Genomic DNA, 461,373 nt, shown 5'->3' with positions numbered 1-461,373 from the left:
AATGAATTTTATTTCCTCTGAGATTGCTTAGAAAAGCAAAATATCATTAATCCAGAAAATTCACTTCAAACAAATAAGGCTCTTTTTAAGAAAAGTTATAAGGTAAATTATACCTTAAAGCTGAACTTTTTAAAAACAAGCTAAAAATAAAATACCTTAAATGACAGCACAAGTTATAGTATATGAAATAAAAAGTGAAGCCGCAAAAAATGCAGAAAAACTTTTTAGTCATAACGATAAATACTTTTATTGGAATGAAGGAAAATTTAAAAACCTCTCTTTAGGTGATTATGTTTTTATTGTAAATAAAGAAAGTGGGTGGGTTTTGTTTACAAAATCTAATATCCAAGAGATAGAAACACATACGCAAAAAGGAGATACGATTTTTAAAGATAACATTGATGGCAAGTGGAGTTCAACTACCCGATTTGAAATTTTAGAAATACTAAAAATACCAGATAATTGGGAGTGGAAATCTCTAAAAAACAATGAAGCAAAATTTATATATGCCAAAAATATAAATATAGTTGATAAAAAAAATGTACTATTAAACATTAACCAGCTTAAAACATTAAGCAACAAGGAATCCATTATCAAAATACTTGATACATGTAAGTTAGATTTTGAAAAGAAAATAGCCGAAGTTAATTCTGATAAGCTAACTTCTACTATTTTTTTAAACATAAAAGCCGATTTAGAGCATATAGAAACTTATATAGAGCAAAAAGGATTCAACTTTAAAAAAAGTGAAATCATTAATTTTTATCTATCATTAAAAACCAAACCTTTTATAATTCTAGCAGGGATATCTGGTACTGGTAAAACACAGCTTCCAAGACTATTTGCAGAAGCCATTGGTATGAGTAAAAATCAAGTAATTCAAATTCCTGTAAGACCTGATTGGACAGACGCTTCAGATTTAATTGGTTACACCTCTTTACAAGGAAATTTTATCTCTAAACCACTTACAGAAGCCATTATAAAAGCAAAAGAAGATATTACTAAGCCTCATTTTTTTATTCTTGATGAAATGAATTTAGCAAGAGTAGAACATTACTTTGCAGATTTTTTAAGTGTGATAGAAACCCGTTTTAGAACAAAAACCAATGAAGTTAAAACCGACTTTTTACTATCGAAAAATCAAATAAAAGAAGCTGATAACGCGCATTTATATGATGCCATCTATTGGCCCGAAAATCTATATTTAATAGGAACTGTGAATATGGATGAAACTACCTATCCTTTTTCGAGAAAAGTACTTGATAGAGCGAATTCTATTGAAATGAATACAGTAGAATTGGACTGGATTGATAAACAAAAACAAAAAGTTGATAAGCTTACAGATTTTACAAATGCCAATTTAAAAAGTGAATATATAGGAAGTGTAGAACTCACAACAACAGACAAGCAACAGGTAGAAGAAGCGCTTGAAGTGTTAAAAAAGATAAATAAAATACTCGAAATTGCTAATCTGCAGTTTGCATATAGAGTTAGAGATGAGATAATATTTTATGTACTTTATGCAAAAAAGGAGCAATTACTAAAACAAGAAAAAGCTATTGATTTTCAAATTATGCAGAAAATTTTACCTAGAGTACATGGGAGTTCTAACCGTATTCAAAAAGTAATTATTAGTTTATTAAACCTGCTTACTAATGAGGATGTAGCAACTTCGTATCCAGATTTAGAATACTTAGAAAAAAAGAAAAAATCAATTATTAAAAAATCAAACTATCCAAAATCTACAGAAAAATTAATATTTATGCTAGAACGCTTTGATGAAGATCGATTTACTTCTTTTTGGGTATGATAAATAATCAAACTAAAAAATATAGTTATGCTATTAAAAATCATGGAACCTTTGAAATTATTACATCAGATAATAAAAAATTACATGATTCTAAAATAGTAACGAAAAACTTTAAAATTAGCATTTTAGGGCAAAAACAGTCTGTTGAAAATTCAGGAAAAATTTATTTATTCGATTGGCAAGAGATTAGTTTTATAGCTATTATAAACCCTATCAAACATTCAAAAGAATATTCTCTTTGGCTTGATAACAAACTTGTAGCTTATTCTAAAAGATTAAATAAACAATTACATTCTATAAGAACTCTTAAAGGAAACTTATCGTTTAAAGAGGCTTTAGGAAATCATGAAATTAAAATTTTATCTCCTAATAATACAGTAGTCTTAGAATTATCTTTTGAGGTTTTTCCTAAAAAAATACAGTATAAGAAAGACTATAAATTGCTACAAAAAGATTGTGCTAGGATAGTTAATAATATAAGTTATAAACTGCTACCAAACTTCTATAAAAAAATAAAAAATAAATCTAGTGGGATTACTTCTAATGCTAAATGGTGGTTTATTTTAGATGCTTTATTTGAAGATTTAATAAAAAGTTTAGAGCTAATTCAACGAAATCCTAAACACAATATTATTACTGATGAAGAAGTAAAACAAATAGATAAGGTGAGAAAACCTTCATCAAAAAATAAAATATGGCTCACCAAAAACACACAGTATATTTCAAATAATAAAGAAGATGGTATTGAATTGATTTCCGGCCAATATTTTTCTCATGCTTTAACATTAAAGAAAAAATTAAGCTATGATAATTATGAAAATAGATTCGTAAAATATATGGCCAATCAAATAATAATTAGATTGACCGACTTAAAAAAAGATTTGCATAAAAATAGCGTATCTAACAATAAAAAAGTAGTTCAAAAAATAACTGCTTACACTGGTAGATTGCATAGTATTTTAAATAAAATACCATTTAGTAAAGTTGGTCACTTTGAAAAAGAAACTTACTTTTCATCAACTTTAACCCAAGCAGCTGGATACAAAGATCTTTTACAAATTTATTCCTTACTAGAAAATGGTTTTGAAATTTTAGAGGATGAATTTTTGACTTTAAACTACAAAAAAATTGATGATCTATATAGTTATTGGTGTTTTATTAAAATTTTTGACACCATTATAAACTCTTCAAATTTAAAAATAAAAAGCCAAAATCTACTGGGCTTATATAATGGGAAAATCAAAGTTAATGTTGGTCTTAATGATTTTACTACTATAAAATTAACTAGTAAAGAGCATAAAGAAATCTCCTTACAATATAAAAAAGAAAAACCTTTAATCTCAATTGAGGTTGCAACTAAAAAAGAGACCCCTTTTTTGTCTCACTTTTATCCTAATTATCAAATTATAAATGATAACAGATACAGTGAGGATTTTAATAATATAGACAGTTCTTTAATGCTTTTTAAGGAGTACATTAAAAAAGAGGAAATTATAAATGAGGTAAAACAAAAAGACCGAACAAATTTAAAACCGATAATTTTATATCCTTCAGATGCAAAGGACACTAATTTCCAAAATTTAAAAAAGGAAAACAATGCTATTAAGGACCTTCCATTATTGCCAACAAAATCGGGTTTATTAGAAAATTATATAAGAAATACGGTTGTTGATGAAACAGCCAATAATAATGTACAAGAATTTGTTGGTATGCATTATCAACAATATATAAGTGATAGAGAAATTTTTGATAAAGGAATATTAATTGGACGTTTAAAAAAAGAGGCGCTTCAAAAACGTTTGACCTATTTAGACAAGAAGAATCGATATTATTTTCCTTTTGTAAAAAGCAAGAATAGCCGTATTTATAAAGTTTCTTATTTATTACTTACCCAACCTGAAAGTTCTATAGCATTATTAAAAAAAGTAAAAAGTTGGGAAATACTCAACAAGAAAGAGCTTACAGATACTGGTATAGATTGGGAATTAAATTCAGAGCACTACCTTGTTTTTAATTTAGATAATGAAACACAACAAATAGATACTAAAATTGAAATTCCGATTTTTAGTTTTAGATATACCACTTTAAGAGGCTTGTATTTTTTTAAAAATCAAGAAATAAATAATGCTTTATATGTTGCAAATGAAGCTTCCTATTTACTCTATAAAATTTTAATAAAAAAGGATATAGAATTTACAATTTCGTGGTTTAAAGACGCAAAAGATTTTACTTGTGTTGAGTTTAAATTATCTAATAACTTAAAGTTAATTTGTTCTAATCGTTATCTTCATCAACATTATATGGTAGAAAACGAATTAAAACCCTTATCCTCTCTTATTGATAAATTTCTCTAACTGAAATATTCTTTCTTCAATAAAAAACAGATATAAAAATAATTAATTCAAGTACTTCCAATAAAGAAGCAATAATATTTGCAAAGTCTTACCCAGAAATTAGTCCAAATATGGAACTGTTTACTGTTAAATTATAATCTAAAAGTAAAATTAGGAGTTTTAACTTTTAAATCCGTTTATTAAACGGATACAGTTACCTATAACATCAAATAAGCAAAAAATAACAGGCATCATTTTTTAACTTTGTTGTAATAAAATTATTAACTAAAAACAAAGAAGATGAAAATACAAGCATATTTAGCATTCGATGGAAACTGTCAAGAAGCCTTAAATTTTTATGGAGATTTATTTGATGCACAAGTACAAAATAGAATTACATATAAAGATCAAAAAATAGATGTTCCAAATTCTTTTAGAGATAAATTGCAACATGCAGAGTTAAAAGGAAAAGGAGTTCATTTTATGGCTTATGATGCTGCTCCAGATACTCCAATAAATTCTGGAAATCAAGTACACATGAGTGTAGATGTAAATGATGAAGATAAAGCTAGAGAGGTTTTTAAAACTTTAAGCGATCAAGGAATTACACACCACGAATTTAGAGAAAGAGAATGGGGTATGTTTGGAAGATGTACAGATAAATTCGGAATTAACTGGATGGTAAACGCTAAAAAATAATTTCTGAAAATAGATCATATTTTAAAATAATGGATTGCATTAAATTGTAATCCATTATTTTTATACAAAACTCTTTATTCATTTTGAAACTTGTAAAATTCACAAAAAAAGGCATTTATTGTATTCCTGGAAAATTTTATTTAGATCCTTGGTTTCCTGTAGAGTATGCAATTATTTCTCATGGACATGCAGATCATTCCAGATCAGGGAATAAACATTATTTGTGTCAAAATGATTCAAAAGCAATTATAAAACACAGATTAGGGCAAGATATTTCTATTGAAAGTTTGGGTTATAATGAACCAAAGAATATAAATGGAGTTCAAGTGAGTTTTTTTCCTGCAGGTCATGTAATTGGTTCAGCTCAAATTCGTTTAGAATATAAAGGGTATGTAGTTGTTTTTTCTGGTGATTATAAAACACAACCCGATTTTATTTCTACACCTTATGAACCTGTAAAATGTCACGAATTTATTACAGAAAGTACTTTTGGATTGCCAATTTACAAATGGAAAAAAGAAGAGGAATTACAAGCTGAATTGCAAAATTGGGTTTTACAAAATCAGCAAAATAACAGAACAAGTGTTTTTTTAGGCTACAGTTTAGGCAAAGCACAACGAATTATGAAATTGATTGAAGGTGTAGATGATATTTATGTACACACTGCCATCAACAATTTAAACAATGCAATTTCTGGTTCTGGAATTGAGCTTCCCAAAACAACTTTATTAAATTACGATTTCAAAAAAGCCGATATTCAAAACAAAATTGTCATTTTACCACCAGCGTTATTAGGTTCAAGAATGATAAAAAAAATTCCAAATGCAGCAACAGCAATTTGTTCTGGTTGGATGCATATTCGTGGAAACAGACGTTGGAAAGGAGTTGATGCAGGTTTTTCAATTAGCGATCATGCAGATTGGGATGGATTATTAGAAGCAGTAAAAGCAACTGGTGCAGAAAAAGTGCATGTAACTCATGGTTCGCAAGCAGTTTTTTCTAAATATTTAAACGAAATTGGCATTGAAGCTTATGAATTAAAAACCGAATTTGGTGAAGATGAATTTGCAAAAGACGAAGAAACCAAAACTGAAAATGCCTAATTATGAAAGACTTTTCCAACTTAATTAGCGCTATTGAAATCACCAATAAAACCAATGCAAAAATTGATGCATTAGTCGAATATTTTAAAGTGGCACCAGACAAAGATAAATTGTGGTTAATTGCTTTATTTACGGGTAAAAGACCAAGTAGACCTGTAAAATCTAATTTAATGAAAAGTTGGGTAATGGAAATTACACAACTTCCTGAATGGTTGTTTTTAGAAAGTTATTCGTCAGTTGGAGATTTAGGCGAAACCATTGCACTTTTATTACCAAATCCAGAAAATAACATAGAAAAACCTTTACATATTTGGATTGATGAGCTCATCAAACTAAAACCAAAAACAGACGAAGAAAAAAAAGCATATGTTTTAGAAGCATGGAATGGATTAGAATCTCAAGAACGTTTGATTTTCAATAAATTAATTGGTGGAAGTTTTAGAATCGGAGTTTCTAAAAAAACGCTGGTAAATGCACTCGCAAAATTATCTGGAATTGACGCAAACCAATTAATGCACAGTATTATTGGGAATTGGACTCCAGATTCTATTTCTTTTGATGATCTTTTAAATGGCGAACATATTAATTATGATAACTCAAAACCTTATCCTTTTTGCTTAGCCTATTCTTTAGAAAAAGAATTGCAAGATTTGGGTGATGAAAAAGACTGGCAAGTTGAGTATAAATGGGATGGAATTCGTGGGCAAATAATCAAAAGAAAAGAAGAAGTTTTTATTTGGAGTAGAGGAGAAGAACTGGTTACAGAGCAGTTTCCAGAATTGGTGGAAGCAATCGCGAAATTAGAAGGTAGTTTTGTAATTGATGGCGAAATTTTAGCGATAAAAGACAGTGCAGTTTTGCTTTTTAACGATTTACAAAAAAGATTAAATCGTAAAAATGTTACCAAAAAATTGTTAGAAGATGTTCCAGTTGGTTTGTATATTTATGATATTCTAGAACTCGATGATGTTGATTTACGAGAACAATCCATGGAAAATCGTAGAAAAAAATTAGAAGTGTTACTTCAACAAAACACCAGTAATATTTTAAAATTATCTGAAATCATTGATTTCAAAAATTGGAACGAATTAGATGCATTGAGAAACGCAGCTAGAAGTTTTAATTCTGAAGGTTTAATGTTGAAGAAAAAATCTTCTGTTTATCATGTTGGAAGAAAAAAAGGTGATTGGTGGAAATGGAAAGTTGATCCATTAACGATTGATGCTGTCATGATTTACGCTCAAAAAGGAAGTGGAAGAAGAAGTTCTAAATACACAGATTATACGTTTGCCGTAAAAAATCAAGACAAACTAGTAACAGTTGCCAAAGCATATTCAGGATTAACAGATGTAGAAATTTCAGAAATATCTAAATGGGTCAATAAAAATGCCATCGAAAAATTTGGTCCAGTTAGAACAGTAAAACCAGAATTAGTTTTCGAAATAGCTTTTGAAGGAATTGCTTACAGTAAACGTCACAAAAGTGGAGTTGCTTTACGTTTTCCAAGAATGAAACGTTGGCGAAAAGACAAAACCGTAAATGATATTGATACCATTGAAAGTGTTAAAGCATTAATTGAAGCTAAATAAGTAGGCAGTTTCCAGTCTTCAGTTTGCAGTTCTAATATTGTAAAATAAAAAGTATAATTGTCATTTCGAAATGAGCCTTTTTAGGCGATTGAGAAATTTCATAATTCTAATCCAAAATTAGGTTCAAGATTTTATATTTCAAATTCAAAATTCCAATCTTGAATTTTAAACTTTAAACCCGAAATTAATAAGTTGAGCAACTTTAAACAAACCCAAGGCTATCAAATCATCCAAAATTGGATGGCAGAAAAAGGGCACACACCTTTTAGTTTTCAAGACCAAACTTGGGAACGTTATCACAATAGCTTTAGTGGAATGGTGGTTGCTCCAACGGGTTTTGGAAAAACATTTTCGGTTTTTTTAGCTGTGGTTATTGATTATTTAAATCACCCAGAAAGATATAAAAAAGGCTTAAAATTAATTTGGATTAGTCCTTTGCGTTCTTTGGCAAAAGATTTGGCGAAAGCCATGAATGAAGTTGTAGACGAAATTGGTTTGGATTGGGAAGTTGCTGTGAGAAATGGAGATACACCAACCAACATCCGAAGAAAACAAGAGCGTTTAATGCCAGATGTTTTACTAACAACTCCAGAAACTTTACACTTACTATTCTCTCAAAAGAAAAATTCACGTTGGTTTAAAAACGTAAACTGTATTGCTGTTGATGAATGGCACGAATTGTTAGGTTCTAAAAGAGGCGTTTTAGTAGAATTGGCAATTGCAAGAGTCAGGAATTTATCAAAAAAAACCAGTGTTTGGGGAATTACAGCAACTATTGGTAATCTAGAAGAAGCAAAAAATGTGCTAATTCCTTATGAAGGTGTAAAAACCACCATGATAAAAGCAAAGGAAAAAAAGAAGATTGAAATTATTTCAGTTTTGCCAGATGAAGTAGAAGAACTGTCTTGGGCAGGACATTTGGGGAAGAAAATGAGTAGCAAAATCATCCCAATTATTTATGAAAACAACACGACTTTAATTTTTACAAACACAAGAAATCAGAGCGAATTATGGTATCAAATTTTAATTGAGGAAGCTCCAGATTTAATTGGACAAATTGCCATTCATCATGGTTCTATTGCAAAAGTGCAGCGTAATTTTATTGAAGAAGCTATTTCTCAAGGAATTTTAAAAGCAGTCGTTTGTACATCATCTTTAGATTTAGGAGTCGATTTTAAACCTGTAGATTGTGTGATACAAATTGGTTCCGCAAAAGGAATTGCACGTTTTTTACAAAGAGCAGGTAGAAGTGGACATTCGCCTTTTGAAACCTCAAAAATGTACGCAGTTCCTACACATTCTTTACAGTTGATAGAAGTTGCAGCTGTAAAAGAAGCTGTGAAACAAAATGAAATTGAAGCAAGATATCCTTATGTTTTAACCTATGATATTTTAGTTCAGTTTTTGGTAACCTTAGCAGTTGGCGAAGGTTTTAACAAAGAAGAAACCTATCAATTTATAAAAGAAATTCACACTTTTCATTATTTAACAAAAGAAGATTTCGATTGGTGCATTCATTTTATCACTCAAGGTGGAAATACTTTAAAATCTTATGAGGAATTCCACAAAGTAGTGTTAGATGAAGAAGATGGCCTTTACAAAGTAAAAAGCAGACGAATTGCTATGATGCACAGAATGAATATTGGTGTAATTGTGGGCGAAGTTATGTTGTTTGTAAAATTCTTTTCTGGTGGTTATATTGGTATGGTTGAAGAGTATTTTATATCGAAATTAAAAAAAGGAGACGCTTTTGTAATTGGAGGTAGAGTTGTAGAAATGAAACAGATTAAAGACATGACTGTTTTGGTAAAAGCAAGCAAATCTAAAAAAGCAATTACACCAAGTTGGAATGGTGGACGATTGCCTTTAACATCTGGCTTAACCCATTTTTTACGTTTAAAATTAAGTGATGCTATTGATGCCAATAATAGAGAAAGAGAACTAAAATTTTTACATCCGCTTTTAAAACGCCAGCAAGAAAAATCGCACATTCCAAGACATGACGAATTTTTAACAGAACTCATAGAAACCAAAGACGGTTTTTACTTATTTATGTATCCTTTTGAAGGACGATTGGTGCATGAAATCATGGCTTCTTTAATCGCTTATAGACTTAGTAAAATAAAACCACTCACGTTTACAATTGCGCAAAACGATTATGGTTTTGAACTACTTTCTGATCAAGAAATTCCCTTGAATGAAGAAAATATAGCTCAGATCTTATCCAAAGAAAATTTAATGAAAGACATTATTGCAAGTATAAATGCGAGTGAAATGGCTTCCAGAAAATTTAGAGATATTGCAGTGGTTGCAGGTTTAGTCATTCAATCTCAACCAGGAAATAAAAAGTCGAATAAAAGTTTACAATCTTCATCTGGCTTAATATTTAGAGTGTTAAATGATTACGAACCCACAAATTTATTATTAAAACAAGCGTATGATGAGGTTTTTAATTATCAACTAGAAAAAGTGCGTTTGCAAAAAGCTTTTGAGCGAATTACAGAAAGTAAAATAATTTTGAAAAGAGCAAAAGATTTTACACCTTTGAGCTTTCCTTTAAAGGTTGATAGTTTGCGAGGCACAATGACGAATGAGGAATTGAGCAAACGAATTCAACGTATTCAAAAACAGGCAGTAAAATGATAAAAACCGTTTCGATTGTAACTCATAAAATTACCTGTAATGACCAGATTTTAGAGTTAACCAATCAACGAGTTATCTATTGGGAAGCCCAAGAAAGTTTAATTTTAAGCGATTTGCATATTGGTAAATCTGCTCATTTTCAAAAAAGTGGCATTCCAATTCCTTCTTCAGTTTTAGATGATGATTTAGCCAGATTAAAACAGCTAATTTTGCATTTTAAAGCTAAGACTTTAATTATTGTTGGCGATTTATTTCATGCAGAATACAACAAAGATTTAGACCAATTCAAAACTTGGCTTTCTAATTTTGAGGAACTAAATTTAAAGTTAATCAAAGGAAATCACGATCGCTTAAAACAGTCCATTTACAATCAATTTAAGATCGAAGTTCATCAACCTTCTCTGGAAATAGATTGCGTAAAATTTGTACACGATTCTATAAAGCCAACCGAAAATTGTTTCACCATTTCTGGGCATTTGCATCCTGGAGTTTCCATTCGTGGAAAAGGCAGACAACGTATAAAGTTGCCTTGTTTTCAAGTGACGAATAATCAGCTAATTTTACCCGCTTTTAGTTTATTTACAGGCTTAAATACACAGAAAAATTTCGATAAATGTCAGAATTTCTGTTTTACAGAAGATGGCATTTTTGAGGTTTAGAAAAAGTTTTTTTTGAAGCTATTTCCTGCTTTCAGCACTCGCTTTTTTTACCTGAAAAAGGCAAAAAAGAGCTCAAACAAATGCTTCAATCAGGGCTAAACTTGTTTGTGAATTTTCAGCTTAAAAAAACTTTTAGAAAGTTTATGTAATACAAAGACCTCACAGGTTTTTAAAACCTGTGAGGTCTGAAATAAATTTTATTTGTGAATTCGTGGCGATTTTATTTCATCAAATACGCCTTTAAATCCTTATAAGAACTCGCTTTTATAGCTACTTTTTTATTATTGATAACTTTCTGAATCTGTTCAGGAATCTCCACTTTTACAGGCAAAGTTTCTTCAACAACATCTAAAAATTTAACAGGATGTGCAGTTTCTAAAAATACGCCAAATTCGTTTTCTTTTAAACCGTATTTTTTCAATCCTAAATAACCAACAGCTCCATGAGGATCTGCAACATATCCAGAATTATCGTAGATCTTTTTCATGGTTTCACGAGTTTCATCATCAGTAAAACTATAAGAAGAAAAAGCACTTTTTAAAGTTTCTAAATCGTTGTTAAACAATTCACGGATTCTAATAAAATTACTTGGGTTTCCAACATCCATAGCATTAGAAATTGTTGCTTTCGATGGTTTTGGTGTGTAAACTCCGTCAACTAAAAAATTAGGAACTGTATCATTTACATTGGTGGCAGCAACAAAATGTTTGATTGGTAACCCTAATTTTTGTGCCATAATTCCTGCACAAATATTTCCGAAATTTCCACTTGGTACAGAAAAAACCAATTCTTTATTTTTTGATTTTAATGCTTTATAAGCAAAGAAAAAATAGAACATTTGTGGCAACCAACGTGCAATATTTATAGAATTTGCAGAGGTTAATTTCTTTGTAATTTCTTCATCTAAGAAAGCAGTTTTTACCATTTCTTGGCAATCATCAAAAACACCATCAACTTCTAAAGCTGTAATATTTTGACCTAAAGTTGTGAGTTGTTTTTCTTGAATATCGCTCACTTTTCCTGAAGGATATAAAATAACCACATTCACACCTTTTGCACCTAAAAATCCATTGGCAACAGCACCTCCAGTATCTCCAGAAGTTGCTACTAAAACTGTAACTTCTTCCTCATTTCCTTGATTGAAATACTCTAAACATTGTGCCATAAATTTAGCGCCAACGTCTTTAAAAGCCATGGTTGGTCCATGAAAAAGCTCTAAAGAAGCAATGTTTTCATCAATAGTTACCAAAGGAAAATCGAAAGAAACAGTTTTTTCGATAATTTCTTTTAATATTGAAGTCGGAATTTCATCACCCACAAATTGTTTAATTGCTTCATAAGCAATTTCGTGATTGGTGTAATTTTCTATATTCTCAATAAATTCTTTTGATAAAGGCGTAATATTTTCTGGAAAATAAATTCCTCTATCTTTTGCTAAACCTTGCACAACTGCATTTTTAAAAGTTGTGTTTGGCGATTTATGATGTAAACTGTAGTAGTTCATTTGTTTTTGATTTTTGGTTTGTCAGGTCGAGCGCAGTCGAGATCTAAATAAGACCTCTCGACTGCGCTCGAGGAGACATTTCTATAATATTTTCATTCCTTCAGAATTTACTTTAGATGTAAACATCGTAAAATCGATTCCTGTATTTTTATAACTTTCTTCAATGGATTTATAAACATTTTTGGCAATTTCATCACCTTTGCAAAGTGCAAAAATTGTTGGGCCAGAACCAGAAATTCCTGCACCTAAAGCACCCGCTTTTAATGCTGCATTTTTTACATCATCAAAAAAGGGAATTAATTTTTTACGATGAGGTTCCACAATAATGTCAACCAAAGAATTACTGATTAAATTGTAATTATCAGTATATAAACCAGCAATTAAACCACCCACATTTGCCCATTGAGTAACTGCATCTTTTAGCAAAATTTCAGTTGGCAAAACTTCTCTAGCGTCTTTGGTTTTAACCTCAATTTGAGGATGAATTGCAACAACTCTCAATTCACTTGGAACAGGTAATTTTATAATTTCTAAAGGATTGTAGCTTCTCACTAAAACAAATCCGCCATAAATTGCTGCAGCAACATTGTCTGCAATTTGAGAACCACAAGCAACTTCTTCACCAAACATGGCAAATTTTGTCAATTCAAGTTCAGAATATTTGTTTTCTAAAAACTGATTTACTCCAAAAGCAGCACCAGCAGCACTTGCAGCAGAACTTCCTAAACCACTTCCAGGAGAAAACCCTTTGTGAATTGTTAATTCAATTCCGAAATTGGCATTCGCTTCTACTAAAATCTTTTTAACAACAGCGCTTGCAGCATTTTCATCAACATTATAGGTTAAATTTGCACCTGTAATTTTGGTAATTTTTACGCCTTTTTCAGTTGTTTTAGTAAATGTCATTTCATCACCAACAGCATCCACAGCAAAACCTAGGGAATCAAATCCACAAGAAACATTGGCAACAGTTGCAGGAGAAAATATTTTTAAAGTTTCCATCTTTTTTAGTTTTCAGTCATCAGTTGGCAGTTTGCAGTCAGTTTGTTGCTGAAAACTGCTTACTAAAGACTTTTTTATTTACTTTTTATTTTTTAGTCAGTTGATCACTGAAAATTGTGACTGCCAACTGCCTACTAAAAAACTGCCTACTTATTTGCTATTCTTATTACATCAGCAAAAATACCAGAAGCTGTAACATCTGCTCCAGCTCCAGCACCTTTTATGATTAAAGGGTTTTCTGGATATCTATCCGTAAAAAATAATACGATATTATCACTACCTTCTAAATTATAAAAAGGATGCTCTGCAGGAATGTGTTGCAAACCAACATTGGCTTTTCCGTTTACAAATTCTGCGACATATTTTAATCTACAATTCTTGTTATTTGCTTCATTATAAATTTCTTGAAAGTGATTTTCGTGTTTTACTAACGATGCATAAAAATCTTCATTAGTAGTTGTTTGTAAACTCTCTTTTGGTAAAAAAGCGTTATTTACAATATCTTCTAACTCCATTTTGTAGCCACTTTCTCTAGCCAAAATTAATATTTTTCTAGCCACATCAACACCACTTAAATCAATTTTTGGATCTGGCTCTGTATAACCTTCTGCTTGTGCTTGTGCAACAACATCGTGAAAAGTTGAATCTTCATCAAAATTATTAAACACAAAGTTTAAGCTTCCAGATAAAACTGCCTGAATTTTATGCACTCGATCCCCAGAATTTATTAAATTCTTTAAAGTATCAATAATTGGTAAACCTGCACCAACATTGGTTTCAAACAAGAAAGAAGCATTGTATTTTCTTGAAACGTGTTTTAAAGTTTTGTAATTATCAAAATTAGAAGCACAAGCAATTTTATTACATGTTACTACAGAAATACTATCTCTTAAATACTTTTCGTACACTTCAGAAACTGCTTGATTTGCGGTATTATCAATAAAAACACTATTAATGTGATTGCTTTCTTTTACTTTTTTATGAAATTTTTCTAACGTTGTTGGTTCTCCATTTTCTAAAGCTTCTTTCCAATTTTTTAGGTTGATGCCATCATTATCAAAAACCATTTTCCTAGAATTAGATATTCCAATAACTCTAATTTTTAGTTTTAAATTTTCTTTTAAGAATTTTTTCTGTTGTTGAAGCTGTGCTAAAAAACGTTCGCCAACATTACCAACTCCAGTTACAAATAAGTTTAACTGCTTTGTTTTTTCTTCGAAAAACTGTTCGTGCAAAGTATTTAAAGCTTTTTTTGCATCATATTTATTGATAACAGCAGAGATATTTTTTTCTGATGAACCTTGTGCAATTGCTCTCACATTCACATTATTTCTACCCAAAGCACTAAACATTTGGCCACTTAAACCTTGGTAGTTTTTCATGCTTTCGCCAACAACAGCAATAATTGCCAAATCGTTTTCAACAATTATTGGCTTTATTTTTTTTCGATCAATTTCTATACTGAAAGTCTCGTCTAAAAGATGTTGGGCTTTTTTAGCATCATTTTCATAAACACCCACACAAATTGAATGTTCTGAAGAAGCTTGTGTTATAAAAACCACATTTATTTTTGCCATGGAAAGTGTTTCGAACAAACGTTTCGAAAAACCAGGAATTCCTATCATTCCTCCACCTTCTAAAGTTATTAAACTGATGTCTTCTATATGCGAAATCCCTTTAACTTCATTACCATTTTTAGGGTTTTTAGAAATTAACGTTCCAGCATTTTCTGGCTCAAAAGTGTTTTTAATTCTAATTGGAATTTCTTTTCTTAAAGCTGGCTGAATCGTTGGTGGATATAAAACTTTTGCTCCAAAATGAGACAGTTCCATAGCTTCTTCATAAGAAATTTCTGGAATTGCATATGCCTGTTTTACAACTCTTGGATTTGCTGTATACATTCCAGAAACGTCTGTCCAAATTTGTAGTTCATCTGCTTGTAAAGCAGCAGCGTAAATTGCAGCTGTAAAATCCGATCCTCCTCTTCCTAATGTTGTAGTTTTTCCATCAATATTAGATGAAATAAAGCCACCTAAAAGTGTAATTTGATGTGTATTTTCATCAAAAAAAGAAGTAATATTTTTATTGGTGATTTTAAAATTTACTTGCGCGTTTAAAAAATCATCATTGGTAATAATTAATTCTCTACTTTCTTTATGAGTTGCATCTAAATTTTCTTTTGCAGCATTTGCGATGATGTAAGAAGATAGTCTTTCACCAAAACTACACACTTTGGCTAATGTTTTATCAGATAATTCTTGTAATAGAAAAATGCCTTCGTAAATAGAATTTAATCGATGAAGTATAGAAGTAACTTCTTGAATAACTTCATTTTTATGGGTTTTAACTAAATCATCAATTACTTGGAAATGTAGGTTTTTAATGGTTTCTAAAATTTCTTTCGCAACTTTAATATCAACTAAAGCAGTGTTTGCGCCTTCAATTAAATTGTTGGTAGTTTTACCAAAAGCAGAAACCACAACTGCAATTTTATGTTCTTTGGATGTTTTAGCGACAATGCTTAAAACCTGTTTTATATTTTCTGAATTTGCGACTGATGAGCCTCCGAATTTTAATACTTTCATCTTTAAAATGATACTAATTAGTACTGTTTTATTATTTTGTTTCTCTTTAAAGAAACAATTATTAACCTAAATAATATGAATATTGTAGAACCCTTAAAGGGTAATTGTTGAAGTTGTTGTGCGAATAATTGTATTCATAGAAATACAAACTACAGGAGTAGTTTTTGAAGTATTTGTATGGATTTTAGAAATTTTCACGGTGCTAAAATAGAAGTATTATTTATTTTAAGCAGTTGAGATGTGATTTATTTTGATAAATTCATCAATAAATATCATTTTCTTAAAATATTGATATAAATAAATGGAATACTTTAATTTTTGTGTGAACTATTTGTTTTTTCTTTAAAAATGAAAGTTGTACTTATTTTAAATACTTTATTAAATTTGTTGGATGTTTTTTATTATTCCAAAAGAAAGAGATATAAATTATTTCCATTTTTTCATCAATCTTGTACCAAATTTTTGTTTGAGTTGATAATACGAATTGTCTAAATCCTTTATAACTAGACATTTTTCCTAAATATGGATTTTCTTCTAATAAAATTAAAAATCCTTGAACTAGAACTGAAAACTTTAATGCTTCTTTTTTATTCCATTTATTTATGATGAAATCAATTTCATCTTCAAACGAATCATAAGCTAGATCAGTCCATTTAATAATCATTAAACAAGATTAAATTTATCTTTAACACGACTCATAACTTCTTCTGTGGAATGTGTTTTTCCTTCTTCGATTTGTGTTAAACTTTTGTCTAAAATCTTTTTTAAGTTTTCAGGAATATCTATAGATTCAATTTTTTCTTTTTTTAATACTTGCTCTAAAGTGTAAATTACACTCTCTTCTTTTACCTTAAAAAGTTCTTGAATAATATTGTATTTTCTTGATTCTAAATCCATAGTAATAGTTTTTGCAACCTAACAAATATACAAGTTTTGCTGTTAAAGTACTTTTTCAATTTAATAATGAGTAGAAGGGATTTCTATTTATTACCACTATTTATTTTTTCCTTAATTATTAAAGCAATCGGTTTATTTTCGATTTTACTTTCTAACCACGATAAAATATCTAAATATAAAAAAGCTCTTTTTTCATATGGATGATCCTCAAACTTTTTTAATTTGGTGTGGATTTTTTTAAACTCATTTTTAATTTCATGAGGAAAAACATCACTCAAATCACGGATAGAAGTCAGGAATATTTTTTGAACTTCCTGTAAGTTTTCCATTTTTAAAAGGAACTTATAAGTATCTACAAACTGTCTTTCCAAATCGTAATCTAAACCACATTCGTAATGTGCTATTAAATTTAGAATTCTAGCAAAACACTGTAAATCTTCAGCAGATGTAAGGTTTTTAGACTTTATAATCTTTTGTAAATAAACAATACAAAGTTCATTTTTACCCATACCAAAATACAAACAGGCAATTTTATAGTATAACATAACTATATAATGACTGTCTAACCTATTTTTATAATCTTGAATCTTTTTGTTGATAATCGCTACTAAATATTCACCTTCAGAAAAAGTTGCTTCCATAAAATGCAAGTGAAGTTTGTTGGCATATAAATGCTGAAAAATTAAAAGTTCTGTATTGGTGTTTAATGGAATAATTTTTTGTTCAACTTCCTGTTCAAAAGCTGCTAATTCCATTTTAAAAGTTTTTGTTTTATGAACAAAAAAGCAAGCTTCAAGCAAATAGTTAATTCCTTTTAAATAAAATACAGGATGTTGTACAATATGCTTTTTATCCTCTTTAAATAAGTCTACCCATTTTCGGGCATATTTGTAACTCTGAATAAAATCTTGGGTTAAAAAACTAAACCATAAATGAGATTTGTACAACCATAATTTTTCTCTAAAACCAAAGTTTTCAAACTTGTATTTTGGTAATTTGCTGTAAAAATATTCATTAATAAATTCTAATTCTTCGTTGTTTTTTACATATCCATTTTGCAATAAATGGCTGTATAATTGAAGTGATAAGTTAGAAAGTTTGCTTGCAGTTACATTTTGTTGACTCAACATTTTTGCTTGCAAAGAAAGTTGGTCTGCTCTGTTGCTTAAACTTCGTGTAATATATTGTGTTTCAATTACTTTTTCGAGTTCTACAATTTCGTAAGCAATGTTTTTTTCTTCATTTTCTAAGGCTAAATTTTTAGCTTTATCTAATAATTTTAAACTCTGTTTGTATAATCCTTTTTGGTATAAAACTGTTGCAAAATCTAGTTGTTCACGAATTTGAATTCTAATATTTTTATGAGCAGGATTTAAACGCAGGCTAATTAAAATTTGTTTGTATAAATGCGCTTTTAAGTTCGATAATTGCTGTTTAGAGACAATGCCACTTTTAATAATTACCTTTTCATCATATACTTTTAATTTTTCTAAAAATTTAAAAAGTGAGAAAAATTTTGCATCAATATTACCTCCTAAACGTCCAACATATAAGTTGAATTGTCGTTTTTCAGACTTCGTTAAAGACTTAATTAATACAAAAAGAGCGTCATTTTGATTATTGGCTGATGTAACAATTTTACTCATAAGTTGTTTATAATGAAATACTTGTGATTTTATTGAGGATATTAGAAATCGTACAGAATGGTAAAAATACCATTTATTTTAAACTCACTATTATACATTTGAGTAAATATAAAGATAATCTTTACAAATTATGCAAGATAACAAAGTTCAAATTTTTGACACAACTTTAAGAGATGGAGAGCAAGTACCTGGTTGTAAATTAGATACTAAGCAAAAACTGGTAATTGCAGAACGATTAGATTTATTAGGAGTAAACGTAATTGAAGCTGGTTTTCCTGTTTCTAGTCCTGGAGATTTTACTTCAGTATCAGAAATTGCTAAAATAGTAAAAAACGCAACTGTTTGTGGACTTACAAGAGCCGTAGAAAATGATATAAAAGTTGCAGCAGAAGCTTTAAAATTCGCTAAATATCCAAGAATCCATACAGGAATTGGAACAAGCGATTCTCATATAAAGTTTAAATTTAATTCAACAAGAGAACAAGTAATTGAAAGAGCTGTAAATGCTGTTAAATACTCAAAATCTTTTGTGGAAGATGTAGAATTTTATGCAGAAGATGCAGGTAGAACAGACAATGAATTTTTAGCAAGAGTTTGTGAAGCAGTTATAAAAGCTGGTGCCACTGTTTTAAATATTCCAGATACAACTGGGTATTGTTTACCAGAAGAATATGGTGCAAAAATGAGATATTTACGTGAAAATGTAAAAGGAATCGAAAATGTAATTCTTTCTTGTCATTGTCATAACGATTTAGGAATGGCAACAGCAAACTCAATTGCTGGTGTTATAAATGGAGCTCGTCAAATAGAATGTACTATTAACGGAATTGGAGAACGTGCAGGAAATACAGCTTTAGAAGAAGTTGTAATGATTTTGAAACAACATCCATATTTAAATTTAGAAACATCTATCAACACAAAATTATTATACGATACAAGTATTATGGTTCGTGAAAGTATGGGAATGCCTGTGCAACCAAACAAAGCAATTGTGGGTGCAAACGCATTTGCACACAGTTCAGGAATTCATCAAGATGGAGTTATAAAAAACAGAGAAACATACGAAATTATGGATCCTGAAGATGTTGGTGTTACAGAAAGTGCCATCGTTTTAACTGCCAGAAGTGGAAGAGCTGCTTTAGCTTATAGATCTAAAAAAATTGGTTACGAACTAACTAAAATTCAGTTAGACAAAGCCTACGCTTCTTTTTTAGAAACTGCTGATAAACAAAAGGAAGTTAAAGATGAAGACATTCATTTGATTATGAAACACATAAGTGAAGTTTCAAAAATTGAGGTTGCTTAAAAAAGTCCCAATAAATGTTGCCTTACAGAAGTAATTTGACTATTATTGACGTGTTTAAAAACTAAGAATTTTCATTTATGAAATTTACAATCGCAGTAATTCCAGGAGATGGTATTGGTCCAGAGGTTATAACGCAAGCAAAAAAAGCGTTAAATGCAGTTGCAGAAGCTTACGATCATATTTTTTTATACAAAGAGGCACAATTAGGTTCTTGTGCAATTGATGCTACAGGAGGTCCTTTGCCAAAAAAAACAATTGAAATTTGTAAAAAAGCAGATGCCATTTTATTTGGTGCAGTTGGCGATCCAAAATACGATAATGATCCATCAGCAAAAGTGCGTCCAGAACAAGGTTTGTTACAACTTCGTAAAGAGTTAGATTTATTTTGTGGAGTAAGACCTTTAAAGGCTTATAATAATTTAATTGCAAATTCTCCTTTAAAAAGAGAAATTATAAAAAATACCGATTTTATCATTTTTAGAGAATTAACTGGCGGAATTTATTTTGGTAAAAAAGAGTTGAGTGAAGATATGCAATCGGCTTCAGATCTTTCTACCTATACTGTAGATGAAATTTCTAGAGTTGCACATTTGGCATTTCAAGCAGCTCAAAAAAGAAAGAAAAAAGTAACGTTAGTAGATAAAGCAAATGTGTTAGAAACTTCACGTTTGTGGAGAAAAACAGTTACAGAAATCGCAAAAGAATATAGTGATGTAAGTTTAGAGTATTTGTTTGTAGACAATGCTGCCATGAAAATGATTTTAAACCCAAAGCATTTTGATGTTATCTTAACAGAAAACCTTTTTGGAGATATGATTTCTGATGTTGCAAGTGCATTATGTGGTTCCATTGGCTTAATGGCTTCCTCATCCATAGGAAACGAAAACGCACTTTTTGAACCAATTCATGGTTCTTACAATCAAGCAAAAGGCAAAGATATTGCAAACCCATTAGCGTCAATTTTATCTGCAGGAATGTTGTTAAAATATTTAGGATTGCATGAAGAAGCAGATGCAATTGAAAGAGCCGTAGATAAATCTTTAGCTTTAGGAATTACAACAGAAGACATCAAAAGAAAAATTCAAAGCTCAACATCTACCTCAAAAGTTGGCGATTTTATTGCAGATTACATCACAAATCAAGATGATAGCAATATGAATTTCAAGAATATTCACATGGGGCAAAGTACTATTATTTAAAAAATACTTTTCGATTTTTATCGAAATAACGAGTGAATTGTCATTCCTGTGCAAACAGGAATCTATTTTTTTAAATTGTTTTAATGACAAAGGTCGAATGATTTGAAGCTATTTCCAGCTTTCAGCACTCGCTTTTTTTGCCTGAAAAAGGCAAAAAAGAGCTCAAACAAATGCTTCAATCTGGGCTAAACTATTTTGCCAACAATAATAAATTAATTAAAATGGGTTGTCTATTTAAATTAAATTCACAATATTTGAAGCATGAATAAACAAGTATTAAATATCATTTCTATTATTATTGTCATCGTAATTATTACGACATGATAGGAAAGTGATATTTATAATTTTTTATAATAGAACCTTCCAATAAAATGGAAGGTTTTTTTATGAATTTATTTTAAGTATTGAATATCATATTAAAATGTATTTAAAGCATTGGTAGACAGTTTTTTAACATTGTTTTTAAATACCTGAATTTAAAGAATGCTGTTGCATTTTACGCAACAAAACCACAGAAATACAATAATTTAGTCAAAGAATTGAATAAAACAATAAATGGAATTAAATAAACACAGCAAAAGATTAACACAAGATGAATCACAGCCAGCATCTCAAGCAATGTTGTATGCAGTAGGTTTGTCTGATGAAGATATGAGCAAAGCACAAGTTGGTATTGCAAGTACAGGTTATGATGGTAATCCATGTAACATGCACTTAAACAATTTGGCTGCAGAAGTTAAAGTGGAAAGCAAAATTGCTGGTTTAGTTGGTTTAGGTTTTAATACAATTGGTGTTTCAGACGGAATTTCTATGGGAACTTCTGGTATGAATTATTCATTAGCATCTAGAGATATTATTGCAGATTCTATAGAAACTGTAATGAATGCTCAAAGTTATGATGCTCTAGTCTCTGTAGTTGGTTGTGATAAAAATATGCCAGGAGCAGTTATTGCAATGTTGCGTTTAAATCGTCCATCAATAATGATGTATGGAGGAACAATTGCATCAGGAAATTATAAAGGAAAAAAATTAAATATTGTCTCTGCTTTTGAAGCTTTAGGACAAAAAGTTGCTGGCGAAATTGAAGAAGACGAATATAGAGAAATTATAAAAAGAGCAATTCCAGGAGCAGGTGCTTGTGGAGGAATGTATACTGCAAACACAATGGCTTCTGCTATAGAATGTATGGGGTTTGCATTGCCTTACAATTCGTCTATTCCTGCAGAAAATCCTAATAAATTATCGGAAGCAGAAAGAACAGCTTTGGCAATTAAAAATTTATTAGAATTAGATTTAAAACCTTTAGATATTATTTCTAAAAAAGCGTTAGAAAATGCAATTGCAATTGTAAATGCTTTAGGAGGTTCTACAAATGCAGTTTTACATTTTTTAGCAATAGCACATGCTGCTGATATTGAATTTACTTTAGCAGATTTTCAAAAAGTTTCAGACAGAACTCCATTAATTGCAGATTTAAAACCATCAGGAAAATACTTAATGGAAGATGTTCATGGAGTTGGTGGTACACCTGCAATTATGAAATATTTATTACAAGAAGGGTATTTACATGGAGATTGCATGACTGTTACTGGTAAAACTTTAGCAGAGAATTTAGCAGATGTTGAGGCAATGGAGTTTGAAGATCAAGATGTAATTTATCCTAAAGATAAAGCATTAAAATCTTCAGGAAATATTCAAATTATTTATGGAAACCTTGCAGAAGAAGGAGCTGTTGCAAAAATTTCTGGAAACGAAGGGTTACTTTTTGAAGGAAAAGCTGTGGTTTACGATGGTGAACAAGCTGCCAATACAGGAATTTCGAACGGAGAAGTAGAAAGAGGAGATGTAGTCGTCATTCGATATGTTGGGCCAAAAGGTGGTCCAGGAATGCCGGAAATGTTAAAACCAACTTCGTTAATTATGGGAGCAGGTTTAGGAAAATCTGTTGCTTTAATTACAGATGGTCGTTTTTCTGGAGGAACACATGGTTTTGTAGTTGGGCATATTACACCAGAAGCACAATCTGGAGGGACTATTGGAATTTTAAAAACAGGTGATAAAATTAGAATTAGTGCAGAAGATAATTCTATAAACGTTTTACTTTCTGATGAAGAAATTGCAGAAAGAAAATCGAAATGGGTTGCACCTGCTTTAAAACATACAAAAGGAATTTTATACAAATACGCAAAAACCGTAGCATCAGCATCTAAAGGATGTGTTACTGATTTGTAGACTAGAATTGAATCAACATTTAAAAGAGACAAGAAACAATATATAAGAAAAAAGAGAGAGAAACAAGATGATAAAGTCTTTGTTCTATTTTCTTTATTCTTTCATCTCAAAAAAGAAAATATGGAAACTCAAACCATAACAAACACAGAAACTGCTAAAAAAGTTACAGAAAGAATTTCTGGGAGCGAAGCAATTGTTAGATGTTTAATTGCAGAAGATGTAAAGATAATTTACGGTTATCCAGGAGGCGCAATTATGCCTGTTTATGATGAATTGTACAAATATCAAGATAAAATTCATCATGTTTTAACGAGGCATGAGCAAGGTGCAACACATTCTGCACAAGGTTTTGCTAGAATTTCTGGTAAAGTTGGAGTTGCAATTGCAACTTCTGGTCCAGGTGCAACCAATTTAATTACTGGTATTGCAGATGCACAAATAGATTCTACACCAATGGTTTGTATTACTGGTCAAGTACCTTCTCATTTATTAGGAAGTGATGCTTTTCAAGAAACCGATATTGTTGGTATTTCTACACCTGTTACAAAATGGAATTGTCAAGTTACAAAAGCAGCAGATATTCCTGCAGCTTTAGCAAAAGCATTTTACATAGCAAAAAGTGGAAGACCAGGACCTGTTTTAGTAGATATTACAAAAGATGCACAGTTTGAGGAATTCGATTTTGTATATGAAAAGTGTACGAAAGTTAGAAGTTATTTTCCAATTCCGAAAACAGTAGAAGGTACTCTAGAAGCTGCTGCAAAAATTATCAACGAAGCAAAAAAGCCGTTTATAATTTGGGGACAAGGAGTTATTTTAAGTGAAGCCGAAAAAGAACTAATTGCAGTTGTTGAAAAAGCAGGAATTCCTGCAGCTTGGACAATTTTAGGAGCTTCAGCAATACCAACTACTCATCCATTAAATGTGGGAATGTTAGGAATGCATGGAAATTATGCTCCTAATAAATTAACCAACGAATGTGATGTTTTAATTGCTATTGGAATGCGTTTTGACGATAGAGTTACAGGCGATTTAAACAAATATGCAAAACAAGCAAAAGTTATTCATTTTGAAATTGATCCTGCAGAAATAGATAAAAATGTAAAAACAGATGTTGCAGTTTTGGGTGATGCAAAAGCAACTTTAGGAGCTCTTTTACCATTATTAAATGCAAATTCACACACAGATTGGCATCAAGAATTTAAAAATTTATACGAAATTGAATATAACAAAGTAATTAAAAATGATATTCATCCAACCAAAGAAGGGTTAACAATGGGTGAAGTAATTCATCAAATTAATATTCAAAGTAAAGGTGAAGCTGCAATTGTAACAGATGTTGGTCAGCATCAAATGATTGCTTGTAGATATGCAGATTTCAACAAAACTAAAAGTAATATTACTTCTGGTGGTTTAGGTACCATGGGTTTTGGTTTGCCAGCAGCAATTGGTGCAAAAATGGCAGCTCCAGAACGTGAAGTTGTTTCTATTTCTGGTGATGGAGGCTATCAAATGACCATTCAAGAATTAGGAACTATTTTTCAGCAAAAAGCAGCTGTAAAAATCGTGGTTTTAAATAACGAGTTTTTAGGAATGGTTCGTCAATGGCAACAGTTATTTTTCGACAAACGCTATGCATCCACAGAAATGATAAACCCAAATTTTGTAGCAATTGCAGAAGGATATTATATCAAAGCAAAAAAAGTTACAAAAAGAGAGGAATTAGCAGATGCTGTTAAAGAAATGATGGAAAGTAAAGAAGCTTACTTTTTAGAAGTTTGTGTAGAAAAAGAAGGCAATGTTTTTCCAATGGTTCCTTCTGGAGCAAGTGTTTCAGATATTCGATTGGAGTAAGAAGTTGGAAGCTGGAAGTATGAAGTATGAAGTTGGAAAGTTACTAGGTAAAAAAAAGAATATAGAAGAAAACATAGAGAATCAAGATTAAAAGAACAAAGATTGGATCATTTAGAACTCAACTTTGAAACTTTAAACTTTAAACCTTGAATTAAAGTATGAGTACAGAAAAAGAACAATTATATGCAGTATCTATTTATACTGAAAATAATATTGGATTGTTGAACCGAATTTCAGCAATTTTCCAAAGAAGACATATCAATATAGAGAGTTTAAACACGTCTCCATCAGAAATTGAAGGTGTTTCGAAATTTACAGTTGTTGTAAATATGAATGAGGTAAACATCAAGAAAATTATTGGTCAGATAGAAAAGCAAGTTGAGGTAATCAAAGCCTACTATCATAGTTTAGATGATATTATTTATCAAATTTCTGGTCTGTTTAAAATTAAATCTGAATTATTATTCGAAGAACGCCAAATTCAGAATATCATTAAAGAAAGTAATGCAAGAATTGTTACTGTAAATAAAGAGTTTTTTGTGCTGGAAAAATCAGGCAAAAAAGAAGAAATAAAAATTTTATACGATAAATTAAGTGTCTTCGGAATTATGCAATATACTAGATCAGGCTTAATTGCAATTACCAAAGAAGAAATGAAAATTTCATCATTATTAGAAACATACAATAACTAAAAAAATAGTATAAAGAAGAGAGATAACAGCAAATAAACTAAGCTTATTTCTGTTTTCTCTATTCCAAAATCTTTTACATCAAACAAAAATAAAAAAATGTCAAATTATTTCAACACATTAACATTAAGAGAAAAGTTAGAACAATTAGGAAAATGTAGATTTATGGACGCTTCAGAATTTGAAGACGGAATAAACGCATTAAAAGGGAAGAAAATTGTTATTGTGGGTTGTGGAGCTCAAGGCTTAAACCAAGGTTTAAACATGAGAGATTCTGGTTTAGAAATTTCTTATGCTTTACGTCAAGCAGCAATCGACCAAAAAAGAGATTCTTTTAAAAATGCAAGTTCTAACGGTTTTACAGTTGGTACTTATGAAGAATTGTTGCCAACTGCAGATTTGGTGATCAACCTAACTCCAGATAAACAACATACAAATGTTGTGAAAACTGTAATGCCTTTAATGAAAAAAGGGGCAACATTATCGTATTCTCATGGTTTTAATATTGTGGAAGAAGGCATGCAAATTCGTGAAGACTTAACTGTAATTATGGTCGCTCCAAAATGTCCAGGTTCAGAAGTTCGTGAAGAATATAAAAGAGGATTTGGAGTGCCAACTTTAATTGCTGTGCATCCAGAAAACGATCCAGAAAACAAAGGTTGGGATCAAGCAAAAGCATATGCAGTTGCAACAGGAGGTCATAGAGCTGGTGTTTTAGCATCCTCTTTTGTGGCAGAAGTAAAATCTGATTTAATGGGTGAACAAACTATTTTATGTGGTTTGTTACAAACAGGTGCAATTTTATCTTTTGATAAAATGGTTGCAGAAGGAATTGATGCTGGTTATGCAGCAAAATTAATTCAATATGGTTGGGAAACTACTACTGAAGCTTTAAAACACGGAGGAATCACAAACATGATGGACAGATTGTCTAATCCTGCAAAAGTGGAAGCATTCAGATTATCAGAAGAATTAAAAGACATTATGCGTCCATTATTTCAAAAACATATGGATGATATTATGACTGGTCATTTCTCTAAAACAATGATGGAAGATTGGGCAAATGATGATAAAAACTTATTAACTTGGAGAGAAGCAACAGGAAATACTGCTTTCGAAAAACAAGAAGTTACGAGTCAAGAAATTTCTGAACAAGAATATTTTGATCATGGAACTTTGTTAGTTGCTTTTGTAAGAGCTGGTGTAGAATTGGCTTTTGAAGCAATGACAGAATCTGGAATTATAGATGCTTCTGCATATTACGAATCTCTACATGAAACTCCATTAATTGCAAATACAATTGCTCGTAAAAAGTTATATGAAATGAATCGTGTAATTTCTGATACAGCAGAATATGGTTGTTATTTATTCGATCATGCTTGTAAACCTTTATTAACTGATTTTATGAAAACAGTTTCTACCAATGTAATTGGTCAAAAATTTTCAGATTCTAATGATGTTGATAATCAAGAATTAATTAGAATTAATGCCATTATTAGAAATCATCCTGTAGAAAAAGTAGGCGCAAAATTAAGAGCTTCAATGACAGCAATGAAAGTTATAAAATCCGCTTAAATAAATTTCCCCCAATTTTTACAATAAACCTGTCAAACTGCTAAATTTTGACAGGTTTCTTTTTTACATTTGAATGATGCAAACAGAACCAATTTATTTCCCAAGTTTAGAAACTATAAAACAAGCTGCCAAGAATTTAGAAGGTGTTGCTTATAAAACACCCTTAAATAAAAATAATAATCTTTCTAAGCAATTTGATGCTAACATTCTGTTTAAAAGAGAAGATTTGCAAGTAGTTCGTTCTTATAAAATTAGAGGAGCCTATAATAAAATGTCTTCTTTAACTTCGGATGAAAAACAACGAGGTATTGTTTGTGCAAGTGCTGGGAATCATGCACAAGGTGTTGCTTTATCTTGTAAATTATTGCAGATAAAAGGAACAATTTTTATGCCTTCACCAACTCCAAATCAAAAAATAAACCAAGTAAAAATGTTTGGTGAAGATTTTATTGATGTAATAATTCAAGGCGATACTTTTGATGATGCTTTTAATGCATCAAAGTTAGAATGCGATTTAAAAAACAAAACGTTTATTCATCCTTTTAATGATAAAAAAGTAATTGAAGGGCAAGCAACAGTTGGTTTAGAAATATTGGATCAAACTAACGAAAAAATAGATTACGTTTTTGTTCCTATTGGAGGAGGAGGATTATCAGCAGGATTGTCATCCGTTTTTAAATATTTATCACCAGAAACAAAAATTATTGGAGTTGAGCCAGAAGGAGCACCTTCTATGCTAACATCTTTCAAAAATAAAAAAAACACAAGTTTAGATACCATAGATTCCTTTGTAGATGGAGCTGCAGTAAAAAAAGTTGGTGATTTAAATTTTGCTATTTGCCAGCAAAACTTAACGAAAGTAATTACAGTTCCTGAAGGTAAAATTTGCCAAACAATTTTAGATTTATATAATAAAGATGCCATTGTTGTAGAACCTGCAGGCGCTTTAAGTATTGCTGCTTTAGATTTTTTTGCTGATGAAATAAAAGGAAAAAACGTAGTTTGTATTGTGAGTGGAAGCAATAATGATATTACAAGAACTGCAGAAATTAAAGAACGTGCCTTATTGTATGCAAACTTAAAACACTACTTTATTATTAAATTTCCACAAAGAGCAGGAGCTTTAAAAGAATTTGTTGCAGAAATTTTAGGGCCAAATGATGATATTACACATTTTGAATATACCAAAAAAAGCAACAGAGTAAATGGTTCTGCAGTTGTTGGTTTGGAGTTAAAGTCATCTGCAGATTTAGCACCTTTAATTATTAAAATGAAGGAAAGAAACTTTTTTGGTGTCTATTTAAATGACAAACCAGAACTGTTTGATTTTTTAGTTTAGTTAAAATTTATAATGATATATGATTTTATATATATCTTTATCAAATGTTTAACTAAATAATTCGCCAAATGAAAAAACTAAAATTTAATTTATTTTCAGTAGTTGCCTTGTTACTTTTCTTAGGATTTAATTCTTGTAAAAAGGAAGTTAAAGAGGATAAACTTTCTGTAGAGTTTGAAAAATATGAATTAGAAAACGGCTTGCAAGTTGTTTTACATCAAGATAAATCAGATCCAATTGTGTCTGTGGCAATTCAATATGGAGTGGGTTCCAATAGAGAAAAAACTGGTAGAACTGGTTTTGCACACTTGTTTGAACACATGTTGTTTCAAGAATCAGAAAATGTTCCTCAAGATCAATTTTTTAAAACAATTCAAGATTTAGGAGGAACTTTAAATGGTGGAACTTGGAAAGATGGAACTATTTATTACGAAGTTGTTCCTAAAAATGCATTAGAAACTGTAATGTGGTTAGAAAGCGACAGAATGGGTTTTTTAATAAACACAGTTACAGAAGCTGCTTTTTATAATCAGCAAGAAGTTGTTCAGAATGAAAAAAGACAACGAGTTGATAACAATCCTTATGGACATACAAGTTGGGTTTTAGACAAAGCAATTTATCCAGAAGATCATCCATATAACTGGCAAGTTATTGGAGAATTGGTAGATTTACAAAGTGCTACTGTAGAAGATGTAAAAGAATTTTATGATAAATATTATGGACCCAATAATGCAACTTTAGTACTTGCAGGAGATTTTGAAAAAGAAGATGCAAAAGCATTGGTCGAAAAATATTTTGGTGAAATTAAAAAGCGTCAAGAAGTTGCGCCTTTAGAACCACAGAGAGTTTCGTTAGCTGAAACGAAAAGGTTGTATCATGAAGATAATTTTGCAAGAGCACCACAATTGTACATGGTTTGGCCAACTTTAGAGCAATATACAGAAGATGCGTATGCGTTAGATTTTTTAGCACAAGTATTATCAGATGGAAAAAAAGCGCCAATGTATAAAGTGTTGGTTAAAGAAAAAGAATTAACTTCAAGAGTTTCTGCTTATAATAATTCACAAGAATTGGCTGGAGAATTTCATGTAGTTGTTACTGCAAATACTGGTAAAAACTTAGCAGATGTAGAAACTGCAATTATGGAATCTTTTCAAAAATTTGAAGAAGAAGGTGTTTCAGAAAAAGATGTAGAACGTATTAAAGCGAGTTTAGAAACTGGTTTTTACAATTCAATTAGCAGTGTTTTAGGAAAATCTTTTCAGTTAGCGAGGTATAATGTTTTTACTGGAGATCCTGCTTTTATCACTCAAGATATAGAGAATATTAAAAAAGTAACAAAAGAAGATGTGATGCGTGTTTACAACACGTATTTAAAGGATAAACCTTATGTAATTACAAGTTTTGTTCCTAAAGGAAGTTTAGATTTAATTGCGGAAAACTCTACGAAAGCAAATATTGTAGAAGAAGAAATTAAAGAAAATGTAGAAGTAAAAATCGAAGAAAGAAATGATGAAGTTGTAAAAACTGAATCGAATTTTGATAGATCTAAGGCTCCAGAAATAGGCGAATCTCCAAAATTAAACATCCCAGAATCTTGGGCTGTTACTTTAGATAACGACATGAAAGTTTTAGGAATTGAGCAAACTGAATTGCCAATTGTAAACTTTAGTATTGTTTTAGATGGTGGGCATTTATTAGATGATATCAATAAAAATGGTGTTGCAAATTTAATGACTGATATTTTGATGGAAGGAACTGCCACCAAAACTCCAGAGCAATTAGAAGAAGAAATAGAAATGTTAGGGGCTTCTATTAGAATGTATACTGGTGATGAAGCAATTACAATTAGTGGAAATACATTGGTTCGTAATTTTGATGCAACCATGAAATTGGTTGAAGAAATTTTATTGAACCCAAGATGGGATGAAGAAGAATTAGCGAGAATTAAAACGAGCACGATTAATGGCATTAATCGTTCTTCTGCAAATCCAAATGTGGTTGCAAATAATATTTCTAACAAAATTTTATATGGTAAAGATCATATTTTTGCATATCCAGCAAGTGGAACTGCTGCATCTGTAGATTCGATTACCATGCAAGATTTAAAAGATTTTTATACAAAAAACTTCTCACCATCAGTTGCAAAATTTCATATTGTTGGTAATATTAAGAAAGATAAAGTAGTAGAGGTTTTATCAAGTTTAGAGGAAAACTGGAAGAGTAAAGAAGTTACAATTCCAACGTATACTTTAAATACAGATAGAGATAAATCGTCTTTATATTTTGTTGATATTCCAGATTCAAAACAATCTGTAATTAATATTGGTTATTTATCAATGGCAAAAACAGATCCAGATTATTTTCCTGCAACAGTAATGAATTATAAATTAGGAGGCTCTTTTTCTGGAAATGTAAATTTAATTTTAAGAGAAGAAAAAGGATATACTTATGGAGCAAGAACAGGTTTTAGCGGTTCTAAAATTCCTGGAACATTCTCTGCATCATCAAGTGTAAGAACAAATACAACTGCAGAATCTGTAAGTATTTTTAAAGAAGAAATTGAAAAATATAAAGAAGGTATTTCAGATGAAGATTTACAATTTACTAAAAATGCATTGATAAAATCGAATGCAAGACGTTTCGAATCTCAATATGCACTTTTAGGAATGTTGCAAGACATCAGTAATTATGATATGTCTAAAAGCTACATTGCAGATGAAGAAAAAATTGTAAGAGAAATGACTCTAGAGCGTCATAAGGAATTAGCAAACAAATATTTAGATGCTAAAAAAATGGGTTATTTAGTAGTTGGTGATGCAGCCACTCAGTTTAAAAAATTAAAAGAATTAGGTTTTGATGAGGTAATTTTGATGGATAAAGATGGAAATGAAATTAAAACCGAAAAAGTAAAATTATAGATTCTTTTTAATTCGATAATTTTCGCTTTCGAGCTTAATTATATAAAGAACAAGTTCTTAAAAAGTGCGATTTACGTCGCACTTTTTTTATTTTAAAAAGGTACTAACAAACACATCAATTTTCCGTAAATTTATGGTCTATAATTTAATCAATTTATCAATGGAAATTCCAAACGAATTTAAAATCACGTCACTTGTAAATCAAAATACTTATTTGGTTGGTGGCGAATTAAAAGAATGGAAAGGTGAAAATGCTGAAGTGTATTCTACAATTTCATCAACTAAAGAATACAAACCAACCTTATTAGGTTCTGTACCAAACTTAACTGGAGATGAAGCAATAGATGCTTTAAATGCAGCTGTAAAAGCCTATGATAGAGGTCAGGGTTTATGGCCAACTATGAAAGTAGAGGGCAGAATTGCAGCGATGGAAAAGTTTGTAATTCAGATGAAAACCAAAAGAGAAGAAATTGTAAAATTATTGATGTGGGAAATTGGTAAAACGTTACCAGATTCGCAAAAAGAATTCGATAGAACTGTAGAATATATTTACGATACGATTGAAGATTACAAGCAAATGGATAGAGATTCTGCCAAGTTTGAAAAAAACAGCGGAGTTCATGCACATATTAGAAGAGGACCTTTAGGAGTAGTTTTATGTTTAGGTCCTTATAATTATCCTTTAAATGAAACTTTTGCATTGTTAATTCCTGCTATAATTATGGGAAATACAACTGTTTTTAAACCTGCAAAACATGGAGTTTTATTATTATCACCTTTATTAGAAGCTTTTCAAAGTAGTTTTCCTGCAGGCGTTGTAAATATTATTTATGGAAGAGGAAGAACATTAGCAACACCAATTATGAAAACTGGTTTGGTTGATGTTTTAGCATTGATTGGAAATAGCAAATCAGCAAATGCGATTCAGGCAAATCATCCACAGAAAAATAGATTGCGTTTGGTTTTAGGGTTAGAAGCTAAAAACCCAGGAATTGTTTTACCAGATGCAGATTTAGATTTGGCAATTGATGAATGTATTTCTGGAGCTACTTCTTTTAACGGACAAAGATGTACAGCTTTAAAAATATTATATGTTCACGAACATATTGTAGATGAATTCAATAAACGTTTTGCTGCAAAAGTAGATGGTTTAAAGTTTGGTAACCCTTGGGAAGAAGGTGTAAAATTAACGCCTTTACCAGAACCAGGTAAACCAGCATATATTCAAGAATTAATTGATGATGCTGTTGAAAAAGGAGCAGAAATTATCAATAAAAAAGGAGGGCAAACTACTGAAAATTATATTTTTCCAGCAGTATTATATCCTGTTTCTAAAGATTCTAGAGTTTTTGAAGAAGAACAATTTGGACCAGTTACTCCAATCGTTTCATTTAAAAACATCCAAGAACCTTTGGATGATATGGCTGCATCTAATTACGGACAACAAGTAAGTGTTTTTGGAAGCGAAGTAAAAACGTTAGCGCCTTTAATTGATACTTTAGTGAATTTGGTTTGTAGAGTAAACTTAAATAGTGCTGCACAAAGAGGCCCAGATGTATATCCTTTTACAGGTAGAAAAGATTCTGCAGTAGCAACATTAAGTGTTCATGATGCTTTGCGTTCTTTTTCAATAAGAACCTTTGTAGCAGCTAAAGATACACCATACAATAATGCTATTTTACAAGAATTATTAGATAAAAAGGCATCTAATTTTATAAGTACAGATTATATTTTGTAAGCATAAAAACTTAATCAATTTAAAAATATTACCTGCAAGGTTTTAGTGCTGAAATTGTTTCAGTATCTAAAATCTTGTAGGTTTTTAGTTTAAGAAAATGATGTAAGAGAAAGTATTTTTTTTGAATTCAAAGAAAATCATCCAAAGAAAATAAAAAAACCTAGATTTTTTTTTAAAAGAATCTCCTTTTAGCTACAACTATAAGTTATATAGCTGAATTTTATAAAATTTCTCTATGCTGTTGCAGTAGGTAATCTTTGTAAATTAATAAAACAAATCACAGATAAAGATAAAGTGTTTTATATAGAGAATTAAACGTGTAAAATTATTTTCCTAAGGGGATTACAATCAGACCAGAAAACTTTTCTGAGAAATTTATAACTGCTTTATCTGCCTCTAATTTTGTTTTATAATTACCAACTTGAACTTTCCAATAAGGTTGATCATAATCAAGTTTTGTGTACACGTTTGGGAAATTAATTTTGAATTTATTTTCTATACTTCTAGCTTTAGTTTCTTCTCCATAATAAATTTGTACTCGGTAACCATAGCCATATTGCTTGTTAAAAGATCTTTTTTTATCGATCAAGTTTTTAACTTCGTTACTTGTGTTTGTTCTGTTTTGAGAATATATTGCACTAGTTCCTAGGAATATAACAAGTAAAATAAAATTTAAAAATGTCTTCTGTTTCATAAAAAAATATTTGTACAAAAGTAACGTCTATAAATAGAATATATTGAGAAAACATGTTATTTAGAATTATTATAAATTGATATTTATAATTCCTTTCCTTTTCCAAAATTTGGTAATATATAGTACTTTTGCCTGACTGTTCAAAAAGCGTTTTTTTGAGCTATTTTATACACGATACTAAAAATAGTTTGTAAATATGAAAAGTGTAGCATTACGCAGCCAACTAAAAAAAACTCTTTATAAGGGTTTTGTAATGGTGCTGTTTTTTACAATAAGTTTATCTTCTTATTCCCAAGATGTTGATGCAGCTCGTCAAAGTGAAGGTCGAAAATTGTATAAATCTCTTTGTGCTTCATGCCACAAATTAGATAGAAAATTAGTTGGGCCAGCTTTAGGGAAAGTAGAGGAAAGAAGAGAGAATTCATGGTTATTAGCTTGGATTAAGAATAATGCAGAATTAAGAGCTTCTGGAGATAGAGATGCAATTGCTATTCATGATGAATATAATGGTGCTGTAATGTCTGCTTTTCCTCAATTAAGCGATAATCAAATAAATGATATTTTATACTACACTACTGTTGGTGATCCAGTTAAAACTCCAGTTGTTGGAATTAATGGAACTGAAGGTGAAGGTGGTCAAGGAAATTCTCCTCAGTGGATTATTTATCTTTTAGCAGGTGCAATAGTTGTTGCTTTTTTAATGATTGCTAGTTTATTGAAACAAGTAAATGAATTAAAAGGAAATACAAGTCCAGAATCTAAATCTAACTTAAAAAGAGATTTACATGAACTCTGGGAAGGTGTTAAAGGAAATACTTTTTTGCATGTAGTGACTACTATTTTTGTTTTATTAATGGGGGCTTATATCGTTTTTGGAACTTTATTTAAAGTTGGTGTTAATGAAGGGTATATGCCTTTGCAGCCAATTGCTTTTTCTCATAAAATTCATGCTGGAGAAAATAAGATTGAATGTCAATATTGTCATTCATCTGCAAAGCACAGTAAACACTCAGGAATTCCGTCTGTAAATGTTTGTATGAACTGTCACATGAATATTGCTGAAGTTGCAGAAGGAACTGAAGTTGAGTGGGATGGAGTTACTTATGGTAAGGCTGAGTTAGATAAAGAGATTGCTAAAATTTACGAAGCTTCAGGTTGGGATCCAGAAGCATTAGAATATACAGGAGAAGAAAAGCCGGTTAAATGGGTTAGAATTCATAACCTGCCAGATTTTGCATATTTCAATCATTCACAACACGTAACTGCTGGTGGTGTGGCTTGTCAAAAATGTCATGGTCCTGTAGAGGAGTTTGATGAAATGCGTCAGTTCTCACCATTAACAATGGGTTGGTGTATTAATTGTCATAGAGAAACAGATGTGAATTTAAGAGATAATGGATATTATGAAAAAATTCATAAAGAATTAGCTCAGAAATATGGTATTGAACAAGTTACAATTGCGCAACTTGGTGGTTTAGAGTGTGGTAAATGTCACTATTAATTAAAGAAGAAAGATAGTTTTGTTTTAGTGTAGATTAAAACTAACAACTAACAACTAATAACAATAAAGTAAATGGCTTCAAACAAAAAATACTGGAAAAGTGTTGAGGAACTAAAAGATAGTTCTATTGTTGAAACGTTAAGTAAAAATGAGTTTGTGGAAGCAATTCCTACAGATCAGTTTTTAGGTGATAAAGAAACATTAGAGAAATCATCTACCTCACGTAGAGATTTCTTAAAATATGTTGGCTTTACTACTGCTGCAGCTTCTTTGGCTGCCTGTGAAGGACCAGTAAGAAAGTCTATTCCTTATGTAGTAAAACCAAATGATATTATTGCAGGTGTTGCAGATTGGTACGCAACTTCTATGGCAGATGGTTATGATTTTGCAAATGTTTTAGTAAAAACAAGAGAAGGTCGTCCAATTCAAATCATGCCAAATAAAGAGGCTAATGGAACTACAAGTGCAAGAGTTCAAGCTGCTGTTTTATCTTTATATGACGAAAAATTACGTTTAAAAAATCCAACGAAAGCTGGAGAATCAATTTCTTGGAACGATGCTGATAAAGAAATTGGAGCGAAATTAAATTCTCTAAATGCAGCTGGTAAACCTGTTGTTTTATTAACAGGAACATTGGCAAGTCTTTCAACAAGTAAGATTGTTGAGGAATTTATTGCTGCTTATCCAAATACAAAACATGTAGTTTATGACGCAGTTTCAGAATCTGGTGCTGCAGATGCAATGATGGCTATGTATGGTAAACGTGTTTTACCTAAATATCATTTAAATAAAGCAAAAACAATTGTTTCTTTTGGTGCTGACTTTTTGGGAGATTTCCATGGAGGATTTGAAAAAGCATATATAGAGGGTAGACAACCAAAAACGGGAAAAATGTCTTACCATGTGCAGTTTGAAAGCAATATGTCTTTAACTGGTGCAAATGCTGATAAAAGAGTTGTCGTAAAACCTTCTGATCAAGTTTTTGCATTATTAAATTTATATGCTGCTATTACTGGTTCAAGTGTTTCTTCTAAAGCGACTCCAGTTGATGCAGATGTTAAGAAAATGGCAAATGAACTTAAAAAGGCAGGTTCAAAAGGTGTTGTTTTAACAGGTATAAATGATGTAAATGCGCAACTAATTACCTTAGCAATTAATAAAGCATTAAATAGTGAAATAGTTGATACAACCAATACATTAAATATCCGTCAAGGAAATGATGCAGAAGTTGCTCAATTAATTTCGGATATGAAAGCTGGTAGAGTTGGAGGATTAATTTCTTACAATGTAAACCCTGCTTATAGTTTATCAAATGTTGCTGATTTTACTGAAGGATTAAATAAAGTAGATTTAAAAGTTGCTTTATCAACAGAAAACAGTGAAACAGTTGATGCAATGGAGTATGCATTGCCAACATCACACTTTTTAGAATCTTGGGGAGATACTCAATTCGATTCTGAAACGTATGGTTTAATGCAACCAACTATTCAGCCATTATTTGATACACGTCAAGTTCAAGACATTTTATTAAAATGGTCTGGAAATTCAACTAATTATTACGATTATTTAAAAACTTTTGCAACTTCAACTGTTTTAGGAGGAAGTTCTTGGAATACAGCTTTGCATAATGGTTTCTTTAAAAGAGAACTTGTTAGCAATGTAGAAGAAGTTGTTTTTGAAAGCACTGTTTCTTTAGGAACTGCTGCAAATAAACTTTCTAGTGAGGCTAAAAAAGCATCAGGTTTTGAATTAAATTTATATACAAAAACTGGTTTAGGGGATGGTAAACAAGCGAACAATCCTTGGTTACAAGAATTCCCTGACCCAATTACCAGAACATCTTGGGATAATTACTTAACAATGTCTATAGCAGATGCTAAAGAGTTAGGTTTTTCAAATCCAATTCAAGATAATGGTGCTATTAATGGGAATTATGCAAAAGTTTCTGTTAATGGGAAAGAAGTTACTGTTCCAGTAATGGTACAACCAGGACAAGCAAAAGGCTCTGTTGGTTTATCACTTGGTTTTGGTAGAACTTTCGGTTTAAAAGAAGAAATGCAAGTTGGTGTTAATGCATATCCTTTATATAAAGGAAGTAATAACATTCAGTATAATGTAAAAGTTGAAAAAGTATCAGGAACTCATAAGTTTGCTTGTACACAAGTTCAAAAAACAATTGCAGGTCGTCACGATATTTTAAAAGTTGCATCTCTTAAAGAATATAAGAATGTTGATCCAAAAGATCATCATCATGGTTGGAATAAACCAGCTTATGTTTCTTACGATCATCAAGAAGTAGAAGCAAACACAATTGATATTTGGGATGAACATAACAGAGAGTTAGGTCATCACTTTAATTTATCTATAGATTTAACATCTTGTACAGGTTGTGGAGCTTGTGTTGTTGCTTGTCATGCAGAAAACAATGTTCCTGTTGTTGGTAAAAATGAAGTTAGAATTGGTAGAGATATGCACTGGTTGCGTATTGATAGATATTATTCTTCTGAAGTAGAAACTAGAGAAGATGCAAGAGAACAAGGTTTAGGAATTGCTGAAACCTATGAAGGTTTAGAAACTGAAGCAGAAAATCCTGAAGTTACTTTTCAACCAATGATGTGTCAGCACTGTAATCATGCTCCTTGTGAGACTGTTTGTCCTGTTGCTGCAACAACTCATGGTCGTCAAGGACAAAACCAAATGACTTATAACAGATGTGTGGGTACTAGATATTGTGCAAACAACTGTCCATATAGAGTTCGTAGATTCAACTGGTTTGAATATGCAAACAATAATGAGTTCGATTTCAATATGAATAACGAGTATGGAAAAATGGTATTGAATCCAGATGTTGTTGTACGTGGAAGAGGAGTTATGGAAAAATGTTCTATGTGTATTCAAATGACACAAGCAACAATTTTAAAAGCGAAAAAAGAAGGTAGACCAGTAAATACAGATGAATTTGAAACAGCATGTTCATCAGCATGTACTACTGGAGCATTAGTTTTTGGTGATGTTAATAATAAAGAAGATCAAGTAGCTGCTTTGGCAGAAGATAAAAGAGCTTATAATGTATTAGATTACTTACAAACAAAACCTAATGTAATCTATCAAGTTAAAATAAGAAACACAAACGAAGCGTAATTAAATTTAAGGTATAAAATATGTCTCATTACGAAGCACCCATAAGGGAACCTTTAGTATTAGGTGATAAAACTTATCACGATATTACCGAAGACATTGCGAAACCTATAGAAGGGAAAGCAAATAAGAATTGGTACATCGCATTTTATATTTCTTTGGCAGCAATGCTTTGGGGATTTGGATGTATCTTTTACACTGTAGGAACAGGTATTGGAGTTTGGGGATTGAACAAGAACATTGGTTGGGCTTGGGATATTACTAACTTTGTTTGGTGGGTAGGTATTGGTCATGCAGGAACTTTAATTTCTGCAGTACTTTTATTATTCCGTCAAAAATGGAGAATGGCTATAAACCGTTCTGCAGAAGCAATGACAATTTTTGCCGTTTTTCAAGCAGGATTATTCCCAATTATTCACATGGGTCGTCCTTGGAACGCGTTTTGGGTTTTACCACTTCCGAATCAATTTGGTTCTTTATGGGTAAACTTTAACTCACCATTATTATGGGATGTATTTGCAATCTCAACATATTTATCTGTATCGTTAGTTTTCTGGTGGACAGGTTTATTACCAGATTTTGCAATGATTCGTGATAGAGCTGTAAAGCCTTTTCAAAAGAAAATATATGCTTTATTAAGTTTCGGTTGGTCAGGTAGAGCAAAAGATTGGCAACGTTTTGAAGAAGTATCTTTGGTTTTAGCAGGTTTAGCAACACCACTTGTACTTTCTGTACATACAATTGTATCAATGGATTTTGCTACCTCTATTAACCCAGGTTGGCACTCAACAATATTTCCACCTTACTTTGTTGCAGGAGCAATTTTCTCTGGTTTTGCAATGGTACAAACCTTATTAGGTATTATGCGTAAGGTTACCAATTTAGAAGATTATATTACACGTATGCACGTTGAGTATATGAACATTGTAATTATCTTAACTGGTGGTATTGTAGCTGTAGCTTATGCAACAGAATTTTTTATTGCATGGTACACAGGTTCGCCTTATGAAAATTACACATATTTATCAGTAGGTGCTGCAACAGGACCTTATGCTTGGGCATTTTATTCATTATTGTTCTTTAATATTTTAACACCTCAATTATTGTGGTTCAAGAAAATTAGAAGAAGTTTTATTTGGACTTTTATAATATCAATCTTTATAAACATTGGTATGTGGTTCGAACGTTTTGATATTATTGCAATTGTATTAAGTAAAGGTCACTTACCATCAACTTGGTGGCGTTTTGAGCCAACGTTTGTAGATGTTGGTATCTTTATAGGAACTATTGGATTTTTCTTTGTATTATTCTTATTGTACGCAAGAACTTTTCCAGTAATTGCACAAGCAGAAGTAAAAACAATATTAAAATCTTCTGGTGAATTTTACAAGAAGAGAAGAGAACAAGGAATTCCTACCAAACCAACTATCGTTTTGGTTGATAAAACAATAAAGGAAGTAAACCCTGATAAAAATAAAAAAGGATAATTATGGAATCATCAAAAGTTATTCACGCATTTTATAATGATGATGAGATTCTGATGGATGCAGTGAAAGCTGTAAAAGCAGAACATCATCACATAGAGGAAGTTTTTTGTCCATTTCCTGTTCATGGTTTAGATAAAGCTATGGGTTTAGCACCAACAAGATTAGCAATTACAGCTTTCTTTTATGGTATTACAGGTTTAGCATTTGCTATTTGGATGACAAATTATATGATGATTCAAGATTGGCCACAAGATATTGGTGGAAAACCAAGTTTTTCTTGGATTGAAAACATGCCAGCATTTGTACCAATCATGTTTGAATTAACAGTATTTTTTGCAGCCCATTTAATGGTAATTACTTTTTATATGAGAAGTAGAATTTGGCCATTTAAAAAAGCTGAAAATCCTGATCCAAGAACTACAGATGACCATTTTTTAATGGAAATTCCTGTACATAATAATGTGGATGAATTAACTACATTATTAACTAAAACAGGTGCTGTAGAAATTAATGTAGTAGATAAGCACTAATAAATAGATAATGAAAAATTTAAAATTAATTATCGGTTTAGCAATCTTTGCAAGTTTTATTTCTTGTAATGATAAAAGAAAGCCTCAACTTGAGTACATGCCAGATATGTATGTTTCTATCCCTTATGATACTGATGATGCTGAAGGTTTAAAAGGTGAGCCAGTAAATAGTAAGCCAGTTGCAGGAACTATTCCTAGAGGAGGACATCCTTCTTATGATATTCCTAATACAGCAGAAGGTTATGAAAAAGCTAAGGCTGAAGTAACAAATCCTATAGAAGCTACTGAAGAAAATTTATCAAACGGAAAAGCAATGTATGAAATATACTGTATTTCTTGTCATGGTAAAAAAGGAGATGGTAATGGATATTTATCTCAAGCAGAAAAGTTTGAAGGAATACCTAGTTATAAAGATAGAGATATTAATGCAGGAAGTATTTATCATGTAATAATTCATGGTAAAAACTTAATGGGTTCTCATTCAAGTCAGTTAACTTATAACGAACGTTGGCAAGTTATTCATTATGTTGAACAATTGCGTTCAGACTTATTAAAATAATTACATTAAGAAAGAATACGAAAGATATGTATCAATTCTCGGGCAAATTAAAAACATTTTCATTAGCACTAATTTTATTAGGGGTTATAGGAATCGCATACAGTTTCCTTACAGCACCTTCTAGTCTTCAGGAAGCTAAAGATATTATTGCACTCCAATCATCTCATGGAAATGATCATGGAGATTCTCATGGAGAAGAGCATCAAGATAAAGTTCATACTGAAAATCACGAAAGTACTTCTGGTGAACATACTTCAAATTCTAATATAGATAAGGAAATGAGTGCTCATGGTGCTCATAATGATGATACACATGCAGAGCATGTGTTACATCAATTACAAAATAGACCTTGGTCAGCTTTTTATGTAGCTTTATTTTTCTTTTTAGGTACTACTTTATTGGTATTAGCATTTTACGCATCTCAAAGAGTAGCGCAATCAGGTTGGTCTGTAGTTTTATTTAGAGTGATGGAAGCAATTTCTGCTAACTTAGTACCAACATCAGTAATTATGTTGATTATTGTTATTTTATCAGCAATGCATATAAACCATTTATTTCCATGGATGGCAGAAGGTACATTTGATCCTTCAAGTGAAAATTATGATGCAATTGTAGATGGTAAATCTTGGTGGATTAACATTCCAGGTTGGACAATTAGAAGTATTATTTATTTAGCATTTTGGAATGCTTACAGATTTTTTATCCGTAAAAATTCAATTAAAGAAGATACTGCTAATGATAATGGTAAAACTTATAAATTAAATTATAATGTATCTGTAGGTTTCATTTTTGTTTTCATGATTACAGAATCAATGATGTCTTGGGACTGGATTATGGGCTTAGACCCTCACTGGTTTTCAACATTATTTGGTTGGTATGTTCTTGCAAGTTTGTTAGTAAGTGCTTTAACTATAATTGCATTTGTAACTATTTATTTACGTTCAAAAGGAGCTTTACCAGCAGTTAACGATAGTCATATTCATGATTTAGCGAAATTTATGTTTGGTTTTTCAGTATTTTGGACATACTTATGGTTTGCTCAATTTATGTTAATCTGGTATGCAAACATTCCAGAAGAAACTACATATTTCGCAGCAAGATTTAATGAATATAAATTACCGTTTTTAGCAATGGTTGTTATGAATTTTGTTTTCCCAATATTGTTACTTTTAAATAGCGATTATAAGAGTATTCCTTGGTTTGTAGTTCTTGGAGGAATCGTAATTTTAGGAGGTCATTATTTAGATATATTTGTAATGGTTATGCCTGGAACTGTTGGAGGTCAATGGTTTTTCGGAATTCCAGAATTAAGTTCTCTATTGTTTTTTATAGGAATATTTATATTTACTGTATTTAGTTCATTTGCAAAAGCAAATCCAATACCAAAAGCGAATCCGTTTTTAGAAGAAAGTGAACATTTCCATTATTATAATATTGAACATAGAGGAGAAGGTTCAGACAGTCATCATTAAATAAATTAAGAATTAAATAATAAAGAAAAGATATATATGCTAGCTCTATTTTATATTTTTATAGGTGTTGCAATAGGTGTAAGTTTTTGGCAGATAACTAGAATTTTAAATTTTAGAGGTGTTATTGCTAACGATGAAGACAATGCAAAACAAGGAAAGTATTCACTATATTTCTTAGTTTACTTTTATGGAATAATGATTTACTGTCTAATTGCCATGAATGTAATTATGTTACCAGAATCGGCTTCTATTGAAGGTGAGCATGATGACAGATTATTCAATATTACATTTTGGTTAATTGGTATTGTTCAGTTTTTTATGCAATTTTTAATTTTCTATTTTACTTTTAAGTATAAAGGAAATAAAAATAACAAAGCTAAATTTTATGCAGATAGTCATAAATTAGAAATGATTTGGACTATTATACCAGCAGTTGTTTTAGTTGTTTTAATCGGTTATGGTTTATGGCAATGGAATAATGTTATGGATTTAGATGATGAAGATGCTGTTGTTATAGAAGTATATTCTTATCAATGGGGTTGGCATGCAAGATATGCAGGAGATGATAATACATTAGGTCAAGGAAACGTGAATTTTATTGAAGGTATTAATACAATGGGTGTTAATATGGATGATAAAAATTCTCAAGATGATAAACAAGTAACTGAATTATATTTACCAAAAGGGAAGAAAGTACATTTCAAGTTCCGTTCTCAAGATGTACTGCATTCTGCTTATATGCCGCATTTTAGAGCACAAATGAATTGTGTACCAGGAATGGTTACAGAATTTGGTTTTACGCCAAAATATACTACAGAGGAAATGAGAATGCAACCTGAAGTAAAAGCAAAAACAAAAGGAATAAATTTAGTTCGAGCTGCAAATGGCGAAGACTTATATGAATTTAATTACCTATTACTATGTAATAAGATTTGTGGAACTTCTCATTACAGTATGCAAATGAAAATTACAGTAGTAGAGCAAGAAGAATACGACCAATGGCTTGCAGAACAGCCTACGTTAGCAACAGTTATCAATAAATAAAACATTAAAAGACACTACAAATAAATAGATTATGTCAGAACATCATCATAAAGAAACATTTGTAACAAAATATATTTTTAGTCAAGATCATAAAATGATTTCTAAACAATTCCTTATTACTGGAATGTTTATGGGAATTATTGCAGTTCTAATGTCAATGTTATTTCGTTTACAATTAGCTTGGCCAGATACATCATTTTCTATTGTTGAAGCTTTCTTAGGAAGACATCAAACAGATGGAATTATGAGTCCAGATATATATTTGGCTTTGGTAACCATACATGGTACAATCATGGTATTTTTTGTACTAACAGCTGGTTTAAGTGGTACCTTTTCTAACTTATTAATTCCTTTGCAAATTGGAGCTAGAGATATGGCTTCTGGTTTTTTAAATATGATATCTTATTGGTTATTCTTTTTATCTAGTATAATCATGGTTATATCGCTATTTGTTGAAGCTGGACCAGCATCTGCAGGTTGGACGATTTATCCTCCATTAAGTGCTTTACCACAAGCAATTCCTGGTTCAGGAGCTGGTATGACACTTTGGTTGGTTTCTATGTCAATCTTTATTGCTTCTTCTTTAATTGGTGCACTTAACTATATTGTTACTGTACTTAATTTAAGAACTAAAGGAATGAAAATGACAAGATTGCCATTAACAATTTGGGCTTTCTTTATTACAGCAATCATTGGAGTTGTTTCTTTCCCTGTTTTATTATCAGCAGCTTTATTATTAGTTTTTGATAGAAGTTTTGGAACATCTTTCTACTTATCAGATATATTTATTTCTGGAGAAGTTTTACATTATCAAGGTGGATCTCCAGTCTTATTTGAACATTTATTCTGGTTCTTAGGACATCCAGAAGTGTACATTGTATTATTACCTGCATTAGGTATAACTTCTGAAGTTATATCTACCAACGCAAGAAAACCAATTTTTGGATATAGAGCAATGGTTATGTCAATTATGGCAATTGCATTCTTATCAACAATTGTTTGGGGTCACCACATGTTTATTTCAGGTATGAATCCATTTTTAGGTTCAGTCTTTACATTTACTACGTTGTTAATTGCAATTCCATCAGCAGTAAAAGCATTTAACTATGTTACTACTTTATGGAAAGGAAATTTACAGCTAAACCCAGCAATGTTATTTTCTATTGGTTTGGTATCTACCTTTGTTACTGGTGGTTTAACAGGTCTAGTTTTAGGAGATTCTGCATTAGATATTAATATTCATGATACGTATTTTGTGGTTGCTCACTTCCACTTAGTAATGGGTGTTTCTGCAATATTTGGTATGTTTGCAGGTGTTTATCATTGGTTTCCAAAAATGTATGGTAGATTGATGAATAAAACATTAGGTTATTGGCACTTTTGGATTACAATAGTCTGTGCGTATGGAGTATTTTGGCCAATGCATTTTATTGGTTTAGCAGGTTTACCAAGAAGATATTATTCGAATACTGCTTTTCCTATGTTCGATGATTTAGCTGACATAAATATTGTGATTACAATATTTGCTTTAGTAGGTGGTTTAGCTCAAATTATATTTATATCGAATTATTTTATATCAATTTATAGAGGAGAAAAAGCAACTCAAAATCCTTGGAAATCTAACACATTAGAATGGACAACTCCAGTAGAACATATACATGGAAACTGGCCAGGAAAATTACCTGTGGTTCATAGATGGGCTTATGATTATAGTAAGAGAGTAGATCCAAATGATGACGATAGTGATTATTTACATGGCCAAGATTTTGTATTACAAACAACTCCACTTTTAGAGGGAGAAGAAGAATCTTAACCATATTAAAATTATAAAAAAAGCCTTTCCGAATTGGAAAGGCTTTTTCATTCATAATCAATTTTTAAATTATATTTTTATATAAGGTTTTTAAAACCTTATAGGTATAAAATACAAATTCATTTATCTTTGTAAGTATGAACGAAAACTTGAATCCTGAAAATACGAATTTATCAAACGAAGATTTAGATGTAGAAAAAAAATTACGTCCACTTTCTTTTGAAGATTTTGCAGGTCAAGATCAAGCTATAGATAATCTAAAAATATTTGTTGAAGCAGCTAATCAAAGAGGAGAAGCTTTAGATCATACCTTATTTCATGGTCCTCCTGGATTAGGGAAAACAACGCTTGCGCATATTTTAGCAAACGAATTACAAGTTGGCATTAAAGTAACATCAGGTCCAGTTTTAGACAAACCAGGAGATCTTGCAGGATTATTAACAAATCTTGATGAAAGAGATGTGCTATTTATAGATGAAATTCATAGATTAAGCCCAATTGTAGAAGAGTATTTATATTCTGCAATGGAAGATTACAAGATTGATATTATGATTGAATCTGGTCCAAATGCCAGAACTGTTCAAATCAATTTAGAGCCATTTACATTAATTGGTGCAACTACAAGATCTGGTTTATTAACAGCACCAATGAGAGCTCGTTTTGGAATTAGCAGTAGATTACATTATTATACCACAGAATTACTAACAACTATTATTCAGAGAAGTTCACATATATTAGGGGTTCCTATTTCTATGGAAGCTGCTATAGAAATTGCAGGTAGAAGTAGAGGAACTCCAAGAATTGCAAACGCTTTATTAAGAAGAGTAAGAGATTTTGCTCAAATAAAAGGCGATGGAAATATTAGTATTGAAATTGCAAAATATGCTTTAAAGGCTTTAAATGTTGATGCTCATGGTTTAGATGAAATGGACAATAAAATTTTAGCCACCATTATTGATAAATTTAAAGGAGGACCAGTAGGTTTAAGTACCATTGCAACTGCAGTATCAGAAAATACAGAAACTATAGAAGAAGTATATGAACCTTTTTTAATTCAGCAAGGTTTTATTATGAGAACTCCTAGAGGAAGAGAAGTTACAGAATTAGCTTATACACATTTAGGAAGAGTAAAAGGAAGAAATCAAGGAGAACTTTTTTAAAATAGCCTTTAGCAAACAGCTAAGAATAAATGAACATAAAAAAAGTAATACCAATTTTAGAATGGTTACCAAACTACAACAAATCACTTTTTAAAGGAGATTTAGTTGCAGGGATTACTGTTGGTATTGTTTTAATTCCACAAGGAATTGCGTATGCACTTATTGCAGGTTTACCTCCTATTTATGGTTTGTATTGTGCCTTAGTTCCACAAGTTATGTATGCTATATTTGGTTCTTCTAGACAAGTGGCAATTGGGCCAGTTGCAATGGATTCCTTAATTGTGGCAACAGGAGTTTCTACATTAGCTTTAGCAGGTTCAGAAAGTTATATTTCGATTGCAATTTTATTGGCATTATTAGTAGGTTCCATTCAATTTATATTGGGTATTTTTAGTTTAGGATTTATTGTAAACTTCTTATCAAAACCAGTAATTACTGGCTTTACATCTGCAGTTGCATTAATTATTGGTGTAAATCAATTTAGAAATTTACTGGGTGTAGATTTTATGCAAAGTGATCAAATACAGTATATTATAGAAGATATTTGGTTTCAAATTACGAATTACAATATTCATACAACAGTAATTGGTTTGATATCTGTTAGTATTATTATCTTTTTTAGAAAGATAAATAAAAAAATACCAAGTGCGCTAATTGTTGTTGTACTTGGAATTTTAATAATGAAATACTTTGGAACAAGTTTTAATGATGTTTCAATTGTAAAAGATATTCCATCTGGATTGCCCTTTTTTGGAGTGCCAGAATTCGACTTAGAACAAATAAAAGAATTGTTACCAATTGCATTTACGTTAGTAATGGTTGGTTATTTAGAAACCATTTCCATAGGTAAATCTTTAGAAGCAAAACAAGACGAATATAGAATAAGACCAAACCAAGAATTAATTGCTTTAGGTTTGGCAAATATGGTTGGGTCTTTATTTAAAGCATATCCATCAACCTCTAGTTTTTCAAGATCTGCAATTAACCAAGAAAGTGGAGCAAAAACAGGAATGGCAGCTTTAATTTCTGTTGTAATGGTAATTATAACATTACTTTTTTTAACGCCATTATTTTATCATTTACCAAAAACGGTTTTAGCTGCCATTATTATTGTAGCAGTTTTTAATTTAATCAATTTTAAAGAAGCAGCTTTTTTATGGAAAGCCAATAATTTAGATTTTTGGTTGATGTTAGCAACGTTTTTGGCAACATTACTCTTAGGAATAGAATATGGAATAATGGCAGGAGTGGGTTTATCACTAATCGTTCTAATATACAGAACGTCTAAACCTTACATTACTGAATTAGGCAAAGTGCCAGACTCTAATTTTTATAGAAACAAAAACCGTTTTGAAGAAGTAATTATAGATGATGATATTTTAGTTTTCAGGTTTGATGCACAAATATTCTATGCCAATTCTAATTATTTTAGAGATCATTTAGATTTAATGGCGGATAAAAAAGGGAAAGCATTAAAATTAATTGTATTAGATGCAGAAAGCATCAATAGAGTAGATAGTACTGGAGTAGAAATGTTAAAAGAACGCATTAAGTTTTATCAAAAGAAAGGTGTAGAATTTTATTTTGCAGGTGTAAAAGGTCCTGTGAGAGACGATTTGTTTAGAAGTGGTATTTTAGATATTATCACCATCAATCATTTTTTTATGAGAGCCAATCAAGCTGTAAAATTTTATAAAACTGGCTGCAGAAAACATCAAGAAAAGTACGCAAAATACATCCACCAAGCATATAAATAATTAAGAATACAACTTAAAAATATCATTTAAGAAAAAGTTTTCAAGTGTAATTTTGATAGTTGATTAAAAGAATAAGATTATGATTATAGAACAAATTTACACAGGTTGTTTAGCACAAGGTGCTTATTATATTGAAAGTAATGGTGAAGTTGCCATTATAGATCCATTAAGAGAAGTACAAGATTATATAAATAGAGCTGCAAAAAATAATAGTAAGATCAAATATATTTTTGAAACTCATTTTCATGCAGATTTTGTGAGTGGTCATGTAACTTTAGCAGAAAAAACAGGTGCAAAAATTGTTTTTGGACCAACAGCAAAAACTAATTTTGATGCTATTATTGCAGAAGATCATCAAGTTTTTAAAGTGGGTGATCTTAAAATTACAGTGTTGCATACTCCAGGACATACTATGGAAAGTTCTTGTTATCTTTTAAAAGATAAAAACGGAAAAGACCATGCACTTTTTAGTGGAGATACGTTGTTTTTAGGTGATGTTGGTAGACCAGATTTAGCACAAAAAGGAGCTTTAACACAAGAAGATTTAGCAGGTTTATTGTTTGATAGTTTACGTAATAAAGTAATGCCTTTGGCAGATGATGTAATTGTATATCCTGCACATGGAGCTGGTTCTGCTTGTGGTAAAAACTTAAGTAAAGAAACTGTGGGTACAATTGGCAATCAAAAAGAAACCAATTATGCTTTAAGAGCAAACATGACCAAAGCTGAATTTATTAAAGAAGTTACAGAGGGTTTATTGCCTCCTCCAGCTTATTTCCCTTTAAATGTACAAATGAATAGGGAAGGTTATAAATCAATAGATGATGTGATTAAAAATAGCGCAAAACCTTTATCAGTAAAAGAATTTGAATTTATGGCAAATGATACAAATGCTGTAATCTTAGATGTTCGTCATCAAACAGAATTTATAAAAGGCTTTATTCCACAATCTATTTTTATTGGTATTGATGGTGGTTTTGCACCTTGGGTTGGTGCTTTGATTAAAGATACCAAACAGCCAATTTTATTGGTAGTTCCAGAAGGTAGGGAAGAAGATACAATTACTCGTTTGTCTAGAGTTGGTTTCGATAATGTTTTAGGATATTTAGAAGGTAGTTTTGCTTCTTGGCAGAATGCAAATAAAGAAATTGACACTTTAAGATCTGTTTCTGCAGACGTTTTAGGTGATAAAATAAAAGAAAATGCCATTGTTTTTGATGTTAGAAAACCAGGTGAATTCGAAAGTGAACATATAGAAAATGTGCCAAGTACACCTTTGTCTTTTTTAAATGATCATATAACAGAGTTCCCTAAAAAAGAAGATTTTTATGTGTATTGTGGAGGAGGCTATCGTTCAGTAATTGCATCATCAATCTTAAAAGCAAGAGGTTTCCATAACGTAATAGATGTTGCAGGTGGTTATGCAGCCATCAGAAATACAACGATTAAAAGAACGGCTACAGTTTGTCCATCAACTTTAAAATAACGTAATGAAACCTGTAATTTATTTTTTGTTGATGAGCGTTTTTTTTATCAATTGTGATAAAAAACAACAAGTAGAAAGTATTACAACTTTAGAACTTAAAGAATTATTAGCAACTAAAAATATTCAATTGATGGATGTTAGAACCCCAGAAGAAATAAAGGAAGGTTTTATAGAAACTGCAGTTTTTGCTAATTATTTTGAGGAAGATTTTAAAACGAAAGCAAGCAATCTACTAGACAAAAATAAAACAGTGTATTTGTATTGCAGGTCTGGAAATAGAAGCGAAAAAGCAGGTGTTATTTTAAAAGAAGAAGGTTTTAACGTAATTCATGTTTTAGGTGGTTTTAACCAATGGAAAAAAGAAAATTAAGAGAAAAGAAAAATTAAATTTATTAGTTGAGTATGATTAAAAGAATAATAATTGCTATGGTATTGATAGCTCAGTTTAGCTATTCACAAAAAAAAATTCCGTTCATAGATTATGCTGAGATTAAAGAACAAATCTCAGAAGCTTCTTCTAAAGGGAACTACGAAAAAACGTTAGAATTAATTGATAAAATTAATAAAAACGACTCCATTTATTATCCGCTTTTAACCTCTAAATCTTATTATTTATTACAATTAAGTAAATATGAAGAGGCAATAGAAGTTGCTAATAAAGGTATTAACGACAATCATAAAGAATCCAAAGTATTTTTTTATATAAACAAAGGTGTTGCTTTAACGAATTTAGAAAAATACGATGAAGCTATAGAAACCTATAGTAAAGGAATAAAAATGTATCCTAAGAATTACTTGTTACATTTTAATACAGGAGTTGTTCTAGAAAGTTTAGGAAAACTAAACCAAGCTTTATCTTTTTATAAAAAGAGTATTATTTTAAATCCTTTTAATAAAAAACCACATTTACAAATTGGTAATATTTATTATAAGCAAGAAAGATTAACACAAGCTTTAATGGCTTTTAATATGTATTTGTTGTTAGAACCAGATGCAGAAGGCGCTTTTAATACTTTAAAATCTTTAAATAATATTGTAGTTTCAAAAAACTCAAATGAAAGAGATATTGATGTGGAATTAGAAGATGCAGATGATTCTTACGAAGAAACAGATTTGGTTCTAAGCAGCAAAATTGCCATGAACGAGAAATATGAAACAGGCAACCCTATAAATATAGCTTTAACGAAACAAAATCATGCAATGTTGGCAAAATTGAAAGATTTTAAAGGTGAAGACAATTTTTGGTCACAAAAGTATTTACCATTGTATATATGGATTTCAGAAAATAACTATTTCGATAATTTTATTTACACCCTTTCTTATTCAATTGAAAATGAAGAGTACAAAAAAATTATAGAGAAAAAAACGGATGATATTTCTACTTTTTTAGAAGCTTTAAAAACTAAATGGGTAGCATTAGTTTCTAAAACTACTATTAATTTTAATGGAAAAGAGCAAGAGGTTTATTATGAATATGTTGGTGACGCTGTAAATGCAGTTGGAACTAAAGAAAACAATGTTTCAGTTGGACCATGGGAAATTTTTAGCAAATCAGGAAAAATAGTTGCCAAAGGAAATTTTAATGATAAAGAAGAAAGAATAGGAGAATGGAATTGGTTTGATTATAAAAATGATCTTAAAGAAACTGCATCTTACACAAATGGAAAGTTAGATGGTAAAAATGAAATGTTTTATAATAATGGCAAAAAATATATAAATGCTATTTATAAAAATGATGAATTAGATGGAGAATATGAGTATTTTGATGAAAAAGGAGCTTTAAAACAAAGAAAATATTTTAAAGAAGGAGAACTTGAAGGAATTTATAAATCGTATTTTAAAGTTGGTGAAAAAATTGTTGAGTTTATAATTCCTTATAAAAATGGATTTATTGAAGGTGAGGTTAAAGAATTTTACGCAAATGGAGATTTGTATGAAAAATCGAATTATGTAGCAGGTAAATTAGAAGGAACTGTAACAAGATATTACCATGATCATAAAATTTCTTTGGAAACTGAATATGTAAATGGCGAGCTAAAAGGGAGTTATAAAAGTTATTTTCCAACAGGTCAAATTACCGAAATTGGGCAAAGTGATAAAGCTTATTATGATGGTAATTGGAAAACCTATTATTTAGACGGAACTTTAGAAAGTGACTTTTTTTATAACGTTGGCGATTTAGATGATAGTTATAAGTATTATGATACAGATGGAAAATTGTATTATGAATACACTTACAGAAAAGGAGAAATGATTGCATATACCTTTTTTGATAAAGAAGGAGCTGTTATAAAAACAGGAAAAAAGAAAGGTGGCGAATTTTTCTACGAAGGCTATTCTCCTAAAGGGATTAAAACTTCTGAAGGTTTGTATGATATTTCTGGAGGAAAAATGGGCGAATGGAAATTTTATACAAATAATGGAGTTTTAAATGCCAAAGGTAATTTTATAGAAAATAAAACGGATGGAGATTATTTTACCTATTATAAAAATGGAAATGTGGAATCTATTTCTCCATATAAAGTAGATGTTTTAGAAGGTTATTTTGTCGATTATTATCTTAATAAACAAATAAAATCACAAGGTTGGTATAAAGAAAATGCTGCTCATGGAGAATGGAGATATTACCAAAAAGATGGTTCTTTATCATCGGTTAACTTTTTTTATAAAGGCGAATTGCATGGAGAACAACAATATTTTAATGTTGCTGGTAAATTAAATTCAACAGCTACTTATGAATTTGGCACACAACTTACAGATGTAATTTTAGATTTACAAGGGAAACCTTTACAGGAGATAAATTACATGAACAAAGAAAAAGAATATGTTGTAATTATAAATGATTTAAATGGAAATCCTAATACAAAAGCTACTTTAGTAAATGGCATAAAACATGGCGATTATTCAGAGTTTTATTACAATGGAAATAAAAAAGTTACAGGAAGTTATTTGAATGGAGAGCAAAATGGATTGTGGTCTTGGTTTTTAGAAACTGGCGAATTAGAAAGTACAACTATGTATTTACTTGGAAATATAAATGGTAAAATAACTAGATATTATAAAGATGGTAAGTTAGAGGCTCTTTATAATTATGAAAATGGTTCAGAAGTTGGCACAGATATCAATTATTATAAAAACGGAAAAACAGAAAGTACTGCAACATTTTATGGTGGCAAATTACATGGAAAAAAGGAATTTTATGCAACTTCTGGAAATTTGCAATTAACAAGATTTTACAATCATGGAGATTTAATTGGTTACAGTTATTTAGATAAAAATGGGGCAGAAGTTCCTATGATTAAATTAACAAATGAAACAGGAAAAATAAATGCTTTTTTTGATAATGGAAAGCCTTCTGTAACCATGGAATTTAAAAATGGCGATATTGTAAACAATTACAAATCTTACTATTATAATGGCAATATAGCTGATGATATTAATTATGAAGTTGATGTTTTTAATGGTGTAAGAAAATCCTATTATGAAAATGGTAAACTTAAAACAGAAGCTACTTATTTATATGGATCTTTAAATGGTATAGTAAAAACATATTATGAAAATGGAAATAAAAAAGCAGAAAGATTATTTTTAAATAACGAATTGCATGGTATTTCAAACTATTATAATAAAGCTGGGAAATTAGAAAAGAAAAAGGAATACATCAATGGAAAAATATACAAAGTCGAAACTTTTTAGAATACTTTTAGTTGTTTTACTTTTCTCAATCTCAGAAATTAGTGCTCAATTTTCTAGCGATTTTAATAAGTATAGTAAATTGTATCCTGATGCCTCAAGAGTTCGTTTGCAACAAGAAACAATTATAACAATTGAGACTGATAAGGATGACATAAAAATAACTCAAGAATTTTTAGAGGAAGATTTATTTTTGAATGAATCTGCAACTTACAACTCAAAAAATAGGTTAAGTTTTTCATCTTTTTTTGAATTAGGGAAAATAAAAGCGTCTTCTTTTTTTTATAATACAGATAAATATATTGAAACAGAAGTAAAAACATTCAAGGAAAAAGATGAGTTAAATGATTCTTTTTATGATGATACAAAAACGTTAAATTTTATTTATCCGAATTTACAAAAAGGCTCAAAATCTAGATTAGAATATTCTCAAATTATAAAAAACCCACGTTTTTTAAGCCCTTTTTACTTTGGTGATTATTTTCCAATTGTAAAAAATAAGGTAACAATTATTGTTGATAAGGAGATTACTTTAGATTTTAAGCAATTTCACGTTAAAGAAAACGACATTAAATTTACCAAAGAAGAAAAAAGAAAAACTACAGTTTATACTTGGTTACAAGAAAATAAAGCAGAATATGAAAATGAGGCTGGTACTCCAAATCACAAGACATTTTTGCCACATATTGTCCCAATAATCACTTCTTATAAATCAAAAAAAGAAACAAAAAAGATTTTAGGAGATGTCTCAGATTTGTACAATTGGTATTATTCCTTAGTAGAAAATGTTAATGTAGAACCTGCAAATGCTGAATTAGTTCAATTAGTCAACGAAATTACAGCAGATAAAAAAACAGAGTTAGAAAAAGTTAAAGCCATTTATTATTGGGCACAACAAAACATTAAATATATTGCTTTTGAATATGCACTTGGTGGTTTTATTCCAAGAGAATCTAATGAGGTTTTTAGAAAAAAATATGGTGATTGTAAAGACAATTCAAGTATTTTATATAGAATGTTAGAAATTGCTGGCATAAAAGGTAATTTAACTTGGATTGGCACAAGAAGTATTCCTTATACGTACAAAGAAGTACCAACACCAATTGTAGATAATCACATGATTCTTTCTTATGAAAACAATGGAAAAACCTATTATTTAGATGCTACAGGAAGGTATATTAAGTTTGGTATACCAACTTCATTCATCCAAGGAAAAGAGGCATTAGTTTCTTATGGAAAAGATTTTAAAATCAAAAAAGTACCTGTAATTGAAGCCAAAGAAAACGCAATTATAGATACTACTTTCCTGAAAATTGAAAATGATGTTGTTGTTGGTAATTCTAAAACATCAATAGCAGGCTATACAAAAATTGATTTTTTTAATGCTATAGAAAATGCAGATACAGATACAAAACTAAAACAATTTTACAACAGCAATTTTTTTAAAGGAAATAACAAGTTTTTAGTAAAAACTTTTAGTGAAACTAATAAGTACGATTATGATAAAGATTTTATAGTCGATTATACTTTTGAAATTAATGATTACTCGAAAAAATTGGGAGATGAAATTTACATCAATCTAAATTTAAACAAAGATATTTCTAGGTTTAAAACTGATAAAAAAAGAAAAACTGCTATAGAATATGAGTATAAAAAATACTTTAATTATATCACCAAATTAGCAATTCCAGCAGGTTATAAAGTAGATTATATTCCAGAAACAGTAGCTTTTTCGAATGAATTTTTAACAGGAACTATACAATATAGTCAAACAGATAAAGAAATTGTCTATAGCCAAACAATTACGTTAAACTTTTTAACCTTAAGTTTAGAAGAACAAAAAGAAGTAAATAAATTAATTGATAAAATTGAAAAGAACTACAAAGAAATAGTAGTTTTCAAAAAATTATAAAGACCTATGAAAAAATATCTATTAATCCTTTTTTTAGTTAGTTTTAAAGTCGCTTTTGCACAACAAGCACCTTTTTTTAAAAGCTATGATTGGGAGCAAAATCCAAGTTATAACGTTACAAACAAAGATGAAAGTTTAATCGCTTTAAAAGAAAAAGTAGTTACAGAGTTTTATTTTGAAGGCGAAAGTTTAGTAGAATATTTTTTAGAGCATAAAGTCTTGTGGTTAAATTCAGATGATGCCATTGAAGATTATAACAAGGTTTATTTACCTTTTTCATCAGAATCTGAGCTACAAATAAACAAAGCCAGAGTTATCAATCCAAAAGGAGATATTATCGACTTAGACGCTTCTAAAATCCTTACAGCACAAGATGAAGAAACTGGGAGAACTTATAAATATTTTGCTTTTGAAGGAATTACAAAAGGTAGTTTTATCGAATATATTTATGTAGCAAAAAAAAATCCCTCTTACATGGGTAAAAGATTGGATTTACAATCTTCTTATCACAAAAATAAGGTTGAGTTCGATCTATTCTCGCCAGCCAATTTAGTGTTTAAATTTAAAAATTTTAATGATTTACCAGCAGTTGTAGAAGATACAACTACAGTTAAAAAATATCACTATAAATTACACGTAAAAAACTTGCAAAAATTAGAGGATGAAACTCTTTCAGCTTATGATGCCCAAAGAGGTTTTATAGTTTATAAACTTGATAAAAACACTGCAAATAATGCAAATAATATTGTTTCTTACAATAAGGTTTCTCAAAATTTGTACAGTTTTTATTATCCAGATTACAATGAAAATACAAAAAAGTTAATTTATAAATTTATAGAAAATTTAAAGTTGCCTGAAAATGCAGATGAAGAAACAAAAGCTAGAAAAATAGATTTTGTAATTAAAACGGCTATTTTTTCTTCGGATGTAAATGGGGAAGATTTACAAAATTTAGATGAGGTGCTAACCAAAAAAGTAGCGAATGAAACTGGTGTCTTAAAACTCTATATTGCGTTATTAAGAACTCTAAATATTAAGCACGAACTTGTTTTAACAAGTGATAGAAATAATTTGAAATTCGATAAAGAGTTTGAAGCAAATAACTTTTTGACAGATTTTTTAATCTATTTTCCAAAAACAAAAAAATACCTTTCTCCTAATTCGGAAGGCACAAGATATGGTTTCCCAGATCCTTTTAAAACAGATACATATGGTTTGTTTATTAAAGAAGTAACTGTTGGCGATTTTAAATCTGCCATTGGCAAAATCAAATATATTCAGCCAGTAAAAGCTGCTGAAAATTTTGATACAATGTTAGTAGATATTAAATTTAATGAAGAAGATTTAACTGAAAATATAATTCATTTTGAAAGATCTTTTAATGGCTATTATGCTATGAATATTCAGCCTTACACCAATTTAATTGTAGGTGATAAGAGAGAAGAATTAATAGATGGTATTTTTGAAAGTGTAAGTAAAAATATAGAAATTAGTTCTCGAAAAATAGTAAATGAAGACCCAGAATTATTTGGTGTAAAACCAATAAAGTTTATTGCAGATTTTACATCCGAAGATTTTGTGGAAAAAGCAGGAAGAAAATACTTGTTTAAATTAGGGCAATTAATTGGTGGGCAAATGCAATTATATCAAGAAAAAGAAAGAGTTTTACCTTTAGAGAATGAGTTTCAAAGAAGTTATTTTAGAACCTTGAATATAGAAATTCCAGCTGGCTATAAAATAACAAATTTAGAGGATATTAATATTGATAATGTTTATTCAGAAAAAGGGAAAGAACTATTTTCTTTCAAATCTTATTACACTTTAAAAGATAATATTTTAACAATTACTGCAGATGAACATTATAGAAAAAATATTGTAAAAGTAGCTTTGTATGAAGAATACAGAAAGGTAATAAATAGTGCAGCCGATTTTAATAAGATAGTCTTATTGTTAGAAAAAGAATAATATTTGAACTCGGAATAGTTTTTGATTCAAAATAAAAAATCAACCAAACTATTTTATGAGAAAACTACTATTTAGTATTGCTCTTTTATTTGCAGTTCAACTCTCATCACAAGAAAAATTAGGAAGCCCTTTTTTTACAAGTACGTTCAATTTTACTTTAGGCATTAACGAAAATTATACGTTAGATCCAGATGATGGTGAACCTTTAATTGTACCTGCAGCAATTTTTTTAAGACTAGGTATTGGCTATGAGTTTAAAAGACGGTTGGCAGTGAGTTTGCATGCAGGCTATGATTTTCATTGGAATTATGCTGTAGATGCGTTTCCTACCTACACAACTTTAAGATATAATATTACTGAAAGAGAAGATGATGCTTTTTTTATAGAAACGAGTTATGGAAAAATGTGGCGACCAACAAATAGGTATCCAGATGGTAATTATTACGGATTTGGAATTGGTGGTCAAATTGCAGGTGGAAAAAGAGTTAACACCATTGTAAGACTAGATTTCCATAGAAAAGGGCTCTTAGGTTTTAAAAATAATAGGTTAGATAGTGTCTCTTTTGGAATCGGATTTTCTTTTTATTAATATTAGTGTTCATTTAATAGTAAATAGTATTATTCAATCGTTTGATTTTCAGGCATAATTATCAATGGACATTTTCTAATATTCTCGATAATTCTTTCTGTGTTTGTGGCATATTTGTCAAAACATTTTTCTTTTTTAGCTTTTGTAGCCATTATAATTAAATCTATTTTAAGGTTTTCAATTGTTTTTTGAATTCCTCTTATTAGGCTTTCACATTCAGATAGTGCGTAAAATTGATGTTTATGCTCTTTATAAATCGCTGAATATTTATCAACTAAAATAACTAAACCTTTTTCAGATTTTTGTTTTGGTTTTTCAAACCAATCTTTACTAGCTTTTAAAAAATTTAAAGCTTGTAAACCAGAAATATTTAAAGAATATGTATTTAAAAGATAAAAAGCACAGGCTTCATTTTTGTGTAAATGAACAGCATATTCTATAACTTTATCACTATTGTTTTTAAATTCTATAGGTATTAAAATTTTTTTCATGATATTTTACAGCTCTCTAAATACTTACATTTAGCAGTTATTATTTAAGTTTAATTGCTTATGTACATCAACATAAAATTGATCTTTTAATTTTCTATAACTATCCATATGTTGTAAATAGGTCTCTTTATGTTTTTTATGTTCATTGAGATATGTAGTGTCACATTGAGTGTCTTCACATTCTGCAATATGCTCTCTAATGCTCATATATTTATGTAAAATACTTAACAGATGATCATTTTCTTGGTTCTTCTTTTCAAATTCTAACAGTATTTCTTCATCATTTATATTTTTTTTGTTTAGAGAATTACTGCATAATTCAATTAAAATTTTTAGTTCTTCTTTTATAAATCTTAATTGCATTAACCAATTAGAAAGTTCTGTGGTGTTTAGTTTATGAGATTTATCTACATCTGTGTCGTGTTTATAAATATTGGTGTTTAGTAAGTTCATCATCTAGTTTTTAAAGTAATACTTCTATTCGTTTGTGATTTTCATCTTGATTTACAGCTACAATTTTAATTTTTCTTTGTCCTCCAGGAAAATCCCAAACTAATTCATCGTTTTCTGAATATCCAAAAAGTGCAATTCCTATTGGCGATAGCACAGATATTTTATGTTCTTTCACATTTTTTTCTGATGGAACAACAATTTTTAAAGTATTTTCCCAGCCATTTTCTGCAATTACTTTAACATTGCTATTAAAGCGAATTACATCTTCTGGCATGTTTATATCATCAACAATTTGAGCTGTTTTTAACTCTTCTATTAGCCTTTGTATTGAACTTTGAGTATTAGAGTTATTAGCGTACGTATTCAGGTTTAAAAGTCGTTTTAAATACACATATTCTTTTTTTTCAAGTATAATATTTCCGTATTTCATGTTATTGTATTTTTCTAATCTTGAGTTATGAATTTTCTTTAATGTTATTTAAATTATTGAACATATTTTTAAACAGATGTTATAGCAAAATTTGGTATGGTATTTTTATGCTTATAAACAGTTACAGATTCTTCAAAATCGCTACAAGACCAAACTTTTTCTTTTGAATGGGTAAGAACACAAGCAGTATTGTACATACAAATGCTGCATAGATTTAAAGGATTTGTTTTCATAAATATTTTTTTTAGTATTTATAATATCTATGGCAAGCTGTGTGCCAAGGCATTTTAAATATAAAAAAGATTGCTGTAAAGCCTTTGGCTGTATGGTTTTTTTTGAAAAACATAAAAAAAGGATGAAATAAAAATTGATTCCTTATTACACAATTGAGTAAAAAGTACGCTTTTAAAAAAAAACTTGAATTCGTAAAAAAACGCCTTAACAGATAAACTGTTAAGGCGCTACCAATTAAAAAATAATACTAAACTACTAACTTAACTAACTATCTTCTTTAACTCTTATTTCTCCAGATTTTATAGCTTCTTCAAAATTTATAGAAACACTTTTTATTACTTTATAAAACCCAGTTCCATCAGTTGGTTTTACTTTTATTTTTGTGGAACCATTATTTTTCTTGGTAACTTTAGTAACAATTACCTCTTTACCATTTACAGTTTGGTTGGTTAAAACACCACCTTTTTTAAGTATAATATTTTTTCTAGGAAAATTTATGTGCTTGTAATTGTTTCCAGAAGGTTTAACAATTTCAAAAATATCTCCTTTTTTTACTTCGATTTTTGTTTCTTGTGCATTTAAACTCAAACTTCCTAAAACAATTAAAACTGTAATTAAATAGCTTTTCATCTAACAAAATTTAAATTATATTTTTATCTCTATTAATTGTACAATCTACATGCCAAAAAAAACGATTTTAGTTTGCGTATTTTTTAATGTATTGATATTTAGATAGATGTTAAAGTTAAATAAATTTAGTTGCATACAAATATTGTGTAATAATTACTCGCTAGTGTAAGATGTATCCAACTAATTATCTAATTTATGACTCAGCGTTTTTCGCGTAATTCCTAAAATTTCTGCAGCTTTCGTCTTGTTATTATTGGTAGCATTTAAAACTTTCTGAATGTATTTTTTTTCAAACTCTTTTAATGAAACTAATCTTTCATCAGGAAAATTAATATTATGCTTTAAAGTGTCTGGTAAATGCTGAACTTCAATTGTTTTATCGCACATAATTACTGCACGTTGAATTATATTTTCTAATTCTCGGATGTTTCCAGGCCAATTATAACGTTCTAAAATATTTAAAACAGCTGGTTCAATTTTAATGAATCTGTCTTTATATTCAAGTCCATATTTAAATAAAAATTTATCTACTAAAGGTTTAATATCTTCTTTACGATCTCTTAAAGGAGCAATATTTATTTCAACAACTGTTAATCTGTAAAATAAATCTTCTCTAAAAGTTTGTTTTGCAATCATTGCTTTTAAATCGCTATTGGTTGCTGCAATAATTCGCACATCAATTTTTTTTGGTTTTTGTGCACCAATTTTTACAACTTCTTTTTCTTGTAAAACACGTAATAATCTAGCCTGCACATTTAAAGGAGCATTGCCAATTTCATCTAAAAAAATAGTTCCTCCATTTGCTGCTTGAAAAAAACCATCTCGATCTTTATCTGCGCCAGTAAAAGCCCCTTTTGTGTAGCCAAATAATTCTGCTTCTAGCAGGTTTTCTGGAATGCCACCACAATTTACAGCAATAAATGGAGCTTTGGCAAACTTACCTTTATAATGTATAGCTCTTGCAACGAGTTCTTTACCTGTGCCACTTTCGCCTTTAATAAATATGGTTGCTTTGTTATTTTTTACACGCTCAATAATTTGAATTACGTTATTTATTTTTTCTGAATTACCTATAATTTCACCATAACTTTTACTGTTATTTTCTTCGGATGAATTTACATCAGTTTCAGACAAAAGTTGATTTTTTAAAGAAGTAGTTACAGCAGTTTCTAACTCATTTTTGGTAAATGGTTTTGTTAAGTAATCTACAACACCCGCTTTTATTGCAGCTAAAGAATCTTGCACAGAAGGATAGCCTGTAACTACTAATTTGGGTAAATTAGGATAATGTTCGGAAACAAATTTAATCAACTCAAAACCATCTATTTCTGGCATTTTTAAATCTGTAATTAGCAAATCTATTTGTGTATCTTTTAAAATACTAACAGCTTCTTTTACAGAAATTGCTTTGTAGGTATGATAATTCCAAGAATGTAAATGACGTTGTAATAATTCTAAAATATGTACATCATCATCTACAATTAAAATATTTTCTTTTCTTAATTGCATACTTTTAAGATTTTGGTAATTTAACAGTAAAACAAGCACCTTTTAATTTATTATTCTTTGCTTTAATAGTTCCATGATGGCTGGCAACAATTCCATGAACTACGCTTAAACCCAATCCAGTTCCATCTCCAGGAGATTTTGTAGAAAAAAATGGTTGAAAAATTTTATCTAAATTCTCTTCTAAAATTCCTTCTCCCTCATCAAAAATTTCTAAAACTATATCTGTTTTTGTTTGATGAGCTTTAATAGTAACCAAGCCATTTTTAGGTGAAAAATAAATAGCATTGATTATTAAGTTGAATAAAATTTGTGTAATTTGAACAGTATCTGCTTTTAAATTTAATTCTGATTCATCAATAATAATTGTATGTTTTACCTGTTCTTTTCTAAAGGTTGCCTCTAATAAATTAAGGGCATTTTTTATATTCGGTACTATATTTATTTCTTTTTTTTCTTGTGGCATTTCACAAGCAAAAAACATTAATTTTTTAACAACTTCTCTTGCAAAAATAGCATTGCTTATAATTTTATCTACATCTTGAGTAGTTTGATTAACATTTTTAAAATCGTCTTTTAAAAGCTCTGCAAATCCTAAAATATTGGCTAAAGGTGTATTTAATTCGTGCGCAATTCCTGCAGTTAATTCTCCTAATATTTTTAAACGATCTGCACGTTCCATTTGTCTTTTAAGAGAAATTTCATTTTGTTGAATTTCTATTCTTTCTAATAAATTCCCTAATTTTAAAGCTACATTATCCAACAAAGGTTGCTCTTCATCTAAAAATAAAAGAGATTTTTTTTTGATTGATGCTACAATTCTCCCTTTAATTTTATTGAATAGAATTACATCAGCAGAAATTTGATGTTCTTGATTTAAAGGTCCAGTTTTGTAAGTGTGTAAAGGAATTTCAATTAAAATATTTGTTTGTTCAGGAAACTGAAATCCTTTTTTTAAGCTCTTACCAATGGCCTTTAGCGTTTCTGAAATTTCAACAGCATCTGCATTTACGATGATAGAAGATACTTCATACAAACAGGTAAGTTCCTTAATTCTTTCTTCTAAAGCTGTATTTTTGATGCTCATCTTTTGTGCTTAAACTTTTTTTAATGTTGATTTATTTTTCAACACTGTATTCTAAAATTTTTATAGTTAATTAACAATTCTCAATCCTTTTTTTAAAAATACATTTTTTTTGGTGCTAAACCTTAAAATTAAATAGCCAATAATTGCAGAAATAAGTGATCCCAGTAAAATACCAATTTTTGCTGAACTTATATATTCTGGACTAGATGTAAATGCTAAACTTGCCACAAAAATTGCCATTGTAAAACCTATACCAGCAATAAATGAAACGCCTATAATTTGTTTAAAATTTATATTTGCAGGAATTTGCAACAGGTTTAATTTTTCAGCAATAAATATTACAATTGGTATGCCTAAACCTTTTCCTAAAACCAAACAAATTACAATATTTACAACCAATGCAACTTCTATACCTGCAGAACTATCTATAAGCACACCAGCATTTGCAAGCGCGAAAACAGGAATTATAAAATAAGCAACCCAACCATGTAAATTATGTTCTAAATGCTGCAAAGGAGATTGAAATTTATTACTCCAGCTCTCTAAATCGTCCATAGATTCTATTTGCTCATTAGATAAAATAGGCTTCCTTGAAATGCTTGCTTTTTTAATATTATTATAAACATTTTCTAGTTGTGTAACAAATGTATAACTATTTATTCTTTGCCTTATAGGTACAGAAAAAGCTAGTAAAATTCCTGCCACAGTTGGGTGAACACCAGATTTTAAAAATAAGATCCAAACAACAACTCCTGTAAAAAATAAAATGAATTTTGAGTAATAGCCTTTATAAGATAAAAAGTATAAGATTGCTAATAAACCTAAAGCAATTAAAAGTAACGTTGTTTTTATGGTGCCACTATAAAAAATAGCGATTACTAAAACAGCTTCAATATCATCTACAATTGCAAAAGCGATTAAAAATATTTTTAAACTTAATGGCACTCTTTTTCCTAAAGCATTTAAAACTGCTAAGGAAAATGCTATATCTGTAGCCATAGGAATTCCCCAACCTTTAAATGTTTCTGGATTTTGATTTAAAAGAATGTATAAACCCACTGGAATTAAAGCTCCACCAATGGCGCCAAATAAGGGGAATGCTAATTTCTTTACAGAATTTAATTCACCAATTAACACTTCTCTTTTTATTTCTAAACCAATTAAAAAGAAGAAAATTGCCATTAAGCCATCATTAATCCAAAGTAATAAAGGTTTTTTAAGTTCAAAACCTTCGCCAGAAATTCCTATTTTATAATCCCAAAGTTCAGCATATGTATTTCCAAAACTAGAATTAGCCCAGATTAATGCAATTATTGTACTCAACAATAATAAAATCCCGCTAAAACCTTCAATTTTTATAAATTTTTGAAATGGTGTAAGAAATACTTTTCTAATCATATTTTATTTTTTTGATAAGTTTGCTTTTATTGATGCCTTATTTTCAAAAAATATACCTCTAATCCAATTATTTATATAATGTAATGGAAATTAGTTGATTAGTTAATTAGCGAATTTAAAAAAGCGAGTAATAATTACTCAATCGTATCAGAACTACTCGAATTATTCAATTTCTTTTTTTTGGGATATTTAATTTAGCTACTTTATAAAAACGAAAAAACCTCGCAAAAATGCGAGGTTTTAAATTATATGAATAAAGTTCTGAAATAAATTCAGTGTAAATTATCCTAAAGTAACTCTTTTAAAAGTAGATACTTCTACATCACCATAAGTCTTTACATATTCTGCAACGTTCTTTTTATCATCTTTAATAAAAGCTTGATCTAAAAGACATTGTTCCATATCTAAAGTTGTGTTATCAGCAACGAATCTATCAATTTTTCCTGGTAAAATTCTGTCCCAGATTTTTTCTGGTTTCCCTTCTGCAGCTAATTCAGCTTTTGCATCAGCTTCAGCTTTCGCTAAAACTTCTGGAGTTAATTGAGACATAGAAATATATTGAGGAACATTTTTCAACGTTTTCCCTAATCTACCTAATTCGATATTATCTTTTTCGATAACTGCAATTCTAGCTTCTGTTTCAGCAGCAACAAATGCAGGATCAAAATCTTTGTAAGATAAAGTAGTTGCACCCATTGAAGCAACTTGCATTGCAACATCTTTTGCTAATTCTTCAGCATTCTCTACAACAGCAGATAAACCAACTAAAGCAGCAATTTTACCAATGTGTGTATAAGCACCAACATAGGCAGCTTCTACTTTTTCGAAAGCAGTAATTTCTAATTTTTCACCAATTACACCAGTTTGTTCAACCAATTTATCAGCAACAGTCATTCCACCAAAATCAGCAGCTAAAAACTCTTCTTTACTATTTGTATTCAAAGCGATATCAGCAAACTGACCACCTAAAGCTACAAAAGAATCGTTTTTACCAACAAAATCAGTTTCACAAGCTAAAACGATAGCAACACCAACTGTATTGTCATCATTAATTTTAGTTACTGCAACACCTTCTGTAGAATCTCTATCAGCTCTTTTTGCAGCAATTTTCTGACCTTTTTTACGTAAAACATCTATTGCTTTGTCAAAATCGTTACCAGCTTCAACTAATGCCTTTTTACAGTCCATCATTCCAGCTCCAGTAGCTTCTCTTAACTTTTTAACATCAGCAGCACTTACTTTTACTGTTTCCATGTTATTTATTTTTAAATTATCGATTAAAACTAATTTTATTCTTCTTCGTCTGTTGCTTTAGCAGCTTTTGCTTTCTCGTCTTTTTTAGGAGCTTTTGGCTCTTTAGGACTTTTAGCTTCTTTTACTTTATCTTTATCTGCTTTTCTGTCAGATAAACCTTCAGCAATTGCATCTGTTAAAAAAGATAAAACTTTATCTACAGATTTAGAAGCATCATCATTTGCAGGAATTACAAAATCTACCTCTCTTGGATCAGAGTTTGTATCTACCATTGCAAAAATTGGGATGTTTAATTTTTGAGCTTCTGCTACTGCAATGTGCTCTTTTTTAATATCCACAATAAATAAAGCACCAGGCAAACGAGTCATATCAGAAATAGAACCTAAATTCTTTTCTAATTTTTCTCTCTGACGATTAATTTGTAATTTTTCTCTTTTTGATAAGGCATCAAAAGAACCATCTTGCTTCATTCTATCAATATGAGCCATTTTTTTAACAGCTTTTCTAATAGTAACAAAGTTCGTTAACATTCCACCTGGCCATCTTTCTGTAATGTAAGGCATGCTAACAGCTTTCGCTTTTTCAGATACGATATCTTTTGCTTGTTTTTTTGTAGCAACAAATAAAATTTTACGTCCAGAGTTTGCAATCTTTTTTAAAGCTTCTGAAGTTTCTTCTATTTTTGCTGCAGTTTTATACAAATCAATGATGTGTACACCATTTCTTTCAGTATAAATATATGGAGCCATGTTTGGGTTCCATTTTCTAGTTAAATGTCCAAAATGAACACCACTATCTAATAATTCTTGAATATTTATATTTGCCATTTTTTAAAATGTGTTTACTTTCTGTTTGTTAAATCAATACTTAGGTAGTCTTTCGAGTCCCAACTATTTAGATACTAAACTGTTTAATATTATTTTTTTTGTAATAATAACAGTTCTCGTAAAAAAAATACAGAATTGTTTCAGTAAATACCGAAACAAGTTCAATATTAACGTTTCGAGAATTGGAATTTTTTACGTGCTTTTTTCTGACCGAATTTCTTACGTTCAACCATTCTTGGATCACGAGTTAATAAACCTTCTGGCTTTAAAATTAATCTGTGTTCTGCATTAATAAATACTAATGCTCTTGTAATTGCTAAACGAATTGCTTCTGCTTGACCAGTAACTCCACCACCGTAAACATTAACTTTAATGTCATAAGACTCTAAGTTTTCTGTTAACATTAAAGGTTGTTGTACTTTATATTGTAAAGTTCCTGTTGTAAAGTAGTTTTTATAATCTTTATTATTAACTACAATTTCTCCTTTTCCTTCAGAAAGATAAATACGAGCAACAGCCGTTTTTCTTCTACCTATTTTATGTACTATATCCATTATTTAAGATCGTTAAGGTTAATAGCTTTAGGTGCTTGACCTGCATGTTTGTGCTCAGTACCTGCATAAACATACAAGTTTCTGTAAAGTGCTGCTCCTAAAATATTTTTAGGTAACATTCCTTTTACTGCTTTTTCGATTAATCTTGTAGGATCTTTCTCAAACATTTCTGTTGCAGTTAATGATCTTTGTCCTCCTGGATATCCTGTATGACGAATGTAAGATTTCTCTTTCCATTTGTTACCCGTTAAAACAATTTTTTCTGCGTTGATAATAACCACGTTGTCTCCACAATCTACGTGAGGAGTAAAGTTTGGCTTATATTTACCTCTAATTAGCTTTGCTACTTTAGAAGCTAGACGACCCAACGTTTGACCGTCAGCATCAACTAAAACCCACTCCTTGTTTACGGTAGCGCTGTTTGCTGATACTGTTTTGTAACTTAATGTGTTCATAATTACACTATTAGTTTTTGTTTATTAATAAATTATGTTTTCCTTAAAAAAGGAGTGCAAATGTAGTGCTATTTATTTGATTGACAAATAGTGTTTTAGAAAATTTTAAGTACAATTTGTCAACAAAAAAATGAAGACCGTTTTTTAAGCAGTCTTCATTTAGTAAAATGTACTATTTAATTGAAGAAATAAGACCTATTGCCAACCTCCACCTAAAGTTTGGTATAATTTTACATTTGCCAAAAGTTGATCTCTTTTTGTTTCAACAATTTCTAATTTAGAATCTAAAGCTTCTCTTTGTACAAATAAAACTTCTGTATATTCTACTCTTGCAGATCTAAACAATTGAAGTGATAAATTAATCGATTCTTTAAGCGCATTTACTTGTTGTTCTTTTAAATCATAACTTTTTTTAAGATTGCTGATGTTCGAAAGCTCATTAGAAACCTCCATAAATCCATTTAAAATAGATTTTTCATATTCAAATACAGCTTGTAATTGTTTTGCATTTGCGCTTTTATATGTTGCTTTTATAGCATTTCTATTTATTAAAGGACCAACAACATCACCAACTAAAGAGTATAATAATGACTCTGGAGTATGGGTTAAGAATTTTGGTTGAAAAGCCTCCAAACCAACACCAGCTTTTATACCTATTGATGGATAAAAATTAGCTTTTGCAATGGCAACATTTAATTTTGATGCTTGTAACTCATATTCAGCTTGTCTAATATCTGGTCTGTTTGCTAATAATTGCGATGGAATTCCTGTAAAAATTGTATCTATTTTTTTACTGATAAAATTTTCTGAATCTCTTGGTATTTTCTTTGGATAATGGCCAATCAAAAAGTTAATCTTATTTTCTGTTTCTACAATTTGTTGTTGAATTCTAAACTGATTGCTTTGGTTTTTAAAAACTTCTGCTTCAAAACGTCTAACTGCTAATTGGGTTGCTCTTGCTGCTTCCTTTTGCAATTTCACCATTTTTAACGCATTTTGTTGAAGCTCTAAATTTTCATTTATAATTAACAATTGGTTGTCCAAAGCCTGCAATTCATAATAAGAACTAGCAATTTCTGCAACCAAATTTGTGACCATAAAATTTTTACCTTCTATAGATGATAAATATTCTAAAGTTGCTGCTTTTTTGCCATTTCGTAATTTTTTCCAAACATCCAATTCCCAAGAAGCAGCTAAACCAACTGAGAAATTCGGTAAAGGTTCAGGAAACTCTTCGTTTTCGCGAATATTTAGGTTTCTTTCAACAGCGCCATTTCTGGTAAACTCACCTACTTTTTCAAATTCAGAGCCTGCATAAATATTTACGAAAGGCAAATATTCTCCTTTTCTTATTCCGATTTCATTTTTTGCTCTATTTATTTGTTGCGAAATAATATTTAACTCTTGGTTATTTACCAAAGCAGTATCAATTAAAGCAACCAAATTGGCATCAGAAAAGAAATTTTTCCAGTTAATTTTTGCTGAATTTAAAGAGTCCGAAATTTTACTATTAAAATTTTTAGGAACAATTTTATTTTCATTTCTAATTAATTGTTGTGAAGGAACACAAGAATAAAAAGAAATAAACAAAATGCTAAACGCTAAAATAAAATAACTCTTTTTTGTTATTTTTTGAATTAATTTATTCATCATTTTTGTTTTTAGTGAGTTTTTTTAATATTTTTTTAATCCTTTTTAGTGTTTTTTCAGTATTACTTTTTCTTTCAGATGTTCGCATAAACTCTTCGGAAATTGGCTCAAAATTTTCATCCATAATTAAACCTCTTCCTTTTGCTAAACTTGCAAAAATATAATACAAGCCAGGTATAATTAAAACGCCAAACATTGTGCCTATAAACATACCACCAAGCGCAGAACCACCAATGGTTTTATTACCAATTGCACCTGCTCCAGTTGCTAAAACTAAAGGGATTAAACCTGCAATAAATGCAAAAGAAGTCATTAAAATTGGACGAAATCTTGCTTTTGCACCTTCAATAGCAGCTTCTAATATTGTTGCACCTTGTAATTGTTTTTGAACTGCAAATTCTACAATTAAAACGGCATTTTTTCCCAATAAACCAACCAACATGATCAAACCAATTTGTGCATATACATCATTGGCTAACCCCATCATTTTTAATAAAAGAAAAGATCCAAAAACCCCAACAGGTAAAGATAAAATAACAACAAGTGGTAATAGAAAACTTTCATATTGAGCAGCCAATACAAAGTACACAAATATTAAAACGATGATAAAAATGTAGATGGATTCACTTCCTCTTTTTGCTTCATCAAAAGATAAATCTTCCCAAGCAATGTCATAATCTCTTGGTAATTCTTTTGCTGCAACTTCTTTAATAGCAGCAATGGCATCTCCACTTGTAAAACCAACTGCTGGCAAACCTCTAATAGAAGCAGAATTGTATAAATTGTAACGTGTAATTTCGTTTGGACCTAACTTTTTTTCGATGGTCATAAAAGCTGAATAAGGCACCATTTCTCCTTGTTCGTTTTTTACAAAAAGTTTTTCTAAATCAGATGGCAATCGTCTATATTCTGGAGCAGCTTGTGTATATACTTTAAAAAACCTTCCAAAACGAATAAATCCTTGTTCGTAGGTACTACCAATTAAAATATTCAAATTTTCCATTGCTTTGCTAATAGTAACGCCTTTTTGCATCGCAATTTTATTATTAATTTTTAATTCGTATTGAGGATAATTTGCAGAGTAAAATGTAAATAAGCCTTTTAATTCTGGACGTTTTTCTAAAGCTTCCATAAAATTATTATTAACTTTTTCAAATTCGTGGTAATCTGTAGAGTTTGTCTTGTCTAACAATCGCAAAGAAAATCCGCCAGAAGAACCAAATCCAGGTACTGCAGGTGGTTCGAAATATTCTATAATGGCACCTAAATCTTTGGTTTCTTCTTCTAGTTCTTCCATGATTTCGTGCACAGATTGATGACGATCATGCCAAGGTTTTAAATTGATTAAACACGTTCCAGCATTAGATCCTCTACCTTCTGTCATAATTTCATAACCCGCTAAAGATGTTACAGATTCTACACCTTCATTTTCTTCACATATTTTCTGCAATTTTTTAGCAACTTCATTTGTGCGTTCTAAAGTAGAACCTGGAGGAGTTTGAATAATGGCATAAATCATTCCTTGGTCTTCGTTTGGAATAAAACCAGCAGGTAAAGATTCATTTGTAACATAAATTCCTACACAAAATATCGCCAAAATTCCGAAGGTTACAATACGTCTTGCCACAATTTTATTTAAGATGGCAACATATTTTCCAGTTAATTTTTCAAAACCTTTATTAAACCAATTTATAAATTTATCAACAGGAGATTTTTTTACTTTTCCATGATTATTTTTAAGCAACATTGCACACAAAACTGGTGTTAATGTTAAAGCAACCAAGGCAGAAATTATAATAGAACCAGCCATTGTTATTGAAAACTGTCTGTAGAAAACACCAACAGGTCCAGTCATAAAAGAAATTGGAATAAATACAGAAACCATTACTAATGTTATGGCTACAATTGCCCCACCAATTTCGCCTAAAACAGCATACGATGCTTGGTAAGGAGATAAATTTTCCTCTTCCATTTTTGCATGCACAGCCTCAACCACAACAATGGCATCATCTACCACAATTCCAATTGCTAAAACCAATGCAAAAAGTGTAATTAAGTTGATAGATAAACCAAACATTTGCATCACAAAGAATGCTCCAATTAAAGAAACAGGTACAGCAATAATTGGAATTAATGTTGAGCGCCAATCGCCTAAAAATAAGAAAACTACAATAGCAACTAAAATAAACGCATCCCTTAATGTATGAATAACTTGCTCTATGGAAGCGTTTAAAAAGTTAGAAACATCATAAGAAATATTAAAATCTACATTGGGTGGTAAATCTATTTTTAGTTCGTCTAATTTTGCTTTAACGTCTTTAATAACATCACTACCATTACTACCAACAGTTTGCTTTAAAACAATTGATGCAGAAGGTTTGCCATCTAAATTAGAATAAATATCAAAAAATTCGCTTCCTAATTTTACATCAGCAATATCTGCTAATTTTATTATTTCACCTTCTTCATTGGCACGAATTATAATCTCTTTATATTGTTCTGGCTCATTATATCTATCTTGATATGTTAACACATATTCTAAAGATTGTGATGCAATTCCAGAGCTTTGTCCTAATCTTCCTGGCCTTGCCAAAATACTTTGCTCTTGCATGGCTTCCATAACTTCTTCTGCAGAAATATTGTAAGCACGCATTCTATCTGGTTTTAACCAAACACGAATTGCATATTTTCTACTTCCTAAAATTTGGGCATTTGCAATTCCGTTAATTCGTTGAATATCTGGAATTACTTTTGTGTACGCATAATTGTATAAAAACTTTTCGTCGATATTTTTATCGGTGCTAGATAGGTTTACATACATTAACATACTTGGCTGAATTGGTGTAATAATTACACCTTCTCTTTGTACCAATTCTGGTAACAATGGCATTACTTGATCTACCCTTGTTTTTACACGAACAACTGCTTGGTCTGGGTCCGTACCAGGTTCAAAAATAATTCTGATGGTTGCTTCTCCTGCACTTGTAGCATCTGAAGCGATGTAACGCATTCCTTGCACACCATTAATGGCAGTTTCTAAAGGAATTAACGTTGAGTTTACTAAAACTTCTGCGTTAGAACCTGGATAGGCAATAAATATATTTACAGTAGTTGGCGCAATTTCTGGAAACTGAGAAATTGGTAATTGCTTAATGGAAAGCGAACCAATAAATAGAATCATTATAGAAATAACGATTGCTAAAACAGGTCTTTTTATAAATTTTTTAAACATTTTTTTTGTAGATTTTAGTGAAACTAAATTTTTAAAAATTGCAGAGCAATACATTAAAAATTAATAGTTGAACTAATCCCGATTTTTTTCAGGATCTTTTGTGATTATCTTAAACCTTATATATTATTCAGCATACATATCTAGTTCAGACAAAATTTTCTCTGGAGCTTCATACTTTGTATGAATTTTCTCGTTGTTTTTTACAACTCTAATCCCTTCCAATAAAACAATATCTTTTTCAGACAATCCTTTAGAGACTATAAATAAATGAGGCAGTTCTGCACCTACAGTAATTTCACGTTGTTTGGCAACGTTGTTTTTATCAATTACAAAAACATAACGTTTGTCTAAGATTTCGAAAGTTGCTTTTTGTGGAATAATAATTACATCTTTAAAAGGTACTTTCATTAAAATGCTTCCAGTTTCTCCATGTCTTAAAATTCCATCAGGATTTGGGAACATGGCTCTAAAAGCTATGTTACCAGTATTGCTGTTAAATTCACCCTCAATAACTTCTACAATTCCTTTTTGATTAAATTCTTTGTTATTTGCCATTAAAAGTGACACTTCTTTCTTCTTATCTTTATTTTTACTAATTATATAGTCTAAATATTCTGCTTCTGGAACGTTAAAATAAACTCGCATTTTGCTATTGTCAGAAAGTGTGGTAAGTAATTCGCCTTCGTCTAAAAGGCTGCCTTCTCTAACATGAAGATGATCCATAATTCCATCAAAAGGAGCTGTAATTCTTGTAAAACCTAAATGCGTTTGTGCTAAAGAAACTTCGGCATTTGCTTTTGCTAATTTTGCTTTAGACATTGCCAATTCGTTTTGAGAAACTACATTGCCATCTGCCAGTAATTTGGTGTTTTGTAACTCAATCTCTGCTACTTTAGATTCTGCTTTTGCTTTGTCTAAATCTGCTTGATAAATATTTGGCATAATTTGGAACATTGCTTGTCCTTTTGTTACGTTCTGCCCTTCATCTACAGAAATATTTTTTAAATAGCCTCTTTCTAAAGCTCTTAATTCTATATGTTTAAAAGAGTGGATTTGGCTCACATAATCTTTTGTGATAGAGGTGTCTTTTTTGATAGGGTTTGTTACTAAAAATTTTACTTCTTTCTCTTTGTGTTGTTTTTTTGATTCGCAACTTGTGTATAATAATACAGTTAACAAGCTAACGAAAAGAATATTTTTTTTCATTATTGTAATTGTGTGAATAGTACCAAACACTGTAATGTTGTTTTGGCATCCGAATGTTGATATTTAGAAAATCAGTTTTTAGAAATGGCTGATTTTCCTAAAATTTATTAAATTTAGGTAGTTTAATAATGAGCAGATTTATAGTAATCTACTTTAAGAGAGTTGTAAAATCAGATGATAAAAACCTGAAACTTGATATGTAGTTTTAAAGAAGTATTTTTAAAACTAAAAGGGTATACGCTGTTTTTTTGTTGATATCTGTAAGCTAATTTTAGTAAAGAGCTTTTATAAAAAACACTAGCTAAAAAATTATCAGCAGTTATTTTGTAGTTTTCTTTGGATGAAATCTCCTCATTTTCCTCAATATTTTCAATATCTACAATATTAGGAACAGGAATATTTCTATGTTCTTTTTGATAAGGAGAAAAACGTACGTGTATATTTTCTTCTGATGAACTACTAGAAATTGAAACATCAAAATTTGATGAAAAAGAAACATGCTTATCGTTATTATTTGCAAAAGCATTTGCAAAATTAGTTAACAATAAGGGAATTAAAAGAAATAAATAGCTTCTAAAAACTCGGTTTATTTTCATATCACAAAATTATATCAAAATAAATGAATTGATCCTATGAGAAAGTCTGTTTTTTTGAAAAGTCTTGATTTTTATCATACTTTAAATTAAGAGTGTTTCATTTTAAATTATTATTTAAATTATATTTATTTTTTTGATAAATTCTTAATGTTTTAGTAAAAACCTAATCGTTTTGTGAAAAAACCATTTTTGTTTTGCTGTTTTTTTTTAAAATTTCTTCTTAAAGTTAATTAACATATCATTAAGAAGATAGAAAGTTACTTTTACGATATGATTAGAGCATCGTTCTAAAAGATGCTTATTTTGCCTTATTTAATCAACAAAACTAAATGAAATACCTGTTAACTTTATTTCTTTGTAGTGCTTTTTTAGCTACAAATATCGTTGCTCAAGAAACATCAGAAACAAAGATTCCTAAAAGAATTTATACTACAAAAAGATTAAAAAAAGTCCCAGTTATTGATGGATTTATTGCTGATGACGCTTGGAACGAAGTAGAATGGTCTACAGATTTTACTGAAAAAAATCCTGATGAAGGCACAGCACCTGCTTATCAAACAATGTTTAAAGTATTGTATGATGCTAAATATTTATACATTGCTTTACGTGCTTTTGATGAGGAGCCAGAAAAAATTCAACAAAGATTAAGTAGAAGAGATGGTTTTGCAGGCGATAGAATAAATGTAATTATTGATAGTTATCATGATAAAAGAACCGCCTTTGTTTTTACAACAACTGCAGCAGGCGTTAAAGGCGAAGAAATAGTTTCGCAAAATGGAAATAATTGGGATGAAAGTTACAACCCAATTTGGTACACAAATGCAAAAGTAGATGATAAAGGTTGGACAGCAGAAATGAAAATTCCTTTTAGTCAATTGCGTTTTGGCAAAGATAAAGAGCAAATTTGGGGTTTTAACATCAACAGAACTATTTTTAGATTTCAAGAACGTTCTTTATGGCAAAGAATACCCAATAGCCAAGCTGGTTTTATTAGTGAAGCAGGAGAATTACATGGCTTAAAAGATTTAGTAGCACAAAAACAATTAGAGATTCAACCTTTTACAGTGCTGCAATATGATAATTATCCATCAGAAGCTGGCAATCCTTTTAGAACTGGAAGCGATTTTAAATTAAATGCTGGTTTAGATGCGAAAATTGGAATTACGAATGATTTAACGTTAGATTTAACTGTAAATCCAGATTTTGGACAAGTAGAAGCAGATCCTGGAACCATTGCATTAGATGGCTTTCAAATATTTTTCAAAGAACAAAGGCCTTTTTTTGTAGAAAACTTTAATATTTTCGATTTCGAATTTGCAAACGGAAGTGATAATCTTTTTTATAGCAGAAGAATTGGTAGAAATCCTCATAGAGATGCAAATCTAGAAAATGGTGAATTTGCTCAAACTCCACAAAACTCCACAATTTTAGGAGCCGCAAAATTTTCTGGAAAAACTAGAGATGGTTGGTCAATTGGTGTTTTAGAGAGTGTAACTGCCAATGAATTTGCAAATATTAGGCAAATTGATGGTTCTGAAAGAGAAGAAATTGTAGAGCCATTAACGAACTATTTTGTAGCAAGAGCGCAAAAAGATTTTAATGAACGTAATTCTTTTATTGGCGGAATTTTTACAGCAACCAACAGAAATTTAAACGGTAATTTTAGTGAATTACACAAAGCAGCATACACAGCTGGAGTAGATTTTCAGCATAACTGGAAAAATAGAGAATATTATGTGGAGGGAAATGCAATTTTTAGCCACGTTTTAGGAAGTACAGAAGCAATTACAAGAACACAGAGAGCTTTACGTCATAACTTTCAAAGAGTAGATGCAACACATATTTTTGTTGATGAAAATAAAACATCTTTAACTGGAACAGGAGGAAGAGTAGAGGTTGGTAAAAATGGTGGAGGAAATTGGAGATATAATGGAGGTTTTATCTGGCGTTCTCCAGAATTAGAGTTAAATGATGTTGGTTTTTTAAGAAGAACTGATGAAATGATTCAGTATGCGAATGTTAATTATTTGTGGCTAGTTCCAACCGAAGTTTATAGAAATATAAATGCAGGTTTTGACCAAGGTTCTGTGTACGATTTTAATGGCAATTTAAACAATATTAACTACGAATTAGCAGGAGAAATTAGTTGGATAAATAATTGGTGGTCTGAGGCTGGTTATAGTTTAACCACTAATTTTTATGATAATTTCTTTTTGAGAGGTGGTCCAAGATGGCAAAGACCAGATACTTCTTCTAAATACATTTTTATAGGCTCTGATAATAGTAAGTTGTTTAGTTTTACTTTAGGATATTCCAATAACGATAGTGATGAAAATGTTGTTGGTCGAGATCGTTTTGTGATTAGAACAAATTATCAACCATCAGATGCGTTTAGCATGTCTTTTAATATAGAATATGAAAATGAATTTGATAGAACTCAGTTTATTCCTGAAGCAAGAGGAATATCGTTTAATAATGATGCAAGATATATTTTAGGACGAATTCAAAATGAAACCCTAACAACTACTTTGCGTTTAAATTATAGTTTTTCGCCAGATATTTCTCTACAATTTTATGGACAACCTTTTATTAGTAGAGGTATATTTACCGATTTTAATTATGTTATAAATCCTGTAGGAGAAAGTATTAAGGGTAGAATTTCCGTTTATAATGATACTCAAATAAGTTTTGAAAATGATCGTTACATAATTGATGAAAATAGAGATGGTACAACAGATTACGGTTTTGAAAATCCTGATTTTTCTTTTGTACAACTACAAACAAACTTGGTTGCAAGATGGGAATATATTCCTGGATCTGAATTGTTTTTAGTTTGGTCTAGAGGTTCTGTTGGCAATGCAGATGTTACCAGCGATTTAGCAAATAGTGTTTCAGAGCAAGTTTTTGAAGCACCAGCTAATGATACTTTTTTAGTAAAGTTTACCTATCGATTTGCAAGATAGATTTCAATTACGGAAACAACTTATAAATGTTATTTCTCTTTAGGAAACGAGCAATGGTAATAATTTCATTTGAATAGAGAATTCCTAATCTATAATCGACAACTCTAATTTTGTAAGCTTTTGAATGACCAGATTTTATAAAGGTGTGAGTATTTTGTAGAGTGTATAAAAAAATCCGAAGTAAAATATTTTACTTCGGATTTTTTATTTTGATTTCTATTTCTATAATTTTTATTCTATTTCATCAACCAACTCAATAGAACTGGCAACAAATTTATCATCGATAAATTTACCTGTAACTTCTGCTTTTCTAATTACATTACAAAAACCAGTATGTTCATCATGAGCATCACCAAAATCATCAATTTTAAAACCTTCAACAAAATAGGCTTTCTTATTAATTCTAACTGCTAAGCTGCAACCTTCATCAGAATCTAATTCGAATTTACATTGTCCACAAGAAACTTCTGCAACTTGTTTAATTTCTTTGCTATTTGAACAAGAAATTGCAATCATAAAGATTGATAAAAAAAGTATTTTTTTCATGATAATAAATTTTACTTAATTAAAATAAACTAAGGATTCATATTCTTTGTAATTGAATCTTGTTACAACAATAAACAATAAATACTGCCTACTTTTTAGACCAAGAATCTCTCAAACCAACAATTTTGTTAAAGACTAAATTCTCTTTTGTAGAATCATCATCAACATTAAAATAACCCATTCTTTGAAACTGAAAACGCTCCCCAATTTCTGCAGATTGTAAACTTGGTTCTAAAAAAGCAGTAATAATTTCTAAAGAATTTGGGTTGATGAATTCCATAAAATCTTTGTCTTTATGTGCATCTGGAGCTTCATCTAAAAACAACCTGTCATAAGCTCTAACTTCTGCTTTGATGGCATGTTTTGCAGAAACCCAATGCAAAGTTCCTTTCACTTTACGTTTGCTTTCTTCAGTGTCCATTCCAGATTTTGTTAATGGATCATAAGTACATTGAATCTCAATGACATTTCCATCAGCATCTTTTGTACAGCTATTTGCTTTTATAAAATAAGCATTTTTTAAACGAACTTCGCTACCCAACTTCAACCTAAAAAACTTCTTATTTGCTTCTTCTCTAAAATCCTCTTTTTCAATATAAATTTCTCTTGAAAAAGGAACTTCTCTACTGCCAAAACCATCTTCGTAATCATTATAATTGGCATCTAACATTTCCTCTTTATCCTCAGGATAATTGGTAATTACCACTTTTACAGGATCTAAAACACCCATTACTCTTTTAGCAGTTTTGTTTAAATCTTCTCTGATTTTAAACTCTAATAAAGCTACATCAATTACATTTTCACGTTTAGAAACTCCAACAGTTTCAATAAAACTTTTTATAGATTCTGGAGTGTAACCACGTCTTCTTAAACCAGAAATTGTTGGCATTCTTGGATCATCCCAACCAGCTACAATTCCATTTTCAACTAAAGTTAACAATTTACGTTTACTCATAATTGTGTAACTCAAATTCAAACGAGAAAACTCACGTTGTTTTGGCGGATTTGGATATTCAGATTTGCTATATTCTAAAACATTCTCTTTAAACCAATCATACAATTCTCTGTGGGGTTTAAACTCTAAAGAACATAAAGAATGTGAAATTTGTTCAATATAATCGCTTTCTCCATGCGTCCAATCGTACATTGGGTAAATGCACCAATCATCTCCAGTTCTATGATGAGATTTGTACATAATTCTATACATTAAAGGATCACGCATCAACATATTTGGAGATTCCATGTCAATTTTTGCACGCAAAGTGTGTTCACCTTCCTTAAATTTTCCATCTTTCATTCCTTGAAATAATTCCAAGTTTTCTTCCACAGATCTATTTCTAAAAGGACTGTTTGTACCTACTTGAGTTGGCGTTCCTTTTTGAGCTCTCATTTCTTCTGACGATTGCGAATCTACATATGCTTTTCCGTCTTTTATCAACAAAACAGCCCAATCATAAAGTTGCTGAAAGTAATCAGAAGAATAACATTCATTTGCCCAAGAATACCCCAACCAAGAAATATCTTTCTTAATAGCATCTACATATTCTTGCTCCTCTTTTGCAGGGTTTGTATCATCAAAACGCAAATTTACAGGGGCATTATATTTTTGCCCTAAACCAAAACTAATTCCAATAGCTTTTGTATGACCAATGTGCAAATACCCATTTGGTTCTGGTGGAAAACGAAAACGTAAATCCTCTTTTGGCATTCCATTTGCCAAATCTTCTTCTATAATATGCTCTAAAAAATTGAGCGAATTCTTCTCTTCAGACATCCTTTTCTATAAATAAATTGAGGTGCAAAATTACGTAAAATACTTTTTAGACTTTTAGCATTCGTAACAAAATTGTAAATTCAGCAACTAATAGATAAACACCATAAATTATGAGCGATAAAATTAGGAATTACACCTGTCCAAAATGCAACAATAAAACATATAAATTAGGGGAAATGAGAGCAACTGGAGGTACTTTGTCAAAAATTTTCGATATTCAAAATCAGAAATTTACCAGTGTAACTTGCGAAAAATGTACATACACCGAATTTTATAAAACCAAAACAAGTGCAATAAGTAACGTTTTCGACTTTTTTACAAGTTAAAATAAATTGATATTGAGCTTTATGAAATATGGGCGTTCCCAAGCAAAAAAGCTTGGTCAGGCTTTCCACTATAGTTTTTTATTTTAGAATAACAAATGTTTTATTTAAATTCATATTTAAGGAATTCTAAATAATTGTCATTTCTGTTAGTGTAGTAAATTAAATAAAAAAGCTGTCGTTTCAATCCTTAACGCAGGCACATTTATCAGTTAAAGTTTTAATAAAAGACAATTCAGTACTTATATTTTATTGTAATTTTGTTATAAATAAAGATTTTACCCAATAAAATTATGTTTTCTTTTTCCTTAAATCATATTGCACTTTCTGTAAAAAATGTTGATTCATCTATAGATTTTTATCAAAAAGTATTGCAATTAGAAGAAATAGAAAACACTGCGTCAAATTCTAAAACAAGATGGTTGCAGTTAAGTAAATCAGTACAATTGCATTTAATTCCACGTCCAAATTTAACAGTAACCATAAATAAAGCTGTTCATTTTGCAGTTTCTATAAACGACATAAAACCTTTTATAAAGCACCTGTTAGAGTTAGATATAGAATATTCAGACTGGACTGATACACTTGCTAAAGATTATGTTAGAAAAGACGGTATTCAACAAATCTATTTTCAAGATATAGATGGTTATTGGATAGAAGTAAATAATGATGTGTAACTTAATTTTCACCTTGTTTTTATTGTAAATTTGTACCTATGAAGAATGATGCAGAAAAAAAGCCAGATTTAGTTGTTTTTAATGAAGAAACACAACAATATGATGCTGCTTTAAAACCTTATGGCACATCAGCAAGTTCACCAGTAATTAAGCCATTAAATACAGCAAGTTGGAAAAACGATGGAATTACACGTGTAAACAAACAACTAAAATCTAAGTTTGATGAGGTTAAAAAAGAATACGAAAACTTAATGCAAAAGTTTCAGTATAATGATTTAATCTACAATGCAAAGTTCAGTTTCGAGCCAATATTTGGCGAAAACTATCATTTATACAATAATAGAAATGGAGAGCCATTTTTGTCGATCATAGAACCAGCACAATGCAATTTTGAGTACATTGGTTCTTTCAGATTAAACACAGACAAAATGTGGGAAAAAATAGACTAACAACAAGATATTTAAGTGGGAATAATAAAAGTAAAAAACATTAAACTCTATGCTTTTCATGGTTGTTTAGATGAAGAAGCAAAAATAGGTTCAGAATACAGAGTTGATGTAAAGGTAAAAGCAGATTTAAAAAAATCATCAAAAACCGATGAACTTTCTGATACTGTAGATTATGTGCATTTAAATCACATTGTAAAAGAAGAAATGGCAATTCGTTCTAAATTATTAGAAGAAGTTGCGCAACGTATTTTAAATCGCTTTTTTAAAGAATTAAGAATGGTACAAAAAGCTACAGTTTCTGTTTCAAAAATTAATCCACCAATTGGTGGAAATGTAGAGGAAGTTGTAATTGTTCTTTCAAAAAAACGATAAGTATAAAAAAGGCTTGTAGAAATTATAAATTTATGTAAATTTGCAATCCGAAATATAAAAGGTGTCTTGGCCGAGTGGCTAGGCAATGGTTTGCAAAACCATGTACAGCGGTTCGAATCCGCTAGACACCTCGAAAAACCTTGATAAATTTTATCAAGGTTTTTTTATGCGCTAATTTTAAGATTGTAGATTAACAAAATTTTGTTTTTAATAAATTCTTTGTATTTTAAACGTAAACTATTTTTGTAATTAATTTAAAAAAAAACATGAAAATTAAAATATTCGTAATAACAGTATTATCAATTTTTGTAATGAGTTGTAACTCAAAAAAAGAACAGAAAGTAGATTCGTTTGATGAGTCTATAACAGGAAAATATTGGAAACTAAAAATCCTTAAGGGAAAAGATATAAAAATGGAAGAGAATCAAAAAAGAGAAATCTTTTTTACATTAAAAGCAAATGATAGCACTGTATCTGGTTTTGCAGGTTGTAATTCTCTTGTTGGTCAGTTTTCAATAGAAAAAGGAAATAGAATTCGTTTTAAAAGCATGAGTACAACATTAATGGCTTGTCAAGGTATTTCTTTTAACGAATCTGAATTTTTAAAGGTTTTTGAATTAGCAGATAACTATACAATTAAAGACGATATTTTATCCCTAAATATTGGTAGAAGAGCTCCTTTAGCTGTTTTTGAAGCTGTTTATTTGAAATAAGCAAAACTCAAATTTAATATTTATTAATCTAAATAAATTATCGATTACGTTAAAAAATAATTTAATAGGGCAAATAAAATACTGCTTAAAGCTATAAATTGCAACAGATTTTAGAAGTACTAATTATTCTAAATTTTAAAACGAATCACTAATTAAAAAATATATAGATGAAAACAAATATTGGAATATCGGAAAAAAACAGAAAAGAAGTCTCAGACATATTAGGAAAGTTATTAGCAGATGAATTTGTATTGTATACAAAAACATTAAGAGCTCATTGGAATTTAGAAGGACACGATTTCCATACAAAACATGTGTTTTTTGAGGAACATTATGATGCGATTAAACTATTTACAGATAGTGTTGCAGAGAGAATTAGAAAAATTGGTCATTACGCTCCAGGAACTTTAAAAGAGTTTTTAAATTTAACAAATTTATCTGAAAAGTATGATGGAGATAACACAAGTCACGATTATACAGTAGCTTTATTAAAAGATCACGATTCAATTATACAGTATATTCGAGAAAATTTATCGAAAGTTGGTGAAGATTGTAAAGATGTTGGGTCAGAAGATTTCTTAACAGGATTAATGCAAGAACATGAAGAAATGGCTTGGATGTTAAGAGCAACAGTTGCTAAATAATTATCATAAATATTAAAATATTTAAAAAGCTAAATTCAATTTGAATTTAGCTTTTTTTGTGCTAAAAAAATAATTTTATTTCAAGAGTTATCAAATTCTAACTAAAAAGTTACGAATTCTAATTCTTCTGATTTTTCCATACTTAAATCCGTATTTTTGAGTTGTGCTTATAAACTTCACGACTATGAAAACCAAAAATCTACTTTTTACATTTGCTTTTTTTCTCTTGATTCTTTCTTGTAAAAAAGAGAAAGTTAAAACTGATAGTATTTATAAGTTCAAAGAATATATCAGTTACACAACTTCTGGAGTTGTTTCAAAAACGGCAAACATCAATATAAATTTAAGGAAAGAAATTAATGGTTGGGAAGCAAATCAAGAAATTTCTACAGATATTTTATCCATAGAACCTTTTGTGCAAGGAACATTAAAAACGTTAAATAATCACGCTTTTACGTTTATTCCTGATGAAGATTTAGCAACAGATACAGAATATACAGTTATTTTAAAACTGAGTGAAATTTATAAAAACATTGATGAAGCCTTCAAAAATTACACGTTTCAATTTAAAACAATTACACCTAATTTTAATGTGCAAACAAAAACTTTGCAATCCTATTCAAAGGAATATCAATATCTAGAAGGTGTTTTAAAATCTGCGGATATCATCACTTTAGAAAACGCAAAACAATTAGTTGAAGCATCACAAAATGGTACTCAAAAAAATGTAGTTTGGAACGAATCTTTTGCAAAAGGAAAGGTTTTTGAGTTTAAAATTGATAGCATTCAGCGTTTTGTAGAAGATTCAAAATTAACTGTTTCTTGGGATGGAAATATTATAAAAGCAGACTCTAAAGGAGAAAGTGACGTTTTAATTCCTGGTAAAAATAATTTTAAAATTGTTGATATAAGTGTCAATAATTTAGCGGAACAATATATTTCGATTAATTTTTCTGATGCGTTAAAAAAGCAACAAAATTTTGATGGTTTAGTTACAATTAAAAATGTAGACAACCCAAGATTTATTGTAAATGGGAATGAGTTAAAAGTATATGCTGATCATAAATTTGAAGATAATATTTTGGTTTCTGTTTTTGAAGGAATTAAAAATTCTGATGATTATAAATTGAAAACTGCTTTTTCTGAATCAATTACTTTCGAACAGAAAAAACCACAAATTAGAGCAATTTCAAACGGAACAATTTTACCAAATTCAGACGATTTAAAATTTAATTTTGAAGCCATAAATGTCAAAGAAGTAGAGGTTAGAATCATCAAAATTTATGAAGATAATGTGTTGCAATTTTTGCAGGAAAATAACATCAACAGTAATGAAGATTATCAAATAAAAAAAGTTGGGAGAAGCGTTGCTAAAAAAACCATCACTTTAATAGATGACGAAAAAAATAACACACAAAAATGGAAAGCTTATAGTGTAGATATTGCTGAAATGGTAAAAACGGAACCTGGAGCTATTTATAGAGTTGAGTTAAGTTTTAACAAAAATCAGGTTTTTTATGATTGTTCAGAAGGTACTTCATCAGTCGAAAAAAATGATGATTATCAGGAAGAATATTATGAGGAAGAATATAATTTAAGCGATCTTGAAGAGGATGAAAGAGAAGAATTATATTGGGATAATGAGTTGTATAGTTACAAAAATTACAGCTATAATTGGCGAGAAAGAGAAAACCCATGCAATGCTGCGTATTATAGTGATGATAAAATAGTTGCGCAAAATTTATTGGCTTCCAATTTAGGAATCATCGCAAAAAAAGGAGAAAATAACTCGTATTTTTTCGCAATTACAAACATTTTAAACACAACATCAATTATTGAGGCTACTGTTAAATTGTATAATTTTCAGCAACAAGAAATTGCAAAAGGTACTACAAATGCTGAAGGTTTTGTAACGATTGAATCTACAAAAAATGCGGCTTTTGCAATTGCATCCAAAGGAAAAAATAGAGGTTATATAAAATTGTTTGATGGTAATTCTTTGTCTTTAAGTAAGTTTGATGTTTCTGGGAGCAAAACCCAAAAAGGCTTAAAAGGTTACATTTATGGAGAGCGTGGAGTTTGGAGACCTGGAGATTCACTTCATTTAACTTTTGTGCTGAATGATGCTGATAATAAACTGCCCAAAAATCATCCTGTAAAAATGGAAATTACAGATCCAAGTGGAAAACTGATGTACAAAAAAATAACAGCAGAAAACTTGAATAATTTTTTCAAATTTCCAGTAACAACTTCACAAGAAGCAAAAACAGGAAATTACACAGCAAAAGTTTCTGTTGGTGGTGCAAAGTTTTACAAGAATTTAAAAATTGAAACTGTTAAACCAAATCGTTTGAAAATTAAGATTGATTTTGGTGATGAAATTTTAACCAGCAAAAAACCAATTAAAGGAACTTTAGATGTAAAATGGCTTTTTGGAACGCCAGCAAAAAACTTAAAAGCAGAAGTGAAAGCTAAAATTTCTACCACAAATTATAGTTTTGAAGGGTATAATGATTATGTTTTTTCAGATCCATCAAGAACTTTTTCATCCGAAGAAACAACTATTTTTGATGGTAAATTAGATGAAAATGGTTTAGCAAAAATAAACAGTAAATTAACGGTTGGCGAAAATGCGCCAGGAATGTTAAACGTTCAGTTTTTAGTGAGAGCTTTCGAAAATGGAGGTGATTTTTCTATGGATGCTTTCACAAAAAAATATGCACCTTTTTCTTCTTTTGTAGGTTTAAAATCTCCTGAAGGCAATAGATATGGTTCTTTTTTTACAGATGAAAACCAAAACTTTTCTGTGGTTTCTGTAGATGAAAATGGAAAACCAACACCAAATAGAGCTTTAGAAATAGCAATTTATCAAATAAATTGGCGTTGGTGGTGGAGTTCTTCTGATGATAATTTATCTAAATATTCGTCAAGCACTTATCATAAATCGTATCAAACTATTAAAGTAAATACGAATGCTGAAGGAAAGGGAAGTTTTAATTTGAACATTCCAGAAAGAGATAATGGGCGTTTTTTAATACGAGTTTTAGATAAAAAAAGTGGGCATTCTACAGGAAGAACATCTTATTTTTATAGAAATTGGTGGCGCAATTCAAGTTCTAATGATAAAGATGCTGCAAAAATGTTGGTTTTTTCTGCGGATAAAGAAACGTATACTATTGGTGAAACTGCAAAAATTACATTTCCTTCTGGAAGTGAAGGAAGAGCGCTCATCAGTATAGAAAATGGTACAAAAGTGTTGGACACTAAATGGATTAAAACTACAAAAGGAACCACAACTGCAGAACTTGTCATCACTAAAAATATGACGCCAAATGTGTTTGTAAATATTTCTTTATTACAACCACACAAAGCTACAGAAAACGATTTGCCAATCAGATTATTTGGAATAATTCCGATTTTGGTGGAAGACGTTTCCACAAAATTATCACCACAAATCGAAATGCCAGCAGAACTAAAACCAGAAAAAGAATTTACAGTTAAAGTATCAGAAAAAAACAACAAACCAATGACCTACACTTTGGCAGTTGTAGAAGAAGGTTTGTTAGATTTAACACGATATAGAACCCCAAATGCGTACAACGATTTTTATGCAAGAGAAGCTTTAGGTGTAAAAACTTGGGATATTTTTGATGATGTAATTGGAGCTTATTCTGGAAGTGTAGATCAAGTTTTTGCCATTGGTGGAGATGGAAATTTAGCCAAAGGTAAAAACCAAAAAGCAAATAGATTTAAACCAGTTGTCAAATTTTTAGGACCTTTTCAGTTGGAGAAAGGAGCAGAAAAATCGCATAAAATTACGTTGCCAAATTATATTGGATCTGTGAGAACAATGGTTATTGCTGGAGATGTAGAAACTGAAGCTTTTGGAAATGCAGAGAAAGTTGTGGCTGTTAAAAAGCCTTTAATGGTTTTAGCTACTTTGCCAAGAAAATTATCGCCAAAAGAAAAAGTTACGCTGCCAATTACCATTTTTGCGATGGATGAAAAAGTGAAAAACGTACAAATTGAAGTGAAAACGTCCAATGGAATTGCAGTTTTAGGAAACAAAACACAAAGGATCAGTTTTGAAAAACCAGATGAAAAAATGCTGTATTTTGAGTTGGATGTTTTAAAAGCAAATGGTATAAATACTGTTGAAATTATTGCGACTGGAAATGGAGAGAAATCGACTTATAAAGTGGAATTAGATGTTGTAAATCCAAACCCAATTACATCCAAAGTTATTGACAAGGATATTGAAGGAAATAAATCTCAAACTATTGATTTTGAAACTTTTGGAATTGAGGGAACAAATACTGCAATTTTGGAGTTGTCAACAATTCCGCCAATCAATTTTTCTGGAAGATTAGCGTATTTAATTCAATATCCACATGGTTGTGTAGAGCAAACAACATCAAGCGTTTTTCCACAATTATTTTTAACAGATTTGTTCGATTTAACTTCGGTTAAAAAACTGGAAATTCAAAAAAATATAGAAAACGGAATTGCACGTTTAGGGAATTTCCAAAAAGCAAATGGAGGTTTGAGTTATTGGATGGGAGAAAGTTACATTAGTGATTGGGGAACCACATATGCAGGTCATTTTATGTTAGAAGCAGAGAAAAAAGGCTTTGTTTTACCATTTACTTTTAAGAGTAATTTTATCAAATTTCAAAAAGAAGCCGTTAGGAATTGGCGACCAAAATACAATCAAAATTCAAGAGATTTGAGTCAAGCATATGCATTATATACATTGGCTTTAGCTGGCAGTCCAGATTTATCTGCCATGAATAGATTACGAGAATTTAAGCAAATTTCTAACGAAGCAAAATGGAGATTAGCTGCAACCTATGCTTTGGTTGGGCAAAAAGAAGCCGCTGATGAAATTATGCAAAAAGCCGATTTAAATTTCGCTGGATATAATTATTACAATTATGGTTCTGAGACTAGAAATAGAGCTATGGCTTTAGAAACGATGTTGTTAACGAACGATAAAAACACCAAAGATGTTGCCAAAACAATTGCAAAAGAATTGTCGAGTAATTCTTGGATGAGCACACAAACTACAGCTTTTAGTTTGTTGTCAATTGGAAAAATGGTGGTGAAAAACGGAGGTAAATCTATGAATTTGTCTTACACAAATAATGGGAAATCCGAAGTTGTAAAAACAGCGAGTTCTATGGTTCAGAGAACTTTAGAAATCAAGAAAGGAACGAATAAAATCACTTTTAAAAATAATGATAACAATATTGTATTTGTAAGAATTGTAAATTCTGGAAAATTGCCTTTAGGTGATGAAATTGCAGAAAGTAGAGGTTTAAATGTTTCTCTGAATTATAAAGATTTGAGTGGTAGTAAGATTGATATAAAAAGTTTAAAACAAGGTCAAGATTTTGTGGCAGAAATTACAGTAAGTAATCCAAAAAATGTGGCTGTAAAAGATATTGCTTTAACGCAAATTTTTCCTTCAGGTTGGGAAATTGTAAACACACGTTTTACCGATTTTGGTACCACAGCAAAAAGCGAAGCACGTTACACAGATATTAGAGATGATCGTGTTAATTTTTATTTTGATTTAGATCGAAAAAGAAATACATCAGAAACAAAAGCTTTTACAGTTTTATTAAATGCGTCGTATTTAGGAACTTATTATTTGCCAGGAATTCAAGTAGAAGCCATGTATGACAATGATTATTTAGTGAGAACTAAAGGGGCTTGGATTGAGGTTGTGAAGTAAAAACTGAATTAACCTGCAAGGTGTCTTTTGAACCTTGTAGGTTTTTAATAATTCTAAAATTAAAACTAAAAAGCACGAATTGTCATTTCGACGATAGGAGAAATCTCACACGATTAGAAAACGTTATGAGATTTCTCACTCGCCTAAAAAGGCTCATTTCGAAATGACAAAGTGGATGTTTCAATCAAATTTCAAAGTGATATGAAAAAGAATAAAGGATTAAAATATTTTTTAATTTCATTTGGCGCATTTGGTCTATTTCTTTTAAGTTTTACAATTATTTATGATTTATTAATTCCTGATGTTTGTTTTTATCATGTGAACGAAATGAATGCTTTTATGAAACTTTTTTATAGTGCAGGAGGAGCTGATAATGGACATCCTGGACCGAATTTTTTAAATTTTATACTATCATCCTTTATTGGAGGTTTGGTAGGATATAAATTTTATTTGCTAATTATAAGATCAAACAAAAAGTAAAATTGTCATTTCGATGATAGGAGAAATCTCACACGATTAGAAAACGTTATGAGATTTCTTAATCGCCTAGAAAGGCTCATTTCGAAATGACAATTAAACTTTAAAAAAAAGAAAATACCTACAAGGTTTTTGAAACCTTACAGGGAGAAAAATATCAAAAGTGAACATCAAAAACTACATATTAAAACATAAAAAGAAAACAATATTCCTTGTTATTCTGTTGATTTTCTATGCGTTTTGTTTGCCAAAAGAATTATTTACAAAACCAACATCTACAGTAATTACGAGTAAAAATGATGAACTTTTAGGTGCTTTAATTGCAAAAGATGGTCAATGGCGATTTCCTCATAATGATGCTGTTCCAGAGAAATTTAAAATCTGTTTAATTCAGTTTGAAGATGAGTATTTTTATAGTCATCCAGGATTTAATCCGATTTCAATTTTTAATGCTTTAAAGCAAAATTTAAAAGCAGGAAGTGTAAAAAGAGGAGGAAGTACAATTACGCAACAAGTAATTCGATTGAGCAGAGATAATAAATCTAGAACGTATTTTGAAAAACTCAAAGAACTTATTTTAGCAACACGTTTGGAGTTTAGGGCATCCAAAGAAAAAATAATTACGTATTGGAGTTCAAATGCGCCTTTTGGTGGAAATGTGGTTGGTTTAGATGCTGCTTCTTGGCGTTATTTTAATCGAAGTTCATCAGATTTATCTTGGTCTGAAGCTGCAACTTTAGCATTGTTACCAAATGCACCAAATTTAATTTATCCAGGGAAAAATCAACAGAAATTATTGGTGAAAAGAAACCGATTATTAAAAAAATTATTAACTAAAAATGTTATTGATTCGTTGACGTATGAATTATCAATATTAGAAGAAATCCCACAAAAAGCATATCGAATTCCGCAAATAACAACGCATTTATTACAGAAAGTAAATCAACAGAAAAAAGGACAATTTGTAAAAACTACGATTGATAAAAAACTACAAACTCAAACAAATACAATAGTAAAAAACCACTATAATCAGCTATCAAAAAACGGAATTAATAATATTGCTGTATTGGTTTTAGATGTAAAAACAAGGCAAGTTTTAACGTATGTTGGGAATTCGCCAACCACAAATAAAAATCAGAAATATGTGGATATTATTACAAAACCAAGAAGTACAGGAAGCATTTTAAAACCGTTTTTATATGCAGCAATGTTAGATGCTGGAGAGTTGTTACCAAATATGTTGGTTCCAGATATTCCAACAAATTATGGAAGTTATCAACCAGAAAATTTTGATAAAAAATATGCTGGAGCAGTTTCTGCAAAATTAGCGTTGTCAAAATCTTTAAACGTGCCAACTGTTAGAATGTTGCAGGGTTTTGGTTTGGAGAAATTTCATCATTATTTGCAAAAATTGAAGCTAAAGGATTTACAAAAAAATGCAAATCATTATGGATTGACTTTGGCTTTAGGAGGTGCAGAAAGTAACTTGTGGGATTTATGCAAAAGTTACGCATCAATGGCATCCACAGTAAATCATTTTTCAGAAAATTCGAGTAGATATTTTACCAATGAGTTTACAGAGCCAACGTTTTATGATTACAAAAAAGTTGATTTCGGAAAAAAATCAAAAGAAAAAATAATTTTTGATGCAGCTTCCATTTACTTAACTTTTGAAAGTTTAAAAGACGTAAACAGACCCAATGCAGAAGAAAACTGGGAGTTTTTTGATTCCTCCAAACAAATTGCTTGGAAAACAGGTACAAGTTTTGGGTTTAGAGATGCTTGGGCAATTGGTACTACCAAAGATTATGTAGTTGGGGTTTGGATTGGCAATGCAGATGGAGAAGGAAGACCTGGTTTGGTGGGTGTGCAAACTGCTGCTCCAATTTTGTTTGATATTTTTGATAAATTGCCAAAATCAGATTGGTTTGAGAATCCTTTTGATGAAATGTCAGAAATTGAAATTTGTACAAAAAGTGGTTTTAGAGCTACACAAATTTGCGAAGAAAAAAAGCTGGAATATGTCCAGAATTCAGGTTTAAAAACAGCACCTTGTCCTTTTCATATGTTGGTAAATGTTGATAAATCAGAAAATTACCAAGTAAATACATCTTGCGAAAATTTGGAGAACATTAAACAGAAATCTTGGTTTGTTTTGCCACCATTATTAGAGTATTATTATAAAGATAAAAATCCGTTTTATAAATCGTTACCAAAGTTTAGAGAAGATTGTTTGGGGGAAAATAAAAACGTCATGAAATTTTTATATCCCACAGAAAAAAGCACCATTTTTTTACCCAAAAATTTTGATGGGAAACAGAATGAATTGATTCTAAAAGTAGCACATTCTAACAAAGATGCTATTTTGTATTGGTATTCAAATACTACTTTTTTAGGCACTACAAAAGAAATGCATCAATTTGCTGTGAAACCAACAGTTGGCGAATATCAATTTACAGTAATGGATCATTTAGGAAATGAGATTCAGCAAATAGTAATTATTAAAGAGTAAACCTTTAGATTTTCTTAACGAAAAATCGTCTTTTTTTTAACATCTTTGTAACATTCAAAAAGTTGTTTTAAGATGAAAATATATCCTATAGAAACTGGCAATTTTAAGTTAGATGGTGGTGCAATGTTTGGTGTTGTACCAAAAACTATTTGGCAAAAAACAAATCCTGCAGACGATAATAACTTGATTGACATGAGTATGCGTTGTTTGTTGATTGAAGATGGCAATCGTTTAATTTTAGTTGATACAGGTTTGGGCGCAAAACAATCAGACAAGTTTTACGGTTATTACTATTTATTTGGCGATTTTTCTTTAGATGCTTCACTTAAAAAATTAGGTTTTCATAAAGATGATATCACAGATGTTTTTTTAACACATTTACATTTCGATCATTGTGGAGGTGTTATTGAAAGAACTAAAGATGGATTGCTAATTCCCGCTTTTAAAAACGCAAAAGTTTGGAGTAATGACAAACATTGGAAATGGGCAACTGAACCAAATCCAAGGGAAAAAGCATCATTCTTAAAAGAGAATATCAACCCCATAAAAGAAAGTGGACAGTTGGAATTTATTCATAGAAATTACAAAGAACAAATTGGTTTTGATGTGTTGTTTATGGATGGGCATACAGAAAAACAAATGTTGCCAAAAATAGCATATCAAGGAAAAACAATTGTTTTTATGGCAGATTTATTACCTACAATCGGGCATATTCCATTGCCTTACGTAATGGGTTATGATACAAGACCTTTATTAACTATTAAAGAAAAAGCAGCTTTTTTAGACTTGGCTGCAGATGAAAATTTTTATTTGTTTTTAGAGCATGATGCACATACTGAAATTTGCACAGTAAAACATACAGAAAAAGGAGTACGATTAAACGAAACATTTACATTTAACGAATTATTTAATTAAGAGAATTTATTATGAGAATTTTAAAACCAGTTTTATATACGGCATTTGCTGGACTTTTTTTAGCAAGTTGTAAAACAATACCTAATCTTCCTGTCCCTAATGGAAGTAATAATGCTATAAACATTCCTGCTAAAAAAGTAGCGTTAACAGATGTTGAAAAAGATAATTGGCAACATTTAGATTTAGCAACAGACACCATTCCAGGAATGAGTGTAGATAAAGCATACAAATTTTTAAAGGGAAAAACGAGTGTAACTGTAGTTGTTGGAGTTGTAGATTCTGGAACAGATTTAAAACACGAAGATTTAGTAGACGTTGCTTGGGTAAACACAAAAGAAACTGCTGGTAATGGAATTGATGACGATAAAAATGGCTATATAGATGATATTAATGGATGGAATTTTTTAGGAAAATCTTACAAAGAGCATTTAGAATATGAGCGTATTTTAATGAATCCATCAGTAGCTGATTCAGAAACATTAGCTGAAGTAAAAGCTTATTACCAAGAAAAATTGGATGCTGCAAAAAAAGCAAATGAAACGTTGTTGCAAAACAAAACAAGATATGAGCAATTATTACAAGGTGTAAAAACTGCAAATGAAGCTTTTGTAAAACATTTCGGAAAAGAAGATTATACAAAAGAAGAAGTTTTAGCAATTTCTACAACTGATGAAAATTTATCAAATCAAGTTGCTTTTGCAAAACAAATGTATGCTTTTGGTTTACCATCTATGGCAGCAGCAAAAACAGAAATAGAAGGTGGTGTAAATTATTTTATTGATCAATTAGCAGCCAATAAAAAATTAATAAGTGGCGATAATTTAAAAACGGATTACAGAACAGTTGTTGGTGATAATCCTTATGATATTAATGACAAACCTGGTTATGGAGATGGAAATCCTGGGCATTCTGAAATTGATGAAGCTCATGGATCTCACGTTTCAGGAATTATTGGAGCTACAAGAAATAATGGAATAGGAATGAATGGAGTTGCAAATAATGTAAAAATTATGGCAGTTCGTTCAGTTTCTGGTGGAGATGAATATGATAAAGATGTTGCTTTAGGAATTAGATATGCAGTAGATAATGGAGCAAAAGTGATTAATACTAGTTTTGGTAAACCATTTTCGCCAAATAAAGAATGGGTTTATGATGCTATTAAATACGCAGCAGAAAAGGATGTTTTAATTGTAAATGCAGCAGGAAATGATGGTAAAAATATTGATATTGAAAGAACTTATCCAAATGATTCTGAAGATTTAAAAATGGAGTTTTCAAATAATTTATTATCAATAGGAGCAATGAGTGCTAGTTATGATGAAAATTTACCAGCATCATTTTCTAATTATGGAAAAATAAATGTTGATATTTTTGCTCCTGGAGTTCAAATACATTCTACGACTCCAGAAAATGGGTATGCAAAATTTAGTGGAACATCTATGGCAGCACCTTCAACTTCTGGAGTTGCAGCTTTAATACGTTCTTACTATCCAGAATTATCTGCAAATCAAGTGAAGATGATTATTATGAATTCTGGAACAAAAATAGATTTACAAGTTGTAAAACCAGGTTCACAATCTCAAGAAAATCCTAAAGGAGAAATGGTTCCTTTTTCAGATTTATCTGTAACTGGTAGAGTTGTAAATGCAAATAATGCTTTGCAAATGGCAGACAGAATTGTTAACGGAAAATAATATTTCTGTTTACCAGTTAATTTTATATTTTTATATCGAACTTAAACAATCAAAATGAGAAAAATACTTTTTATAATATTATCTACAGCAATTTTAATTTCTTGCGCGCAAACAAAGGAAGTTACTTATGCTCAGAATAAAGCTGCTGAAAATAATCCTGGTTATTGGCAACAGCAAGTAGATTATACTATGGATATTGATATGGACGTAAACAACTATCAATATAAAGGAGCGCAAAAATTAGTGTATACAAATAATTCTCCTGATGATTTAGACAGAGTTTTTTATCACTTATATTTTAATGCGTTTCAGCCAGGTTCTCAAATGGATTTGAGATCTTTAAATATTTCAGATCCTGACAGAAGAGTTCGTGATAGAATTAGCAAATTGAATGCAGATGAAATTGGGTATATAAAAGTAAATTCTTTACTACAAAATGGAGTAGCAGTAAAGCATGAAACTGTTGGTACAATTTTAGAAGTGCAATTAAATACACCCATAAAAGCTGGTGAAAGTGTAACTTTTGATATGCTTTTTGATGCACAAGTTCCTGTTCAAATTCGTAGATCTGGAAGAAATAGCTCAGAAGATGTAGCACTTTCTATGGCTCAATGGTATCCAAAAATGGCAGAATACGATTTTCAAGGATGGCATACACCACCTTATATTGCAAGAGAATTTCATGGAGTTTGGGGAGATTTTGATGTAACACTTCATATTGATAAAAGTTATGTAGTTGGTGGAACAGGTTATTTACAAAATCCGCAAGAAGTTGGGCATAATTATGCTGATAAGAATTTGCCTTTAAATTTACCTGCTGGTGATAAATTAACATGGCATTTTAAAGCACCCAATGTGCACGATTTTATGTGGGCTGCAGATCCTGATTACAATCACGATATTGTAAAAATGAAAAATGGTATTGATTTACACTTTTTCTATAAGAAAACATTAGAAGCTGAATTTTTACAAAATTGGAAAAATTTGCAACCAAAAACAGCAGAGCTAATGACCTATTTCTCTGAAAATGTTGGTCAATATCCATACAAACAATACTCTGTAATTCAAGGTGGAGATGGAGGAATGGAATATGCAATGTCTACCTTAATTACTGGGAAACGTAAATTTGGAAGTTTAGTTGGTGTAACAGCACATGAAATGGCACATACTTGGTTTCAGTTTTTATTAGCAACGAATGAAAGTTTACATCCTTGGATGGATGAAGGTTTTACAAGCTACATTTCTAACAAAGCAGAAAATGAAGTTTTAAACGAAGGGAAAGAAAACCCACATGCAGGTTCTTACAGAGGTTACAGAACAATTGTTGCAAGAGGTTATGAAGAAAATCTTGCTACACATGCAGACAGATATGAAACGAATTGGGCTTATGGAACTGCAAGTTACTCGAAAGGAAATATTTTCTTATCGCAATTAGAATATGTAATTGGTGCAGAAAATGTTGCTAAAGGTTTAAAGAAATACTTTACTGATTTTAGTTTTAAACACCCAACTCCAAATGATATTAAACGTTCTATGGAAAAAGTTTCTGGGATTCATTTAGATTGGTATTTAAACGAATGGTCACAAACTTTACATACTATAGATTATGGAATTAAAGCTGTTGATGGAAAAAAAATAACGTTAGAAAGAATTGGTAAAATGCCAATGCCAATCGATTTAGAAGTTACGTATACAGATGGAAGCACAGAAAATTTTAATATTCCTTTGAGAATAATGAGAGGAGCAAAACCAACATCAGCAAAAATAATTGAAGATTGGGCTTGGGCAAATCCTGTGTATTCTTTTGATGCTGCTAAAACTGTAAAATCTGTACTAATTGATAAAAGTGGTTTAATGGCAGATATCAACTTAGAAAATAATTCTTTTTCTGTTGATTAAAGAATAGAAGAGAATTAAATAAATTAAAAGGAGTAGGAATGTTTATCATTTTTACTCCTTTTTTGGTTAAATATTTATTGTCTTAATAAGCTAAAATTACCTTTTCTGTTTTTTACATTATCTTTTTGATCTATTAAAATCGCTTGAAACCAATAATCGTTAGCAATCATTTGTTTTCCATTATAAGTGCCATCCCAACCTACATCATCAATTGTAAAAGTGGTTATTTGTTTTCCATATCTGTTGAAAATACTAATGTTTCCACTTTTATAATAGCTTTTATCAATCCCTTTTATTTGCCAAAAATCATTATTTCCATCGCCATTTGGTGTAAAAAAGTTAGGAAAACTAATCAAGGCAATTTCAAAAGGAATTGAACCACAATTGTTTTTATCATTAACTTCTAAATTATAAACACCTCCTTCTAAGTTTTCGAAATAAGGCTCATTTTGATAATCAAATAAAATAGTTCCATTCGTGTCTAAAAGTCTAAACTCATAATCTCCTAAACCTAAATTATCAGTATTTATTTTGATGAAATTATTATCTGAATCGTCTTGAACTTCAATATCATTTATGGTGATAGAAGAAATTGAAGATTCACTTATTGTAATTTGTTCTTCCTCTGAATTACAACCATAATGAGATGTTGCTATCACTTTATAAACACCACCTTTTTGAATATTTGCAGTTGCTGAATTACCTATAATAATTCCATTTTCATCTCTCCAAGTATAAGAGAAATTAGCGTTAGGATTATCAACTTTAATTTCTAGGTTAGAGTTGTTTGTCATACAAATAATATCTTCTGAAATTAAATTGACAGTTGGTTTTTCTCTCACAATAAAATCGACTGTGGTTTCTTCAAAACAAACATCGTAAATCGGGTTTTCTAAACGAACCTTAACCGTTTGTGAAGCAGAATAAAACGGATTTGGAAGAGGACTAGATAACTCCACATTATTTTCATCAAAATACCTAACAATCAAGTTTGTTTGACTGCCAATAATTTCGCTTTCAATAGTTGTTGTATTAAAACCAACAAGTCCATCAAAATCAGTATCACATTCTTCTTGAGCAGCAATTGTATTTGCAATTGGCACTGCATTTACAATAAATTCAATAACAGTTGTATCACTACATTTTCCATCAAGATCGTTAGAGTTTATAGCCTCTATTTTAGCAGTAATGTTTTTAGAAGCTGTAATAAAAGGATTTGGAAGAGGGCTTGAAAGTTCTACATTATTTTCATCAAAATAAGTAACAATAACATTTGTTTGGGTTCCAATTATGGTGCTTTGTATAGCTGATGTATCAAAAGAATAGACTCCATCTCTATCATTATCACATTCAGGATTCACAATTACAGGGTTTGCAACTGGCATTTTTTCGACGTTTAAAGAAATATGTTCACCTAAACCCAAACAATCATTATCAACTTTACTATCAACTCTAATATAAATATTTTGCTGATTTGGATAGCCAATATTTTGATAATTGGTAATATCTGCAATGGCATTTTCTTCAGCTAAAGCATCCTCTTCATTTCTATAATAAGTAATTTCTAGTTGTTGATTTAATGGAAATATATTGATAATATCGTTTGTTATATCACTAAAATCGAACGTTGCAATTCCATCAGTTGTGTTTGTTCCATCATCACATTGATAATATTCTTTTAATAGAATAGCTGGTATTTCTGTAGTAGAGACAAAAAGATTCACTTCACTAACTTCAAAACAACCATTAGTATTTTCTACTCTTGCCCAAATTTTATCAATACTTACTTGTTCGTTTTTATAGTTTGTAATGTTCGTTATTTCTGAACTTCCATTTTTAGCATCAACGTTATCTTCGTGAAAAGAGATGGAATAATCATCGGGATTTGCAATTATTTTTTCTTTTACCTCGTTTAAATTGAAGAAACTAAAACCATCAATATCACTATTATCACATTGTTTTAGAGAAACAATAGGGTTGATGTTTGGCATTTCAAAAATTTCTATTTCTTGAGGAATTGTATAACTGGTGTTATCAATATGAATAACTGTTGCAGTAACATTATAAATCCCTGGAGATGAAAATTGATGAGAAATATTATTAGAAGTTGATATGTTATTTACACCAGAACTAGGGTCGTCAAAATTCCAAACCACAGATTTTATTTCTGCTTGATTTGTTAAACTAAAATTGTTGATTTTATTTTCGCAGTTGTTATCATTTGTAATTGTAAAAGGAAAAATTGTTCTTGCTTTTCCGTTTACAGTGATATAGTAATTAAAATCCTTCTTCCAATACGCTATTCCTCGTTCTGCTAAATTATCTGTTGTGTTATATTCTCCAGAAGGATCTCCATTACAACCTCTATACCAAGAATCATCATTGTCATTTTCTGTTCCTGCTATAAATGCAAGGCCATCTCCATAAACAATTCCTTTTTTTACTTCAACTAGTATAATTTCTACATCAGCAGGAACAGTTATAGGTGTTTCAAATTCAACCAAAGTTATTTTTGCAGTAAGTCCTACTTTGCTAAAAGCAGGAACTGTTTGAGCTTGACTACTTCCAATCAAATCACTTTCAGAAAAAGAAGCAGGAAAATCTGCGTCTATTTTATAAATATTAAATTGAACAGAAGACAACCATCCAGTTTCACTAAACGCTATTTGACCTTGATCTATAATAAGTTCTTCATTATCATTTATATCAAAATCTTTTAAAACAAATTTTCTTGCCCAAAAATGAGAAGAACTACTACATGAAAACATCTGTGTTTTTATAACATTATCCCCAATATTATGAGTTAAGTTAATATTTTCATCAGAATTAATTGTGTTTATTTTCTCACCTGTTACATTTATAAAAAAATTTGCATTTGGTTTAGGGTCTTCTAAATTTTCAGTTTTAATATAAGTATAATGTTTTCTACAACCATAAAACCAAGACACATCGTTATCATCTTTTGTCCCAGCAATAAGAAAAGGAGTTTGACTTGTACTTGTAACCCTTGATTGATTTACAGTTACAAGAATTTTTTTAACACCTGCAGGAATAACTACAGGACTTGAAAATTGAAAAGTTAATATTTCTGGAGTATCACCAATTTCTGGAGTTTCTCTATAACTTCCATTATTGTGCAAAATATTTGAATTAGGAAAATTCTCGTCTATTATGGATATAGTCATTTGTATACCAGAACCTAATTTTGCATTACTAATTGCTGTTTGTCCTGATTTTATAACAAATTGTTCATCTGTGGATATTCCGAAATCTTCTAAATTGAAAACTCTACTCCAACTTTGTTCTTCGTCACAATTTACCCAATCTGTTTTTATGGGAATATTACCAACATTATGAGATAACGTAATTTGTGCATTAATAGTTGACCAAAAAAAGAAAATAAAAAGTAGAGGTAAAAGTTTTTTCATAGAGCGTAAAAATATAAAATTTAACCCAACCAACCATCTCTATCTAAACTTCTATATTGAATAGCTTCTGCAATATGATCTGGAGAAATATCTGTAACATCTGCTAAATCTGCAATGGTTCTAGATACTTTTAAAATTCGGTCATAAGCTCTTGCAGAAAGGTTTAATTTTTCCATAGCAGTTTTTAAAAGTGATAAACTTTCAGGAGATAATTTACAGAATTTTCTGATTTGTTTTACAGTCATTTGAGCATTATAATGCACGTTTTCAAATTCCTCAAAACGTGCAGATTGTATTTCTCTAGATGCTGTAACACGTTTTCTAATAGCTACAGAAGATTCGCCTTTTCTTTCTTCGGATAATTTTTCAAAAGGCACTGGAGTAACCTCAATATGAATATCGATTCTGTCTAGTAAAGGTCCAGAAATTTTACTTAAATAACGCTGCATTTCTTGTGGAGAAGAGGTCATTGGAGAGTTTGGATCGTTAAAAAAACCACTTGGACTTGGATTCATACTTGCCACCAACATAAAAGAACAAGGATAAGTTACTGTGAATTTTGCTCTAGAAATGGTAACATCTCTATCTTCTAAAGGCTGTCTCATCACTTCTAAAACTTCACGTTTAAATTCTGGTAATTCATCTAAAAACAAAACGCCATTATGAGATAAGGAAATTTCTCCAGGTCTTGGATATTGTCCTCCACCAACCAAAGCAACATTCGAGATTGTATGATGTGGACTTCTAAATGGACGTTGATACAACAATCCATTATTTTTTGTTTTACCAACTACAGAATGAATTTTTGTAGTTTCCAAAGCTTCGTGCAAAGTCATAGGTGGTAAAATACTTGGTAGTCTTTTTGCTAACATGGTTTTTCCAGAACCTGGAGGTCCAATTAAAATAATGTTATGACCACCAGCAGCTGCAATTTCCATACAACGTTTTATAGATTCTTGTCCTTTTACATCCGAAAAATCGAATTCTGGGAAATCGATATTTTTATAAAATTCGGCTCTTGTATCTACAATTGTCGGTTCAATTTTTTTATCACCATTAAAATGATTGATAACTTCTAAAATATTTTCTACTCCTAAAACCGTTAAATTATCAACAATTGCAGCTTCTTTAGCATTTTCTTTTGGAAGAATAAAGTACTTAAAACCTTCTTCTCTGGCTTTGATTGCCATTGGCAAAACACCTCTTATGGGTTGCAAACTTCCATCTAAAGAAAGTTCTCCCATAATAATATATTCGTTTATAGTTTCTGATTTTATTTGATTGGATGCTGCCAAAATACCCATTGCTAAAGATAAATCATAAGAAGCACCTTCTTTTCGAATATCTGCAGGAGCCATATTTATGATTATTTTTTTTCCAGGAAGTTTGTAAGCATTGTTATTTAAAGCTGCCGAAATTCGGTAAGAACTTTCACTTACAGCTTTGTCAGGCAAACCCACTAAATGATACCCAATTCCTTTATCAATATTAACTTCAATTGTAATAGTAGTGGCTTCTATACCAAAAACTGCAGAACCGTAAACTTTAACAAGCATTTTTTTTCTTTAAAGATAGGAAAAAAATAAACCAACAAAAAAATGCAACCTAAATTTAGGTTGCATTTTATATTTTTTATGCTGATGAAAATTCTAAGCAGAATTCCTACTAGCATTAATATTCCCAAATAAAGAACGCATTACCATTTTTTCAAAGATTTCAATTTCAGCTTCATTTCCTTCTGATTTTTGCAATTCTTGAATTTTCTTTAAAGCATATTGCTGAATAGTTAACAATGGCAAAACAATACTTTCTCTAATTTCAATAGATGCTTTTCCAACAGGATGATTTTCCATCAACACTGTATGTCCTGCTAGTTTTAATAACAAACGTTTTGTAGTTTTATATTCTTCGTAAATTAGTGTCCAGAATTCTCCAAAAACTTCGTCATCAGCCATGTAAGCAGTTAAACCAAAGAAAGATTTTGTTAAACTCATCATACTGTTTTCTAACAGTGTTTTTAAGAAATCTGAAGCATTGTAAAACTCTACAATTTCATCAAATCTGTTAGCATCTTCATACTTTTTTAAAGCAGTTCCAACTCCATAAAAACCAGGAACGTTTTGTTTTAATTGACTCCAACTACCGACAAAAGGAATGGCTCTTAAAGCTGAAAAATCTAACGTATCAGAATTTGAACGCTTGCTTGGTCTACTTCCAATATTAGTTTTTGCATAGTATTTTAAGGTACTCATTTGCTCTAAATAAGGTAAAAACTGCGGATGATTTTTAAAATCAACGTAGGTTTTATAACTCGTTTTTGCTAAATCATCAATAATAGTTCTATGAGCATCATTTAATTGATCTTTTGTAAAAACTTCGTTTTTAATACCTGAACTTATTAATTGTTCTAAATTATATTGAGAAGAATTTAAGGTTCCAAAATTAGAACTAATCGTTTGTCCTTGAATGGTTAATTGAATTTCCTTATCTTCAATTGTTGGGCCTAAAGAAGCATAAAATTGATGCGTTTTTCCTCCTCCTCTTGCAGGTGGTCCTCCTCGTCCATCAAAGAAAATTACTTCAATATCAAATTCTCTAGAAATTTTTGTTAAGGCTTCTTTGGCTTTAAAAATTCCCCAATTTGCCATTAAATAACCACCATCTTTTGTTCCATCAGAAAAACCTAACATAATAGTTTGTTTATTTTTCCTTTTCGATAAATGATATCTGTATGTATTATTGGTGTATAAAGTGCGCATTACATCACTTGCATTTTCTAAATCGTCAACTGTTTCAAAAAGCGGAATTACATCAACTGGCAATTCGTTTTCAAAACCACATAAATTTAGCATTGCAAAAGTTTGCATCACATTTAAAGTAGTTTGGTTGTTGCTAATAATATACCTATTTGCACCTCTTTCTCCATTTCTTTGCTGAATAGTTTTTAAAGCATAAATAGATTCTATCGTTTTTACAGACATTTCATCAGACAAAATTGCAGGATCTATAGTTCCTTTAATTTCTGCTAAAACTTTAATTTGATCATCTTCTGATAATTGATGATAATTTTTAGGAAATGTTGCATCTCCAGAAGCTAATAAATCTTCTACAATTTGCGTAAATGCTTTGTGATGTACTCTACTATCTTGACGAATATCTAACGTTGCAAAGTGAAAACCGAAGATTCTAACTTTGTTTATAAAATCGTTTAATTCTTCAATAAATAAGGAATTATGGTTTTCGGTAATGATATCTCTAGCTGCATATAATTCCTCTAATAATATTTTTTGAGAGAAATTTACCTTAGAATAACTTCTAATAACGTGCTTGTATAAACGTTTTTCTATTTTGCTTAAAATTTCATGAACGCCATCAAAAGTAAAACGTCTTTTTAAACGTCTTACATCTCTATAATAATTTCTTAAAATCGATTGACGCAATCTTTCTGCAACATCTAACGTAATTTGTGTGGTTACAAATGGGTTTCCATCTCTATCTCCTCCAGGCCAAAAACCAAGGTCGATAATTTCATTATCAATAGGATGTCCATCATAAACATTATGCTGAATATAGTTGTAAATTTTTGGTACAGAATGATAAAATACATTCTCTAAATACCAAATTAAACTAATAGCTTCATCATAAGGAGTTGGTTTTGTCTTCTTATAAAAAGGCGTTTTCCCTAATTGAGCTAATAGCTTTTTTATCAATAATAAATCGTCATTTTGAATAGCTTGATCCAAATCTGTGATAATTCCTAAAACAGAACCAGGATAAAATTGTGTAGGATGTGCCGTTAAAACAACACGTACTTTAAAATCTTCTAAATGCTTTTTAAGTTCCTCTTTTTTATCATTTAAAATGGCAATTTCTTTCGAGTTTCTTAAGGTTCCAATTCCATCCATATTATTTACAATAGGAAAAGCAGCATCTTCAATAGCATCAAATAAAACTACTTGACGTTCTATATATTGTATAAATTGAAAAAGTAAATCGGTCTTATTTTTTCCTTCTGATGAATCTTGATATTTAGAAAAAAACTCTTCTACAATTTCTGTAGGATTTTTTCCTTGTTCAAATCCTTTTTCACAAATTTTATGAAAAAGTGGTAATAAAACACCTGTGTTATCAATCGTATCGAAAGGAAGTGTAATAAATATGCTGTTATAAATTTGATATTTAGACAACACATTGTCATTAAATCTTGTTAATTCGGGTAATGCAGACATATTTTTTAAATTTTTATAGTGTGAAATTACAAAAAACAAAAAATAAAGCAGCTAGGTTTATACGAATAATCATGTAAAAAATTACGAAATCGATATAAATCGATGATGTTTTTTTGCAAATGTTTAATTTCTGATAAAAAGTATTGAAATTGTTATTTTTTTATTCTGTTGGTTCTACAGAAAGTGGGCTTGGGCACCACAAATTCCAACGAGTTGGGTCGTTTTTTAATAGAAAACCTTTTAGTAAATTTTCGTCTCTATAAGCGATGTAATCATCATAAATAAATGCAGTAGGATTTTTACCTAAATCTTTAAATTGAAATGAAAATTGGTTTAAATCTAAATCCATTTGATCTACATAAACAAAATCAAAATTATTTAATTTTAGTTTTTTATTGATGGCAGAAAAATTATTACTAGCATTAAACAAACCAGAAACTGCATAAATACTTGCAGATTTTTTTAAGGTTGATGTAGTTGTCTTTTGAGCATTGATAGAAAAACTTAAAAGAAAAATAAGCATTAAAAATAAGTAGTTATTTTTCATAACGTTATCCTTTAGATGAGAATTCTAAAGATACTAATTTTTTTCTTCAAAATTTTGCAAACCTTCTTTTAACCAAGCATAATACGTATCTCTATCTGTATATTGTTGGGCTTTGTTTAAAATTTCCAAATCTGGACTTAATAAAACATAATAAGGTTGTGAAGTATTATTAAAGTTGACATACTGAAAAGTTGCCCATTTATTTCCGTAAGTTTTTATCTTTTTAATTTTTCCATTGGCTTTTAAAAAATCGAATTGTTGTGCTTCAGGTAACTCTTTTTCATTGTCATCAACATACAAAGAAATTAAAATATAATCGTTTTTTAACGTTTGATAAATATCCAATTCGCTCCAAACATTTTCTTCCATTTTTCTACAATTTACACAAGCCCAACCTGTAAAATCTAATAAAATTGGTTTGTTAACTTCTTTAGCTTTCGCTAAGCCCTCTTCAAAATCTTTGTAGCAATCTAAACCTAAAGGACATTCGCTTTCTTGCTCGTAAATACTATAAAATTGTGGAGGAGGAAAGCCACTTAACAATCCTAAATTCCAGGTAGGGTTTTTCAAAACTCCAGGAGCCATATAAATAACAAAAGAAACGACTAAAATGCCAAAAGAAATCCTTGAAAATGATAATTTTTTGATGGGCGAATCGTGAGGGAATTTAATTTTAGCAAATAAATATAAAGCTAAACCACTAAAAATTACAATCCAAATTCCGATAAAAACTTCACGTTTTAGCAAATCCCAATGTGCAACTAAATCTGCATTTGATAAGAATTTAAAAGCCAACGCCAATTCTAAAAATCCTAAAACTACTTTGGTTGTATTTAACCATCCACCAGATTTTGGTAGCGAATTTAACCAGTTTGGAAACAATGCAAACAATGCAAAAGGCAAAGCCAAAGCCAAGCCAAATCCTGTCATTCCTGCTGTTAATTGTGTTGCTCCACCATCCGAAGTTAAAGAACCAGCCAATAAAGAACCTAAAATGGGTCCTGTACAAGAAAAGGAAACAATTGCTAAGGTTAATGCCATAAAAAAGATGCCAATAATTCCGCCAACTGACGAAGCATCATCCATTTTATTTCCCCAAGAACTTGGTAAGGTTATCTCAAAAAAACCAAAAAATGAGAACGCAAAAACTACTAAAACCACAAAAAAGAAAATATTTAACCAAACATTTGTAGAAATTGTGTTTAAAATTTCAGGATCTAAATTATCTAAAAAGTGAAAAGGTAAACTCAGTAAAATGTAGATAATTACAATAAAAAACCCGTATAAAATTGCATTAAAAATTCCTTTCTTTTTGTTTTTAGATTGTTTCGTAAAAAATGAGACTGTTAAAGGAATCATTGGGAAAACACAAGGTGTTAAAAGTGCTAAGAAACCACCAACAAAACCAAGAATAAAGATGCTAAATAAACCATCTGAACTCTCTGAATTTGAATCTGAACCATTTTTTAAAAGTGCTGTGTTTTTTAAATCTAATTGTAATTGTTGGGTTAATTTTTTACTTTTTTCATCGATAGAAACTGTTTCTTCAATTAAATTTCCTGCTAAAGAAAGCGTAAAATTTTCATCGATGTTAATACAAGCAGTTTCACAAACTTGACCAAAGAAATTTAGTTTTATTTGTGTAATTTTTTTGTTGGTTAATTGAATTCTTTGGGTAATAATTGCTTTATCTTTAAATACAATTTCTTCAAGTTCCCAAATATCAGAATATTTTTTGAACGTATCTTTTTCATCTGCTTTACCAACTAATTTATAACCACTTTCATTTTCTAAAATGGTAATTTCTAAAGGTAAAGAAGCGTTTTCTGGATTGTATTGCGAATATAAATACCAACCTTTATAAAGTGTTGCACTAAAAATAATATCGTACTCAGTTTCTGATATTTTAGTTACAGAAGTTTCTAATTTTATAGGTTCATCTTCAGTTTGTGCGTTTAAAAATAGGGTAAACAAAAAGATGAAAAGTGTGATGAATTTCTTCATTATAAAGTTGTAATTTTTAAGGTTTTTCTGGTTGATGATGTTGTTGAAAAACGCCTGTCTTGTCTGTGATTTATCACCCAGATAATTTCGTTATCAGCATTGCAAAGTAACCAAGTATTTTCTTTTTCTAAAACTGAAAATTTATCATCTTTAAAAAATTTACTCAACTTTTTTTTGCCTTGCATTTTTGTAGGATAAAGATACTCTCCATTTTGCCATTTTCTAACAAGTAAAGGGTACTTTAACAAATCTTTATCAACGTAAATAGTTTGCTTATTTTCTGTTGATATTTGCTTAACTGTTTCAAAAGTTAAATGAATAGGATTCTTGATTTCTAATTCATCTTTGTTTATATTAAAAGATCTTTCGACTTTGTCTAAGTTAACATCTGTCTTTCTAGATAAAATTAAAAAATCTCTGTCTTTTAACAAACGATGTGTTTTAGAAAAAACTTGTTTACCAGATTGTGCAGAAAGTAAATCGTAAACATCATTCCATTCTGTAAAACTATGGTTTTTTAAAAGTTGATATAAATATGCTTTCGGATTTGAAAGTTGCTGTATTTTATCGATATTTATTTTTGTGATAGCTTCTTTTGTCTCAATAATTTCTGATGAAACTTCCTCAATTCTATCCTCAAGTATTTGCTGACTTTCTTGTAAATTTTCAAGCGTTTTTTCAAATGACGAAAGTAAACTTGGATTGATCTCTTTTAAAACAGGAATCACTTGATGTCTTAATTTATTTCTAGTGTATTTTGTAGATGCATTACTGGCATCTTCTCGCCATTCAATCTTGTTTTCTTTGGCATATTTTAGTATTTCTTCTCTAGAAAAAGGCAAAAGTGGACGAACAATATTTCCATTTATTTTTGGAATTCCTGTAAAACCCTCCAAACCAGTTCCTCTTGTTAAATTGATCAAAAAAGTTTCTAAATTATCATCTGCATGATGAGCTGTTAAAATATAATCGAATTTGTGCTTTTCTACCAGTTCTTGAAACCAAGTATAACGCAATTCTCTTGCTGCAATTTGTGTAGAAAGTTTATTGTCTTTGGAGTATTTTTCTGTATTAAATGATTTTATAAAAATCTGATTAGACGTTTTTTGTGACAAATTATTTACAAATTCTTCATCTAAATCACTTTCTTTTCCACGCAAATTAAAATTACAATGAGCTAAAGAAATATCAAAATTTAAAGTTGCTAAAAGGTGATGCAGAACAACAGAATCTAAGCCACCAGAAATGGCAATTAGTAATTTTTTATCCTTTAAAAAAGGAACATTTATGTTGATATGTGCTGTGAGTTTTTGTATCATTTTAAGGCTCAAAAATACGAAAATTAAAGATGATAAAACTATAATTGAGCGTTCAACCAATCAACAATATCTTGTAACATTTCTTCTTTGCATAAATCGTTATGCAATTCGTGGAAACCACCTTTGTATAGTTTTAAAGTGGCATTTTTTGAATTATTTGCAAATTTCTCTGTTCCTTTATAATCGATGATGCTGTCAGCAGTTCCATGTAATAAGAACATAGGCGTTTTTAATTTATCAGCATTTTCGATTGCCCATTCTCCAGTCTCAATAAATTTAATGGAATAATTTGGACTAATTTTAGCATGAATTAAAGGATCATTCATATATTTTTTCACTTCCTCTTTATCTCTTGAAATTGCATTCACATCCAATTCATTTCCCATGGTTAAAGAAGGTGCAATATTTTGGAGCATTTTCCCAACAAATAATTTTATAGCTGATGGTTTAAAAGCCAATTTTAAAAACGGACTTGTTGCAATAATTCCTTTTAATTGATGTTCTTTTCTGATACTATAATTTACAACAGCATTTCCACCCATGGAATGTCCGTATAAAAAAACTGGTTTTTCTGGAAAGAGTTTTCTTGCTTTTTCAATCACTTTAGAAATGCTCTCTAAAACAGCTTCAAAATTAGGATTATGACCACGTTTCCCTTCAGTTTTTCCATGTCCAAAATGATCAAAAGCAACTACAGAAAAATTGTTGTCAGTTAGTTTTTTAGCCACATGTTCGTAACGTGAAGAATGTTCGCCCATTCCATGAGCCAAAACAACAACAGCTTTCGTGTTTTCTGCTTCCCAAGATTGTCCGTAAAATTTGGTATTATAAAAGTCGAAATTAAATTCTTTGTGTGTCATAATTAGCTCTAGTTTGTTACGCTAATATCATCAGAAGTATTTAATTTACCATCTTTTCCTAAAGAAATTAGTTCGTAATTTAAGGAATCTTTAGAAATCTTGTAAATAAATTCGTTTTTCCAAGCATCTAAAGTGATGTTTTTACGCAAAGGATTATTTCTAATAATCGTTTTTAGTTCTTTTGGATAATAGTCAAATTGCTTTTTTTCTGACTCTAATAGCAATTTTATTTCAATAATTTTGTCTAAAGTCGATGCAAAGTTTTGATTTCGAAATCTATTAAATCTCAAAAAGAGAAAAGGGATTGAAATGATAAGAATTACAATTCCAATTTTATTCATTGGACTTATCATTCTTTTTTTAGGTAGCTTATTTTCTTTCTCGAACTTTCTTCTTTTCCTTACTTTAAACCAATGTTTAATGTCTGAATAAAGCTCTAAAACATCTACAATTAAACTATGCACTTTTATTGTTTTTCAACCAAACTCTAAGTTCTTTTCTTAAAGATTGCTCAGGTTTTGGCAAAGGAATTGTATTTCCAAATTTTTTGCTTCTATTAAATTTAGAGAAGGTAATTTTTAGCTGTTTCCATTCCTCAGGATACAATTCTAAAAATTTATTGAACATCGATTGTTCTGTTTGTTTCTCTTTAAGTGTATCAAAAATAAGTTTGAATTTTTCTTCTTTTTCTAAGATCATGCTGCTAATAATTTATGTTTTAATTAATAATGTTTCTGCTAAAATTAAAAAGTATTGATTTGTTTTTTACTCAGAATTCAGTAAGACAAATTTCATAGCTTTTGCTTTTAACAAGCATTCTTCATATTCTTTTTCAGGAATAGATTTTGCAGTAATTGCGCCACCAACTGAATACGAAATATACTTTTTTTCTTCATTATACAAAATACTTCTTATCACAACATTAAAATCGAAATCGCCTGTTGGTGTAAAATAACCTACAGTTCCAGAATACAAACCACGTTTTGTTTCTTCTAAATTTTCAATGATTTTCATGGCAGAAACTTTTGGAGCTCCAGTCATACTTCCCATAGGGAAAGTACTTTGTAAAACATTAATTGGATGCGTTTTCTCATCAATTTCAGAAACTACAGTCGATATCATTTGATGCACTTGTTTAAAAGAATACACCTTGCACAATTCCTCTACTTTAACAGAACCAATTTTTGCAGTTTTTGATAAATCGTTTCTTACCAAATCTACAATCATTACATTTTCAGAACGTTCTTTTTGATCTCTTTCTAAATCTGAAGCAATTTTGGCATCATCAATTTTACTAATTAAGCGTTTTGCAGTACCTTTTATAGGTTGAGAAATAATTTTAGTTCCTTCTTTTTTAATGTATCTTTCAGGAGAAGCACTCAATAAATATTGATGTTCCATTTTTAGAAAAGTAGCAAAAGGAGGTGTAGAAATTTCATTTAAATGATTGTAAACTTTCAACGGATTTATGGTTGAATTTTCAGCATAAAATTCTTGACAAAAATTAGCTTCATAAATATCGCCTCTTTTAATATGCTCTAAAACTTTGTTTACTTTAGAATGATATTCATCTTTATGAATTCGAAGTTTTATTTTGATGTCATTTTTTGAATTCACTTCATCAAGCTCAGTGTGACAATTAATTTTATTAATTTCATCAAAATCTCCATCAATTTCATCATCAACCATTTTTAAATACTGAAACTCAATAGTATTTTGGTTGATGAAAAATAATTTTTGTGGCTGAAAAAAGTACAAATCAGCAAAATCTAAACCATCAAAATTATTCGAAGAAAGGCGTTCTACATCATTTTTTACATCATAAGAAATATACCCGAAAATATAGTCTTTTGTAATGGTTTGATATTCCTTTAGTTTCTCAAAACCGTTCAGATAATCGGTTTTTATAGAAGTAAATTCTTCAACAGCCAAACAACCATCAAAACTAGAATATTGCTGTTTGTAATTGTTAGAATCTAACCACAAAATAGTTTCAAATTGTTGTGCCCAAAAGAGTAAATTCTCTTTAAATTTTGAGATATTATCAACAGAAAAAGTTTTTGTAGTTCTTTGCATATTTAAATGACAAGACCTCACAGGTTCAGATACTGAATCAAGTTCAGCACAAGAAACCTGTGAGGTCTGATTATTAGTTTTATTTTATATTAAGCATTCAATGGTTTTCCATCCCAAGCAGCTTTTGCAGCTTCTTTAACAGCTTCAGAATAGGTTGGGTGACCATGACAAATTCTTGCTAAATCTTCTGCTGATGCTCTATATTCCATAGCAACTGCAGCTTCCATAATTAAATCTGCAACTCTTGCGCCAACCATATGAACTCCTAAAATTTCATCTGTTTTTTTATCAGCTAAAACTTTTACAAAACCATCTAAATCTCCACTTGCTCTAGATCTTCCTAAAGCACGCATCGAAAATTTACCAGCTTTATAATCAATTTTTGCTTCTTTTAATTCCTCTTCAGTTTTACCAACTGCAGCAGCTTCTGGCCATGTATACACAATTCCAGGAATCAAATTATAATTGATATGTGGTTTTTCACCAGCTAAATATTCTGCTACTACAACACCTTCTTCTTCAGCTTTATGAGCCAACATTGCACCTTTTACAACATCACCAATTGCATAAATATTTTTTACGTTAGTTTGTAAATGGTCGTTTATGGTTACTTGTCCACGTTCGTTTACTTCCACACCAACTTTTTCTAAACCTAAACCTTCTGTATATGCTTTTCTTCCTACAGAAACCAAGCAATAATCTCCAGAAAATTCAATTTCTCTATCTTTTTTATCAGTAGCTTTTACAACAATAGTATCGCCATTTCTTTCAACAGAATTCACTTTATGACTTGTTGCAAACTTAATGCCTTGCTTTTTGAAAACTTTTTGTAATTCTTTAGAAACATCAGCATCCATTCCTGGAACAATCTTGTCCATATATTCAATTACAGTAACATCTGCACCTAATCTTTTATATACAGAACCTAACTCTAAACCAATTACTCCACCACCAATTACTAATAAATGTTTTGGTACTTCTTTTAATTTTAAAGCTTCAGTAGATGTTATCACTCGCTCTTTATCAATGTTGATAAAAGGTAAGTTTGATGGTTTTGAACCAGTTGCTATAATAATATCAGTTCCTTCAATTACTTCTGATGAACCATCATTTTTAGCTATTTTTACATGTGTTGCATCTTCAAAAGAACCTAAACCTTCAAAAACATCAATATTATTTTTGTCCATTAAATATTTAATTCCACCAGTTGTAGTTTCTACAACACTGGCTTTTCTTGCAACCATTTTTGTAAAATCGAAGCTTGGCTTTTCAACCGAAATTCCATGTTCTTCAAAATGATGAACAGCATCGTAAAAATGATGAGAAGAATCTAATAATGCTTTAGACGGAATACAACCAACATTTAAACAAGTTCCTCCTAAAGTGCTGTATTTTTCAATAATTGCCACTTTTTTTCCTAATTGTGATGCTCTAATTGCAGCAATATATCCTCCAGGTCCAGAACCAATAACAATAATATCGTATTTCATGTGATGTTTTTTAATTGACATTTAAACAACAAAAATAAGGATATTTTAGAGAATACTATTCAAATTATGTAGATTTACCTTTTGTTAATCTATAAATTTTATCTCATGAAAATTTTAAAGAAAATAGGAATTGCATTATTGTTGATATTAATAATTGCTCAGTTTTTTGGACCTGAAAAAAACGATGGAAATATTGATACTGTAAATGCATTTGTAGCAGAAACAAATCCTACAGAAGAAGTGTTGACTATTATGAAAACAAGTTGTTTTGATTGCCACTCTGCAAAAACAAATTATCCTTGGTATAACTCAATTACACCTGTTAATTATTGGTTGGATGAGCATATAAAAGACGGAAAAAAGCATCTTGATTTTTCTAAATGGAGTGAATATTCTTTAAAGAAAAAAGAACATAAAATGGATGAATTGCATGAAGAAGTAGAAAAAGGCGAAATGCCATTAGATTCTTATACTTGGACTCATGATGAAGCAAATTTAACACAAGAACAAGTGGATGCCATTGTAACTTGGGGCAAAAAAGTGCAAGCAGAATATAAGCAACAAATGAGCGCAGAATAAGTGAAACAACATATTTTAATACTTGGAACAGTTTGGGTTGAGCCCAATTCTTCTGCTGCTGGCAGTAGAATGTTGCAGTTGATTGAATTGTTCTTAAATGAAAATTATAAAGTAACTTTTGCATCTACTGCACAAAAATCAGAAAAAGCTACAAACTTAACTTCTTTACATGTAGATGAAGTTACTATCGAATTAAATTCGACTTCTTTTGATGATTTTATCATTGAGCTAAAACCAACAATCGTTCTTTTTGATCGATTTATGACTGAGGAACAATTTGGTTGGCGAGTTGCAGAAAATTGCTCAAATGCACTAAGAATTTTAGATACAGAAGATTTACATTTTTTACGCAAAGTTCGTCATCAACAATTAAAAAAAGGAGAAGATTTTACCAACGAAGCTTTATTAAAATCTAATGATACAAAAAGAGAAATCGCCTCCATTTTAAGATGCGATTTATCTTTAATTATTTCAACTTATGAAATGGATTTGCTAAAATCGGTTTTTAAGATTGATGCAAATATTCTCTATTATTTACCTTTTTTGTTGGATAAGATTGATGAACATCAATCTAAAAAATGGAAAACTTTTGAGCAAAGAGAACATTTTGTTTTTATTGGTAACTTTTTTCATAAACCAAATGTTGATGCAGTTATTACTTTAAAAAATGCAATTTGGAGTGAAATAAGAGAATATCTTCCAAAAGCAGAAGTTCATATTTATGGTGCTTATGTAAATCAGCAAATACAAGAATTGCACAATAAAAAAGAAGGTTTTATTGTAAAAGGTTTTGCAGAAAACTCAACAGAAGTTATTGAAAATGCTAGAGTTCTTTTAGCGCCTTTACGTTTTGGAGCAGGCATCAAAGGAAAATTAACAGAAGCAATGGTTTGTGGAACCCCAAGTGTAACCACAACTATTGGTGCAGAAGGAATGTGTGATCGATTTCCTTGGCCAGGTTTTGTAAATGATAAGTTTTCTGATTTTGCATTGATGGCAGCTGAATTGTATAGAAATAAAGAAATGTGGCAAGTTTCGCAAGAAACAGGAATAAATATTATCAATTATGTATTCGATAAAGAAAAGTTAAGTCCGGTTTTTATCAATAGAATTATAGAAATTCAAGATAATTTAGAAAATCATAGAACACAAAACTTTTTGGGAAGTTTGTTACAGCATCAAACTTTACAAGCTACTAAGTTTATGAGTAAATGGATTGAGGTTAAAAATAGTCATCAGTAAAAACAGTCTTTAGTTTGCAGTTATTAACAGTTTTTCATTTCACAGTCGCAGTTTCCAGTAGAAAACTGACTGCCAACAGAATTACTGCTTACTGAAAGTTGGGTCATAATTTAAAGGCAAAGAATTTGCAAATTTTTCATAAGACCAATAACCAAAATACATAACATTTAATGGGTTTTTTAAAGTTCCATTATCATTAAGAATTACTGGTTTTTTAATGGGTATTACTAAAGAAGGTTGAAAAATCGATAACTCTTTTTCTTCAAATGTTTGTGTTTCTAAAAATGCTTGTTCTTTTTCTTCTCTTATATAATATACAAGCATATTATCTTCAAATAAAAGGTAATTTGTATTTTTATAAAATCCTATGATTCTACTTCTTTCAATATTAAAATCATAGGTTGTATGTTCATATAATGGTAGGTTATTATTATTTAAAACAATCATTGCTGAATCTTTAGCTGTGAGAATCTTTTTATCCTCAATATACCAATTTCTTGGAATTTTTATATTTTCTCCTAAAATTTCCTTGGCTTTCTCTACCTCTTCTTCTGAGGGTCTTTTTGGGTTTGGAATTCTTTCAAATAAATCAACTCTAAATCCATCTTCCATTAAGTTGTTTTCTAACAAAGATTTGTAAAAATGTCTAGGAGAACCATTATATGCCTCTAGTCTTTTTCTTTCCCAATATTTGATTTTTCGTTTATTTCCTTCTAATTCTTGATATTTAGAATAGCCCAAATAAGAGGTGTACTCTTCGCTTCTATAAAAATAAACCAATTCGTAAACTATAGAGTACCCTAAACCTTTATTCTCAATTATTATAGGTTTTCTAGCAAATGCTTGTAATATTTTTTTATTTTCATCATATTTAAAATATATATCCTTAGGGTTTACAATTTTACAATGTTTTGCTAACTTACTTTCACCAATGAAATTCTTTTCAAAAATTTTCAAATTTTTTCTCCATGCTCTATCATAGATGGATTTTCTTATAATCACTTCACCTAAAACACTTTCTTCTTCTTCTAAATAAAACTTCAATGGTTTTTTATAATCTTGAGTATTTAAAGTGTAATTAATTTTTTTAAAACCCAAATAAGACACAATCAATTCATAATGCCCCTCTTTAACAGGAAGAGAAAATTCACCTTTTCCGTTTGTTGTTGTTCCAAGCATTGTACTATTTAAATACACAGCAACATTTTCCAAGGGCTCATTATTTTGATAAACAGTACCTTTAATAACAATTTGCGATGAAATTGAAACAGAAAATAAAAGATATAAAAGTAAAATTTTATTTTTCATTTGATAATAAAAATACAAATTTATGTAACTTTTTACTAAATCAATCCAGCTCTTTTTAAAAGTGCATCTGGTTTTGGCTCTTGACCTCTAAAACGTTTGTACAATTCCATTGGTTTTTCTGTGCCACCTTTCGATAAAATGTTTTCTTTGAATTTAGTAGCAACTTCTTTGTTAAAAATTCCTTTTTCTAGGAAATATTCAAAAGCATCAGCATCTAAAACTTCAGCCCATTTGTAAGAATAATATCCAGCAGAATAACCTCCTTGAAAAATGTGCGAAAATGATGTGCTCATTGCATTTTCTGCAACATCAGGATATAGTTTTGTATCAGCAAAAGCATCATTTTCAAACTCTTTTATACTTTTTATTGCTGATGGATTTTCAGAATGCCATTTCATATCTAACAACCCAAAACTTAATTGACGTAAAGTTTGCATTCCTTCATGAAAACTTGCAGATTCTTTTATTTTCTCCACATATTTCATTGGGATAATTTCGCCAGTTTCATAATGTTTTGCAAACAACTCTAAAGCTTCTTTTTCATAACACCAGTTCTCAAAAATCTGACTTGGTAATTCAACAAAATCCCAAGAAACAGACGTTCCAGATAAACTATTATAAGTCGTGTTTGCTAACATGCCATGCAAAGCGTGTCCAAATTCATGGAACAACGTAGTAACTTCATTAAAAGTTAATAAAGAAGGTTTTGTAGCTGTTGGTTTTGTGAAATTACAAACAATAGAAACATGAGGTCTTTCATTTACACCATCTTTTACATATTGAGATTTGTAACTCGTCATCCAAGCACCATTTCGTTTTCCTTTCCTTGGATGATAATCAGCATAAAAAACGGAAATAAAATTACCCTTTGAATCAGTAACATTATACGTTTTTACTTCAGGATGATATTTGTCGATGTTAAAAACTTCTTCAAAATTTAAATCATATAAACGATTTGCGATTTCAAAAACACCATCAATTACATTTTCTAATTTAAAATAAGGTTTTAAAATTTCTTGATCTAAATCGAATAATTCTTTCTTCAGCTTTTCTGAATAATAAGCACCATCCCATTTTTGAAGTTGATCAATTCCATCTAAATTTTTGGCGAATTTTTCTAAGTTTTCGAATTCTTTTTTAGCAGCAGGTTTTGCTTTTGTCAATAAGTTATTAGAAAAAGCGATTACTTTTTCTGGTGAAACAGCCATTCTTTCTTCTAAAACAAAATGAGCATGCGTTTTATACCCTAATAAATTTGCTCTTTGCTGACGAAGATTTACAATTTCTAAAACGTTTTTTTCGTTATTGAATTTGTTGTCTTGAAACGCTTTTTTACCAGCAGCAATTGCCATTTCTTTTCGCAATTCTCTATTATCTGCATACGTTAAAAACGGAATGTAGCTTGGGTATTGCAACGTAAAAATATAACCTTCTTTTTCTTGCTCTTTAGCTAATTGATGAGCTGCTTCTTTTACACTTTCAGGTAAGCCAGAAACATCTTTTTCGTCAGTTAAATGCATTTCAAAAGCATTAGTTTCTGCCAACACATTTTCACCAAATTGTAAAGATAATTTAGATAGTTTAGCATCAATTTCACGAAGCTTTGTTTTATCAGCATTGTTTAAATTGGCTCCATTTCTTGCAAAACCTTTGTATTGTTTATCCAACAACATTTTTTGTTCTGGTGATAAATCTAAATTTTCTTTATCATCAAAAACCGATTTTACTCTTTTAAATAACTCTTCATTTAAAGTGATGTCGTTACTAAACTCACTCAACCAAGGAGAAACTTCTTGTGCAATTTTCTGAATTTCATCATTAGTTTCTGCCGAATTTAAATTGAAAAAAATACTGGTAATTCTGCTTAATTTATCCCCAGAAAAATCTAAAGCAACTGTGGTGTTTTCAAAAGTTGGAGCATCAGTATTATTTACAATGGCATCAATTTCTGCTTTGGCAATTTCGATACCTTTTTTAATGGCTGGTTTATAGTGTTCGGCTTTAATTTTAGAAAATGGAGCTGTATTAAAATCTTGTAAAAGTGGATTCATGTTTTTGTGTTCAAGGTTTAATATTTAAAATTCAAGATTAAATTCTGAATCTTAAACAATAATTTTAAATTTTTCATTAAATGAAATATGCCATAATTTCACAAATAAATAGTAGTGAATTTATGGCATAAAAATAAGAATAAGTAGTTGATTAACTTTAAATTTTAAACTAAGAATTTTGAATTCTTTTCGCTGCTTGTTCAACCTTTAATTTTAAACCTTCTTTGTAGGTAATAATTTTATCTAACACACATTTATCTGAAGTTCCGATAATTTGTGCAGCTAAAATACCTGCATTTTTTGCGCCATCTAAAGCTACTGTTGCAACAGGAACACCTCCAGGCATTTGTAAAATCGATAAAACAGAATCCCAACCATCAATAGAATTTCTGCTTTTTACAGGAACTCCAATTACAGGCAAAGGACTCATACTTGCCACCATTCCTGGTAAATGAGCTGCACCTCCAGCACCAGCAATAATTACTTTTATTCCACGTAAATGAGCATTTTTAGAATACTCAACTAATTTTTCTGGAGTTCTGTGAGCAGACACAATATCTACTTCAATAGCGATATCAAAACTCTCTAAAATATCAATTGCTTCTTGCATTATTGGAAGATCTGAATCGCTTCCCATTATTATTCCTATCATATTTACTTACTTATAACCCTAATTGTTTCTTTTACTTTCTGTGCAATTTCTCTGGCTTTATCAATATCAGCATTTACAATCGTTACATGACCCATTTTTCTAAAAGGACGTGTTTCTTTTTTCCCATAAATATGAGGTGTAACTCCATCAATCTTTAAAATTTCTTCGATGTTTTCGTAAATTACATCACCAGAAAAACCTTCTTCACCAACAAGATTTACCATAATTCCTGCAACTTTGCTGGCTGTATTTCCTAGAGGAAGGTTTAAAACAGCACGTAAATGTTGCTCAAATTGATTGGTATAACTCGCTTCAATTGAATAGTGGCCAGAATTATGTGGTCTTGGAGCAACTTCGTTTACCAAAATTTTATCATCTGCAGTTTGAAACATTTCAACCGCTAATAAACCAACAAAATCTAATTTACTAACCACATTTAAAGCGACTTCTCTAGCTTTTTCTGCCACTTTAAAATCGATTCTTGCTGGACAAATTACATATTCTACTTGGTTTGCTTCAGGATGAAATTCCATTTCCACAACAGGATATGTTTTTGTTTCTCCAGCCGCATTTCTTGCCACAATTACAGCCAATTCGTTTTTAAACGGAATTAATTTTTCTGTAATACATTCTACTTTTGGTAGGCTTTGTAAATCTGTAATGTTCCTAACAATTTTAACGCCATTTCCATCATAACCAAATCGTGCAGCTTTCCAAACAAAAGGAAAATCGATAATATCATTTTCGTAAGAATGTATTAATTCTTGCAAATATGCGTAATGAGAAAACTCAGCTGTTGGAATTTGATGATCAACATAAAAGTTTTTTTGCCTTGCTTTACTTTGAATAATTCGTAAATCTCTAGGTTTTGGATAAATGGTTAAACCTTCATCCTCTAGTTTGTCAAGGGCATCTAAATTTACGTTTTCAATCTCTATGGTTAGTACATCAACAGTTTTACCAAAATTGTAAACAGCCTCAAAATCTAGCAAATCTCCAACTACAAAAGTGTTGCAAATTTCTGCACAAGGCGCATTTTTATTACTTTCTAAAATGGATGTATGGATATCGAATTTTTGAGTTTCTGCCAACAGCATTCTACCTAATTGTCCACCACCTAAAATACCTAATTTAAAATTTGAAGAAAAATAGTTTTTCACGTTTGTTATTGTTGTGTTTCAGCAAAAATAAGCATCTAAAAAGTAAGAAACTATTAAAAATTACTGATTCGAATTGTACTTCCGTTTTTTGTAACTTTATATTCAATTGCTGGGCACTCAAAACCATCAGTTTGTGGAGCACCACCAAAATCTACGCTATATTTACTTTCATGGCAAGAACATGTTAAAACTCTGCCTTCAAGAACCATTGGAGTAGTACACTCGTTTTTTGGGCATAATTTATCGAAAGCTACAAAATCAGTACCATTTTTATTAAATAATAAAATGCCTTTTACACCTCCAGGAAGTTCTGCAAAACCTCCAGGAGTTTGCGCATTTATCATACTAGGGTTGTTTAAATCTGTTACTGTACTTAAATTAATAGATCTTATACAGTTTGTTAAATTGGTTGTGTCAGAGCAATTTACAAACAGGGTTATACAAACTAAAAGTATTATTTTTTTATACATATTAAATGTGTGTTTTTACAAAAACGATTGCAAGTTACAAATATTTTGTACATTTGTAATCAAATCTCATTCCTGTGAAGGCAATGGGATTTTTTAAATTAAAAAACTATGAGTGACGTATCTTATTATTCAGAAGAAGGATTAAAGAAATTAAAAGACGAATTGTTGCAATTGGAGCAAGTTGAGCGTCCAAGAGTAACTCAAGAAATTGCAGATGCAAGAGATAAAGGCGATTTGAGTGAAAACGCAGAATATCATGCAGCAAAAGAGGAGCAATCTCATTTAGAATTTAAAATCGCCAAACTAAAAAATGTAGTTTCAAATGCGCGTATTTTAGATGAAAGTCAGTTAGATACCTCTAAAATATTAATACATTCTAACGTGAAAATTAAAAATACTACAAACGGAATGGAGTTTAGCTACAGATTGGTGGCAGATTCTGAGACCGATGTTAGAAACGGAAAATTATCTGTAAACTCGCCAATTGGTAAAGGTTTATTAGGTAAGAAAGTTGGTGATATTGCAGAAATTCAAGTTCCAAATGGAATTATGAAATTCGAGATAATAGAGATTTCTAGATAATTTTATTTGAAGCTATTTCCTGCTTTCAGCACTCGCTTTTTTTGCCTGAAAAAGGCAAAAAAGAGCTCAAACAAATGCTTCAATCAGGGCTACACTTGTTTGCAAACTTTTTGAATTAACTTATAAGGAAGTAATAACTTAAAAAAAAACTATTATAATTCGGGTTTTGGCTTTGCTAAAACCCGAATTCTTTTTTATATTTAACAACGAACAACAAACCATAAAATGAGCATATTTACAAAAATAATTACAGGAGAAATACCAAGTTACAAAGTTGCAGAAAATGAAGATTTTATTGCGTTTCTAGACATTAACCCAAATGCAAAAGGACATACTTTGGTTGTGCCAAAAAAAGAAGAAAACAAAATTTTCGATTTATCAAAAGAAGCTTATAGCAACTTAATGGATTTTTCTTACAGAGTTGCAAAAGCATTAGAAAAAGCTGTGCCTTGTAAAAGAATAGGAATGAGTGTAATTGGTTTAGAAGTGCCTCATGTGCATGTTCATTTAGTGCCAACAAATGTTATGAGTGATATGCAGTTTACACACAAAGTAAATTTAAGCAGCGAAGAATTTGTTGCTTTGGCTGAACAGATTTCTAAAGAGTTTGAATAGTTTTTTTGTTTTCCAACCAGTTTTGTCATTTCGACCTTTCGTCTTCGCTCAAGATAAACTTTAGGAGAAATCTCATTACAGTGAGAATAAAAGTTCAGATTTTTAGCTAAATATTTACTAATTTTTTAATTATTCCAATAGTTTACAAATAATTCTAGCCCTGATTGAACGACCTGTTTGAGCTCTTTTTTGCTTTTTTTAAGCAAAAAAAGCGAGTAGTGAAAGCAGGAAATAGCTCCAAAAACTAAACCTTATTCAACAAAATCTGAAATGTAGTTCCTTTATCAATTTCTGACTTTTTAACGAAAATTTTTCCATTATGATAATCTTCTACAATACGTTTAGAAAGTGATAAACCCAAGCCCCAACCACGTTTTTTAGTGGTAAAACCAGGTTTAAAAATCTGCTTGAATAATTTTTTAGGCATTCCTTTTCCAGTGTCAGAAAGCGTGATTTTTACTTTCTTTTGTTCGCTTTCAATCTGTAGGTTTAAATTTCCTTTTCCTAACATAGCATCAATACCATTTTTGATGAGGTTTTCAATCACCCAACCAAATAATTCGGTATTTAAATTTGTGTAAATTTCTTTGTCTGTAGACGAAAATGAAAACGTTATTTGTTTAGAACTTCGAGATTCTAAATAATCGAAAGCTTGTTTTGTAATGTCTACAATATTTTCTTTTTTGAGTTCTGGTTTTGAACCAATTTTAGAAAAACGATTGGCAATTGTGTTTAATCTGTGAACATCTTTTTCGATTTCATGAATATAAGTTTCATCAACTTTTTCCATTTTTAAAATGGCAATCCAACCTAATAGAGAAGATAAAGGTGTGCCAATTTGATGTGCAGTTTCCTTAGCCATTCCTGTCCACAATTTATTAGTTTCTGCAGCTTTGTTAGAACTATAGAACAAATAAATTACAGCTAAGAATAAAACTAAAATCAACAATAAAGCTAAAGGATAATAGGTGAGTTTGTCTAATAAAGCTGAATCTCTGTAATAAATATAATCTGTTTTGCCTAAATAATCTACTTCAATAGGTTTGTTTTGTTTCTTCATAATGGCTAACTGATTAGCCAAATATGTAGAGTCGTTTTCTTTTTTAGGATCTAAGTTGTTTGAGCCTTTTATTGCTCCATCAGCATCCACCAAAATAAACGGAATATCTTTTGTTCTGCTGATAATATTTAAAGGAAGTCCAGAGATATTTTTATCTAAATCTGCTAAATTATCGGTCCTTAATTCTTTAATGGCTTCTCCATGAATTTCCATTTTTGCTCTTTCAGCTTGTTTAAATTTCTGAAAAAATGTATAGGTATTCCAAAGAATTAAAGTAACAATTACAAAAGAAACAAGAATTGTAATTCGTTTGAATAATAAGGTGTTTGAGAAAATTTTCATTAAAAACAAATATAAAGATTTCTTGTATATAACTCATTTCAAGTTTTGATAGTATCTTTACAAGTATAAAATTTTTATTTCAATGTCTCCTTGAGCGCAGTCGAAAGGTTTTTAATTATTTAACTATTTTTAGTTATTTGCTGCAATTAAATAGATATATAAACAACTTATTTATGCTTTCTATAGATCCAAAAGAAATATCAACAGGAAAATTACATGGTTATTTATTAGGCGCAATTGCTCCAAGACCCATTGCGTTTGCAAGTACGATAGATGAAGATGGAAACCCGAATTTATCTCCATTTTCGTTTTTTAATGTGTTTGGTTCAAATCCGCCAACATTAATATTTTCACCAGCAAGAAGAGTAAGAGATAATACTATAAAACACACGTTAGAAAATGCTTTGGCAACAAAAGAAGTAGTTATAAATGTGGTAAATTATGATATTGTTCAGCAAATGTCTTTAAGTTCTACAGAATATGCAAAAGGGGTAAATGAGTTTGAAAAAGCAGGTTTTACGATGTTAAAATCCGACAAAATAAAACCTTTTAGAGTAGCAGAATCTCCTGTGCAATTTGAGTGTAAAGTAAAAGATGTTATTTTTACAGGTGATGAAGGTGGAGCAGGGAATTTAATTATTTGTGAAGTGGTTAAAATGCATGTTTCTGAGGCTGTTTTGGATGACAATGGAGCTATAGATCAACATAAAATAGATTTGGTTGCTAGAGCAGGAGGTAGTTATTATACAAGAGCTAGAGATGGTTTTTTTGAAATTGATAAACCAATCTCAACTTTAGGAATGGGAGTTGATCAAATTCCTACTGAAATTAGAAATAGTACAATACTTACAGGTAATAATTTGGGTATGTTAGGAAACGTAGAACAATTGCCTTCTGATGAAACTGTTAATAACTTTGCGAAAGAACATCCGCAATTTATTGGGTTAGAAACTACAAAAAAACATACATTTGCCCAAGATTTTTTAAGTAAGAACGATGTAGAAAGTGCTTGGAAAGTGCTTTTATTAAAATAAATATTATGGAAGTTATTGGTAAAGTAAAATTAATTGGAGAAGTACAAACGTTTGGTGCAAACGGATTTAGAAAAAGAGAATTGGTTGTAACTACAGACGATCAATATCCACAGATGATTATGATTGAATTTGTACAGGATAAGACAGATTTATTAAATAATTATAAAGTTGGTCAAGATGTAAAAGTTTCGATTAATTTAAGAGGTAGAGAATGGATTAACCCACAAGGAGAAGCTAAATATTTTAACTCTATTCAGGGTTGGAGAATTGAAGGTATTTCTGGAGGGGCTTCAGCACAAAACCTGCCACCTGTAGATCAGTTTGAGCCAGCATCTAACGTATCTGATGATGAACCAGATGATTTACCTTTCTAAATTTTAGATTTTAGAAACAAGATAAAAAAAGAGTGCAAATTTTAAAATTTGCACTCTTTTTTTTATGAATTTTATTTTCTGCTTCTTTTTATTTAGTATTGATTCTTGCATCCAAAAGCGAAGCGAAGTCTATTCGTCAAAAAAAAAGAATTTTATTTCTTTTCTTCTTTTTTCTTTGGCATTGGTCCACGTAAATGAACAACCAAACCATTCAAAAAGTTACGTAAAAATTGGTCTCCACATTCTATATATTTAGGATGTTCTTCAGCTCTAAAAATGGCACCTAGTTCAGCTTTAGAAACTTTAAAATCTACCAAAGCACAAATTTCTATAATATCTGTATCACGTAATTTGTGAGCGACTCTTAATTTTTTGAAAATATCATTATTACTTAATCCCATACTATAAATATACGTTTATTAGTGATACTATTAAAGTTGATAACTTATATAAAGTTAATCTACTACTTGAAAAATTGCCCAAGCATAAGCAGCGAATCTTGCAAAACGAAAAAGTCCAAAAAACACTACGTTTCTAAAAGGATATTTTATCATTCCTGCAGCTAAACAAGCAATTGAAAAAGGAAGAGGTAATAAAGCACCAACTAAAATTAAAAAACCTCCCCATTTTCGAGTGTTTTTTAAATTTGCTGCCATTTTTACTTCTAAATATTCTTTAAGCGATTTTATTTTTAAAGCCGTTTTTCCAATAAAATAAGAAACTAAACCACCTAAATAAGATAAAGTAGCTAAAATGGATAAGTTAATTATAGGACTTTCTGTTTTTCCAGACCAAGCAATAAAAATTTCTGGCGGAATTAATCCTAATAATGTTTCTGAAATAAAAAATGTAATTAAGATACCTGTTTTAGAAAATGTTTCTGTAATTGTTTCTAATCCTTCATTAATATCATAGACATATTTGTTAAAAAGAAACACACCAATAACAACTAATACTATTGGTAAAAATGCTTTTTTTACGCTTTCCCACACAAATAAATAAAAGCCAGTTCTGCCATAATAATTATGGAGTCTTTTACCTATGAATGCAGTATTTTTCTTTCTTTTTTTGCGCTTTTTTTCCAAGAAACTTTTTGTTTTTGTTAATTTACAAAAATAGTAACAATATTCTTATCTTTTTAAATAAAAGATAGTTTAACGCATTTTTAATAAATTGGTACATTCGCATAAAAATTTTACTAAAAAGTGATTTGGCTCTCAGAAAAAATAGAATTCCCTGCTTATAAATTTACAACTAAAGATGGTATTTTGGCTTTGGGTGGAGATTTATCGTCAGAAAGATTAATTCATGCTTATAAAAACGGCATTTTTCCTTGGTTTTCTGAAGATGATCCAATTGTTTGGTATTGTCCATATGAAAGAATGGTGTTATTTCCAGAGGATTTAAAAGTTTCAAAATCGATGCGAAAAATCATCAATAAAAAAGAATTTAAAATTACAGAAAATACTGCTTTTGAAGAGGTAATCTATAATTGTAAAAATACCTACAGGAAAGATGGTTTTGGCACTTGGATTACAGATGAAATGGAACAAGCATACATCAACCTTTATAAAATTGGAGTTGCAAAATCTATAGAAGTTTGGCTAGATAATGTATTAGTTGGTGGTTTATATGGACTGGAAATTAACAATATTTTCTGTGGAGAAAGTATGTTTAGTAAAGTCTCTAACGCATCAAAATTGGCGTTTATTCATCTCTCAAAAAACAAAGATTACAAATTGATAGATTGCCAAATATATAACGAACATTTGGCAAGTTTAGGAGCTAAAGAAATTGATAGAAATTTATTTTTGGAGATCTTGAAAAGTTAATTATCTAAATTATTTTTTTATTAAAAGAACCAACCATAAATTTAAAATAAGACCAAAAAAAAAGACTTTCCTATGGAAAGTCTTTTTTAATAATATTGAAACTAAAAACTAGTTAGCATCTTGCTCTAATAAATCAAAAAACTGATTTAATTTAGGCATGATGATAATTTTTGTTCTTCTGTTTATAGATTTGTTTGCTGCAGAATCATTTGGTGCTAATGGCACATATTGACTTCTACCAGCTGCAATTAATCTTTCTGGAGTTACCCCAAATTTATATTGTAAAATTCTTGTAATAGAAGTTGCTCTTAAAGCAGATAAATCCCAGTTATCCTGAATTAAATTTCTCTTAATAGGAGTAGAATCTGTATGACCTTCAATCATCACATCCATTTTAGGTTGATCGTTAATTACCTTTGCAATCTTCTCTAAAACAGTATACGCTTTATCAGTTACGCTATAACTACCGCTTTTAAATAATAATTTATCAGAAATAGAGATAAAAACAACTGTTTTTTCCACATTTACAGTAATATCTTCATCTTGAATACCATCTGTTAAGTTTTTAGTTAAGTGATATTTTATAGCAAGATTAATAGAATCTTTCTGCGTCATTGCTTTTCTAATTCCATTAATATACTTGTCTTTTTCACTTAACTGAGTAATTACAGTTTTAATGTTATCAGAAGAAGATTGAGTTAAAACTGTTAAGTTTTCAACTTGCTTTAACGCTGTTTTTTTATCTTCTTTTAAAGAATTAATTTGTTCTCCTAGAGTATTTAATTTAGCTTCTTGCTTCTCTTTTTCAATTAAATATTTTTGCAAAGTAGTTTCTACCGCTAATAATTCTTCTTTAGTTTGAGAGTTATTAGCTTCTAATTCTGCATATTTCTTTTTAGAAACACAAGAAGTTACAATAATTAAAGAAAACAATAATAATATCGATGCTTTTTTCATTTTTTTTATAATTAAATTCGAACTACAAATTTAACAAAATAGACATAGAATAAGCAGAATAAATAGGATTTTATGAAAACTTTATATGCTATTTTTGTAAAAAACTATCATAATTATGAAATTCATAAAAACTATCCTCTTTTATTCATTTTTATTGAGCTTTATAGCTTGTAAGCAATCAACTATTAAGAAAGATTTTGTTTTAAAAGGCTTTGTTTTTGGCACCTCTTATAAAATAACATATTTAAATGCTGATGAAAATTACAAAAAAAGCTTAGACAGTCTTTTCTTACTGGTTAATAATTCTGTGTCTACGTATATCGAAACTTCAGATATTTCGCAAATAAACCAAGGAAATACCAATATTTCTGTTGATGAAATATTCTCTGAAGTGTTTAAAAAATCAAAAAAAATACACAAAGAAACTGATGGGTTTTTCGATCCAACAGTTGGTAATTTAGTAAATGCGTATGGTTTTGGTCCAAAAGACGAGAAAATTAATCTGACAGATATTCAAATATTAGAACAAATGCAATTTGTTGGTTTGGATAAAATAAAACTCATCGATAATAAAATTGTAAAAGAATATCCTGAGGTTTATTTAGATTTTAATTCGATTGCCAAAGGTTTTGGAATCGATGTTGTTGCTCGTTTTTTTAATGATAAAAATATAGCTAATTATTTGATAGAAATTGGTGGAGAAATTAGAGCGAAAGGAACCAAGAAAAATGACGAACCTTGGATTATTAAACTAGTAAATCCTGTAGATGTAGAAAATGGTTTTAAAGTGATTAATCTTTCTGATAAATCTATGGCAACTTCTGGTAATTATAGGAAATTTAGAATTTCTGAAGATGGGAAAAAATATGTACATACCATCAATCCAAAAACAGGTTTTGCAACAGAGAGTAATTTGTTAAGTGTTTCTGTTATTGGTGCTGTAGATTGTGCAGATGTAGATGCGTACGCAACTGCATTTATGGCAATGGGTTTAGAAAAAACCAAAGAGTTTTTAAAAAATAACAACGAATTAAAAGTGATTCTTATCTATCTGAATAAAAATGGAGATTTAGAAGAATATACTACTTATAAGTAATGTTTTTAAGGTGATAAAAGTTTAAAAGAAAACAATTTAAAGTTTGTAACAAACAGGTAAAATTTCTCCTTTCATCAAACAAAAACGTTTTAATTTTTCTTCGGATATTTTTTTGGTATACTCAATTTCATCTACTTTAAAACCTACAGAACGTAACTTATCAAAATAATCGAGACCATAAACTCTTACATGATCATATTGTCCGAAAATTTTTGCGCGTTCTTTTTTGTCTGTTATAGAATCGTCTTCAAAAGTTGTTTTTCTTGAAATATCTTGTGGAATCTGAAAAATACCAAATCCGCCTTTTTTCATCACTCTAAAAAGCTCTTGCATGGCTTTTGTATCATCTGAAATATGTTCTAAAACATGATTACAAAAAATAACATCGTAAGAATTATCTTCAAAAGGTAAATTGCAAATATCTGCTTTAACATCTGCAATCGGACTTTCTAAATCGGATGTTGTGTACTCTAAATTTTTCTGATTTCTAAAAATGTCTAAAAAACATTGTTCAGGTGCAATGTGTAATACTTTTAGTTTTTCTTTGGATGTAAAAAAATCAGTTTCATCCTTTAAAAATAACCACATTAATCTGTGTCTTTCTAATGATAATGTTGATGGAGAAAGTGCGTTTTCACGTTGTTTTCCATAACCATAAGGTAAAAATTTACGAAAAGATTTTCCATCAATAGGATCTGTAAATTTATTCCCTTTTAAAGATAAAGCAATTATTGGACGCACCAAATAGCTTGCTTTAATTAATAAAGGCCTTGGAATGGTATTAAGGATGGATTTAAATAATTTCATAATTGTTACACAGAGATTCACAGAGTTTTTTAGCAGAGTTTCACAGAGAAATTTTTAATAATTTTAAAATATTTTCTATGATAAAAATAGATTGAGTCTAATAGGTATTTATAAATCTCTTAATTCCGTTTTTTAACAGTTTTGTTTTAAAATTAATGAGTAAACCTAAAGGATAATTACCTAATTTCATATAAGTTAAGATTTGTGCTGAATGAACTTCTGTAAATTTATCGACTGTTTTTAATTCCAAAACTATTTTATTTTCAACAAGCAAATCAATTCTATATCCATGCTCTAAAATTAAATCTTTATAAATAATTGGAAGAATCAGTTCTTTTTTAACTTTTAATCCAAGTGATTTCAATTCATAAATTAAACATTCTTGATATGCAGATTCCAACAAACCAGGTCCTAATGTTCGATGAACTTCAATTGCAGCTCCTATAATTTTTTCAGTAATTTCATTATCTCCCATAATTTGTAATAATTAACTTATTTCGAGTAATAACTAAATTCTCTGTGAATCTCTATTTAAAGCAAACAAAATAAACTCTGTGAATCTCTGTGTTAAAAAATATTACTGTCTAAATTCATCCTCTTCATTAGTAACAATACCTAAAGCCTCATTTACATATTTAAAAGTAGAAAGTAATTCTGGTTTTCCGTTTACGATAGCAACATCATGCTCAAAATGCGCAGAAGGTTTATTGTCTAAAGTTGTAATTGTCCAACCATCTGAATGTTGTCTTATTTTTTCAGTTCCCATATTTGTCATAGGTTCTATGGCAACAACCATTCCTTCCACAAACTTTTTTCCTCTTCCTCTTCTTCCATAATTTGGCATTTCTGGATCTTCGTGCATTTCGCGTCCTAAACCATGTCCAACCAATTCTCTTACAACTCCATAACCATGTTTTTCTGTAAAATTCTGAATGGCAAAACCAACATCACCAACTCTATTGCCAGCTTTAAATTCGCGAATTCCAACATATAAACTTTCTTTGGTAACCTCTAATAATTTTTTAGTTTCAGCATCAATTTCGCCAACAGCAAAAGTATAGGCATGATCTCCATAAAAACCATTTTTTAAGGCACCACAATCAATAGAAATAATATCGCCTTCTTTTAAAGGTTCGTTTGTAGGGAAACCATGTACAACTTGCGAGTTTGGACTCATGCAAAGTGTGTTTGGAAAATCGTATAAGCCTAAAAAGCCAGGAATTGCTCCTTGTTCTCTAATAAAATCTTCAGCAAGTTTATCTAAATATAAAGTAGTTACACCAGGTTTTACTTCTTTAGCAAGCATTCCCAATGTTTTAGAAACGATTAATGCACTTTCACGCATAATTTCTATTTCTTCTTTTGTTTTAATTTTAATCATTTTAAAAAAATTGAGCTACAAAGTTACTATATTTATTAGGAATTATATGTTTGAGGAATACAAAGGATGTTAAAAAAGCAGATACGAATTACATAAATTATACAAACTTTAGTTTTATATCTATTTATGAAACTTATCAAAAAAAACACCAAACTTTTAAGTGTATACCTTAATGTTTGGTGTTCTTCGAAAAATTAATGTCTAAAATATTTAATCTTCACTCTTATCGTAAGAATGTTTGTAAGGTTTTCCGTACACAATTTTTAAAATATCTTTCTCGATAGTTTCTCTTGGATACTCTACATAACGTCCTACTTCTTTACCATTTTTAAAGAAAATAAAAGTTGGTACTCTTAAAATATCATAACCTTCTTGTAAATTATCTGGAGTTTTTTTATTTCTGCCTACAGTAATTAATTCAAAATAATCTTGGTTAAAACCAGTTTCATCTAGAATTTTATAAAAACGAGGTGTTTCTCTTTTACTATCTCCACACCAAGTGCCCATAAAACCTTTAATTGTAAAGTTGTTTATTTCGCCTTTTAATTGCTCTATAACTTCTTTGTCAGTTTCATATTCTTCATATCTACTATCAAACCAAGATTTGTAAGCATCGTCTGTAAATGATTCTCTGTTGGCAATACCAATTAAATAACCTCTGTCATTTTTTTCTGCAGTAACTTCTGCAGCTTTTTCTCTTGCAATTTCCTCAACTTCATCAACAGCTACTTTTTTGCTATCGACTGAAGATTTGCTTGTATTACAAGCCATAAAAATAATTATTGAGAATAATATTAAAGTGTATTTCATAATTATAATAAAGATTTTTGAGTCATTTCTATAGGTTGTTGCACTCCCATAAGTTCTAAAATTGTTGGAGCAATATCACCTAAAATACCACTTTTAATTGATTTTATTTCATCATCAATTAAAATAAAAGGAACAGGATTTGTGGTATGTGAAGTATGAGGAGAACCATCAGGATTCATCATCGTTTCGCAGTTTCCATGATCTGCAATTAATAACGTTGTATAGCCATTTGCTAAACCAGTTTCAATTACTTTTTGTGCACAAATATCTACAGTTTCGCAAGCTTTTATGGCAGCTTCCATAATTCCTGTATGGCCAACCATATCTCCATTTGCAAAATTTAAACACACAAAATCTGCTTCACCTTTTTCTAAATCTTCGCACAAAGCATCTGTTAATTCGTATGCAGACATTTCTGGTTGTAAATCGTAGGTTGCTACTTTTGGTGAGTTTTTTAAAATTCGAGATTCGCCTTCAAAAGGAGCCTCTTGTCCACCAGAAAAGAAAAAAGTTACGTGAGGATATTTTTCTGTTTCAGCAATTCTTATTTGTTTTTTGCCAGCATTCGATAAAACTTCACCTAAAGTGTTTTTGATATTATCATTATTATAAATTACATTAATTCCAGCAAAACTATGGTCGTACAAAGTGATGGTTGTAAAATATAAGTTTAATTTTTCCATTCCATATTCAGGAAAATCAACTTGAGATAAAGCACTTGTTAGTTCTCTTCCTCTATCTGTTCTATAATTAAAAAATAAAACGACATCACCAGATTCAATTTTAGCTTTTGCAGAACCATCTGCATTGGTAGCGATAATTGGTTCTAAAAACTCGTCAGTAATTCCAGCTTCATAATTTTCTTGAATAGTAGCAACAATATCGTTGGTTCTTGTTCCCATTCCTTTAACGATACCATTGTAAGCTTTTTTTACTCTTTCCCATCTATTATCTCTGTCCATCGCAAAATAACGACCAGTAACAGAGGCAAGTTCTCCAGTTGTTTTCTTCATATATTCTTGAAGATCATTCATGAAAAAAGCACCAGATTTTGGATCACAATCTCGACCATCAGAAAAAGCATGAACAAAAACATTTTGCACATTATTTTCTTTTGCAACATCTAAAAGACCTTTTAAATGGTTGATGTGTGAGTGAATACCACCATCTGAAACTAACCCTAATAAATGTACTTTTTTATTATTTTCTTTGGCGTAATTAAAAGTATCTAACAAAACTTTTTCTTGCCCTAACGTTTTTTCACGAACTGCTTTATTAATTCTCGCTAAGTTTTGATACACAATTCTACCAGCACCTAAATTCATATGGCCAACTTCAGAATTACCCATTTGTCCTTCAGGCAAACCAACATATTCTCCATCTGTTCTTAAAGATGCGTTTGGATATTTGTTGTATAAAGAGTTTATGTAAGGTGTTTTTGCGTTGTAAATGGCAGATACTTTTGGGTCTTGTGTAATTCCCCAACCATCTAAAATCATTAAGATAATTTTCTTGTTCATTTTTCTGTTTTATACTGTAAAAATAAGAAATATTATGAAGAATGTTTCAAAATTCAACGAAACCGATAGCGTAACCTAATGTTTTTAAAAATTATAATAGGTGAGATTTCTTTATGAATTAGTATTATAATTCATGGTATTTTTAAATAAAGAGAAAAGTTAAAAACCTGTTAAATGCCATTTTTGTTGAAACAAAAATCTTTTTTAACGGTCTTTTTAGTATAGTAATCAAATAATTATAATTTAAAAACATCAACCATGAAAAAATTAATCCTACCAATGCTAATCTGTTTATTTACATTTTCAACAATAAATGCTACAGATAGCAATTCCGAAACAAAAACCGTAAAAGTTGAAATCGTAAAAACCTATGAGGTAAGTTCTTTTTGTAAATTAATACAAATGGGAGATTATGAAGCAGTAAAAGCACTTATTAAATCTGGAGAAGACGTAAATAAAAAATCTAACGGTTTAACACCTTTAATGTTTGCTGCTAGACATAATAAAGCAAAAATTGCAAAATTATTAATAGATAATGGTGCAAAAATAAAAACAAAATCTGATAAAGGTGGTAGAATGACTGCACTACAAATTGCAGAAAGATCTAAAGCTATAGATGCTATAAAAGTGATTAAGGAAGCTCTTTAATAGAATTTATTTTTTGAATTAGTTTTAAAAACTGTCTGAAAAGACAGTTTTTTTGTTTAAAATTTCACAAAACCAATCATATAAATAAGAAGAATCATTATAAAAATAAGAACGATAATATTTCTTTTCAGAATCTGTTTATTTTCTTTTTGAAGTTTTTCTCGTATGTTTTTAAGTTGATGTGGAGTTGCACTTTTATCAAAAGAAACTTGAATGTTTTTACCTTCTTTAAAATCTTTCATTTTTTTAAAAGTAGAAACCCGCTTTCTTTTGTTGTTTTTTAAAGTGGTAATCATTGCAGCTATTGAACTCATAACGTAAATCTTTATATATAAGTAGTTGAAATTCAATAAATGTTACAAAAACTAACTGATTTGCGTTAAAAATGAAAGTGTTGAGTATTTAAAACTTTAAAAAACCAATACAATAAATTAAAATAATCATGGCAAAAATGAAAAGAATAGTATTTCTCTTTAACTTTTTAATATTTTCTTTTTGCAGACTTTCTTTAATAATTTTAAGTTGATGTGGAGTTGCTTTTTTATTTGAATCTATTTTACCAAAAGAAGTTTTAGTTTTACTTCCTTTTAAAAGAGACAAATCTCGTTTTCTAAAGTTTGATTTTAAGCTAGAAATCATACTTGAGGCATGGCTAGATAAGCCACCTAAACCATTGTATGTTTTATTTCTTCTCAACTTTTTTATTTATCACTATAAAAATAAACAAAAATTGCAAAATATTGGGTTATATTTTTCAGTGTAATCGATTATGGAATCAATTTTTAACAAGAAAAAAGTATTCTTCATTTACAAAATTCGTAATTTTACAGAGTAAATTTTATCAAATATATAATGGAATTGCATTTTGAATTGAACGAAGTAACCAAAAAGTTACCCAAACATTTGCACAAGTTTGTTGTAAAACAACCTTATGAAGAATATACATCTCAAAACCAAGCAGTTTGGAGATATGTGATGCGAATGAATGTAGATTATTTAAGCAAAGTTGCGCATAAATCTTACATTCCTGGTTTGGAAAAAACAGGAATTTCTACTGAAAATATTCCAAAAATGGAAGGCATGAACCGAATTTTAAAAGAAATTGGTTGGGCTGCAGTTTCTGTAGATGGTTTTATTCCACCAAATGCTTTTATGGAATTCCAAGCGTATAATGTGTTGGTAATTGCATCAGATATGCGAACTATAAATCACATAGAATATACACCTGCACCAGATATTATTCATGAAGCTGCTGGACATGCACCCATTATTGCAAACCCAGAATATTCTGAATATTTAAGACGCTTTGGAGAAATTGGCAGCAAAGCAATTTCATCTGCCAAAGATTATGAAATGTATGAAGCTATTAGGCTTTTATCTATTTTAAAAGAAAATCCAAATTCTAGTGAAAAAGAAATAATCGAAGCCCAAGAGCAAGTAGAATGGTTGCAAAATAATATTGGGGAATTGTCGGAAATGGCAATGATTAGAAATTTACATTGGTGGACTGTAGAATATGGTTTGATTGGTACTTTAGAAAACCCAAAAATTTATGGAGCAGGTTTGCTTTCATCTATTGGAGAAAGTGCTTGGTGTATGCAAGATGAAGTGGAAAAAAAGCCATATTCAATTGATGCTGCCACTATTAATTTTGATATTACAAAACCACAACCTCAATTATTTGTAACGCCAGATTTTGCATATTTAAGTTTGGTTTTAGACGAATTTGCAAATACAATGGCTTTGCGAAAAGGAGGTTTAAATGGCATTAAAAAGTTAATAGATTCTAAAGGTTTAGGAACTATCGAATTAACGACAGGAATTCAGATTTCTGGAAATTTCGACAAAGTAATTCCGTTTAAGAATAACAAAGTTGCCTATTTTCAAACAGTTGGAGAAACTGCTTTGGCAAACAGAGATAAAGAATTAATTGGTCATGGAATTTCAACCCATAAAAATGGGTTTGGAAGTCCAATAGGTAAGCTAAAAGGAATTAATTTACCTATTGAAGACATGAGTCCAAGAGATTTAAAAGCTTATGGAATTTACGAAGGCGAATTTATGACTTTAGAGTTTGAGAGTGGCATCATTTTAAAAGGAAAAGCAATTACTGGAACTAGAGATTTACGAGGTAAAATTTTAATGATTACGTTTGATGAATGTACAGTAACTTATAAAGACGAAGTTTTATTTCAACCAGATTGGGGTTTATATGATATGGCTGTTGGTAAAGAAGTTGTTTCTGCGTATGCAGGAGCTGCAGATGTTGCTTCCTTTTTAGATACCAGTAAAGTTTCTGAAACTAAAACGCATAAAATAACCTATTCAGAAACTGCTAAAAAATTATATGTTTTGTATGATGAAGTTCGCGAAATGCGTGAAACAAATTCAGCTACTGAAGATAAAATAGAAGCGATATTTCATCAACTTAAAAAAGAATATTCAGAGGATTGGTTGTTGCTCTTAGAGTTGTATGAATTGGCTTTAGAAAACAATTTTGCTATCAAAAATAAACTTTTAAATACTTTGCAAGCATTAAAAAGTAACAAAAGTTACACTAAACTTATTGAAAATGGTTTAAATTTGCATCTAAATTAAATTAAAACAACATGGGTTTATTTGACATGTTTAAAAAAAAAGATATGAGTTTAGATATTAAAGAATATTTAGAAAACGACGCTATTATTTTAGATGTAAGAACGCAAGAAGAGTGGAATGAAGGGCATATTGAAAACGCAAAACATATTGTTTTAAATTTAATTCCTTTAGAAATTGAGCAAATAAAAGCCTGGGAAAAGCCAGTGATTGCTGTTTGTAGAAGTGGAGGTAGAAGTGGACAAGCTGCGCAATTTTTAAAACAAAATGGAGTAGATGTTATTAATGGTGGTCCTTGGCAAAATGTAGACCAACATATAAAAAAATAGGAATTTTATTTTAAATAAGATTCCTATTTTGAGCTTTCATAACAGCTTCCATTTTACTGTGTACTTGTAGTTTTTTGTAGATGTTTTCGATGTGTTTTCTTACAGTTGATGGCGAAATAATTAAATTATCTGAAATACTATTGTAATTAAGACCTTTACTTAATTGTATTAGAATTTCGGTTTCTCTTTTGGTTAATTTAATTTCCTCTTCATCTTTTGATTTAGAAGTTGATACATCAGGATTTCTTAATAAATTTAAGGTTTTAAGAGCTATACTTGGTGTCATTGGTGCACCACCTTCTGTTACTTCTAAAATGCTTTTATGTAAGTTTTCAGCATCAATTTCTTTCAATAAATAGCCATTTGCACCAGCTTTTATCGCATTAAAAATACACTCATCATCATCTACAACAGTTAGCATAATTACTTTTATCTGCGGATATTTGTTCTTTACCAATTCTGTGGCTTTTATGCCATCCATTACTGGCATTTGAATATCCATTAAAATAACATCTATGTTATGGTTTTCCTCTAATTTGCCAATTAATTCTGCACCATTATTTGCATGAAATTTTACGGAAATATCCTCAAAAAAAGATAGTTTTTCTTTGATGGCTTTGGTTAAGAAATAATTGTCTTCTGCAATGCAAATTTTTAAGTTCATAGCTAACATCTTGATGTATAAAAATAACAATTATTTCTAAAAATTTTTATACGTCATTTGACGTATTTTCTAACGCAATTTCTAGCTTAATTTCTGTACCTATTTTTTCTTTTGAGTTGATGCTCACTTTACCATCAATATCACTCATTCTTTTTTCCATATTACTTAAACCATTTCCTAAATCGACTGTATTAATATTGAATCCTTTGCCATTATCAATAATAGAAATCACGAAATTTTGCTGCTCTTTTTTTAGATGAATTTCAAGTTTACTGGCTTCTGCATATTTAATAGCGTTATTAATAGCTTCTTGAATTACTCGAAATAAATTCATACCAATTAAAGAAGAAAAACTGGTATTTTTATTAATGGTATATAAAATCTCAAACTCCAATTCTGGTACTGCAATTTTTGCTTTTTCTATAAATGATAAAATTCTTGAGTGCAGATCTTCAACAGAAATTTTACTTTTATTCATAGCCCAAATGGTGTCTCTTAATTCGTGAATAGTGCCAGAAGTAAAAGAACTAATATTGCTTAATTTATCTTTTAATTTATCATTTTCGCCTTTAGAAACAAATTTTAAATTATCTATTGATGATATGATAAAGGTAAGTTGAGAACCTATATTATCATGCAAATCTCTAGAAATTCTTAAACGTTGTTCTTGCAATCTGTTTTGTGTTTTTATCGTTGCTAAAGCATCTTTCAAATCGATTTCTTTCTGTAATTGTTTTCTTTTAAATTGGTTCTTTTTATAAATCCCAAAAAAGATAATTCCTAAAATTAGTAAAGCTGATGCTAAGAGAAGTGTGTATAAATTTCTGTTTTTAATGGCTAATTCTTTTTCTAAAAGTTCCTCTTTTTGCTGGGCTATTTCTTTTTCTTTTTTTGCGGTTTCATATTTTACTTCAAAATCAGATATTTTAGTTTGTAATGAATTTTTAGAAAGTTCATTCTCTAAATCGTATTGTTTTTGAAAATAAGTATAAGCTTTAGGAAATTGTTTTTTTTCAGCATAAACTGAAGATAAATTCTTATATATTTTAGCTTTATCTGCTGGATTATTCGCATTTTCTATTAAGGGAAGTGCTTTTAATAAATAACTTTCAGCAATATTTATTTGCTTCAATTTTAAGTAATTGATACCTAAATTAAGATAACAAACTCTTAAAGTTTGAGCATCATTTGTTTTCTCTGCATCAATTATTACAGATTTATAAATGGAAATTGCTTTTTCATGTTGATTTCTAACAGTTGCTAATTGAGCAATACCTGTTTTGCTGAACAAAACAACTTTACCATAATCTATCTTTTTAGCAATATTTAACGATTTTTGATAGTAGTTTTCTGCTTTTGAATATAGGGATGTGTCTTTTTCTTTCTCGCCAATTTCTTTATACATTCCTGCAACATTATATAAGCTATTGGCAACATCAACTTGACTTTTTCCATTTTTCTTAATTTCTAAAGCCTGCTTATAAAACTCTAAAGCTTTTTGATATTCTTTCATATCCTCATAAATCAAACCAATGTTGTTGAAAGATTTTCCTAAAGCAGTAGAATCATTTAATTTTTCGGCAAGAGAAATTGCTTTTTTATGAACATCCAAAGAACTTTCTGCTTTCCCTAAATAAGACATAGCAAGCGCTTTGTTATTTAAGAATCGTAATTGATCTGCTTCATTTTTTTCTTTTTCAGCCAATTCAAGTCCTGCTGTAAAACTTTTTAAGGCGCTTTCGAAATCACCTTTATAAAAATTTAAAACTCCTAAATCTCCATAATATTTATTATACAAAAAATAATTATATTCACCTTTCATTTTACTCCAGGCTAAATCGTATTTAGCTTGAGATTTTACATAATCGCCTTTTACTATATATAGCTGTGCAAATTTTAAAATAGAATGAATATTTGGCGTTTTAAGATTTTCTTTACCTTCTGTTAGTTGAATTGTTTTTTGGATATAAATTTCAGCAGAATCTTTATTTGTATTAAAATAGTTATCAACTAACAGCATAAGTATGTCAGCTTTTTCCTTTTCATTAAAAGTTACATTCAATTTGGTTTTTAAACTATCTATTTTCCTGTTTTGAGATAGATTCGAAAGTGAAAAAAGTAATAATAAAATTAAGATATTTGATTTTATATTTTCCATAAAGGATTGATAATTAGGAATACAATTTAAGATTTTTATTTTAATTAAAAATTTCACTCAAACTAAAATCAATATTAAAAATGGAAACTTTAATTTTTAATAACTTTTGTTCAATTGAGTTATTTAGATCATCTGTTTTTTTAGACTCTTTTTTAAAATGTTGCATAACTTCTTTTTCAAGTAAAATTTCGGCGTATAAAAGTTGCAATCTTTTAGTTTCAACTTTTTTCAATTTTTGAAAAGAATAATAAAAATAGCTTCCTAAAATCACTAAAATTGGAATTAAATAATAAGATATTTTAAAGGTTTGGACCATCAAATTAAATATTTTTTAATACAAATTTCCTAAATTTAAAAGCAAAAAAAAATACGACAAATGCCGTATTTTTCTCTTTTTCATTTCAAAGTTTCCCTTATTTTTTTGGAGCGTTAAAGGTACCTTCTGTAACTATTTTGTTTGCAAAACCATCTTGAACGCCTGTAAATGAAAACGTACCAGAAATAGTTGAGGAAGTGTCTTCTGTTATTTTAATGGTTCCAGTTCCTTGGTTAAAGGTAGAAATCCAAGTTGAAATTGGGCTTACAGTGCCATATTGTATGGAATTTACATTTGTAACAGCATCTCCAGTTGTATAAGTGCCAACACCAGTGTAGTTTAAAATGTTAATTCTAATATATTCTCCATCAGATTTTGATCCTTGTATGGCAGCAACTTCTTTAGAAACAGATGCACCAACTGTTGCTTTTAGAGATGTAAAGATAACTCCATCAACTTTAGCTGTAAAAGAGCCTTCTCCAGAAATTCCTAAATCTTCATCTGTAGCATCACTACAAGATATTAATGCAGATAAGCAAACAAAGAAAAATACGTTTTTTAATTTTTTCATAATTTTTATTTTTAAATTTATTTCTACAAACTTCTAACATAACTTTTATTTTTAAAATACGGCAATTGACCTATTTTAGAAATTTTAGTTATTTAATTTCATTAAAAAACGCATCTAATTGTTTTTCTAAAAAAGTATTACAAGCGTTGTAATATCCTTCTGCGTATTTATCAGGATCAACTTTAATCCATTTTGCAGTTTTAGAAAATCGATCTGCTTTTGCGTCTAAATAATTAGAAAATGTAGAAAATGAAGTTGGTGTAAAAGAACCCTGTTTTTGGTAAGCAACAATTTTTTCTTTTTTCATAACACCTTCAATTTCAAGATCGTCCTTTAGTGTTCCCATAAACTGTGCTGTAGAACCTAAACCTGTTTTTCCGTAAGAAAACGAAATCATAGAATTTACAGGGTAACTTTCTACTGCACCTTTTATTTGAACAGAGCCAAATATTTTACCTAAAGTGCTTTTTTTCTTTTTCAATTTTTTAGGAATTGTAACTACATATTCATCAATTAAACGCAAATTAGTTAAGATCTTTACTTTTGCACCACCAGCACTAAAAAAGTCGCTACCATTTTCAGAAAACATTACATGCATATTAACATCTGCAATAATTGCATCATCTAAATCTTTAGAAAGTTTAGATTGTATACCTAAACCACCCAGACCTAAAATGCCAGCTTTTTTGTGAAAAAAAGTGTAGTTTTCTGGTGCACAAGTAATAATACCACTTCTACTTTCTATAATATAGGGTCCGCTTGCTTTATCCCAACCTTGTAACGCATCTGTTTTACCAGCTTCTTCTCCAGCTATAATTTCATAACCCTCTTTTTTTAATCGATCTACAAAATTATTAAAAAGTAAATTTGTTTTTTCTTGCATTTTAATAGCATCAACACCATCTAAACCTACAGCAGCTCTTGCAGTTGCACTACTTTTATTTCCCCCAATTTTTCCACCATCTCCACCAGCTTTAAAATCTACTGCTTCTTTGTAAATTTCAAAATCTACATTAAAAGAATTAATATAGATTTTTTTTGAGGATTTTTTCATTTTATTTAATCCATAAGTTTTGTCAGTAATTTTTAACTTTCCTAAGCTTTGTGCGTTTAAAGAAATTGTAAAACAAATTACGATTGTAGATAAGAATACTTTTTTCATTTTAAATGTTTTAAAGTTCAGTTACAAAACTGCTTAAAAACGAAAATGAAAACAATACGTCATTTGACGTATATTTAAAAAAGGAATAAGTTATTTTAAAAATTGATGAAAGGAAATTGTACTTTAATTTTCTCCTTTTTTAATGCTAATTTCTTTAGAAACTGTTGATGCTCAGCTGAATTTTGATTAAAAGGTCTGTGTAGTATTCCTTTTTGAATTGCATCAATTTCTTTTAAGGTTGATGCTATTTCTTCTGCAAACCAAGTATCTGTAAATTTTTCCCAAATATAATTGATGGCTGTTGCATTGGGATGAATCATATCTTCTGCGTAAAAACGATAATCTCTTAGTTCGTCCATCATAAGTTCAAAACTCGGAAAATAATTGATGTTTTTTCGAGCATTAATTGTGTTATGAATTCCTGCAATTAAATGCGCTTTACTTTGAGTGTTTTCTATAAACCCGTCTTTTAAATGACGAACAGGAGAAACTGTAAAAATGATATTCACGTCTCTATTGATTGATTTTAGAAGTACAATAATTGCCTCTAAACTTTCAGTAATTTCATCAACAGTTAAAAGCTCTTTTAAGAATTTTTTCTGTGGAATTTTATGACAATTGGCTACAATCTCATCAGTATCTATAAATCTGTAAACCCAAGCAGTTCCTAATGTAATGATAATATGAGAAGTTTCTTTTAGTTTATTATTTGTCGATACAATTGCCGAATTCAAATTTTCTAAAAGTTCATTTTTATCTGAAGAACTCAAACTAGAATGTGCATCAAAACAATGCCAACGTTCATTTTGAAAAACTAAATCACTTTCTGAATATACTTTTTTATTGATAGCATTTGTAATGAAAGTCTCAATCGATTTTGGATGAAAAAGAATTCCAAACGGATTTTGAGTCGCTTGAAATTTAAAATAATTTAATTTGTTGCCAATATTTTCTGAAAAACACGAACCTACTAAAAACAATTTTGAGTTATAATCTATTTGATTATGTTGTTGTTTTTTTATTGGAATTTGAGTTTGTAGTTTCATAGTTATCACGCAAAGACGCAAAGTTTTTATAAGTTGTATTTTTTTTATATTGATACTTTATTATTACTTTTTAAGTGTTTGTTTACTGAGCAATTTAAAACTTATTTTCCTTTGCGACTCTGCGTCTTTGCGAGATATTTTTTACTTATCAAACAAAAAAGAGCTTACATACCAAATTCCAAAACCTGAAACAATTAAGACTAGTATGATTAATAAAATAGCAATTAAGAATTTCCCTATATTTTTAACTTTTTTCAATTTTAAAAATATTTATTTTAAATAATCTTTTGCTCTTTCCAAAACTTTAGGAATTCCTCCAGGGTTTTTACCTCCAGCAGTTGCAAAAAATGGCTGACCACCTCCACCTCCGTGAATTAATTTCCCTAATTCCCTCACTACTTTTCCTGCATCATAGCCACGTTCTGCTGTTAATTCTTTAGAAATATAACACGTTAACATTGCTTTTTCTTTTGAAGGAGCTGTCGCAAATAATAAAAATAAATTTTGATATTCTTTTCCTAAAGCAAACGCTAAATTTTTAATTCCATTAGGATCTAAATCAATCTTCGTTGCTAAAAACTGAACACCATTTATTTCTTGCAATTGGTTTTTAAGTTCGCCAGATAAATTTTGCGCTTTATCTTTTAATAATTGCTCAACTTGTTTTTGCAAATCTGCATTTTCATCTTGCAATTTTTGAACAGCTTTTACAGGGTTTTTCGAATTATTTAAAAGTTCTTTAACTTCCGATAAAACAGTATTATTATCAGTATAAAAATCTTTTACAGCATCATTTGTAATAGCTTCTATTCTTCTAATTCCTGCAGCAACTGCACCTTCAGATTTTATTTTAAAATGCCAAATATCGCCTGTGTTTTTTACATGTGTTCCTCCACAAAGTTCTATAGATTTTCCGAATTTTATTGCTCTAACAGTATCTCCATATTTTTCGCCAAATAAAGCCATTGCTCCATCTGCAATTGCTTTTTCCATGGTAATATTTCTGCTTTCTTCTAAAGGTAATTTGCTAGCAATTCTTGCGTTCACAAAGTTTTCGACATCCTGAATTTCATCCGAAGTTAATTTAGAAAAATGAGAGAAATCGAAACGTAAGTATTTAGAGTGCACAGCAGAACCTTTTTGCTCTACATGTGTTCCTAAAACTTCTCTTAATGCTTGATGCAATAAATGTGTTGCTGTGTGATTGCTTTCTGTTCTAGATCGTTGCTTTTCATCAACCACAGCTTTAAAAGAAGCGTCTAAATTTTTTGGAAGATTTTTTGCAAAATGAATAATTACGTTATTTTCTTTTTTGGTATCTAAAATATAAACAACATCACCATTTGCATCTTCTAAATATCCTTTATCACCAACTTGACCTCCACCTTCTGGATAAAAAGGCGTTAAATTAAAAACCAATTGAAACATTTCACCATCTTTTTTAGAGGTTACTTTTCTGTATCTAGTTAGTTTTACGTTTGCTTCTAAAAAGTCGTAACCAACAAATTCCTCAACAGCATCTTCAACTAAAATAGTCCAATCTTCTGTGCTCATTTCACTAGCAGCTCTTGAGCGTTTCTTTTGTTTTTGCAGTTCAGCTTCAAAGCCTTTTTCGTCTAAAGTATAGCCTTTTTCAGATAATATTAAAGCTGTTAAATCGATTGGAAAACCAAAAGTATCATACAATTCAAATACTTTATCACCAGAAATTTCTTTTGTTTTTGCTGATGAAATAATACCATCTAACAAAACCAAACCTTGATCTAAAGTTCTTAAAAAAGATGTTTCTTCTTCTTTAATTACATTTTCAATCAATTGTTTTTGCGCTTTTAATTCAGGGAAAGCTGTACCCATTTTATCACTTAAAACAGCAACTAATCTATAAATAAAAGGCTCTTTTTTATCTAAAAAAGTAAAACCATATCTTACAGCTCTTCGTAAAATTCTACGAATTACATAACCAGCTCCAGTATTGCTTGGTAATTGACCATCTGCAATAGAAAAAGCAACAGCTCTAACATGATCTGAAATTACACGAGTTGCAATATCTTGTTTTGTATCTGAACCGTATTTTGTATTTGTAATCGTACCAATTTCTCTAATAATTGGTGTAAAAACATCAGTATCATAATTAGATTGAACATTTTGTAAAACCATACAAAGGCGTTCAAAACCCATACCAGTATCTATATGCTTGTTTGGTAATTCCTCTAAAGAACCATTGGCTTTCCTGTTATATTGCATAAAAACCAAGTTCCAAATTTCCACAACATGAGGATGGTCTTCGTTAATTAAAGTACGTCCATCAACTTTAGCTTTTTCTTCTGCAGAACGAATATCAACATGAATTTCAGAGCAAGGTCCACAAGGTCCTTGTTCGCCCATTTCCCAAAAATTATCTTTTTTATTTCCTTTTAAAATTCGGTCTTCAGCAATATATTGTTTCCAAATATCAAAAGCTTCTGTATCCATTTTTAGGTTATCAGCATCTTCTGAACCTTCAAAAACGGTTACATATAAGATGTCTTTATCAATTTTATAAACTTCGGTTAATAATTCCCAAGCCCAAGCAATTGCCTCTTTTTTAAAATAATCTCCAAAAGACCAATTCCCTAACATTTCAAATAAAGTATGATGATAGGTGTCATACCCAACTTCTTCTAAATCGTTATGTTTACCAGAAACACGCAAACATTTTTGAGAATCTGTAATTCTGTTTTGCTTTGGAGTTCCATTTCCTAAAAAATATTCTTTAAATGGTGCCATTCCAGAATTCACAAACATTAATGTTGGATCATCCTTTGTAACCATTGGTGCAGAAGGAACAACCAAATGAGATTTTTCTTTGAAAAAGTTTAAAAAAGTAGCACGAATATCTTGAGATTTCATAAAAAAGAAGTTTCCAACAAGTTGGATTTTGTTAATTTATTTTTAAAAAACTACTTGAAAAAAAGCAGTTGTAAAACATTTTGTAAATTTGTTCGTTATTATAAATGAGTTTTATTAAAAAAATCAATTATAACACAAAAATAGAACATTTAGTTATATGGCAAAAGTAAAATATTATTATGATGAGGATACGCTTTCTTACAGAAAAATTGCTGTAAAGAAAACGGACTATTATCGAAGAATATTATTTAGCTTTTTAGGAGTTATTTTAATCGCTTTCTTTGGATTTATTGGGTTTAGTCAAATTATTACATCACCTTCAGAACGTGCTCAAAAAAGAGAATTAGAGAATTTGAAGTTTCATTATGAGTTGATTGATAAACGCTTGGAGGAGAGTTCTGAGATTTTATCGCAATTGCAAGAAAGAGATAATAATATTTACAGAAGTTACTTTGAAGCAAATCCGATTCCTGAAGAACAAAGAAAAGCCGGTTTTGGTGGGGTAAACAGATATAAAAATTTAGAAGGTTTTGATAATTCTGGTTTGATAAAAAACTTAACAAAAGAAGTTGATATTTTATCAAAACAAATGGTGGTGCAATCTAAATCTTTAGATGAAATTGTGGCTTTGGCTAAAGAAAAAGAAGATATGTTAGCTTCAATCCCTGCAATTTTACCGATAAAAAAAGGAGGATTTTATGTGGCTTCTGGTTATAAAATGAGAATGCATCCTATTTTAAAAATTAATAAATTTCATAAAGGAATGGATTTTACAGCGCCAAAAGGAACACCTGTATATGCTTCTGGAAATGGAAAAGTTACAATAGCCCAAAGAAGTAGTACTTTTGGAAATGTTGTTTATATTGAACATGGTTATGGTTACAAAACAATTTATGCGCATTTGAGCAAAATTGAAGTTAAAAAATATAACGAAGTAAAAAGAGGAGATTTAATTGGTTTTGTTGGTAATACTGGTTTATCTGTAGCTCCACATTTACATTATGAAGTTCATAAAAATGGGATTGCTTTAAATCCAATCAACTTTTATTATGGAGATTTATCTTTAGAAGAGTTTGCAACGTTACAAGAAACTTCAGAGGAAAGTCAATCTTATGATTAATATCTTTTATTAGTTTTAGAAACAGGAAACAGGAAACAGGAAACAGGAAACAGGAAACAGGAAACAGGAAACAAGAGTCAAGAGAAAAGAAAAAAGAGACAAGATAAAAGAAGAGAAGACAACACAACACAACACCTATGTGCTCTATGTACCTATGTGTTTTATTTTTTTAATACGATAAAATAAGAAAAGTTAAAATCTAATTTTTTATTTTACAAACCACAAACCACAAACCACAAACCACAAACCACAAACCACAAAATGCACATAGATTTACCTGAAAAACGATATTACAAAATCGGTGAAGTTGCAAAAGCTTTCAGCGTAAATACTTCATTAATACGTTTTTGGGAGAAAGAGTTTGTGATTATCAAACCAAAAAAGAACGCTAAAGGAAACCGACTTTTTACACAAGAAGATATTGTCAACTTCAAAATAATCTTCAATTTAGTAAAAGAAAGAGGATTTACATTAGAAGGAGCTAAGCAAAAACTAAAGAAAAATCCTGAAAACATCTTTAATAATCACGAAATTATTACAAGACTAGAAGCTGTAAAAGCTGAACTTCAAAAGATTAAAAACTCACTTTAATTTTTTATATCATTGTGAAGTTTACTTTTTTGTAAACAGAGGCAATTCTGTAATACACATACTTTCACGAACTTACTATGCATGCATAATATTTTTCATTATATTTGGAAAGAGAAATGACTGTTTCATCAACAAACACAATTCTTATAAATCAACTATAAAATTAAAAATAGTATGTCAAAGAAATATGTAGATTTAGAAACCTTGAAGTATTTGCTTTATGATGTTCATAAATTAGAAGATTTACTATCAAGAGAGCGTTTTCAAGAACACGATTTAGAATCATTAGATTTATTTATAGATTCTGCAAAAGAGTTTTCTGACAGAGAATTATATCCATATTTTAAAGAAATGGATGCAACTCCTGCACATTTTAAAGATGGAGCTATAATTGTACATGAACAAGTTCAAAAAGTAATGCATCAATCTGGAGAAATGGGCATTATTGCTGCTTGTTTTAATTACGAAGATGGAGGTTTACAAATTCCTTCTTCCGTTTTTCATGCAGCTTTATATATTATGGATGCTGCCAACAATCATTTACCTGGTTACCCAAGTTTAACTTTAGGAGCAGCAGAATTAATCATAGAATTTGGAGTTCAAAGTTTAAAAGAAGCTTATGTTCCTAATATGCTTTCTGGAGTTTGGGGAGGCACAATGTGCTTAACAGAGCCACAAGCAGGAAGTTCATTATCAGACATTACTACAAAAGCAACACCAACAGAAAACGGATTTTATAAAATATCTGGACAAAAAATATTTATTTCTGGAGGTGATTATAAAGGAGCAGAAAATATCATCCATTTAGTATTAGCAAGAATTGAAGGTGCACCAAAAGGAACTAAAGGAATTTCATTGTTTGTAGTTCCTAAAAATAGACTAAAAGAAGATGGATCTTTAGAATATAATGATGTAATGACAGTTGCCGATTTTCAAAAAATGGGACAACGTGGTTACTGCACAACTCATTTAGGTTTTGGCGATTCAGACGATTGTAGAGGTTGGCTTGTTGGTGAGGAACACAAAGGTTTGGCGCAAATGTTTTTAATGATGAATGGTGCAAGAATTGCTGTTGGTAGAGGAGCTGCAGCAATTGCAATGGCTGCTTACAGAACGTCTTTGCAATATGCAAATGAACGTCCACAAGGAAGAAAATTATCTGCTGATGGAAAGAAAAATCCGACAGAAAAACAAAGTTTAATTATAGAACATCCAGATGTTAGACGCATGTTATTGTTGCAAAAAGCAATTGTAGAAGGCTCTTTAAGTTTGGTTTTGTTAGCATCAAAATATCACGATATTTTAACAACAGCAACATCAAAAGAAGAAAAAGAAAAATATCATTTATTGTTAGAGATGATTATTCCTATTGTAAAAACATATCCATCTGAAGCAGGTGCAGAAGCTGTAGATAATGGTTTGCAAGTTTTAGGAGGTTATGGTTTTTGTACCGATTTTTCTTTACAACAATATTATAGAGACATCAGAATTTCTGCTTTGTATGAAGGTACAACAGGAATTCAATCGCAAGATTTGTTGGGCAGAAAAGTACCAATGCAAAATGGAAAAGGGTTGGAATTATTATCTGCAGAAATTGTAAAAACAATTATTTCAGCTAATATTGATGAAGATCTAAAAATATATGGAACTATTTTGGGTGATAAATTAAAACAATCTCAAAAAATATTGGGACATTTAACGCCTTTTGCTCTGAAAGGAAATTACGAACGCTATTTAGCAGATGCCAATTTATTTATGGAATATATGAGCATTGTTGTTTTAGGTTGGTTATGGTTAGAAATGGCTGTGGATGCAAAAAAGCAAATAAATAATGCTGATAAAAAATATTCAGAAACTTTTTATGAAAGTAAAATTCACACCATGAAATTTTACTTTAAATATGAAGTTCCGAAAACAAATTCATTAGCAGAATCTTTAATGAATAATGAAGTTTTAACTATTAAAAACGATAAAGAACTTATTTTATAATGAATATAAAAGAACAATTTAATTTAGAAGGAAAAGTTGCCATTATTACAGGTTCTAGCAAAGGAATTGGAAAAGCAATTGCAAAAGGTTTAGCAGAAAGTGGAGCACAAGTTGTAATTTCTAGCAGAAGTCAAGAAGCTTGTGATGAAGTTGCAAAAGAATTTACATCAGAAGGTTTAAAAGCAGTCGGAATTGCTTGTCATATTGGTAAAGAAGACCAGCGTAAAGAATTGATAAATAAAATAATAAAAACTTTTGGGCGAATTGATATATTAGTAAATAATGCAGCAATTAATCCTGTATTTGGCCCAATAGAAGAGGTAGATCCAGCAATTTTTGATAAAATTATGGATGTAAATGTAAAAGCACCTTGGAGTTTATCAAATTTGGTTTTACCACATTTTAAAGCAAATAAAAACGGAAGTATTATCAATATTGCATCTGTAGAAGCATTAACTCCTGGTTTTGGATTGGGAATTTACTCCACAAGTAAAGCTGCTATTTTAATGTTGACAAAAAACCAAGCCAAAGAATGGGGACAATATGGAGTTAAAGCAAACGCAATTTGTCCAGGTTTAATCAAAACAAAATTTAGTGCTGCTTTATGGCAAAACGATAAAATACTAAGTAAAATTAAAAAATCGTTACCAAGTGCAAGAATGGGAATGCCAGAAGAAATGGTAGGTTTGGCTTGCTTACTGGCTTCAGATGCTGGGAATTATATGACTGGTGGAGTTTATACTGCTGATGGAGGTTTTATGATTACTGGGTAGTTTTTCAGTCGGCAGTTTGCAGTCAGCAAGAATTAGAGAGAGATTTGTCATTTCGACTTTTTTGGAGAAATCTCATAAAAATTGACCACATAGAACATAGTATATACAGCCTATATTTTCTATGTGGTGAAAATTAAAAAGTAAAATTGTTTTTAAAATATGAACTTCGAATATTCCCAAAAATCTAAAGAATTACAACATAAATTATCAAATTTTGAAAGAAAAACACAATCTTGATGAGTATTTAAAAACTCATTTTATTCATAGAAGTAATTGGTTAAGAGCTGCTGTTTTGGGTGCAAATGATGGTATTTTATCTACTGCAAGTATAGCAATTGGTGTTGCTGCTGCAAGCACTACAAGAGAACCAATTATTTTAGCAACTTTAGCAGGTTTGGTTGCTGGAGCTTTGTCAATGGCAGCAGGTGAATATGTTTCTGTGAGTTCACAAACAGATATTGAAAAAGCAGATATTGAAAGAGAAAGGCAAGAATTAGAAGAAATGCCAGAAGAAGAACTTCAAGTTTTAGCACAGATTTATGAGAATAGAGGTTTAAAAAAAGAAACTGCTTTAATAGTAGCCAAAGAATTAACAGCACACGATGCTTTAGCAGCACATGTTAGAGATGAGTTAGGAATCAATGAAATGTCAAAAGCAAATCCAATTCAGGCAGCTTTGGCTTCTGGAGCTTCTTTTGTTTTTGGTGGAATATTACCTTTATTGGTGGTATTTTTTCTTCCTTTAAAAACAATGGAACTGTACATTTATGCATCTTCAATTATTTTTCTAGCTATTTTAGGTGCAGTTTCTGCAAAAACGGGTGGTGCTAAAATTATGAACTCAGTTGTCAGAATTACTTTTTGGGGAACGATTGCTATGGGTATAACAGCTTTAATTGGTTATTTATTTGGCATTAATCTTTAAAGAAAATTTAAACAAACTATGAACTTCGAATACTCCCAAAAATCAAAAAATCTACAACATAAATTATCAACTTTTATCGAAGAACATATTATTCCTATAGAAGAAGAATTTATTGCTTTTCAAAGTGATGCAAACAATATGTGGAAACGTTTCCCAAAAATGGAAATGCTAAAACAAAAAGCAAAAGATGCTGGTTTATGGAACTTGTTTTTACCTAAAGATTATGGAAATTTAAGTTCAGGTTTAACCAATTTAGAATATGCACCATTAGCAGAAATTATGGGAAAAAAAATCTGGATTTCAGAAATTTTTAATTGTTCTGCTCCAGATACTGGAAATATGGAAGTACTAGCAAAATATGGAAGTGAAGCCCAAAAAAATCAATGGTTAACTCCTTTGATGAATGGAGAAATCAGATCTGCTTTTTTAATGACAGAACCACAAGTTGCTTCTTCTGATGCTACAAATATTGAAACTTCCATAGTTTTAGAGGGTGATGAATATGTAATTAATGGAAGAAAATGGTGGTCTTCAGGAGCCATGGATCCTCATTGTAAAGTGGCAATTGTGATGGGTAAAACTGATGTAAATGCGCACAGACATCAACAGCAAAGTATGGTTTTGGTTCCTATGAATACGCCTGGATTAAAAATTGTAAGACCATTATCTGTTTTAGGTTATTTTGATTCTCCAGAAGGTCATGCAGAAATTATTTTAGACAATGTAAGAGTTCCAAAAGAGAACCTAATTTTAGGAGAAGGAAGAGGTTTCGAAATTGCACAAGGACGTTTAGGACCAGGAAGAATTCATCATTGTATGCGTTTGGTTGGAATGGCTCAATACGCTTTAGAACTCATGTCTCAAAGAACATTAGAAAGAGAAACGTTTGGTAAAAAGTTTTATGAGTATAGTAGTATTCGTCATGAAATTGGAAAATCGCAATGTGAAATTGAACAAGCACGTTTGTTAACACTTTCTGCTGCAGATAAAATGGATAAAGCTGGTAATAAAGAAGCCAAAGATATTATTGCTATGATTAAAATTGTAGCTCCAAATATGGCACAAAAAGTAGTTGATAGAGCCATGCAAATTTTGGGAGGAAAAGGTGTTGGACAAGACACGTATTTGCCACATTATTTTGCTATTGCAAGAATGTTACGTTTGGCAGATGGTCCAGATGAAGTACATATGTATCAATTAGGGAAAAGTTGTATTAAAAAATACGGTAGTAACTTATGAGCAATCAAAAAGTAAGAAAAGGAGAAGAGTTACCAGAAGTTGCTCTTAAAAAATATTTACAAGAAATCAATTTAATTGAATCTGTAGAAAGTGATTTGTTAGTAGAACAATTTACTCACGGATTTTCGAACTTAACCTATTTGTTAAAAATAGAAAATAAGGAATTCGTCTTGAGAAAACCTCCAAAAGGAGCTATCAAAAGAGGTCATGACATGAGTCGTGAATTCAAAGTGCAAAGTGCTGTTTATAAAGCATTTTCTAAAGTGCCAAAAATGTTTGGATTTTCTGATGATCAAGCTATTTTAGGAAGTGATTTTTATATCATGGAAAAAGTAGAGGGCATCATTTTAAATTACAAAGAAGCGCATAAAAGAAATATTGCTGTTGATGAGTTCCAGAAAATAGCAAATTCTTGGTTAGATACTTTAGTGGAATTACACAATGTAGATTATAAAGCGATTGGTTTAGAAGATTTAGGTAAACCAGAAGGTTATGTAGAAAGACAAGTTTCTAATTGGGGAAAGCAATATGTAAAAGCAAAAACAGAAGATGTTCCAGAAGCAACAATGGTGATGAAATGGATGGAAGAACATCAACCAAAAAAATATGAGCATTGTTTAATTCACAATGATTTTAAGTATGATAATGTTGTTTTTAAAGACGATTCTTGGCAGGAAATTGGAGCAGTTTTAGATTGGGAAATGGCAACTCTTGGAGATCCTTTAATGGATTTAGGAACTTCTTTAGGATATTGGACAGTTGCTACAGATCATGATTTTGTAAAACAAGGAATTCCTTCTCCTACAGTTTTTGAAGGAAACCCAATTAGAAGTGAAATTGCAAAAATGTATGCAGAAAAATCTGGAAGAAACGTAGATAATTTGGTTTTTTATTATGTTTTTGGCTTGTTTAAAATTGCAGTAATTGCTCAGCAAATTTATTTTAGATATTCAAAAGGCTTTACAACAGATCCACGTTTTGCAAATTTGAATAAAGCATCAGAATTGTGTTGTAAGTTGGCTTTAAAAGCGATCAAAACGAAATCAATAGATTAAACAAAGTGGAACTATGAACTTTAACAATTTTGATAATATTCCTTAGTTTTATGACTAAATACCCAATTTGCGTTAGGGATTGAAACGACATCCTTTTTGCTTTTCGCAAAAAGATATAGTGTAAAGCCCGACCTTTTTTAGGGAACGCCCAAATACAAAAATATGCAAGTAAAAGACAAAATAGTAATTATTACAGGAGCAGGTTCTGGAATCGGAAAAGCAACAGCAATTCATTTTGCAAAATATGGAGCAACAGTTGTGGTTTCTGATATCAATTTAGAAAAAGCGAAAGAAGTTGCGGCAGAAATTGTAACAAATGGAGGAAAATCGCTACCAATAAAAGCAAACGTTGCAAAGTTTGAGGAAGTAGAAAACTTAATTAAACAAACAGTTGTAGATTTTGGTAAACTAGATGTGCTTGTAAATAATGCAGGAATTGGACCTAGTTTTTTAAGAACGCACGAATCTACTTTGAGAGATTGGAATAGAGTAATTGCAGTGAATCAAACAGGTGTTTATTATGGTATGAAAGTAGCTTTAGCGCAATTTTTAGAGCAAGGTTATGGAAATATTGTAAATATTGCGTCTTTGGCAGGTTTAAAAGCGTCGCCCAATAATATTAGTTATAGTGCCAGTAAATTTGCTGTGGTTGGTATGACAAAGTCTGCAGCAATGGAATATGCCACCAAAAATATAAGGGTAAATGCAGTGTGTCCTGGATATACAGAATCTGCTTTGTTAAATCAGTTACTGAGTGCAAAACCAGAAATGGATGCAATTTTAAAAAGTGTAATTCCCATGAAACGTTATGGAAAAGCAGCTGAAATTGCAGAAGCTGTAGTATGGTTGGCTTCTGATAATACAAAGTTTATAACAGGACAAACAATCACGTTAGATGGTGGAACCTCTTTGTAACTTTATTCAAGTTAAAACAAATAGGGTATCAGCTAAAAGTCTTTTTTTTACTGTTGATAATAATGAGTATTTTTACAATATAAAAAATCAATCAAAAAATAAAATTTAGAAATTATGAAAAAATGGTTAATACCTGTAATAATTATTGCTGTAATTGTTTTTGCAGTTTATAGTTGGGCAAAAGGATTTAATAACGAAGCTGTTGTTTTACAAGAAGATGCAAAAACTACGTGGTCTAATGTAGAAAGTGCATATCAAAGAAGAAATGATTTGATTGGGAATTTGGTGAAAACAGTTCAAGGAGCAGCAGATTTTGAAAAAAGTACGTTAACAGAGGTAATTAATGCAAGAGCAAAAGCAACTTCTGTAAACATTAATGCTGGCGATTTAACTCCAGAAAATATGGCGCAATTTCAACAAGCACAATCTGGTTTGTCTGGTGCGTTATCTAAATTATTGGTATCTGTAGAACGTTATCCTGATTTAAAATCGAATGCTAACTTTTTAGAATTACAAAGTCAGTTAGAAGGTACAGAAAACAGAATTAATGTTGCTAGAGATCGTTTTAATGAAGGTGTAAATAACTATAATAAACATATCAAAATTTTCCCAAATTCTATATTAGCTGGTATGTTTAATTTCGATGAAATGAGTCGTTATCAAGCTGATGCTGGTTCAGAAAATGCTCCAGATGTAAATTTTGATTTTAATAATAAAAAAGCAGCATAAATGTCTAAAGTAGAAGCATTTCTTACCAAAGAAGAAGAGCAAGAAATTATTTCTGCTATTAGAGTTGCAGAGAAAAATACTTCTGGCGAAATTCGTGTTCATATAGAAGCTACGTCTGATAAAGACCCTTATGAACGCTCGTTAGAAGTATTTTATCTCTTAAAAATGGACAATACAAAAGATGCAAATGCTGTGTTGATTTATGTTGCTGTAAATGATCAAAAATTTGTTATTTATGGTGATAAAGGAATCAATAAAGTAGTACCAAAAGACTTCTGGAATTCCACAAAAGATGTAATGCAAAGTCACTTTAAAAATGGCAACTTTAAACAAGGAATTGTTGATGGAATTTTAAAAGCTGGTGAGGAATTACAAGCACATTTTCCTTGGCAAATTGATGATGAAAACGAACTTTCTAATGAAATTTCTAAAGGATGATATTCAGTAAGCAGTATTCAGTAGGTAGTTTTCAGTTAGCAGGTTTATGTAAAAACTGGTTGTTCTTTGTTGCTCTCGTTTTTTCTTTACAAACCTTTGCTCAAGGATTTAAAATTCCTGAAACTCCAAAGTTTCAAACAAGTGTTTACGATTATGTAAACTTATTATCAGTATCACAAAAAACAAATTTAGAAAGTAAGTTAGTACAATATTCTGATACTACTTCAACTCAAATTGTTGTGGCAATTATAGCATCAACAGAAGGAGAAAATATAAATTATTTAGCTGCAAATTGGGGCGAAAAATGGGGAATTGGAGATGCTAAAAAAGATAATGGTATTTTAATTTTATTGGCTAAGGATGATAAAAAAATAGCCATTCAAGTTGGTAGAGGTGCAGAACCGTTATTAACTGATTTTCAATCGAAAAGAATTATAGAGAGAGTTATTTTACCTGAATTTAGAAAAGGAGATTTTTACGGAGGTTTAGATAAAGGTGCAATATATATATTTAAAACTTTAAATGGCGAATTTACTGGAACTCGTCAACAAGACGAAAAAGGTTTTGATCCTGGAATTATCATTTTTATAGTCATGATTATCGTCTTTTTCCTAATTGTTTCTAGAGGGAATAAAAATAATAAAGGTGGAGGCAGAGGTTTTAGAAGAAAAGGTTCTGTAGCTGGTTCAATTCTTGAAGCTATTATTTTGAGTAATGCAGGTAGAGGTGGAGGAAGTTTTGGTGGCGGATTTGGAAGTGGTTCATCTGGAGGAGGCTCTTTTGGTGGTGGAGGTTTTGGTGGCGGATTTGGAGGTGGTTCTTTTGGAGGTGGAGGAGCTTCTGGAGGCTGGTAAAGCCATCTTAATCTTCCCAAAGAGAAGAAACACTCATGCTTTAAATTTACTCGTATAAACTTTTTGGAGAATATTTTTTTTAATGCTCTATCAAAACAAGTTTATCTAAAATCTATTTTTTTGAAGAAAATACTTTCAAAAAGATAAATATTTTCACAATCTTTTCGTTTTACAGAAAAACAAATCATAATTATTATGAAAAAAATCACAATACTTTTAAGCATATTTTTATTAATAAGTTGCCAAAATTTTGGACAATTAAAAGTACTTGGAGAATTACCAGGAGGTTTAAAAGAAATTTCGGGAAATGAAATAATTGCAGGTTCAGACTTAATTTGGATTCATGAAGATGGTGGAAATAAATCTGAAATATTTGCCATTGATTCAAATGGAAAAATTATAAAAGAACTTGATATTAACGAGAAAAATAGCGATTGGGAAGATATTACTTCTGACGAGTTTGGGAATCTTTATATTGGTGACTTTGGTAATAATTACAGTGAAAGAAAACATCTAAAAATCTTAAAAGTTAATAAAGAAGATTTAGATAAAAAAGAGGCAGAAGTAGAGGAGATAGAGTTTGAATACGAAGATCAAGATAAATTTCCAACAAAAAAGAAAGACCGCTTTTTTGATGCTGAAAGTTTCTTTTATTTCAAAAATAACTTTTACGTTTTTACAAAAAGTAGGGTTAAAGATGAATATGGTAAAACATCACTTTATAAAATACCTGCCATTAAGGGGAAGCATACTGCTAAAAAAATCGGAGACTTTAATAATGGTAAAGATGCTGATTCTTGGATAACTGCTGCTGATATTTCTGATGATGGAAAAAAAGTGGTACTGCTATCAAAGAAAAATATTTTAATTTTTACAGGTTATAAAAACGATAATTTTTTATCAGGAAAAGTACATAACATAGCTTTAGAACATCAATCTCAAAAAGAAGGTGTTTGCTTTAAAGACAACAATACTTTAATTATAACTGACGAAAAATCAGGTAAAAAAGGTGGTTTTCTGTATGAATTTAAAATTGATTAAATCAAAAATTTAAAAAGCAACAACACCCAACCTGCAACTAAAAACAAACCACCAAGTGGTGTTATTGGCCCTAAAAACTTCAATTTCTTATTATTTGCTGATGATAAGACCAAGCCATAAATAGAAAACGAAAATAAAATTGTACCAATTATAAAACTATAAACTATATAGGCATTTATAGTTGCAGAAATATCTAAATGAAAGCCTAAAAGAAGCAATACAATTGCATGATACATTTGGTATTTTACACCAGTTTCAAAACTTTGTAATTGCTCTGAGGTGAGTTTCTTCTTTAATAAATGTGCTCCAAAAGCACCTAAAATTATTGCTAAACCACCAAAAAGACTTCCAAAAATTAACGCTAATTGACTCATATCTTAAAAATCAAACCCTAAAGTAAAAGTTATACGTGCACCATCATCACCAGTAAAAACACCAATATTTCCAGCAAGAATATCTGCTGCATTTATAAAAATACCACCTCCATAAGAAGTTCTTGGTTGTCCAGTATCATTTGGGAAAGCAGTTAAGCTATCTGGAGTTCCCCAAACTTTACCATAATCAAAACCACCAAAAAGACCAATGTTAGTAGGTAATAGATTTGTTTTTACGCTTCTTAAATTCCAACGAATATCAGAAGAATGATAAAAAGCATTTTTGCCTGTAAAACGTTCATTTCTATAAGCACGCATTCCATTATTACCACCAATACTTGATGCTTGATAAAACTCAAATTCATCATCAAAAATAAATTGACCATTAATTTTTGATGCTAAAACTAACTTTCCACTTGGTATTAATTTGTGTGTAATTGATAATGAAGATTCTGCGTAAGAAAAATCTCTATTTTCTTTTATGTTGCCTGTAAAACCAGCTTTTGCTAAAAATTGAATTCCTAAAGTTGGAAAAGCAGGATTGTCTGAATGTTGATAAGAATAACTGGCTTCTGTATTAATAAATTGTTGTCTTTCAAAAATTCTATTACCTGCTGCATATTGCGTTTCTAAAAATCTATCAGCTGTTCTATCTACATTATAGTTTTGATATTTTGCTCCAACTTTAAATTCAGCACCTAAATCTCCTCTCCATTTTAAATACGTTCCTCCAATTACTTGCTCTATTTTAACTCTGTTAAAATCTCTGTTTTCTAATTCGTCTGCTTCTAAATTAACGGAGTTATTTCCAAATCCGAAGAAATTTTGTGCAAAATTTGCGCTTGTATATTTTCCTTCAAAACCTAAATTCCATTTTTTAATAACGTTTGCAAATTCGCCATCATATGCAAGCTCAAAACCATTGGTAGCAAAATAGTAAAATGCAGACAATACATGTTTTCTTGTAAAAGGGTTTCTCTCGAAACTATTTACGAGAAATGTATTTTTTACGCCTAATTTTATCCCATCATCTGGATTATAACCTATTGCAGGAGAAAGAGAGTTTTTAAAGCTTCTAATTTTTTTATAATCGTAGATATTTGTGGAATAATCGTCTGTAAGTTTTTTATTTACATTTGGTGTCTTAAAAGTACTTTTCTTAGATTTATAGTCGTAAACTTTTACTTTTTTAGTTTCATTAATTTCATAAACATCATTATTTAAACCACCAACAATTTTTAAATTTATTGTTTTTCTACCAGCATTTCCATTTAGGGTAAATACATCATCATCATCTAAACCATACAACCAAATATTTTTAGTAAGATTATATTTATAGGTTCTTTGAAGCATGATATCTGCTTTTTCTCCATCTTTTATTCTGTAAACTGATATTTTAGTATCTCCATTTTCAAATCGCTCAATATCAAACCAATCATCTTTGTTGGTTCCTTTTATCACTTGAAAGTTGTTTAAATAAGCAAAGTATTTATCTGATATTTTTTGAAGATTCTTTTTTCTACCTTTCAGTTTTCTTTTAATATCTTCGATGGTTTCATCATTAACTTCTTTTGGAAATTTTGCAAAAGCACCATCAATAATCTCATCTGTAATTTGGCTTTGTATAATAGCAACTTGTGCATCCCAAACTTTTTTATCAGAATTATGAATCAAAGTCATATCTAAAGGATAGCCAGATAAATTAAACCATCTTGGTTTTTCGATGTCTTCTTTGTAAGATCTCATACCTCTTAAATCAGGTATTAATCGTGTAAAAATATTTAGTAAAATCCCATCAGAAAAAATAGAAAATGCTTGATCTCTATCTCTTGGTACAGGTCTGTAAACTACTTTATCATCTTTTTTAAACTCAGCCCATCTCCACTGATCTTGATGTCTGTCCCAATCTCCTATTAGCATGTCAAACAAACGAGCTCTTATGTAAGATTCTTCGTCAATACTATATTTTTCGTCTTTTTTTAAGTTTTTTCTTAAATCGTCTGTACTGATAATTTCATTAGCATACCCAAAACTTTTTTGATTTCCATGACCATCTGCAGTTCGTTCTTCAATCATATACAATTCATCACCATAATCTGCATTAAACTCACCTAAACCTATTTGTTTTGGTACATAATATAAAACAGGATTTGAATGATAAACATCAATAGCATCTGCTAAATCTCCTATTGTAAAAGGCGCATAAGGATGTGAACCCGTAAAAACGTCTAACAATAAACTTTCTGTATATGTTTTATTAAATTGCCCTTCTACATATTGTTCTTTAAAAGCAACAGCTTGCAAATATTGCACAGCGTTTTTTCGTAAAGCTCTCATTGTAAATTCTCGACCTTCTTTGTCTTCTAATCGTAAAGTTTTAGATTGATGACCTCCACCTCTTCTAACAGGTTTTAAACCACCATGTAAAGTATCTAAATTTACAGTAGATGCATTTACTTTTTGACCAAAATATTTTCGGTATCTTTTTCCCCAAAGTAAATTATAAAATTTTCCTTTTGTAACTTCTTGATCTGTATAAATTGAGGCTTCTTTTTCAGATAATTTGGCATTCGGAAAATCGGTATATTCTATGATACTATCTTTTTTAAACACATTTGCCTCATAGACAATTTTACGATCTTTAGCTGTATAAAAATGCACAGTAGAAGAACCATCTTTATAAACATCTAACCTTGCAAAACCTTGTGTTCCGTAAGAAAATTTACCACCATTTACATTTTTTGTTGCTGTTAATTTAGAGCCAGATCCACTTACAATTTGAGGTATATTATCTTGAACTATGTATTGAATACTATGTTCATGACCAGAAACAAAAATTATCTTTTCATTTTGTTGCGCCAAACTAATAACGCGTTTTCTTAAGGTATTGTATTTTTCATTTTGTTGATCTACATCTAAAGCACCAGCAGTTTTACGAAGAATATTTATAGCACTTCCTATAATTGGCAAAGGTTTCATGTGGCTTTTAAAAGAATAATAACCTCCATGAGGACCATTTGTAAACATAGGATGATGCAAAGCTAAAATTGTTGTTTTGCCTTGAGATTTTTTGATCATCCCTTCTAATTCTTCAAAGAATTTTTCACGTGTTTTTATCTCACATTCGTCATTTATTCCTGGGTGATTATCCCAATCTGTAACAAACCAATGGGTATCTACAACAATAATATTAATATCTTCATTTATTTCAATTTTCTCTAAAGGGCAACCATTATCTGGCTCAAAACTTTTTTTACCTAAAGCATCCTCAACTAACTTTTCTTGTCTTTTTAAACCTTTTAAACCACTATACCAATCATGATTTCCAGGAATTACCAAAGTGTTACCAGGAAATTTTTTACCAATATCAGTTTGAACTTTTAAACGATGACTAGCCAATTCGTATTCTTTAGAGTTTTCCTCTGGAATTCCTCTCTGATATACATTATCACCCAAATAAATTAAAGTCGAATTCTTTTTTGCGTTTGCAATTTCTTGACTTAAGTAAGACAAAGCAGAATCTCTTCTATATAAATCAGAATTTCCAGCATCACCAATTAAATAAAAAGAGTGAATTACATTAGAAGAATCTGTTCTTGGAACAAAATTTTGACCTTCTGTTACCTGCATTTTTATTGTTGCACAAGCAGAAATCAATAAAACTACAATAGAAATATATATAAAATATTTGAGTGTTTTCATAAATGCAAAATTAACTATTTCGAAATTGATTTTTTATAATTATTCAAATCTTCTTTCGTATCTATATCTAATAAATTTGTGGATGATTCTGAGCAAAGAACATCATTTTTATGATGATTAATGAACTCTTTTGCACCTTTATCTGCCTCAATCAAAATTAAATCATTAAAATATTTTTTTGGGATAATTGCAGGTACTCCAAATTTGTTTCCATACTTAGAGGCAATAATTTTATGGTTATTTTCTTCGGATAAAAAAATCATCGATTTTAAATAATCAACATCAATTGCTGGTTGATCTGCAAGCAGGATAAAAACGCTGTCAAAATGTAAATTATTATTTTTAAAGTGATGAATTCCTGCAATAATACTGGAACTTAAACCTGTTTCAAAATTTTTATTGTTGATAAAATTGATATTCTTTGTAGAAATTTCTTGTTTTATTTTATCAGCATTTGCACCTAAAACACAAAAAATGTACTCAGGAAATATACTTTTTATTTTCTCTAAAGTGATGTCTAAAAGTGTTTTTTGATTTATTTTCTCTAACTGTTTAATGCTTTTCATTCGAGAAGATTTGCCAGCAGCTAATACTAAAACAGCAATGTTTTTCATTGAAAAATAATTTTTAAGATAATTTTGCTATTGTAATTTGTATACTCATTTGAACTAAAATAATCAATTATCAAAACTTTTTATTTTTAGATTCCTGTTTTCACAGGAAAGACATTTTTAAGGAAACCTTTAGATAAAAACCTAAAGGAAATCTATTGTTGTGAATGAATTTTACCATTAATTTTTCTCAAAGAAAAAGGTTCTTTTTGGTTGGTGACAGACAAAATTTCTGCAATAATTGAAACAGCGATTTCTTCTGGCGTTTTTGCTCCAATGTGCAAACCTGCAGGTGAATAAATACAGTCTAAAAATTCTTCAGTTGTTTCTGGAGCAAACTCAAAAAGCTCATTAAACAAGCGTTCTCTCTTTTTTGGTGATCCAATAATTCCTATATATTTCGGTTTGTATTCAGCTAATTTTACCACGTATTTCAAATCTTGCACATAACTATGATTCATAATTACAATGGCACAATTTTCTTCAATATCTTTAAATTGAATCGTTTCTGGAGAATCTCCAAGAACCGAATTTGCGCCAGGAAAATCTTTAAGCTCCTTTGAGTCTTTTGCAGAGGTAATTACCTCTATTTCCCACCCTAAATTAGCAGCGATTTTACACAGTTTTACAGCATCATGTTCGCCACCAATAATAATTAACTTGAAAGCAGGTTTTAAAATTTGTGTAAAAATTGCGACATCATTTTTTTGTTGATGATTAAAAGAATCAGAAAAAGTAAATTGTTGCTGATTCTCAAAGGTTACAAAAGAACCAAAATTGCCAAAAGCTTCATCTTCTTTTGTAAAAAAACTATCAATTTTTAAAGCTTCTCTTTTTGTATTTGCATTTAAAAAAGATTTTAAAAAATCATCAGAAATAAAAAAAGGTTCAATTAAAATATAGAGAATACCTTCACAACCTAATCTGTATCTACCATCATAAGTAATAATTTTTGGTTGATTATCTTTAAAAACAGTTTTTGCTCTGTGTATAATTTCTTTTTCTACACAACCACCAGAAACTGCACCCACAGAATTTAAATCTTCAGAAATGAGCATTTTAACTCCAGGTTTTCTGTAAGATGAACCTTCTAAATAAACGACAGAGGCCAGCACGTTTTTCAATCCTTTTTGTTGATTGATAACTGCTTGATTTATTATTTCTTTAAATTCGTACATCATAAATTTACGATAATTTTAAAGGTAATTCTGTTAATCTTTGTCCTGTTAACCTTCTTACAGCATTGGCAATTGCAGCTGCAATGGGTCCTAAAGGAGGTTCACCAACAGGCAAAGGTTTATCAACTCCTTGCAATAAAAAAACATTAATTTCTTTAGGTGAATGTTTCATTAATCCCATATCATAAGGTCCAAAAATGGTGGGTTGCAATTGCCCATCTTCGATATACATTTTTTCGTGCATTGCTGCACTCATTGCCATAATCATTGCACCTTCACATTGTGCTTTAACTTGATCTGGATTTACTGCAATTCCACAATCCATTACACAGGTTATTTTATGAACTTTTATTTTGTTATCTACAATAGAAACTTCTGCAACTTGGGCACAAGGTGTTCCTGTATCAGTAGAACTGGCAAAGCCCATCGCTTTTCCATCAACAATTGCATCAGAATAATTAGATTCTTGTTGCGCTTTTTTGATGACGTTTTTTAATCTGACACCCTCTTCATTGTCTTTAATTTGTGCCAAACGCAATTCAATCGGATTTTTATTTGCTTTCAAAGCCAATTCATCTACAAAACTTTCAATGGCAAAAGTATTGGCTAATAAACCTAAACTTCGCCACCAACTTGTGGCAAAAGGCAACGTTTTATGCCATTGAACAGCTCTCTTATTTTCGATTCCAGAATAGTGAATACTTCCACCTCTAATTGCACCAAAATCTGCACCTAAAACTTTATTGGCAATATCTGGTAATAAAGCAGAATCAATTGCCACGTTTCCACTTGCAAAATGATGTTCTAAATTTTCAATTAACCCCTCTTTATTTAATTTTCCTTTCATAATATGATGCGTTGGTGGACGAAACATATCATTTTGAAATTCTTCTTTTCTGGTGAAAAAATATTTTACAGGTTGCCCAACTTCTCTAGATAATTGTACAGCTTGAATTGCATGACTGGTATTTAATCTTCTCCCAAAACCACCCCCTAAATACGTAGGAATAATATTGATATTTTCTTTATCAATATCTAAGGCTTTTGAAATTTGATTTTGCGTAATTCCCACAACTTGTGTAGAAAGAATTACTGTTACTTTACCATCTTTATAAGAAGCAACAGCGCCATTTGGTTCCATTTGAGCATGAGCACCTAAAGGACTTTTAAATTCTATTTCTAGAACCTCTTTATCATCATTTTCTAAATTATTTCCTTCTTTTTGAACAATCATTTCATCTCCACTTCCTACAGAAATTAATGTTCTAATTTCTTCTTCTGTCCATTTTTTAGGAATGTTCCATTCAACATCAACTTCCATTTTTGCAGCCAATGCTTGTGGATATGTTTTAGCAACAATACCAACCCAATCATCAATTTGAACCACTTTTACAATGCCAGGCATGTTTTCAGCTTTGCCAAAATTTGCACTTTTAAAAGTTGCTCCAATATGTTCTGGTCTAATTACAACTGCGTGTAACATATTGTCCATTTCTGCATCCATTCCAAAAATAGCATCACCATAAACTTTTGCTTTCAAATCGATTCTAGCAACTGGTTTTCCGACTAATTTATAATCTTTAACTGCTTTTAATTTTGGAGTATCAGGAATTTCCCATTCTGTAACATCTTTAACAGCATCAACATAACTTATTTGTTGATTATTGCCAGAAACAATCCCATCCTTCGTAACCAAATTTTCAATAGGAATATTTAGTTTTTTAGAGGCTTCAATCTTAATCATTTCACGCATTGTAGCAGCCATTTCACGCAAAGGCATCCACATAGAAGCCACAGATAAACTACCTCCAGTTCCTAAACCATCTACAACTCCACTTGCTGTAGATGCTGCAATAACTTGAATTTGATTCATGTTGATGTCTAATTCATCAGCAGCAATTTGAGCCAATCCTGTAAACGTTCCTTGTCCCATTTCTACTTTTGGAGAATGTAGCATTACAGTATTGTCTTTTGTGATTTCAAACCATAAATTTGGCTCAGTTCCAGTTCCTGAATATGGTGAAACAAAAGAATCTGCAAAATCGATAATTTGTCTACGAATTGGATTTCTCAAAACATACGTTCCAACTGCTAAAACTCCTAAAGTTCCTAAACCACCTCTCACTAAAAATTTTCTACGTGATATATTTTTGCTCATATCTTATATTTTAGTTGCTCTGGTTAATTCAGCAGCTCTATGAATCGCTTTTCGCATTCTATAATAAGTTGCACATCTACAAATGTTAATGATATTTTTGTCTATATCTTCATCTGTAGGGTTGTCATTTTCTTTTAACAAAGCAGCAGTTGCCATGATAAATCCTGGCTGGCAATACCCACATTGAGGTACAATTTCATCAATCCAAGCTTGTTGAACAGGATGTGGATTTTCTGCATCACCCAAACCCTCAATAGTGGTTACATTTTTACCTTCTGCAAATTTAACTGCATAAGAACAAGAACGAATTGCAACATCATTTACGTGTAACGTACAAGCTCCACAAGATGCTTTTCCACAACCAAATTTTGTTCCTTTCAAATCTAAAACATCTCTTACAACCCACAAAAGAGGTGTATTACCATCTTCTATCTCAACAGAAACGTCTTTATTATTTATTTTAAATGATATGTTCATTTTGATGTTTTATGTGATTAATTTTCAGGAATTATTGCGCCATCTGCAATCCATTCTTTTACAACTTTTTTAAATTCTTCTTCAGAAATTGGTGGAGTTTCTCTCTTGTTTCCAGCAGCGTCAATGCCAGGATTCCAAGCCCATAAAACAAGTTCATCTTCAGTTAAATGTTTTTCAACTCCTTTTAAATCTTTACCTCCGTTTTTGTTTTTATCTAAAATAACAGCAGCAATTTCTTTTCTCGTTAAACCTTTCCAAGCCATTTTTTGAGGTGCTAAACCCCAATGTGGAGCACCAGGAACTCCAGAATAATTGTTGTTTTCTGATTGATGACAAGTAGTGCATTTTGTAGCTTCAAAACCATGATCATTTTGTCCACCTTCCATTCCAAAATAATGAGGATGACTTTCAATTCCTTGTTTTGGAACGTTATCATTTGGATGACAGTTCATGCATCTTGGATGTGTTAAAACATCCATCATTTTATTAAAGTTGTCTTTGTTTTCTGATAAATTTATGACTTTTTCATCCAAAGAAATATATTCTGAAGTTGATTTTGAATAGTTGGAAGCCAATAAAATACCACCTAATAAGAATAGGGGTATTACATATAACCGTTTAGATTTTTTCATATAGTTTTAAGTTAGCAATGCTCAAAAAAATGATATTTTGAGATTTAGCTAAAATTACTACAATTTATTTAGATATCAGAATTTTTGAAATTTGTATTTTTTTAGAAAAATTTTAGATGGTTTTTTAGCCACGAACTCACAAATTGGTTAGAATAACTTTAATCAATAATTTCAGTATCGATAAGAGTTGTGCTTAATAAAGTTTTGTGAACAGGACATTTTGAAGCAATTTCTTTTAAACGTTTAATTTGTTTATCATCCAAATTACCAACGAATTTTAGCTTTTTTCGAAGATGATCAAAACGTGTTGGTTTATCAACATTTAAACCTAAATCATCACTATGCTTTTTTGAGTAGGTGATGTAAACGAAAACTTCTTGTAAATCCCATTTTTTACGTTCAGCATACATTTTTAAAGTCATAACTGTACAAGCAGCCAAACCAGCACTCAAATAATCGTAAGGTGAAGGACCAAAATCATCTCCACCAATGGTTGCAGGTTCATCTGCAATAAAAGAGTGTTTTTTGGTTTGAATAGAGGTTGTAAAATTGTCTTGCAATAAGTTTAAATGCGCTACTAATTGCTCACCATCAGTTTGCATCATTTTGTTTTCTTTTTGAGGAAAATATTTATCAACCCAAGTGCCAATCATATTCCCAACATAAACGCTATCAGAAGATTTTGAAAGTAAATGATCTGCATCATCTAAACTGATAAAACTTTTTGGATGCATGGCATTTTTATAAATTTGATGCGCATTTTCTATCCCAACAATTTGATCAAAAGGAGCATGCATTACCAAAATAGGTTTGCGTAATTCTTTGATAATTTTTGGTAAGTCTGTTTTACTGAAATCGCTCACAAAATCTTGATTAATTTTAAAAGATCTCCCACCAATTTTCACTTCAATTTCACCTTTTTCTGGAATGTCTTCTAACCCATGAGAAAATAAATGTGTCACATGATTTACTGTTGAAGGAGCACCAACTGTAGCAATTGCTTTTACATTTTCTAATTTTGATGCTGCCACAATTACAGCTGCTCCACCCAGAGAATGCCCAACTAATAATTCTGGTGCTTTGTAGTGTTTTGCTAAATAAGCATTCACATCTAAGAGGTCTTCTACGTTTGCAGAAAAGTGACTTTCAGCAAATTCGCCTTCGCTTTTGCCTAAACCTGTAAAATCGAAACGTAAAACGCCAAAACCATGGTTTGATAAAGATCTACTGATATTTTTTACAGCATTAAAATTACTATTACAAGAAAAACAATGTGCAAAAATCGCAAAATGATTTGGTTTTTGGTTTGCAGGCAATTCTAAATACGCTTGTAATTTTAAGCCTTTTCTATTTTCAATTTCCAATCTTACAGTATTCATTGTTTTGGTTTTTTAGGTAGTCGAATTTAAATGAGAAACTTTACTTTGATCAACTTTATTAGAAAATTTTTCTAATAAAAAAGTCAATTTTGGATTGATGTATTTTTCGCAAAAAGGTTTCTCTGGGTTTTGTTGATAATAATTTTGAAACTCATCTGTAGATGGTTTAAAATTTTTAAATTCTAAAATTTGAGTGATAATTTTAGCATCAAAATTTGGTTGTAATTCTTCCATAATTTCTTTGCTTTTTTCTTGCTGATGAGCATCAACATAATAAATCGCAGAACGATATTTGTTTCTAAAAGAATGATTGCTTGTGCTTTTATGTGTTGATAAATGAATTTGAATCAATGTTTTTAAATCGATTTTATTCTCATCAAAATATACAATTACAGCTTCAGAAAATGTGTTGTTTTTTGCTGTGGATGCAACCCAACCTTGTTCCACTTTTTCTACACCAATTAAAGATTGAAAAACGGCTTCTGTACACCAATGACAACCACCTCCAAAAGCTATTTTTGTTAATTCCATTCTAAGTTTTTTCTTTCAGACCAATAATGTTCAGCATCAGTATTAAAAGAATTTAGAAGATTTACATCATCAGCAGAAAGCGAAAAAGAATTTATTTTTAAATTTTCTTTTAGTTGATTAGCATTACTTGCACCACTTAAAACTGTGCTTTTAGGAATAGTTTGCTCACAATATTTTAAAGCAATTGCATCAATACCAACCTTGTGTTTTTTTGATAATTTTTCTAAAGACGCATACATTTTTTGATAATGAACATAGTTTTTATTGCTAAAAACGCGTCCATTTGCCAAAGCTTCTTTAATAACAATTTTTTTATTTTGTTGCTGTAGTTCATCAATAATTTCTAGTAAACTTTGCTCTAAAAAATTATAAGTTACTTGAAAAACATCAAATAATTGTTTCCCATCAACAAAAACATCAAGTGCTTTTTTTATAACATCAACTTGATTTGTGCCTGTTGTTGTCAAGCCAATTTTTAGATTGTATTCCTTTTTTAAAAAAGCCAATTGTTTTAAAACTTCTTGGTTTTCTAAAACGCCAGTTTCTAGAGTTGCAGAATGAATTTGATATACTTTTAAATAGGGCAGGAGTTGTTTTGAGAAATTCCATTGCTCATTTAACTTTGCTAAACTGTGTTCCTTAACTTCATGAACAGTTGCATTTGCATCAAAATTTGCAGTGTAAGTATAGCCCCATTTTGTAGCGATTTCAATGGAATTATCATCTTTTGTTTCTAACCAATCTAATACTAATTCTTCTGCTAAACCATAACCAGGAGCTGTGTCAAAATATCTAATTCCAGCATTATAAGCGTCTTCTAAAACCTGAAAACTTTGTTTTCTGAATGCTGCTAAATCAGAGTTGTCAACATCATTTTGACGAACGTTAATATATTGAGGTCTTCCTAAAGCTGCTGTTCCTAATCCTAAATTCATATTAGTCTGTAATTTTTACACCTTTCCAAAATGCAACATAATTTTTTATGTTGTTTGCAGCTTCAAAAGGTCTACCATAAAACCAAGCTGCATCTTTATTTTCTTTGCCATTTGCAACAATTGTATAATAAGAAGCTTCACCTTTCCAAGGGCAAACTGTTCTTGTTGTACTTGGTATAAAATATTCTTTTTTAATGCTGTTTTCAGGAAAGTAATGATTGTTTTCTACAACAATGGTGTCTTTACTTTCAGCAATAATTTCGTCGTTCCAAATTGCTTTCATACGTTTTATTTTTATAAATCTTTATTAATTTTACTGACCTTACAGGTTTTAAAAACCTGTGAGGTCTTCAATAATTTATATTTTATTGAATTAAATATACCTACAAGGTTTTTGAAACCTGGCAGGAAAAATTTATGAACTACAAGATAACATGGAGCAACCTACTTTATTTCTAGCCCATTCAGGTCTTTTTGCAAACCATTTTTGGTATTTTGGTTGTTCATCGTAAGGTTTTTTTAAGAGTTGATATAATTCATCAATCAAAGAATAATCGCCTTTATCTGCAGCATCAATTGCTAATTGAGACATGTAATTTCGCAACACATATTTAGGATTTACTAAATCCATTTTTGTTTTTCTTTCTTCGGATGAAATTGTTTCTTTTGCTATTCTATTTTGATAAATTTCAAACCAATTAATCCATCTCATTTTTACTTCATCAGTAATATTTTCTAAATCGTAAAATGCATTTTCTATCAAATGAAATCCTGTTTTTACATCAGAAAAATCACTCAATAAACGAAAGAAAATGGTCATATCTGTTTCTACTAATTGCAAATTATCTTCCAAAGCTTGAATTAGGTTCATATCATTTTCATCATCAGTAAATAAACCCAATTTACTTTTCATCATTGCAAAAGATTGCGCTTCAAAATCTACTTTATATTGATTTAAAACAGCTTCTAAAGGTTCAACATCTTCAATTATCGGATACAAAGCATTTGCAAGTTGATACAAATTCCACAACCCAATATTTGGCTGATTTCCATATCTGTAGCGTTTGTTTTGTCTGTCTGTTGTGTTGGGTGTCCAACCAAAATCGAAACCTTCTAACCAGCCATAAGGTCCAAAATCGATGGTTAAACCTAAGATTGACATATTATCAGTATTCATAACTCCATGCACAAAACCAACTCTTTGCCAATCAACAATCATCTTTAAAGTTCGTTCTGAAACTTCCCTAAAAAAGTTAATATAATTTTCTTTGGAGGGTTTTCCTAAATGTGGAAAATGATGATTGATGGTATAATCAACCAAAATCTTTAAATTTTTTACATCTTTTCTTGCTGAAAATATTTCATAATTTCCAAAACGTAAAAAGCTTGGCGAAATTCGAGAAACGATGGCACCTTTTTCATAAGCAGGATTTCCATCATATAAAACATCTCTCAAAACTTGATCTCCAGACAAACTTAAAGATAAAGATCTTGTGGTTGGCACACCTAAATGAAACATGGCTTCTGCACATAAATACTCTCTTACAGAAGATCGTAAAACAGCCAAACCATCAGCCGTTCTTGAATATGGAGTTTCACCTGCGCCTTTTAATTGTACTTTCCAGTTTTTATGTTGATGTTCTATTTCAAATAAATTAATGGCTCTTCCATCTCCTAATTGTCCTGCCCAATTACCAAATTGATGTCCTCCATAACACATCGCAAAAGGCTTTGTATTTGGATAAATTTCGTTTCCTGTAACTATATTTTTAAAAAATTCAGATTTGGATTCTTCTTTGGTAATTCCAAGTTCTTGAAGCATTTCGTCAGAAACGTGTAACACTTTTGGATTTGCAGTTTTTTTTGGCTCTACAAAACTAAAAACAGCTTCAGGAACTTGTCTTCTTGAGTTTTCAAGAATTTTATCCGAAGGCAAATTTTCTATAAATGTATTTTTTAAGTTGAGTTTCAAAAATATGTATTTTAAAAACGCTTCAAGTTTTAGAAATTTGAAGCGTTTGTTTGTAATAATTTATGCTAATTTATCAGCATGTAATTTTCTTAATTTCGCCAATTTTGGTTCAATTACATAGGTGCAATATCCTTGTCTTGTATTATCTCTATAATAATTTTGATGCTCTTTTTCAGCAACATAAAAAGTTGGTAAAGCACTTAGTTCAGTCACAATTTTATTGGAATAAACTTCCTGAACTTGTTTTAAAACTTCTGCTGCAATTTTTTGTTGATGTTCATCATGATAATAAATAACAGATCTATACTGAGTTCCTCTATCTGCACCTTGTTGATTTAAGGTTGTAGGATCGTGAGTAGTCATAAAAATGATTAATAAATCTTGATATGACAGCACATTTGCATCAAAAGTAATTTGAATAACTTCTGCATGACCAGTTAAACCTGAGCAAATTTCTCTATAGGTTGGTTTGCCTGGAGCATTACCACCTGCATAACCAGAAACTACTTTTTCTACGCCTTTTACTTTTTGAAAAACTGCTTCTGTACACCAAAAACAGCCACCACCAATTGTGGCAATTTGTATGTTTTTACTCATTTTATATTTTTAGCAATGGGTTTAAAGCCCTTATTGTTTTTGGAATATCTATTTTGTGTCTAAAACCATCGATTCAGAATTTATGCAATAGCGCAAACCACTTGGTTCTGGTCCATCAGGAAAAATATGTCCTAAATGAGCATCGCAAGTATTACAAAGCACTTCAACTCTAATCATGCCTAAAGTTGTGTCTTTCACATATTTTATAGCATTTTCTTTAATTGGTTGTGTAAAACTTGGCCAACCAGAACTAGATTCGAATTTAATGGTAGAATCGAAAAGCGGTGTATTACAACACACACAGTTGTATTTCCCTTCATCATAAATACTACATAATTCGCCTGAATGTGGTCTTTCAGTTCCTTTTAATCTTGTAATTCTGAATTGCTCTTGTGTTAATTGAGCTTTCCATTCTTTTTCAGTTTTTTGAACTATTTTATCTGGAGTTGGGTTTCCTTTAGTTGCAAAACTTATTACATCTTTCCATGTTAACATATTGTTTTCTCTTTTCTAAATTAATAAGGTTTCCTTTAAAATTTAGTCGAAAAAACAGTTATCATCTTACAGATAACTATCAACTAAATATTCTTACATTTGAACTTTAAATTTACAATAAAATAGATAAAATTATTTGTTTATTTTTGTTAAAAATTATACCATGAGCGCATTAATTGTAGAGATTGAAAAACATGTGAATAGTCTTTTGAGTGAAAAATTACACTCAAATTATCTGTATCATAACTTAGCTCATACACAGAGAGTTGTAGAGAATGTGAAAGAAATTTCTGAAAATTTAGAGGTTTCTGTAATTGATGTGGAAAATTTAGAAATTGCAGCTTGGTTTCATGATGTTGGTTTTATAGAGAGTGGAGAAAATCACGAAGAAAAAAGTGTTAAAATTGCTGTTGATTTTTTAAAATCGCATAATTTATCTGAAGATAGATTGCAAACAATTACAGAACTTATTTTAGCTACTAAAATGAATTCTGTACCGAAAACTATTTTAGAGAAGATTTTAAGAGATGCAGACGCTGCTCATTTATCTTCTAAAGATTTTTTTAATTATAATTCTCTGTTAAGAAAAGAGTGGGAGTTAGTTTTGGGTAAAAAGTATAAAAATAAGGAATGGATTGCTTTAAATTTATCATTTTTTACGCAAAAACATCGTTATTATACAGATTATGCTTTAAAAAACTGGACTAAGGATAAAGAGAAAAACTTATCTAAAATATTAAAAAATCAAAAGAAATTTAAAAAAGATAATAAGAAATTTCAGCAAAAAGAAGAGGCTTTAAACATAAAGAAAAACAAGAGTCTTGTACCAGAAAGAGGTGTAGAAACAATGTTTAGAGTAGCTTTGAGAAACCATATTACCTTAAGTGATATTGCAGATACTAAAGCCAATATTTTACTTTCTGTAAATGCAATTATTGTTTCTTTGGCACTTTCTAGTTTACTTCCAAAATTAGACAATCCATCTAATTCTCATTTATTTATACCAAGTATTATTTTTATAATATTTACAGTAATTTCTATAGTTTTATCAATATTAGCAACAAGACCAAATGTTACTGAAGGTAAATTTACGAAAGAAGATGTTGCAAATAAGAAAGTTAACTTATTGTTTTTTGGTAATTTTCATCAAATGAAATTAGAAGATTTTGAATGGGGGATTAGTGAAATGATGCAAGATAGAGATTACCTATATGGATCTTTAACTAAAGATTTATACTTTTTAGGATTAGTTTTAAATAGAAAATATAAGTTATTAAGAATTACTTATACCGTTTTTATGACAGGTATTATAGTAAGTGTTTTAGCTTTTGCTTTTTCTTTTTATTTTCAAGAAATGGTTGTTTAATTAGTTATTTCTTTAATTAAATCATTAAAAGTAATTACTTTTTTCTCGTCGAAATCTTCTTGGTAAATAACTTCTACTCGCAAAGCTTTTAAGCCAGAAGCACCTTGTAAAACTTCTAATTCTAAAAACTCTAATTTACCTAGTTGTTTTTTAGATTGTAAGAAGTTTATATATTTAATATACTCCAAAGCATCTTTATCTTGTGAGTATACAATTGCTATTTTACCTGGTACAGTTAAACGTTCTTCAGTATTTTTTATAAAAGCTTTATCAATTCTTTTTTTAATAATTTCATAACGAATATTGTAAGCTCCATCAACATCAAATTGCTTTTCATCCATTCTAAATTTAATAGCCATAGAATTACTATGTACTAAAATTAAGGAAGCTACTCTTAACTCATTTTTCATTTTTTTACGAAGAGAATAGGCAATATTTTCCATTTCGCAAGTAGTTTGCAATTGCCATAAACGTAAATTAAATAAATAAATTTCGTTAAAAACTCTTGTTTTGGTGATAGATGCCCCAATGTACATGTTGTATTCTACACCATCTGTTTTGTATCTTTCAAAATAATGAGGAAACATTTCCTGAACCTGCTTTTGTTTTTTATCAATATAAGAAGCCAGTTTATCGTTTAGTAATGTAACACTATCTTCATATTCTTTTCTTCTCTCATAAACAACGCCTAAATCTTTGTCTAAACGATTCATATACACATTAACTTTAATGGCTAATTGTGCATTCATTTTTTTAATATGATTAAAAACAGGATAAATTTCACGATTTAAAAAGTCTAGAATATTTACCTCATCACCTGCATTTAAACCATCTTTAACATCTTTTAAAAATGATGCTACTCTAAACATTAATTCTTTGTAAATAGGAAGTTCTTCTGCTTTGCAAGCATCTTTAAAAACATTAATAGCTAATGTTAGTTGTGTAATTAAATCTTCTTGAATAGCAGTATTCCTAGCCTCTGAAGACCCTTTTATATCACTTTGACCAAATAAAGGATATACATCTTTAAAAACTATTTCATCTAATTTAGCATTCTCATTTGTTTGAGATTCTAAATGATATTTTTCAGCAGCTTCATAAAAACGCCATTTTACTGATTTATGTATAGATGTATAATTTTCTTGAATAGTTGCTTCTAAAACATTTTGGCGTTCTTCTGATGTTCTTTTAACAGCGGCTTCAAAAACAGGAATTATATCTTTTAATTTATTAATATTTACAGAGTTTAAATCATATGCTCTTGGTGATGCAATTTCTAATAATGCTAAATCTCCATTATTAGTTGCTTTTATTGGTATGATGATAATACTTTGTATTCCAGAATCGTATAAATTTTGATAAAAAGGATTTTTATTCGTTTTTAATCCATAATTATTAACATCAGAAATTATAAAAGTTTCATGATCTTTAAATACTTTTTGTATAAAGTTGCTACAGAAATAAGAGTTGTCGCAATTAATTTCCTCTGCATTTTTAAGGATTAAGCTACTAGATTTTTTTACAATCGTTTCACAAACTTTAGAACTTACTTTATCGAAAATAGAATATCCTAAAAGTAAATCTTTGAGGCTATAAAAATCTCTTAAGTTATTTTGAAGTTTATATATTAAATTATCATCACCAGCTAATAAATTCGCTTTGATTGATGAAATCATTTCCTCAGCTGTAACATCAAATAAATTTATGATGCCAAAGCCTTTAAAAATGTAACTATCTTTAGGGAATTTTTCTCTCCAAATATTTATATTATCAAAATTATTAAGTAATTCTTTAAAATCTTTTTCTGTTAATTTTGGAGCTTTTTCAGTGGCATAAATTTCAGAAAAATCACCATTAAAAGCTGCTCTATAATATTTCATTGTTCCTAAATTTTTATCAGGAATATCAAAATAAAAAGGTCTTTTTGTATCAACTTTATAATCATAAACATATTCTAAAATAAACGTACATGCAATAATATACATGTCGTTTTCTTCAAAATTTCTAACAGTTAATTGATAATCTTTTCCCGCATTTTCTAAAATATCCTCAAAACGAGTTGTAAATTTAAAAGAGGTAAAAGAAAAAGGTACTGTAGCTGCTTTAATTTCGTTTGATAGTAGAGCCTCTGGAAATAAAGGTTCTAATAAAATATTTATTTGATCGTAATATTTTTCTAATAGTTTTAAATCTGAAAAGCCATCTTTAAGTTCAGGATATTTCTCTAGTTCTTTAATAAACACTAAAGAAGATTTATGAAAAGGATGTGTATGATAGTCTAAATGAGCATATTTCTCAAAAAAGCTAAAAACTTTTTTAAAGGAAATATTCAGTTGTATTGGTAATTCAACTTCTGAAAAAAAAGTAGATTCTAAAATTTTCATTTTTTGATATTTGTAAGATAGAAATATATTAGACGTAGTTTTTGCTTTAAAGTTACAAAAAACATTTTAGTTTCATGTTTTTACTCTAAGACATACTAATGAATAAAAATAACGATAGTAATTTTAAATTACTATCGTTATTTTATTGGTTAAAAGATTTTATTTAAAAATGTATAAATAAAAGTTATTGCATATCTGGTTGCTTTATGCTTGGATCCCATTTTTTTAATTCATTCTTAATTGCAGTTGTTACTTCTTGATCATCTTTTATATACCAGCTTACAGCTTTGTATGTAGTAGAAGGATCACTTGAATAATGAAAAAACACAATAGAAGTTACATAAGGATATTTGGTGTAAAAATTTTCAAAAGTATCTCCAAACCATTTTGCTCTGCTTCCTCCAGGTTTTAAAGAGCCAAACTCGGCAATCATAATTGGTTTATAAAAAGAAGCTAATTGCTCGTAATAATTTCCAAAAATTTGCTCAAAAGTCCACCAATCACTCCAGCTTGTACTTGTACCATAATTTAAAGCTCCTGTTGCAACAACATCTACATAATCGGTTCCAGGGTAATATTCATTAAATTTTCCGTATGTTAAATGTGGGCTCCAAACCCATATAATATTTTTAGCACCAACTTCTTCAAAAACATCTCTAACATGTTTAAATGCAGCAACATATTCTGATGGATCATTATTTTGAGGTCCCCAAGGATAACGATATGGATCATTCATTTCATGACCAACTCTTAAATAAATAGGATAGCCAACTTTTGCAGCTTCTTTTGCCCATTCTTTTATGTATTTATCATAATGACCTTCTGCAACAGCTGTTAAACCATGATTATCTCTTTGCTCTGGAGCTTTAATTTTCGGGAAGTTTTCTTGAGAAAATTTACCAAACCAAGGCTCCCAAGTTATCATTGGTATAGAACCTATTCTATTAATAGCATTAACTTCATTTTCAGGAAACTTATATTCTTGGCCTTCTCCCCAAGCTTTATAAATATGTATAATAGGAAATGTTATCGCTAAAGAATCTTCTAAATTGATAATGTTTTCGTAAGATTCACCTTTACTATCATCAGAAGCACCAAAAAGAATATATTTAGTTTTTAGTAAAGCAAATTTATTTTTTCGCTGATCTTTAAACCAACTTAATTTTTTCTCTCTATTTTGTTCTCTCTTTTCTAGAATATTATCGCGTTCAAAATCTTGAACCATATCGCTCATGTTTTCTAAAAGGCCTCCTAAAGGTCCTTTAGAGTTTTTGCTGATGGCTGCTAAACCATAAATAACAAAATAACCAATAACTAAAGCAATTATTACGTTAAAAAGTCTTTTAAAAGTTTTTTTGGATGATCCCATAATTATGATTTGTTTATAACGATTTCTATGCCTTTTTCTATACTAATAGCAGGTTTGAAACCAATCTTATTTTTAATTTTTGAATTGTCTCCTATCATTTCCCAAACTTCATTATCTCTGTAAGGTATTGCTCCCAACATAATTTTAGCTTTGGTTTTCATACTGTTGTTTACAGCAGCTGCTAAAGTACTTAATTTTGTTCCTTTACCACTACAAACATTCATGGTTTCTCCATAAGCATTTGTGTTTTGTGCCGATAAAATTAATGCACTTACAACATCACTAACATATAAAAAATCTCTGACTTGTTCTCCTTTTGTCATTAAAAAATCTTCTCCTTTTTTAAGTGAATTTATCATCTGAGGAATAAAAAATTCTTCAGGCATATGCTCTCCATAAAAATTAAAAATTCTTAAATTCGTAAATTTTTCCTGATGATTAGTACAGTAAGTTTGAATTAACATTTCTGCATTAATTTTACTTAAAGAGTAGGGTGATACTGGTTTAGGAATTTGATTTTCTTGAAAAGGAGATTCATTATTACCATAAATTTCACTAGAAGATGTAAAGATAAAATGCGCATCTATGCCTTCTAAAGATTTTAAAATATTTAAGGTTCCTTGCACATTTACAGCTGCCATATTTTCGTAGATAGAAAAATCTCTATTTCTGCTAATATTAGCTGCTAAATGGTAAACAATATCTGGTTTTATTTTTTGGATGATGGTATTAGTTTCCTCAAAATTAGTAATATCAACTATAAATTGAGAGTTTGATGCTTCACAATTTCTAGAAATTATAAAAACATCAGCTTCTTGTTCTTTTAAGGCTTTTACTAAAAAACTCCCTAAATATCCATTTCCGCCAATAACTAAAACTTTCTTATCTTTTAAATTTATAATGCCCATAGAATATTTGCTGCCTTTGCATCTGATATATATTCCTCTAAATCAGCATGAGACAAAATTTTATTGTTTTCGTAATATTCTTTGTACCAAGTGATTGTTTTGTCAATCGTTTTATCAATTCCCCAAACAGCTTTCCACTTTAATTTTTTATTAGCTTTTGAGCAATCTAACATCAATAAATTTGCTTCATGATGCTCATCTGTATTTTTACTGATTTCAATTTGGATATTACTCCAATATTCATGAGATAATTTTACAATATCTCCTACTTGTAAGTTGCTGTTATTATCAGGACCGAAATTCCAACCTTCAGCAGCAGAAACATCTTTTTTAAGTAATTTCCAACCTAACGTTAAATAACCACTTAAGGGTTCTAAAACATGTTGCCAAGGTCTTGTTGCTAAAGGGTTTCTAATTAAAACAGCTTCATTTTTTGCAGTTGCTTTTATGATATCTGGAATTAGTCTATCTACAGCCCAATCACCTCCACCAATTACGTTTCCAGCACGTCCGCTTGCTAATAATACTTCGTGTTTATTACCAAAATCTTTAGGATTAAAATAAGAGTTTCTATAAGATGATGTTAGTAATTCTGAACATCCTTTAGAAGCGCTATAAGGATCATAACCACCCATTGGCTCATTTTCTCTATAACCCCATTCCCATTCCTTATTTTCGTAACATTTATCTGTGGTAACATTTACAATAGCTTTTACAGAAGGTGTTTTTCTGCAAGCTTCAAAAATATTTAAAGTTCCCATTACGTTTGTAGAAAATGTTTCTACAGGATCATCATAAGATCTTCTTACTAAAGCTTGTGCTGCTAAATGAAATACAATATCTGGCTGAACTTCTTGAAAATATTTCTCTAAAACATCAGCATTTCTAATGTCGCTTATCTTTTCTTCTAGCCCAAGATTTAATAAACTTAAATGATTAATATCATCTTCATTTTTTAACGAAAATCCATAAACCTTAGCACCCATTTGTTCTAACCAAAGTGCTAGCCAAGGGCCTTTAAAACCTGTATGACCAGTTAAAAGAACTTTTTTGTCTTTATAAACTCCTTCAAAAAGGGATTCGAAATTCACCATGTTTTCCAAGGAGCTTTATTGTCTGCCCATTTAGACTCTAACTCATTTTTGTCCCTTAAAGTATCCATAGGTTTCCAAAAACCTGTGTGTTTATAGGCCGCTAAAAGTTTGTCGTTAGCAATGTTTTCTAAAGGGCTTCTTTCAAATATTGTAGCATCATTTTCAAGGTAATCGAAAACGATAGGATCACAAACAAAGAAACCTCCATTAATCCAAGCTCCATCTCCTTTAGGTTTTTCCATAAAGCTGTTAATAACATTACTTTCAACATTTATATCTACAGCACCAAATCTACCTTCTGGTTGAACACAAGTCATGGTTACTTTTTGAGAATGACTTTTATGAAAATCTACAAGTTTCCCAATATTTACGTTACTCACACCATCTCCATAGGTTAGCATAAATGGTTCATCTAAATATTTGGCAGCTCTTTTAATTCTTCCACCAGTCATTGTATGTAAACCTGTGTCTAAAACTGTTACTTTCCAGTCTTCTGTTTTAGAATCTAAGGTTGTCATTGTATTATTTGTCATATCAAACTCAACATCAGATTGATGTAAGTAGTAATTTGCAAAATATTCTTTGATAACATAAGATTTATAACCTCCTAATATTACAAAATCATTAAAACCATAACTAGAGTAATGTTTCATGATGTGCCAAATAATTGGTTTATCACCAATTTTTACCATAGGTTTTGGAATAGAGGCTGTTTCCTCACTTAATCTGGTACCAAACCCACCTGCTAAAATTACTACTTTCATGTTTTTTGATATTTGTTAGTTAGTTACTCTTTTATTTTGATTTTTTTATCTGCGGATACAATTATTTTACTCCAAGCATTTTCTGCTTTGATATATAAAGATTTAAAAGCAGCTCCAATACCACCTAAAAATTGCACGAAAGCAATCATAGCAAAACCTATCATTGCCCAAGTTTTTTGAGCTGTAAGAATTAATTCGCTTTCAGGTATGTAATATCTTCTTTCTATATATAAGCCAATCATCATCAATAAAAATAGAACACAATATAATATTAATGGCTTTACAAAAGGATTCATAAATCCTTTTACAGCTATTTTGGCTGTGGGAATATAAGGAATTTTTTTATTAATTAAGGTTAAGTAGAATGCATAAGTAAATACAGGCCAGCAAGAATATTTTAACACCATACCTCTCCAGTGGATTCCTCTTTCTGTTTTTTGATCACACAAAAATTTTTGAGCATACCCATAAATTAAAATAGAAATTAGTAGTATTGGTGTTCCAAGTACAATAAACTCGGTAAAATCCATACTTGCAGGACTTATTTTTGTTGTAAAAAATAATAACGGAACAAAAATAAAGAAAGCAGTTATAGGCCCAAATATGTAATAAGTTCCTATTGATAAATAAGATAATTTTTGCCAAAAAGTAAGGTTTTTTAAAGTTGATGGAATTTCATCAAACAATAACTCAAAAACACCTCTTGCCCATTTTAATTGTTGTTTACAAAATGATGTAAAATCTTCGGGTACTAAGCCACGACTTACAATTACAGGATTATAAATAGATTGCCAACCTTTTGCATGGATTCTTAAAGATGTTTGTAAATCTTCTGCTAAACCTTGAGCATGACCTCCAATACTCTCTAGGGCTTTTCTTCTAAAAGTACAATTTGCACCTATGGCAACTGCACTTCCATAGCCATTTAAACCCATTTGAGTTGGTCCATAAAAGGTGTACGTTTGTTCTGCAGCACCTTTGGCTGTAAAAGAACGATACATGTTATAATACCCTTGACTTACTTGTACAAAACCAACTTTTTCGTCTTGGAAAAACCCTAATGTTTGATCTAAAAAATTTGGAAAAACAATATGATCAGGATCTAGTATTAAGATGAATTCTTCTTTTGTCCTTTTTAGCGTTTCGTTTATTTTACCTGCTTTTGCTCCAGGTAAATTTGCTAAATTTAACCAAACAACATCATGTTCTTCTGCTAATTCTTTAAAAGCGATATCTTCTGTACTATCTAATAAATAAGTTGTGTGTGGATAGTTTAAGTTTTTTAACGCTTTAAAAGTATTTTCAAACATCGATAAAGGTTCTCCAGGAGCAGATGTTGTAAAAACAGCGACACTTAAATTTTTTTCTGGAACAGGAACTTCTTTAGGTTTTTGAATACGTAAATAATTTATCCAAATTAATGCAACTCTAATAATTCCGTATAAAAAAAAGAGACTTAATATTACAAAAAGAAAAAGATTGGAAATATGTTCGCCTCTAAACCACCATTCAATTAAATTAAACATGCTTAATAGTCCTGCAAATGTTAAGCCTAAAAAAATAGCCCTATCAAAGCCAGTAACTTTTTTAGCTTCTTTAAATTTAAATAAATCGTTTCGTAGTTTTGAATTCATTAAAATCTATAATTCAATCCTAAATTAATATTATTTCTGTCATAAAAAAACGTTTCTTGAAAAGTGTACATTACATTAATTCCTAAATTGTTGGAAACAGCATAATTAATCGAACCTTCAATATCTGTATAAGAAAAAGTTTCATCGTAAAAACCTCCTATTTCAAAATTACCTGGAGTTACTTCACTAGAGTATGGGTTGCTAACAGAAGCTTGTATACCATAATTTAACTTTGCTTTTAATGTTAAATTTTTTGTAGGTTTAAAATTTGTTATAAAAAGCGCAGAGTGAACTTCCTGTTCTTTTGGAGTAAAATAAGGATCGTAAACTCCTACACCTTCATTATTATAAATAAATAAAATGTTTTTAGCATCAGAAAAATTATAACCATAACCAGCCTGAAAGCTAAATTTGTAAACTTTAATAGGTTGTGATACAATGTAGGCTCCAAATAATTTTATATTGTTATCATCTTCATAAAATTGTTGATTATAAGCTGCATGAATAGCTACATATTTATGATTATAATCAAACTCTCCAAATACATTTTGATTTGTTAAATTAAATGTAGTACTCGCAGTTGTGCTTAATAAACTATTTTTAGAATACCCAAAATTTAGGGATGCTTCTTGGCTTAACTGTTGTGTAAATCGAATGCCACCTAACCAATCTGTTTCACCAGAAAAGTTTTTATAAGCACCACCAGTTACGTTTATTTTCAAACCAACATCATAAAAATGAAATTTGTTATGTAGTTTGGCAATTAAAGCTTGTTCTGATTGTGGAGAAAAATTATAATTTGAAATTTCTAACTTAGGATTTAAAACTTTAGAAATGTATTTTTCTAGAGATATGTGTTGTGCAAAATATTCTAAAGGTTGTGAATCTGTTTGATATTCAAAATTAGCCTTCACATAAAAAGCAGTTAATTCTTTTATTTGGCTTGATAAATTGTCTGTAAGATTTGTTTCTGGATATATTTCTTTAATCTTAGCGACATTTTCTCTCGCCGTTTTTACATCACTATTCCAAAAGCTAATATTTGCTTGCATTAATAAAAACTCAACGTCTTTTGAATCTTCTGCAATATATTTTGATAAGATAACTTCAACTTCATTTAATTTTCCGTTTTCGTACAAAAACCTAGCGTAATCTTTTTGTAAATTTTTGTTATCAGGAGAAAGAGAAATTGCTTTTTTAAATTTGGCTTCAGCTTTAATTTTATCATTATTTAAAGATAAAACGTGTGCATACAACCAATTAATATTTAAACTTTCAGAAAAACGATCGTAATTTTTCGATAAAATTAAAAGTGCTTTATTGAATTCTTTTGATGCAACAAATTCTTTTGTTGTTTTAAATAATTCGTCTTCAGTAATTTCTGTTGAGGTAGTGTAGTTTGTTGTGGTCGTTTTATTCGGTTGATTTTGAGAAAGAGCAACCATATAAAAAAACATAAAAAGACATAAACTACTATTTTTAAGTGATTTAAAAATAGCACCTAGCTTTAATGAGTTCATCATTATTATTGATATTTTTATATTTTAAAGGGGGAATGAACTATATATGAATTACAAATATATAGATATATTTTCAAAATTACTGATAATTTTCTTAAAGAGTTTTGTTTAATTTAAATGAAGTGATTTTTTATATTAACATAATTTCTTTAATGTTTAATAGCTCTTAATATGAAGCCAAAATGATTTGTAATTGATGTGATGTTTTTATTAATATCATTCAACAAAAAAACAGTTTAACTTTAGTTAAACTGTTTTATATCAATAAAAAATTTATTTTTATTTTAAAGCGCTGTTATTGAGCTAAACCCTTTCCATATATCAGCATTTTTATATGTATTTACTGAACTAGAAGGTACTTTTAAATCGATACCATTTGTTGCAACAAATTCAAAAACATTTGCATTGATAGTTATTGGAGTTGGTACATTAATATTCATGTTTTTTAAACCATTACAATTATAAAAAGCTTGTTCGCCAATACTTGTAATAGTATTAGGAATATTTATAGTTGTTAAACTAGTACATTGAAAAAAAGCTTGTTTTGGAATACTTGTGATAGTGTTAGGAATATCGAAAGTAGTTAAGCTAAAGCAATTACCAAAAGCAGTTTCTCCTATTGTAGTTAAAGTGCTTGGAAAGTTAACTTTCGTTAAACTGCTACAATTGTAAAATGCAATATTAGGAATAGAAGTTACACCTTCAGGAATTGTTATTTGACTAATACTATTACAACCTGCAAAAGCTCCATTCTCTATACTTGTTACGCTGCTTGGAATATTAATTTCAGTTAAGCTACTACAGTTAAAAAAAGTAGTTGCAGCTATAGTTGTTAAATTAGTTGGTAAATCAAAATTTTTCAATTGAGGGCAATTACCAAATGCACTATTTCCAATACTTGTAATGCTGTTAGGTAAAACAATGTCTTCTAGAGTAGCACACGCATAAAAAATACTACTTCCAATGCTAGTTACTCCATTTGGAATATTAACTTCTTTAAGTGATGAGCACTCATAAAAAAGATTGTTTGGTAAACTTGTAATATTATTAGGGATAACAGCTTTGGTTAAGTTGATACAAGCACCAAAAGCAGATTCTCCAATAGAAGAAACAGTTGCAGGTATATTAATTTCCTTTAATACACTACATTCATAAAATGCTGATGAACCTATTGTAGTGATGTTATTTGGAATTGTAAAGTTTTCTAAACTATTACAAGCATAAAACGTTTCATTAGGAATTGTTGTAAAGGTATTAGGAAAAGTAATATTTGTTAAACTAGCGCACAAACCAAAAACAGATGTTCCCATATTAGCATTTACAACACTGCTAGGAATTGTAACATTATTTAAACTGCTACAATCATAAAAAACACTGTTTCCTATACTTGTAATATTGCTTGGAATTGTAATATTTGCTAAACTTCGATTACTAGCAAAAAGACCATCTGATAAATGAGATGTTCCAGCAGGAATGTTAATAGTAGATAAACTGATACATCTACCAAAAGCATCATGCCCAATTTCTGTAACAGAATCTGCAATATTTACACTCGTAATTGCTTGAGAATCGTAAAAAGCTAAATTACCTACACTTCTTACGCTGTTTGGAATCGTAACACTGGTAATGTTATAAGTATAAGCAAAACCTTCGTCTACAATACTTGTAACACTGTAATTTATATCAAATTGATTAATAGTCTCTGGGATCTCTAATGCACCTGAAGGACCATCGTCTGTATTTTTTTCTACAGAAACTTCATTATTACTTGCACTTGTTATTGTGTATTTTAACGTTCCATCGTTAAAAACAGTTCCTAATGCTGGTCCTGTTGGAGGAATAACATTTACACTCACAGTAGCAGAAGAAGTATCTCCATTACTATCAGTAATCCTATAATCAAAAGTATCTGCTCCGTTAAAATTAGTTTCAGGATTGTAATCTATAGTGTCATCTGTTGGGTCATTTGGAGTTCCTGCATTATTTACAGCTATGCTAGCTCCATTTATTGTAGTTGTAGAAAGTGTAGAAATTGAGCCAGTATTAGGGCCATCATTACCAAAACTATCATTTGCTAAAACATTAATATTAACAGCCGTATTTTCGTTTGTTGAAGAAGAATCATCAACAGCAGTAGGAGTATCGTTCATTTCTTCTTCTTCTGTTTTTGGACTCGTACATCCTGAAAAAACTAAAGAGAAAATTACAAATGCGTAAAGTATTTTTTTCATTTCTTTTGTTTGAAGTTTCATTCACAAATATATTTAATTATTGCTCAAAAAGAGCTTTTTTTTCAATATTCGAAGACTAAGTACAGTTTTCAATATGATATGTGATATTTTCTATTTTATTTTTTTTAAAATTAGTGATAAATCTGAAAAAAAATTAATCAATATATATAAGATAAAAAATCTACGAGCGTTCTTATTTATTGATTTTCTAAAATTGAATCTGTCATTATTTTGGAATTTTCAAAAATAGAATCTTTTATTTTTTGTTGATTGATAAAGGTACTGTCTGTTTTTATATATTCCACAGCATCTACTGAATTCATTTCTAAAAAAGGAGGGCAATCAAAATAGGTTTTTTCATACTCAAAATTTGTGAGCATAGTTTTATTCCAAAGACTTAAATCCTTAAAAACTGATGCCACCATTGGTAATGCTGTATTTGCTCCAGAACCCATATTGGTACTTTTAAATTGCGCTCTTTTATCAAAAGTACCAACCCAAGAACCAACCACAATTTCTGGAGAACAGGCAATAAACCAACCATCTCCATTGTTTTGAGTGGTACCTGTTTTACCAATTAAATTAATAGGAATCGCATAATTTTGAATGCGAGAAGCTGTGCCTTCTGTTAAAACTGATCCCATCATTTGTTGTAATTTTTTTACATTCTGTTCACTAGCAACTCGATTGCTGTATGTTGGTTTTGCTTGGTATAAAATAGCTCCTTTATCATCTTCAATACGCTCAATTGCATAAGGTTTTATACGTTTGCCACCATTTGAAATACTTGCATAAGCAGTAACCATATCAAAAAGAGAAATAGTTCCAGTACCCAAAACAATAGAGGGTACTTTGGGTAATGTTGCTGTAATTCCCATTTTTTCTGCCAATTTTTGAACAGGTTCTATACCAACCTCCATCTGTATACGAACCGAAATTGTGTTTACAGAGTTTGCTAATGCACCATGCATAGTGTAACTTCCTCCATATTTTCCACTCGAATTTCTTGGTTGCCAGTTTTCGTAATCTTTATAAGTTCTTAAGTTATTGTCATAAAAATCACAAGGATTTTTACCTTTTTCGAGTGCTGCTAAATAGGTTATAGGCTTAAAAGTAGAGCCTACTTGTTTTTTCTCTAAAATATTATCTTTTTGACTCATACCATAATCGATACCTGCAACATAGCCCAAGATTTTTCCATTTTGGCTGTTAATTGTAAGTAAGCCAGTGTGCAATCTGTTAATAGCTGTTGCAATAGAATCTTTTAAAGATTGTAATTTTTGATCATTTCCTGAAGGAAGCGTATAATGTTTTCGTTGTTTTTTTTCTGATGAAAGTCGGTCTATTTCAACATCACTTTTACCTTCAGATTTCCATTTTTTTACACTATTTGTTTGATAAAGCAATTTTTTGAGCAAGGCTTCTTTTCCACCTTCTGTACTTAGAGCTTCCCAATGTAAATCCATCAATTTCTGAAGATTTATCATTTGTCTTAACATCGCTTTTTCGCTCGATTTTTGTACAGAACTATTTAAGGTGGAATATATTTTTAAACCATCTGTTTCTAAATTATAAATATGCCCATCTTTTGCTGGGTTTTCTTTTGCCCAAGTATTAAATTCAGTATTTATATATTCTTTAAAATAAGAATTTAATGATGATAATTTTTTAGGTTCTTGGTAATTTAATTTTAAGGGTGTCTGTGCTTTTTGTTGCTCATCAATAGATAAATAATTATATTTAACCATTTGTTGCAGTACCACATTTCTTCTTTTTGTTGCACGTTCAGGGTTTCTTCTAGGATTGTAAAATGTTGGTGCTTTTAGCAAACCTACAAGTGTAGCGCATTCAGCAATTGATAATTTTGCTGGAGGTTTGTTAAAAAAACGAAACGCAGCTTTTTCTATTCCGTAAATATTTTCTCCAAAAGTTACAGTGTTTAAATACAATAATAAAATTTCATCTTTTGTGTAAATTTTCTCTAATTTTCTTGCAATAAAAATTTCTTTTATTTTATTGATAGGTGTAGAGAATAAAAAATGATTTTTTCTCCCAAATGTGTTTTTTGCTACTTGTTGTGTTAAAGTGCTTCCACCACCTGCATTTTGTCTCAAGATTACCGATTTTATAAAAACGCGGCCATAACTTTTATAATCAACTCCATTGTGTTCGTAAAACCTATTATCTTCAGTTGCAATTAAAGCATCTTTTAAGGCTTTTGGTATTTCTGTACTATCTATATTCGATCTATTTTGAAGGTAGTAAAAACCAATTTGTTCTTTATTGCTGGCGTAAAGTGTAGATGTAAGTGGTGTTTTAAGTTGCAGTAAGAAATCCTTTGTAGGTAATTTACCAAAAACACCTGCGTAAGTAAGTGTTATTAACAAAATTGCAGAACAGATAACAAGAGCAATTAGGTAAAATATACTTTTAAATGGATGTTTTTTTATATAGGAAATACTTTTTTTTAATTTCTTCTTTAAAATTTCGAAAACATTAAATTTCATAAAAGCGATTCTTTATAATAAATAACATAGTTGTTAATGTTATTAAAGTTTCAACTAACTCTTTTATGGCGAGTAAAATAGAAGCTTAGTTTACGCTAAATTATTAAAAAAAAGAGTACGAAAATCAAAGTTATGAAACTAAATACTATTTTTTTTAGTCTTAAATATTTAATTAATACGAAGTTGTAATTGTATTATGAGTATATTTTAAAAACAAAAAAGTCAAAACAATTAAGTTTTGACTTTTATTTTGTAGCGGGAACTGGACTCGAACCAGTGACCTTCGGGTTATGAGCCCGACGAGCTACCTACTGCTCTATCCCGCGATTTGGGTTCCAATTATTTAAATTTAGCTATTAACTTTGCGATTCATAATTTCGCTTAAATTATTGGACTGCAAAGATACAAAACAATGAAACTATTTTCCAAGCTTTATTTTAATTATTTTTTAATACTCTAAAATATAAACAAAAGTAAAAAGGAATTATCTTTGTAATATGATACATAAAGCTGGTTTTGTAAATATTATAGGAAATCCTAACGTAGGTAAATCTACTTTGATGAATGCTTTGGTGGGCGAAAAACTCTCCATTATAACGCCAAAAGCACAAACAACAAGGCATCGAATTTTAGGAATTGTAAATGAAGATAACTATCAGGTTGTATTTTCTGATACTCCAGGAATTATAAAACCTGCCTATGAGTTGCAATCTTCTATGATGGATTTTGTGAAATCTGCTTTTGAAGATGCCGATATTCTTATTTACATGGTTGAAGTAGGGGAGATGGAGTTAAAAAACGAAGCTTTCTTTAAAAGAATTATTCATAGTGAAATACCTATTATTCTTCTATTAAACAAAATTGATAAATCTTCTCAAGAAGAAGTTGAACAAAAAATTGAATATTGGAGAACTAAAGTGCCGAATGCAGAAGTGTTTGTTATTTCTGCTTTAGAAGGGTTTGGAGTTTCTGCTGTTTTTGAAAAAATAAAAGAACTTTTACCAGAAGGACCTGCATTTTATCCTAAAGATCAATTAACAGATAAACCTGAACGTTTCTTTGTAAATGAAAAAATCAGGGAAAAAATTCTAATGCATTATAAGAAAGAAATTCCATATTCTGTAGAAGTTGAAACAGAAGAATTTGTAGAGGAAGAAAATATTGTTAGAATTCGTTCTATAATTATGGTAGAACGTGAAACTCAAAAAGGAATCATTATCGGTCATAAAGGAAGTGCTTTAAAAAGAGTTGGTGCTGAAGCTAGAAAAGACTTAGAGAAGTTTTTTGATAAAAAAGTTTTTATAGAATTGTATGTTAAAGTTAATAAAAACTGGAGAAGTGATAAGAATCAGTTGAAACGCTTTGGTTACAATCAAAGTTAATAGATTGCTTTAAAGTGTGTCTATTCTTTGAATTTAAGAATAAAAAAAAAGTGAAGTTTTTTAAAACTTCACTTTTTTCTTTTTATAAAAATATTGATTTATTTAAAAATTATCTTTTTAGTTCCAAAATTTGTTTTATCAGTGTATACTTTTAATAATAAAATACCTGATTTAGAAATTACATCGAAGTTCAATGTATTATTTCCTTCTGTAAGATCTTGTTTACTTTTATAAACTACTTTACCTGTTAAATCAAATAGTACTATAGTTGCTTGTGCTGCTTTAGCACAATATAGTCTTACATTTATGTTCCCACTTGTTGGATTTGGTGATACTTGTAATTCTTTAATTTGAGAACTATTAAAGTCATCTGTTGAGTTTTTAGCTACTGCAACAGTTATAGTTACAGTTGCTGTATCTGAATCTCCATTTCCATCTGTAATCGTATAGTTAAAAGTATCTACTCCTGTAAAGTTTAATTTTGGTGTATAAACTACTTTGTTACCATCTAATACTAATGTTCCTCCTATATCTGTTGCTCCAGGTAATGGTGATATTGGATGATTTGGATTTGCTAAATCTGCTCCATAATCATCTGCTCCATTTCCATTATCCAATAAGATAAAGATATCATTGTTTGTACTGTTTCTAAGAACTGTTACTGCATCATCTTTTGCAGTTGGCGTATCGTTAGTATTTGTTCCAGCTCCTATGGTGATTGTGATTTCTGCTGTTGTAGTATCTCCACTACCATCAGTTATGGTATATTCAATAGTCTCTGTGTCTCCATCTACTAATGCAGCATCTGGAATATAAGTTACTTTACTATCAACTATATTTAGTGTAGATGTACTTCCATTTACATTCGTAATTGCTAATGGTGTAACTCCAGGACCATCTGATCCAAAACTATCATTAGCCAATACATCAATCGTTTTTGCTACTAAAGTTCCTGCAGCTACAGTTGCTGCATCATCATTTGCGGTTGGTGATGCTACCTCTGTTACTGTGATCATAACTTGAGCTATTGAAGTGTCTCCACTACCATCAGTAATCATGTAATAAAAACTATCTGATCCTGTAAATCCTGTTACTGGTGTATATTCTATCTCAGTTCCATTAACAATAATATTGTTTGCAGCATTTCCACTTTCTATTTGCTTAACACTCTTAGATGAAGTTGTTCCATTGATAAAAGTTAATGCTCCTGTTGGATGCGCTCCATCTGTACCATAAGTATCTACCCCAGATCCATTGTTTGCCAAAATAGCTAAGGATGTCATCGTATTTTGAACTACTGAGAATGAATCTGATTTAGCTGAAGGAACTCCATTTACTGAATCTGCTGCGCCTATTGTTACTGTTACTGTAGCCGTTGACGTTACATTGTTTACATCTTTAATTGTATAATCAAAGGTGTCTGTTGGTCCTGCAAAAAGTGCTGACGCTACATAACCAATAGTTCCATTTACTACTGATAAAGTTGCGCCTTGTGTACTTGTTAATGAAGGCAATGTTAACGACTCAGTTGCATGTGCTGCTGCTGAACCATAAGTATCATTAGCTAAAACATCGATAACAACGACATCATTACTTCCTTGAACTGCATTTGCTGTATCTGCTACTGCTGAAATATTTACAGTGGCTGCTGTTACTGTTACAGTTACTGTCGCTGAAGCTCCATCTCCACTGCCATCAGTAATTATATAACCAAAGGTATCTACTCCTGTAAAGTTTGTTCTTGGCGTATACAATACAGTTTCTCCAACTAATTCTAATTCACCTCCATTATCCGTGAAAAATGCTGATAATGATATTGGATGATTTGCATTTGCTAAATCTATTCCATAATCATCAGCTCCATTTCCATTATTTAATAAAATACTAATCACATTATCGATACTATTCTGTGCTACTGTTACTGCATCATCTTTTGCAGTTGGTGTATCGTTTGTGCTTGTTCCAGCTCCTATAGTGATTGTGATTTCTGCTGTTGTAGTATCTCCACTTCCATCAGTTATGGTATATTCAATAGTCTCTGTGTCTCCATCTACTAATGTTGCATCTGGAATATAAGTTACTTTACTATCAACTATATTTAGTGTAGAGGTACTTCCGTTTACATTCGTAATTGCTAAAGGAGTAACTCCTGGACCATCTGATCCGAAACTATCATTTGCCAGTACATCAATTGTTGTTGTAACTAAAGTTCCTGCAGCTACAGTTGCTGCATCATCATTTGCGGTTGGAGATGCTACCTCTGTTACTGTAATCATAACTTGAGCTATTGAAGTATCTCCACTACCATCAGTAATCATGTAATAAAAACTATCTGATCCTGTAAATCCTGTTACTGGTGTATATTCTATCTCAGTTCCATTAACAATAATATTGTTTGCAACATTTCCACTTTCTATTTGCTTAACACTCTTAGATGAAGTTGTTCCATTGATAAAAGTTAATGCTCCTGTTGGATGGGCTCCATCTGTACCATAAGTATCTACTCCTGATCCATTGTTTGCCAAAATAGCTAAGGATGTCATCGTATTTTGAACTACTGAGAATGAATCTGATTTAGCTGAAGGAACTCCATTTACTGAATCTGCTGCGCCTATTGTTACTGTTACTGTAGCCGTTGACGTTACATTGTTTACATCTTTAATTGTATAATTAAAGGTGTCTGTTGGTCCTGCAAAAAGTGCTGACGCTACATAACCAATAGTTCCATTTACTACTGATAAAGTTGCGCCTTGTGTACTTGTTAATGAAGGTAATGTTAATGACTCAGTTGCATGTGCTGCTGCTGAACCATAAGTATCATTAGCTAAAACATCGATAACAACTACATCATTACTTCCTTGAACTGCATTTGCTGTATCTGCTACTGCTGAAATATTTACAGTGGCTGCTGTTACTGTTACAGTTACTGTCGCTGAAGCTCCATCTCCACTGCCATCAGTAATTATATAGCCAAAGGTATCTACTCCTGTAAAGTTTGTTCTTGGCGTATACAATACAGTTTCTCCAACTAATTCTAATTCACCTCCATTATCCGTGAAAAATGCTGATAATGATATTGGATGATTTGCATTTGCTAAATCTATTCCATAATCATCTGCTCCATTTCCATTATTTAATAAAATACTAATCACATTATCCATACTATTCTGTGCTACTGTTACTGCATCATCTTTTGCAGTTGGTGTATCGTTTGTGCTTGTTCCAGCTCCTATAGTGATTGTGATTTCTGCTGTTGTAGTATCTCCACTACCATCAGTTATGGTGTATTCAATAGTCTCTGTGTCTCCATCTACTAATGCTGCATCTGGAATATAAGTTACTTTACTATCAACTATATTTAGTGTAGATGTACTTCCATTTACATTGGTAATTGCTAATGGTGTAACTCCTGGACCATCTGATCCAAAACTATCATTTGCTAATACATCAATCGTTTTTGCTACTAAAGTTCCTGCAGCTACAGTTGCTGCATCATCATTTGCGGTTGGTGATGCTACCTCTGTTACTGTGATCATAACTTGAGCTATTGAAGTATCTCCACTACCATCAGTAATCATGTAATAAAAACTATCTGATCCTGTAAATCCTGTTACTGGTGTATATTCTATCTCAGTTCCATTAACAATAATATTGTTTGCAACATTTCCACTTTCTATTTGCTTAACACTCTTAGATGAAGTTGTTCCATTGATAAAAGTTAATGCTCCTGTTGGATGGGCTCCATCTGTACCATAAGTATCTACTCCTGATCCATTGTTTGCCAAAATAGCTAAGGATGTCATCGTATTTTGAACTACTGAGAATGAATCTGATTTAGCTGAAGGAACTCCATTTACTGAATCTGCTGCGCCTATTGTTACTGTTACTGTAGCCGTTGACGTTACATTGTTTACATCTTTAATTGTATAATTAAAGGTGTCTGTTGGTCCTGCAAAAAGTGCTGACGCTACATAACCAATAGTTCCATTTACTACTGATAAAGTTGCGCCTTGTGTACTTGTTAATGAAGGTAATGTTAATGACTCAGTTGCATGTGCTGCTGCTGAACCATAAGTATCATTAGCTAAAACATCGATAACAACTACATCATTACTTCCTTGAACTGCATTTGCTGTATCTGCTACTGCTGAAATATTTACAGTGGCTGCTGTTACTGTTACAGTTACTGTCGCTGAAGCTCCATCTCCACTACCATTTCCATTATCATCTGTAATTGTATAACTAAATGAATCAACTCCTGTAAAGTTTGTTCTTGGAGTATACTGAATTTGATTACCTACTAAATCAATCTTAGCTCCATTATCAGTATAAGCTCCTGATATTGCTATTGGGTGATTTGGATTTGGACCATTTGTTCCATAACTATCATTCCCTATAATAGCAAGCATATTGTTTTGACTGTTTTCATTTACAGTATATGAATCATTTTTTGCCCAGGGTTTTCCAGGATCTAATACAAATACAATTCTTGTTTCTTGTCCTGAATTACCATGAGAATCTAGTACAGTATATATTATTGGATAACAACCCACAACCGTTAAGTTTATAGCACTTGAATTAATATTTATTGTTCCAGTTATATCACCATCTATATCATCATTTGCTGTAGCTCCTAATTCTACATAAACTGTATTTACATCTATTATCTGTGGATTATCACCTAATAAAGTGATTACTGGCCTTACTGTATTTTTATCTGAATTTCCTGTCTCATTCAATCCTAAATTCCCAGCAGCATCTGTTGAAGATACTGTAACTGTAAGTGCACCATCAGCTAAACTTGAAACATTTGTGCTAATAGAAATTGGATTAGCTCCATTTGTTGAGCCATTACCTGATACTGAAGCGTTGTTAACATCTGTAACTGTCCAATTATAAGTAGATGTATTTTCTAAACCTGTAATATTAAAAGTAAATGCTGTTTGGTTATCTATATTTACAGGATCTAAAACACTTGAAACTCCATATCCTGTTGGTGCTGTTCTATCTATTTCAATAGCATTACCAGAAGATAATATAGCAACATCTAAAGCTGCATTGTTATCATCATCTGATATATTTGAAATATTAAAAGCAGCAAGCCCTTCTATTGAAGCCAGCCCAACCGTTAATGTAGCTATCCAACTATTTCCTGAAGGATTTGAAACGCTTGCAGGCTCACTAGCAATAAATACTGTTGGTGCATTTATTGTTTCATCCGAATCAAAACTTAAGGTAATTACGTCTCCAACTTTGGCAAATGCTACATTAGTATTACTTGTAGACATTCTGACATTTGAAATAACAGGAGAAGTTTTATCGTTTATTGTAATCGTAAATTCTTTATCAAAAGTTAAAATACCACTGTCTGTGGTTCTTACTCGAATTGAATAAGTAGATTTCGCATTATAGTCAAAAGCAGTTGCACTTAATAAACCGTTAGCTGTAATGTTAAATAATCCATTATCTGTATCTCCAGTTCCAGATACTAAAGTATATGTAAAAGTATCACCATCATCTACATCTGCAGTTGATAAAGTACCTACTGTTGTTCCTGAAACTTGATCATCATCTATTTCTGTTGAGGATAATATAATATCTGTTGGTGTTTCATTAATGTCATTTATTGTAATGGTAAAGCTTTCATCATATGATAAACCATTAGTATCTGTAGTTCTCACTCTTATAGAATAAGAATCTTGAATTTCATGATCAAAAATAGCATCACTCAATAAATTTGAACTTGAAATAGAAAAAGATGCATTGTCTGTATCTCCTGTCCCAGCAACCAAAGTATAGGTAAATGTATCTCCATTATCTATATCTGTAGTTGATAAAGCACCTACTGTAGTTCCTGAAGATTCATTCTCATTTATATCTGTTGATGATAATACCATATCTGCTGGTGTTTCATTAACATTATTTACTGTAATGGTAAATGCTTCTTCATACCATAAGCCATTAACATCTGTAGATCTTACTCTTATGGAATAAGAATCTTTCGTTTCATGATTAAAACTTGCTCCACTTAATAAGTTTGAACCTGAAATAGAGAAAGATCCATTATTTGTATCTCCTGTTCCAGCAACTAAAGTATAGGTAAATGTATCTCCATCATCTTCATCTGTAGTTGATAGATCGCCTACTGTTGTTCCTGATGCTTCATTCTCATCTATATCTGATGATGATAATGCAATATCTGTTGATGTTTCATTAATATCATTTATTATAATGATAAAGCTTTGGGCATATGATAAACCATTTGAATCTGTAGTTTGTACTCTTACTGAATAGGAATCTTTCGTTTCATGATTAAAACTTGCTCCACTTAATAAGTTTGAACCTGAAATAGAGAAAGATCCATTATTTGTATCTCCTGTTCCAGCAACTAAAGTATAGGTAAATGTATCTCCATCATCTATATCCGTTGTTGATAAAGCACCTACTGTTGTTCCTGATGCTTCATTCTCATCAATATCTGTTGATGACAAAGCACTATCTGTTGGTGTTTCATTAATATCATTTACTGTAATAGTAAAGGTTTTCTCATAAAATAAACCATTATTATCTGTAGTTCTCACTCTTATAGCGTAAGAATCTTTCGTTTCATGATCAAAAATAGGAATACTCAATAAATCTGCACCTGAAATGGAAAAAGATGCATTGTCTGTACCTCCTGTTCCAGCAACCAAGGTATAGGTAAATGTATCTCCATCATCCACATCTGTAGTTGATAAAGCACCCACTGTTGTTCCTGAAGATTCATTCTCATCTATATTTGTTGATGATAATGCACTGTCTGTAGGTATTTCATTTATGTCATTTACTGTAATGGTAAAGGTTTCCTCATAAAATAAACCATTATCATCTGTAGTTCTCACTCTTATAGAATAAGAATCTTGAGTTTCATAATCAAAAATAGCAGCACTTAATAAATCTGAACCTGAAATAGAAAAGGATCCATTATCTGTATCTCCTGTTCCAGTCACCAAAGTATATGTAAAAGAATCCACAGCGTCTGCATCTGTAGTCGATAAAGCACCTATTGTTGTTCCTGATGCTTCATTTTCATCAATATTTGTTAATGATAATACCATATCTGTTGGTGTATCATTAACATCATTTACATTAATGGTAAAGGTTTCATCATACGATAAGCCATTAGCATCTGTAGTTCTTATTCTTATGGAATAAGAATCTTTAATTTCATAATCAAAACTTGCCCCACTTAATAAGCTTGAACCTGAAATAGAGAAAGATCCATTATTTGTATCTCCTGCTCCAGCAACTAACGTATAGGTAGATGTATCTCCATCATCTACATCTGTAGTTGATAATGTACCTACTGTTGTTCCTGAAGATTCATTCTCATTTATATCCGTTGATGATAATGCGATATCTGTTGGTATTTCGTTAACATCATTTACTGTAATGATAAAGCCTTGAGCATAAGATAAACCATTTGCATCTGTAGTTTGTATTCTTATGGAATAAGAATCCTTAATTTCATGATTAAAACTTGCTCCACTTAATAAGTCAGAACCTAAAATGGAAAAAGATGCATTGTTTGTATCGCCTGTTCCAGCAACCAAAGTATAGGTAAACGTATCTCCATCATCTACATCTGTAGTTGATAAAGCACCCACTGTAGTTCCTGAAGATTCATTCTCATTTATATTTGTTGATGTCAACGCACTGTCTGTAGGTATTTCATTAATATCATTTACTGTAATGGTAAACTCTTCTTCGTACCATAAGCCATTAGCATCTGTAGTTCTAACTCTTATAGAATAAGAATCTTTCATTTCATGATTAAAACTTGCAGCACTTAATAAGTCTGAACCTGAAATGGAAAAAGATGCATTGTCTGCATCTCCTATTCCAGCAACTAAAGTATAGGTAAATGTATCTCCAAAATCCGCATCTGTAGATGATAACGTACCTACTGTTGTTCCTGAGGATTTGTTCTCATTTATAGCTTCTGAAGATAATATTATATCTGTTGGTGCAAAGTTAAAATCGTTAAATGGAATTTCAGCTGAAGTGTAGTTTAATACAAATAAGCATACTAAAATAAATAGTAATTGTCTTTTCATAGCTATCGTAGTTAGGTGTTTTAAAAAACTTTATTATATATTTATAACTGCAATTGCAGTATATCACATTATTTTAGGGGAGTAATGTTTGTTTAATTTTTTTGGGGGTGTACTTTTTTGAAGGGGAGTAAAAAAAATATTTTCTTATTGAATAAAAAATATTTTAACTAAAATAAATTTGATATTAATCATAATTATTAGAATCTAACGCATTCTTTTTAACTATTAAAAACAAAAATTCCAAAATACTTTAGTCTACAAAAATACTATTTACCTTAAGTTAAACCATCATCACAATTGATACTATTCAACCTCATTAATGAGTAAATTATCGGTTATATGCTACAATTCAGCGAATTAAGTTTTTAAATAAGTCCGCTTTTTAAGGAGAACTTAATTAATTGCGCTGTATTTTGACATGCTGTTTTTTCTAAAATACTTCTTCTATATGTATCTACTGTATGCCTACTAATGCATAGTTTTTCACCAATATTTTGACTACTTAATCCGTTCGACATTTCTCTAATAATTTGCAGCTCTCTATTGTTTAAGTTTATTTTATATTTTATGTTGAAACGTTGTAGAGAAGTTTTTAATTCATCAATAGAAATAGGTTTTAGAAGATAATCGAAAACCATTACTTTTAAAGCTTTAACAGCATAATGAGAATGTTCAGAAACTAATATTATTTTTACATTGGTTTCTCTTTTGCTAATTTCTTCTGCAATTTCTAAACCAGAAAGATTTGGCATTTCAATTTGTACAAAAGCTAAATCTGGTTCATTTTTTAGTATAAAGTCTAATCCTTCGTTTGCGTTTTCAAAAGCACCAATAACTTCGACTTCTTTAAAGTTTGCAAGTAAGCTGTTTAATCTTCTTAAAAAAGATTCATCAGTATCTATAAGTACAGTTTTAATTTTATCCATTTGGTAAATTGTTAAAAATTAAAATGTTCTTACAGCTCTAACCCTATTTAAGCTACCTTTTAAAACACTAGATTCTTGACCGTTAGTTGGGTTTACAATTTTAGACATACTATTTGATGCCTCTGTAGAACTCCAATAAAAGTTATTTGATAAATTGTCTCCACTTATAGAAGTAGTTGTAGCATTTAAAGTAGCCACATTTAGAGACATTAATTTTAGTTCGAAAACACTAGGCAAATACCAATCTCCATAAATTACATTATTTGACACAACTTCAAGTTCATTACACAATCTGGCAGCATAAAGCTCACCATCATCACCAAGAAAAACATGCGATGAAATTATGATACTAGAGTTTGCTTTACCAGCACCAACTCCATTACCTTTTGCTTGAGTGGAACCAAATGTGCCTGCAAACCATTTTGTAGCATCTGATATTTCATTAGCTGAAAATACCAAACCATGTTGCCCACTTTCATCAACCCAAAAAACTATTCCTCCATGTGCAGCATCACCTATTTTGTATGCTGAAAAATTTTCTGCCGTTTTTGCATGTAATGCATAAGGAACACTCAAGAGTTGGCTAGTGCCAGAAATTGAATAATCTGTTCCTCCTAAAGGATCTGTTTCAGATTTTATAAAATAATTTCCTGAGCTCCAATCTATTTGAGAAAAAACACCAGATACTACAAATCCAGTTCCTATTTCTATGGTAATTAAGCCATTAATATTAGTTGTTGGTGTGTGTGTTTCTAAATAGACTGTTTTTCCTGTAGCTGTGTTTTGTAAAATGCTTATTTGTAAGCCAATAGATTTATTACTCAACAGGTTATCATTTGCATCTCTTATAATGGCTTGATAACTCATTTTTTCTGGTGTTTGTGAAAACCCAATCGTAGTAAAAGTAAGCGCTAAAATTAGTAATATTCTTTTCATAGTTAGTTTTTTATAATTTTAAATACTTTCAATTGTTTTTTATGGTGATGAACTTTAAGCAAGTAAATACCAGTTGGAAAGTTTTTTATATTGATAGTAGTCAGTTTTGTATGTATGTTCTCTTTTTTTAATAACCTTCCATGAATATCGAAAATTGAAAAAACAAGTTTTTCAATTTCAGTATTTGAAATAGATAAAATGATATTATCCTTTGTCGGATTTGGAAATGTAATTGCTTCTAAAGCAAAAGATTTTACATTTGGATTTGCTAACGTAAACAACTCTATGCTTTGCTGAATTCCTTGTAATACAGAACCGCTATTTGAAACATTTGTGGCTGTAAACAGCTGACCAATAGTATAGCTAGAAGATCCTGAACCAGTAGCATTACCTCCAGAAGTAGCTATATTTTCTTGAGAAAATAAAAGATTTGTAAAGAAAAATAAAAAGATTGGGAGTAAATATAGTTTCATAAGTAGGTTTTAAATACTTAAAATATATATGCTCAGAGCTTAAAAAATTCGAGGGAAATAGCTTTTGGGGGGATAGAATAATATTTTAAATACTATTAGTTTGATATTCAAAAATAACGAAAATAAAATTAGAAAAATACGCAACAAAAAACAATTCTATAAAATTATATCAAAAATAAAATAAAAAAATAAATTTAAATACCTCTATATCAGTTTTTTGTGTTTTAAGAGGTGCTATATAATTTGCTATTATAAAATCATAAGATTTAACAAAAAAGGGGGAAAACACCCTAAAAAACAACCTTTTCTTACGAGGAATTTTAATTGTAAGTCTCTGAAAATTAGATTAAGAATTGATTGTATTTATCATAAAATCGTGCAAATTCTTCATTTGATTTTTTCCTGTGTCTTTGCCTATTTTTCCTAACATATAAAGAACAATCCAAATAAAAGGCAAAACTATCATCATAATAATTGGAAAAAAGATAGATTCATTTAAAGAAATTCTTGTGTATAAAACTACACAAAACGCTAAAAAAGAACATCCTATTATAAAATGAATAAACATAAAGAGTGTCCAAACCTGTGGTTTTGGTCCAAATAATCCTTTTAAGGTTGCTGTATTATCAGATTCTTCTACTATTTCTAAATGCAATTGAGGTGACCAAAAATGCTCATCTTTCTTAGAAACAGAAATAAAAAGATGTCCATCAACAAAACTACCACTAAATTTTGTGGTTTCTTTTTTAAACTCATCTGCAAAACGATTTAAAACCTCTTGTTTCTTTTCTTTTAACTCAATTGTAAATCGAGGTCTTAAAGAAATTTCACTATTTCTTTTCTCTATGAAAAGGTTAATTTTTGCACTCATTAAAATCAGTTTAATAACAGTTTAAATTTACAATTATTTTTCGTACAGTAAATTGTATCTTTGCAAAAAATATCAACACAAAATGAATAGTATTGTTGCCATTGTAGGAAGACCAAATGTAGGAAAGTCAACACTTTTTAATAGACTGGTTCAAAGAAGAGAAGCAATTGTAGATTCTGTTAGCGGAGTTACAAGAGACAGGCATTATGGAAAATCTGACTGGAATGGAAAAGAATTTTCGGTGATAGATACTGGTGGTTACATTACTGGTTCTGATGATATTTTTGAAGGAGAAATAAGAAAACAAGTAAATCTTGCTATTGAAGAAGCAGATTTAATAGTTTTTGTAGTAAATGTAGAAGATGGTATAACACCTATGGATGCTGAAGTTGCTAAACTTTTACGCAAGGTAAAAAAACCAATTTTTACAGTTGTTAATAAAGTTGATAACGCAATGCGTGAGCCAGATGCTATAGAATTTTATAATCTTGGTTTGGGCGAATATTTTACAATTGCGTCAATTAATGGAAGTGGAACTGGAGATTTATTAGATGCTTTGGTTGCAGAAATGCCAGATCCAGAACCTTTTGATGCAGATAAAGAAGAATTACCAAGATTTGCGGTTGTTGGACGACCAAATGCTGGAAAATCATCTTTTATAAATTCTTTAATAGGTAAAGATAGGAATATTGTAACCAATATCGCTGGAACTACAAGAGATTCTATCGATACAAAATATAACAGATTTGGTTTCGATTTTAATTTGGTTGATACAGCTGGAATCCGAAAAAAATCAAAAGTAAAAGAAGATTTAGAATTTTATTCTGTAATGCGTGCAGTGCGTTCTATAGAATATGCAGATGTAATTATATTAGTTGTTGATGCCACTCGTGGTTTTGAAGGCCAAGATCAAAATATATTTTGGTTGGCAGAAAAAAACAGAAAAGGTATTGTGATTTTAATTAATAAATGGGATTTAATTGAGAAAGAAACCAACACTTTAAGAGATTTTGAAGCGATGGTTAGAAAGCAAATTGAACCTTTTACAGATGTGCCTATTATTTTTATTTCTGCACTTACAAAACAACGTTTATTTAAAGCGATAGAAACTGCTGTAGAAGTTTTTGAAAAGAGAAAAAAGAAAATACCTACAAGTAAATTGAATGATGTAATGTTAGACATCATTAAAAGTTATCCACCACCAGCTACTAAAGGGAAATTTGTGAAAATTAAATATTGTATGCAGTTGCCTACAGCAACTCCGCAATTTGCTTTTTTCTGTAATTTACCTCAATATGTAAGAGATCCTTACAGAAGGTTTTTAGAAAATAAATTAAGGGAAATTTATGATTTTTCTGGAGTACCTGTTACTGTTTATTTCAGACAGAAATAATATTAATTTTATTTTTTAAAGTTGATAAACTAATCATTTAAAAATATTAAATTTAACTATATTCAAAGCTATCTATTTATATTTAAGTTTGATTTTTCGCTACTGATTTTGAATGGTTTATAGATTTTTTTAGCTGTATTTTTATAAAAAAATGGTTCATATTTTAAATATTTATAGACTGATTTCCAATAATTTACAAATATTTTAAAAACGTAATTAATTGATAATTAACATCTTAAGTGTGATATAGGTTTATTTTACTTCTTTTGTGTTAAATTTATTTTATTTGTTATTAATAATGTATTAAATTTGTAGGCTTATATCAATTATTTATTTCATTGATTTCTCCCTGAGACTCAATGATTTTACCCTCATTTAATTTTTTGTAAGCAAATTAATCTTTTGAGGTGTCAGTTACCGAAAGAATACTGTCCTTAATCGAAAAAAAGTATCCCTAAGACTAAAATTTTATAATTTTGTTCTTAATAATAAAATTGTTAACCCTAAATTAAAACTTTTTCAATGAGGAAAAAAGTACACCCTAAACTGCAAAATTTACTGATACTATCAGTATTTAAAACATTAGACCATTTGTTTAACAAATCTCAATTTATTTTTAAATCAACTATACTATAATAATAGTATTTAGTTAAGATTTCTATATTATTTTATTTCACCTAAAATAAAATAATGATGGATAATTAACAACCTTTCAACAATTTTTTCCCTAAGTCCAAAACCTCTAAGTCTTGTTCCCAGGAGAATAAAAGTTGTAACCCTAATTATAAACTTTTTCACGCCATGAAAAAAATTACAAAAAACCAAACCCTAGAGTTTAATCTTTTTAAAAGTTTAAACCTAAACAAATTATCAACCTTACTTATCGTTGCTTTTTTAAGCTCAGTAAGTTTTTATTCTCAAAACGAGAGTAAAAGTTTTAATGATGCGAATGGTAAAGCAAGTATTAGGCAATCAAGTGGAATTACATCTAAAACTAAAACAAAGAGAAATGTTTTAAGTTTAGATGCTTATACTTCTACAAATAAGACAAGTGTTTGTTCTCCAGAAAGTTCACTTTTAATTACAGAAGAAAGTTCTTGGGGAATCTCTAGATCTACTATAAACAATAGCGGAACACCTTCTTTTTGTTTAGATCTTCCAAGTGAAGCTCCAAAAGTAAATGATGTTTTCAATACAACATTAACACCTCTTACATATATTAATTTTGGGAATAATAATTATACTGATGCTCAGATTTTAGATAAAGTACAAAGAACTTTATCTGTAATTAAATATCCTAGCTTTGCATCTAGTTCAACATCTCTTACTTCTAATTTTTATAGAGCTATTGCTGTTGTTGTTTGGCATTATACAAATGGGTTAGATACAAGTAGTTATAATTACTCTTGGGTAGGAGGAGATGGTAATACTTATACTGTTAATGACTTAAAACAAGCGGTTAATACTAATTATCTTCCTGCTTCAAATGTAATTTGGTTAATTCCTCAAAATAGTAATAGACAGCCAGAGGTTATTTTAAATGAAAATGCTTCTTCAAACTGTTGTCCTACTCCTCCATCAATTACAACAAGTACAAATGCACCTACAAATAATAATGGCGAAATTATTTTAGAATCTGCATCTGGTGCTCAGTATTATGGAGTAAGTTCATTAAATGCTTCAAGTTACAATGGGGCAACTACAATTGCAACTGCAACAAAAATTCCAAATTCATTACCGACAACTTTAGTTTCAAACGCTCCCAATAGTGGAGGTCAATATATTATTAGAGTTTTTACAAACATAGATGGATGTTTTACAGACTATACAGTTACAGTTGCTTCTGGTTCAGGTTCTAATTGTACAAGTACTTATGCTTCTTATGAAAGTAATCAAAATAGTGTAGTAGGTAAGTATAATATTGCTGGTGCTCCAGATGGAAGCTATGCAGAAATTCATAATAGTAACCAACAATTAATTGTAGACTTTAATAATGTTTTTCCTGCAGGAACTCAATATAAAATTACTTGGCGTGTAAGAAATAGTGAATCAGGAACAGCGTATATAGATTTATCAGAATCTACTTCTTCTAGTTCTGGTTTTACAAATCATCCTACAAGACCTCAAACTACTTCTAAAAATTTTATTACTACAACTGTAACCTCAAATTCTAGTTTTAGATATGTAGCATTCGATAAAGGAGATATAAATCATACAGATTATGAATTAGATGCCATTGAAGTAATTAATTGTGTTAGTTGTGATACTGCTGACAATACAACATCAACAGCTGATATTACTGAAGGACAAACAAAAACATTATCAGGTACTCCTTCAGGAGGAACTTGGTCAATCGTTTCTGGTGGTGGAACTATAAACGGAACTACGTATACTCCAGATAATATTAACACAAACACAACTGTAAAAATAAGATATACAATCGCAGCTGATGGCTCTTGTGCAGCTACAACTGATGATGTAACTTTTACAGTAACTCCTGTATGTCTTACTGCAGACAATACTACATCTACTGCTTCAATTACTCAAAGTGAAACTAAAACCTTAACAGGAACTCCTTCTGGTGGAACTTGGTCAATTATTTATGGTGGTGGAACTATTAATGGAACCACTTATACTCCTGATGATATTAATACAAATACAGAAGTTAAAATTAAGTACTCTATTCCTGCTAATGGAAATTGTGCTTGGACTTATGATTATGTAATTTTCACAGTAACTCCAGTAGTCTCAAATCCTTGTACAGATGGTGCAACTGTTGGAGTAGTTACTGCTAATGACCCAGATGCAGATGGTATTAACAATATATGTGATTTAGATGATGATAATGATGGGATATTAGATGTAAATGAAAATACTGATTGTGCTGGTTCTTTGAATTATGAATTTTATAATTCATTACCTTATGACAATAAGGCTGATAACATACCTACAAGCGGAGCAATTAAAACAGGAACAGTTTCTGATTTTAATGTAACTGCACTTCAACAAATAGCAACACCTAATGATGTTACTACTTATAGTATTAGATATACAGGATATATTAATATAGCAGCAACTAATACCTATACTTTTTATACAAGTTCTGATGATGGATCTAAATTATATATAAATGGTACTGAAGTTGTAAATAATGATGGACTTCATTCTAATTCAGAAAAAGAGGGCGATATTTTTCTAAATGCAGGTTACCATTCAATTACAATTTTATTTTTTGAAAATTCTGGAGACCATGTACTTTCTGCTTCATACAAAAGCTCAAATATTTCTAAAACAACAATACCTTTTTCAATTTTATCTGGTAATTGCGATTTCGATAATGATGGTATCCCAAACTCTTTAGATTTAGACTCAGATAATGATGGCTGTCCTGATGCTATAGAATCTGGAGGTGTTGATGCTAATCCTGCAGATGGTATTTTAGACGGTACAGGGTATGATTCTTATGGTAAAGTTACAGGTGGAACCAATGGATATAATGGTATAACTGGTAATGAAGTTAAAGCAACCAAAATCAATGTAACTTCAACTCCATCTAATGAAACTAAATCTGAAGGAGATTCAGCTACTTTTAACGTAACAGCAACAGCAGATAATGCAACAAGTTATAATACAGGAACTCCTGTTTACGGAACTCCTGGTAACTCAAATTCAGGTATAAATTACAAATGGTATTTAGGAGATCCAAATAATGGTGGTACAATTATTAATAATGGAGGGGTTTATTCTAATACGACATCTGCAACTTTGAATATTAGCAATGTTACAGGTTTAAATGGTAGCGTATATTACTCTGTAATTACACATGATAATAACAACTGTATTTATGAGGTAAATTCGGCAACTTTAACTGTTTGCTCTGTTGCTGATAACACAACATCAACAGCTTCAATAACAGAAGGACAGACAAAAACATTAACAGGCGCTCCAAATGGAGGAACTTGGTCAATCGTTTCTGGTGGTGGAAACATCAATGGAACAACATACGCACCAGACAATATCAATACAGATACAACTGTTGTAATTCGTTATACAATTGCTGCAGATGGAGATTGTGCTGCAACAACAGATGATGTAACTTTTACAGTAACACCAGTGTGTGATGTAGTTGCTGACAATACAACATCAACAGCAGATATCACTGAAGGAGAAACAAAAACATTAACAGGCGCTCCAACTGGAGGAACTTGGTCAATCGTTTCTGGTGGTGGAAACATCAATGGAACAACGTACACACCAGACAATATCAATACAGATACAACTGTTGTAATTCGTTACACGATTGCTGCAGATGGAGATTGTGCTGCAACTTCTGATGATGTTACGTTTACAGTAACACCAGTTTGTAATGTAGTTGCTGATAATACAACATCAACAGCTGATATTACAGAAGGAGAGACAAAAACATTAACAGGAGCTCCAACTGGAGGAACTTGGTCAATTGTTTCTGGTGGTGGAAACATCAATGGAACAACTTATACACCAGCTGATATCAATACTGATACAACTGTTGTAATTCGTTATACGATTGCTGCAGATGGAGATTGTGCTGCAACTTTTGATGATGTAACTTTTACAGTAACACCAGTATGTAATGTAGTTGCTGACAATACAACATCAACAGCAGATATCACTGAAGGAGAGACAAAAACATTAACAGGTGCTCCAACTGGAGGAACTTGGTCAATCGTTTCTGGAGGTGGAGCTATCAATGGAACAACTTATACACCAGCTGATATCAACACTGATACTACTGTTGTAATTCGTTATACGATTGCTGCAGATGGAGATTGTGCTGCAACTTCTGATGATGTAACTTTTACAGTAACACCAGTATGTAATGTAGTTGCTGACAATACAACATCAACAGCAGATATCACTGAAGGAGAGACAAAAACATTAACAGGTGCTCCAACTGGAGGAACTTGGTCAATCGTTTCTGGAGGTGGAGCTATCAATGGAACAACTTATACACCAGCTGATATCAACACTGATACTACTGTTGTAATTCGTTATACGATTGCTGCAGATGGAGATTGTGCTGCAACTTCTGATGATGTAACTTTTACAGTAACACCAGTATGTAATGTAGTTGCTGATAATACAACATCAACAGCTTCAATAACAGAAGGACAAACCAAAACATTAACAGGTGCTCCAACTGGAGGAACTTGGTCAATTGTTTCTGGAGGAGGAAACATCAATGGAACAACATACACTCCAGCAGATATCAACACAGATACAACTGTTGTAATTCGTTATACGATTGCTGCAGATGGAGATTGTGCTGCAACTTCTGATGATGTTACTTTTACAGTAACACCAGTTTGTGATGTAGTTGCTGACAACACAACATCTACAGCAGATATTACAGAAGGAGAGACAAAAACATTAACAGGTGCTCCAACTGGAGGAACTTGGTCAATCGTTTCTGGAGGAGGAAACATTTCAGGAACAACATACACTCCAGCTGATATCAACACTGATACAGATGTAACAATTCGTTATACAATTGCTGCAGATGGAGATTGTGCTGCAACTTCTGATGATGTTACTTTTACAGTAACCCCAGTTTGTGATGTAGTTGCTGAGAATACAACATCAACAGCAGATATGACTGAAGGAGAGACAAAAACATTAACAGGTGCTCCAACTGGAGGAACTTGGTCAATCGTTTCTGGTGGTGGAAACATTTCAGGAACAACATACACTCCAGCAGATATCAACACTGATACAGATGTAACAATTCGTTATACAATTGCTGCAGATGGAGATTGTGCTGCAACTTCTGATGATGTTACTTTTACAGTGACACCAGTTTGTAATGTAGTTGCTGACAACACAACATCAACAGCTGATATTACAGAAGGAGACACAAAAACATTAACAGGTGCTCCAACTGGAGGAACTTGGTCAATCGTTTCTGGAGGAGGAAACATCAATGGAACAACATACACTCCAGCAGATATCAACACTGATACAGATGTAACAATTCGTTATACAATTGCTGCAGATGGAGATTGTGCTGCAACTTCTGATGATGTTACTTTTACAGTGACCCCAGTTTGTGATGTAGTTGCTGATAATACAACATCAACAGCAGATATTACTGAAGGAGAAACCAAAACATTAATAGGTGCTCCAGCTGGAGGAACTTGGTCAATTGTTTCTGGTGGTGGAACTATCTCAGGAACAACATACACTCCAGCAGATATCAACACTGATACAGATGTAACAATTCGTTATACAATTGCTGCAGATGGAGATTGTGCTGCAACTTCTGATGATGTTACTTTTACAGTAACACCAGTTTGTGATGTAGTTGCTGATAACACAACATCAACAGCAGATATCACTGAAGGAGAGACAAAAACATTAACAGGTGCTCCAATTGGAGGAACTTGGTCAATCGTTTCTGGAGGAGGAGTTATCAATGGAACAACTTATACTCCAGCAGATATCAACACTGATACAGATATAACAATTCGTTATACAATTGCTGCAGATGGAGATTGTGCTGCAACTTCTGATGATGTTACTTTTACAGTGACTAGTTCTGGATTAGGTTCTATTGGAGATACAGTTTGGTTTGATACAGATGGAGATGGACTTAAAGATGCAGGAGAAAACGGATTAGGAGGAGCTACTGTAACTTTAGACCCAGGAACACCAAGTAATCCAGCTGATGATACAACAACTACAACAGATGCAAATGGAAACTACTTATTTGATAATTTACCAGCAGGCGTTTATACAATTACTGTAGATTTAAGTACTGTAACTTCAGGGATTCCATCTGGTAAAACAATTGCAGATTTAATTCCAACATTTGATGCAGATGGAGTAGGAACTGCAAATACAAGTACTGTTTCTTTATCATTAGGAGAAACTAATTTAGATCAAGACTTTGGGTATAGCGTTTCTTCAGGAGGTGTTAACACAGGAAATGATGGAGGAATTGAATCAGAATCTTTAGGAGATGCCTTGACTAAATTGTATGTAGGGAGAAAGAAAAATTCTGTACCAACAGTATTTGTAAAGTCGGAAGCAAACTTGTACAATAAATCTAAAATGAAGTCTGCTCAGCCTTACCAAGGAAAAGGACAAACGATGTTAGATATGTTTCCAACTGAATTAGTAGCAGGAAACGTAGCGAATATAACATCGCCAACAGATATTTTAGATATCACCACAGCAGATGAAGTGTTAGCTGTAGATTTCTCTTTAGATGGCGAAACAAAAGGTGTTGTTTTAGGTATTAAAACAACTGATAAGGTTTACAATCATACAAAAGCATCTTGTGATCGTTTAAGAGGAGCAGAAATTTTAAATATTCAGACTGTACAAGTAAAAGGGTATAATTTCTTAATGCAAGGAATTAAACAAAGAAATGGTGTTGTTGAATATGCAATTTCTTTTGCAACAGCTAAGAACAATAATGATACCAACTATACAATTCAAACAAACTGGTATGTAAATAATTACACCAAGTTTAATGATGTATATAACTTTCAAGTATGGTCTACAAAGCCAGCAGATACTCAAAAGTTAGTTGCTGATGTTTTAAATAACTTACAATCTTTTATTCCTGTAAAACAAACAGAAATTCAGAAAGTTCCAGAAACGTATGCTTCTAAAATTTATAGAGATAAAGCTGAATTAGTTGTGATGTTAAGAAGTACAGAAGAAGGAAATACTGCAGAAGTATCTATGGTAGAATTGTATTCTGAGACTGCCAATAACATTAAGCACAGAACTAATTCTTTAAGCACAGAGATTCAACAAAGTTTACGATTAGACATCGCAGATGGATATGAATATGATGGATTGGTAAAAGTAGATAACGAAGTAGAGGATGCATTTTATCATGCAGATGGAAACTGGGGCTTAGACTTTGACAAGCGTTACACAGAAATCAAAAACTACTTTGTATGGAATAATTTCGACAGAGAGTATAAAGATGATGAGTATGCAATCAACAGAGATGTTGAAATAAAAGCAACTAGTAATTATGATTACTTAACAGTATACAAATCATTATTACCTGGAACTATCTCAGCAGATTACTCTGAGTATAATTATGTAGCTTTTACAGCAACAGGATCTGGTTTAATGGAATTAGGTTTAATTAAATCATCAATCCAAGACTGGAAAGCACAGTACAGAGTAATGGTAGATTTCTCTGAAGAAGAGCAAACATATTATGTTCCTTTTGAAATATTTACATCAAGTGCGAGTCAAAATAAAATGACAGCAGAAGATTTAACAACGTTAACATTTACTTTCTTACCAGTAGAAGCACAAACAAATGAGTTAGATTTAAAAATCTCAGATGTTCGTTTTGCAAAAACTGCAGTAGAAGGACAAATTGTAAATAAGATAGATAAGTTTGAGAATGAGTTTATGGCGTATCCAAACCCATCTCAAGGAAATGTAAACTTGTTATTATTCAGTGAAACAGATACAGAAGCAACTGTAACATTATCAGATATTACTGGTAAAATTATTTACAGTCAGAAAGCTACGTTAAATGCTGGTAAAAACGAGTTAGATTTTAACTTTAAAGTAAAAACTGGAGTGATGTTATTAAACGTAACTAGTCCAGAGACTAACTATGGAACAACAAAAATTCTATTTAGATAGTAAAGTATATCAATAGTTTAAATAATTTTTAGGGGTATTAATTAAAACTATTGATCCCAAGAGAGCTGATGTAAATCAGCTCTCTTTTTTGTGCTATTTTATTTTAGAAATCAAAAATTATAATGTTTTGGGTATTTTTATTTGTTGATATTAAAAGTCTATATTTTGTCATAAGTATTTAATAATCAATTAAAAACAAATTTGCTATATTTGGTATTCAACCAAAAACTTTTTTATCATGGAAATGAATTTTTACATCTTTTTTTTAGCGGCACTTGTGCCAATGATTATTGGCTTTGTGTGGTATGGCCCATTATTTGGTAAAGCATGGATGAACCAAATGGGTTTTACAGAAGAATCCTTAAAAGGCACTAATATGTTAAAAACTTTACTTATTTGTTATGTATTGAGTTTTTTAATTGCTTTTGCTTTAATGCCAATGGTAATACATCAAATGGGTGTTTATTCTACTTTAGCTGGCGAGCCAGGTTTTAGCGAACAAACAGGAGAAGCATATTCTTATTTCGAAAACTTTGTTGCAACCTACAGTGATCGATTTAGAACCTTTAAACATGGTGCTTTTCATGGAGTATTATTTGGGTTCTTTTTAATTTTACCTATAATTGGAATTATAGCAGTATTTGAAAAGAAATCATTTAAATATGTAGCTATTAATGCTGGTTATTGGATTGCAACCTTAGCAATTATGGGTGGTATTATTTGCCAATGGGTATAATTTTAAAAAACTATTAAAACTAAAAATGCCGCTAAAAAGCGGCATTTTTTATGAAGATAAATTATTTTTAATAACCAATTTTTACTCGAACTCTTTTTAGAACTTCATTAGCGACTAAAGTTGCTTTTTCTGCACCAATTTTTAAAGCGTTATCAATTTCATGTTTGTTTTCCATAAAATGATTGTAACGTTCTCTATTGGTAGCAAACTTCTCTAAAATTAACTCATATAAAGCCTGTTTTGCATGTCCATAACCATAATTTCCACCTTCGTAATTTGCTCTCATGGTTGCTATTTCAGTTTCCGAAGCTAATAATTTATAAAGTGCAAAAACGTTATCTGTATCAGGATTTTTAGGCTCTTCTAAAGGAGTACTATCAGTTTGAATACTCATTATTTGTTTTCTCAATTTTTTATCTGGTAAGAAAATGTTGATAATGTTATTTCTAGATTTGCTCATTTTTCCTCCATCAGTTCCAGGCACAAGTTTTACATGTTCTTGAATTTTTGGTTCAGGAATAATTAAGGTGTCACCAATAGTATTATTAAGTTTATTGGCAACATCTCTTGTAATTTCTAAATGCTGTAATTGATCTTTTCCAACAGGTACAATTTCTGCATCATATAATAAAATATCAGCAGCCATTAGCATTGGGTAATTGAACAAACCAGCATTAACATCATCTAATTTATCAGATTTATCTTTAAAACTATGAGCTAATGTTAAACGTTGATAAGGAAAAAAACAACTCAAATACCAAGCTAATTCAGTTACTTGAGGAATATCACTTTGTCTGTAAAAAATAGTTTTATTAATATCTAAACCACAAGCTAACCAAGTAGCAGCTGTGCTGTAAGTGTTTTCTCTTAATTGATTTCCGTCTTTAATTTGTGTTAAAGAGTGTAGGTCTGCAATAAATAAAAAAGCTTCGTTTTTTGGATTGTTAGCCATTTCAATAGCAGGTAAAATAGCACCTAATAAATTACCTAAATGTGGTGTTCCTGTACTTTGTACGCCAGTTAAAATTCTTGACATTTAATTATATGTTTAAAATCAATTTAGTGAAAAGAATAATTTTAATCTAATTTTAATTAGCAATTAAAACTATTTCAGAGCACAAAAATAAGGTTTTGATTCAGAAAACCAATAAACAAAAGAATATTAGTACTTTTACAAATTAGTGTGCAAAAATAAATTTTAAATAAAATAATATTTTTAAAAATTAGTTCTAAATTCTTGAAGTACATAAAAATTCCTTTTCTTTTAGTTTGGCGTTTATGGTTCTACATTTTAATGTTTGTAACCATTATTTTATTGCTGCCACTTTTGTTTATTTTATCAGCTAAAGAAACATATTATGCTGCTTTTTGGAGAGTTGCACGTTTTTGGTCTAAGATTTTGGTATATGGAATGGGTTTTAGTTTAAAAGTGACTAAAGATCAAGAATTGGACAGGAGTAAAAGCTATATGTTTTGCCCAAATCACGCTTCTTTAATGGATGCTTTTGTGTTGATTGTATTAAGCAAAAATCCAATTGTTTTTGTTGGTAAAAAAGAGTTTGTTAAAATACCCATTTTTGGCTTTATATATAAAAGAGTAGTGATTATGGTTGATAGAAGCAGTCCAAAAAGTAGAAAAAAAGTGTACCAATTAGCCAAAGAAAAACTACAAAATGGAACAAGTATGGCAATTTTTCCTGAAGGATTAGTACCTACTGAAAATATTGTTTTAGCATCTTTTAAAAATGGTGCTTTTAGTTTAGCTATAGAATTTGAAATGCCAATTGTGCCTCAAGTTTATTACGATTGCAAGCGATTATTTTCTTGGGATTTTTTTAAAGGAAGTCCTGGTGTTTTTAGAGTTCATCAACATAGATTTATTGAAACAAAAGGCCTAACTTTAGAGGATGTAGAAAGTTTAAAACAACAAACTTTCGATATTATTTATAATGATTTAGTGGCAGATTTTAAATATATGAAAGATACAAACAGACCTAATAATGAGCGAGAGTTTAAATCACCTATATAGCATAAAAGAAGAGAAATTAAATGTGATTTCTCATGGTCTTGGCTTCGTTTTAAGTGTAATAGCGCTACCTTTTTTGATTCTTAAATCCTTTAATTTTGATGGTTTTTGGAAACCAACAAGTTTTATAATTTACGGATTTAGTATGGTTGTTTTGTATGCAGCATCTACATTTTACCATGCAGCAAAAAATCCGAAGAAAAGAAGAAAGCTAAACATTTTTGATCACGCAGCTATTTATGTTTTAATTGCTGGTAGTTATTCGCCTTTTTGTTTGGTGGGTTTAAATTCGGATTTGGGCTGGTATATGTTTTTATTTGTGTGGATTTTTGCATTTACAGGCATCATTTTAAAACTGTTTTTTACAGGAAGGTTTGATAAATTATCAACAGCTATGTATTTACTAATGGGTTGGCAAGTAATGTTTTTTATAAAACCATTAATGGAAAGTTTAACCACAGAAGCTTTTTTTTATCTTGTTGCTGGAGGAATTTTTTATTCAGTTGGAGCTATTTTATACTCCATTAAAAAAATACCTTACAACCATTTTATTTTTCACATTTTTGTTTTGTTGGGTAGTTTAAGCCATTTTATAGCGATATATAATTTATAAATTACCAATCCTTAAAAGGATTTTTACTCATTTTAGAATTATAATATTTTTCAATTCCTGTAACTTCTTTGCCTAACCAAGTTGGTTTTTCGAAAACTTCATCTTCAGAACTTAATTCTATTTCTGCAATAACCAAACCTAAATTATCGCCATAAAATTCATCAACGTCAAAAACAAGATGTTCATTTTTTACCAAATATCGGGTTTTGTCAATAATAGAAGGTTCACATAATAGCAGTAGTTGTTCAGCTTCATTTATGTCAATTTCTTTTTCCCATTCAAAACGAGTTGTGCCAGATTCGTTAGATGGCCCTTTAATTGTTAAAAATGCAGTTTCATCTGAAACACGAACTCTTACAGTACTATTTTTTGCAGTACTTAAATAGCCTTGTTTTATTGTTTTTTGTTGATAAGATGCTTTCTTAAAATCATTATTTTTCACTAAAAACTTTCTTTCAATTTCTAAGCTCATAAAGGTTCTATAAATTATTTTTTGTTTTCATAAATACCGAACACTAAATCTGAAGGATTATTTTTCATATACGTATCTTCTAGCAAAAAAAGCTTTTCTAAAATTGCTTCCTTTTCATCATCTAAAGTATAAAAATGATGAGAAATATCTCTTAAAACACTCATTAATAAATTACCTCCATAAGGTTTTTCAATAATAGTTTTGTAATGTTTATGTATAGTAGGCATTATACTTTCAGAATCTATGCATTCAGATGGGTCTGCTAAAATCATTCTAAGAACACCAACTCCTCTATATTTATTTTTAGTTAATTTACTTTTATATCGAGTCCTAAATTTTTTTGGAATAATTGAAATTGCTTCATTAATAGCAGTAATTTGTTTTTTTGAAAATTGATGTCTAGTTGCACCAACAAACTCATTGATTATTAAAAGACCATTAGATTTTAAAGTATGCTTTATTTTGCCTGGTAAAAAAGTATCTATTTTATCAAAATGATGCAAAGAAGATTTAAAAAAAACAATATCAAATTCGTTTTCATCAAATTCGAAATCATCAATATTTTTATTGATAAATTTAATGTTTGTAACATTGTTTTCAATTGCATTTTTAGCTGCAATTTGCAATAAATTTTCAGCAATATCTACACAAACAACTTCTTTAAAAATAGTAGAATGTTTGGCTAATTCAATTTCTCGATTGCAAATACCCGATCCAAGAGATAACAGTTTTAAATTGGTTTTATCTTTTAAAAAATTAGTTGTTAAATATTCTAAATAATTAGTGTTTTTATTGCCACTAACAAAAACATTCCAACGTTCTTGTACTTTTGGAATAGACCAAAAATAAGACGATATAAAGGAGGTGTTATCAAAAGCACTTTTAGTTCTGTTTTCTTTATTAAAGGTAAATTTAGATAAGAAAAAACCACTTCCTCTCTGAATTATCTTAAAATAGGTATCTATAAAATCGTCTAAAGTAATTAATCGCATCTTTTTTTATCTAAAATATAAGTATTCTTAAAGTAAAAATTCAGTAATTTGGTCTTACATTACTAAAAATCTATAGAAATTAAAATCAAATATAGAAATACATTTTTTATAAGAGTCTTTTTATAAAAATGAATTCTATTTTTCTGTTAAACACTAAAAAAAAGTACGAATATACATATGATTGCGTTCTATTTAAAGAAATCTCTTTTTGAATTAAAAATGAAAAAAACTGTATCAATATATATCTTGTTTTTAACAGTATTGAGTTCTGCTCAAACTAATTATAGCGATTCTTGGGAAGATTTTTACTCTTATAATAATGTAAAAGATTTTGTAAAAGTTAATGATATTGTATATGCTTTATCAGATAATGCAGTTTTTACTTACAATGAAACTACATCTGAAATTAATAAACTTTCTTCCATACAAGGTTTGTCTGGTGATATTACATCATCAATTCATTACAATTCTACTTTTAAAAGATTAGTAATTGGTTATGAAACTGGTTTAATAGAGGTTGTTGATGAAAATGGCGTCATTACTATTTCTTCTGATATTGTAAATTTTAATCAATCTAGTCAAAAAAGAATCAATCATATTTCTGAATATGGCAATACGTTATATTTATCTACACCCTTTGCTATTGTTGAATACGATATAGAAAATTTAGAATTTGGCGATACTTTTTTTATAGGGAATGGTTCTACGTCTTTAAATATTAATGAGACATTAATTAATGGTGATAAAATTTATGCAGCTACAGAAGATGGTATTTTTAATGCAGCTCTTACAAGCAATCTTCTAATCGATTTTAATAATTGGCAACAGCAATATAATGGACGGAATTTTAGTCATATTATAAATTTTAATAATAAAATTTATATTACAGAAAACTCAAATTTATTTGATCTAAATAACAATATTTTAACTTTGGTAAGAAACTTCTTTGAACCAATTATAAATTTAAATTCATCAACATTAAATTTAATTGTATCGTTAAATAAAAAAATAATTGTTTTAGATGCTTCTGAAAATCAAACAGTAGAATTTAATACAATTTTAGATTTCGATTTTACAGCAACCAATGCTTTTTTCGATAATAACACTATTTATATTGGCACAAAAGAATTCGGAATTTTAAAAACTACGAGTGCTAGTAGCAATGAATATCAAGAAATTCATCCAGAAGGTCCTTTAGAAAATGGTGTTTTTGCTATAGAAGTAAAGAACAATGATCTTTGGGTTGTTTATGGAGGATATAGTGCATTTTATGGGTCACTTTTTTTCAGAAAAGGATTTAGTCATTTTAATGGAGAAAACTGGATAAACACAAAATATGATCCTGATTTTCCAGTAACTGATTTGAATCACATCTCTATAGATCCCAATGCAGAAAATAGAGTTTATATAAGTTCTATGGGAGATACAAGAGATATAAATAGTGTTTCTACTGGAGGATTAATGGTGGTGGAAAATGATGAAATAAAAACTTTTTATAATCACTTAAACAGTGGTTTAGAAGATTTAGAATCTACATTACCAAATAGAGTTACTGTTAGAGTTACAGCAACTAAATTTGACAAGCAAGGTAATTTATGGGTTGCCAATATTAATACTGGTGATGAACTAAAAAAATTATCGCCTTCAGGTCAATGGAGTAGTTTTGATATTAGTTCTCTACAAACCATTTTTGCTTTTGGTTTAAGTGAAATTTCGATCGATAATAACAACACAGTTTGGATAGGAACCAGAAGAAATGGCGTGTATGCATTTAATGAAAACGGAAATAGAAAAAGAGCATTAATTTCAACACCAAATCTTGGTAATTTACCAGAAACAGATGTGCTTACAGTTGCTGCAGATAAGAGCAACAGAATTTGGTTAGGAACCAGAAATGGCATGGTTGTTTTTAGAAATGCTTCTTCAATTTTTGATGCAGAAGTGTTAAATGCACAACCTGTAATTATTGAAGAAAATGGAGTAGGAGAGCGTTTGTTAGGAGATCAAAGAATCAATACTATTTTTGTAGATGGTGCAGATAATAAATGGTTTGGTACAGATAATGGAGGTGCTTTGTATACAAATCCTTCAGGACAAACAACCTTGGCGAATTTTAGCAAAGCAAATTCACCTTTACCCTCTAACAGAATTTTAAAAATTAGGGTTGATGAAGCCAATGGAAAAGTTTATTTTGCTACAGATAACGGTATTGTAGCCTATAATAGTAATGTTTCGCCTTTTGGAGAAAGTTTAGGAGAAGTATATGCGTATCCAAATCCTGCTTTAAAAAACCATGAAACGATTACTATTGATGGTAGAAATGGAACCAACTTACCAAAAGGAACCAATGTTAAAATTTTAGATGTTGCTGGTAATTTAGTTTATGAAACCAATGTTGTAGAAGGCCAGCAATTACAAGGAGGTAAAGTAATTTGGAACAAAAAAAACTTGGCTGGTAGAAGTGTAGCTTCTGGTGTTTACATTGTTTTATTAACGAATGATGATGGCTCAGAAACTGCTACAGCAAAAATTGCAATTGTAAATTAATGGGCATTGTAAATACGAAAGCAATTGTTTTAAGTTCACTAAAATTCGGTGATACTAGTTTAATTGTAAAATGTTACACAGAAGAAGAAGGTGTAAAAAGTTACTTGATAAGAGGTGTTTTAAAACCTAAAAAAACAGGAATTAAAGCAGCCTATTTTCAGCCATTAACACAACTAAAAATTATTGCAAAACACAATACAAAAGGTACTTTAAATTCCATTAAAGAAGTGCAAGTTGTAAATCCTTACAAAACAATTCATACAGATATTATTAAACAATCTGTCGTGTTTTTTTTATCAGAAATTTTGGCAAGTTCCATACAAGAAGAAGAACAAAATAAAGCGCTGTACAGTTATTTAGAAACTGCTTTTATTTGGTTAGATGTACATGATAAAATTGCAAATTTTCACTTACTTTTTTTATTGAACTTAACAGGTTTTTTAGGCTTTTATCCAGATACATCAAAGAAAGATAAAATTGGATTTAATCTTTTAGAAGGTAAATTTTCTGATAATACTGCTGATAAAAATGTGCTTTTTAAAAATGATTTATATCAATTTAAAAAGCTGTTAGGCATAAATTTTGATGGTATAGAAAATGTGTCTTATAGCAAAGACGAAAGGCAGTTGGTTTTGCAAATGATAATTGAGTATTTTAAGTTACATTTGGACAGTTTTAGAAAACCAAAATCTTTACAAGTTTTAGAAACCATTTTTAGTTGATGATGAAGAATTTATTTTTTGTATTTATATGTTTAATAAGTGCTATTTCTTTCGCTCAAAAAGTTAAAGTTTTAGACCAAGAAACTGGCAAAGGTGTTAAAAATGTTACGGTTTTTAATGAAGTAAATACGATTAGTTTAAGTACTGATGATGATGGTTTTATAGATATTTCATCTATTAAAGAAAATGAAATTATTTTCTTTTCTCATTTATCTTATGCTGTGTATAGAATCAAAAAATCTTTATTAGTAAATCAAGATTTTATAGTGTATTTAACCAAAGAATCTGAAGAGTTAGATGAAGTGGTGATTTCTTCTTTTAAGAAAGATGAAAAATCAAAGAGAATTGCAGAGCAGATAGCCGTTTTAAGTACGAAAGATATCCAAAAAATATCTCCACAAACATCCGCAGATTTATTGGCTGCAATTCCAGGAATTAAAGTGCAGAAATCTCAATTTGGGGGAGGAAGTCCTGTAATTCGTGGAATGGAATCTAACAGAGTTTTGTTAGTGGTTGATGGGGTTAGAATGAATAACGCAATTTACAGAAAAGGACATTTACAAAACTCAATTACGTTATCACCTAATTTGTTAGATAAAACTGAAGTTATTTTTGGACCTTCATCTGTAATTTATGGAAGTGATGCTTTAGGAGGTGTGATTCATTATTATACAAAAACACCAAAATTATCGGAAGAAACCACCGTAAAAAGCGAATTATTTTCAAGATTTTCCACCGTAAACCAAGAAGTTGCAACTAGCGTTTCTGCAGAAGTAAGTTTTAGTAATTGGGCTTCTTTTACAAGTATTTCGTATTCAAATTTTGGTGATTTAAGAGCAGGTGAAAATAGAAATCATGGTTTTACTGATTGGGGAAAAGTATTTTATTATTCTGAAAATGTGAATGGTAATTATGCAGAAAATCCTACACCAAATTCAGACCCTAATTTGCTAAGAAATACAGGGTATAATCAAACTGATTTCTTACAAAAATTTTATGTTCCTTTATCAAAAAATACAGATTTAAAAATCAATCTACAATACTCCACATCTTCAGATATTCAACGTTTTGATCGTTTAAATGAGCTGAAAGATGTTACAGATACTTCTTCTTTAAAGTTTGCTGAATGGTATTATGGGCCTCAAAAAAGATTTTTATTATCAACGCAATTACTCATCAATCCAGATAAAAATTGGTTAGAAAGTGGTACAATTACAACTGCTTATCAAAATATACAAGAAAGTAGAATTCAACGTAAATTTGGTAATTTAGATAGATCATATAGAGAAGAAACCGTAAATATATTTAGTGTAAATGGCGATTTCTATGTGCCAATTACAGAAGATAAAACTCGTATACTTTCTTATGGTTTTGAGGTTGCTTATAATGATGTTGGCTCAAATTCTTATGGAAAAACTTTAAATATTAGTAATCATGAAATTGTTGGTTTTTCGAACGATTTTAAAGTGCAATCACGTTATCCAGATGGTGGAAGCAGCTTTTTAACATCTGCAGTTTATGTGGATTATAGACAGGATTTAAGCCCGAAATCTACCTTAAATACAGGAATAAGATTTACAAATACCCATAAAAATGCTACTTGGATAGATGAAACTTTTTTAGATTTTGAATCTTTGACGCTAAGTAGAAATAACTCTGCAGTTACAGCAACTATAGGGTACGTTTATAAACCGACTAGAAATTGGCAGTTAAATAGTGTTTTGTCCTCGGGTTTTCGTTCTCCAAATATAGATGATATTGGTAGAGTTCGTGAAAAATCTGGAAATGTTACAATTCCAAATATTATGGTAGATCCTGAATTTGCTTACAATGCAGAAATAGGGATTTTAAAATATTTTAATAAGAGAAAATTTCGACTTGGAGCCAATATATATTACACATTATTAAATAATTATATTCAAAGAGATTTTGTATATAATGCTGATGGAAGTGTAAAACAAGTTGAATTTGATGGTGAATTTGGAAATGCAGTAAATAATCAGAATAAAGGAAATGCGTATATTTCTGGATATACTTTAAATTATTTAGGGAAAATTTCTAAAACAATAAATACTGCTGGTTTTATCACTTATACAAAAGGAAGAACGTATGATACTGAAGAACCTTTATCTTCAATTCCGCCTTTATTTGGTCAGTTTGAAATTAATTATGCAAAAGAAAAGATAGAATTAGGAGCCGTTTTTAGATTCAATAATAAAAAGGATATTACAGATTTTAACTTTACAGAAGGCATAGATAATCACGACTTAACACCAATTGTAGATGCAAATGCAACTGATGATGTAAATAAGTTTTATGGAACTCCAAGTTGGATGACTTTTGGCGTAAATGGAAGTTATAATGTAAATAAAAACCTTTCTTTACAGGCAAGGTTAGATAATATTTTAGACGAACACTATATAGAATTTGCTTCTGGAGTTTCTTCTCCTGGTAGAAATCTATCAGTTTCTTTAATGGCTAATTTTTAGTCAATCCATCAGAAACTGTTTACTTTTTCCTTTTCCCTTCATCAGTAAAATTATCATTCAAAGCACGTTCCGTTTTTATAATGCTTACAACAAGCGATAGCATTACTAAAACCATTGGTTCCCAAGTTAATTCTATCACAGAAAAATTGGCTAATAACAAACCACCTAATAAAGAAAAACCACTATACATTAAAAATGTTTGGTTAAAGGTAGTGTTTGCAAAATCCCAAATTTGTTGGTTTTGCATTGCTTTTGGAGTTCTATATCCATAAAGTCTGTTTATTTTTTTTGGAGGAAATTTCCAAAATATAACACTAATTAAAAATAGCACACCATTTGTTGTTAACACATATATAAATGAATTCATTGTATCGAATTTATAATTTTTAATACTTAATACTTAATACTGCCAACTGAAGACTAAAAAACTGCCTACTTTTTTATTGGCCTCATCAATCCTTCTTGCGCAAAAGAAGCCACTAATTTGCCATCTCTTGTAAAAATATTTCCTTTAGACAAACCTCTTGCTCCAAATGCATTTGGCGATTCTGCTGAAAAAAGCATCCAATCATCGAACTCAAAATCTCTAAAAAACCACAAAGAATGATCTAAACTAGCAGTAATTGTATTGCCAAAATTATAGTCTTTTGCATTTGGGTTAAAAGCGGCATTTAACACATTGTAATCAGAAATATAGGTTAAAATTTGATGTTTTAGCTGTAAATCCATCTCAGGAATATCGCCTTTTAATTTAAACCAAACTTCCTCTTTTGCAGGTAAGTTTTTTGGCTGCAAAGGATTTGAAGTATGTACAGGTTTAAAATCAATAGGTCTTTCTATGTTTAAAAATGATGATAATGCTTTTGGTAAAAAGTCACCAAATTTCACAACCATTTCTTCCCAACTTAGTAATTCTTCAGGTTGTTTTATATCGGGGTTTATAGCTGCTTGATGCTCAAAACCATCTTCTTTTTTATGAAAAGAAGCTGCCATAATAAAAATGGTTTTACCTTTTTGACTAGCAGTAACTCTTCTTGTAGAAAAACTACCACCATTTCTTACTTCTGCAACATCATATTCAATAGGCATCGTTAAATCTCCAGCTTCTAAAAAGTAAGAATGTAGCGAATGTAAAAACCTATCTTTAGGTATTGTTCTGTAAGCTGCGTTTACAGATTGCGCTAAAACTTGGCCACCAAAAACTATTTTACTTCCAATAGTTACACTTTCGCCAGAAAATTTATTTTTCTCTAAATTTATTAAAGATAAAAGTTCAATAAGTTCTTTAGTGTTTTTCATTTAGGTTTATAGTTTTAAAGGGAAAATGTTGATGAAAAGGTGTAGGTTGTACACGTTGCAAAAATAGTTTTAAAATTTTGTTTGTAATGCTTTTTTTATGACGAAGATACATCGTTAAATCTTGTGGTTCTGCACCAACAGAACTCTTAATTTCACTTGCAGTTCTGCCAAAATTAATTGTTTTTAAGTTCTTATTGATAGCAATTTCTATGTAATTATACAGCATTTTTTGATAAATAGCAAATTCTCTATTTAGGTGATAATCAATCCCTACAAAATGTGCGTCTAACGAATTTTGGTTGATAATACCAGACATAAAACCAATCATCTTATCTTCTAACCAATAGGTTTTTAGAATATAGTTTTCACCCAGTTTTTCCTTAAAATCTTTGTAGGTAGCTAAGTTAAAATCACCCAAATTAAAAGCTGCGTTTGTAGCTACTTTTTTGTAGAGTTCAGTCATTTTTGGTAACTGATTGGCGATATTTTCTAACGTTACATTTTCAATTTGTATGGTTGCACTTAATTGAATTGCCTTTTTAGCTTTCACTCTAAATTTTGTTTTCATGGCTGCTAAATAGTCATCAAAAATTTTCCAATTTCCATCTATTTGTAAAACCATGTTGGGTTCTACAGAAAAAGCATTGTAACTGTAATCTTTTAATTCATCAGCAATAAAAAGCGATTCATTTATAAAATCTTTTAAAAGAAACGCGTCAATTTTTAGGTGCTTATCAACATTTACAAAATGTAGTATTGCTTTTGCTAATTCTTTAATGATGATTTTTTTATCATTATTTTTTTTGATAAAAATACCATGTTCACCACTAACAAAAGTGTTTCCACAAATCAATAGTTTTAAAGGTTTTTTATCAGGAAAAATATGCAGTTTACGAGCAACAGTTTTTAATTTACTTATAAAATCCTCAAAATTATTATCGACAGAATTTAAGTAAAAATCAACAATTTGTATGGATGCAAACGCTTTTGGTTGTTTTTTGTCATCAATTAAAACAACATAAATAAAGTTAATTTTCGAATGATTTTTTTCGATAGATGCTAAAAAATCTTTGCTAAAATACTTGTTTTCTGCACAATTAAGAACGTCCCAAATAGTATTGGGAATTTCATTAACAGAAGAAAAAAAAAGTGCGTTGTCGTTTTTTTTACAGAAATTCAAGGAATCGATTTACTATTTATTAGTCTTGCAAAGTTCTTAAAAATAACTCGTTTTAAAAATTAAGATTTTAGAAATTAAAATTATAACGTTTCTTTAACAATTTTTTTTTTAGTTAATCTCACTAAAGTCAGTTAAAAAGTATCTTTGCAAAAACATTATAAACTTGATTTTTTGGTCAAGTATACTTCAACTAAATAACGATGAGAAAAATTATTCTAGCTATTCTAGGAGCTTTATTAATTATTGGTGCAATTTTTTTAGGAAATTATTTTATCGATAATAATCAAAAACCAAAACCAACATTTAAAAAAAGTATCAATACAGTTTTTGTACAAAATGTTAAAAATACGGAAGTTCCTATTGTTTTAACTGCTAATGGTAATCTGGTTGCCAAAAATAAAATTGATATTTTTTCTGAAGTTCAAGGTGTTTTAAATACTTCTAATAAGGCTTTTAAACCAGGAACAGCATATAATAGAGGCGAAATTTTATTAAGTATTAATAGCGATGAATTTAGAGCAAGTTTAAAATCGCAAAAGAGTAATTTATTTAATTTAATTACAGCTGTTTTACCAGATTTACGTTTAGATTTTTCATCAGATTTTAAAAAATGGGAAGACTATTTAAAAAGTTTCGATATTAATAAATCGATACCAGAATTACCTAGTTTTTCATCAGACAAAGAAAAATATTTTATTTCTGGACGTGGAATTTTAACAGCTTACTACAATGTTAAAAATTTAGAAGTTCGTTTATCTAAACATTTAATAAGAGCACCTTTTAAAGGAGTTTTAATAGAAACTTTAGTAACTCCTGGAACCTTGGTAAGATCAGGCCAAAAATTAGGCGAGTTTATAGATACAGATATTTATGAGTTGGAGGTTTCTGTAAATTCTGAATTTGCAGACTTATTAAAAGTTGGGAATGCAGTAGAACTTACAAGTTCAAATAAATCGAAAACTTACGAAGGGAAAGTTGTGAGAGTTAATGGAAGAATCGATCAAATTTCGCAAACCATAAACGCCTATATTCAAGTAAAAGATCCAGATTTAAAAGAAGGGATGTTTTTAGAAGCAAATTTGATTGCAAAATCAGAAACAGATGCTATTGAAATTTCAAGAAAATTATTGGTCAATAACAATGCTGTGTATACTGTTAAAAATGATAGCGTTTTAACGTTGTCAGAAATAAATCCTGTTTATTTTGGTGCAGAAAACGTGGTTATAAAAGGATTAAAAGACAATGATAAAATTTTAGCACAACCTTTTCCAGGTGCTTTTGATGGTATGATTGTAAATATTGGTAAAAAAGATTAATAGCACAAATACTGATATAAACTCAGCATACAATGAAAAAAATAATTACTTATTTTATAAAATATCCTGTTGCAGTAAATGTAATGATTATTGCATTTATTGTTTTTGGGGCGATAGGTGTGTTTAGCATGAAATCGTCTTTTTTTCCTTTAGTAGATTCAGACTTAATAAATATTTCTTTAACATATCCAGGTGCTTCTCCTACAGAGATGGAGGAAGGTGTTGTCTTAAAAATCGAAGACAATTTAAAAGGAGTTATTGGTGTGGAACGAATAACATCTGTATCAAGAGAAAATTCGGCTACAGTTAGTATAGAAGTAGAAAGAGGAAAAAATATAGATATTGTTTTAACAGATGTAAAAAATGCAGTAGATAGAGTTCCTTCATTTCCTTCTGGAATGGAACCAGCTGTTATTGCAAAAGTAGAAAATATTAGACCCACCATCAGTTTTTCTGTGAGTGGAGAAAATATTTCTTTAAAATCTTTAAAACAATATGCTAGAAATGTAGAAAATGAAATAAGAGGTATTGAAGGAATTTCGCAAGTTGAAATATCTGGTTTTCCAGATGAAGAAATAGAAATTGCAGTTAGAGAAAACGATCTGCGTGCTTATAACTTGACTTTTACAGAAGTGGCAGTTGCAGTACAAAATTCTAATATTTTAATTACTGGTGGAAATATAAAAACAGTTGAAGAAGACTATTTAATTAGAGCAAGTAATCGTTCTTATTATGGAGTAGAATTGCAAAGTATTATTGTTAGAACAGAAACAAATGGTAATATAATTCGATTAAAAGATATTGCAGAGGTTAGAGATACGTGGTCAGAAACTCCAGATAGATTGTTTTATAATGGCAATTTAGCAATTAATGTAACAGTAAGTAATACCAATAATGAAGATTTACTTACTACTGCAGATAAAATTAAAGAATACATTCATCAATTTAATCAAGAAAACCAAAATGTACAATTAAATATTTCTAGTGATTCTTCAATTTCTTTAAATGGAAGAACAAGATTATTAATAGAAAATGGAGTTGTAGGTATTTTACTTGTTTTATTCTTTTTAGCGCTCTTTTTAAACTTACGTTTGGCAATTTGGGTAGCTTTTGGATTGCCAGTTGCATTTTTAGGGATGTTTATTTTTGCAGCACAATTTGATGTTACCATAAACGTATTATCGCTTTTTGGAATGATTATCGTTATTGGTATTTTGGTTGATGATGGAATTGTCATTGGAGAAAATATTTATCATCATTATTACGATTTAGGAAAATCTAAAATACAAGCAGCAATCGATGGTACAATGGAAGTAATTCCGCCAATTGTATCAGCAATTTTAACAACAATAATCGCTTTTTCTACCTTCTTTTTTGTGGATGGAAGAATGGGTGATTTCTTTAGTGAAGTTTCAGTAATTGTAATATTAACTTTAGTTGTTTCTTTACTAGAAGCTTTGGTAATTTTACCTGCACACATTGCACACTCTAAAGCTTTAGATAGAAAAAGATTAGAAAATGGTGAAGAGAAAAAGAAAAATGGAATAGATACTTTTTTTAATAAAGTAAACGAGTTAGCAGATAATTTTTTAGTTAAAGTAAGAGATGGTTTTTATATGCCTTTTCTAAAATTTTGTTTACAAAATAAATTCTTTGCTTTTGCCATTCCAATAGCTTTGGTAATTTTTAGCAAATTAGCAATGGATGCTGGTATTGTGCAACAATCTTTTTTTCCAAGAATTGCAAGTGATCGAGTACAAATTGCGTTAACAATGCCACAAGGAACAAATGAGCAAATTACAGATTCTATTATTTCATCAATAGAAGAAAAAGTTTGGTTGGTTAATAAAGAATATTCAGCAAAACAATCTGGTGACTTCCAAGTTATAGAAAACGTTATAAAAAGAGTAGGGCCTGGAAGTGGAAATGCAACATTAACAGTTAACTTATTACCTGGAGAAGCTAGAGATTTTTCATCACCAGAAATAACAAATTCTATAAGTGATAAAGTAGGGAAAGTGTATGGTGTAGAAAGTTTAATTTTTGGTTCTGGAGGTAATTTTGGAGGTAGTCCAGTTGCAGTTTCTTTATTAGGTAATAATATTGATGAACTTAAAGCTGCTAAAGAAGAACTAAAACAAGAATTAGAAAACAATCCCCTCTTAAAAGATATTTCAGACAACGATCCTGCAGGAATTAAAGAATTAAGCATCGTTTTAAAAGATAATGCGTATGTATTAGGATTGAATTTACAATCTGTAATGGCACAAATTCGTAGTGGATTTTTCGGTTTTCAAGCACAACGTTTTCAAAGAGGTCAAGACGAAATTAAAGTTTGGGTTCGTTATGACAGAAAAGATAGATCATCTATCAAAAATTTAGATGATATGCGAATTGTAGCACCAAATGGAACAAGAATTCCGTTTTCTGAAATAGCAACGTATACCATAGAAAGAGGAGATATTGCTATCAATCACTTAAATGGAAAAAGAGAAATTCAAGTTACTGCAGATTTAAAGGATTTAGAAACAAGTGCAACAGAAATTTTAGATGATATTAAGGCTAGAATAATGCCTGCAATAACTTCTAAGCACCATTCTGTATCACCACTTTACGAGGGTCAAAATAGAGAAGCTAATAAAACAACAGATTCTTTAAATGTTGTTTTGCCGATAATTTTAATGTTGATTTATATTGTAATTGCGTTTACATTTCGTTCTTACAGTCAGCCAATTTTATTAATAATAATGATTCCTTTTAGTATGATTGGTGTTGTCTTAGGACATTATTTTCATAATTTTCCAATTGGTATTTTATCCTTTTTAGGAATTATTGCACTAATTGGTATTATGGTAAATGATGGCTTGGTTTTAATAGGGAAATTCAACAGTTATTTAAAAGAAGGTTTAAAGTTTGATGAAGCCCTAATTAAGGCTGGTCAATCTCGTTTTAGAGCTATTTTCTTAACCTCTTTAACTACTATTGCAGGTTTAGCGCCATTATTATTAGAGAAAAGCAGGCAAGCACAATTTTTAAAACCTATGGCAATTTCAATTTCTTATGGAATTGGAATAGCAACCATTTTAACGTTGGTAATGTTGCCCTTGTTATTATCTATTTCTAACTCTGTAAAAATGAGTATTAAATGGTTAAAAACGGGAGATAAAGTAACAAAAGAAGAAGTAGAAAGAGCTATTATAGAATCTAAATTTGACGAAGATGAAGATCATTAAAATTACAATATTATTAGTCGTTTTTTTATCGACAGTAAAAGGGTTTTCTCAAAAAATTTTAACCAAAGAAGAAGCGTTAGCAATTGCATTAGAAAATAATTTTGGGATTAAAATTGCTAACAATAATTTAGAGGTTGCCGAAAATAATACAAGTATTTACAATAGAGGTGCTTTGCCAACTGTGGCTTTAACATCTGGCGCAAATTATAGTAGAAATAATCAAAGTTTAATATTAACTGATAGAGATACTGGAAACGATGCAGAAATTGCTGGAAATGGAGTTGTCGCAAAAACCTACAATGCCTCATTGGGTGTAAACTATACAATTTTTGATGGTTTAGGTAGAAAATATAATTATCAGCAATTACAAAAAACGTATAATCTAACAGAGTTACAAGCCAAAGAAACGATTGAAAACACCTACTTACAGCTGTTTACAGTGTATTTTCAAATTGCTCGTTTATCAGAAAATACCAATAATTTATCAGAGGCTTTAACCATTTCTAAGAGAAGGTTAACACGTGCACAATATCAATATGATTATGGGCAATCTACAAAATTAGAATATTTAAATGCACAAGTAGATGTGAATAATGATAGTATTACATTAATTACTGCCAAGCAACAATTAAACAATGCAAAACGTGGTTTAAATGTAATTTTAGGATCTAAAGAAGATATAAATTATGTAGTAGAAACTGAGGTTGATTATAATACAATGATGAATTATAATGATTTAAAAAATAAAACTTTAGAGAATAATGCCCTTTTAAAACAAGGAGAAACTAATATTGCAATTAGCGAATTCAATATTAAGATAAACAAAGCGAACTTTTTACCTTCTTTAGGTTTTAATGCTTCTTATGGTTTTAACAGAACAGAAAACGAGAATTTAATCAATCCTTTTGGTGCAAAATTAATTACTTCAGATGGTTTAAATGCTGGCATCAACTTAACATGGAATATTTTTGATGGTGGAAGCACAAGAACACGAGTTGCGAATGCTAAAATAGCGTTAGACAATCAGCAAATATTGTTAGAGCAACAAAAAGTAAATATCGAAAATAATTTAAAAAATACTTGGGAGAATTATAACAATCAGTTATTTATTTTAACAGCACAAGAACAAAATGTGTTAACAAATCAAAATAATTTCGATAGAACTCAAGAACGTTTTAAATTGGGCCAAATAACTTCTGTAGAGTTTAGGCAAGCACAAATAAACTTAATTAATTCTAAAACAGCTTACAATAACGCAAAGTTTGATGCGAAGTTGATTGAACTCCAATTATTACAATTGAGTGGCGATATTATGAATATTAAATTCTAAAAACTGACTTTTATCATAATTTAAGAATACTATAAGCTTTAATTTTACGTATTAAATTAGATGTCTTATGAATTTTTTAAACATTCCTCTTGTTTCTTGGCTTAATGGAACCATCGTAATTGGTGTTTTTGTGTTGGTTGTAATTGGTTTGGTTGCAGCTGTTTTTATGCTGATGAATACTGATAAAAAAGCCAAAGAGAAACAAGATATTTAGCGTTACTTTTTTAGGGGTTGTCAAATCATTTTATTAAATTTAGTGTCAAATTATATTTTGAAATGGAAACTGATTTACAACTTAACTTTGGGTATTTATTTGAGCAAAACTTAATAGATGAGATTGCAAAAGTAGGTGTTTATAAAAATTTTACTGCAGATACTACAATTATAGAATTAGGAGATTTTATAAAATCGATGCCTTTGCTAATTTCTGGTGCCATAAAAATCTTAAGAGAAGATGAAAATGGAGATGAATTAGTTTTATATTATCTAGAAAAAGGAGATACGTGTGCCATGACACTTTCTTGTTGCATGGGGCAAACAAAAAGTAAAATTAGAGCGGTTGCAGAAACAGATGTTGAGCTAATTCTGTTACCAAAAGAAAAAATGACAGATTGGTTAAGTAGCTACAAAACTTGGCAATCTTTTATATTACAAAGTTACCATAATAGAGTGGAAGAGCTTTTGCAAGCTGTAGATACAATTGCTTTTTTAAAGATGGACGAACGCATTTTTAAATACTTAAAAGATAAAGCAATGGTTAACAATAATGATGAGTTAACAACCACTCACAAACAAATTGCTGAAGATTTACATACTTCACGAGTTGTTGTTTCTAGACTGCTAAAAAAACTCGAAAATGAAAATAAAATAAAGCTTTATAGAAATAGTATTAAGGTTTTAGAGCTTTAAATACTATAATTTTTTAGCTCTTTTTATAACTATTATTTTACTGTCTTTTTAAGGCAAGTGTAACTTATGTTACTAAAAAAAATGGCGTAATTATTTATCTTTGAACAAGTAAATAATAAAACTATTTTTTTAAATGATAAAATTTTTAAAATCCCTTTTTGGTATAAATTCAAATACTAATAACAACATAAAAGTGTTAGATGTTCAAACTTTTAAAAAAGCTGTCACCAATAAAAAAGTTCAGTTAATAGATGTAAGAACAGCAAATGAATACAATGCTGGTTGTATTAAAAAGGCAAAAAATATTGATGTTTTTTCTGGTAAATTCACATCAGAAGTTAATAAATTAGACAAAGAAAAACCAGTTTATGTATATTGTAGAAGTGGAGGTAGAAGCAAAAGAGCAACTAAAAAAATAGTAGATTTGGGTTTTAAAGAGATTTACGATTTAAAAGGTGGAATTCTTAACTATAATTAAACTATGAAAACTTCAATTTTAGTACAAAATTTAAAATGTGGAGGTTGTGCACATACAATATCAACCAAATTAGCAACCATAGAAAATATAAGCAACTTACAAGTAAATGTGGAAGAAAGTAAAGTGTCTTTTGACTATTCAAATGAAGAAGATGCTTTTAAAGTGAAAGAAACGTTGAAAAATTTAGGATATCCATCCATAGAGGATTCCAATTCTTTTTCTTCTAAAGCAAAATCATTTGTAAGTTGTGCAACTGGTAAGCTTTCAAAATAAATGAATTTAAATTATGAGCAAATTTTCAGAAATAATAAATCAAGAGAATCCTGTTTTAGTAGACTTTTTTGCTGAATGGTGTGGCCCTTGTAAAACAATGAGTCCAATATTAAAAGAAGTAAAAGATGTTTTGGGTGATAAAATATCAATCATTAAAATTGATGTTGATAAAAACCAATCTTTAGCTGCAAAATATCAAGTGAGAGGTGTACCAACATTCATATTATACAAAGCAGGTAAACAAGTTTGGAAACAATCTGGTGCTGTACAAAAAAATGATTTAATTACGATTATTAAAAGTTTTAGTTAGTTTTAATAGTTAATTGGGGAAAGCACCTGTTTTTTTAAAAGCAGGTGTTTTTGTGAAGAAAATAATAAAACTAATATATGGATTTATCAGCAGATTTTTGGAATGATAAATATAAAAACAACAAAACAGGTTGGGATTTAGGCGAAGTTTCTCCACCTTTAAAAGCCTATTTTGATCAACTAGAAAACAAAAATTTAAAAATATTAATTCCTGGAGGAGGCAATTCTCACGAAGCAGAATATTTATACAATAACGGTTTTAAAAATGTTTTTGTAGTAGATGTTTCTAAAATTGCTTTAGCCAATATTAAAAAAAGAGTTCCAAGTTTTCCAGCATCACAATTAATACACGCTAACTTTTTCGATTTAGAAGAATCGTTCGATTTGGTGATTGAACAAACTTTTTTTTGTGCAATTAATCCTGAATTAAGAGCAAAATATGCAGCAAAAATGCACTCAATTTTAAAGGAAAAAGGCAAATTAGTTGGGTTGCTTTTTGAGGCAAAACTCAACGAAGATCATCCACCTTTTGGTGGAAATAAAGAAGAATATTTAACCTATTTTTCTCCTTATTTTAATGATGTGAAAATGGAATCTTGTTACAACTCTTATCATAACAGGCAAGGAATGGAATTATTTATAAGGTTAAAAAAATAAAAATTAAAAAAATTATGGACATTATACAACTTCAAGATAAACCACTAGCACATTACTCTTACGCAATTATCAGTAATCATGAAATGGCAATTGTAGATCCGTCAAGAGATCCAAAACCTTATTATGAGTTAGCAGAAAAACATAATGCAAAAGTAATTGCTGTTTTTGAAACACATCCGCATGCAGATTTTGTGAGCAGTCATTTGCAAATTCATAAAGAAACTGGCGCAAAAATTTATGCAAGTAAATTAGTGGATGCTAATTATCCTCATCAAACTTTTGATGAAGGAGATGCTATTAAAATAGGCAATAGTACTTTTTCTGCCATAAATTCTCCTGGGCATTCTCCAGATAGTATTACTATTATTGCAAAGGATGTTGCTGATGATTATGCAATGTTTTCTGGTGATACTTTATTTATTGGCGATGTTGGTAGGCCAGATTTAAGAGAAAAAGCGGGTAATATGAAAGCCAAAAGAGAAGATTTGGCAAAAAGTATGTACCACACCATAAAAAATAAATTTACGCATTTGCCAGATGAAACAATTGTTTATCCAGCACATGGAGCAGGTTCTTTATGTGGTAAAAATATGAGCGATGCTGCTTCAAGTACATTAGGAAAAGAGCGAAAGGAAAATTGGGCATTTCAAGATTTAACAGAAACTGAATTTGTAAAAACCATTTTAGAAGATCAACCTTTTATACCTTCTTATTTTGGTTTTAATGTTGATATTAATAAAGAAGGCGCAACTAATTTTGAAAATGCATTTAGCAATATTCCTTTAAATTTTGGAATCACAGATTTTAAAAAAGATGCTCATTTAATTATTGATGTAAGAAGTGCATCAAACTATAAAAAGAATCATTTAGAAGGAAGCATCAATATTATTGCAGAAACAGATGCAGATAAATTAGAAACTTGGTTGGGAGCTATTGTAAAACCTAAAGAAGATTTTCATTTAGTAATTGATTCTATAACAGATAAAGAAACCGTTTTAAGTAGAATTGCTAAAATTGGATATGAAAAACAGATAAAATCTGTAATTACTTTGGGTGCAGATACTTTTAAAACGTTCGAGTCTTTAGATCTTCAAAATTTTAAAAATAACCCAACAGAGTATACAATTATTGATATCAGAAATAAAAGTGAAGTTGCTGAAGGTAAATTTTTTGAAAACGCAATTTCAATTCCTTTAAATGAACTAAGAAATTCTGAAGAAGAAATACCAACAAATAAACCAATTGTGGTGCATTGTGCAGGTGGCTATAGAAGTGCAGCTGGTAGCAGTATCATTTCAAAATTAATTGATAGTGTTCCTGTCTATGATTTAAGTGATGATGTGAACGATTTTAAATAGCATCTAAATAATTTTTAGATTAGAAGGCATTTATAAGAAATTATAAATGCCTTTTTTTGTTTGGTAACCTTTGTTACTTATAGGAATATTTCTTCGAGCTATTTTTGTACTATAAATAGATAATTAATGAAGAAGTCCTATATTTTTATGCTTTTTTTAGTGTTGTTGGGTGTTAAACTGAATGCACAAGAAATAATGCCAATTTCAAAGGCAGAAGTCCTTGCTAAAGTTTCAGAAAACAATACAGCAATTAAAATTTATGAAGAAGAATTTAATGCTTCAAAAGCAGATTATAAACAAACAAATGCTGTTTTTCTGCCAAATATTACTGCAAGTCATACAGGTATTTCAACTACAAATCCTTTAATGGCTTTTGGTTCTAAATTAAACCAAGGCATATTAACAGCAGCAGATTTTAATCCAGCATTGTTAAATAATCCAAACACCACTCAGAATTTTGCAACTATAATTAAGGTTGAGCAACCCCTTATTAATTTAGATGGCTTTTATCAACGAAAAGCAGCAAAATCTAAAATGGAAGCCATGTTTTTACAAACAGAAAGAACACAAGATTTTTTGGTGTTCGAAGTTGAAAAAGCATACATGCAATTACAATTAGCATATCAAGGAGTTTTGGTTTTAGAGAAAGCTTTAGAAACATCAAATGCAAATAAAACTATGGCAGATAATAGTTTTAAGCAAGGAGTTTTACAAAGAGCAGATCTTTTAAATGTAGAAATCCGAGTTACAGAAGTTAAAAATCAGTTACAAACTGCAAAAAGTAATGTGCAAAATGCGTCCAATTATTTGTCTTTTTTAATGAATGATAAAAATGATGTTATTTACAAACCTACAGAAACTTTAACTGTTTTTGATTTTAATGTTGATGACAAACTCATCTCTGAAAATAGAGCAGATATAAGAGCGATGCAATTAGCATTAAAGGGTTTTGAGGCAGTGAATAAAGCAGATAAAATGGCCTTTTTGCCACGTCTAAATGCCTTTGGAAGTTATGAAATGTATGACAATAAAATTTTTCAAGGTGATGCAAGTGGTTATGTAATTGGAGCACAATTAAGCTGGGATATTTTTCAAGGATCAAAACGTTTTGGAAAAGCACAAAAAAGTAAAGCAGAATTCGAAAAATCGAAGTTAGAATACAATCAATATGTTTCTAAAAATAATTTAGAATTGAATAAAGTAAAACGCCAATTAGTAGATGCTAAAAACAGCTTAGAACTAACAAAATTGGCAGTAGAACAATCAGAGGAATCTTTACGAATTAGAAAAAATAGATTTAAAGAAGGTTTAGAAAAAACATCAGATTTGTTAGTTGCAGAAACTCAATTTGCTCAAAAGCAATTGGAATATTATCAAACTATGTATCAATATAATTTTACACAAACGTATTTAAATTTTTTAACCAAAGAATAGAAAAAGGTTGCAATAAGCAGTCGGAGTTTTTAGAAAAAATAAAACAAATTCAAATGAAAAAATACATACATATCATAGCATTCTTCACATTATCAATAATGATAGTTAGTTGTGGAAGTGATGAAAAAAAAGCAGTAGTTAATACAACACCAGCAATTAATGTAAAAGTCAGTAAAGTTGGAGTAAATAATAACAATCCGTTTTTGTCTGTCAGTGGAAAAATACAAGCTTCTAAAAGTGCAGAATTAAGCACTAGAATTATGGGTTTTGTAAAAAATGTTCATGTAAATGTAGGTGATAAAGTGAGCGAAAATCAATTATTGGTATCTATTAATAATTCAGATTTACAAGCAAAAAAAGCGCAAGTAAATGCAGGAATCACTCAGGCTAAAACAGCTTTTATAAATGCAGAAAAAAATTACAATCGTTTTAAAAATTTGCTTGAGAGTAACAGTGTTACGCAAAAAGAAATGGATGATATGACTGCAAATTATCAAATGGCAAAAGCAGGTTTAGAAGTTGCAAATCAGCAGAAAAATGAAATTGATGCACAGTTTAAGTATAGTAATATTACAGCTCCTTTTAGTGGAATAGTTACCAGTAAAAACATAAAAAAAGGTGATATGGCAAATCCAGGAATGACTTTAATTAGTATCGAAAATCCTACTAATTTTGAAGTGCTTGCTATGGTTCCTGAATCTGAAATTGCACACATACAAAAAGAAACTGAGGTAACTGTTTTAGTGAAATCTATCAACAAAACCTTACAAGGTAAAGTTACAGAAATTAGTACTTCTGCTAAAAATACGGGTGGCCAATATTTAGTAAAAATAAAATTGGAAAAAACTCCCGCAAATATTTTATCTGGCATGTTTTCAACGATTCAGTTTCCTGTTGAAAGAAAAGCAACGTCAGAAATGGTTTTAATACCTATGGACGCCATTGTTAAAAAAGGACAATTAACTGGAATTTATACTGTAAGCGAGAGTAAAACTGCATTATTACGTTGGTTGCGTTTAGGAAAAACGTATGGAAATGAAGTTGAGGTTTTATCTGGTTTAAATGTTGATGAATCTTACATCGTTTCTGCTGAAGGAAAATTATTCAATGGAGCAAAAATTAGTCTTCAGTAGGCAGGTTTTCAGTATGCAGTTGTAAATAAACCTGCAAGTTTTTAAAACCTTATAGGTATAAATAACAATTAAATAGTAGTAAAAAAATTCGCGTTAAGGATAGTAGTGGAAATCCTTTTTTTTACTGAACTGGTTTCAGTATCTCTTTTAAAAGAGCAGAAAGCTTAAGTAGAAAGATGCTGAAATTAATTCAGCACAAGAAAAAAGATTGAAACGGATAGCCTGTTAAAACGCCCAAAATATAAGAAAATATGAAAGAAGGTTTAGCTGGTAAAATTGCAAAAGTCTTTATTGGATCGAAACTTACAGTATTATTGATGATCGTTTTTATGGTTGTTGGTGTGTATGCTTCGTTTTTGATTCCGAGAGAAGAAGAGCCACAGATTGATGTACCAATGGCAGATATTTTTGTGGGTTATCCAGGAGCAAGTCCTACAGAAGTAGAAACGAGAGTTGTAAAACCTTTAGAGAAATTAATTTCTAATATTAAAGGTGTTGAGTATGTGTATGCTACTGCTATGAACGAAAAAGCAATGGTAATTGTGCAGTTTTACGTGGGCGAAGATATTGAGCGTTCTTTTGTGAAATTATACAATGAGATTAATAAACACATGGATCAAATGCCACAAGGTGTTACTTTTCCTTTGGTAAAAACACGTGCAATTGATGATGTGCCAATGTTAGGATTAACATTGTGGAGTGAAAACTACAGTGATTATCAATTAAGCCAAATGGGGCAAGAATTAGAAACTGAGATTAAGAAGATAAATGATGTTTCTATTACGCATAAAATTGGTGGAAGAAATCGCCAATTAAGAGTTGTTTTAGATAAAGATAAATTAGCTGCTAGTGGTTTAGATTTCTTGTCGGTTTCAGAAATGATAAAAGCAAATAATACACAACTAAGCTCTGGAAGTTTTGATAAAAACGATACTGAATTTTTAGTAAAAACGGGTAAATTTTTAGCTTCTTCAACTGATGTTGAGAATTTGGTGGTTGGTGTACAAGAGAACAGACCTATTTATTTAAAACAAATTGCAACTATTGTTGATGGGCCAGAAATTCCACAAAATTATGTGTCTTTAGGTTTTGGACAAGCGAGTGAGAAATCTGAAACTTATAAATCTGAATATCCTGCAGTAACTATTTCTGTTGCAAAAAGAAAAGGTGCAGATGCAATGAAAATTTCAGAATTAATTTTAGATAAAGTAGCACATTTACGTACTACTTTAATTCCGGATGATGTTCACGTAGAAGTTACCAGAAATTATGGAGAAACAGCTTCTCATAAAGTGTCAGAATTGTTGTGGCACCTTATTGGATCTATCTTTGCAGTTACTTTGGTGGTAATGTTAGCCATGGGTTGGAGAGGTGGTTTGGTCGTCTTTTTATCTGTGCCAATCACGTTTGCTTTAACATTGTTAAGTTATTACATGTTAGATTACACATTAAACAGAATTACGCTTTTTGCATTGGTTTTTGTAACTGGGATTGTGGTTGATGATTCCATAATTATTGCAGAAAATATGCACAGGCATTTTAAAATGAAACGCTTGCCTTTTAAACAAGCAGCTTTATATGCCATTAACGAAGTTGGGAACCCAACAATTTTGGCAACATTTACAGTAATTGCTTCTGTTTTACCAATGGCTTTTGTATCTGGTTTAATGGGACCTTATATGGCACCAATGCCAATTGGAGCATCTATTGCAATGATTTTATCATTATTTGTAGCCTTAACAATTACACCTTATTTAGGGTATATTTTCTTAAAAGAGAAAGATAAAAAAGGAGCTGTTGAAAAACAAGAAAAGCCTTTAGAAGAAACTTTTATTTACAAAGTTTATAATAAATTAGAAAGACCTTTATTAGAAAATAAAACTAAAAGATGGTTGTTTTTAGGAGGTACATTTGTTGTATTAATGGCAACAATGGTGTTGTTTTTCACCAATTCTGTTGCTGTAAAAATGTTACCTTTTGATAATAAAAACGAGTTTCAGGTTGTAATTGATATGCCAGAAGGAACAACGCTAGAAAGAACAGGAGTTGTAACTCAAGAAATTGCTCAATATTTAGCGTCAAGACCAGAAGTGATTAATTATCAAAATTATATTGGTACTTCTGCTCCAATCACTTTTAATGGTTTGGTGCGTCATTACGATTTACGTGGTGGATCTAATATGGCTGATATTCAAGTGAATTTGGTTGATAAAGGCGAACGTGAAATTCAAAGTCATGGAATTGCTAAATTATTAAGACCAGAAATTCAGAAAATAGCAAAGAAATACAATGCAAATGTAAAGTTGGTAGAAGTTCCTCCTGGACCACCAGTTTTATCAACAATTGTTGCAGAGGTTTATGGACCAGATTATGAACAGCAAATTAAAATAGCAAACAGCGTTCAAAATATCTTAAAAAATACAGATGATGTAGTTGATGTTGATTGGATGGTTGAAGCTGATCAAACTGAATATCAATTTGAAATAAACAAAGAAAAAGCAATGTTGTATGGAGTTGCACCTCAACAAATTGCATACACCATGAATATGGCTTTGTCTAACAGTTCTATAACAACTTTATATGATGAAAATGCAGTAAATCAAATTGGATTGGTTTTGTCTTTGGATGAAAAAGAAAAATCAACCATTTCAGATATTTCTCAATTAAAAGTAAAATCGAAACAAGGAAATATGGTGCCAATTGCAGATTTGGTTGAAGTTAAAGAAACAATTGCTGCAAAAAGTATTTATCGTAAAAACCAAAAACGTGTAGTGTATGTTTTGGCAGATATGGCTGGAGAATTAGAAAGTCCTGCATATGCTATTTTAGGAATGGAAGAAAAATTGAATACAATTAAGCTTCCTGAAGGTTATAAATTAAACGAAATGTATTTAGGTCAGCCAGATTTTGAAGACGATTATACTGTGAAATGGGATGGAGAATGGCAAATTACTTTAGAAGTATTTAGAGATTTAGGAATCGCCTTTTTAGGAGCCATTATCTTAATTTATATTTTAATTGTTGGATGGTTTCAAAACTTTAAAGCACCAATTGTAATGATGGTTGCCATTCCATTATCATTAATAGGAATTGTTTTAGGACATTGGATTATGGGCGCATTTTTTACAGCAACCTCTTTTATTGGTATGATTGCTTTGGCAGGAATTATGGTAAGAAACTCGGTTTTATTGATTGATTTTATCAACTTAAGATTAGAAGAAGGAGTGCCTTTAAAACAAGCTGCAATTGAAGCTGGAGCTGTAAGAACAACGCCAATTTTATTAACTGCTGGTACAGTGGTAATTGGAGCATTTGTTATCTTATTTGACCCAATTTTTCAAGGTTTGGCAATTTCATTAATGGGTGGAACTATTGTTTCTACAGTGTTAACATTATTGGTTGTGCCTTTAGTGTATTATATGATTGAAAAAAAGAATTATAAATAAAAACTTACCATATGAAGTTAGTGATTGTAACAGCAGTAGAAGAGTTTCATCAAGAAATTATAAAACTCTTTAAAAAGGCAAATATTGAAAACTTTAGTGAATCTGACATTGATGGACATAAAAATACGGCATCAGTTTTAGTTGCATCAAGTTGGTTTTCAGGACAAAAATCAAGTAATGAATCTATCCTGTTTTTTTCTTTTACAGAAGATAAAAATATAGAAGATTTATTCAGTTTGATACAAGAGTTTAATCAAAATTTAGAAACCAATAATCCAATAAAAGCGGTTGTTGTTCCTATAGAAAAATTTATATAAATTAAAAAAATAGAAAGATTATGCTAAATAAATATTTTAGAATTATTGTTGGTTTCATGGTTTTGTTAACTGTTTTATTAACCTATTATGTAAGTATCAATTGGTTATGGTTAGGCGTTTTTATTGGTTTAAATTTAATACAATCTGCGCTTACTAAGTGGTGTTTGTTAGAAGTGATACTTAAAAAATTAGGCGTTAAAAAATAATTTATACAGCGAATGAGGTTATTTTATTTTGAGATAACCTCATTTTAATTTTATGAATATTTTAAATAAGTTATTTTTATTTATTCTAAATAAACAATTATATTTGCAGTATTATAATTTTTTAGAATGATTGTTTTTTATACTTCACAAAAACCTACTATTTCATTTTCAAATACAGCTATTTGCGATACTGTTTGTTCTTCGAATTGTATTACTCCAAAAAGTAAATGCTGTAATAAATATAAAAAGAAAGGGATTAATTGTAAAAGATGTCCAAATATTTTATTAAAATCGGCGTCATAATTTTATTGGGTTTTCTAATCTTTAAAGTATTTACTCAACTCTAGTTAATTTATCCTATTTCGTCTATAAATAAGACAATAAATATATATTTTTGTTGTTTATTTAATCTATGAAGTCTTTAGCTTATTTTTTATTAATTGTAGCATTTTTTGCTAGCATTACTTCTTGTCAAGAAAATGGTATTGTTTTTCCTGTTAAACAAAATATCGAAGGCGATTTTGAAGTTGTAATTGATGGAGAAGTTTTTTTAACAAATGATGTAAGCTTCACAGTAACCAATCAAGAAATAACAATTACAGCTATAAAAACCGAAACAAACGAAACCTTAATTTTAAAGGTGGATGATTTTAGTAACGCTAGTTTTAGTTTAGAAGGAGATGAAAATGTTGCGAGTTATAGTATAGAAGATTCAGCAAGTATTGATATTTGGACCACTTTAAACGCAACTGTAAGCAGAGGAAATATTCAATTTTCAGAGATAAATTTCACTAATAATACTGTTTCTGGAACTTTTAGCTTTATTGGTAGAAATGAAAACTTAGGTTCTTCAAAAGCATTTAGTAATGGGAGTTTTAGTAACGTTCCAAGAAATTAAAACTTAATTAATCTTTTAGTTTTTCTATTGCAAAAGGTAAAATTCTCTCTACAAATTTTGTGTACGCTAATGTAGATGGATGTAAACCATCTGAAGCTACTAAACCAGTATTTGATAAACCTTCGCGAGTTATATCAGTAATATTTACAAAAGTAATTCCATTTTGTTCACAATAATTTTTGGCAAAATCATTGTATTTATCAATTTCTGTTGATATGGATGCACTTCCTCTTCCAAAAGGCGTAAAGGCATAATCTGGAATTGAAACTACAATTAAATTCTTTTTTTTATCATTTGCAGCTTTGATAGATGTTGCTATTAACTCAGGAAACTCTTTTTCATAAATAGAAAACTCTCTTTTTTGAAATTGGTTATTCACACCAATTAATAGAGTTACCAAATCAAAGTCATCAGTAATATTTTCTTGCTCAATGGTATTTATTAAGTTGGTGGTTGTCCAACCAGTTCTTGCAATCATCTGCAAACTAAAAGTAGTATCTTTTTTAAAGTTGATTGACAAACTATCTTTTAACTGTTCAGGAAACCTGCAAGTAAAACAAACACTTTCTCCAATTGTATAGCTATCTCCTAAAGAAAGAATTTTAAATTCTTTTTGCTGATTAATGATAGGAATATCATCAATAATTACAATTTGATCGCTGTTATTTTCGCAACCAAAACTCATCAATAAAAATAATATTCCAAGAAAATAGCTTACTTTTTTTTGTTTAATTTTTTGAAATTTAGGTGTAAGAAATAATATTTTTTTAATATATAAGTTCAATTATATATACGAAATAAATACTTTAAAGGTTTGGTGTTGAATTTGTTTCAGTATCAAAAACCTTTGAAGTCTCACAATTTCGTTCATGATTTAACTATTATTTAAAAGCATTCAATCCAGTAATATCCATTCCAGTAATTAGTAAATGAATATCATGAGTTCCTTCATAAGTTACTACACTTTCTAAATTCATCATGTGTCTCATAATTGAATATTCGCCTGTAATACCCATTCCACCTAACATTTGTCTTGCATCTCTGGCAATTTTTAAAGCCATATCTACATTATTACGTTTTGCCATCGAAATTTGAGCAGTTGTAGCTTTTCCTTCGTTTTTTAGAGTTCCCAATCTCCAAGCTAATAATTGAGCTTTTGTGATTTCAGTAATCATTTCAGCTAATTTTTTCTGTTGTAATTGAAACTGTCCAATAGGTTTACCAAATTGTTCACGTTCTTTTGAATAGCGTAAAGCAGTATCATAACAATCCATTGCAGCACCAATTGCGCCCCAAGCAATTCCATATCTTGCAGAATCTAAACAACCTAAAGGCGCTCCAAGTCCAGATTTATTTGGTAATAAATTTTCTTTCGGCACTTTTACATTATCAAAAATTAATTCTCCAGTAGACGAAGCTCTCAAAGACCATTTATTATGAGTTTCTGGCGTAGAAAAACCTTCCATTCCACGTTCTACTAATAAACCATGAATTCTACCTTCTTCGTTTTTTGCCCAAACAACTGCAACATTACAAAAAGGTGCATTTGAAATCCACATTTTTGCACCATTTAATAAATAATGATCCCCATTATCTTTAAAATTTGTTTCCATTCCTCCAGGATTTGAGCCATGATTTGGTTCTGTCAATCCAAAAGAACCCATCCATTCACCAGAAGCTAATTTTGGTAAATATTTTTTACGTTGTTCCTCAGTTCCGTAAGTAAAAATAGGATACATCACCAAAGAAGATTGCACAGAAGCTGTAGAACGAACTCCAGAATCTCCACGTTCTATTTCTTGCATAATTAAACCATAAGAAATCTGATCTAATCCTGCACCTCCATATTCTTCTGGAATGTAAGGTCCAAAAGCACCAATTTCTGCCAAACCACTAATAATTTGTTTTGGGAATTCCGCTTTTTGAGCATATTCTTCAATAATAGGAGAAACATCACGTTTTACCCATTCTCTTGCAGAATCACGAATTAATTTGTGTTCTTCCGTTAATAAATCATCAATGTTATAATAATCTGGAGCTTGGAATAAATCTGGTTTCATAAAATGTATATTTAAAACTGATGTGTAATGTTTATTATTTAACAAAAATATTAATAATTGTTTAATTTTAATGATTAATTATGAATAAAGGATTTTTAATTTGATGGAATAAAAATAAGCAATTTTTAAAGTTCATTTCATTAAATCACCAAAAAGTTGTAGTTTTCATTTAAGTTTGTAGCAATGAAATTTACTCTCGGAAAACAGGAACGATTAAAAAGTAGAAAGTTAATAGAAAAGCTTTATAAAGAGGGCAATTCTGTAAAAGCTTATCCTTTAAGAATGATGTATTTAAAAACTGCACATACATCAGATTTTCTTGCGCAAGTTGGTGTGTCTGTGCCAAAAAGAAATTTTAAAAAAGCACCTGATAGAAACCGATTAAAAAGGTTAATGCGTGAAACGTATCGTTTGCAAAAGGCAATTGTGTATGATAATTTAGACCAACCTTATGTTTTTATGATTTCGTATCTTGGCAGAGATAAATGGAATTACGAAGATTTGCATGCAAAAATGGAAAAATTATTGAAGTTATTTGTTGATGAAACAAAAAAAGAGTAATCAGTTTTCAGTTGCAGTAAACAGTTAAAACTTTTACGATTTTTGGTTTAATTGAAATGAAATATTCAAAAAATGAGTTTCTATTTATAGGTAATATTATAAAAAAAAACATGAAAAAATATACATCATCAAAAAAAATAATTATTGTTCTTTTAGTGGGAACGATTTTTTTATCATTTTCATTTAAGTCGAAATTTTTTGAAGTTGCCAAACAAATAGAAATTTACAATTCTTTATTCAAGGAGTTGAACATGTATTATGTTGATGAAATAAACCCAGCTGAATTAACTGATTTAGCCATAAAAAATACCTTAAAAGATTTAGATCCTTATACTAATTTTTACAACGAACAAGATGTAGAAGATGCAAGAATTAGAAGAGAAGGAGAATATGCTGGTATAGGAGTTTCTGTTTTTTATACACAAGAAGGTATCGAAATAAGTGAAATTTATAAAGGTTTTTCTGCTGATAAAGCTAATTTAAAAGCAGGTGATGTTATAGTTTCTATAAACGGACAATCTCTTAATAATATGGAAAGAGAGCAACTTTCTATGTTTTTAAAAGGGACACCAAACACAAAAGTTTCCATAGAAATTAAACGTCAAGGAGAAATTTTAAAAAAGGAACTAAAAAGAGAAAAAGTAGAAATAAATCCTGTTCCTTTTTATAATATGATTGATGAAGAAACTGGTTACATAACGCTAACTCGTTTTAATAACAAAGCGTCATCTGAAGTGAAAAAAGCTTTTAAAGATTTGAAAAAGCAAGGAATGAAAAAACTAGTTTTCGATTTGCGCTCAAATCCTGGAGGATCTTTAATGGAATCTATCAATATTGCTAACTTTTTTATTCCAAAAGGAAAAGTGGTAGTGACTACAAAAGCTAAAATTAAAAAATGGAGTAATACTTATAAAACATCCAACGACCCTTTAGATTTAGAAATGCCAATTGTGGTTTTAATAAATGGAAGTTCTGCATCAGCATCTGAAATTGTTAGTGGTTCTTTGCAAGATTATGATAGAGCTGTAATTATGGGAGAACGTTCTTTTGGAAAAGGATTAGTTCAACGTCAAAAAGAATTGACTTATGGAACACAATTAAAATTGACGATTTCTAAATATTATACACCAAGTGGAAGATGTATTCAAGAGTTAGATTACACCAATCGAAATTTAAAAACGGGTGAAGTTCCTAAGTTTTCTGATCATGGAATTAATGAATTTAAAACAGCTAATGGACGAACCGTTTTTGATGGAGGAGGCGTTTTACCAGATGTGCAAATTGAAACATCAGAAAAAACAGTTGCTACAGAAAACCTTATAAGTTCTAAAGCAATTTTTAATTTTGCAATTGATTATGTATCGAAAAATAAAGAAATAGCTTCTGCAGAAAATTTTCAGATTAAAGATTCCGATTTTAAAGATTTTACAAAGTTTTTAGAAAGCGATACTACTTTTGTAACGCAACAAGAAAGTTTGTTCAAAAAAGCTTATTTATCCACAGAAAAGAATAATATAAGTAAAGAATACGAAAAAATTAGAGAAATATTATTTGAAAATAAAATTGGAGAAATTTCTAAAAATAAAGATATTATTAATGAACTTCTGGAAGACCAAATTCTTAAAAATTATTATTATGAAGAAGGAGTTTACAAACATCATTTAAAAAATGATGCAACCATTTCTAAAGCTATGGAATTGATGAAAAATCTAGATTCCTATAATCAAATATTATCAGCGAAATAATTTTATATTTGCACTTCAAAAATAAAAATGCTACACACAAAAAATATCGATAGAACAAGAGCGCAAGAATCTACAAATGCCATAGAAAAATTATATATTTCTATGCGCCATTTATTTAGTAGAGGTTTTTATAAACCTATGGGAGTTTCTGGTGAAACTTTGCGTAAATCTTTGTTGCTTTTACGTCCAGAAATTTATGGATCTATTGCAGAAGAAAAAATAGAATTAGATGGGTTAGTTTATGTTATAGAAAGACTTCCTGAAGGTATTGAGCAATGCCAATTTATAAATTTAACTGCAGATGAAGGGTATAAGAACTCTCATTTTGAGCCTATTATTCCACCAAAAAGAAGACGAAATTGTTATAGAATAGACAAAGATCAAATGAATATTGAGATTACCAGAGGAAGATCTGAAATCTATGATATTTTAACGCATCTTACTTTTTTATTTATAGAATCTCATAAAATTCAAGAACGTGTTTCTTTAAATGAAGGCGAATCTTTTATAAGGGAATGGCTTCATTTAGAAGATATTGTTTTGCATCAAAAGAAAATTAACGACAAAGAAAGAGAAGTTTTAATTGTGCATTTGGGCAATATTCTTGGAAGAACTTTTGATGAGGTTTCTCATATTTATAAAGTATTTGCTACTGAAGAAAATCCGCATAAATTTTTCGATTTAATTTATTGGTTAGGGAAACTAGCTATTAAAGAGGTGTATACCAATGAAAAACGAACAGTAACTTTTAGTTCGCTTTTAATTGAAGAAATTGGACATCATATTTATGGTGAAATTTGGGCAAATGATATAAAACACATTTTAAAAGAATACAATCTTTTAAAAAGACCAATTCATATTATAAGTGCAAATATGCATAGTGTTTTAAACTCAATTTATGCAAAAGGTGCTTTGCCTGAAGAAGCAGAAAATTCAAAAGGTTTTGAGTTGTACAGACTTTTAAGTAATGTTAATAGCAAAGATTTACAGAAAAAGGTAAAAGATTACGCATCAGAAAACGGACTTATTTATGTAAAAGATACATCAGGTACCAATATAAATGTACAAATAATTGATACTGATAAAATAAACTACGATGTTTCTCCGTTTCAAAAAGTAAACTCTATCAAAGAAAATGCAGTAATTATAGTCATGGATTACGCTTTTGGCGAGCAAGCTTTTGAAACTATGGATGAATTATTAAAACCTTATGAAGCTGATAATGAGAAAGTTCATTTAGATGTGAAATCGGTTTCCATTATGGGTAAAGCTGGTATTTTAGAAGGTGGAAAAGGAGATATTATGATTCCTACTGCACATATTTTTGAAGGAACAGCAGACAATTATCCGTTTAAAAATGAACTTAAGAAAGAAGATTTGGAAGGTTTTGGTGTAAGATCTTTTGATGGTTCTATGATTTCTGTTTTAGGAACATCATTACAAAATAAAGATTTGTTGAAATTCTTTCATGATTCTACTTGGAATGTAATTGGGCTAGAAATGGAAGGTGCACATTATCAAAAAGCAATACAATCTGCTTCAAAAATTAGAGGAAATATATCTGAAGACGTAAAGGTAAGATATGCTTATTACGCTTCTGATAATCCTCTAGAAACTGGAGCAACATTAGCATCAGGAGGTTTAGGGATGACAGGTGTAACACCTACTTATGCAATAACACAAAAAATATTAGAACAAATTTTTTAGCAGTTTTTTTAACTGATTTATAACCAAACAAAACAATGTCAACAAATCAACAAAAAAATAATAACGAAGAAGAAATAGATTTAGGTTCGTTATTTGTAATTATAGGAAGAGGCTTTTCTAATTTTTTTAAATTTATAGGAAGTATTTTTAAGGGTATTTTTGATTTTATCATCACAATTTTAATTTTTCTTAAAAATAACTTTATAAAAATTGCTGTTGCAGGAATTATTGGACTTGTAGCCGGTTTTTTCATAGAAAAATCTAATGCTACAAAATTTGGTTCTAAAATGTTAGTAGAACCTAACTTTAAAAGTGCTATGCAGTTGTATAATAATATTCAGTATTATAACGACCTTGTAAAACAAAAAGATACAGTAGGTTTAGAGAAAACTTTTAATATCGATAAGGAAACTGCAGCATCTTTAAAGAGTTTTGAAATAGAGCCAATTGTTAATGAAAATGATATTATAAACTCGTACAATGATTTTATTTTAGAAGTTGATACGTTAACTGTAAAAAGCTACAAATTTGAAAAATTTAAAGCATCTTTTACAAACTTAGATTACAAAGTTCACAAAATAGAAGTTATAGCTGAAAAAAATGATGTTTTTAGAAAGTTAGATGATGTAATTATAAGCTCGATTATAAACAATAAATACTTTAATAGATTAAAAGAATTAACAAACGAAAACTTAAATAGAACAGACTCCTTATACAGAGAAAATTTAACTCAAATAGATTCTTTACGAAGAGTTTATATGAATGTAATGCTTGAAGAAGCAAAAAAGCAAACCACAGGTACTAGTATAGATTTAGGGGGAGAAAAAAGAACTACAAAAGAGTTAGAATTATTTGAAACAAATAGACAAATAAATGGTGATTTAAAAAGAATAGCAGAAGAGAAATCAAACAAATATGAGGTTATAAATGTAATTTCTAATTTTCAACCAGTAGGTTATGAGATAAAAGGAATTACAAAAAGTTATGCTTTTAAACTTGCATTATTAGGAATGTTTTTAATGGTTTTTATTTTATTACTTACCAAATTAAATAGTTATTTAAATAATTATAAAAAGTAAGAATGCAAAAAATTCTTATAACTGGAGGAGCAGGTTTTATTGGAGCTAATTTTATTCCTTATTTTTTAAAGAATAATTCAGATCACTATATTGTGAATTTAGACTTGTTAACCTATGCAGGAGATTTGCAAAACTTGGAGGAAGTAGAAAATAATGAGCATTATAATTTTGTAAAAGGGGATATTTGTAATAGAAAATTAGTCGAAGATTTATTTAAAGAACATCAATTTAATGGCGTAATTCATTTTGCAGCAGAATCTCATGTAGATAATTCTATTAAAAATCCTGATGCTTTTATAAAAACGAATATTAATGGAACTTTTACAGTTTTAGATGTTGCAAAAAAACACTGGTTAGATAGTTCAAATAATTATAAAGAAGCTTTTAAGAATGCTAGATTTCATCATATTTCTACAGATGAGGTTTATGGTACTTTAGGAGAAGAAGGTTTGTTTACAGAAGAAACTCTTTATGCCCCAAATAGTCCTTATAGTGCTTCAAAAGCATCATCAGATTTTTTGGTAAGAAGTTACTTTCATACTTATGGATTGAATGTGATAACAACAAATTGTTCAAATAATTATGGACCAAAACAACATCAAGAAAAACTAATTCCAACAATTATTGGAAAAGCAATTGCTGGTGAAGATATTCCCATTTATGGAGATGGAAAAAATATTAGAGATTGGTTGTATGTTTTAGATCATTGTAATGCTATAGAATTAGCCTTTAAAAAAGGAAAAGCTGGAGAAACCTATAATGTTGGAGGTAATAATGAGCATACCAATCTTTTTATCGCAAATTCAATTTGTGCAATTTTAGATAAAGTTTATCCAAAGAAAAATTCTTACAAACAACAAATTACTTTTGTAAAGGATCGATTAGGACACGATTTTAGATACGCAATTGATGCATCTAAAATAGAAAGAGAATTAGGCTGGAAAGCAAATGAGAATTTCCAATCAGGTATAGAAAAAACAATTCATTGGTATTTAAAAAAACTAAACATATGAAAGGAATTGTTTTAGCAGGAGGTTCAGGTACAAGATTGCATCCACTTACATTAGCAGTAAGCAAGCAGCTGATGCCAGTGTATGACAAACCTATGATTTACTATCCTTTATCTACCTTGATTTCTGCAGGAATTAATGAAATATTAATTATCTCTACACCCAAAGATGTTCCGCTTTTTAAAGATTTATTAGGAGATGGTTCTCAAGTAGGATGTAGTTTTCAATACGCAATTCAAAAAAATCCAAATGGATTAGCTGAATCTTTTTTAATAGCAGAAAATTTTATTGGTAAAGATGCTGTTGCCCTTATTTTAGGCGATAACATTTTTTACGGAACAGGTTTATCAAAGTTATTACAAGAAAATACCAATCCAAAAGGTGGTATTGTGTATGCATATCATGTAAATGACCCTGAACGTTATGGAGTTGTTACTTTTGATGCAGAACAAAATGCCATTTCTATTGAAGAAAAACCAGCGAAGCCAAAATCAAATTTTGCTGTTCCAGGTATCTATTTTTATGATAATTCTGTTATAGAAAAGGCCAAAAAACTATCACCAAGTAAAAGAGGTGAACTTGAAATTACAGATATTAACAAAGCGTATTTAAAAGAGGGAACTTTATCTGTAAGAATTTTAGATAGAGGCACAGCATGGTTGGATACAGGTACTTTTGATTCTTTATTGCAGGCGAGTAATTTTGTACAAGTTATAGAAGAAAGACAAGGTTTAAAAGTAGGTTCTATTGAAGAAGAAGCTTTTAAAAGTGGTTTTATTTCGAAGCAAAAATTAAAAAATTTAGCAATGCCATTATTAAAAAGTGGTTATGGCAAAAATCTTATAAAATTTTAATGAAAGTTACAGAAACATTTTTAAAAGGTTGTTTTGTTATTGAACCAACAATTTATAAAGACGAAAGAGGCAGCTTTCTGTTAAATTATAATAAAGAGGAATTTATTAAAAATACTGGTTTAAATATAGATTTTGTTTTAGAAAACGAATCTGTTTCACAGTATGGAGTAATTAGAGGCTTGCACTTGCAAAGAGGTGAATTTTCACAAGCAAAATTGGTAAGAGTAACTAAAGGAAAAATTTTAGATGTTATTGTTGATGTAAGGCCAAATTCAGAAACCTTTAAGCAATCTTTTTCTATAGAATTATCGGAATTTGAAAATAAACAGCTTTTTGTTCCGAGAGGTTTTTTACATGGTTTTGCTGCATTAGAAGATAACACTACCGTAAATTATAAATGTGATAATTATTACAATCCAGATGCTGAGGATGGTGTTATTTATAATGATACAGAATTAAATATTGATTGGAAGTTGAATGAAGATGATATTATTTTGTCTGAAAAGGATCATAACTTGAAAGTGTTTACTGTTTTTAAATTATTTCTTGACCAAAATTCATTATTATAATATAAACTATTCTAGAATTCGAGAAAATTTAATAAAAGATTGTTTATGAAAGTTTTATTTATTACAAATCTTCCTAGTCCTTATAGAGTTAATTTTTTTTCAGAATTAGCTAAATATTGTGAGTTAACAGTTTTTTTTGAAGGAAAGAGAACTAAAGATAAAGAGATTATATTTAATTGGAATGATAAAAATATTTTATCATTTAATGCGATTTTTTTTAATCATTTTTTTAATGAATTTAAAATTTCATTCTCAATTATTAAAAAAGCATTATTCGGAGATTTTGATAAAATTGTAATATGTTGTTATAATACAAGAACACAATCTTTATTAATTATATTATTTAAAATTTTAAATAAAGAATATTATTTTGAAACAGATGGTGGTTTATTAAAACAAAACGAATCCAAATTAAATATTTTTTTCAAAAAATTGTTAATTTCAAATGCGAAATCTTATTTCAGTACAGGAGATCAGTGCGATAAATATTTAATGAACTATGGTGCTAAGAAAGATGAGATTGTAAGGTACAGTTTTACAAGTTTATATAAAAGTGATGTTTTAAAAAAATTACTTACAAAAGAACAAAAAAATAAATTTAAGTCTAAACTTGGCATTCCTTATAAAAAAATAATTATAGGAGTAGGAAGGTTTATTAGTCTTAAAGGTTTTGATACTTTAATTAGAGGGAGTGTGTTGTTAAATAAAGACGTGGGTGTCTACATTATAGGAGGAAAGCCAACAGAAGAGTATATTAAAATTAAAGAAAAACTAGAGTCAAATAATGTGCATTTTATAGATTTTTTAGCTAAAAAAGAATTAGATGATTGGTATTTTGCTGCAGATATATTTGTTTTACCAACTAGAGGTGATGTTTGGGGGTTAGTGATAAACGAAGCTATGTCTAAAGGATTGCCTGTAGTTACAACAAATATGTGTCCAGCTGGCCTTGAGCTTATAGCAGATAAAGAATGTATCTTCACAGTTGATGATTATGATTATTTGAAAAATATTCTTAAAAAAATTAGCGAAGATGACGATTATGCCTACAAATTAAGTAGAAATAACTTGGAAACAATTAGGCAAAAAACATTTGAAAATATGGCTATTGAACATAGAGATGAATTTAAAAAAGATGATTAAATCTCTTACTAAAAAACATTTTCACAACTACTTTTCATCTTTTTTACAAAGGTTTTGTATGTTATTGTCACAATTATTCTTAATTCCTGCTTTTATTTTAAATTTAGGATTAGAACAATATGGAGAATGGTTAATTCTGACTACAATACCAAATTACTTACTATTAAGTGATTTAGGATTAACGCTAACTGTAACAAATGAACTTTGTAGATTAATAAATTTAAAGGAGTTTTCTAGTCAAGAAAAATTATTTAAAGCGGCATTAAGTTTTCTTTCAGCTATCGGGTTATTTCTAATTTTTACTTTTTTAGTATTATCTAATTTTATTGATTTTGCAGCATTGCTGAACTTTAAATTTTTATCAAACAAAGAATCATTTCTCATACTTTTAGGATTTATGATAAATATTTTTAGTTTTTTAATTTTTTTAATTACTATTGGATATTTTAAAGCACTTAATTTATTTCATAAGCACGAATACTTTTTAGCCTTAACTCTCTTTTTGGACTTTCTTGCAACTTTAATTATTTTAAATTTTAATGTTGCCTTATATTTTATTCCAATAACAATGGCTGTTATTCGTTTTACGATGATATTTATAATGAATATTCAATTGAAAAAAGTTGGATTCTATAAATTTGGGTATACATTAAAATGGGGTAGTGCAATAAAAATGTTACCTGTATCTTTAAAACTTAGTTTTTTTCAATTAGGTACTGCTTTTTTTATTCAAGGAAGTACCTTTCTAGTCGGAATGGTATTGGGTTCCGCATCTGTTGTAGTTTTTAATACAATTAGAACTCTAGTAAATTCATTAAGATCTTTTATTAGTATATTATATATACCTACAATGCAAGAATTTACTATTTTAATAACAAAAAAATTAAAAACACAAGCGTTTACAAAATTAAAGAAATTATTATTATTAATTTTTTTAATATCAGTAATATCTGGTTTAGGAGTCTACTTTTTAAGAGATTTTATTTTCGATTTATGGTTTAAAAATGGTTTTACTTATAACGTAAATTTTTTAGCATTTATGTTATTAGCCACTGTTATTCATAATTTATGGAATGCCGCTAGTATGTTGCCAATTTCTATTAATAGAATGAATGAATTAGCAATATATCCTTTCTTAGGTATTACGGTTTTAGTGGTTCAATATTTTATAATACCTAAAACTGGGTTAACAGGATTAGCAATAAGTTTTATATTTATGGATTTAGTAATGTTATTTTTAGTTTTTAAGCTTAATTATAAAATTTTAAAGAATTTTTAAATAAAAAGATTATCAAAATGAAAAAACGTTTATTTTTACTATTGATGCTTCTTATTGTTTTTATAGTTCTTCAAATTAGCAATACAGCTCCTATTCAACATAGAATAATGTTTATTTTTAGTTTTGGAGTATTATTATTATTTACAGCATTTTATTTACTTAATGAAAAGGATTTTTCACCTTTCATAGCCTCCTATATTGTGTTTTCTTTTTTGTTTCTTATAATGGCTCCTATACTGCAATTAGATGAATATTTTAATGGAAAGAGTAACCATTTTTTTAATGGACTAACTTATTCTAATGAACTCATTTTAAAAACTAATATTTTAATAATCATTTTTAATGTAATTTTTTTTACAGTATATTTTACTTTTAATAAATATTACAAAAAAGTAAAATACCTCAAATACAGTAGATATACTCCTTTATTTATATTTATTTTTTTTATCCTAAATCTTTTTGTTTTTATTATAAAATACGATTATTTAACATCTAAAATTAATTTAAGCTCAATTGTCAGTACAACAAGCAAAATGAGTTCTATACTTAATGCTAAATTTTTATTCTATTTACCTTTTGCACCTCTGGTAGTTGGAGTGTATTATCTAAAAAATAATTGGAAATATAAAAAGCAAAACTATTATATAATTTATTCAATAGTTATAGTAATGCTTCTCATTTTATTATTATATAATAATCCATTAACAACTAAAAGAAATGCATTAGGACCTATTTATATCTCTTTAATTTTTGTATTAATTCCAAAATGGATTAATACAAATTTTAAAATATTGTCTTTATTATTATTTAGTTTAATAATTTTATTCCCACTATCTAGTTTGTTTACACATTCCGAAAAGAATTTGTCAGACATGTCCTTTACAGAGATAGTTTCTTATAAAAATGTAAAAGAGAGCGTCTCTAGTCAGTTTACTAGTTTAAATTTTGATGCTTTTTTAATGGCAGCTTCAACTATTGATTATGTAGAAAAAGAGGGGCACACCAAGGGGCGTCAGTTATTACCTTCTGGGTTATTTTTTATACCAAGAGCTATTTGGGTTGATAAACCTGTAACTACAGGAGAAATGATAGGTGAGCACATTCAAAAACACCACGATAAAAGCAGGTCGTTTCATAATTTAGCTGTACCTTATGTCGCAGAATCATATATAGATTTTGGAATTATTGGAGTTATACTTTACGCTATACTTTTGGCGTTTCTTTGTTTAAAATTTGTAAATTGGTTAAAATCTAACGATTCTTTAAGACAACTTAGTGCATTTTATTTTTCTATTCATTTAATTTTTTTGTTAAGAGGAGATTTAACCAATGGATTCGTTTATTATATTATTCCATTCTTTTCTTTTTTTATTTTTCCTAAAATTCTAATGAAGTTTTTAAGATGAAAGAAGATAAACCATCCCATTTGATATTAACTATAATACTTTGTCTTAACGCAGGAATAATTCTTTTTCCAAGTAATTTTAAATTTATACCGATAGTTTTTTTAGTGTTTTTTTCATTTTACTGTTTTAAAAAAACAAAAAAAATGAATGTTTTTTATTTTGTTTTTGCTTCAACACCCTATTTTCTTTTGATAGTGGGTATGTTTTATACAAAAAATATTACTTATGGTATAAAATTTCTAGAAACAGAATTTTCGTTGTTATTATATCCTTTATGTTTTGCTTTATTGCCAAAGGAACTTTTAAAATGGCAAGTAAACAATAGATTAAATTACATTTTAGGTGTGTTTTGCTTTTCAATTTTTATTTTTTCAAGCTGTGCATTTTTATATTTCATAATTTTTGAAAACAGATCTTTAGATTATGTAATACAACATTATAATATTTTAATAGACAAATCTATTTATCCAAAATATCAAATACATTCTATTTACCTAGCATTAAATGTAGGAATTAGTTTAATTTTTTCATTTTTCTTGATTAAAAAACAAAAAAAATATATTTTAAAATTATTGACTTTAATAAATATATTGTTTGCAATTTTGCTTCTTGCATTTCTTAATAAAAGAATGGCAATAATAGCTCTTTTTATTGTTTTTTTAATCCATGTAGTTTTAGAATTAAAAAAAATAAGAATTAAAAAACTAACGCTTGTTTATTATGTTGCTCTATCTGCGGTAGTAATAATAGGAGTAATTTTCATGCCAAGGTATAAGAATCAAAATAGTTTCCATGAGTTTAACAATATAGTTACAACTATAAATGATCCAGAGACGTCAATAGGTAAAAGAGTTTTTTTATATAAAAGTGCATTTAAATTATTTTTGAAAAACCCTTTATTAGGAGTCGGAACAGGTGATGCAAATGAAAAACTTTCAAATGAGTTAGCAATACTTCTTCAAACTAAAAGTGAAAATTACAATACACACAATCAATATTTAAGTTATTTAATATCTCTTGGTCTGTTTGGTTTTATTATTTTTATATGTTATATATTTTATGTTTTAAAAATATCATTAATTAGTAATGAAGTTTTAATGTTTTATTTATTTGTTTTTCTATGCTTAAATATGATGTCAGAAAATATTTTAGAAAGAGAGTCAGGAGTTCTTATTTATGCTTTCTTTTTAAATTTTTTTCTAAAGCTAAATTTAAATTCTGATAATAAAAGCATCAAATTAAAATGAAAAAAATATTATTAGTTGGGCCTTTTCCAAAACCAATAACAGGTTTATCGCTTGCAAATGAAGTTTTATATAAAGGTTTAATAAAACAAAACGATGTTGATATAATCAATATGTCTTATAGTAAATTTGAAGAAGTTGTTGGGGGATTTAATATTTATAAAATGTTCTATTTTTTGAAGTTAAATTTATATTTTTTTAAATCTTACAAATATGATTCTATATATATAACAATAGGTCAAAGTTTTTTTGGTGTCATGAAATATGCATTACTTATTCTTACAGGAAGACTTTTTAATAAAAATATTGTAATCCATCTTCATGGAAATCAATTAAAAGGGATGTATGATAATCTAACATTTATCAAAAAAATAATAATAAAAAGAATACTTTCAATGGCTAATTATGGTATTGTTCTTTCTAATTCGCTAAAAAAAAATTTAACATTTTGTTTAAAAGAAGAGAATGTTTTTATTATTAATAATTTCATAGAAGATGATTTATTTATAAGTGATATTGAATATAATCTTAAAAATTACAATGATTTAAGAATTGTATACATAGGTAATTTAATGACAGAAAAAGGTATATTTTATTTACTTGATGCATTAAATATGTTACAAGAAAAAAATATTATTTTTAAAGCAAGATTTGCAGGTAACATAGACGGTGACATTCAGGAAAAAGTAATGTCGTATTTTGAGAGAAACAAAGATTTAGAGTATTTAGGAGTTGTTAGGAATAAGGATAAAAAAGACTTATTATTATGGGCAAATACATTTGTTTTTCCATCTTATTTAATTGAAGGATTGCCTCTTTCAATATTAGAAGCAATTGTTACCAGGAATACAATCATTACAACCAAACATCAATCATTAAATGACATACTAGATGAAGAAAATTTATTTTTCGTTAATAAAAATTCTGATGAAGAAATTGTAAATGCACTATTGAAACAGGCTATAGAAATTGATGAGCAAAAGATATTAAACAATTATAATTCAATAAAACACTTTACAGAATCAAAATTTGTTTCTGAAGTTGAAAAAATATTACACCTAAAATAAATGCAAGAATTAAGCATATTTAAACTACCTAGAAATTTTAGAGGCAGAAATGCATTTGTTGTTCAACTATGGTGGATTGTTCAGTCTATTTTTTTTAAGAATTCTCCACAGTTTCTTTACGGTTTCAGACGTTTTTTATTACGTTTATTTGGAGCCAAGATTGGTAAAAAAGTTATCATAAGACCTTCAGTTAAAATTACATATCCTTGGAAAGTTTCAATAGGAGATTATTCTTGGATTGGTGATGATGTTGTTTTATACTCATTAGGTGAAATCGAAATTGGTAAAAACGTAGTTATTTCACAAAAATGCTATATATGTACTGGATCTCATGATTATTTACAATCTGATTTCCCTATTTTTGCAAAGAAGAATATAATTAAAGATGAGTGTTGGTTAGCAACTGATGTTTTTGTTGCGCCAGGTGTTATTATTGGAAAAGGATCTGTTATAGGTTCTAGAAGTAGTGTTTATAAAGATATTGCACCCAATAAAGTTTGTGTAGGGAATCCTGCGAAAATAATAAGAGAAAGAAAAATTGACAAGTAAAAATATATTAATCATATCGCCTTTCTTTTTCCCAGAACCAATTTCTACTGGGAAATATAATACAGATCTAGCAATAGAATTATCAAAAAAAGGACATAAGGTTACCGTTTTATGTTTTCACCCATTTTATCCAGATTGGAAAGTAAAATCGAGCAAACTTAATCTCGAAAATATTAAAATAATAAGAGGGGGTAAAAATATATTTTTCACAAATAAAACTTTTGTTAGAAGGTTAATTTTAGAATTAAGTTTTGGGTTTTTTATTTTGAGGAAAATTAGAGAATTTAAAAAAAATATAGATATTATAATCCCAATATTTCCACCAAGTTTTGCTTTCTATTTTAATTTACTTTTTATAAAAAGGCAAATTAAAAAAATTGGTATTGTACATGATTTACAAGAAGTTTATTCATCAGAAAAGAAAGGTTTTATTAATAAATGTTTAAAATATTTTATCCATAAAGTGGAGAAAAAATGTTTTAAAAGTTGTGATAAGCTTATCTTTCTATCGAACGAAATGAAATCTGAAGCAAAATATATATATAATTTAAAAGAAGAGAAATTAATCGTACAATATCCTTTTATAAATATAAATAGTAAAATAACGAATGATTTAGCTGCTATTTTTGATAAAACAAAAACTAATATTGTTTATTCTGGCGCTTTAGGCGAAAAACAAAATCCTAATAAATTATATGAGTTTTTTATACAAGCTAGTAAAACTAATAATAGTTTGAATTTTTATTTTTTTTCTAAAGGAGTTTTTTATAGAAAATTAAAAAAGCAAAACAAAAATCCTCAAATTCATTTTTATGATTTGGTTGATAAGAGTAATTTAAAAGAACTTTATAATTTAAGTGATGTACAAATTGTACCACAAAAAGAAAATACATCTAAAGGTTCATTACCATCAAAACTTCCAAATTTATTAGCATCTGATTGTAAAGTTTTAATTATTACAGATCCAGGAAGTGAGATAGAATCAATTTTTAAAAAGCATAAGTTAAATGATGTTGTTACAAGTTGGCATACAAATTTATTAATTAATGCCTTAGAAAAATTAATTTCAAAGGATGTTGATTTTGACCATCAGCAAAAAATTGCAAAAGAATTATTTACAATACAGAGTATGTTGAGTGAAATTGTTATTTAAAATAATATATTTGTTTTAAATAATAAATTAAGCTTGAAGAAAAGATATTCGCATTTTATAAGACCATTTCAAATAATTTTAGATGTTTTAATTCTTAATTTTATCGTTTATTTTATCTACGATAAAGAATTTCTTAATTTCTCATTTTTATCTTTTATTACTTTATTTTGGTTATTCACTTCATATCTATTTGGTTTTTATAAAGTTTATAGATATACAGGTCCTTTAAGAATACTTACACTTTTAGGAAAACAGTTTTTCTTTTTTACACTAAGTTATTTTGCATATTTTGGTGTTTTTAGAGAAGGAGATGTGGTTCATAATCAATTCTTAATTTTAATATTGATGTTTGTATTGGTCACTTTTTTTAAGTTCTTATCATATTTTTTACTAAATAAATACAGAGCTTTAGGTAATAATTATAGAACAACAATAGTTTTAGGTTTTGATGATTCAGCTAAAAAAATTATTAAATTATTTGAAAGTAAAGCAAATTTAGGATATAAATTTTTAGGTTTTTTTTCTAATAAAATGTCAAGTAATAAAAATTATTTAGGCAATTTTAATGAGGCATTAGAATATGCAGTAGAAAATGCTGTTGACGAAATTTATTGTGCAATATCTAGTTTGAGAAAAGAACAAATAAAAGAAATAAATAAATTTGCTATAGAACAAAATATAAATCTAAAATTAATTCCAGATACTACAGAATTATATAGTAAAGAACAAGAGTTAGAGTTTTATGATGATACAATTACCATTATAAATGTAAAAAAATTACCTTTTGAATTCGCCGAAAATTTCTATATTAAAAGAATTTTTGACATCTTTTTTTCATTATTTGTTTGCCTATTTATTTTGTCTTGGTTAATACCAGTTTTATGGATTTTAGTGAAATTAGAATCTAAAGGGCCATTGATTTTTAAACAACATAGAGAAGGTTTAAATGGAGAAGAATTTGTGTGTTTTAAATTCAGATCTATGAGAATTAATGCTTTTTCTGATAAAATTCATGCTACAAAAAATGATACTAGAGTTACAAAAATAGGTGCTTTTTTGAGAAAAACAAGTATGGATGAGTTACCACAATTTTTTAATGTCTTATTTGGAAATATGAGTATTGTGGGGCCAAGACCACATTTAGAAAGTTTATCTTTAGAGTATCAAAAAGATGTAGATGATTATTTAAAAAGACATATTGTAAAGCCTGGAATAACAGGTTTAGCACAGGTAAGTGGTTACAGAGGAGAAATCAAAAAAAAATCTGATATAAAGAATAGAGTAAGATTAGATATTTTTTATATAGAAAATTGGTCGTTTTTATTAGATATTAAAATCATTATTAAAACAGTTTTAAATGTTTTTAAAGGAGAAGAAAAAGCATATTAATATGATTACAGCTTCTATTGTTTTATATAACGAAGATATAGAAACCTTAAGAAAAACTGTTGCTTCTTTTTTAAATACGGCAATTCCTAAAAAACTATATTTAATTGATAATTCTCCAATTAATGATGTTGAAAGATATTTTGTAGAGTCAGAAATTGAATATATTTCTACAGGAAAGAATTTAGGTTTTGGTAAAGCTCACAATCTAATTTTAAATAAAATTCAGTCAGAATATCACTTAATTCTAAATCCTGATGTAGTTTTTAACCCTGATGTAATTCCGAATTTAATTGGTAAATTAAAACAAGATTCAAGTATTTCTTTTATTACACCAAAAATTTTATATCCTAATAATAGCATACAATATGTTTGTAGAAAACATCCAACTTTTTTCGATTTAGCTAATAGAAAATTAAAGTTGTCAAAGAAACTTATTAATAATAACGAGTATAGAAATCAAGACTTTTGTACATCCTTTTGTCCAGAATTTATTCATGGTTGTTTCATGTTTTTTAGAACTAAGCATCTCAAAAATTTAAAAGGTTTTGATGAACGTTTTTTTTTATACATGGAAGACGCAGATATTTGTAGAAGAATTGACGAGTTAAGTAATAAAAAGATGTATTACCCAAAAGTAGAAGTTTTGCACCAACATCAACAAGGTTCTTCAAAAAGTATAAAACTTTTTTTTAGGCACACTTCATCAGCCATAAAATACTTTTTAAAATGGGGATTTTAACCTCAAATTTTCACAATCGATAAAATTTCTACAATTCAATTCCTTCATAAATTTAGTATCCAAAGAAATTAAAATATATTTGCAATCCTAACAAAACAATTATGAATATACTAATTTTAGGTTCTGGAGGTAGAGAACACGCATTTGCTTTAAAACTGTCTAAAAGTAATAAAGTAACACAACTTTTTGTAGCTCCAGGAAATGCGGGTACTCACACTATTGCAAAAAATATAAATATCAACCCAACAGACTTTAAAGCTGTTAAGGATGTTGTTTTGCAAAATGATATTAAAATGGTAGTTGTGGGGCCTGAAGCACCTTTAGTTAATGGTGTTCATGATTTCTTTTTAGCTGATAATGAGTTGAAAAACATTCCTGTAATTGGTCCTAAAAAAGACGGAGCTTTGTTGGAAGGTAGCAAAGATTTTTCGAAACAATTCATGCAAAAACATGGAGTACCAACTGCAAAATATAGGTCTTTTACGAAAGATAATTTAAAAGATGGTTTTAGTTTTCTTGAAACTTTAGAACCACCTTTTGTTTTAAAAGCAGATGGTTTAGCAGCAGGAAAAGGAGTTTTAATCTTAAATTCTTTAGACGAAGCAAAAGTTGAGTTAGAAGAAATGGTTTCGAATCAGAAATTTGGCGAAGCTTCATCTACAGTAGTTATAGAAGAGTTTTTAAAAGGAATTGAATTATCAGTTTTTGTTTTAACAGATGGGAAAAGCTATAAAATTTTACCATCAGCAAAAGATTATAAAAGAATTGGAGAAGGAGATACAGGTTTAAATACTGGTGGAATGGGTGCAATATCTCCTGTGCCATTTGCAGATAAAGCTTTCCTAGATAAAGTTGAAGAATTAGTGGTAAAACCTACTATAAATGGTTTGCAAAAAGACGGAATTGATTACAGAGGTTTCATCTTTATTGGGTTAATGAATGATCATGGAAATCCATCAGTTGTTGAATATAATGTAAGAATGGGTGATCCTGAAACTGAAGTAGTTTTGCCAAGAATAGAATCGGATTTATTTGATTTATTTGAAGGTGTTGCAAACCAAACTTTACATGAAAAATCCTTTTCTGTATCAGACAAAATTGCAACAACTGTGATGTTAGTTTCTGGTGGTTATCCTGAAGCTTATCAAAAAAATAAAGAAATTACGGGTTTTGATTCAGTTAGCGAATCTATTGTTTATCATGCAGGAACCGTTATTAAAGACGATAAAGTAGTTACAAGTGGAGGTAGAGTTATGGCAATAACATCTTTTGGAGACACCATTCAAGATGCCTTGACAAAGAGTTACAATAGCATTGATAAAATCAATTTTGAAAAGATGAATTATAGAAAAGATATTGGTTTCGATTTAATTTAAAACCCAATATTTATTTAGCTTTTTCAAGCGTAAATGAAAATTCAGAGCCTTTACCAAAAGTACTTTTTAGTAGTATTTTTTGATTATGTGCTTCCACAATATGTTTCACTATAGAAAGCCCTAAACCAGAGCCACCTTGTTCACGAGATCTACTTTGGTCTACTCTATAAAAGCGTTCAAATAAACGTGGTATATGTTCTTTGTTGATGCCTTCTCCATTATCAATTACTTTAACAATAAACTTTTTATCATTAAAATCGTCTACTCCTAAAATAGTAGTTCCATTTGGTTTTCCATATTTAATGGAATTTACAATTAGATTAATAAGTACTTGTTCAATTTTTTCAACATCACCTTTTACAAAAACAGGGAATTCATAAATTTTGTCAAATCGTAGAGAAATATTTCTCTTCTTAGCTTTCATTTCAAACAAATCGAATACATTCTGTATCAATTCAAGAATATTAAATACTTCTATATTTAACTTTAAACCATCATTTTCTAATTTAGCAATCATATCTAAATCTTTAATAACAGCAACCAACCTTTCTACACCTTTATTAGCTCTATCCAAATACTTCATACGTATTTGTTTATCATTAATAGCACCTTCCATTAAGGTTAAAATATAACCTTGAACCGTAAATAATGGTGTTTTTAATTCGTGAGCAACATTGCCAAGAAAATCACGTCTAAAAGAATCTCTTTCCGTTAAATTTTTGATTTCTAAACGCTTTCCTTCCACAAATTTCTGCATGCTTTTAGATAATTTATCAATATCTGTAGTTGCAGAGTCTCTTTTTAAATCGTTTACATTTAAGATAGATACTTCTTGATATAGTTTTTTTAACCTTCTATATATGAAATGTTCAGCTCTATACTGTGTAATGAAAAACGAAATTATAAAAAGAATAATAATTGAAAAAATGATGGTAATATAGCCAAAATGCTCACTTATTATATAATAGGTGATGCCTGCAATAATTACAGTAAGGAGTGTTAAATAGAGCGCAGACCAAAGTGCGTAGGAATATGTCTTTTTTAGTTTCAAAAGGCTTGGTTTTACTTTTCGTTTTCTAGTAAAACAAATTTATAGCCAACTCCTTTTACTGTTTTAAAATGATCGTCGCCAATTTTTTCACGGAGTTTTCGAATATGAACATCAATAGTTCTTCCACCAACAACAACTTCATTTCCCCAAACAGTATCTAAAATAACTTCTCTTTTAAAAACCTTTCCAGGTCTAGAAGTTAATAAAGAAAAAAGTTCGAATTCTTTTCTAGGCAACGAAATTTTTTCTCCAGCTTTATAAACTACATATTCATCTCTATCAATAACAATGTCACCAATCTTAAGAGAATCTTCACTTTCTTTTTCAGATTTGAGTCTTCTTAATAGAGATTTTATTTTGCTTATTAAAACCTTTGGTTTTATAGGTTTTGTGATATAGTCGTCTGCTCCAGCTTCAAAACCAGCAACCTGTGAGTAGTCTTCTCCTCTTGCAGTTAAAAAAGCGATTAGCACGTTTTCTAAAGATTTTATTTTTCTAATTTTCTCACAAGCTTCAATACCATCCATTTCAGGCATCATAATATCCAGTAATATTAAATGTGGCATGTTCTTTTTTGCAGATTTTATTGCCTCTAAACCATTTTCTGCAGTAAAAGTCTGATAACCTTCATTTCTTAAATTGTAACCAACAATTTCTAAAATATCTGGTTCATCATCTACTAATAAAATTTTAATATCGCTTTTATTCATTATTTTTTAATATTGAATATCAAAAATACAGATAATTCTATTATAAAGACAAGTTGTTAACAATCATTTAATCTTGGCAATTTTTGTTTACTTTTAAATAATATTGAGTATGTATTTGAAATACAGCTGTATATGATGGCTTAACAATTAATTAATGTGCTTCTAATCAGAATAAAAAACAAATATTCCCTATATTTACATTTCAATTCTAAAATCAAATCACACATGAAAAAAAATTACATTTTTACTTTATTAATTACACTTTGTTTTAGTGCATTTTCTTTTGGACAAACCACACTTGCTCCAGGAGATATAGTAATCATCGAAATGCAAGGAGATGCACCTGATGGTTTTAGGTTTGTACCTTTGGTAGATTTGGAAGCTGGAACAACTATTAGGTTTACAGATAATGGTTGGATGGCAACTGCTCTTAGAACTAGTGAAGGAACAGTATTGTATACTGCACCAGCAGGTGGAGTAGCGAAGGGAACAAATATTAGATATACAGTTGGAGGTACAACTGACTTTACGCTAGATGGTAATGATTTAAATATTGCATCTAGTGGAGACCAAATTTTAGCATATCAAGGAGATACTGCCTCACCAACATTTATATTCGCTGCATCTGGAAGTAGTACAGTTTGGCATACAGATACAAATGATTCTAATCAAACAGATTTACCTACAGGTTTAACAGATGGTGTTAATGCTGTAACTTTAGGAGCAGGTGATGGTCCAGAAAGTGAATTTGATAATATTTATTATTCAGGAATTACTACTGGAAGTAAAGCAAGTTTATTGGCAGCAGTGTCTACAGCTAGTAATTGGACAGGAGAAAATGATGGGTCAAAATTAAATCCTATAACTACTAATTTTACTATTACAACAAGTACAGCACCAAGTTTAAGTATATCATCACCTATCAATAATAATGTTTATGATGCAACTGTTACAGATATTCCTGTTAATTTGGTTGTTGAAAACTTTACACTTTCTGGTGATAATGGTTCTGAAGAATCAGATAACTCAGGAGATGGTTATATATTAGGAGTTTTATCTGAAAATGGAGTTATTGATGGATCTAAAAATATATTTTCTACTTCTGAAACTATTGATAATGTTGTACCAGGAACTATATATATTATAACTGCAGAGTTAGTTGATAATGATGGAAATTCATTATCTCCTAAAGTAGAAACTACTACTACTTTTTCTGTTGCATTTCCATGTAGTATTGAAATAGGTTCAATTTTAACTACATGTAATACAGAGACAACTTCTTCAGATACTTACGATATTTCTATACCTTTTACTGGTGGTAATACATCAACTTATGTTTTAACAGCAGATTCAGGAACAATTGGTGGTGATGATCCATCTACGACTGCATCAGGAACTATTACTATTTCTAATGTTACTGAAGCAACAGATGTTGTTTTTACATTAATTGGAGATGTTGCAAATAGTACTTGTAATTTATCAAGAAATATTTCTAGTCCAACTTGTTTACCAGCGCCAACTTGTCCTGAAATAGGAGACTTGATTATTACAGAAATTATGCAAAATCCAAATGCTGTTGGTGATGAGTTTGGTGAGTATTTTGAAGTTTACAATACTACAGGAGCACCTATTGACATGCAAGGTTGGATGATTAAATCTTTAACTGTAAGTTCAAAGGATCATGTAATTGAAAATAGTTTAATTGTACCAGCAAATGGTTATGTTACTTTAGGTATAGATTCTAATATAGCTACAAATGGAGGTGTAATAGTAGATTATCAATATGGATCTAATTTTTTCTTAGGAAACAGTTCAGATTCAGTTGCTTTAGATTGTGGATCTTCAATTATAGATGCTGTTTCTTGGGATAATGGAGCTACTTTTCCAGATCCAACAGGTAAAAGTATGGAGTTAGCAGTAAGTAAATATTCTGCAACTGATAATGACAATGGTGCAAATTGGGGAGAAGCAACTCAAGAAATTATAAAGGATGGAGATTTAGGAACTCCTGGTGCTGCAAATACCTTTACATTGAGTATCGTAAAAAATCAAATAGAAGGTTTTGCAATATACCCAAATCCTGTAACAAATAATACATTCACAATTACTACTAATAGTACTGATAAAAAAGAAGTGAAAATGTTTAATGTTTTAGGAAAACAAGTATTTGCTACTTCTTTTTCTGATACAAAATCAACTATTGATATTCCTGCAATTTCTGCTGGATTATATATCTTAAAAGTAACAGAAGGAACTAGAACAGCAACTTCAAAATTAGTGATTAAATAAATTAGTATTTTTTTTAAATATTTAAAAGCTCTGAATTTTTTCAGAGCTTTTTCTTTTTTGTTATATTTAGAAAAAAAAGAATTGCTATGAATCTAACGTATAAATTAAATAATATTTTATTTTTAGATATTGAAACAGTTCCTCAAGAAGAAAGTTGGGAACAATTATCAAAAGAAATGCAAGGGCTTTTTGAGAAGAAAACTCAATATCAAAGAAAGGAAGAATTTACTGCAGAACAATTTTATGATAGAGCAGGTATTTGGGCAGAATTTGGTAAAATAATATGTATTTCAGTTGGTTATTTTGTAGATGTGGATACTAAAAAACAACTAAGAGTTACCTCTTTTTTTGGTGATGATGAACACAAATTACTTACAGAGTTTAAAGTTTTGTTAGATAAACATTTTGCCAAGAAAGATAATATTCTCTGTGCTCATAATGGAAAAGAATTCGATTTTCCTTTTATTGCTAGACGAATGATTATACATAAAATAGATCTTCCTAAAAAACTAAATTTATTTGGTAAAAAGCCTTGGGAAGTTCCACATATAGATACTTTGGAATTGTGGAAATTTGGCGATTTTAAACATTACACCTCCTTAAAATTATTAACGTCTATTTTAGGAATTCCATCACCAAAAGATGATATTGATGGGAGTGAAGTAGCAGCTGTATATTATAAAGAAAAAAATCTACAGAGAATTGTTGCGTATTGTGAAAAAGATACTATTGCAGTTGCACAAATTTTATTACGTTTTAATAATGAAGATTTAATCGAAGATAAAGATATTGTTAGTGTTTAGATTCATGATTTAATTTCAAGATAGATATAGATTAAGAATAAAAAAGCGCAAAGTAATTTATAAATTTCTTTGCGCGTTTTAAAATATTTATGGATTGTATTTCTAATCTTCTTGCTTCATAGAAAGCTCTAACCATCGTTCTTCTTTTTCCTCTAATTCATTGGCAATTTCTTGCAATTCTTCAGATTTTTTAGGAATATCATCTGCATCAATTTCTACATTTAAAAACTGATTTTCTATGGTTAATTTTCTTTTTTGAAGTCTTTCAATTTCAACTTCTAAAGAACCAAACTCTCTTTTTTCATCAAAACTTAATGTGTTTTTTGATTTCTTTTTCTCTTCAACCTTTTTTTCGATAACTTTTTCTACAGGCGCTTCTTCTGCTTCATTAGAGTTTTCGTAAGCTCTAAAATCAGAATAATTTCCAGGAAAATTCTCAACAACACCTTCGCCTCTAAAAACGAATAATGCATCAACAATTTTGTCCATAAAATATCTATCGTGAGAAACTACCAATAAGTTTCCAGGATAATCTAACAAAAAGCTTTCTAAAACATTTAAAGTTACTACATCTAAATCGTTGGTTGGCTCATCTAAAATTAAAAAGTTAGGATTTTGAATTAAAACAGCACATAGATATAAACGCTTTTGTTCACCTCCAGAAAGTTTTTCAACAAAATCATATTGTTTCTTTTTATCAAACAAAAAACGTTCTAATAACTGTGATGCAGATATTTTTCTACCTTTTGTAAGCGGAATAAATTCTCCAAATTCTTTTACAACTTCAATTACTTTTTGTCCTGGTTTTATAGTGATTCCAGATTGCGTGTAATAACCGAATTTAATGGTTTCTCCAACCACAACTTTTCCACCATCAACAGGTGCTTTTTCTGTAATGATATTTAAGAAAGAAGATTTTCCTGTTCCGTTTTTACCAATAATTCCAATACGTTCTCCACGTTTAAAAACGTAATCGAAACCATCTAAAATAACTTTATCTCCAAAAGATTTTTGTAATTTATGAAGCTCTAAAATTTTGCTTCCTAAACGTTCCATGTTAATTTCCAGCTGAACTTTATGGTCTTTTCTTCGTTGATGTGCTTTGTCTTTAATTTGATGAAAATCATCAATTCTAGATTTCGATTTTGTAGTTCTTGCCTTTGGTTGCTTACGCATCCATTCAAGTTCCTTTTTAAATAAACTTTTAGCTTTCCCTAAATTGGTAGCTTCTAAAGCTAAACGTTCTTCTTTATTTTGAAGATAGTAAGAATAATTTCCTTTGTATTTGTAGATTTTACCTTCATCTAATTCTAAAATTTCATCACAAACACGCTCTAAAAAGTAACGATCGTGAGTTACCATAAAAAGTGTAATTTTTTCTTTGGCAAAATAAGCTTCTAACCATTCAATCATTTCTAAATCCAAATGGTTGGTTGGCTCATCAAGAATTAATAAATCTGGTTTGTTAATTAAAACGATTGCTAAAGAAAGGCGTTTTTTTTGTCCACCAGAAAGCGAGCCTACTTTTAAAGATAAATCTTCAAGTTTTAATTTCGATAAAATTTGTCTGTATTGTGTTTCAAAATCCCAAGCATTGTGTTGGTCCATTAAATCGAAAGCTGCTTGATATGCATCTCCGTTTTCAATGTTTTTTAAGGCTTTTTCATATTGATTAACAATGGAAAGTATTTTATTATCTGTTGCAAAAATGGTTTCTTCGATGGTTAAATCAGGATTTATATCATCTTTTTGAGCCAAATAAGCAATGCTAATTCCTTTTCTGCTAACTACTTGACCAGAATCTGGTACATCTAAATTAGCAATAATATTTAAGATAGAAGTTTTACCACTTCCGTTTTTTGCTACGAAAGCTACTTTTTGATCTTTATTAATTCCAAAGGAGATGTCTTCAAAAAGCACCTTTTCTCCATAGGATTTAGAAATATTTTCTACAGATAAATAATTCACAAGTTATATTTTTTGCAAAGAAACAAAAAACCCAAGCGTTAACTTGGGTTTTCGTAATCATTTATGAAAAAACAATTTATTGGGGGACTATTATTTTATTACATTTCTACGATGTAAAATTAATACTAATTCGAAAGCCAGTCAATCCCCCTAAAGGGGTAAATTTCATCTCCCCCTTTAGGAGGAGTTTCATCCCCCTAAAGGGGGAGATGAATAATAAAATACAAATTCATTTATCAAAGTTTAAACTGAAAAACAATTTTTTAAGTCTCTCAATAAATACTATCTTGCAGTCATATTTTTAAAAAAATCATATATGAAAATTATAGTGCCTATGGCTGGTATTGGTTCTCGTTTAAGACCACATACTTTAACCGTTCCAAAACCTTTAACAGTAATTGCAGGTAAACCAATTGTACAACGTTTGGTAGAAGATATTGCTTCTGTAATTGATGAAAAAATAGATGAAATAGCTTTTGTAATTGGTACAACTGCAAAAGGTTTTCCTACAGATACTGAAGAAAAATTATTAAAAATAGCAGAAGAATTAGGTGCAAAAGGATCTGTATATGTGCAAGAACAAGCTTTAGGAACTGCACATGCAATTTATTGTGCAAAAGAATCTTTAAATGGTCCTTGTGTTGTTGCATATGCAGACACATTATTTAAGGCAGATTTTAAGTTAGATGTAAATGCTGATGGTGCAATTTGGGTAAGTCAAGTAGCAAACCCAAGTGCTTTTGGAGTGGTAAAATTAGAAGATGGTGTTATTACAGATTTTATTGAAAAACCAAAAGAATTTGTATCTGATTTAGCAATTATTGGAATTTATTATTTTAAAAGTGGTGAAAAACTTTTAGAGGAAATTCAATATTTAATTGATAACGATTTAAAAGAAAACAACGAATATCAATTAACAAATGTTTTAGAATCTTTAAAACAACAAGGAGCCAAATTTTTGCCAGGAAAAGTAAGTGCTTGGATGGATTGTGGTAAAAAAGACCCAACTGTAGATACCAACACACAAACACTTGGTTTTGAATATGAAGCTGGTAATAATTTAGTTTCTGATGATGTGATTTTAGAAAACTCAGAAATTATACAACCTTGTTACATTGGTAAAAATGTAGTTTTAAAAGATTCAAAAATTGGTCCTTATGTTTCTATAGGAGAAAATAGTGTGGTTGCAAATTCTACCATAACAAATTCGTTGATACAAAAAAATGTAGAGATTTCGAATGCTAATTTAACTAATGCAATGATTGGTAATCATGCAAAATATAATGCAGCCTATAGCTCTGTAAGTATTGGCGATTATACAGAATTAACTTAATGAACTTAAGATTAAAGAATAAAGGAAATAGAAAAGAGAGGCAATTTTATACAATAAGATTGGCTCTTTTCTCTTTTTTCTTTACTTTTTTTTCTATTTTTATAAATGCGCAAGATAGCATTCCTGCAAATGAAGATTTATCTGAAGAAGCCGAATTAAAATTTCAACAATTCTTTTTTAAAGCACTTTCAGAAAAAGCGATTGGAAACTATCAAAAAGCGTTAGAAAATTTAGAAAACTGTAACCAATTATTAGAGAATGATATTGCTGTATTCTTTGAATTTTCTAAAAATCATTTATTATTAAAGAATACTTTACTAGCCAAAGAATACATAGAAAGAGCGTTGCAAGAAGATGTTGATAATGTTTGGATGTTAAAGCATTTGGTTAAAATTTATCAACAAGAAAATAATCTTGAAGCGGCTATTAAAACACAACAAAAAATAGTTACTTTAAAACCTAAAGAAAGATCTTTTTTAGTGCGTCTTTATTTGTATAATAGGCAGTATAAAGAAGCAATTTCTTTAATGAATGTTTTGGAGGATGAAAATTTGCTTTCAGCGAATTTAAAGAGTTTGAAAGCGAGTTTAGAAAAGAGAAAAGCACCAAAGGCTGAGGAAAAGAAATTATCAGACATTACTTCTTTAATTAGTCAGTTTGAAACAGAAAAATCATACAAAATTTTAGAGCAAATTTTAAAGATTTCTGAAGAAAATTCAACTGAATTGTTAAAATTTAGTGAAGAAGGTATTTTGTTATTCCCAGCACAACCTTATGTATATTTAATGAAAGGAAAAGCATTAAATTATCAGAAAAGTCATAAAGAAGCGTTATCTGTTTTAGAGAATGGGTTCGATTTTGTGATAGAAGATAAAATGGAAGCCAACTTTTATATAGAAATGGCAAAAGCTTACAAAGGTCTAGGCAATTTAATTGAAGAAAATAAATATCAACAGAAAGCTGATAAATTGAAAAGTTAAAAAATGAAGTACTTTAAATACATACTCCTTTTTACAATAATTTTTACTTCTTGTAAAACAACAAAAAATATGATTGATGCGAATGCAACAGCCAAAGATATTTCTGCCAAAAAAGTAGCAAAAAAACACATGGCTGCTAGTTTTGATAAGAAAACTTTGGAAGCAAAATTAAAAGTGAATTTTGATAACGGAAAAACCAACCAAGGTTTATCTGTACAAATGAAAATGAAAAAAGATGAGGTTATTTGGTTAAAAGGAACCAAGTTTATTACCGTTTTTAAAGCAGAAATTACACCAACTTCTGTCAAATATTATTCCTCTGTTTTTAAACATTATTTTGAAGGCGATTTTTCGATGATGAAAGAATTGTTAGGAGTAGAAATTAATTTTGAACAATTACAAAATTTATTTTTAGGGCAATCTTTATTAAATTTAAAAGAGGAAGATCAAAATGTTACAATTGTAGATAATCGATATATTTTATCACCAGAAAAACAGGCAGCATTATTCGATATTTTCTTTACCATAAATCCTGCACATTTTAAATTAGATGAACAATCGATCGTAAATGCAGAAAAAGAGTTACGATTAGATGTAAAATATCCATCTTATAATTTAATAGATAATGTTGTTTTTCCTTCGGGAATTAACATCAAAGCAAAAAACGCTAAAAAAGTTACAGCAATTGATTTAGAGTATAAATCTGTAGAATTTGATACAGATGTAGAGATGTCTTTTAGTATTCCTAGTGGTTATAAACAGCTTACATTTTAATGAAAAATTTAAAGTTTCATAGTGTCTTTTCTTTGATTTTATTGATGAGTTTGACTGTTTTTAGTCAGACTAAAAGAGAGTTGGAAAATCAACGAGAAAAATATAAAGCAGAAATTGTAAAATTAAACAAGTTGCTTTTTAACGAAACTAAAAAGGAAAAAAACGCTTTAGAAGATTTAAAAGACATTAACCAAAAAATAGCGGTTAGAAACAAATTAATAAACACCATTAATTTAGAAGCGAAACTTTTATCAACAGAAATAAGAACAAACGAACGTGAAATTGCAAAATTAAACAAAAGTTTAAAGGAGTTAAAAGCTGATTATGGTGAGATGATTTACAAATCTTACAAAAGTAAATCTCAACAAAGTAGAACGATGTTTTTGTTGTCTTCGCAAAACTTTTATCAAGCTTACAAACGTTTGGAGTATATGAAACAGTATACGCAATTCAGAAAAAAACAAGGCGAAGAAATTTTAGTACAAACAAGTTTTATCGAAAAAAAGAACGACTCTTTAGTAATTCAAAAGAAGAATAAAGAAGCCTTAATTTTAGCAGAGAAAAATCAGAAAAGAGAAATTGAAGCTGATAAAAAGAAACAAGAAGATTTACTTTCTACCATTAAAAAGAAAGAAGGTAAATACAGGCGTGAAATTGAAAAAAATGTTAAAGAAGATAAAAGAATTGCTGCTCAAATAGATAAACTTATTAGAGATGAAATTGAAAAAGCAAATAGATTGGCTTTGTCAAAATTAAAAGATAAACCAAAAACCGCCACTAAGAAAAATGAGTTTATTTTAACGCCAGAAGCAAAAGCTTTAGCAACAAAATTCGAGCTCAATAAAGGAAAATTACCTTGGCCTGTTAAAGAAGGATTGGTTGTTAGAAAGTTTGGTAATCAACCTCACCCAACATTTCCTGGAATCATTATTAATGGAACTGGTTTGCATATTGTAACTAGTAAAGGAAGCAATGCAGAAGCTATTTTTAGTGGCGAAGTTTTAAATGTTTTAGTGGGTTCTGATGGAACAAAAAATATACTTATTCGTCATGGAAATTATATAAGTTCTTACAATCACCTTGAAAATTCTTTCGTTAAAAAAGGCGATAAAGTAGAAATAGGACAAAGTTTAGGGAAGATTTTTACGGATAAAATAAATGGTAAAACTACCTTGGTTTTCGTGCTTTTAAAAAATACTAAAAAATTAGATCCTGCTTCTTGGATGCTAAAAAGATAAAATTTTCTTAAAATAGTGTTTGTGTTAAACTCAAAATGTTTTGAGCAAATTGTGTTTTCATTTTGTTTGTAATTTTGAAATGAGTTAGTAAAGTGCTAATTTCAATTTAATCTTAAAAACATAGAAATGGAAAATTTAGATAGAAAGAATGTTGCAATTTTAGCAACAAATGGTTTTGAAGAAAGTGAATTAAGAGAACCAAAAAAGGCTTTAGAAAAAGCAGGAGCAAATGTACATATAGTATCTTTAGAATCTGGAGAAATTAAATCTTGGACAGATGGAAATTGGGGAAAAGCTTATAAAGTAGATAAAACTTTAGATGAAGTTTCACAAGCAGATTACAATGCATTAATGTTGCCTGGTGGAGTTATAAATCCAGATACATTAAGAACAAATAAAGAGGCAGTAAATTTCGTGAAATCGTTTTTTGAAAATCACAAACCTGTAGCAGCAATTTGTCATGCACCTTGGTTATTAGCAGAAGCAGGTGTTTTAGAGGGAAGAAATATTACCTCATATAAATCTATTAAAACAGATATGATTAACGCTGGTGCAAACTGGACAGATGAAGAAGTAGTAGTAGATTCTGGATTGGTAACCAGTAGAAATCCAGACGATTTACCAGCATTTAATGCTAAATTAGTTGAGGAAGTTTATGAAGGTAAACATGAAGAGCAAGAGGCGTAATTGTCAATTTTAAAAATATTAAAAGTGCAGTTTTTAAACTGCACTTTTTTTTATGCTTAAAAATTTTGATCAAATGATCTCAAAATAATATTCTTAAAATTATCGAAATTCTTTTGTAATTTGCACTTAAATAAAGGCTTATATTAAATATCTTTATATTTTAAAATAATTTATGAAAGAAATTATTTCTTTAGAACAAAGTATTATTGCAACACTATTTAATGAAAAATTGTTGCCAGTTTTTTTTGATAAAATTAGAGCTCATCATAAAGCAATTTTAGAGATAGATGAACTTCAAAAAAAAATAATAGCTAATAATTTTAAAAATGATGATAAAGATTTAGTTTTTAGAAAGTTAGATGAGTATAAAAGTGATTTAGAAAAGGTGGTTTCTAGTTATTTTTCGTCTTTAAATTTAGAAGATGAATTGTTGTTTGATGCCTATTTTACTGCGTTAAACACACATTTAGAAACTCTTGATGAAACTATAAAGCGTACACAAGATAAGGAGCGTTTTTTTAAATTAGAAAGCGATTCAAAAATGCTTAAATTTAGGAAAGGCGTCAAAAAATCTTTGTTCAATATTTCTAAACTTCCTTTAAAGACTGCTAATGTTTTTAGAAAATCAAAAAAAGAAGTTGTTTTTTGGCAACAAGAGATCCCTTTTAAAAACGCTACTGAATATTATTTTAAAAGCGATCTTGTCAATAATTTATGTGAAGTTATTAATGAGATTAACAAAGAAATTTCTGAAATTACAAAAACATATTGGTCAGTAGATAAGAAAATCGACGAAAAAATTGAACTTTATTTAGAAAATAATATTGTTTTAGATTTTTCTGATGAAGTCTTAGCTGAAGTAACAATATTACCTTCTTTAGAAACACGAATTGAAAATCATAAAAAATCGTTTCAAGAAATATTTGACGTAATAGTTTTAAACTACACAAATGCACTTTATAAAGCAGACACAATTGAATTGTCTGCAAACTTTTTTAAAGAACAAAATATTACAAAATATCAAAAAGATGTTATAGAAAAGAGTTATAAAGATGCACTTCTTTGGCAAAATACATTTAGCGTTTTTGAGAGCGATTGGGAGTTAGATATCGAAATATTTACGATTATTTTTCATGTGATGTTTAAGTATAATGAACTTGAAAAATCAATTGAAAAACGTGCAGCACTTATTGAAAAGGAATTAACGATTCTTAAAAATTACCTAACAAACGTAAAAAGTTCCATTGCTAATTCAGATACAAAAACTGCTGTAAAGGCTACAATCGTAAACGAACTAAAGAGTTTAGGTAAAAATTTTAATAAACTTATAGAAGAAACTACAACACGAATTACCAATCAAGAAATTCCGTTACAAATTAATGATTTTGAAGAAAATATTCTGAATGTTTTAGAAACACTTTCAACAAAAAGAGCTATAAGTTCAGATAATGATTATACAACCAAAACTGTAGCATCTTCCATTAATTATATTTCTCCTTATGAATTGGTTTCTTACCAAAGTTGGCCAAGTCTTGCAGCAAAAATAAAGCAAGCAAAATTAGAACTTAACTTAAAAGTAACTACTTTTATTGAAGATATTAATGCCTTAAGCCAAGTAAGTCAGTTTAATTTAGAGTCTGCTTTATCACTTTTTGATGATGAATCTCAAGAAAATACATCCAAAGAAAATACACCAAAAAAAGTAGCTCTAGAAGGTTTAGAAAGAAGCGAAGAAAAAATTGAAGAGTTAAAAAATACCTTGGTAAATTTAAATACAACTAATGGTGAATTACTATTGCCAAGTATTACTAAGTTTCATAAAAGTATTTTAGAGTTAACTGATACAGAAAATATTACTGAAATTAGGTTAGCAATTGCCAAAGCAAAATCAATAGAAAAAAGTAAATTACTCAAAGAAAAAGTAATAAATAACGTTAAAAACTTTGTTCCTGTTGCCATACTTTATGGTAAAACCAAGTACAAAAGAACAGCGGCTTCTGTAAAAAGTATTCTTTTAAGAAATGGTTTGTACAAAGAACCTACAGATGTAACTAGCGATTTGTCAGAATTTTTAAAGCAAGCAGAAAAAGCGTTAGATGAATTGCCTTATGTATATCAGCGTTTGTTTAGATCAGAAACCTTGCAGAATGAAGCTTTATTTATTGGACGAACAAATGCTTTAAATACTTTAGATAATGCCTACAATGCTTTTCAAAAAAGCCAATATGCAGCTACAGTAATTATTGGCGAACGTGGTTCAGGTAAAACCTCTTTGATTCATAATTTTATCAATAAAAATAAAAAATTATCAAAAACAACTTTCTTATCAACCAAAGAAAATATTAGTGAACTTTATGAGTTAATGGCATTTTTAAACACCTCTTTTGAAAAAGAATTAGCAACGATAGATGAGTGGATTACGTATTTTAATACTGGAAAAAAGAGAACGATTGTTTTAGAAGATATTCAATATTTTTATTTTAGAAAAGTAGGTGGTTTTAATGTGTTGCATGAACTTTCTAATTTAATTTCATCAACAAAAAATAGTGTTTTTTGGATTGTTACTTCAGCAAAATATGCATTTCAATATTTAGATAAATCCATTCAAATTTCAGAACTTTTTGCTTTTAACATTCAAATGTTAGAAATGGATAAAGAAACCATGAAAGAAGCGTTGATAAAAAGACATAAAATTAGTGGTTATAATTTGCATTTTGAACAGCCACCTGTTGCTTATTTATCGAGTAAGTTTTTAAAATCTCCAGAAGAAGTTCAACAAGAAATTTTAAAAGAAGAATTTTTTAGCGACATTAATAAAATTGCACAGAGCAACTTTAGAATTGCTTTTATGTATTGGATTCGTTCTACTGTAAAAGTTTCTGGAAGTACCATTTATATGCGTTCTTTAAAAACGATAGATACTTCATTTTTAAATAAGTTAGCACCTGTAAAGCTGTTATTTTTGAATAGTATTTTATTGCAAGAAAGATTGTCGCTCCAAGATATTGTAGAGCTTTCTAACTTAAATGAGCAACAAACAAAAAACATTGTACACGCACTTTTCGAAAACGGATTGTTAACGATGGATAACGAAAAATTTTATATGATAAACATATTTTTATATCGTCAAATAACTACGTTATTAAAGAGTAAAAATGTAATACATTAAGCCTGAAATCATGAAAAAAATACTATTTATATTTCTTTTTATTTCAGCCAATTTAATGGTTGCAAAAGAAAGTAGCACTATACTACAAGAGCCAGAATTATTAATTATACAAAAAGCAGATACTGTAAAATTAGATTCTACAAATATTAAGGAACTTGTAAAAAATGAAGGCGAAAAAGATGTAGAAGCAGAGGTGAAAGCCACAAAAGACAAAATCGTAGAAAAGCTAAAACCGCCAGCAATTTGGGAGTTATTTTCTTTTTGGAAAATATTTTGGGCGTTAATATTTGTAATTGTTGGTTATTTAGTTATTCGTTTTACAATTTCTTTATTAGAAAAATATGCAGAAAAATTCACAAACCAACGAATTACTATAAAAGGTATTATTCCAATTATTAAAATTTTCGGTTGGATTTTTATTATCGTTTTAATAATAGTTGGTATTTTTCAACCACCACAATCAACAGTATTAGCAGTGTCTGCATCTTTGGGAATTGCTATAGGTTTTGCATCACAAGATATTATTAAAAACATTTTTGGAGGTGTAATTATTTTATTAGACAGGCCTTTTATGGTTGGCGATAAAATTGAAGTTGGCAGTCATTATGGAGAAGTTGTAGAAATTGGTTTACGTTCCATAAGAATTGTAACTGCAGACGATTCTTTGGTAAGTATTCCAAATGGCGAGTTAATGAATCAATCTGTTTCTAACTCAAATACAGGTGAAGCCAATTGCCAAGTTGTTGCCGAAATTTATTTGCCAATTACTGTAGATACAAAACGTGTGCGTGAATTAGCAAAAGAATCTGCACAAGTTTCAAAATACATTTACCTAAACAAACCTATTTACGTGCTATTTTTTAATGAAGTAAAAGAAGGTCGTTCGTATTTAAAAATGCGTTTAAAAGCCTATGTTGTAGATATTCGTTACGAATTTGCTTTTAAAAGTGATATGACAGAAATTGTGATGAAAGAATTGTTATCGCAAAAAATTATTGACCCTAAAGATTTAAGATAGGATTAATTTTGGTATATAAAAAGTGCCATTTAAAATTGAGATTATCAATTTTAAATGGCACTTTTTTTATGTTTTCAAATTAAAATTACTCAGGAAAATAGCGAATATTTTTTTGAAGAATCATAGCATTTGGCATGGTAATTAATTCGCCTTCTTTTGTTTTAAGAGTGATAAAAAAAGCACCAATATCTCTTATTTCTCCAGAAACATTATTGTCTTTTTCTAAGACAGTTATGCTATCGCCAATTTTTACAGGATAGTTTATGTATAAAATTAAACCTGCAGTAATATTCGATAAGATAGACCATTGTGCAAAAAAGGCAATTCCTAAAATAGTTAAGAACGATGATATATAAACCAATAACTGCTTTTCATCTACACCCCAAATAAAGGCGATAATTACAATTGCAGTTGAGTATAAAATAAAAGTTATAATTCTATTAATAATAATAACTCTCGTTTTTTGAAAACCGAATTTTATACGAATTTTTCTCAAAGAATTTGTAATCATTACTTTTAGAAAAACTACAATTATAATAATAATTAAAGATTCTATAATTTTAAAATGATTTAAATATTCTAACATAATTTAAGATTTAAAAAGCGCTTTTAACTCTGTAGCATCATTAGGTTTTAACTTTCCAGCTAATATCAAACTTAGTTGTTTACGTCTTAAAGCACCTTCAAAACGTTCTTTTTCTAAAGCAGTTTCAGGTATAATTTGTGGAATTTGAACAGGTTTCCCAGTTTCATCTACAGCAACAAAGGTATAAATTCCTTCATTTACTTTGGTTTTTAAGCCAGATTGTCTGTCTTCAATCCAAACATCAACATAAATTTCCATAGAAGAAGTAAATGCTCTCGAAACTTTAGCTTCTAAAGTAACTACACTTCCAACAGGAACAGATTTATTAAAAGCCACATGGTTTACAGAAGCTGTAACTACAATTCTTGCAGAATGTCTTCTTGCAGCAATACTACAAGCTCTGTCCATTCTTGCTAATAATTCTCCTCCAAAAAGGTTATCTAAATAATTAGTATCTCCAGGTAAAACTAAATCAGTGAGTACAGTTAAAGATTCCTTGGCTGTTTTTGCATCCATTTTTTAAAATTTTTGCAAAGGTAAGAATAGCGTATAAATAAACGTTACTTTTTTACCAATAACCAAGCATCTTTAGAAACTGTTTTCTGTATTTTATAAAGGTTATTAATGGCATCATTTCTAGAAGAAAAACTATTAAAAGCTACTTCTGTTAAGCCCCATTTGTTAACACCCAAAATACTAGCTTCGTACCCTAATTCTTTAAGTTCATTTACTTTCTTTTCTGCATTTTCTGGAAATTGAAATGCACCAGCAACTACATGAAAAGGTTTTATAACTTTTTCTTCTTTTGCAATCTTTAACTCAAGAGTTGGTAAAGGATTCGAAATTACAAAAGTAGCTGCTTGTATTTTTTTCTCTAATGCTTTTTGTTGATTTGCAAAAAGTACATTTTGCTCATTTTGTTGATAAATATTGTTACCAACAACTCCTAATGTTAATAAAATTGCAGCAGTTGCAGCATATTTTATAAAAGCAGGAATTCCTTTTTTGTCTTGTTTTTCAGAAACAGGAATTAAAGGTTTTACAATTTCTTTATGTCTTTTTATGATGGATGATTCCACAGTTGATAAACCAAAAGAAGCAGCTAAATAATTAGTTGAATAATTTGGTTCAAAAATTAATTGACCATTTTCATTTAAAGATAAAACACCAATAGAACCAATTTCTAACGGTTTTGTTTGCAATTCATTTTGCCACTTAATTACAGACAAAGCAATAGCATTAGACGCTTTTTCGAAAGAAATGTTTTCTGAAGAAGCAATGTAATTTGCCAATAAACCATCATTAACAGTTAAGTGACTGTTAAACGTAATTTGTTTTGAGGGTGGATTAAATGTGTTGTTATTTTCGTTAATTTTTGCACCAATTCTGTTGGTTACAAAACCACCAAAATCTGGTACAATTACACATTCATATCTGTAAAGCAAATCGCTAATGTAGTTGGCTAAAATCATAATAACAAATATAAAATTTTTGTGTTTTAAATCTTCTTTTCTAAATAATATTTATCAACAAAAAGTTATATATTGACAATGAAATTGTTACGAAATGAAAGATGAAAAGTTATTGGCTATTTTACGATTGCAAAAAAGCAAGGCAATTGGCGATATTTTAGCAAAAAAACTTATTGTAAATGTGGGAGATGTTGAACAAATCTTTAAGGAAAAATCAGCTATTTTGCAAAATATCAATGGAATAGGGAATCATGGTTTAAAGCATTTGTTTGATGAAAAAAACTTGAAAGCTGCAGAACAGGAATTAAATTACATTAAAAATAACAATATTAAATATTCCTACTTTTTAGAAGACGATTATCCAATAAATCTTCAAAATTGTATAGATAGTCCTATTTTAATGTTTAAAGATGGCAATATCAACTTTAAAAATGATAAAATAATTTCGATTGTTGGTACTAGAAATATGAGTTCTTATGGGCGAGATTTCTGCACAAAAATTATCGAAGATTTGGTACAATACAATCCTATAATTGTAAGTGGTTTTGCTTACGGAGTTGATATTTGTGCCCATAAAGTTGCTATTAAAAACAACTTACAAACCATTGCTGTTTTGGCTCATGGTTTTGAGCAAATTTATCCTAAAGTTCATAAAAAGTATATAAATCAAGTGAATGAAAATGGTGGTTTCTTAACCGAATTTTGGAGCGAAGAACAACCTTTAAGAGAAAACTTTTTAAAGAGAAATAGAATTGTTGCAGGCATATCCAAAGCAACCATCATTATAGAAAGTGCAGAAAAAGGTGGTTCTTTAGTAACTGCAGATATTGCAAATTCTTATAATAGAGATGTGTTTGCAGTTCCTGGCAGAACCACCGATATTTATAGCAAAGGCTGTAATAATTTAATTAAAAATAATAGAGCAACTTTACTAACATCATCAGAAGATATTGTAAAAATGCTAAATTGGGATATTAAAGAAAGCCCAAAAAAAGCAATTCAGAAACAGTTATTTGTAGATTTAAATGAAAACGAACAAAAAATATATGATTTATTAAGCGAAAAAGGACAGCAGTTATTAGATGTAATTTCTTTAGAATGTAATATTCCTATTTATCAATTATCATCTATATTATTACAAATGGAAATGAAAGGAATTACAAAACCTTTGCCAGGAAAGTTGTTTGAGCTGATGTAAAAAAGAATAGAAGTTCATTTTTTTTATAAATTTAGAATATGAAATTCTCAGAATAACATTAAAGTAATTCGTGAATTTGTGGCATTTCTTTCTTTTCATAAATCAAAAACATAAGTCAATTTTAAATCAACAATAATTCGTTTCAATAAAATCTTTTAATTATTCTTATTTTTGATGAAAATCAACCAATAAAATGGCAGTAGAAAAAAAATTAATGTCCAAAAAAAAACCAGCGTTTCCAATAAGTGAATCGTTAGATGGATATTTAAAAAGATACAATCGAAATATAAAAATACCTATTTTTTATGACGATTTGCTTCGTTTTCAAGGTTCGATCACTGTTTTTGATAAAAATGATGAAGACACACTTTGGGTAAGAACCTATTATTCTGAATGGGACAGAGTTGAGATTGATAATTCTTTAAAGAAAATTTATACAATGTTACATTCAGATGGAAATGATGAAGCCATTCCGTTTTTAAATGTAGACTCCATTGACTATTGTACTTTTGGAAATTCGAAACCTTTTAGAATAAAAATCAGAAATATTTTAAACGATAATTATACACATTTTTATGTAAAAAAAGCAGATGCTTCTAGAGTTTATGGTTTAGAATTAGAGCATATTTTGTCTCCTTATAGTATGAACTTTTTGGTGTATAAGGACACCTTAATTGAAGAGCATATTGCAGGGATTCCTGGAGACGATTTTATTAATGATTTTTTACCAAAATGTACTGAAGCTGAGAAAGCACAAATTGCAAAAGAGTTTGTAAAGTTTAAAGAACGCTGTTTGGTAAGGCTTTTAGGAGATATGCGTTCTTATAATTATGTAATTACACCCACACACGATTTTGATCAGATAATTTATAAAATTAGAGCCATCGATTTCGATCAGCAATCTTTTGAAGGAAATTTAAAAGTGTATAACCTACAATTTATGAAAGAGAATTTCAAAATGGTAGAAATGGTGAGTAAAAAATTGCAAAATAATTCGATAAGGCAATACAAATTAGAAGAACGTTCTTATATGGCAAAAAGAATGATAACTGTACCAAGAAGAACAACTCGTTTAATAAAATGTATGAAAAAAGATACCATTTCATATCCAGAAAATGTGGAGCTTTTAAAAAGTCATTTAATACAATATGTTGGTGATGTAAAGTTTAAAGATTGTAATAATATGGGCGAAATCTTAGAAACTATTTTGGAATTTGTAAAACGTAATTACTTAGATATTACAGGTAAGTAGTAGTTTATAATTTAAAAAAAATAATTTCCTATTAACTTTAGATTTATTTTCTTGATAGATTCCTAAAAACATAAAAGCAGGCTTTTGAGCCTGCTTTTTATTTTTTGAAAATGTTGAAATTTTTTTAAGCTTTATTATTTTTACAACAAGCCATAGTACAATCTTCTTTACATTCCATTTTTTCTGCTTTCATATCGCATTTTTCTTTGCACTCGTCAGAACAAACATGTGCTTTTTTTGAACTTTCTGAAGCTTTGTAAAGCTCTCCACCAGCAATTCCGCTAACAAAAGCAATTAATTCTTTTTTTGATGTTTTATTTGCATCAAATTCTATGTTGGCAATGCTATCAGTAAAAACAACTTTAGCATCTATAACACCTTCTTTTTTAGATAGTTTAGATTGAATCGTTTTTGCACAACCAATTTCGCAAGTCATTCCAGAAATGGCCAAAGAAACATTTTCTTTTTTTACTTCTTTTACTTCTTCTTTACAGCCAGTTAAAACAAAACATGCAATTGCGATTGAGTATATTATTTTTTGAAATTTCATTAGAATATTTTATAGAATTATTTTACAAATTTATCAATAAAATAACTCGTATTTAAATAATTAGTAGACTTTTGCATAAAATTTAACCTAGCTTATGAATCTTCAACAAAAAAAATGGTTGTATTTAGGAATGCTTTCTTTGGTTTGGGGAAGTTCTTTTATATTGATGAAAAAAGCATTAATAGGTTTAACACCTATTCAAGTGGGTGCTTTAAGAATGGTAATTGCTGCTATTTTTTTAATGTTGATAGGTTTTAAGAGTTTAAAACAAATTCAGAAAAGACATTATAAATTTATAATTTTAACCTCTTTTTTGAGTACTTTTTTTCCTGTTTTTCTATTTGCATATGCAGTTAACGGAATTGATAGTTCTATAGCTTCTATTTTAAATTCATTAACACCTTTTAATACCTTAATTTTTGGCGCTTTAATTTTTGGATATACTTTCAAAAAACAACAACTTATAGGAATATTTATTGGTTTAATTGGAACTGTTTTACTGATTTTAAATGGTGCAAACTTAAATCCAGATCAGAATTATTGGTTTGCCATTTTAGTAGTTCTTGCTTCTTTTGGATATGCTTTAAATGTAAATATTGTAAAGAAATATTTGCATGATATTAGTGCTTTAAGTATTGTAACTGGTAATTTTTTAGTGTTGATAATCCCTGCGTTTGTAGTGCTTTTATCTACTGATTTTTTTAGCACTTTCCAACCAACAGAAACAAGATTAACAGCTTTGGGTTATATTACAATTTTAGCAATCTTTGGTACAGGAATCGCAAAAATATTTTACAACAAAATGGTGCATTTAGCTTCGCCAGTTTTTGCCTCTTCTGTAACTTATTTAATTCCAATTGTGGCAGTTTTCTGGGGATATTTAGATGGCGAAGAATTAAGTATTATTCAATTATTTGCTGGCTCAATTATTTTGTTAGGTGTTTATTTAGTGAATAAGAAGAAGTAGGTTTTTATCACGATTCTTTTTAGATTTAAGGGAAACACGAACCAAGATTTTAAAAGAACCAAGAACCAAGACTCAAGAATCAAGATTATAGAAAAAAGAAAAAAGATTCAATTATCTAAAAATCTATAAAACATTACAATCTTGTCACTTCTATAACTTCGACTTTTTTGGAGAAGTATCAAAAAGAAGAGAAGTTTTAGTTTAGCAATTTTAGGTGATTTCTCCTAAAGTTTATCTTGAGCGAAGACGAAAGGTCGAAAAGGCAAACTTGATTGAGAAAAGCCAAAATTTTGTCAAAATTAGAATGTAAAAATCATCTCTATAAAATCAAAAAAAAAGAGTCAAAACCTAAGTTTTGACTCTTTTATCAATTGCTATTTTTTTAAAAATTATTTAAAATCAGCGTCAGTAACACCTTCATTTATTTTAATTTCTTTTACTTCGAAATTTAAATCCATTGGTCCTGATTTCATAACCACAGAATGAGGAAACATAATTCCATTTACAGCTTTATAATCGCTAAATGTTGTTGGAACTTGAACTTCAGTTCCATCAGGCATTTTTGCAGTTTCAACTTCCTTAGCTTTTAAACCAGTTTTAACATTGTAAAAAATTTCTTTTTTATCAGTTACAATAACGTAGAAGTTTTCACCATCAATTGGTTCAATTCTATCTAATGTACCATTTTTGTAAGCCATATCTGCAAAAGGAGCCATTGTCTTCTTCGCTTCTTCAATTTCTTCTGGCTTCATATCCATTTTTTGACCTCTAGCTTCTTGATATCCTTTTTCACCATCAAAAATTATTTTTTGCATTGCATTTCCCATCACAGAAATAACCATTGAAGTTTTATTTGGTGTAGCAGATTTCATTGTCATTACTAAAGGAGTTCCTTGAATAGTTGCATTAGAAACCATCATTACAGATTTTACAGCCATCACTTTATCTTTACCACCAATGGCATCAACATAGTTGTCTACAACATTTGCAGCAGTCATTCCTTCTGGAATTGGCAACGTCATTGCTGGCTTTTCTGTTGGGTTTCCTTCTTTATCGAAATAGTTAATTACATAATCTGTTTTTTCAAGATTTTTAAGAACATCAATTCCTTTTCCTGTAATTACAATTCTAGCTTTGTTACCTTTAAAATATTTAATAGCTGCATTCTGAACATCATCTAAAGTAACAGCATTTATATTTTTAATGTAATTTTCATAAAAATCTTCTGGTAAATTATAACGCTCAATATTTAAAGCATAATTGGCAATAGTTCTTGGTTTTTGAACATCCATCACAAAACCACCAATATATTCTTCTTTAGAATTTGCTAATTCTTCTGCGGATACTTTTTTGTATCTCATTTTATTGATTTCTTTCTGTAACTCAACCACAGAACTATCAGTAACCATGTTTCTAACACTTGCAGTTGCTCTAAAAGAACCTGCATATCTATCCTGTCTTAAGCTAGAATAAGAACCATACGTATAGCCTTTATCTTCTCTTAGGTTCATAAATAAACGAGCAGTTCCTCCACCACCAAGAATATTACTAGCCATTAAAGCTGCATAATAATCTTTATCGCCTAAAGTTAAATCTACATTATTAATAATTGCAATTTCAGATTGTACTGCATTATCCATATTAATAAAATCGATTTCTGTTGTAGCTACATTTTTTGTTGGTGGAATTGTGTAAGCAGGTATTACACCTTTTTGCCAATCTGCAAATAAAGAAGTAACTAATTTTTTTGCTTCTTTAGGATTGATGTCTCCTTCAATAACTAAGTAAGCATTGTTTGGTTTGTAGTAAGTATTATAATTATTTACAACATCTTTTAATGTAATTCTACCTACACTTTCTTTTGATGTGAATTCTCCAAAAGGATGATTTCTACCATAAGTCAAAACATTTTCTACTCTTCTTGCAGTAGAAGTAACATTTTTTTCGTTAGATTTTAAACCATCTAAAGTAATATTAACTTCTTTTTCGAATTCTTCTTGAGTAAATTGAGAGTTCTTAACTCCATCTGCCATCAATCCTAAAATTTCTGGAAAATATTTTGTTAAAGAAGATGCAAAAGCACCTGAACTAAAAAAGCTAACATTTGCACCATAGAAATCTACTTTTTCGTTGAATTCGTCTTTGGTGATGTTTGTAGTTCCTCTACCTAATAAACTTCCCATCATTCCAGAAACTCCAGCAATTTCACCTTCAAAATAAGGCTTATTGTCGATTGTTAAGTTTGCAGAAATTCTTGGTAATTTATGGTTTTCTACCATAATTACTTTCAAACCATTATCTAAAGTAAACTTAACTGGTTTACCTAACTTTACAACAGGATCTGGTCCTGGTTCTGGCATTTTACTTCTATCTATTTGTGCATTAATAGCGAACGTAGTTAAAAACAGTGCTACTAATGATAAAATTTTTGTTTTCATAATTTATATCTTGTTTATAAAAATCGATACACGATCTTTTTAGCTATTATTTTGCTTCTGGTAAATATTCTAAAGTTAATCTCTGATTAGGATTTAAATATTTTTTAGCAACGTCTCTAATTTCTTCTCTAGTAATTGATCTAAAAATATCAATTTCTGTATTAATTAAGTTTGTATCTCCATACAAAACATTAAAAGTAGCTAAAGAACTTGCAATACCTTCTACACTTGAGTTTGAGTTTACAAAATTGTTTTCAAATTGATTTTTTAACTTCTGAAAATCTTTTTCTGAAATTAAATCTGTTTGCATTTTTACAATTTCTTCATCAATTTCTGCAATAATATCTTCTAATTTAGTTTCACCTTGAGGTAAACCATATAAAATATACGTTCCATAATCTTCTTGACTTGCATTAATAGCACCAGCTTGTAATGCCATTTTTTTCTCGTCAACTAACTTCTTGTATAAAACAGAACTTCTTCCTGTACTTAAATAAGAAGAAATCATATCTAAAACTCTAGAGTCTCTAGTTTTCATAGATGGCGTTCTATAAGCAGCCATAATTGCTGGAATTTGAATATTTGGATCATAACCTTTAGCAGTCATTGCTTCAGTTATTGGGTCTTCTTGAGGAAAATCTTTTTCAACTTCTTCTCCTCTAGGAATTGGTCCAAAATAATCTTGAATCATTTTCTTTGCAGCAGGCACATCAATATCTCCAGCAACTACCAAAGTAGCATTATTTGGTACGTAGAATTTTTTGTTAAAAGCCAAAAACTCTTCTAAAGTAGCAGCATCTAAATCTGCCATTTTACCAATAGTAGTTCCTTTATAAGGATGTTTTTTAAAGATGTTTTCTTTCACATATTCTAAAAAACGAGAATAAGGTTGATTGTCTACACGTAACCTTTTCTCTTCCTTTACAACTTCGTTTTGCGTATCAACACCACCTTGTTTAATAATTGGGTGTAATAAACGTTCAGATTCCATCCAAAGTCCTAATTCTAATTTGTTTGATGGGAAAATTTCATAATAATACGTTCTATCATCTGTAGTATTGGCATTATTTCTACCTCCATTAGAAGATACAATTTTAAACCATTCACCTTTATCGATGTTTTCTGTTCCTTCAAATAACAAGTGTTCAAAAAAGTGAGCCATACCTGTTCTTCCTGGTTGTTCGTCTTTTGCGCCTACATGATACATTACAGAAGTTACAACAACTGGAGCAGAAGTGTCTTTGTGTAAAATAACGTGCATTCCATTACTTAAATCATACTCTTCAAACTCTACTTTTTGTGCATTTGTAGCAAATACAAATAACATTGCAGAAGCAAGAGATAAAATACTTTTCTTCATTGATTTTTTTTTAGTTAATAATTTACATTAGTAATTTGACGCAAAGTGTGTTTGATTGTTACAAAATAACTTCAAAAATGTCGTCAGCATCAAAAATAATAAAGCACATCTAAAAAAGAGAGAAATAGAGTGATTATTTTGAAATTTAGAAATAAAATATTTAATAAATAGTATTATTGCTAAATTATAAAAAATATGTATATTTGCATCCGCATTTTCAGTAAGTTAAATGCATTAATATCAATAAATACGCAAAACTAATTAGTATGTACGCAATCGTAGAGATAGCAGGGCAGCAGTTTAAAGTAGCAAAAGACCAAAAAGTTTACGTTCATCGTTTACAAGGAGAAGAAGGATCAAAAGTAACTTTTGATAACGTTCTTTTACTTGATGACGCAGGAAGTGTAACTTTAGGCGCCCCAGCTATAGAAGGAGCATCAGTAACCGCTCAAATTTTAAGTCATTTAAAAGGTGATAAAGTAATCGTCTTTAAAAAGAAAAGAAGAAAAGGTTACCAAAAGAAAAATGGACACAGACAGTATTTAAGTGAGATTCAAATTGAATCTATTGCTGGTTCTGGTTCTTTAAAAGCTGCCAAAAAAGAAGCTCCAAAAGCTAAAGCAAAAAAAGCGGCTCCAAAAAAATCATCTAAAGCAGATGATTTAAAGAAAATTGAAGGTGCAGGACCTAAAGCTGCTGAAGCTTTGGTAAATGCAGGTTTAGATACTTTTGCAAAAGTAGCTAAAACAGATGCTGCTAAATTAAGCGAAATCTTAACAGAGGCAAGCTCAAGATTATCTCATATTGTTACAGATACTTGGCCAAAACAAGCTGCTTTAGCTGCTGATGGTAAGTGGGATGAATTAAAAGAATTACAAGATAGATTAGATGGTGGTATTGAAAAATAACCAACTATAATTTAACTTTAACTTATAAAAACTCAAGAAAATGGCACATAAAAAAGGTGTAGGTAGTTCGAAGAATGGTAGAGAATCAGAATCGAAAAGACTTGGTGTAAAAATATTTGGAGGACAAGCTGCAATTGCAGGAAATATAATTGTTCGTCAAAGAGGAACTACACACAATCCAGGAGAAAACGTTTACATGGGTAAAGATCATACTTTACATGCAAAAGTTGATGGAGTTGTTGAATTCCGTAAGAAAAGAAATAATAGATCTTATGTTTCTATAACTCCTTTTGAAGTTTAGAAATTAAGTTTTTTAAAATTATTTTAAAACTCGCTTAAACATTTATTTGTTTAAGCGATTTTTTGTTTTTACTTTACAATAATATAAAATTTTTAATTTTAGACTCTAAATCAACCAAAAAATGAAGTTAACAGTAAAACTCTGTTTATTATTTTTTTCTCTTTGTACATTTTCACAGAAAGATTCAATATCAAAAGAAAATATTAAATCTAAAATTGAAATTTTTATTTTAGAAAATAAATTAGACTCTGTTACTTTTTATTTAAATAAAATAGAGAAAGATACAGATACTAATTTGTACAATAAACTAATTAATAGAGAGCAAGTTTCTTATGTCGATTTCTATAAATTTGTTTCTAATTTAGGGAATAAAAGTTCTATAAACTATGATAAAGTTTCTAATTTTATCAACAGTTATCTAGAAGAGCCTGAAGATTCAAAAAAAATAAATTTAGATTATGTAGAAATTAAATGGTCTCAGATAACTAAATTAAGAGATGAGGTTAGCTTAGATAAAGCTTCTGTAGAGCAAAAAAAAAATGAGAATTATATTAATAAATTTAATGCTTCTGATAAAGATGTATTAATCGCCAAAACAAAAATTACAACACATCCAATTGTAATGTATTTAATTAAAAAGGATGTAAAAAAAGGAAAAGAACTCTCTTTAAAAAGCCTAGAAAATGCAAGAAAACTAAATGATAAATATTTAGAAATAGCTTTTTTATATCATCTATCAGACTTTTTATTACTGGAAAGAAATCTAGAAGAATATATAAAGGTTAGTGAAGAAAGCTTAGAAATCGAAAAGGAATTACCAAAAAAGAGTGCTTACTATCATGCAGTTGTAGAGCATTTAATTGATGCTTATATCTTTAAAGGAGGTAATTATGAGAGAATATTTAATCTTATAGATATTTTAAATGCTGATGCTGATACAACATTATATACCTACACACTTTATATAAAATTAATTAATAGATCAGAAGATGATTTATCTATAAGAAATGAAATTTTCAAAAAATTTAAAGTTGAGGATATGCCTTCTTTAGTTGATGAATTTCAAAAATTGTCAAAAAATTTAAACACGAATGATTTAAATAAATTATACAAAGCAAGCTCAAAAATTTTAGAGAAAGAGGGGTTTTTTGAAAAAGCGATGGAGTATAAGACTAAAGAGGTAGAACTTACTAAGAAAATTTATTCGGAAGAGTTATCTAATTCTTTAGCAAACTTTAATATAGAACAAGCTGTAAAAGCTAAAGAAAAAGAAGTGGAATACGAAAAAGAGAAGAATAAGCTTTATGCAATTATTGCATTTTTGGCAATTATTTTTCTTGTTATTTCTTTATTTGTTATTCTAAAAATAAAGAAACAATCTAAAGAACTTTCTGAAAAAAATATAATTATTAATAATGCTTTAAATGAAAAAGAATTATTAATTAAAGAAGTACATCACAGGGTTAAAAATAATTTTCAAGTAATAACGAGCTTGTTAGAGTTTCAATCGGAAGAAATAGAAGATGAAAAAGCAATTAAATTATTTAATGATGGAAAAAACAGAGTAAAATCGATGGCTTTAATTCATCAAAAACTCTATAAAAATCAAGGAGATTTTATCGATTTTAAAGATTATATAATATCATTACTAAATGAAATTTCATTTGTTCATCAATCGGAAAAAGAAGTAGTTAAAGTAATTAAAGTAGAAAATATTTTCTTTGATGTTGAGACTGCAATACCCTTAGGTTTAATTATAAATGAAATAATTACCAATACCTGTAAATATGCTTTTAAAAATAGTAAAAATGAAATAAATAAAATTTCAATAGAAATTGAAAAGCAAAAAGATGCATCCTATAAATTAATAATTGAAGATAATGGTGTTGGTATACCAAAAGATTTTAATATTGAAACATCTAAAAGTATAGGTTTAAAATTAGTAAAAAGATTAATTAAACAACTTCATGGTAGTTTTGTACTTATAAGAAACCCTGGTACAAGATTTGAACTTACCTTTAAAGACTCAAGTATACGAAACCAAATAGAATAGTCCTTAGAACATAAAATAGTTATTAAAAACATTTATTAAACGTATTTTTTTTTGATAAATATTAATTTTACATAGTGAAAAACTAAAATGAAAAAAACAAAAATATTAGTAGTTGAAGATGAAATTCTTATTGCAGATAACATTTGTAAAACACTAAAAAATTTGGGTTATGAAACTTTAGAGCCTGCTATAAATTATACAGAAGCAATGCTTACCATAAAAAAAGAGCAACCTGATTTTGCGATTTTAGATATTAATTTGTCTGGAAAAAAAACAGGAATTCATATTGCACAGCAAATTAGAAGTTTATATAATTTCCCTTTTGTATTTTTAACCGCAAATTCAGATTTAGCTACTTTAAATTTGGCAAAAGAAGTTTTACCAAATGGATATTTAATAAAACCTTTTTCTAAAGAAGAATTATTTACATCTATAGAAATTGCTTTGCATAATTTTTCAAAAGAAAAAACGAAGGATAATCAAGAGGAAGTTGAACATAAAAATGCTCTTTTCATTAAAGATAAAGGCAATTACACTAAAATTATTTTTGATGATATTTTATATTTAAAAAGCGCACACGTTTATACAGAAATTTTTAAAACTAACAAGCAAAAACTAGTTATTAGAGGCAGTTTAAACGATATTCTTAGTAAGTTAAATAAAAATTTTGTGAGGATTCATAGAAGTTTTATTATCAACGTAAAACACCTAGAACAAATTACATCTAGTACCGTAAAAATTAAAGATGTATTATTACCAGTAGGTAAAAAATACAACAAAGATTTAGTAAATACGATTAATTTGCTTTAAAATATTAGTATTCAGAACATAATAAATAGGTTTTGGAACATTTTTTTAAGATAAAATGTTATTTTTAATTACTTTTATAATACTTATAGCAATACTTTAAACTTGAATGTTGGGGGACACTAAATTTTAACATTGTTATAATAAATAAAGTTACTTATAAAAGAGTAACTTTTTTTTGTGACTACTACTCGCTCATTTTCGTACTTTTACGGTTATGAATTTTTTGTATACTATATTCGTTTTTGTAGCAACATTTTTTTTAAAAATTGCAACAATCTTCAGTAAAAAAATAAAACTTTTTGTTGATGGTAGAAAAAAAACTTTTCATAAAATATCTTCATTAAAGAATGCTAAAACAATTTGGTTTCACGCAGCTTCTTTAGGTGAATTTGAGCAAGCAATTCCTATAATAGAAGAAATAAAAAAAAACTATAAAAGTTACAAAATCTTAGTTACTTTTTTTTCACCTTCAGGATATGAAATCAGAAAAAACTATGAACTAGCAGACGTTGTTTGTTATTTACCTTTAGATTCAAAAGCCAATGCTCAAAAATTTATAGAAATTGTAGATCCAAAAATGGCCATTTTTATTAAGTATGAATTTTGGCCAAATTTTTTAAACGAATTAAAAAAGAAGGAAATTCCAACAATTTTAATATCAGGAATTCTAAGAGAAAAACAGCTTTTCTTTAAATGGTATGGAGGTTTTATGAGAAAGTCTTTAGGAGCTTTTCATCACTTTTTTGTTCAGAATACTATTTCTAAAGAGTTGCTAAAATCAGTTAACTTTACAAATACAACAGTAGCAGGAGACACACGTTTTGACCGAGTTTCTAAAATATTAAATCAAGATAATTCTCTTGGATTTATTAGTGAATTTAAAAACAATCAATACACAATTGTTGCAGGCAGTACTTGGCAAGAAGATGAAGAGCTGTTGGTAAATTACATCAATAATAATGCTTCAGAAAATGAAAAATTTATAATTGCACCTCATAATATTAAAAGTGATGCTATCTTAGAATTGCAAAAATCAATTCATAAAAAAACAGTATTGTTTTCTGGTAAAATTGATGAAAATTTAAAAGAATATCAAGTTTTTATAATTGATACCATTGGTATTTTAACCAAAATTTACGCTGCTGCAGATGTTGCTTATGTTGGTGGAGGTTTAAAAACAGGTTTGCATAATATTTTAGAACCAGCAACATTTGGAATTCCTGTAATTATTGGTCATAAATTTAGTAAGTTTCAAGAAGCTGTAGATTTAGTTAAAATTGGGGGTTGTATTTCTATCAAAAATCAAGCAGAATTAAATGAAAATTTTATCACTTTAAAAAATGATGCAAATTATAGAAGTTTAACAGGAAACATCAACAAAAAATATATTGAAGACAATCTTGGAGCAACAAAATTAATTATGAACTATTTAAAAGATAAAATTTAAGCGAAGATCAGTTTTAAGAACTTTTATTTTTTATCAAAATTAAATTAAAAACTAATAAATTATACAAAATATGGATTTTATATTACAACCTTGGCCTTGGTTTGTTGGAGGCCCTCTAATAGCAATATCACTCTTATTATATTTTTATTTTGGACAAAATTTTGGAGCATCTACAAATTTTGAAACCATGTGTACCATTTTAGGTGCAGATAAATTTTCCGATTATTTTAACAAAGATTGGAAAGATCAAGCATATGCACTAATGTTTGTAGTAGGTTTAATTATTGGTGGTTTTATTGCAGCTTACTATTTAATTCCAAATCAATCTATAGACTTAAACCCAACAACAGTAGAGGAACTGAAAAATTTGGGGTTTAGCAATGTTGGCAATCAATATTTTCCTGATGAAATTTTTGGAGAAAGTGCATATTCATCACTTAAAGGATTTTTAATTTTAATCGTTTCTGGAATCTTAATTGGTTTTGGAACACGTTATGCAGGAGGTTGTACTTCTGGACATGCAATTACAGGTTTAAGTAGCTTACAATTACCATCTTTACTAGCGGTTATTGGCTTTTTTATTGGCGGAATTATTGCAACTTGGGTTATAATTCCTGTTTTATTTTAACAAAAAAATGTCAGGTTGAGCACAGTCGAAACCTAAAAGACGCAAAAATATATTCAAATGAAAAACATCAAATTTTTAATTCTCGGAATTTTCTTCGCAATTGTTTTGAGTAAAGTTCAAGCAATTTCTTGGTATCGTTTTTACGAAATGTTCAAATTTAAATCTTTCCACATGTTTGGTATTATTGGAGGCGCAGTTGTAATTTCTGCTATATTTATGCAGTTGTTTAAGTATGGCAAAATAAAAGATATTAATGGAAATAAAATTGTTCCAAAACCAAAGAAGAAAGGTTTTATTAATACTATTTTTGGAGGAACACTTTTTGGTTTAGGTTGGGGGATTTCTGGAGCATGTGCAGCACCTGTTTTTGTAATTCTTGGCTTTGAATTAATTCCTGCTTTAATTTTATTAGTTGGGGCACTTTTAGGAGCTTTCTTTTATGGATTGATTAGTAAAAAGTTGCCTAATTAAAGTGGTTTTCATCAGATATCAATCTGAAAAACAATATTAATTTTACAAATGAAATGAGCAAACTAACAGACAGTTTTGGTAGACAAATAGAATATGTACGCTTGGCAGTTACAGATCGTTGTAATTTGCGCTGCCAATATTGTATGCCTGCTCATGGAATTGATATTGTTCCCAGACAAGAATTATTGACCTTTAAAGAAATGTATCGTTTAATTCGTGTACTTACAGAATTGGGCGTAAACAAAGTACGTTTAACAGGAGGAGAACCTTTTGTTCGTAAAGATTTTGTTGGTTTTTTAGAAATGTTGTCTTATAACGATTTGTTAGATGCTATTAATATTACCACAAATGGTGCCTTAATTTCGCATCATATTGCTAAAATTGAGCAACTCAAAAAAGTGAAAAATATCAATTTGAGTATTGATAGTTTAAACAGAGAAAAGTTTGCAAAAATTACAAGAAGAGATGTATACCCAGAAGTTTATAAAACTTTTGAATTACTAGAAAAAAGTAGTTTAAATTTAAAACTAAATGTAGTTGTGCAATCTGGTTTTAATACAGATGAAATCGTCGATTTTGTAAGATTAACGAAAGATAAAAATGTTGCTGTACGTTTTATAGAAGAAATGCCTTTTAATGGAAAAGGACAACGTGAAATGAAAGAAAATTGGACGTTTAGAAAAATTTTAAACGAAATTAAAACAGAATTTGATGTTAAGGAAGTCCAATCAGAAAAATCATCAACATCAAGAAATTATGCAATTGATAATCATTTAGGAACTGTTGGTATTATTCCTGCATTTACAAGAACTATTTGTAATGATTGCAACAGAATTAGAATTACAAGTACAGGAACTTTTAAAAATTGTTTGTTTGATGATGGTGTTTTTAATCTTCGCGATTTTATAAGAAAAGGAGCTTCTAATGACGATTTAAAAGAACTCTTTTTAAGTTTGATAAAAGAAAAACCAGAAAACGGATTTATTGCAGAAGCAAATAGGAAAAGTGGAAGTGCATCTGAAAGTATGAGTACAATTGGTGGATAAAGCCATATTTTAAATTTCGATTACTTTTAATCTAATTTAGATAAAATACGCTCGGTGTTTGTTGTTGTTATTTTGATGTATAGATTTCTCTTAATTAATCAAATAAAAAATAATTCACTAACTTTAAAGAATCAACCAAAAAAGAGTAATGATGAAATTAGGAGCATTTTCTATTAGTTTAGCAGTAAAAGATATTCAAAAGTCAAAAGTATTTTATGAAAATTTGGGGTTCAAAGTTTTTGCAGGAGAAATAGAAAAAAATTATTTGATTCTTAAAAATGGAAATGCTTTAATTGGTATTTTTCAAGGAATGTTTGAAAATAATATTTTAACTTTTAATCCTGGTTGGGATGAAAGCTGCAATAATTTGAAGGATTTTGATGATGTTAGAAAAATTCAACAACACTTAAAAAGCGAAAATATACCCTTAACTTCAGAAGTTGATGAAACGAATTCTGGACCTGGAAGTCTAATGGTATTAGATCCAGATGGAAATATGATTTTGATTGATCAGCATGTGTAAGTTTTTAGTATTAACTTGGAGATTAGTTTAATAAGTTAATTTCTTTATTGATAATTTTACTTACTTCTTTTGCATTATCAATAATCATTAAATGACCACCACCTTTTATAAAAGCTATGTTTTCGTTAGGTTTTTGTGGAATTAATTTGTCTTTTGTTCCTGTTATTTTTAATACGTTTTCAACTCTTTGGTCGTTTTTCCAAGCGAATAATTCTTGAACAGCCCATTTTGTAAATTTTAAATCAGTATCATTTAAAATTTCGTTTAATAACGTTACTTTTTTTGTGCCAAATAAAATTTTGGCAATCCATCTTGGAGGATTTAATAGTTTTGCTGGGATTATTTTTACAATCTTAGTTTTTCCTAAAAATCTATAAATTAAAGGAATTTCTTTTCTTGTTTCTGCTGATGAAATTAATATTGTTAATTCGGGTTTTAGAAATTTGCTAATTTCGACAGCTATTAAACCACCAAAACTAACTCCTAAAACACAAAACTTTTCTGAAGTATCAATTATCGATGAAAATCGTTTAGCATACTCAGATATAGATTCTTTTTTTAAAGGATCAATCCAATCAATTGGAATAAATTCATGCTCCAAATTTAAAAATTGAAATACCCTTTTATCTGCACCAAGTCCGCTAATTCCGTATATTTTCAAAATTATTTTATTTCAAATCTTTTAATAACAATTGTATCGATTTAAAACCATTCCATTCATTTTCGTCCAAAGAATAGGCAATATCAAAATCATCTTGCACAAATTCCATTTTATCACCCAAATTAAAACCAATAGCATTGTAGGTTTTTTTATTATCACCTTGAAAAACATTTAGTTTTAAATGCGTTTGTTCCTTACCAACTTTTTTTCCATAACCATTATCTCTAACACAAGTAGATGTAAAAGTTGGTTTCATATTCATGGGACCAAAAGGTGCCATTTGTTGAATAATTCTAAAAAATTTAGGTGTAATTTCCGACAATTCAATTTCTGCATCAATGGCAATTTCTGGAGTTAACAATTTTTTGTCAATGGTTCTTTCTACAACTTCTTCGAACTTATTTTTAAAATTCTCGTAATTTTCTGGAGCTAAAGTTAAACCAGCTGCATATTTGTGGCCACCAAATTGTTCTATAAATTCCTCACATTCTAAAAGTGCATTATACACATCAAAACCTTTTACGGAACGTGCAGAAGCTGCTAATTTATCGCCACTTTTTGTGAAGACTAAGGTTGGTCTGTAATATTTTTCTATCAATCTAGAAGCTACAATTCCAATAACTCCTTTATGCCAATCTTCTTGAAAAACTACGGATGAAAATCGATTTTCCTCTTCATTATCAATAATTTGAATTAAAGCTTCCTCTGTAATTTTTTTATCTAAATCTTTCCTGTCAGCATTAAAAATTTCGATAGCTGCAGCAAATTCTATGGCAGCATCTAAATCCATTTCTGTTAGCAATTCCACAGCATAATTACCATGTTTCATTCTTCCAGCAGCATTAATTCTTGGTGCAATTATAAAAACGACATCAGTAATGGTGAGTTCTTTCTTTTTAATTTGATGAATAATTGCTTGAATTCCGTTTCTAGGTTTTTGGTTGATAACTTGCAAACCAAAATACGCTAAAACTCTATTTTCGCCATTCATAGGTACAATATCTGCAGCAATTGCAGTAGCTACCAAATCTAAATAAGGCACAAAATCTTTGATGGTTTGTTTTCTAGAAACTCCTAAAGCCTGAATCAATTTAAAACCAACCCCACAACCACAAAGTTCATCAAAAGGATAATTACAATCGTCTCTTTTGGCATTTAAAACAGCAACTGCTTTTGGAATTTCTTTGCCAGGTTTATGATGATCGCAAATAATAAAATCGATATTTTTTTCTTTGGCATACGTTACTTTATCGATTGCTTTTATACCACAATCTAATGCAATAATTAAAGAGAAATCATTATCGTGTGCAAAATCGATTCCCATATAAGAAACGCCATAACCTTCTGCATATCTATCAGGAATATAGGTTGCAATATTTGGGTGAATGGTTTTTAAATAAGAAGAAACCAAAGAAACAGCAGTAGTTCCATCCACATCATAATCACCAAAAACTAAAATATTTTCGTTGTTTAAAATGGCAGTTTCAATTCTTGCAACTGCAAGATCCATATCTTTCATTAAAAAAGGATCGTGAATATCGGCTAAACTAGGTCTAAAATACTTTTTTGCTTCCTCAAAAGATTCAATATTTCTTTGTAGGAGAATTTTAGCAATAGTGGCATCAACTTGTAAATCGAATGCTAATTTTGCTATTTTTTCTTTACTGGGTTCTGGTTTTAAAGTCCATCTCATAGGCTTGTGCTAAATTTATTTCAGCATCTTTTTTTTGAACTTATTTCAATATATTTTTATTGAATTCTATTCTTTTTCTAAATCATGCAAGTGAATTTCAATTTCCACTTCTGCAAACTGACGAAACATTTCCATAACTCCACAATATTTGGTTACAGATAAGTTTACTGCTTTTTGAATTTTTTCTGGCTGTAATTCAGCGTCCGAAAAATGATAATCAACTTTAACTTTATTATAAAATTTTGGATGTTCATCTGTTAGCTCTGCAGTAACTTCAATATGAAAATCGGCAACTTCTGCACGCATTTTTTCTAATAAAGAAACTACATCTAATCCAGAACAACCAGCTAAAGACGATAGCATTAAAGCTTTTGGCGCAAAACCAACAACATCTCCATTATCTTGAGATTTATCAAACATTGTTAATTTGGATCCACTTGGATTGTCAGTTTCAAATTGCGATTTTTGCATCCATTTTGTGGTAACTATATTTTTAACCATAATTTATATTTTTTTTAAAATTGAAGTGTTAAATTGTGCTTTCATACAAAAATAAGCAAACCTAAAGGAGTTGATGTTAAAAATGATAAATTCTATAAATTTTAAGAGTAAAATACTTTTTTATGTTTTGGTAATGATAAGTTCGTTTTTATTTTCAGAAACGATTGATGATGCACCAGTAATTACTGCTCAAGGAAGACAAGCTTTCTGTATAGGAAATCCAATAAATGTTGTAACCGATTTTACAATTACAGATTCAGATGATACTGGTATAGAGTCCTTTTTTATCCAAATTTCAAACGGTTATCAAATTAATTTTGATCAATTAGAGCTCACAGGAAATCATCCTAATATTATAACTAATTGGGATGTAAATGAAGGTAAATTAAGTTTTACAGCTGCAAATGGAGCTTCAGAAATGTTATTATCAGATTTAGAAAATGCAGTAAAAGAAGTTATTTTTAGAACAACTGCAACAGCTATTGTTCCAGAAAAAGGATTTTCTTTTACTATTGATGATGCAAATTATTTACCTTCTACAGATCATTTTTATGAATATGTTGCAGATGAAGGGATTACATGGACTGATGCCAAAACAGCTGCAGAAATTAGAACTTATTATGGAAGGCAAGGTTATTTAGCAACTTTAACGTCTCAAATTGAAGCAGATTTTGCTGGTAAACAAGCTGCTGGATCAGGTTGGATTGGTGGAAGTGATGAGGAAACTGAAGGTGTATGGAAATGGGTTACAGGTCCAGAAGCTGGAACCGTTTTTTGGAATGGTTTAGCGAATGGAAGTAGTCCTAATTTTGCATTTTGGAATAGTGGAGAACCAAATCAAGATGGTAATGAAGATTACGCTCATATTACTGACACAAGGGTTGCAAGAGATGGTAGAATAGGATCTTGGAATGATTTACCAAACGAAGGAGGGACTGTTGAAGAATATGAAGCTAAAGGATATATTGTAGAATATGGAGCTCCTGGAGATGTGCCTTTAAGTATTGTAGCAAGTACAACTATTTATATTCCAACTATTGAATCTACAACAAATGGCACCATCTGCGAGTCTGGTTTTACAACTATTTCTGCAACATCATCTGATGGAGATGTTCTTTGGTTTGATGCTCAAACAGGAGGTACACAAGTTGCCACAGGAAATGATTTTACGACACCAACTCTAACAACAAATACAACCTATTTTGCAACAGTTTCAGTAGATGGTTGCACAACTTTAGGAAGAACTCCAGTAACTGTAATTGTAAATCCAAAACCTACAATCATAAATACAACAAACGATTTAATTTGCTCTGGAAATGCAACTTTAAGTGCAGAGGCTTCTGCAGGTATTGTAAATTGGTTCGAAACAGCAACAAGTACAACTCCAATTTTTACAGGTAATGATTTTACAACTCCAAATTTGGTGGCAACTACGAGTTATTTTGTTGAAGCCAATAATTCTGATTGTGAATCTATTGATAGAACAGAAGTTATTGCAGTTGTAGACAATACAGTTCCTGATTTTGATTTACTACAAAACGTTTTTATTTTATGTGAGGATCTTGGTTTTGTAACTTTAGAAACTATAAATGCACAAGATAATTATAGCTATGTTTGGAAAAATGAAGGTACTATTATTGCTGGAAATTTAGAAACAATAACGGTTACATCTTCAGGGTTTTATTCAGTTTTGGCAATTTCTGAAGCGGGTTGTGAATCTTTAGAACAAACAATTGTAGTTAGAAAATCTGAAAAAGCAACCATTACAAAAGATGATGTAATTATTACTGATGATTCTGATAACAATTCCATACAAGTTGCTAACCCAAATTTAGGAAATGGAGATTATGAATATGCTATTGATGATGAATTTGGTATTTATAAAAATGAAGTTTTTTTCCAAAATTTATCAACAGGAATGCACACTTTATATGTAAGAGATAAAGGTGGTTGTGGAACAGGATCTTTTGCGTTTTCCATATTAGGATATCCAAAATTCTTTACACCAAATGAAGATGGAGTTAATGATTTTTGGAAAATTTCAGGATTTGATAGAGTATTTTATCCAACATCAGAAATTTTTATTTTTAATAGGTTTGGAAATTTAATTTTTAAATTTGATGAAAATAGCCAAGGTTGGAATGGCGATTATCAAGGGAAAAAATCACCTTCAAATAGTTATTGGTTTAGAGCAATTTTAACAGATATAAACGGATTTTCAATTGAAAAAATAGGAAATTTCAGTTTAATAAGAAAATAATACTATGGCATTAGTAACACCCTTATCAGCAGAACATGATTTAGAAACTAAAGAATTAGCAACATTCTTTAATGAAACTTTGGGGTTTTGCCCAAATTCGGTTTTAACAATGCAAAGAAGACCCGCAATTTCTAAAGCATTTATCAATTTAAATAAAGCTGTTATGGCAAATGAAGGTAGAGTTACATCTGCCTTAAAAAGAATGATAGCTTGGGTTTCTAGTAATGCAACAGGTTGTAGATATTGCCAAGCACACGCAATTAGAGCTGCAGAACGTTATGGAGCAGAGCAAGAGCAATTAGATAATATTTGGGAATACAAAACGCACTCCGCTTTTTCTGATGCAGAAAGAGCAGCTTTAAATTTTTCTTTAGCAGCTTCTATGGTTCCAAATGCTGTAAATGCAGAGATTAAAGAAGAACTATATAAATATTGGGATGAAGGCGAAATTGTAGAAATGTTAGGTGTAATTTCTCTTTTTGGTTACCTAAATAGATGGAATGATTCTATGGGAACAATTTTAGAAGAAGATGCTATTGATTCTGGAAATCAGTTTTTAGGAAAACATGGCTTTGAGGTTGGCAAACATGATGGCTCTAAATATTAGAGTTTTCTGTTTTTATAATTGATGCAACTCTTTCTTGTAATTCTGGAATTACATTTTTTTCAAACCAAGGGTTTTTCTGCATCCAAAAACGATTTCTTGGAGAAGGATGAGGTAATACAAAAAACTCGGGCAAAAATTGTTGGTAATTTTGCACTTTATTTGTCAGATTTTGTTTCTTGAATTTTGGCAGATAATAGTTTTGAGAATAACCACCAATTAATATTTTAAGTTTTACATTTTTAAAATTCTGCATTACTTTATGTTGCCATAAAGGAGCACATTCTTTTCTTGGTGGTTTGTCTCCTGTTTTTCCTTTTCCAGGATAACAAAATCCTAAAGGTAAAATTGCAAAATTATCTGGATTATAAAAGTCATCAAATGAAATATTTAACCATTTTCTTAAAACTTTTCCACTAGCATCATTCCAAGCTAAATTTTTTTCGTGGGCAATTCTTCCTGGAGCTTGACTAATTAATAAAATTTTAGAATTTTCTGTAAAAGACACAATAGGCTTTGCTCCCAAATCTAAATGAGGTTCACAAAATGTACACTTTTTAATTTCAGATATTAATTTTTGCATCAATATTAAGAATCTTTAAACATACTTTTTAAATCGCTTGCATAAGAAGGATAAGTGAAAATCATCTTTTTAAAAGCATCTGTAGTCATTTTATTGTTGATGGCAATTGTAAAAATATTAATGGTTTCATTGGCTTGTAAACTTAATAAATGGGCACCAACAATTTCATTAGTTCTTTTATTGGCAATAATTTTATAAGCATATAATTTTTCATTGGCTTTTTTTGCATTGTACCAATTAGAAACATCACCTTTAAAAACAATAATATTTTTATAGCGTTTTTTAGCTTCTTCTTCAGAATAGCCAACAGTTGCTAAATTAGGGTGCGTAAAAACCACAGAAGGTACTAATGGATTTGAGAATTCTTTTGAATTTTCTTTTACAATATTATTCCCAACTATATAACCTTGCAAGCCAGAAAGTGGCGTTAATGGTAAAGATTTGCTAGAAACATCTCCACAAGCAAAAACATTTTTATTGGTTTCATTCACTAAAAAATCGTTTACAATAATTCCAGATTCATCATTTTTGATATTTGCATTTTCTAAATCTAATAATTCAGTTGCAGGCACTCTACCAGAAGTATTAAAAACGATGTTAGATTTTAAGGTTTTCTTTTTATCATTTTTAATATATGAAATTCTATAGTTTTTTCTTAATTTTTCTACGGATGTAATTTCGGCATTAAAAATAAATTCAACACCTTTTTCTGACATAGATGCAACCAGCTTTTCAACTAAAAAAGAATCGAATTGCGATAAGGCTTGAGAACCTCTATCAATCATTGTTACTTTACAACCTAAAGTAGATAATAAGTAACAAAACTCCATGCCAACATATCCTGAACCAATAAATGTTGCCGATTTTGGAACTTTTTTTAATTTGAAAATAGCATCACTTATTTTTAAATGTTCAGCACCTTTAAATTTTAATTTTCTTGGAGTTAAACCAGAAGCAATTACAAATTTATCTGCAGAAACTCTTTTGCCTTCAACTTCAATTTCATTTTCGCTAATAAATTTTGGAGATTGATGATACAAATCAATATTCAAACTAGTAAGATCATCTTCTGTATGTTTAGGTACTTTTTTAGTAAATTGTTTTTGAAATTTTTGAATATGTTTCCAACTAATTTCTGGAACTTTTTTAATTCCTAAACCTTTTAGTTGTTCCGTTTTTTGCATTAAATCTGCAAATTGTAAGAGTACTTTTTTGGGGTCACAACCTCTTATAGCACACGTTCCACCAAATGCTTGTTTATCTGCAATAGCAACAGAAAGTCCGTTTTTTGCACAGATTTCTGCAGCAGTTTGTCCTGCAATTCCACTTCCAATTACAAATACATTATAGTGTTTGGTTTCCATATAGTTGATGATTTCCATCAAAAATACGTTAGAAAATATTTTCTTATTAATTGTAATCAACTAATTGTGGACTTATTTACGTTTAGTTTTATACTATATTTTGTTATTTGAAATAAAAAAAAATTACGTAAAAAGTTTGTTCAGTGAACTCTTTATTCATTTTATAACAAAATATGAAGTTATTTCTTATCTAAAGCTTCACTTTCAAACGTCAAACCATCAAAACCAAATTCCATAAAATTTCTAATATTTTGGTGTGATGTTCCTTTTTTATCTTCTAAAACACTTTTATAATGTTCACCAAAACACGCTAAAGTTTCTTCTTTTGTTAGCTGTTGATCAATGGCAAATGCAAACAATTTGCAAGAACCAGAGTTTTCGCCAGCTTTATTTTTGATATTTCCGTTTGTAAAAGTAGTTGGTGTAAAATTGTAATTATCTTCAATAACTTGCATCGTTTCTGCAAATTGAATTGAAGTTGGAGTGGTTTTTAGTTGGGTTTTGAATTGTTGAATTGTCATTTTTAAATTTTAAATCTAAATTAAAATATTTAATGAGTAATTTGCTTTTTTAAACGCTTTTTTCAGCTGAATTTATCAATTTAAAAAATAAAACCAATTTCTTTGTTATAAACACATACGGTTTTACGTTATATAAATAGAATGAACAAAAACGATTTTAAAGTTACTATTTTTTCATTATCAGAACGTTTGTTTCCCTTAGTTGTTCGTTTACTTGGCGATAAAACTAAGGCAGAAGATGCTATTCAAGAAATAATGATAAAACTTTGGGAGAAAAGAAATCAGCTGGAAAATCATCCAAATATAAAAGGTTTTGTTTTTTTAACAGCTCGTAATTACTGTTTAGATATTTTAAGAAAAAAAAGAATTTTAGTAAATGATGGCGAAATTTATTTAAATCTATTAAGCGATTCAAACGAACATTCTTATATAGAAAGCCAAGAATTAAATGAAATTATTAAGGAGATTTTAAAAAAGTTACCCAATCAACAGCGAGAAATTTTTATAATGAGAGATTTAGATGGTTATGAATTTATGGAAATAGCAGCCATTATGGAGCTCAAAATAACCAATGTGAGAGTCTTATTATCAAGAGCCAGAAAAACGATAAGTATTGCATTAGAAAAAACATATAGTTATGAAAGAGGAAACTATTAAAAATCGTATTGAAAAATATAAAAACGGAGAAACTTCTTTAAAAGAAGAGAAGCGTCTTTTTGATGAGGTTGGTGAAAATGAATCAGAAATAAAAATTTTAGCAGGTTTTGTTGAAGAAAATAAAATAGAAACACCTTATAATTTAAATGATAAATTATGGAACTCTTTTGAAAAAAAAACTGCGAAAAAAAACAGATTCAAAATTGGAATTTTCTCTGCAGCAGCTTCTATATTGCTTTTAGTCTCTTTGTATTTTGGGTTTTTAAATGAAAATGAGTTAAGTTATAATGAGAAAGAGGCTTTATTAAATGAAGCAAAAAGCATGTTTTCAGATGCTGAAGTAAAACAAACAATCCACAATATTATTATCGAAACCGATTTTATAATTGTGTACACAAAAAATTAAAAAATTATCAAATAAAGAAAGTTTATCAACCGTTAAAAACAAAAAACATGAAAAAATTATTAGTCGCTTCAATTATAATGATCTTTACTATTTCATCAATTCAAGCTCAAAAAGAAGAAGAGAAAAAAGATGTAAAAGAAGAACTTTTTGTAAAATTAAAAGAGGGTGCAAAACCTATTATTTATGTTGATGGAAAGATTTTCGATTTCCCAATGGAACTAATTGATCAAAGTAAAATAGCTTCTGTATTTATTGTTAAAGGAAAAGATGCTATCACAAAATATAAGGCTCCTGATGGAGTTGTTTTAATTACAACTAAAGGATTGGGTTCAACACCCATTTCCGATTTAGATTTAAGTTACAAAAGAGACATTGGTACTAAAAATGATCCAAAAATAATTGTTGATGGAAAAGTTGTAGATAAAGCTACTTTAGACAACTTAAAACCTGAAACAATAGATAAAATGGAAGTCTTAAAAGGTAAGAAAGCTATAGAAAGTTACAATGCTCCAAATGGTGTTATTATAATTACCTTGAAGAAAGGGTAGTTTTAAAGGAGTAGATATTTTATTAAAATAGAAATCAAATAAATATAATTTAAGTTTCCATACCTCACAGGTTTTTAAAACCTGTGAGGTTTTATTGTAAATTTAATGAACTTACACTATTCCCTATTTCTTCCCTTCAACAATCACAACAATTTCTCCTTTTGGAGGTTTATTTGTGTAATGTTCTAAAACTTCAGAGGCTGTTCCTCTTATGGTTTCTTCAAACATTTTTGTGAGTTCTCTAGAAACAGAAACTTGCCTATCAGCGCCAAAATATTCTATAAAATGGGCTAAAGTTTTTACCAATTTATGTGGCGATTCGTAAAAAATCATCGTTCTTTTTTCTTCGGATAAAAGCAAGAAGCGCGTTTGTCTTCCTTTTTTAACGGGTAAAAAACCTTCAAAAACAAACTTATCATTTGGCAAACCAGAATTTACCAAAGCTGGCACAAAAGCAGTAGCTCCAGGCAAACAATCCACTTCAATATTATTTTCTACACAAGCTCTTGTTAATAAAAAACCAGGATCTGAAATTGCAGGAGTTCCAGCATCCGAAATTAAAGCACAGGTTTCGCCATTTTTTAATCGGTTTATAATTCCTGTAATCGATTTATGCTCATTATGCATATGATGACTGTGCATTTGCGTAGCAATTTCGAAATGTTTTAAGAGTTTTCCACTAGTTCTTGTGTCTTCTGCTAAAATAAAATCGACTTCTTTTAAAACACGAATGGCTCTAAAAGTCATGTCTTCTAAATTGCCAATGGGTGTTGGAACTATATATAATTTGCTCATTTATGTGTTTTATTTAATAATCTAAAGAAGTCCCAAAATCGTTATTTTGATGCAAAAAATGCATGTCTAAATCTTGCAAAGAGTCAGAAAACGAATGTAAATTTTCTTTGTTAGCTATAAGTTTATCAATCGCTTCAGTTGCGTTTTTTAAACGCGTTTCTCTATCTCCTTTTAATAAAATATAAGGTCTATTATGTTTTTTTAAAGCAGTTTCAAAAGCATTAAACATTTCTAAACGTTGTTCTGGTCTATCACGTAAATCATCTTCTTCCCAAGGTGTATCTATATACGTTAGTAAATATAAATCATATTGATTTTCATTTGCAGCTTTGTCTAATTTTTCATCAACAAAACCACCATAAAACTCTTCTGAATATACTTTAGTTTCTAGTAAATCTGTATCGCAAATTAAAATTTTATCAGCTCTTTTAGCCAATTTATTTTCCAATTTCATTTGCCCAATTGCAATCGGAATTAAATCTTCTGCTTCACAAGTTTTACGCTCATTATTCCATTTATTTTGCAAATATTCACGTGCAAATTCTGGTGCCCAAACTGTGTGATAATAACGTGCTAATTGACGAGAAAGAGTTGTTTTTCCTGAAGATTCAGGGCCAAATAAAACAACCTTTACAAGATTGATAGGTTTCTGTTTAAGCTTTTTTTCCATGCTAAATAACCAAATATTGCTATAAATGTAAATATTAAATATTGAAAACTAGTAAAAGTAAACCCTTTATAAAAATATAATGGAGCAGAAATAATGTCTCCAATAATCCAATAAATCCAATTTTCTATTTTTCGTTTTGCCATTAACCACATTCCTACAAAGAAAATTGCTGTAGTAATTGTGTCTACATAAGCTGTCCAACTTGTCCATTTTTCAAAATAAGAATACACAGCGTACACAAAAATAAGTGTTGCTATAAAAATAAAAACACTTAACTTTTTTTCTTTTGTTGTGGTTGTAGAAATCGGCGTTTCATGTTCTCCATCACTTTTATAAGTCCAGATATACCAACCGTAAATGCTCATTATAAAATAGTAGGCATTTATCATCATATCTCCTAAAAGTTCCCATTTAAAAAGTAAATACACAAAGATTAATGTGCTAATCATTCCTGTTGGGAAAACCCAAATTTTATTTTGCTTAGAATACCAAACTGATAAAAAACCAAAAATAACTGCTATAATTTCTAGAACAATATCTATGGTTTCGTAGGTTTTATATTGTCCAAAAAAGAAATCGAAAATTTCTGTCATTTTTTTTGTTGATGTTGGAGCTTCAAAAGTAAGAAGTTAATTTGTTTTTTAATCACATAACAACATAGAAAACCTAGCAAAAGTGTATGAAATTAATAATTAAAAAAATCTTTCATTAAAACTCCAACTTTGAATCTAAAATTTTAAACCTTAAACTTTAGTAGGCAAATACACAAGTAAACCCTTCAAACTCTAAAAACTCAACAGCATAAGAAGTCGTTTCTCCATCAAAACGAATTTCTCCAGTAGTTTTTGCCTCTTCAAATTTAAAATCTGCTACATAAATATGGTGTAGAAAAAGTAATTTTTTCTTTCCGTAAATTTTATACAAACTTTCTTTTGCACCCCAAACAATCGTTAATTTACTAATTAATGCATCGTGATTTGCTATGGTTTTGTATTCTTCAATTGGTGTGAATTTATGTGCAATTTTTAAAATTTTATCACGCTGTTTTTCAATATCAATACCAACTTCGGTTTCAGTAGAATAAATAATGGCAGTAAAATTAAAAGAATGTGTGATCGAAATAAATCGATTATTATTTAAATGAGGTTTCCCAAATTCATCATAAATTAAATCAGCATCTGTTAAGTCAATTTCTTTTAGTAAATGTCTTATGCTCAAAAAACCTTTTTGATGTAAATCAGATTTCATCGAATTTAAACGTGCTGAATTATTTTCAGTTAAGGTAACTCCTTGCTGTAATTCTTCAATGGTTTCCTCAATTTTCCAAATAAAAACTTTGGTTTTTGAGCTGATAGTTAATGTTTTGTAAAGAGCCATAATTTTAAAATTCTATATCGTAACTTTGCACTTCGAAATTTTAGAATATAAATATACATAAAATGAGCACAAAAACAGCTTACGTACCTTACAAAGTAAAAGATATTTCTCTAGCAGATTGGGGAAGAAAAGAAATTGAATTGGCAGAAGCAGAAATGCCAGGATTAATGAGTTTGAGAGAAGAATATGGAGATTCTCAACCTTTAAAAGGAGCAAGAATTGCAGGATGTCTACACATGACAATTCAAACTGCAGTTTTAATTGAAACTTTACAAGCTTTAGGTGCAGATGTTACTTGGAGTTCTTGTAATATTTTTTCTACACAAGATCAAGCTGCTGCTGCAATTGCTGCAACAGGAACACCAGTGTATGCTTGGAAAGGAATGAACGAAGAAGAATTTGATTGGTGTATAGAGCAAACTTTATTTTTTGGTGAAGACAAAAAACCATTAAATATGATTTTAGATGATGGTGGAGATTTAACCAACATGGTTTTAGATCGCTATCCAGAATTGGCTGCAGGAATTAATGGTTTATCAGAAGAGACTACAACTGGAGTTCATAGATTATATGAACGTGTAAAAAACGGAACGTTACCAATGCCAGCTATCAACATTAATGATTCTGTTACAAAATCGAAATTCGATAACAAATATGGTTGTAAAGAATCTGCAGTAGATGCAATTCGTAGAGCAACAGATATTATGTTAGCAGGAAAGCGTGTAACTGTTTGTGGTTATGGAGATGTAGGTAAAGGAACAGCAGCTTCTTTTAAAGGTGCAGGTTCAATTGTAACTGTTACAGAAATCGATCCTATTTGTGCTTTACAAGCAGCAATGGATGGTTTTGAAGTTAAGAAATTAGAAACTGTTGTTGCAAATTCTGATATTATTATTACAACTACAGGAAATAAAGGAATTGTTAGAGGTGAGCATTTTGAAGCAATGAAAGACAAAGTTATTGTTGCAAACATTGGTCATTTTGATAATGAAATTGATGTTCCTTATTTAAATAAGAACAGCGAAAAAGTTGAAATCAAACCTCAAGTTGATAAATATAACATCAATGGAAAAGATATTATTTTATTAGCAGAAGGACGTTTGGTAAATTTAGGATGTGCAACTGGTCACCCAAGTTTTGTAATGAGTAATTCATTTACAAACCAAACTTTGGCGCAAATGGAACTTTGGAACAATGCAAAAGCATACAAAAACGAAGTGTACATGTTGCCAAAACATTTAGATGAAAAAGTAGCATTTTTACATTTGGCAAAAATAGGTGTAGAGTTAACAGAATTAAGCAAAGAGCAAGCAGATTATATTGGTGTAACTCAAGCAGGTCCTTATAAGCCAGAACATTATCGTTATTAATTAAAACAAAATTGTCATTTCGAAATGACCCTTTTTAGGCGATTTAGAAATCTCATAAAATTCGAAAACTCTCTCATTAATTTGAGGGAGTTTTTTTATTTGGGCGTTTTAACAGGCTTTCACTACTCGCTTTTTTGTTGAAAAAACAAAAAGAGCTCAAACAAGTCGTTCAATCCTTAACGCGAGTTTCTGCATTTTAAAAAGAGTTGTCACATCGATTGAATTTGATTTTTCATCAAATTTGTATCGAGATGTTTTATAAAGGTTACTTTTTAGTATTTTGCAAACCAATTAATCAACCAACAATGCAACCAACCAAAAAATTAGGCTTACTTCTTGGTCCAATATTTTTTTTCCTTATCCAATTTTCGCCAATCACATTAGTTTCCGAAAAAGCAGATGCAGTAATTGCAGTGGCTATTTGGATGGTTATTTGGTGGATAACAGAAACCGTAAACATTGCAGTAACAGCTTTGTTGCCATTAATTTTATTTCCATTGTTAAAAGTAATGGATATTGCAGATGTTGGTGCAAATTATGGAAGTCCAATAATATTTTTATTCTTTGGTGGTTTTGTGCTGGCTTTGGCTTTAGAGAAAGTAAATCTGCATAAAAGAATTGCTTTAAATATTGTAAAATTTACAGGCACAACTCCAGAAAAGGTAGTGTTAGGTTTTATGCTGGCAACTGCTTTTATGAGCATGTGGATTAGCAATACAGCAAGCACAGTAGTAATGTTGCCTATTGCAATTTCTGTAATTAGATTGCTTATAAAAGATGAAGATGGTTTTACAAAAGGCGATAAAAATTTTGCGTTAAGTATAATGTTGGGAATCGCTTTTGGAGCAAATGCAGGTGGCATTGCCACTGTTATTGGAACACCACCAAATTCGGTTTTAATCGGACTTTTGGAAAATCAATATAACATACAAATCTCTTTTTTAACTTGGATGAGTTTTGGATTGCCTTTTTCAATCTTAATGATTGTTGCAGTTTATCTTGTACTCGTAAAATGGATGTTTCCTTGTAAAGAAATCGTGTTTACATCCTCTGCAAACTTAATATCAGAAGAAATTAAAAAGCTAGGTAAAATATCAAAAGAAGAAAAAAGAGTCTTAACTATTTTTGGAATTACTGTTTTTTTATGGATTACAAGAACCATTATCAATTCTATTTTTCCAGAATTAAAATTGTCAGATACTATTATCAGTTTAATTGGTGCTGTTTCTTTATTTGCAATTCCTATGAATTTTAAAAAAGGGAATTTTATTTTAGAATGGAATGATACTCAAAAATTAGCTTGGGGAATCTTACTACTTTTTGGTGGAGGTTTAGCACTTGCAAAAGGAATGGATTCAAGTGGAATTGTAGCTTTAATTACAGACACAATTGCAACTGGAAATTTTAATATTCTATTCACTGTTTCTCTATTAATTATTTTGATGTTGTTTATGACAGAGTTGATGAGCAATGTTGCTTTGGTTGCTGTTTTGGCGCCAGTTGTTGCAGGGATTGCAATTGGGTTAAATATCCCGATTTTAAATTTGTTAATTCCAGTAACCATGGCAAGTAGTTGTGCGTTTATGTTGCCAATGGCAACGCCTCCAAATGCCATTGTTTTTGCAAGTGGTTATGTAAAAGTAAATGAAATGGTAAAAGCAGGTGTTTTTCTAAATATCATTGCTGTTGTTTTGCTTATTTTGTATTATCAATTTGTAATTCCGTTGTTTTTTTAAGGGTTTAATTTCTTGTTTTTTTGTAAAATATTGATTTCCAAAATATTGAAAATTGTTAATTAGTTCTTCTAAAATTAACATTTACCAAATGCTTTTTCTTGTAATTTTAAAGTGTGAAATCAGGTAAGGTAAATTTAGTAGAAAAGTCTAAGAAAAGCTATAGAGTTGCGCGTCCAAAACAGACGGGTTTCTCAAGTCCTGCAACACATTACACAGAACCCAGAATCGATTTAAATGCTGAATTAATTACAAATCCATCAGCAACTTTTTACGTAAGAGTTATCGATAATAGCTTTATTGATTTCGAGATTTTAGAAAACGATGTTCTAATTGTAGATAAATCGCTTACACCAAAAAATAATCAGCTTGCAGTTATTGTAAAAGAAGATGCTTTTCAAATTGAAAGAATTGATGCAAATTCGAAAGAAGAAATGCAACTTTGGGGAGTTATTACCTATGTTATAAAATCTGTTTTATGATTGCTTTAGTAGATTGTAACAGCTTTTATGCTTCCTGTGAACAGGTTTTTAGACCTGATTTACAAGGAAAACCTGTGGTGGTTTTAAGTAATAATGATGGTTGTGTAATTGCTGCCAATAAAGAAGCAAAAGCGTTGGCACATATTCCTATGTTTCAACCTGTTTTTAAAATTAAAGAAATTTTAAAAGCGAATAACGTTACCTGTTTCTCATCCAACTATACATTATATGCAGATTTATCTCAAAGAGTTATGGATACTTTACGAGAATTTTCGCCAATTGTAGAAGAGTATAGCATAGATGAAAGCTTTGTAGATTTATCTCATTTTGATGTTGATGAACTAGAAGAAATTGCACATAAAATAAAAGAAACTGTACATAAAAATACAGGAATTCCTGTTGGAGTAGGAGTTGCTAAAACAAAGTCGCTCTCAAAAATGGCGAATAAATATGCCAAGAAAATTCCAGCAAATAATGGTGTTTATGTAATTGATTCCGAAGAAAAAAGAAGGTTTTTATTACAGGCAAATAAAGTAAAAGATATTTGGGGAATTGGGCGTAAACATACAATTCGAGTAGAAAAAACTGGTGCAAAAACAGCGCTAGATTTTGCTGAAACTAATTTAGCTTGGGTTCGTAAAGAAATGACTGTGGTTGGAGAGCGTTTGTGGAGAGAACTTAATAATTTTCCTTGTCATACAATGGAAGTTGAAATTGCCACTAAAAAAGGAATTGGAACTGCAAAATCTTTCGGTTATAAATTAACAGAATACAGTTTAATTGAAGAAGCAACCAGTTATTATGTTGCTGAAGTTGCAGATTTGTTGCGTCAACAAAATTCGGCAGCAACCTATTTAGAAGTTTTTTTACAAACCAATAGTTTTAGCAATACAGATCATCAATATTATAAGAAAATTATCATCACTTTAGAAATTCCTACCAATAGCACTATTAAATTAACGCAAGAAGCTATTAAAGGATTGAAAAAAATATTTAAGCAAGGCTATCGCTATAAAAAAGTAGGTGTTAATTTATTTGGTTTAATTCCAGATTCAGAGATCCAAACCAACTTATTTTATCAAGAGCAAAAAAGCGAAAGTAAAAAACTTACAAAAGCCATTGATGCCTTAAATAGCAAATTTGGCAAAAATAAAGTAAAACTAGCTTCTGTTGGAAACAGAGAGAAAGAATGGGCATTAATTAACGAACACAGAAGTCCAAGATTTACAACACAATGGAAAGAGCTCTTAACAATCGGAAAATCAAAAGTAACTGTTAGTTAACACTGTTTATTAAGTTATAAATTCGTTTATTTTTTCCTTTGGGATAAACCCCATCAACATTAAATAGATTCCACAGACAATTAAAATAATTCCCATTATTTTTTTTACGCGATAAATAACAGCAGGTGTCATTTTATTTTTAAGCTGTTTTGCTAAAAATATTTTACCTAAATCCGTTATAAAATAGCCAAGAATAATGGTTGCAAAATACCAAAAAATGGCATTTTGATCCATATTTAAAGTAGGGCCAATTACTAAAACTGTACCTAACCAAAAAGCTAAAACCCCAATATTGATAAAGTTTAAAAAGTAACCTTTAAAAAATAATTTTAGATAATTGTTTTTTACGATAGGAACTTCAATAGCTTTGGCAGACTCAATATCTTTCTTTTTATTAGCTCTATCAAAATAGCTAATTAAACCGTAAATAATTAAAACTAAACCACCAATAAAAAATAATCTTGGGTCGTCTTTAATTTTTTCTAGTAAAGATCTGCTTCCATAATAGGCAATTAAAATAAAGGAAATATCTCCAAAAATTACTCCTAAATCAAAAATAATAGCAGCTTTTGCACCTTTTAAAATACTGGTTTGTATGAGCATAAAAAAAACTGGTCCAATCATAAAAGCCATGAAAAAACCAATTAATAAAGCATTTTTGAAATCGTAAATATCCATTGCTTAAAAATACTGTTTTTTATTTGAAGGGTAAAAAAAGGATGTAGAAAACATCCTTTTTAAATTATTTTTTTGATACTTATTTATCGTTTTACTTTTTACAATTAAAAGCTACACAAATAAACAGGTATTTATTTTAAACATCATCAAAATCAATAGAAATTTTTGCAGTTGTTGGGTGTGCTTGGCAAGTTAGGATTAAACCTTCTTCAACTTCGCTATCGGTTAAAATAGAGTTTTTAACCATTACTGCTTTTCCTTCAGTAACTTTTGCCAAACAAGAACTACAAACACCTCCTTGACAAGAATAAGGAGGGTCTAATTGGTTGCGTAAAGTTGCAGCCAAAATATCATCTGTTTGTTGCATTGTAAAGGTTGTTTCCTCATCATCTAGCATTACTGTTATTTGAGTAGTTCCTTCTTTTACTTCTGCTAAAGCTTCTTCATCAACAGAAACTGTAAAAAGCTCAAAATGAATATTTTCTTTAGCAATATTATTGCTTTTTAAAGTGGTAGAAACTTCGTGTATCATTTCTTCTGGGCCACATAAAAAAGCAGCATCAAAAGTAGTTTCTTTGTACATGTTTTTTACAAAGTAATTCGTAACACTTTTATCGATTCTACCTCTTAATTGGTTTTTAACTTCCTCTCTGCTAAATATATAATGCAACTTAAATCGATTAGGAAAAGATTCTTTTAGCGCATTTAATTCTTCATAAAAAATAGTATCTGCAGCAGTTTTATTTCCATAAACCAAACTAAAATTAGTTGTTGGTTCAGTTTCTAAAACTGTTTTTATCATCGATAAAATTGGTGTTATTCCAGAACCAGCAGCAAAACCTATGTAGTTATTGTTAGGTTCTGCATTTAATAAAAAGCGTCCTCCAGGAGCTGTAATTTCAATTTCATCACCAGCTTTTAAAACGGAAGTTGCATAGGTAGAGAATGTTCCGTTTTCCACAGCTTTAATAGCCACTCTAATATCGCCACTTTTTGGAGTAGAACAAATAGAATAAGCTCTTCTAATTTCTTCTCCATTAATTATTGTTTGTAATGTTATGTATTGACCTGCTGTAAAATTAAAATCTTCTTTTAAATTTTCAGGAATGTCAAACAAAACAGAAACCGCATTTGCGGTTTCTTGTGTAATTTCTTTAATATGTACTTTGTGAAAATCTGCCATAAATGTATTAAACTAAACTATTTGCAATTAAATATTCAGCAATTTGAACTGTATTTGTTGCAGCACCTTTGCGTAAATTGTCAGCAACAATCCACAAATTTAAGGTTTTTTCTTGAGATTCGTCTCTTCTAATTCGTCCAACAAAAACCTCATCTTTATTATGCGCATTTATTGGCATTGGATAAATGTTGTTGGCCAAATCATCTTGCACTATAACTCCAGGCGTTTCATTTAGTATTTTTCTTACTTCTGCTAAATCAAAATCATTTTCAAATTGTACGTTTACAGCTTCAGAATGGCCACCAGCAGTAGGAATTCTAACAGCAGTTGCAGTAACTGAAAAAGAATCGTCACGTAAAATTTTCTTTGGTTCTTTTACCAATTTCATTTCTTCTTTTGTATAGCCGTTTTCTAAAAAAACATCACAATGAGGTAAAGCATTTCTACCAATTTTATGAGGATAAGCCATTTCTCCATCAATACCAGCCTCTTCATTATCTAATTGTTGCACAGCTTTTACGCCAGTTCCAGAAACAGATTGATAGGTAGAAATTACCAAACGTTTCATTTTATATTTTAAATGTAAAGGCGCTAAAGCCATTACTAATTGAATCGTAGAACAATTTGGGTTGGCAATAATTTTATCATCTTTTGTTAAAACATCACCATTAATTTCTGGGACAACCAATTTTTTATCAACATCCATTCTCCAAGCAGAAGAATTATCGATAACAGTTGTGCCAACTGCTGCAAATTTAGGCGCCCATTCTAAAGAAGTATCTCCACCAGCAGAAAATAAAGCAATTTCTGGCTTCATTTTTACAGCATCTTCTAAAGTTACAATCGTGTATTCTTTTCCTTTATAAGATAATTTTTTTCCAGCCGATCTTTCTGATGCTACAGGAATCAATTCCGTAATTGGTAAATTACGCTCTTCTAAAACTTTTAACATTACTGTGCCAACCATTCCAGTTGCACCAACAACAGCTACTTTCATAAGTTTATTTTTTATATCTAAAAATTGACTGCAAAGATGCTAAAAAAATGAATCAATTGAATTACATAAAAGGCTATAAAACAAGGTAAGTTTAAATTTAAATCAAAAAAAAATCTGATGTTTAAATTTAAACTTATTGTTTTATTTTCATATAAGAATAGAAAATATTTAATTTTGTGGCTGATACATGTCTTCCATAAATCCTTTCCATTTAACAACATCACTACCAATAGTGTATTCTTGAGAGTTCTTAAAAAGTGTAGTAAGATAGCCAACTCCACTTCCAATAAATACAACTACAATTGCTCCAGCATATGCAAGACCTTTTGCTGTACCACCAAAACCGGCATTAGAATTTCCACTTTCGGAAGCAACTATTGCAAGACCTAATAAAGAACCACCAGCTGCACCGAATAAAACATTATGACCATTAGATCTTTTTGTTTTTAGAGTCTCAATTTCATTTAAAGAAATTGTGATAGAACTGCTTCCTTTTTTTAGGATTATAGAATCATCAGTAATGTCGAGTATTTTTCCTTTGGCAATTTTTTCACCTTGATTATTGTAAACTCTTACAAAAATTTTAGATTTTTTTGGTAGCTCTTGAGCTGTAATGTTTGCGCATAAAAATAATGCGATTGCAAATAATAAATACTTCATAATAATAGTTTAGGTTAGTTTGTTGAAAGGTAGACTTATGACTTGGATAAACAATTTTATTTATTTGACTATATTTGCAAAAATATTTTATTTAACAAAAACTGAATTAACTTCAGCTTAAAATTAGTATAGCATGCAACTGTACAATAAGTTAAGCGCAATTGAGCGCGCAGAATTAATTGATAAAGCTGGTAAAGACAGATTGACCATTTCCTTTTATCAATATTACAAAATACAAAACCCACAATTATTTAGAGATAAATTGTTCCTAGAATGGAACGCTTTAGATGTTCTTGGAAGAATTTACGTTTCTAATGAAGGGATTAATGCACAACTTTCTGTACCATCAGAAAATTTTTATGCGTTAAAAGAACAATTAGATACCATTTCTTTCTTAAAGGATATTCGTTTAAATGTAGCCATTGAGCAAGACAACAAATCGTTTTTAAAGCTAAAAGTAAAAGTTAGAGACAAAATTGTTGCAGATGGTTTAAATGACGAAACTTTTGATGTAACCAACAAAGGGATTCATTTAAATGCTAAAGAATTTAATGAAATGTTAGCAAATCCTGACACCATTTGTGTGGATATGAGAAATCATTACGAAAGTGAAATTGGTCATTTTGATGGTGCTGTAACTCCAGATGTAGATACGTTTAGAGATTCTTTAGATATTATTGAAGAAGATTTAAAAGACAACAAAGAAGATAAAAATTTATTGATGTATTGTACAGGTGGTATTCGTTGTGAAAAAGCATCAGCTTACTACAAACACAAAGGTTTTAAAAACGTTTTTCAATTAGAAGGTGGTATTATTGAATATACTCGTCAAGTAAAAGACGAAGGAATTGAGAATAAATTTATTGGTAAAAATTTTGTTTTTGATCATAGAAGAGCAGAAAAAATTACAGATGATGTAGTTTCCAACTGTCATCAATGTGGAAAGCCTTGTGACACACATACAAATTGTGCTAATGAAGCTTGTCATTTATTATTTATACAGTGTGATGAGTGTTCAGAAAAAATGGAAAACACCTGTTCTACAGATTGTCAGGAAATAATTCAATTATCTTTTGAAGAGCAAAAAGAGTTAAGAAAAGGAAAAGGGAATAGTAATAAAATATTTAAAAAGGGAAGAAGTGAAGCTCTAGCTTTTAAAAAATAACAGGTATGTTTTCGGAATAAAAAAGACCTTTTTTAGAACAAATCTTCTAAAAAAGGTTTTTTTATAATAATCGAAACATCCTAAAATAATAGCGGTTCCGAAAACAATGGCAAGAATTATCTAGTCAGATTTATTTAATTTGGTAGTCATTTTACAAAGATATTAATTATCATCATTAATTCTGTTTTCTTCATCTCTATTGGTGTTTCTTCCAGATTTTTTCTTTCCAAATTTATCTCCAAAACTATAGGTAAAACGCAATTGAATGTTTTGTCTAGAGCCATTACTATGAACAGATGCAGTTCCATTTCCATAATCTATTGTACCCACAAAACCTCTATTTAGCATTTTATTAAAGCCAAGATTTGCTTTTAAAGTGTTATCTAAGAAATTTTTACCGAAAGAAAAATCTAGTTCTGCAAACCAATCTACTTCAATTTGATCTTCTAAAGCACCTGTTCCATAATTTCCACTCAACTCTAAATTTATATCCCAAGGTAACTCGTAACTTGCTTGTAAGAACCAAATTAAGTTCCATTTATTTAAATCGATGTTAAATGTTGATGATTGATAATCGTTATTTGTAACGATAATTCCTGTGTAACCTTCTAGACCATCAGTAAAATTTACAGGTGCAAATAATCTAAAATTCCAATTAGCATTATTTTCTACGTTTACTACTTGTTGCCTAATTTGCGCAGTTTCATTGTCTTGTTTTATCAATTGAAAAATAGTATCGTCTGTTTTACTATAACCAACAGTAAAAAATGGTTGCCCTTCATACGTTAAATTAAATTGATAATTATTGGTGTAAGAAGGTGTTAAATTTGGGTTTCCTTCACCAGCAGAATAAGGATCTAAAAATGTTTGAAATGCATTTAAACTACTATAAGAAGGTCTTCGAATTCTATAACTATAAGATAAACTTGCCCCCAAAACATCGGTCATTTTTCTGCTGATAGATGCACTTGGAAACAATTTTTGAATTGGTCTTTTTAAAATTTCTGTAGTTAAAGAGCCGTCTTTCATAAAAATGGATGTGCCATCTGTATTACTATCTTCGTAACGTAAACCTCCAGAAAAAGACCAATCTCCAAATTTTGCATTTACTTTGGAATATAAAGCAAAAATGGTTTCATCAATTAAAAACTGACTACTTTCCTCTTCAACTAAATTAAAATTGCCATTTTCATCAATTAAAGACTCTAAATCGTTGTCTGTAGCTACATCTGCAAATCGAGATCCTGCACTAACTTTTAAATTGTCTGAAAACGTTCTTGTATAATCTAAACTGTAGGTTTTTATATTATAATTACCATTTTGAATGTATTTTCTATCTGTAAAAGGAATTGTGCTTCCTGCAACATCATATAAAGTATTGGTGTTGTCATTTACAAAATCTATATAATTAAAATCGACTAATAAACGATCCGTTTCAGATTTGTATTCATAATAAGGATTGATGCTATAATTTTTACGTTCTCTATTAAAACTGTTTTCGGAGAATATAGTATTTACCGAATTTTCATCAGAAATAATGGTTTCACTAGAAGCAATTCTTGTGGAGTTTCTTGTATTTAAACTTGCACCAATTCCAATTGAGTTTTTATCATTTAAATAATAATCCATGCTTCCACTAATTCTAAAATTATCAGGGTCATAAGGTTCTTTGGTAACTTGGTCATAAGTTTCATTACCAACTGTTCTTACTAAAAATAAATCTTCTCTAAAGGTAGGCTGAGAATATCCAATACTTGTTTGCCAATTTAATTTGTTTTTATAACTAGCAATTGAAAACCCAGAACCCCATTCAAAACCTTGGTCTTCACCAACCCAAGTATTTGCACTACCATGTGTGCCTAATTTTACGTTTTTCTTTAAAATGATGTTGATAATTGCTCCAGAACCAGAAGCTTCATATTCTGCTCCAGGTTGTTCTACAACTTCAATTTTAGCAATATTATCTGCAGGAAAATCTCTTAAAAGAGTATCAACATCCATATATTCTGTTGTTTTTCCGTTGATAAGAATTCTTACGCCACTATTTCCAGCAATTGAAATTCCGTTATTAGTTACTAAAACTCCAGGAACTTTACGCATCACATCTTGTAGGTTTGTGTTTATCATTTCTGAATTTTCTAAATCTACAATTAGTTTTTCTGCAGTTTGTCTTATAATTGGTCTTTTGCTTTTTATAACAACTTCATTTAACGTTTGGCTTTCTTCTTTTAAAGAGATGTTAAATATTTTGTTTTCATTTAAAGTGAATTCATCAATATTTTGAGTTTTAAAACCCAACATCGAAAATTGCATTTTGTAGTTTCCTGATGCTATTTTATCAAAAGTAAATTCGCCTTTATCATTAGAAACAGTTCCTTTCGGATTTGCTTCTTCGCCAATTTTATACAAAACAATATTTGCAAATGGAAGTGAGATATTTTGGTCATCAACAATTTTGCCTGAAATTGAATGTTGAGAAAAAGTTGTTAAAACTCCTAAGAATAAAATAAAAATACTGGTTGTAAAAAGTTTCATTTGGTTGATTTTTAAAAATTACTCCTCAACTTTTTTATGTTGAGGTTTCTATTAAAGTGTCATTCCTGTTAAAACAGGAATCTAAAAAGAATTGCTTTTCTTTTATAACACTTCAAAAGTGCCTATTTTGTTACAGAAGAAAAATCAAAATTTGACGAAATAGGTTAAATTTCGGTTGAATTAGAATTTATTTTCTATAAAATTGAAGACGCTTAAAATCAATAAAAAGTTTCCTGCATAAAAAAAATGCTTCGATTTTTTCGAAGCATTTTAGTAAGAATATTAATTTAAACTTTAATTATATTAAACTCAGGTTTAAATTTTTTATGTATAATTTATAACACAAAAGTGAAATAATAAAAGGATCTGCGATGCCTAATCTCTTCCTCCTAAAATTTGTAACCCCCAATATAAAAGCATTGCTAGAGAACCTAAAGCAGCTACTAAATATGTTCTTGCAGCCCATTTTAAAGCATCTGTAGAACCAGCAAGTTCTTCTTGAGAAACCATGTTTTTATTCTTTAACCAAGCTAGGGCTCTGTTACTTGCATCATATTCTACAGGTAAAGTTATAAAGCTAAAAATAGTAGCCATTGCCATAAATGCTAAACCAGCAACAGCAATGTAAAATCCAATTCCATATTCACCAGTAGCATCTGAAGCTACACCTAAAATAATTCCCCCAAAAACTAACCATTGAGAAAATTTTGAAGTAATACTCACAACAGGTACTAATTTAGAACGCATTGTTAAGTAACTATATGCAGTTGCATGTTGTACAGCATGCCCAACTTCGTGAGCAGCAACAGCTGCAGCTGCAGCATTTCTTTGGTTGTAAACAGCTTCACTTAAATTTACAGTTTTATCCTTTGGATTGTAATGATCTGTTAATCTACCAGGAGTCGAAATTACTTTTACATCAAAAATACCATTATCTGCTAACATTTTTGTGGCAATTTCAGCTCCACTCATGCCATTTCTTAATTGAACTTGAGAATATTTCTTGAATTTTTTCTTTAATTGATTACTCACTAACCAACTTATTAATGAAATTGCACCTATTAATATATAGAATCCTATCATAATTTATTATCTTTTAAAAATTGTATATCATATTTGTTTGATAAATTTACAACATAAAGTATTCCAATTTATTTTTTGTTATTAAAAAGTGGTTATTGGCATATATTAATAGTAAATATTTAATAATTTTTTAAGAATAAATGCCATAATGTCAAGAAAACCTAACATTTTAATTGTGTATACAGGAGGTACCATAGGAATGATTAAAGATTATAAGACAAATGCTTTAAAAGCTTTCGACTTTAATCAAATAACCAAAAACATTCCTGAATTAGAACAATTAAATTGTACAATCAAAACCATTTCTTTTAATGAGCCAATAGATTCATCAAACATGAATACCTCTTTTTATGTAGAAATTGCAGAAACTATAGAAACTAATTACGAGAAATTTGATGGATTTGTGGTTTTAACAGGATCAGATACGATGTCTTATACAGCCTCTGCAATTAGTTTTATGTTTGAAAACTTACAGAAGCCAATCATTTTTACAGGTTCTCAGCTGCCAATTGGAGATTTAAGAACAGATGCAAAAGAGAATTTAATTACATCCATCGAAATTGCTTGTTCAAGAAAAAAGGATAAACCTATTGTTTCTGAAGTTTGCTTATACTTTGAATATAAATTATACAGAGCAAACAGAACTACAAAAATAAATGCAGAACAATTTGAGGCTTTTACGTCTATGAATTATCCACCATTAGCAGAAAGTGGCGTACATCTTAATTTTAATAAACATTATATGTATCATCAAAAAAATGATGAAAAGCCACTTGTAATTAGAAAAAAGTTAGTGAATGATATTGCTATTTTAAAATTATTTCCAGGAATTACTAAAGAAGTCGTAGAAAGTATTTTGAATATTAAAAACTTAAAAGGTATTGTTTTAGAGACTTATGGTGCTGGTAATGCACCTAATACAACATGGTTTTTAGAGTTGTTAAAGTCAGCAATTTTAAACAATATTAGAATTGTAAATGTTACACAATGTAAAGGAGGTGCTGTATCTCAAGGCCATTATGAAACAAGTGTAGGCTTAAAAGAAATAGGTGTAATTAGTGGAAACGATATTACCACAGAATCTGCTGTTGCAAAATTAATGTATTTATTAAATGAAAATTTATCTTTAAAAGAGTTTACCTATTATTTTGAAAAATCTTTAAGAGGCGAAATTTCAGACGTTTTTAGTTCGTAACTTTAGATAGAAAGCAATCAAACACTAAAATTTTATAAAAAAAGTGATAAAAAGAAAGAATTAGCACAAAAATATTTTTTTATGCATAACATTTTTTGTTACTTGGCACTCTCTTAAAAATAAAAGAAAGGGTTTTTATAAAAAATCACAAAAATTACTATTTTTTCTTTTTTTGAGACGAAAATTTATATCTTTAACCCGTTAACTATTAAAATTAATTTATAACAAAGATGAAAAAAGTAGTAAATGTCTTATCTGTAACAGGATTTATGTTTTTTGGAGCTATACAATCCACTTTCGCTCAAGAAGGAGCAGCAGAAGAATCACAAACGTTTCACCAAATTTTAAAGCAAAACTTTATTGATGGTGGCCCAGAATTTATGGGGATTGTATTAGTAGCTTTAATCTTAGGATTAGCTATTGCCATTGAAAGAATTATTTATTTAAACATGGCAACAACAAATACAAAAAAATTATTAGCTAATGTAGATGACGCTTTAAGTTCAGGAGGAGTAGAAGCTGCAAAAGAAGTTTGTAGAAATACAAAAGGGCCAGTTGCTTCAATTTTTTATCAAGGTTTAGATAGAGTTGATGAAGGTGTTGAAGAAGCAGAAAAAGCTGTTGTTTCTTATGGAGGAGTTCAAATGGGACAATTAGAGAAAAATGTTTCTTGGATTTCTTTATTTATTGCATTAGCACCAATGCTTGGTTTCATGGGTACTGTAATTGGTATGATTGGAGCATTTAATGATATTGCTGTTGCAAACGATATTTCTCCAGCAGTAGTTGCAGGTGGTATTAAAGTAGCCTTATTAACAACTGTATTCGGTTTAATCGTTGCAATTATTCTTCAAATTTTTTATAATTATATCGTTGCAAAAATCGATAGTATTGTAAATAGTATGGAAGATGCTTCTATCTCATTGATAGATTTATTAGTTAAGTATAAAAAATAATATTCAATATGAAAAGTAATAAAATTTTAAATATTTTAATTGCTGCAATAGCTCTTATTGGCGGGATTCTTTTCATAAGAATTTTTATGGAAGATTCTCAAGAGATTGTTGATAATGTAGATAATTTACAGAATACTGTAGTGAGTCCATTAATTTCCTTTTCTTTTTGGTTATTTATAATTGCAGTTATTGTAACAATTGCTCTATCTTTTTGGAGTATGATTAGAAATCCAGAAAATTTAAAAAAGACTTTTGGAGGTATAGCAGTATTAGCTATACTTCTTGTAATCGCTTATTTCTTGTCTGATAGCAATGTAGTTTATAACACTGCTGGAGGTATAGAAAGAGGTGGAGAAGAAGGTTCTTCAATAAATCGTTGGGTCGGAGCAGGTATTTGGTATAGTCTTATTTTAGGAGGTATAGCAGGTATATTCTTTATCGTAGATTTATTAAAAGGATTAGTTAAATCATAAAAATATGGCAAGAAGAGAAAATCCAGAAATTAACGCAGGTTCTATGGCAGACATTGCTTTTCTGTTATTAATTTTCTTTTTAGTAACAACTACCATGAATGTAGATTCAGGGGTCTCTAAAAAGTTATCAGAAAAACCGCCACCAGATTATGTTCCTCCTATCGTTAAACAGAAAAATATTTTTGAGGTAAGTATCAATAGAAACAATGATCTACTTGTAGAGAATGAAGCTATGAATATAAAAGATCTTAAAGATGCTGCTCTTAACTTTATTGATAATGGAGGAGGTATTGGTGCACCAGGTGAAGATGGAACTCCTGGGCAAAGATGTGATTATTGTCAAGGTGAAGGGCTTGATACCTCATCAGATCATCCTAACAAAGCTATTATTTCTGTACAAAGTGATAGAGGAACCGAATATGGAACTTATATTAGAGTACAAAATGAGTTGTTAAGAGCTTATTCTGAGTTAAGAAATAGATTATCGAGACAAAGATATAATATGTCATTTGATGAGCTTGAAGAAGCTTATGATAATGCCAAAAATAATGCTGATTTGAAAGATCAGGTTGAAACCTTACAGAGAAGAGTTGAAGATATTAAGAAAGCATATCCTCAAATTATTTCTGATATGGAGCCAACATCATAATTAATTATAAAATTTAAAGTATGTCTAAATTTAGAAAGAAGAAAAAGGGAATGCCTGCAGTAAACACTGCATCACTTCCAGATATCGTTTTTATGCTATTATTCTTCTTCATGGTAACAACTACTATGAGAGAGACAGATTTAAGAATAGAAAATCCTGTATTACCTAGTGCAACTGAAATTAAAAAATTAGAAGACAAAAGCTTGGTAAGTACAATTTATGTTGGGAAGTCTACAGATACTAATAGAGATGGAGCAGGTTATAATAAAATTCAATTGAATGATAAAATATCTACTGCAGATCAAGTTCCAGCTTTTATTTTAGGTAAAAGAGATAAAATAGCTGAGAAATTAGTTCCTTTTATGACTACTTCTATTAAAGCAGACAGACGATCTAATGTAGGTACAATTATAGATATCAGATTAAAATTAAGAGATGTAAATGCTCTTAAAATTAACTATTCTTCTACACCTGATGCGAAAAATTAAAAACAAACTATTTTATATAAAAGGATAATTCGAAAGAGTTATCCTTTTTTTTATTTAAAAAAATAAAGATTTAATTTACAAATAATGTATATTTAATTTCAATTATCATATAATGAAAAATATAATTTACATTGGTCTTTTTATAATTTCTATAACCAAACTTTCTGCTCAGAAAGATTCATTACAATTAGGAGATAGCTATGCAGATGATCAAATTTATTTTTCGGTTTCCTATGCGCAGTTTAATAATCAACCTACAACTATAAGTAGAAGTAATTTTTCTTATGCAGTGTCTGCTGGTTTTATGAAAGATATTATCTTAAATAAAAGAGGAAATATTTCTTTTGCAGCTGGTGTTGGTTATGGATTCGATTTCTTTAATCATGAACTTAAAGTTGAGGAACTAAATACAGGAACTAGCTTTGATACTGGTGCTGATTTAGCCTCAAATATTTTTACATCACATAATTTAGAATTACCAATTGAATTGAGATGGAGAACATCAACAGCAAAAAAATACGATTTTTGGCGAATATATGGAGGTGTGAAATTTTTATATAATTTATCTAATACATTTCGATTTGAAGAAAATGGTACTAATTTTAGCTATAATAACGTAAGTGCATTCAATAATTTTCAATATGGTTTAACGCTTTCAATTGGTTATGATGTGTTTAATATCAACTTATTTTATAGCTTAACTCCAGTTTTTGAAAATGCTACTATAAATAGTGAGGATATAAATACCAGTATTTTAAAATTTGGTTTTATTTTTTATATTTTATAGAAGAAAATATACAATTGAGGTTGTTAGTAAACCTATAAAAAAACCGATATAGATTTCTTTTGTAGTATGTGCTTTAAGTGCTAATCTTGCACTTGCTAGAAGACCAGCAATTAAAAAGAGGATGATAATTACTATAATAAAAGACTTTGCGTGTATATTACTTAAAATCATGAAAAAGCCTATAAAGATTCCTAAAGACAATAAATGAACACTTGCTTTAATTTTGAAGAAAAACAAAATGTAAACAATAAATAAAGCTAAGGATGTTGCGTAAAAAAGTAAGCTTAAACCTCTTAAATTTGCAACATTGCTAATTGTAGTTCCTAATAAATAAAAAAGAAAAACCATTAGTGCAATAGGTAATTTTCTTTCTTTTATACTTTCTACCTTGTAATTTTTAATAAACTTTAATTTCTTAAAAAGGACTAAGATTAACAAAGGAATTAAGTAGGTAACAATAAAAACTAAACTTAAAACCATTAGTTTTTGATTGCTGACTAAATTGCTAGGAATTAGTAAGAAATATAACATTACACCAATTGTAGGAATCACAATAGGATGTAAAACAGTAGATATGTATTTGTAAAATTGCACTATATTTCTTTTCGTAAACGTGCTACAGGTAAATCTAACTGTTCACGATATTTAGCAATTGTTCTTCTTGCAATTGGGTATCCTTTTTCTTTTAATATGATAGATAATTTTTCATCTGTTAAAGGTTTCTTTTTATTTTCTTCAGTAATAACAGTTTCTAGTATCTTTTTAATTTCTTTGGTTGATACATCTTCTCCTTGATCGTTTTTCATAGATTCAGAAAAGAATTCTTTAATTAATTTAGTTCCATAAGGTGTTGAAACATATTTGCTATTAGCAACTCTAGAAACTGTAGAAACGTCCATATTTATTTTATCTGCAATATCTTTTAAAATCATGGGTCTTAACCTGCGTTCATCACCTGTTAAAAAATAATCGTATTGATAGTGCATAATTGTATTCATGGTAACCAAAAGAGTTTGCTGACGCTGTTTTATTGCATCAATAAACCATTTTGCAGCATCTAGTTTTTGTTTGATAAAGAATACTGCATCTTTTTGAGATTTACTCTTTGTGGTTGCTTCTTGGTAGCCTTTTAACATATTATTGTACTCCCTAGAAACATGTAATTCAGGCGCATTTCTAGAGTTTAGCGTTAAATCTAGTTCACCATCTATAATTTTAATCGAAAAATCTGGAACAATTTGTTCAGCAATTTTGTTATTACCTGCATAAGAACTTCCAGGTTTAGGATTTAATCTAGAAATTTCTGAATTTACTTCTTTTAGCTCATCTTCAGATATATTGAATTTTTCTTGAAGCTTTTTGTAATGTTTTTTTACAAAATGATCAAAAGCATCTTCTAAAATGGCTATTGCTAAACTTCTAATCTTATTACCTTCTTTAGCTTTTAATTGAATAATTAAACATTCTCTTAAATCTCTAGCTCCAACTCCAATAGGATCTAATGTATGCACTGCTCTTTTTAAAACAGAAATTACTTTTTCTTCAGTTGTAAAAACATTTGCTGTAAATGCCAAATCATCTACCAAATCTATAATTTCTCTTCTTATATAACCACTATCGTCAATACTACCCACTAAAAACTCTGCAATTGCACGTTCTTCTTCAGTAAAATTATAAGTGTTTAATTGATTTTTTAAAGATTGATGAAAACTGGTTCCAGCAGCATAAGGCACGTTTTTTTCTTCATCGTCTGCAGAGTAGTTGTTGGCTTGAGTTTTATAATTCGGAATTTCATCGTCACTTAAATATTCATCAATGTTGATGTCATCAGCTTCAATTTTTTCGTTTCCATCATCTGCCTCATCATATTCGTTAGACAAATCATCATCTATTGAATCTGCATCATCTTTACCTGTATCTAAAGCTGGGTTTTCTTCAATTTCTTGCTTTAAACGTTCTTCAAAGGCTTGTGTAGGCAATTGAATTAACTTCATCAACTGTATTTGTTGTGGAGATAATTTTTGTAAAAGTTTAAAATTTAGACTTTGTTTTAGCATTTTTTAGTTTTGTTTTAAAAACTTTAAAAGTGTTTTTGGATCTTGTCTATTATCCCAAAAAGCAACAATGATAATTTTATAATTAAAAACTTTATAAAAGATTGAAAAATGTTCAAGATTAATCTTTCTTAAATTTAGTTTTTCTGTTGGGTTTCCCATTTCTGGAAAATCTTTTAATAACGTAGTTTTTTCTTTAATTTTTAAATTTAATCTTTTAGAATAAGCATTACTATTGTTTCTTAAATTCCAATACTTAAAAACTTGATTCCTCTGTTTTAAAGCTGTTAGAGTCCAAACAATAGTTAGTTCATCCATTCAGCATCTAATTTATCTACTTCTTCTTCAGAATATAAACGTCCATATTTTATATCCTCTTCACTCATTTTTAACATTTCTAATTGTTCTGAAGAAAAAGTTGTTTTTTCTTCAGATTTCGATACTTCAAAAATAGAAATAATAACATTTAGTAGTTTTTCATTTTCAGTCGCAACAATTCTACTAATTAAATTATTTTTTAAGTTATTTAGAGTATTCATTTTAAAAGTGTTTTTATAAAAATACAAAATTAAATGGACTATTTTTTCCAAAAACAATTTTTCCTTTTTGGAAAATTAAAACTGTCTTTTTAAAATTCAGCATTTTGTGGTGTTCTTGGAAAAGGAATTACGTCTCTAATATTACTCATTCCTGTTGTAAACTGTACTAATCTTTCAAAACCAAGACCAAAACCAGAATGCACAGCAGTTCCGTATTTACGCAAATCTAAGTACCACCATAATTCTTTTTCATCAATATCTAGCGCTTTCATTTTATCAACTAAAACATCAAAACGCTCTTCTCTTTGAGAACCTCCAACCATTTCTCCAATTCCTGGAAAAAGTACATCCATTGCTCTTACTGTTTTTCCATCATCATTTAAACGCATATAAAATGCTTTTATATTTGCTGGATAATCAAACAAAATAACAGGACATTTAAAATGTTTTTCCACTAAATAACGTTCGTGTTCAGATTGTAAATCTGCTCCCCATTCATTTATAGGATATTGAAATTTTTTCTTTTTATTAGGTTTTGAGTTTCTTAAAATATCAAAAGCTTCTGTGTAAGAAACACGTTTAAAATTATTATCAACCACAAACTTTAACTTGTTTAACAAGCTCATTTCACTTCTTTCAGCCTGTGGTTTGCTTTTTTCTTCTTGCGTTAAACGCTGATCTAAAAAGGCTAAATCGTCTTTACATGTTTCTAAAACATCTTTTAAAACCGATTTTATAAAATCTTCTGCCAAATCCATATTGCCATCCAAATCCATAAAAGCAACTTCTGGTTCAATCATCCAAAATTCTGCTAAATGTCTGGTTGTATTCGAATTTTCTGCTCTAAAAGTTGGTCCAAATGTGTACGCTTTTCCTAAAGACATCGCAAAAGTTTCAGCTTCCAATTGCCCTGAAACAGTTAAGCTAGTTTCTTTACCAAAAAAATCTTTAGAATAATCTATTTTTCCATCTTCAGTAAGAGGTGCTTTATTAGTTTCAAAATTGGTAACTTTAAACATTTCTCCTGCACCTTCTGCATCAGTTCCTGTAATAATTGGTGTGTTTACGTAGTTAAAACCATTTTCTTGAAAATATTTATGTACAGCAAAAGACAGTTTAGAACGAACTCTCATAACTGCACTAAACGTATTTGTTCTTACACGTAAATGTGCATTTTCTCTTAAAAATTCAAAACTATGTTTTTTAGGCTGAATAGGATATTCATCTGCATTAGAATCGCCTAATATTTCTATTTCAGAAACCTGAATTTCAACTGACTGTCCTTTTCCTTGACTCTCTACAATAGTTCCTTTTATAGAAACAGCAGATCCTGTTGTAATTCTTTTTAAAGTATCTTCTGGAGTGTTTTCAAAATCAATAACACATTGTATATTGTTAATTGTTGAACCATCATTTATAGCTATAAAACGATTACTTCTAAAAGTTCTTACCCAACCATTTACATGAACTTCTTGTAAAATCGAATCTGATTTTAAAATTTCTGCAACATTTTTCTGTGTCATTTCTTCTTGATTTTTTTGATTTACTTTAAAAATTTACTGAATTGTAAAGATACTTTTTTGAAGTAAAAAGTAAACTTAATTTGTCGTTAAATTAGAGCTGATAAAAAAAATATATCTTTGAGTAGAATAAATTAACCATGAAAAAAACAATTTCTTTTAAAAGAATTTTAAAACAATTAAAAGATGATGCCATTGGTAAAGATGCTCATAGAGGAATTACCTTAACTTATGCTTGGATGGCAAATCAATTTGGGCATATCTCTCTAGGTTTTATTCCCAGTTATTTAGTGTTTTATTTTTCAAATTTTAATGCTGTAAAATCAGCAATATATGTATCAGTTTTTTGGCTACTTTTTGAATTGTATAATTTCTTAGGGCCTTTATTAAGTAAAAGCGAATCTAAATCTGAGATGGTTTTTATTCCGAAAAAATCAACCTATACATTTAAACCAAAATGGAATAATTTGGCTTTTGATACCTTTACAGATGTTTGTTTTTTCGCTTTCGGAGCTTTTTTGTTCAGTTTATTAATAACACAAGGAGCAAATAATACAGTTTTAATTACTTTATCCATTTTAGCAATCTATTTATTGTTTGCTACCAGATATTGGTTTGTTACAAAAATGTATCAATTTTATGCGAGATTTCCTTTTCAATTTCGATTAAGTCAGTGGGATTTTAATATCAATGCTGATAACAAATTGAAAGTTGAACAATTTAAAAATTCATCCAAAAGAGCTGGAAATCATCTGTTGATTTATGGAGCTTTAAGCACTGGAAAAACAAGTTTAGGGGTTGGTATTTTAAATGAATTAAGTATTAAAAATAATAGCTGCTTGTATGTAAATGCATTTAAAATGTTCAATTATTTTTTTAATGATGAAGATGATGTTTTAGAAGAGCATGAAATTTGGAATTGGAAAACTGCCAATTTTTTAATGATTGATGATATAAATCCTAGTGAACCAATTCAAGACGAATTAATATCACCCGAAAAATTACTCAGTTTTATTGATACGTTAAAACCAATTAATAAAGTGAATAGAAATATTTTAAAAAATAAGAATATAATTTGGGTTTTAGGAAATGAAAAACCAGAAAGAGTAAATTATGTAGATTGCTGGAAAAGGATGCTTTTAGAAATTGGAGTTCAAGAAGAAAAAATTACAACAATTAGTTTATAAAATATGATTATCGTGTGCAAAACTAATTAAATGAGGCAAACTTTTTACATTGAATCTCTTGTATAAAGGATATATTCTTTTCTCTATAGCAGATTGACTCACATTTAATTTGCTAGCAATTTCTTTAAATGTAAAACCTTTAGCAGCCAATTCTAAAACTTCTATTTCTTTGTTAGAAATTGCCAATTCATTAAATAATTGTTGATTTAAAGTTTCTTCAAACCCAGATAATTTTGGACCAAAAACAGCATACTGCATTATATTACCTAATTTTCTAGAATGTATTTTTTCTGAAATTCCTATAATTTCTAAAATGGTACCATTTTTAGATTTAAAAATACCTACCCTCGAAAAAAGTGGAATAATTTCGCCATTTTTATGAATTTTTTCAACTTCAATAGTAAAGCTATATTTTTCTAATTCCTCTTTCTTACTAAGTAGAAATTGTAAAGCTTTATCATTTAGCTCGTTAGAGAAGTTAAAGTGTCTTTTAGAGGTGATACTAACAATTTTAAATAAGGTAATTTCTTCACTTTTGTAACCCAATAAATCTTCCCAACCTGCAGCATACAACATTCTGTTTTTTTCAAAAGAATAAATATATACAGCCTGCCCAATAAAACTTTGTACTTTGTTTTTATATTCTTCAAAAACAAAATCTTCAGGATCATAAGGGATATCTGAAACTCTTATTCTAGTAAATTCTCCAAAATCTTTACTCATATTACGAAAATACAGAAAAACTGCGTAAAAACACAGTTGACAATCTTAAAAAAGCATCTTAAATTTGACAAATCTATTGGAAAAGAGAATTCTCAAATATTTGCTAAGTAAAAGAATTAGTTTTAATCGAAAAATTGCTATGAATTAAGATTAAGAATTTAAAATGAATCCCCCGTTTTTCTACTTATGAAAAAGAAATCTCCATTAATTTATTTTAATGGAGATTTTTTTTAATCTATATTTTCCTCTTTAGGAGGTATAATTTTAATCTTCGGTTCTTTAAACATTTCTTTATTGGCAATTTTCTTTTCGAAAGTTAATAATAAAGAAGGTAACAACAATAAATTAGAAACCATTGCCAATAATAAAGTGATGGACACCAAGCCACCTAAGGCAATTGTACCACCAAAACTAGAAAGTGTAAATACTAAAAAACCAAAAAATAACACAATTGAAGTATAGAACATACTAACTCCAGTTTCACGCAAAGCAGCATACACAGAAGGTTTTATTTTCCATTGATTAGCCATTAATTCCTGCCTGTATTTTGCTAAAAAGTGAATTGTATCATCTACAGAAATACCAAAAGCAATACTAAAAACTAAAATTGTAGATGGTTTTATAGGAATATCAAAAAAGCCCATTAATCCAGCAGTAATTAACAAAGGAAGAATATTTGGGAGTAAAGAAATTGCAATCATTTGAGGCGATCTAAACATCCAAGCCATAAAAAGCGCAATTAAAACAATAGCTAGTGATAATGAAAAAACCAAATTGGTAATCAAATAATTAGTTCCTTTTATAAAAACCAATGCTTTTCCTGTTATAGAAACTGTGTATTTATCTGCTGGAAATTCTTTATCAACAACAGCTTTTAATCGTTCTTGAATAACATCCATTTTATCGGTGCCAATATCTTTCATAAAGGTTGTTATTCTTGCATAACGTCCAGTAGAATCTACAAAGTTTTTTAGCATTCCTGCATCACTATTGGTGTTTTTTGTGTAGGCAAAAATGTAGCCTTGTTCTTGTGTTGTTGGCAGTTGATAATATTTAGGATTTCCTAAATAATAAGCCTGTTTTGAGTATTTTACTAAATTAACTACAGAAATAGGTTTTGATAATTCTGGGAAAGATTCAATCACTTCATTAATTTTATCCATCTTTTTTAAGGTGGATAATTTCATAACTCCATTATCTTTTTTAGTATCAATTAAAATCTCTAAAGGCATAATACCCCCAAACTCTTTTTCAAAGAATTTAATGTCTTTATAAAAGCTCGTGCTTTTTGGCATATCTTCTATTAAACTACCAGAAACTTTAATTTTATAGACACCAATAATACTTAAAACGAGAACAATTACAGTTGCAAAATAAATGGTAATTCTTTGGTTTCTTACCATTCTTTCCATCCAATCTACTACATTTTCAATCCATTTTTTTTCAAGATGATTTAAATGTTTCTTTTTAGGCAATGGCATAAAACTATAAATAATAGGAATTATTAATAACGCCAAAATAAAAATACTGATAATATTTACGGAAGCTAAAATTCCGAATTCACGTAATAAATCGCTTTTAACAAATACAAACGTTGCAAAACCAGAGGCAGTTGTAATGTTGGTCATTAAAGTTGCATTCCCAACTTTTGCGATTACACGTTGTAAAGCTTTTGCTTGCTGCCCATGCTTTTTAATTTCTTGTTGATATTTATTTATCAGAAAAACTGCATTTGGCACCCCAATTACAATAATTAAAGGCGGAATTAATGCTGATAAAACTGTGATTTCAAAACGGAACAATCCAATAAAACCAAAAGCCCAAGTTACACCAACCATTACCACTAAAAGTGTAATAAATGTAGCTCTGTAAGATCTGAAAAAGAAGAAGAAAATAACGGCTGTTATTAATAATGCACCTAAAACAAAGAGCAAAATTTCATCTTGAATGTTTTGTGCATTTAAAGTTCTAATGTATGGCATTCCAGAAATACGAACATCTACATTGTTATCTTTTTCAAATTTTTCTATAATTGGAATTAATTTATCAAAAATAAAATCTCTACGAACAGGTGTATTGATAATTTCTTTGTTAATATAAATGGCAGTTTGTAATGTGCCTGTTTCTTTATTAAATAATAAATTATCGTAAAAAGGAAGTTTCTCAAAAAGTTCCTTTTTTATAGCAAGAACCTCTTTCGATGTTTTAGGATTTTCAGAATATAAAGGTTCTAGAACAAATTTTCTTTTATTTCTATCTGCTTTCAGTTTTTGAACATCGGCAATAGAAACAGTAAAATCAATTTCATCTAAATCGTCAAATTGTTTTACTAAATTGTTCCAAGCATTAAATTTTTGTGGTGTAAAAACTGTAGAATCTTTAATTCCTAGAATTACAAGATTGCCTTCTTCTCCAAAAATTTCTAGAAATTTATTGTATTCTAAATTGGCTTCGTGGTTTTCTGGTAGAAGATTTGCTTCTGTATATGAAAACTGCATATACTTCATTTGCGAAGCTAATAACCCTGTAATGATTGCAATACCTATTAAAACCAAGTAACGATTTCGTAAAATAATACTTGCAACTTTTGTCCAGAAATTCATTTAAAAAAAGATTTCTACAAAGGTAGGTAAATTGTAATAGTGAGTAAAATAAAACTCGTTTGACTTTTAGTACTATTATTTAAGAATGAACGATGAATTCTTAAAGCATTGTAAGACAAATAATTTATATGCTGAATATTGTTTTGCACAAAAAAAAGACTAAAATTTTATTTTAGTCTTTTTGAATTTATTATTTGTCAAAAATTTTAAGTTAATTCATCACAAATCAGTATTATACAGTCATTATTTCTTTCTCTTTTACAGAAAGAATATCTTCAATTTTTTTAACGTATGTATCTGTTAATTTTTGAACATCATCTTCTGCAATTTTTTTCATATCGTCAGAAATATCTGTTTTTTTAATATCGTTGTTTGCGTCTTTTCGTGCATTTCTAACACCAACTTTAGCATCTTCAGATTCTGCTTTAGCTTGTTTAGCCAAACCAATTCTTCTTTCTTCAGTTAATGGTGGAACATTAATCATAATTAAATCACCATTATTCATTGGGTTTAAACCAAGATTTGCAATTTGAATTGCTTTTTCAATAGGTTGCAACATATTTTTTTCCCAAGGTTGAATGCTTAAAGTTCTTGGATCTGGAGTATTTACATTGGCAACTTGACTCAATTTAGTTTGAGAACCATAATAATCTACCATTACTGTGCTTAACATTGCAGGTGTTGCTTTCCCTGCTCTAATTGAGCGAAATTCTTTTTCTAAATGCTCAATTGCATTGTGCATTGCTTCTTTTGCTGTATCTAAAATAAATTCAATTTCTTCGTTCATCTTTTTTTAGAATTTGTAATTTTTATGTGTTCTTGGTTCCATATCAAAAAATGAAATTATTAGAACAGGTTTTTAAAAATATTAATTTTCAACAATTGTACCAATTTTACCTCCAGAAACTAATTTTAGTAAGTTTCCATTTGTATTCATATCAAATACAATAATAGGTAATTTATTTTCTTCACTTAATGTAAACGCAGTCATGTCCATAACTTTTAAACCTTTTTCAATAACATCTTTAAATGTAATGGATTCAAATTTAATAGCATCTTTGTTCTTTTCTGGATCTGTATTGTAAATTCCATCCACTCTGGTTCCTTTTAAAATACAATCTGCATCAATTTCAATAGCTCTTAAAACTGCTGCAGTATCTGTTGTAAAATAAGGGTTTCCTGTTCCTGCTCCAAAAATAACAACACGTCCTTTTTCTAAATGACGAATCGCTTTTCGTTTAATATAAGGTTCTGCAACTTCTTTAATTTCTAAAGCAGTTTGTAAACGTGTATGTACATCTTCATCTTCTAAAGCACTTTGTAGAGCTAAACCATTTATAACAGTTGCTAACATACCCATATGATCTCCTTGCACACGATCCATACCATTAGCAGCACCAGCAACGCCTCTAAAAATATTTCCACCACCAATAACAATAGCAACTTCAATGCCTTTTGCTACTACTTCTTTAATTTCTTTTGCATATTCAGCAAGTCGTTTTGGGTCTATTCCATATTGTCTTTCACCCATTAAAGCTTCGCCACTTAATTTTAAAAGAATTCTTTTATATTGCATATTTTATTTTGAGAATTACGCAAAATTACATTTTTTTTTGATTTTTTTTTGATGGAAACAATAAATCTTCCTTTGTAATTTAAAATAACCTCAAATTTTTAAAATAATTTTATCAGTATTAAAAGAAATATTTTTTAGAAAACTGATATAGATAATTTTTAAGATGTATTCTGATGCTATTTTTTTTTGAATTGCTAAAGATGTTTAATTGCTTATAGAACTTTAATAACTTCTTTAAATAATGTAATCATATTTGGTTCAGCTTCGCCAGCAATAGCAATAATTTCTGCAATATCTACAGGTTGTAAATTTTCAGGATCACACTCATCTGTTAAAACAGAAATGGCAGCACATGGCAAGTTTAGTTGTTTGGCAACAATAACTTCAGGAACTGTGCTCATTCCTACAGCATCAGTTTCTAAAATTTGCAACATTCTATATTCTGCTCGTGTTTCTAACTGTGGTCCTAAAACACTAGTATAAACTCCTTTATGTAATTGAATTTTTTGTTCTTGTGCAATTAAATTCAATTTTATGTTTATTTCCTTGGAATAAGGTTCTAACATATCCGCAAATATATTTCCAAAATTATTAGCGCCATTAAATGCTAAAGGCGAACTTCCTTGTAAATTAATATGATCTTCAATCAACATTAAATCACCTTTTTTATAATCTAAATTGATTGCTCCAGCAGCATTTGAAATCAGTAAATTTTTGATTCCTAAACCATGCATCGTTCTAATTCCATAAGTAACTTCCCAAGCATTATAACCTTCATATAAATGAAATCTACCAGACATTACTACTACTTTTTTGCCTGATAATTCTCCATAAATTAATTTCCCAGAATGAAACTCTACAGTTGCCTCAGGGAAATTAGGAATTTCTGAATACGAAATTTCTTTTTCAATCGAAATTTCATTCACTAATTTTCCTAAACCTGTTCCTAAAACAATCCCTATTTCTGGGCTTGTAATTCCTTTTGATTTTAAAAAATCTATAGTTTCTTTTAGTTGTTGCGCTTTCATTTATATTGAATTTTAAAGCAATTAAATTTTAATGATAAAGTTACTTATTTTCAATGAATGTTTCCATAATTTCTGGAATATTAATAATATCCTCATAGACATCTATATCGTTCTTAAAGGCTAATACTTTCACTTTTTTATCACTTAAGTCTTTTAAAGTATCTTTTCTAACAGATGCTGTTCCCCATTCTTTATTTTTAAAAACGTTTTCTTGGAGAGTATTCATCCCTAAAAGATAATAACCACCATCTTCTGCAGGGCCAATTACTACATCATTGGTATTTAATGCTACAAAAGCTTTTTCGATATTTTTTTCTGATAAATCGTATAAATCACTTCCAATAATCATCACTTTTTCATAACCAGCTTCAAATCCGTTTTTGAATGCATTTAACATTCTTATTCCTAAATCATCTCCAAATTGTTGGTATTTTTGATAAATATCTGGATTCCAAATATCGTTTTCTCTAATTTTCACAGAATAGTAAACAGCTTTGTCAGCATTTACTTTTGATGAAATGTCTCTTGTTCTTTCTAATAAAAATTTATAGATTTCTAGAGCAGTTTCATCGCCAACAGTTTTTGCTAAACGTGTTTTTGCTTTGCCTAATTCTGGGTTTCTGGTAAAGATTAATAGTAAGTTTTTATTTTTTGTATTTTTTATCATCGATAAAATAAATTGTGATTTTTAAAAATTCCTAATAGAAATTTAGTTTATGTTTCTTTGAGGTAAGATTTATTTTTTATTTTCTTAATAGTGACTACTGAAAACTGCAACCGCCAACTGCTACTTTTTATACAAAGCAGTGGTTACTGCCAACTGAAAGCTGTTTTTACTGCTTTAATAAACTTTCTCTCCTTTTTTCAGCCATTTGCTCCAGCTTTTGTTAAAAGTATGTACTTTTTCTGTTGATTTGCCTAAAGTATCAATGACTTTAAAATCGGCATTTTTCCATTCAAAAATTCCTCCATATAAGTTATAAACATTGGTATAACCTTCTTTAATTAATTTATGGGCAACAGTTTCAGAACGAATCCCTAAAGAACAATACACCACAATTTTTGCGTTTTTGTCTTTTGGTAATTTTGCAATGGTTTCTTTGATTTTAAAATTATCATAACCAACACAAATGGCATTTTCTAAATGACTAATATTAAACTCATTTTCCTCTCTTGCATCTAATAAAATTGCATCAGTTTTTGGCATTGCTAAAGTTTCAACAGATATATAAGGAACATTTCTAGTATTCCATTTATCAAGAAGTTTATCTAATTTTTTCTGACCAAAAGTTGTGGAGCTAACAACTAAAAAAAGGATCAATATTTTTTTCATTTTTGATGCTATTAAGTTTTTTTTAATTTTTGATTAAAGAATTCATTTAAGATTGTCATTCCTGTGAAAATAGGAATCTATAATTGAATTCCAAAGCCCTGTAAACCAGATTCTAGTGCAGGTAGAATTTCTGTATTGTCCCAAATTCCTGTAACAATGGTTCTAGAATATTCTTCAGGCAACAAGCCATTTTGCATTAACTTACTTGTTAATTTATAATTGTACTCTAATGTTTGATGTGTAAAGTTAAAACTATTATTTGAATCATCTAAAATTGCATACCAAACACTAGGATTTCCATCATTTGCTGGCATTCCAATAACTCCAGGATTCAACCAAAGCTGGTCTTTTTCTTGATGATGAAAAGGTAAACCACAATGACCAGCAATAATTACATTACTATTTGTAGCATTAAAATTTGGTTTTTTGAGGTCCCAATCTGTAGATTTAAAAATAAATTCTGATACATTAAAATACGAACCGTGAACAACAGTCACATTTTTATCAGCATATTTAAAACTGATATAATAAGGCAATGTTTGTAAAAACTCTAATGAATTTTGAGATAGTTTACTCTGTGCAAAAGGATACCAAAGTTGCGAAAATCCATCACATCTTGAGCCTTCTTTAAAATCGCAACCACAATCCTCTGCATTTTCTCTTAGTTGAATTTCTACATTACCAACAATACTTTTTGCGCCCCAAAGTTTAAAAAGTTGCACAGTTTCTTCAGGCTGGGCACAATACCCAACAATATCTCCAGTACAAATACAATTTTCTGGAGCAATATTTTCCTTTTCAGCAATTTGTTTTAAAGCTTCTAAAGCTTGTAAATTGCTATATACACCACCAAAAAGTAATGTTTTTCCTGATATTTTGCCTAAATCCACTATTTTTTGATCCATTTTGGAATAAAATATAAAATAATACAACTTAAAATTCCCCAAACATTTACCCAAAGTAAATTGGCATATTTTCCTTTTGTAAAAATAAACGATTCTGGAAACCAATTAAACACTAAAAAGATTCCAAAAACCAAACCACAAATTACTGATAAATAAAAACTAATTTTTGGCACTTTCACATTCCAGAAAATAAATATAGGTGTTAAACCAATAACCATTGTTCCAGAAATTGTGGTGGCAGATAAAATCTCTGCATTTAAAAAAACAGGAATTGTTCCTAAAACTGCAACAGCAATCATAGAAATTCTTCCAAAAGAAACCGTTTTTCCTAAATTTAAATCTACTGCTAACAATTTAGAAAATGATGAAAAAGTAGAATCTAAAGTTGATGCTGCAGAGGTTATCATTATAAAATTTATAACTAATAAAATAACAACTCCAAATGCTTTACCAACTTCTACAGCTGCTTGACCTTGCATTCCTTTTGTTTGGGCATAAACTCCAATCAAACTAAAAAGTACAATACAAATTGCGCCTAAAATACTTGCCCATAAAAAACTTTTTCTTGTTACTTTAGGTGATGAAATAAAACCTCTATCTGTTAAAACAGGATCGTGAAAAGGATAACTAAAAGACTGAATAAGGGCTGCAAAAAAGAGATTTAACCCGAGTTCAAAACTCCAAGTTCCAGAGGTGATTATTTGTTCCGTAGAAAAATCATCTGTAGTAAAAATTGTTCCTAAAATGATCATCAATAAAACAGAAAATAACACCATTTGAATAACATCTGTAAAAATGGAACTGCTCAAACCACCTTTAACAGCATAACTTAATGTTAAAATTGTAAATAAAATAATTGACCAATAATAAGATGAGCTTCCTACTTCACCAAAATAACTTCCAATAACCATTGTATTGCTCCAAACTTCGTTAAAAAGTCTGAAAGCTATCAGAATAGAAAAAATTGCCATGGCTTTTTTACCAAATTTGGAAATCAGAAATTCATGGATACTTTTAAAATTTCCTTTGGTTCTTAATTGATAAATAATTATTCCTGCAACTGCAAAAGATAAATAATAACCAGCATAGGCAACTCCACCAACCAAACCAAAATCTAATCCAAGATTTGCGGCGTTTGTAATGCTTTTTGCAAAAATCCAAGAGATAATTAAGCTTCCTGTTAATACCAATGTATTGGGTGCTTTTTTCTTGTTGACAGCTTTAAAAAACTGATCTGTAGTTTTTGCTAAAGGAGACATGAAAAATAGTATTAAACTTGAACAAACTATTAAAATCCATTGCCAAGACTCAACCCCAAAAGCCCATCCTAACCTTCCCAAAGGGAAGGAGCTTTCACTCAATTGAATAAAAACGGATGTTATCATATTTTAATTTTTTAATTTTATTTATACAAAAATTTTCACAAGAGTATTTCCCTCCTTTGGAGGGATTAAGGGAGGCTATTCCACCAAACTTTTACGTCTAAACTATTTCCATTGGTTGCAGTTTCTGCAATTTTATAATTTTCTGCATTTAATGCTGCTGCATCTGCAGGATAAGGCATTCTCACAGGAATTAATCCGTTATTTAAACTTGCTGCCACATTTTTTAAAGTAGGTAAACCTGTTCTTCTAAATTCAATCCAACTTTCATAACCATTCATGGTATTTGCAATCCATTTTTGAGTAATAATTTGTTCTAAAGGCGTTTTACCAACTGCGTTTAAATTTGCATTTTCAGCTAAATAGGTTGCTGGCAAATTCGTATTCCAATAATCAAAAGCTTGTATAACTCCTGAATTGTATAATGTTACTGCACTTGTTGTAATGAACCCTTTTTCAGCAGCTTCAGCTAATAAAAAGTTGGTTTCCCAAGCTGTCATAAAATTGGCATCCAATGCAGCTGTGTTTTCTCTGAAAATAGTTCCAGCTAGAGAATAATCATCAGGAGATGGAGTCGTTGTAGAGGCATTAATTCCGTTTATAAGTCCATTAAATTCGCTTGAATTTGAATTTGCAAAAGCTCGATAAAAAGTTGAAATTCTAACATCATTTAAATCTTTAAAAATCTCTTCAGCAGTTTCTGACATTACAAAATTTGTAAAATCACCCTCTCTTAATTGCGCAAATCTAAAATTATTTGGAGCTGTATTTGAAAAACTAAAAACAGCATTTTCTGTGTTATTTCTGATATAATTTCCTTCATCAAAAATTGTTTGTAGTTGAACAGAAACATCAACCTTACCAGAAATTCTGATGAGATATTTTATTTTTAAAGAGTTTGCAAATTGAATCCAATTATCTAAATTTCCATCAAATAAAATATCTCCTTCTAAAGGAATTGAACCAGCATACATATTTATTGCAGCAATTCCTTTGTCTAAATTATCTAAAATTCCATTTTCATTAAGGTAAATATCCTCTTGCAAATCATACGTTGGTTTCGCACTTCCTTCAATACCATTAAATGCCTCAAAGTAAGGAACATCACCAAAAATATCTGTTAAACCAGCAGCCATATATGCTTTTAAAATAAAGGCAGGTCCTTCATACACTGCAAAAGCAGGTGCTTGTTTAGATTGTTTTAAAAGAATTTCATTATCACGTAAATTGGTGTAAAAAATTGGCCAAGGATTGCCTCCTAATTGTGGGCTTTTTAAATCATGTCTGTCAAATAAATTAAAATCTAACAAAGCTGTATGTTGAGATAGTAGATTCCCAGCAGCAAAACCTTCATAACTCATTTGTTCGCCAAAATCGTAGATTACTTGTCTTAATAACAAGCTTGGTTGTACAGCAACTGGCGAGTTTTGGTTTGTGTTTATTTCCTCGAAATCTTTTGTGCAACTTGCAAATGTGAAGGCAAAAATTGCGATTGTATATATAAGTTTTTTCATTTTTTATCGATTATCCTGCAAGGTTTCAAAAACCTTGTAGGTATTTATTTTTATGTAATTGGTTTAATTTTTCTAAACCTACAAGGAATCCAAGTTCCTTGGAAATACCTTGCAGCTTAAAAATTAAACCCTACTTTAAAACCTAAACTTCTGCTGGTTGCATAACTCATATCTTCAACTCCACTCACAAAACCATTTCCTTGAACTGCTAGTTGTTCTGGATCAAAATGTGGATTTTCTGTGATTACAAATAAATTATTTCCAATAAAAGAAAAGTTCATTGTTGAGGCATCTTTCAAGCCTAAAAAGCCTTCATTTAAATTTAAAGTATACCCAATTGAAAACTGGCGTAATTTTAAAAAGGAGGCATCATACACATTATTTTCTTCATGATTTCTATCGTAAAATTGTCGGTAATAACTTTCAGGAGAAACAGCTACTGTATTTGGTAAACCTGTTGTTTGGTTTACACCTTGTGCAACAATATCAGTATCTCTATTCGCAGTTTCAGCTAATTGACCACCAACATTTCCGAGAGCTCTTGTTCTCGATACAATTTCTCCTCCTTGTCTCCAATCAAACAAAAAAATTGCGTTCCAGTCTTTATATGTAAAAGAATTGTTCCAGCCTAAGGTGAAATCTGGTGTGTAATTCCCAATCTTTTTTAAAGTATTATCAGCTATAAAAGTTCCATCATCTTTAATGATAAAATCTCCATTTTCATTTTTTAAATAGCCAGTTCCATACATATCTCCAATTTCTCCACCTTCTTCTACTTGAAAATATACGGTTTGGTTTGCGCTATCGTAAATTCTACTTAGAGCCAACGTTAAACGACCATTTTCTTGTGGTAAATCTTTTATAACGGATTTGTTAGTGGCAAAATTAAAAGTGGTATTCCAAGAAAAGTTTTCATTTCTAATTGGTGTTCCTCCCAAAATAATTTCTACACCAGTTGTATTTACTTTTCCACCATTTACAACTTGTTGATTATAACCAGATGAAATTGGGATTGGCAGCGAAATAATTTGATCTTTAGTAGTGGCATTATAGTAGGTGAAATCTACATGTAATCGATCTTTAAAGAAGCGAAGATCTGCACCAAATTCATACGAAGTTGTAATTTCTGGTTTTAAATTTGCATTCGGAATAAAATCTTGATTGCTAAAAGTGGGTTGTCCATTAAAAGCGGTTTGCGATACAAATGCACCAGAAGTTTGGTAGGGATTTGTGTCATTACCAACTTGTGCAATACTTGCTCTTAATTTTGCAAATGAAATAGATTTTGGCAATTCTGTTAAGTTCGATACAATTAAACTGGTTGAAACTGATGGGTAAAAAAAGGAAGTTCCATCCACAGAAAAAGGCGTTGCTAAAGCAGAAGACCAATCGTTTCTTCCAGTAATATCTACAAACAAATAATCTTTGTAGCCAAACTTTGCAATTCCATATAAAGAGTTAATTCTTTTTTCAGAATTAAATTGAAAAAACTCAATTGGAGAAGCTGCATTGTTCAGACTAAAAATACCAGGTTGTGCTAAATTTAATGTTTGAGATTGTGTAGTAGATGCTTTTTGATCTAATCTATTTCCTCCAAAAGAGACATCAAAAGAAAGATCACCAAAATTAGTATTGTAATTGATTAAAAAATCAGTATTAATTTCTCTAAAAAAAACATCATGTTCTGCATACGCTCCGTTTGCAAAACGATTGCTACTAAAATTACGTTTAAATTTTCTTTTTTCTGATGAATAATCCATCCCAGATCGTAAAGAAATACTCAATTTTTCTGTAAAATTATGTTTGATACCAATATTTCCGAAAACACGATCTCTTAGAAAAGAATTGGTGTTTTCGTGCAAAATAAAGAACGGATTATCAAAATATCTATAGTTAAAATTATATTGCTGAACACCTTCTAAACCAGGTTGCCAATAATCTCTTAAACTATTAATATTTAAGGATCTTGGACCCCAAGCAACTAAAGAATAATTTACGTTTTCACTTCCATAACCATTAGAAGGTCTGTTATCGCTACTAGAATTCACATAGTTTATTGTGCTGGTAATTTTTGTTTTTTCAGTCGGATTAAAATTCATTTTTAAAGCGACTGTTTTTCGATCTAAATTTACTCCAGGAATTATAGATTCGCTGTCTAAATTTGTAATTGATAATCTGTAAGAACCACTCTCAAAACTATCATTTATAGAAATATTATTGATGGTTGTAAGACCAGTTTGATAAAAGTCTTTTAAGTTATCTGGATTCGAATTGAAAGCTGTTGGTGTAATCGGAATTCCAGAATACAGAGAATTATCTCCACCTCTTACAATAGTTCCATCTGGTAAATTTACAGGAGAATCAAATTGTGGAATTAAATTTCCAGCATCCAATCTTGGGCCCCAAGAATAAGAAATTACGTCGTTAACACCAGCTCCAAGTCCATTTGAATATTCAAAATTACCTCCATTTCCTTGACCATATTCGTTTTGAAATTCTGGCAAACGAAAAGCGCTATCAAAAGTAACTGAAGAATTAATGCTAATTCCCAAGCCTTTTTTCTTGCTCCCATCTTTTGTGTTGATTACAATAACTCCATTTGATGCACGAGTTCCATACAATGCAGCAGCACTTGGGCCTTTTAAAACAGTTACAGATTCAATATCATCTGGATTTACTTCCATGGCTCCATTTCCAAAATCAATTTCTTGAAAACCTGCAGCAGCTTCATTGCTGAAATTAAAAACGGTGTTGTTGTTTATTGGAGTTCCATCCACTATAAAAAGCGGATTATTATTCGAAAAAGAAGCTTCTCCACGAATGGTAATTTTAGAAGAGGAACCAACACCTGTTGCACCTTGAGAAATAGTAACACCCGCTAATTTTCCTGATAAATTATCTAAAAAATTAGCAGTTTTAACTTCAGTTAAATCTTTTGTTTTTAGTTCTTGAACAACATAGCCTAACTCTTTTGTTTTTCTATTTAAACCTAAAGCAGTTACTACAATTTCGTTTAAATTTGTTTCAATTTCTTCTAGTTGAATGTTGATAATAGTCTGATTATCAGCTTTTATTTTTTGAGTTTTATAACCCAGATAAGAAAAAGTTAATATCTGATTTTTGTCTTGAACTGTGATCGAATACGTTCCATCAATAGAAGAAGTTGTACCATTTTCTTTGGATGTTGTAATGGTAACAGAAGGAATTCCATCACCTGTAATTTTATCGGTAATTGTTCCCGAAATTTTAATTTGTGAAAAACTGATGCTAGTTACAAACAGTAAAATCCACATAAAAAGATGTTTCATTCAATAATGATTTTTGTGTAAAATAAATTGATTTCTTAAAACTCGTGTTTATTCGAGTGAAGTCGAGAACTATTTTCTATAACAATAAAACCTTTCGACTGCGCTCAAGGAGACATTAGTTATTTTAAAATTAGTTTTCGAAAATTAATTACGCAAAAATCAAAGGAGAACCTTTATTAGAATTTGGTGTAGAAAAAGTGCTTTTAAAGTTGATAATAATATCAATAAAAAACTCTTTTAGGAAACTTATAAATATTCTTAAGATTTTTAAAACCGATTTTGGAATCGCTTTAAAACTATGCAGTATTTTTTTGACATCCTCTAAAACATCTAAATCATTTAAGATTTCTAAAAACTTAATATTTAGTTTTTTAGAGGTTATTATGGAAGCAATACAATTTTGTAATTTAGACGTTTGCCAAGGTAATTTCAAGAAGGTTTCTTTGTTAAAATGTTCTTTTTTGATTCCCATTAAATAGAAACCACCATCTTTTGAAGGTCCTAAAACCAACTCGTTTTTTTCAAGTTGATGAACTGTATCAATTAGATGTTTCGTTTTTAAATGTGGAGTATCATTACCAATCGTAATTACATTCCCAAAACCTTTATTAAAAATGGTTTCAATTGCATTTGAAAAACGCTCGCCAAAAGAAGACCCAACTTGATTCTTTTCAGAAAAATGAAAATACTGAATTCCAGATTTTTCTACCGTTTTTAAAGTTTGGTGATTCAATGCCGAAAAAACATCCGAAGAAAGAAACGATTTTCTTTCCGCTTCTTTTTCAGCAGAATTCGCAAAAATTAAAATGGCAGTATTTTTCTTCAATTTTATATTTTAAGCAACAACTCCTTGACAACTACTTCCTGCACCAGCAGTGCAACCATAACAATGTTGGTTAATAATGATGTTTCTGTCTTGTAATAATTCTTCATTATAGTCAGAAACATGTTTTACTTTACTAGCAACCTTTAAGTTCAACATTTGGTTAAAATCACAATCAAACAACCAACCATCCCAACTTATTGAAATTGTATTTGTACACATTACATTTTCTACAGCTGTTGGATTGTAAGCATCTAACAAAGAGTGCATATAATCTTCGTAATTATCGGAAGCAATTAAATAATCTAAAAAACGACTAATTGGTAAGTTTGTGATTGCAAAAAGACTGTGAAAATCAATATCAAAATCTTCTTTTAATGCTTTTTTAAAATCGTTTTCTAATGCTTGTTGATCTCCAGGTAAAAATGCACCTGAAGGATTGTAAACCAAATCTAATTTTAAATCTGAACCTGGCATTCCATAACCTACAGCATTTAATTCTTGCAAGGCTTTAATTGATTTATCAAAAACGCCTTCTCCTCTTTGTTTATCGGTTTTTCCACGAGTCCAATGAGGCATTGAAGAAACTACATGAACTCCGTGTTTTTTAAAGAATTCTGGTAAATCATGGTATTTTTTATTCGCTCTAATAATGGTTAAATTAGATCGTACAATAAAATCTTTAATTCCTGCTTTTGATGCTTCTTCTACAAACCATCTAAAATTCGGATTCATTTCTGGAGCTCCACCAGTTAAATCTAAAGTGTGTGCTTCTGTTTTTTTTATAACTTCCAAACATTGTTGCATGGTTTCAACTGTCATAATTTCCTTTCTATCTGGACCAGCATCTACGTGACAATGTTCGCAAACTTGGTTACACATATACCCTAAATTAATTTGAAGAATTTCTAATTTTTTAGGACGAAGTGGAAAATGACCCGTTTCTTTTATTTTAGCTGCAAATGTTGGTAATTCTCCGTTTGCGAAAATTCCGCTAGAAAGAATTTCCATTTGACGAGAGGTATTTGCAATATCGTTATTTCTTGCTTTTAATGATTTTGTAGCCATTTAATGTAATTATCAGTTTTCAGTTTCAGGAAGCAGTTAATTTGAATTGCTGCACAATGATTTTGTAAACTTTATGTTTTATGCTAATTTCTATTAATACTTACGTAAGTTATTGTGGTTTGGTTTTTTTTGATGTGGATTTTCGTTCTCTTAAATTTATATTCAAATTGAATTTAAATCAACCAATTTCTAATCTTGTAGAAGTGATTTTTTTAATGTTAAAAATTCGATAAGTTTATAGATTCTTCAAAAAAAAGCCAATTCTAGAGTTGAATTTATAGATCCTTCGTAAAAACTCAGGATAAGCGTCTTCGAGAGTTGAATTTGCAGATCCTTCGTAAAAACTCAGGATAAGCGATTCACACATTTTTTGCAAAAGCAAAAAATGGTTCTCTGCTTACATTTCTAATTTATTTACCTTATTCATCATTTGAACTCCATGCACCAAAGTCGCACCACTTTTAATGGCTGCACCAACGTGAATTGCTTCCATCATTTGCTCTTTAGTAACGCCTCTTTGTAAAGTGTCTTTTGTATAGGCATCTATACAATATGGACATTGTTCTGTGTGTGCAACTGCTAAAGCAATTAAAGATTTTTCACGAGCAGTTAACGCTCCTTCTTCAAAAACTTTTCCATAATAATCAAAGAATTTGTTTCCTAATTCTTCGCTCCATTCTGTTATTTTTCCGAATTTTCTTAAATCTCCAGAATCGTAATATGTTTTAGACATTTATATGTTTTATAAAATTAAAAGTTGAAAGATAGTAATTATTTGTTGTTCAAACTCCAATCGTATTTTAAATAACTTATTGCAGCATTTGAGTTTATTTCTGTATTTGAATACTTGTTTAAATAATCAATTACAGAACCATTTTTAGTGAAATCTTCTTTAAACCAATCAAATATTGATGAGATTTGAACTTTGTTATTCGTTATTTTATTTCTTGAAGAATCATTGATAAAAGTTTTCATCAACTTCTCTAAATTGGCATCAATATTCTCTTCTGTAAAAGCTATATTTCCTAATTTAGGACAAGAAACAGAAGCACAATTTACACCTACATGAATTCTTGGGTCGAATAAGTTTTTACGTAAAATTTCATGTTCAATATAATCTAATGTGTACGTTTTGCCACCAACTTTCGCAAATGGAATTTTCCAAGCTGTTTTTCCATCTTGTTTAATATCCATTATTGATTTTAATGGATAATTTTCTAAAATAAGTTTGATAGTATAGGCATTGTAGGCATTTATCCAAAAGGCTTTTTGCTTATTTTCTGACCAAGAACTTGCTGGTGTAGTTTTCTCTAAATAAGAAATATAAGTATCTAATTTTGCTTTATCAGCTTTAAAAGATTTGTAATCTACAATCCCGTCTTTTGTAACGTGTTTTTGTAATAAATCATTATAAATTGATGTTTGCGCATTTCCTTGTGATAAAGTGAAAATTGCTATAAGTACTATAAATATGTTTTTCATGAATATTTCTTTTTATGTGTATTTAGACGAAGTTTTTATAATAGATTACAAAAATGAGTCCAATCTTTTTAAGAAGTTCTGTTATAGCTTTGCAATGGATTGTTTTAGTGTGATTTGAAATTTATTTCTGATGATATAAAAACTCATCAGTAAGTTCGTTGTTAAGGCTTAGTTTAAATTTTTTTCTAAAAAAGAAAACAGCTCCATATAATAAAGGTGTATCTAAAATAGCTACAATTACTTTAAAAAGAAATCCACTAATTAATAAACTTGTAAAGATTTCCCAAGGCAAAATTTTAAAAATACATAATAAAAAAATCACTGTAAAAGTATCTATAAATTGAGACACAAATGTGGAGAAATTATTACGCAACCATAAATGTTTTCCTTTGGTAAGATTTTTCCAAAAATGAAAAATTTTAATATCCACAAATTGTGCAAATAAATAGGCAATCATTGATGCAAAAACGGCTAAAGGTGATAAACCAAAAACTTGATGAAAAGTTACATCGTTAATAGGAGAACTTTCGATTGCTGGAGCAAAATCTGAAATTAAAATGATAAGCAAAGAAAATAAGGAAGCAAAAATACCAGCAACTACAACTTTATTAGCTTTTCTTTTTCCATATATTTCGGATAAAATATCCGTAATTAGAAAAGTAATTGGATAAGGTAAGATACCCACAGAAATTTCAAAATGATACATTCCAAAAGGCTCCCAATAAAAAAACTTTTGGAATATTAAGTTTGATGCCACTAATGATGCAATAAATATTGCTGCTAAAATTAGGTAAATTGTATCCGCTAATTGTTTGTCTTTAAGTGTCATAAAACAAAGTTAGTAAATATTCTTTTTGTTTTACGTATTTAATAAATTATTAAACATTTCTAGCCCTGATTGAAGTGGCATCCTTTTTATGCTGAACTCGATTCAGTATCTGTAATAGGAAATAAAAATACATTTAAATATAGACAGATGCTGAAATAAATTCAGCATAAAAAGATAAAACGTAAAGCAGGAAAAAGCTTCAAATAAAAATCATTATTTTTGTCGCCAATTCAACGATTAAATAATTACACAAATTAACAATTTATGAAAGCATATATTTTTCCAGGACAAGGAGCACAATTTTCAGGAATGGGATTGGATTTATACGAAAAGTTTCCATTAGCACAAGAATATTTCGAAAAAGCAAACGATATTTTAGGGTTTTCTATTACAGACATCATGTTTGAAGGAACTGCTGAACAATTGAAAGAAACGAAAGTTACACAGCCTGCCATTTTTTTACATTCTGTAATTTTAGCAAAGGTTTTAGGTGACTCTTTTCAGCCAGCAATGGTTGCTGGGCATTCTTTAGGAGAATTATCGGCTTTGGTTGCAATTGGAGTTTTGTCTTTTGAAGATGGTTTGGAATTGGTTTCAAAAAGAGCTTTGGCAATGCAAAAAGCGTGTGAAACACAAAAATCTACAATGGCTGCAATTATTGGTTTAGAAGATGCTTTGGTGGAGGAAGTTTGTGCAGCAGTTGATGGAGTAGTAGTAGCTGCAAATTATAATTGTCCTGGACAATTAGTGATTTCTGGAGAAGTAGAAGCTGTTGAAAAAGCCTGTGAAATCTTAAAAGAAAAAGGTGCGAAAATGGCTGTATTATTGCCTGTTGGTGGTGCATTTCATTCGCCATTAATGGAACCTGCAAGAGAAGAGTTAGCTGCTGCAATTGAGGCAACTACTTTTAACGAACCAATTTGCCCTGTTTATCAAAATGTGGCAGCAATGGCTATAAATGATGCAGCAACTATAAAAGGAAATTCAGTAGCACAATTAACTGCGCCAGTAAAATGGACTCAATGTATACAAGCAATGATTGCTGATGGAGCAACTGAATTTATAGAAGTTGGCCCAGGAAAAGTGTTGCAAGGTTTAATGCGTAAAATTGATAGAAAAGTTCCTGCAAGTGGAGCTGTTGTTTAGTAAACAGTTTCAGTTTATAGCAAAACAATAAAATAAAAAGTCCCAATTTCAATTTTGAAATTGGGACTTTTTTCAGTCTCTAGTCTTTTCTCTTTATTCTATTTTCTTTTTTTGAAAGACTTATTTCTTAATCTTCTTTTGTCTTTCATTTAACAAAACAGGATCTCCATACCCTAATTCTTTCATTCTTTCTAATTGCGTATCTGCATCACCCACAACCAACCAAATCATTTTATTTGGGTTGATGTATTTGTTTGCTAGTTCAGAAATTCGCTCTTTAGTCATTGTATTTACAATATTTTCTCTGTCTTTAACGTAATCAGATTCCCAACCATAATCACTCATATTAGACAACATATTTAATTTTGCTCTTGAGGTTTCAAAAGCTCTTGCATTACTTTTAATTAAGAAGCTTTTAGTAGTTTCTAAATCTTTGTCAGAAAAAGTAGTTGGATATTCTTCTAAAATCTTTTTTACAGCTTGTGCAGATTCTAAAGTAACATTAGAACGTACTCCACTAGAAATCGTAAAATCTCCTTTTGCTTTTGTGCCAGAAAAACCAGAACGAATTCCATAGGTATATCCTTTTCCTTCACGTAATTCTTGTGTTAATCTAGAAGCAAAACCACCACCACCTAAAATATAATTCATTACAGAAGCTGCATAAAAATCATCATCTGTAGCAGCCAAAGCTGGTGCACCAAATTGTAAAACGGATTGTTTTGCGTTTGGAATATCATAAAAATAAACGGTTGGTTTTTCTGGAGCTTCTGGAGTTGTATAGGTTGGAATGGTTACTTCTTTTGCAGCCCAATTATCATTTAAACTTGCTAAAGAATTCGTTACATTTTCTTCAGAAATATCACCAACAACTAGCATTTTAGCAACTGATGGCGAAATATAATTGTTATAGAAAGTTTTTACATCTTCTAAAGTGATACTTTCTACAGATGAAACTGTTCCTAAATTATTTTTAGAACGGATATTGTCTTTTCCGTAAATCAACTCATTATACGTATTTCTTGCAACAGAATTTGGACTTGCTTCTTCTTGACGTAAACGTGCAATTGTAGCACTTTTTAGTAAGGCAAATTCGCTATCATCAAATCTTGGTTCTAAAAGAATTTCTTGCACTAAAGCTAAGGTCTGATCATAATTTTTGGCCAAAGTTGTTGCACTTATTGTAATTTCTTCTTGACCTGAATACACATTTATATTAGCCCCCAATTCTTGAATTGCTTCTTCTAATTCTGCTACAGTTTTGTTTTTTGTTCCTTTATCAAGAATCCCAGCAGTTAAATTGGCAACACCTAATTTATCCATAGACTCTAATAATTGTCCCCCATCAATTGTTACATTGAATTGTACTAATGGCACTTCATCATTTTCAATTCCGAATATTTTTAAACCATTATTTAAGCTTGTTTTGTATACTTCTGGAGTTGCTAAAGATGGCGTTTCTCCATAAGGAGGTTCTATGCTTCTATCAAAAGAAGAAGGTGTTTTTTCATAAGTTGCAGCAATTTTTGGATCGAAACTTTCTTCTGCTCCAATTACAATTTTTTCTTCTACAACATCTGCTAAAACTGAACCTGTTAAGGCTAAATTAGCTTCGTTTTTGGGTACAAAACTAGTGGCAATGTAATTTTTGTTTTTAATGTATTTGTTATACACGTTCATTACATCTTCTGTGGTTACAGCTAAGGTTTTTTTAATATCTTCACTCACAAAACCAGGATTTCCTGTATACGTGTTATAAGAAGCTAAACCAGTTCCTTTGCCTAAAACACTAGACAAACCTTGGTAGAAATTAGTTTCTTGACCAGCTTTTATCCTGTTTAAATCTTTATCTGAAATTCCTTCAGCTTCAAATTTTGCAAATGCTTTTTCAACCCCAGCTTTTATAGTATCTAATTTTATATCATTAAAAGCTCTAATAATTAATTGAGTTTCACCAGCAATTTCAGAAGTATAATTGTACATAGTTGTGTTTGATGTTAGTTTTAAATCATCAACCAAAACCTGATTAAAAGGTGCTTTTTTACCAGATGTTAAATATTGAGCTAACACATCTAAAGCATAAGAATCTTCATGAAATTGAGGTACACTTGGCCAAACCATTGTTAATTGAGGAACTCTTGCAAAGTTATCTTCATAATATAAAGACTTGATTTCATCAACTTTTCCTGGTCTTTTTACAAGTGCAGGAATCTCTTCTGTCCCTTTAGGAATTTCATCAAAATACTTGTGAACCCATTCTGTAGCTTGATCAACATCAATATCTCCAGACAATACTAAAGTTGAATTGTTTGGTACATACCACTTTTTGAAAAACGTTTTTACATCTTCTAAAGTAGCATTTTGTAAATCTTCTAAAGAGCCAATAACTTGCCAATTGTAAGGATGATCTTTTGGATATAAATTTTTGCCAATTACATATTGATTGTGTCCATAAGGTCTGTTATCTACACTTTGTCTTTTTTCGTTTTTAACAACTTGTTTTTCTTTCGCTAAAACAGGATCTGTAACTGTATTGATAAAATATCCTAGTTTATCTGCTTCTGCCCAAATCATTTTTTCAAGAGCATCTTTTGGTACAGTTTGTAGGTAATTTGTTCTGTCTCTAGACGTAGAACCATTTGCGCCAGAACCACCAATTCTTGCACTCATTTTATCCAAACCACCTTTTCCTAAATTTTCTGATTCTAAGAAAAGTAAATGTTCAAATAAATGAGCAAAACCTGTTCTACCTTCAATTTCTCTAGCAGAACCAACATGAACCATTAATTCTACAGCAACAACTGGATCAGATTTATCAACATGAAAAACAACATCTAAACCATTGTCTAGTGTTATTTTTTTATAGTTGATGCTCAGTTCTGGAGATTTTTCTTCCGTTTTTTCTTCGGATGAATTTTCACAGCCAATAAAAGAAGCTGCAAGTAAAAAGGTAAATAATATATTTTTCATTTGGGTTGATTTTTAAGGTTTTAAAAATACAGCATTCAAAAATTTAAAACCCATATTTTTAGTTAAATTAAATTTAAAAAGGAGTAATGATTTTTATTTAGTCAAATTTTTAAAGGTATGTTGCAGGTTTTTAGATTGTTATTTTGAATCCTTGAAATTTTAACAAATGGTACTGTAAAATGGCACAGCATTTGTAAAACTGTTCCAAACTAAAACTAATAAATTATGATTAAAAAATTATGTATTGCTTGCATAGCTATTGCTTTTGCAGGTACAGTAAATGCACAAGATGTTAAAATTGGGCTTAAATTTGGAATGAATATAGCTTCTGTAAATGGAGGTGATGCTAATAACCTTGATTCTAGAACTGGGTTTGTTGGAGGAGTAACTGCTGAGATACCAATAGCAGAAAAATTCTCTATTCAACCAGAATTATTGTATTCTGCTCAAGGTGCACAACAAAGAGATAATTTTAAATACGATTTAAATTATGTTTCACTTCCAATAATGGCAAAATATTATATTGCAAACGGATTTAGTGTAGAAGCTGGGCCACAATTTTCTTTTTTAGTAAAAGATCAATTGGTGCCAATAGATCAAAATAGTGGAGCATCAAAAGAAAATACAAATGCAGAAAACTTTGATCTTGCTGCAAATGTTGGTTTAGGATATCAGTTTCAAAGTGGTATTTTTTTTCAAACAAGATATAATTTAGGATTAATTGCAATTACCGAAAATCCAGATATTAAAAATGGTGTTTTTCAAATGACTTTAGGATATCAATTTTAAATAAAAATAAATAAACTAAAAAAGCCTCTTCATTTAAAAAGTGAAGAGGCTTTTTTAGTTTATGAGTAATCTGAATTTAAGTTCGTTTTTGATGATTTTAGAACACGTAATAACATCAAAATAAGCAAGTTTATTTTTACTTTAATCTTCTAAAGAATAAACGTAAATTTGCACACTTTAATAAAATACGCAAATGCAATATAATCATCAAGAAATAGAAAAGAATTGGCAAAAATTTTGGGCTGATAACCAAACTTTTAAAGCTAGTAATGAAAGTGAGAAACCTAAATTTTATGTGTTAGATATGTTTCCTTATCCTTCTGGAGCAGGCTTACATGTTGGGCATCCTTTAGGATATATTGCAAGTGATATTTACGCACGTTACAAACGTCACCAAGGTTTTAATGTATTGCATCCACAAGGTTATGATTCTTTTGGTTTGCCAGCAGAACAATATGCAATACAAACAGGGCAACACCCAGCAAAAACTACGGAAGAGAACATAAAAACCTACAGAAGACAGTTAGATCAAATTGGTTTTTCTTTTGATTGGAGCAGAGAAGTACGTACTTCAAGTCCTGAATATTATAAATGGACTCAGTGGATCTTTATCCAATTATTCAATTCTTGGTATAATAAGGATACAGATAAAGCAGAAGATATTTCTGAATTAGAAAAAACCTTTAAGAAAGAAGGAAATGCAACTGTAAATGCAGTTTGTGATGAAGATATAAAGTCTTTTTCTGGGGATGAATGGAAAGCTTTTTCAAAAGCAGAACAAGAAGAAATTTTATTACAATACAGATTAACATTTTTGTCTGATACAGAAGTAAACTGGTGTCCTGCTTTAGGAACAGTTTTAGCAAATGACGAAATTGTAAACGGAGTTTCAGAAAGAGGAGGTCATCCTGTTATCAGAAAAAAAATGACACAATGGTCTATGCGAATTTCTGCATACGCACAACGTTTGTTAGATGGTTTAGAAAAAATAGATTGGCCACAACCTTTAAAAGATTCTCAAACCAATTGGATTGGAAGAAGCCAAGGAGCCATGGTTACTTTTAAAGTTGCAAGTACTACTAAAAAAACCACGAAGGAAGTGAAATTGTCTTATAAAGAATTAGAAACTTTAAAAGATTTACGTGTAAATTTATCGAAAGCAGAAGGATTGCTTTGGGATGAATTAAAAAATAAAAAAGGTGCATCAAAATTTAGAAAAAAGTATACAATTGGTGCTTATTTGGTTGATTATATATCTGCTGCTAAAAAATTAATCGTTGAGTTTTCTGGGAAAGAAGATGAAGCTGTAAGAACAACGTATTTTAATGACCAAGGTTTTAATGTAATTCATTTTACAAAAGAAGAAGTTACAGAAAACGTATTAAAAGTAGTTGCTAAAATAAATAATGCTATTCAGTTTTTGAAACCAATTCAAAAATTAGAAAATACGAGCGATGACAACTCAAATGCAATCGAGGAATCTTACAAGATTGATGTTTTTACAACAAGACCAGATACCATTTATGGAGTAAGTTTTATGACTTTGGCTCCAGAGCACGAATTGGTGTCAAAAATTACTACAGATGCCCAAAAAGCAGAAGTTGAAGCGTATATAAATGCAACAGCAAAACGTTCTGAAAGAGATAGAATGGCTGATGTAAAAACCATTTCTGGAGCATTTACAGGAGCTTATGCAATTCATCCTTTTTCTGGTGAAAAAGTTCAAATTTGGATTGGAGATTACGTGTTAGCTGGTTATGGAACAGGAGCTGTAATGGCTGTTCCTTGTGGAGATCAACGTGATTATGATTTCGCTAAGAAGTTCGGAATTCCGATTCCAAATATTTTTGAAGGCGTAGATATTTCTGAAGAAGCACATGCTGGAAAAGAAGGAACTGTAATTGCAAATTCAGACTTTTTATCAGGATTAAAATATAAGAAAGCCTTAAAATTATCGATTTTCGAATTAGAAAAAAGAGGTTTTGGCTATGGAAAAATAAATTACAGATTAAGAGACGCAGTTTTTAGCAGACAACGTTATTGGGGAGAACCATTTCCTGTATATTACAAAGATGGAATGCCACAAATGATTGACGAAAAACACTTGCCAATTGTGTTGCCAGAAGTTGAAAAATACTTGCCAACTGAAGATGGAAAACCACCTTTAGGAAACGCAACAGAATGGGCTTGGGATTCTCGTGGAAAGAAAGTTGTGAGCAATGAAAAACTAAAAAACAAAACTGTTTTTCCTCTAGAGTTAAACACAATGCCTGGTTGGGCTGGAAGTTCTTGGTATTTTAACAGATATATGGATTCTAACAATTCAGAGGAATTTGCAAGCAAGGAATCTTTGGAATATTGGCAAGATGTAGATTTATATATTGGAGGTTCAGAACACGCAACTGGTCATTTATTATATGCACGTTTTTGGCAAAAATTCTTGTTTGATAAAGGAATTGTTCCTGTGGATGAATTTGCGAAAAAGTTGATTAATCAAGGAATGATTTTAGGAACTTCTGCATTTGTTTTTAAAGCAACTGCATTTGTTAAAAATGGCTGTGCAATCGATAAATCGAATGATGATGTTATTGAGAAAATTCCTAATGTATTCGTTTCAAATAATTTATTTACGAATGATGATGAGTTTGAAACAGTAGTGAAAGAATATTTATTAGATAAAAAATTATTGAATCCGAATTTTGCAGATTTAGTAATGATTACAAAAACACCTTTGCATGCAGATGTTTCTTTGGTAAATGCTTCGGATGAATTAGATGTTGATGGTTTTAAAAATCATTCATTAAATTCAGATTATAAAGAGGCTCATTTTATTTTAGGTGATGAAAAATATGTAGTTTCTAGAGAAGTAGAAAAAATGTCTAAATCGAAATACAATGTTGTAAATCCTGATGATATTGTTGCAGAATATGGAGCAGATGCTTTACGAATGTTCGAAATGTTTTTAGGACCTTTAGAACAAACCAAACCTTGGAAAACTTCGGGTATTTCTGGAGTTTCATCTTTCTTAAAGAAATTATGGAAATTGTATTTTAATGGCGATAATTTTGAAGTTTCAGAAGAAAGTGCAACCAAAGACGAATTAAAAGTTTTACATAAAACAATTAAAAAAGTACAAGAAGATATAGAGAATTTCTCTTTTAACACCTCAGTATCTACTTTTATGATTGCTGTAAATGAGTTAACTGCGTTAAAATGCAACAAACGTGAAATTTTAGAGCCATTATTGGTTTTATTATCACCTTATGCACCACATATTACAGAAGAATTATATAGTAAATTAGGACATAAAGAAAGTATTTCAACAGCTCCTTTTCCTATTTTCGATGCAAAACATTTAGTAGAAAGTACTAAAGAGTATCCGATTTCTTTTAACGGAAAAATGCGTTTTACCTTAGAGCTTTCTCTTGATTTATCGAAAGAAGAAATAGAAAAAGTAGTCATGGAAAATGAAAAAACAATTGCTCAGTTAGAAGGTAAAACTCCTAAGAAAGTAATTATAGTTCCTGGAAAAATTGTGAATATAGTAGGTTAAAATAATGTATGAATTATTTTGAAATTATTGGTTTTTTTGCTGCTATTTTAACAACTGTGGCATTTTTTCCACAAGTTATAAAAGTATATAAAACAAAAGAAACCAAATCTATTTCTCTTTCTATGTATATCGTATTTTCAATTGGTGTTTTATTTTGGTTGATTTATGGTTTGCATTTAAAAAGTTTGCCAATTGTTTTAGCAAATGCAATAACGCTAATCTCATCAATCTATATTTTACATATGAAAATAAAACATAAATAGTAAATTTTAGATCTTGCTATAATTCATTGATTTTTTATCAATAAAAACTTACATTTGGTAAAACTTAATTATCTCCTATGATTACTTCAAGACAAAATGGAAGTTTATATACCAATATCCAAAATAATATTGCGACTATAGAATTTGGGCATCCTGCAAGTAATTCTTTTCCAAGTGAATTGTTAAGTAGATTAACAAAAGAACTACAAACAATTTCACAAAACGATTCAGTTTCTGTGATCATTTTAAAATCTGAAGGAGAAAAAGCCTTTTGTGCTGGTGCTTCTTTTGATGAATTAGTAGCGATTACAAATTTAGAAGAAGGCAAACAATTTTTTGCTGGTTTTGCCAATGTTATAAATGCCATGAGAACTTGTGGTAAATTAATTATTGGTAGAGTTCAAGGAAAAACTGTTGGAGGTGGAGTTGGTTTGGCTGCTGCTTGCGATTATGTTTTAGCAACCGAAAGTGCTGCTATAAAATTATCAGAATTTACAATTGGTATAGGTCCTTTTGTAATTGAACCTGCTGTAAAACGTAAAATAGGTTTGGCTGGTTTAGCTGAGTTAACCTTAGATGCCACAAATTGGCAAAATGCTTATTGGGCAAAAGAAAAAGGTTTGTATGCAAGAGTTTTTGAGAGCATTAAAGAGTTAGATAAAGAGGTTGAAATTTTTGCAGAAAAATTAGCTTCTTATAATCCACAAGCTTTATCAGAAATGAAAAAAGTTTTGTGGGTAAATACAGATCATTGGAATTCACTTTTATCAGAAAGAGCAAAAATTTCTGGAGAGTTGGTTTTATCAGAATTTACAAAAAACGCGTTGGCTAAATTTTCAAAAAAATAATTAACCTGCAAGGTTTTTAAAACCTTGTAGTGTTTTTAATAAATGAAATGAGAATAATATCTACAAATATTGGTGAGCGAAGGGAAATCTTCTGGAAAAATAAAACTGTAAATACGGGTATTTTTAAATTTCCTGTGGACGAACCTATTTTTTTGGACAAAGAAGAGGTAAGAGGAGATGAAATTTCCGATAGAAAAAATCATGGAGGAATTAATCAAGCAATTTACGGGTATTCTCTAAAACATTATGAATATTGGAAAAACTTATATCCAAATTTAGCATGGAGTTTTGGAATGTTTGGTGAGAATTTAACGATAGACGATTTAGAAGAAACGAACATTCATGTAGGTGATACTTTTAAAGTTGGTGAAACTGTTTTAGAAGCAACACTACAAAGAAATCCTTGTTATAAATTAGGAATTCGTTTTAACGATATGAAAATTGTAAAACAACTTTGGAATACCACAAAATGTGGCGTTTATTTTAAAGTTCTGCAAACAGGGTTTGTAAATGTTAATGATAGTTTTGAACTGATAAAAAGTTGCCCAGAAAATGCTACAATTGCAGATTTATTAATCCGAAGAAAAAAAGAAAAAGCAATTTAATGAAGTTAAGAAAAAGATATTTTTTGCTTATTTTTATAGCAATTGCTCCTTTTTATAAATTTGTTCATCCAGAAAATTATTGTTTTGGTGATACAGATTTGGTTATTATTGGAGGATATATGGTGTTGTTTGCAATTACTTTTTTAGTTATTTTCTTTAATAATTTATATTTAATAACTATAAAAAGAGAACTTTTTAACTATAGACCAGTACTTATAGCAGTTGTATTTTTAATAGCCTTGTATACTACTTTAGGATTGCATGATCAAAATATATTTAAAGATAAAGTAAAAGTTTACAATGGGTTTTCTAAAGAAAATGATGTATTAGAGATAAATTTATTTGACGACAATACTTTTGAACTAAAAATAATTTATCCTAAATCTTATTGTGTAGAAAAAGGAGATTATAGTTTTAAAAACGATACGCTACTTTTAAATAAATACAACAAAGTAAAAGGAAATATTATTTTTGATGATGTATATATTTACAACGAAAGTTATAAAAGTCTGAATCCAATATATACTGGGCTTCCTGTTTTTGCTTTAAAGAAATAACGTTTTATTTTAAAATTGAAAAAATTATTTAAAATAAAACGATATAATAACTAAAAAAGAAAATTTTTATATGCAGTAATTAAAATAAATGTATATATTTGTGTGTGATTTTTTATTAAATCACACTTTTTCTTTTTCATAGCAATTTTCCCACTCATTTTATGAGTGGGTTTTTTTATGCTTTTAAACTAATAAAACACTTTAAATATATGGTAAATTGATAATTATCAAATATCTTTGCAACTTATTATTGGCAATATGAATGCAGCAGTAATTTCAGATACAAAAACCTCAATGATTACACTTTTATCAGATTTGAAACAGCTTACAAAAGTTGGGTTATCTTTAAGTGTGGTGTTTTCTTCTGTTGCTGGTTATTTGTTGGGTGTTGAGGTTGTAAATTACTTTACACTATTCTTATTAGCATTAGGAGGTTTTTTTATGGTGGGTGCATCCAACGCATTTAATCAAATCATAGAAAAAGATACAGATGCTATTATGCAAAGAACTAAAAACAGACCTTTACCAACAGGAAGAATGTCTGTTAATTTTGCCATGTTTATTGCTATTTTATTTACCATTTTAGGTCTTGCTATTCTTTACAGTATCAATCCAAAAACGGCCTTATTTGGTGCAGTCTCTATATTTTTATATACGTGTGCATACACACCTTTAAAATCGGTTACACCACTAACTGTTTTTGTTGGCGCAATTCCAGGAGCAATTCCATTTATGTTGGGTTGGGTAGCAGCTACTAATAATTTTGGTATAGAAGCAGGTTTTTTATTTATGATTCAGTTTTTCTGGCAATTTCCCCATTTTTGGGCAATTGGTTGGTTGCAAGATGAAGAATATAAAAAGGCAGGTTTTAATATGTTGCCAATGAATAAAAAAGACAAAAATGCAGTAAAACAAATTATATTTTATACTGTAATTATGATTTTAGTTTCAGTAGCACCTGTTTTAAAAGTATCTGGTGATTTTTACATACATCCAATAGCTGCTGTTCTTGTTGCTTTATTAGGTATTTATATGTTGTATTTTGGCTTTAAATTACATAAATCCGAAACAAATATAGACGCAAGAAAGTTGATGTTATCTAGTATTTTGTATATTACTTTAGTACCAATTATATACGTAGTTGATAAATTTTTACATTAAAAAATGACAAACGAACAAATTTTAAATCAAGAATATATTGTAGCCAAAAAAAAATCTGCAAAACCTATGTTGTGGGTTTCTATGATTAGTATGGTTATGTTTTTTGCAGGCTTAACAAGCGCCTACGTTATTAGCATGAAACGTGAAGATTGGGTTGCTTTCGATTTGCCACAGGCATTTTATATAAGCACAATTTTAATTGTTGCAAGTAGTATTACTTTACTATTATCACAAAGATTTCTAAAACAAGATAAAAGACAATTATCATTAATAATGGTAGTCGTTACCTTGCTTTTAGGTATTGGTTTTGTTTGGCAACAATATGTTGGTTTCAACCAATTAAAAAGTATAGGATTATTTTTTACAGGACCAGAAAGTACAGTCTCAACATCGTTCATAATTGGTATTTCGTTTATGCACGTTCTGCACATTATTGCAGGTTTAGTTGTACTGTTTGTTGTAATTTATAATCATTTTAAATACAAATACAAATCAGATGATATGCTTGGTTTTGAACTAGGTGCAATCTTCTGGCATTTTGTAGATTTATTATGGATTTATCTATTTTTGTTTTTCTCTTTTATAAAGTGATTAAAAATAGTTATTTTTGACGAACGTTTAAGATTTAAATTAAATATTATTTATGGAAGCAAATATTGCTATACCTTCAGATGAGAAAAACACTTGGAATGGAGGTAGTGGAGTAAAACCATTTGGCGCAAGCTATGGTAAAATGATGATGTGGTTTTTTATCGTTTCTGATGCACTAACCTTTTCAGGATTTTTGGCAGCTTACGGTTTAACACGTTTTAAATTTATAGATTCTTGGCCAATTGCAGATGAGGTTTTTACACACATTCCTTTTATACATGGTATTTATCCTATGTATTATGTTGCGTTTATGACTTTTGTTCTTATTTTTTCATCAGTAACAATGGTTTTGGCTGTTGATGCTGGTCATCAAATGAAAAAAAATAAAGTAGCTTGGTATATGTTTGCTACCATTATTGGCGGTTTAATCTTTGTGGGTTCTCAAGCTTGGGAATGGAATACTTTTATTAATGGTTCTTATGGAGCTGTTAAAACACCACAAGGTAAAGTTTTACAGTTTGTTAAAGATGGGCATCAAATAGCGTTATCTGACTTTGTTGTTGGAGATAGAATGGATGAAAGAGTTGCACACACTAAGAAAAACGGATTATGGTTTGAGAGTGGAGAAAGTGTTCCTGAATATTCAATTGCTCAAATTACAGCTTCTTACAAAGCAAATCCTAATATTCAAATTAGGAGTGAGCAAATTAATTTAGATGAAAAGAAGAAAATAATATTTTCTAGAGAAAAAGGTTTAGAAGAATTAGCAAAAGGTGGTGCTGTTGTAGAAGGAGCTAATTTAACTGCAAATGAATATGGAAATACAATCTTTGCAAACTTCTTTTTCTTTATAACAGGTTTTCACGGTTTTCACGTATTTTCTGGTATTTTAATTAACATTATTATTTTCTTTAATGTGCTTCTTGGTACTTATGAAAAAAGAGGACATTATGAAATGGTAGAAAAAGTTGGATTATATTGGCACTTTGTAGATTTAGTTTGGGTATTTGTATTCACATTTTTCTACTTAGTTTAAAAAAATAAGTTCATCAAGGTAAACCCTTGTAATTTCATTTAAATTGTCTTTCCAACGAAAGCTGGAATCTAAAAATAGGATTAAAAAAATGGCACACGCACACGAATCACATACTAAAAAAATCTGGAACGTATTTTGGATCTTATCTGCAATAACGATTGTAGAAGTAGCTTTAGGTATTATAAAGCCAGACGTTTTACACTTAACTAGTTTTTTAGGAACAAGTCCTTTAAACTGGATATTTATTATCTTAACATTGGCAAAAGCTTATGGAATTACTTGGGCTTTTATGCACATGGATAGTGAAAAGAAATGGTTTAGAAGAGCTGTTGTATGGACAGCAGTTTTCTTAGTCTGTTATTTCGTAACCTTATTCCTAATAGAAGGAGGATATTTACACAGCACACTAGCACCACTTGTAAAATGGTAATAAAAAATAAAAAAAGGTGGTTTTTAACCACCTTTTTTTATAGAATAAATATTGTATGCATGCTCTTAATAGTTTGTATAGCAAAGTAAAATTCTCAAAATTAATTTTTTAAAAGATGAAATTTTTCACAAAAAAAAGAGTCGTATTATTCTTGCTTTTTATATTTCCTTTAATATGTTTTTTGCTTCTTTCTTTAGGTGAAAATAATTTCACAAAACTACCTGTTGTAAAAGAAAACCTTATTGATGTTTCTGAAATTGATGCAACTAAAACAGTTCAGTTAAAAGAAAATGTTACCATCCTTTGTTTTTTAGGTAATGATATAAACAAAACAAAAACTGGATTACTAAACTTAAATGAAAAAATTTACAAGAAATTTATAGATTATAAAAAATTTCAGATTGTAGCTATTTATCCTGAAGGAAAGGAAGAAGAAGTTAAAAATCTTAAAGAAGAAATTGGTGCTTTCACAGACATGCAAAAATGGAATTTTATAGCAAGTTCAAAAGATAAAATTGAAGGTTTTTATATAACTTTTGGTTTAAATGAGCCTTTAGTTAATTTATATTCTTCAAAAGCCTTTTTAATTGATAAGGATGTTAATTTAAGAGGAAGATTAACAGATAAAGATACTAAAGATGGTAAACTTTATGGCTATAATATGAACTCTGTAGCTGTTTTGAATGGTAAATTAATAGACGATGTTAAAGTATTGTATTATGAATATTATGCAGCTTTTAAAGAAAAAAATAATAATAAAGCAGATAGAAAAGAAGTAGGATTATGAAAAAGAAGTATTCTTATATAGGTATTGCCTTTATTATATTATTGTTTGGTATTTACACTGTACCAAAAGTCGTAAGCCGTTTTGAAAGTAATGATCTTTTAAAATTCGGAAAAATTCCAGAATTTGAATTTACAGACCAAGAAGGAAAATTAATTACCAATAAAACTTATGAGGATAAAGTGTACGTTGTTGAATTTTTCTTCACAACTTGCCCAACAATTTGTCCGTTAATGAATAAAAAAATGTTAACGCTTCAAGATGAATTTTTTGGAAATCCAGAATTTGGAATTGCATCAATTTCAATAACTCCAGATATTGATACTCCAACAGTTTTAAAACAATATGCTAAAGAAAATGGAATCACTCATAAAAACTGGCATTTGCTAACTGGTAAATCAGATGAGGTTGTATATGAACTTGCCAATAATGGTTTTAAATTACCAACAGGAAAAGGAGTTGCAAAAGACGAACATAATGGTTTATATCATTCAGGAAATTTTGCTCTGATAGATAAAAATGGATATATGAGATCTAGAAAAGATGAGTTTGGTAACCCAATGTTCGTATACAGAGCTCTTGATGAATATGAAATGGAAGATCAAATGAAAGAATTAAAAGAGGATATTAAATTATTATTAAATGAGTAGTCTAGCCCAAGAAAAAAAATATAAAAAAATTATAACTGCTTTATCAATTGTTATTCCTTTAGCAGTTGCAGCTTTATTTGGTGTTAATTTAAAAGATTTAGGGTTTAATGTAGAACCTTTAACATTTTTACCACCAATATATGCTTCTATAAACGGTTTAACTGCAGTTTTGTTGATAGCAGCAATTCTAGCCATAAAAAATGGAAATAAAAAATTACATGAACAGTTAAATACAACTGCAATTGCTTGTTCATTAGCTTTTTTGTTGATGTATATTGCATATCATATGACCTCTAATTCTACAACATTTGGTGGGGAAGGAGCCATAAAATACATTTACTATTTTATTTTAATTACACATATTATATTATCTGTAATTGTAATACCTTTTGTTTTAACAACTTATATGAGAGCTAAATTGGGTAATTTTACCCAACATAAAAAGATAGCTAGAATTACTTTTCCTTTGTGGTTATATGTTGCTATAACTGGTGTAATTGTTTACTTAATGATATCTCCTTATTATGTTTAAAAAAACTTTTCTTATTTTTTTATTTTTAATCTTTATAGCACAATCTTCTTACTCACAATGCGCAATGTGTAAGGCTGTTGTAGAAACTGGAGATATGGAAATGGCTGAAGGTGTTAATAATGGTATATCCTATTTAATGGTGTTTCCTTATTTGTTAATTGGTCTTCTAGGATATGCTTTATATAGATATAAAAAGAAAGCCGAAAATTAACATTTTAATAATAGTAAAATGCTGTAACATATTTTACTTTTGGTCGTCTTATAAGTAACTATTTAAATAAAAGATCTTTATTTTTTTAGCTTTTAATAAAATAATCAACCAAAAATAATTACGTTTTGAAAATTAAACTTATACTATTAGTAGCATTATTAACTTCTATAGCTACTTTTTCTCAAAAAAAATGGACTCTTAAAGAGTGTGTAGATGAAGCTTTAGCAAAAAATATTACTATTCAACAGAATAAATTAAGTTTAGAGCTACAAAAAAAGGAAGTAGATATTGCCAAAGGTAATTTTTTACCAAACTTAAATGGAAGTTCTTCTGGTAGATTTGGTTTTGGATCTTTTATTGATAATGTAAGTAATCAGAGAATTTCTACTGATAACTTTAACGCCTCGTTTGATTTAAACTCCAACATAACAATTTTTAACGGATTTAGAAATACCAATACATATAAACAAGCACAGTTAGGTGTAGAATCTAGTTTATTAGATCTAAAAAAGATTGAAAATGATATTTCGCTATTGGTTGTAAATGGCTACTTAAATGTGTTATTCGCAAAAGAAAATTTAAATGCAGCCAGAGTTCAATCTGAAATTAGTAAAACCCAAATTAAAGCAGCCGAAAGCAGATTTAATGCAGGTGTTATTCCTAAGGGAGATTTGCTAAACACACAATCTACTGCAGCATCAGACTCGCAAACAGTAATTGCAAATGAAAATAATTTAGATTTAGCTTTGTTAAATTTATCGCAGTTATTACAAGTACCTTATGTAGGTTTTGATGTTGCTGGTATCGATGTTGGAACTCCATCAGCTAATTTGTTTTATAAGAATTCAAATTATGTTTACGATAAATCTGTAGAAAGATTACCAGAAATAGAAAGAGCTAAACTAGACATAGAAAATGCAGCTATAAATATTGAATTAGCTAAAGGTTCTTATTTGCCTACTGTAAGTGTTTTTGGAAATATGGGTTCAGGATTTAGTCATAGATTTAATGAAATCTTTACCAATGATTATTTCTTTAAACAATTAAATGATAATCTTGGGTATAGTATTGGTGTATCTTTGAATGTACCTATATTTAATCGTTTTCAAACAAAAAATAGAGTAGCGCAATCTGAAATTCGTAAAAAAGTTTCGGAAACTAGATTGGAAAGTGAAAAATTAAATTTAAAACAAACAATAGAGCAATCGTTTTTAGATGTAAAAACAGCATTAAAAACTTTTGAAGCTTCAAAAATTTCTTTAGAAGCGCAAGAAGAAGCATTTAAAAATGCGCAAGAAAGTTATAATTTTGGTGCAATGACTCAGTTTGATTTTGATCAAGTAAGAACACGTTTGGTTAATGCAGAAGCAGCTTTAATTCGTTCTAAATACGACTATGTTTTTAAAACAAAAGTATTACAATTTTATGCTGGTGATTTAATTTTAGAATAATTATCAAAATAAAAGATATTCAAAACCTCACTAATTTTAGTGAGGTTTTCTTTTGATTTATATTTGCAAAAAAAATAAGATTTTGAGTATCATTTTAAATATAGAAACTGCCACAAAAAACTGCTCTGTTAGTATTGCAGAAGATGGAAAAATAATAGCTATTAAAGAATTAAATAATGGTAATTATTCTCATGCAGAAGTATTACATCCTTTTATTTTTGATGTTCTTAAAGAAGCTAATTTAACATCAAAAAATATTGATGCAGTTGCAGTTAGTAAAGGTCCAGGTTCATATACAGGTTTAAGAATAGGTGTTTCTGCTGCAAAAGGTTTGTGTTTTGCTTTTGACAAACCTTTAATTTCTATTGATACTTTAACATCATTATCGCACGCAATTTCTATTGATAAAGGTTTTATAATTCCTATGATTGACGCCAGAAGAATGGAAGTATATGGAGCTGTTTACAATGAAAATAATCAACAGATAAGGGAAATAAAGGCAGAAATTATCGACGAAAATTCGTACACTGAATTTCTAGAAACTAATAAAGTTTATTTTTTAGGTGATGGATCTCAAAAATGTAAATCAATAATTACTCATATAAATGCTGTTTTTGTAGATGATAAATTTCCATCAGCAAAAGAAATGGCACAATTATCATTTGATAAATACCAAAAAAGCGACATAGAAAATGTCGCTTATTTCGAACCTTTTTATTTAAAAGATTTTATTGTAATCCCTGAAAAGAAAAAGAAACCTACCTTTTAAATTATTCTGTTTTATTTATATTTACTCTATGTGGGTAAGGTATGTCAATACCAGCTGCATCAAGAGCTTCCTTCGTTTGTTCAATAACATCAAATTTTACAGTCCAATAATCTTCTTTTTTAACCCAAGCACGTGTAAAAAAATTGATTGAACTATCTGCGAGTTCAGATAAATTTACAGCAGTTGCAGGTTCTTTTAAAATTAATGGATGATTATTGATGACATTAAAAATAATTTCTTTCGTTTTTCTAATATCAGAATCGTAACCAACACCAAACGTAAAATCTACTCTACGTGTTGCTTCTGTACTATAATTTACAATATTTCCGTTAGAAAGTGCTCCATTTGGTATAATTACTTCTTTATTGTCAGGAGTATTAAGTTTTGTTGTAAAAATTTCAATTTCTTTTACTGTTCCACTTTCTCCTTGAGCTTCAATAAAATCGCCAATTTTTATCGGTTTAAATATCATAATTAAAACACCACCAGCAAAATTACCAAGAGAACCTTGCAAAGCTAAACCTATAGCCAAACCAGCTGCTGCAATTATAGCTGCAAAAGAGGTTGTTGCAACTCCTAATTGAGAAATTACAGTTATAAATAATAGTACTTTTAAAATCCAACCTATAAGATTTCCTAAAAACTTCTGAAGTGTTATATCTACACCTCTTTTTTGCATTAATTTTCTTGAAGATTTTATAATTATTTTAATAGCATATAAGCCAATAAAAAGTATTAATAATGCTGTGATTACTTTTGGTGCGTATAAAAATAATAAATCTTGTGATGTCTCTAAAAAATCTTCCATATTTTGTTTTTATAATTTAATTTAGAGCAAAAATAACAGTTTAGTTTTAAAAAGTAGAAACTATATTATAGTAATAAAATAGATAAAATACTTACTGACGCTGGTATAGTTTGAATGTATAAGATTTTAATGGATTTTGTGGAATAAGCGCCATAAATACCTGCAATAAAAACACATATTAAAAAAAATAATGAAACATCTACTTTATTACTAATTATTGACCAAATTAATCCAGCTGCTAAAAAACCGTTATATAAACCTTGGTTAGCAGCCATAATTTTAGTTTCTTCAGCAAAGTTTTTATCTTTAAGATTAAATGCTTTTATTCCTTTTTTGGTAGTCCAAAGAGCCATTTCTAAATAGAGAATATAAATATGTATTAAAGAAACTAAGCCTATTAATATAATTTGTAGAATATTCATATTTTAAAAAAAATATTTAATTTACTTCAAAAGTAATTTTAACATTAACCCTAAATTCAGTAATTGCATTTTCGTTTACAACTGCACTTTGCGATTGTACAAAAACAGATTTAATGTTTTTTACCGATTTTGCAGCATGCTTAACGGCTTTTCTTGTTGCTTCTTCCCAACTTTTGTTAGAATTCGCTAATACTTCAATAACTTTCATTACTGCCATAATTTTATATTTTAAATTGATTTAAAGTAAATATAGAATATTATGAGGAATAAATTTTACTATAAAAACCTCAATGTTAATTTAATGTTACCAAAATGTTGTTTAATAGTTAGTAAATTTATATATTTGTAATTATAATGTTAACCTTAAAATAGAATAATTATGAAAAAATTTTTTACAATATGCATGCTAAGTATAGCTACCATAGGTTTTTCACAAGATAATAAACCAACTTTTAAGGCTGAAGGAGATTTAGTAAAAGCAACTTACTATTATGAAGATGGATCAGTAAAAACACAGGGATTTTTTAAAGATAAAAAACTTACAGGTGAATGGGTTCGTTTTGATAAAGCTGGTAATAAAACTCAATTAGCTTATTATGAATCTGGTAAAAAAGTTGGGAAGTGGTTTATCTGGAGTGATGAAGCTTTAAAAGAAATAAATTACAAGGATAATGCAATTGCTTCTGTTAATGTTTGGAAGCCAGAATCTAGAGTTGCAGTTAACGAAGATTAAAATTAGTATTTCACACAAAAAAAAGCTCATTAGAAAATTTCTAATGAGTTTTTTTTGTTCGTAATGTATCGTGTTCAAATCTTAATTTCACTTAGTGTTATTAATTAAAATAGATAGTCAAAAAGTAATAATAAGTTTTAGTTAACGATTAATCAGAATACAATAAACTTAGAATTTTAAAATGACTCTATGTTTACAAATAAAAATGTAGAATATAAATCTAATGAGCGACTTAAATATGTTTGCTTAATTCTTTTAATTTTTCTAATGATTACTACTTTAATACATAATTTATAGTTTCAATAAAAAAGAAAAATAGACATATTAAAAAAGTCGTTTAGATTTAACTAAACGACCTTTTTTAATAATTTAAATAATGTATTATTTATTCCACAATTAAAGTAAAAGGAATACTATACTTAACTCCTACTGGTTTACCTCTTTGTCTACCAGGTTTCATTGTTGGTAATTGTTGCATTACACTAATTACTTCACTTTTAATTTTTGGGTGTGGAGCTCTGGTTTGTACATCAACAATTTTACCAGTTTTATCAATTTTAAAGCTGATAAATACTCTTTTTTTACCTGGAGATAAACCAAGTTCATTTGGTAATTGTGCGTCAAACTTTCTAGAGAAATGTCTTTGAACTTTTTCACTAAAACAAGCTTTTAATTCATCTTTATTACCTTCACAACCAGGAAAAACAGGTACATCTTCAATAATCATAAAACTTACGTCTTCAATTACCTCTTCTGCTTCAGAAATTTCAACAATTTCATCTACAACAACAGCTTCAGTTTCATCTGTTTCTGTAGTTTCCATTACAGTTTCTTCGATTTCTTTATCATCCTCAACAATCTCAATTTTTTCTGGAGTTGGTGGTGGTGGTGGTGGTTTTTGTTTTGGTGGTTCAGGTTGTTGCATTACAATTGGAATGTCTTCTTCCATTTCTGATCTCATATCAGCAACAGCTAACTCACCATAGGTTTTGTCGTATGTTTTTTGTTCTATTACAGCATACGTTATGAATAAAGCTAGTACAAGCCCTATTTGCATAAAGATTTTGCTGAAATTCTCTAAATTCGATTTAGGATTTTTTTTAATTTCCATTATTAAACATTTTATAGATTGCTAATTTAAATAAATTATTGTTTTAAATACAAGTCTTAGCATTAATTAATGTATTTTTTTTTAAAAAAAATATTAAAAATAAATAATGCTAACAGAACACCTAACGAATTTGCTAAAACATCCTTATAATCTCCTGTTCTGTATATTGTTAAAGTACTTTGCAATACTTCAATAATTATGCCAAATAAAATACAAAATAGTACTATGATATATTTTTTACTTGGTTTTTTATAAAAGGATAATAACCATGTTAACGCCAACACAAAATAGGCAATACTGTGATATGCTTTATCTATATTATTTATATTGATTCCTGTACTAGGAAGTTTTAATAAACTTAAACAGATAATAGCTATTGTTATTGCAACTGCAACAACTAATAAATTATCCAGCAATAAGTTCTTTATAAGCTTCAGCATCTAATAAATCATCTATTTGTGATGCGTCAGAAATTTCGATTTTAATCATCCATCCTTTGTTGTAAGGGTCTGTATTTACCAATTCAGGATCGTTTTCTAATTCATCATTAAACTCAATTACTTCTCCAGTTAATGGCATAAATAAATCTGAAACTGTTTTTACAGCTTCTACAGAACCAAAAACTTCTCCTTCTTCTACAGTATCATCTAATGTATCTACATCAACATAAACAATATCTCCTAATTCTCCTTGTGCAAAATCTGTAATTCCTACAGTTGCAATATTGTTTTCAATTTTAATCCACTCGTGATCTTTAGTGTATTTTAATTCAGCTGGAATATTCATTTTTTAATTTTTGTTGTTATTTTAATTTCCTCCTAAGTTATAAACTAAATTAATACCTCCATTAATTGCCTGTCTTGGAAATGTGGTAGAGATTGCAAATTTAGATGTTTGATGATTATAATAAAAAGAAGCAGTTAAATTGCTGCTTAATGTATAATCGGCTGTAAATTTAATAGAAAATAATCTTTGACCACCACTAATTTGATCATTATCTTCATCAATATATCTAATTTGTGTTAAATTATCTCTTAAAGAAACATCTGCTCTTAAATTTATATCACCTTTTAAGGTTGTTTTTTTACCTGTAAAACGTGTATTTAACTTTACGTCTTTAAAAACATAGCCAACACCAACAATATATTCTGTACCTGCAATATCTGTTAAAGTACTGTTATTAAAGTTCATGGTTAAAGTTCTATCTCTCTTTATTTCACTTCTTAAAGAAAATGAATTTCTCATTTTCATATCTACTTTTATTAATGGCGAAAACTCATCAACCAAAGTTGCACTAGCAATTAATCTTTGTGGTTCAAAATTACCTGCTATATTTTTTTGAGTAAAAGCTGTGTTATCTCCATACTGTAAATTATTTGTGTAGTTAGATATGGTATAAGAAGATCGATACCCATGAGAAACAACAAATGATGAAAAGTTCTTTTTAAACCAAGCCATTTTCATAAAACCATTGTAACGTAAAGTCCAATTTGGAATAGGAATATTTCGAAACAAACCAGTATTTACTTTATTTGGATCTTTACCAGAATATGCTGCCATAAAAGCTGGTAATAAAACTTGTTGGCTATTTTCACCAAAACCAGTAGGATCTACTCCAGGGTTTTCTCTTGCAAATCTATTTGCAATTTCACTTCTATAATCTTTCATGGTTTGAAACAAAACGTCTCCATCTGTAAATGCTGTAGAAAGCATAGAGTGACTTGTGCTAAAGTTTCCTGTTTCAAACGTATCAATTCCAAAATCGATAGCGCCAGTTTCTGTGCCATCTTGAATAATATCTAATTGTTGCGCTAAATTACTTGTTTCAATTTTATTACCTCTTACATCAATATTTAAATCATCAAAAGGTTTTAGGGTAAACGTATAATCTAACTTATTATAGGCAGTTCTGCTGTAGGTTTTATTAAAGTAGGCACTTTCATCTATATTTGGTGTTGTTGGATCATCAATTAAAGCTCTAGGCTCAACTAACCAACCATTTACAAGCGCTTTGTTTCTAATATCTACTTGGCTACCAAAAGCAAAAGAGGTTGGTGGTCCTCCTAAAAATCCAGTTCCTGCATCATAACCTTGTAAATATTGTCCGTTATTTTCTGTATAACTTATTTGTCCTTGTTTTACAGAAGTCAAAAGCTCCCAAGACGTTTTTAAAATTTTCTTTCCTGTCGATAAATTTTTACTCGGTCTTATTCTTGCTGTATTTTTTCCTTTGGCATTTTTACGTTGCGCTTTTGTCAATAACAACTTTTCGAAACCAACACTTTTGTAAATTTTATCGAAAGAAAAAGTAGTATTTAAATTATGTGTATTTGCATTCTGAATTACATTTCCAATTTGCTCTACAATGTTTTCATCTTGAGAAGATACTTGCCAATCGTAATCTGCAGTGTAACCATAATCTGCTTTCATAAAACTTAAAAATGGAAATTTATCTAAAGGCAAAGCATAGGTTGCATTTAATTTTTGATGATATTGATTGGCTCTTCCTGTATTAAAAAAATCATCAAAGATTTGCAATTCTTCTCCACTTCCAAAAGCATCATAAATATAATTATTGCTTGCGTTAAAGTTTAATTGAATAGATCTTGTTAAATCGAAAGCCACAGTATAATCCCAATCAAACAAAAATCTACGTTGTTTTAATTCTGGCTGTGCAGATAAACCTGGTACCAAATTTCTAGATTGTTGCTCATTATAACTTCTGTTAATTCTAGAGTTGATAGCAACAGTTGTTGGAATAGGATTAAAGTTAAAATCTTTTATAAATTTTAAATACTTGCTTACAAATAAGGAATCATTTTTCTTAAAAGGCTCAATTGGTTTCGCATTAAAGTTGAAATTATAAGCAGCAGAAGCCATTACATTTTCATTAATATATTTTTCAATATTATAATCTCTATGAAACTCTTTATTATGAGAATAAGAAACAGCTACATTTTCAACATCATAAAACTTAGGTTTTTTTGAAGTGTTTGGGTTTCTATTCTTTTTAACATTGATAAAACTGATGCTAGTTCTTTTGGTATAATCTCTAGAAAACTCACTATTTGGGTTTTGTTCTAGAGCATCAGCAAGAGTTACATCTTGGTATTGAGGATCAAATTTAGGGTCTATAAATTTTTCGCCAACACTATAGCTCATTGGTATTTGCATTCCCCAATTTTGAGGCGTTAAAACTTTTCCTAAACTAACAGTTGTAGCAACATCATATTGCTTAGTTTCATCTAAACTACGTTGGTTTACTCTGTCTTCTACATTACCAAATCCTATGGTTTGCATACTTCCAGAAAGCGATACGTTTGCAACATCAGCAAAATTGGCATCAGCATTCATAACAGCAGCCCAACCAGCTTCGTTATCAAAACCAGAAGAACGTAGTTCGTTAAACCAGATTTCACCAGATTTATTAGAAGTACTAATGTTTTTTAATCCTAAAACAATAGTTCTTAATTGTGCTAAAGTTGGGTTTCCTTTTACAGTAATTGTATAAGGAACATCTGTTTGTTCAGAAGATGTAAAAGGCTCATTAATGGCTGCTCCAATTGCATCTCTTTCTAGCTTTACTTTTCCAAAACTTTCTAAAAAAGCATCTAAATTATTTGCTTCTGGCCAAACATCAAACTGACTATTTCCACCAGTACTTACTGTTAATGGAATTTCTAACTCGTAATAATTTTCATTTAAATCTGTACCCAATCTTATAACTCCAGCAAAGTCATTATCAGAAATAGGAGCTTCTACATCTAAACCTTCTAAATGCATAAACATTTTAAGATTTTTAAAACGTCTTAAATCTACACTAATATTTTTATAAATTGCGCGGGTTTTGTTCGGTTCTAAATTGCTAACTTTCAACGTAACAGATTGCTCATTTTGCAATTGCACAGTTGTAGATCCTTGCAAGCGTTCACGCTCAATTCCTGGAGGTTGAATATAACTTCCATTATTTTGTTCTATACTAACTACACCAACTTCAAAACCTTCTAACTCTGTTTGGTTTAATTCTCTATCAGGATCAATATCTGGGTCAATAGTTCTTGTATAGCGTCTCCAATCTCCACGAACTAAATCTAATTCTCCAAAACGTATTACAACAGGAATTTTAAAGTTTGTTAAAAACATTCTTACAAAACGAATACTGTTAAAGTCAGAGATGCCATTTACAGGCGTTCCATTTCTAATAGGCACTCTAAACTGATACCAAGTTGTTTCTTGTGTGTTTCCGTTCTCTAAAGTTATAGAAGTTGTTTTAGAGTCTACAATAAAATTTCTACCTTCCTGTAAATCATTTCTGTTCATAGAAATTTTATACTCATAATAACTCTCAACAGTATTCATGGTTTGATCTCTGTTGATGTCCTCTACATCTGGATAGGTTGTAGATGAAGTAGGATACGTTTCTGGTGATTGATTTAACGTTGGTGAGTTTCCTTGAGTATTATTAAAGTTTTTATATCTTGTTAGAACAGATGCATTTATAGCATCTAAATTTCCTCCTCTAAAAAATTGAAAGTTATCAGAAGCAATATCATTCGGATTTAAACGACTAAAATTAATATTTAGATTTAAGTCTTGTGCTACTTCTTGTAAATTTTGAAATTCTTCCTCATCATTTAAACCATCAAAACCTAAATCTTGATTTGTTCTTGCTGCATCTTCTTCATTAAATGCATAAATAATTGATGGATTTCTTGGCACATCACCCCAAATGGTTTCGTTAATATTAGAACCAGGTATTTTTGCACCATCTTCAGGCAAACCGTTTTCGAACATTTTACGATTATCCTTTAAAATGTCTTCAGAAATGTTTCCTAAATTGATATATAAATCTCCAACTTGATTCGCAATATTATCAGGATTTACGCCTTGAGGTAAACCTTCTTCTTCTGTAATAGAATAATTTTGATAAGGATCCATTACCCAAAACTGAATAAACTCTACATTGGCTTGATCAAAATTGTTGGTATTTAAAGGACGCATAATTCCACCCCAGTTTTCTTGAGGATTCACAAAAGTACCATCATCATTTACATCAGCATCTGTAGTATTAAAATTGTAAGAACCTCTTTCTTCTGGAAAATACGCTAAATCTAAGGTTCTTATTTGTGTGTTTTGAGTGATGTCAAATTGCTGATTAGGAAACAATTCATCAAAATTAATTTGTCTTGTTTCTGCTCTAGAAAGTTCATCTGCATCTACACTTGAAGGTGTTTCTCCAAATCCGTAAAAAATTTGATCTATACTATACCAAGCTAATTTTCCTCTTTTATAATTATAAGGTAAACCACTATTTGCTCCATTAAAACGATCATCTGCTTGATTATTTGGTGTACTTGCTTCATACCAATCTAAAGCCGATAATAAACTAATTGGTATTTGCGAAGCTTCAAAATCATCTATATAAGAAGTTGCAGCTCCAGCAACATCAATTCCACTTGGTGTTCCTGGTAATAAATAGGCCATATCTCCTCTAACAGATAAATTAGAAGGTACATCTGTATCTACAAAAGGTAATTTATTAGCCAATTTAGTAAAGTAAGGCACTTCTGTAGAATAATCGAAATTGAAACCTAACATAGTGTTGTTTATTGGTTCTGCTCCAAAATTCACTTTAGGTGTTAAAGGTCTTTCATTAACATTCAAGATAGTAGCTCCAACTACTAATTCTTCTGAGAAAACATGTTCTATATCAACACCCATAAAGGTTTTTCTTTGTTGATTAAAAACAGCATTATTTTCTGTAGATACATTTATAGGAGTTCCAGAAGCTTGTAAACCTGGATCTATAATTTGCACTCTCCCTAATTGATAATCTACAACATAATCTACACCTTCTACCAATTGTCTTCCACCAGCAGTTACTCTCACAGAACCTCTAGGAACGTTAAAAGCGCCAATAGGAATTCCGCCAGCACTTTCCGATTTAAAGTATCCTTTTAAAAAGTATTTATCTTTATTTTGAAAGTTGTTTTTGATGTTAATTTTTGTGTTTAAATACAATTCTCTAAACAAAAAGCGTTCATCTACAGCAGGATTTAAACCAATATCATTTGGATTTGTAGGGTTTAGAATTAAATCGTTTCCAAAAGGTTCTGGCTCTGGAAATATTATAAATCCATTTTGAGAATTTACGGTAATTCCTTCCACATAATCGAAAAAACCATCTGGAGTTCTAAACTGACTTTGGTCTAATTGATCTAATTTAAAAACTTGAATTAACGGAATTGTAGGAATTTCTGGTGTGTTTGCATTCTGTAAAACATTAGAAGCTATTCCTGTATCATCATCTCTATATTGAATTTCGAAACGGAAACCATCTTGTGTTAAAGGAAAAGCTCCTAAAGCATAAATATTTTTCATCATCAATCTCCAAGTTGGAAAAGATTCTTCTGAACCCGTTGTTGGGTTTGTACGTTTTGTTTGTAAAATTTCTGAACGTAATAATTTTACAGCTAAATTATCTGGTGCTTGCACACCATCATTAGAAAACTCACCAACCTTAAAAGATTTTTTAGAGTTGGCTCCATTTACAGATCCAGCAACTGTATATTCATAAGCAACTGCTAAAACTTCACCATCATTTAACCTTCTATTTAAAGAGATATAACCCAACTGAGAATTTAATCTGTATTCATTGGCATCTAATTTTCTTGCATTTTCAAGGATAGAATAATCTGTTCCTTGTTGCATTTGAAACTGACTACTTAAAGTTGCATCAACATTAGAAACATCTCTAATACCATCTAAAATATTTTGTTCATAAATATTGTTAGCATTGTTTTGAGGTAAATTTAATTGCTGTCCATTTGCATTTATACTTATTTGATTTGAAGGATCTCGAACCAAACCAGAATCATCTACCAAATTATTATAAGCTGGATTTGCATCTGCATTCGATTCACCAAGATCGGCAAAAGCTACAATACTTCTAAAATCTTCTGTTGCTGCATTTCTATTGGTTATCCAAATTTCAATACGTGTAATGCTAATTTGACTGTTTATTAGCGGATATTGTTTTAACGAGTTTGCGTAATTATCAATAAAAAATTGCGATAAGAAAAAGTGCCTGTCATTATCATAATCTGTAGTTCTTAACTCAAACTCTTCTATAGAAGCACCAGCTTCTGCAACCACAGTTTTGCTTTCTGAATTTTGTTGAGAAAAAACAGCAGTAACATTGGTATTTCCAAATTTTAATTGTGTTTTTACACCAAATAAACTTTGTGCTCCATTTATTAAGGAGTTTTTAATGGGCATAGATACATTACCAGCTTCAATTCCTTGCAGAATATCATCTTCTGTTGGTGTGTAGTCTAATTTTACTAAATTCTGAAAATCGAACGTAGATTGTGTGTCGTAATTTGCTGTAAACTCTAAGCGTTCTCCAATTTTTGCACGAATACTAGCATTTATTTGTTGATCGAAATCAAAAACCAAACTGCTTCTATTTTCTTCGGATATTTGTGGGTTTTCTGTATTTTGATAAATAAAACCAAGTTTTACGCTTAAATTTCCAGTAGGTGTAAATTCAATTTTATTACCTCCAAAAATAGATTCGAAGAATTTTGAGTTTACATAATAATCAGGTAATAAATCTTTTTGAGCAGCTGCAGCATCTTTCTTTTTACTATTTGTTGCGCTTACTTTGTCTTTAAAATACTGCAACATATCTCGTTTTAATCGATATTGTGCATATTCTTCTCTTGTTAAAAATACGGGTGTTTTAGTATAATAATCGCCGATTTTTTCTATAATAACATATCTATTTAGTGCTTTGTCAAAAATTACTTCTTTTTTAGCTAAATCGTCTAAAAAAAGGCCACCTTTTTGTGTGTTGTTAAAATCGTACCTTAAATTTAAAGTATCTTTTTTTACAACTGTAGAATCTTTACTTTGTTTTGTTTGTGCGTTTGAAGAAAAATTTACTAAAACAGTAAATAGCACCACTAAAAGTATATTTTTTAAAAATCTAATCAATTGATTATAAGTTTTTTAGAGCTAGTTTTATGATTTTTTCTACGCTAGCTTCAGGATTTTCTTTTAAAACAGCATTTACAGTCTTTTCAGATTGTTTTCTATTAAACCCTAAAACGTCTAAAGCAGATAACGCTTCATCTTTATTAGTATTGTTTTTTGCGAAAGAAATTGCATCAATATCAAAGGTTTTTAAGATTTTATCTTTTAAATCTACAATAACTCTTTGTGCAGTTTTTGCGCCAATTCCTTTTACAGACTGAATTACAGCTACATTTTCTGATGCAATTGCATTTTGAATTTCCTCACTTGTCATAGAAGAACACATGGTTCTTGCAATGCTTGGCCCAACTCCAGATACCGAAATTAAAAGTTTAAAAACCTCTCTTTCAGTTTTGCTGATAAAACCAAATAGTGTGTGTGCATCTTCTCTTATGGATAAATGTGTGTATAAAACTACATTTTCATCTGCAGGCAAACTAGAAAAAGTATTTAGTGAAATATGTAGCAAATACCCAACACCATTGCAATCTACAACTACTTCTGTTGGACTTTTTTCTACCAACCTTCCTCTAACTTGTGTAATCATTCATCTTTTTTCTTGGCGACTAAAGTAATAATTTATTTTAGGTTTGTTGCATTCCCTTTTTAGAAATACTAATAAAAAGTTAAAAGATCTTTTTAAAAATGAGAAAGTACTTGTAGAATAGTTGAAAATTTTTAGAAATGGGTTTTATTTTTAGTTCCTAAAATAAGTCTAGGATAATTTGTTTTCCAAAGCTTTTACTTTATAAAAAACAACTTAATTTGAAACCACTTTTAATCCTATAATTGAAATAATTAATGTCATAATAAAAAAGAGACGCCAAAATGTTGCTGGCTCTTTAAAAACAAAAATCCCCATTAAAACAGTTCCTACAGCACCAATTCCTGTCCAAACTGCATAGGCAGTTCCTATTGGTAGTTCTTGCGTTACTTTTACAAGAAGAGCCATACTAATTCCTAAACAAATTAAAAATGCTATGTACCAATAAGTTGTTTGAATTCCTGTTGCTTCTTTTGCTTTTCCAAGACAAGCAGCAAAAGCCACTTCAAATAGGCCTGCAATTATTAATAGTATCCAATTCATTCGTGATTATTTTATTTTTGATGTTTAGACTAAATCTCGATTTTTAATTTAGGTTTGGATTAACTTTTAAAAAGGTGAAAAAGATTTTATTAGGAGAGATTTTATAGTCTTTTTTGAATTGCTATTTGTTAAATGTAGATGTTGTGCGTTGTTATTTATATTTCGTTTAATTCCTTTCTCATTAATTCAATTATATCGTCATTGATAGAATTGCTTACTTTTACTGAGAATTCAATTTCTTTTTGATATTCGTTAATTTTGTCTTGATTATTTTCAATAATTAATTCAGGTAAAGCACTCATCATTTCATTAGATTTGTCAGTTATCTTTTCATAAGATAATTCTAATAATCGTAATTTTTGTAATATTTCTTTACTTGCAATTACTTTTATAGTATTTGTTTCTTGTCTCAATTTAGATAATTCAGCCACTGAATCAAATGATATTTTCTGCATTTGACTAGACATTTCAGTAATAGCTTTATTTTCGGCTCCAACGATATTCGAAGTTGATGCATTAAGAAAATTTGAATAGAAAGTATCTAAGATTGGGATTAATTTTTCCTGCATTGAGATATTAGCTTCGGAAGTAAAAGAGTCAATTAATCTATAAAATTTTAAATATTGGTCTTTTTTACTTTCATATTGATATTTTCTTTTTGAGATATCGAGTTGATGTTCTTTTTTTATAGATTCCGTTTCTTCTACAAGTTCTTTGTTCCTTTTTTTTAGCGCTGATATTTTCGCGCTTTCTTGAACAAAACTTCTTATGTATAAAATCAATAGACTGATGAAACCAAAAACAATATATATTAAATATGGTTCTAAAAATTTTAAATCAATATTCATTTTTCCTTTATTAAGCGATTTTGGTTTAAAGTGCTATAACTCCTTGTATAATACACCTATTAAATATACCCCCATAAATTAAACAGGATAGGATGTTTTTTATACTACTGTTATCTTGTAAAGATAATTCATTTATAAAAGTATTTAAAAAAAATCAAATTCACACAAAATACAAATACAAAAAAGGCTTGCAAACCAATTGGTCTGCAAGCCTTTTTAAATATTAAATATATTGTTTAAAATACTAAACCATATTTTCTTTTTGTTGTGCATCTACAGCTGCTAAAGCTGCCATATTTACCATTTCATCTACACTAGCTCCTAATTGTAAAACGTGAACAGCTTTACTTAATCCTAAAATTACAGGACCAATAGATTCTGCACCTTCTAATTCTTTTAAAAGTTTATAGGTAATATTCGCAGATTCTAAATTTGGGAAAATTAGCACATTTACTTTTTTACCATTCAATTTAGAGAAAGGAAATTCTTTCGCCAACATTTCTGAATTTAAAGCAAAATCTGCTTGAATTTCTCCATCTACAACCATATCAGGAAAATTACGATGCATATAGGTAACAGCTTCTTTAATTTTCGTTGAAGTTTCATGTGTGGAAGATCCAAAGTTAGAAAAAGATAACATGGCTACATTTGGTTTTACACCAAACATTTTTGTTAAATTAGTTGTTAACTGTACAATTTTTACTAAATCTTTTGCAGAAGGATTGATGTTAATAGTAGTATCTGCTAAAAACATTGGACCTTGTTTCGTCAACATTAAATTACAAGCAGCAACTTTAGAAACTCCTTTTTCTTTTTCTATCAGCTCTAAAATTGGTCTCACAACTGAAGGGTAAGGTCTTGAATATCCTGTAATTAAAGCATCAGCTTCTTTTTCATTCACCATCATTGCACCAAAATAATTACGCTCGCGCATTAATTTTTTTGCTTCCGATAATGTTCTACCTTTTCGTTGTCTGCTTCTCCAATACGCTTCTCCATAACGATCTCTTCGTTTTTCCTCTTCATCTGTTTTTGGATCGTAAAGTGGCACATCATCTGTAAAACCAATTTCTTCTTTCAGTTCCAGAATTACTTCTCTTCTTCCTAATAAAATAGGGATTCCTATTTTTTCTTCATGTACTCTTTGTGCTGCTTTTAAAACATCTAAATGATCAGCTTCAGCAAAAACAATACGCTTTAAATTACTTTTTGCTCTGTTGTGCAGCAATCTAATTTCTTTACTACCAGAACCAGAACGTTCCATTAATTCTTCTCTATATTTATTCCAATCTGTAATAGGTTCTAAAGCAACTCCAGAATCCATTGCAGCTTTTGCAATTGCTGGTGGAATTTCATAAATTAATCTTGGATCAAAAGGTTTAGGGATAATATATTCTGGACCAAAAGCCAAACTAACTTCATCATACACAATGTTTACTTGTTCAGGAACTGTTTTTTTAGCCAAATCTGCTAAAGCATGCACAGCAGCCATTTTCATTTCCTCATTAATTTTAGTGGCTCTAACATCTAAAGCACCTCTAAAAATAAACGGAAAACCAAGAACATTATTTACTTGGTTAGGATGGTCAGATCTTCCTGTAGCCATTAAAATATCATCTCTGGTTGCTATTGCTAAATCGTAATCTATTTCTGGAACAGGATTCGCCATTGCAAAAACAATTGGTTTTTTCCCCATTGATAACAACATTTCTGGTGTCACCACATTTCCCATAGATAAACCAATAAAAACATCGGCATTTTGCATTGCTTCTTCCAGCGTATGCAAATCTAGAGACGTTGCAAATTCAGCTTTTTGAGAGGTTAAATTGTCTCTATCTTTTCTGATAACTCCTTTGCTATCGCACATTACAATGTTTTCTCTAACTGCACCCAATTCTAAATACAAACGTGTACAAGAAATTGCAGCAGCTCCAGCACCATTTATCACCATTTTTACTTTGGTAATATCTTTTTTGGTGATTTCAATCGCATTTTTTAAAGCAGCAGCAGAAATAATGGCAGTTCCATGTTGATCATCATGCATTACAGGAATGTCTAATTCTTCCTTTAAACGTCTTTCAATTTCAAAAGCTTCTGGCGCTTTTATATCTTCTAAATTAATACCACCAAAAGTAGGTGCAATTGCTTTTACTGTCGATATAAAATGCTCTACATTTTTAGAATCTATTTCGATGTCAAAAACATCAATATCAGCAAAAATTTTGAATAACAAACCTTTTCCTTCCATTACTGGTTTTGAGGCTTCTGGACCAATATCGCCCAAACCTAAAACTGCAGATCCATCTGTAATTACAGCTACTAAATTACCTTTAGCAGTATATTTGTAAGCATTGTTTTTATCTTTAGCAATTTCTAAACAAGGCTCTGCAACTCCTGGAGAATAGGCTAATGCTAAATCGTGCTGAGTTGCATACTTTTTAGTAGGTACAACTTCAATTTTTCCTGGTTTAGGTTTTGCGTGATATAATAAAGCTTCGTGTCTTTTTCTAGAATCGCTCATGCTTAAATTTGTTTTTAATTTGACAAACAAAGATAAGGTTTAAAAATAAAGGGTAAAGTTATTTTAAGCTTTTAAAAAATGATTTTTAATAGCATTTTGTTAAATTTTAAAATACTAGTCTTTTGAGAATTACATTTTTTAAGTTATATGTAGGAGACAACTTTTTAAGATGAATCTGCGTCTTTACTTTAATCAATTAATTTTAATTGTTTAACAAAATTTCAGCGATTACTAATAAGAGAAACTTTAAATTTACTCTCCATAAAGAAAATCAATCAAATGAAAAAAATTACTTTTCTAATTTTCCTTTTTATATCGTCCATACAAATTGCACAGATTAAAGGGATTATAACAGATGTTAAAAATGAACCTCTTTCTTTTGTAAGTATTTATTTAGATAAAACTGTTACAGGAACTACTTCTAATGATGCTGGAGAATATGTTTTAGACATCAACAAAAAAGGAAATTACACAATTGTTTTTCAGTTTTTAGGGTATAAGACAATCAAGAAAAAGGTTGCTATTACTGCTTTTCCTTTTGAATTAAATGTACAGTTAGAAGAAGAAGATATTCAATTAAATGAAATTTCAATATCAACAAAAGACAACCCAGCCAACAGAATTATTAGAAATGTTATTGAAAATAAAGATAAAAACACCGACAAATATTCAAATTATACAGCCAAATTTTATTCTCGTGGATTAACTAGAATTAAAGATGCTCCAGAAAAGTTTGTAGGAATAAGTATGGGCGATTTTGGTGGTGGTTTAGATTCTACAAGAAGTGGTATTATTTATTTGTCAGAAACTTTTTCGAACATTTCTTTTCAAAAATCACCCAAAAAATTTAAGGAAAAAATTGTAGCTTCTAAGGTTTCTGGAGAAGATAATGGCGTAAGTTTTAATAGGGCAGAAGATTCAAATATCGATTTATATGAAAATAGTATCGAAGTTTTTAACGATTTGGTTTCGCCAATTTCTAGCAATGCTTTTAGCTATTACAATTATAAATTAGAAGGAACTTTTTATGATAATAATGGGAAACTGATTAATAAAATTAATGTGTTGCCAAAACGTAAAAACGACCGAATTTTTGAAGGTTCAATTTATATTGTAGAAGATGATTGGGCTTTGTATGGCTCTGATTTAACAACCACAGGAAAACAAGTAAACCTTCCTTTTGTAAATTCTTTAGGATTAAAACAAACCTATAATTATTCAGATAAAATAGATGCGTGGGTTTTAATTGGGCAAACCATAGATTTTGATATTAAATTTTTAGGTTTTAAGCCAAAAGGTAAATTTTCTTATGTGTATTCAGATTATAATTTTAAGCCTGATTTTACCGAAAATACGTTTACAAACGAAGTATTGTCTTTTGAAAAAGATGCCACAAAAAAAGATACAACTTTTTGGAATACGTTAAGACCTGTGCCACTTACAAAAGAAGAAACTGAAGATTATTCTCTAAAAGATAGTATTAAAACAATTAGAAAATCTAAAAAATATTTAGATTCTTTAGATTTACAAGGCAATAAATTTGGCTTGTTTGATCCTATAACAGGTTATACGTTTCGTAATTCTTATGAAAATTGGTCGTTTTCTTATAATGGACCTATGCTAAGAACGGGTTTTAATACGGTTCAGGGTTTTTATACATCTGCTGGTTTTAGTTATTTCAAAACTTTAAATGAAGAAGGGAAATGGTGGAGTGCAGGCATCAATGCTAATTATGGTTTTTCTGATAAACGTTTAAGACCAACATTTTATTTTTCTAAAAAATGGGATAATTTTTCGAAACCTAGATTGACTATTTCTGGAGGAATTGTAACACCACAGTTTAATGGAAGAGCCCCGATTTTTAAATTAAACAATACAATTACTTCTCTTTTTTATAGAGAAAATTATATGAAAATTTATGAAAAAACATATACAGAAGTTCAGTATTCAGAAGAAATTAAAAACGGGATTTACTTTTTTGGTTCTTTAGAATATGCAAAAAGAACACCACTTTTTAATACTACAGACTATTCATTTGCAAAACAAGATACCAATGGATATACTTCTAACAACCCTTTAAATCCAACAGATTTTGAAAATAGTGCTTTTACAGAACACAATATTGCAACTTTAACTTTAGGAACAACTTTTGTGTTTGGTCAAAAATATTTAAGCTATCCAGATATGAAAGTTAATCAGGGTAATGACAAATACCCAACTGTAAGTGTAAATTATACTAAAAGATTTGGAGCAAGTAATACTGAGCTAAATTCAGATTTGCTTATTGCGAATATTAGGCAGAATATTACAGCGGGTAATTTTGGCGATTTTGCGTATCAACTTAGAGGAGGTGCTTTTTTGAAGCAAAAAAATATTGCTTTTATGGATAAGTTGCAAGCTAATGGAAATCAATTATTATTTCCTATTGATAGAGAATTAAACAGTTTTAATTTATTGGAATATTATAAATTTTATACAAATGACAAATATGCAGAAATGCATATGGAACATGATTTTAAAGGCTCTGTTTTAGGTAAAATTCCTTTAGTGAATAAGCTAAATTTCCATTTAATAGTTGGTGGAAAAGTGTTGTTGATGGCTGATAAAAATCCTTATTCTGAATATTCAGTTGGTTTGGCAAATCTAGGTTTTGGTAAATACCGCTTTTTACGATTAGAGTACGTGAACGCAAATTATGGGAATATTAATGAAAGTGGCTTGGTCTTTAGAGCCAGCTTATTTTAATGATTTTTTTAGATGAATATAAAAACACTTTTTTTTGGAATAACTGCAGATTTGGTTCAAAATTCAGAACTACAAATTTCTGTTGATGAAAATAGTTCTGTCGCTAATTTTAAGTTGATGCTGAAAGGTAAATTCCCACAGTTAGAAAACTTAAATTCGTACGCAATTGCTGTAAATGAAGAATATGCAGAGGATGCTTTAACCCTGAAAAATGGAGATATTGTTGCGATTATTCCACCTGTAAGTGGAGGATAAAAGAAAGCCCATCTTAATCTTCCCAAAGGGAAAATACTCTTATGTTATTTATACTATTTTCTATTTGAAATTGTTGGACAAAAATTCTCTGTGACTCTCTGTTTTTTGCTCTGTGAATCTCTGTGTCAAAACTTTTTCTACAGAAAACTAATGCTGCATATATTTTTTATCAACATAAAAAGTACCAAAAGGAATTACAGAAGCAATTAAAACAATTCCCAAAGTTTTGTTGTTCCAATTCATTTCTTTTTTAATCACAATTGCCAAAACAATATAAAGCATAAAAAGGATTCCATGAGGCATTCCTAGCATTTTTACATACGATGCATCTCCTTGTAAATACTTAATTGGTGTTGCAATAAATAATAAAAGTAAGTAAGAAACGCCTTCTAAAAAACTAATAATTCTAAAGATATTTTTCATTGAATTGATGGATAGTAAATTCTTCTAATTTCGATTTTTCATCGAAATTGTATCGAGAACTTTTGGTTTTAAATTTCAGTTGCAAAAATACAACTTTGTTTTACTATTTTTGCCTTGTGTTGAACTTGTTTCAGTATTTTATAGCTATTTTAGTATTTATAAATATGATTAAAACATCCATAAAAATCACATCAGAAAAATTAAATCTACAAGAATGTTACAGTTTTGTAGAAGATAATTTTTGTGGAGGAATTTCGGCATTTATTGGCACTGTAAGAAACGATACTCAAGGAAAAGAAGTTACGCAATTAGATTTCTCAACCTACAAACCAATGGCAATTAAAGAAATGCAAAAAATTGCAGATTTGGCTTTAGAAAAGTTTGATATATTTAAAATAGCCATTCATCATGCAGAAGGAGTGTTGCAAGTTGGCGATATTCCAGTAATCATTACAACTTCTTCTAAACACAGAAAAGCAGCTTTTTTAGCCTGCGAATTTGCTATTAATACTTTAAAGGAAAGTGTCCCAATTTGGAAAAAGGAACATTTTTCTGATGGTGAAGTTTGGGTAAATGCATATCCGTAATTCAAAAAAGGTTTTCTTACTTCAGTTTTAAGCTGTTAAAGCTACTTTTTTCTTTAAATAAGAAGCGATAATTTTTTGAATATCGTTATTGTCTTTTTGAGGTTCTACAAAAAATTGATAGTCTTCAGGATTTTCTAATTGTTCAGATTGTTGCGTTTCTATATAGCCAAAACCTTTGTAAATTCCGTTTAAAATTAAGGCGAAACCAATTTCGTTTTCAGATCTTCCTGTTTCTTTTAAAATAAAGTTTTGTTTATTAAAATTGATAGAATTTATAGCTTCTTGAACTCGAGAATTATAATTTTCAGCAGTTTCTTGATTACAACAAATACCTTGGCATTCATCTAAAATATGCTCAGAACAATCTGTAACATTGGTTTGTAAATGACAATATTTAGGACATAATTTAAAATCGATACATAAAGTTTCTAAAAAAGTTCTGCACTCACCAATTGAATTAAAATTAATTACTGGATTTGGAGCTAATTTTAGTTTGTTGTAAGCTAAATGTATAATTCCTTTTTGATCTATGTATGTAAAAATTCCAAAAGCATCTTTACTGCGTTTTTGGGCATAATTATATTTTGGATATCTGTGTTTAATTTCTGCTGATTCCAACAAAAGAGCCAGCAATTCACTACCAGTTTCCGTGAAAGAAATATGCGCAGTTTCCAAACACATTTCTCTTTCTTTTTTCTTTTTATCGTAAAAATGACTGATTACTCTTTGCTTTATATTGTTAGCTTTTCCAACATAAATAATTTCTTTTGCACTGTTTTTAAAAAAATAAACGCCAAAAGTTTCTGGTAAATTATCAACATCACTTTTGTTTAAAAGTGGAGGTAAAGTGGCTTGTTTAGAACGTGGATTTAAAAAAGAATTAATGGTAAAATTAGTATCTCTTTCAATTAATCTTCTAAACAATTCTGTGGTTGCTTCTGCATCTCCTTTTGCTCTGTGTCTGCCATTTATAGGTATTTTCTCACTGATGCAAATATTTCCTAAACTGTAAGAATTTAAACCAGGTACAATTTTTCTTGTTAAACGAACTGTACACAGTTTTTTACGAACAAAAGGAAACCCTAAACTCTTAAATTCGTCTTGGATAATATTATAATCGAAGTTTACATTATGAGCTACAAAAATAGTGTCTTTCGTCATTTCTTCCACTTTTTTTGCTACCTCACTAAACTTGGGTGCGTTTCTAACCATGGCATTTGTAATACCTGTTAAATTAGTAATAAAAGGCGGAATGTTTTGCTCAGGGTTTACAAGTGTTGTGTATTCATCCAACACTTTTTTTCCGTCAAAAAGAAAAATGGATATTTCAGTAATTTTTTGACCTTTTGGGCCATTTCCTGTGGTTTCTATATCGATTACAGTGTACAATACTTTTTTCTAAATTGGAATTAGTTTACAAGAAAATTAATAGGATTATAATTTGTGGCTTATTTTTTTGATATTGAATAAGTGTAATTCTTATCCAACAATATTTTTTAAATCTGCAATAGTTTCTGTGGGGTTTTCTGCACCAAAAACATAACTTCCTGCAACTAACACATTGGCTCCAGCTTCAATTAATTTATTTGCGTTTAAATTGGTAACTCCACCATCAATTTCAATTTGACAATTAGATTCAGAAAACTCAATTAAATGTCTTAACTGATTTACTTTTTTATACGTGTTTTCAATAAAAGATTGGCCTCCAAAACCAGGATTTACGCTCATAATACATACCAAATCTAATTCTGCAATTACATCTTCTAAAACTGCAATTGGTGTATGAGGATTCAAAGCAACTCCAGCTTTCATTCCTGCAGCTTTTATAGCCTGAATTGTTCTGTGCAAATGAGTACAAGCCTCAAAATGTACTGTTAAAATATTTGCGCCTAAATCTGCAAATGTTTGGATGTATTGATCAGGGTTTACAATCATTAAATGTACATCAATTGTTTTTTTAGCGTGTTTAGAAATCGCTTTTAAAACTGGCATTCCAAAAGAAATGTTAGGCACAAAAACGCCATCCATAATATCGATATGAAACCAATCTGCTTCACTATTATTTACCATTTCTATATCTCTTTGAAGATTGGCAAAGTCTGCTGCTAAAACTGAGGGTGCAATTAAATTACTCATTTTATTTGTTGTGTAGTTTGTATTTTGCAAAGATACTAAGAAAGGAATACTTTTTTAAGAAAGGATGCTTTTAAAAGAGTTTGAGTTTGGAACAAAAAAAGCACTAACAATTCTAGTGATTTTTAATGCTTTTATATTTTTAATTAAGAATTATTGTTAGAAATTTTATTTGTTATATTCGGATGTTGGCAATGTTTTTATTTTCGGATTAGTTCTTCAATATCTTTTTCAATTTGTTCTGAAAATCCGAAATATTCTTTTTGAATTATTCCATTTTTATCGATTAAAAAATACCTTGGCCAACTATTCACGCTAAATGTTTTCTTTAATTCCTTATTTCCAATTAAATTTAAAAAAGAAGTTCCTTTTTTCTTAACTAATTTTACTGCATTTTCTTTGTCTTCTGTAACTATTCCAACAATGTTCAATTTGGAAGAAAATTTATTTTTTAAATCCTCAACTTTTGGAAATGAAGCAATACAAGGTCCACACCAAACTTCCCAAAAATCAATTAATGTGATTTTATCTGTCTTTATTTCAATAGTTTCATTTTCGTGAAATAAATTTTTCAATGAAATTTCAGGTAATGATTTTTTTAATAAAGCATTAGGTTTGGATTTTTCTTCCTTAATTAACTCAAATTTGTTTAAATCTTCAATATAATCATTTACGTTTTTCTCAATATTTTCATTTGTTTTTAGATTTTTAAATATATAAATTGTTGATTGTTTACTTCCAAAATCTGGCTGTAAAGCGATTGTGACTTTTTTTGGTAAGAATGAACTTTTATCTAATTCTAATTTTTTTGTCTTATTCGTTATTTTATTTTTTAAATCATTTTCAAATTTATATTCTAATATGAAACTATATTCTGTTTCTGAAATCTGAACGTTTTTATAAACAGTATCTAATTTAAAAAAGTCTTTATAAACCATTTGACCACCTGCACTCCCTAAAAAATGTAAACCTCCTTTTAGTTGTCTAAAATTATTTTTCTTATTTGAGATTTGAAATCCAATTCCGTCTTTGTAAATGGATGATTGATTAATGTCATGTCTTATTCCATAAAATGAAAATCCAAAAATTGTATCATTTTTGTCTTTGTTAAGAACTGCAAATCCTTCATTATCCCAGACTTTTCCATTCGAAAATGTCATTATATTCTGAATGTTATATTCAACTGTGTGAGTATTTTCGATGCTTTGATTGAATTTTTCAGTCAAGTATTCAATATTAATTTCCGGTTGCTTTTTGCAATTTATAAGTAAAATAGATGTAAAAAATATTATTGAAATTCTCTTCATATTTTTTGTTTTAATATTGCCCAACTCGTTATAAAGTAACTTTTACTACACCTATTACGTAAAATAAACGTGATATAGTACTTTCTATACTACTTTTATCCTGTAAATATAATTTATTTATTACAGTATTTAAAGGACAATTAACTCAAAAGATTGTTCTAAACAGTTTTCAAAAAAGCCCTTAAAGGGTTTTGAACCCTTTAAGGGCTGGATTATTTAAATAATATTATTTTTAAAAATTATCAGTTAGTTGGCAAACAAGTTTAGCCCAGATTGAAACGACATCCTTTTTATGCTTTTTCGCATAAAAAGATACAGAGGAAAGCTGGAAATAGCTTCAAATAAAAAAACTCCCGAAAATGAATTCGAGAGTTTTAAATATTTTCACACTTATTTAAAAGTAAGAGTGAGATAACTAATGCAATCTGCGATTGCTAGCCTAAATACGTCATTAAAATTTTAGATCTAGATGTATGCTTTAATCTACGGATTGCTTTTTCTTTAATTTGACGAACACGTTCTCTTGTTAAATCGAAAGTTTCACCAATTTCTTCTAAAGTCATTGGTTGGTGTTCACCCAAACCAAAGTATAATTTTACAACATCTGCTTCTCTTGGTGTAAGTGTTTCTAAAGCTCTGTTAATCTCAATTCTTAAAGATTCATGTAATAAAACACGATCTGGATTTGGAGATTCACCAGAGTTTAAAACATCGTATAAATTTGAATCTTCACCTTCAATTAAAGGAGCATCCATAGATACGTGACGTCCAGAATTCTTCATAGATTCTTTTACGTCATTCACTGTCATGTCTAGTTTTTTCGCAATTTCTTCAGGACTTGGAGGTCTTTCGTTTTCTTGCTCTAAAAACGCATACATTTTATTGATTTTATTAATAGAACCAATTTTATTTAAAGGTAAACGTACAATTCTAGATTGTTCTGCTAAGGCTTGTAAAATCGATTGACGAATCCACCAAACTGCATAAGAAATAAATTTAAAACCACGAGTTTCATCAAAACGTTTTGCAGCTTTAATTAAACCTAAATTACCTTCATTAATTAAATCTGGCAATGTTAAACCTTGGTTTTGATATTGTTTTGCAACAGATACCACAAAACGTAAATTGGCTTTCGTTAATTTCTCTAAAGCTCTTTGATCTCCAGCTTTAATAAGCTGTGCCAATTCCACTTCTTCATCTGCAGTAATTAAGTCTACTTTACCAATTTCTTGTAAATATTTGTCTAGGGAAGCAGTTTCTCTGTTCGTAACCTGCTTGGTAATTTTAAGTTGTCTCATTTAATTTGCTATAACTTTATAAGATTAATGTAATCGTTACAATTACTTATACGTAAGCTTTTAAATAAATGTTACAAAAAAGGTTTATTTTTTTTTAAGTGATGTTTTAAAGTGACAAACATTTTAAAGTAATGAATAAAACATTCAACGTGTTTTTAGTACAGTCTAACTTATTTTTAAATATGAAACCTGATTTTTTTACTTTTTTTGTTTTAAAAATAATACATGTTGAAAACAAATTTTGCATATTTATTGACAGACGAAGAGTTAGTCTTTGAAATAGTTGAAACAAACAACTCACAATTATTTGCTGTTTTATATGACAGGTTCTCTAAAGTTGTGTTTAATAAATGTTATGGATTTGCAAATAGTAAAGAAGAGGCAGAAGATTTAACACACGATGTTTTTATTAGATTGTTCCTAAAATTGAAAACTTTTAAAGGAAAGGCTAAATTTTCTACTTGGTTATATTCTTTTACCTATAATTTTTGTGTAAATTATGTTCAAAGAAATAGCTACAAGAAAAAAGAGAAATTTACAGTGGTAACTGATGTTATTAAAGATGATGATGTTTCTATGAATATAGAAGAGACAGATTTATTTGCAGTAAAATCAGAAAAATTGGGAAGAACTTTGGAGTTGATGGAGCCAAAAGATAAAATGATTCTATTAATGAAATATCAAGATGATATAAGTATTAAAGAAATTAAAGAATCATTAGCCATTGGTGAAAGTGCTGTTAAAATGAGAATTAAAAGAGCTAGACATAAAGCTGTAAGTATTTATTCAGAATTATTAGAAGAAGTAGTTTAGTTAAGAACATAAATTTTTACGTAATCTCAGTTGTAGTGAGTGTTGTAGCGTTAAAGAAAAGAAGTATTAATATAGATTTGATTACTAACAATTTATCTACTATATTTGCTTTGTTTTTAACAACTTTTAAGAAGTTATTTGGCTTAGGTTCAAGAGTTTTAATACAAAAATTTTTGTTCGATTACTATTCCAAAAAAAAGAATTTACAAGTAAGTAGCTTTGTGAAAACTGAAATTTTTGAAGGTGTTATTGAGTCTATAAACAATATTGCTACTGAAATAAAAGAAAAAAAATATAATTATAATTCCTAATAAAGGAAATTGTAGACCATAAAATTGAAGTTGTGTGTTAATCACACCTGAAAATTTGATGGAAAGTTGGGGGACTATCTATCATGAGTGATTTTTAATCACAAAAAAAGAGACCGTTTTTACGGTCTCTTTGCTTTTATATAATTTTTAGTTTAAAATCTTTAAAACAAAAGATTTACCAAACAATACTGTACTAATTCTTTAGTAGAATCGAAATTTAACTTTGCTAAAATATTTTTTCTATGCGCACTTACTGTATGTGGACTTATATGCAATTTTTCAGCAATTTGATTGGTAGTATTGTTTAATGCCAACAACCTAACTATATCCTTTTCTCTATTGGTTAAAGAAACTGTGAGTAATTTTTGTGAGTAATTTTTATAAAAAATAGTTTCATACTCATTTTTTTTATTTAATTTTTTTACTGTTGCAATAATTGGTCTCTTTTCATCACCACCAATAACACTTTGATGCGCAATTCCAATAATTGGTTTCCCATTTTCATCAAAATAAGTTGGTGTTTGATGCTCATACACATTCAAATATTCGTCTTTATTATTTTTTACTCTAAAATTCCAAGTATAACTTAATTTACTTCTGTCTTCAATCGGAACTTCTGTCATTGTAAACAACATTAAGTCGTTTAAAGCGCGCATCCAAATAGGAATGTCTTCTGGATGAAAATGAGAAAACCAATAAGGAGCACCTATTGTAGTCATTTTTTCTCTATCCAAACCAAGTGTGTATTCGAAGTTTTTACTGATAAAAGGATATTTTTGTGTAGTTGTATTGGTAACAATAAAAAACGATTGCATTGGAGGTAGATATGTATCTAATTCCTTTAGTTTTTGAATGTGAGTTTCAATAACAGTTCCACAATATTCTTTATGTGTCGTAAAAATTTCTTCAAATAAATCTATTATTTTGTCACTCATTTATAGTATTATTTTTACTGATGAAATCATATAGCCATAGGTGTTGCTAGAATAGTTCTTTTTTTTTTGATGTCCTTATAAATCGAAATCATTTCCAATAACAGCAATATTCCAAGATTCTTCTAACATGTAATTACCATTGTTATTTTTAGCATCTTTAAAGAATAAAAACAATAAATTTCAAATGCTTTCATATCATTTAGTTTTGATTGAAAGCAGAAAGTTCATCATTTTAATTGAAACCTACAAAAAAACTCCTAAAAAATTGAGGATTCAGTTTTTGATGTAAACTTTTCCAAAAACAACATTCCTTTATAAGAGTTACCTTTTACATTTAATTTCGGACTCCAAACTGTAATACAAAATTTGTCTGGATGAATAGCTACAATACCACCACCAACACCACTTTTTCCTGGTAAACCAACTCTGAAAGCAAATTCGCCAGATTCGTCATAAAAACCACAAGTAAGCATAATTGCGTTAATTCTCTTTGCCTGACTTTCTGTGAGGATTCTCTTTCCTTTTTGACACAAAAAATTATCGTCTGCCAAATAAAGAAATATTTCAGATAAATCTTTGCAGCTCATTCTTAAAGAGCACATATGAAAATAAAAATCTAAAACCTTTTCTGTATCATTTTTAATATTACCAAAAGATTTTATAAAATTACAAAGTGCTTTATTTCTAAAGCCAGTTTTCTTTTCAGATTGCGCAACTTTCTCAGAATAATTTAAGGTTGGATTGTTAGAAATGCCCTTACAAAAACTCAAAAAATCTTCCTTTGGATTTTTAAAATGTCCAACTAAAATGTCTGAAATAACAATAGCTCCAGCATTTATAAACGGATTTCTAGGAATTCCTTTGTCAGATTCTAATTGCTGTAAAGAATTAAAAGGATTTCCAGAAGGCTCAACATCAACTCTATCCCATAAAGCTTCTCCTTCTAATTTATAGGCTAAGGTTAAAGATAAAATTTTAGAGATACTTTGTATGGAAAACTTTTTTTCATGATCGCCAATTCCAAAAGAATTTTTATCAATTGTAGTAATATGAATTCCAAAATTTTTGTCGTTTACATTTCCTAATTCAGGAATATAATTGGCAACTTTACCTATGTCATCAACATTTTTTAATTCTAAATAAATGTCTTCAATTATTTTCTTGTAAGTTTCCATTGATGGGTTTTCAAAATTATTTATCGGACAAATATCCTTTAAAATTTTACGAAATTGCTTTTTTATTGAAAGATTCTTTTATCAAAAGGAAAATTGGTTACATCAATTATTTTAATCTTTTTAAACATTTTATGATGCGGATTTATCAAATAATTAAAATCGCCTTTCACAACTGCAGAAGGTACTTTTAAAATACAGAATTCCAAATCATCAATAAATACATCGCCAATTTTTTTAGTTTTAGAATTTGGTAACATCATATTCCAGTTTTCATCTAAATCTTTCAAATCAATTTTTTTGATTTCAATTTCATCAGGAACATCAATAGTAAGCATCACAAAATCTTTTGGTAAAGTCGCCATTGTTACATGAACTGCAACTTCTGCCATGGCTAAAGCTCTGCTTTCTGCTGTGTAGATAATTTCTGTGCCTTTAGAGTTCCATCTGTTGTTAGATTTTGCTGCACCTTTTCCATTAAAAGCAGTTGCGTATTTTTTCTTGGATAGTCTAAAAAGCTTCATTAGCCAAAAATTCCATGCTCTATTCTGTTTAATTCTTCCATCACCAATTCTTTACCATAAGAATCTTGTAAAAGTTCTGAAGGTTTTAAATTATTGAAGACAAATAATGGTGTATTTAACCACAAATAAAATTGTTCTGTAGAATCAAAAACATCTTTACCAAAATTGGTAACTTCTGCCAATTCTATAATTTTTTCTGTATGAATTGGTTTAAATAAATGATTTTTGTCATTGCTATATCTTTGTAAGGATTTTTTAGAAATATTTAAATAGTTTGCCCATTCATCTTCCGTAAAAGGAATTATTTTTTTAATAGCATTAAATATTTTATAAGGCAATCCTTTTTTAATAACCTGAATAACAAGCATTTTATTATCAAAAAAATCTGAAAAAGAATTATTTTCTTTATTGAAATTAAAGATAGACGCTGTATTTAAATTTGTTACATAACTATTTATCGCTTCATTAACCACAGCAAAATTGGAAGTGTTTTTTTTATAATCCATAATAAAAATACATTTGACTTCAAATATACGACTTTTGTCTTATTTTTAAAAATTTATTTTTCTTTTGATTTTAAACTTTGAAAAACAATTTATCAGCATAAAAAAAAGGAACTACATTGCTGTAATTCCTTTTTAATTATTTTAATTTGGAAGATACTGAAACAAGTTCAGTATTAGAAATTATTACATAATTTCTACAAACAAACCTTCCTCAGTTTTAGAAACTTTGGCAACATCTTTCTTCGTTAAACCTTTAATGGTTTTATCCCATTTTTTGTTCGATAAACCAGATTGCGTTTTCAATTCGTTTAATTCTATTTTTTCTGCTTTTGTAATCATTGCCAAAACTGCTTTTTCATCATCATTTAATTCAATAGAAGGCGCTTTTTTCTCTGGTCTCATTTGAGGAAAGAACAGCACTTCTTGAATCGATTGATTATTGGTTAAAAACATAATTAATCTATCCATTCCAATTCCCATTCCAGAAGTTGGAGGCATTCCGTATTCTAAAGCTCTTAAGAAATCTTCATCAATAAATTCGGTAGCTTCATCATCTCCTTTTTTAGCTAATTTTAATTGATGTTCAAAACGCTCACGCTGGTCAATTGGATCATTTAATTCAGAATACGCGTTTGCAATTTCTTTACCACAAACCATTAACTCAAAACGCTCTGTTAATTCTGGGTTGTCTCTATGTTCTTTACAAAGTGGAGACATTTCTTTAGGATAATCTGTAATAAAAGTTGGCTGAATGTAGTTTCCTTCACATTTTTCACCAAAAATTTCATCAATTAATTTTCCTTTCCCCATGGTTTCATCAACCTCAATTTTCATTGATTTTGCAGCAGCTCTAATTTCATCTTCGGTTTTTCCAGTAATATCAAAACCGGTAAAATGTTTAATAGAATCTGCCATGGTTACTCTTGCATAAGGAGCTTTAAAATCTATTTTATGCTCGCCAAAAGTAGCTTCTGAAGTTCCATTTACAGCAATTGAACAATGCTCTAAAAGTTGCTCACAAAAATCCATCATCCAATTATAATCTTTGTACGATACATAGATTTCCATGGCTGTAAATTCAGGATTATGAGTTCTATCCATTCCTTCATTTCTAAAGTTTTTAGAGAATTCATACACACCATCAAAACCACCAACAATTAATCTTTTTAAATACAATTCATTGGCAATTCTCATATATAAAGGAATATCCAAAGAATTATGATGCGTTATAAAAGGTCTTGCAGCTGCACCTCCAGGAATTGGCTGTAAAACAGGTGTTTCAACTTCAAAATAACCAGCGTTATTAAAGAAAGAACGCATTGCATTAAACAATTTTGTTCTTTTAATAAACACTTCTTTTACTTTTGGATTTACCACCAAATCTGCGTAACGTTGTCTGTAACGCATTTCTGGATCTGTAAAAGCATCGTATGTTTTACCATCTTTTACTTTAGGAATTGGCAAAGGTTTTAAAGATTTAGATAACATTTTAAACTCCTTAACCATTACTGTTTTTTCACCAACTTTAGTAGTAAAAAGAGTACCAGTAACACCAATAAAATCTCCTAGATCTAATAATTTTTTAAAGACATCATTGTACATAGATTTGTCTTCACCTTCGCAAATTTCATCTCTATTAAAATACAACTGAATTCTACCTTCACCATCTTGCAATTGTCCAAAAGAAGCTTTTCCTTGAATATTAATCACCATTAAACGACCAGCAATTACCACCTGTTTTCCTTCTACATATTCCTGTTTTATTTCCTTTGAGTTTGAATCTACAGGAAATAAATCTGCTGGATAAGGATTAATACCTAAATCTCTTAATTTTGTAAGCTTTTGTCTACGTACAACTTCTTGTTCTGATAATTGCATTTGGTCTTTAAATTTTCTGATTTTATTAAGCCACAAAGATACAATGTAACTACAAATAGTCAATTGCGAAAATTATAAAAAAAATGATATTTATTTTAGAATTTACAAAAACAACGTATATTTGTGTGTTGCTTTTTGTTGAAGTAACATTTAGTTGTGTTGTTTTGGCATTTTTTTTAAAAAATGTCTTTGGTTTTGTTAACCAATGGAAAGCTTCCCTTAAATGGGACGCTTTTTTTTGTGAAACTAATTTTTAAATAAGCGAAGCTAATTTTAAAAATGTTAGTTGAACAAATCCCGATAAAAATCGGGATCTTACACTACAAATATCCCAAGTTTTTAAGTTTTTTTTGAAGCTATTCCAGCTTTCAGCACTCGCTTTTTTGCCCAAAAAGGCAAAAAGAGCTCAAACAAATGCCTCAATCTGGGCTAAACTTGTTTGAATTTGTAGTCATTATTAGAATCTGAAGACTTTTCTATAACATTTTTTGTTGTTTCTTATAAAAAGAATCTGCTTGTAGTTTCATTAATTCTCTTGCCATTTTTTGTTTGTAGTTATACAAATCATCATCTGCAGTAATATCTTTATACACTTTATTATCTATAGCAATATCTGCCTGCAACATTTGTTCTCTTTGCTGCATTTGTTGCGTAGCCCAAGTTTTTACAGCCGATAATTTTTCCTCTAACTTAAAATCGTATTCGCCTTTTGGCGCTAAAAGTTTTGCAATAATGGGCGAAGTTTCAATAGCCAAAAACAATAAGAAAATAAAGAAGGAAGTTAACCAAGGTAATTCTCCAAGTGCATTTATTCTTGCCATTAATCCATCAAAATTAGCAATAATAGGTTGCGATTTTGTTTCCGCTAATTTTTGATTTTCCACTAAAACAGCAATGGCTGTTTCTTTTTCTTTGATGGTTTCTTGAGTCTCTTTTTTCAACTGATTTAAAGCCAATAAAGAAGCATCGTGTTTGGCTCTTTTTTCTTCGTAAACAGGGCCTTTTCCTAATTTTTTAGTTCCTTTTGTACCTTCAGCTTCTGCAATATAGGTTTCATACAAAGTATTGGTTTCATTTTCTTTGCCAATCACTTCTTGTTTTAAAACCTCAATTTCTGAATTTATTTTTGAAATTTCTGGCGTAAATTGTTGGGCTATTTGCGTTTTATTATCCAAAGTCATTTGGTTTTTTTTGGTCAATAAAACTTGATTGATTTCTTTCTCAAACAACTTTAATTCTAAAGGTTTAGAAATTACAACAGCAATAATAATCGCTAAGACAATTCTTGGAGCAGCTTGTAGTAATTCTTTCAATTTAGAATCTGACTTTTTGATTGTCGAAACTATAAAACGATCTAAATTAAAGATTAAAAGCCCCCAAATCAATCCAAAGAAAATAGCTGCAAACAAATTATCAAACACAGTAAATAAAGCATAACTGCCTGCAATGGTTGCCATAATTGCTGTAAAAAAAACAGTGGCTCCAATACCAGCGTATTTATTTTGTTCGCCATTAGAACATTCGTTAATTAGGTTTTTATCGACTCCAGAACAGACAAGAAAGAAATTTTTAAGCACAGTTTAGTTTTTATTTATACAAATACAACGCTTTAAAATTGAAATTGTTACATAAAAAAACATCGAAATTACCTGAAATTAATTTAGCATAAAATCGATGTTTTTAAGGTTAATAGGCAGTTACGCCAAATTGGTTAACTTTTGCTTTGTTGTTTAAAGTAAATTCCAAAGTTTCCCAAGCAGTTCCTTTCATACTTTTCAGTTGTATTTTATTATTTTTATTCTGAATGAAAAATATAAACTCACTTTTTTCGCTTTCATTCATACCAATTCTATTGATAACTTTATTTTTGTTTTCGTTCATTGTGAAATTTAAAGTTTTCCAATTGCAACCTTTTAAACATTTCATTTTTATCAAATTATCAGATTTTTCAAATTCGATATTAAAATCAGCTATAGAATTTTCTTCAACCTTTATATTTTTATTTGCTTCTTGCTTTTTCTTTGGTGGAGGTGGAGGAGCAAAGTCATTTCCAGTTCTTTTTTTCCAAGCTTCGTAAGCATTTTTAGCTTTTTCAATTTCTTCTTTAGTTGCATTAGGAACAGGTAGTGGAGGTGGAATTAGTAATTTATCTTCTTCAGTTAAATCTTTCTTCAATTTGTAGAAAACTTTGTTGTTTTTTCTTAATCTTACATAAGGATCATGAGGAAGCACTGGTCTTTTTGCTTTCTTTTTATCTTCTTTAGAAAGATTAAAATACCTAGAACCAAGATCTGAAAATATTCCTTCTAATATTTCTTTACGTTCTTCATCACTATCTACATAATGTGGTTTTTTATTTCTAATGGCTTCATAATAACTATTAATTTTTTTGTATTTATACAATGAATCTTTTTGAATTTTGGATAATTTAAAAAGTTCATCAATTTCTTCAATTTTTTTCGTTTCCTTTATTTTAGAAGTATTATTTTTTGGTGGTGGAGGTGGAGGAATTATTTCAGATATATTTTGAACAGAATTCTTTTGCTTCTTGGACATCAAACTATATATAGTTTGCATCTTATTAATATTCTTTAATTTGTAGATATTATGTTTTTTTCCTTCATTTAAAAGCAGCTTATATTCATTCATTTGTTTTTTAGAAGCAATACTTTTTTCAATGATAGTGTCTTTATCTAAATAGATGATTTGTAATGAATTTATGTCTTTTAGTTTTACCCTAATATCTTCTGGGTCTAAATTTTCAATTTGTAAATCATTAATTGGAGTATCTATATATTCTTTAATTTCAATAATTTCTTGCGCTTCAACTCTTTCTGCAAAGAGGAAAATAAAACCTGCTAAAAGTGGAATTACTGCCAGCTTTTTAATCCAAATTTTGGTTTGGGAACTTTGTGTTGTCATCATTTTTAATCTTTTTTTAGTAAGTGAATAATTCAAATTACTGGCCAAGTAATAGTCGTTTTTCCAAGCAGCTTTATTCAGTAATAAATGCTGGTATTGAATAGTATTTTTATTTTGGTTGATAACAGTTTCATCTGCTAAAAATTCATGATTTAATTGAACTGCTTTTTTAAGTAAAATAAAGAAAGGATTTATCCAGAAAATAGCTTGAAGAAATTCTAAAAACAAAACATCTAATGTGTGTTTTTGAGTTACGTGTGTCAATTCGTGTGTAAATAATTCCTGTTCTATTTTTTGATTTTCATAATCTTTTTTGTTGATGAAAATGTAGTTCCAAAAAGTATGAGGCAAGATTGCATCATCAACCAAAACCAAAACCGCTTTTTGATACTTTACTTGTTTGTTCTTTCTTATTTTTTGAATAATATGAAATAAATTTTTTCCAAATCGAATGAATAAGATTGATGAAATAAGACTATAAATACCTATAAATATGAGTGTATAATCAATCGATTTTTCAATTATAATTTCAGGAGTTATTTCTGTTGGATAAGAAAAACTAGTTGTTGGTGTCGCTTTTAAAACAAGAGGAGCAACATCAATATAAATAATATACAAAGGCACTAAAAAGGAAAATAATACACTTCCTAATAAGTAAAAACGATTAAAATTATGCATTTTTTCTCGCTCTAAAACCAAGTGATAAAATGCCAAAAGCAAGGCTAAACAAGTTGCCGATTTTAATATGTATAGTATCATTTTTCTTGATTTTTAATTTGAGTATCGATAACCTTTTTTAATTCTTCCAATTCTTGAGTTGTTAAATTAGTTTCTTTCGTAAAAAAAGAAGCAAACTGACTAGCAGAATCGTTAAAGAAATTTTTAATCAACCCATTTACATGATTCGAAAAATAATCTGTCTTTTTGATGATGGGATAATATTCTCTCGATTTCCCAAACAACTTATAATCGATAAAACCTTTGTCTTTAATTCTCTTTAACAAAGTTGCAACTGTTGTTGTTGCTGGTTTTGGTTCAGGGAAATCGTCTAATAAATCTTTTAAAAATGCTTTTTTACGTTTCCATAAATACTGCATTAATTGCTCTTCGGTTTTAGATAATTGCATCGTTATTTGTTTTTACTCTACAAACATAGAATAAAAAAGTGAGTTCTACAAATGTAGAGTTAAAGTTTTTGTCTTTTTAAGTACCTTTGAGTTTCTATAAAAACAAAAAATGAAAAGAATATTAGTATTAGCATCTATTATTTTAATGACTTCTTGTGCTACAAAAAAGTTTAAAGAAAAATGGTTAAAAAAAGAAGCACCTGCAACTTTTAAAGCTAGATTTGAAACTACTCAAGGAAATTTCGATATTGAAGCTGTTAGAGAATGGTCGCCAAATGGAGTGGATAGATTATATCAATTAATAAAAAATGATTATTATATTGATGTAGCAATTTTTAGAGTTGTTCCTAATTTTGTTGCGCAGTTTGGTATTCATAATGATTCACTTATAAATAACGCTTGGCAAAAAAGAGGTATTGAAGACGAACCTGTCATCAAAAAAAATGATTCTATGACCATTTCTTTTGCTAGAGGAGGAGTTAGTACAAGATCTAACCAAATATTTATCAATTTAAAAGAAAATTATAGGTTAGATGAGTTAGCGTATTCTGGAGTTACAGGTTTTCCTGTGGTTGCAAAAGTAATTGCTGGCCAAGATAATGTATTGAAGTTTTACGATGGTTATGGAGACAATTTAGGACGTAAACAAGGTGAAATAGCAAAATTAGGAAACGAGTTTCTACGCAAAGAATATCCAAAAGTAGATTATATTTTAAAAGCTTATATTTTAAAAGAATAACTAGGTAACTCTTTTGTTGGTTAGTGTTTATATTGTATTATAAAATATATAATCATCAATCAATTATTCTAGTTATTTAAAAATTACGTATAAAAAAATCATCTATAATTTAAATTATAGATGATTTTTTTAGTTTAAAAACTAACTATTTTATTAGTTAATTTTAAAAGTAACTTTTCTTGCTAATTGTCTAGCACCTTTTGACATTGTTTTGTCTTCACCAACACCACCATAAGACAATCTAGTTGGACTAATTCCAGAAGCAACTAACATATCAAAAACAGCTTTTGCTCTATTGTTAGATAAAGTTTGGTTTCGTTCTTCGCTACCAGTTTCATCTGTAAAACCAATTAAAGAAGCATTTACATAAGGATTGTCATATAAAAATTGTCTTAAATAGTTTACTGAAGATAAAGATTCTTTCTGAATTTTAGTACTGTTTATGTCAAAAAATACATTTACATACCCTCTGTTTAAAAGTTCTTTAATAAAATCTACATTAGAGCTTGTTACAACATCACCATACGTAGTTTCACCTTTCTTAACATATCTATTATCTAATTCTGTCATAATAAGTTCTTTATTAGGAGAACTTTCTTTTGTTTTTAGAACTTGGATTTCTTTTTCAGCAGTATCTAAACGATTTTTTATAGATTCTAACTCAGAGTTTACTACAATTGCTTCTTCACCTCTCCAGAAATCAGCAGATTGTTTGTTTTTTCCAAGTGCTATGTTAAGTCCTATAGAAGTATTAAATAGGCTGATGTTAGATTCTCTTGTTGCAGAATTTGGTCCTCCATCAAAATTATCTTCTTGATAAAAGTGGATAAGTGATGAAAAATCTAAAAATAATGAGAATCTATTATTTAATTTAAACTGAGGTGTAATACCAAAGTTCATTGCAAACATAACATCTCCACCATTATCTACTGGATCTGTTATATTTAATGAAGCAGCTCCAACACCTCCATGTGCTAAAAGGTTAAAACGATTTGTCCAAGTATGAAATTTTAAAACACTTCCTAAGTTTACAACACCTTCTAAACTAGCTCTGTAGTAGTTAGATGTAAATGGTTGAGAATCTTCATTTGCTGTGAAACTATTGTAACCTAAATCTAATCTTAAACCAAATTTTTCGTTAAACATATATCTATAACCAATATGTCCTTGACCAAAAATATTTTCACTAAACCCTGGTGATAAAGTAGAGCCAACTTGATGAATTCCTCCACCAATATCAATAGACCAATGATCGTAATCTTGTGCACTCGCGAAAAAAGACATTAGTGTAAATACTGCCCCAAGGTAAATTTTTTTCATTTTATTTTTATTTATGTGTTGATTTATTTGTTTCAAACTTTAATCGTCAAATTTATTACTAATATTTATTTTGAGGAATTTTTTTTGCCAATTGTTTAATTATATCGTTTAAATGATAAAGAAAATAGGCTAGCAAGCTATATTATAACAATTATAAAGATAGTTTTGCAAAATTAGCATAAAAATGTGGAATGGTTTCTATTCCTTTTAAATAATTCCAAACACCAAAATGCTCGTTAGGAGAATGTATTGCATCTGAGTTTAAACCAAATCCCATTAAAATAGTTTTACTTTTTAATTCTTTTTCGAACAAAGCAACAATAGGAATACTACCTCCACTTCTTTGTGGAATTGGAGTTTTACCAAAAGTAGTTTCATAAGCTTCACTTGCAGCTTGATACGCTATATTATCAATAGGAGTTACATAACCTTGACCTCCATGATGTGGTGTAACTTTTACTTTTACTGATTTTGGAGCAATGTTTTCAAAATGATTTTTAAATAATTCTGTAATTACTTTCCAATCTTGATTTGGTACTAAACGCATCGAAATTTTTGCATACGCTTTGCTTGCAATTACTGTTTTTGCACCTTCACCAATATAACCACCCCAAATTCCATTAACATCTAAAGTTGGTCTTATCGAATTTCGCTCGTTTGTTGAAAAGCCTTTTTCACCATGAACATCATCAATAGCAATCGACTTTTTATACTCTTCTAAGCTAAAAGGAGCTTTTGCCATTTCTGCTCTTTCTTCTGTTGATAATTCTTGAACAGCATCATAAAAACCTGGAATGGTAATATGATTATCTTCATCATGTAAAGAAGCAATCATTTTTGATAAGATGTTAATTGGATTGGCAACTGCACCTCCATATAAACCAGAATGTAAATCTCTATTTGGGCCAGTAACTTCTACTTCTACATAACTCAACCCACGTAAACCTGTTGTTATGGATGGAATATCATTGGCAATCATTCCTGTATCAGAAATAATAATTACATCATTTTTTAACTTTTCTTGATTCTTGGTTACAAAAGCAGATAAATTTACAGAGCCAACTTCTTCTTCACCTTCAATCATAAATTTTACATTGCAAGGTAAATTTCCTGACGCAATCATATATTCAAAAGCTTTTACATGCATGTACATTTGCCCTTTATCATCACAAGCACCTCTTGCAAAAATTGCACCTTCAGGATGAATTTCCGTTTTTTTAATAACAGGTTCAAATGGAGGAGAAGTCCATAATTCTATAGGATCTGCTGGTTGTACATCATAATGTCCATACACTAAAACCGTTGGTAAATCTTTGTTGATGATTTTTTCGCCATAAATAATTGGATAGCCATCAGTTTCGCAAAGTTCTACAGAATCGCAGCCTGCTTTTTTTAAACTCTCTAAAACAAAATCTGCTGTTAATAGAACATCTTTTTTAAAAGCGTTATCTGCACTTACAGAGGGTATTTTTAGCAATTCTACTAGTTCGTCTAAGAAACGTTGTTTGTGTTCTTTTATGTATGATTTTACTGAATCCATAAGATAAATTTAAATTTACATCAAAAATATAAAAATAATAATGAACTGCTTTGTAGTTTGGTTTGATTGTTTATATTTGCAAACCAAATTGCGAGCGTGGTGGAATTGGTAGACACGCTAGACTTAGGATCTAGTGCCGAAAGGTGTGAGAGTTCGAGTCTCTCCGCTCGTACTTTAAGCCTTTTAAAGAATTTTTCTTTAAAAGGCTTTTTATTTTTAAATTAAAGTATAATTGGCTCTAAAAGAGTTACTTTTTTTTTGTATTTTTAAATCCCCTTATTTTTAAAACATATGATATTAAAACAATACTCTAATAAATTAGTATCTTCCACTAGTATTGCTGTAATTTATTTTATAATTTGTTCTCTATACATTATCTTTTCAGATAAGTTTTTATTGTTCTTTTTTGAAGAAAACATTTCTAATGAAGCCTTAAGTGAAATGCAATCTTATAAAGGTGTATTTTTTGTTTTAGTGAGCTCTATTCTTATCTATTTTGCTCTAAAGAAAAGGGATAAAAAGGTAAAAGATTATACTGCGATTCTTAAAAAAAATCAAAAACAATATCAGGATCTTTTTGAAAATATGTCTCATGGAGTTATTTATGCAACACCAGAAGGTATTGTTACTTCCGTAAACAAATCTACTTTAAACATTTTAGAAATAAGTGAAAAAGAAATGATTGGAAAATCTCTTTTTGACCCTGCTTGGAAATCAATAAATAGAAATGGGGAAAGTTTAGATTTATATGAAATTCCTGCAAAAAGAGCTATTATAAGTAAAAAACCCGTACGTAATATTATTGCTGGCGCAATTAATTTCAAAACTGGTTTGTATGTTTGGTTAAAAGTTAATGCAATACCTGAGTTTCGAAATGATGAAGAAGAGCCTTTTAGAGTTTGCGTAACTATAGACGATATTACAGAATTAAAAAATTATGAAGAAGATTTAGAAGCATCAAAAACAACAATTAATGAATCTCTTAAGAAAACTTTATTTAATGAGTTTTTATTGAAAGAAGCTAGTAAGTTAGCTAAAATTGGTGCTTATGAACTATATTTTGACAATCAAAAAGATTACTTTTCTCATGAACTGCATAATCTTTTTGAGTTTTCTATAAATGAGAGATTCCCTATTGAAGAAATCCCAAAATTGTTTACAGAAGAATCTAATACAATTTTACAAAAAGGAGTTGATAACTGTATGGAATTTGGCATTACAATGGATGAGGTGCTTGATTTAAAAATGCAGGATGGTAGACACCTTAAGTTTAGAGCTATCATTAAGCCAATCTATAATGAAAATAATAAAATTATTGGTAGAAGAGGAGTTCTACAAGATATTACAGAACAGAAAAAAGCAGAAGAAAAAATAGTACGAAGCGAACAACGTTTTAAAGCATTGGTTCAAGAAGGTTATGACTTATATGCAATAATTGATAGTAAAGGAACTTATACCTACATGAGTCCTTCAAGTACCAAAATTGCTGGGATACCACCTGAAGAATTTATTGGTAAAAATGCATTTGAATTTATACATACAGATGATATTGAAAATGCTCAAGAAAGTCTTAAAAAAGTAGCTACTCAAGATAGGGTTGTTATGAAACATTACAGAGCTAAAACCAATAATAATGAATATAGATGGATTGAAACTGTATTAACAAATATGCTTAACAATCCTGCAGTTAATGGTATTGTTATCAATTCAAGAGATATTACAAATGAAATTGAAGAAAAACAACATTTAAAATTATTAGAAAGTGTTATTACTCATACCAATGATGCTGTTATTATAACAGAAGCACAACCAGTTGATGAAATTGGACATAAAATTATTTATGTAAATGAAGCTTTTACTAAAATGACAGGTTACTCTGCAGTAGAAATAATAGGCAAAACACCAAGCATACTACAAGGGCCTAAATCAGATAGAGAAGAACTTACAAAATTAACAAAAGCAATCGAAAATTGGGAGCCTTGCGAAGTTACCACAACTAATTACAAAAAGAACGGAGAAGAATTTTGGACAAACTTTACAGTTATTCCTGTAGCTGATGAAAAAGGTACTTATACTCACTGGATTTCTATAGAACGAGACGTAACTGAAAGTAAACTAGCCAAAGAAAAATTAATTGAAGCTAAAGAAGAAGCAGAAAAAAGCGAATATTCTATTAGAGAGGCTGGAAGAATGGCTAAAATAGGATATTGGGCCTATGATAAAGAAAAAGATTTAATTTCTTGGTCTGATGAGATACATAAAATATACGGAACTAATTTTGAAGAAGAAATCCCAAATCTTGATGTAATTCTAAGTTTTTATACTGAAAAATCAAAAAAAGAAATTGTTGAAGCAACTATAGAGTTGGCAACAAAAGGAATTCCTTATGAGTTAGAGTTAAATTTAATCAATTCAAAAAATGAAAATATTTGGATTCGAAACTTAGGGCAACCCGTTTATAATGAAAAAAATGAAATTGTAGGTAGAAGAGGTGTATCACAAAATATTACCATAGAAAAAAATGCTCAATTAGCTTTGATAAAAGCAAAAGAAGAGGCTGAAAGAAATCAAGATACCATGAACCAAGCTAGTAAGTTAGCAAAAATAGGGTATTGGTACCAAGACCTTGTTAAGAATACACTTACTTGGTCAGATTATATTTATCAACTCTATAAATTAAAACCAGAAGATGAAATATTAAAATATGATATAGCGAAAAGGTATTTTGATATAGAATCTCAACAAAAAATTAGCATTGCAAATAAAAAATTAGAAGAATATGGTACTCCTTACGATTTAGAATTAAGAGTTGTTTTTTCAAAAAATGAAGAACTTTGGATACGAAACATGGTACAACCTGTTTTTAACGAGCATAAAAAAATTATTGGAAAAAGAGGTGTAATACGAAATATTACAGAAGAAAAGAACTTAATAAAATTAAATAAACAAGTTGGTAGCTTAGCTAAAATAGGTATCTGGGAATTAAACTTAGTAGAAGAAACTGTTTTTTGGTCAGAAGAAGTACATTTAATTCATGGAACAGATGCTGAAAAGTATACACCTAAATTAGATGAAGCCATTAATTTCTATAGAAAAGATTTTCACGAACTTATAAAGTCTAGTATTGAAAAATGTATTTCACAGGGTAAATCTTACGATTTAGAAGCTGTTATTATAACTGTTGATAAAAAAGAACTATGGGTTCGTGTAAACTTTAAAGCAGAATTTCTTAATGATGTATGCACACGTATTTATGGTAGTATTCAGAATATCAACGAACAGAAACAAGCTGAAATTTCAGTTAAGGAAAGTGAAGCTAAATTCAGAACCATTTTTGAGATTGCCTCTTTAGGTATTGGTCAGGTTGATCCAACTAATGGCGAGATAATGTTAGTTAATTCTTATTATGAGAATATAACAGGGTATTCTGTAGATGAATTGTTAAAAATGAAATTTTCAGAACTTACACATCCTGATGATGTTGAAAAAGATTTGGAATTATTCAAAAAAGCAGCTCGTGGAGAAGGAAATTATAACAATGAAAAACGCTATATAAAAAAAGATGGCAGTATTGTTTGGGTTCGTATTCACTTGGCGTTTATAAGAGACGAAAATGGAACACCCAAAAGAACTGTAGCTATTTGTGAAGATATTACCAACCGTAAAAAAGTAGAGCGAGAAAAATTAAGATTTCAAGAAACCTTAGAAAATAGTTTGAATGAAATTTATATTTTCGATTCTGAAACCTTCAGTTTCCAATATGTTAATCAAAGTGCTTTAGTCAACTTAGGGTATACAAATCAAGAAATAGATACTATAAATCCGATAGACATAAAGCCAGATTATACAATATCTTCATTTAAGAAACTTGTTGAACCTTTAAAAAACAAGGAATTAGAGAAAATAATATTTTTTACAAATCACAAAAGAAAAGATGGTAGTATTTATCCTGTAGAAATTCACTTAAAAATAGTTGAAGATGCCAATCATAAAAATTTTATTGCTATTGTTTTAGATATTACAGAACGAAAAAAAGCACAAGAAATGTATCGATTTTTGGCAGATAATACGAATGATATTATAGCTCTCCAAGATCCTAATACAAACCTTAAATACATTAGTCCTGCTGTCGAAAATTTATTGGGTTATAAACAAGAAGAATTTCTCAAAAAACAATTTATAGAAGTAATTCACAAAGAGGATATTAATAAGATTAAAGAAGCTTTTAAAAACAAGCTCTTAAAAGGTATAACAATAGAAGCCATAATATATAGAATTCGACATAAAAAAGGTCATTTTATTTGGTTGGAAACCTTAATTTCTCCAATAATTGAAGATAATAAAATTGCTTCTTTAATCTCAACAAGTAGAGATATTACACAATGGATGTCTGCAAAAAAAGAAATAGAAGAATACCAATCTTCTCTTCAAAAATTAACTAGCGAAATTTCTTTAATCGAGGAAAAACAAAAAAAAGAAATTGCAGCAAACATCCACGACCATTTAAGTCAATCTTTAGTAATCTCAAAAATGAGAATTACGGATTTAGAAAAGAAAACCGAACTAAAAAATATTTATAAAGACCTTGAATTTATTAAATCGCATATTTCTAACGCTTTAGAAAATAGTCGTAAAATTACGTATGAGCTATCACCACCTGTATTATATCAGTTAGGGATAGTAGATGCCTTAGATTGGTACGCAGAAGAAACAGAAAATAAATATGGCATCAAATTTAAATTTAATAGTAATGTAGATGCTGTTAAACTTAGTGATTTCAAATCAATTTTAATATTTCGCTGTATTCAAGAAGCGGTTACAAACACCATAAAATATGCGGAAGCCTCTTTAATAACCTTAGAGTTAATTAAAGATAAAAATGCAGTTGATATTTTATTTACAGATAATGGAAAAGGTTTTGATACTACTGTGTTAAAAGCAAGTGGAAGTTCAAATTCTGGTTTTGGTTTATTTGCAGTAAATGAACGTATTAGAAGTATGAATGGAACAATAACAATAAAATCAGAAATAAAAGTTGGAACAAAGATTAAAATTTATATACCTTTAGAATTATGAATCCCTCAAGAAAAATAACTATTATTTTAGTTGATGATCATCAAATGTTACGTGATGGTTTAAGAAATCTTATTGAACAAAAAGCAAATTTGCAAATTCTTGGTGAAGCTTCAAATGGAAGAGAAGCCATTAAATTATGTGCAAAATTAAATCCAGATGTAGTAATTACAGATGTTTCTATGCCTAATTTAAATGGCATTGAATCTGCAAAACAAATTCTTAAAGGGAATCCAGAAATTAAAATTATTGGGCTTTCTATGCATGCCAATAGAAAATTTGTACAAGCCATGTTTCAAGCAGGAGGTTATGGATATTTATTAAAAGACGGCGATGTAAGCGAATTAATAACTGCAATTACTACTGTAATGCAAAATAGAAAATACCTATCTAAAAATATAAATCAGGATTATTTACATTCTTTAAATGAAGAAGAAGATTTAAATAAAATAAGCTCTAGAGAAACCGAAGTTTTACAGCTTTTAACAGAAGGAAAATCATCTAAAGAAATAGCTGAACTTTTATTTCTTAGTCCTAAAACAGTAGATGTTCATAGAAATAATTTAATGAAAAAGTTAGAGTTATACACCATACCTGAACTTACAAAATATGCAATTCGTGAAGGTTTAACAACCTTATAATGGATCAAATAAAATTCTAGTGAAAACAAATAATTAAAATACTTTCTTTATGCTTTATGTGTAAGCTTCTAATAGTTAAGATCAACAAATAAGGATTTTGCTTACCTATTAAAAATTCATTTAATAATATATTTGAATTTTAAATAAAATTAAAATTTTGACAACAAATAAAATTAATCTTTTACTAATTGAAGATGATTTTCTTATTGGAGAAAAATTATACAATACTGCAAAAGACCTACAGAACATTAATAAAATAAATTTATCTGTAAATTTAGAAGAAGCAAAAACAAGGTTAATGCTTACAGACTACGATTTTATTGTTCTAGATTTAAATTTACCTGATGGTAATGGAATAGAATTGCTAAAGTGGCTTAAAGAAAAAAAGAAACCTGTAAAAGTTTTTATATTTTCTATTAATATAGAATTAAAAAGGATTTGTTTAAAAAATGGTGCAACAGCTTTTTTTGACAAATCTCAAGATTTCGATGCACTAATCGATACTCTTAAAAAATTATAATTTTTAACAAATTCGTTTTTCTATTAATGAGCGAAAGTAAATTAGCTCAAAAAAATGAAGAAAGAATAAAAGCTAAACTTTAGGGGGATAGTCTAGCTTTTATAAAAGATTAGGGGGAATATCTATTAATACTCTCAAATATAGGTTATATTCAAGCATTATCACATAAGCAATATCCCTAAATTAAAGCTATCGTTTATAAGGTAGAAAAATTATAAACGCTATTTTTTATTAGATATAGATTTTTAAAAAAAACTTGTAATTGATATGAATCTATAATATTCCTCCAAGTTTTTAACATAAAAAATTAAAAATGTATATTGCGCAAAAAAAATAAACATGCCCCAGAAAATTGCTGTAGAAGACCATTTTGTAGAAGATATTGTTAAAGAAATGGCAATAATTATGGGTGCTGATTTTATAGAAGAAGATAATATTACTTCTTTTAAAATTCCAGAAATTAATGGAACTGGAGAAGTTTCAGCAGTACAATTTGCATCAGGTTTAGGGATTATGAATTCAGATTATAAGCTAAAAGAAGATTTGGTTTTAAAAATGAATAAAAATAGAATTAATCCTCTAAAATTTGTTTTTAATTTAGGAGATACGTTTTATCATAACTTTGGAAAAGATGGTGATTTTGAAAGTATTCCTAAATATAGTGGAGCTATTATTGGAAGTTCTATTGGTAAAACTCATTCTTTTAAAATTCCAAAAGACAAAAATATACATATCTTCAGTTTAGAATTAAATAGAAATTTATTTGAACATAAATTGGCTTCTTTTAAGTTTGATTTAGGAGATGAATTAAGCAAACTGTTGAGAGATGTAAAAGCAATAAATCCTTTTTTCTATACGTATCCTTTTGGTTCAGAAGAGTTTGAAATGATAAATAGAATACTACATAATACCAAAAAAGGTTTTATTGGATCTCTATATAAAGAAGGAGTAACATATACAATTTTATCAAATACTTTAGAAACTTATTTAGGGAATACGCTTGAAGATCATACAGATACACTTTCAGAAAAAGAGATAGATCAAATAATTCATATCTCTAAATACGTTGAAGATAATTTAAGCGATTTACCAACTATTGAAGAAATTGCTAATAAAAATTTTATATCAGAAAGTAAACTTCAAAAATTATTTAATATTTATTATAGTTGCTCTGTACACGATTTTACTCGAAATAAAAGGCTAGATCAAGCAAGAACTTTACTAGAGAAATCTAAACTAACAATTGCAGAAATTGCAGACGAATTAGGCATTAAAAGTAATAGCTATTTTTCTAAAATATTTAAAGAAAGATATGGAGTTACGCCATCTAAATATAAAAATTCTAGATTATCTGAAATTAGAATTTATTAAAAACCATTTATAAATCTATTTCTTGGTTTACAATTAAAAAATTTCTAGCTTTTTCCCACATATATTTATTTGCTATCGGGTTTTTAACATCTGTTAAAGCTAAGAAATCCATAGGTAAAATTTCAAACTTTTCATTGATTTCTAAATTAGTAAAATCTCCTTTTATCAAACTCATATTCCATTCTTTAAAGGTTCTCCCTGATTTAACACCTTCAAATAAAACAGTTAAATTAAAGTTTCTTGAATCGTTTTTAATAGTTTCAATTAGTTTTAAAATCTCAGTTTTTGGTCCTTCTAAAATTTGGAAAAAAAAGTTATTATGATAAATAAGACAACCAGTAATGTCTAATTTTTTATTTTTTTCTTTAGCAATATTTAAAATATTTTCTAAATCTTTTTGTTGAATTCCTTCACTAACTTGAGAAGAATAAGATAATTGAAATGTTGGATTGCTTAAATGATGGTATTTCTTATAATCTTTAGGAGTTAAGCCATACTTTTTATAAAAAATTTTAGAAAAATAACTTCTACTGTTTAAACCAATTTTATAAACAATTTCAGAAATCGATAAATCTGAATTTTCTAAAAGCTCTTTAGCTTTTAAAATTCTAAGGTTTGCTATAAACTTATTTACGGTTTCATTAAAGAAAAATTGGAACCCTTTTTGAATTTTCTTTTGATTTAAACCACTCATAATTGTAAGTGATTTTAACGAAATTTCTTCATTTAAATTATTACTAATATATTCACTTAATTGAATAATCTTAAATGTTTCTAATTTAGATAAAGTACTTTTCTGCTCTACATTTTTTAAGTCTTTTTTACGATTTGAATATTGTAAAGAAAGTATTTCAAAAACAGCAGCTTCATTTATTAATCTATTAGAAAGACCAGAAAGATTCGTGCCTACTAAAGTTTCTACAAATGGAGATGTTGCACTAGAAATTTCACCAAAGTAAGAATATTCTTTTGTTCTACTTATGGTAGATAATATATTCTCTAATAAATTAGAAAGTTGACTTTTATTACTCAACTCTTTTGAGAGCTCTTTAATACTAACGATGGTAATAATGCTAAATTTAGCTCTACTTTTTTCAGGAATACTTATTTTGCTAGATTTATTTTTTTTACTCCCAACAATAACGTTTTGAAGTCTATGTATAATTTTTACTTTTTTCTTATCTTCAAATTGATGTTCTAAACTACCTTCTACACAAAATATAAAATGCAAACAATTTTTAGCTTTATAAAGGTTTTTAAGTGTAATTCTTCTTTTTGCGGTTAAATTAAAAGTAATAACTTCTAATCCAGGAAATAGTTTAAATGCTTTTGCATTACCTAACCCAAAATCATTCTTAAAAGTTAAAAAACCGCCATTTTGGTTTTCTATAAAATCTCCTTCAATCTTAAAAGAAAATTTTCTTAAAGAATCTATTGAGTTAATTGTATCCATTAAAGTCTAATATTTTTTACGAAAATATTTATATAAATAATAAAAAACAAACAATATAGAGTTTTCTAATGACATTTTAGAGTATATATTACAGACTAAAAATACTGTATAACAAATATTAAATATAGAATTTAAGTTTTTTTATGGCTGAAATACGTTATCAATTTTCTCTAAAATGCTAAAGTGAATCGCTTTTAAAGAGTAGTTTTGTTGCGTAGTTAATTGGCTACATTAAAAATTGTACTATGTTAAAGCAATTGGAATTAAATTTGTTTTTAGATTCTTTTTTAGAAAATTCTATTCAAAAAGAAATTGGGTATTTAAAAATGTCTGAATGTGTTGAGAATTCATACTTAAAACCTGTTCTTAAAAAAAAGCATTTAGAGTCTTGCCAACATTCAATGGATTTAAAAAAATGTTTATTAGAATCGAATATTGCACCATCAAAAAAGTCTTATGGAACAGGTTTAAAATTTGAAAAATGGATGAATGCAAATTCTATTTTAAAAATTACTGATAAAAAAAGAATGTTGAATGAAATTATTTTAGCAGAGGAAAAATGCATTGCAGATTATAACTTGCTACTAATAAATAATGATTTACCAGTAAGTTTAAGAACTATAATTAATAATCAAAAAAAATCTGTAGAAAAGAGTTTGTTAGAGCTTAAAAATTATTCTCTTTTAGAAGGAATTTTATTGTAATAAATAGCGAATAAAAGTACTTTTTCAAGTATTTAAATTCAGCTTCTATCAAAACTAAAAAACCTTTAAGTTAAATCTTAAAGGTTTTTAAATTTTTATATTGTAAATAAACATACTATTTATTCTTTTAACGTTATTTTTATTACAGCTTTAGAATCACAAACATTATTTTTAAGTTTATTAGGTGCAATTTGTAACTCGAAAGTTTTACCAACATAACTATTTGGCGCTAATTCAAAGTCTTTAAAAAGTTTGTTTTCATTATCTTCAATAGTTATTGCTTTTTCATCAGTATCTGTAAAAAAATATAAATTTCCTTCATTTCCATCAAATACTGCTTCATCAATCTCTATACTATTATTGGTATGTATTTTGTTCAAATCTACATTTGTAGTTGATATAAACATAACAATGGTTCCTAAAAAAGTGGCTAAATATTTCATGATTTTTATTTTTTATATAGTTAAAAATTTGGTTTCAATTTCGTGTATAGATTTCAAATTAGTATCTATTAAAGGTATTATTGAGTCTGTTAACTCTAAAATTATTTTATTCGATGAACTCTTTTTTAGTGAATTTACAAGTTCTCTTTGCTTTATAACTTTACTTTGAATCATCTCAATTTTTTCTTCAAAAACAAGCTTATCATCTAATTTTTGAATTGATTCTCCATTATTATAAGGTACAGAAACCATAATTGCAGAAGAAGCTAATTTAATTTCATCTAAGATTTTAATATGTTTCGTTTTTAAATTATTAATAATTGTTCTTTTTGGTTCTTCCAGTTCAGAATTTTCAACATTTTTACAAATATCAATTACTTCAATAACTGTTTTACTTGTATTAACCAGTAGCTTGGCTTGTTCTTTACTTGTTTTTATTCTTTCAACAGAATTTTTTGATGATTTTTCTTTTTCATCATTTTTATTAACAATATAATTACAAGAGTAAAGCGTTAAGATGGTTATTAAAATTAAAACAGCGTGTGTTTTTTTACTAATTCTATACATAATACTAATTGAAATTTTATACTACAAAGATCAGTATAAACTCAACTTTCTATGTTACATGTTTTTTTAGGACAGTTATAAAATTCCCATATATAAGATTTTAAATGATAAAAACCTTAAAGCTATTATTACTTAATTTTAATCAAATGAAAAAAATTATTTCGTGAAGAATAAATTAATATACAACTATTAAATAGGCAAGTAAACTTCAAATGTGGCTCCTTTATCTGGAGTTCCGTTTGCAAAAATATAACCTTTATGGTTTTCTACTATTTTTTTACAAATTGATAAACCAATTCCTGTTCCAGAAAAATCGCTTTTTCCATGTAGTCTATTAAATAGGACAAATATTTTTTCTGCATATTCATTTTTAAAACCAATACCATTATCTGTAAATGTTAGTTTATGATAATGCTCTTTTTTTGGTTTTACTAATTTATCTTCTTCAATAGCATTTATTCTATTATATTTAATAGAAATTTCTGGTATAGAATCTCCCTTTTGATATTTTATAGAATTACTAATTAAATTAGAGAATAATTGTTGAATCTGAAACGGAATTACATACATTACAGGAAATGTATCTGAAGTTATCAAAGCGTTAGAATCGGATATTGCTTCTGCTAAATCTTGTTTTGCGCCTTCTAATATTAAATTAATATTGGCTGTTTCAAAAACTTTTTCAGATTTATTTGTTCTAGAAAATTGTAAAAGATCGTCTATTAATAAACGCATTCTTGAAGCTGCATTTTGTATTCTAGAAATATATACTTGTCCGTTTTTAGATAAATTATCAGATTCTTTATCTACTAAACGCGATAAAAATGTTTGAATTTTTCGCAAAGGTTCTTGTAAATCATGACTTGCAACATGGTTAAAAGCAGAAAGTTCTTTGTTATTTCTTTCTAATTCAGCATTTCTTTCTTCTAACAATCTAAAGCTTTCAAACTCATCAGTAACATCCGAAGTTGTACCAATTAGTTTTCTAACACCATCTAATTCTAAAACTTGCGCATAAGATTTTAAGCGTTTTATATTACCACTTTTCTGGATAACTCTAAAATGGACAAATGGTAAATGTTCATTTTCCATCATAGCTGCTACATCTTTTTCTAGTTTTTCTCTATCATCAGGATGTACATACGTCATAAAGGTATCTAAATTTGGTATAAAAGATTGAGGTTGTTCTCCTAATAAACGATACAAATTGTCAGAATAAATGTAGGTTTCTTCTTCAATATCCCAAATCCAGTTACCATGTTTGCTAATTATTTCAGATTGATTTGCAGATTCTTTAAAAGTTTCTAGTTCTTCATTATAACTTTTTAAGGATTCTATATCTTTTGTTATTTTATAATAGGCTAATAAAACAAGTGCTATTGAAAATAAAATAAGAAAAAATAAAAAAATAGGTGTTAATAATACATCAGTTTGGTAGTCTTCTTGTCTTCTTAATAATTCAACTCTTTCATGTTCAATCATTTCAGAAATTTTATTTCTAATAGCATCCATTAACTCTTTTCCCTCAAAAAAAACGGGATCAAATTTGGGACTTTCTAAATTATCATTGACAGAAAAACTTGACGATCTTTCAAAATTATTAAGTCTTTTATCAATTAAAGAACTTAAATCTTTTAAGTTGTTTTGCTGAAAATCGTTTTCTTTTGTAAGTTCTTTAAGTTCTGCAAAACTATTATTTATACTTTCTCTACTCTTAACATATGGCTCTAAATACATAGAATCATTGGTAATAATAAAACCTCTTTGCCCAGTTTCTGCATCTTTTAAATAAGAAAATATCTGCTCTAATTGCACATTAACCATATAAGTTTCTACAACTAACTCAGAAGATTTAGAAAGGTTTTTAGTTGTTTTAAAAGCAATAGCTCCTGCAACTACAATAATTAATAAAGCGATGTAGAAAGATATTTTAATAAATAAAGGAGATTTTTTTTTAATTCTTGTAATCATTATAAACGTAATAGAAAGTTATCTTTATTTAAACCATTTGTATGATATTGCCAATTTAAGGTAACAACATCAGACAATACTTTTTTTAAACTTTTAAAATCGCTTGGTTTTTTTATATAAATATTTGCGCCCAATACAAAAGTGTTTTCTACATCTTCTTCAGAGGATGATGTGGAGTATATTGCAATAGCAACATCTTTAAATTTTTCGTCAGCTCTTAATTCTTTTAAACAATCTAAGCCAGATTTTCTTGGCATATTTAAGTCCAAAAAAAGTACTTGAGGTAAAATAGCGTCTTCACTATTAAAATAATCCATTAAATAAACGCCATCGTTAAAAGTACTAACTTTGGTGTTTATTTTTAATTCATCAAAAGCTTCAGAAAAAAATAGGCGATCATCCTCATCATCATCAGCTAATACAACATTTATATAATTTTCATTCATAACTTATTTTTTAAGTAATTCTTTTCTTTTTGCTATGATTCTTTGAAAAGAAGAGGGTGTAATTCCTGTCGTTTTTTTAAATTGAGTACTTAAATGTGCAACACTTGAGTAATTTAATTTAAATGCAATTTCTGTTAAACTTAAATTTTCTTTTAATATTAATTGTTTTGTATATTCTATTTTTTGGAGAATTATAAAATTTTCTATGGATGTATAGGTAACTTCAGAAAATAAATTTGCTAAATACCCATAGCTATGATCTAATGCTTCCGATAAATATACAGAACTTTTTACATGTAAATTATTATCTGTATTAAAAACCATATCTATAATAGTATCTTTTATTTTTTGTACTAAGATACTTTTTTGGTCTTGAACTATTTCTATATGATACTCGCTTAATTTTTCAGCAAGCTCCTGCATGGTTTCTTTACTGGGAGATCCCTGCAAATCTACTTCGCCAAAACCTAGCATCGTATGTTTAATTTGTGAGTTGTTAAGTGTATTTTCTAACACCTTTGTGCAAACGGAATGCAAATCGAATTTTACAAATATTTTCATTAACTATAATTAAATTAGCGTTTTATAAACCAAAAAATCTTTCAATAAAAATAAGTAAATTAATTTTTATTAGTATAATTTTACAAGAAAATAAATAGCTATTTACCTTAATTGTTTTGTTATGAAAGATTATACTAGTTTTTATAAAAATATTACTAAAAACGAAATTTCATTAAAAGATTTATTGCAAAATGAAAACTTATTTAGCAGTGTGCCAAAGAACTGGCATATTTTAGTAACAGATGTTCAAGGATCTTCTAATGCAGTAGCAGAAGGCAAACATAATGATGTAAACTTAACAGCTACTGGAAGTATTATTGCAGTTTTAAATGCTTTAAAAAAGATAGATCCAAGTTTAAGAATTCCTTATTTTTTTGGTGGTGATGGAGCAACCTTTATGGTGCCATCATCAATTATAGATAATTTGTTGATTGTTTTAACAGATTATAGTTTGCATATTAAAAGAACTTTAGGCTTAGATTTAAGAGTTGGTAGTTTAGTTGTAGATGATGTATATCAACATAAATATACGTTAAGAATATCAAAATTAAAAGTAAACAATTACTTAACAACTCCAGTAATTCTTGGTAATGGGTTAAAATATGCTGAATCTAAAATTAAGGAAAATTTTACGAAAGAGGTAAATTTAAAAGAGGAAGAAATTAAAGTAGATTTAGAAGGGATGGAATGTAGATGGGATGAAATTTATCCTTCAGGAGACAATAAAAAAATAGTGTGTCTTTTAATTGGTGCAACTAGTGAAACAAAACAGGCAGAAATTTTTAATGAGATTATGAATGAGATAGATTACATTTTTGGAAATCTAAACAAACGTAATCCTATAACCATGAAAAATTTAAAGCTAAAACCAACTTTTGAAAAAATTAGAAAGGAAATGCACACAAGAATTGGTGTTTTTAAAAGTGCTTATTTAATGAATAATTGGCTAATAACATTTTTAGGGCAATATTATTTTAAGTTTTTCAAAGCAGGTAAATTATACTTATATAGAGTTACGCAACTTTCTGACACAATTATGTTAGATGGTTCTATAAATACTGTAATTTCTGGTGATGAAAAACAATTAGGTAAATTGAGGTTTTTTCTTGATACTTTAGAAACGCAAAAGAAAATTATTTATGGTTTTCATAAAACCTACGCTTCTATAATGTCTTGTTATGTAGAAGATAGAGAGAAAAAGCATATTCATTTTGTAGATGGTACAGAAGGTGGTTATACAACTGCTTCTGTTGAGTATAAAATAAAACAAAGAAAACAGTATATCTCTAATTTTTAGAGATATACTGTTTCTTGTAGAATAATTACTGGTTGAGTTTTTATGCAGATATTGCAACCATTTTATTATTTTTCTTATAAGTTACTGGTGAACAATTATATTTTTCTTTGAATATTTTAGAGAAATAACTTCTACTACTAAAACCTAAACTATATACAATTTCAGAGATGCTTAAATCGGTTGTAGAAATTAATTCTTCAGCTTTTGTAAGTCTTACATATTTAACATATTCACAAATTGTTAACCCATGTAAAAGTTTAAAACCTTCTTGTAATTTAGCAGCTGTTAAGCCAGATTTTCTTTCTAACTCAGTTATTTGTAAGTTAGTATCGTAATAATTTTGGATATAGTCAGACATTTCTTTAACAATACTCATTTCATTTTTAGTTAAAGATGCTGATCTAATTTCAGCATTATTAATATCTATATTATGTTGCTCAATTTCTAAAGCCAACACAACATTTACAAAACCGTTAATTAATAAAGTTCTTACAATTCCTTCATTTTTAATAGCATCAATTTGCTTTATAGTTTCAGAAATTTTAAAGTTATAAGAACCACAGTAGAAAAAATCATCTTTTTTATTGTTGATAAAAATTTCTCTTAACTTATTATTAATGCTTGAGTTTTCTGAAGTTGTATTTACAGAAATTAAGGTACTTTTTATGTTGATACCACTTTTAAGTTCTAATATATTTGAAGAAGACTCAATATTGGCAATAATACTTGTTTGAAAAGCTTCTACTGTTAATTTTTTTGATTGCTTTTCAAAAGAGTGAGAAAGTTCACCTTTACTACAATACATAAAATTAACGTTCGTTTTTGCGCTATTTGTAACAACAATATTTAAATCTTCTTTGCAAGTTAAATCGAATTCTAAAAAAGTAACCCCATTTTCTAACTCAATACCTCTAATAGTTCCTGATCCTAATTGTCTATCAATTTCGAATTCAGTTTCTTTATGATACGTTGTTAACTTTCCACCTAAATCATTTTGTAAAGTTGTAAATATTGATTTCTTATCGAACAAATTTAAATTTATAGTCTTCATGGTTGATTGTTTTCTAGTTAATAATTCTGTTTGTGTGTTACATAATAATCACACTACAAAGAAACAACCAACACCAAGGTTTTGTGTTACACAATTTTTTTGTTCTGTTATAAGATTTCAATTTTTTTGATAAAATAATCCGTAAATTCTATAAATCCTTATCATTATATATAATGATTTAAGAATAAACACATCTTTATTGTTATGTAAATCAGTTTAATAAGTGCTTTTTTAGTTATATAATTAAAAACTTATAATTATAATGTGAAGTTTTAACTTTTAGATTTTAAAACTATTTCTTCAAAATCAGCAGTTCTTTCAGCATTTATGAATAAGTCTTGTGCTTCTTTTGGAGGTGTTGTTAATTTTCTTTTTGATAAATCAATCCAAGCTCCATATACTTTTATAATAGCAGAAAGTTGTCGTGCTTCATTAAAAACTTCGTGAGTAATTTTCCAACGTTCACCATTTTTAGACAATCCATTTAGTTTCATAGTCACAGAAATATTTTCTCCTAAATGAATTTCCTTTCTAAAGGATGTGTATTCTTCAAACAAAATAGGACCAATATTATGTTTAGTAAATTCATCAATAGAAAAATTTTGAGATTTAAAATAACGTACTCTCACTTCTGCAGCATATTCATTATAAGCTGTGTGACGCATGTGTCTGTTTGGGTCAAAATCCGACCATTTTGTTGGGAATGTAATTTGGAATGTCATTTATATAAAATTAAAAAACCTGATATGTTTTAGAAACACATCAGGCTTATATTGTTATTATTTTACTTTTTAGTTTTTTACAATTTCACCTTTATCTCTTAACTTTAATTCACTTAAAACATTTAAAGCTTCAGAAACATACATGTCTTTTGCTAAGTTTTTATGCCAAGCCAATCTTTTATCAGCTAAATCTTGGTTGGTTTTAAATAAGTCTTGTTCGTATCTAGGAGATAAAAATGTTAGGTTCGATTTATAATCGAAAACAGATTTAAATTTACCTGCATCTTTTTCTTTAGCCTCACTATCTGTAAAAAAAGCTTTAGAATTTAAAGAGAAAGTAGTTTCATCCTGGCTTTTCTTTAACCATTTTGCATATTCGTTTACCAATTTAAAATTGGTATCGTTTGCAATTCTTTCTTTACTATTATATACAACATCGTTAAAATTAGCATAGGAATTAGTTTGCGTATATTTTGCTTGTGGCACTTTATCCCAAGCCAAAGCTCCATCTAAATCACGCTCACCAAACTTCATATAACTATATCTACTAGGCATTGCAATATCTGAATACACACCTTCTTTTTGTGTAGAACCTCCATTAACTCTATAAAATTTTTGAATGGTCATTTTTAAGTAACCTAAATCTTTCTCGTATTTTGGGTAAAATTGATTGATAGGTAAAATATTCTGAACAGTTCCTTTTCCATAGGTTTGGTTTCCACCTAAAATAACCGCTCTTTTATAATCTTGCATAGCTGCTGCAAATATTTCTGATGCAGATGCCGAAAATTCATTTACCAAAACCACAACAGAACCTTCCCACTGAATTTGTGGATCTATATCTTTTTTTACAACAGGATCTTCTCCTCTATATTTTACTTGAACAATAGGTCCTTGATCTATAAACAATCCAGAAATTTCAATGGCTGTTTTTAAAGAACCACCACCATTATTTCTTAAATCTACAATTAAACCAACTACACCTTCTGCTTTTAATCTTTCAATTTCCTTTTCCATATCTTTTGCAGAATCTCTGTAATTATCATCGCTAAAATCTATGTAAAAACTTGGTAAATCTATAATTGCATATTTTTTTCCATTTTTCTCTACAATGCTACTTTTTACAAAAGTTTCATCTAGTTGAACAACATCTCTAATAATAGAAATAACTTTTATAGAACCATCTAATTTTTTCTTAACTGTTAATCGTACTTCAGTTCCTTTAGGACCTTTAATAAATTTTATGGCATCATCTAAACGCATTCCAACAATATCCAGAGGCTCTTCATCTCCTTGAGCAACTTTCAAAATAATATCATCTGGTTCCAATTCTCCTTGTTTAGAAGCTGGACCACCAATTACTAAATCAGATACATGTGTATAGATTCCTTTTTTCTGCAAACGAGCTCCAATTCCTTCTAATTTTCCAGAAATAGTTTGGTCAAAACGCTCTTTAATTGTAGGATCCATATAAGTTGTATGAGGATCAAAAGCACCAACAACTGAATTTAAAAAAGTAGAAAACCAATCATCATGTTCTAATTCTTCAATTCTTATGTATAAATCGTCCATATTTTTTAGGACTTCTTTTCTTGCTTCTTTCTCTAAAGTTGCAAAAGATTTTACTTTGTAATTCTTATCTTTTTCAAGTTTATTTTTTTGTAATGCTGTTTGCTCTTCAATTCTGCTTAATGTTTGTAGTTTTAATTGCTTTCTCCAATAATCAATTAACTCATTATCATTTTTAGCAAAAGGAACTTTTTCAAAATCTAAATCAATCGTTTCGTTTTCATCAAAATTAAAAGGTTGTGCTAATAAATCTCCATAATAAGATTTTGCATTTTTAATTTTATGTAAAAAACGGCCATAGACCAATTTATAAAAAGATAAATCATCCTCTAAAAGCTGATTGTCAATTTTATATTTGTACTTAGAGAATTCCTTTAAGTCTGCTTGCGTAAAATATCTTTTACTTGGGTCTAAACCATCAATAAAACTATTATAAACAATTTCAGAAAAATCGTCGTTCATGTCTTTTACTACAAAATGACCTCTCGTTAAAATGTTTTTTAATACGTAAATTAAAACCTTATCTTTTTCAGGGTCATTATTTACATCAGAATTTACTTCAGAAGCATTTATAGATAAACTGCTTATCAATAAAAAAAATGCTAAAAAAGGAATGCTAAATCTAAATTTCGTCTTCATATATATAGTGTCGTTATTTTATTTATTTGTTACTGAACTACTAAAATAGTGCCATAATTTGTAACTGCTACAATATTAATTAAAAATTGATCTTTTTACTCTTTATAAAATGTTAAAAAGATTATCGTATAAAATAAATTATCTTTGTTCAAACAGATTCTAAATTCAATATTTAAAAACGAAATTTTAATACTAAATATTGAACCTTAAACATAAATTCATGCAAGAAAGACCTTTAATTCTAGTGACTAATGATGATGGAATTACAGCTCCAGGAATTAGAGCACTTATAAGTATAATGAACAAAATTGGAGAAGTAGTTGTGGTTGCTCCTGATAGTCCACAAAGTGGAATGGGCCATGCAATTACTGTTGATAATGTTTTGACTTGCAATCCTATAACAATTGATGATGGACCACAATTAGAATATACTTGTTCTGGAACTCCTGCAGATTGTGTAAAAATGGCAATTAGCGAAATTTTAAATAAAAAGCCAGATTTGTGCGTTTCAGGTATTAATCATGGTTCAAACTCCTCTATAAATGTTATTTATTCAGGCACAATGAGTGCAGCAATTGAAGCTGGTATTGAAGGCATTCCTGCAATTGGTTTTTCGTTATTAGATTTTAAATGGCATGCAGATTTTAAACAATGTGAAGATTTCGTAAAAAAAATAACGCTAAATGCACTTTTAAATGGGTTGCCAGAAGGAATTGTTTTGAACGTAAATATTCCTAATTTAAAGAAAGAAGAAATAAAAGGAACTAAAATTTGCAGACAAGCAATGGGAGTTTGGAAAGAGATTTTCGACAAACGAAAAAGCCCTTTTGGTAAAGAATATTATTGGCTTTCTGGCGAATTTGTAAATAGAGATAAAGGACAAGATACAGATGTTTACGCTTTAGAAAATGGCTTTATATCTATTGTTCCTGTTCAGTTCGATTTAACAGCACATCACATGATTCAAAAATTAAACTCTTGGGAACTGTAAAAAAAGACATTTTAATTGGCATTTTAGTCTCGTTATTTGCAACAGCTGGAGGTTGTTTTTTATACATTGAATATTTCTCTAAATTCAGTTTTAGTGAAACATTACAAATGATTCAGGATGGCAATTTGTATGGCAAAATTTTATCGATTGCTGCAATTCCTAATTTATTTGTATTCTTTGTGTTTATTAAAAAGAAACAAGATAATAGAGCAAAAGGAGTTTTAATAACAACCATTGTAATAGCTTTAATTACATTGGTTTTAAAATTTATTTGATGAAATATTATATAATTGCAGGCGAAGCTTCAGGAGATTTGCATGGTTCAAATTTAATGAAAGCTTTATATAAAGAAGATCCAGATGCAGACATTCGTTTTTGGGGTGGAGATTTAATGGAGAAGGTTGGTGGTACTTTAGTTTTTCATTATAAAGATAGGGCTTTTATGGGCTTTTTCGAAGTTGTAAAAAACCTTCCTAAAGCTTTAACACTTATAAAACTTTGTAAAAAAGATATTGCCGAATTTAACCCAGATGTTCTTATTTTTATTGATAATTCTGGATTTAATTTAAGAATTGCGAAATGGGCGAAATTGCAAGGTTTTAAAACGAACTATTATATTTCTCCACAAGTTTGGGCAAGTAGAGCAAGCAGAGTTAAAGATATTAAAAGAGATGTTGATACCCTTTTTGTGATTTTACCTTTTGAGGAAGAATTTTACAAAAAATACAATTACAAAGTTGAGTTTGTTGGCCATCCTTTAATTGATGCAATTGCAAATAGAGAACAAGTTAGTGTTAAAGATTTTAGAAAAAAACACGATTTAGGTGATCAACCAATAATAGCTTTATTACCTGGAAGCAGACAGCAAGAAATAACAAAAATGCTTGCTGTTATGTTAGATATGGTAGATGTTTTTCCTGATTATAAATTTGTAATTGCTGGAGCTCCAAGTCAAGATTTTTCTTTTTATGATACGATAATTGGTAATAGAAAAGTTAGTTTTATCAACAATAAAACCTACGATTTATTATCAATTTCTACTGCAGCTATAGTTGGTTCTGGAACTGCAACTTTAGAAACAGCTTTGTTTAAAGTACCACAAGTTGTTTGTTATAAAGGAAGCTCAATATCGTACCAAATTGCTAAAAGAATTGTTACTTTAAAGTACATTTCTTTGGTGAATTTAATTATGGATAAAGAAGTGGTTACAGAATTAATTCAAGACGATTTTACAAGAATAAACCTTAAAAAAGAACTTGCTAAAATTTTAGAGACTTCTCATCGTGAAAAATTATTTTTAGAATATTTTGAACTTGAAAAAAAGCTAGGTGGAGTTGGAGCATCCGCAAAAACAGCAAAGTTAATAGTGGAAGGATTAAAGAAGTAAATTTCATGAAAAATAGTTTATTCCTTTTGGTTTTTTCGTTTGTATTATTTAGTTGTGGAGCAAAGAAAAATGGCGTTTCAAATTCAAGAAAACCAATTTCAAAAGCCGATAAAATTGTAGCAAACGCTTTAAATTATGAAGGTGTAAAATATAAATATGGAGGAACAACCAAAAGAGGAATGGATTGTTCTGGAGTAATTTATGTTGCTTTTGGCGAAGAAAATTTTCAATTACCAAGAGTTTCTCGTGAAATGGCTAAAGAAGGTAAAAAAATCGCTTTAAAAAAAGTAGCTAAAGGCGATTTGTTATTTTTTAAAACTAGAAAAAGTTATAAAAACATCAATCATGTTGGTTTGGTGGTTTCAAATAAAAATGGACAAATTCGTTTTATACATTCCACAACTTCAAAGGGTGTGATTGTCTCTTTATTGTCTCAAAAATACTGGGCAAAAGCATTTGTAAAAGCGACTAGAGTTTTGTAAAACGCTTATATTTATTTTTTTCATTACCTTTAACTAGCTATGAAAAAGGTACTTAATTATTTACCCTTACATTTTATTCTGCTTTTAATTGTCGGAATTCTAACACAATTCTATTTTAATTTATGGGATTTTGGTTTCATAAAACTATTAGTAACACTTATATCAATTACAATATTACTTTTTGTAATTCCTCAGAAAATTATCAGAACTTTTTTAGCATTTTGCCTTTTCTTTTTTATGGAGATTTCAGCTGTGTTTTTTAATAACGATACAAATTATAAAAACTATTATCAACATGCTATAAAACCACAATCCTCTGTAATTTTAAAGGTTCAAAAGGTACTAAAACCTAGTGCATATCATTTTAAATATGAAGCAATAGTTTTGCAAGTTGATACACTGAAAACTAAAGGAAAAATGCTACTAAATATTTCAAAAGACAGCATTCTAAATCCTTTAAGGGTTGATGAATTATTGTATGCAAAACCAGCATTTGTAATGATAAATGCTCCTTTAAATCCACATCAATTTAATTATAAATTCTATCTAGCTAAACAAGGCATTCATCAACAAGTATTTTTAGAAAAAGAGGAGTTTAAAAGTTTAGGGTTAGATCAGTTTTCTTTGATTGGTGTTGCTGCAAAAATTAGAGATAAAGTTCAAAAAGCACTTCAAAAATATAACTTTAAAGTTGATGAATTAGCAGTATTAAACGCATTGTTATTAGGACAAAGACAAGAAATTTCCAAAGATTTAATTGAGGATTATTCAAAGGCAGGAGCCATCCATATTTTGGCAGTTTCTGGTTTGCATGTTGGTATCCTATTATTAATTTTATCAAGTTTGCTAAAACCTTTAGAAAGATTAAAAAACGGACGCGTTTTAAAAACAATACTCATTGTATTATTGTTGTGGATGTTCGCTTTTGTAGCAGGTTTATCAGCAAGTGTTGTAAGAGCAGTTGCTATGTTTACTTTTTTGGCGATTGGTTTGTCTTTTAAACGAAAAAATGTCATTTTATTTTCTTTGATAACATCGATGTTTTTCTTGTTACTTTTTAAACCAATGTTTTTGTTTGATGTTGGTTTTCAATTAAGTTATTTAGCAGTTTTTGGAATTGTTTGGATTCAACCAAAATTGTATAAAGTTTACAAACCAAGATTTAAATTAGATGATAAAATCTGGCAATTATTCACAGTTTCAGTTGCTGCTCAATTAGGCGTTTTACCTTTGAGTTTGTATTATTTTCATCAGTTTCCGGGTTTATTTTTGTTATCAAACTTATTGATAATTCCTTTTTTAGGAGCCATTTTAATTGGCGGAATTGTTATTATAATTTTAGCGCTCACAGATTTTCTTCCTCAATTTTTAGCGGAAATCTATGGGTATATCATCTCTTTAATGAACAATTTTGTAAGTTGGATTTCTAAACAGGAACAATTTTTGTTCACCAATATTTCACTTTCCTTTTTAATGATGTTTGTAAGCTATTTAGCAATTATTTTTGGAGTTCATTTTATGATAAAAAAATCTGCTAAAAAATTGATTTACTTTTTAGCTTCTCTATTAATTATTCAAAGTGTTTTCTTGTTGGAAAATTATCAAAAGAAACATAAAAACGAATTTATTGTTTTCCATAAAAGTAGAAATTCTATCATAGCAAATAGAGTAGGAGTAAAGGTATTCGTAAATCACGATTTAGATTCTTTAGGGATAGAAAGTACAAATGCGATGGTTTCTTACCAAGTTGGCGAAAATGTGAAATCAACATACAGCCAAGAAATTCCAAACATTTTAGAATTTAAAAATCAATCAATTTTAATAGTGGATAGTTTAGGGATCTATAATGTAAAAAATCTGAAAAATCCGATTGTTATTTTACAATATTCTCCAAAAATAAACTTAGAAAGATTGATAAAAACCTTGCAGCCAAACCAAATTATTGCAGATGGTAATAATTACAAAAGCTACATTAATACATGGGAAAAAACCTGTAGAGAACAAAAAACTCCATTTCATCAAACAGGACAAAATGGAGCTTATATTTTAAGGGAATAAAACCTTATATGTTACTTTTAAAATCTTTCTCAAAATCGGCCCATTCTTTATCTTTATAAGCGTTTGTTTTAAAGTAAGCTAAAATAATTTCAAATTTCTCTTTTGATAAATATCCAGGAATTTTTTGCAGCATTTGTTCTTTTTCTGTCATAAAAATTGTGGTTGGGTAAGACAATTGTCCCTCCATCAATGCAGCAGATAATTCATGATATTCTGTTCTGCCTTCTTTTCTATATTTAAAAGTATTGCCTTTATAAATAATGTCTTTTTTGCCTTCTCCATCCATTTTTATGGCATAAAAATTTTCGTTTATATAATTGATAATTACTTTATTCGAGTAGGTTTCTTTATCCATTTTTTTACAATAGCCACACCAATCTGTATAAATATCAATTAGCATAGGTTTTGGATTTTCTTTATTCAGTTCAATTGCTTTTTCAAAAGAAAGCCAATTAATTTTATCCTGTGCTTTAGTGCCAAAACTGAAAGCTATAAGTGTAAATAATAAAAGTATTTTTTTCATATTTTGTAAATTACAAATGATATGCCAAAGTTAATAAATATCGGTTGATTTTAAAATTCATTCATTTTTGGACATAAAAAAACCTCATAAATTGTAATTTATGAGGTTTTGTGATTTTTATATTTTAGTTTTCTGCTAATTCAAAACCTTCAGTTAATTCATCATCTTTATCTTTTTTATCTTCAGCTCCATGAGTAAGTCTTTTTAATGGTTTTAAAATGGCAATTATTAACAGTCCAAATATTGTACAAGTAACTCCAATTCCTGTAAATACTTCAAAATCTCCAGCATTTTCAGAAAGGCCACCTACAAAACCTGCTACTTTATTTCCTAAACCAGTAGCTGCAAAATAAGCTCCCATCATAAATGAAGCGTATTTTAAAGGCGCTAATTTAGTAATAAAAGATAATGCAACTGGAGAAGCACATAACTCTCCAATTGTATGGAATAAGTATGCTAAAACTAACCAAATCATTGCAGATTTTTCAGCAACTTCATCACCACTCATTACAACTTCAGAAGCAGCTTTACTCATAAAGAAAAAACCAAAAGCCATGATAATTACACCAATTGCCATTTTAAAGATAGAAGAAGATTCTTTTCCTTTGTTTTTCCATTTATGCCAAAAACTACCAACAGCTGTTCCTAAAACAATAATAAAAAATGCGTTGATAGATTGAAAAACAGCTGCTGGAATTTCATTACCAATTAAAGGTAAAGAAAAAGATAACATTCTGTCAGTTTTTTGTTCTGTGTATAAGCTCATTAAGCCTCCTGCTTGCTCAAAAGCACCCCAAAAAACAATGATTATTAAGAAAGACAAAAACATAACTAACATTCTGTCTTTTTCAACTTTTGTCAAAGGTTTTTTTAGTAAATCTTTATTTGGTGAATCTTTACTACCAATAAAATCTCCAACACCTTGTAAATATTTTAAACCAAACATGTAAACAACTTGTCCTAAAGCCATTCCAATACCTGCTAAACCAAAACCATAATGCCAACCCCATTTTGCAGCAACTGCTCCAACAAGTAAAGCTCCTAAAAAAGCACCTAAATTGATACCAATATAAAAAACGTAGAAACCTTTATCTCTTCTATCATCACCAGTTTTGTATAAACCACCAACCATTGTAGAAATATTTGGCTTTAAAAATCCAACACCAATTACAATAAAGATAAGGCCTGTAAAAAATGCCCATTGTTGGTCTACAGCTAAAATACCATGACCAATACATAACAAAATTCCACCTAACATTACCGCTTTTTTCTGTCCCAGAAATTTATCAGCAATCCAACCTCCAGGAATGGATGTTAAATAAACAAACATGGTATATGTTCCATAAAAAGAAAGAGTTTCTGCATTAGACCAACCAAAACCAGATTGAGGATCTCCAAAAATTACTGGAGCTGCAATGTATAAAGTTAAAATTGCACGCATTCCATAATATGAAAATCGCTCCCACATTTCAACAAAAAAGAGCACATATAATCCTACAGGATGTCCCATTAACTCTTTTTCATGTGGTTTTTTTACTAAAGTATTCATAAGTATCTTTTATTTAGTTGTTGTATTAATTAAATGCTCTTCTACAAAATTAGTCATTTTTGTATATAAATTTAAACGCATATTTTTTCCTCTTGAAATTGAGTGTGTTCTGTCTGGAACTATAAATTGGTCGAATTGTTTGTTGGCGTCAATCAATGCATTTGTCATTCTAAAACTATTTTGAACATGCACATTATCATCTCCAGTTCCATGTACTAATAAATAATTTCCTTCTAATTTATCAGCATAATTTATAGGCGAATTATCATCATAACCACTTGCATTTTCTTGCGGAGTTTGCATGTAACGTTCTGTATACACAGAATCGTAAAAACGCCAAGAAGTTACAGGAGCAACAGCAATTGCTGTAGAAAATATGTCATTTCCTTTTAAAAGACAATTTGTGCTCATAAAACCTCCATAAGACCAACCCCAAATCCCGATATTATTTTTATCAATATAAGAACGTTCTGCTAATTTTTTAGCGGCAGCAATTTGGTCTTCAACTTCAAATTTACCTAATTCTTTTTGAGTTACTTTCTTAAAAGCAGCTCCTTTTAATCCTGTTCCTCGTCCATCAACACAAACAACAATCATACCTTTTTGTGCTAACATATTGTGCCAATAATCGTTGGCTGCATTCCATTTATTACCAACTTGTTGAGAACCTGGCCCAGAATATTGAAACATAAACATCGGATATTGCTTATTTTCATCAAAATCCAAAGGTTTAATCATCCACATATTTAAATCATTACCATTTATATTGATAGTAGAAAATTCTTTAGGACTCATCTTATAAGCAGTTAAATCCTCTTTTAGCTCAGCATTATCTTTAATCACCTTTAACATTTCGCCTTCAGCAGTATATAGAGAATAAATTGGTGGAATTTCTGAAGTTGAATATGTATTAATAAAGAAATTTAAATTCGTGCTAAAAGCAGCATTATTTTGTCCGTCTTTATTGCTTAGCAATTTTTTATTTTCGCCATCTAAATCAATAGAATACACGCCTCTATTGATAGAGCCATTTTCTACAGATTGATAATAAATAGTTTTTTTAGTGTCGTTAAAACCATAATAATTGGTTACTTCCCAATTTCCTTTTGTAATTTGGTTGATTAAATTTCCATTAAAATCATAATGATAAATGTGATTAAAACCGTCTTTTTCGCTAGTCCAAATAAAGCTATTATCAACTAAAAAAGTAAGATTATCTGTAATATCTATGTAAGCCTTATCAGTTTCGTTCAATAAGATAGTTGATGAGGTTCTTAACGCATTTACTTTATGAAGTTTTAATTCATTCTGATGACGATTTAATGTAGTTGCAACTAAAATAGCATCATTATTAGACCATTTTATTCTTGGAATATATTCATAATCTCCTAAAGCTATTTTTTTGGTAATTCTATTTGATAATGTAAACATTTGTAGAGTTACGTTTGCATTTTTCTCACCAGCTTTTGGATATTTAAAAACCAATTGATCTGGGTAATTTTCAGACCCAACCAAATCCATAGAAAAAGTAGGAACATCAGTTTCATCGAAACGTAAAAAAGCTAAATATTGGCTGTTATTACTCCATTCAAAAGCTCTTACAAATGCAAATTCCTCTTCGTAAACCCAATCTGTAATTCCGTTTATAATATGGTTCTTTTTTCCGTCTTTAGTAACTTGAATAAGTGCATTTTTACTAAAATCCTTTATAAAAATATTGTTGTCTTTTGCATAGGCAACTTTTTCGTTATCAGGAGAAAAAATAGGTTCCTGAATATCTTTACCAATTAAAGTTAAGTTCTTAGAAGCAACATCATAGGCATAAAAAGTTCCACTATAAGAATGTCTAAAAATCTTTTTGAAATCAGTTCCTAAAATGATTTTTGTTTCATCATTATTAAAACTATATGAAGAAAAAGAAGTAAGATCGTTTAAATCTGCACTGCTTACTATGGTTTCAACTTTCTCTAAAGTTGCATAGCTATATTTATCAACAGTAGTTATTCCGTCTTTATCATTGTTTAATAGCGAATAAAAATCGCCATTCATAGAGTTTAAAGCATTCATTCTTTCTGGAGAAAATGTGCCATCCCAAATTTCTTCGAGAGTAATTTCTTTTTTGTCAGATGTTGCTTTTGTAGAGGTGTTTGAGGTGCTTTTTGTACAGCCTATCATAAGTAAGATAGTTCCTAAAATGATTGTGTTTTTCATTTGAGACTTTAGTTTAATAAAAGTTGTTCAAGTTTACGAAATTATTGTGAAAAAAAGAGTCAATTTTATGGAAGTTTTAAAGATTGTGCATTTTAACAGCAGATTATATATTTATTCACGAATATTATATAAAATAATCATGATATTACAAATTATAATAGTAAGATTTGTTGATTTTATTATACCTATAAGCACAATTAAAGGAGTTTTTTTACTCGTTTTTATGGCTTTTTTACTTGTCGATTTTGCTAATTATCTAAAAAACATAAGGATATTTTAAAGGAAGCTACATATTTAGAATTTTCACTTTTTCTGTTCCATTTATCATGGATATGATAACATATAATAAAGACGATTTTTATTTAGATATACTATATATTTGTATTCATAGAAAAAAATAAGATAGATGTCTAAAATTATTTCTGGTTTTTCAAAATTTTCGAAGGATGAAAAAGTTGATTGGTTACTTAAAAACTATTTCACAAACTCATCTGAAGCTCTAAAAGTGATACAGCAATATTGGAATGATGATGAAAAATTACAACAACTTCATGACGATTTTATAGAAAATACCATTACTAATTTTTATATGCCTTTTGGTGTGGCTCCTAATTTTGTGATCAATAATAGAGAGTACACAATTCCTATGGTTTTAGAAGAAAGTTCTGTAGTTGCAGCAGCTTCTTTAGTGGGTAAATTTTGGAGTACTAGAGGTGGTTTTAAAACGACAGTAATTGGCACCACAAAAATTGGACAAATTCATTTTATGTTTGCTGGCAAAAAAGAAGATTTGAAGTCTTATTTTGCTGAAAATAAAACCGAATTATTTGCTGCAACAGCTTCCATTACTCAAAATATGGAAAAACGTGGAGGAGGTATTTTAGATATTAAATTAGTAGATAAAACTGATAAATTAGCGAACTATTACCAGTTGCACATTACTTTTGAAACGAAAGATTCAATGGGTGCAAACTTTATAAATTCTTGTTTAGAAGCCATTGCCAAAAAGTTTGAAAAAGACGATATAGAAATTGTAATGAGTATTTTATCGAACTACGTTCCTGAATGTTTGGTAAGAGCAGAAGTGAGTTGTAAAATTGAAGAATTGGGTGGAGAAAATCCGCAGAAATTTGCAGAGAAATTTTATCAAGCTGTAAAAATTGCTGAAATTGAACCTTACAGAGCAGTGACACATAATAAAGGAATTATGAACGGAATTGATGCAGTTGTGTTAGCAACTGGCAACGATTTTAGAGCCATTGAAGCTGGTGCTCATGCCTATGCTTCAAGAAGTGGAACGTATACAAGTTTATCTCATTGTACTATTCATAATGGAGTTTTTAAATTTTGGATCGAAATTCCTTTAGCTTTAGGAACTGTTGGAGGTTTAACGGCTTTACATCCAATGGCTAAATTTTCTTTAGAATTATTGCAAAAACCCTCAGCAAGAGTGTTAATGCAAATTATTGCAGCAGCAGGTTTAGCACAAAATTTTGCAGCTTTAAGAGCTTTAACGACCAAAGGGATTCAACATGGACACATGAAAATGCACTTGCAAAATATTTTAAATCAGTTTGATGCCACTGTTGAAGAAAAAGAAGAAATAACTGCTTATTTTGATAAAAGAACAGTTTCACATTCTGCAGTTGTAGAGAAATTAAAAAGTTTAAGAAAACCTAAGGTTAAGTGGGTTGATTTTTTAGATTTTGATACGATTAAATATAAATTATCTACTTTAAGTGAAGATTCAAAACCAGTTTTTGGACAAATGAATGCACAACAAATGATTGAACATTTAAGTGCAGTAACTCAAATTGCTAATGGAAATTGGAATATAAATGTGTTTGTTTCTGATGAAAAAACGGCAAGAAGAAAACCATTTTTACAAACGGAAAATGAACTGCAAACTGGGTTTAGAGCTTCTTTTATTGCTGATGAACCAATTAAATTAAAATTTAGTTCTATTGAAATAGCCATTGATGATTTGTTATATCAATTACAGTCTTTTTTATTAGTTTTTAAACGAGATAAAAACAGAACAGTGGTGCATCCGTTTTTTGGAGAATTAAATTTCGAAGAATGGAAAAAGTTTCAAGTAAAACATTTTACACATCATTTTAAACAATTCGATTTGTTGTAATGAATTATTATTCAAACGGAAAATTATTATTAACAGGAGAATATCTTGTTTTAGATGGCGCAAAATCATTGGCAATTCCAACAAAATTTGGGCAAGATTTAAGTGTAGAGAAAATTAAAGAACCTCAAATTATTTGGGGAAGTTTCACAAATACTGGCGAATGTTGGTTTGAAGCTGTTTTTGATCTCAAAAAATTACGTTTGGTAAATTGCTCTTTTAATGCTGATAAAGAAGGAAGCTCAGAAATTATTGCAGAAACTTTATTAGAAATTTTAAAAGAAGCTAAAAGATTAAATCCCGATTTTTTAAATACAGAAAATGGTTTTGTTGTAAAAACAACGTTAACATTTCCTAGAGATTGGGGATTAGGGAGTTCATCAACTTTAATAAACTCGATTGCAAGTTGGGCAAAAGTAGATGCTTTTCAATTATTATGGAATTCCTTTAAAGGAAGTGGCTATGATATTGCTTGTGCTCAAAATGATTCGCCAATTTTTTATCAAATAGAAAATACAAAGCCAATTATAGAACAAGTAAAGTTCGATCCAACTTTTAAAGAAAACTTGTTTTTTGTGCATTTAAATCAGAAGCAAGATTCAAAAGAAGGTATTGCAAAATTCAGAGAAAGTGGAAACGATTTTAGAAAAGAAATCAAAAGAATTTCAGAAATTTCTGATGATTTTTTAAAAGCAACATCCATAGAAAAATTTAATAAATTAATTGTTGAGCATGAACAAATTATCAGCAATATTATTAAACTGAAACCAGTAAAAGAGAAATTATTTTCAGATTTTTTTGGAGAAATAAAGAGTTTGGGAGCTTGGGGAGGAGATTTTGTTTTAGCTACAGGAAATAAAGAAACGCCAAACTATTTTAAAAATAAAGGATTTAAAACAGTCATTTCTTATTCAGAGATGATTTTATAATTATTAAAAAGACCTCACAAGTTCTTAAAACCTGTCAGGTCTGAAAAACAAAATATGACTAAAATAATAATTATTGGTGGTGGAGCTGCAGGATATTTTACAGCCATAAACGCAAAAGAAAACAATCCAGATTTAGAGATTACAATTCTAGAAAAAGGAACAGATGTTTTGCAGAAAGTGAAAATTTCTGGAGGTGGAAGATGCAATGTTACTCATGCTTGTTTTGAGCCAAAAGAATTGGTGAAATTTTATCCAAGAGGAGAAAAAGAATTATTAGGTCCTTTTCATAAATTTATGACTGGCGATACTTTTGAATGGTTTGATGATAGAGGAGTTCCGTTAAAAATAGAAAGTGATAATCGTGTTTTTCCAGAGGCAAATACTAGTCAAGCAATTATAGATTGTTTTCAGAAATCTGTGGACGATTTAGGAATTAAAGTGATGACTAATTGTGGTGTAAATGAGGTTCATCAAAAAGATGACAAATGGATTATCACTACTAAAAAAGAAGTTTTCGAAGTTGATAAAGTTGTAATTGCTGCAGGAAGTTCTAAGAAAGTCTGGGAATTGTGTAAAACTTTAGATCATTCTGTCATAGAACCTGTTCCGTCTTTATTTACGTTTAATATTAACGACAAACGTTTGGTAGATTTGCTAGGAACTTCTGTGCCAAATGCCACTGTAAATATTGTTGGTACAAATTTAGAAGCCTCAGGACCTTTGTTAATTACACATTGGGGAATGAGTGGGCCAGCTGTTTTAAAATTGTCTGCTTTTGGTGCAAGAATTTTGGCTGATAAAAATTATCAATATAATGTGGAGGTTAATTGGCTTTCTAGACCCACTGACAAAGTATTGAATGTTTTATTGAACTTAAAAAAGAAGGAACCACGTAAAACAGTTATTTTAAAATCGCCATTTACAGAAATTTCTAAAAGATTATGGGAACGTTTTGTCTTGTTTTCTGGGATTTCTAATAATCAAAATTGGGCAGATTTAAATAGTTTGCAATTAGAAAAATTAGCAAACGAACTGACCCAAGGAATTTACAATGCCAATGGAAGAACTACGTTTAAAGACGAATTTGTTACTGCTGGTGGAATTGATTTAAAGGAAATCAACTTTAAAAATTTTGAAAGTAAAAAACACAAAAACTTATTTTTTGTAGGTGAAGTTTTAAATATTGATGCAGTTACAGGAGGTTTTAACTTTCAAAATGCTTGGACAGGTGGTTATATTTGTGCCCAAGCTTTGGCAGAAGAGTAGTTTTTTAATTAAATAACATACAGTTTTGTCATTTCGACTTTAGGAGAAATCACATAAAGTTGCTCAATTTTATGGTCTTGCATTATGGGATTTCTCAATCGCTGAAAAAGCTCATTTCGAAATGACAATAAAAATAAAAAAATTATGGCAAGAGCAGAATCTAACGAATTTAAAAACGGAACAAAAGCTCCAGATTTTACTTTATTAAATACTGTTGATGATAAAAACTATTCGTTACATCAATTAAAAGGTGAAAAAGGAACGGTTATTATGTTCATTTGTAATCATTGTCCTTTTGTAATTCACGTAAATGCTGAATTGGTTAAAATGGCAAATGAGTATCAACAAAAAGGAATTAATTTTATTGCAATAAGTGCGAATGATGTTGAAAATTATCCACAAGATGCACCTCAATTCATGAAGCAATTGGCAAAAGATGAAAAGTATCCTTTTCCTTATTTGTATGATGAAACTCAAGAAGTAGCTAAAAGTTACGATGCTGCTTGTACTCCAGATTTTTATGCTTTTGATGAAAATTTAAAAGCCATTTATCATGGACAGTTAGATGATTCTAGACCTGGAAATGGAAAACCAGTAACAGGAATTGATTTTAGAAATGCGCTAGAAAATTTATTAGAAAATAAACCATTTTTAGAAAATCAGAAACCTAGTGTTGGTTGTGGAATTAAGTGGAAATAATTATTACTATTTTCTATATTTCTTATTCTTTGCCACCAAAACTTTTCGCAGTTTCAATCCAATGATCAGCAATTCCTTTGGTGTCTGCACCTAAACTTTTTGCTAAATGTAGGGCAATTGCAATCATTAAAACAGATGCTTTGTGCAATTCTTCAAAGGTTTGTAGACTTCCAAATTGTTGTTGAGCTTTTTCTAAAAGTAAATCGTTATGTTTTTTTGCAAATACTACTGGGTTTTCAATTTCATCCGTAATTTCTGGAATCATTAAAGCATCTAACCAATCTTTGCCGATTTTTTGTGCAACTATTTCAGGAGTTTCATTTCCTAGTTTTCGCCAAGCTTTTAAAGTTTCTGTATCTCCAGATTCAGATAAACCAGAATCTAAAAATAACTCAAAACCGATATCAGCAATATTTTGCATCACAATTAAATATTCATCTTGCGCTTTTTCGAACAGATCTGCTTTTTGTCCTTTTAAATAATTACCAACAGACATTTTTGGCAATTCCAAAACTTCAGCACAATCTGTTAAACAAGGAAAAGTTGTTCCTTCAAAAATATACTGAGCTTTATCAAATTGAATTTGACGACCTAAAGGATATAATCTACAAGCTAAAGGACGACCTTCGTGAACACTACAACCAAAATCAGGAATATATTGGCTACAAGATTTTTGCCCTTTTTTATCTTCTTTTCCATCAAAACGTAATTGAATTCCACCAAATTCCGAATACAAATCTCTAAATTCTCTAGATGAAATTTTTTTGGCTTTGCTAAAACAAACTATTTCCCAAGGATTTAACATTACTGCTTTTCCAAAACAGCAAGTTCCAGATCTTGAACAGGTTAAAGGTAGAATACTTTTAGAAGTCAGTTTTGTAGTTTGCATTGTATTCGATTTTATTCAGCAATTTCGCCTCTTTGAGGTTTCAAAGCATCTCTGTAAATTTTCATGTCTTTTTCATCAACAGTAATAAATGCAGAAACGAACATTGGGTTATTTTCTTTGATGTCAATTTCGTGAAAAGTCAAGTTTTCAATAGTTGCAAATTCTTTTAAATGAATCGTGTGATGTTTTGCTGTTTCTTTGGCATCAGGACCTCTAAAATCCCACAATAATTTTATTTTTCTACTCATATTTTTTATGTATGGTTGATGAATATAAACAATTCTCCATTTTCAAAAGTAACCTTAACTGTATCTTGAACGCCTTTATTTCTGGTTCCAATTCGTTCTCCAAAAACTAAATCTTCTTTATTTAATTGATATTCTAAACCTTCTGTTCTAATATTTGTGGCTTTTGGAAAGGGAATTAAAGAAACAATTTTGTCTTTACAACCAGAAATTTTCGTGCTTTTATCAGCTAAAAAATAACGACTATGATTATCAATAAACGTAAGTTTAAGTTTTTCTTTAAACTGAATTGCAGTGTGTAAATTCCCTAAAAAATGATCTTGTTCTTTTCCACTTGCGCCAAAAACATCAATGTGTGTAAAGTCTTTATCAAACAAAATTTGTAATATTTTATCAAAGTCTGTAAAATTTTGATTGGGTGTTTTTATCACTTCAATTTCTTTTGGAATTCCTTGTAAAGAATCGAAATCGCCAGCAATAAAATTAGGTGAAATGTTGTGTTTTTTTAAATATTGATAAGCGCCATCAGTTGCACAAATCATATCATAATTAGATATATCTGGAACCTCATTTGGAGTTTCGCCATTTAACAATAAAAAAACTTTTTTGATTTTCATTTTTGCAAAAATACAAACAAAAAAGCATCAGTTCTAATTTTAGAAATGATGCTTTTTAATGAAAAGAATAAATTGATTTTACTTTTTCATCGAAGTTAAAATAATGGTAAACAATTTTCCTATTAAAAAAATCACCATTCCAAAAGTAGGTGAAAGTAGGCCAACTTTAAATCCACCTGCTAAAACTTGAGGTGCAATGTCACCTCCTATTTCAGCTATATCATCTAGAGCTCCTAACATACCAATTACAAAACCTAATACTCCAAACACGAAGGAAAATAACGCTAAAGAATTAATAAGTTTATGAGTTTTTTCTGTGTTATTTTTTAATCCTTTTGCAAATAAAATAATAATAACAATCAATAAAGCTAATAAAGGAACCATAAAAATTGGTCCACCATCCATAATAAAATTCATAATATGTGTTTTTAAGATTATGTTGCTAAAGTATTTGATACATAGTTTCTAAAATTATATTAGCGACCAATTACTAATTTGGTTTGGGTTTTAACAAATATCGTATTTTTATAGGATTCTTTATAAAAACTGCAGAAACACTTGTTAATTTGGTATTTCGTCTATTTTTACATGAAAGAAATTTAAAAATTAGTTAATTTACAAGATGCATAAAAATGTATTTAAAATTTTAGAGAAAGTAATTTTACATCTTCTTTTTTGGTTTGTTGTTTGGTTCTTTTTCTATATTTTTTTTAGTGTTGGTTCTAAAAACGAAAACTTTATATTTTGGTTTTCTACATTATTAAGTTTCATTTCAATAGTTTCTTCTTACGCATTTATATATCATTTAATTCCAAATTTTTTAATTGTCAAAAAACAAAAACTTTTTGCATTATACACTTTTTATGCCTGTGTTTTTATTGTTTGTGCTGTATTAATGACTGTAGTTTTTGGTTTTGTCTTTTTTTATAATTTAGAATATCAAAAAATGCCAGGATTAACCAAGAATTCAGGTGTAATTTTAGTGTGCGTTTTGTTAATTATTGTTTTAGCAAGTTCATTCAAAATTCTAAAACATAATTTTAAATCGTTAGAAGAAAAAAAGACTTTAGAAAACAAGTTTTTACAAACACAATTGCAACTAAAAGAACAAGAGTTGAAGTTTTTAAAAATGCAAATTCATCCTCATTTTTTGTTTAATACATTAAATACTTTGTATGGTTTTGCCTTGAGAAAATCTGAACAAGCACCAGAAATGATTTTAAAATTATCTAGCTTGTTAGATTATATTTTATATCAAGTAGATAAACCTTTGGTGCATTTACAGGATGAAATTACTCATATAGAAGATTATATTTCTCTAGAAAAATCGCGCTTTCAAGAGAGTTTACAAATCAATTTTCATAAAAATATTACTGTTGATACTTTTGAAATTTCACCTATGTTATTATTACCATTTGTAGAAAATGCTTTTAAACACGGAACACAAATTGATGGAGTTGTAAAAGTGAATATCAATTTAAAATTAGATGAAAATGAATTGAATTTTACGATTGAAAATTCATCAATAAAAAAAGAAAATTCTAAAAATGGAATTGGTTTAGAAAACATACAAAAACGATTAGAAATGTTGTATCAAAAACAGTATTTTCTAGAAATTTTACATGAAGATAAAATGTTTAAAGTCAATTTGAAAATCCCTGTAAAAAAATGATGAATAAATTAAAATGTGTTATTGTTGATGATGAACCAATGGCTAGAGAAATTATAGCATCTTACATTGATAAATCTCCAAATTTAGAATTGTTAGAAAGCTGTAAAAACGCTTCTGAAGCAATTGTATTTATGCAAGATCATAAGGCTGATTTGTTTTTTTTAGACATTAATATGCCAGAAATTAACGGTTTAAGTTTGGCAAAAATCATCAACAGTAAAGGACAAATAATTTTTACAACAGCTTATAGAGATTATGCAGTAGATGGTTTTAATTTAAATGTGGTTGATTATTTATTAAAACCAATTTCTTTTGATCGTTTTTTGGAGGCAGTTCAAAAAGTTTCAACACCAGAAATCATAAAAAATGATAATGATTTTATGTTTGTAAGAGCAGATAGAAAAATGGTAAAAATTGATTTTAATAGTATTTTATATATTGAAAGTTTAAGTGATTACGTTAAAATTTTTACTACAGAAAAAACAACTGTTATTCGAGAAACCATCAGTAGTTTACAAGAAAAATTACCGGCTAAAAAGTTTATCAGAATTCATAGATCGTTTATAATATCGTTTAAAAAAATAGATTCTTACACAAACGAATTTATAGAAATTAATCAAAAAGCATTACCAATTAGTAGAAGTTATAAAGAATCCGTTTTGCAAAAATTAGCAGAAGTATAGTTTTAACTTTATCTTTGTTTTTAAATATTTAGACCTTGAATACAGATCAGTTTTTAGTAAAATCGGCATTAAAATATATTGATAAAGCTACATTTAAATGGCAGACACCAAGTAATATTGCTTTGGTAAAATATTGGGGAAAAAGCAATCCTCAAATTCCAAAAAATGCTTCGATTAGTTTTACGCTAAACAATTGTCATACAAATACTAGTATCGATTTTCAAAGAAAATCGAATGCTGAACTTGTTTCAGCATCTAAAACTGTAGCATTCGATTTGTTTTTTGAAGGAAAACAAAAAGAAGAATTCAAACCTAAAATTGCAGAATTTTTTAAACGCGTTCAAGATTATTGTCCATATATTTATGAGTACAAAATGACGATTTATTCAGAGAATTCTTTTCCACATTCTAGTGGAATTGCCTCTTCTGCAAGTGGTTTGTCTGCCATTGCAAGATGTTTAATGAGCTTGGAAAATGAAATTTCAACGAATTTATCAGCAGAATTCATCAACAAAAAAGCCTCTTTTTTAGCAAGATTAGGTTCAGGTTCTGCAAGTAGAAGTATAGAAGGCCCTTTAGTTGTTTGGGGAAATCATCCAGAAATTAAAGGAAGTTCAGATTTATTTGGTATAAAATTTCCTTATCAAGTAGATTCTATTTTCGAAAACTATCAAGATGTAATTTTATTGGTTGATAAAGGTGAAAAACAAGTTTCAAGCACCATTGGTCATAACTTAATGATCAATCATCCTTTTGCCGAAAACAGATTTTTGCAAGCCAATGAAAATTTGGCAAAAATGTCTACAATTTTGCAAGAAGGGAACGTCAAAGAATTTATCAATTTAGTAGAAAGTGAAGCATTAACTTTGCATGCAATGATGTTAACAAGCAATCCCTATTTTATTTTGATGAAACCAAACACGTTGGAAATTATCAACAGAATTTGGGAATATCGCCAAGAAAAAAATAGTAATATTTGTTTTACTTTAGATGCTGGTGCTAATGTGCATGTTTTGTTTCCAGAGAATGAAAAACAAAGTGTTAAAAAGTTTATAGATAGTGAGTTAGCTGTTTATTGTGATAATAATCAATATATTTGTGATCAAGTTGGTTTTGGTGCAAAACAGTTTTAATACATAATATTATGAAAAAAATAGGTTTTATTATAGGTATCTGTATGCTCTTTTCTTTTGCTACAAAAGCACAAGGAAAAGTTTATTTTGATGCAAACTGGAATATAACAGACAAAGAAAATGCGGTATATTATCGTTCAATTTCATCAAAAAAAACGAAACAAGAATGGATAATTGATTATTATATTTCTGGTAAAAAAGCTAAAGAAGTATCGTCCATAAAAGGGAAAGCTGAAGGTGCATTTTCGATGTATTATGAAACTGGAGAATTAATGACTGTTGGTAGATACCATAATAATGAAAAAGATGGTATTTGGAAAACGTATTATAAAAACGGAAAAATAAAAGAGAAAGGCAAATATGAAAATGGTGAAAAAGTTGGTGTCTGGAAAACTTTTTATAAAAACGATTAACTTTTTTAGAGAACCTATTTTAGTTAAACTTTTTAATAAAATAAAGCAAAAGCATTCACTACAAATTACCAATTAATTATTTATTCGTATTTTTGTTATATATATTGAAAAAGAAAATGAAAGGACCACTTTTTTACGCTAAAATCCTATTGTTTGGAGAATATGGAATTATCAAAGATTCTAAAGGTTTAGCAATTCCATTTAATGCGTATAGAGGCGCTTTAAAAACTTCAAAAAATTTAGAAGGGATTTCAAAAAAATCCAACGAAAATTTATATAAATTTTACAATCATATTGCTAGTTTAAATTCAGATGTGGTTTCTTTTAATTTAGAGGCTTTTAAAAAAGATTTAGAAAACGGAATGTATTTCGATTCTTCTATTCCACAAGGATATGGAGTTGGAAGTTCTGGAGCTTTGGTAGCATCTATCTATGATAATTATGCTGATGATAAAATTACAGTTTTAGAGAATTTAACTAGAGAAAAATTATTGAAATTAAAGGAAATATTCTCTTTAATGGAATCTTTTTTTCACGGAAAAAGTTCTGGTTTAGATCCTTTAAATTCTTATTTAAGTTTACCAATTTTAATCAACTCTAAAGAAAATATAGAACCTGCAGGAATTCCGTCTCAAAAAAAGGGAAAAGGAGCTGTTTTTTTATTAGATTCTGAACAAGTTGGTGAAACAGAACCTATGGTAAACATCTTTATGAATAAGATGAAAAACGAAGGTTTTAGAAAAATGATTAGCGAAGAATTTGCTTTACACACAGATGCTTGTATAGAAAATTTTCTTCAAGGTGATGTAAAATCTTTATTTGGTAACGTAAAAAGTTTATCAAAAGTTGTTCTAAAGAATTTTAAACCAATGATTCCTGATGCTTTTCATAAAGTTTGGGAAAATGGAATTGCAACTAACGATTATTATTTAAAGCTTTGTGGTTCTGGAGGTGGAGGTTATATTTTAGGATTTACTGAAAATTATAAAAAAGCACAAGAAAGTTTAAAAGATTATAAATTAGAGTTGGTCTATAGATTCTAACAAATCTCTCTTACTAGTTCTTCCCACAAATGAAGACGTTTCTTAAAAAAGCATTTAGTCTAATATCTGTTGTTAGAGGTTATAACATTCTTGTTTTAATCTTTGCTCAGTATTTGGCATCGATTTTTATATTTTCTCCAGAAAAATCAATTTCTCACGTAATTTTTGATCTTCATCTACATTATATTGTACTAGCAACTGTTTGTGTGGTTGCAGCTGGTTATATTATCAATAATTTTTATGATGATAAAGTAGATAGAATTAACAGACCTTTAAAAACAGGTTTGGATAATTATGTGCGTCAAGAAACAAAATTAAGGCTTTACTTTTTTCTGAATTTTGTCGGCTTTCTTTTTGGTTTTTTTGTTTCTTGGAAAGCAGGTTTGTTTTTTGCAGTGTATATTTTTGGTATTTGGTTCTATTCTCATAAGTTAAAAAAATATCCATTTACGGGGCTAATTTCTGCAACTTCATTAACGTTAATGCCTTTCTTTGTTATTTTTGTGTATTACAAAAACTTTTCAGATATTATTTTTATCCACGCTATTTTTCTTTTTCTAGTGATTATGGTTCGAGAATTAATCAAAGATTTACAGAATATGAAAGGTGCAATTGCCAACAATTATGATACATTTCCTATTGTGTATGGTGAGAAAAAGACAAAACAACTTTCTATTTTATTATTATTTTTAACTTTAATTCCAATTTTTTTTCTGTTTCAATATCCAGCATTAAGTTATATGAAGTATTATTTTTACTTTGCAATAGTTTCTTTATTATTTCTGGCTTTTTATCTTTGGAAATCAACAGAAAGAAACCAATACCGATTTTTACATAACGTATTAAAAATACTACTTTTAATAGGTGTTTTTTGTCTTGTTTTTATTGATACATCTTTATTATTAGAAAAAGTAATTGAGAGATTGAATTAATTTGCAATTTGAGTACCTTTGCAAAAATTTATTATAATGGAATCAAATAAAAACTCGTCGAGAAGACGACAAGATGGTAAAAAAAGTACACCTTTAAGCAGAAAGCCACAAAGCAAAAAACCGCTTAGTAGAAAACCTTTAGACAAGAAAACTGTAAAAAAGGAATTCAAAAAAATAACTCCCAATAAAACTTCTGATGAAACTTCAGGAATTCGTTTAAATAAATACATTGCCAATTCTGGAATTTGCTCACGTAGAGAAGCAGATACTTATATAGAGCATGGTAGTGTGCAAGTAAATGGAAAGTTGGTTACAGAAATGGGTTACAAAGTGCAACCTGATGATATTGTTCAATTTGATGGAACTTCAATTACACCTGAACAAAAGAAATATGTGTTGTTAAATAAGCCTAAAAACTATATTACAACCATGGAAGATGATCGTGGTCGAAAAACTGTTATGGAGCTGATTGCCAATGCATCTAAAGAACGTATTTATCCTGTTGGACGTTTAGATAGAAACACAACTGGTTTATTATTATTTACTAATGATGGCGATTTAGCTAAAAAGTTAACACATCCAAAACATAATGTTCGTAAATTATACCACGCTTCTCTAGATAAGAAATTAGAATTAAGAGATTTAGAAAAATTACGAGGAGAAGTTGTTATTGAAGGTAAAAAAGTATTTATTGATGCAGTTTCTTATGTTAATGGAGAGCCAAAAACTGAAATTGGTATCGAAATTCATTCTGGTAGAAATAGAATTGTTCGTAAAATATTTGAACACGTAGGTTACAAAGTAAATAAACTAGATAGAGTTATTTTTGCTGAATTAACTAAGAAAAACTTACCAAGAGGAAGATGGAGAGAGCTTACAAATTTAGAAGTGAATAATCTTCAAATGATGAAATAATTATAGAAATCCAGCTTTTAAGCTGGATTTTTTTATGTTAGCTTTTTAATAACTTAAAATTTAAGTCTAAATTATTTGAGTTACTCTTTAAATGGTTTGAACTAATTTAATGATTGATTCTATAATATCTTTGAGTAAACAAAAACTAAACATTATGATTGCTACAAAAATATTAGGCTTAACAGCTGCAGTAAGTAAAAATAAAAAATTAAAAATAGCACTACTTTTAGTAGAAGTTGCTTTATTAGCCTTAGCATATAAGTCTGGTAAAGACAGTAAAAAACTAAAAAGTAAGAGCAAATAATTAAACTAATAATATCAATAAATTTAAAATAATCAATTTTAAATTATTTTCTAAAATAAAAGAGCCTTTCTATAATAGAAAGGCTCTTTGAATATTAAAACATTTTTATATTATTTATTTACCAAATAAATGTAATTCTGTAAATTCTTTATCTACAGTTATACATTGAGATGTATTTGAATTAGACTTATCTAATTCAACTTCTACATTATCAATTTGAATAGATGTAATAGAAAAAGGCAAATTATGTAATACAATTTTGAATTTAGTATAAGGTGCACTGTATGTACCTTCTTTGAATTGTTGTAATATAAATTCTTTCTTTTTACCTGTTAATTTAAAGTTACGTAAACTATATCTACCTTTTTTATAATCATAGCCATCATGAGCATCATCATATAATTCAGATTTTTCTTTACCTAATTTATAATAAACATCTAAAGTAACTTCATCAAAATCTTTTTCGCCAACATATTGTTGTACTGGATATTTAGGAATAACTGCACCTTCTTTAATAAAAATTGGCATGCTATCTAGTTCAGCATCTACCCACATTTCTTTTCCACCTTCTACAACTTCATCTGTCCAAAGGTTATACCAATTACCTCTAGGAATATACATTCTTCTTCCTTTAGCATTTGGCTCTTGAATTGGGCAAACTAAAATATGGTCACCATACACAAACTCATCACTTCTATAATGTGTATGTACATCTTCTTGATCAAATAAAACCAAAGACTTTAAAATTGGAGTTCCATTATTAATATGATTCCAAAAAGCAGTGTATAAATAAGGTAATAATTGATATCTTAATTCTACGAATTTTCTTACGATATCTGTAATTTCTTCTCCAAAAACCCAAGGTTCTTGATCTCCATGATCTCCAGAAGAATGCACTCTACAAAAAGCGTGAAAAACACCTAATTGAATCCATCTTGCGAATAATTCTCCTTGAGGTTGTTCTGCAAAACCACCAATATCAGATCCTGCAAAAGAAAAACCAGACATTGCCATTCTTTGGGCTTGATTATTTGCAATGGCTAAATGCTCCCAAGTTGCAACATTATCTCCAAACCAAGTTGAGGTATATCTTTGTGCTCCAGAATATGCAGATCTTGTAATTACAAAAGGTCTTTTTGGATACGCATATTTCTTTAAACCATGATAGGTTGAACGTGCCATTTGCGTTCCATAAATGTTATGTGCTTTTCTATGAGAACAAGGATTGCCATCATAATCATGACGAACGTCATCTGGAAAAGATTTGTTAGGAACATCCATTACAGCTGGCTCATTCATATCATTCCATACACCTTTTACACCAATATCTTCAATTAATTCTTTAAATAAACCAGACCACCATTCTCTAACTTCTGGTTTTGTATAATCTGGAAAATAACATTCTCCAGGCCAAACTTTACCTTTCATATATGGGCCATCTGCACGTTTACAGAAATAATCTTTATCTAATGCTTCTTTAAAAACATCATATTCTAAATCAATTTTAATTCCTGGATCTATAATAACCACAGTTTTAAAACCATCGTCTTCTAATTCTTGAACCATTCTTTTTGGGTCAGGAAAATAATTTTTATCCCAAGTAAAACATCTAAAACCATCCATATAATCGATATCTAAATAGATAGCATCACAAGGAATTTGTAAATCTCTAAACGTTCTAGTAACTTCTTTTACATTACTTTCTGGATAATAACTCCATTTACATTGATGAAAACCTAAAGCCCAAAGTGGAGGCATATTGTGAGGTTTTCCTGTTAAATCTGTATAATTTTTAACAACATCTTCCATTTTTGGCCCGTAAATGAAATAGTAATTCATTTCACCACCTTGTGCCCAAAAACTAGTTACATTTCTTCTTTCATGAGCAAAATCGAAAGAAGTTTTAAAGGTATTATCAAAGAAAATACCATAAGATTTATTATTCTGAATGGCTGTATAAAAAGGAATCGCCTTATAAATAGGATCTGTATTTTTACCAAAGGCATACGAGTCTGTTGCCCAGTTTTCAAAACGTTTTCCTTTCATATTCACTTCTACAGGCTTATCTCCTAAACCATAAAAGCTTTCTGCCTTTTGGCAAGTTTTACTCATTTTTACGATGTCTCCACCAAATTCATAGCTTTCTTCCCAATGAAAACCAATTTCATCTTCATTAATTAATTTATTATCAATAGCATCATATAAACTAACTTGTAAACTTGATTTTTCTACTTTACAGATTAATTTTGATGTCTTAATAACATAATGTGTTTCTTCTTCATTTACTTTTAAGAAGCTATATCCTCTTGATGCATGAATGGTAACTCCATAAGAAAAGTCGTTTTCAAATTTTCCTGAAGTTGCGTATCGAAAACGAATAACACTATCTCTAACAACAGTTACTTGTAAAACAACATTATTTTTAGTGGTAAAATATAAAGTATCTACGTCTTTTCTATAATTAACTATTTCTGTTGGGAATAAATTCCCTTTTTGTTCTAATTCAGTATTAACAATCATAAATTTTGGTTGTTTATTTAAGGTGTATAATCGTAGAATTTATCAATTTATATATATTGAAAATGTTACGAGTATTTTAATTTCAACTACAAAAATATTGCTTATTTATTTAAAAATTAATTAAATAGGATTTCTTTTAATGATTGGTAAAAGAATTTTTGAAGTCTTAAAAAGTAACTTATTTTTTGTGAAGTATAAAAAAATAATACCTTTTTATTACTAATTTCTTACAAGGAAAAACTTTTCCTTGTAAGAAAATATGTGTTATTATTTAAATTTAAAAGCTAACATTCCTAAAGGAGGTAAATTTAATTCAACAGAATGTTCTCTATTGTTCCATTCTTTTTCTTCGGATGTTAATTTGGTGTTTTTATAATTACTTGTTCCGTAATATTTTTGATCATCACTATTAAAAACTTCTTTTAAAGTTCCTGCTTTTGGCAAGCCAATTCTGTAGTTTTCTCTTGGAACTGGTGTTAAATTTAGAATAATAATTATATTATCTTTTTCATTTTCACCTTTTCTAATATACGTCATAACACAGTTTTGATGATCTCCATGATCTATCCACTCAAAACCTTCATGAGAAAATTGTTTTTGATATAAAGCTGGTTCTTTGCTGTAAAATTTATTTAAATCTTTGACCAAACTTTGTGCACCTTTATGAACATCATACTGCAAAAGATGCCAATCTAAACTTCCATTAAAATTCCATTCAGATGTTTGTCCAAACTCACTTCCTTGAAACAATAATTTAGTTCCTGGATGTGTGTACATAAAACTATATAATAAACGCAAGTTTGCGAACTTTTGCCATTCATCACCAGGCATTTTATCAACAATCGATTTTTTACCATACACAACTTCATCATGAGAAAGTGGCAACATAAAATTCTCTGAAAATGCGTAATTTAAACCAAAAGTTAATTCATTTTGATGATGTTTTCTATAAATAGTTTCTTTCTGAAAATACCCAAGAGTATCATGCATCCAACCCATCATCCATTTCATGCCAAAACCTAAACCACCATCGTAAATGGGTCTAGAAACTTTTGGAAAAGAAGTAGATTCTTCTGCAATAGTTTGCACATCAGGAAAAGATTCATATACAGCAGCATTCATTTCTTTGATAAAATCGATGGCTTCTAAATATTCATTTCCTCCAAACATATTTGGTTCCCATTCACCATCTTCTCTAGAATAATCTAAAAATAACATCGATGCTACAGCATCTACTCTTAAACCATCTGCATGATATTGATCTAACCAAAAAATGGCATTACTAATTAAAAATGCTTTTATTTCGTTTCTACCATAATTAAAAATTAAACTTTTCCAATCTTGGTGATATCCCTTTCGTCTGTCTGGATGTTCATATAAATGTGAGCCATCAAAAAATCCTAAACCATGATCGTCTGAAGGAAAATGCGATGGAACCCAATCTAATAAAACTCCAATGCTAGCTTCGTGAAATTTATCAACCAAAAATTTAAAATCATCTGGATATCCAAAACGAGATGTTGGTGCAAAATATCCTGTTAATTGATATCCCCAACTTGGGTCATAAGGATATTCCATGATTGGCATAAATTCTACATGTGTAAAATTCATGTCTTTTACATACTTCACTAAATCGTCTGCTAATTCTCTATAACTTAAAAACCTATTTTCTTCAATTTGTTTTTTCCAAGAACCTAAATGAACTTCATACACAGCATAAGGCGCATCTAACGCATTATTTTTCTTTCTGTTTTTCATCCATTTTTTATCGGTCCATTTATAATCATCTTCCCAAACTTGTGAAGCTGTTTTTGGAGGATGTTCGCATCTTCTTGCAAAAGGATCTGCTTTTTCTGTAGTTACGTTATTGCTAGAATTACGTATTTTATATTTATAAATAGCGCCTTTTGTAACTTCAGGAATAAAACCTTCCCAAATACCACTTCCATCCCAACGTACATTTAAATGATGTTCGCCTTCTAACCAAAAATTAAAATCGCCAATTACGGATACTGATTTTGCACTTGGAGCCCAAACAGCAAAATAGGTTCCTTTAACACCATCTACAGTGATAATGTGCGAACCAAATTTTTCGTATAAACGATAATGTTTTCCTCCTTTAAATAAATTAATATCAAATTCTGTAAAAAGACTGTGTGCTATTGTTTGTGCCATAAATTTATGAATTCATAATGTTTGCAATTCCTTTTAAAGGAATAATTGTCCATTTAGGCCTTGAATTTTGTTCGTACCCTAACTCGTAATTTGCTTTATCTAATAAGCATTCAAAAGAAATAAATAAACTAAAATACATTTACAAATTCTTTATCCTCTATTAACTCTTTCCAACTTTTGGGAGATGAAAACATAGCAATATCAGAATCTGTAAATGTTTCTTGAGTCATTCTTTATTTATTGATTTTAAAAATATGAAAAGGTAAAGTTGTGTGTAACTCTACATAATTCCATTCATTATACCAATTGTAAGAATTTCGTGTAATTAAATCGACCACTTCTATTTTATATTCATGAGAAACTCGTAATTCATTTAGTGGTAATTGAACTGAACCAGCTTGCGAATGATAAGCATCTAAACTTATAACTGTTAACGTTTCATTGGTTCTTTCATCATTCCATTTATAAAAAGCAATGATTTGCTCATTACCAGTTTCTAAAAATTGAATGTTATTGGTTTGTTGATACGATTCGTTTTCTTTTCTGATTTGATTTATTTTCGAAATTAAATGAGTAACTTTATTCTCTTTAAACCAATCATAATTGCATAATTGGAATTTTTCTGACATGTAATATTCCTCTTTTCCTACAATTGGAGTATCGATCATTTGCTCAAAAACAGGTCCGTAAATTCCTATATTAGATGATAATGTTGCTGCTAAAGCATAACGTTGTAAATACTTACTTTCTGGAGCACCTTGTAAATGATAAGGATTAATATCTGGCGTGTTTGGCCAAAAATTAGGTCTCATATATTCACGTTGATTCGTTTTTGTCAAATCGTTCATATACTCAATTAATTCGTGTTTAGAATCTCGCCAAGTAAAATACGTATAGGATTGTGTGTAGCCTTGTTTTGCTAATTGTTGCATTACTTTTGGTCTTGTAAAGGCTTCTGCTAAAAACAACACATCTGGGTGTTGTTTTTTAATTTCGGCAATTACCCAACCCCAAAAGTAGTAAGGTTTTGTATGAGGATTATCAACTCTAAAAACGTTAATTCCACAATCAATCCAATATAAAAAAGTATCTAAACACTCTTGCCAAAGATTTTTGTAATCTTTTGTTTCCCAATAAATAGGTAAAATATCTTGGTATTTTTTCGGTGGATTTTCAGCATACTGTACAGTTCCATCTGGTCTCCATTTAAACCAATCTGGATGTTCTTTTACCCAAGGATGATCTGGAGCTGCTTGCAATGCGTAATCCATAGCCACTTCAATTCCTTGCTTTTTTGCTTCTGAAACTAGGTTTTTAAAATCATCTAAAGAACCCAATTCTGGATGAATATCTTTATGACCTCCATGTTTTGAACCAATTCCCCAAGTTGAGCCAACATCTCCTTCTTGTGCAACTGTAGTATTGTTTTTCCCTTTTCTGTTTACTTCTCCAATAGGATGAATAGGAGGAAAGTACAAAGTGTCAAAACCCATTTGTGCAATTCTTGGCAACAATCTGTGGCAATCGTTAAATGTACCATGTATACCTTCTGTTTTTGAAGCTGAACGTGGAAAAAATTCGTACCAAGTAGAAAACCTTGCCTTTAATCTATCAACATAAACAGCAAATTCATTTGAGTTTTGTGTTAAAAATTTCTCAGGATTACTTTCTAAAATATGAGTTAACCTTTCAGAAGTTGCTTCTCTTATAGCTTCATTATAGGCATCTTTCGTTTTAAAAATTTTAATAAGATGCGTTAAATATGCTTTATCATCTTTATTAACTTTTTTTAAAATTGCTGTAATTAATTCTGAACCTTCTAATAACTCTGAGCTTACATGTTGATGATCGTCAATTTTACGACCAATTCCATGTTGCCAGTTTAAAGCATAATCTACCCAACCTTCAATTTTATAGGCATAAAAACCTTGTTTTGTCGTCTGAAAACTTGCAATATAACCATCATTAGAAGTTGGTTGCATTCTAATTTCCGACCATTTTTTTTCTGATTCATGTTTGTATAGTAAACTTGCTTGTAATACATCATGTCCATCCACTAAAACATCTGCAGTTACATTTACAATTTCATTTACAACGCGTTTTATAAATACAGTTCCTTGATTTATTTGAGGAGCAATATTTTCTATAACAATTCTACTTTGGTTTTGCATTCAGTTTAATTCGTTTTAATAAAAAAATACGTTTTGTTTTATCCTATGATAGTTCCTTTAGTAATTGTAGCATCTTTTTTAATCACTACAATACCATCTTTTACTAGGTAAGTGTCTGTTTCAATATTGTCTATATGTCTGCCACCATTAATTCTAACATCATCTCCAATTCTACAGTTTTTATCTACAATACAATTATGAATATAGCATCGATCTCCAATACCCATCATAATATCAATTTTATTGTCTGCAACATCTTTTAAAGATTCATAAGAATCATTACCCATCATATACGTATTAGATATAAGTGAATTTTTACCAATTCTTGAACGAATACCAATAACACATCTGTCAATTTTTTCTGCGTGAATGATGCAACCATCACCAATAACAGCTTTATTTAAAATGGTACCAGATATTTTTGAAGTAGGTAATATTCTAGGTCGTGTATAAATTCCATTACTATCATATAAATTAAATTGAGGAACATCATCTGTTAATCCTAAATTTGCTTCAAAGAAAGAGTCTATATTTCCAATATCGGTCCAATATCCTTCATATTGATAGCTTAACGTTTTGTGGTTTTCTATGGCTTGAGGAATAATTTCTTTACCAAAATCGTTGGTATCAGGATTATCCATTAATTTTTTTAATAAATTTCTATTAAAAATATAAATACCCATAGAAGCTAAATAGTGTCTTCCTTGTTTATCCATTTCTTCACCCACATCAGATGTCCAATTTGGTAATAATTCTTCTCCTGGTTTTTCTATAAAAGAGGTAATAATATTTTCGTCATTTGTTTTTAATAATCCAAAAGAGGTGGCATCTTTTGCGTTTACAGGATACGTTGCAATTGTAATTTCTGCACCACTTTCTTCATGTTTTTTAATCATATCATTAAAATCCATTTGATATAATTGATCTCCAGAAAGAATTAATGCATATTCAAAATCATTCTGTAAAAAATGATGCATACTTTGTCTTACAGCATCTGCAGTTCCTTGAAACCACTCATCACTATTAATGGTTTGTTCTGCAGCTAAAACATCTACAAAAGCAGAACTAAAAAAACTAAAATGATAGGTATTTTTAATATGTGCATTTAAAGAAGCAGAATTAAACTGCGTTAACACATACATTCTTTTAATGTCAGAATTTATACAATTAGAAATGGGTATATCTACCAATCTGTACTTACCAGCAATTGGTACAGCAGGTTTAGACCTATCTTTGGTTAGAGGATATAGTCTTGAACCTTGTCCTCCTCCTAATATTATTCCTAATACTTTATTATTGATCATAGTATTATTTTTTTAATGATTTGTATAATTCTTCAACTTGTTTAGCAATTGCAATCCAATCAAAATGTTCTTCAACTCTTTTTCTCCCTTTTTTTGCCATGGATTTTCTCAAAACTGGGTCAGCAATAACTTTATTAATTCCATTCGCTAAATCTCTAGCAAATTTATCTGGATCAATAGGTTCAAAAGGAGCTTCTTTTTGTTGTTCAACTGGCACTAAAATACCAGTTTCATTATGCACAACCACTTCTTTAATACCACCAACAGCACTTGCAACAACAGCTGTATCACAAGCCATTGCTTCAATATTTATAATGCCAAAAGGTTCGTAAATTGATGGGCAACAAAAAACAGCTGCATGAGAATATAATTCGATGATTTCTTTTTTAGTGACCATTTTATCAATCCAAATAACATTGTTACGCGTTTTTTGAACCTCATGTACAGCAACTTCCATTTCTTTACCAATTTCTTTGGTATCTGGAGCACCTGCACATAAAACAATTTGTGTATCTGGATCTATATATTTGATAGCATTTACCAAATGAATAATCCCTTTTTGTCTGGTTATTCTGCCTACAAAAAGAACATAAGGTTTTGTTTTATCAATTTTATATTCATCTAAAGTTGATGAATCTGTAGTAGTTATATATTGTTGAAGGTTGATGCCATTGTAAATTACTTTTACTTTGCTTTCATCAACATTAAAATGTTTTAAGACATCTTCTTTGGTTTCTTCTGAAACAGCAATAAGTGCATCTGCCATTTCAATGGCTGTTTTTTCTATCCAAGAAGACGCATCATAACCACGTCCTAATTGTTCGCGTTTCCAAGGTCTTAAAGGTTCTAAAGAATGTGTGGTAATTACTAATGGAACACCATAACAAAGCTTTGCCATAATTCCTGCAAAGTGAGCATACCAAGTATGGCAATGAACTACATCTGCATCAATTACATCTGCGTTCATGTGTAAACCTGTACTTAAAGTTTGGAATACTGCTTTAAGTTTATCATCAGCATTTTTAAAAGTTTCATCTTCGTAAGGAAAACCTTTAACACTTAAATTCCCTTCTTTCGAATCTTGATCTCCAAAACAACGAACTTCAACATCCATCAGTTTAGAGAGCTCTTCTGCTAGGTATTCTACATGAACACCTGCACCTCCATAAACGTAAGGAGGAAATTCTCTAGTATAAAAAAGGGTTTTCATAATTTTTTAGTAAATTTAAAGTAGTTATTCTTTTAAAATGAAAAGATAAGAAAATACTCTTTAATGGACTAAAAAATGTGATTCATTTAATTATATATAAATATTATTATGAAACTCTTAATAATTATTGGTTAAAGGTTTTTTTTTTGAAATATTGTTAGTGAAATCTAGATTTTGCAATGAATTTATTAAATCTTTAATTGTTTGAAATAGCTATTTTTAACTTAGCTATTTCTTAATTTGTTCACTTCGTCTTGAAGTTGTCTTCTTAATTTTTGTTCTCTTTCTAAAGATTTTTTTCTATGCTCTTCGAATTCTTGTTCAACATCAAGCAAATTGTTTTGAGCCTCTTTAGTAAGAACATTACTTTGTGAAAACTTAAATATAAAGTAGAATAATGCTAAAAGAGAAACAATAATTATACTCCAAAGTAAAAGGTTATAATTAGTTTTGCTTAGTTCAGTTCCAAATAAAGAGATTGAGTTTTCATTCTTTTTAGAGGCTTCTAGTTCTGATTGCGTTTTTAATAATAAATCTTTAGTACCTTTAATATTATCTCTTTCGGCTTTTAAAAGACTTTCCTTTTCAGAGATTAAATTTTTGGCATCCTTTAAAGAATCTAATACGTTTTTTTTCAATTCTAAATATTTATCCTTTCCAATTACTTTGTAAACTTGGTACGTGGTAGATATTCTGTAAATTTTATCAAATTGCCCTTCTAATGAGTTGTCTTCTTCCACAACTTGTGGTTCTGGTTCTGGTTCTGATTCTTGAGAAAAGTTTGATAAACTGATAGCTAAAAAAAGAAGTAATAATATTTTAGATTTCATTATAGTGTTTTTAATAATGTAAATTTATGAAAAAAACCCAAACTTTACGTTTGGGTTTTAATTATAAGCAAGTAATTTATATTTATTTTATTTTTTCTACAACTGCCTTAAAAGCGTTTGGGTTGTTTACAGCTAAATCAGCTAAAACCTTTCGGTTTAAATCGATGTTATTAGCTTTAACTTTCCCCATAAATTGAGAATAAGACATTCCATTTAAACGAGCTGCTGCGTTAATACGCATAATCCATAAAGAACGGAAGTTTCTCTTATTGTTTTTACGGTCTCTATATGCATAAAGCATACCTTTTTCAACCGCATTTTTTGCTACTGTATAAACGTTTTTTCTACGTCCAAAGTAACCTTTTGCTGCCTTCAAGATTTTTTTTCTTCTTTTTCTTGAGGCTACTGAATTTACTGATCTTGGCATAATTTCAATGTGTTTTGTAGTTGGCGATTCAAAAGTTTATATGTTTAAATTTTGAATTCTTTTTGAGCCAAACTCCATGGTTAATAATTAAATTCCCTTAAAGCTTAAACTTATTTTAAGTTTAGCATTAGCTTAACGTTAGGCTCATCTGCTTTATCTACTAAAGTATGGTGAGTTAACTTTAATTTACGTTTTTTAGACTTCTTTGTTAAGATATGACTTTTAAACGCGTGCTTTCTTTTGATTTTCCCAGTACCAGTAACTTTAAATCGTTTTTTGGCGCTAGATTTTGTTTTCATTTTAGGCATTTCTCCTTCGTTTTTAACTTGCTTATTATTATGAGTTGTAAAGATTATAAAGTTGTAAAGTTTTAAAATTAGCTATAAAAAACTAAGTTTAAAACGTTTAGACTTTGTAACTTTAAAACTGAATTTATTTCAATTTCTTTGGAGCAATAAACATAATCATACGTTTACCTTCCAATTTTGGTAACTGTTCCACTTTACCATATTCTTCTAATTCTTGGGCTAATTTTAATAATAAAATTTGTCCTTGTTCTTTAAATATAATAGAACGTCCTTTAAAGAATACAAATGCTTTTAATTTAGCACCATCTTGTAAAAACTTAACAGCATGCTTCTTTTTGAATTCATAATCATGCTCATCAGTCTGTGGTCCAAAACGAATCTCTTTAATAGTAACCTTAGTGGCTTTCGATTTTAGAACTTTTTCACGTTTCTTTTGCTCGTATAAAAATTTCTTATAATCGATAATCTTACAAACAGGAGGTTTTGCTTTGGGTGAAATTTCAACCAAATCTAATTCTTGTTCTTTGGCAATTTCTTTTGCTTTCGCTAAAGGATACACACCAACTTCTACATTATCGCCCACAAGACGAACTTCGTCAACATATTTTATTTTCTCATTAATCCTATGTTGATCTTCTTTGATTACTCTTAATGGTCTTCTTGACCTACTTCTACGTATTGCTATGACTTATAATTTTTAAATTTAACTTATGATTGTTTTATCAATCTCTATATTGTGTAATGAAATTCAAATTTACTTAAAATTTCTTCAATGTTTTACTTTCTTCGGCTTTTATTATTGATATAAATTCTTCAATTGTAAAAGTACCTAAATCTCCTTCACCATGTTTCCTTACAGAAACTGTGCCATCTTGCTCTTCCTTTTCGCCAACAATAATCATAAATGGGATTTTGTTAACTTCTGCATCTCGTATTTTACGTCCAGTTTTTTCACTTCTGTCATCTACGAGGGCGCGAATTTCGGAATTTTCTAACGATTCTAAAACTTTTTCGCTATATTTTTGATATTTATCACTGATTGGCAATAAGATAACTTGATCTGGAGTTAGCCAAAGTGGGAAATTTCCACCTGTATGCTCCAGTAAAACCGCTATAAAACGTTCCATAGAACCAAATGGCGCTCTATGAATCATTACTGGTCTATGAGATTGATTATCTGAACCTGTATAGGTTAAATCGAAACGTTTTGGTAGGTTATAATCTACCTGAATCGTTCCAAGTTGCCAACTTCTGCCTAAAGCATCCTTCACCATAAAGTCTAATTTTGGACCATAAAAGGCGGCTTCACCTTCTTCGATCACAAATTTTAAACCTTTATCAGTAGCAGCATTTATAATTGCTTGTTCAGCAATTTCCCAAGTTGCTGTATCTCCTATATACTTATCTGGGTTACTTTTATCTCTAATAGAAACTTGTGCTGTAAAATCTTCAAAACCTAAAGAACCAAAAACATACAAGACTAAATCAATTACATCTTTAAATTCTTGATCTAATTGTTCTGGTGTACAGAAAATATGAGCATCATCTTGTGTAAAACCTCGTACACGAGTTAAACCATGTAGTTCTCCACTTTGTTCATATCTATAAACGGTTCCAAATTCTGCAAAACGTTTTGGTAAATCTTTATAAGAATAAGGTTTAAAGTTGTAAACTTCACAATGGTGAGGGCAATTCATAGGTTTTAATAAAAACTCCTCATCCATTTTCGGAGTTTTTATCGATTGAAAACTATCAGCACCATATTTTTCATAATGTCCAGAAGTAACATAAAGTTCCTTTTGACCAATATGAGGTGTCATAACCATTTCGTACCCTGCTTTTTTCTGAGCAGCTTTTAAGAAATCTTCTAATCTAGCACGTAAAGCAGCTCCTTTTGGTAACCATAAAGGTAAACCAGCACCAACTTTTTGAGAAAAAGTAAATAACTCTAGTTCTTTCCCTAACTTTCTATGGTCTCTTTTTTTAGCTTCTTCTAATAACTCTAAGTATTCAGTTAGCATTTTTTGTTTTGGAAAACTAATTCCATAAACACGCGTTAACTGATTGTTTTTCTCATCTCCTCTCCAATAAGCGCCAGCAACACTCATTATTTTAATTGCCTTAATAATTCCTGTGTTAGGAATATGCCCTCCTCTACATAAATCAGTAAAATTACTATGATCACAAAAAGTGATTTCACCATCTGTTAAGTTTTCAATTAACTCAACTTTATATTCGTTATTTTCTTCTTTATATAATGACAAAGCATCAGCTTTAGAAACAGATCGAATAGAAAATTCATGTTTTCCACGAGCAATTTCTAAAAATTTCTTTTCAATAGCTGGAAAATCTTTATCAGAAATAACATCATCACCCAAATCTACATCATAATAAAAGCCGTTATCAATTGCAGGTCCAATAGTTAGTTTTGCCTTTGGATAAAAACTTAAAATTGCTTCAGCTAAAACGTGAGCAGAAGAATGCCAAAAGGCTTTTTTACCATCATCATCATTAAATGTATATAAAATTAGCGATCCATCCGTGGCTAGTGAGGTAGTGGTTTCGATAGTTTTTCCGTTAAAACTTGCAGAAATAACGTTTCTAGCAAAACCTTCACTAATGCTTTTAGCAACATCAATAGGTGTGCTATTTATTTCAAACTCTTTAATAGTTCCGTCAGGTAAAGTAATATTAATCATTTAATCTATTTAATTTGAGGTGGCAAAGATATTAGAAAACAATATTTCACACAATATATATGTGTACTTAATTCGTGTCTACTTTTTTATGCTTGGAATCGAAAACAGAAATTGATTGAGATTCTCTTACATTTAATCGAAAAGCATATTTTATAACTATATATTGAGTTAGTAAATGAATTTAAATTAATTTTTAAAAATAGTATTGATCACTAATCAATTTGTAAAAAAAAACATGTGTTTAGCTTCATTAATAGTTTGAAGAATATAGTTATTAATTTCGAATTTCCTTCATAGAGTTTTTTTTTGTGAGATTTTAACATGTTATATATAGTTTCAAAATATATTTATTTATAAATGTT

390 protein-coding genes, 3 tRNA genes and 3 pseudogenes are annotated in these 461,373 nt (G+C 29.5%); 198 read left to right on the top strand and 198 right to left on the bottom strand.

Features of this window, described 5'->3' with window-relative positions; genetic code table 11:
* Window positions 1-160 precede the first annotated feature (160 nt).
* The 7 genes from LPB03_RS09435 (at window position 161) to pdeM (ending at window position 10,836) form a co-directional block, all read left to right on the top strand.
* The gene (locus LPB03_RS09435; RefSeq protein ID WP_065317561.1) at window positions 161-1,810 is read left to right on the top strand and encodes an McrB family protein; all 1,650 of its coding nucleotides are present in this window, start codon (window positions 161-163) and stop codon (window positions 1,808-1,810) included.
* Complete coding sequence (locus tag LPB03_RS09430) at window positions 1,807-4,164, top strand: DUF2357 domain-containing protein (RefSeq protein ID WP_065317562.1); 2,358 nt, start codon at window positions 1,807-1,809, stop codon at window positions 4,162-4,164. Before LPB03_RS09435 ends, LPB03_RS09430 begins: the two co-directional genes overlap by 4 nt.
* Before the next feature lie 279 nt (window positions 4,165-4,443).
* Window positions 4,444-4,842, top strand: coding sequence for a VOC family protein (locus tag LPB03_RS09425; RefSeq protein ID WP_065317563.1), 399 nt, complete (start codon window positions 4,444-4,446; stop codon window positions 4,840-4,842).
* An 83-nt stretch (window positions 4,843-4,925) separates the two neighbouring features.
* Window positions 4,926-5,945, top strand: a complete 1,020-nt coding sequence (locus tag LPB03_RS09420) for a ligase-associated DNA damage response exonuclease (RefSeq protein WP_065317564.1) — start codon at window positions 4,926-4,928, stop codon at window positions 5,943-5,945.
* 2 nt (window positions 5,946-5,947) lie between these two features.
* The gene (locus LPB03_RS09415; protein ID WP_065317565.1) at window positions 5,948-7,534 is read left to right on the top strand and encodes an ATP-dependent DNA ligase; all 1,587 of its coding nucleotides are present in this window, start codon (window positions 5,948-5,950) and stop codon (window positions 7,532-7,534) included.
* A gap of 192 nt (window positions 7,535-7,726) precedes the next feature.
* The gene (locus LPB03_RS09410) at window positions 7,727-10,177 is read left to right on the top strand and encodes a ligase-associated DNA damage response DEXH box helicase (RefSeq protein ID WP_262502023.1); all 2,451 of its coding nucleotides are present in this window, start codon (window positions 7,727-7,729) and stop codon (window positions 10,175-10,177) included.
* Complete coding sequence (gene pdeM, locus LPB03_RS09405; RefSeq protein WP_065317567.1) at window positions 10,174-10,836, top strand: ligase-associated DNA damage response endonuclease PdeM; 663 nt, start codon at window positions 10,174-10,176, stop codon at window positions 10,834-10,836. The genes LPB03_RS09410 and pdeM overlap by 4 nt, the downstream gene beginning before the upstream one ends.
* A gap of 220 nt (window positions 10,837-11,056) precedes the next feature.
* Here pdeM and thrC read toward each other — a convergent pair whose 3' ends face one another.
* The 6 genes from thrC to LPB03_RS09375 all read right to left on the bottom strand — a co-directional run bounded on the left by thrC (window position 11,057) and on the right by LPB03_RS09375 (window position 18,470).
* Window positions 11,057-12,340: a threonine synthase gene (gene thrC, locus LPB03_RS09400; protein ID WP_065317568.1), complete on the bottom strand. Its 1,284-nt coding sequence runs from the start codon at window positions 12,338-12,340 to the stop codon at window positions 11,057-11,059.
* A gap of 81 nt (window positions 12,341-12,421) precedes the next feature.
* Window positions 12,422-13,342 (bottom strand): homoserine kinase, encoded by a 921-nt coding sequence (locus tag LPB03_RS09395; RefSeq protein ID WP_065317569.1) that lies wholly within the window; start codon window positions 13,340-13,342, stop codon window positions 12,422-12,424.
* 146 nt (window positions 13,343-13,488) lie between these two features.
* Window positions 13,489-15,927, bottom strand: coding sequence for a bifunctional aspartate kinase/homoserine dehydrogenase I (gene thrA / locus LPB03_RS09390; RefSeq protein WP_065317570.1), 2,439 nt, complete (start codon window positions 15,925-15,927; stop codon window positions 13,489-13,491).
* A 361-nt stretch (window positions 15,928-16,288) separates the two neighbouring features.
* Window positions 16,289-16,591 (bottom strand): type II toxin-antitoxin system RelE/ParE family toxin, encoded by a 303-nt coding sequence (locus LPB03_RS09385; protein WP_065317571.1) that lies wholly within the window; start codon window positions 16,589-16,591, stop codon window positions 16,289-16,291.
* Entirely contained in the window at window positions 16,591-16,824 is a 234-nt protein-coding gene (locus LPB03_RS09380; RefSeq protein ID WP_065317572.1) for a hypothetical protein, read from the bottom strand. Before LPB03_RS09380 ends, LPB03_RS09385 begins: the two co-directional genes overlap by 1 nt.
* Window positions 16,825-16,907: 83 nt before the next feature.
* A complete protein-coding gene (locus tag LPB03_RS09375) occupies window positions 16,908-18,470 on the bottom strand; it encodes a hypothetical protein (RefSeq protein WP_065317573.1) in 1,563 nt (520 codons plus the stop codon).
* 130 nt (window positions 18,471-18,600) lie between these two features.
* Here LPB03_RS09375 and LPB03_RS09370 point away from each other — a divergent pair, with 130 nt between their 5' ends.
* From LPB03_RS09370 to LPB03_RS09330, 9 genes are all read left to right on the top strand, one after another.
* Window positions 18,601-19,776, top strand: a complete 1,176-nt coding sequence (locus LPB03_RS09370) for a 2-isopropylmalate synthase (protein ID WP_083186910.1) — start codon at window positions 18,601-18,603, stop codon at window positions 19,774-19,776.
* A gap of 77 nt (window positions 19,777-19,853) precedes the next feature.
* Window positions 19,854-20,975 (top strand): 3-isopropylmalate dehydrogenase, encoded by a 1,122-nt coding sequence (gene leuB / locus LPB03_RS09365; protein WP_065317574.1) that lies wholly within the window; start codon window positions 19,854-19,856, stop codon window positions 20,973-20,975.
* Between the two features lie 555 nt (window positions 20,976-21,530).
* Entirely contained in the window at window positions 21,531-23,207 is a 1,677-nt protein-coding gene (ilvD, locus tag LPB03_RS09360) for a dihydroxy-acid dehydratase (protein ID WP_065317575.1), read from the top strand.
* Window positions 23,208-23,327: 120 nt separating this feature from the next.
* Complete coding sequence (gene ilvB / locus LPB03_RS09355) at window positions 23,328-25,061, top strand: biosynthetic-type acetolactate synthase large subunit (RefSeq protein ID WP_065317576.1); 1,734 nt, start codon at window positions 23,328-23,330, stop codon at window positions 25,059-25,061.
* A gap of 158 nt (window positions 25,062-25,219) precedes the next feature.
* Entirely contained in the window at window positions 25,220-25,753 is a 534-nt protein-coding gene (gene ilvN / locus LPB03_RS09350) for an acetolactate synthase small subunit (RefSeq protein WP_065317577.1), read from the top strand.
* Between the two features lie 96 nt (window positions 25,754-25,849).
* On the top strand, window positions 25,850-27,325 hold the full coding sequence (gene ilvC, locus LPB03_RS09345; RefSeq protein WP_065317578.1) for a ketol-acid reductoisomerase: 1,476 nt from the start codon (window positions 25,850-25,852) through the stop codon (window positions 27,323-27,325).
* 76 nt (window positions 27,326-27,401) lie between these two features.
* Window positions 27,402-28,664, top strand: a complete 1,263-nt coding sequence (gene ilvA / locus LPB03_RS09340; protein WP_065317704.1) for a threonine ammonia-lyase IlvA — start codon at window positions 27,402-27,404, stop codon at window positions 28,662-28,664.
* A gap of 68 nt (window positions 28,665-28,732) precedes the next feature.
* The gene (locus LPB03_RS09335; RefSeq protein ID WP_065317579.1) at window positions 28,733-31,585 is read left to right on the top strand and encodes a M16 family metallopeptidase; all 2,853 of its coding nucleotides are present in this window, start codon (window positions 28,733-28,735) and stop codon (window positions 31,583-31,585) included.
* A 160-nt stretch (window positions 31,586-31,745) separates the two neighbouring features.
* Window positions 31,746-33,323: an NADP-dependent glyceraldehyde-3-phosphate dehydrogenase gene (locus tag LPB03_RS09330; RefSeq protein ID WP_170324170.1), complete on the top strand. Its 1,578-nt coding sequence runs from the start codon at window positions 31,746-31,748 to the stop codon at window positions 33,321-33,323.
* A 325-nt stretch (window positions 33,324-33,648) separates the two neighbouring features.
* On the opposite strand, the gene LPB03_RS09325 is transcribed toward LPB03_RS09330, so the two are convergent.
* Complete coding sequence (locus LPB03_RS09325) at window positions 33,649-34,017, bottom strand: SPOR domain-containing protein (protein ID WP_065317581.1); 369 nt, start codon at window positions 34,015-34,017, stop codon at window positions 33,649-33,651.
* Between the two features lie 196 nt (window positions 34,018-34,213).
* Between LPB03_RS09325 and LPB03_RS09320 the strand changes: the two genes are divergently transcribed.
* From LPB03_RS09320 to LPB03_RS09245, 16 genes are all read left to right on the top strand, one after another.
* Window positions 34,214-35,518, top strand: a complete 1,305-nt coding sequence (locus LPB03_RS09320; protein ID WP_065317582.1) for a c-type cytochrome — start codon at window positions 34,214-34,216, stop codon at window positions 35,516-35,518.
* A gap of 72 nt (window positions 35,519-35,590) precedes the next feature.
* Window positions 35,591-38,659, top strand: coding sequence for a TAT-variant-translocated molybdopterin oxidoreductase (locus LPB03_RS09315; RefSeq protein WP_065317583.1), 3,069 nt, complete (start codon window positions 35,591-35,593; stop codon window positions 38,657-38,659).
* Between the two features lie 20 nt (window positions 38,660-38,679).
* A complete protein-coding gene (nrfD, locus tag LPB03_RS09310) occupies window positions 38,680-40,143 on the top strand; it encodes an NrfD/PsrC family molybdoenzyme membrane anchor subunit (protein ID WP_065317584.1) in 1,464 nt (487 codons plus the stop codon).
* A gap of 2 nt (window positions 40,144-40,145) precedes the next feature.
* Complete coding sequence (locus LPB03_RS09305) at window positions 40,146-40,673, top strand: DUF3341 domain-containing protein (protein WP_065317585.1); 528 nt, start codon at window positions 40,146-40,148, stop codon at window positions 40,671-40,673.
* 10 nt (window positions 40,674-40,683) lie between these two features.
* Window positions 40,684-41,232, top strand: a complete 549-nt coding sequence (locus LPB03_RS09300; RefSeq protein ID WP_170324168.1) for a c-type cytochrome — start codon at window positions 40,684-40,686, stop codon at window positions 41,230-41,232.
* Window positions 41,233-41,258: 26 nt separating this feature from the next.
* Window positions 41,259-42,704 carry a quinol:cytochrome C oxidoreductase gene (locus LPB03_RS09295; RefSeq protein ID WP_065317586.1) on the top strand — a complete coding sequence of 482 codons (1,446 nt, stop codon included), beginning with the start codon at window positions 41,259-41,261 and terminating at the stop codon, window positions 42,702-42,704.
* Between the two features lie 36 nt (window positions 42,705-42,740).
* Window positions 42,741-43,748, top strand: coding sequence for a cytochrome c oxidase subunit II (locus tag LPB03_RS09290; RefSeq protein ID WP_065317587.1), 1,008 nt, complete (start codon window positions 42,741-42,743; stop codon window positions 43,746-43,748).
* Window positions 43,749-43,779: 31 nt separating this feature from the next.
* Complete coding sequence (locus tag LPB03_RS09285) at window positions 43,780-45,561, top strand: cytochrome c oxidase subunit I (RefSeq protein WP_065317588.1); 1,782 nt, start codon at window positions 43,780-43,782, stop codon at window positions 45,559-45,561.
* 137 nt (window positions 45,562-45,698) lie between these two features.
* Window positions 45,699-46,721 (top strand): Holliday junction branch migration DNA helicase RuvB, encoded by a 1,023-nt coding sequence (gene ruvB / locus LPB03_RS09280; RefSeq protein ID WP_065317589.1) that lies wholly within the window; start codon window positions 45,699-45,701, stop codon window positions 46,719-46,721.
* Window positions 46,722-46,750: 29 nt separating this feature from the next.
* Window positions 46,751-48,478 (top strand): SulP family inorganic anion transporter, encoded by a 1,728-nt coding sequence (locus tag LPB03_RS09275; RefSeq protein WP_065317590.1) that lies wholly within the window; start codon window positions 46,751-46,753, stop codon window positions 48,476-48,478.
* Window positions 48,479-48,557: 79 nt separating this feature from the next.
* Window positions 48,558-49,964, top strand: coding sequence for an MBL fold metallo-hydrolase (locus tag LPB03_RS09270; protein ID WP_065317591.1), 1,407 nt, complete (start codon window positions 48,558-48,560; stop codon window positions 49,962-49,964).
* A 4-nt stretch (window positions 49,965-49,968) separates the two neighbouring features.
* Window positions 49,969-50,334 (top strand): rhodanese-like domain-containing protein, encoded by a 366-nt coding sequence (locus tag LPB03_RS09265; RefSeq protein ID WP_231953082.1) that lies wholly within the window; start codon window positions 49,969-49,971, stop codon window positions 50,332-50,334.
* Window positions 50,335-50,366: 32 nt separating this feature from the next.
* Entirely contained in the window at window positions 50,367-53,660 is a 3,294-nt protein-coding gene (locus tag LPB03_RS09260; protein ID WP_065317593.1) for a hypothetical protein, read from the top strand.
* Entirely contained in the window at window positions 53,629-55,569 is a 1,941-nt protein-coding gene (locus LPB03_RS09255) for a transglutaminase family protein (protein WP_065317594.1), read from the top strand. Before LPB03_RS09260 ends, LPB03_RS09255 begins: the two co-directional genes overlap by 32 nt.
* Window positions 55,570-55,575: 6 nt before the next feature.
* Entirely contained in the window at window positions 55,576-57,534 is a 1,959-nt protein-coding gene (locus LPB03_RS09250; RefSeq protein ID WP_065317595.1) for a DUF3857 domain-containing protein, read from the top strand.
* Between the two features lie 55 nt (window positions 57,535-57,589).
* On the top strand, window positions 57,590-58,123 hold the full coding sequence (locus LPB03_RS09245; protein WP_065317596.1) for a hypothetical protein: 534 nt from the start codon (window positions 57,590-57,592) through the stop codon (window positions 58,121-58,123).
* Between the two features lie 29 nt (window positions 58,124-58,152).
* On the opposite strand, the gene LPB03_RS09240 is transcribed toward LPB03_RS09245, so the two are convergent.
* The 16 genes from LPB03_RS09240 to LPB03_RS09170 form a co-directional block, all read right to left on the bottom strand.
* Window positions 58,153-58,614 carry a universal stress protein gene (locus LPB03_RS09240; protein WP_065317597.1) on the bottom strand — a complete coding sequence of 154 codons (462 nt, stop codon included), beginning with the start codon at window positions 58,612-58,614 and terminating at the stop codon, window positions 58,153-58,155.
* Window positions 58,615-58,644: 30 nt separating this feature from the next.
* On the bottom strand, window positions 58,645-59,070 hold the full coding sequence (locus LPB03_RS09235) for a hypothetical protein (protein WP_231953081.1): 426 nt from the start codon (window positions 59,068-59,070) through the stop codon (window positions 58,645-58,647).
* Between the two features lie 7 nt (window positions 59,071-59,077).
* On the bottom strand, window positions 59,078-59,497 hold the full coding sequence (locus LPB03_RS09230) for a GreA/GreB family elongation factor (RefSeq protein WP_065317598.1): 420 nt from the start codon (window positions 59,495-59,497) through the stop codon (window positions 59,078-59,080).
* Window positions 59,498-59,565: 68 nt separating this feature from the next.
* The gene (locus LPB03_RS16620) at window positions 59,566-59,730 is read right to left on the bottom strand and encodes a hypothetical protein (protein ID WP_157579356.1); all 165 of its coding nucleotides are present in this window, start codon (window positions 59,728-59,730) and stop codon (window positions 59,566-59,568) included.
* 265 nt (window positions 59,731-59,995) lie between these two features.
* The gene (locus LPB03_RS09225) at window positions 59,996-60,361 is read right to left on the bottom strand and encodes a hypothetical protein (RefSeq protein WP_065317599.1); all 366 of its coding nucleotides are present in this window, start codon (window positions 60,359-60,361) and stop codon (window positions 59,996-59,998) included.
* Window positions 60,362-60,541: 180 nt separating this feature from the next.
* Complete coding sequence (locus LPB03_RS09220) at window positions 60,542-61,870, bottom strand: sigma-54-dependent transcriptional regulator (protein ID WP_065317600.1); 1,329 nt, start codon at window positions 61,868-61,870, stop codon at window positions 60,542-60,544.
* Window positions 61,871-61,874: 4 nt separating this feature from the next.
* Entirely contained in the window at window positions 61,875-62,954 is a 1,080-nt protein-coding gene (locus LPB03_RS09215; protein ID WP_065317601.1) for a sensor histidine kinase, read from the bottom strand.
* A gap of 66 nt (window positions 62,955-63,020) precedes the next feature.
* Entirely contained in the window at window positions 63,021-64,352 is a 1,332-nt protein-coding gene (nhaA, locus tag LPB03_RS09210) for a Na+/H+ antiporter NhaA (protein WP_065317602.1), read from the bottom strand.
* Between the two features lie 282 nt (window positions 64,353-64,634).
* Complete coding sequence (tsf, locus tag LPB03_RS09205) at window positions 64,635-65,606, bottom strand: translation elongation factor Ts (protein ID WP_065317603.1); 972 nt, start codon at window positions 65,604-65,606, stop codon at window positions 64,635-64,637.
* Between the two features lie 35 nt (window positions 65,607-65,641).
* Window positions 65,642-66,433, bottom strand: a complete 792-nt coding sequence (rpsB, locus tag LPB03_RS09200; protein WP_065317604.1) for a 30S ribosomal protein S2 — start codon at window positions 66,431-66,433, stop codon at window positions 65,642-65,644.
* A gap of 167 nt (window positions 66,434-66,600) precedes the next feature.
* Window positions 66,601-66,987, bottom strand: a complete 387-nt coding sequence (gene rpsI / locus LPB03_RS09195; RefSeq protein ID WP_065317605.1) for a 30S ribosomal protein S9 — start codon at window positions 66,985-66,987, stop codon at window positions 66,601-66,603.
* Window positions 66,987-67,442 (bottom strand): 50S ribosomal protein L13, encoded by a 456-nt coding sequence (rplM, locus tag LPB03_RS09190; RefSeq protein ID WP_065317606.1) that lies wholly within the window; start codon window positions 67,440-67,442, stop codon window positions 66,987-66,989. The genes rpsI and rplM overlap by 1 nt, the downstream gene beginning before the upstream one ends.
* 195 nt (window positions 67,443-67,637) lie before the next feature.
* Complete coding sequence (locus LPB03_RS09185) at window positions 67,638-69,092, bottom strand: TolC family protein (protein ID WP_065317607.1); 1,455 nt, start codon at window positions 69,090-69,092, stop codon at window positions 67,638-67,640.
* Window positions 69,085-72,324: an efflux RND transporter permease subunit gene (locus LPB03_RS09180; protein WP_065317707.1), complete on the bottom strand. Its 3,240-nt coding sequence runs from the start codon at window positions 72,322-72,324 to the stop codon at window positions 69,085-69,087. The genes LPB03_RS09185 and LPB03_RS09180 overlap by 8 nt, the downstream gene beginning before the upstream one ends.
* Window positions 72,325-72,447: 123 nt before the next feature.
* A complete protein-coding gene (locus tag LPB03_RS09175) occupies window positions 72,448-73,530 on the bottom strand; it encodes an efflux RND transporter periplasmic adaptor subunit (RefSeq protein ID WP_065317608.1) in 1,083 nt (360 codons plus the stop codon).
* Between the two features lie 170 nt (window positions 73,531-73,700).
* Window positions 73,701-74,126, bottom strand: a complete 426-nt coding sequence (locus LPB03_RS09170) for a hypothetical protein (RefSeq protein WP_065317609.1) — start codon at window positions 74,124-74,126, stop codon at window positions 73,701-73,703.
* A gap of 329 nt (window positions 74,127-74,455) precedes the next feature.
* Here LPB03_RS09170 and LPB03_RS09165 point away from each other — a divergent pair, with 329 nt between their 5' ends.
* Window positions 74,456-77,089, top strand: a complete 2,634-nt coding sequence (locus tag LPB03_RS09165) for a DUF5916 domain-containing protein (RefSeq protein WP_065317610.1) — start codon at window positions 74,456-74,458, stop codon at window positions 77,087-77,089.
* 231 nt (window positions 77,090-77,320) lie between these two features.
* Here LPB03_RS09165 and LPB03_RS09160 read toward each other — a convergent pair whose 3' ends face one another.
* Together LPB03_RS09160 and LPB03_RS09155 are read right to left on the bottom strand one after the other, a co-directional pair.
* Window positions 77,321-77,635, bottom strand: a complete 315-nt coding sequence (locus LPB03_RS09160) for a DUF6370 family protein (RefSeq protein ID WP_065317611.1) — start codon at window positions 77,633-77,635, stop codon at window positions 77,321-77,323.
* 88 nt (window positions 77,636-77,723) lie between these two features.
* Window positions 77,724-79,409, bottom strand: a complete 1,686-nt coding sequence (locus LPB03_RS09155; protein WP_065317612.1) for a glutamine--tRNA ligase/YqeY domain fusion protein — start codon at window positions 79,407-79,409, stop codon at window positions 77,724-77,726.
* A 110-nt stretch (window positions 79,410-79,519) separates the two neighbouring features.
* On the opposite strand from LPB03_RS09155, the gene LPB03_RS09150 reads away from it, so the two are divergent.
* The 13 genes from LPB03_RS09150 (at window position 79,520) to LPB03_RS09090 (ending at window position 95,821) form a co-directional block, all read left to right on the top strand.
* Complete coding sequence (locus LPB03_RS09150; RefSeq protein WP_065317613.1) at window positions 79,520-79,735, top strand: zinc ribbon domain-containing protein; 216 nt, start codon at window positions 79,520-79,522, stop codon at window positions 79,733-79,735.
* A gap of 290 nt (window positions 79,736-80,025) precedes the next feature.
* Window positions 80,026-80,409: a VOC family protein gene (locus LPB03_RS09145; RefSeq protein WP_065317614.1), complete on the top strand. Its 384-nt coding sequence runs from the start codon at window positions 80,026-80,028 to the stop codon at window positions 80,407-80,409.
* 38 nt (window positions 80,410-80,447) lie between these two features.
* Window positions 80,448-80,858, top strand: a complete 411-nt coding sequence (locus tag LPB03_RS09140; protein WP_065317615.1) for a DUF2452 domain-containing protein — start codon at window positions 80,448-80,450, stop codon at window positions 80,856-80,858.
* A gap of 15 nt (window positions 80,859-80,873) precedes the next feature.
* Window positions 80,874-81,230, top strand: coding sequence for a dihydroneopterin aldolase (folB, locus tag LPB03_RS09135; RefSeq protein WP_065317616.1), 357 nt, complete (start codon window positions 80,874-80,876; stop codon window positions 81,228-81,230).
* A gap of 60 nt (window positions 81,231-81,290) precedes the next feature.
* Window positions 81,291-81,361, top strand: a tRNA-Cys gene (locus tag LPB03_RS09130).
* A gap of 135 nt (window positions 81,362-81,496) precedes the next feature.
* Complete coding sequence (locus tag LPB03_RS09125; protein ID WP_065317617.1) at window positions 81,497-81,943, top strand: META domain-containing protein; 447 nt, start codon at window positions 81,497-81,499, stop codon at window positions 81,941-81,943.
* Between the two features lie 167 nt (window positions 81,944-82,110).
* On the top strand, window positions 82,111-82,587 hold the full coding sequence (locus tag LPB03_RS09120) for a Dps family protein (protein WP_065317618.1): 477 nt from the start codon (window positions 82,111-82,113) through the stop codon (window positions 82,585-82,587).
* A gap of 184 nt (window positions 82,588-82,771) precedes the next feature.
* Window positions 82,772-88,324 (top strand): alpha-2-macroglobulin family protein, encoded by a 5,553-nt coding sequence (locus tag LPB03_RS09115; protein ID WP_065317619.1) that lies wholly within the window; start codon window positions 82,772-82,774, stop codon window positions 88,322-88,324.
* Window positions 88,325-88,525: 201 nt separating this feature from the next.
* On the top strand, window positions 88,526-88,804 hold the full coding sequence (locus LPB03_RS09110; protein WP_065317620.1) for a hypothetical protein: 279 nt from the start codon (window positions 88,526-88,528) through the stop codon (window positions 88,802-88,804).
* Window positions 88,805-88,964: 160 nt separating this feature from the next.
* Window positions 88,965-91,313, top strand: coding sequence for a penicillin-binding protein 1C (pbpC, locus tag LPB03_RS09105; protein WP_065317621.1), 2,349 nt, complete (start codon window positions 88,965-88,967; stop codon window positions 91,311-91,313).
* Between the two features lie 72 nt (window positions 91,314-91,385).
* Window positions 91,386-92,228, top strand: a complete 843-nt coding sequence (locus LPB03_RS09100) for an MBL fold metallo-hydrolase (RefSeq protein WP_065317622.1) — start codon at window positions 91,386-91,388, stop codon at window positions 92,226-92,228.
* Window positions 92,229-92,239: 11 nt separating this feature from the next.
* Window positions 92,240-93,922: a S8 family serine peptidase gene (locus LPB03_RS09095; protein ID WP_065317623.1), complete on the top strand. Its 1,683-nt coding sequence runs from the start codon at window positions 92,240-92,242 to the stop codon at window positions 93,920-93,922.
* 54 nt (window positions 93,923-93,976) lie between these two features.
* Window positions 93,977-95,821, top strand: coding sequence for a M1 family metallopeptidase (locus LPB03_RS09090; protein ID WP_065317624.1), 1,845 nt, complete (start codon window positions 93,977-93,979; stop codon window positions 95,819-95,821).
* Window positions 95,822-95,895: 74 nt separating this feature from the next.
* Here the strand turns inward: LPB03_RS09090 and LPB03_RS09085 are convergent, their stop codons facing one another.
* From LPB03_RS09085 to lpdA, 11 genes are all read right to left on the bottom strand, one after another.
* Window positions 95,896-99,249: an FIDD domain-containing protein gene (locus tag LPB03_RS09085; protein ID WP_065317625.1), complete on the bottom strand. Its 3,354-nt coding sequence runs from the start codon at window positions 99,247-99,249 to the stop codon at window positions 95,896-95,898.
* A gap of 20 nt (window positions 99,250-99,269) precedes the next feature.
* Window positions 99,270-100,805, bottom strand: a complete 1,536-nt coding sequence (locus LPB03_RS09080; protein ID WP_065317626.1) for a YifB family Mg chelatase-like AAA ATPase — start codon at window positions 100,803-100,805, stop codon at window positions 99,270-99,272.
* 93 nt (window positions 100,806-100,898) lie between these two features.
* A complete protein-coding gene (locus LPB03_RS09075) occupies window positions 100,899-103,478 on the bottom strand; it encodes a phosphoenolpyruvate carboxylase (RefSeq protein ID WP_065317627.1) in 2,580 nt (859 codons plus the stop codon).
* Between the two features lie 160 nt (window positions 103,479-103,638).
* Window positions 103,639-104,025, bottom strand: coding sequence for a hypothetical protein (locus LPB03_RS09070; protein ID WP_065317628.1), 387 nt, complete (start codon window positions 104,023-104,025; stop codon window positions 103,639-103,641).
* A gap of 33 nt (window positions 104,026-104,058) precedes the next feature.
* Window positions 104,059-106,029 carry a protein-disulfide reductase DsbD family protein gene (locus LPB03_RS09065; RefSeq protein ID WP_065317629.1) on the bottom strand — a complete coding sequence of 657 codons (1,971 nt, stop codon included), beginning with the start codon at window positions 106,027-106,029 and terminating at the stop codon, window positions 104,059-104,061.
* Entirely contained in the window at window positions 106,029-107,348 is a 1,320-nt protein-coding gene (tilS, locus tag LPB03_RS09060; RefSeq protein WP_065317630.1) for a tRNA lysidine(34) synthetase TilS, read from the bottom strand. Before tilS ends, LPB03_RS09065 begins: the two co-directional genes overlap by 1 nt.
* A 38-nt stretch (window positions 107,349-107,386) precedes the next feature.
* Window positions 107,387-108,208: an alpha/beta hydrolase gene (locus tag LPB03_RS09055; RefSeq protein ID WP_065317631.1), complete on the bottom strand. Its 822-nt coding sequence runs from the start codon at window positions 108,206-108,208 to the stop codon at window positions 107,387-107,389.
* 8 nt (window positions 108,209-108,216) lie between these two features.
* Window positions 108,217-108,672 carry a type II secretion system protein GspG gene (locus LPB03_RS09050; protein WP_065317632.1) on the bottom strand — a complete coding sequence of 152 codons (456 nt, stop codon included), beginning with the start codon at window positions 108,670-108,672 and terminating at the stop codon, window positions 108,217-108,219.
* Window positions 108,665-108,907, bottom strand: coding sequence for a hypothetical protein (locus LPB03_RS09045; protein WP_065317633.1), 243 nt, complete (start codon window positions 108,905-108,907; stop codon window positions 108,665-108,667). The genes LPB03_RS09050 and LPB03_RS09045 overlap by 8 nt, the downstream gene beginning before the upstream one ends.
* Window positions 108,908-108,973: 66 nt before the next feature.
* Window positions 108,974-110,305, bottom strand: a complete 1,332-nt coding sequence (pabB, locus tag LPB03_RS09040) for an aminodeoxychorismate synthase component I (protein ID WP_496559460.1) — start codon at window positions 110,303-110,305, stop codon at window positions 108,974-108,976.
* Window positions 110,306-110,373: 68 nt separating this feature from the next.
* Window positions 110,374-111,774 (bottom strand): dihydrolipoyl dehydrogenase, encoded by a 1,401-nt coding sequence (lpdA, locus tag LPB03_RS09035; protein WP_065317635.1) that lies wholly within the window; start codon window positions 111,772-111,774, stop codon window positions 110,374-110,376.
* A 105-nt stretch (window positions 111,775-111,879) separates the two neighbouring features.
* Here lpdA and LPB03_RS09030 point away from each other — a divergent pair, with 105 nt between their 5' ends.
* Together LPB03_RS09030 and LPB03_RS09025 are read left to right on the top strand one after the other, a co-directional pair.
* Complete coding sequence (locus tag LPB03_RS09030; RefSeq protein WP_065317636.1) at window positions 111,880-112,353, top strand: heme-binding domain-containing protein; 474 nt, start codon at window positions 111,880-111,882, stop codon at window positions 112,351-112,353.
* The gene (locus tag LPB03_RS09025) at window positions 112,354-113,595 is read left to right on the top strand and encodes a glycosyltransferase (protein WP_065317637.1); all 1,242 of its coding nucleotides are present in this window, start codon (window positions 112,354-112,356) and stop codon (window positions 113,593-113,595) included.
* A gap of 81 nt (window positions 113,596-113,676) precedes the next feature.
* Here LPB03_RS09025 and LPB03_RS09020 read toward each other — a convergent pair whose 3' ends face one another.
* The 5 genes from LPB03_RS09020 to LPB03_RS09000 form a co-directional block, all read right to left on the bottom strand.
* Window positions 113,677-114,903, bottom strand: a complete 1,227-nt coding sequence (locus tag LPB03_RS09020) for a carboxypeptidase-like regulatory domain-containing protein (protein WP_065317638.1) — start codon at window positions 114,901-114,903, stop codon at window positions 113,677-113,679.
* A gap of 35 nt (window positions 114,904-114,938) precedes the next feature.
* On the bottom strand, window positions 114,939-116,954 hold the full coding sequence (locus LPB03_RS09015) for a M3 family metallopeptidase (RefSeq protein ID WP_065317639.1): 2,016 nt from the start codon (window positions 116,952-116,954) through the stop codon (window positions 114,939-114,941).
* A gap of 169 nt (window positions 116,955-117,123) precedes the next feature.
* Entirely contained in the window at window positions 117,124-117,606 is a 483-nt protein-coding gene (gene purE / locus LPB03_RS09010) for a 5-(carboxyamino)imidazole ribonucleotide mutase (protein WP_065317640.1), read from the bottom strand.
* A gap of 2 nt (window positions 117,607-117,608) precedes the next feature.
* Window positions 117,609-118,766, bottom strand: coding sequence for a 5-(carboxyamino)imidazole ribonucleotide synthase (locus LPB03_RS09005; RefSeq protein WP_065317641.1), 1,158 nt, complete (start codon window positions 118,764-118,766; stop codon window positions 117,609-117,611).
* Window positions 118,767-118,819: 53 nt separating this feature from the next.
* On the bottom strand, window positions 118,820-119,236 hold the full coding sequence (locus tag LPB03_RS09000; protein WP_065317642.1) for a Rieske 2Fe-2S domain-containing protein: 417 nt from the start codon (window positions 119,234-119,236) through the stop codon (window positions 118,820-118,822).
* 108 nt (window positions 119,237-119,344) lie between these two features.
* Between LPB03_RS09000 and greA the strand changes: the two genes are divergently transcribed.
* Window positions 119,345-119,818, top strand: a complete 474-nt coding sequence (greA, locus tag LPB03_RS08995) for a transcription elongation factor GreA (protein WP_065317643.1) — start codon at window positions 119,345-119,347, stop codon at window positions 119,816-119,818.
* 225 nt (window positions 119,819-120,043) lie between these two features.
* Window positions 120,044-120,433, top strand: coding sequence for an HIT family protein (locus LPB03_RS08990; RefSeq protein ID WP_065317644.1), 390 nt, complete (start codon window positions 120,044-120,046; stop codon window positions 120,431-120,433).
* A 244-nt stretch (window positions 120,434-120,677) separates the two neighbouring features.
* Here LPB03_RS08990 and LPB03_RS08985 read toward each other — a convergent pair whose 3' ends face one another.
* Window positions 120,678-121,835: a sensor histidine kinase gene (locus LPB03_RS08985; RefSeq protein ID WP_065317645.1), complete on the bottom strand. Its 1,158-nt coding sequence runs from the start codon at window positions 121,833-121,835 to the stop codon at window positions 120,678-120,680.
* A 173-nt stretch (window positions 121,836-122,008) separates the two neighbouring features.
* Between LPB03_RS08985 and LPB03_RS08980 the strand changes: the two genes are divergently transcribed.
* Both LPB03_RS08980 and LPB03_RS08975 read left to right on the top strand, forming a co-directional pair.
* Window positions 122,009-122,869, top strand: a complete 861-nt coding sequence (locus tag LPB03_RS08980; RefSeq protein ID WP_065317646.1) for a flavin reductase family protein — start codon at window positions 122,009-122,011, stop codon at window positions 122,867-122,869.
* 5 nt (window positions 122,870-122,874) lie between these two features.
* Window positions 122,875-123,243 carry a DUF3127 domain-containing protein gene (locus LPB03_RS08975; RefSeq protein ID WP_026776551.1) on the top strand — a complete coding sequence of 123 codons (369 nt, stop codon included), beginning with the start codon at window positions 122,875-122,877 and terminating at the stop codon, window positions 123,241-123,243.
* Window positions 123,244-123,395: 152 nt separating this feature from the next.
* Here LPB03_RS08975 and LPB03_RS08970 read toward each other — a convergent pair whose 3' ends face one another.
* Window positions 123,396-123,644 carry a DUF1456 family protein gene (locus tag LPB03_RS08970; RefSeq protein ID WP_065317647.1) on the bottom strand — a complete coding sequence of 83 codons (249 nt, stop codon included), beginning with the start codon at window positions 123,642-123,644 and terminating at the stop codon, window positions 123,396-123,398.
* A 54-nt stretch (window positions 123,645-123,698) separates the two neighbouring features.
* Entirely contained in the window at window positions 123,699-124,328 is a 630-nt protein-coding gene (locus LPB03_RS08965) for a YqaA family protein (protein ID WP_065317648.1), read from the bottom strand.
* Window positions 124,329-124,448: 120 nt separating this feature from the next.
* Here LPB03_RS08965 and aat point away from each other — a divergent pair, with 120 nt between their 5' ends.
* On the top strand, window positions 124,449-125,075 hold the full coding sequence (gene aat, locus LPB03_RS08960) for a leucyl/phenylalanyl-tRNA--protein transferase (protein ID WP_065317649.1): 627 nt from the start codon (window positions 124,449-124,451) through the stop codon (window positions 125,073-125,075).
* Window positions 125,076-125,183: 108 nt separating this feature from the next.
* Here aat and LPB03_RS08955 read toward each other — a convergent pair whose 3' ends face one another.
* Window positions 125,184-126,032 carry an OmpA/MotB family protein gene (locus tag LPB03_RS08955; RefSeq protein WP_065317650.1) on the bottom strand — a complete coding sequence of 283 codons (849 nt, stop codon included), beginning with the start codon at window positions 126,030-126,032 and terminating at the stop codon, window positions 125,184-125,186.
* Between the two features lie 115 nt (window positions 126,033-126,147).
* On the opposite strand from LPB03_RS08955, the gene LPB03_RS08950 reads away from it, so the two are divergent.
* Window positions 126,148-127,128, top strand: a complete 981-nt coding sequence (locus tag LPB03_RS08950; RefSeq protein WP_065317651.1) for an FAD:protein FMN transferase — start codon at window positions 126,148-126,150, stop codon at window positions 127,126-127,128.
* A 36-nt stretch (window positions 127,129-127,164) separates the two neighbouring features.
* On the opposite strand, the gene LPB03_RS08945 is transcribed toward LPB03_RS08950, so the two are convergent.
* From LPB03_RS08945 to gpmI, 5 genes are all read right to left on the bottom strand, one after another.
* The gene (locus tag LPB03_RS08945) at window positions 127,165-127,938 is read right to left on the bottom strand and encodes a class I SAM-dependent methyltransferase (protein ID WP_065317708.1); all 774 of its coding nucleotides are present in this window, start codon (window positions 127,936-127,938) and stop codon (window positions 127,165-127,167) included.
* Window positions 127,939-128,032: 94 nt separating this feature from the next.
* Window positions 128,033-128,410 carry a GxxExxY protein gene (locus tag LPB03_RS08940; protein WP_065317652.1) on the bottom strand — a complete coding sequence of 126 codons (378 nt, stop codon included), beginning with the start codon at window positions 128,408-128,410 and terminating at the stop codon, window positions 128,033-128,035.
* A 102-nt stretch (window positions 128,411-128,512) separates the two neighbouring features.
* Complete coding sequence (gene map / locus LPB03_RS08935; protein WP_065317653.1) at window positions 128,513-129,316, bottom strand: type I methionyl aminopeptidase; 804 nt, start codon at window positions 129,314-129,316, stop codon at window positions 128,513-128,515.
* Window positions 129,317-129,526: 210 nt separating this feature from the next.
* Window positions 129,527-130,126: a thioredoxin family protein gene (locus tag LPB03_RS08930; RefSeq protein ID WP_065317654.1), complete on the bottom strand. Its 600-nt coding sequence runs from the start codon at window positions 130,124-130,126 to the stop codon at window positions 129,527-129,529.
* A 2-nt stretch (window positions 130,127-130,128) separates the two neighbouring features.
* Entirely contained in the window at window positions 130,129-131,646 is a 1,518-nt protein-coding gene (gene gpmI, locus LPB03_RS08925) for a 2,3-bisphosphoglycerate-independent phosphoglycerate mutase (protein ID WP_065317655.1), read from the bottom strand.
* Between the two features lie 258 nt (window positions 131,647-131,904).
* On the opposite strand from gpmI, the gene LPB03_RS08920 reads away from it, so the two are divergent.
* On the top strand, window positions 131,905-132,294 hold the full coding sequence (locus LPB03_RS08920; RefSeq protein ID WP_065317656.1) for an ankyrin repeat domain-containing protein: 390 nt from the start codon (window positions 131,905-131,907) through the stop codon (window positions 132,292-132,294).
* 56 nt (window positions 132,295-132,350) lie between these two features.
* On the opposite strand, the gene LPB03_RS08915 is transcribed toward LPB03_RS08920, so the two are convergent.
* Together LPB03_RS08915 and LPB03_RS08910 are read right to left on the bottom strand one after the other, a co-directional pair.
* Complete coding sequence (locus LPB03_RS08915) at window positions 132,351-132,608, bottom strand: hypothetical protein (protein WP_065317657.1); 258 nt, start codon at window positions 132,606-132,608, stop codon at window positions 132,351-132,353.
* An 88-nt stretch (window positions 132,609-132,696) separates the two neighbouring features.
* Complete coding sequence (locus LPB03_RS08910; RefSeq protein ID WP_065317658.1) at window positions 132,697-132,990, bottom strand: hypothetical protein; 294 nt, start codon at window positions 132,988-132,990, stop codon at window positions 132,697-132,699.
* Window positions 132,991-133,146: 156 nt separating this feature from the next.
* Here LPB03_RS08910 and LPB03_RS08905 point away from each other — a divergent pair, with 156 nt between their 5' ends.
* Both LPB03_RS08905 and LPB03_RS08900 read left to right on the top strand, forming a co-directional pair.
* Window positions 133,147-134,892: an aromatic amino acid hydroxylase gene (locus LPB03_RS08905; RefSeq protein ID WP_139058904.1), complete on the top strand. Its 1,746-nt coding sequence runs from the start codon at window positions 133,147-133,149 to the stop codon at window positions 134,890-134,892.
* A 44-nt stretch (window positions 134,893-134,936) separates the two neighbouring features.
* Window positions 134,937-135,218: a rhodanese-like domain-containing protein gene (locus LPB03_RS08900; RefSeq protein ID WP_065317710.1), complete on the top strand. Its 282-nt coding sequence runs from the start codon at window positions 134,937-134,939 to the stop codon at window positions 135,216-135,218.
* A 10-nt stretch (window positions 135,219-135,228) separates the two neighbouring features.
* On the opposite strand, the gene LPB03_RS08895 is transcribed toward LPB03_RS08900, so the two are convergent.
* The 7 genes from LPB03_RS08895 to alaS all read right to left on the bottom strand — a co-directional run bounded on the left by LPB03_RS08895 (window position 135,229) and on the right by alaS (window position 144,024).
* Window positions 135,229-135,882: a response regulator transcription factor gene (locus LPB03_RS08895; protein ID WP_065317711.1), complete on the bottom strand. Its 654-nt coding sequence runs from the start codon at window positions 135,880-135,882 to the stop codon at window positions 135,229-135,231.
* Window positions 135,883-135,928: 46 nt separating this feature from the next.
* Window positions 135,929-138,040, bottom strand: a complete 2,112-nt coding sequence (locus tag LPB03_RS08890; RefSeq protein ID WP_139058905.1) for a tetratricopeptide repeat-containing sensor histidine kinase — start codon at window positions 138,038-138,040, stop codon at window positions 135,929-135,931.
* Between the two features lie 40 nt (window positions 138,041-138,080).
* Window positions 138,081-138,272, bottom strand: coding sequence for a hypothetical protein (locus LPB03_RS08885; RefSeq protein WP_139058906.1), 192 nt, complete (start codon window positions 138,270-138,272; stop codon window positions 138,081-138,083).
* Window positions 138,273-138,453: 181 nt separating this feature from the next.
* Window positions 138,454-138,927: a DUF6252 domain-containing protein gene (locus LPB03_RS08880; protein WP_065317661.1), complete on the bottom strand. Its 474-nt coding sequence runs from the start codon at window positions 138,925-138,927 to the stop codon at window positions 138,454-138,456.
* An 88-nt stretch (window positions 138,928-139,015) separates the two neighbouring features.
* Window positions 139,016-140,089, bottom strand: coding sequence for a hypothetical protein (locus LPB03_RS08875; protein WP_065317662.1), 1,074 nt, complete (start codon window positions 140,087-140,089; stop codon window positions 139,016-139,018).
* A gap of 95 nt (window positions 140,090-140,184) precedes the next feature.
* Window positions 140,185-141,135, bottom strand: coding sequence for a GSCFA domain-containing protein (locus LPB03_RS08870; protein WP_065317663.1), 951 nt, complete (start codon window positions 141,133-141,135; stop codon window positions 140,185-140,187).
* Between the two features lie 270 nt (window positions 141,136-141,405).
* The gene (gene alaS, locus LPB03_RS08865) at window positions 141,406-144,024 is read right to left on the bottom strand and encodes an alanine--tRNA ligase (protein ID WP_065317664.1); all 2,619 of its coding nucleotides are present in this window, start codon (window positions 144,022-144,024) and stop codon (window positions 141,406-141,408) included.
* Between the two features lie 157 nt (window positions 144,025-144,181).
* Between alaS and LPB03_RS08860 the strand changes: the two genes are divergently transcribed.
* The 12 genes from LPB03_RS08860 to LPB03_RS08805 all read left to right on the top strand — a co-directional run bounded on the left by LPB03_RS08860 (window position 144,182) and on the right by LPB03_RS08805 (window position 155,693).
* Window positions 144,182-145,144: a M23 family metallopeptidase gene (locus LPB03_RS08860; RefSeq protein WP_065317665.1), complete on the top strand. Its 963-nt coding sequence runs from the start codon at window positions 144,182-144,184 to the stop codon at window positions 145,142-145,144.
* 261 nt (window positions 145,145-145,405) lie between these two features.
* Window positions 145,406-145,735: a MerR family transcriptional regulator gene (locus tag LPB03_RS08855; RefSeq protein WP_065317666.1), complete on the top strand. Its 330-nt coding sequence runs from the start codon at window positions 145,406-145,408 to the stop codon at window positions 145,733-145,735.
* 174 nt (window positions 145,736-145,909) lie between these two features.
* Window positions 145,910-147,724 (top strand): acyl-CoA dehydrogenase family protein, encoded by a 1,815-nt coding sequence (locus tag LPB03_RS08850; protein WP_065317667.1) that lies wholly within the window; start codon window positions 145,910-145,912, stop codon window positions 147,722-147,724.
* Window positions 147,724-148,497: an SDR family NAD(P)-dependent oxidoreductase gene (locus LPB03_RS08845; RefSeq protein ID WP_065317668.1), complete on the top strand. Its 774-nt coding sequence runs from the start codon at window positions 147,724-147,726 to the stop codon at window positions 148,495-148,497. Before LPB03_RS08850 ends, LPB03_RS08845 begins: the two co-directional genes overlap by 1 nt.
* Before the next feature lie 211 nt (window positions 148,498-148,708).
* Entirely contained in the window at window positions 148,709-149,422 is a 714-nt protein-coding gene (locus tag LPB03_RS08840; RefSeq protein WP_065317669.1) for a VIT1/CCC1 transporter family protein, read from the top strand.
* An 18-nt stretch (window positions 149,423-149,440) separates the two neighbouring features.
* Window positions 149,441-150,661 (top strand): acyl-CoA dehydrogenase family protein, encoded by a 1,221-nt coding sequence (locus LPB03_RS08835; protein ID WP_065317670.1) that lies wholly within the window; start codon window positions 149,441-149,443, stop codon window positions 150,659-150,661.
* Entirely contained in the window at window positions 150,658-151,716 is a 1,059-nt protein-coding gene (locus tag LPB03_RS08830) for a phosphotransferase family protein (protein ID WP_065317671.1), read from the top strand. The genes LPB03_RS08835 and LPB03_RS08830 overlap by 4 nt, the downstream gene beginning before the upstream one ends.
* Before the next feature lie 162 nt (window positions 151,717-151,878).
* Window positions 151,879-152,631 (top strand): SDR family NAD(P)-dependent oxidoreductase, encoded by a 753-nt coding sequence (locus tag LPB03_RS08825; RefSeq protein ID WP_065317672.1) that lies wholly within the window; start codon window positions 151,879-151,881, stop codon window positions 152,629-152,631.
* A 114-nt stretch (window positions 152,632-152,745) separates the two neighbouring features.
* A complete protein-coding gene (locus LPB03_RS08820; RefSeq protein ID WP_065317673.1) occupies window positions 152,746-153,360 on the top strand; it encodes a LemA family protein in 615 nt (204 codons plus the stop codon).
* Window positions 153,361-153,798: a TPM domain-containing protein gene (locus tag LPB03_RS08815; RefSeq protein ID WP_065317674.1), complete on the top strand. Its 438-nt coding sequence runs from the start codon at window positions 153,361-153,363 to the stop codon at window positions 153,796-153,798.
* Window positions 153,795-154,652: a TPM domain-containing protein gene (locus LPB03_RS08810; protein ID WP_065317675.1), complete on the top strand. Its 858-nt coding sequence runs from the start codon at window positions 153,795-153,797 to the stop codon at window positions 154,650-154,652. The genes LPB03_RS08815 and LPB03_RS08810 overlap by 4 nt, the downstream gene beginning before the upstream one ends.
* Window positions 154,653-154,847: 195 nt before the next feature.
* The gene (locus tag LPB03_RS08805) at window positions 154,848-155,693 is read left to right on the top strand and encodes a YjiK family protein (protein WP_065317676.1); all 846 of its coding nucleotides are present in this window, start codon (window positions 154,848-154,850) and stop codon (window positions 155,691-155,693) included.
* On the opposite strand, the gene LPB03_RS08800 is transcribed toward LPB03_RS08805, so the two are convergent.
* The 14 genes from LPB03_RS08800 to msrB all read right to left on the bottom strand — a co-directional run bounded on the left by LPB03_RS08800 (window position 155,690) and on the right by msrB (window position 170,734).
* Entirely contained in the window at window positions 155,690-156,067 is a 378-nt protein-coding gene (locus tag LPB03_RS08800) for a DUF423 domain-containing protein (RefSeq protein ID WP_065317677.1), read from the bottom strand. The two genes, LPB03_RS08805 and LPB03_RS08800, sit on opposite strands and share 4 nt — an antisense overlap.
* Window positions 156,068-156,070: 3 nt before the next feature.
* Window positions 156,071-159,769 carry a metallophosphoesterase gene (locus LPB03_RS08795; RefSeq protein ID WP_065317678.1) on the bottom strand — a complete coding sequence of 1,233 codons (3,699 nt, stop codon included), beginning with the start codon at window positions 159,767-159,769 and terminating at the stop codon, window positions 156,071-156,073.
* A gap of 14 nt (window positions 159,770-159,783) precedes the next feature.
* A complete protein-coding gene (locus tag LPB03_RS08790; RefSeq protein ID WP_065317679.1) occupies window positions 159,784-160,383 on the bottom strand; it encodes a nucleotidyltransferase family protein in 600 nt (199 codons plus the stop codon).
* Window positions 160,384-160,535: 152 nt separating this feature from the next.
* Complete coding sequence (locus LPB03_RS08785; protein WP_065317680.1) at window positions 160,536-161,561, bottom strand: XdhC family protein; 1,026 nt, start codon at window positions 161,559-161,561, stop codon at window positions 160,536-160,538.
* A gap of 4 nt (window positions 161,562-161,565) precedes the next feature.
* Window positions 161,566-163,716 carry a xanthine dehydrogenase family protein molybdopterin-binding subunit gene (locus LPB03_RS08780; protein ID WP_065317681.1) on the bottom strand — a complete coding sequence of 717 codons (2,151 nt, stop codon included), beginning with the start codon at window positions 163,714-163,716 and terminating at the stop codon, window positions 161,566-161,568.
* A gap of 3 nt (window positions 163,717-163,719) precedes the next feature.
* Complete coding sequence (locus tag LPB03_RS08775; protein ID WP_065317682.1) at window positions 163,720-164,193, bottom strand: (2Fe-2S)-binding protein; 474 nt, start codon at window positions 164,191-164,193, stop codon at window positions 163,720-163,722.
* A 17-nt stretch (window positions 164,194-164,210) separates the two neighbouring features.
* A complete protein-coding gene (locus tag LPB03_RS08770) occupies window positions 164,211-164,825 on the bottom strand; it encodes a hypothetical protein (RefSeq protein ID WP_065317683.1) in 615 nt (204 codons plus the stop codon).
* Between the two features lie 158 nt (window positions 164,826-164,983).
* Window positions 164,984-166,204 carry a bifunctional alpha/beta hydrolase/OsmC family protein gene (locus tag LPB03_RS08765; protein ID WP_065317684.1) on the bottom strand — a complete coding sequence of 407 codons (1,221 nt, stop codon included), beginning with the start codon at window positions 166,202-166,204 and terminating at the stop codon, window positions 164,984-164,986.
* A 12-nt stretch (window positions 166,205-166,216) separates the two neighbouring features.
* On the bottom strand, window positions 166,217-166,735 hold the full coding sequence (locus tag LPB03_RS08760) for a peptide-methionine (S)-S-oxide reductase (RefSeq protein ID WP_065317685.1): 519 nt from the start codon (window positions 166,733-166,735) through the stop codon (window positions 166,217-166,219).
* Window positions 166,726-167,670: an aldo/keto reductase gene (locus LPB03_RS08755; RefSeq protein WP_065317686.1), complete on the bottom strand. Its 945-nt coding sequence runs from the start codon at window positions 167,668-167,670 to the stop codon at window positions 166,726-166,728. Before LPB03_RS08755 ends, LPB03_RS08760 begins: the two co-directional genes overlap by 10 nt.
* 1 nt (window position 167,671) lies before the next feature.
* Window positions 167,672-167,953 carry a DUF427 domain-containing protein gene (locus LPB03_RS08750; protein WP_065317687.1) on the bottom strand — a complete coding sequence of 94 codons (282 nt, stop codon included), beginning with the start codon at window positions 167,951-167,953 and terminating at the stop codon, window positions 167,672-167,674.
* 132 nt (window positions 167,954-168,085) lie between these two features.
* On the bottom strand, window positions 168,086-169,642 hold the full coding sequence (locus LPB03_RS08745) for a protein adenylyltransferase SelO (RefSeq protein ID WP_065317688.1): 1,557 nt from the start codon (window positions 169,640-169,642) through the stop codon (window positions 168,086-168,088).
* 60 nt (window positions 169,643-169,702) lie between these two features.
* Window positions 169,703-170,239, bottom strand: coding sequence for a peptide-methionine (S)-S-oxide reductase MsrA (msrA, locus tag LPB03_RS08740; protein ID WP_065317689.1), 537 nt, complete (start codon window positions 170,237-170,239; stop codon window positions 169,703-169,705).
* A 48-nt stretch (window positions 170,240-170,287) separates the two neighbouring features.
* On the bottom strand, window positions 170,288-170,734 hold the full coding sequence (gene msrB / locus LPB03_RS08735) for a peptide-methionine (R)-S-oxide reductase MsrB (RefSeq protein WP_065317690.1): 447 nt from the start codon (window positions 170,732-170,734) through the stop codon (window positions 170,288-170,290).
* A gap of 163 nt (window positions 170,735-170,897) precedes the next feature.
* On the opposite strand from msrB, the gene LPB03_RS08730 reads away from it, so the two are divergent.
* Complete coding sequence (locus tag LPB03_RS08730; protein WP_065317691.1) at window positions 170,898-172,100, top strand: Pycsar system effector family protein; 1,203 nt, start codon at window positions 170,898-170,900, stop codon at window positions 172,098-172,100.
* Here the strand turns inward: LPB03_RS08730 and LPB03_RS08725 are convergent.
* From LPB03_RS08725 to LPB03_RS08680, 10 genes are all read right to left on the bottom strand, one after another.
* A complete protein-coding gene (locus LPB03_RS08725; protein ID WP_065317692.1) occupies window positions 172,097-174,484 on the bottom strand; it encodes a hypothetical protein in 2,388 nt (795 codons plus the stop codon). The genes LPB03_RS08730 and LPB03_RS08725 overlap by 4 nt on opposite strands.
* 184 nt (window positions 174,485-174,668) lie before the next feature.
* Window positions 174,669-175,853, bottom strand: coding sequence for a glycoside hydrolase family 26 protein (locus LPB03_RS08720; protein WP_065317693.1), 1,185 nt, complete (start codon window positions 175,851-175,853; stop codon window positions 174,669-174,671).
* A gap of 2 nt (window positions 175,854-175,855) precedes the next feature.
* On the bottom strand, window positions 175,856-176,761 hold the full coding sequence (locus tag LPB03_RS08715; RefSeq protein WP_065317694.1) for an NAD-dependent epimerase/dehydratase family protein: 906 nt from the start codon (window positions 176,759-176,761) through the stop codon (window positions 175,856-175,858).
* A complete protein-coding gene (rfbG, locus tag LPB03_RS08710) occupies window positions 176,749-177,855 on the bottom strand; it encodes a CDP-glucose 4,6-dehydratase (protein ID WP_065317712.1) in 1,107 nt (368 codons plus the stop codon). The genes LPB03_RS08715 and rfbG overlap by 13 nt, the downstream gene beginning before the upstream one ends.
* Complete coding sequence (gene rfbF, locus LPB03_RS08705) at window positions 177,849-178,619, bottom strand: glucose-1-phosphate cytidylyltransferase (protein ID WP_065317695.1); 771 nt, start codon at window positions 178,617-178,619, stop codon at window positions 177,849-177,851. Before rfbF ends, rfbG begins: the two co-directional genes overlap by 7 nt.
* A 23-nt stretch (window positions 178,620-178,642) precedes the next feature.
* On the bottom strand, window positions 178,643-180,253 hold the full coding sequence (locus LPB03_RS08700; RefSeq protein ID WP_065317696.1) for a glycosyltransferase family 2 protein: 1,611 nt from the start codon (window positions 180,251-180,253) through the stop codon (window positions 178,643-178,645).
* On the bottom strand, window positions 180,253-181,776 hold the full coding sequence (locus LPB03_RS08695) for a tetratricopeptide repeat protein (RefSeq protein WP_139058908.1): 1,524 nt from the start codon (window positions 181,774-181,776) through the stop codon (window positions 180,253-180,255). The genes LPB03_RS08700 and LPB03_RS08695 overlap by 1 nt, the downstream gene beginning before the upstream one ends.
* A 281-nt stretch (window positions 181,777-182,057) precedes the next feature.
* Window positions 182,058-184,004 (bottom strand): leucine-rich repeat protein, encoded by a 1,947-nt coding sequence (locus LPB03_RS08690; RefSeq protein WP_170324169.1) that lies wholly within the window; start codon window positions 184,002-184,004, stop codon window positions 182,058-182,060.
* Between the two features lie 197 nt (window positions 184,005-184,201).
* Entirely contained in the window at window positions 184,202-186,511 is a 2,310-nt protein-coding gene (locus LPB03_RS08685) for a transglycosylase domain-containing protein (RefSeq protein WP_065317699.1), read from the bottom strand.
* Window positions 186,512-186,764: 253 nt separating this feature from the next.
* Window positions 186,765-186,837: transfer RNA gene (locus LPB03_RS08680), tRNA-Met, on the bottom strand.
* A 171-nt stretch (window positions 186,838-187,008) separates the two neighbouring features.
* On the opposite strand from LPB03_RS08680, the gene era reads away from it, so the two are divergent.
* Window positions 187,009-187,893, top strand: coding sequence for a GTPase Era (era, locus tag LPB03_RS08675; protein ID WP_065317700.1), 885 nt, complete (start codon window positions 187,009-187,011; stop codon window positions 187,891-187,893).
* Window positions 187,894-187,991: 98 nt separating this feature from the next.
* Here the strand turns inward: era and LPB03_RS08670 are convergent, their stop codons facing one another.
* The 5 genes from LPB03_RS08670 to LPB03_RS08650 all read right to left on the bottom strand — a co-directional run bounded on the left by LPB03_RS08670 (window position 187,992) and on the right by LPB03_RS08650 (window position 199,195).
* On the bottom strand, window positions 187,992-195,989 hold the full coding sequence (locus LPB03_RS08670; RefSeq protein ID WP_070239021.1) for an Ig-like domain-containing protein: 7,998 nt from the start codon (window positions 195,987-195,989) through the stop codon (window positions 187,992-187,994).
* A 365-nt stretch (window positions 195,990-196,354) separates the two neighbouring features.
* Complete coding sequence (locus tag LPB03_RS08665) at window positions 196,355-196,915, bottom strand: response regulator transcription factor (protein WP_065318518.1); 561 nt, start codon at window positions 196,913-196,915, stop codon at window positions 196,355-196,357.
* Window positions 196,916-196,933: 18 nt separating this feature from the next.
* Window positions 196,934-197,851, bottom strand: coding sequence for a DUF8740 domain-containing protein (locus LPB03_RS08660; RefSeq protein ID WP_065318517.1), 918 nt, complete (start codon window positions 197,849-197,851; stop codon window positions 196,934-196,936).
* Window positions 197,852-197,853: 2 nt separating this feature from the next.
* A complete protein-coding gene (locus LPB03_RS08655) occupies window positions 197,854-198,324 on the bottom strand; it encodes a T9SS type A sorting domain-containing protein (protein ID WP_065318516.1) in 471 nt (156 codons plus the stop codon).
* A gap of 346 nt (window positions 198,325-198,670) precedes the next feature.
* Window positions 198,671-199,195 (bottom strand): DUF2207 domain-containing protein, encoded by a 525-nt coding sequence (locus LPB03_RS08650; protein WP_065318515.1) that lies wholly within the window; start codon window positions 199,193-199,195, stop codon window positions 198,671-198,673.
* 82 nt (window positions 199,196-199,277) lie between these two features.
* Between LPB03_RS08650 and der the strand changes: the two genes are divergently transcribed.
* The 3 genes from der to LPB03_RS08635 all read left to right on the top strand — a co-directional run bounded on the left by der (window position 199,278) and on the right by LPB03_RS08635 (window position 209,985).
* Complete coding sequence (gene der, locus LPB03_RS08645; protein ID WP_065318514.1) at window positions 199,278-200,588, top strand: ribosome biogenesis GTPase Der; 1,311 nt, start codon at window positions 199,278-199,280, stop codon at window positions 200,586-200,588.
* A gap of 801 nt (window positions 200,589-201,389) precedes the next feature.
* A complete protein-coding gene (locus LPB03_RS08640) occupies window positions 201,390-209,249 on the top strand; it encodes an SdrD B-like domain-containing protein (RefSeq protein WP_070239020.1) in 7,860 nt (2,619 codons plus the stop codon).
* A 238-nt stretch (window positions 209,250-209,487) separates the two neighbouring features.
* The gene (locus LPB03_RS08635) at window positions 209,488-209,985 is read left to right on the top strand and encodes a DUF1761 domain-containing protein (protein WP_065317929.1); all 498 of its coding nucleotides are present in this window, start codon (window positions 209,488-209,490) and stop codon (window positions 209,983-209,985) included.
* A 67-nt stretch (window positions 209,986-210,052) separates the two neighbouring features.
* Here the strand turns inward: LPB03_RS08635 and trpS are convergent, their stop codons facing one another.
* Window positions 210,053-211,021, bottom strand: a complete 969-nt coding sequence (gene trpS / locus LPB03_RS08630; protein ID WP_065317928.1) for a tryptophan--tRNA ligase — start codon at window positions 211,019-211,021, stop codon at window positions 210,053-210,055.
* 201 nt (window positions 211,022-211,222) lie between these two features.
* Between trpS and LPB03_RS08625 the strand changes: the two genes are divergently transcribed.
* Both LPB03_RS08625 and trhA read left to right on the top strand, forming a co-directional pair.
* A complete protein-coding gene (locus LPB03_RS08625; RefSeq protein ID WP_065317927.1) occupies window positions 211,223-212,014 on the top strand; it encodes a lysophospholipid acyltransferase family protein in 792 nt (263 codons plus the stop codon).
* Window positions 211,986-212,624 (top strand): PAQR family membrane homeostasis protein TrhA, encoded by a 639-nt coding sequence (trhA, locus tag LPB03_RS08620; RefSeq protein ID WP_065317926.1) that lies wholly within the window; start codon window positions 211,986-211,988, stop codon window positions 212,622-212,624. The genes LPB03_RS08625 and trhA overlap by 29 nt, the downstream gene beginning before the upstream one ends.
* A gap of 1 nt (window position 212,625) precedes the next feature.
* On the opposite strand, the gene LPB03_RS08615 is transcribed toward trhA, so the two are convergent.
* Both LPB03_RS08615 and LPB03_RS08610 read right to left on the bottom strand, forming a co-directional pair.
* A complete protein-coding gene (locus LPB03_RS08615) occupies window positions 212,626-213,096 on the bottom strand; it encodes a CYTH domain-containing protein (RefSeq protein ID WP_065317925.1) in 471 nt (156 codons plus the stop codon).
* A gap of 14 nt (window positions 213,097-213,110) precedes the next feature.
* Window positions 213,111-214,088 (bottom strand): class I SAM-dependent methyltransferase, encoded by a 978-nt coding sequence (locus tag LPB03_RS08610; protein WP_065317924.1) that lies wholly within the window; start codon window positions 214,086-214,088, stop codon window positions 213,111-213,113.
* Window positions 214,089-214,307: 219 nt separating this feature from the next.
* On the opposite strand from LPB03_RS08610, the gene porZ reads away from it, so the two are divergent.
* From porZ to LPB03_RS08595, 3 genes are read left to right on the top strand one after another with little or no spacing between them, the layout of a single operon-like run.
* Window positions 214,308-216,635, top strand: coding sequence for a type IX secretion system anionic LPS delivery protein PorZ (porZ, locus tag LPB03_RS08605; RefSeq protein ID WP_065317938.1), 2,328 nt, complete (start codon window positions 214,308-214,310; stop codon window positions 216,633-216,635).
* Window positions 216,635-217,357, top strand: a complete 723-nt coding sequence (gene recO, locus LPB03_RS08600) for a DNA repair protein RecO (RefSeq protein ID WP_065317923.1) — start codon at window positions 216,635-216,637, stop codon at window positions 217,355-217,357. The genes porZ and recO overlap by 1 nt, the downstream gene beginning before the upstream one ends.
* Window positions 217,357-219,846 (top strand): TonB-dependent receptor, encoded by a 2,490-nt coding sequence (locus LPB03_RS08595; RefSeq protein ID WP_139058916.1) that lies wholly within the window; start codon window positions 217,357-217,359, stop codon window positions 219,844-219,846. Before recO ends, LPB03_RS08595 begins: the two co-directional genes overlap by 1 nt.
* A 19-nt stretch (window positions 219,847-219,865) precedes the next feature.
* Here LPB03_RS08595 and LPB03_RS08590 read toward each other — a convergent pair whose 3' ends face one another.
* The 3 genes from LPB03_RS08590 to LPB03_RS08580 form a co-directional block, all read right to left on the bottom strand.
* Window positions 219,866-220,213 carry an SdpI family protein gene (locus tag LPB03_RS08590; protein ID WP_065317922.1) on the bottom strand — a complete coding sequence of 116 codons (348 nt, stop codon included), beginning with the start codon at window positions 220,211-220,213 and terminating at the stop codon, window positions 219,866-219,868.
* A 65-nt stretch (window positions 220,214-220,278) separates the two neighbouring features.
* Window positions 220,279-221,145: an acyl-CoA thioesterase gene (locus tag LPB03_RS08585; protein ID WP_065317921.1), complete on the bottom strand. Its 867-nt coding sequence runs from the start codon at window positions 221,143-221,145 to the stop codon at window positions 220,279-220,281.
* Window positions 221,132-222,325, bottom strand: coding sequence for a peptidogalycan biosysnthesis protein (locus LPB03_RS08580; protein WP_065317920.1), 1,194 nt, complete (start codon window positions 222,323-222,325; stop codon window positions 221,132-221,134). Before LPB03_RS08580 ends, LPB03_RS08585 begins: the two co-directional genes overlap by 14 nt.
* A 200-nt stretch (window positions 222,326-222,525) precedes the next feature.
* Between LPB03_RS08580 and LPB03_RS08575 the strand changes: the two genes are divergently transcribed.
* The 16 genes from LPB03_RS08575 to LPB03_RS08505 all read left to right on the top strand — a co-directional run bounded on the left by LPB03_RS08575 (window position 222,526) and on the right by LPB03_RS08505 (window position 239,622).
* Window positions 222,526-223,641: an efflux RND transporter periplasmic adaptor subunit gene (locus tag LPB03_RS08575; RefSeq protein ID WP_065317919.1), complete on the top strand. Its 1,116-nt coding sequence runs from the start codon at window positions 222,526-222,528 to the stop codon at window positions 223,639-223,641.
* A 32-nt stretch (window positions 223,642-223,673) separates the two neighbouring features.
* Window positions 223,674-226,874 carry an efflux RND transporter permease subunit gene (locus LPB03_RS08570; protein WP_065317918.1) on the top strand — a complete coding sequence of 1,067 codons (3,201 nt, stop codon included), beginning with the start codon at window positions 223,674-223,676 and terminating at the stop codon, window positions 226,872-226,874.
* Complete coding sequence (locus LPB03_RS08565; RefSeq protein WP_065317917.1) at window positions 226,861-228,204, top strand: TolC family protein; 1,344 nt, start codon at window positions 226,861-226,863, stop codon at window positions 228,202-228,204. Before LPB03_RS08570 ends, LPB03_RS08565 begins: the two co-directional genes overlap by 14 nt.
* A gap of 67 nt (window positions 228,205-228,271) precedes the next feature.
* Window positions 228,272-228,418, top strand: coding sequence for a hypothetical protein (locus LPB03_RS16745; RefSeq protein WP_170324173.1), 147 nt, complete (start codon window positions 228,272-228,274; stop codon window positions 228,416-228,418).
* A 62-nt stretch (window positions 228,419-228,480) separates the two neighbouring features.
* Window positions 228,481-229,113 (top strand): Crp/Fnr family transcriptional regulator, encoded by a 633-nt coding sequence (locus LPB03_RS08560; RefSeq protein ID WP_065317916.1) that lies wholly within the window; start codon window positions 228,481-228,483, stop codon window positions 229,111-229,113.
* A 133-nt stretch (window positions 229,114-229,246) separates the two neighbouring features.
* Window positions 229,247-229,591 (top strand): rhodanese-like domain-containing protein, encoded by a 345-nt coding sequence (locus LPB03_RS08555; RefSeq protein WP_065317915.1) that lies wholly within the window; start codon window positions 229,247-229,249, stop codon window positions 229,589-229,591.
* A 3-nt stretch (window positions 229,592-229,594) separates the two neighbouring features.
* On the top strand, window positions 229,595-229,864 hold the full coding sequence (locus LPB03_RS08550; RefSeq protein ID WP_065317914.1) for a heavy-metal-associated domain-containing protein: 270 nt from the start codon (window positions 229,595-229,597) through the stop codon (window positions 229,862-229,864).
* A 13-nt stretch (window positions 229,865-229,877) separates the two neighbouring features.
* Entirely contained in the window at window positions 229,878-230,174 is a 297-nt protein-coding gene (gene trxA / locus LPB03_RS08545) for a thioredoxin (protein WP_065317913.1), read from the top strand.
* A 77-nt stretch (window positions 230,175-230,251) separates the two neighbouring features.
* Window positions 230,252-230,830, top strand: a complete 579-nt coding sequence (locus LPB03_RS08540) for a methyltransferase domain-containing protein (RefSeq protein ID WP_065317912.1) — start codon at window positions 230,252-230,254, stop codon at window positions 230,828-230,830.
* 14 nt (window positions 230,831-230,844) lie between these two features.
* A complete protein-coding gene (locus LPB03_RS08535; protein ID WP_065317911.1) occupies window positions 230,845-232,188 on the top strand; it encodes an MBL fold metallo-hydrolase in 1,344 nt (447 codons plus the stop codon).
* A 126-nt stretch (window positions 232,189-232,314) separates the two neighbouring features.
* Window positions 232,315-233,622 (top strand): TolC family protein, encoded by a 1,308-nt coding sequence (locus LPB03_RS08530; protein ID WP_065317910.1) that lies wholly within the window; start codon window positions 232,315-232,317, stop codon window positions 233,620-233,622.
* 53 nt (window positions 233,623-233,675) lie between these two features.
* A complete protein-coding gene (locus tag LPB03_RS08525; RefSeq protein WP_065317909.1) occupies window positions 233,676-234,755 on the top strand; it encodes an efflux RND transporter periplasmic adaptor subunit in 1,080 nt (359 codons plus the stop codon).
* Window positions 234,756-235,006: 251 nt separating this feature from the next.
* Window positions 235,007-238,201 (top strand): efflux RND transporter permease subunit, encoded by a 3,195-nt coding sequence (locus LPB03_RS08520; RefSeq protein WP_065317908.1) that lies wholly within the window; start codon window positions 235,007-235,009, stop codon window positions 238,199-238,201.
* A gap of 11 nt (window positions 238,202-238,212) precedes the next feature.
* Complete coding sequence (locus LPB03_RS08515) at window positions 238,213-238,518, top strand: hypothetical protein (protein WP_065317907.1); 306 nt, start codon at window positions 238,213-238,215, stop codon at window positions 238,516-238,518.
* A gap of 20 nt (window positions 238,519-238,538) precedes the next feature.
* Window positions 238,539-238,724 carry a YgaP family membrane protein gene (locus LPB03_RS08510; RefSeq protein ID WP_065317906.1) on the top strand — a complete coding sequence of 62 codons (186 nt, stop codon included), beginning with the start codon at window positions 238,539-238,541 and terminating at the stop codon, window positions 238,722-238,724.
* Window positions 238,725-239,136: 412 nt separating this feature from the next.
* Complete coding sequence (locus LPB03_RS08505; protein ID WP_065317905.1) at window positions 239,137-239,622, top strand: DUF6252 domain-containing protein; 486 nt, start codon at window positions 239,137-239,139, stop codon at window positions 239,620-239,622.
* Between the two features lie 7 nt (window positions 239,623-239,629).
* On the opposite strand, the gene LPB03_RS08500 is transcribed toward LPB03_RS08505, so the two are convergent.
* Together LPB03_RS08500 and LPB03_RS08495 are read right to left on the bottom strand one after the other, a co-directional pair.
* Window positions 239,630-240,307, bottom strand: a complete 678-nt coding sequence (locus tag LPB03_RS08500; RefSeq protein ID WP_065317904.1) for an SGNH/GDSL hydrolase family protein — start codon at window positions 240,305-240,307, stop codon at window positions 239,630-239,632.
* Between the two features lie 196 nt (window positions 240,308-240,503).
* A complete protein-coding gene (locus LPB03_RS08495; protein WP_065317903.1) occupies window positions 240,504-241,682 on the bottom strand; it encodes an acyl-CoA dehydrogenase family protein in 1,179 nt (392 codons plus the stop codon).
* A gap of 183 nt (window positions 241,683-241,865) precedes the next feature.
* Between LPB03_RS08495 and rnpA the strand changes: the two genes are divergently transcribed.
* The 17 genes from rnpA to purD all read left to right on the top strand — a co-directional run bounded on the left by rnpA (window position 241,866) and on the right by purD (window position 260,552).
* Window positions 241,866-242,243 carry a ribonuclease P protein component gene (rnpA, locus tag LPB03_RS08490; protein ID WP_065317902.1) on the top strand — a complete coding sequence of 126 codons (378 nt, stop codon included), beginning with the start codon at window positions 241,866-241,868 and terminating at the stop codon, window positions 242,241-242,243.
* Window positions 242,244-242,353: 110 nt separating this feature from the next.
* Window positions 242,354-243,988 (top strand): S41 family peptidase, encoded by a 1,635-nt coding sequence (locus LPB03_RS08485; RefSeq protein WP_065317936.1) that lies wholly within the window; start codon window positions 242,354-242,356, stop codon window positions 243,986-243,988.
* Between the two features lie 27 nt (window positions 243,989-244,015).
* Window positions 244,016-245,695, top strand: coding sequence for a DUF6909 family protein (locus LPB03_RS08480; protein WP_065317901.1), 1,680 nt, complete (start codon window positions 244,016-244,018; stop codon window positions 245,693-245,695).
* A gap of 35 nt (window positions 245,696-245,730) precedes the next feature.
* The gene (locus LPB03_RS08475; protein ID WP_065317900.1) at window positions 245,731-246,774 is read left to right on the top strand and encodes a hypothetical protein; all 1,044 of its coding nucleotides are present in this window, start codon (window positions 245,731-245,733) and stop codon (window positions 246,772-246,774) included.
* A 2-nt stretch (window positions 246,775-246,776) separates the two neighbouring features.
* Window positions 246,777-247,787: a dTDP-glucose 4,6-dehydratase gene (gene rfbB / locus LPB03_RS08470; protein ID WP_065317899.1), complete on the top strand. Its 1,011-nt coding sequence runs from the start codon at window positions 246,777-246,779 to the stop codon at window positions 247,785-247,787.
* The gene (rfbA, locus tag LPB03_RS08465) at window positions 247,784-248,638 is read left to right on the top strand and encodes a glucose-1-phosphate thymidylyltransferase RfbA (protein WP_065317935.1); all 855 of its coding nucleotides are present in this window, start codon (window positions 247,784-247,786) and stop codon (window positions 248,636-248,638) included. Before rfbB ends, rfbA begins: the two co-directional genes overlap by 4 nt.
* The gene (gene rfbC, locus LPB03_RS08460) at window positions 248,638-249,207 is read left to right on the top strand and encodes a dTDP-4-dehydrorhamnose 3,5-epimerase (RefSeq protein ID WP_065317898.1); all 570 of its coding nucleotides are present in this window, start codon (window positions 248,638-248,640) and stop codon (window positions 249,205-249,207) included. Before rfbA ends, rfbC begins: the two co-directional genes overlap by 1 nt.
* 45 nt (window positions 249,208-249,252) lie before the next feature.
* Window positions 249,253-250,350: a glycosyltransferase family 4 protein gene (locus tag LPB03_RS08455; protein WP_065317897.1), complete on the top strand. Its 1,098-nt coding sequence runs from the start codon at window positions 249,253-249,255 to the stop codon at window positions 250,348-250,350.
* Between the two features lie 58 nt (window positions 250,351-250,408).
* The gene (locus LPB03_RS08450) at window positions 250,409-251,629 is read left to right on the top strand and encodes a lipopolysaccharide biosynthesis protein (protein WP_139058914.1); all 1,221 of its coding nucleotides are present in this window, start codon (window positions 250,409-250,411) and stop codon (window positions 251,627-251,629) included.
* A 17-nt stretch (window positions 251,630-251,646) separates the two neighbouring features.
* Complete coding sequence (gene wzy / locus LPB03_RS08445; RefSeq protein ID WP_065317895.1) at window positions 251,647-253,035, top strand: O-antigen polysaccharide polymerase Wzy; 1,389 nt, start codon at window positions 251,647-251,649, stop codon at window positions 253,033-253,035.
* Complete coding sequence (locus tag LPB03_RS08440) at window positions 253,032-254,282, top strand: O-antigen ligase family protein (protein ID WP_065317894.1); 1,251 nt, start codon at window positions 253,032-253,034, stop codon at window positions 254,280-254,282. Before wzy ends, LPB03_RS08440 begins: the two co-directional genes overlap by 4 nt.
* Window positions 254,279-255,346: a glycosyltransferase family 4 protein gene (locus tag LPB03_RS08435; protein WP_065317893.1), complete on the top strand. Its 1,068-nt coding sequence runs from the start codon at window positions 254,279-254,281 to the stop codon at window positions 255,344-255,346. The genes LPB03_RS08440 and LPB03_RS08435 overlap by 4 nt, the downstream gene beginning before the upstream one ends.
* Window positions 255,347-255,895 carry a putative colanic acid biosynthesis acetyltransferase gene (locus LPB03_RS08430; RefSeq protein WP_065317892.1) on the top strand — a complete coding sequence of 183 codons (549 nt, stop codon included), beginning with the start codon at window positions 255,347-255,349 and terminating at the stop codon, window positions 255,893-255,895.
* Window positions 255,885-257,048 carry a glycosyltransferase gene (locus LPB03_RS08425; RefSeq protein ID WP_065317891.1) on the top strand — a complete coding sequence of 388 codons (1,164 nt, stop codon included), beginning with the start codon at window positions 255,885-255,887 and terminating at the stop codon, window positions 257,046-257,048. Before LPB03_RS08430 ends, LPB03_RS08425 begins: the two co-directional genes overlap by 11 nt.
* Before the next feature lie 33 nt (window positions 257,049-257,081).
* On the top strand, window positions 257,082-258,437 hold the full coding sequence (locus LPB03_RS08420; protein WP_065317890.1) for an undecaprenyl-phosphate glucose phosphotransferase: 1,356 nt from the start codon (window positions 257,082-257,084) through the stop codon (window positions 258,435-258,437).
* On the top strand, window positions 258,406-259,176 hold the full coding sequence (locus LPB03_RS08415; protein WP_065317889.1) for a glycosyltransferase: 771 nt from the start codon (window positions 258,406-258,408) through the stop codon (window positions 259,174-259,176). The genes LPB03_RS08420 and LPB03_RS08415 overlap by 32 nt, the downstream gene beginning before the upstream one ends.
* A gap of 101 nt (window positions 259,177-259,277) precedes the next feature.
* Window positions 259,278-260,552: a phosphoribosylamine--glycine ligase gene (gene purD, locus LPB03_RS08410; RefSeq protein WP_065317888.1), complete on the top strand. Its 1,275-nt coding sequence runs from the start codon at window positions 259,278-259,280 to the stop codon at window positions 260,550-260,552.
* Window positions 260,553-260,562: 10 nt separating this feature from the next.
* On the opposite strand, the gene LPB03_RS08405 is transcribed toward purD, so the two are convergent.
* Both LPB03_RS08405 and LPB03_RS08400 read right to left on the bottom strand, forming a co-directional pair.
* Window positions 260,563-261,603 carry a sensor histidine kinase gene (locus LPB03_RS08405; RefSeq protein ID WP_065317887.1) on the bottom strand — a complete coding sequence of 347 codons (1,041 nt, stop codon included), beginning with the start codon at window positions 261,601-261,603 and terminating at the stop codon, window positions 260,563-260,565.
* An 11-nt stretch (window positions 261,604-261,614) separates the two neighbouring features.
* Window positions 261,615-262,313 (bottom strand): response regulator transcription factor, encoded by a 699-nt coding sequence (locus tag LPB03_RS08400; RefSeq protein ID WP_065317886.1) that lies wholly within the window; start codon window positions 262,311-262,313, stop codon window positions 261,615-261,617.
* A gap of 225 nt (window positions 262,314-262,538) precedes the next feature.
* On the opposite strand from LPB03_RS08400, the gene LPB03_RS08395 reads away from it, so the two are divergent.
* The gene (locus tag LPB03_RS08395; RefSeq protein WP_065317885.1) at window positions 262,539-264,602 is read left to right on the top strand and encodes a T9SS type A sorting domain-containing protein; all 2,064 of its coding nucleotides are present in this window, start codon (window positions 262,539-262,541) and stop codon (window positions 264,600-264,602) included.
* Between the two features lie 86 nt (window positions 264,603-264,688).
* Window positions 264,689-265,405: a 3'-5' exonuclease gene (locus LPB03_RS08390; RefSeq protein WP_065317884.1), complete on the top strand. Its 717-nt coding sequence runs from the start codon at window positions 264,689-264,691 to the stop codon at window positions 265,403-265,405.
* A 102-nt stretch (window positions 265,406-265,507) separates the two neighbouring features.
* Here LPB03_RS08390 and LPB03_RS16995 read toward each other — a convergent pair whose 3' ends face one another.
* The 3 genes and pseudogenes from LPB03_RS16995 to LPB03_RS16985 all read right to left on the bottom strand — a co-directional run.
* Entirely contained in the window at window positions 265,508-265,894 is a 387-nt protein-coding gene (locus LPB03_RS16995; RefSeq protein ID WP_422894387.1) for an ABC transporter C-terminal domain-containing protein, read from the bottom strand.
* A gap of 150 nt (window positions 265,895-266,044) precedes the next feature.
* Window positions 266,045-266,359, bottom strand: a pseudogene (locus LPB03_RS16990) (ATP-binding cassette domain-containing protein); the annotation flags it as partial.
* Between the two features lie 177 nt (window positions 266,360-266,536).
* Window positions 266,537-267,325 (bottom strand): annotated as a pseudogene (locus LPB03_RS16985) (ABC-F family ATP-binding cassette domain-containing protein); the annotation flags it as partial.
* Between the two features lie 364 nt (window positions 267,326-267,689).
* On the opposite strand from LPB03_RS16985, the gene LPB03_RS08380 reads away from it, so the two are divergent.
* The 7 genes from LPB03_RS08380 to LPB03_RS08350 all read left to right on the top strand — a co-directional run bounded on the left by LPB03_RS08380 (window position 267,690) and on the right by LPB03_RS08350 (window position 276,572).
* Window positions 267,690-268,706 carry a sugar phosphate nucleotidyltransferase gene (locus tag LPB03_RS08380; RefSeq protein ID WP_065317882.1) on the top strand — a complete coding sequence of 339 codons (1,017 nt, stop codon included), beginning with the start codon at window positions 267,690-267,692 and terminating at the stop codon, window positions 268,704-268,706.
* Window positions 268,706-269,686, top strand: a complete 981-nt coding sequence (locus tag LPB03_RS08375; protein WP_065317881.1) for a tetratricopeptide repeat protein — start codon at window positions 268,706-268,708, stop codon at window positions 269,684-269,686. The genes LPB03_RS08380 and LPB03_RS08375 overlap by 1 nt, the downstream gene beginning before the upstream one ends.
* Before the next feature lie 3 nt (window positions 269,687-269,689).
* Window positions 269,690-270,460, top strand: coding sequence for a lipoprotein insertase outer membrane protein LolB1 (lolB1, locus tag LPB03_RS08370; RefSeq protein ID WP_065317880.1), 771 nt, complete (start codon window positions 269,690-269,692; stop codon window positions 270,458-270,460).
* Window positions 270,460-271,698: a murein hydrolase activator EnvC family protein gene (locus LPB03_RS08365; protein ID WP_170324172.1), complete on the top strand. Its 1,239-nt coding sequence runs from the start codon at window positions 270,460-270,462 to the stop codon at window positions 271,696-271,698. Before lolB1 ends, LPB03_RS08365 begins: the two co-directional genes overlap by 1 nt.
* A 126-nt stretch (window positions 271,699-271,824) precedes the next feature.
* A complete protein-coding gene (locus tag LPB03_RS08360) occupies window positions 271,825-272,385 on the top strand; it encodes a type 1 glutamine amidotransferase domain-containing protein (protein ID WP_065317879.1) in 561 nt (186 codons plus the stop codon).
* A 172-nt stretch (window positions 272,386-272,557) separates the two neighbouring features.
* Window positions 272,558-275,554 carry an ATP-binding protein gene (locus LPB03_RS08355; protein WP_065317878.1) on the top strand — a complete coding sequence of 999 codons (2,997 nt, stop codon included), beginning with the start codon at window positions 272,558-272,560 and terminating at the stop codon, window positions 275,552-275,554.
* A gap of 10 nt (window positions 275,555-275,564) precedes the next feature.
* Window positions 275,565-276,572 (top strand): mechanosensitive ion channel family protein, encoded by a 1,008-nt coding sequence (locus LPB03_RS08350; protein WP_197497429.1) that lies wholly within the window; start codon window positions 275,565-275,567, stop codon window positions 276,570-276,572.
* Window positions 276,573-276,657: 85 nt separating this feature from the next.
* Here LPB03_RS08350 and LPB03_RS08345 read toward each other — a convergent pair whose 3' ends face one another.
* The 3 genes from LPB03_RS08345 to LPB03_RS08335 are packed head-to-tail and all read right to left on the bottom strand — an operon-like array spanning window position 276,658 to window position 278,630.
* Window positions 276,658-277,158, bottom strand: a complete 501-nt coding sequence (locus LPB03_RS08345; RefSeq protein ID WP_065317876.1) for a mechanosensitive ion channel domain-containing protein — start codon at window positions 277,156-277,158, stop codon at window positions 276,658-276,660.
* Between the two features lie 3 nt (window positions 277,159-277,161).
* Window positions 277,162-277,674, bottom strand: coding sequence for an acyl-CoA thioesterase (locus LPB03_RS08340; RefSeq protein ID WP_065317875.1), 513 nt, complete (start codon window positions 277,672-277,674; stop codon window positions 277,162-277,164).
* 44 nt (window positions 277,675-277,718) lie between these two features.
* Window positions 277,719-278,630, bottom strand: coding sequence for an HU domain-containing protein (locus LPB03_RS08335; RefSeq protein WP_065317874.1), 912 nt, complete (start codon window positions 278,628-278,630; stop codon window positions 277,719-277,721).
* A gap of 94 nt (window positions 278,631-278,724) precedes the next feature.
* Between LPB03_RS08335 and dprA the strand changes: the two genes are divergently transcribed.
* The gene (gene dprA, locus LPB03_RS08330) at window positions 278,725-279,828 is read left to right on the top strand and encodes a DNA-processing protein DprA (protein WP_065317873.1); all 1,104 of its coding nucleotides are present in this window, start codon (window positions 278,725-278,727) and stop codon (window positions 279,826-279,828) included.
* A gap of 193 nt (window positions 279,829-280,021) precedes the next feature.
* A complete protein-coding gene (locus tag LPB03_RS08325; RefSeq protein ID WP_065317872.1) occupies window positions 280,022-281,080 on the top strand; it encodes a hypothetical protein in 1,059 nt (352 codons plus the stop codon).
* A gap of 124 nt (window positions 281,081-281,204) precedes the next feature.
* Here LPB03_RS08325 and LPB03_RS08320 read toward each other — a convergent pair whose 3' ends face one another.
* Window positions 281,205-281,630, bottom strand: a complete 426-nt coding sequence (locus tag LPB03_RS08320; RefSeq protein ID WP_065317871.1) for a cation transporter — start codon at window positions 281,628-281,630, stop codon at window positions 281,205-281,207.
* Between the two features lie 94 nt (window positions 281,631-281,724).
* Between LPB03_RS08320 and LPB03_RS08315 the strand changes: the two genes are divergently transcribed.
* Window positions 281,725-282,597 carry a DMT family transporter gene (locus tag LPB03_RS08315; protein WP_065317870.1) on the top strand — a complete coding sequence of 291 codons (873 nt, stop codon included), beginning with the start codon at window positions 281,725-281,727 and terminating at the stop codon, window positions 282,595-282,597.
* Between the two features lie 389 nt (window positions 282,598-282,986).
* On the opposite strand, the gene LPB03_RS08310 is transcribed toward LPB03_RS08315, so the two are convergent.
* The gene (locus LPB03_RS08310; RefSeq protein ID WP_065317869.1) at window positions 282,987-285,035 is read right to left on the bottom strand and encodes a M16 family metallopeptidase; all 2,049 of its coding nucleotides are present in this window, start codon (window positions 285,033-285,035) and stop codon (window positions 282,987-282,989) included.
* A gap of 46 nt (window positions 285,036-285,081) precedes the next feature.
* Window positions 285,082-286,395, bottom strand: coding sequence for a M16 family metallopeptidase (locus LPB03_RS08305; RefSeq protein ID WP_065317868.1), 1,314 nt, complete (start codon window positions 286,393-286,395; stop codon window positions 285,082-285,084).
* Window positions 286,396-286,661: 266 nt separating this feature from the next.
* On the opposite strand from LPB03_RS08305, the gene rplU reads away from it, so the two are divergent.
* The 9 genes from rplU (at window position 286,662) to LPB03_RS08260 (ending at window position 294,582) form a co-directional block, all read left to right on the top strand.
* Complete coding sequence (rplU, locus tag LPB03_RS08300) at window positions 286,662-287,303, top strand: 50S ribosomal protein L21 (RefSeq protein WP_065317867.1); 642 nt, start codon at window positions 286,662-286,664, stop codon at window positions 287,301-287,303.
* Between the two features lie 40 nt (window positions 287,304-287,343).
* On the top strand, window positions 287,344-287,604 hold the full coding sequence (gene rpmA / locus LPB03_RS08295; protein ID WP_046489542.1) for a 50S ribosomal protein L27: 261 nt from the start codon (window positions 287,344-287,346) through the stop codon (window positions 287,602-287,604).
* Window positions 287,605-287,725: 121 nt separating this feature from the next.
* A complete protein-coding gene (locus LPB03_RS08290; protein ID WP_065317866.1) occupies window positions 287,726-289,657 on the top strand; it encodes a sensor histidine kinase in 1,932 nt (643 codons plus the stop codon).
* An 87-nt stretch (window positions 289,658-289,744) separates the two neighbouring features.
* A complete protein-coding gene (locus LPB03_RS08285; protein ID WP_065317865.1) occupies window positions 289,745-290,467 on the top strand; it encodes a LytR/AlgR family response regulator transcription factor in 723 nt (240 codons plus the stop codon).
* Window positions 290,468-290,681: 214 nt separating this feature from the next.
* Entirely contained in the window at window positions 290,682-291,914 is a 1,233-nt protein-coding gene (locus LPB03_RS08280; RefSeq protein WP_065317864.1) for a 3-deoxy-D-manno-octulosonic acid transferase, read from the top strand.
* A gap of 70 nt (window positions 291,915-291,984) precedes the next feature.
* On the top strand, window positions 291,985-292,542 hold the full coding sequence (locus LPB03_RS08275; RefSeq protein ID WP_065317863.1) for a YeeE/YedE family protein: 558 nt from the start codon (window positions 291,985-291,987) through the stop codon (window positions 292,540-292,542).
* Between the two features lie 57 nt (window positions 292,543-292,599).
* Window positions 292,600-293,013: a YeeE/YedE thiosulfate transporter family protein gene (locus tag LPB03_RS08270; protein ID WP_065317862.1), complete on the top strand. Its 414-nt coding sequence runs from the start codon at window positions 292,600-292,602 to the stop codon at window positions 293,011-293,013.
* A gap of 53 nt (window positions 293,014-293,066) precedes the next feature.
* The gene (moaA, locus tag LPB03_RS08265) at window positions 293,067-294,059 is read left to right on the top strand and encodes a GTP 3',8-cyclase MoaA (protein WP_083186940.1); all 993 of its coding nucleotides are present in this window, start codon (window positions 293,067-293,069) and stop codon (window positions 294,057-294,059) included.
* 151 nt (window positions 294,060-294,210) lie between these two features.
* Window positions 294,211-294,582, top strand: a complete 372-nt coding sequence (locus LPB03_RS08260; RefSeq protein ID WP_065317860.1) for a VOC family protein — start codon at window positions 294,211-294,213, stop codon at window positions 294,580-294,582.
* A 22-nt stretch (window positions 294,583-294,604) separates the two neighbouring features.
* On the opposite strand, the gene LPB03_RS08255 is transcribed toward LPB03_RS08260, so the two are convergent.
* From LPB03_RS08255 to LPB03_RS08245, 3 genes are all read right to left on the bottom strand, one after another.
* The gene (locus LPB03_RS08255) at window positions 294,605-295,243 is read right to left on the bottom strand and encodes an alpha/beta hydrolase (protein ID WP_083186937.1); all 639 of its coding nucleotides are present in this window, start codon (window positions 295,241-295,243) and stop codon (window positions 294,605-294,607) included.
* Window positions 295,244-295,250: 7 nt separating this feature from the next.
* The gene (gene recJ, locus LPB03_RS08250; protein WP_065317858.1) at window positions 295,251-296,936 is read right to left on the bottom strand and encodes a single-stranded-DNA-specific exonuclease RecJ; all 1,686 of its coding nucleotides are present in this window, start codon (window positions 296,934-296,936) and stop codon (window positions 295,251-295,253) included.
* A gap of 66 nt (window positions 296,937-297,002) precedes the next feature.
* On the bottom strand, window positions 297,003-297,437 hold the full coding sequence (locus LPB03_RS08245) for an OsmC family protein (RefSeq protein WP_065317857.1): 435 nt from the start codon (window positions 297,435-297,437) through the stop codon (window positions 297,003-297,005).
* Window positions 297,438-297,519: 82 nt separating this feature from the next.
* Here LPB03_RS08245 and LPB03_RS08240 point away from each other — a divergent pair, with 82 nt between their 5' ends.
* Both LPB03_RS08240 and LPB03_RS08235 read left to right on the top strand, forming a co-directional pair.
* On the top strand, window positions 297,520-299,697 hold the full coding sequence (locus tag LPB03_RS08240; RefSeq protein ID WP_065317933.1) for an Ig-like domain-containing protein: 2,178 nt from the start codon (window positions 297,520-297,522) through the stop codon (window positions 299,695-299,697).
* 4 nt (window positions 299,698-299,701) lie between these two features.
* Window positions 299,702-300,304, top strand: coding sequence for a carboxymuconolactone decarboxylase family protein (locus tag LPB03_RS08235; RefSeq protein WP_065317856.1), 603 nt, complete (start codon window positions 299,702-299,704; stop codon window positions 300,302-300,304).
* Here the strand turns inward: LPB03_RS08235 and LPB03_RS08230 are convergent.
* The 3 genes from LPB03_RS08230 to LPB03_RS08220 form a co-directional block, all read right to left on the bottom strand.
* Window positions 300,294-300,884, bottom strand: a complete 591-nt coding sequence (locus LPB03_RS08230; protein ID WP_065317855.1) for a uracil-DNA glycosylase family protein — start codon at window positions 300,882-300,884, stop codon at window positions 300,294-300,296. The two genes, LPB03_RS08235 and LPB03_RS08230, sit on opposite strands and share 11 nt — an antisense overlap.
* A gap of 5 nt (window positions 300,885-300,889) precedes the next feature.
* Complete coding sequence (locus LPB03_RS08225; RefSeq protein WP_317038995.1) at window positions 300,890-302,266, bottom strand: dihydrolipoyl dehydrogenase family protein; 1,377 nt, start codon at window positions 302,264-302,266, stop codon at window positions 300,890-300,892.
* A 161-nt stretch (window positions 302,267-302,427) separates the two neighbouring features.
* Complete coding sequence (locus tag LPB03_RS08220) at window positions 302,428-302,769, bottom strand: HopJ type III effector protein (RefSeq protein ID WP_065317853.1); 342 nt, start codon at window positions 302,767-302,769, stop codon at window positions 302,428-302,430.
* A gap of 141 nt (window positions 302,770-302,910) precedes the next feature.
* Between LPB03_RS08220 and LPB03_RS08215 the strand changes: the two genes are divergently transcribed.
* The 3 genes from LPB03_RS08215 to LPB03_RS08205 are packed head-to-tail and all read left to right on the top strand — an operon-like array spanning window position 302,911 to window position 304,380.
* Window positions 302,911-303,426 (top strand): GFO_1088 family ECF-type sigma factor, encoded by a 516-nt coding sequence (locus tag LPB03_RS08215; RefSeq protein ID WP_065317852.1) that lies wholly within the window; start codon window positions 302,911-302,913, stop codon window positions 303,424-303,426.
* On the top strand, window positions 303,407-303,832 hold the full coding sequence (locus LPB03_RS08210; protein WP_065317851.1) for a hypothetical protein: 426 nt from the start codon (window positions 303,407-303,409) through the stop codon (window positions 303,830-303,832). The genes LPB03_RS08215 and LPB03_RS08210 overlap by 20 nt, the downstream gene beginning before the upstream one ends.
* A gap of 47 nt (window positions 303,833-303,879) precedes the next feature.
* Window positions 303,880-304,380 carry a hypothetical protein gene (locus LPB03_RS08205; protein WP_065317850.1) on the top strand — a complete coding sequence of 167 codons (501 nt, stop codon included), beginning with the start codon at window positions 303,880-303,882 and terminating at the stop codon, window positions 304,378-304,380.
* Window positions 304,381-304,503: 123 nt separating this feature from the next.
* On the opposite strand, the gene rsmI is transcribed toward LPB03_RS08205, so the two are convergent.
* The 4 genes from rsmI to LPB03_RS08185 form a co-directional block, all read right to left on the bottom strand.
* Window positions 304,504-305,175 carry a 16S rRNA (cytidine(1402)-2'-O)-methyltransferase gene (gene rsmI / locus LPB03_RS08200; RefSeq protein ID WP_065317849.1) on the bottom strand — a complete coding sequence of 224 codons (672 nt, stop codon included), beginning with the start codon at window positions 305,173-305,175 and terminating at the stop codon, window positions 304,504-304,506.
* Between the two features lie 13 nt (window positions 305,176-305,188).
* Window positions 305,189-305,845, bottom strand: coding sequence for an AAA family ATPase (locus tag LPB03_RS08195; RefSeq protein WP_065317848.1), 657 nt, complete (start codon window positions 305,843-305,845; stop codon window positions 305,189-305,191).
* Window positions 305,806-306,438: a nicotinamide riboside transporter PnuC gene (gene pnuC, locus LPB03_RS08190; protein ID WP_065317847.1), complete on the bottom strand. Its 633-nt coding sequence runs from the start codon at window positions 306,436-306,438 to the stop codon at window positions 305,806-305,808. The genes LPB03_RS08195 and pnuC overlap by 40 nt, the downstream gene beginning before the upstream one ends.
* Window positions 306,439-306,595: 157 nt before the next feature.
* The gene (locus LPB03_RS08185) at window positions 306,596-307,222 is read right to left on the bottom strand and encodes a 4'-phosphopantetheinyl transferase family protein (RefSeq protein ID WP_065317846.1); all 627 of its coding nucleotides are present in this window, start codon (window positions 307,220-307,222) and stop codon (window positions 306,596-306,598) included.
* 62 nt (window positions 307,223-307,284) lie between these two features.
* Between LPB03_RS08185 and ahcY the strand changes: the two genes are divergently transcribed.
* The 4 genes from ahcY to LPB03_RS08165 all read left to right on the top strand — a co-directional run bounded on the left by ahcY (window position 307,285) and on the right by LPB03_RS08165 (window position 312,090).
* Window positions 307,285-308,592: an adenosylhomocysteinase gene (gene ahcY / locus LPB03_RS08180; protein ID WP_065317845.1), complete on the top strand. Its 1,308-nt coding sequence runs from the start codon at window positions 307,285-307,287 to the stop codon at window positions 308,590-308,592.
* A gap of 305 nt (window positions 308,593-308,897) precedes the next feature.
* Window positions 308,898-310,328 carry an SLC13 family permease gene (locus LPB03_RS08175; protein ID WP_065317932.1) on the top strand — a complete coding sequence of 477 codons (1,431 nt, stop codon included), beginning with the start codon at window positions 308,898-308,900 and terminating at the stop codon, window positions 310,326-310,328.
* A gap of 113 nt (window positions 310,329-310,441) precedes the next feature.
* On the top strand, window positions 310,442-310,807 hold the full coding sequence (locus LPB03_RS08170) for a S24 family peptidase (protein ID WP_065317844.1): 366 nt from the start codon (window positions 310,442-310,444) through the stop codon (window positions 310,805-310,807).
* On the top strand, window positions 310,804-312,090 hold the full coding sequence (locus LPB03_RS08165) for a Y-family DNA polymerase (protein WP_065317843.1): 1,287 nt from the start codon (window positions 310,804-310,806) through the stop codon (window positions 312,088-312,090). Before LPB03_RS08170 ends, LPB03_RS08165 begins: the two co-directional genes overlap by 4 nt.
* Before the next feature lie 9 nt (window positions 312,091-312,099).
* Here the strand turns inward: LPB03_RS08165 and LPB03_RS08160 are convergent, their stop codons facing one another.
* From LPB03_RS08160 to LPB03_RS08145, 4 genes are all read right to left on the bottom strand, one after another.
* Window positions 312,100-312,768 (bottom strand): LysE family translocator, encoded by a 669-nt coding sequence (locus LPB03_RS08160; protein WP_065317842.1) that lies wholly within the window; start codon window positions 312,766-312,768, stop codon window positions 312,100-312,102.
* Window positions 312,769-312,904: 136 nt separating this feature from the next.
* Window positions 312,905-313,951 (bottom strand): ferredoxin--NADP reductase, encoded by a 1,047-nt coding sequence (locus LPB03_RS08155; RefSeq protein ID WP_065317841.1) that lies wholly within the window; start codon window positions 313,949-313,951, stop codon window positions 312,905-312,907.
* 7 nt (window positions 313,952-313,958) lie between these two features.
* Complete coding sequence (locus LPB03_RS08150; protein WP_065317840.1) at window positions 313,959-314,948, bottom strand: aspartate-semialdehyde dehydrogenase; 990 nt, start codon at window positions 314,946-314,948, stop codon at window positions 313,959-313,961.
* A 168-nt stretch (window positions 314,949-315,116) separates the two neighbouring features.
* On the bottom strand, window positions 315,117-315,608 hold the full coding sequence (locus LPB03_RS08145; RefSeq protein WP_065317839.1) for an LSm family protein: 492 nt from the start codon (window positions 315,606-315,608) through the stop codon (window positions 315,117-315,119).
* A 133-nt stretch (window positions 315,609-315,741) separates the two neighbouring features.
* Here LPB03_RS08145 and trhO point away from each other — a divergent pair, with 133 nt between their 5' ends.
* Window positions 315,742-316,773: an oxygen-dependent tRNA uridine(34) hydroxylase TrhO gene (gene trhO / locus LPB03_RS08140; RefSeq protein ID WP_065317838.1), complete on the top strand. Its 1,032-nt coding sequence runs from the start codon at window positions 315,742-315,744 to the stop codon at window positions 316,771-316,773.
* Window positions 316,774-316,935: 162 nt separating this feature from the next.
* On the opposite strand, the gene LPB03_RS08135 is transcribed toward trhO, so the two are convergent.
* Both LPB03_RS08135 and LPB03_RS08130 read right to left on the bottom strand, forming a co-directional pair.
* Window positions 316,936-319,308 (bottom strand): TonB-dependent receptor, encoded by a 2,373-nt coding sequence (locus LPB03_RS08135; protein ID WP_065317837.1) that lies wholly within the window; start codon window positions 319,306-319,308, stop codon window positions 316,936-316,938.
* Window positions 319,309-319,683: 375 nt separating this feature from the next.
* Complete coding sequence (locus LPB03_RS08130; RefSeq protein WP_065317836.1) at window positions 319,684-320,391, bottom strand: zinc metallopeptidase; 708 nt, start codon at window positions 320,389-320,391, stop codon at window positions 319,684-319,686.
* A gap of 148 nt (window positions 320,392-320,539) precedes the next feature.
* On the opposite strand from LPB03_RS08130, the gene LPB03_RS08125 reads away from it, so the two are divergent.
* From LPB03_RS08125 to LPB03_RS08100, 6 genes are all read left to right on the top strand, one after another.
* Window positions 320,540-321,586, top strand: a complete 1,047-nt coding sequence (locus LPB03_RS08125) for an asparaginase (protein WP_065317835.1) — start codon at window positions 320,540-320,542, stop codon at window positions 321,584-321,586.
* A 230-nt stretch (window positions 321,587-321,816) separates the two neighbouring features.
* Window positions 321,817-322,542 (top strand): MotA/TolQ/ExbB proton channel family protein, encoded by a 726-nt coding sequence (locus LPB03_RS08120; protein WP_026776654.1) that lies wholly within the window; start codon window positions 321,817-321,819, stop codon window positions 322,540-322,542.
* Window positions 322,543-322,550: 8 nt separating this feature from the next.
* Window positions 322,551-323,015, top strand: a complete 465-nt coding sequence (locus LPB03_RS08115) for a hypothetical protein (RefSeq protein ID WP_083186935.1) — start codon at window positions 322,551-322,553, stop codon at window positions 323,013-323,015.
* A 4-nt stretch (window positions 323,016-323,019) separates the two neighbouring features.
* Window positions 323,020-323,664: an ExbD/TolR family protein gene (locus tag LPB03_RS08110; RefSeq protein WP_065317833.1), complete on the top strand. Its 645-nt coding sequence runs from the start codon at window positions 323,020-323,022 to the stop codon at window positions 323,662-323,664.
* 20 nt (window positions 323,665-323,684) lie between these two features.
* Window positions 323,685-324,152, top strand: coding sequence for an ExbD/TolR family protein (locus LPB03_RS08105; RefSeq protein ID WP_065317832.1), 468 nt, complete (start codon window positions 323,685-323,687; stop codon window positions 324,150-324,152).
* A gap of 112 nt (window positions 324,153-324,264) precedes the next feature.
* Window positions 324,265-324,939 (top strand): porin family protein, encoded by a 675-nt coding sequence (locus tag LPB03_RS08100; protein ID WP_065317831.1) that lies wholly within the window; start codon window positions 324,265-324,267, stop codon window positions 324,937-324,939.
* On the opposite strand, the gene LPB03_RS08095 is transcribed toward LPB03_RS08100, so the two are convergent.
* The 5 genes from LPB03_RS08095 to asnS form a co-directional block, all read right to left on the bottom strand.
* Window positions 324,934-325,533, bottom strand: a complete 600-nt coding sequence (locus LPB03_RS08095; protein WP_065317830.1) for a hypothetical protein — start codon at window positions 325,531-325,533, stop codon at window positions 324,934-324,936. The two genes, LPB03_RS08100 and LPB03_RS08095, sit on opposite strands and share 6 nt — an antisense overlap.
* Window positions 325,533-326,996: an RNA polymerase factor sigma-54 gene (gene rpoN / locus LPB03_RS08090; RefSeq protein ID WP_065317829.1), complete on the bottom strand. Its 1,464-nt coding sequence runs from the start codon at window positions 326,994-326,996 to the stop codon at window positions 325,533-325,535. The genes LPB03_RS08095 and rpoN overlap by 1 nt, the downstream gene beginning before the upstream one ends.
* A gap of 3 nt (window positions 326,997-326,999) precedes the next feature.
* Window positions 327,000-327,311 (bottom strand): type II toxin-antitoxin system RelE/ParE family toxin, encoded by a 312-nt coding sequence (locus LPB03_RS08085; RefSeq protein ID WP_065317828.1) that lies wholly within the window; start codon window positions 327,309-327,311, stop codon window positions 327,000-327,002.
* Entirely contained in the window at window positions 327,299-327,532 is a 234-nt protein-coding gene (locus tag LPB03_RS08080; RefSeq protein WP_139058913.1) for a hypothetical protein, read from the bottom strand. Before LPB03_RS08080 ends, LPB03_RS08085 begins: the two co-directional genes overlap by 13 nt.
* 89 nt (window positions 327,533-327,621) lie before the next feature.
* Entirely contained in the window at window positions 327,622-329,055 is a 1,434-nt protein-coding gene (gene asnS, locus LPB03_RS08075; protein ID WP_065317826.1) for an asparagine--tRNA ligase, read from the bottom strand.
* A gap of 137 nt (window positions 329,056-329,192) precedes the next feature.
* Between asnS and LPB03_RS08070 the strand changes: the two genes are divergently transcribed.
* Window positions 329,193-330,239: a P-loop NTPase family protein gene (locus LPB03_RS08070; RefSeq protein ID WP_065317825.1), complete on the top strand. Its 1,047-nt coding sequence runs from the start codon at window positions 329,193-329,195 to the stop codon at window positions 330,237-330,239.
* On the opposite strand, the gene LPB03_RS08065 is transcribed toward LPB03_RS08070, so the two are convergent.
* From LPB03_RS08065 to LPB03_RS07990, 16 genes are all read right to left on the bottom strand, one after another.
* A complete protein-coding gene (locus LPB03_RS08065; RefSeq protein ID WP_065317824.1) occupies window positions 330,234-330,962 on the bottom strand; it encodes a LuxR C-terminal-related transcriptional regulator in 729 nt (242 codons plus the stop codon). The genes LPB03_RS08070 and LPB03_RS08065 overlap by 6 nt on opposite strands.
* Window positions 330,963-331,192: 230 nt before the next feature.
* Window positions 331,193-333,565: an efflux RND transporter permease subunit gene (locus tag LPB03_RS08060; RefSeq protein WP_065317823.1), complete on the bottom strand. Its 2,373-nt coding sequence runs from the start codon at window positions 333,563-333,565 to the stop codon at window positions 331,193-331,195.
* Between the two features lie 232 nt (window positions 333,566-333,797).
* Window positions 333,798-334,352, bottom strand: a complete 555-nt coding sequence (gene frr, locus LPB03_RS08055) for a ribosome recycling factor (RefSeq protein ID WP_065317822.1) — start codon at window positions 334,350-334,352, stop codon at window positions 333,798-333,800.
* An 81-nt stretch (window positions 334,353-334,433) separates the two neighbouring features.
* Window positions 334,434-335,141: a UMP kinase gene (gene pyrH, locus LPB03_RS08050; protein ID WP_065317821.1), complete on the bottom strand. Its 708-nt coding sequence runs from the start codon at window positions 335,139-335,141 to the stop codon at window positions 334,434-334,436.
* A 212-nt stretch (window positions 335,142-335,353) separates the two neighbouring features.
* Complete coding sequence (locus LPB03_RS08045) at window positions 335,354-336,169, bottom strand: purine-nucleoside phosphorylase (protein WP_065317820.1); 816 nt, start codon at window positions 336,167-336,169, stop codon at window positions 335,354-335,356.
* A gap of 40 nt (window positions 336,170-336,209) precedes the next feature.
* The gene (locus tag LPB03_RS08040; RefSeq protein WP_065317819.1) at window positions 336,210-336,836 is read right to left on the bottom strand and encodes a TIGR04282 family arsenosugar biosynthesis glycosyltransferase; all 627 of its coding nucleotides are present in this window, start codon (window positions 336,834-336,836) and stop codon (window positions 336,210-336,212) included.
* A 174-nt stretch (window positions 336,837-337,010) separates the two neighbouring features.
* Window positions 337,011-337,502: a rhodanese-like domain-containing protein gene (locus LPB03_RS08035; protein WP_065317818.1), complete on the bottom strand. Its 492-nt coding sequence runs from the start codon at window positions 337,500-337,502 to the stop codon at window positions 337,011-337,013.
* A gap of 77 nt (window positions 337,503-337,579) precedes the next feature.
* The gene (locus tag LPB03_RS08030; RefSeq protein ID WP_065317817.1) at window positions 337,580-338,407 is read right to left on the bottom strand and encodes a metallophosphoesterase family protein; all 828 of its coding nucleotides are present in this window, start codon (window positions 338,405-338,407) and stop codon (window positions 337,580-337,582) included.
* Window positions 338,392-339,666: a sodium:solute symporter family transporter gene (locus LPB03_RS08025; RefSeq protein ID WP_065317816.1), complete on the bottom strand. Its 1,275-nt coding sequence runs from the start codon at window positions 339,664-339,666 to the stop codon at window positions 338,392-338,394. Before LPB03_RS08025 ends, LPB03_RS08030 begins: the two co-directional genes overlap by 16 nt.
* 191 nt (window positions 339,667-339,857) lie before the next feature.
* Complete coding sequence (locus LPB03_RS08020; RefSeq protein WP_065317815.1) at window positions 339,858-341,303, bottom strand: SusD/RagB family nutrient-binding outer membrane lipoprotein; 1,446 nt, start codon at window positions 341,301-341,303, stop codon at window positions 339,858-339,860.
* Between the two features lie 116 nt (window positions 341,304-341,419).
* A complete protein-coding gene (locus LPB03_RS08015) occupies window positions 341,420-344,611 on the bottom strand; it encodes a SusC/RagA family TonB-linked outer membrane protein (protein WP_065317814.1) in 3,192 nt (1,063 codons plus the stop codon).
* A 148-nt stretch (window positions 344,612-344,759) separates the two neighbouring features.
* Window positions 344,760-345,437, bottom strand: coding sequence for a TIGR04282 family arsenosugar biosynthesis glycosyltransferase (locus tag LPB03_RS08010; RefSeq protein WP_065317813.1), 678 nt, complete (start codon window positions 345,435-345,437; stop codon window positions 344,760-344,762).
* Between the two features lie 9 nt (window positions 345,438-345,446).
* Window positions 345,447-346,502: an arsenosugar biosynthesis radical SAM (seleno)protein ArsS gene (arsS, locus tag LPB03_RS08005; RefSeq protein WP_065317812.1), complete on the bottom strand. Its 1,056-nt coding sequence runs from the start codon at window positions 346,500-346,502 to the stop codon at window positions 345,447-345,449.
* Window positions 346,503-346,899: 397 nt separating this feature from the next.
* The gene (locus tag LPB03_RS08000) at window positions 346,900-347,235 is read right to left on the bottom strand and encodes an arsenosugar biosynthesis-associated peroxidase-like protein (RefSeq protein ID WP_065317811.1); all 336 of its coding nucleotides are present in this window, start codon (window positions 347,233-347,235) and stop codon (window positions 346,900-346,902) included.
* Between the two features lie 38 nt (window positions 347,236-347,273).
* A complete protein-coding gene (locus LPB03_RS07995; RefSeq protein ID WP_065317810.1) occupies window positions 347,274-347,984 on the bottom strand; it encodes a DUF547 domain-containing protein in 711 nt (236 codons plus the stop codon).
* 121 nt (window positions 347,985-348,105) lie between these two features.
* On the bottom strand, window positions 348,106-348,813 hold the full coding sequence (locus tag LPB03_RS07990; protein WP_065317809.1) for a queuosine precursor transporter: 708 nt from the start codon (window positions 348,811-348,813) through the stop codon (window positions 348,106-348,108).
* Between the two features lie 264 nt (window positions 348,814-349,077).
* Between LPB03_RS07990 and fabD the strand changes: the two genes are divergently transcribed.
* The gene (fabD, locus tag LPB03_RS07985) at window positions 349,078-349,959 is read left to right on the top strand and encodes an ACP S-malonyltransferase (RefSeq protein ID WP_065317808.1); all 882 of its coding nucleotides are present in this window, start codon (window positions 349,078-349,080) and stop codon (window positions 349,957-349,959) included.
* A gap of 120 nt (window positions 349,960-350,079) precedes the next feature.
* Here the strand turns inward: fabD and LPB03_RS07980 are convergent, their stop codons facing one another.
* A complete protein-coding gene (locus tag LPB03_RS07980) occupies window positions 350,080-352,929 on the bottom strand; it encodes a M16 family metallopeptidase (protein ID WP_065317807.1) in 2,850 nt (949 codons plus the stop codon).
* 225 nt (window positions 352,930-353,154) lie between these two features.
* Between LPB03_RS07980 and LPB03_RS07975 the strand changes: the two genes are divergently transcribed.
* The 16 genes from LPB03_RS07975 (at window position 353,155) to tsaB (ending at window position 367,159) form a co-directional block, all read left to right on the top strand.
* Window positions 353,155-353,718: a porin family protein gene (locus LPB03_RS07975; RefSeq protein WP_083186933.1), complete on the top strand. Its 564-nt coding sequence runs from the start codon at window positions 353,155-353,157 to the stop codon at window positions 353,716-353,718.
* Window positions 353,719-353,911: 193 nt separating this feature from the next.
* On the top strand, window positions 353,912-357,271 hold the full coding sequence (locus tag LPB03_RS07970; protein ID WP_065317804.1) for a leucine--tRNA ligase: 3,360 nt from the start codon (window positions 353,912-353,914) through the stop codon (window positions 357,269-357,271).
* A gap of 8 nt (window positions 357,272-357,279) precedes the next feature.
* On the top strand, window positions 357,280-357,534 hold the full coding sequence (locus LPB03_RS07965; RefSeq protein WP_065317803.1) for an SWEET family sugar transporter: 255 nt from the start codon (window positions 357,280-357,282) through the stop codon (window positions 357,532-357,534).
* Between the two features lie 77 nt (window positions 357,535-357,611).
* The gene (locus LPB03_RS07960) at window positions 357,612-358,382 is read left to right on the top strand and encodes an enoyl-CoA hydratase/isomerase family protein (protein WP_065317802.1); all 771 of its coding nucleotides are present in this window, start codon (window positions 357,612-357,614) and stop codon (window positions 358,380-358,382) included.
* A gap of 47 nt (window positions 358,383-358,429) precedes the next feature.
* A complete protein-coding gene (locus tag LPB03_RS07955) occupies window positions 358,430-358,987 on the top strand; it encodes an MOSC domain-containing protein (protein WP_065317801.1) in 558 nt (185 codons plus the stop codon).
* Window positions 358,987-359,544 (top strand): hypothetical protein, encoded by a 558-nt coding sequence (locus LPB03_RS07950; protein WP_065317800.1) that lies wholly within the window; start codon window positions 358,987-358,989, stop codon window positions 359,542-359,544. Before LPB03_RS07955 ends, LPB03_RS07950 begins: the two co-directional genes overlap by 1 nt.
* 258 nt (window positions 359,545-359,802) lie before the next feature.
* Window positions 359,803-360,705, top strand: a complete 903-nt coding sequence (gene cyoE, locus LPB03_RS07945; protein WP_065317799.1) for a heme o synthase — start codon at window positions 359,803-359,805, stop codon at window positions 360,703-360,705.
* A 3-nt stretch (window positions 360,706-360,708) separates the two neighbouring features.
* Window positions 360,709-361,296, top strand: a complete 588-nt coding sequence (locus LPB03_RS07940) for a cytochrome c oxidase subunit 3 (protein WP_065317798.1) — start codon at window positions 360,709-360,711, stop codon at window positions 361,294-361,296.
* 52 nt (window positions 361,297-361,348) lie between these two features.
* Window positions 361,349-362,332 (top strand): cytochrome c oxidase subunit 3, encoded by a 984-nt coding sequence (locus LPB03_RS07935; protein WP_065317797.1) that lies wholly within the window; start codon window positions 361,349-361,351, stop codon window positions 362,330-362,332.
* 88 nt (window positions 362,333-362,420) lie between these two features.
* A complete protein-coding gene (locus LPB03_RS07930; RefSeq protein ID WP_065317806.1) occupies window positions 362,421-362,762 on the top strand; it encodes a cytochrome C oxidase subunit IV family protein in 342 nt (113 codons plus the stop codon).
* Window positions 362,763-362,877: 115 nt separating this feature from the next.
* On the top strand, window positions 362,878-363,549 hold the full coding sequence (locus LPB03_RS07925; protein ID WP_065317796.1) for a hypothetical protein: 672 nt from the start codon (window positions 362,878-362,880) through the stop codon (window positions 363,547-363,549).
* Window positions 363,546-364,196 carry an SCO family protein gene (locus tag LPB03_RS07920; RefSeq protein ID WP_065317795.1) on the top strand — a complete coding sequence of 217 codons (651 nt, stop codon included), beginning with the start codon at window positions 363,546-363,548 and terminating at the stop codon, window positions 364,194-364,196. The genes LPB03_RS07925 and LPB03_RS07920 overlap by 4 nt, the downstream gene beginning before the upstream one ends.
* Window positions 364,189-364,728: a DUF420 domain-containing protein gene (locus tag LPB03_RS07915; RefSeq protein WP_065317794.1), complete on the top strand. Its 540-nt coding sequence runs from the start codon at window positions 364,189-364,191 to the stop codon at window positions 364,726-364,728. The genes LPB03_RS07920 and LPB03_RS07915 overlap by 8 nt, the downstream gene beginning before the upstream one ends.
* Window positions 364,721-364,939, top strand: coding sequence for a CAMCR motif-containing small membrane protein (locus tag LPB03_RS07910; protein WP_065317793.1), 219 nt, complete (start codon window positions 364,721-364,723; stop codon window positions 364,937-364,939). The genes LPB03_RS07915 and LPB03_RS07910 overlap by 8 nt, the downstream gene beginning before the upstream one ends.
* A 125-nt stretch (window positions 364,940-365,064) precedes the next feature.
* Complete coding sequence (locus LPB03_RS07905) at window positions 365,065-366,390, top strand: TolC family protein (protein WP_065317792.1); 1,326 nt, start codon at window positions 365,065-365,067, stop codon at window positions 366,388-366,390.
* Between the two features lie 82 nt (window positions 366,391-366,472).
* A complete protein-coding gene (gene tsaB, locus LPB03_RS07900) occupies window positions 366,473-367,159 on the top strand; it encodes a tRNA (adenosine(37)-N6)-threonylcarbamoyltransferase complex dimerization subunit type 1 TsaB (protein WP_065317791.1) in 687 nt (228 codons plus the stop codon).
* Between the two features lies 1 nt (window position 367,160).
* Here the strand turns inward: tsaB and LPB03_RS07895 are convergent, their stop codons facing one another.
* From LPB03_RS07895 to LPB03_RS07885, 3 genes are all read right to left on the bottom strand, one after another.
* Complete coding sequence (locus LPB03_RS07895; protein WP_065317790.1) at window positions 367,161-367,967, bottom strand: mechanosensitive ion channel family protein; 807 nt, start codon at window positions 367,965-367,967, stop codon at window positions 367,161-367,163.
* A gap of 65 nt (window positions 367,968-368,032) precedes the next feature.
* Window positions 368,033-368,389: a DUF1304 domain-containing protein gene (locus tag LPB03_RS07890; protein ID WP_065317789.1), complete on the bottom strand. Its 357-nt coding sequence runs from the start codon at window positions 368,387-368,389 to the stop codon at window positions 368,033-368,035.
* A 16-nt stretch (window positions 368,390-368,405) separates the two neighbouring features.
* Window positions 368,406-368,606, bottom strand: coding sequence for a dodecin family protein (locus tag LPB03_RS07885; protein ID WP_065317788.1), 201 nt, complete (start codon window positions 368,604-368,606; stop codon window positions 368,406-368,408).
* A 162-nt stretch (window positions 368,607-368,768) separates the two neighbouring features.
* Here LPB03_RS07885 and LPB03_RS07880 point away from each other — a divergent pair, with 162 nt between their 5' ends.
* Window positions 368,769-369,122, top strand: coding sequence for a toxin-antitoxin system YwqK family antitoxin (locus LPB03_RS07880; RefSeq protein ID WP_065317787.1), 354 nt, complete (start codon window positions 368,769-368,771; stop codon window positions 369,120-369,122).
* Between the two features lie 385 nt (window positions 369,123-369,507).
* Here the strand turns inward: LPB03_RS07880 and LPB03_RS07875 are convergent, their stop codons facing one another.
* The 8 genes from LPB03_RS07875 to LPB03_RS07840 all read right to left on the bottom strand — a co-directional run bounded on the left by LPB03_RS07875 (window position 369,508) and on the right by LPB03_RS07840 (window position 382,726).
* Complete coding sequence (locus tag LPB03_RS07875) at window positions 369,508-370,233, bottom strand: energy transducer TonB (RefSeq protein ID WP_065317786.1); 726 nt, start codon at window positions 370,231-370,233, stop codon at window positions 369,508-369,510.
* A gap of 62 nt (window positions 370,234-370,295) precedes the next feature.
* Entirely contained in the window at window positions 370,296-370,649 is a 354-nt protein-coding gene (locus tag LPB03_RS07870) for a VanZ family protein (protein ID WP_231953145.1), read from the bottom strand.
* Window positions 370,639-371,019, bottom strand: a complete 381-nt coding sequence (gene gcvH, locus LPB03_RS07865; protein ID WP_065317784.1) for a glycine cleavage system protein GcvH — start codon at window positions 371,017-371,019, stop codon at window positions 370,639-370,641. The genes LPB03_RS07870 and gcvH overlap by 11 nt, the downstream gene beginning before the upstream one ends.
* Before the next feature lie 21 nt (window positions 371,020-371,040).
* Window positions 371,041-378,231, bottom strand: a complete 7,191-nt coding sequence (gene sov / locus LPB03_RS07860; protein ID WP_065317783.1) for a T9SS outer membrane translocon Sov/SprA — start codon at window positions 378,229-378,231, stop codon at window positions 371,041-371,043.
* 4 nt (window positions 378,232-378,235) lie between these two features.
* The gene (gene ruvA / locus LPB03_RS07855) at window positions 378,236-378,817 is read right to left on the bottom strand and encodes a Holliday junction branch migration protein RuvA (protein WP_065317782.1); all 582 of its coding nucleotides are present in this window, start codon (window positions 378,815-378,817) and stop codon (window positions 378,236-378,238) included.
* A 213-nt stretch (window positions 378,818-379,030) separates the two neighbouring features.
* Window positions 379,031-379,357 (bottom strand): DMT family transporter, encoded by a 327-nt coding sequence (locus tag LPB03_RS07850; protein WP_065317781.1) that lies wholly within the window; start codon window positions 379,355-379,357, stop codon window positions 379,031-379,033.
* 155 nt (window positions 379,358-379,512) lie between these two features.
* Window positions 379,513-380,205, bottom strand: coding sequence for a hypothetical protein (locus LPB03_RS07845; protein WP_065317780.1), 693 nt, complete (start codon window positions 380,203-380,205; stop codon window positions 379,513-379,515).
* Between the two features lie 244 nt (window positions 380,206-380,449).
* Window positions 380,450-382,726 carry an NADP-dependent malic enzyme gene (locus LPB03_RS07840; protein ID WP_065317779.1) on the bottom strand — a complete coding sequence of 759 codons (2,277 nt, stop codon included), beginning with the start codon at window positions 382,724-382,726 and terminating at the stop codon, window positions 380,450-380,452.
* A gap of 279 nt (window positions 382,727-383,005) precedes the next feature.
* On the opposite strand from LPB03_RS07840, the gene LPB03_RS07835 reads away from it, so the two are divergent.
* Window positions 383,006-385,471 (top strand): DUF5686 and carboxypeptidase regulatory-like domain-containing protein, encoded by a 2,466-nt coding sequence (locus LPB03_RS07835; RefSeq protein WP_065317778.1) that lies wholly within the window; start codon window positions 383,006-383,008, stop codon window positions 385,469-385,471.
* Between the two features lie 12 nt (window positions 385,472-385,483).
* Window positions 385,484-385,726: a MoaD/ThiS family protein gene (locus LPB03_RS07830; RefSeq protein WP_065317777.1), complete on the top strand. Its 243-nt coding sequence runs from the start codon at window positions 385,484-385,486 to the stop codon at window positions 385,724-385,726.
* Window positions 385,727-385,873: 147 nt separating this feature from the next.
* On the opposite strand, the gene LPB03_RS07825 is transcribed toward LPB03_RS07830, so the two are convergent.
* Complete coding sequence (locus tag LPB03_RS07825; protein WP_065317776.1) at window positions 385,874-386,149, bottom strand: DUF3817 domain-containing protein; 276 nt, start codon at window positions 386,147-386,149, stop codon at window positions 385,874-385,876.
* A 164-nt stretch (window positions 386,150-386,313) separates the two neighbouring features.
* On the opposite strand from LPB03_RS07825, the gene LPB03_RS07820 reads away from it, so the two are divergent.
* Window positions 386,314-386,736 carry a molybdenum cofactor biosynthesis protein MoaE gene (locus LPB03_RS07820; protein WP_065317775.1) on the top strand — a complete coding sequence of 141 codons (423 nt, stop codon included), beginning with the start codon at window positions 386,314-386,316 and terminating at the stop codon, window positions 386,734-386,736.
* A gap of 27 nt (window positions 386,737-386,763) precedes the next feature.
* On the opposite strand, the gene LPB03_RS07815 is transcribed toward LPB03_RS07820, so the two are convergent.
* From LPB03_RS07815 to LPB03_RS07800, 4 genes are all read right to left on the bottom strand, one after another.
* Window positions 386,764-388,125, bottom strand: a complete 1,362-nt coding sequence (locus LPB03_RS07815) for an exonuclease domain-containing protein (RefSeq protein WP_065317774.1) — start codon at window positions 388,123-388,125, stop codon at window positions 386,764-386,766.
* A gap of 90 nt (window positions 388,126-388,215) precedes the next feature.
* Window positions 388,216-388,872: a ribulose-phosphate 3-epimerase gene (gene rpe / locus LPB03_RS07810; protein WP_065317773.1), complete on the bottom strand. Its 657-nt coding sequence runs from the start codon at window positions 388,870-388,872 to the stop codon at window positions 388,216-388,218.
* 197 nt (window positions 388,873-389,069) lie between these two features.
* Complete coding sequence (locus LPB03_RS07805) at window positions 389,070-390,176, bottom strand: TlpA family protein disulfide reductase (RefSeq protein WP_083186931.1); 1,107 nt, start codon at window positions 390,174-390,176, stop codon at window positions 389,070-389,072.
* Between the two features lie 434 nt (window positions 390,177-390,610).
* Window positions 390,611-391,474 (bottom strand): sigma-70 family RNA polymerase sigma factor, encoded by an 864-nt coding sequence (locus tag LPB03_RS07800; protein WP_015482077.1) that lies wholly within the window; start codon window positions 391,472-391,474, stop codon window positions 390,611-390,613.
* Window positions 391,475-391,699: 225 nt separating this feature from the next.
* Between LPB03_RS07800 and LPB03_RS07795 the strand changes: the two genes are divergently transcribed.
* Window positions 391,700-392,287 carry an RNA polymerase sigma factor gene (locus LPB03_RS07795; protein WP_065317771.1) on the top strand — a complete coding sequence of 196 codons (588 nt, stop codon included), beginning with the start codon at window positions 391,700-391,702 and terminating at the stop codon, window positions 392,285-392,287.
* A 472-nt stretch (window positions 392,288-392,759) separates the two neighbouring features.
* On the opposite strand, the gene LPB03_RS07785 is transcribed toward LPB03_RS07795, so the two are convergent.
* From LPB03_RS07785 to LPB03_RS07750, 8 genes are all read right to left on the bottom strand, one after another.
* A complete protein-coding gene (locus LPB03_RS07785) occupies window positions 392,760-393,533 on the bottom strand; it encodes a LuxR C-terminal-related transcriptional regulator (protein WP_065317769.1) in 774 nt (257 codons plus the stop codon).
* 257 nt (window positions 393,534-393,790) lie between these two features.
* Window positions 393,791-394,708: a glutaminase gene (locus LPB03_RS07780; protein WP_065317768.1), complete on the bottom strand. Its 918-nt coding sequence runs from the start codon at window positions 394,706-394,708 to the stop codon at window positions 393,791-393,793.
* 62 nt (window positions 394,709-394,770) lie between these two features.
* Window positions 394,771-395,229 carry an RES family NAD+ phosphorylase gene (locus LPB03_RS07775; RefSeq protein ID WP_065317767.1) on the bottom strand — a complete coding sequence of 153 codons (459 nt, stop codon included), beginning with the start codon at window positions 395,227-395,229 and terminating at the stop codon, window positions 394,771-394,773.
* On the bottom strand, window positions 395,229-395,735 hold the full coding sequence (locus LPB03_RS07770; RefSeq protein ID WP_065317766.1) for an Xre family toxin-antitoxin system antitoxin: 507 nt from the start codon (window positions 395,733-395,735) through the stop codon (window positions 395,229-395,231). The genes LPB03_RS07775 and LPB03_RS07770 overlap by 1 nt, the downstream gene beginning before the upstream one ends.
* A gap of 183 nt (window positions 395,736-395,918) precedes the next feature.
* Window positions 395,919-397,613 (bottom strand): lysine--tRNA ligase, encoded by a 1,695-nt coding sequence (lysS, locus tag LPB03_RS07765; protein WP_065317805.1) that lies wholly within the window; start codon window positions 397,611-397,613, stop codon window positions 395,919-395,921.
* A gap of 476 nt (window positions 397,614-398,089) precedes the next feature.
* Window positions 398,090-399,190, bottom strand: coding sequence for a DUF4407 domain-containing protein (locus LPB03_RS07760; RefSeq protein WP_065317765.1), 1,101 nt, complete (start codon window positions 399,188-399,190; stop codon window positions 398,090-398,092).
* Window positions 399,191-399,299: 109 nt separating this feature from the next.
* Complete coding sequence (locus tag LPB03_RS07755) at window positions 399,300-401,294, bottom strand: M56 family metallopeptidase (RefSeq protein ID WP_065317764.1); 1,995 nt, start codon at window positions 401,292-401,294, stop codon at window positions 399,300-399,302.
* On the bottom strand, window positions 401,291-401,662 hold the full coding sequence (locus LPB03_RS07750; RefSeq protein ID WP_065317763.1) for a BlaI/MecI/CopY family transcriptional regulator: 372 nt from the start codon (window positions 401,660-401,662) through the stop codon (window positions 401,291-401,293). The genes LPB03_RS07755 and LPB03_RS07750 overlap by 4 nt, the downstream gene beginning before the upstream one ends.
* A gap of 109 nt (window positions 401,663-401,771) precedes the next feature.
* Between LPB03_RS07750 and LPB03_RS07745 the strand changes: the two genes are divergently transcribed.
* Window positions 401,772-402,401 carry a peptidylprolyl isomerase gene (locus tag LPB03_RS07745; protein WP_065317762.1) on the top strand — a complete coding sequence of 210 codons (630 nt, stop codon included), beginning with the start codon at window positions 401,772-401,774 and terminating at the stop codon, window positions 402,399-402,401.
* Window positions 402,402-402,554: 153 nt separating this feature from the next.
* Here the strand turns inward: LPB03_RS07745 and LPB03_RS07740 are convergent, their stop codons facing one another.
* Window positions 402,555-403,721, bottom strand: coding sequence for an OmpA family protein (locus tag LPB03_RS07740; RefSeq protein WP_065317761.1), 1,167 nt, complete (start codon window positions 403,719-403,721; stop codon window positions 402,555-402,557).
* Between the two features lie 151 nt (window positions 403,722-403,872).
* Window positions 403,873-405,261, bottom strand: a complete 1,389-nt coding sequence (locus LPB03_RS07735) for a dipeptidase (protein WP_065317760.1) — start codon at window positions 405,259-405,261, stop codon at window positions 403,873-403,875.
* 90 nt (window positions 405,262-405,351) lie between these two features.
* On the opposite strand from LPB03_RS07735, the gene LPB03_RS07730 reads away from it, so the two are divergent.
* The 5 genes from LPB03_RS07730 to LPB03_RS07710 all read left to right on the top strand — a co-directional run bounded on the left by LPB03_RS07730 (window position 405,352) and on the right by LPB03_RS07710 (window position 412,866).
* Window positions 405,352-405,433: transfer RNA gene (locus LPB03_RS07730), tRNA-Leu, on the top strand.
* Window positions 405,434-405,552: 119 nt separating this feature from the next.
* Window positions 405,553-410,337: a PAS domain S-box protein gene (locus LPB03_RS07725; RefSeq protein ID WP_065317759.1), complete on the top strand. Its 4,785-nt coding sequence runs from the start codon at window positions 405,553-405,555 to the stop codon at window positions 410,335-410,337.
* Window positions 410,334-410,975, top strand: a complete 642-nt coding sequence (locus LPB03_RS07720; protein ID WP_065317758.1) for a response regulator — start codon at window positions 410,334-410,336, stop codon at window positions 410,973-410,975. Before LPB03_RS07725 ends, LPB03_RS07720 begins: the two co-directional genes overlap by 4 nt.
* Before the next feature lie 157 nt (window positions 410,976-411,132).
* Window positions 411,133-411,495 carry a response regulator gene (locus LPB03_RS07715; protein WP_065317757.1) on the top strand — a complete coding sequence of 121 codons (363 nt, stop codon included), beginning with the start codon at window positions 411,133-411,135 and terminating at the stop codon, window positions 411,493-411,495.
* A 339-nt stretch (window positions 411,496-411,834) separates the two neighbouring features.
* Window positions 411,835-412,866 carry a helix-turn-helix domain-containing protein gene (locus LPB03_RS07710; protein ID WP_065317756.1) on the top strand — a complete coding sequence of 344 codons (1,032 nt, stop codon included), beginning with the start codon at window positions 411,835-411,837 and terminating at the stop codon, window positions 412,864-412,866.
* A gap of 7 nt (window positions 412,867-412,873) precedes the next feature.
* Here LPB03_RS07710 and LPB03_RS07705 read toward each other — a convergent pair whose 3' ends face one another.
* Entirely contained in the window at window positions 412,874-414,319 is a 1,446-nt protein-coding gene (locus tag LPB03_RS07705) for a BLUF domain-containing protein (protein WP_065317755.1), read from the bottom strand.
* Window positions 414,320-414,564: 245 nt separating this feature from the next.
* On the opposite strand from LPB03_RS07705, the gene LPB03_RS07700 reads away from it, so the two are divergent.
* Window positions 414,565-415,023, top strand: a complete 459-nt coding sequence (locus tag LPB03_RS07700) for a DUF2383 domain-containing protein (protein WP_065317754.1) — start codon at window positions 414,565-414,567, stop codon at window positions 415,021-415,023.
* A 119-nt stretch (window positions 415,024-415,142) separates the two neighbouring features.
* Here the strand turns inward: LPB03_RS07700 and LPB03_RS07695 are convergent, their stop codons facing one another.
* From LPB03_RS07695 to LPB03_RS07675, 5 genes are all read right to left on the bottom strand, one after another.
* The gene (locus LPB03_RS07695; RefSeq protein ID WP_065317753.1) at window positions 415,143-415,466 is read right to left on the bottom strand and encodes a hypothetical protein; all 324 of its coding nucleotides are present in this window, start codon (window positions 415,464-415,466) and stop codon (window positions 415,143-415,145) included.
* A gap of 12 nt (window positions 415,467-415,478) precedes the next feature.
* Window positions 415,479-416,033, bottom strand: coding sequence for a hypothetical protein (locus tag LPB03_RS07690; RefSeq protein WP_065317752.1), 555 nt, complete (start codon window positions 416,031-416,033; stop codon window positions 415,479-415,481).
* Between the two features lie 189 nt (window positions 416,034-416,222).
* A complete protein-coding gene (locus LPB03_RS07685; RefSeq protein WP_065317751.1) occupies window positions 416,223-418,004 on the bottom strand; it encodes a sensor histidine kinase in 1,782 nt (593 codons plus the stop codon).
* The gene (locus LPB03_RS07680) at window positions 418,004-418,450 is read right to left on the bottom strand and encodes a response regulator (protein WP_065317750.1); all 447 of its coding nucleotides are present in this window, start codon (window positions 418,448-418,450) and stop codon (window positions 418,004-418,006) included. The genes LPB03_RS07685 and LPB03_RS07680 overlap by 1 nt, the downstream gene beginning before the upstream one ends.
* 3 nt (window positions 418,451-418,453) lie before the next feature.
* Window positions 418,454-419,011: a helix-turn-helix domain-containing protein gene (locus LPB03_RS07675; protein WP_065317749.1), complete on the bottom strand. Its 558-nt coding sequence runs from the start codon at window positions 419,009-419,011 to the stop codon at window positions 418,454-418,456.
* 121 nt (window positions 419,012-419,132) lie between these two features.
* Here LPB03_RS07675 and LPB03_RS07670 point away from each other — a divergent pair, with 121 nt between their 5' ends.
* A complete protein-coding gene (locus LPB03_RS07670; RefSeq protein ID WP_065317748.1) occupies window positions 419,133-420,308 on the top strand; it encodes a DUF3095 domain-containing protein in 1,176 nt (391 codons plus the stop codon).
* Window positions 420,309-420,348: 40 nt separating this feature from the next.
* Here LPB03_RS07670 and LPB03_RS07665 read toward each other — a convergent pair whose 3' ends face one another.
* From LPB03_RS07665 to LPB03_RS07655, 3 genes are all read right to left on the bottom strand, one after another.
* Window positions 420,349-421,359: a helix-turn-helix domain-containing protein gene (locus LPB03_RS07665; protein ID WP_065317747.1), complete on the bottom strand. Its 1,011-nt coding sequence runs from the start codon at window positions 421,357-421,359 to the stop codon at window positions 420,349-420,351.
* 272 nt (window positions 421,360-421,631) lie between these two features.
* Window positions 421,632-422,081 carry an acyl-CoA thioesterase gene (locus tag LPB03_RS07660; protein ID WP_065317746.1) on the bottom strand — a complete coding sequence of 150 codons (450 nt, stop codon included), beginning with the start codon at window positions 422,079-422,081 and terminating at the stop codon, window positions 421,632-421,634.
* Window positions 422,082-422,150: 69 nt separating this feature from the next.
* Entirely contained in the window at window positions 422,151-424,289 is a 2,139-nt protein-coding gene (locus tag LPB03_RS07655; protein WP_065317745.1) for a carboxy terminal-processing peptidase, read from the bottom strand.
* 220 nt (window positions 424,290-424,509) lie between these two features.
* Here LPB03_RS07655 and surE point away from each other — a divergent pair, with 220 nt between their 5' ends.
* From surE to LPB03_RS07630, 5 genes are read left to right on the top strand one after another with little or no spacing between them, the layout of a single operon-like run.
* On the top strand, window positions 424,510-425,280 hold the full coding sequence (gene surE, locus LPB03_RS07650; protein ID WP_065317744.1) for a 5'/3'-nucleotidase SurE: 771 nt from the start codon (window positions 424,510-424,512) through the stop codon (window positions 425,278-425,280).
* Complete coding sequence (locus LPB03_RS07645; RefSeq protein WP_065317743.1) at window positions 425,268-425,555, top strand: hypothetical protein; 288 nt, start codon at window positions 425,268-425,270, stop codon at window positions 425,553-425,555. The genes surE and LPB03_RS07645 overlap by 13 nt, the downstream gene beginning before the upstream one ends.
* On the top strand, window positions 425,555-426,667 hold the full coding sequence (lpxB, locus tag LPB03_RS07640; RefSeq protein WP_065317742.1) for a lipid-A-disaccharide synthase: 1,113 nt from the start codon (window positions 425,555-425,557) through the stop codon (window positions 426,665-426,667). Before LPB03_RS07645 ends, lpxB begins: the two co-directional genes overlap by 1 nt.
* Window positions 426,668-426,672: 5 nt before the next feature.
* Complete coding sequence (locus LPB03_RS07635; RefSeq protein WP_065317741.1) at window positions 426,673-427,149, top strand: C40 family peptidase; 477 nt, start codon at window positions 426,673-426,675, stop codon at window positions 427,147-427,149.
* A gap of 39 nt (window positions 427,150-427,188) precedes the next feature.
* Window positions 427,189-429,207 (top strand): ComEC/Rec2 family competence protein, encoded by a 2,019-nt coding sequence (locus LPB03_RS07630; protein WP_065317740.1) that lies wholly within the window; start codon window positions 427,189-427,191, stop codon window positions 429,205-429,207.
* 4 nt (window positions 429,208-429,211) lie between these two features.
* Here the strand turns inward: LPB03_RS07630 and LPB03_RS07625 are convergent, their stop codons facing one another.
* The 3 genes from LPB03_RS07625 to LPB03_RS07615 all read right to left on the bottom strand — a co-directional run bounded on the left by LPB03_RS07625 (window position 429,212) and on the right by LPB03_RS07615 (window position 433,490).
* Entirely contained in the window at window positions 429,212-429,730 is a 519-nt protein-coding gene (locus LPB03_RS07625) for a thioredoxin family protein (RefSeq protein WP_065317739.1), read from the bottom strand.
* Window positions 429,731-429,854: 124 nt separating this feature from the next.
* Window positions 429,855-431,279 (bottom strand): peptide MFS transporter, encoded by a 1,425-nt coding sequence (locus tag LPB03_RS07620; protein WP_065317738.1) that lies wholly within the window; start codon window positions 431,277-431,279, stop codon window positions 429,855-429,857.
* Window positions 431,280-431,288: 9 nt separating this feature from the next.
* Entirely contained in the window at window positions 431,289-433,490 is a 2,202-nt protein-coding gene (locus LPB03_RS07615; RefSeq protein ID WP_065317737.1) for a S9 family peptidase, read from the bottom strand.
* Between the two features lie 406 nt (window positions 433,491-433,896).
* Here LPB03_RS07615 and LPB03_RS07610 point away from each other — a divergent pair.
* The 5 genes and pseudogenes from LPB03_RS07610 to LPB03_RS07595 all read left to right on the top strand — a co-directional run.
* A pseudogene (locus LPB03_RS07610) lies at window positions 433,897-435,165 on the top strand (hydroxymethylglutaryl-CoA reductase, degradative); the annotation flags it as partial.
* 93 nt (window positions 435,166-435,258) lie between these two features.
* Window positions 435,259-435,630: a DUF1569 domain-containing protein gene (locus tag LPB03_RS16840; RefSeq protein WP_317038993.1), complete on the top strand. Its 372-nt coding sequence runs from the start codon at window positions 435,259-435,261 to the stop codon at window positions 435,628-435,630.
* Window positions 435,630-436,556 carry a GYDIA family GHMP kinase gene (locus LPB03_RS07605; RefSeq protein ID WP_065317735.1) on the top strand — a complete coding sequence of 309 codons (927 nt, stop codon included), beginning with the start codon at window positions 435,630-435,632 and terminating at the stop codon, window positions 436,554-436,556. Before LPB03_RS16840 ends, LPB03_RS07605 begins: the two co-directional genes overlap by 1 nt.
* A 54-nt stretch (window positions 436,557-436,610) precedes the next feature.
* Complete coding sequence (locus LPB03_RS07600) at window positions 436,611-437,822, top strand: BaiN/RdsA family NAD(P)/FAD-dependent oxidoreductase (protein WP_065317734.1); 1,212 nt, start codon at window positions 436,611-436,613, stop codon at window positions 437,820-437,822.
* A gap of 144 nt (window positions 437,823-437,966) precedes the next feature.
* Complete coding sequence (locus LPB03_RS07595; RefSeq protein WP_065317733.1) at window positions 437,967-438,521, top strand: thioredoxin family protein; 555 nt, start codon at window positions 437,967-437,969, stop codon at window positions 438,519-438,521.
* Window positions 438,522-438,543: 22 nt separating this feature from the next.
* On the opposite strand, the gene LPB03_RS16980 is transcribed toward LPB03_RS07595, so the two are convergent.
* The 4 genes from LPB03_RS16980 to LPB03_RS07575 form a co-directional block, all read right to left on the bottom strand.
* Window positions 438,544-439,410, bottom strand: a complete 867-nt coding sequence (locus LPB03_RS16980) for a YkgJ family cysteine cluster protein (protein ID WP_065317732.1) — start codon at window positions 439,408-439,410, stop codon at window positions 438,544-438,546.
* A gap of 11 nt (window positions 439,411-439,421) precedes the next feature.
* Complete coding sequence (locus LPB03_RS07585) at window positions 439,422-439,658, bottom strand: hypothetical protein (RefSeq protein ID WP_065317731.1); 237 nt, start codon at window positions 439,656-439,658, stop codon at window positions 439,422-439,424.
* 5 nt (window positions 439,659-439,663) lie between these two features.
* Window positions 439,664-440,272 (bottom strand): thiamine diphosphokinase, encoded by a 609-nt coding sequence (locus tag LPB03_RS07580; protein ID WP_065317730.1) that lies wholly within the window; start codon window positions 440,270-440,272, stop codon window positions 439,664-439,666.
* A 78-nt stretch (window positions 440,273-440,350) separates the two neighbouring features.
* The gene (locus LPB03_RS07575; protein WP_065317729.1) at window positions 440,351-440,689 is read right to left on the bottom strand and encodes a MotA/TolQ/ExbB proton channel family protein; all 339 of its coding nucleotides are present in this window, start codon (window positions 440,687-440,689) and stop codon (window positions 440,351-440,353) included.
* A gap of 205 nt (window positions 440,690-440,894) precedes the next feature.
* Between LPB03_RS07575 and LPB03_RS07570 the strand changes: the two genes are divergently transcribed.
* From LPB03_RS07570 to LPB03_RS07535, 8 genes are all read left to right on the top strand, one after another.
* Window positions 440,895-441,944, top strand: coding sequence for a sensor histidine kinase (locus LPB03_RS07570; RefSeq protein WP_065317728.1), 1,050 nt, complete (start codon window positions 440,895-440,897; stop codon window positions 441,942-441,944).
* On the top strand, window positions 441,941-442,627 hold the full coding sequence (locus LPB03_RS07565; RefSeq protein ID WP_065317727.1) for a LytR/AlgR family response regulator transcription factor: 687 nt from the start codon (window positions 441,941-441,943) through the stop codon (window positions 442,625-442,627). The genes LPB03_RS07570 and LPB03_RS07565 overlap by 4 nt, the downstream gene beginning before the upstream one ends.
* A gap of 35 nt (window positions 442,628-442,662) precedes the next feature.
* The gene (locus LPB03_RS07560; RefSeq protein ID WP_065317726.1) at window positions 442,663-443,760 is read left to right on the top strand and encodes a diphosphomevalonate decarboxylase; all 1,098 of its coding nucleotides are present in this window, start codon (window positions 442,663-442,665) and stop codon (window positions 443,758-443,760) included.
* Between the two features lie 11 nt (window positions 443,761-443,771).
* The gene (locus LPB03_RS07555; RefSeq protein WP_065317725.1) at window positions 443,772-444,173 is read left to right on the top strand and encodes a toxin-antitoxin system YwqK family antitoxin; all 402 of its coding nucleotides are present in this window, start codon (window positions 443,772-443,774) and stop codon (window positions 444,171-444,173) included.
* A 116-nt stretch (window positions 444,174-444,289) separates the two neighbouring features.
* A complete protein-coding gene (locus tag LPB03_RS07550) occupies window positions 444,290-445,216 on the top strand; it encodes a mevalonate kinase family protein (RefSeq protein ID WP_065317724.1) in 927 nt (308 codons plus the stop codon).
* Between the two features lie 29 nt (window positions 445,217-445,245).
* Entirely contained in the window at window positions 445,246-446,148 is a 903-nt protein-coding gene (locus tag LPB03_RS07545; protein WP_065317723.1) for a geranylgeranylglycerol-phosphate geranylgeranyltransferase, read from the top strand.
* Between the two features lie 36 nt (window positions 446,149-446,184).
* The gene (locus LPB03_RS07540) at window positions 446,185-447,063 is read left to right on the top strand and encodes a pseudouridine synthase (protein WP_065317722.1); all 879 of its coding nucleotides are present in this window, start codon (window positions 446,185-446,187) and stop codon (window positions 447,061-447,063) included.
* A gap of 154 nt (window positions 447,064-447,217) precedes the next feature.
* A complete protein-coding gene (locus LPB03_RS07535) occupies window positions 447,218-447,367 on the top strand; it encodes a hypothetical protein (protein ID WP_157579355.1) in 150 nt (49 codons plus the stop codon).
* A gap of 114 nt (window positions 447,368-447,481) precedes the next feature.
* Here the strand turns inward: LPB03_RS07535 and LPB03_RS07530 are convergent, their stop codons facing one another.
* The 11 genes from LPB03_RS07530 to thrS all read right to left on the bottom strand — a co-directional run bounded on the left by LPB03_RS07530 (window position 447,482) and on the right by thrS (window position 461,011).
* Entirely contained in the window at window positions 447,482-449,887 is a 2,406-nt protein-coding gene (locus LPB03_RS07530; protein ID WP_065317720.1) for a glycoside hydrolase family 31 protein, read from the bottom strand.
* 267 nt (window positions 449,888-450,154) lie between these two features.
* A complete protein-coding gene (gene glgB / locus LPB03_RS07525) occupies window positions 450,155-452,062 on the bottom strand; it encodes a 1,4-alpha-glucan branching protein GlgB (protein WP_065317719.1) in 1,908 nt (635 codons plus the stop codon).
* Between the two features lie 4 nt (window positions 452,063-452,066).
* Entirely contained in the window at window positions 452,067-452,201 is a 135-nt protein-coding gene (locus tag LPB03_RS16885; RefSeq protein ID WP_262502033.1) for a hypothetical protein, read from the bottom strand.
* Between the two features lie 94 nt (window positions 452,202-452,295).
* Complete coding sequence (locus tag LPB03_RS07520; RefSeq protein ID WP_065317718.1) at window positions 452,296-454,233, bottom strand: alpha-1,4-glucan--maltose-1-phosphate maltosyltransferase; 1,938 nt, start codon at window positions 454,231-454,233, stop codon at window positions 452,296-452,298.
* A gap of 38 nt (window positions 454,234-454,271) precedes the next feature.
* On the bottom strand, window positions 454,272-455,537 hold the full coding sequence (locus LPB03_RS07515) for a glucose-1-phosphate adenylyltransferase (RefSeq protein ID WP_065317717.1): 1,266 nt from the start codon (window positions 455,535-455,537) through the stop codon (window positions 454,272-454,274).
* A gap of 4 nt (window positions 455,538-455,541) precedes the next feature.
* Window positions 455,542-456,747: a glycogen synthase gene (gene glgA / locus LPB03_RS07510; RefSeq protein WP_065317716.1), complete on the bottom strand. Its 1,206-nt coding sequence runs from the start codon at window positions 456,745-456,747 to the stop codon at window positions 455,542-455,544.
* A 224-nt stretch (window positions 456,748-456,971) separates the two neighbouring features.
* Window positions 456,972-457,577: a hypothetical protein gene (locus LPB03_RS07505; protein ID WP_065317715.1), complete on the bottom strand. Its 606-nt coding sequence runs from the start codon at window positions 457,575-457,577 to the stop codon at window positions 456,972-456,974.
* An 82-nt stretch (window positions 457,578-457,659) separates the two neighbouring features.
* Entirely contained in the window at window positions 457,660-458,004 is a 345-nt protein-coding gene (gene rplT, locus LPB03_RS07500; protein ID WP_026776775.1) for a 50S ribosomal protein L20, read from the bottom strand.
* Window positions 458,005-458,114: 110 nt separating this feature from the next.
* A complete protein-coding gene (rpmI, locus tag LPB03_RS07495; RefSeq protein ID WP_026776776.1) occupies window positions 458,115-458,312 on the bottom strand; it encodes a 50S ribosomal protein L35 in 198 nt (65 codons plus the stop codon).
* A gap of 124 nt (window positions 458,313-458,436) precedes the next feature.
* Window positions 458,437-458,955 (bottom strand): translation initiation factor IF-3, encoded by a 519-nt coding sequence (gene infC / locus LPB03_RS07490; RefSeq protein WP_083186925.1) that lies wholly within the window; start codon window positions 458,953-458,955, stop codon window positions 458,437-458,439.
* 115 nt (window positions 458,956-459,070) lie between these two features.
* On the bottom strand, window positions 459,071-461,011 hold the full coding sequence (gene thrS, locus LPB03_RS07485; protein WP_065317713.1) for a threonine--tRNA ligase: 1,941 nt from the start codon (window positions 461,009-461,011) through the stop codon (window positions 459,071-459,073).
* Window positions 461,012-461,373 lie beyond the last annotated feature (362 nt).

This window comes from Polaribacter vadi, from assembly GCF_001761365.1.
In the GTDB taxonomy this organism is placed as follows: domain Bacteria; phylum Bacteroidota; class Bacteroidia; order Flavobacteriales; family Flavobacteriaceae; genus Polaribacter; species Polaribacter vadi.
Note: the sequence above shows the minus strand (reverse complement) of the source record. Positions and strands in the feature narration are given on the sequence as shown.

Coding starts and splice junctions, on each gene's coding strand:
- LPB03_RS09435 (WP_065317561.1), top strand. CDS start 161: ATGACAGCACAAGTTATAGTATATGAAATAAAAAGTGAAGCCGCAAAA.
- LPB03_RS09430 (WP_065317562.1), top strand. CDS start 1,807: ATGATAAATAATCAAACTAAAAAATATAGTTATGCTATTAAAAATCAT.
- LPB03_RS09425 (WP_065317563.1), top strand. CDS start 4,444: ATGAAAATACAAGCATATTTAGCATTCGATGGAAACTGTCAAGAAGCC.
- LPB03_RS09415 (WP_065317565.1), top strand. CDS start 5,948: ATGAAAGACTTTTCCAACTTAATTAGCGCTATTGAAATCACCAATAAA.
- pdeM (WP_065317567.1), top strand. CDS start 10,174: ATGATAAAAACCGTTTCGATTGTAACTCATAAAATTACCTGTAATGAC.
- thrC (WP_065317568.1), bottom strand. CDS start 12,340: ATGAACTACTACAGTTTACATCATAAATCGCCAAACACAACTTTTAAA.
- LPB03_RS09395 (WP_065317569.1), bottom strand. CDS start 13,342: ATGGAAACTTTAAAAATATTTTCTCCTGCAACTGTTGCCAATGTTTCT.
- thrA (WP_065317570.1), bottom strand. CDS start 15,927: ATGAAAGTATTAAAATTCGGAGGCTCATCAGTCGCAAATTCAGAAAAT.
- LPB03_RS09385 (WP_065317571.1), bottom strand. CDS start 16,591: ATGATTATTAAATGGACTGATCTAGCTTATGATTCGTTTGAAGATGAA.
- LPB03_RS09380 (WP_065317572.1), bottom strand. CDS start 16,824: ATGGATTTAGAATCAAGAAAATACAATATTATTCAAGAACTTTTTAAG.
- LPB03_RS09375 (WP_065317573.1), bottom strand. CDS start 18,470: ATGAGTAAAATTGTTACATCAGCCAATAATCAAAATGACGCTCTTTTT.
- LPB03_RS09370 (WP_083186910.1), top strand. CDS start 18,601: ATGCAAGATAACAAAGTTCAAATTTTTGACACAACTTTAAGAGATGGA.
- leuB (WP_065317574.1), top strand. CDS start 19,854: ATGAAATTTACAATCGCAGTAATTCCAGGAGATGGTATTGGTCCAGAG.
- ilvD (WP_065317575.1), top strand. CDS start 21,531: ATGGAATTAAATAAACACAGCAAAAGATTAACACAAGATGAATCACAG.
- ilvB (WP_065317576.1), top strand. CDS start 23,328: ATGGAAACTCAAACCATAACAAACACAGAAACTGCTAAAAAAGTTACA.
- ilvN (WP_065317577.1), top strand. CDS start 25,220: ATGAGTACAGAAAAAGAACAATTATATGCAGTATCTATTTATACTGAA.
- ilvC (WP_065317578.1), top strand. CDS start 25,850: ATGTCAAATTATTTCAACACATTAACATTAAGAGAAAAGTTAGAACAA.
- ilvA (WP_065317704.1), top strand. CDS start 27,402: ATGCAAACAGAACCAATTTATTTCCCAAGTTTAGAAACTATAAAACAA.
- LPB03_RS09335 (WP_065317579.1), top strand. CDS start 28,733: ATGAAAAAACTAAAATTTAATTTATTTTCAGTAGTTGCCTTGTTACTT.
- LPB03_RS09330 (WP_170324170.1), top strand. CDS start 31,746: ATGGAAATTCCAAACGAATTTAAAATCACGTCACTTGTAAATCAAAAT.
- LPB03_RS09325 (WP_065317581.1), bottom strand. CDS start 34,017: ATGAAACAGAAGACATTTTTAAATTTTATTTTACTTGTTATATTCCTA.
- LPB03_RS09320 (WP_065317582.1), top strand. CDS start 34,214: ATGAAAAGTGTAGCATTACGCAGCCAACTAAAAAAAACTCTTTATAAG.
- LPB03_RS09315 (WP_065317583.1), top strand. CDS start 35,591: ATGGCTTCAAACAAAAAATACTGGAAAAGTGTTGAGGAACTAAAAGAT.
- nrfD (WP_065317584.1), top strand. CDS start 38,680: ATGTCTCATTACGAAGCACCCATAAGGGAACCTTTAGTATTAGGTGAT.
- LPB03_RS09305 (WP_065317585.1), top strand. CDS start 40,146: ATGGAATCATCAAAAGTTATTCACGCATTTTATAATGATGATGAGATT.
- LPB03_RS09300 (WP_170324168.1), top strand. CDS start 40,684: ATGAAAAATTTAAAATTAATTATCGGTTTAGCAATCTTTGCAAGTTTT.
- LPB03_RS09295 (WP_065317586.1), top strand. CDS start 41,259: ATGTATCAATTCTCGGGCAAATTAAAAACATTTTCATTAGCACTAATT.
- LPB03_RS09290 (WP_065317587.1), top strand. CDS start 42,741: ATGCTAGCTCTATTTTATATTTTTATAGGTGTTGCAATAGGTGTAAGT.
- LPB03_RS09285 (WP_065317588.1), top strand. CDS start 43,780: ATGTCAGAACATCATCATAAAGAAACATTTGTAACAAAATATATTTTT.
- ruvB (WP_065317589.1), top strand. CDS start 45,699: ATGAACGAAAACTTGAATCCTGAAAATACGAATTTATCAAACGAAGAT.
- LPB03_RS09275 (WP_065317590.1), top strand. CDS start 46,751: ATGAACATAAAAAAAGTAATACCAATTTTAGAATGGTTACCAAACTAC.
- LPB03_RS09270 (WP_065317591.1), top strand. CDS start 48,558: ATGATTATAGAACAAATTTACACAGGTTGTTTAGCACAAGGTGCTTAT.
- LPB03_RS09265 (WP_231953082.1), top strand. CDS start 49,969: ATGAAACCTGTAATTTATTTTTTGTTGATGAGCGTTTTTTTTATCAAT.
- LPB03_RS09260 (WP_065317593.1), top strand. CDS start 50,367: ATGATTAAAAGAATAATAATTGCTATGGTATTGATAGCTCAGTTTAGC.
- LPB03_RS09255 (WP_065317594.1), top strand. CDS start 53,629: ATGGAAAAATATACAAAGTCGAAACTTTTTAGAATACTTTTAGTTGTT.
- LPB03_RS09250 (WP_065317595.1), top strand. CDS start 55,576: ATGAAAAAATATCTATTAATCCTTTTTTTAGTTAGTTTTAAAGTCGCT.
- LPB03_RS09245 (WP_065317596.1), top strand. CDS start 57,590: ATGAGAAAACTACTATTTAGTATTGCTCTTTTATTTGCAGTTCAACTC.
- LPB03_RS09240 (WP_065317597.1), bottom strand. CDS start 58,614: ATGAAAAAAATTTTAATACCTATAGAATTTAAAAACAATAGTGATAAA.
- LPB03_RS09235 (WP_231953081.1), bottom strand. CDS start 59,070: ATGATGAACTTACTAAACACCAATATTTATAAACACGACACAGATGTA.
- LPB03_RS09230 (WP_065317598.1), bottom strand. CDS start 59,497: ATGAAATACGGAAATATTATACTTGAAAAAAAAGAATATGTGTATTTA.
- LPB03_RS16620 (WP_157579356.1), bottom strand. CDS start 59,730: ATGAAAACAAATCCTTTAAATCTATGCAGCATTTGTATGTACAATACT.
- LPB03_RS09225 (WP_065317599.1), bottom strand. CDS start 60,361: ATGAAAAGCTATTTAATTACAGTTTTAATTGTTTTAGGAAGTTTGAGT.
- LPB03_RS09220 (WP_065317600.1), bottom strand. CDS start 61,870: ATGCAATTAAGAAAAGAAAATATTTTAATTGTAGATGATGATGTACAT.
- LPB03_RS09215 (WP_065317601.1), bottom strand. CDS start 62,954: ATGAGCATCAAAAATACAGCTTTAGAAGAAAGAATTAAGGAACTTACC.
- nhaA (WP_065317602.1), bottom strand. CDS start 64,352: ATGATTAGAAAAGTATTTCTTACACCATTTCAAAAATTTATAAAAATT.
- tsf (WP_065317603.1), bottom strand. CDS start 65,606: ATGGAAACAGTAAAAGTAAGTGCTGCTGATGTTAAAAAGTTAAGAGAA.
- rpsB (WP_065317604.1), bottom strand. CDS start 66,433: ATGGCAAATATAAATATTCAAGAATTATTAGATAGTGGTGTTCATTTT.
- rpsI (WP_065317605.1), bottom strand. CDS start 66,987: ATGGATATAGTACATAAAATAGGTAGAAGAAAAACGGCTGTTGCTCGT.
- rplM (WP_065317606.1), bottom strand. CDS start 67,442: ATGAACACATTAAGTTACAAAACAGTATCAGCAAACAGCGCTACCGTA.
- LPB03_RS09185 (WP_065317607.1), bottom strand. CDS start 69,092: ATGAATAAATTAATTCAAAAAATAACAAAAAAGAGTTATTTTATTTTA.
- LPB03_RS09180 (WP_065317707.1), bottom strand. CDS start 72,324: ATGTTTAAAAAATTTATAAAAAGACCTGTTTTAGCAATCGTTATTTCT.
- LPB03_RS09175 (WP_065317608.1), bottom strand. CDS start 73,530: ATGAAAAAAAATATTCTTTTCGTTAGCTTGTTAACTGTATTATTATAC.
- LPB03_RS09170 (WP_065317609.1), bottom strand. CDS start 74,126: ATGAAAATAAACCGAGTTTTTAGAAGCTATTTATTTCTTTTAATTCCC.
- LPB03_RS09165 (WP_065317610.1), top strand. CDS start 74,456: ATGAAATACCTGTTAACTTTATTTCTTTGTAGTGCTTTTTTAGCTACA.
- LPB03_RS09160 (WP_065317611.1), bottom strand. CDS start 77,635: ATGAAAAAAATACTTTTTTTATCAATCTTTATGATTGCAATTTCTTGT.
- LPB03_RS09155 (WP_065317612.1), bottom strand. CDS start 79,409: ATGTCTGAAGAGAAGAATTCGCTCAATTTTTTAGAGCATATTATAGAA.
- LPB03_RS09150 (WP_065317613.1), top strand. CDS start 79,520: ATGAGCGATAAAATTAGGAATTACACCTGTCCAAAATGCAACAATAAA.
- LPB03_RS09145 (WP_065317614.1), top strand. CDS start 80,026: ATGTTTTCTTTTTCCTTAAATCATATTGCACTTTCTGTAAAAAATGTT.
- LPB03_RS09140 (WP_065317615.1), top strand. CDS start 80,448: ATGAAGAATGATGCAGAAAAAAAGCCAGATTTAGTTGTTTTTAATGAA.
- LPB03_RS09125 (WP_065317617.1), top strand. CDS start 81,497: ATGAAAATTAAAATATTCGTAATAACAGTATTATCAATTTTTGTAATG.
- LPB03_RS09120 (WP_065317618.1), top strand. CDS start 82,111: ATGAAAACAAATATTGGAATATCGGAAAAAAACAGAAAAGAAGTCTCA.
- LPB03_RS09115 (WP_065317619.1), top strand. CDS start 82,772: ATGAAAACCAAAAATCTACTTTTTACATTTGCTTTTTTTCTCTTGATT.
- LPB03_RS09110 (WP_065317620.1), top strand. CDS start 88,526: ATGAAAAAGAATAAAGGATTAAAATATTTTTTAATTTCATTTGGCGCA.
- LPB03_RS09100 (WP_065317622.1), top strand. CDS start 91,386: ATGAAAATATATCCTATAGAAACTGGCAATTTTAAGTTAGATGGTGGT.
- LPB03_RS09095 (WP_065317623.1), top strand. CDS start 92,240: ATGAGAATTTTAAAACCAGTTTTATATACGGCATTTGCTGGACTTTTT.
- LPB03_RS09090 (WP_065317624.1), top strand. CDS start 93,977: ATGAGAAAAATACTTTTTATAATATTATCTACAGCAATTTTAATTTCT.
- LPB03_RS09085 (WP_065317625.1), bottom strand. CDS start 99,249: ATGAAAAAACTTTTACCTCTACTTTTTATTTTCTTTTTTTGGTCAACT.
- LPB03_RS09080 (WP_065317626.1), bottom strand. CDS start 100,805: ATGCTTGTTAAAGTTTACGGTTCTGCAGTTTTTGGTATAGAAGCCACT.
- LPB03_RS09075 (WP_065317627.1), bottom strand. CDS start 103,478: ATGTCTGCATTACCCGAATTAACAAGATTTAATGACAATGTGTTGTCT.
- LPB03_RS09070 (WP_065317628.1), bottom strand. CDS start 104,025: ATGAAAAATAACTACTTATTTTTAATGCTTATTTTTCTTTTAAGTTTT.
- LPB03_RS09065 (WP_065317629.1), bottom strand. CDS start 106,029: ATGAAGAAATTCATCACACTTTTCATCTTTTTGTTTACCCTATTTTTA.
- tilS (WP_065317630.1), bottom strand. CDS start 107,348: ATGATACAAAAACTCACAGCACATATCAACATAAATGTTCCTTTTTTA.
- LPB03_RS09055 (WP_065317631.1), bottom strand. CDS start 108,208: ATGACACACAAAGAATTTAATTTCGACTTTTATAATACCAAATTTTAC.
- LPB03_RS09045 (WP_065317633.1), bottom strand. CDS start 108,907: ATGATCTTAGAAAAAGAAGAAAAATTCAAACTTATTTTTGATACACTT.
- lpdA (WP_065317635.1), bottom strand. CDS start 111,774: ATGAAATACGATATTATTGTTATTGGTTCTGGACCTGGAGGATATATT.
- LPB03_RS09030 (WP_065317636.1), top strand. CDS start 111,880: ATGAAAATTTTAAAGAAAATAGGAATTGCATTATTGTTGATATTAATA.
- LPB03_RS09020 (WP_065317638.1), bottom strand. CDS start 114,903: ATGAAAAATAAAATTTTACTTTTATATCTTTTATTTTCTGTTTCAATT.
- LPB03_RS09015 (WP_065317639.1), bottom strand. CDS start 116,954: ATGAATCCACTTTTACAAGATTTTAATACAGCTCCATTTTCTAAAATT.
- purE (WP_065317640.1), bottom strand. CDS start 117,606: ATGATAGGAATAATAATGGGAAGCGATTCAGATCTTCCAATAATGCAA.
- LPB03_RS09000 (WP_065317642.1), bottom strand. CDS start 119,236: ATGTATAAAAAAATAATACTTTTAGTTTGTATAACCCTGTTTGTAAAT.
- greA (WP_065317643.1), top strand. CDS start 119,345: ATGAGTGACGTATCTTATTATTCAGAAGAAGGATTAAAGAAATTAAAA.
- LPB03_RS08990 (WP_065317644.1), top strand. CDS start 120,044: ATGAGCATATTTACAAAAATAATTACAGGAGAAATACCAAGTTACAAA.
- LPB03_RS08985 (WP_065317645.1), bottom strand. CDS start 121,835: ATGAAAATTTTCTCAAACACCTTATTATTCAAACGAATTACAATTCTT.
- LPB03_RS08980 (WP_065317646.1), top strand. CDS start 122,009: ATGCTTTCTATAGATCCAAAAGAAATATCAACAGGAAAATTACATGGT.
- LPB03_RS08975 (WP_026776551.1), top strand. CDS start 122,875: ATGGAAGTTATTGGTAAAGTAAAATTAATTGGAGAAGTACAAACGTTT.
- LPB03_RS08970 (WP_065317647.1), bottom strand. CDS start 123,644: ATGGGATTAAGTAATAATGATATTTTCAAAAAATTAAGAGTCGCTCAC.
- LPB03_RS08955 (WP_065317650.1), bottom strand. CDS start 126,032: ATGAAAAAAGCATCGATATTATTATTGTTTTCTTTAATTATTGTAACT.
- LPB03_RS08950 (WP_065317651.1), top strand. CDS start 126,148: ATGAAATTCATAAAAACTATCCTCTTTTATTCATTTTTATTGAGCTTT.
- LPB03_RS08940 (WP_065317652.1), bottom strand. CDS start 128,410: ATGGGAGATAATGAAATTACTGAAAAAATTATAGGAGCTGCAATTGAA.
- map (WP_065317653.1), bottom strand. CDS start 129,316: ATGATTAAAATTAAAACAAAAGAAGAAATAGAAATTATGCGTGAAAGT.
- LPB03_RS08930 (WP_065317654.1), bottom strand. CDS start 130,126: ATGAAATACACTTTAATATTATTCTCAATAATTATTTTTATGGCTTGT.
- gpmI (WP_065317655.1), bottom strand. CDS start 131,646: ATGAACAAGAAAATTATCTTAATGATTTTAGATGGTTGGGGAATTACA.
- LPB03_RS08920 (WP_065317656.1), top strand. CDS start 131,905: ATGAAAAAATTAATCCTACCAATGCTAATCTGTTTATTTACATTTTCA.
- LPB03_RS08915 (WP_065317657.1), bottom strand. CDS start 132,608: ATGAGTTCAATAGCTGCAATGATTACCACTTTAAAAAACAACAAAAGA.
- LPB03_RS08905 (WP_139058904.1), top strand. CDS start 133,147: ATGGAATTGCATTTTGAATTGAACGAAGTAACCAAAAAGTTACCCAAA.
- LPB03_RS08900 (WP_065317710.1), top strand. CDS start 134,937: ATGAGTTTAGATATTAAAGAATATTTAGAAAACGACGCTATTATTTTA.
- LPB03_RS08895 (WP_065317711.1), bottom strand. CDS start 135,882: ATGAACTTAAAAATTTGCATTGCAGAAGACAATTATTTCTTAACCAAA.
- LPB03_RS08890 (WP_139058905.1), bottom strand. CDS start 138,040: ATGGAAAATATAAAATCAAATATCTTAATTTTATTATTACTTTTTTCA.
- LPB03_RS08880 (WP_065317661.1), bottom strand. CDS start 138,927: ATGAAAAAATTAAAAAACGTATTTTTCTTTGTTTGCTTATCTGCATTA.
- LPB03_RS08875 (WP_065317662.1), bottom strand. CDS start 140,089: ATGAAAAAAGTATTCTTATCTACAATCGTAATTTGTTTTACAATTTCT.
- LPB03_RS08870 (WP_065317663.1), bottom strand. CDS start 141,135: ATGAAACTACAAACTCAAATTCCAATAAAAAAACAACAACATAATCAA.
- alaS (WP_065317664.1), bottom strand. CDS start 144,024: ATGAAATCTCAAGATATTCGTGCTACTTTTTTAAACTTTTTCAAAGAA.
- LPB03_RS08860 (WP_065317665.1), top strand. CDS start 144,182: ATGGCAAAAGTAAAATATTATTATGATGAGGATACGCTTTCTTACAGA.
- LPB03_RS08855 (WP_065317666.1), top strand. CDS start 145,406: ATGCACATAGATTTACCTGAAAAACGATATTACAAAATCGGTGAAGTT.
- LPB03_RS08850 (WP_065317667.1), top strand. CDS start 145,910: ATGTCAAAGAAATATGTAGATTTAGAAACCTTGAAGTATTTGCTTTAT.
- LPB03_RS08845 (WP_065317668.1), top strand. CDS start 147,724: ATGAATATAAAAGAACAATTTAATTTAGAAGGAAAAGTTGCCATTATT.
- LPB03_RS08835 (WP_065317670.1), top strand. CDS start 149,441: ATGAACTTCGAATACTCCCAAAAATCAAAAAATCTACAACATAAATTA.
- LPB03_RS08830 (WP_065317671.1), top strand. CDS start 150,658: ATGAGCAATCAAAAAGTAAGAAAAGGAGAAGAGTTACCAGAAGTTGCT.
- LPB03_RS08825 (WP_065317672.1), top strand. CDS start 151,879: ATGCAAGTAAAAGACAAAATAGTAATTATTACAGGAGCAGGTTCTGGA.
- LPB03_RS08820 (WP_065317673.1), top strand. CDS start 152,746: ATGAAAAAATGGTTAATACCTGTAATAATTATTGCTGTAATTGTTTTT.
- LPB03_RS08815 (WP_065317674.1), top strand. CDS start 153,361: ATGTCTAAAGTAGAAGCATTTCTTACCAAAGAAGAAGAGCAAGAAATT.
- LPB03_RS08810 (WP_065317675.1), top strand. CDS start 153,795: ATGATATTCAGTAAGCAGTATTCAGTAGGTAGTTTTCAGTTAGCAGGT.
- LPB03_RS08805 (WP_065317676.1), top strand. CDS start 154,848: ATGAAAAAAATCACAATACTTTTAAGCATATTTTTATTAATAAGTTGC.
- LPB03_RS08800 (WP_065317677.1), bottom strand. CDS start 156,067: ATGAGTCAATTAGCGTTAATTTTTGGAAGTCTTTTTGGTGGTTTAGCA.
- LPB03_RS08795 (WP_065317678.1), bottom strand. CDS start 159,769: ATGAAAACACTCAAATATTTTATATATATTTCTATTGTAGTTTTATTG.
- LPB03_RS08790 (WP_065317679.1), bottom strand. CDS start 160,383: ATGAAAAACATTGCTGTTTTAGTATTAGCTGCTGGCAAATCTTCTCGA.
- LPB03_RS08785 (WP_065317680.1), bottom strand. CDS start 161,561: ATGATGTACGAATTTAAAGAAATAATAAATCAAGCAGTTATCAATCAA.
- LPB03_RS08780 (WP_065317681.1), bottom strand. CDS start 163,716: ATGAGCAAAAATATATCACGTAGAAAATTTTTAGTGAGAGGTGGTTTA.
- LPB03_RS08775 (WP_065317682.1), bottom strand. CDS start 164,193: ATGAACATATCATTTAAAATAAATAATAAAGACGTTTCTGTTGAGATA.
- LPB03_RS08770 (WP_065317683.1), bottom strand. CDS start 164,825: ATGAAAAAATCTAAACGGTTATATGTAATACCCCTATTCTTATTAGGT.
- LPB03_RS08765 (WP_065317684.1), bottom strand. CDS start 166,204: ATGAATACTGTAAGATTGGAAATTGAAAATAGAAAAGGCTTAAAATTA.
- LPB03_RS08760 (WP_065317685.1), bottom strand. CDS start 166,735: ATGGAATTAACAAAAATAGCTTTTGGAGGTGGTTGTCATTGGTGTACA.
- LPB03_RS08755 (WP_065317686.1), bottom strand. CDS start 167,670: ATGAATTTAGGATTAGGAACAGCAGCTTTAGGAAGACCTCAATATATT.
- LPB03_RS08750 (WP_065317687.1), bottom strand. CDS start 167,953: ATGAAAGCAATTTGGAACGACGAAATTATTGCTGAAAGTAAAGACACC.
- msrA (WP_065317689.1), bottom strand. CDS start 170,239: ATGAGTAAAAACATACAAATTGCCACAATTGGTGGTGGCTGTTTTTGG.
- msrB (WP_065317690.1), bottom strand. CDS start 170,734: ATGTTAACATGGAAAGATGTAATAAGTTTTGCAACTAAAGGAAACCCA.
- LPB03_RS08730 (WP_065317691.1), top strand. CDS start 170,898: ATGAGCGCATTAATTGTAGAGATTGAAAAACATGTGAATAGTCTTTTG.
- LPB03_RS08725 (WP_065317692.1), bottom strand. CDS start 174,484: ATGAAAATTTTAGAATCTACTTTTTTTTCAGAAGTTGAATTACCAATA.
- LPB03_RS08720 (WP_065317693.1), bottom strand. CDS start 175,853: ATGGGATCATCCAAAAAAACTTTTAAAAGACTTTTTAACGTAATAATT.
- LPB03_RS08715 (WP_065317694.1), bottom strand. CDS start 176,761: ATGGGCATTATAAATTTAAAAGATAAGAAAGTTTTAGTTATTGGCGGA.
- rfbG (WP_065317712.1), bottom strand. CDS start 177,855: ATGGTGAATTTCGAATCCCTTTTTGAAGGAGTTTATAAAGACAAAAAA.
- rfbF (WP_065317695.1), bottom strand. CDS start 178,619: ATGAAAGTAGTAATTTTAGCAGGTGGGTTTGGTACCAGATTAAGTGAG.
- LPB03_RS08700 (WP_065317696.1), bottom strand. CDS start 180,253: ATGAATTCAAAACTACGAAACGATTTATTTAAATTTAAAGAAGCTAAA.
- LPB03_RS08695 (WP_139058908.1), bottom strand. CDS start 181,776: ATGATGAACTCATTAAAGCTAGGTGCTATTTTTAAATCACTTAAAAAT.
- LPB03_RS08690 (WP_170324169.1), bottom strand. CDS start 184,004: ATGAAAAAAATACTTTACGCATTTGTAATTTTCTCTTTAGTTTTTTCA.
- LPB03_RS08685 (WP_065317699.1), bottom strand. CDS start 186,511: ATGAAATTTAATGTTTTCGAAATTTTAAAGAAGAAATTAAAAAAAAGT.
- era (WP_065317700.1), top strand. CDS start 187,009: ATGATACATAAAGCTGGTTTTGTAAATATTATAGGAAATCCTAACGTA.
- LPB03_RS08670 (WP_070239021.1), bottom strand. CDS start 195,989: ATGAAAAGACAATTACTATTTATTTTAGTATGCTTATTTGTATTAAAC.
- LPB03_RS08665 (WP_065318518.1), bottom strand. CDS start 196,915: ATGGATAAAATTAAAACTGTACTTATAGATACTGATGAATCTTTTTTA.
- LPB03_RS08660 (WP_065318517.1), bottom strand. CDS start 197,851: ATGAAAAGAATATTACTAATTTTAGCGCTTACTTTTACTACGATTGGG.
- LPB03_RS08655 (WP_065318516.1), bottom strand. CDS start 198,324: ATGAAACTATATTTACTCCCAATCTTTTTATTTTTCTTTACAAATCTT.
- LPB03_RS08650 (WP_065318515.1), bottom strand. CDS start 199,195: ATGAGTGCAAAAATTAACCTTTTCATAGAGAAAAGAAATAGTGAAATT.
- der (WP_065318514.1), top strand. CDS start 199,278: ATGAATAGTATTGTTGCCATTGTAGGAAGACCAAATGTAGGAAAGTCA.
- LPB03_RS08640 (WP_070239020.1), top strand. CDS start 201,390: ATGAAAAAAATTACAAAAAACCAAACCCTAGAGTTTAATCTTTTTAAA.
- LPB03_RS08635 (WP_065317929.1), top strand. CDS start 209,488: ATGGAAATGAATTTTTACATCTTTTTTTTAGCGGCACTTGTGCCAATG.
- trpS (WP_065317928.1), bottom strand. CDS start 211,021: ATGTCAAGAATTTTAACTGGCGTACAAAGTACAGGAACACCACATTTA.
- trhA (WP_065317926.1), top strand. CDS start 211,986: ATGAGCGAGAGTTTAAATCACCTATATAGCATAAAAGAAGAGAAATTA.
- LPB03_RS08615 (WP_065317925.1), bottom strand. CDS start 213,096: ATGAGCTTAGAAATTGAAAGAAAGTTTTTAGTGAAAAATAATGATTTT.
- LPB03_RS08610 (WP_065317924.1), bottom strand. CDS start 214,088: ATGCGATTAATTACTTTAGACGATTTTATAGATACCTATTTTAAGATA.
- porZ (WP_065317938.1), top strand. CDS start 214,308: ATGAAAAAAACTGTATCAATATATATCTTGTTTTTAACAGTATTGAGT.
- recO (WP_065317923.1), top strand. CDS start 216,635: ATGGGCATTGTAAATACGAAAGCAATTGTTTTAAGTTCACTAAAATTC.
- LPB03_RS08595 (WP_139058916.1), top strand. CDS start 217,357: ATGATGAAGAATTTATTTTTTGTATTTATATGTTTAATAAGTGCTATT.
- LPB03_RS08590 (WP_065317922.1), bottom strand. CDS start 220,213: ATGAATTCATTTATATATGTGTTAACAACAAATGGTGTGCTATTTTTA.
- LPB03_RS08585 (WP_065317921.1), bottom strand. CDS start 221,145: ATGAAAAACACTAAAGAACTTATTGAACTTTTATCTTTAATAAATTTA.
- LPB03_RS08575 (WP_065317919.1), top strand. CDS start 222,526: ATGAGAAAAATTATTCTAGCTATTCTAGGAGCTTTATTAATTATTGGT.
- LPB03_RS08570 (WP_065317918.1), top strand. CDS start 223,674: ATGAAAAAAATAATTACTTATTTTATAAAATATCCTGTTGCAGTAAAT.
- LPB03_RS08565 (WP_065317917.1), top strand. CDS start 226,861: ATGAAGATCATTAAAATTACAATATTATTAGTCGTTTTTTTATCGACA.
- LPB03_RS16745 (WP_170324173.1), top strand. CDS start 228,272: ATGAATTTTTTAAACATTCCTCTTGTTTCTTGGCTTAATGGAACCATC.
- LPB03_RS08560 (WP_065317916.1), top strand. CDS start 228,481: ATGGAAACTGATTTACAACTTAACTTTGGGTATTTATTTGAGCAAAAC.
- LPB03_RS08555 (WP_065317915.1), top strand. CDS start 229,247: ATGATAAAATTTTTAAAATCCCTTTTTGGTATAAATTCAAATACTAAT.
- LPB03_RS08550 (WP_065317914.1), top strand. CDS start 229,595: ATGAAAACTTCAATTTTAGTACAAAATTTAAAATGTGGAGGTTGTGCA.
- trxA (WP_065317913.1), top strand. CDS start 229,878: ATGAGCAAATTTTCAGAAATAATAAATCAAGAGAATCCTGTTTTAGTA.
- LPB03_RS08540 (WP_065317912.1), top strand. CDS start 230,252: ATGGATTTATCAGCAGATTTTTGGAATGATAAATATAAAAACAACAAA.
- LPB03_RS08535 (WP_065317911.1), top strand. CDS start 230,845: ATGGACATTATACAACTTCAAGATAAACCACTAGCACATTACTCTTAC.
- LPB03_RS08530 (WP_065317910.1), top strand. CDS start 232,315: ATGAAGAAGTCCTATATTTTTATGCTTTTTTTAGTGTTGTTGGGTGTT.
- LPB03_RS08525 (WP_065317909.1), top strand. CDS start 233,676: ATGAAAAAATACATACATATCATAGCATTCTTCACATTATCAATAATG.
- LPB03_RS08520 (WP_065317908.1), top strand. CDS start 235,007: ATGAAAGAAGGTTTAGCTGGTAAAATTGCAAAAGTCTTTATTGGATCG.
- LPB03_RS08515 (WP_065317907.1), top strand. CDS start 238,213: ATGAAGTTAGTGATTGTAACAGCAGTAGAAGAGTTTCATCAAGAAATT.
- LPB03_RS08510 (WP_065317906.1), top strand. CDS start 238,539: ATGCTAAATAAATATTTTAGAATTATTGTTGGTTTCATGGTTTTGTTA.
- LPB03_RS08505 (WP_065317905.1), top strand. CDS start 239,137: ATGAAGTCTTTAGCTTATTTTTTATTAATTGTAGCATTTTTTGCTAGC.
- LPB03_RS08500 (WP_065317904.1), bottom strand. CDS start 240,307: ATGAGTTTTGGTTGCGAAAATAACAGCGATCAAATTGTAATTATTGAT.
- LPB03_RS08495 (WP_065317903.1), bottom strand. CDS start 241,682: ATGAAACCAGATTTATTCCAAGCTCCAGATTATTATAACATTGATGAT.
- rnpA (WP_065317902.1), top strand. CDS start 241,866: ATGAAATTTACTCTCGGAAAACAGGAACGATTAAAAAGTAGAAAGTTA.
- LPB03_RS08485 (WP_065317936.1), top strand. CDS start 242,354: ATGAAAAAATATACATCATCAAAAAAAATAATTATTGTTCTTTTAGTG.
- LPB03_RS08480 (WP_065317901.1), top strand. CDS start 244,016: ATGCTACACACAAAAAATATCGATAGAACAAGAGCGCAAGAATCTACA.
- LPB03_RS08475 (WP_065317900.1), top strand. CDS start 245,731: ATGTCAACAAATCAACAAAAAAATAATAACGAAGAAGAAATAGATTTA.
- rfbB (WP_065317899.1), top strand. CDS start 246,777: ATGCAAAAAATTCTTATAACTGGAGGAGCAGGTTTTATTGGAGCTAAT.
- rfbA (WP_065317935.1), top strand. CDS start 247,784: ATGAAAGGAATTGTTTTAGCAGGAGGTTCAGGTACAAGATTGCATCCA.
- rfbC (WP_065317898.1), top strand. CDS start 248,638: ATGAAAGTTACAGAAACATTTTTAAAAGGTTGTTTTGTTATTGAACCA.
- LPB03_RS08455 (WP_065317897.1), top strand. CDS start 249,253: ATGAAAGTTTTATTTATTACAAATCTTCCTAGTCCTTATAGAGTTAAT.
- LPB03_RS08450 (WP_139058914.1), top strand. CDS start 250,409: ATGTTATTGTCACAATTATTCTTAATTCCTGCTTTTATTTTAAATTTA.
- wzy (WP_065317895.1), top strand. CDS start 251,647: ATGAAAAAACGTTTATTTTTACTATTGATGCTTCTTATTGTTTTTATA.
- LPB03_RS08440 (WP_065317894.1), top strand. CDS start 253,032: ATGAAAGAAGATAAACCATCCCATTTGATATTAACTATAATACTTTGT.
- LPB03_RS08435 (WP_065317893.1), top strand. CDS start 254,279: ATGAAAAAAATATTATTAGTTGGGCCTTTTCCAAAACCAATAACAGGT.
- LPB03_RS08430 (WP_065317892.1), top strand. CDS start 255,347: ATGCAAGAATTAAGCATATTTAAACTACCTAGAAATTTTAGAGGCAGA.
- LPB03_RS08415 (WP_065317889.1), top strand. CDS start 258,406: ATGTTTTTAAAGGAGAAGAAAAAGCATATTAATATGATTACAGCTTCT.
- purD (WP_065317888.1), top strand. CDS start 259,278: ATGAATATACTAATTTTAGGTTCTGGAGGTAGAGAACACGCATTTGCT.
- LPB03_RS08400 (WP_065317886.1), bottom strand. CDS start 262,313: ATGAATAAAAGCGATATTAAAATTTTATTAGTAGATGATGAACCAGAT.
- LPB03_RS08395 (WP_065317885.1), top strand. CDS start 262,539: ATGAAAAAAAATTACATTTTTACTTTATTAATTACACTTTGTTTTAGT.
- LPB03_RS08390 (WP_065317884.1), top strand. CDS start 264,689: ATGAATCTAACGTATAAATTAAATAATATTTTATTTTTAGATATTGAA.
- LPB03_RS16995 (WP_422894387.1), bottom strand. CDS start 265,894: ATGGACAAAATTGTTGATGCATTATTCGTTTTTAGAGGCGAAGGTGTT.
- LPB03_RS08380 (WP_065317882.1), top strand. CDS start 267,690: ATGAAAATTATAGTGCCTATGGCTGGTATTGGTTCTCGTTTAAGACCA.
- LPB03_RS08375 (WP_065317881.1), top strand. CDS start 268,706: ATGAACTTAAGATTAAAGAATAAAGGAAATAGAAAAGAGAGGCAATTT.
- lolB1 (WP_065317880.1), top strand. CDS start 269,690: ATGAAGTACTTTAAATACATACTCCTTTTTACAATAATTTTTACTTCT.
- LPB03_RS08365 (WP_170324172.1), top strand. CDS start 270,460: ATGAAAAATTTAAAGTTTCATAGTGTCTTTTCTTTGATTTTATTGATG.
- LPB03_RS08360 (WP_065317879.1), top strand. CDS start 271,825: ATGGAAAATTTAGATAGAAAGAATGTTGCAATTTTAGCAACAAATGGT.
- LPB03_RS08355 (WP_065317878.1), top strand. CDS start 272,558: ATGAAAGAAATTATTTCTTTAGAACAAAGTATTATTGCAACACTATTT.
- LPB03_RS08350 (WP_197497429.1), top strand. CDS start 275,565: ATGAAAAAAATACTATTTATATTTCTTTTTATTTCAGCCAATTTAATG.
- LPB03_RS08345 (WP_065317876.1), bottom strand. CDS start 277,158: ATGTTAGAATATTTAAATCATTTTAAAATTATAGAATCTTTAATTATT.
- LPB03_RS08340 (WP_065317875.1), bottom strand. CDS start 277,674: ATGGATGCAAAAACAGCCAAGGAATCTTTAACTGTACTCACTGATTTA.
- LPB03_RS08335 (WP_065317874.1), bottom strand. CDS start 278,630: ATGATTTTAGCCAACTACATTAGCGATTTGCTTTACAGATATGAATGT.
- dprA (WP_065317873.1), top strand. CDS start 278,725: ATGAAAGATGAAAAGTTATTGGCTATTTTACGATTGCAAAAAAGCAAG.
- LPB03_RS08325 (WP_065317872.1), top strand. CDS start 280,022: ATGGCAGTAGAAAAAAAATTAATGTCCAAAAAAAAACCAGCGTTTCCA.
- LPB03_RS08320 (WP_065317871.1), bottom strand. CDS start 281,630: ATGAAATTTCAAAAAATAATATACTCAATCGCAATTGCATGTTTTGTT.
- LPB03_RS08315 (WP_065317870.1), top strand. CDS start 281,725: ATGAATCTTCAACAAAAAAAATGGTTGTATTTAGGAATGCTTTCTTTG.
- LPB03_RS08310 (WP_065317869.1), bottom strand. CDS start 285,035: ATGAAAACAAAAATTTTATCATTAGTAGCACTGTTTTTAACTACGTTC.
- LPB03_RS08305 (WP_065317868.1), bottom strand. CDS start 286,395: ATGAAGAAAAGTATTTTATCTCTTGCTTCTGCAATGTTATTTGTATTT.
- rplU (WP_065317867.1), top strand. CDS start 286,662: ATGTACGCAATCGTAGAGATAGCAGGGCAGCAGTTTAAAGTAGCAAAA.
- rpmA (WP_046489542.1), top strand. CDS start 287,344: ATGGCACATAAAAAAGGTGTAGGTAGTTCGAAGAATGGTAGAGAATCA.
- LPB03_RS08290 (WP_065317866.1), top strand. CDS start 287,726: ATGAAGTTAACAGTAAAACTCTGTTTATTATTTTTTTCTCTTTGTACA.
- LPB03_RS08285 (WP_065317865.1), top strand. CDS start 289,745: ATGAAAAAAACAAAAATATTAGTAGTTGAAGATGAAATTCTTATTGCA.
- LPB03_RS08280 (WP_065317864.1), top strand. CDS start 290,682: ATGAATTTTTTGTATACTATATTCGTTTTTGTAGCAACATTTTTTTTA.
- LPB03_RS08275 (WP_065317863.1), top strand. CDS start 291,985: ATGGATTTTATATTACAACCTTGGCCTTGGTTTGTTGGAGGCCCTCTA.
- LPB03_RS08270 (WP_065317862.1), top strand. CDS start 292,600: ATGAAAAACATCAAATTTTTAATTCTCGGAATTTTCTTCGCAATTGTT.
- moaA (WP_083186940.1), top strand. CDS start 293,067: ATGAGCAAACTAACAGACAGTTTTGGTAGACAAATAGAATATGTACGC.
- LPB03_RS08260 (WP_065317860.1), top strand. CDS start 294,211: ATGAAATTAGGAGCATTTTCTATTAGTTTAGCAGTAAAAGATATTCAA.
- recJ (WP_065317858.1), bottom strand. CDS start 296,936: ATGAGATGGACTTTAAAACCAGAACCCAGTAAAGAAAAAATAGCAAAA.
- LPB03_RS08245 (WP_065317857.1), bottom strand. CDS start 297,437: ATGGTTAAAAATATAGTTACCACAAAATGGATGCAAAAATCGCAATTT.
- LPB03_RS08240 (WP_065317933.1), top strand. CDS start 297,520: ATGATAAATTCTATAAATTTTAAGAGTAAAATACTTTTTTATGTTTTG.
- LPB03_RS08235 (WP_065317856.1), top strand. CDS start 299,702: ATGGCATTAGTAACACCCTTATCAGCAGAACATGATTTAGAAACTAAA.
- LPB03_RS08230 (WP_065317855.1), bottom strand. CDS start 300,884: ATGCAAAAATTAATATCTGAAATTAAAAAGTGTACATTTTGTGAACCT.
- LPB03_RS08225 (WP_317038995.1), bottom strand. CDS start 302,266: ATGGAAATCATCAACTATATGGAAACCAAACACTATAATGTATTTGTA.
- LPB03_RS08220 (WP_065317853.1), bottom strand. CDS start 302,769: ATGACAATTCAACAATTCAAAACCCAACTAAAAACCACTCCAACTTCA.
- LPB03_RS08215 (WP_065317852.1), top strand. CDS start 302,911: ATGAACAAAAACGATTTTAAAGTTACTATTTTTTCATTATCAGAACGT.
- LPB03_RS08210 (WP_065317851.1), top strand. CDS start 303,407: ATGAAAGAGGAAACTATTAAAAATCGTATTGAAAAATATAAAAACGGA.
- LPB03_RS08205 (WP_065317850.1), top strand. CDS start 303,880: ATGAAAAAATTATTAGTCGCTTCAATTATAATGATCTTTACTATTTCA.
- rsmI (WP_065317849.1), bottom strand. CDS start 305,175: ATGAGCAAATTATATATAGTTCCAACACCCATTGGCAATTTAGAAGAC.
- LPB03_RS08195 (WP_065317848.1), bottom strand. CDS start 305,845: ATGGAAAAAAAGCTTAAACAGAAACCTATCAATCTTGTAAAGGTTGTT.
- pnuC (WP_065317847.1), bottom strand. CDS start 306,438: ATGACAGAAATTTTCGATTTCTTTTTTGGACAATATAAAACCTACGAA.
- LPB03_RS08185 (WP_065317846.1), bottom strand. CDS start 307,222: ATGGCTCTTTACAAAACATTAACTATCAGCTCAAAAACCAAAGTTTTT.
- ahcY (WP_065317845.1), top strand. CDS start 307,285: ATGAGCACAAAAACAGCTTACGTACCTTACAAAGTAAAAGATATTTCT.
- LPB03_RS08175 (WP_065317932.1), top strand. CDS start 308,898: ATGCAACCAACCAAAAAATTAGGCTTACTTCTTGGTCCAATATTTTTT.
- LPB03_RS08165 (WP_065317843.1), top strand. CDS start 310,804: ATGATTGCTTTAGTAGATTGTAACAGCTTTTATGCTTCCTGTGAACAG.
- LPB03_RS08160 (WP_065317842.1), bottom strand. CDS start 312,768: ATGGATATTTACGATTTCAAAAATGCTTTATTAATTGGTTTTTTCATG.
- LPB03_RS08155 (WP_065317841.1), bottom strand. CDS start 313,951: ATGGCAGATTTTCACAAAGTACATATTAAAGAAATTACACAAGAAACC.
- LPB03_RS08150 (WP_065317840.1), bottom strand. CDS start 314,948: ATGAAAGTAGCTGTTGTTGGTGCAACTGGAATGGTTGGCACAGTAATG.
- LPB03_RS08145 (WP_065317839.1), bottom strand. CDS start 315,608: ATGAAGTATTTATTATTTGCAATCGCATTATTTTTATGCGCAAACATT.
- trhO (WP_065317838.1), top strand. CDS start 315,742: ATGCAACTGTACAATAAGTTAAGCGCAATTGAGCGCGCAGAATTAATT.
- LPB03_RS08135 (WP_065317837.1), bottom strand. CDS start 319,308: ATGAAACTTTTTACAACCAGTATTTTTATTTTATTCTTAGGAGTTTTA.
- LPB03_RS08130 (WP_065317836.1), bottom strand. CDS start 320,391: ATGATAGGATTCTATATATTAATAGGTGCAATTTCATTAATAAGTTGG.
- LPB03_RS08125 (WP_065317835.1), top strand. CDS start 320,540: ATGTCAAGAAAACCTAACATTTTAATTGTGTATACAGGAGGTACCATA.
- LPB03_RS08120 (WP_026776654.1), top strand. CDS start 321,817: ATGAAAAAAGTAGTAAATGTCTTATCTGTAACAGGATTTATGTTTTTT.
- LPB03_RS08115 (WP_083186935.1), top strand. CDS start 322,551: ATGAAAAGTAATAAAATTTTAAATATTTTAATTGCTGCAATAGCTCTT.
- LPB03_RS08110 (WP_065317833.1), top strand. CDS start 323,020: ATGGCAAGAAGAGAAAATCCAGAAATTAACGCAGGTTCTATGGCAGAC.
- LPB03_RS08105 (WP_065317832.1), top strand. CDS start 323,685: ATGTCTAAATTTAGAAAGAAGAAAAAGGGAATGCCTGCAGTAAACACT.
- LPB03_RS08100 (WP_065317831.1), top strand. CDS start 324,265: ATGAAAAATATAATTTACATTGGTCTTTTTATAATTTCTATAACCAAA.
- rpoN (WP_065317829.1), bottom strand. CDS start 326,996: ATGCTAAAACAAAGTCTAAATTTTAAACTTTTACAAAAATTATCTCCA.
- LPB03_RS08085 (WP_065317828.1), bottom strand. CDS start 327,311: ATGGATGAACTAACTATTGTTTGGACTCTAACAGCTTTAAAACAGAGG.
- LPB03_RS08080 (WP_139058913.1), bottom strand. CDS start 327,532: ATGAATACTCTAAATAACTTAAAAAATAATTTAATTAGTAGAATTGTT.
- asnS (WP_065317826.1), bottom strand. CDS start 329,055: ATGACACAGAAAAATGTTGCAGAAATTTTAAAATCAGATTCGATTTTA.
- LPB03_RS08070 (WP_065317825.1), top strand. CDS start 329,193: ATGAAAAAAACAATTTCTTTTAAAAGAATTTTAAAACAATTAAAAGAT.
- LPB03_RS08065 (WP_065317824.1), bottom strand. CDS start 330,962: ATGAGTAAAGATTTTGGAGAATTTACTAGAATAAGAGTTTCAGATATC.
- LPB03_RS08060 (WP_065317823.1), bottom strand. CDS start 333,565: ATGAATTTCTGGACAAAAGTTGCAAGTATTATTTTACGAAATCGTTAC.
- frr (WP_065317822.1), bottom strand. CDS start 334,352: ATGAACGAAGAAATTGAATTTATTTTAGATACAGCAAAAGAAGCAATG.
- pyrH (WP_065317821.1), bottom strand. CDS start 335,141: ATGCAATATAAAAGAATTCTTTTAAAATTAAGTGGCGAAGCTTTAATG.
- LPB03_RS08045 (WP_065317820.1), bottom strand. CDS start 336,169: ATGAAAGCGCAACAACTAAAAGAAACTATAGATTTTTTAAAATCAAAA.
- LPB03_RS08040 (WP_065317819.1), bottom strand. CDS start 336,836: ATGATAAAAAATACAAAAAATAAAAACTTACTATTAATCTTTACCAGA.
- LPB03_RS08035 (WP_065317818.1), bottom strand. CDS start 337,502: ATGAAAAAAATATTGATCCTTTTTTTAGTTGTTAGCTCCACAACTTTT.
- LPB03_RS08030 (WP_065317817.1), bottom strand. CDS start 338,407: ATGGATCAAAAAATAGTGGATTTAGGCAAAATATCAGGAAAAACATTA.
- LPB03_RS08025 (WP_065317816.1), bottom strand. CDS start 339,666: ATGTCTCCTTTAGCAAAAACTACAGATCAGTTTTTTAAAGCTGTCAAC.
- LPB03_RS08020 (WP_065317815.1), bottom strand. CDS start 341,303: ATGAAAAAACTTATATATACAATCGCAATTTTTGCCTTCACATTTGCA.
- LPB03_RS08015 (WP_065317814.1), bottom strand. CDS start 344,611: ATGAAACATCTTTTTATGTGGATTTTACTGTTTGTAACTAGCATCAGT.
- arsS (WP_065317812.1), bottom strand. CDS start 346,502: ATGGCTACAAAATCATTAAAAGCAAGAAATAACGATATTGCAAATACC.
- LPB03_RS08000 (WP_065317811.1), bottom strand. CDS start 347,235: ATGTCTAAAACATATTACGATTCTGGAGATTTAAGAAAATTCGGAAAA.
- LPB03_RS07995 (WP_065317810.1), bottom strand. CDS start 347,984: ATGAAAAACATATTTATAGTACTTATAGCAATTTTCACTTTATCACAA.
- LPB03_RS07990 (WP_065317809.1), bottom strand. CDS start 348,813: ATGACACTTAAAGACAAACAATTAGCGGATACAATTTACCTAATTTTA.
- fabD (WP_065317808.1), top strand. CDS start 349,078: ATGAAAGCATATATTTTTCCAGGACAAGGAGCACAATTTTCAGGAATG.
- LPB03_RS07980 (WP_065317807.1), bottom strand. CDS start 352,929: ATGAAAAATATATTATTTACCTTTTTACTTGCAGCTTCTTTTATTGGC.
- LPB03_RS07975 (WP_083186933.1), top strand. CDS start 353,155: ATGATTAAAAAATTATGTATTGCTTGCATAGCTATTGCTTTTGCAGGT.
- LPB03_RS07970 (WP_065317804.1), top strand. CDS start 353,912: ATGCAATATAATCATCAAGAAATAGAAAAGAATTGGCAAAAATTTTGG.
- LPB03_RS07965 (WP_065317803.1), top strand. CDS start 357,280: ATGAATTATTTTGAAATTATTGGTTTTTTTGCTGCTATTTTAACAACT.
- LPB03_RS07960 (WP_065317802.1), top strand. CDS start 357,612: ATGATTACTTCAAGACAAAATGGAAGTTTATATACCAATATCCAAAAT.
- LPB03_RS07955 (WP_065317801.1), top strand. CDS start 358,430: ATGAGAATAATATCTACAAATATTGGTGAGCGAAGGGAAATCTTCTGG.
- LPB03_RS07950 (WP_065317800.1), top strand. CDS start 358,987: ATGAAGTTAAGAAAAAGATATTTTTTGCTTATTTTTATAGCAATTGCT.
- cyoE (WP_065317799.1), top strand. CDS start 359,803: ATGAATGCAGCAGTAATTTCAGATACAAAAACCTCAATGATTACACTT.
- LPB03_RS07940 (WP_065317798.1), top strand. CDS start 360,709: ATGACAAACGAACAAATTTTAAATCAAGAATATATTGTAGCCAAAAAA.
- LPB03_RS07935 (WP_065317797.1), top strand. CDS start 361,349: ATGGAAGCAAATATTGCTATACCTTCAGATGAGAAAAACACTTGGAAT.
- LPB03_RS07930 (WP_065317806.1), top strand. CDS start 362,421: ATGGCACACGCACACGAATCACATACTAAAAAAATCTGGAACGTATTT.
- LPB03_RS07925 (WP_065317796.1), top strand. CDS start 362,878: ATGAAATTTTTCACAAAAAAAAGAGTCGTATTATTCTTGCTTTTTATA.
- LPB03_RS07920 (WP_065317795.1), top strand. CDS start 363,546: ATGAAAAAGAAGTATTCTTATATAGGTATTGCCTTTATTATATTATTG.
- LPB03_RS07915 (WP_065317794.1), top strand. CDS start 364,189: ATGAGTAGTCTAGCCCAAGAAAAAAAATATAAAAAAATTATAACTGCT.
- LPB03_RS07910 (WP_065317793.1), top strand. CDS start 364,721: ATGTTTAAAAAAACTTTTCTTATTTTTTTATTTTTAATCTTTATAGCA.
- LPB03_RS07895 (WP_065317790.1), bottom strand. CDS start 367,967: ATGGAAGATTTTTTAGAGACATCACAAGATTTATTATTTTTATACGCA.
- LPB03_RS07890 (WP_065317789.1), bottom strand. CDS start 368,389: ATGAATATTCTACAAATTATATTAATAGGCTTAGTTTCTTTAATACAT.
- LPB03_RS07885 (WP_065317788.1), bottom strand. CDS start 368,606: ATGGCAGTAATGAAAGTTATTGAAGTATTAGCGAATTCTAACAAAAGT.
- LPB03_RS07880 (WP_065317787.1), top strand. CDS start 368,769: ATGAAAAAATTTTTTACAATATGCATGCTAAGTATAGCTACCATAGGT.
- LPB03_RS07875 (WP_065317786.1), bottom strand. CDS start 370,233: ATGGAAATTAAAAAAAATCCTAAATCGAATTTAGAGAATTTCAGCAAA.
- gcvH (WP_065317784.1), bottom strand. CDS start 371,019: ATGAATATTCCAGCTGAATTAAAATACACTAAAGATCACGAGTGGATT.
- ruvA (WP_065317782.1), bottom strand. CDS start 378,817: ATGATTACACAAGTTAGAGGAAGGTTGGTAGAAAAAAGTCCAACAGAA.
- LPB03_RS07850 (WP_065317781.1), bottom strand. CDS start 379,357: ATGAATTGGATACTATTAATAATTGCAGGCCTATTTGAAGTGGCTTTT.
- LPB03_RS07845 (WP_065317780.1), bottom strand. CDS start 380,205: ATGAATATTGATTTAAAATTTTTAGAACCATATTTAATATATATTGTT.
- LPB03_RS07840 (WP_065317779.1), bottom strand. CDS start 382,726: ATGAGCGATTCTAGAAAAAGACACGAAGCTTTATTATATCACGCAAAA.
- LPB03_RS07835 (WP_065317778.1), top strand. CDS start 383,006: ATGAAAAAAATTACTTTTCTAATTTTCCTTTTTATATCGTCCATACAA.
- LPB03_RS07830 (WP_065317777.1), top strand. CDS start 385,484: ATGAATATAAAAACACTTTTTTTTGGAATAACTGCAGATTTGGTTCAA.
- LPB03_RS07825 (WP_065317776.1), bottom strand. CDS start 386,149: ATGAAAAATATCTTTAGAATTATTAGTTTTTTAGAAGGCGTTTCTTAC.
- LPB03_RS07820 (WP_065317775.1), top strand. CDS start 386,314: ATGATTAAAACATCCATAAAAATCACATCAGAAAAATTAAATCTACAA.
- rpe (WP_065317773.1), bottom strand. CDS start 388,872: ATGAGTAATTTAATTGCACCCTCAGTTTTAGCAGCAGACTTTGCCAAT.
- LPB03_RS07805 (WP_083186931.1), bottom strand. CDS start 390,176: ATGAAGAGAATTTCAATAATATTTTTTACATCTATTTTACTTATAAAT.
- LPB03_RS07800 (WP_015482077.1), bottom strand. CDS start 391,474: ATGAGACAACTTAAAATTACCAAGCAGGTTACGAACAGAGAAACTGCT.
- LPB03_RS07795 (WP_065317771.1), top strand. CDS start 391,700: ATGTTGAAAACAAATTTTGCATATTTATTGACAGACGAAGAGTTAGTC.
- LPB03_RS07785 (WP_065317769.1), bottom strand. CDS start 393,533: ATGAGTGACAAAATAATAGATTTATTTGAAGAAATTTTTACGACACAT.
- LPB03_RS07780 (WP_065317768.1), bottom strand. CDS start 394,708: ATGGAAACTTACAAGAAAATAATTGAAGACATTTATTTAGAATTAAAA.
- LPB03_RS07775 (WP_065317767.1), bottom strand. CDS start 395,229: ATGAAGCTTTTTAGACTATCCAAGAAAAAATACGCAACTGCTTTTAAT.
- LPB03_RS07770 (WP_065317766.1), bottom strand. CDS start 395,735: ATGGATTATAAAAAAAACACTTCCAATTTTGCTGTGGTTAATGAAGCG.
- lysS (WP_065317805.1), bottom strand. CDS start 397,613: ATGCAATTATCAGAACAAGAAGTTGTACGTAGACAAAAGCTTACAAAA.
- LPB03_RS07755 (WP_065317764.1), bottom strand. CDS start 401,294: ATGATACTATACATATTAAAATCGGCAACTTGTTTAGCCTTGCTTTTG.
- LPB03_RS07750 (WP_065317763.1), bottom strand. CDS start 401,662: ATGCAATTATCTAAAACCGAAGAGCAATTAATGCAGTATTTATGGAAA.
- LPB03_RS07745 (WP_065317762.1), top strand. CDS start 401,772: ATGAAAAGAATATTAGTATTAGCATCTATTATTTTAATGACTTCTTGT.
- LPB03_RS07740 (WP_065317761.1), bottom strand. CDS start 403,721: ATGAAAAAAATTTACCTTGGGGCAGTATTTACACTAATGTCTTTTTTC.
- LPB03_RS07735 (WP_065317760.1), bottom strand. CDS start 405,261: ATGGATTCAGTAAAATCATACATAAAAGAACACAAACAACGTTTCTTA.
- LPB03_RS07725 (WP_065317759.1), top strand. CDS start 405,553: ATGATATTAAAACAATACTCTAATAAATTAGTATCTTCCACTAGTATT.
- LPB03_RS07720 (WP_065317758.1), top strand. CDS start 410,334: ATGAATCCCTCAAGAAAAATAACTATTATTTTAGTTGATGATCATCAA.
- LPB03_RS07710 (WP_065317756.1), top strand. CDS start 411,835: ATGCCCCAGAAAATTGCTGTAGAAGACCATTTTGTAGAAGATATTGTT.
- LPB03_RS07705 (WP_065317755.1), bottom strand. CDS start 414,319: ATGGATACAATTAACTCAATAGATTCTTTAAGAAAATTTTCTTTTAAG.
- LPB03_RS07700 (WP_065317754.1), top strand. CDS start 414,565: ATGTTAAAGCAATTGGAATTAAATTTGTTTTTAGATTCTTTTTTAGAA.
- LPB03_RS07695 (WP_065317753.1), bottom strand. CDS start 415,466: ATGAAATATTTAGCCACTTTTTTAGGAACCATTGTTATGTTTATATCA.
- LPB03_RS07690 (WP_065317752.1), bottom strand. CDS start 416,033: ATGTATAGAATTAGTAAAAAAACACACGCTGTTTTAATTTTAATAACC.
- LPB03_RS07685 (WP_065317751.1), bottom strand. CDS start 418,004: ATGATTACAAGAATTAAAAAAAAATCTCCTTTATTTATTAAAATATCT.
- LPB03_RS07680 (WP_065317750.1), bottom strand. CDS start 418,450: ATGAATGAAAATTATATAAATGTTGTATTAGCTGATGATGATGAGGAT.
- LPB03_RS07675 (WP_065317749.1), bottom strand. CDS start 419,011: ATGAAAATATTTGTAAAATTCGATTTGCATTCCGTTTGCACAAAGGTG.
- LPB03_RS07670 (WP_065317748.1), top strand. CDS start 419,133: ATGAAAGATTATACTAGTTTTTATAAAAATATTACTAAAAACGAAATT.
- LPB03_RS07665 (WP_065317747.1), bottom strand. CDS start 421,359: ATGAAGACTATAAATTTAAATTTGTTCGATAAGAAATCAATATTTACA.
- LPB03_RS07660 (WP_065317746.1), bottom strand. CDS start 422,081: ATGACATTCCAAATTACATTCCCAACAAAATGGTCGGATTTTGACCCA.
- LPB03_RS07655 (WP_065317745.1), bottom strand. CDS start 424,289: ATGAAGACGAAATTTAGATTTAGCATTCCTTTTTTAGCATTTTTTTTA.
- surE (WP_065317744.1), top strand. CDS start 424,510: ATGCAAGAAAGACCTTTAATTCTAGTGACTAATGATGATGGAATTACA.
- lpxB (WP_065317742.1), top strand. CDS start 425,555: ATGAAATATTATATAATTGCAGGCGAAGCTTCAGGAGATTTGCATGGT.
- LPB03_RS07635 (WP_065317741.1), top strand. CDS start 426,673: ATGAAAAATAGTTTATTCCTTTTGGTTTTTTCGTTTGTATTATTTAGT.
- LPB03_RS07630 (WP_065317740.1), top strand. CDS start 427,189: ATGAAAAAGGTACTTAATTATTTACCCTTACATTTTATTCTGCTTTTA.
- LPB03_RS07625 (WP_065317739.1), bottom strand. CDS start 429,730: ATGAAAAAAATACTTTTATTATTTACACTTATAGCTTTCAGTTTTGGC.
- LPB03_RS07620 (WP_065317738.1), bottom strand. CDS start 431,279: ATGAATACTTTAGTAAAAAAACCACATGAAAAAGAGTTAATGGGACAT.
- LPB03_RS07615 (WP_065317737.1), bottom strand. CDS start 433,490: ATGAAAAACACAATCATTTTAGGAACTATCTTACTTATGATAGGCTGT.
- LPB03_RS16840 (WP_317038993.1), top strand. CDS start 435,259: ATGAATGCACAACAAATGATTGAACATTTAAGTGCAGTAACTCAAATT.
- LPB03_RS07605 (WP_065317735.1), top strand. CDS start 435,630: ATGAATTATTATTCAAACGGAAAATTATTATTAACAGGAGAATATCTT.
- LPB03_RS07600 (WP_065317734.1), top strand. CDS start 436,611: ATGACTAAAATAATAATTATTGGTGGTGGAGCTGCAGGATATTTTACA.
- LPB03_RS07595 (WP_065317733.1), top strand. CDS start 437,967: ATGGCAAGAGCAGAATCTAACGAATTTAAAAACGGAACAAAAGCTCCA.
- LPB03_RS16980 (WP_065317732.1), bottom strand. CDS start 439,410: ATGCAAACTACAAAACTGACTTCTAAAAGTATTCTACCTTTAACCTGT.
- LPB03_RS07585 (WP_065317731.1), bottom strand. CDS start 439,658: ATGAGTAGAAAAATAAAATTATTGTGGGATTTTAGAGGTCCTGATGCC.
- LPB03_RS07580 (WP_065317730.1), bottom strand. CDS start 440,272: ATGAAAATCAAAAAAGTTTTTTTATTGTTAAATGGCGAAACTCCAAAT.
- LPB03_RS07575 (WP_065317729.1), bottom strand. CDS start 440,689: ATGAATTTTATTATGGATGGTGGACCAATTTTTATGGTTCCTTTATTA.
- LPB03_RS07570 (WP_065317728.1), top strand. CDS start 440,895: ATGCATAAAAATGTATTTAAAATTTTAGAGAAAGTAATTTTACATCTT.
- LPB03_RS07565 (WP_065317727.1), top strand. CDS start 441,941: ATGATGAATAAATTAAAATGTGTTATTGTTGATGATGAACCAATGGCT.
- LPB03_RS07555 (WP_065317725.1), top strand. CDS start 443,772: ATGAAAAAAATAGGTTTTATTATAGGTATCTGTATGCTCTTTTCTTTT.
- LPB03_RS07550 (WP_065317724.1), top strand. CDS start 444,290: ATGAAAGGACCACTTTTTTACGCTAAAATCCTATTGTTTGGAGAATAT.
- LPB03_RS07545 (WP_065317723.1), top strand. CDS start 445,246: ATGAAGACGTTTCTTAAAAAAGCATTTAGTCTAATATCTGTTGTTAGA.
- LPB03_RS07540 (WP_065317722.1), top strand. CDS start 446,185: ATGGAATCAAATAAAAACTCGTCGAGAAGACGACAAGATGGTAAAAAA.
- LPB03_RS07535 (WP_157579355.1), top strand. CDS start 447,218: ATGATTGCTACAAAAATATTAGGCTTAACAGCTGCAGTAAGTAAAAAT.
- LPB03_RS07530 (WP_065317720.1), bottom strand. CDS start 449,887: ATGATTGTTAATACTGAATTAGAACAAAAAGGGAATTTATTCCCAACA.
- glgB (WP_065317719.1), bottom strand. CDS start 452,062: ATGGCACAAACAATAGCACACAGTCTTTTTACAGAATTTGATATTAAT.
- LPB03_RS16885 (WP_262502033.1), bottom strand. CDS start 452,201: ATGTATTTTAGTTTATTTATTTCTTTTGAATGCTTATTAGATAAAGCA.
- LPB03_RS07520 (WP_065317718.1), bottom strand. CDS start 454,233: ATGCAAAACCAAAGTAGAATTGTTATAGAAAATATTGCTCCTCAAATA.
- LPB03_RS07515 (WP_065317717.1), bottom strand. CDS start 455,537: ATGATCAATAATAAAGTATTAGGAATAATATTAGGAGGAGGACAAGGT.
- glgA (WP_065317716.1), bottom strand. CDS start 456,747: ATGAAAACCCTTTTTTATACTAGAGAATTTCCTCCTTACGTTTATGGA.
- LPB03_RS07505 (WP_065317715.1), bottom strand. CDS start 457,577: ATGAAATCTAAAATATTATTACTTCTTTTTTTAGCTATCAGTTTATCA.
- rplT (WP_026776775.1), bottom strand. CDS start 458,004: ATGCCAAGATCAGTAAATTCAGTAGCCTCAAGAAAAAGAAGAAAAAAA.
- rpmI (WP_026776776.1), bottom strand. CDS start 458,312: ATGCCTAAAATGAAAACAAAATCTAGCGCCAAAAAACGATTTAAAGTT.
- thrS (WP_065317713.1), bottom strand. CDS start 461,011: ATGATTAATATTACTTTACCTGACGGAACTATTAAAGAGTTTGAAATA.